Annotated in this window: 349 protein-coding genes, 6 tRNA genes, 3 rRNA genes, 11 pseudogenes and 2 riboswitches (2 of these 371 cut by a window edge); of the genes and pseudogenes, 120 read left to right on the top strand and 249 right to left on the bottom strand. The window is 72.0% G+C overall.

Going from position 1 to position 461,373, the window contains the following annotated elements:
• The 11 genes and pseudogenes from CYQ11_RS31020 to CYQ11_RS30460 all read left to right on the top strand — a co-directional run.
• Window positions 1–4,817 (top strand): annotated as a pseudogene (locus CYQ11_RS31020) (type I polyketide synthase); its annotated part reaches 4,804 nt to the left of the window's first position; the annotation flags it as partial.
• Window positions 4,818–4,952: 135 nt separating this feature from the next.
• Window positions 4,953–5,627 (top strand): annotated as a pseudogene (locus CYQ11_RS31015) (beta-ketoacyl synthase N-terminal-like domain-containing protein); the annotation flags it as partial.
• Window positions 5,628–5,657: 30 nt separating this feature from the next.
• Window positions 5,658–5,996 (top strand): annotated as a pseudogene (locus CYQ11_RS31010) (hypothetical protein); the annotation flags it as partial.
• A gap of 12 nt (window positions 5,997–6,008) precedes the next feature.
• Window positions 6,009–6,407 (top strand): annotated as a pseudogene (locus CYQ11_RS31005) (ketoacyl-synthetase C-terminal extension domain-containing protein); the annotation flags it as partial.
• A 150-nt stretch (window positions 6,408–6,557) separates the two neighbouring features.
• Window positions 6,558–7,376 (top strand): annotated as a pseudogene (locus tag CYQ11_RS31000) (acyltransferase domain-containing protein); the annotation flags it as partial.
• Window positions 7,350–7,823, top strand: a pseudogene (locus CYQ11_RS30995) (polyketide synthase dehydratase domain-containing protein); the annotation flags it as partial. The pseudogenes CYQ11_RS31000 and CYQ11_RS30995, both read left to right, overlap by 27 nt.
• Window positions 7,815–8,387, top strand: a pseudogene (locus CYQ11_RS30990) (polyketide synthase dehydratase domain-containing protein); the annotation flags it as partial. The pseudogenes CYQ11_RS30995 and CYQ11_RS30990, both read left to right, overlap by 9 nt.
• Window positions 8,370–8,888: pseudogene (locus tag CYQ11_RS30985) on the top strand (SpnB-like Rossmann fold domain-containing protein); the annotation flags it as partial. The pseudogenes CYQ11_RS30990 and CYQ11_RS30985, both read left to right, overlap by 18 nt.
• Window positions 8,862–15,755 (top strand): annotated as a pseudogene (locus CYQ11_RS30980) (SDR family NAD(P)-dependent oxidoreductase); the annotation flags it as partial. The pseudogenes CYQ11_RS30985 and CYQ11_RS30980, both read left to right, overlap by 27 nt.
• 6 nt (window positions 15,756–15,761) lie before the next feature.
• Window positions 15,762–16,487, top strand: a complete 726-nt coding sequence (locus CYQ11_RS30975; RefSeq protein ID WP_099202858.1) for a phosphopantetheine-binding protein — start codon at window positions 15,762–15,764, stop codon at window positions 16,485–16,487.
• Entirely contained in the window at window positions 16,484–38,974 is a 22,491-nt protein-coding gene (locus CYQ11_RS30460; RefSeq protein ID WP_424154030.1) for a type I polyketide synthase, read from the top strand. Before CYQ11_RS30975 ends, CYQ11_RS30460 begins: the two co-directional genes overlap by 4 nt.
• 172 nt (window positions 38,975–39,146) lie before the next feature.
• On the opposite strand, the gene CYQ11_RS24170 is transcribed toward CYQ11_RS30460, so the two are convergent.
• From CYQ11_RS24170 to CYQ11_RS24130, 9 genes are read right to left on the bottom strand one after another with little or no spacing between them, the layout of a single operon-like run.
• Window positions 39,147–39,710 (bottom strand): nitroreductase family protein, encoded by a 564-nt coding sequence (locus CYQ11_RS24170; RefSeq protein ID WP_099202458.1) that lies wholly within the window; start codon window positions 39,708–39,710, stop codon window positions 39,147–39,149.
• A 38-nt stretch (window positions 39,711–39,748) separates the two neighbouring features.
• Window positions 39,749–41,242 carry a M81 family metallopeptidase gene (locus CYQ11_RS24165; RefSeq protein ID WP_099202457.1) on the bottom strand — a complete coding sequence of 498 codons (1,494 nt, stop codon included), beginning with the start codon at window positions 41,240–41,242 and terminating at the stop codon, window positions 39,749–39,751.
• Window positions 41,243–41,278: 36 nt separating this feature from the next.
• Entirely contained in the window at window positions 41,279–42,226 is a 948-nt protein-coding gene (locus tag CYQ11_RS24160) for a DMT family transporter (RefSeq protein ID WP_099202456.1), read from the bottom strand.
• Window positions 42,226–42,903 carry an RraA family protein gene (locus CYQ11_RS24155; RefSeq protein ID WP_099202455.1) on the bottom strand — a complete coding sequence of 226 codons (678 nt, stop codon included), beginning with the start codon at window positions 42,901–42,903 and terminating at the stop codon, window positions 42,226–42,228. The genes CYQ11_RS24160 and CYQ11_RS24155 overlap by 1 nt, the downstream gene beginning before the upstream one ends.
• Entirely contained in the window at window positions 42,891–44,021 is a 1,131-nt protein-coding gene (gene menC / locus CYQ11_RS24150) for an o-succinylbenzoate synthase (RefSeq protein WP_099202454.1), read from the bottom strand. Before menC ends, CYQ11_RS24155 begins: the two co-directional genes overlap by 13 nt.
• Window positions 44,018–45,409, bottom strand: a complete 1,392-nt coding sequence (locus tag CYQ11_RS24145; protein WP_099202453.1) for a hypothetical protein — start codon at window positions 45,407–45,409, stop codon at window positions 44,018–44,020. Before CYQ11_RS24145 ends, menC begins: the two co-directional genes overlap by 4 nt.
• Window positions 45,406–46,365 (bottom strand): aminotransferase class IV, encoded by a 960-nt coding sequence (locus CYQ11_RS24140; protein WP_099202452.1) that lies wholly within the window; start codon window positions 46,363–46,365, stop codon window positions 45,406–45,408. Before CYQ11_RS24140 ends, CYQ11_RS24145 begins: the two co-directional genes overlap by 4 nt.
• Window position 46,366: 1 nt before the next feature.
• Complete coding sequence (locus CYQ11_RS24135; protein ID WP_099202451.1) at window positions 46,367–47,125, bottom strand: iron-containing redox enzyme family protein; 759 nt, start codon at window positions 47,123–47,125, stop codon at window positions 46,367–46,369.
• Between the two features lie 35 nt (window positions 47,126–47,160).
• Complete coding sequence (locus CYQ11_RS24130) at window positions 47,161–48,096, bottom strand: hydroxymethylglutaryl-CoA lyase-like TIM-barrel protein (protein WP_181143768.1); 936 nt, start codon at window positions 48,094–48,096, stop codon at window positions 47,161–47,163.
• Window positions 48,097–48,819: 723 nt separating this feature from the next.
• On the opposite strand from CYQ11_RS24130, the gene CYQ11_RS24125 reads away from it, so the two are divergent.
• The 4 genes from CYQ11_RS24125 to CYQ11_RS24115 all read left to right on the top strand — a co-directional run bounded on the left by CYQ11_RS24125 (window position 48,820) and on the right by CYQ11_RS24115 (window position 52,659).
• Window positions 48,820–50,262 (top strand): amino acid permease, encoded by a 1,443-nt coding sequence (locus CYQ11_RS24125; RefSeq protein WP_099202449.1) that lies wholly within the window; start codon window positions 48,820–48,822, stop codon window positions 50,260–50,262.
• A gap of 194 nt (window positions 50,263–50,456) precedes the next feature.
• Complete coding sequence (locus tag CYQ11_RS24120) at window positions 50,457–50,789, top strand: hypothetical protein (protein WP_099202448.1); 333 nt, start codon at window positions 50,457–50,459, stop codon at window positions 50,787–50,789.
• 50 nt (window positions 50,790–50,839) lie between these two features.
• Complete coding sequence (locus CYQ11_RS30805) at window positions 50,840–51,412, top strand: DUF6545 domain-containing protein (RefSeq protein WP_338105733.1); 573 nt, start codon at window positions 50,840–50,842, stop codon at window positions 51,410–51,412.
• A gap of 125 nt (window positions 51,413–51,537) precedes the next feature.
• Window positions 51,538–52,659, top strand: a complete 1,122-nt coding sequence (locus CYQ11_RS24115) for a serine hydrolase domain-containing protein (protein ID WP_099202447.1) — start codon at window positions 51,538–51,540, stop codon at window positions 52,657–52,659.
• A 393-nt stretch (window positions 52,660–53,052) separates the two neighbouring features.
• On the opposite strand, the gene CYQ11_RS24110 is transcribed toward CYQ11_RS24115, so the two are convergent.
• The 7 genes from CYQ11_RS24110 to CYQ11_RS24080 all read right to left on the bottom strand — a co-directional run bounded on the left by CYQ11_RS24110 (window position 53,053) and on the right by CYQ11_RS24080 (window position 67,030).
• Window positions 53,053–55,329 (bottom strand): UvrD-helicase domain-containing protein, encoded by a 2,277-nt coding sequence (locus CYQ11_RS24110; RefSeq protein ID WP_099202446.1) that lies wholly within the window; start codon window positions 55,327–55,329, stop codon window positions 53,053–53,055.
• Entirely contained in the window at window positions 55,326–62,114 is a 6,789-nt protein-coding gene (locus tag CYQ11_RS24105) for a DEAD/DEAH box helicase (protein WP_099202445.1), read from the bottom strand. Before CYQ11_RS24105 ends, CYQ11_RS24110 begins: the two co-directional genes overlap by 4 nt.
• A gap of 142 nt (window positions 62,115–62,256) precedes the next feature.
• On the bottom strand, window positions 62,257–63,135 hold the full coding sequence (locus CYQ11_RS24100; protein ID WP_099202444.1) for a hypothetical protein: 879 nt from the start codon (window positions 63,133–63,135) through the stop codon (window positions 62,257–62,259).
• A 118-nt stretch (window positions 63,136–63,253) separates the two neighbouring features.
• Window positions 63,254–64,435, bottom strand: coding sequence for an AAA family ATPase (locus CYQ11_RS24095; RefSeq protein WP_099202443.1), 1,182 nt, complete (start codon window positions 64,433–64,435; stop codon window positions 63,254–63,256).
• On the bottom strand, window positions 64,432–65,715 hold the full coding sequence (locus CYQ11_RS24090) for a DUF262 domain-containing protein (RefSeq protein WP_099202442.1): 1,284 nt from the start codon (window positions 65,713–65,715) through the stop codon (window positions 64,432–64,434). The genes CYQ11_RS24095 and CYQ11_RS24090 overlap by 4 nt, the downstream gene beginning before the upstream one ends.
• A gap of 222 nt (window positions 65,716–65,937) precedes the next feature.
• On the bottom strand, window positions 65,938–66,150 hold the full coding sequence (locus tag CYQ11_RS24085) for a DUF397 domain-containing protein (protein ID WP_099202441.1): 213 nt from the start codon (window positions 66,148–66,150) through the stop codon (window positions 65,938–65,940).
• Window positions 66,151–66,178: 28 nt separating this feature from the next.
• A complete protein-coding gene (locus tag CYQ11_RS24080; RefSeq protein WP_243469288.1) occupies window positions 66,179–67,030 on the bottom strand; it encodes a helix-turn-helix domain-containing protein in 852 nt (283 codons plus the stop codon).
• 266 nt (window positions 67,031–67,296) lie between these two features.
• Between CYQ11_RS24080 and CYQ11_RS24075 the strand changes: the two genes are divergently transcribed.
• Window positions 67,297–67,560, top strand: coding sequence for a hypothetical protein (locus CYQ11_RS24075; RefSeq protein WP_146104733.1), 264 nt, complete (start codon window positions 67,297–67,299; stop codon window positions 67,558–67,560).
• Window positions 67,561–68,157: 597 nt separating this feature from the next.
• Here the strand turns inward: CYQ11_RS24075 and CYQ11_RS24065 are convergent.
• From CYQ11_RS24065 to CYQ11_RS24045, 5 genes are all read right to left on the bottom strand, one after another.
• Complete coding sequence (locus CYQ11_RS24065) at window positions 68,158–73,695, bottom strand: restriction endonuclease (protein ID WP_104651084.1); 5,538 nt, start codon at window positions 73,693–73,695, stop codon at window positions 68,158–68,160.
• A 1-nt stretch (window position 73,696) separates the two neighbouring features.
• Window positions 73,697–76,669: an SNF2-related protein gene (locus CYQ11_RS24060; RefSeq protein ID WP_099202437.1), complete on the bottom strand. Its 2,973-nt coding sequence runs from the start codon at window positions 76,667–76,669 to the stop codon at window positions 73,697–73,699.
• A gap of 192 nt (window positions 76,670–76,861) precedes the next feature.
• On the bottom strand, window positions 76,862–78,049 hold the full coding sequence (locus CYQ11_RS24055; RefSeq protein ID WP_099202436.1) for a serine/threonine-protein kinase: 1,188 nt from the start codon (window positions 78,047–78,049) through the stop codon (window positions 76,862–76,864).
• Window positions 78,050–78,383: 334 nt separating this feature from the next.
• Window positions 78,384–78,695, bottom strand: a complete 312-nt coding sequence (locus tag CYQ11_RS30800) for a hypothetical protein (protein ID WP_338105727.1) — start codon at window positions 78,693–78,695, stop codon at window positions 78,384–78,386.
• 636 nt (window positions 78,696–79,331) lie between these two features.
• Window positions 79,332–81,920, bottom strand: coding sequence for a GmrSD restriction endonuclease domain-containing protein (locus tag CYQ11_RS24045; protein WP_099202435.1), 2,589 nt, complete (start codon window positions 81,918–81,920; stop codon window positions 79,332–79,334).
• 776 nt (window positions 81,921–82,696) lie between these two features.
• Here CYQ11_RS24045 and CYQ11_RS24040 point away from each other — a divergent pair.
• Window positions 82,697–82,984, top strand: coding sequence for an AfsR/SARP family transcriptional regulator (locus CYQ11_RS24040; RefSeq protein WP_240003716.1), 288 nt, complete (start codon window positions 82,697–82,699; stop codon window positions 82,982–82,984).
• A 25-nt stretch (window positions 82,985–83,009) separates the two neighbouring features.
• A pseudogene (locus CYQ11_RS30450) lies at window positions 83,010–83,294 on the top strand (AAA family ATPase); the annotation flags it as partial.
• A gap of 155 nt (window positions 83,295–83,449) precedes the next feature.
• Here the strand turns inward: CYQ11_RS30450 and dapF (CYQ11_RS24030) are convergent.
• Both dapF (CYQ11_RS24030) and CYQ11_RS24025 read right to left on the bottom strand, forming a co-directional pair.
• Window positions 83,450–84,361, bottom strand: coding sequence for a diaminopimelate epimerase (gene dapF, locus CYQ11_RS24030; protein WP_181143766.1), 912 nt, complete (start codon window positions 84,359–84,361; stop codon window positions 83,450–83,452).
• Window positions 84,358–84,630, bottom strand: a complete 273-nt coding sequence (locus tag CYQ11_RS24025) for a hypothetical protein (protein WP_099202433.1) — start codon at window positions 84,628–84,630, stop codon at window positions 84,358–84,360. The genes dapF (CYQ11_RS24030) and CYQ11_RS24025 overlap by 4 nt, the downstream gene beginning before the upstream one ends.
• Before the next feature lie 110 nt (window positions 84,631–84,740).
• Between CYQ11_RS24025 and CYQ11_RS24020 the strand changes: the two genes are divergently transcribed.
• The 3 genes from CYQ11_RS24020 (at window position 84,741) to CYQ11_RS24010 (ending at window position 87,739) form a co-directional block, all read left to right on the top strand.
• Window positions 84,741–85,517, top strand: coding sequence for a GntR family transcriptional regulator (locus CYQ11_RS24020; protein ID WP_099202432.1), 777 nt, complete (start codon window positions 84,741–84,743; stop codon window positions 85,515–85,517).
• A 98-nt stretch (window positions 85,518–85,615) separates the two neighbouring features.
• The gene (locus CYQ11_RS24015) at window positions 85,616–86,521 is read left to right on the top strand and encodes a hypothetical protein (RefSeq protein ID WP_099202431.1); all 906 of its coding nucleotides are present in this window, start codon (window positions 85,616–85,618) and stop codon (window positions 86,519–86,521) included.
• 171 nt (window positions 86,522–86,692) lie between these two features.
• Entirely contained in the window at window positions 86,693–87,739 is a 1,047-nt protein-coding gene (locus CYQ11_RS24010) for a fatty acid desaturase (RefSeq protein ID WP_099202430.1), read from the top strand.
• Window positions 87,740–88,089: 350 nt separating this feature from the next.
• On the opposite strand, the gene CYQ11_RS29250 is transcribed toward CYQ11_RS24010, so the two are convergent.
• Both CYQ11_RS29250 and CYQ11_RS29245 read right to left on the bottom strand, forming a co-directional pair.
• Window positions 88,090–88,314, bottom strand: coding sequence for a hypothetical protein (locus CYQ11_RS29250; RefSeq protein WP_146104732.1), 225 nt, complete (start codon window positions 88,312–88,314; stop codon window positions 88,090–88,092).
• A 212-nt stretch (window positions 88,315–88,526) separates the two neighbouring features.
• Window positions 88,527–88,781, bottom strand: a complete 255-nt coding sequence (locus CYQ11_RS29245) for a hypothetical protein (protein WP_146104731.1) — start codon at window positions 88,779–88,781, stop codon at window positions 88,527–88,529.
• 510 nt (window positions 88,782–89,291) lie between these two features.
• Between CYQ11_RS29245 and CYQ11_RS24005 the strand changes: the two genes are divergently transcribed.
• The 6 genes from CYQ11_RS24005 (at window position 89,292) to CYQ11_RS23980 (ending at window position 99,238) form a co-directional block, all read left to right on the top strand.
• A complete protein-coding gene (locus CYQ11_RS24005; RefSeq protein WP_099202429.1) occupies window positions 89,292–90,872 on the top strand; it encodes a TIGR02677 family protein in 1,581 nt (526 codons plus the stop codon).
• Window positions 90,869–92,125 (top strand): TIGR02678 family protein, encoded by a 1,257-nt coding sequence (locus CYQ11_RS24000; RefSeq protein WP_099202428.1) that lies wholly within the window; start codon window positions 90,869–90,871, stop codon window positions 92,123–92,125. Before CYQ11_RS24005 ends, CYQ11_RS24000 begins: the two co-directional genes overlap by 4 nt.
• Window positions 92,122–96,279 carry a TIGR02680 family protein gene (locus CYQ11_RS23995; RefSeq protein WP_099202427.1) on the top strand — a complete coding sequence of 1,386 codons (4,158 nt, stop codon included), beginning with the start codon at window positions 92,122–92,124 and terminating at the stop codon, window positions 96,277–96,279. Before CYQ11_RS24000 ends, CYQ11_RS23995 begins: the two co-directional genes overlap by 4 nt.
• Window positions 96,280–96,314: 35 nt before the next feature.
• Window positions 96,315–97,562, top strand: a complete 1,248-nt coding sequence (locus CYQ11_RS23990) for a TIGR02679 family protein (protein ID WP_099202426.1) — start codon at window positions 96,315–96,317, stop codon at window positions 97,560–97,562.
• A 150-nt stretch (window positions 97,563–97,712) separates the two neighbouring features.
• Window positions 97,713–98,933 (top strand): hypothetical protein, encoded by a 1,221-nt coding sequence (locus CYQ11_RS23985; protein WP_099202425.1) that lies wholly within the window; start codon window positions 97,713–97,715, stop codon window positions 98,931–98,933.
• Entirely contained in the window at window positions 98,930–99,238 is a 309-nt protein-coding gene (locus CYQ11_RS23980; RefSeq protein WP_099202424.1) for a hypothetical protein, read from the top strand. The genes CYQ11_RS23985 and CYQ11_RS23980 overlap by 4 nt, the downstream gene beginning before the upstream one ends.
• A gap of 68 nt (window positions 99,239–99,306) precedes the next feature.
• On the opposite strand, the pseudogene CYQ11_RS30700 reads toward CYQ11_RS23980, so the two are convergent.
• Window positions 99,307–99,603: pseudogene (locus CYQ11_RS30700) on the bottom strand (NERD domain-containing protein); the annotation flags it as partial.
• A gap of 286 nt (window positions 99,604–99,889) precedes the next feature.
• Here CYQ11_RS30700 and CYQ11_RS23970 point away from each other — a divergent pair.
• Both CYQ11_RS23970 and CYQ11_RS23965 read left to right on the top strand, forming a co-directional pair.
• Window positions 99,890–100,174: a hypothetical protein gene (locus CYQ11_RS23970; RefSeq protein ID WP_099202423.1), complete on the top strand. Its 285-nt coding sequence runs from the start codon at window positions 99,890–99,892 to the stop codon at window positions 100,172–100,174.
• Window positions 100,171–100,569, top strand: coding sequence for a DNA-binding protein (locus CYQ11_RS23965; protein ID WP_099202422.1), 399 nt, complete (start codon window positions 100,171–100,173; stop codon window positions 100,567–100,569). Before CYQ11_RS23970 ends, CYQ11_RS23965 begins: the two co-directional genes overlap by 4 nt.
• On the opposite strand, the gene CYQ11_RS30445 is transcribed toward CYQ11_RS23965, so the two are convergent.
• Window positions 100,529–101,131: a transposase family protein gene (locus CYQ11_RS30445; RefSeq protein ID WP_338105732.1), complete on the bottom strand. Its 603-nt coding sequence runs from the start codon at window positions 101,129–101,131 to the stop codon at window positions 100,529–100,531. The two genes, CYQ11_RS23965 and CYQ11_RS30445, sit on opposite strands and share 41 nt — an antisense overlap.
• Window positions 101,132–101,252: 121 nt before the next feature.
• A complete protein-coding gene (locus CYQ11_RS29950) occupies window positions 101,253–101,510 on the bottom strand; it encodes a transposase family protein (RefSeq protein WP_205041822.1) in 258 nt (85 codons plus the stop codon).
• 636 nt (window positions 101,511–102,146) lie between these two features.
• Here CYQ11_RS29950 and CYQ11_RS23955 point away from each other — a divergent pair.
• Together CYQ11_RS23955 and CYQ11_RS23950 are read left to right on the top strand one after the other, a co-directional pair.
• Window positions 102,147–102,578 (top strand): peptidase inhibitor family I36 protein, encoded by a 432-nt coding sequence (locus CYQ11_RS23955; protein WP_099202421.1) that lies wholly within the window; start codon window positions 102,147–102,149, stop codon window positions 102,576–102,578.
• A 14-nt stretch (window positions 102,579–102,592) separates the two neighbouring features.
• Window positions 102,593–103,483: a hypothetical protein gene (locus CYQ11_RS23950; RefSeq protein ID WP_099202420.1), complete on the top strand. Its 891-nt coding sequence runs from the start codon at window positions 102,593–102,595 to the stop codon at window positions 103,481–103,483.
• 67 nt (window positions 103,484–103,550) lie between these two features.
• On the opposite strand, the gene CYQ11_RS23945 is transcribed toward CYQ11_RS23950, so the two are convergent.
• Window positions 103,551–103,721, bottom strand: coding sequence for a hypothetical protein (locus CYQ11_RS23945; RefSeq protein ID WP_240003682.1), 171 nt, complete (start codon window positions 103,719–103,721; stop codon window positions 103,551–103,553).
• A 128-nt stretch (window positions 103,722–103,849) separates the two neighbouring features.
• Here CYQ11_RS23945 and CYQ11_RS23940 point away from each other — a divergent pair, with 128 nt between their 5' ends.
• From CYQ11_RS23940 to CYQ11_RS23920, 5 genes are all read left to right on the top strand, one after another.
• A complete protein-coding gene (locus tag CYQ11_RS23940; RefSeq protein ID WP_099202419.1) occupies window positions 103,850–104,488 on the top strand; it encodes a DUF998 domain-containing protein in 639 nt (212 codons plus the stop codon).
• Window positions 104,489–104,891: 403 nt separating this feature from the next.
• A complete protein-coding gene (locus tag CYQ11_RS23935) occupies window positions 104,892–105,962 on the top strand; it encodes an ISAs1 family transposase (protein WP_099202418.1) in 1,071 nt (356 codons plus the stop codon).
• A gap of 68 nt (window positions 105,963–106,030) precedes the next feature.
• Window positions 106,031–106,915, top strand: coding sequence for a hypothetical protein (locus CYQ11_RS23930; RefSeq protein ID WP_240003681.1), 885 nt, complete (start codon window positions 106,031–106,033; stop codon window positions 106,913–106,915).
• Window positions 106,916–107,123: 208 nt separating this feature from the next.
• Window positions 107,124–107,405 carry a hypothetical protein gene (locus CYQ11_RS30440; RefSeq protein WP_240003680.1) on the top strand — a complete coding sequence of 94 codons (282 nt, stop codon included), beginning with the start codon at window positions 107,124–107,126 and terminating at the stop codon, window positions 107,403–107,405.
• Window positions 107,406–107,409: 4 nt separating this feature from the next.
• Window positions 107,410–108,159 (top strand): hypothetical protein, encoded by a 750-nt coding sequence (locus tag CYQ11_RS23920; RefSeq protein WP_099202417.1) that lies wholly within the window; start codon window positions 107,410–107,412, stop codon window positions 108,157–108,159.
• Window positions 108,160–108,926: 767 nt separating this feature from the next.
• Here the strand turns inward: CYQ11_RS23920 and CYQ11_RS23915 are convergent.
• From CYQ11_RS23915 to CYQ11_RS23875, 9 genes are all read right to left on the bottom strand, one after another.
• The gene (locus CYQ11_RS23915) at window positions 108,927–110,255 is read right to left on the bottom strand and encodes a class I SAM-dependent RNA methyltransferase (protein WP_099202416.1); all 1,329 of its coding nucleotides are present in this window, start codon (window positions 110,253–110,255) and stop codon (window positions 108,927–108,929) included.
• Window positions 110,256–110,501: 246 nt separating this feature from the next.
• The gene (locus tag CYQ11_RS23910; protein ID WP_099202415.1) at window positions 110,502–112,553 is read right to left on the bottom strand and encodes an APC family permease; all 2,052 of its coding nucleotides are present in this window, start codon (window positions 112,551–112,553) and stop codon (window positions 110,502–110,504) included.
• A gap of 187 nt (window positions 112,554–112,740) precedes the next feature.
• Window positions 112,741–113,868 carry a cytochrome P450 family protein gene (locus CYQ11_RS23905; protein ID WP_398780597.1) on the bottom strand — a complete coding sequence of 376 codons (1,128 nt, stop codon included), beginning with the start codon at window positions 113,866–113,868 and terminating at the stop codon, window positions 112,741–112,743.
• Complete coding sequence (locus CYQ11_RS23900) at window positions 113,853–115,343, bottom strand: cytochrome P450 (RefSeq protein WP_240003678.1); 1,491 nt, start codon at window positions 115,341–115,343, stop codon at window positions 113,853–113,855. The genes CYQ11_RS23905 and CYQ11_RS23900 overlap by 16 nt, the downstream gene beginning before the upstream one ends.
• The gene (locus tag CYQ11_RS23895) at window positions 115,340–115,942 is read right to left on the bottom strand and encodes a GTP-binding protein (protein ID WP_099202413.1); all 603 of its coding nucleotides are present in this window, start codon (window positions 115,940–115,942) and stop codon (window positions 115,340–115,342) included. The genes CYQ11_RS23900 and CYQ11_RS23895 overlap by 4 nt, the downstream gene beginning before the upstream one ends.
• Window positions 115,920–116,282, bottom strand: coding sequence for a DUF742 domain-containing protein (locus tag CYQ11_RS23890; RefSeq protein ID WP_099202412.1), 363 nt, complete (start codon window positions 116,280–116,282; stop codon window positions 115,920–115,922). Before CYQ11_RS23890 ends, CYQ11_RS23895 begins: the two co-directional genes overlap by 23 nt.
• A complete protein-coding gene (locus tag CYQ11_RS23885) occupies window positions 116,279–116,701 on the bottom strand; it encodes a roadblock/LC7 domain-containing protein (protein ID WP_181143880.1) in 423 nt (140 codons plus the stop codon). Before CYQ11_RS23885 ends, CYQ11_RS23890 begins: the two co-directional genes overlap by 4 nt.
• Before the next feature lie 8 nt (window positions 116,702–116,709).
• Window positions 116,710–118,317, bottom strand: a complete 1,608-nt coding sequence (locus CYQ11_RS23880) for an ATP-binding protein (protein ID WP_240003677.1) — start codon at window positions 118,315–118,317, stop codon at window positions 116,710–116,712.
• 349 nt (window positions 118,318–118,666) lie between these two features.
• Complete coding sequence (locus tag CYQ11_RS23875; protein ID WP_099202410.1) at window positions 118,667–119,365, bottom strand: PhzF family phenazine biosynthesis protein; 699 nt, start codon at window positions 119,363–119,365, stop codon at window positions 118,667–118,669.
• Between the two features lie 309 nt (window positions 119,366–119,674).
• Here CYQ11_RS23875 and CYQ11_RS23870 point away from each other — a divergent pair, with 309 nt between their 5' ends.
• Both CYQ11_RS23870 and CYQ11_RS23865 read left to right on the top strand, forming a co-directional pair.
• Window positions 119,675–120,343: a potassium channel family protein gene (locus CYQ11_RS23870; RefSeq protein WP_099202409.1), complete on the top strand. Its 669-nt coding sequence runs from the start codon at window positions 119,675–119,677 to the stop codon at window positions 120,341–120,343.
• Window positions 120,340–121,020, top strand: a complete 681-nt coding sequence (locus CYQ11_RS23865) for a potassium channel family protein (RefSeq protein WP_099202408.1) — start codon at window positions 120,340–120,342, stop codon at window positions 121,018–121,020. Before CYQ11_RS23870 ends, CYQ11_RS23865 begins: the two co-directional genes overlap by 4 nt.
• A gap of 101 nt (window positions 121,021–121,121) precedes the next feature.
• Here the strand turns inward: CYQ11_RS23865 and CYQ11_RS23860 are convergent, their stop codons facing one another.
• From CYQ11_RS23860 to CYQ11_RS23845, 4 genes are all read right to left on the bottom strand, one after another.
• Entirely contained in the window at window positions 121,122–121,871 is a 750-nt protein-coding gene (locus CYQ11_RS23860) for a DUF3159 domain-containing protein (protein ID WP_099202407.1), read from the bottom strand.
• 3 nt (window positions 121,872–121,874) lie between these two features.
• Complete coding sequence (locus CYQ11_RS23855; protein WP_099202406.1) at window positions 121,875–122,273, bottom strand: OB-fold nucleic acid binding domain-containing protein; 399 nt, start codon at window positions 122,271–122,273, stop codon at window positions 121,875–121,877.
• 84 nt (window positions 122,274–122,357) lie between these two features.
• On the bottom strand, window positions 122,358–123,047 hold the full coding sequence (locus CYQ11_RS23850; RefSeq protein ID WP_099202405.1) for a response regulator: 690 nt from the start codon (window positions 123,045–123,047) through the stop codon (window positions 122,358–122,360).
• A 118-nt stretch (window positions 123,048–123,165) separates the two neighbouring features.
• On the bottom strand, window positions 123,166–125,718 hold the full coding sequence (locus CYQ11_RS23845; protein ID WP_099202404.1) for a DUF4118 domain-containing protein: 2,553 nt from the start codon (window positions 125,716–125,718) through the stop codon (window positions 123,166–123,168).
• 262 nt (window positions 125,719–125,980) lie between these two features.
• Here CYQ11_RS23845 and CYQ11_RS23840 point away from each other — a divergent pair, with 262 nt between their 5' ends.
• Window positions 125,981–126,520 carry a GNAT family N-acetyltransferase gene (locus tag CYQ11_RS23840; protein ID WP_099202403.1) on the top strand — a complete coding sequence of 180 codons (540 nt, stop codon included), beginning with the start codon at window positions 125,981–125,983 and terminating at the stop codon, window positions 126,518–126,520.
• A gap of 103 nt (window positions 126,521–126,623) precedes the next feature.
• On the opposite strand, the gene CYQ11_RS23835 is transcribed toward CYQ11_RS23840, so the two are convergent.
• From CYQ11_RS23835 to CYQ11_RS23800, 8 genes are all read right to left on the bottom strand, one after another.
• Complete coding sequence (locus tag CYQ11_RS23835; protein WP_099202402.1) at window positions 126,624–127,427, bottom strand: putative protein N(5)-glutamine methyltransferase; 804 nt, start codon at window positions 127,425–127,427, stop codon at window positions 126,624–126,626.
• 256 nt (window positions 127,428–127,683) lie between these two features.
• Entirely contained in the window at window positions 127,684–128,337 is a 654-nt protein-coding gene (kdpC, locus tag CYQ11_RS23830) for a K(+)-transporting ATPase subunit C (protein ID WP_099202401.1), read from the bottom strand.
• A 7-nt stretch (window positions 128,338–128,344) separates the two neighbouring features.
• Window positions 128,345–130,453, bottom strand: coding sequence for a potassium-transporting ATPase subunit KdpB (kdpB, locus tag CYQ11_RS23825; RefSeq protein WP_099202400.1), 2,109 nt, complete (start codon window positions 130,451–130,453; stop codon window positions 128,345–128,347).
• Complete coding sequence (gene kdpA / locus CYQ11_RS23820; protein WP_099202399.1) at window positions 130,450–132,141, bottom strand: potassium-transporting ATPase subunit KdpA; 1,692 nt, start codon at window positions 132,139–132,141, stop codon at window positions 130,450–130,452. Before kdpA ends, kdpB begins: the two co-directional genes overlap by 4 nt.
• A gap of 8 nt (window positions 132,142–132,149) precedes the next feature.
• Complete coding sequence (gene kdpF / locus CYQ11_RS23815) at window positions 132,150–132,239, bottom strand: K(+)-transporting ATPase subunit F (RefSeq protein ID WP_087925864.1); 90 nt, start codon at window positions 132,237–132,239, stop codon at window positions 132,150–132,152.
• Between the two features lie 340 nt (window positions 132,240–132,579).
• A complete protein-coding gene (locus CYQ11_RS23810; RefSeq protein WP_099202398.1) occupies window positions 132,580–133,362 on the bottom strand; it encodes a DUF3710 domain-containing protein in 783 nt (260 codons plus the stop codon).
• A 1-nt stretch (window position 133,363) separates the two neighbouring features.
• On the bottom strand, window positions 133,364–133,864 hold the full coding sequence (dut, locus tag CYQ11_RS23805) for a dUTP diphosphatase (protein ID WP_099202397.1): 501 nt from the start codon (window positions 133,862–133,864) through the stop codon (window positions 133,364–133,366).
• Entirely contained in the window at window positions 133,861–134,445 is a 585-nt protein-coding gene (locus CYQ11_RS23800) for a PaaI family thioesterase (RefSeq protein WP_099202396.1), read from the bottom strand. The genes dut and CYQ11_RS23800 overlap by 4 nt, the downstream gene beginning before the upstream one ends.
• Window positions 134,446–134,504: 59 nt before the next feature.
• Between CYQ11_RS23800 and CYQ11_RS23795 the strand changes: the two genes are divergently transcribed.
• Window positions 134,505–134,948: a DUF3093 domain-containing protein gene (locus CYQ11_RS23795; RefSeq protein WP_099202395.1), complete on the top strand. Its 444-nt coding sequence runs from the start codon at window positions 134,505–134,507 to the stop codon at window positions 134,946–134,948.
• Between the two features lie 48 nt (window positions 134,949–134,996).
• On the opposite strand, the gene CYQ11_RS23790 is transcribed toward CYQ11_RS23795, so the two are convergent.
• From CYQ11_RS23790 to CYQ11_RS23775, 4 genes are all read right to left on the bottom strand, one after another.
• Window positions 134,997–135,818: a hypothetical protein gene (locus CYQ11_RS23790; RefSeq protein ID WP_099202394.1), complete on the bottom strand. Its 822-nt coding sequence runs from the start codon at window positions 135,816–135,818 to the stop codon at window positions 134,997–134,999.
• Between the two features lie 14 nt (window positions 135,819–135,832).
• On the bottom strand, window positions 135,833–136,129 hold the full coding sequence (locus CYQ11_RS23785) for a DUF4193 domain-containing protein (RefSeq protein ID WP_099202393.1): 297 nt from the start codon (window positions 136,127–136,129) through the stop codon (window positions 135,833–135,835).
• Between the two features lie 408 nt (window positions 136,130–136,537).
• Window positions 136,538–137,818, bottom strand: coding sequence for a sensor histidine kinase (locus CYQ11_RS23780; protein ID WP_099202392.1), 1,281 nt, complete (start codon window positions 137,816–137,818; stop codon window positions 136,538–136,540).
• Between the two features lie 6 nt (window positions 137,819–137,824).
• Complete coding sequence (locus tag CYQ11_RS23775) at window positions 137,825–138,478, bottom strand: response regulator transcription factor (RefSeq protein ID WP_099202391.1); 654 nt, start codon at window positions 138,476–138,478, stop codon at window positions 137,825–137,827.
• 298 nt (window positions 138,479–138,776) lie between these two features.
• Here CYQ11_RS23775 and CYQ11_RS29735 point away from each other — a divergent pair, with 298 nt between their 5' ends.
• Window positions 138,777–138,944 carry a hypothetical protein gene (locus CYQ11_RS29735; protein WP_181143765.1) on the top strand — a complete coding sequence of 56 codons (168 nt, stop codon included), beginning with the start codon at window positions 138,777–138,779 and terminating at the stop codon, window positions 138,942–138,944.
• 101 nt (window positions 138,945–139,045) lie between these two features.
• Here CYQ11_RS29735 and CYQ11_RS23770 read toward each other — a convergent pair whose 3' ends face one another.
• Entirely contained in the window at window positions 139,046–139,858 is an 813-nt protein-coding gene (locus tag CYQ11_RS23770; RefSeq protein ID WP_240003676.1) for an inositol monophosphatase family protein, read from the bottom strand.
• 14 nt (window positions 139,859–139,872) lie between these two features.
• Window positions 139,873–141,000 (bottom strand): ferrochelatase, encoded by a 1,128-nt coding sequence (locus tag CYQ11_RS23765; RefSeq protein WP_099202390.1) that lies wholly within the window; start codon window positions 140,998–141,000, stop codon window positions 139,873–139,875.
• A gap of 144 nt (window positions 141,001–141,144) precedes the next feature.
• On the opposite strand from CYQ11_RS23765, the gene CYQ11_RS23760 reads away from it, so the two are divergent.
• The gene (locus CYQ11_RS23760; RefSeq protein WP_099202389.1) at window positions 141,145–142,395 is read left to right on the top strand and encodes an MFS transporter; all 1,251 of its coding nucleotides are present in this window, start codon (window positions 141,145–141,147) and stop codon (window positions 142,393–142,395) included.
• Window positions 142,349–143,674 (top strand): D-arabinono-1,4-lactone oxidase, encoded by a 1,326-nt coding sequence (locus CYQ11_RS23755; RefSeq protein ID WP_099202387.1) that lies wholly within the window; start codon window positions 142,349–142,351, stop codon window positions 143,672–143,674. Before CYQ11_RS23760 ends, CYQ11_RS23755 begins: the two co-directional genes overlap by 47 nt.
• A 31-nt stretch (window positions 143,675–143,705) precedes the next feature.
• Here CYQ11_RS23755 and CYQ11_RS23750 read toward each other — a convergent pair whose 3' ends face one another.
• The gene (locus CYQ11_RS23750; protein ID WP_181143764.1) at window positions 143,706–144,716 is read right to left on the bottom strand and encodes a hypothetical protein; all 1,011 of its coding nucleotides are present in this window, start codon (window positions 144,714–144,716) and stop codon (window positions 143,706–143,708) included.
• A gap of 403 nt (window positions 144,717–145,119) precedes the next feature.
• Here CYQ11_RS23750 and sepH point away from each other — a divergent pair, with 403 nt between their 5' ends.
• A complete protein-coding gene (gene sepH / locus CYQ11_RS23745; protein ID WP_099202383.1) occupies window positions 145,120–146,211 on the top strand; it encodes a septation protein SepH in 1,092 nt (363 codons plus the stop codon).
• Window positions 146,212–146,232: 21 nt separating this feature from the next.
• On the opposite strand, the gene CYQ11_RS23740 is transcribed toward sepH, so the two are convergent.
• Window positions 146,233–147,072, bottom strand: a complete 840-nt coding sequence (locus tag CYQ11_RS23740) for a sulfurtransferase (RefSeq protein WP_099202381.1) — start codon at window positions 147,070–147,072, stop codon at window positions 146,233–146,235.
• Window positions 147,073–147,257: 185 nt separating this feature from the next.
• Here CYQ11_RS23740 and CYQ11_RS23735 point away from each other — a divergent pair, with 185 nt between their 5' ends.
• The gene (locus CYQ11_RS23735) at window positions 147,258–148,055 is read left to right on the top strand and encodes a VOC family protein (protein ID WP_099202379.1); all 798 of its coding nucleotides are present in this window, start codon (window positions 147,258–147,260) and stop codon (window positions 148,053–148,055) included.
• A 9-nt stretch (window positions 148,056–148,064) separates the two neighbouring features.
• On the opposite strand, the gene CYQ11_RS23730 is transcribed toward CYQ11_RS23735, so the two are convergent.
• From CYQ11_RS23730 to CYQ11_RS23715, 4 genes are all read right to left on the bottom strand, one after another.
• Complete coding sequence (locus tag CYQ11_RS23730; RefSeq protein ID WP_099202377.1) at window positions 148,065–148,733, bottom strand: thymidine kinase; 669 nt, start codon at window positions 148,731–148,733, stop codon at window positions 148,065–148,067.
• Between the two features lie 59 nt (window positions 148,734–148,792).
• The gene (locus tag CYQ11_RS23725; RefSeq protein ID WP_099202375.1) at window positions 148,793–150,013 is read right to left on the bottom strand and encodes an alkaline phosphatase family protein; all 1,221 of its coding nucleotides are present in this window, start codon (window positions 150,011–150,013) and stop codon (window positions 148,793–148,795) included.
• Window positions 150,013–150,600: a DUF5998 family protein gene (locus CYQ11_RS23720; RefSeq protein ID WP_099202373.1), complete on the bottom strand. Its 588-nt coding sequence runs from the start codon at window positions 150,598–150,600 to the stop codon at window positions 150,013–150,015. The genes CYQ11_RS23725 and CYQ11_RS23720 overlap by 1 nt, the downstream gene beginning before the upstream one ends.
• A gap of 137 nt (window positions 150,601–150,737) precedes the next feature.
• On the bottom strand, window positions 150,738–153,554 hold the full coding sequence (locus CYQ11_RS23715; protein WP_099202371.1) for a bifunctional acetate--CoA ligase family protein/GNAT family N-acetyltransferase: 2,817 nt from the start codon (window positions 153,552–153,554) through the stop codon (window positions 150,738–150,740).
• Between the two features lie 154 nt (window positions 153,555–153,708).
• Between CYQ11_RS23715 and CYQ11_RS23710 the strand changes: the two genes are divergently transcribed.
• Window positions 153,709–153,990 (top strand): HPr family phosphocarrier protein, encoded by a 282-nt coding sequence (locus CYQ11_RS23710; protein WP_099202369.1) that lies wholly within the window; start codon window positions 153,709–153,711, stop codon window positions 153,988–153,990.
• A 308-nt stretch (window positions 153,991–154,298) separates the two neighbouring features.
• On the opposite strand, the gene CYQ11_RS23705 is transcribed toward CYQ11_RS23710, so the two are convergent.
• From CYQ11_RS23705 to CYQ11_RS23690, 4 genes are all read right to left on the bottom strand, one after another.
• A complete protein-coding gene (locus CYQ11_RS23705) occupies window positions 154,299–154,946 on the bottom strand; it encodes a GntR family transcriptional regulator (RefSeq protein WP_240003675.1) in 648 nt (215 codons plus the stop codon).
• 226 nt (window positions 154,947–155,172) lie between these two features.
• The gene (locus CYQ11_RS23700) at window positions 155,173–155,979 is read right to left on the bottom strand and encodes a M23 family metallopeptidase (protein ID WP_099202367.1); all 807 of its coding nucleotides are present in this window, start codon (window positions 155,977–155,979) and stop codon (window positions 155,173–155,175) included.
• 13 nt (window positions 155,980–155,992) lie between these two features.
• A riboswitch (cyclic di-AMP (ydaO/yuaA leader) is annotated at window positions 155,993–156,147 on the bottom strand.
• A gap of 215 nt (window positions 156,148–156,362) precedes the next feature.
• Window positions 156,363–157,730, bottom strand: coding sequence for a M16 family metallopeptidase (locus tag CYQ11_RS23695; RefSeq protein WP_099202853.1), 1,368 nt, complete (start codon window positions 157,728–157,730; stop codon window positions 156,363–156,365).
• 44 nt (window positions 157,731–157,774) lie between these two features.
• A complete protein-coding gene (locus CYQ11_RS23690; RefSeq protein ID WP_099202365.1) occupies window positions 157,775–159,127 on the bottom strand; it encodes a M16 family metallopeptidase in 1,353 nt (450 codons plus the stop codon).
• 245 nt (window positions 159,128–159,372) lie between these two features.
• Between CYQ11_RS23690 and CYQ11_RS23685 the strand changes: the two genes are divergently transcribed.
• Window positions 159,373–161,832, top strand: a complete 2,460-nt coding sequence (locus tag CYQ11_RS23685; RefSeq protein ID WP_099202363.1) for a DNA gyrase/topoisomerase IV subunit A — start codon at window positions 159,373–159,375, stop codon at window positions 161,830–161,832.
• Window positions 161,833–161,836: 4 nt separating this feature from the next.
• Here CYQ11_RS23685 and CYQ11_RS23680 read toward each other — a convergent pair whose 3' ends face one another.
• The gene (locus tag CYQ11_RS23680) at window positions 161,837–162,898 is read right to left on the bottom strand and encodes a CobW family GTP-binding protein (RefSeq protein WP_099202852.1); all 1,062 of its coding nucleotides are present in this window, start codon (window positions 162,896–162,898) and stop codon (window positions 161,837–161,839) included.
• A 160-nt stretch (window positions 162,899–163,058) separates the two neighbouring features.
• Between CYQ11_RS23680 and CYQ11_RS23675 the strand changes: the two genes are divergently transcribed.
• Window positions 163,059–163,964: a ferredoxin family protein gene (locus CYQ11_RS23675; RefSeq protein WP_099202361.1), complete on the top strand. Its 906-nt coding sequence runs from the start codon at window positions 163,059–163,061 to the stop codon at window positions 163,962–163,964.
• A 22-nt stretch (window positions 163,965–163,986) separates the two neighbouring features.
• Here the strand turns inward: CYQ11_RS23675 and CYQ11_RS23670 are convergent, their stop codons facing one another.
• The 3 genes from CYQ11_RS23670 to CYQ11_RS23660 form a co-directional block, all read right to left on the bottom strand.
• Window positions 163,987–165,045 (bottom strand): ABC transporter substrate-binding protein, encoded by a 1,059-nt coding sequence (locus CYQ11_RS23670; protein WP_181143762.1) that lies wholly within the window; start codon window positions 165,043–165,045, stop codon window positions 163,987–163,989.
• 69 nt (window positions 165,046–165,114) lie between these two features.
• Entirely contained in the window at window positions 165,115–165,948 is an 834-nt protein-coding gene (locus tag CYQ11_RS23665) for an ABC transporter permease (RefSeq protein ID WP_240003714.1), read from the bottom strand.
• A 31-nt stretch (window positions 165,949–165,979) separates the two neighbouring features.
• Window positions 165,980–166,849, bottom strand: coding sequence for an ABC transporter ATP-binding protein (locus tag CYQ11_RS23660; protein WP_099202357.1), 870 nt, complete (start codon window positions 166,847–166,849; stop codon window positions 165,980–165,982).
• A 299-nt stretch (window positions 166,850–167,148) separates the two neighbouring features.
• On the opposite strand from CYQ11_RS23660, the gene CYQ11_RS23655 reads away from it, so the two are divergent.
• Window positions 167,149–168,867, top strand: coding sequence for a sensor histidine kinase (locus CYQ11_RS23655; protein WP_099202355.1), 1,719 nt, complete (start codon window positions 167,149–167,151; stop codon window positions 168,865–168,867).
• The gene (locus CYQ11_RS23650; RefSeq protein WP_099202353.1) at window positions 168,864–169,541 is read left to right on the top strand and encodes a response regulator; all 678 of its coding nucleotides are present in this window, start codon (window positions 168,864–168,866) and stop codon (window positions 169,539–169,541) included. Before CYQ11_RS23655 ends, CYQ11_RS23650 begins: the two co-directional genes overlap by 4 nt.
• 24 nt (window positions 169,542–169,565) lie before the next feature.
• Here CYQ11_RS23650 and CYQ11_RS23645 read toward each other — a convergent pair whose 3' ends face one another.
• The 5 genes from CYQ11_RS23645 to CYQ11_RS23625 form a co-directional block, all read right to left on the bottom strand.
• Entirely contained in the window at window positions 169,566–171,161 is a 1,596-nt protein-coding gene (locus tag CYQ11_RS23645; protein ID WP_099202850.1) for a monocarboxylic acid transporter, read from the bottom strand.
• The gene (locus CYQ11_RS23640; RefSeq protein ID WP_398780593.1) at window positions 171,158–171,622 is read right to left on the bottom strand and encodes a DUF485 domain-containing protein; all 465 of its coding nucleotides are present in this window, start codon (window positions 171,620–171,622) and stop codon (window positions 171,158–171,160) included. The genes CYQ11_RS23645 and CYQ11_RS23640 overlap by 4 nt, the downstream gene beginning before the upstream one ends.
• A 95-nt stretch (window positions 171,623–171,717) precedes the next feature.
• Window positions 171,718–172,392, bottom strand: a complete 675-nt coding sequence (locus CYQ11_RS23635) for a response regulator transcription factor (RefSeq protein ID WP_275666520.1) — start codon at window positions 172,390–172,392, stop codon at window positions 171,718–171,720.
• 98 nt (window positions 172,393–172,490) lie between these two features.
• Window positions 172,491–173,654, bottom strand: coding sequence for a sensor histidine kinase (locus CYQ11_RS23630; protein ID WP_240003674.1), 1,164 nt, complete (start codon window positions 173,652–173,654; stop codon window positions 172,491–172,493).
• A 326-nt stretch (window positions 173,655–173,980) separates the two neighbouring features.
• Entirely contained in the window at window positions 173,981–176,101 is a 2,121-nt protein-coding gene (locus CYQ11_RS23625) for a DNA gyrase/topoisomerase IV subunit B (RefSeq protein WP_099202350.1), read from the bottom strand.
• Between the two features lie 432 nt (window positions 176,102–176,533).
• Between CYQ11_RS23625 and CYQ11_RS23620 the strand changes: the two genes are divergently transcribed.
• The gene (locus CYQ11_RS23620; protein ID WP_099202348.1) at window positions 176,534–176,764 is read left to right on the top strand and encodes a DUF7455 domain-containing protein; all 231 of its coding nucleotides are present in this window, start codon (window positions 176,534–176,536) and stop codon (window positions 176,762–176,764) included.
• A gap of 153 nt (window positions 176,765–176,917) precedes the next feature.
• Here the strand turns inward: CYQ11_RS23620 and CYQ11_RS23615 are convergent, their stop codons facing one another.
• The 7 genes from CYQ11_RS23615 to CYQ11_RS23585 all read right to left on the bottom strand — a co-directional run bounded on the left by CYQ11_RS23615 (window position 176,918) and on the right by CYQ11_RS23585 (window position 187,710).
• Entirely contained in the window at window positions 176,918–177,955 is a 1,038-nt protein-coding gene (locus CYQ11_RS23615; RefSeq protein WP_099202345.1) for a S1 family serine peptidase, read from the bottom strand.
• A 141-nt stretch (window positions 177,956–178,096) separates the two neighbouring features.
• Window positions 178,097–179,656, bottom strand: a complete 1,560-nt coding sequence (locus CYQ11_RS30435) for an RNA polymerase sigma factor (protein WP_275666519.1) — start codon at window positions 179,654–179,656, stop codon at window positions 178,097–178,099.
• A gap of 370 nt (window positions 179,657–180,026) precedes the next feature.
• Window positions 180,027–180,965, bottom strand: a complete 939-nt coding sequence (locus CYQ11_RS23605) for a FadR/GntR family transcriptional regulator (protein WP_099202341.1) — start codon at window positions 180,963–180,965, stop codon at window positions 180,027–180,029.
• 175 nt (window positions 180,966–181,140) lie between these two features.
• Window positions 181,141–182,925 carry an ATP-binding cassette domain-containing protein gene (locus CYQ11_RS23600; protein WP_099202339.1) on the bottom strand — a complete coding sequence of 595 codons (1,785 nt, stop codon included), beginning with the start codon at window positions 182,923–182,925 and terminating at the stop codon, window positions 181,141–181,143.
• A 257-nt stretch (window positions 182,926–183,182) separates the two neighbouring features.
• Window positions 183,183–183,944: an NUDIX hydrolase gene (locus CYQ11_RS23595; RefSeq protein WP_099202337.1), complete on the bottom strand. Its 762-nt coding sequence runs from the start codon at window positions 183,942–183,944 to the stop codon at window positions 183,183–183,185.
• Between the two features lie 89 nt (window positions 183,945–184,033).
• On the bottom strand, window positions 184,034–185,983 hold the full coding sequence (locus CYQ11_RS23590) for a glycogen debranching N-terminal domain-containing protein (RefSeq protein ID WP_240003673.1): 1,950 nt from the start codon (window positions 185,981–185,983) through the stop codon (window positions 184,034–184,036).
• A gap of 203 nt (window positions 185,984–186,186) precedes the next feature.
• A complete protein-coding gene (locus CYQ11_RS23585; protein ID WP_099202334.1) occupies window positions 186,187–187,710 on the bottom strand; it encodes a DUF4192 domain-containing protein in 1,524 nt (507 codons plus the stop codon).
• A gap of 184 nt (window positions 187,711–187,894) precedes the next feature.
• Between CYQ11_RS23585 and CYQ11_RS23580 the strand changes: the two genes are divergently transcribed.
• Together CYQ11_RS23580 and CYQ11_RS23575 are read left to right on the top strand one after the other, a co-directional pair.
• Window positions 187,895–190,060, top strand: coding sequence for a RecQ family ATP-dependent DNA helicase (locus CYQ11_RS23580; RefSeq protein WP_099202332.1), 2,166 nt, complete (start codon window positions 187,895–187,897; stop codon window positions 190,058–190,060).
• A 220-nt stretch (window positions 190,061–190,280) separates the two neighbouring features.
• Complete coding sequence (locus CYQ11_RS23575; protein ID WP_099202330.1) at window positions 190,281–190,859, top strand: hypothetical protein; 579 nt, start codon at window positions 190,281–190,283, stop codon at window positions 190,857–190,859.
• A gap of 99 nt (window positions 190,860–190,958) precedes the next feature.
• Here the strand turns inward: CYQ11_RS23575 and CYQ11_RS23570 are convergent, their stop codons facing one another.
• The 5 genes from CYQ11_RS23570 to abc-f all read right to left on the bottom strand — a co-directional run bounded on the left by CYQ11_RS23570 (window position 190,959) and on the right by abc-f (window position 195,609).
• On the bottom strand, window positions 190,959–191,561 hold the full coding sequence (locus CYQ11_RS23570; RefSeq protein WP_099202328.1) for a hypothetical protein: 603 nt from the start codon (window positions 191,559–191,561) through the stop codon (window positions 190,959–190,961).
• A gap of 59 nt (window positions 191,562–191,620) precedes the next feature.
• Entirely contained in the window at window positions 191,621–192,322 is a 702-nt protein-coding gene (locus CYQ11_RS23565) for a ribonuclease HII (RefSeq protein WP_099202326.1), read from the bottom strand.
• 66 nt (window positions 192,323–192,388) lie between these two features.
• A complete protein-coding gene (locus CYQ11_RS23560; RefSeq protein WP_099202324.1) occupies window positions 192,389–193,282 on the bottom strand; it encodes an ADP-ribosylglycohydrolase family protein in 894 nt (297 codons plus the stop codon).
• A gap of 11 nt (window positions 193,283–193,293) precedes the next feature.
• On the bottom strand, window positions 193,294–193,953 hold the full coding sequence (locus tag CYQ11_RS23555; RefSeq protein WP_099202323.1) for a histidine phosphatase family protein: 660 nt from the start codon (window positions 193,951–193,953) through the stop codon (window positions 193,294–193,296).
• Between the two features lie 9 nt (window positions 193,954–193,962).
• Window positions 193,963–195,609 carry a ribosomal protection-like ABC-F family protein gene (gene abc-f / locus CYQ11_RS23550; RefSeq protein ID WP_099202322.1) on the bottom strand — a complete coding sequence of 549 codons (1,647 nt, stop codon included), beginning with the start codon at window positions 195,607–195,609 and terminating at the stop codon, window positions 193,963–193,965.
• A gap of 108 nt (window positions 195,610–195,717) precedes the next feature.
• Here abc-f and CYQ11_RS23545 point away from each other — a divergent pair, with 108 nt between their 5' ends.
• A complete protein-coding gene (locus CYQ11_RS23545; RefSeq protein ID WP_099197497.1) occupies window positions 195,718–196,362 on the top strand; it encodes a TetR/AcrR family transcriptional regulator in 645 nt (214 codons plus the stop codon).
• Between the two features lie 94 nt (window positions 196,363–196,456).
• Here CYQ11_RS23545 and CYQ11_RS23540 read toward each other — a convergent pair whose 3' ends face one another.
• The 3 genes from CYQ11_RS23540 to nrdR form a co-directional block, all read right to left on the bottom strand.
• Window positions 196,457–197,062 (bottom strand): YdbC family protein, encoded by a 606-nt coding sequence (locus tag CYQ11_RS23540; RefSeq protein WP_099197499.1) that lies wholly within the window; start codon window positions 197,060–197,062, stop codon window positions 196,457–196,459.
• Between the two features lie 364 nt (window positions 197,063–197,426).
• Window positions 197,427–200,297, bottom strand: coding sequence for a vitamin B12-dependent ribonucleotide reductase (locus CYQ11_RS23535; RefSeq protein WP_099202320.1), 2,871 nt, complete (start codon window positions 200,295–200,297; stop codon window positions 197,427–197,429).
• 113 nt (window positions 200,298–200,410) lie between these two features.
• A complete protein-coding gene (gene nrdR, locus CYQ11_RS23530) occupies window positions 200,411–200,947 on the bottom strand; it encodes a transcriptional regulator NrdR (protein WP_099202318.1) in 537 nt (178 codons plus the stop codon).
• A 613-nt stretch (window positions 200,948–201,560) separates the two neighbouring features.
• Here nrdR and lexA point away from each other — a divergent pair.
• Window positions 201,561–202,346, top strand: a complete 786-nt coding sequence (lexA, locus tag CYQ11_RS23525) for a transcriptional repressor LexA (RefSeq protein WP_099202316.1) — start codon at window positions 201,561–201,563, stop codon at window positions 202,344–202,346.
• Window positions 202,347–202,530: 184 nt separating this feature from the next.
• Here the strand turns inward: lexA and CYQ11_RS23520 are convergent, their stop codons facing one another.
• From CYQ11_RS23520 to CYQ11_RS23505, 4 genes are all read right to left on the bottom strand, one after another.
• A complete protein-coding gene (locus CYQ11_RS23520; RefSeq protein ID WP_099202314.1) occupies window positions 202,531–204,510 on the bottom strand; it encodes an ATP-dependent DNA helicase in 1,980 nt (659 codons plus the stop codon).
• 94 nt (window positions 204,511–204,604) lie between these two features.
• Complete coding sequence (locus CYQ11_RS23515; RefSeq protein WP_099202312.1) at window positions 204,605–205,405, bottom strand: GNAT family N-acetyltransferase; 801 nt, start codon at window positions 205,403–205,405, stop codon at window positions 204,605–204,607.
• A 3-nt stretch (window positions 205,406–205,408) separates the two neighbouring features.
• Window positions 205,409–207,337 carry an IucA/IucC family protein gene (locus CYQ11_RS23510; RefSeq protein WP_099202310.1) on the bottom strand — a complete coding sequence of 643 codons (1,929 nt, stop codon included), beginning with the start codon at window positions 207,335–207,337 and terminating at the stop codon, window positions 205,409–205,411.
• Window positions 207,338–207,356: 19 nt separating this feature from the next.
• The gene (locus CYQ11_RS23505; protein WP_099202308.1) at window positions 207,357–208,823 is read right to left on the bottom strand and encodes a diaminobutyrate--2-oxoglutarate transaminase family protein; all 1,467 of its coding nucleotides are present in this window, start codon (window positions 208,821–208,823) and stop codon (window positions 207,357–207,359) included.
• Window positions 208,824–209,085: 262 nt separating this feature from the next.
• Between CYQ11_RS23505 and CYQ11_RS23500 the strand changes: the two genes are divergently transcribed.
• On the top strand, window positions 209,086–210,291 hold the full coding sequence (locus CYQ11_RS23500) for a trypsin-like serine peptidase (protein ID WP_099202306.1): 1,206 nt from the start codon (window positions 209,086–209,088) through the stop codon (window positions 210,289–210,291).
• A 91-nt stretch (window positions 210,292–210,382) separates the two neighbouring features.
• Here CYQ11_RS23500 and hflX read toward each other — a convergent pair whose 3' ends face one another.
• From hflX to miaA, 6 genes are all read right to left on the bottom strand, one after another.
• Complete coding sequence (hflX, locus tag CYQ11_RS23495; RefSeq protein ID WP_099202304.1) at window positions 210,383–211,873, bottom strand: GTPase HflX; 1,491 nt, start codon at window positions 211,871–211,873, stop codon at window positions 210,383–210,385.
• A 139-nt stretch (window positions 211,874–212,012) separates the two neighbouring features.
• Window positions 212,013–213,488 (bottom strand): M1 family metallopeptidase, encoded by a 1,476-nt coding sequence (locus CYQ11_RS23490; RefSeq protein WP_099202302.1) that lies wholly within the window; start codon window positions 213,486–213,488, stop codon window positions 212,013–212,015.
• A gap of 153 nt (window positions 213,489–213,641) precedes the next feature.
• Window positions 213,642–215,780, bottom strand: coding sequence for a RelA/SpoT family protein (locus tag CYQ11_RS23485; protein ID WP_099202301.1), 2,139 nt, complete (start codon window positions 215,778–215,780; stop codon window positions 213,642–213,644).
• A gap of 170 nt (window positions 215,781–215,950) precedes the next feature.
• Window positions 215,951–216,856, bottom strand: a complete 906-nt coding sequence (gene dapF / locus CYQ11_RS23480) for a diaminopimelate epimerase (protein ID WP_099202299.1) — start codon at window positions 216,854–216,856, stop codon at window positions 215,951–215,953.
• A gap of 60 nt (window positions 216,857–216,916) precedes the next feature.
• Window positions 216,917–217,393 (bottom strand): hypothetical protein, encoded by a 477-nt coding sequence (locus CYQ11_RS23475; RefSeq protein WP_099202297.1) that lies wholly within the window; start codon window positions 217,391–217,393, stop codon window positions 216,917–216,919.
• A gap of 106 nt (window positions 217,394–217,499) precedes the next feature.
• Window positions 217,500–218,438: a tRNA (adenosine(37)-N6)-dimethylallyltransferase MiaA gene (gene miaA, locus CYQ11_RS23470; RefSeq protein ID WP_099202295.1), complete on the bottom strand. Its 939-nt coding sequence runs from the start codon at window positions 218,436–218,438 to the stop codon at window positions 217,500–217,502.
• 183 nt (window positions 218,439–218,621) lie between these two features.
• Between miaA and CYQ11_RS23465 the strand changes: the two genes are divergently transcribed.
• Complete coding sequence (locus CYQ11_RS23465) at window positions 218,622–218,864, top strand: hypothetical protein (RefSeq protein WP_099202293.1); 243 nt, start codon at window positions 218,622–218,624, stop codon at window positions 218,862–218,864.
• Between the two features lie 34 nt (window positions 218,865–218,898).
• On the top strand, window positions 218,899–219,144 hold the full coding sequence (locus CYQ11_RS23460; RefSeq protein WP_099202291.1) for an antitoxin: 246 nt from the start codon (window positions 218,899–218,901) through the stop codon (window positions 219,142–219,144).
• Window positions 219,145–219,240: 96 nt separating this feature from the next.
• Here CYQ11_RS23460 and CYQ11_RS23455 read toward each other — a convergent pair whose 3' ends face one another.
• From CYQ11_RS23455 to miaB, 3 genes are read right to left on the bottom strand one after another with little or no spacing between them, the layout of a single operon-like run.
• Window positions 219,241–219,951, bottom strand: coding sequence for a class III extradiol dioxygenase subunit B-like domain-containing protein (locus CYQ11_RS23455; protein WP_099202289.1), 711 nt, complete (start codon window positions 219,949–219,951; stop codon window positions 219,241–219,243).
• A 30-nt stretch (window positions 219,952–219,981) separates the two neighbouring features.
• A complete protein-coding gene (locus tag CYQ11_RS23450) occupies window positions 219,982–220,365 on the bottom strand; it encodes a hypothetical protein (RefSeq protein ID WP_099202287.1) in 384 nt (127 codons plus the stop codon).
• A 36-nt stretch (window positions 220,366–220,401) separates the two neighbouring features.
• Window positions 220,402–221,895, bottom strand: a complete 1,494-nt coding sequence (gene miaB, locus CYQ11_RS23445) for a tRNA (N6-isopentenyl adenosine(37)-C2)-methylthiotransferase MiaB (RefSeq protein ID WP_099202285.1) — start codon at window positions 221,893–221,895, stop codon at window positions 220,402–220,404.
• An 85-nt stretch (window positions 221,896–221,980) separates the two neighbouring features.
• On the opposite strand from miaB, the gene CYQ11_RS23440 reads away from it, so the two are divergent.
• Entirely contained in the window at window positions 221,981–222,979 is a 999-nt protein-coding gene (locus tag CYQ11_RS23440; protein ID WP_099202283.1) for a TAXI family TRAP transporter solute-binding subunit, read from the top strand.
• On the opposite strand, the gene CYQ11_RS23435 is transcribed toward CYQ11_RS23440, so the two are convergent.
• Both CYQ11_RS23435 and CYQ11_RS23430 read right to left on the bottom strand, forming a co-directional pair.
• Entirely contained in the window at window positions 222,976–224,382 is a 1,407-nt protein-coding gene (locus CYQ11_RS23435; protein WP_099202281.1) for a sensor histidine kinase, read from the bottom strand. The two genes, CYQ11_RS23440 and CYQ11_RS23435, sit on opposite strands and share 4 nt — an antisense overlap.
• 14 nt (window positions 224,383–224,396) lie before the next feature.
• Window positions 224,397–225,101 carry a response regulator transcription factor gene (locus tag CYQ11_RS23430; RefSeq protein ID WP_099198806.1) on the bottom strand — a complete coding sequence of 235 codons (705 nt, stop codon included), beginning with the start codon at window positions 225,099–225,101 and terminating at the stop codon, window positions 224,397–224,399.
• Between the two features lie 254 nt (window positions 225,102–225,355).
• Between CYQ11_RS23430 and CYQ11_RS23425 the strand changes: the two genes are divergently transcribed.
• From CYQ11_RS23425 to CYQ11_RS23395, 8 genes are all read left to right on the top strand, one after another.
• On the top strand, window positions 225,356–226,132 hold the full coding sequence (locus CYQ11_RS23425; protein ID WP_099202279.1) for an amino acid ABC transporter ATP-binding protein: 777 nt from the start codon (window positions 225,356–225,358) through the stop codon (window positions 226,130–226,132).
• Window positions 226,133–226,221: 89 nt separating this feature from the next.
• On the top strand, window positions 226,222–227,142 hold the full coding sequence (locus CYQ11_RS23420) for a glutamate ABC transporter substrate-binding protein (protein WP_099202277.1): 921 nt from the start codon (window positions 226,222–226,224) through the stop codon (window positions 227,140–227,142).
• Window positions 227,143–227,169: 27 nt separating this feature from the next.
• Window positions 227,170–227,820 (top strand): amino acid ABC transporter permease, encoded by a 651-nt coding sequence (locus tag CYQ11_RS23415; RefSeq protein WP_099202275.1) that lies wholly within the window; start codon window positions 227,170–227,172, stop codon window positions 227,818–227,820.
• A complete protein-coding gene (locus CYQ11_RS23410; RefSeq protein WP_099202273.1) occupies window positions 227,817–228,716 on the top strand; it encodes an amino acid ABC transporter permease in 900 nt (299 codons plus the stop codon). Before CYQ11_RS23415 ends, CYQ11_RS23410 begins: the two co-directional genes overlap by 4 nt.
• A gap of 227 nt (window positions 228,717–228,943) precedes the next feature.
• Complete coding sequence (locus CYQ11_RS23405; RefSeq protein ID WP_099202271.1) at window positions 228,944–230,656, top strand: FAD-dependent monooxygenase; 1,713 nt, start codon at window positions 228,944–228,946, stop codon at window positions 230,654–230,656.
• A 33-nt stretch (window positions 230,657–230,689) separates the two neighbouring features.
• On the top strand, window positions 230,690–230,776 hold the full coding sequence (locus CYQ11_RS30915) for a putative leader peptide (RefSeq protein ID WP_364835302.1): 87 nt from the start codon (window positions 230,690–230,692) through the stop codon (window positions 230,774–230,776).
• A gap of 75 nt (window positions 230,777–230,851) precedes the next feature.
• A complete protein-coding gene (locus CYQ11_RS23400; RefSeq protein ID WP_099202269.1) occupies window positions 230,852–231,403 on the top strand; it encodes a cupin domain-containing protein in 552 nt (183 codons plus the stop codon).
• Window positions 231,400–231,822, top strand: coding sequence for a rhodanese-like domain-containing protein (locus CYQ11_RS23395; protein ID WP_099202267.1), 423 nt, complete (start codon window positions 231,400–231,402; stop codon window positions 231,820–231,822). The genes CYQ11_RS23400 and CYQ11_RS23395 overlap by 4 nt, the downstream gene beginning before the upstream one ends.
• A 204-nt stretch (window positions 231,823–232,026) precedes the next feature.
• Here CYQ11_RS23395 and recX read toward each other — a convergent pair whose 3' ends face one another.
• From recX to CYQ11_RS23375, 4 genes are all read right to left on the bottom strand, one after another.
• Window positions 232,027–232,656, bottom strand: a complete 630-nt coding sequence (gene recX / locus CYQ11_RS23390) for a recombination regulator RecX (RefSeq protein WP_099202265.1) — start codon at window positions 232,654–232,656, stop codon at window positions 232,027–232,029.
• A gap of 6 nt (window positions 232,657–232,662) precedes the next feature.
• The gene (recA, locus tag CYQ11_RS23385; RefSeq protein ID WP_099202263.1) at window positions 232,663–233,784 is read right to left on the bottom strand and encodes a recombinase RecA; all 1,122 of its coding nucleotides are present in this window, start codon (window positions 233,782–233,784) and stop codon (window positions 232,663–232,665) included.
• A 186-nt stretch (window positions 233,785–233,970) separates the two neighbouring features.
• On the bottom strand, window positions 233,971–235,158 hold the full coding sequence (locus tag CYQ11_RS23380) for an AI-2E family transporter (protein ID WP_240003672.1): 1,188 nt from the start codon (window positions 235,156–235,158) through the stop codon (window positions 233,971–233,973).
• A gap of 151 nt (window positions 235,159–235,309) precedes the next feature.
• Window positions 235,310–235,504: a DUF3046 domain-containing protein gene (locus tag CYQ11_RS23375; RefSeq protein WP_099202259.1), complete on the bottom strand. Its 195-nt coding sequence runs from the start codon at window positions 235,502–235,504 to the stop codon at window positions 235,310–235,312.
• A gap of 80 nt (window positions 235,505–235,584) precedes the next feature.
• Between CYQ11_RS23375 and CYQ11_RS23370 the strand changes: the two genes are divergently transcribed.
• The 3 genes from CYQ11_RS23370 to CYQ11_RS23360 all read left to right on the top strand — a co-directional run bounded on the left by CYQ11_RS23370 (window position 235,585) and on the right by CYQ11_RS23360 (window position 242,229).
• Complete coding sequence (locus CYQ11_RS23370) at window positions 235,585–236,505, top strand: hypothetical protein (protein ID WP_099202257.1); 921 nt, start codon at window positions 235,585–235,587, stop codon at window positions 236,503–236,505.
• Window positions 236,506–236,617: 112 nt separating this feature from the next.
• Window positions 236,618–241,372, top strand: coding sequence for an ATP-dependent helicase (locus CYQ11_RS23365; protein WP_181143757.1), 4,755 nt, complete (start codon window positions 236,618–236,620; stop codon window positions 241,370–241,372).
• A gap of 23 nt (window positions 241,373–241,395) precedes the next feature.
• Window positions 241,396–242,229 carry a DNA-formamidopyrimidine glycosylase family protein gene (locus CYQ11_RS23360; protein WP_099202847.1) on the top strand — a complete coding sequence of 278 codons (834 nt, stop codon included), beginning with the start codon at window positions 241,396–241,398 and terminating at the stop codon, window positions 242,227–242,229.
• A 29-nt stretch (window positions 242,230–242,258) separates the two neighbouring features.
• On the opposite strand, the gene CYQ11_RS23355 is transcribed toward CYQ11_RS23360, so the two are convergent.
• The 11 genes from CYQ11_RS23355 to CYQ11_RS23300 form a co-directional block, all read right to left on the bottom strand.
• Window positions 242,259–242,585, bottom strand: coding sequence for a hypothetical protein (locus CYQ11_RS23355; RefSeq protein ID WP_099202254.1), 327 nt, complete (start codon window positions 242,583–242,585; stop codon window positions 242,259–242,261).
• 135 nt (window positions 242,586–242,720) lie between these two features.
• Window positions 242,721–242,933 (bottom strand): hypothetical protein, encoded by a 213-nt coding sequence (locus CYQ11_RS23345; RefSeq protein ID WP_099202252.1) that lies wholly within the window; start codon window positions 242,931–242,933, stop codon window positions 242,721–242,723.
• Between the two features lie 50 nt (window positions 242,934–242,983).
• Window positions 242,984–243,454, bottom strand: coding sequence for a Dps family protein (locus CYQ11_RS23340; RefSeq protein ID WP_099202250.1), 471 nt, complete (start codon window positions 243,452–243,454; stop codon window positions 242,984–242,986).
• A gap of 244 nt (window positions 243,455–243,698) precedes the next feature.
• Window positions 243,699–244,082, bottom strand: coding sequence for a helix-turn-helix domain-containing protein (locus tag CYQ11_RS23335; protein WP_071965196.1), 384 nt, complete (start codon window positions 244,080–244,082; stop codon window positions 243,699–243,701).
• A gap of 109 nt (window positions 244,083–244,191) precedes the next feature.
• The gene (locus CYQ11_RS23330; protein ID WP_099202846.1) at window positions 244,192–244,707 is read right to left on the bottom strand and encodes a CinA family protein; all 516 of its coding nucleotides are present in this window, start codon (window positions 244,705–244,707) and stop codon (window positions 244,192–244,194) included.
• A 5-nt stretch (window positions 244,708–244,712) separates the two neighbouring features.
• Window positions 244,713–245,339, bottom strand: a complete 627-nt coding sequence (gene pgsA / locus CYQ11_RS23325) for a CDP-diacylglycerol--glycerol-3-phosphate 3-phosphatidyltransferase (RefSeq protein ID WP_099202248.1) — start codon at window positions 245,337–245,339, stop codon at window positions 244,713–244,715.
• Window positions 245,336–246,838, bottom strand: coding sequence for a 30S ribosomal protein S12 methylthiotransferase RimO (gene rimO, locus CYQ11_RS23320; protein WP_099202246.1), 1,503 nt, complete (start codon window positions 246,836–246,838; stop codon window positions 245,336–245,338). The genes pgsA and rimO overlap by 4 nt, the downstream gene beginning before the upstream one ends.
• 168 nt (window positions 246,839–247,006) lie before the next feature.
• A complete protein-coding gene (locus tag CYQ11_RS23315; RefSeq protein WP_099202245.1) occupies window positions 247,007–247,822 on the bottom strand; it encodes a helix-turn-helix domain-containing protein in 816 nt (271 codons plus the stop codon).
• 216 nt (window positions 247,823–248,038) lie between these two features.
• Window positions 248,039–250,747 (bottom strand): DNA translocase FtsK, encoded by a 2,709-nt coding sequence (locus CYQ11_RS23310; protein ID WP_099202845.1) that lies wholly within the window; start codon window positions 250,745–250,747, stop codon window positions 248,039–248,041.
• A gap of 107 nt (window positions 250,748–250,854) precedes the next feature.
• Window positions 250,855–251,538 carry a response regulator gene (locus CYQ11_RS23305; RefSeq protein WP_099202244.1) on the bottom strand — a complete coding sequence of 228 codons (684 nt, stop codon included), beginning with the start codon at window positions 251,536–251,538 and terminating at the stop codon, window positions 250,855–250,857.
• 244 nt (window positions 251,539–251,782) lie between these two features.
• On the bottom strand, window positions 251,783–257,275 hold the full coding sequence (locus CYQ11_RS23300; protein WP_099202242.1) for a HAMP domain-containing protein: 5,493 nt from the start codon (window positions 257,273–257,275) through the stop codon (window positions 251,783–251,785).
• Window positions 257,276–257,487: 212 nt separating this feature from the next.
• Here CYQ11_RS23300 and CYQ11_RS23295 point away from each other — a divergent pair, with 212 nt between their 5' ends.
• On the top strand, window positions 257,488–260,148 hold the full coding sequence (locus CYQ11_RS23295; protein WP_099197773.1) for a SpoIIE family protein phosphatase: 2,661 nt from the start codon (window positions 257,488–257,490) through the stop codon (window positions 260,146–260,148).
• 71 nt (window positions 260,149–260,219) lie between these two features.
• Here CYQ11_RS23295 and CYQ11_RS23290 read toward each other — a convergent pair.
• The 8 genes from CYQ11_RS23290 to thyX form a co-directional block, all read right to left on the bottom strand.
• Window positions 260,220–260,292: transfer RNA gene (locus tag CYQ11_RS23290), tRNA-Thr, on the bottom strand.
• Between the two features lie 47 nt (window positions 260,293–260,339).
• Window positions 260,340–261,041: a DegT/DnrJ/EryC1/StrS family aminotransferase gene (locus CYQ11_RS23285; RefSeq protein WP_099197772.1), complete on the bottom strand. Its 702-nt coding sequence runs from the start codon at window positions 261,039–261,041 to the stop codon at window positions 260,340–260,342.
• A 119-nt stretch (window positions 261,042–261,160) separates the two neighbouring features.
• Window positions 261,161–261,277 (bottom strand): 5S ribosomal RNA (gene rrf / locus CYQ11_RS23280).
• A gap of 74 nt (window positions 261,278–261,351) precedes the next feature.
• Window positions 261,352–264,475, bottom strand: a 23S ribosomal RNA gene (locus tag CYQ11_RS23275).
• Between the two features lie 282 nt (window positions 264,476–264,757).
• Window positions 264,758–266,281: ribosomal RNA gene (locus CYQ11_RS23270) — 16S ribosomal RNA — on the bottom strand.
• Together the 16S, 23S and 5S rRNA genes form the textbook arrangement of a ribosomal RNA operon.
• A 517-nt stretch (window positions 266,282–266,798) precedes the next feature.
• Window positions 266,799–268,484 carry a ribonuclease J gene (locus tag CYQ11_RS23260; RefSeq protein WP_099200912.1) on the bottom strand — a complete coding sequence of 562 codons (1,686 nt, stop codon included), beginning with the start codon at window positions 268,482–268,484 and terminating at the stop codon, window positions 266,799–266,801.
• 122 nt (window positions 268,485–268,606) lie between these two features.
• Window positions 268,607–269,506 (bottom strand): 4-hydroxy-tetrahydrodipicolinate synthase, encoded by a 900-nt coding sequence (gene dapA, locus CYQ11_RS23255; RefSeq protein WP_099201621.1) that lies wholly within the window; start codon window positions 269,504–269,506, stop codon window positions 268,607–268,609.
• A 216-nt stretch (window positions 269,507–269,722) separates the two neighbouring features.
• Window positions 269,723–270,472 (bottom strand): FAD-dependent thymidylate synthase, encoded by a 750-nt coding sequence (gene thyX / locus CYQ11_RS23250; protein ID WP_099200913.1) that lies wholly within the window; start codon window positions 270,470–270,472, stop codon window positions 269,723–269,725.
• Between the two features lie 213 nt (window positions 270,473–270,685).
• On the opposite strand from thyX, the gene CYQ11_RS23245 reads away from it, so the two are divergent.
• Both CYQ11_RS23245 and CYQ11_RS23240 read left to right on the top strand, forming a co-directional pair.
• Window positions 270,686–270,955: a hypothetical protein gene (locus CYQ11_RS23245; protein ID WP_099200914.1), complete on the top strand. Its 270-nt coding sequence runs from the start codon at window positions 270,686–270,688 to the stop codon at window positions 270,953–270,955.
• Between the two features lie 87 nt (window positions 270,956–271,042).
• Window positions 271,043–271,609, top strand: a complete 567-nt coding sequence (locus tag CYQ11_RS23240; RefSeq protein ID WP_099200915.1) for an SCO5741 family PH domain-containing membrane protein — start codon at window positions 271,043–271,045, stop codon at window positions 271,607–271,609.
• Window positions 271,610–271,636: 27 nt separating this feature from the next.
• Here the strand turns inward: CYQ11_RS23240 and CYQ11_RS23235 are convergent, their stop codons facing one another.
• From CYQ11_RS23235 to eccD, 6 genes are all read right to left on the bottom strand, one after another.
• Window positions 271,637–272,089 (bottom strand): tetratricopeptide repeat protein, encoded by a 453-nt coding sequence (locus CYQ11_RS23235; protein WP_099200916.1) that lies wholly within the window; start codon window positions 272,087–272,089, stop codon window positions 271,637–271,639.
• Between the two features lie 5 nt (window positions 272,090–272,094).
• Window positions 272,095–272,847: a 4-hydroxy-tetrahydrodipicolinate reductase gene (dapB, locus tag CYQ11_RS23230; protein WP_099200917.1), complete on the bottom strand. Its 753-nt coding sequence runs from the start codon at window positions 272,845–272,847 to the stop codon at window positions 272,095–272,097.
• A 47-nt stretch (window positions 272,848–272,894) separates the two neighbouring features.
• Window positions 272,895–274,274, bottom strand: a complete 1,380-nt coding sequence (locus tag CYQ11_RS23225) for a M16 family metallopeptidase (RefSeq protein WP_099200918.1) — start codon at window positions 274,272–274,274, stop codon at window positions 272,895–272,897.
• Window positions 274,271–276,493 carry a polyribonucleotide nucleotidyltransferase gene (locus tag CYQ11_RS23220; protein ID WP_099200919.1) on the bottom strand — a complete coding sequence of 741 codons (2,223 nt, stop codon included), beginning with the start codon at window positions 276,491–276,493 and terminating at the stop codon, window positions 274,271–274,273. The genes CYQ11_RS23225 and CYQ11_RS23220 overlap by 4 nt, the downstream gene beginning before the upstream one ends.
• 313 nt (window positions 276,494–276,806) lie before the next feature.
• Window positions 276,807–277,094: a 30S ribosomal protein S15 gene (gene rpsO / locus CYQ11_RS23215; protein ID WP_099201622.1), complete on the bottom strand. Its 288-nt coding sequence runs from the start codon at window positions 277,092–277,094 to the stop codon at window positions 276,807–276,809.
• A gap of 251 nt (window positions 277,095–277,345) precedes the next feature.
• On the bottom strand, window positions 277,346–278,812 hold the full coding sequence (gene eccD / locus CYQ11_RS23210; protein WP_099200920.1) for a type VII secretion integral membrane protein EccD: 1,467 nt from the start codon (window positions 278,810–278,812) through the stop codon (window positions 277,346–277,348).
• Window positions 278,813–278,992: 180 nt separating this feature from the next.
• Between eccD and eccCa the strand changes: the two genes are divergently transcribed.
• From eccCa to CYQ11_RS23175, 7 genes are all read left to right on the top strand, one after another.
• Window positions 278,993–282,952, top strand: a complete 3,960-nt coding sequence (gene eccCa / locus CYQ11_RS23205) for a type VII secretion protein EccCa (RefSeq protein WP_099200921.1) — start codon at window positions 278,993–278,995, stop codon at window positions 282,950–282,952.
• 251 nt (window positions 282,953–283,203) lie between these two features.
• The gene (locus tag CYQ11_RS23200; RefSeq protein WP_146104730.1) at window positions 283,204–283,563 is read left to right on the top strand and encodes a hypothetical protein; all 360 of its coding nucleotides are present in this window, start codon (window positions 283,204–283,206) and stop codon (window positions 283,561–283,563) included.
• A 6-nt stretch (window positions 283,564–283,569) separates the two neighbouring features.
• Window positions 283,570–285,357: an alpha/beta hydrolase gene (locus CYQ11_RS23195; protein WP_099200923.1), complete on the top strand. Its 1,788-nt coding sequence runs from the start codon at window positions 283,570–283,572 to the stop codon at window positions 285,355–285,357.
• Window positions 285,358–285,401: 44 nt separating this feature from the next.
• A complete protein-coding gene (locus CYQ11_RS23190) occupies window positions 285,402–286,001 on the top strand; it encodes a hypothetical protein (RefSeq protein WP_146104729.1) in 600 nt (199 codons plus the stop codon).
• A 39-nt stretch (window positions 286,002–286,040) separates the two neighbouring features.
• The gene (locus CYQ11_RS23185) at window positions 286,041–286,976 is read left to right on the top strand and encodes a protein kinase family protein (protein WP_099200925.1); all 936 of its coding nucleotides are present in this window, start codon (window positions 286,041–286,043) and stop codon (window positions 286,974–286,976) included.
• A 48-nt stretch (window positions 286,977–287,024) separates the two neighbouring features.
• Complete coding sequence (locus CYQ11_RS23180) at window positions 287,025–289,361, top strand: serine/threonine-protein kinase (protein ID WP_099200926.1); 2,337 nt, start codon at window positions 287,025–287,027, stop codon at window positions 289,359–289,361.
• 49 nt (window positions 289,362–289,410) lie between these two features.
• Window positions 289,411–291,564, top strand: a complete 2,154-nt coding sequence (locus tag CYQ11_RS23175; protein ID WP_099200927.1) for a serine/threonine-protein kinase — start codon at window positions 289,411–289,413, stop codon at window positions 291,562–291,564.
• Window positions 291,565–291,592: 28 nt separating this feature from the next.
• On the opposite strand, the gene CYQ11_RS23170 is transcribed toward CYQ11_RS23175, so the two are convergent.
• From CYQ11_RS23170 to CYQ11_RS23150, 5 genes are all read right to left on the bottom strand, one after another.
• Window positions 291,593–292,933: a S8 family serine peptidase gene (locus CYQ11_RS23170; protein WP_240003549.1), complete on the bottom strand. Its 1,341-nt coding sequence runs from the start codon at window positions 292,931–292,933 to the stop codon at window positions 291,593–291,595.
• 99 nt (window positions 292,934–293,032) lie between these two features.
• The gene (locus CYQ11_RS23165) at window positions 293,033–294,481 is read right to left on the bottom strand and encodes a WXG100 family type VII secretion target (protein ID WP_099200928.1); all 1,449 of its coding nucleotides are present in this window, start codon (window positions 294,479–294,481) and stop codon (window positions 293,033–293,035) included.
• A 62-nt stretch (window positions 294,482–294,543) separates the two neighbouring features.
• Complete coding sequence (locus CYQ11_RS23160; protein ID WP_099197480.1) at window positions 294,544–295,017, bottom strand: DUF2563 family protein; 474 nt, start codon at window positions 295,015–295,017, stop codon at window positions 294,544–294,546.
• A gap of 132 nt (window positions 295,018–295,149) precedes the next feature.
• Window positions 295,150–295,425 (bottom strand): WXG100 family type VII secretion target, encoded by a 276-nt coding sequence (locus CYQ11_RS23155; RefSeq protein WP_099197483.1) that lies wholly within the window; start codon window positions 295,423–295,425, stop codon window positions 295,150–295,152.
• A gap of 36 nt (window positions 295,426–295,461) precedes the next feature.
• On the bottom strand, window positions 295,462–295,791 hold the full coding sequence (locus CYQ11_RS23150; protein ID WP_099200929.1) for a WXG100 family type VII secretion target: 330 nt from the start codon (window positions 295,789–295,791) through the stop codon (window positions 295,462–295,464).
• A gap of 319 nt (window positions 295,792–296,110) precedes the next feature.
• Between CYQ11_RS23150 and CYQ11_RS23145 the strand changes: the two genes are divergently transcribed.
• The gene (locus tag CYQ11_RS23145; RefSeq protein ID WP_240003550.1) at window positions 296,111–296,344 is read left to right on the top strand and encodes a DUF397 domain-containing protein; all 234 of its coding nucleotides are present in this window, start codon (window positions 296,111–296,113) and stop codon (window positions 296,342–296,344) included.
• Window positions 296,345–296,408: 64 nt separating this feature from the next.
• On the opposite strand, the gene CYQ11_RS23140 is transcribed toward CYQ11_RS23145, so the two are convergent.
• The 4 genes from CYQ11_RS23140 to CYQ11_RS23125 form a co-directional block, all read right to left on the bottom strand.
• Window positions 296,409–297,839: an outer membrane protein assembly factor BamB family protein gene (locus CYQ11_RS23140; protein ID WP_099200930.1), complete on the bottom strand. Its 1,431-nt coding sequence runs from the start codon at window positions 297,837–297,839 to the stop codon at window positions 296,409–296,411.
• 99 nt (window positions 297,840–297,938) lie between these two features.
• Window positions 297,939–299,408 (bottom strand): outer membrane protein assembly factor BamB family protein, encoded by a 1,470-nt coding sequence (locus CYQ11_RS23135; RefSeq protein WP_099200931.1) that lies wholly within the window; start codon window positions 299,406–299,408, stop codon window positions 297,939–297,941.
• An 84-nt stretch (window positions 299,409–299,492) separates the two neighbouring features.
• Entirely contained in the window at window positions 299,493–300,746 is a 1,254-nt protein-coding gene (gene mycP / locus CYQ11_RS23130) for a type VII secretion-associated serine protease mycosin (protein WP_099200932.1), read from the bottom strand.
• 6 nt (window positions 300,747–300,752) lie between these two features.
• On the bottom strand, window positions 300,753–302,462 hold the full coding sequence (locus CYQ11_RS23125; protein WP_099200933.1) for a type VII secretion protein EccB: 1,710 nt from the start codon (window positions 302,460–302,462) through the stop codon (window positions 300,753–300,755).
• A gap of 246 nt (window positions 302,463–302,708) precedes the next feature.
• Here CYQ11_RS23125 and eccE point away from each other — a divergent pair, with 246 nt between their 5' ends.
• The 3 genes from eccE (at window position 302,709) to CYQ11_RS23110 (ending at window position 307,806) form a co-directional block, all read left to right on the top strand.
• Window positions 302,709–303,989 carry a type VII secretion protein EccE gene (gene eccE / locus CYQ11_RS23120; RefSeq protein ID WP_099200934.1) on the top strand — a complete coding sequence of 427 codons (1,281 nt, stop codon included), beginning with the start codon at window positions 302,709–302,711 and terminating at the stop codon, window positions 303,987–303,989.
• On the top strand, window positions 303,989–304,735 hold the full coding sequence (locus CYQ11_RS23115; RefSeq protein WP_099200935.1) for a hypothetical protein: 747 nt from the start codon (window positions 303,989–303,991) through the stop codon (window positions 304,733–304,735). The genes eccE and CYQ11_RS23115 overlap by 1 nt, the downstream gene beginning before the upstream one ends.
• A gap of 266 nt (window positions 304,736–305,001) precedes the next feature.
• Window positions 305,002–307,806 (top strand): SCO5717 family growth-regulating ATPase, encoded by a 2,805-nt coding sequence (locus tag CYQ11_RS23110; RefSeq protein WP_099200936.1) that lies wholly within the window; start codon window positions 305,002–305,004, stop codon window positions 307,804–307,806.
• 81 nt (window positions 307,807–307,887) lie between these two features.
• Here the strand turns inward: CYQ11_RS23110 and CYQ11_RS23105 are convergent, their stop codons facing one another.
• From CYQ11_RS23105 to rimP, 9 genes are all read right to left on the bottom strand, one after another.
• Entirely contained in the window at window positions 307,888–308,853 is a 966-nt protein-coding gene (locus tag CYQ11_RS23105; RefSeq protein ID WP_099200937.1) for a bifunctional riboflavin kinase/FAD synthetase, read from the bottom strand.
• 52 nt (window positions 308,854–308,905) lie between these two features.
• Window positions 308,906–313,102 carry a S1 family peptidase gene (locus CYQ11_RS29720; protein ID WP_099200938.1) on the bottom strand — a complete coding sequence of 1,399 codons (4,197 nt, stop codon included), beginning with the start codon at window positions 313,100–313,102 and terminating at the stop codon, window positions 308,906–308,908.
• A 248-nt stretch (window positions 313,103–313,350) separates the two neighbouring features.
• A complete protein-coding gene (truB, locus tag CYQ11_RS23095) occupies window positions 313,351–314,253 on the bottom strand; it encodes a tRNA pseudouridine(55) synthase TruB (protein WP_099200939.1) in 903 nt (300 codons plus the stop codon).
• A complete protein-coding gene (gene rbfA / locus CYQ11_RS23090; RefSeq protein ID WP_099200940.1) occupies window positions 314,250–314,717 on the bottom strand; it encodes a 30S ribosome-binding factor RbfA in 468 nt (155 codons plus the stop codon). Before rbfA ends, truB begins: the two co-directional genes overlap by 4 nt.
• A gap of 54 nt (window positions 314,718–314,771) precedes the next feature.
• The gene (locus tag CYQ11_RS23085) at window positions 314,772–315,068 is read right to left on the bottom strand and encodes a DUF503 domain-containing protein (RefSeq protein WP_099200941.1); all 297 of its coding nucleotides are present in this window, start codon (window positions 315,066–315,068) and stop codon (window positions 314,772–314,774) included.
• 150 nt (window positions 315,069–315,218) lie between these two features.
• A complete protein-coding gene (gene infB, locus CYQ11_RS23080; protein ID WP_099200942.1) occupies window positions 315,219–318,263 on the bottom strand; it encodes a translation initiation factor IF-2 in 3,045 nt (1,014 codons plus the stop codon).
• Between the two features lie 188 nt (window positions 318,264–318,451).
• Window positions 318,452–318,730: a YlxR family protein gene (locus CYQ11_RS23075; RefSeq protein ID WP_099200943.1), complete on the bottom strand. Its 279-nt coding sequence runs from the start codon at window positions 318,728–318,730 to the stop codon at window positions 318,452–318,454.
• A gap of 204 nt (window positions 318,731–318,934) precedes the next feature.
• A complete protein-coding gene (gene nusA, locus CYQ11_RS23070) occupies window positions 318,935–319,924 on the bottom strand; it encodes a transcription termination factor NusA (RefSeq protein WP_099200944.1) in 990 nt (329 codons plus the stop codon).
• Window positions 319,925–319,926: 2 nt separating this feature from the next.
• Window positions 319,927–320,460 carry a ribosome maturation factor RimP gene (gene rimP / locus CYQ11_RS23065; protein WP_099200945.1) on the bottom strand — a complete coding sequence of 178 codons (534 nt, stop codon included), beginning with the start codon at window positions 320,458–320,460 and terminating at the stop codon, window positions 319,927–319,929.
• Between the two features lie 191 nt (window positions 320,461–320,651).
• On the opposite strand from rimP, the gene CYQ11_RS23060 reads away from it, so the two are divergent.
• From CYQ11_RS23060 to CYQ11_RS23050, 3 genes are read left to right on the top strand one after another with little or no spacing between them, the layout of a single operon-like run.
• A complete protein-coding gene (locus CYQ11_RS23060; RefSeq protein WP_338105672.1) occupies window positions 320,652–321,191 on the top strand; it encodes a hypothetical protein in 540 nt (179 codons plus the stop codon).
• Window positions 321,191–321,646: a ferritin-like domain-containing protein gene (locus CYQ11_RS23055; RefSeq protein WP_099200946.1), complete on the top strand. Its 456-nt coding sequence runs from the start codon at window positions 321,191–321,193 to the stop codon at window positions 321,644–321,646. The genes CYQ11_RS23060 and CYQ11_RS23055 overlap by 1 nt, the downstream gene beginning before the upstream one ends.
• 39 nt (window positions 321,647–321,685) lie before the next feature.
• Complete coding sequence (locus tag CYQ11_RS23050; RefSeq protein WP_099200947.1) at window positions 321,686–322,618, top strand: aminoglycoside phosphotransferase family protein; 933 nt, start codon at window positions 321,686–321,688, stop codon at window positions 322,616–322,618.
• Window positions 322,619–322,763: 145 nt separating this feature from the next.
• Here CYQ11_RS23050 and CYQ11_RS23045 read toward each other — a convergent pair whose 3' ends face one another.
• The 10 genes from CYQ11_RS23045 to CYQ11_RS23000 form a co-directional block, all read right to left on the bottom strand.
• Entirely contained in the window at window positions 322,764–324,473 is a 1,710-nt protein-coding gene (locus CYQ11_RS23045; protein ID WP_099200948.1) for a proline--tRNA ligase, read from the bottom strand.
• Between the two features lie 78 nt (window positions 324,474–324,551).
• A complete protein-coding gene (locus tag CYQ11_RS23040) occupies window positions 324,552–325,085 on the bottom strand; it encodes a GNAT family N-acetyltransferase (protein WP_099200949.1) in 534 nt (177 codons plus the stop codon).
• 36 nt (window positions 325,086–325,121) lie between these two features.
• Window positions 325,122–325,967 carry a GNAT family N-acetyltransferase gene (locus CYQ11_RS23035; protein WP_099200950.1) on the bottom strand — a complete coding sequence of 282 codons (846 nt, stop codon included), beginning with the start codon at window positions 325,965–325,967 and terminating at the stop codon, window positions 325,122–325,124.
• A gap of 154 nt (window positions 325,968–326,121) precedes the next feature.
• On the bottom strand, window positions 326,122–327,279 hold the full coding sequence (gene ispG / locus CYQ11_RS23030; protein ID WP_086570274.1) for a flavodoxin-dependent (E)-4-hydroxy-3-methylbut-2-enyl-diphosphate synthase: 1,158 nt from the start codon (window positions 327,277–327,279) through the stop codon (window positions 326,122–326,124).
• A gap of 152 nt (window positions 327,280–327,431) precedes the next feature.
• Window positions 327,432–328,733: a M50 family metallopeptidase gene (locus CYQ11_RS23025; RefSeq protein WP_099200951.1), complete on the bottom strand. Its 1,302-nt coding sequence runs from the start codon at window positions 328,731–328,733 to the stop codon at window positions 327,432–327,434.
• Window positions 328,730–330,004: a 1-deoxy-D-xylulose-5-phosphate reductoisomerase gene (dxr, locus tag CYQ11_RS23020; RefSeq protein WP_099200952.1), complete on the bottom strand. Its 1,275-nt coding sequence runs from the start codon at window positions 330,002–330,004 to the stop codon at window positions 328,730–328,732. Before dxr ends, CYQ11_RS23025 begins: the two co-directional genes overlap by 4 nt.
• A gap of 74 nt (window positions 330,005–330,078) precedes the next feature.
• The gene (locus CYQ11_RS23015) at window positions 330,079–332,013 is read right to left on the bottom strand and encodes an acyl-CoA dehydrogenase family protein (protein ID WP_099200953.1); all 1,935 of its coding nucleotides are present in this window, start codon (window positions 332,011–332,013) and stop codon (window positions 330,079–330,081) included.
• Between the two features lie 213 nt (window positions 332,014–332,226).
• Complete coding sequence (locus CYQ11_RS23010) at window positions 332,227–333,672, bottom strand: aldehyde dehydrogenase family protein (protein ID WP_099200954.1); 1,446 nt, start codon at window positions 333,670–333,672, stop codon at window positions 332,227–332,229.
• A 302-nt stretch (window positions 333,673–333,974) separates the two neighbouring features.
• The gene (locus tag CYQ11_RS23005) at window positions 333,975–335,576 is read right to left on the bottom strand and encodes a PucR family transcriptional regulator (protein WP_099200955.1); all 1,602 of its coding nucleotides are present in this window, start codon (window positions 335,574–335,576) and stop codon (window positions 333,975–333,977) included.
• A gap of 91 nt (window positions 335,577–335,667) precedes the next feature.
• Window positions 335,668–337,818, bottom strand: coding sequence for an ATP-binding protein (locus CYQ11_RS23000; protein ID WP_099200956.1), 2,151 nt, complete (start codon window positions 337,816–337,818; stop codon window positions 335,668–335,670).
• A gap of 313 nt (window positions 337,819–338,131) precedes the next feature.
• Here CYQ11_RS23000 and gabT point away from each other — a divergent pair, with 313 nt between their 5' ends.
• Entirely contained in the window at window positions 338,132–339,484 is a 1,353-nt protein-coding gene (gene gabT, locus CYQ11_RS22995) for a 4-aminobutyrate--2-oxoglutarate transaminase (protein ID WP_099201626.1), read from the top strand.
• A gap of 379 nt (window positions 339,485–339,863) precedes the next feature.
• Complete coding sequence (locus CYQ11_RS22990) at window positions 339,864–340,466, top strand: phosphatase PAP2 family protein (RefSeq protein WP_338105674.1); 603 nt, start codon at window positions 339,864–339,866, stop codon at window positions 340,464–340,466.
• Here the strand turns inward: CYQ11_RS22990 and CYQ11_RS22985 are convergent.
• The 5 genes from CYQ11_RS22985 to CYQ11_RS29715 form a co-directional block, all read right to left on the bottom strand.
• Complete coding sequence (locus CYQ11_RS22985; protein ID WP_240003551.1) at window positions 340,426–341,838, bottom strand: NAD(P)/FAD-dependent oxidoreductase; 1,413 nt, start codon at window positions 341,836–341,838, stop codon at window positions 340,426–340,428. The genes CYQ11_RS22990 and CYQ11_RS22985 overlap by 41 nt on opposite strands.
• Window positions 341,839–341,843: 5 nt before the next feature.
• Entirely contained in the window at window positions 341,844–342,650 is an 807-nt protein-coding gene (locus tag CYQ11_RS22980) for an ABC transporter permease (RefSeq protein ID WP_099200958.1), read from the bottom strand.
• Window positions 342,650–343,594, bottom strand: a complete 945-nt coding sequence (locus CYQ11_RS22975; RefSeq protein ID WP_099200959.1) for an ABC transporter permease — start codon at window positions 343,592–343,594, stop codon at window positions 342,650–342,652. The genes CYQ11_RS22980 and CYQ11_RS22975 overlap by 1 nt, the downstream gene beginning before the upstream one ends.
• Window positions 343,591–344,760 (bottom strand): ABC transporter ATP-binding protein, encoded by a 1,170-nt coding sequence (locus CYQ11_RS22970; RefSeq protein WP_099200960.1) that lies wholly within the window; start codon window positions 344,758–344,760, stop codon window positions 343,591–343,593. Before CYQ11_RS22970 ends, CYQ11_RS22975 begins: the two co-directional genes overlap by 4 nt.
• A gap of 102 nt (window positions 344,761–344,862) precedes the next feature.
• On the bottom strand, window positions 344,863–345,039 hold the full coding sequence (locus tag CYQ11_RS29715) for a hypothetical protein (protein ID WP_181143756.1): 177 nt from the start codon (window positions 345,037–345,039) through the stop codon (window positions 344,863–344,865).
• A 233-nt stretch (window positions 345,040–345,272) separates the two neighbouring features.
• Here CYQ11_RS29715 and CYQ11_RS22965 point away from each other — a divergent pair, with 233 nt between their 5' ends.
• Window positions 345,273–345,884: a riboflavin biosynthesis intermediates N-glycosidase gene (locus CYQ11_RS22965; protein ID WP_099200961.1), complete on the top strand. Its 612-nt coding sequence runs from the start codon at window positions 345,273–345,275 to the stop codon at window positions 345,882–345,884.
• On the opposite strand, the gene CYQ11_RS22960 is transcribed toward CYQ11_RS22965, so the two are convergent.
• A complete protein-coding gene (locus tag CYQ11_RS22960; protein WP_099200962.1) occupies window positions 345,830–346,603 on the bottom strand; it encodes a DUF4190 domain-containing protein in 774 nt (257 codons plus the stop codon). The genes CYQ11_RS22965 and CYQ11_RS22960 overlap by 55 nt on opposite strands.
• Window positions 346,604–346,628: 25 nt before the next feature.
• Here CYQ11_RS22960 and CYQ11_RS22955 point away from each other — a divergent pair, with 25 nt between their 5' ends.
• Window positions 346,629–347,753 (top strand): adenosine deaminase, encoded by a 1,125-nt coding sequence (locus tag CYQ11_RS22955; RefSeq protein ID WP_398781200.1) that lies wholly within the window; start codon window positions 346,629–346,631, stop codon window positions 347,751–347,753.
• Between the two features lie 27 nt (window positions 347,754–347,780).
• On the top strand, window positions 347,781–348,506 hold the full coding sequence (locus CYQ11_RS22950) for a glycerophosphodiester phosphodiesterase (RefSeq protein ID WP_099200964.1): 726 nt from the start codon (window positions 347,781–347,783) through the stop codon (window positions 348,504–348,506).
• A gap of 18 nt (window positions 348,507–348,524) precedes the next feature.
• On the opposite strand, the gene CYQ11_RS22945 is transcribed toward CYQ11_RS22950, so the two are convergent.
• On the bottom strand, window positions 348,525–349,688 hold the full coding sequence (locus CYQ11_RS22945; protein WP_099201628.1) for a polyamine ABC transporter substrate-binding protein: 1,164 nt from the start codon (window positions 349,686–349,688) through the stop codon (window positions 348,525–348,527).
• A 124-nt stretch (window positions 349,689–349,812) separates the two neighbouring features.
• Window positions 349,813–351,264: a gamma-aminobutyraldehyde dehydrogenase gene (locus CYQ11_RS22940; RefSeq protein WP_099201629.1), complete on the bottom strand. Its 1,452-nt coding sequence runs from the start codon at window positions 351,262–351,264 to the stop codon at window positions 349,813–349,815.
• A 207-nt stretch (window positions 351,265–351,471) separates the two neighbouring features.
• On the opposite strand from CYQ11_RS22940, the gene CYQ11_RS22935 reads away from it, so the two are divergent.
• The 5 genes from CYQ11_RS22935 to CYQ11_RS22915 all read left to right on the top strand — a co-directional run bounded on the left by CYQ11_RS22935 (window position 351,472) and on the right by CYQ11_RS22915 (window position 356,617).
• On the top strand, window positions 351,472–351,960 hold the full coding sequence (locus tag CYQ11_RS22935; RefSeq protein ID WP_099201630.1) for an Lrp/AsnC family transcriptional regulator: 489 nt from the start codon (window positions 351,472–351,474) through the stop codon (window positions 351,958–351,960).
• Window positions 351,945–353,324 carry an aspartate aminotransferase family protein gene (locus CYQ11_RS22930; RefSeq protein WP_099200965.1) on the top strand — a complete coding sequence of 460 codons (1,380 nt, stop codon included), beginning with the start codon at window positions 351,945–351,947 and terminating at the stop codon, window positions 353,322–353,324. Before CYQ11_RS22935 ends, CYQ11_RS22930 begins: the two co-directional genes overlap by 16 nt.
• Window positions 353,325–353,592: 268 nt before the next feature.
• Window positions 353,593–354,330, top strand: a complete 738-nt coding sequence (locus CYQ11_RS22925) for an ABC transporter ATP-binding protein (protein WP_099200966.1) — start codon at window positions 353,593–353,595, stop codon at window positions 354,328–354,330.
• Window positions 354,312–355,514, top strand: coding sequence for a hypothetical protein (locus CYQ11_RS22920; protein ID WP_181143755.1), 1,203 nt, complete (start codon window positions 354,312–354,314; stop codon window positions 355,512–355,514). The genes CYQ11_RS22925 and CYQ11_RS22920 overlap by 19 nt, the downstream gene beginning before the upstream one ends.
• Window positions 355,515–355,684: 170 nt before the next feature.
• Entirely contained in the window at window positions 355,685–356,617 is a 933-nt protein-coding gene (locus CYQ11_RS22915; RefSeq protein ID WP_099200967.1) for a DMT family transporter, read from the top strand.
• A gap of 85 nt (window positions 356,618–356,702) precedes the next feature.
• On the opposite strand, the gene CYQ11_RS22910 is transcribed toward CYQ11_RS22915, so the two are convergent.
• From CYQ11_RS22910 to rpsB, 9 genes are all read right to left on the bottom strand, one after another.
• Window positions 356,703–357,725 (bottom strand): ABC transporter ATP-binding protein, encoded by a 1,023-nt coding sequence (locus CYQ11_RS22910; RefSeq protein ID WP_099200968.1) that lies wholly within the window; start codon window positions 357,723–357,725, stop codon window positions 356,703–356,705.
• Window positions 357,726–359,339: an ABC transporter permease gene (locus CYQ11_RS22905; protein ID WP_181143754.1), complete on the bottom strand. Its 1,614-nt coding sequence runs from the start codon at window positions 359,337–359,339 to the stop codon at window positions 357,726–357,728. It abuts the gene before it with no gap.
• A gap of 74 nt (window positions 359,340–359,413) precedes the next feature.
• Window positions 359,414–360,499, bottom strand: a complete 1,086-nt coding sequence (locus CYQ11_RS22900) for a thiamine ABC transporter substrate-binding protein (RefSeq protein WP_099200970.1) — start codon at window positions 360,497–360,499, stop codon at window positions 359,414–359,416.
• A riboswitch (TPP riboswitch) is annotated at window positions 360,495–360,600 on the bottom strand. Its footprint overlaps the gene before it by 5 nt.
• Before the next feature lie 47 nt (window positions 360,601–360,647).
• Window positions 360,648–361,754, bottom strand: coding sequence for a dual-specificity RNA methyltransferase RlmN (gene rlmN, locus CYQ11_RS22895; protein ID WP_099200971.1), 1,107 nt, complete (start codon window positions 361,752–361,754; stop codon window positions 360,648–360,650).
• Between the two features lie 100 nt (window positions 361,755–361,854).
• Entirely contained in the window at window positions 361,855–362,958 is a 1,104-nt protein-coding gene (locus CYQ11_RS22890; protein WP_099200972.1) for a phosphatidate cytidylyltransferase, read from the bottom strand.
• The gene (gene frr, locus CYQ11_RS22885) at window positions 362,958–363,515 is read right to left on the bottom strand and encodes a ribosome recycling factor (protein ID WP_099201632.1); all 558 of its coding nucleotides are present in this window, start codon (window positions 363,513–363,515) and stop codon (window positions 362,958–362,960) included. Before frr ends, CYQ11_RS22890 begins: the two co-directional genes overlap by 1 nt.
• Before the next feature lie 167 nt (window positions 363,516–363,682).
• Window positions 363,683–364,462 (bottom strand): UMP kinase, encoded by a 780-nt coding sequence (gene pyrH / locus CYQ11_RS22880; protein WP_099200973.1) that lies wholly within the window; start codon window positions 364,460–364,462, stop codon window positions 363,683–363,685.
• A 160-nt stretch (window positions 364,463–364,622) separates the two neighbouring features.
• The gene (tsf, locus tag CYQ11_RS22875; RefSeq protein WP_099200974.1) at window positions 364,623–365,459 is read right to left on the bottom strand and encodes a translation elongation factor Ts; all 837 of its coding nucleotides are present in this window, start codon (window positions 365,457–365,459) and stop codon (window positions 364,623–364,625) included.
• Window positions 365,460–365,631: 172 nt separating this feature from the next.
• Window positions 365,632–366,495, bottom strand: a complete 864-nt coding sequence (rpsB, locus tag CYQ11_RS22870) for a 30S ribosomal protein S2 (RefSeq protein WP_099200975.1) — start codon at window positions 366,493–366,495, stop codon at window positions 365,632–365,634.
• 315 nt (window positions 366,496–366,810) lie between these two features.
• Between rpsB and CYQ11_RS22865 the strand changes: the two genes are divergently transcribed.
• Window positions 366,811–367,374 carry a murein hydrolase activator EnvC family protein gene (locus CYQ11_RS22865; protein ID WP_099200976.1) on the top strand — a complete coding sequence of 188 codons (564 nt, stop codon included), beginning with the start codon at window positions 366,811–366,813 and terminating at the stop codon, window positions 367,372–367,374.
• Window positions 367,375–367,429: 55 nt separating this feature from the next.
• On the opposite strand, the gene CYQ11_RS22860 is transcribed toward CYQ11_RS22865, so the two are convergent.
• The 18 genes from CYQ11_RS22860 to proS form a co-directional block, all read right to left on the bottom strand.
• Entirely contained in the window at window positions 367,430–367,987 is a 558-nt protein-coding gene (locus CYQ11_RS22860) for a TetR/AcrR family transcriptional regulator (RefSeq protein ID WP_099200977.1), read from the bottom strand.
• A 74-nt stretch (window positions 367,988–368,061) separates the two neighbouring features.
• A complete protein-coding gene (whiG, locus tag CYQ11_RS22855; protein WP_099200978.1) occupies window positions 368,062–368,898 on the bottom strand; it encodes an RNA polymerase sigma factor WhiG in 837 nt (278 codons plus the stop codon).
• A gap of 262 nt (window positions 368,899–369,160) precedes the next feature.
• On the bottom strand, window positions 369,161–370,345 hold the full coding sequence (gene dprA / locus CYQ11_RS22850) for a DNA-processing protein DprA (RefSeq protein ID WP_240003552.1): 1,185 nt from the start codon (window positions 370,343–370,345) through the stop codon (window positions 369,161–369,163).
• Window positions 370,342–372,006: a YifB family Mg chelatase-like AAA ATPase gene (locus CYQ11_RS22845; RefSeq protein ID WP_099200979.1), complete on the bottom strand. Its 1,665-nt coding sequence runs from the start codon at window positions 372,004–372,006 to the stop codon at window positions 370,342–370,344. The genes dprA and CYQ11_RS22845 overlap by 4 nt, the downstream gene beginning before the upstream one ends.
• Window positions 372,006–372,365, bottom strand: coding sequence for a YraN family protein (locus CYQ11_RS22840; protein WP_099200980.1), 360 nt, complete (start codon window positions 372,363–372,365; stop codon window positions 372,006–372,008). The genes CYQ11_RS22845 and CYQ11_RS22840 overlap by 1 nt, the downstream gene beginning before the upstream one ends.
• Before the next feature lie 155 nt (window positions 372,366–372,520).
• On the bottom strand, window positions 372,521–372,829 hold the full coding sequence (locus CYQ11_RS22835; protein ID WP_071965846.1) for a DUF2469 domain-containing protein: 309 nt from the start codon (window positions 372,827–372,829) through the stop codon (window positions 372,521–372,523).
• 39 nt (window positions 372,830–372,868) lie between these two features.
• A complete protein-coding gene (locus CYQ11_RS22830) occupies window positions 372,869–373,381 on the bottom strand; it encodes an NUDIX hydrolase (RefSeq protein WP_099200981.1) in 513 nt (170 codons plus the stop codon).
• On the bottom strand, window positions 373,374–374,141 hold the full coding sequence (gene lepB / locus CYQ11_RS22825) for a signal peptidase I (protein WP_398781197.1): 768 nt from the start codon (window positions 374,139–374,141) through the stop codon (window positions 373,374–373,376). The genes CYQ11_RS22830 and lepB (CYQ11_RS22825) overlap by 8 nt, the downstream gene beginning before the upstream one ends.
• Before the next feature lie 117 nt (window positions 374,142–374,258).
• A complete protein-coding gene (gene lepB, locus CYQ11_RS22820) occupies window positions 374,259–375,335 on the bottom strand; it encodes a signal peptidase I (RefSeq protein WP_099200982.1) in 1,077 nt (358 codons plus the stop codon).
• A complete protein-coding gene (gene lepB / locus CYQ11_RS22815; RefSeq protein ID WP_099200983.1) occupies window positions 375,277–376,311 on the bottom strand; it encodes a signal peptidase I in 1,035 nt (344 codons plus the stop codon). The genes lepB (CYQ11_RS22820) and lepB (CYQ11_RS22815) overlap by 59 nt, the downstream gene beginning before the upstream one ends.
• Window positions 376,304–377,131, bottom strand: coding sequence for a signal peptidase I (gene lepB / locus CYQ11_RS22810; protein ID WP_099200984.1), 828 nt, complete (start codon window positions 377,129–377,131; stop codon window positions 376,304–376,306). The genes lepB (CYQ11_RS22815) and lepB (CYQ11_RS22810) overlap by 8 nt, the downstream gene beginning before the upstream one ends.
• 45 nt (window positions 377,132–377,176) lie before the next feature.
• On the bottom strand, window positions 377,177–377,527 hold the full coding sequence (rplS, locus tag CYQ11_RS22805) for a 50S ribosomal protein L19 (protein ID WP_099200985.1): 351 nt from the start codon (window positions 377,525–377,527) through the stop codon (window positions 377,177–377,179).
• Window positions 377,528–377,658: 131 nt separating this feature from the next.
• The gene (gene trmD, locus CYQ11_RS22800; RefSeq protein ID WP_099200986.1) at window positions 377,659–378,468 is read right to left on the bottom strand and encodes a tRNA (guanosine(37)-N1)-methyltransferase TrmD; all 810 of its coding nucleotides are present in this window, start codon (window positions 378,466–378,468) and stop codon (window positions 377,659–377,661) included.
• Complete coding sequence (gene rimM, locus CYQ11_RS22795; protein WP_099200987.1) at window positions 378,468–379,064, bottom strand: ribosome maturation factor RimM; 597 nt, start codon at window positions 379,062–379,064, stop codon at window positions 378,468–378,470. Before rimM ends, trmD begins: the two co-directional genes overlap by 1 nt.
• Window positions 379,065–379,155: 91 nt before the next feature.
• Window positions 379,156–379,395 carry an RNA-binding protein gene (locus tag CYQ11_RS22790; protein WP_099200988.1) on the bottom strand — a complete coding sequence of 80 codons (240 nt, stop codon included), beginning with the start codon at window positions 379,393–379,395 and terminating at the stop codon, window positions 379,156–379,158.
• A gap of 2 nt (window positions 379,396–379,397) precedes the next feature.
• On the bottom strand, window positions 379,398–379,835 hold the full coding sequence (gene rpsP, locus CYQ11_RS22785) for a 30S ribosomal protein S16 (RefSeq protein WP_099200989.1): 438 nt from the start codon (window positions 379,833–379,835) through the stop codon (window positions 379,398–379,400).
• Between the two features lie 157 nt (window positions 379,836–379,992).
• The gene (locus CYQ11_RS22780; RefSeq protein WP_099200990.1) at window positions 379,993–380,583 is read right to left on the bottom strand and encodes a hypothetical protein; all 591 of its coding nucleotides are present in this window, start codon (window positions 380,581–380,583) and stop codon (window positions 379,993–379,995) included.
• Between the two features lie 253 nt (window positions 380,584–380,836).
• Window positions 380,837–382,252 (bottom strand): proline--tRNA ligase, encoded by a 1,416-nt coding sequence (gene proS / locus CYQ11_RS22775; protein WP_099200991.1) that lies wholly within the window; start codon window positions 382,250–382,252, stop codon window positions 380,837–380,839.
• A 358-nt stretch (window positions 382,253–382,610) separates the two neighbouring features.
• Between proS and CYQ11_RS22770 the strand changes: the two genes are divergently transcribed.
• Window positions 382,611–383,438: a class I SAM-dependent methyltransferase gene (locus CYQ11_RS22770; RefSeq protein WP_099200992.1), complete on the top strand. Its 828-nt coding sequence runs from the start codon at window positions 382,611–382,613 to the stop codon at window positions 383,436–383,438.
• 98 nt (window positions 383,439–383,536) lie between these two features.
• Here the strand turns inward: CYQ11_RS22770 and ffh are convergent, their stop codons facing one another.
• From ffh to nsdA, 5 genes are all read right to left on the bottom strand, one after another.
• The gene (ffh, locus tag CYQ11_RS22765) at window positions 383,537–385,084 is read right to left on the bottom strand and encodes a signal recognition particle protein (RefSeq protein ID WP_099200993.1); all 1,548 of its coding nucleotides are present in this window, start codon (window positions 385,082–385,084) and stop codon (window positions 383,537–383,539) included.
• A 75-nt stretch (window positions 385,085–385,159) separates the two neighbouring features.
• Window positions 385,160–387,511, bottom strand: coding sequence for a [protein-PII] uridylyltransferase (locus CYQ11_RS22760; RefSeq protein WP_240003601.1), 2,352 nt, complete (start codon window positions 387,509–387,511; stop codon window positions 385,160–385,162).
• A 166-nt stretch (window positions 387,512–387,677) separates the two neighbouring features.
• On the bottom strand, window positions 387,678–388,016 hold the full coding sequence (locus tag CYQ11_RS22755) for a P-II family nitrogen regulator (RefSeq protein ID WP_099200994.1): 339 nt from the start codon (window positions 388,014–388,016) through the stop codon (window positions 387,678–387,680).
• Window positions 388,013–389,284 carry an ammonium transporter gene (locus CYQ11_RS22750; protein WP_099200995.1) on the bottom strand — a complete coding sequence of 424 codons (1,272 nt, stop codon included), beginning with the start codon at window positions 389,282–389,284 and terminating at the stop codon, window positions 388,013–388,015. Before CYQ11_RS22750 ends, CYQ11_RS22755 begins: the two co-directional genes overlap by 4 nt.
• 367 nt (window positions 389,285–389,651) lie before the next feature.
• Window positions 389,652–391,169: a transcriptional repressor NsdA gene (gene nsdA, locus CYQ11_RS22745; RefSeq protein ID WP_398781195.1), complete on the bottom strand. Its 1,518-nt coding sequence runs from the start codon at window positions 391,167–391,169 to the stop codon at window positions 389,652–389,654.
• Between the two features lie 403 nt (window positions 391,170–391,572).
• On the opposite strand from nsdA, the gene CYQ11_RS22740 reads away from it, so the two are divergent.
• Window positions 391,573–392,250, top strand: coding sequence for a bifunctional DNA primase/polymerase (locus CYQ11_RS22740; RefSeq protein WP_099200996.1), 678 nt, complete (start codon window positions 391,573–391,575; stop codon window positions 392,248–392,250).
• 208 nt (window positions 392,251–392,458) lie between these two features.
• Here CYQ11_RS22740 and ftsY read toward each other — a convergent pair whose 3' ends face one another.
• On the bottom strand, window positions 392,459–393,700 hold the full coding sequence (gene ftsY, locus CYQ11_RS22735) for a signal recognition particle-docking protein FtsY (protein WP_099200997.1): 1,242 nt from the start codon (window positions 393,698–393,700) through the stop codon (window positions 392,459–392,461).
• Between the two features lie 264 nt (window positions 393,701–393,964).
• On the opposite strand from ftsY, the gene CYQ11_RS22730 reads away from it, so the two are divergent.
• Window positions 393,965–395,449, top strand: a complete 1,485-nt coding sequence (locus CYQ11_RS22730) for a purine-cytosine permease family protein (RefSeq protein WP_099201637.1) — start codon at window positions 393,965–393,967, stop codon at window positions 395,447–395,449.
• 471 nt (window positions 395,450–395,920) lie between these two features.
• Here the strand turns inward: CYQ11_RS22730 and CYQ11_RS22725 are convergent, their stop codons facing one another.
• The 4 genes from CYQ11_RS22725 to CYQ11_RS22705 form a co-directional block, all read right to left on the bottom strand.
• Window positions 395,921–397,339, bottom strand: coding sequence for a sugar porter family MFS transporter (locus CYQ11_RS22725; RefSeq protein ID WP_099201638.1), 1,419 nt, complete (start codon window positions 397,337–397,339; stop codon window positions 395,921–395,923).
• Between the two features lie 202 nt (window positions 397,340–397,541).
• Window positions 397,542–401,108, bottom strand: coding sequence for a chromosome segregation protein SMC (gene smc, locus CYQ11_RS22720; protein ID WP_099200998.1), 3,567 nt, complete (start codon window positions 401,106–401,108; stop codon window positions 397,542–397,544).
• 229 nt (window positions 401,109–401,337) lie between these two features.
• Window positions 401,338–401,544 carry a hypothetical protein gene (locus CYQ11_RS22715; RefSeq protein WP_099200999.1) on the bottom strand — a complete coding sequence of 69 codons (207 nt, stop codon included), beginning with the start codon at window positions 401,542–401,544 and terminating at the stop codon, window positions 401,338–401,340.
• Window positions 401,545–401,951: 407 nt separating this feature from the next.
• On the bottom strand, window positions 401,952–402,233 hold the full coding sequence (locus CYQ11_RS22705; RefSeq protein WP_099201000.1) for an acylphosphatase: 282 nt from the start codon (window positions 402,231–402,233) through the stop codon (window positions 401,952–401,954).
• Between the two features lie 133 nt (window positions 402,234–402,366).
• Between CYQ11_RS22705 and CYQ11_RS22700 the strand changes: the two genes are divergently transcribed.
• Window positions 402,367–403,548: a CAP domain-containing protein gene (locus tag CYQ11_RS22700; protein ID WP_240003553.1), complete on the top strand. Its 1,182-nt coding sequence runs from the start codon at window positions 402,367–402,369 to the stop codon at window positions 403,546–403,548.
• Window positions 403,549–403,626: 78 nt separating this feature from the next.
• Here CYQ11_RS22700 and CYQ11_RS22695 read toward each other — a convergent pair whose 3' ends face one another.
• Window positions 403,627–404,211, bottom strand: a complete 585-nt coding sequence (locus tag CYQ11_RS22695; RefSeq protein WP_181143753.1) for a flavodoxin family protein — start codon at window positions 404,209–404,211, stop codon at window positions 403,627–403,629.
• Window positions 404,212–404,320: 109 nt separating this feature from the next.
• Here CYQ11_RS22695 and CYQ11_RS22690 point away from each other — a divergent pair, with 109 nt between their 5' ends.
• Window positions 404,321–404,746, top strand: coding sequence for a winged helix-turn-helix transcriptional regulator (locus tag CYQ11_RS22690; RefSeq protein ID WP_099201002.1), 426 nt, complete (start codon window positions 404,321–404,323; stop codon window positions 404,744–404,746).
• Window positions 404,747–404,750: 4 nt separating this feature from the next.
• Here the strand turns inward: CYQ11_RS22690 and mutM are convergent, their stop codons facing one another.
• The 9 genes from mutM to CYQ11_RS22645 form a co-directional block, all read right to left on the bottom strand.
• On the bottom strand, window positions 404,751–405,638 hold the full coding sequence (mutM, locus tag CYQ11_RS22685) for a bifunctional DNA-formamidopyrimidine glycosylase/DNA-(apurinic or apyrimidinic site) lyase (protein WP_099201003.1): 888 nt from the start codon (window positions 405,636–405,638) through the stop codon (window positions 404,751–404,753).
• Between the two features lie 95 nt (window positions 405,639–405,733).
• A complete protein-coding gene (gene rnc / locus CYQ11_RS22680) occupies window positions 405,734–406,576 on the bottom strand; it encodes a ribonuclease III (RefSeq protein ID WP_099201004.1) in 843 nt (280 codons plus the stop codon).
• 19 nt (window positions 406,577–406,595) lie between these two features.
• Window positions 406,596–406,769: a 50S ribosomal protein L32 gene (gene rpmF / locus CYQ11_RS22675; RefSeq protein WP_099201005.1), complete on the bottom strand. Its 174-nt coding sequence runs from the start codon at window positions 406,767–406,769 to the stop codon at window positions 406,596–406,598.
• A 2-nt stretch (window positions 406,770–406,771) separates the two neighbouring features.
• Window positions 406,772–407,368, bottom strand: coding sequence for a YceD family protein (locus CYQ11_RS22670; RefSeq protein WP_181143752.1), 597 nt, complete (start codon window positions 407,366–407,368; stop codon window positions 406,772–406,774).
• A gap of 202 nt (window positions 407,369–407,570) precedes the next feature.
• On the bottom strand, window positions 407,571–408,689 hold the full coding sequence (locus CYQ11_RS22665; protein ID WP_099201006.1) for a cell division initiation protein: 1,119 nt from the start codon (window positions 408,687–408,689) through the stop codon (window positions 407,571–407,573).
• Between the two features lie 104 nt (window positions 408,690–408,793).
• On the bottom strand, window positions 408,794–409,315 hold the full coding sequence (gene coaD / locus CYQ11_RS22660) for a pantetheine-phosphate adenylyltransferase (RefSeq protein WP_099201007.1): 522 nt from the start codon (window positions 409,313–409,315) through the stop codon (window positions 408,794–408,796).
• Window positions 409,312–409,911, bottom strand: a complete 600-nt coding sequence (gene rsmD, locus CYQ11_RS22655) for a 16S rRNA (guanine(966)-N(2))-methyltransferase RsmD (RefSeq protein ID WP_099201008.1) — start codon at window positions 409,909–409,911, stop codon at window positions 409,312–409,314. Before rsmD ends, coaD begins: the two co-directional genes overlap by 4 nt.
• Window positions 409,912–410,059: 148 nt before the next feature.
• A complete protein-coding gene (gene recG / locus CYQ11_RS22650; RefSeq protein ID WP_099201009.1) occupies window positions 410,060–412,264 on the bottom strand; it encodes an ATP-dependent DNA helicase RecG in 2,205 nt (734 codons plus the stop codon).
• A 27-nt stretch (window positions 412,265–412,291) separates the two neighbouring features.
• Window positions 412,292–413,992 carry a DAK2 domain-containing protein gene (locus CYQ11_RS22645; RefSeq protein WP_099201010.1) on the bottom strand — a complete coding sequence of 567 codons (1,701 nt, stop codon included), beginning with the start codon at window positions 413,990–413,992 and terminating at the stop codon, window positions 412,292–412,294.
• Between the two features lie 257 nt (window positions 413,993–414,249).
• Here CYQ11_RS22645 and rpmB point away from each other — a divergent pair, with 257 nt between their 5' ends.
• Window positions 414,250–414,435, top strand: a complete 186-nt coding sequence (rpmB, locus tag CYQ11_RS22640) for a 50S ribosomal protein L28 (protein WP_003957616.1) — start codon at window positions 414,250–414,252, stop codon at window positions 414,433–414,435.
• Between the two features lie 119 nt (window positions 414,436–414,554).
• Here rpmB and thiD read toward each other — a convergent pair whose 3' ends face one another.
• Together thiD and CYQ11_RS22630 are read right to left on the bottom strand one after the other, a co-directional pair.
• Window positions 414,555–415,355 carry a bifunctional hydroxymethylpyrimidine kinase/phosphomethylpyrimidine kinase gene (thiD, locus tag CYQ11_RS22635; RefSeq protein WP_099201011.1) on the bottom strand — a complete coding sequence of 267 codons (801 nt, stop codon included), beginning with the start codon at window positions 415,353–415,355 and terminating at the stop codon, window positions 414,555–414,557.
• Between the two features lie 9 nt (window positions 415,356–415,364).
• On the bottom strand, window positions 415,365–416,336 hold the full coding sequence (locus CYQ11_RS22630) for a thiamine-phosphate kinase (protein WP_099201012.1): 972 nt from the start codon (window positions 416,334–416,336) through the stop codon (window positions 415,365–415,367).
• Between the two features lie 146 nt (window positions 416,337–416,482).
• On the opposite strand from CYQ11_RS22630, the gene CYQ11_RS22625 reads away from it, so the two are divergent.
• Window positions 416,483–416,716, top strand: a complete 234-nt coding sequence (locus tag CYQ11_RS22625; RefSeq protein ID WP_045933612.1) for an Lrp/AsnC ligand binding domain-containing protein — start codon at window positions 416,483–416,485, stop codon at window positions 416,714–416,716.
• Between the two features lie 20 nt (window positions 416,717–416,736).
• Window positions 416,737–417,240, top strand: coding sequence for a DUF3515 domain-containing protein (locus tag CYQ11_RS22620; RefSeq protein ID WP_240003554.1), 504 nt, complete (start codon window positions 416,737–416,739; stop codon window positions 417,238–417,240).
• Between the two features lie 13 nt (window positions 417,241–417,253).
• On the opposite strand, the gene CYQ11_RS22615 is transcribed toward CYQ11_RS22620, so the two are convergent.
• The 3 genes from CYQ11_RS22615 to CYQ11_RS22605 are packed head-to-tail and all read right to left on the bottom strand — an operon-like array spanning window position 417,254 to window position 420,196.
• Window positions 417,254–418,402, bottom strand: a complete 1,149-nt coding sequence (locus tag CYQ11_RS22615; RefSeq protein WP_099201013.1) for a D-alanine--D-alanine ligase family protein — start codon at window positions 418,400–418,402, stop codon at window positions 417,254–417,256.
• Window positions 418,403–418,436: 34 nt separating this feature from the next.
• Window positions 418,437–419,438, bottom strand: a complete 1,002-nt coding sequence (locus CYQ11_RS22610; RefSeq protein WP_099201014.1) for an NAD(P)H-dependent glycerol-3-phosphate dehydrogenase — start codon at window positions 419,436–419,438, stop codon at window positions 418,437–418,439.
• Complete coding sequence (locus CYQ11_RS22605; protein WP_099201015.1) at window positions 419,435–420,196, bottom strand: lysophospholipid acyltransferase family protein; 762 nt, start codon at window positions 420,194–420,196, stop codon at window positions 419,435–419,437. Before CYQ11_RS22605 ends, CYQ11_RS22610 begins: the two co-directional genes overlap by 4 nt.
• Window positions 420,197–420,377: 181 nt before the next feature.
• Here CYQ11_RS22605 and cofC point away from each other — a divergent pair, with 181 nt between their 5' ends.
• Together cofC and CYQ11_RS22595 are read left to right on the top strand one after the other, a co-directional pair.
• Entirely contained in the window at window positions 420,378–421,028 is a 651-nt protein-coding gene (gene cofC, locus CYQ11_RS22600; protein ID WP_099201016.1) for a 2-phospho-L-lactate guanylyltransferase, read from the top strand.
• 10 nt (window positions 421,029–421,038) lie between these two features.
• Complete coding sequence (locus CYQ11_RS22595) at window positions 421,039–421,266, top strand: hypothetical protein (protein WP_099201017.1); 228 nt, start codon at window positions 421,039–421,041, stop codon at window positions 421,264–421,266.
• Window positions 421,267–421,418: 152 nt separating this feature from the next.
• Here CYQ11_RS22595 and CYQ11_RS22590 read toward each other — a convergent pair whose 3' ends face one another.
• The 4 genes from CYQ11_RS22590 to leuC form a co-directional block, all read right to left on the bottom strand.
• Complete coding sequence (locus CYQ11_RS22590) at window positions 421,419–422,126, bottom strand: HU family DNA-binding protein (protein ID WP_099201018.1); 708 nt, start codon at window positions 422,124–422,126, stop codon at window positions 421,419–421,421.
• Between the two features lie 123 nt (window positions 422,127–422,249).
• Entirely contained in the window at window positions 422,250–422,495 is a 246-nt protein-coding gene (locus CYQ11_RS22585) for an SCO5555 family protein (protein ID WP_099201019.1), read from the bottom strand.
• A gap of 168 nt (window positions 422,496–422,663) precedes the next feature.
• The gene (gene leuD / locus CYQ11_RS22580) at window positions 422,664–423,257 is read right to left on the bottom strand and encodes a 3-isopropylmalate dehydratase small subunit (RefSeq protein ID WP_099201020.1); all 594 of its coding nucleotides are present in this window, start codon (window positions 423,255–423,257) and stop codon (window positions 422,664–422,666) included.
• 5 nt (window positions 423,258–423,262) lie between these two features.
• Window positions 423,263–424,696, bottom strand: coding sequence for a 3-isopropylmalate dehydratase large subunit (gene leuC, locus CYQ11_RS22575; RefSeq protein ID WP_099201021.1), 1,434 nt, complete (start codon window positions 424,694–424,696; stop codon window positions 423,263–423,265).
• 126 nt (window positions 424,697–424,822) lie between these two features.
• Between leuC and ndgR the strand changes: the two genes are divergently transcribed.
• Window positions 424,823–425,551 carry an IclR family transcriptional regulator NdgR gene (gene ndgR / locus CYQ11_RS22570; RefSeq protein ID WP_099201022.1) on the top strand — a complete coding sequence of 243 codons (729 nt, stop codon included), beginning with the start codon at window positions 424,823–424,825 and terminating at the stop codon, window positions 425,549–425,551.
• A 60-nt stretch (window positions 425,552–425,611) separates the two neighbouring features.
• Here ndgR and CYQ11_RS22565 read toward each other — a convergent pair whose 3' ends face one another.
• From CYQ11_RS22565 to CYQ11_RS22520, 10 genes are all read right to left on the bottom strand, one after another.
• Window positions 425,612–426,568: an MEDS domain-containing protein gene (locus CYQ11_RS22565; RefSeq protein ID WP_099201023.1), complete on the bottom strand. Its 957-nt coding sequence runs from the start codon at window positions 426,566–426,568 to the stop codon at window positions 425,612–425,614.
• A complete protein-coding gene (locus tag CYQ11_RS22560; RefSeq protein WP_181143751.1) occupies window positions 426,555–427,469 on the bottom strand; it encodes an MEDS domain-containing protein in 915 nt (304 codons plus the stop codon). The genes CYQ11_RS22565 and CYQ11_RS22560 overlap by 14 nt, the downstream gene beginning before the upstream one ends.
• Before the next feature lie 86 nt (window positions 427,470–427,555).
• Window positions 427,556–427,628, bottom strand: a tRNA-Glu gene (locus tag CYQ11_RS22555).
• Window positions 427,629–427,666: 38 nt separating this feature from the next.
• A tRNA-Gln gene (locus tag CYQ11_RS22550) sits at window positions 427,667–427,738 on the bottom strand.
• Between the two features lie 18 nt (window positions 427,739–427,756).
• Window positions 427,757–427,829: transfer RNA gene (locus CYQ11_RS22545), tRNA-Glu, on the bottom strand.
• Between the two features lie 39 nt (window positions 427,830–427,868).
• Window positions 427,869–427,941 (bottom strand) — tRNA-Glu (locus tag CYQ11_RS22540).
• A gap of 79 nt (window positions 427,942–428,020) precedes the next feature.
• A tRNA-Gln gene (locus CYQ11_RS22535) sits at window positions 428,021–428,092 on the bottom strand.
• A 199-nt stretch (window positions 428,093–428,291) separates the two neighbouring features.
• Window positions 428,292–429,767 (bottom strand): glutamate--tRNA ligase, encoded by a 1,476-nt coding sequence (gene gltX / locus CYQ11_RS22530; protein WP_099201025.1) that lies wholly within the window; start codon window positions 429,765–429,767, stop codon window positions 428,292–428,294.
• Window positions 429,760–430,533 carry a fumarylacetoacetate hydrolase family protein gene (locus CYQ11_RS22525; RefSeq protein ID WP_099201026.1) on the bottom strand — a complete coding sequence of 258 codons (774 nt, stop codon included), beginning with the start codon at window positions 430,531–430,533 and terminating at the stop codon, window positions 429,760–429,762. Before CYQ11_RS22525 ends, gltX begins: the two co-directional genes overlap by 8 nt.
• A 117-nt stretch (window positions 430,534–430,650) precedes the next feature.
• Window positions 430,651–430,833 (bottom strand): hypothetical protein, encoded by a 183-nt coding sequence (locus CYQ11_RS22520; protein ID WP_240003555.1) that lies wholly within the window; start codon window positions 430,831–430,833, stop codon window positions 430,651–430,653.
• A gap of 497 nt (window positions 430,834–431,330) precedes the next feature.
• Here CYQ11_RS22520 and CYQ11_RS22515 point away from each other — a divergent pair, with 497 nt between their 5' ends.
• The 8 genes from CYQ11_RS22515 to CYQ11_RS22480 all read left to right on the top strand — a co-directional run bounded on the left by CYQ11_RS22515 (window position 431,331) and on the right by CYQ11_RS22480 (window position 441,491).
• Window positions 431,331–434,981, top strand: coding sequence for a nitrate- and nitrite sensing domain-containing protein (locus tag CYQ11_RS22515; protein WP_099201028.1), 3,651 nt, complete (start codon window positions 431,331–431,333; stop codon window positions 434,979–434,981).
• 9 nt (window positions 434,982–434,990) lie between these two features.
• Window positions 434,991–435,404: a roadblock/LC7 domain-containing protein gene (locus CYQ11_RS22510; protein ID WP_099201029.1), complete on the top strand. Its 414-nt coding sequence runs from the start codon at window positions 434,991–434,993 to the stop codon at window positions 435,402–435,404.
• A gap of 104 nt (window positions 435,405–435,508) precedes the next feature.
• Entirely contained in the window at window positions 435,509–435,919 is a 411-nt protein-coding gene (locus tag CYQ11_RS22505; protein ID WP_099201030.1) for a DUF742 domain-containing protein, read from the top strand.
• The gene (locus CYQ11_RS22500) at window positions 435,900–436,481 is read left to right on the top strand and encodes a GTP-binding protein (protein WP_099201031.1); all 582 of its coding nucleotides are present in this window, start codon (window positions 435,900–435,902) and stop codon (window positions 436,479–436,481) included. Before CYQ11_RS22505 ends, CYQ11_RS22500 begins: the two co-directional genes overlap by 20 nt.
• Window positions 436,482–436,807: 326 nt before the next feature.
• Window positions 436,808–439,897, top strand: a complete 3,090-nt coding sequence (locus CYQ11_RS22495) for a sensor histidine kinase (RefSeq protein WP_420894525.1) — start codon at window positions 436,808–436,810, stop codon at window positions 439,895–439,897.
• 9 nt (window positions 439,898–439,906) lie between these two features.
• A complete protein-coding gene (locus tag CYQ11_RS22490) occupies window positions 439,907–440,320 on the top strand; it encodes a roadblock/LC7 domain-containing protein (RefSeq protein ID WP_181143878.1) in 414 nt (137 codons plus the stop codon).
• 84 nt (window positions 440,321–440,404) lie between these two features.
• Window positions 440,405–440,929: a DUF742 domain-containing protein gene (locus CYQ11_RS22485; RefSeq protein WP_099201034.1), complete on the top strand. Its 525-nt coding sequence runs from the start codon at window positions 440,405–440,407 to the stop codon at window positions 440,927–440,929.
• Window positions 440,910–441,491 (top strand): GTP-binding protein, encoded by a 582-nt coding sequence (locus tag CYQ11_RS22480; RefSeq protein ID WP_099201035.1) that lies wholly within the window; start codon window positions 440,910–440,912, stop codon window positions 441,489–441,491. The genes CYQ11_RS22485 and CYQ11_RS22480 overlap by 20 nt, the downstream gene beginning before the upstream one ends.
• A 156-nt stretch (window positions 441,492–441,647) precedes the next feature.
• Here CYQ11_RS22480 and CYQ11_RS22475 read toward each other — a convergent pair whose 3' ends face one another.
• From CYQ11_RS22475 to CYQ11_RS22460, 4 genes are all read right to left on the bottom strand, one after another.
• Entirely contained in the window at window positions 441,648–441,848 is a 201-nt protein-coding gene (locus CYQ11_RS22475) for an acyl-CoA carboxylase subunit epsilon (protein ID WP_099201036.1), read from the bottom strand.
• Window positions 441,849–441,881: 33 nt separating this feature from the next.
• The gene (locus CYQ11_RS22470) at window positions 441,882–443,465 is read right to left on the bottom strand and encodes an acyl-CoA carboxylase subunit beta (protein WP_099201037.1); all 1,584 of its coding nucleotides are present in this window, start codon (window positions 443,463–443,465) and stop codon (window positions 441,882–441,884) included.
• A gap of 219 nt (window positions 443,466–443,684) precedes the next feature.
• The gene (locus tag CYQ11_RS22465) at window positions 443,685–446,048 is read right to left on the bottom strand and encodes a polysaccharide lyase 8 family protein (protein WP_099201038.1); all 2,364 of its coding nucleotides are present in this window, start codon (window positions 446,046–446,048) and stop codon (window positions 443,685–443,687) included.
• 71 nt (window positions 446,049–446,119) lie between these two features.
• Window positions 446,120–447,628 carry an FAD-dependent monooxygenase gene (locus tag CYQ11_RS22460; RefSeq protein WP_099201039.1) on the bottom strand — a complete coding sequence of 503 codons (1,509 nt, stop codon included), beginning with the start codon at window positions 447,626–447,628 and terminating at the stop codon, window positions 446,120–446,122.
• 141 nt (window positions 447,629–447,769) lie between these two features.
• Here CYQ11_RS22460 and CYQ11_RS22455 point away from each other — a divergent pair, with 141 nt between their 5' ends.
• Window positions 447,770–448,405: a TetR/AcrR family transcriptional regulator gene (locus tag CYQ11_RS22455; RefSeq protein ID WP_099201040.1), complete on the top strand. Its 636-nt coding sequence runs from the start codon at window positions 447,770–447,772 to the stop codon at window positions 448,403–448,405.
• 10 nt (window positions 448,406–448,415) lie between these two features.
• Here CYQ11_RS22455 and cimA read toward each other — a convergent pair whose 3' ends face one another.
• The 4 genes from cimA to CYQ11_RS22435 all read right to left on the bottom strand — a co-directional run bounded on the left by cimA (window position 448,416) and on the right by CYQ11_RS22435 (window position 454,278).
• Window positions 448,416–450,032: a citramalate synthase gene (cimA, locus tag CYQ11_RS22450; RefSeq protein ID WP_099201041.1), complete on the bottom strand. Its 1,617-nt coding sequence runs from the start codon at window positions 450,030–450,032 to the stop codon at window positions 448,416–448,418.
• 280 nt (window positions 450,033–450,312) lie between these two features.
• Window positions 450,313–451,701 (bottom strand): MFS transporter, encoded by a 1,389-nt coding sequence (locus tag CYQ11_RS22445; RefSeq protein ID WP_240003556.1) that lies wholly within the window; start codon window positions 451,699–451,701, stop codon window positions 450,313–450,315.
• A 246-nt stretch (window positions 451,702–451,947) separates the two neighbouring features.
• Window positions 451,948–453,033 (bottom strand): branched-chain amino acid aminotransferase, encoded by a 1,086-nt coding sequence (locus CYQ11_RS22440; protein ID WP_099201641.1) that lies wholly within the window; start codon window positions 453,031–453,033, stop codon window positions 451,948–451,950.
• Between the two features lie 189 nt (window positions 453,034–453,222).
• Window positions 453,223–454,278 (bottom strand): 3-isopropylmalate dehydrogenase, encoded by a 1,056-nt coding sequence (locus CYQ11_RS22435; RefSeq protein ID WP_099201042.1) that lies wholly within the window; start codon window positions 454,276–454,278, stop codon window positions 453,223–453,225.
• A 130-nt stretch (window positions 454,279–454,408) separates the two neighbouring features.
• Between CYQ11_RS22435 and CYQ11_RS22430 the strand changes: the two genes are divergently transcribed.
• Window positions 454,409–456,019: a purple acid phosphatase family protein gene (locus tag CYQ11_RS22430; RefSeq protein WP_099201043.1), complete on the top strand. Its 1,611-nt coding sequence runs from the start codon at window positions 454,409–454,411 to the stop codon at window positions 456,017–456,019.
• Here the strand turns inward: CYQ11_RS22430 and CYQ11_RS29710 are convergent.
• The 3 genes from CYQ11_RS29710 to CYQ11_RS22420 form a co-directional block, all read right to left on the bottom strand.
• A complete protein-coding gene (locus CYQ11_RS29710; RefSeq protein ID WP_099201044.1) occupies window positions 456,013–456,153 on the bottom strand; it encodes a hypothetical protein in 141 nt (46 codons plus the stop codon). The genes CYQ11_RS22430 and CYQ11_RS29710 overlap by 7 nt on opposite strands.
• A 299-nt stretch (window positions 456,154–456,452) precedes the next feature.
• Window positions 456,453–458,084: an L-glutamate gamma-semialdehyde dehydrogenase gene (gene pruA / locus CYQ11_RS22425; protein ID WP_099201045.1), complete on the bottom strand. Its 1,632-nt coding sequence runs from the start codon at window positions 458,082–458,084 to the stop codon at window positions 456,453–456,455.
• 41 nt (window positions 458,085–458,125) lie between these two features.
• Window positions 458,126–459,052, bottom strand: a complete 927-nt coding sequence (locus CYQ11_RS22420) for a proline dehydrogenase family protein (protein WP_099201046.1) — start codon at window positions 459,050–459,052, stop codon at window positions 458,126–458,128.
• Between the two features lie 180 nt (window positions 459,053–459,232).
• Between CYQ11_RS22420 and CYQ11_RS22415 the strand changes: the two genes are divergently transcribed.
• Window positions 459,233–460,501, top strand: a complete 1,269-nt coding sequence (locus CYQ11_RS22415) for a helix-turn-helix domain-containing protein (protein ID WP_099201047.1) — start codon at window positions 459,233–459,235, stop codon at window positions 460,499–460,501.
• Between the two features lie 58 nt (window positions 460,502–460,559).
• On the opposite strand, the gene CYQ11_RS22410 is transcribed toward CYQ11_RS22415, so the two are convergent.
• Both CYQ11_RS22410 and CYQ11_RS22405 read right to left on the bottom strand, forming a co-directional pair.
• Window positions 460,560–460,754, bottom strand: a complete 195-nt coding sequence (locus CYQ11_RS22410) for a ferredoxin (RefSeq protein ID WP_099201048.1) — start codon at window positions 460,752–460,754, stop codon at window positions 460,560–460,562.
• A gap of 20 nt (window positions 460,755–460,774) precedes the next feature.
• Window positions 460,775–461,373, bottom strand: the 3' portion of a protein-coding gene (locus CYQ11_RS22405) for a cytochrome P450 (RefSeq protein WP_099201642.1). Its footprint extends 610 nt past the window's final position; only the last 599 of its 1,209 coding nucleotides appear in the window; its start codon lies off the right edge, out of view; the stop codon is at window positions 460,775–460,777.

Raw genomic sequence — 461,373 nt, 5'->3', positions numbered from 1 at the left:
CCGCCGACTCCGCCGGAGCCGTCGACGGCTCCGCCACCACGGCCCTCGGCCGACGGCTGGCGGGTGTCGAGGACGACGCCGAGCGGGAGGAGCTGGTGCTGGAACTCGTCCGCCACCACGTGGCGGCGGTGCTCCGCCACGCGTCGTCGGACACGGTGGACGCGTCGCGGACGTTCCAGGAGATCGGCTTCGACTCGCTCACGGCCGTCGAACTGCGCAACCGCATCAGCGCCGCCACCGGCGTACGGCTGCCCGCCACCGCCGTCTTCGACTACCCCACTCCCCGCGTCCTGGCCGGTCATCTGCTCGCCGAGGTTCTCGGCTCGGACGAAGGCGCCGCCGCGCCGGTGCCGGGCACGCTCGTCGCCGACGACCCGATCGTGATCGTCGGCATGAGCTGCCGCTACCCGGGCGGCATCGCCTCGCCGGAGCAGCTGTGGGACCTGGTGCGGTCCGGCGGTGACGCGATCTCCGGCCTGCCGGGCGACCGCGGCTGGGACCTGAGCGGCCTCTACGACCCCGACCCCGACACCCCCGGCACCTCGTACGCGCGAGACGGCGGGTTCCTGCACGACGCGACCGAGTTCGACGCCGGTCTCTTCGGCATCTCGCCGCGCGAGGCGGCGGCGATGGACCCGCAGCAGCGGCTGCTGCTGGAGGCGTCCTGGGAGGCGTTCGAGCGCGCGGGCATCCCCGTGGGCTCGGTCAAGGGTGAGCGGATCGGCGTGTTCACCGGAGTGATGCACCACGACTACCTCACCCGGTTGTCCACTCCGCCGGAGGGAGTCGAGGGCTACCTGGGCACGGGTGCCGCGGCGAGCGTGGCCTCGGGCCGCGTGGCGTACACGTTCGGCCTTGAGGGCCCCGCCGTGACGGTCGACACGGCATGCTCCTCGTCGCTGGTGGCCCTGCACCTGGCCGTCCAGGCGCTGCGCCTCGGCGAGTGCTCGTTGGCGCTGGCCGGCGGCGTGACCGTGATGTCCACCCCCACCGTCTTCGTCGAGTTCTCGCGCCAGCGCGGGCTGTCCCGCGACGGTCGCTGCAAGGCGTTCGCCGAAGCCGCCGACGGCACCGGATTCGCCGAGGGCATCGGCATGCTGCTCGTCGAGCGGCTGTCCGACGCCCGGCGCAACGGGCACAAGGTGCTGGCCGTGGTGCGGGGCTCCGCGGTGAACCAGGACGGCGCCTCCAACGGCCTGACCGCCCCGAACGGGCCGTCCCAGCAGCGCGTCATCCGCGCCGCGCTGGCGACCGCCGGCCTGGCGCCGCAGGACGTGGACGCGGTCGAGGCCCACGGCACCGGTACGACGCTGGGTGACCCGATCGAGGCGCAGGCGATCCTGGCCACGTACGGGCAGAACCGCGAACAGCCCCTGCTGCTGGGGTCCGTCAAGTCCAACATCGGGCACGCCCAGGCCGCGTCCGGTGTCGCGGGCGTCATCAAGATGGTCATGGCGATGCGGCACGGCGTGCTGCCCCAGACCCTCCATGTCGACGAGCCCACGCCGCACGTCGACTGGACCGCCGGATCCGTGGAACTGCTGACCGAGCAGACGGAGTGGCCCGAGACGGGCGCGCCCCGCCGGGCGGGCGTCTCGTCGTTCGGCGTGAGCGGCACGAACGCCCACGTCATCCTTGAGCAGGCACCGGTTCCGGAGCCGTCGGCGGAGGAGAACGAGACCGCCGAACCGGGCCCCGTGGTCCCGTGGGTCGTCTCCGGCCGGGACGAGCGTGCGCTGCGCGCTCAGGCCGAGCGACTGCGCGCCTGGGTGGCGAACGCCCCCGAGCAGCCGCGCGTGGCGGACGTGGCGTTCTCCCTCCTCGCCGGCAGGACGGCTCTGGAGCACCGCGCGGTCGTGCTGGGCGGGGACCACGCCGAGCTGCTGGCGGGACTGACGGCCCTGGCCCAGGACGAGCCGGCCGCAGGCGTCGTCGCCGGTGCGGCGGTGCCCGGCCGCAAGGTGGCTTTCGTGTTCCCGGGTCAGGGTTCGCAGTGGACCGGGATGGCGCTGGAGCTGATCGACGCCTCGCCCGTGTTCGCTGAGCGGATGCGGGAGTGTGCTGCCGCGCTGAGCGCCTTTGTCGACTGGTCGCTGCTCGACGTCCTGGACGACGAAGACGCACTGCGCCGGGTGGATGTCGTGCAGCCGGTGCTCTGGGCCGTGATGGTCTCGCTGGCGGAGCTGTGGCGTTCGTACGGGGTGGTACCGGCAGCGGTCGTGGGTCACTCGCAAGGTGAGATCGCGGCCGCATGTGTCGCCGGCGGGCTCTCGCTGGAGGACGGCGCCCGGATCGTCGCCCTGCGCAGCAAGGCCCTGCTGGCCCTGTCCGGGCAGGGCGGCATGGTCTCCGTGCCCCTGCCCGCCGACCAACTGCGCGGCCGCGACGGCCTGTCCATCGCCGCCGTCAACGGGCCCGCCTCAACCGTCGTCTCGGGAGACAACGACGTACTGGACGCCGTCTTGGCCGAGTTCCCGCAGGCCAAGCGCATCCCCGTCGACTACGCCTCCCACTCCCCCCACGTCGAACAGATCGAAACGGAGCTGGCCGAAGCACTCGCACCCATCGCACCCCGCACGGGCACCGTCCCGTTCTACTCGACAGTGACGGGCGAACTGACCGACACCGCCGAGCTCGACGCGGCCTACTGGTACCGCAACCTCCGCCACACCGTCGCCTTCCAGGCCACCCTTGAGAACCTCATCGCCCTCGGCCACAGCGCCTTCGTGGAAGCGAGCTCGCACCCGGTGCTGACGGCCGGTGTGCGCGAGACGCTCGACGCCGTGGGCCGGGAGGGCGTGGTGCTCGGTTCGTTGCGCCGTGACGACGGCGGGCCGACGCGGATGGCGACCTCGCTGGCCGAGGCGTACGTGCACGGCGTCGACGTCGACTGGCGGCCGTCGCTCGGCGGCGGGCGCCAGGTGGACCTGCCGACCTACGCGTTCCAGCGGGAGCGCTACTGGCTGGACCCCGTCGCCGCCCAGCCGGCCGCCGGCGCGGTGGACGCCGAGTTCTGGGAGGCGGTCGAGCGCGGGGACCTGGAGTCCCTCGCCGCGACCCTGCGCGTCGACGGGGAGCCCCTGGGCGAGGTGCTGCCCGCGCTGTCCCAGTGGCGCCGTGAGCGTCGCGACGTCTCCACCATGGACTCGTGGCGGTACAAGATCCACTGGAAGCCCCTCACGCCCGGCACGACGGCTCCGACCGGCACCTGGCTGGTGCTGGTGACCGACGGCCAGGCCGACGAGGAGTGGGTGGCGGGGGTGACGGGGACGCTGGCCCGCCGGGGTGCGGAGCCGCTCACAGTCGTCCTCGACGAATCCGACCTGGACCGTGCCGCCCTGGCCGGCCGGCTGGCGGCCCTGCGGGAGGAGCACTCCCCGATCAGCGGTGTCGTGTCGCTGGTCGCGATGGACGAGCGCGCGCACCCCGCGTACCCGGCCGTGCCCCGCGGCTACGCGCTGACGCTGCTGCTGGCGCAGGCGCTCGGCGACGCCGGGGTGGAGGCGCCGATGTGGTGCCTCACGCGGGGGGCCGTGTCGCTGGGCGACGGTGACGTGGCCACCAGCCGCAAGCAGGCGCTGGCCTGGGGCCTCGGCAGGGTGGTCGCCCTCGAACAGCCCCTGCGCTGGGGTGGACTGGCGGACCTGCCGGAGAGCGTGACCGAGCGGGCGCAGGACCTGCTGGCGAGCGTGCTGGCCGGCGCCTCGGACGAGGACCAGGTCGCCGTGCGGACGGCCGGCCTGTTCGGGCGCCGGATCGCGCACGCCCCGGCGCGGGAGCCGGGCGTGACGACCTGGCGCCCCGAGGGCACGGTGCTGGTCACCGGCGGTACGGGCGCGCTGGGCGGGCACGTGGCCCGGTGGCTGGCGGGCCAGGGCGCGGAGCACGTGGTGCTCACCAGCCGCCGGGGGATGTCGGCGCCCGGCGCCGACCGTCTGGTGGCGGAGCTGGAGGCGCTCGGTGCGCGGGTGACGGTGGCGGCGTGCGACGTCGGCGACCGCGACGCCCTCGCCGCGCTGCTGGCCGAGGTGGGGCCGCTGACGGCGGTGGTGCACACCGCGGCGGTGCTCGACGACGGCACGATCGGCTCGCTGACCACGGACCAGCTGCAACGGGTGCTGAGCGTCAAAATCGACGGTGCGGTGAACCTGCACGAGCTGACCCGTGACATGGACCTCGCCGCGTTCGTGCTGTTCTCCTCGCTGTCCGGCACGCTGGGCGCCCCCGGGCAGGGCAACTACGCGCCCGGGCACGTCTTCGTGGACACGCTCGCCGAGCAGCGCCGGGCCGAGGGGCTGCCGGCGACGTCCGTGGCGTGGGGCCTGTGGGCCGGTGCCGGCATGGGCGAGGGCGGCGTCGGTGACGTCGCCCGGCGGCACGGCGTCCCGGAGATGGCGCCGGAGATGGCCGCCGCGGCCATGGGACGCGCCGTCGAGCAGGGCGACACCGTCGTCACGGTCGCCGAGATCGACTGGGACCGCCACTACGTCGCGTTCACCGCGACCCGGCCCAGCCCGCTGATGCGGGACGTCCCCGAGGTGCGGGCGCTGATCGACGCCGGGGTCGGCGCGGAGGACACCGAGGCGGCGCCCGAGCGTTCGGGCCTCGTCGGGCAGCTCGCGGGGTTGGGCGACGCCGAGCGGGACCGCGCGCTCCTGGACCTGGTCCGCCGCCATGTCGCCGTCGTGCTCGGCCACAGCGGCCCGGACGCGGTCGAGACCGGCAAGGCGTTCCACGCGACGGGGTTCGACTCCGTCACCGCCGTCGAGCTCCGCAACAGGCTCAACAGCGCCACCGGCCTCCGGCTGCCCGCCACCGTCACCTACGACCACCCCACGCCGCTCGCCCTGGCGGAGTACGTGCGCGGCGAGCTGTTCGACGACCTGCCGACGCCGGTCGAGCCGGTCCGGGCAACTGTGCCGCTGGACGACGAGCCGATCGCCATCGTCGGCATGAGCTGCCGCTTCCCCGGCGACGTGGCCTCTCCCGAGGACCTGTGGCGGCTGGTCGACAGCGGCGCGGACGCGCTCGGGGGCTTCCCCGACGACCGGGGCTGGGACACCGCGAACCTGTACCACCCGGACCCCGACCACCGCGGTACGTCGTACACCCGGGCGGCCGCCTTCCTGTACGGCGCCGGCGAGTTCGACGCCGGTTTCTTCGGGATCTCGCCGCGTGAGGCCGTCGCGATGGACCCGCAGCAGCGGCTGCTGCTGGAGGCGTCCTGGGAGGCGTTCGAACGTGCCGGCATCGACCCGGCCTCCTTGGGGGGCAGCGCGACCGGCGTGTTCACCGGCACGAACGGCCAGGACTACGCGTCCCTGTTGAAGGCCGACGAGACCGGCGACTTCGAAGGCCGCGCGGCCACCGGCAACTCGGCGGCCGTGATGTCCGGCCGCATCGCCTACGCGCTCGGGCTGGAGGGCCCGGCGCTGACGGTGGACACGGCGTGCTCGTCGTCGCTGGTGGCCTTGCACCTGGCGGTGCAGGCGCTGCGGTCGGGCGAGTGCACGCTGGCCCTGGCCGGCGGCGTCAGCGTGATGACGACCTCCGAGATCTTCGTGGAGTTCTCCCGTCAGCGTGCGCTGGCGGCCGACGGGCGCTGCAAGGCGTTCGCGGCGGCGGCGGACGGTACGGGCTGGGGCGAGGGCGTCGGCATGCTCCTCGTGGAGCGGCTGTCGGACGCCGAACGCAACGGCCACCAAGTGCTGGCCGTGGTCCGTGGCACCGCCGTCAACCAGGACGGCGCGTCCAACGGTCTGACCGCCCCGAACGGGCCGTCGCAGCAGCGTGTCATCCGGCAGGCACTGGCCAACGCCGGCCTGACGACGGCCGACGTGGACGCGGTCGAGGCGCACGGCACGGGCACCACCCTCGGTGACCCCATCGAGGCGCAGGCACTGCTCGCCACGTACGGGCAGGACCGCGAACAGCCCTTGATGTTGGGCTCGATCAAGTCCAACATCGGCCACACGCAGGCCGCGGCCGGTGTCGCCGGTGTCATCAAGATGGTCATGGCGATGCGGCACGGCGTGCTGCCCCAGACGCTGCACGTGGACGAGCCCACGCCGCACGTCGACTGGGCCTCCGGTTCCGTCGAGCTGCTGACCGAGCGGACGGAGTGGCCGGAGGCCGGCCGGCCGCGGCGGGCCGGCGTGTCGGCGTTCGGCGTCAGCGGCACGAACGCGCACATCGTGCTGGAGCAGGCCCCGCAGGCCGAGGTCGAGGCCGAGCCGGCCCGTACCGGGCTGCCGGCCGTGCCGTGGGTGCTGTCCGGGCAGGGCCAGGAGGCGCTGCGGGCACAGGCCGAGCGCCTGCGGTCGTTCGTGGACGCGGACGCGGGCCTGCATCCGGTGGATGTGGCCTGGTCCCTGGCGTCGACGCGTTCGGCGCTGTCGCACCGCGCCGTCGTCGTGGGCGCGGACCGCGAGGAACTGCTGCGCGGTCTCGACGCGGTGGCGAACGGCGGGACGCACCAGGGTGTGGTGACCGGCCTCGCCGGGTCACCCTCCGGTGTCGTGTTCGTCTTCCCGGGTCAGGGTTCGCAGTGGACGGGTATGGCGGCGGAGCTCGTCGAGTCGTCGCCCGTGTTCGCTGAGCGGATGCGGGAGTGTGCTGCCGCGCTGAGCGCTTTTGTCGACTGGTCGCTCTTCGACGTCCTGGACGACGAAGAGGCGCTGCGCCGGGTGGATGTCGTACAGCCCGTGCTGTGGGCCGTGATGGTGTCGCTGGCGGAGCTGTGGCGCTCGTACGGCGTCACCCCCGCCGCTGTCATCGGCCATTCACAAGGTGAGATCGCGGCCGCGTGTGTCGCCGGCGGTCTCTCGCTGGAGGACGGCGCTCGGATCGTCGCCCTGCGCAGCAAGGCCCTGCTGGCGCTCTCGGGCCAGGGCGGCATGGTCTCCGTGCCGCTGCCCGCCGACCGGCTGCGCGGCCGCGACGGCCTGTCCATCGCCGCCGTCAACGGGCCCGCTTCGACCGTCGTGTCGGGTGGCAACGACGTGCTGGACGCCGTCTTGGCCGAGTTCCCGCAGGCCAAGCGCATCCCCGTCGACTACGCCTCCCACTCCCCCCACGTCGAACAGATCGAAACGGAGCTGGCCGAAGCACTCGCACCCGTCGCGCCCCGCACGGGCACCGTCCCGTTCTACTCGACGGTGACCGGCCAGCCGGTCGACACCGCCGACCTCGACGCGGCCTACTGGTACCGCAACCTCCGCGAGACCGTCGCCTTCCAGCCCACCATCGAGAAACTCCTCGACCTCGGCCACACCGTCTTCGTCGAAACCAGCCCCCACCCCGTCCTCACCATCGGCATCCAGGACACCGCCGACACCAAGGACCTCACCGTGGTGGCCACCGGCACCCTCCGCCGTGACCAGGGTGGGCTCGCCCCGTTCCTCACCACCCTCGGTCGACTGCACGTCGAGGGCGTCCCGGTCGACTGGGAGGCCGTGTTCTCCGGGACCGGCGCCCAGCGGGTCGGCCTTCCGACGTACGCGTTCCAGCACGAGTGGTTCTGGCTGGACCCGGTCCGTGGCACCGCCGACGCGGCGGGCGCCGGACTGAACGGGCTCGCGCATCCGCTGGTGAGCGCGGTCCTTCCGCTGCCCGACGCCGACGGTTGTGTGCTGACCGGTTCGTTGTCGGCCGCGTCCCACCCGTGGCTGCGTGACCACGCCGTCTTCGGCGAGGTGCTCCTGCCGGGCACCGGGTTCGTGGAGCTGGCCTTGCAGGCCGGTCTCCAGCTCGGCTGCGCGCGGCTGGACGAGCTGACCTTGCAGGCACCGCTGGTGCTGCCCGAGCAGGGTGACGTGCAGGTCCAGGTGTCGGTCGGCGGACCGGACGCGGCGGGCCGGCGGCCCGTGGCGGTCTATTCCCGGCATGCCGGAAACACCGAGTGGGTGCGGCACGCGTCCGGCGGCCTCAGTGCGGACGCCCCGGCGCCCGCGGAGCGGCTGGACGTGTGGCCCCCGGCGGGGGCCGCGCCGATCGACGTCTCCGACGTCTACACGGCCATGGAGGCGCGGGGCTACGCCTACGGGCCGGTCTTCCAGGGCATCCGGGCCGCCTGGCGGCGCGGGGACGAGGTCTTCGCCGAGGTCGCGCTGCCCGACACGGCCGAGAGCGACGCGAGCCGGTGCGGTCTGCACCCGGCGCTGCTGGACGCGGCGTTGCAGGGGGCGGGCTTCGGGGAGTTCGTGGCCGAGCCCCGGCAGCCCCACCTGCCCTTCGCCTGGTCCGGGGTCACCCTGCACGCGGTGGGTGCGACGTCCTTGCGGGTGGCGCTGGCTCCCGCGGGGAAGGACGCGCTGGCCGTGCGGGTGGCCGACGCCACGGGTGCGCCGGTGCTGACGGCGGAGTCCCTGGTGCTGCGGCCGGTCGCCGCGGACCGGCTCGACCGTACGCGCGCCGAGGCGCTGTTCCGGGTGGACTGGACCGAGCTCGCCCTGCCCTCGTCGTCGGACGAGACGGCGTTCGTCACCGTCGAGTCCGCTGCCGGGCTGCCGGACGTGCCGGTGTCCGGCGACCCCGCGGCTGTGCCCGCGGTGGTGGTGCTCAAGCCGGCGGCCGTCGTGGACGAGACGCCGGACGGCGTGCACGCGCTGGTCAGCCGGGTGCTGGAGGCGGTGCAGGCGTGGCTGGCCGACGACCGGTTCGCCGAGGCGCGGCTCGTGGTGGTCACACGCGGCGCGCTGGCGACGGCGGTCGGCGAGGCCCCGGAGGACCTGGCCGCCGCGGCGGTGTGGGGTCTGGTGCGTACCGCGCAGACCGAGAACCCGGGCCGTTTCGTGCTCGTCGACCTGCCGGACGAGGACCTGGCTCCGCTCCAGGCCGTTCTCCGCACCGACGAGCCGCAGGTGGCGGTGCGTGACGGCAGCGTGCTCGTGCCGAGGCTGGCGCGGGTCGCGAAGACCGCCCTCGCCGCGGAAGTGGAGTCGGCATCGGGCTCGGGCTCGGGCTCGGGCTCGCGTGAGTGGCGGCTGGCGACCACCGGCGGCGACACCCTGGAGAGCCTGGCCCGCGTGGCGTGCCCCGAGGTGTCCGGGCCGCTGGAGCGCGGTCAGGTCCGGGTGGCCGTGCACGCGGCCGGGGTGAACTTCCGTGACGTGATGCTGGCGTTGGGGATGTACCCGGACAAGGCGGGCCTGCTGGGCAGCGAGGGCGCGGGGGTCGTCCTGGAGGTCGGCCCCGGCGTGGCCGGGGTCGCACCGGGCGACCGGGTGATGGGACTGTTCTCCGGTTCCTTCGGGCCGGTCGCGGTCACCGATCACCGGATGGTGGCCCCCGTCCCGGTCGGCTGGTCGTTCGCGCAGGCGGCCGCGACCCCGGTCGCGTTCCTCACGGCGATGTACGGGCTCATCGACCTGGCCGGCGTGCGGCGCGGCGAGTCGGTGCTCGTCCACGCCGCGGCCGGCGGCGTCGGCATGGCCGCCGTGCAGGTGGCCGGCTGGCTCGGCGCGGAGGTCTTCGCCACCGCGAGCCCGGCGAAGTGGCCGGCGGTGCGCGGCCTCGGCGTGGCGGAGGAGCGCATCGCGTCGTCGCGGTCCGCGGACTTCGCGGACCGGTTCCGCGCCACGGCGCCCGACGGCGTGGACGTGGTGCTGAACTCGCTGACCGGCGACCTGCTCGACGCCTCGCTCGGGCTGCTGCGCCCGGGTGGCCGGCTCGTCGAGATGGGCAAGACCGACCTTCGGGACGCGGACGAGGTGCTGGACCGCCACCAGGTCGCCTACAGGGCGTTCGAGCTGCTCGAAGCGGGCCCGGAGCGGCTCGGCCGGCTCCTCGCGGAGATGGTCGGGCTGTTCGAGCAGGGGGTGTTCACCCCGCTGCCGCTGCGGGTCTGGGACGTGGCCCGCGCCGACGAGGCGTTCCGCTTCCTGTCGCAGGCGCGTCACGTCGGTAAGCTGGCGCTGACTGTCCCGCAACCCGTCGGCGACGGCGCCACGCTGGTCACCGGTGGTACCGGCACCCTGGGCGGCCTGGTCGCCCGTCATCTCGTGCGCGAGCACGGGGTGCGGGATCTGGTGCTGGCGAGCCGCTCCGGCGGTGCCGCCCCCGGGGCGGCCGGGCTGGTCGCCGAGCTCGAGGCGGACGGCGCACGCGTCCGCGTGGTCGCCTGCGACCTCGCGGACCGGGACGCGGCCGCCGAACTGGTGGCGTCGATACCGGACCTGAGGGCGGTCGTCCACACGGCGGGCGTCCTCGACGACGCGGTGATCGGTTCCCTGACCGCGGACCGCGTACGGACGGTGCTGCGGCCGAAGGCCGACGCGGCGTGGCACCTGCACGAGCTGACCCTGGACCGCGACCTGGCCGCGTTCGTCCTGTTCTCGTCGGCTGCCGGCGTGCTGGGCGGCCCCGGACAGGGCAACTACGCGGCCGCCAACACCTTCCTCGACGCGCTGGCGGCGCGCCGCCGGGCCCAGGGGCTGCCCGCGGTGTCCCTGGCCTGGGGCTTCTGGGAGCAGCGCAGCGAGCTGACCGAAGGCGTGGAGACGGGCAGGCTCGCCCGTTCCGGGGTCCAGCCGCTGTCCACCGAGGACGCGCTCGGCCTCTTCGACGCCGCGTCGGCCACCGGTGACGCGCTGCTGGTCCCGGTGCGTCTCGACCTGGCCTCGCTGGGCGGGCAGGACGTGCCCCCGCTGCTGCGTGGTCTGGCCGGTGCCCCGGCCGTCGCGGTCGCGCCCCTCGCGCGGGCCGCGTCCGGCACCACCGGGGACGCCGACGGCGTCGCGGGCGGGGTCTTCCCGGGCCTGCCGGCGGCCGAGCGGCACGCCGCGCTCGTCGACCTGGTCCGTGGTCAGGCGGCTGCCGTGCTCGGGCACGACGGCCCGCAGGCCGTCACGGCGGACCGGCCCTTCAAGGAGCTGGGGTTCGACTCGCTGTCCGCGGTGGAGCTGCGCAACAGGCTGCGCACCGTGACCGGCCTGCGGCTCCAGGCCACGGTGATCTTCGACCACCCCACGCCGGCCGCGCTCGCCGCGTTCCTCGAGCAAGAGCTGTTCGGCACGGTGACGACATCGATGGCGACATCAATGGCGGCATCGGTGGCGGAGACGAAGGCGGAGGACGTGACGCCGGCGACGCAGGCGCTTCCGGCCGACGACCTGATCGCCGTCGTGGGCATGAGCTGCCGCCTGCCGGGCGGCGTGGACTCGCCCGAGGCGCTGTGGCAGCTGCTGGTCACCGAGGAGGACGCCCTGTCCGGCCTCCCGGCCGACCGCGGCTGGGACCTAGCGGCGCTCTACGACCAGGACCCGAGCCGTTCCGGCACGACCTACGCCCGGGCCGGCGGCTTCCTCCACGACGCCGCGGACTTCGACGCCGGGTTCTTCAAGATCTCGCCGCGTGAGGCGCTGGCCGCCGACCCCCAGCAGCGGCTGTGGCTGGAGGCCTCCTGGGAGGCCTTCGAGCGGGCCGGCATCGACCCGCTCAGCCTGAAGGGCACGCGCACCGGCGTCTTCGCCGGTGCGGCCTCGACGACGTACGGCGCGGACCAGCCCTCGACCCCGGAGGGCTCCGAGGGTTACCTGCTCACCGGCAACTCGACGTCGGTGATCTCCGGCCGAGTCGCCTACGCGCTGGGGCTGGAGGGCCCGGCGGTCACCGTCGACACCGCGTGCTCCTCCTCGCTGGTCAGCGTGCACTGGGCCTGCGAATCCCTGCGGCGGGGCGAGAGCACCCTGGCGCTGGCCGGCGGTGTGGCCGTCATGCCCACGCCGGACCTGCTGGTCGAGTTCTCCCGCCAGCGCGGCCTGGCCGCCGACGGACGCTGCAAGGCGTTCGCGGCGGCGGCCGACGGCACCGGATTCGCCGAAGGCGTGGGCGTCCTGGTCCTGGAGCGGTTGTCGGACGCCGTACGGAACGGGCACAAGGTGCTGGCCGTGGTGCGGGGTTCGGCCGTCAACCAGGACGGCGCGTCGAACGGCCTGACCGCCCCCAACGGTCCGTCCCAGCAGCGCGTCATCCGTGCCGCGCTGGCGAACGCCGGGCTCGGCACCGCCGACGTCGACGCGGTCGAGGCCCACGGCACGGGCACCACGCTGGGCGACCCGATCGAAGCGCAGGCGCTCGTCGCGACGTACGGCCAGGGGCGCGCGGCGGACCGGCCTCTGCTGCTCGGCTCGGTGAAGTCCAACATCGGCCACACGCAGGCAGCCGCCGGCGCGGCAGGCCTGATCAAGATGGTCCTCGCCCTGCGACACGGCGTCCTGCCGCGCACCCTGCACGTCGACGCGCCCACCCCGCACGTGGACTGGGCCGCGGGTGCGGTGGAGCTGCTGACCGAGCGGACGGAGTGGCCGCAGGCCGGCCGGCCGCGGCGGGCCGGTGTGTCCGCGTTCGGCGTGAGCGGCACCAACGCCCACGTGATTCTCGAGCAGGCACCGGAGGTTCCGGCCGAGCCGGAGACCGAACGCGTCGCGCCGGCCCCGGCCGTGCCGTGGGTGCTCTCGGGTGTGGGCCAGGACGGTCTGCTGGCGCAGGTCGAGCGTCTGAAGGCGTTCGTCGAGGGCGACCCCGGCCTGGACCCGGTGGACGTGGGCTGGTCACTGGCCTCGACACGGGCACTGCTCCCGCACCGCGCGGTGATCGTCGGCGCGGACCGGGAGGAGCTGCTGCGCGGCCTGGACACGGTCGAGGCCGGCACTGCACCCGCCGAGACCGGCCGCAAGACAGTGTTCGTCTTCCCGGGTCAGGGTTCGCAGTGGACCGGGATGGCGCTGGAGTTGATCGACACCGCTCCGGTGTTCGCTGAGCGGATGCGGGAGTGTGCTGCCGCGCTGAGCGCCTTTGTCGACTGGTCCCTCTTCGACGTCCTCGACGACGAAGACGCACTGCGCCGGGTGGATGTCGTACAGCCCGTGCTGTGGGCCGTGATGGTGTCGCTGGCGGAGCTGTGGCGCTCGTACGGCGTCGTGCCGGCAGCGGTCATCGGCCACAGCCAGGGTGAGATCGCGGCGGCGTGCGTCGCCGGGGGTCTCTCGCTGGAGGACGGCGCTCGGATCGTCGCCCTGCGCAGCAAGGCCCTGCTGGCCCTGTCCGGGCAGGGCGGCATGGTCTCCGTGCCCCTGCCCGCCGACCAGCTCCACGGCCGCGACGGCCTGTCCATCGCCGCCGTCAACGGCCCCGCCTCAACCGTCGTCTCGGGAGACAACGACGTACTGGACGCCGTCTTGGCCGAGTTCCCGCAGGCCAAGCGCATCCCCGTCGACTACGCCTCCCACTCCCCCCACGTCGAACAAATCGAAGCGGAGCTGGCCGAAGCACTCGCACCCATCGCACCCCGGACCGGCCAGGTCCCCTTCTACTCGACCGTCACCGGTGAACTCACCGACACAGCCCACCTCGACGCCGCCTACTGGTACCGCAACCTCCGCGAGACCGTCGCCTTCCAGCCCACCGTCGAGAAACTCCTCGACCTCGGCCACACCGTCTTCGTCGAAACCAGCCCCCACCCCGTCCTCACCATCGGCATCCAGGACACCGCCGACACCAAGGACCTCACCGTGGTGGCCACCGGCACCCTCCGCCGCGACGAAGGCGACGTCCGGCGGTTCCTGCGGTCGCTGGCGGAGGTATCGGTCGCCGGTGCGGACGTGAACTGGCGAGCCGCGTTCGAGGGGACGGGGGCCCGGCAGGTCGAGCTGCCGACCTACGCCTTCCAGCGCGAGCGCTACTGGCTGGCGCCCGCGCGCGGCACGGGTGACGCGTCCGTGCTGGGCCTCGGTGGCGTCGATCACCCCCTGCTGGGTGCGGCGGTACCGCTGCCGGACTCGGACGGCTGTGTGCTGACCGGTGCGCTGTCGCTGGCCGGGCAGCCTTGGCTGGCCGACCACACCGTGCAGGGTGTGGTGCTGCTTCCGGGAGCCGCTTTCGTGGAGCTCGCGCTGCAGGCGGGCGCCCTGTTCGGCTGCGACGTCCTCGACGAGCTGACCCTGCACGAGCCGCTGGTGCTGCCGGAGCACGAGACCGTTCAGCTCCAGGTGTCCGTCGGCGGTGCGGAGGAGTCCGGTCACCGGGCGCTCACGGTGTTCTCGCAGCGTGACGGCGACTGGGTGCGTCACGCGACGGGCGTCCTGGGTGCGGCCGACCGGTCCGCTCCGGCCGGGCAGGAGGAGGATCTGCGGGCCTGGCCGCCTGCCGGTGCCGAGCAGGTCGACGTCAGCGAGGTGTACGAGGGGATGGCCGACCGGGGTTACCGGTACGGCCCGTCCTTCCAGGGCCTGCGCGCGGCGTGGCTCCGCGGGGACGACGTGTTCCTGGAGGTGGCGCTGCCCGAACAGACGTGGGGCGACGCGGCGCGGTGCGGGATCCATCCGGCGCTGCTGGACGCGGCGCTGCACGGCATCGCCCTGGGGTCGTTCGTCACCGAGCCCGGTCAGGGATATCTGCCGTTCGCCTGGACCGGGGTGAGCCTGCACGCCGTGGGCGCCTCGACAGTGCGGGTGGCGTTGCGGCCGGCCGGGGCGGACACGGTGAGCGTGCGGGTCGCCGACGCGGCGGGCGAGCCGGTGCTGGCCGTGGACGCGTTGGTGATGCGTCCGCTGGCCGAGCAGCGGCTGGTCGGGGCGGGTGGCGGCCGTGCGGTCGACGCGTTGTTCCGGCTGGACTGGACGGAGCTGTCCGTCCCCGCCGTGTCCGACGTGGCGCAGCCGGCCCTCTGGACGCTGCTGGGCGGCCACGACGACGAGTTGAAGCTGACGACCGCGCTGGAGACGGCCGGGGTGTCGGTGGAGCTCGCCGACGGTTTGGCCGTGGTCGAGCGGGTGCCGGACGTGCTGCTGTTGCCGTGCCCGCACGACGTGCGTGACGGTTCGGCCGCGGAGGCGGCCGGGGCGGCTGTGCGCCGGGTGCTGGGAGTCGTCCAGGAGTGGCTGGCGGACGACCGGTTCGCCGACGCGCGCCTCGTGGTGCTGACCCGCCGTGCGGTGGCGACGGCCGTGGGCGACGACGTGGAGGACCTGGCCGGTGCGGCGGTGCGGGGCCTGCTGCGCACCGCGCAGTTGGAGAACCCCGGCCGCATCGTGGTGGTCGACCACGACGATGCGGGACTGGGTGTGCTGCCCGCGGTGCTGACGGCGGGCGAGCCCGATGTGGCGCTGCGGGCGGGCACCGTGCTGGTGCCCGGGCTGGCCAGGGCGGCGGTCGAGCCCGGCGGGCGGTCGCCCGCCTGGGACCGTGGCACGGTGCTGATCACCGGCGGTACCGGGACCCTGGGCGGTCTGGTCGCCCGGCACCTGGTGTCCGAGCACGGGGCAAAGGACCTGGTGCTGGCCAGCCGCAGCGGTGCGGACGCGCCGGGGGCCGGGGAGTTGGTCGCGGAGCTGGAGGCGCTGGGCGCCCGCGTCCGGGTCGCTGCGTGCGACGCGGGTGACCGTACGGAACTGGCGGGGCTGCTGGACACGGTTCCGGAGTTGCGGGCGGTCGTGCACACCGCCGGTGCCGTCGCCGACGGGGTGCTCGGCTCGTTGACCGCCGGTCAGGTGGACGCGGTCCTGCGTCCGAAGGCGGACGCGGCCTGGCACCTGCACGAGCTGACGGCCCGTCTGGATCTGGACGCTTTCGTCCTGTTCTCGTCGGCTGCCGGTGTGCTGGGCAGCGCGGGTCAGGCCAACTACGCAGCTGCCAACGCCTTCCTCGACGCGCTGGCGGCCCACCGGCGGGCGCAGGGGCAGGCGGCGGTGTCCGTCGCCTGGGGCTTCTGGGACCGGCGCAGCGGGCTGACCACGCACCTGTCGGACGACGACCTGGCCCGGATGAGGGGCAAGGGCGCGATGCCGCTGTCCGTCGAGCAGGGCCTTGAGCTGTTCGACGCCGCGTGCCGCGGTGCCGACGCCGCGCCGGTCGCCAGCCCGTTGGACGTCCGGGCGCTGGCGGCGGCCGGCGCCGTGCCGCCCGTCCTGCGCGGTCTGGTGCCGGCGGCGCCGGTCCGCCGGGTGGCCGGCACGGGTGACGGCGGGGCGGGCCTGCGGCGCCGCCTGGCCGAGCTGTCGGCCGGGGAGCAGGGCCAGTTGGTGGTGGACCTGGTGCGGGGTCAGGTCGCGTCGGTGCTCCGGCACGCGGACGCGCGGTCGGTCGACGCGGCACGCACGTTCCAGGAGATCGGCTTCGACTCGCTGACGGCGGTCGACCTGCGCAACCGCCTCACCGCCGCCACCGGCGTGCGGCTGGCGGCGACGGCGATCTTCGACTATCCGACGCCCGCCGCGCTGGGTGCGCACCTGTTGGCGCAGGTCGCACCCGAGGCCGCCGATCCGGTGGAGGTCCGGCTCCGGGAGCTGGACAAGATCGCTTCTGTGATCTCCGCCATGGCCGAGGACGCCACCCTGCGTGAGAGGCTGTCGCCGCGGATGGAATCCATCGTTGCGATGTGGACCGACATGCAGCGACCTGCCCAGGACGAGGGGGCCGGGCAGGACTTGGAATCGGCCTCTTTGGAAGACATGTTCGGCATCATCGACCAGGAACTCGATGGGTCATGACCGGCACGAACGTCCGACCAGTAGTCATCGAGGGGAATGGCGAACAGATGTCGAACGACGAGAAGGTTCTCGCGTACCTGAAGAAGCTCACCACCGATCTGCGCCAGACCCGGCAACGCCTCAGCGATGTCGAGGCGAAGAGCCGGGAACCGATCGCGATCATCGGGATGAGCTGTCGTTTCCCCGGCGGGGTGGCCTCGCCGGAGGACCTGTGGCGGCTCGCCGACTCGTCGGTGGACGCGGTGGGCGGGTTCCCCGCCGACCGCGGCTGGGACCTGGACGGGGTGTACGACCCGGATCCCGACCGCGCAGGCCGCTCGTACGCCCGCGAGGGCGCGTTCGTCCATGACGTCGCCGACTTCGACCCTGGCCTGTTCGGCATATCCCCGCGTGAGGCCCTGGCGATGGACCCGCAGCAGCGGCTGCTGCTGGAGGCCTCGTGGGAGGTGTTCGAGCGGGCGGGCATCCGGGCCGCCGACGTACGGGGCAGCCGGACCGGCGTGTTCGCCGGCCTGATGTACTCCGACTACGTCTCGCGGCTGCCGTCCGTGCCGGACGAGTTGGAGGGGTACGTCGGCATCGGCAGCGCGGCGAGCGTCGCCTCGGGCCGCGTCTCCTACACGTTCGGCCTTGAGGGGCCGGCGGTGACGGTGGACACGGCGTGTTCGTCGTCGCTGGTCGCCCTGCACCTGGCGGTGCAGGCGCTGCGCAACGGCGAATGCTCGCTGGCGCTCGCCGGCGGTGTCACGGTCATGGCGACGCCGGGCACGTTCGTCCAGTTCTCGCGGCAGCGCGGGCTCGCGGCGGACGGCCGTTGCAAGTCCTTCGCCGCCGGTGCGGACGGCACGGGCTGGGGTGAAGGCGTCGGCATGCTGCTCGTGGAACGGCTGTCGGACGCCGTGCGCAACGGGCACAAGGTGCTGGCAGTGGTGCGGGGTTCGGCCGTCAACCAGGACGGCGCGTCGAACGGCCTGACCGCCCCCAACGGGCCTTCGCAGCAGCGGGTGATCCGTGCCGCGCTGGCGAACGCGGGCCTGGCTGCTGCGGACGTGGACGCGGTGGAGGCCCACGGCACCGGCACGACCCTCGGTGACCCCATCGAGGCGCAGGCGCTGCTGGCCACCTACGGGCAGGACCGCGAACAGCCCCTGCTGCTCGGCTCGATCAAGTCCAACATCGGCCACACGCAGGCAGCCGCCGGTGTCGCCGGCGTCATCAAGATGGTCATGGCGATGCAGCACGGCGTGCTCCCGCAGACCTTGCATGTCGACGAGCCGTCGCCGCACGTCGACTGGACCGCCGGCGCGGTGGAGCTGCTGACGAAGCGGACGGAGTGGCCCGGGGCCGACAGGCCGCGGCGGGCGGGCGTGTCCGCGTTCGGCGTGAGCGGCACCAACGCCCACGTCGTGCTGGAGCAGGTGGCGGCTGCGGACGGGCCCGAGGGCGGGTCCGTGGCGGAGCGGGTCGCGCTGCCGGCCGTTCCGTGGGTGCTGTCGGGCGAGGGCGAGGCGGCGCTGCGGGCGCAGGCCGACCGTCTGAAGTCCTTCGTCCAGGCCGATCCCGAGCTGGACCCTGCGGACGTCGGCTGGTCGCTGGTGTCGACGCGCACCGCGCTCTCGCACCGCGCGGTGGTCGTCGGTACGGACCGCGACGAACTCCTCGCCGGGCTCGACGCCTTGGCAGCCGGGGTTCCGGTTGCCGGTGGGCTGGGCGTGCTGTTCACGGGGCAGGGCTCGCAGCGGCTGGGCATGGGACGCGAGCTCTACGACGCGTACCCCGCCTTCGCCGCGGCCTGGGACGACGTGTGTGCGGAGCTGAACCGTCACCTCGACCGGCCCCTGACCGACGTCGTGTGGGGCGACGACGCCGAACTCCTCGGCGAGACCCTCTACACCCAGACCGGACTCTTCGCCCTCGAAGTCTCCCTCTTCCACCTCGTCTCCTCCTGGGGCGTCAAGCCCGACTACCTCCTCGGCCACTCCATCGGCGAACTCGCCGCCGCGTACGTAGCCGGCGTGTGGTCGCTTGAGGACGCCGCCCGCGTGGTCACCGCCCGCGGCCGCCTCATGCAGGCCCTGCCCACCGGCGGAGCCATGGCCTCCATCGCCGCCCCCGAAAACGACGTCCTCCCCCTCCTGACGGACGACGTCGCCATCGCCGCCGTCAACGGCCCCGAGTCGGTCGTGCTGTCCGGTGACGAGGACGCCGTGCAGGCGATCGTGGACACGCTGTCCGGCCAGGGGGTGAAGGCACGGCGTCTGCGGGTGAGCCATGCCTTCCACTCCCCCCGCATGGACGCCATGCTGGACGACTTCGCCACCGTCCTGGACGACGTCACCTTCCACGCACCCACCCTGCCCGTCGTCTCCAACCTCACCGGCACCCTCGCCGACGAGGAGATGCGCACCCCGCACTACTGGGTCCGCCACGTCCGCGAAACCGTCCGCTTCGCCGACGGGCTCGCCTCCCTGCGTGAGCTGGGCGTCGGCACGTTCCTGGAACTGGGCCCCGACGGCTCACTGACCTCGCTGGCCGACGGCGACGGGGTTCCGGCGCTGCGGCCGGGCCGTCCCGAAGCCACCGCCGTCACCACAGCCCTCGGCAACCTCCACGTCCGCGGCCTCGACGTCGACTGGACCGCCGTCTTCCCCGGCACCCACCCCCGCGTCGAACTTCCCACCTACGCCTTCCAGCGGGAACGCTTCTGGCTGGAGTCGGGCGCCGACGCCGAAGCCGCCACCAGTGCCGTCGACGCCGCGTTCTGGGACGCCGTCGAGCGCGGGGACGTGGAGGCGCTGGGCGTCGACGCCGCTCAGCCGCTCAGCGAGGTGCTGCCCGCGCTGTCGTCGTGGCGGCGGGCCTGGCGCGACCAGTCGGTCGTCGACGCCTGGCGGTACCGGTACGGCTGGACGCCTGTCGCCGGTCTGCCCACGCAGCCAGGCCTGCGGGGCACCTGGTGGGTCGTCGGAGACGCCGGCGACGACGTCGCCGCCGCGCTGACGGCCGCCGGAGCCGACGTCCACACCGTCACCACGGCCACGGAAATCAACGGCGACACCGGCACCGTGACAGGTGTCGTCTCCCTCCTGCCCGCCGCCGAGACGGTCTCCCTGGTGCAGACCCTCGGCACCGCCGCCATCGACGCACCCCTGTGGTGCGTCACCCGCGGCGCCGTCGCCGTCACCGACGACGACACGGTGGACCCCGACCAGACGACCCTCTGGGGCCTCGGCCGCGTGATCGCGCTGGAGCACCCCGACCGCTGGGGCGGCCTGATCGACCTCCCCACCGAACTCGACGAGCAGACCGCGGCGACACTGTGCGCCGTACTCGGCGGCACCACCACTGAAGACCAGCTCGCCGTCCGTGGCACCCGGGTGTGGGCCGGCCGCCTGCGGCGTGCCGCCACGGAGGGGAACGCGCCGGGAGTCTGGCGCACGGGCGGCACCGCCCTGGTCACCGGAGGTACAGGTGCGCTGGGCGGTCACGTCGCCCGCTGGCTGGCCGGCAGCGGCGCCGAGCACATCGTGCTCACCGGCCGCCGCGGCGCGGACGCCCCGGGCGCGGCCGAGTTGGTCGCCGAACTCGAGGCGCTGGGCGCCCGGGCGCGGGTCGAGGCATGTGACGTGGCCGACCGGGACGCCGTGGCGGCGCTGCTCGGGACGATCCCGGACCTGCGGGTGGTCGTCCACGCCGCGGGCGTGCCGAGCTGGGGCGCGGTGGACGACCTGTCCGCCGACGCGTTCGAGTCCGGCACCCGCGCCAAGGTCGCCGGCGCGACGCACCTCGACGAGCTGACGCGGGACGTGGACCTGGACGCGTTCGTCCTGTTCTCGTCGATCGCGGGCGTGTGGGGCAGCGGCAACCAGTCCGCGTACGCCGCGGCCAACGCCTTCCTCGACGGCCTGGCGCACCGGCGGCGGGCCGACGGCCTGGCCGCCACCTCCGTGGCCTGGGGCGTGTGGGACGGCGAGGGAATGGCCGCCCAGGGCGCGGATCTCCTGGCCGGGCACGGCGTTCTCGCGATGGCGCCCGGACTGGCGGTCTCCGCCCTGCGGCAGGCGCTGCTGGGCGACGAGACGGCCGTCGTGGTCGCGGACGTGGACTGGGCCCGCTTCGGGCCGCGCTTCACGGCCCTGCGTCCGAGCCCCCTGTTGAGCGAGCTGCTGGCGGACGTGACGGAGCCGGCCGCGCCGACCGGCGCGTTCGCGCTGCGTCTGCGCGCTCTGTCCGAGGCCGAGCGGACCCGTGCGGCCGTGGAGCTGGTGCGCACCGCCGCGGCGGCGGTCCTGGGACACCCCGGTCCCGAGGCGGTCGACGCCGCGCGGACGTTCCAGGAGATCGGCTTCGACTCGCTCACCGCGGTGGAGCTGCGCAACCGGCTGACCACCGCCACCGGCATCCGCCCGCCCGCCACGGTGATCTTCGACTATCCGACGCCGCTGGCCCTGGCCGCCTATCTGGTCAGCGAGGTGCTGGGCGCGGCCCAGGAGATCGTGCCGGCCACGTCGGCGACGGCCCCGGCGGACGACGACCCGATCGTCATCGTCGGCATGAGCTGCCGCTTCCCCGGCGGCGTCGACTCGCCCGAGGACCTGTGGCGCCTGGTCGACACCGACGGCGACGCCGTCTCGCCGTTCCCGACCGACCGCGGCTGGGACCTGAACGGCCTCTACGACCCCGCTCCCGGCCGGCCGGGCACGTCGTACACGCGGGTGGGCGGCTTCGTCCACGGCGCGGGTGACTTCGACCCCGCGTTCTTCGGCATCTCGCCGCGCGAGGCCCTGGCGATGGACCCGCAGCAGCGCCTGCTGCTGCACACCACCTGGGAGGCCTTCGAGCGGGCGGGCATCCCGGCCGCCGACGTACGGGGCAGCCGGACCGGCGTGTTCGTGGGTGCGTCCTCGCAGGGCTACGGCGCCGCGTCGGCGTCCGAGGGCTACTTCCTGACCGGCAGTTCGAGCAGTGTGATCTCCGGGCGGGTGTCCTACACGTTCGGCCTGGAGGGGCCGGCGGTGACGGTGGACACGGCGTGTTCGTCGTCGCTGGTCGCCCTGCACCTGGCGGTGCAGGCGCTGCGGTCCGGGGAGTGCACGCTGGCCCTCGCCGGCGGCGTCACGATCATGGCCACACCGACTGCCTTCGTGGAGTTCTCGCGGCAGCGCGGGCTCGCGGCGGACGGTCGCTGCAAGTCCTTCGCTGCCGCGGCGGACGGTACGGGCTGGGCCGAGGGCGTCGGCATGCTGCTCGTCGAGCGGCTGTCGGACGCCGTGCGCAACGGGCACAAGGTGCTGGCAGTGGTGCGGGGTTCGGCCGTCAACCAGGACGGCGCCTCCAACGGCCTGACCGCCCCCAACGGTCCGTCCCAGCAGCGCGTCATCCGTGCCGCGCTGGCGAACGCCGGGCTCGGGACCGCCGACGTCGACGCGGTCGAGGCCCACGGCACGGGCACCACGCTGGGCGACCCGATCGAGGCGCAGGCGCTGCTGGCGACGTACGGGCAGGACCGCGAACAGCCCCTGCTGCTCGGCTCGATCAAGTCCAACATCGGCCACACGCAGGCCGCCGCCGGCGTCGCCGGCGTCATCAAGATGGTCATGGCGATGCAGCACGGCGTGCTCCCGCAGACCTTGCACGTCGACGAGCCGTCGCCGCACGTCGACTGGACCGCCGGTTCCGTCGAGCTGCTGACCGAGCGGACGGAGTGGCCGGAGACGGGCGCTCCGCGCCGCGCCGGTGTCTCCTCGTTCGGCGTCAGCGGCACCAACGCCCACGTGATCCTGGAGCAGCCCTCCGAGGTGGCCGAGCCCGTGGCGGACCGGGCCGAACTCCCGGCCGTTCCGTGGGTGCTGTCGGGCGAGGGCGAGGCGGCACTGCGGGCGCAGGCCGACCGTCTGAAGACCTTCGTCCAGGCCGATCCCGAGCTGGACCCTGCGGACGTCGGCTGGTCGCTGGTGTCGACCCGTGCCGCACTGTCACACCGCGCGGTGGTCGTCGGCACCAACCGCGACGAACTCCTCACCGGACTTGAGAACCTGACCGCCGGCGTCCCGGTGACAGGTGCGCTGGGCGTGCTCTTCACCGGGCAGGGCTCACAGCGGCTCGGCATGGGACGCGAGCTCTACGACGCGTACCCCGCCTTCGCCGCGGCCTGGGACGAAGTCTGCACCCAGCTGAACCGTCACCTCGACCGGCCCCTGACCGACGTCGTGTGGGGCGAGGACGCCGAACTCCTCGGCGAGACCCTCTACACCCAGACCGGACTCTTCGCCCTCGAAGTCGCGCTGTTCCACCTCGTCTCCTCCTGGGGCGTCAAGCCCGACTACCTCCTCGGCCACTCCATCGGCGAACTCGCCGCCGCGTACGTGGCCGGCGTGTGGTCACTGGACGACGCAGCGAAGATCGTCACCGCCCGCGGCCGCCTCATGCAGGCCCTGCCCACCGGCGGAGCCATGGCCTCCATCGCCGCCCCCGAAAGCGACGTCCTCCCCCTCCTGACGGACGACATCGCCATCGCCGCCGTCAACAGCGCCGGCTCCGTGGTGATCTCGGGCGACGCGGCAGCCGTCGAGCGTGTCATGGAGACGCTGTCTGCTCAGGGAGTCAAGACCCGGCGTCTGCGGGTGAGCCATGCCTTCCACTCCCCCCGCATGGACGCCATGCTGGACGACTTCGCCACCGTCCTCGACGACGTCACCTTCCACGCACCCACCCTGCCCGTCGTCTCCAACCTCACCGGCACCCTCGCCGACGAGGAGATGCGCACCCCGCACTACTGGGTCCGGCACGTCCGCGAAACCGTCCGCTTCGCCGACGGGCTCGCCTCCCTGCGTGAGCTGGGCGTCGGCACGTTCCTGGAACTGGGCCCCGACGGCTCACTGACCTCGCTGGCCGACGGCGACGGCATCGCCGCCCTCCGCCCCAACCGCCCCGAAGCCACCGCCGTCACCACCGCCCTCGGCAACCTCCACGTCCGCGGCCTCGACGTCGACTGGACCGCCGTCTTCCCCGGCACCCACCCCCGCGTGGAACTCCCCACCTACGCCTTCCAGCAGGAACGCTTCTGGCTGGAGCCGGCCGCCGACACCGAAGCCACCACCAGTGCCGTCGACGCCGCGTTCTGGGACGCCGTCGAGCGCGGGGACGTGGAGGCGCTGGGCGTCGACGCCGACCAGCCGTTCGGTGACGTGCTCCCTGCCCTGTCGTCCTGGCGGCGTGCCCGCCAGGAACAGTCGCTGGTGGATTCCTGGCGGTACCACCCGAGTTGGACGCCCGTCGCCGGTCTGCCCGCGCAGCCGGGCCTGCGGGGCACCTGGTGGGTCGTCGGAGACGCCGGCGACGACGTCGCCGCCGCGCTGACGGCCGCCGGAGCCGACGTCCACACCGTCACCACGGCCACGGAAATCAACGGCGACACCGGCACCGTGACAGGTGTCGTCTCCCTCCTGCCCGCCGCCGAGACGGTCTCCCTGGTGCAGACCCTCGGCACCGCCGCCATCGACGCACCCCTGTGGTGCGTCACCCGCGGCGCCGTCGCCGTCACCGACGACGACACGGTGGACCCCGACCAGACGACCCTCTGGGGCCTCGGCCGCGTGATCGCGCTGGAGCACCCCGACCGCTGGGGCGGCCTGATCGACCTCCCCACCGAACTCGACGAGCAGACCGCGGCGACACTGTGCGCCGTACTCGGCGGCACCACCACTGAAGACCAGTTGGCTGTCCGCCCCTCGGGTGTCTGGGGCTGCCGTCTCAGCCGCGTGGCGCCGGCCGGGCACGAGCCCGCCGTGTGGCGCGGCCGGGGTACCGCGCTGGTGACCGGAGGTACGGGTGCGCTGGGCGGTCACGTCGCCCGCTGGCTGGCCGGCACCGGCGTCGAACGCATCGTCCTCACCAGTCGCCGGGGCCTCGAAGCCCCCGGCGCCCAGGACCTCGTCGCCGAACTGGAAGCCCTCGGCGCCGACGTCACCGTCGCCGCCTGCGACGTCACCGACCGGGACGCCCTCGCCGCACTCCTGGCCACCTTCCCCGACCTCAAGACCGTCGTCCACGCCGCGGGCGTGCTCGACGACGGGGTGCTGGAGTCGCTGACGCCGGAGCGCGTCCGCGAGGTCATCCGCGTCAAGGCCGACGGCGCCCGCCACCTCGACGAACTCACCCGCGACCACGACCTCGACGCCTTCGTCCTCTTCTCCTCCGCGTCGGCCACACTCGGCAACGCCGGACAGGCCGGCTACGCCGCCGCCAACGCCTACCTCGACGGCCTCGCCCACCAACGCCGCACCCAAGGCCGCACCGCCACCTCCGTGGCCTGGGGCGCCTGGGCCGAGTCGGGCATGGGCGCGGGCCACGCGGGTGCCATGGCGCCCGGCCTGGCGCTCACCGCCCTGCAGCGCGTGCTGGGTGACGACGAGACCATGGTGCTGGTCGCGGACGTCGACTGGGAGACGTTCGGCTCCCGCTTCACCGCCGCCCGGCCCAGTCCCCTCCTCGCCGGGCTGCTCGGCGGGGAGCACCTCCGGGCGGCGGACGGCGCGACCGGCGCCTTCTCCAGCCGTCTGCACGGCCTGCCCCGGGTCGAGCAGGAGCGGACGGTCCTCGCACTGGTACGGGGCCAGGTGGCCGCGGTGCTCGGGCACGCCACTCCGGCCGCGGTCGACACCTCGCGCACGTTCCAGTCGGTCGGCTTCGACTCGCTCACCGCCGTCGAACTGCGCAACCGCCTCACCGCCGCCACCGGCGTCCGCACGCCCGCATCCGTCGTGTTCGACTACCCGACGCCCGAACTCCTCGCCGGTCACCTCCTGGACGAGATCCTCGGAACGCAGCCGGTGGCCGGTGCGGCCGCCCTGACGGCCGGAGCGCCGGCCGCGGCGGACGACGACCCGATCGTGATCGTCGGCATGAGCTGCCGCTTCCCCGGCGGCGTCGACTCGCCGGAAGAGCTGTGGCGCCTGCTGGCCTCGGGGACGGACGCCATGGCGGCCTTCCCCTCGGACCGCGGCTGGAACGTGACCGACGGGGCCGACGGCGTGTCGGTGCGTGCGGGCGGCTTCCTCTACGAGGCCGCCGAATTCGACCCCGGCTTCTTCGGCATCTCGCCGCGCGAGGCCATCGCCATGGACCCCCAGCAGCGCCTGCTGCTGGAGACGGCCTGGGAGGTCTTCGAACGCGCGGGCATCTCCGCGGACTCCGTCAAGGGCACCCGCACCGGCGTGTTCGTCGGCACCAACGGCCAGGACTACGGCGCCCTCGTCGGCAACGCCCCCCAGCGGGCGGACGGCCACCTGGCCACGGGCAGCGCGGCGAGCGTGGTGTCCGGCCGCGTGTCCTACACCTTCGGGCTCGAAGGCCCGGCGATCACGGTGGACACCGCCTGCTCGTCCTCGCTCGTGGCCCTGCACCTGGCCGTGCAGGCGCTGCGTACGGGCGAATGCACGCTGGCGCTGGCCGGCGGTGCGACGGTGATGGCCACCCCGACGGCGTTCGCGGAGTTCTCCCGGCAGGGCGCGCTCGCCACGGACGGGCGCTGCAAGGCGTTCGCGGCCGCCGCGGACGGCACGGGCTGGGGCGAGGGCGTCGGCATGCTCCTCGTGGAGCGGCTGTCGGACGCCGAGCGCAACGGCCACCAGGTCCTGGCCGTGGTGCGCGGCTCCGCCGTCAACCAGGACGGCGCCTCCAACGGCCTCACCGCCCCCAACGGCCCGTCGCAGCAACGTGTCATCCGGCAGGCCCTGGCCAGCGCCCGGCTGACGCCGCAGGACGTGGACGCGGTCGAGGCGCACGGCACGGGCACCACCCTCGGTGACCCGATCGAGGCGCAGGCACTGCTGGCCACCTACGGGCAGGACCGCGAACAGCCCCTGCTGCTCGGCTCGATCAAGTCCAACATCGGCCACACCCAGGCAGCCGCCGGCGTCGCCGGCGTCATCAAGATGGTCATGGCCATGCGCCACGGCGTACTCCCGCAGACCCTGCACGTCGACGAGCCCACGCCGCACGTCGACTGGGCCGCCGGTTCCGTCGAGCTGCTCAGCGAGCAGACGGAGTGGCCCGAGACGGGCGCGCCCCGCCGCGCCGGTGTCTCGTCGTTCGGCGTGAGCGGCACCAACGCCCACGTCATCCTCGAACAAGCACCGGTGGTGACCGAGCCCGACGAGGCCCGTGCCGAGCTCCCGGCCGTTCCGTGGGTGCTGTCGGCCCAGGACGAGGCGGGGCTGCGCGCCCAGGCCGTGAACCTGCGGTCCTTCCTGACCACGGCGGATCCGCATCCGGTGGATGTGGCGTGGTCGCTGGCGTCGACGCGTTCGATGCTGGCGCACCGCGCGGTGATCGTCGGCGCGGACCGCGACGAGCTGCTGCGCGGCCTGGACGCCGTGGCGAACGGCGAACCGGCCCAGGGTGTGGTGACCGGCGTCGCAGGGTCGCCTTCCGGTGCCGTGTTCGTCTTCCCGGGTCAGGGTTCGCAGTGGACCGGGATGGCGCTGGAGTTGATCGACACCGCTCCGGTGTTCGCTGAGCGGATGCGGGAGTGTGCTGCCGCGCTGAGCGCCTTTGTCGACTGGTCCCTCTTCGACGTCCTCGACGACGAAGACGCACTGCGGCGCGTCGACGTCGTACAGCCGGTGCTGTGGGCCGTGATGGTGTCGCTGGCGGAGCTGTGGCGCTCGTACGGCGTCACCCCCGCCGCTGTCATCGGCCATTCGCAAGGTGAGATCGCGGCCGCGTGTGTCGCCGGCGGTCTCTCGCTGGAGGACGGCGCCCGGATCGTCGCCCTGCGCAGCAAGGCCCTGCTCGCACTGTCCGGGCAGGGCGGCATGGTCTCCGTACCCCTGCCCGCCGACCAGCTCCACGGCCGCGACGGCCTGTCCATCGCCGCCGTCAACGGCCCCGCCTCAACCGTCGTCTCGGGAGACAACGACGTACTGGACGCGCTGCTCGTGGAGTTCCCGCAGGCCAAGCGCATCCCCGTCGACTACGCCTCCCACTCCCCCCACGTCGAACAGATCGAAACCGAACTGGCCGAAGCACTCGCACCCATCGCGCCCCGCACCGGTGACATCCCCTTCTACTCGACCGTCACCGGTGAACTCACCGACACAGCCCACCTCGACGCCGCCTACTGGTACCGCAACCTCCGCCACACCGTCGCCTTCCAACCCACCGTCGAGCACCTGCTCGCCCTCGGCTACACCGCGTTCGTCGAGGCGAGCGCCCACCCGGTGCTGGCGGCAGGGGTCCAGGACACCGCCGAGGCAGCCGGCATCGCCGTCCTCGCGACCGGCTCCCTGCGTCGCGGCGAAGGCGACGCCCGGCGGTTCCTCGCCTCGCTGGCCGAGATCTCGGCCTTCGGCGTGGCGGTGGACTGGCAGGCCGTCTTCGCCGGAACGGGTGCGCGCCGCGTCGACCTGCCGACGTATCCGTTCCAGCGGGAGCGTTTCTGGATCGAGCGGACCGCCACGGCCGTCGCGCCGGTGGCGGAAGCCGACGGTGAGTTCTGGGCGGCGGTCGAGCGGGAGGACGTCGAGTCCCTCGCGACGACTCTCGGGCTCGACGGCGAGCAGCTGGGCGACCTGCTGCCGGCGCTGTCGGCCTGGCGTCGCCAGCGGCACGAGCGGTCCGCGCTGGAGTCGCTGCGCTACCGCGCCGAGTGGAAGCCGCTGACCGGGAACCAGCCGGCGACGCTGTCGGGTGAGTGGCTGATCGTCGTCTCCGAGGCCGACGTGGAGCACGTGTGGGTCGCGGGTGTCGCCGAGGCGCTGTCCGCGCACGGCGCCGAGCCGCGCCTGCTCGTCCTGGGCGAGCGCGAGCTGGACCGCGCCGCACTCGCCGAGCAGCTGACGGACGCGACCGCGGTCAGCGGTGTGGTGTCCCTGGTCGCCCTCGACCAGCGCCCGCACTCCGTGTACCCGTCCGTGCCCGTCGGCTTCGCGTGGACGGTGCTGCTCTCGCAGGCCATGGGTGATGCCGGAGTCGGGGCGCCGCTGTGGACGCTGACCCGGCAGGCGATGTCGACCGGTCTCCACGACGTCATCAGCGGGATGCCGCAGGCGCTGGTGTGGGGGCTCGGCCGGGTCATCGCCCTGGAACAGCCCCTGCACTGGGGTGGCTTGATCGACCTTCCCGAGAGCGTCAGCCCGCGGGCTCTGGACTGCCTGGCCCAGGTGCTGTCCGGTGTGGTCGACGAGGACCAGGTGGCGATCCGGGCGGGAGGGGCGTACGGGCGCAGGCTCGTCCACGCTCCCGCACTCAACCCCGACGCCCCCTCCTGGCAGCCTGACGGGACCGTGCTCGTCACCGGCGGCACGGGCGCCCTGGGCGGCCACGTCGCGCGCTGGCTCGTGGAGCAGGGCGCCGAACACCTCGTCCTCACCAGCCGCCGGGGCATCGCCGCACCCGGCGCACCGGAACTCGTCGCACAGCTCGAAGCAGCAGGCGCGAAGGTGACCGTCGCCGTCTGCGACGTCGCCGACCGCGACCAACTCGCCACCCTCATCGACGAGGTGGGTCCGCTGACGGCCGTCGTGCACACGGCCGCCTTGCTGGACGACGGCACGGTCGACTCGCTCACCACGGAGCAGTTGCACCGGGTGCTGCGGGTCAAGGCCGACGGCGCGGTGAACCTGCACGAACTCACCCGCGACATGGACCTTTCCGCCTTCGTGCTGTTCTCCTCCATGGCGGGGACGGCCGGCACGCCGGGTCAGGGCAACTACGCCCCGGGCAACGCGTTCGTGGACGCGCTGGCGGAATGCCGCCGGGCTGAGGGGCTGCCCGCGACGTCGGTCGCGTGGGGCCTGTGGGCCGGCGGCGGCATGGGCGAGACCGAGGCCGGTGAGGTCGCACGCCGACACGGCGTCCCCGCACTCGACCCCGACCTCGCCGTCGCCTCCCTGCGCACCGCCATCGAACAAGGCGACCCCGTCGTCACCGTCGCCGACATCGACTGGGAACGCCACTACGTCGCCTTCACCGCCACCCGCCCCAGCCCCCTCCTCACCGACCTCCCCGAAGTCCGACAGCTGGTCGACACGGGGGCCGGCGCGCGCGCCGACGACGCGGGGGCGGGCACTCCGTCCGCGCTGGGCGACCGTCTGGCGGGCCTGGACAAGGCGGAGCAGGAAGAGATCCTCCTCGACCTCGTCCGCCGGCACATGGCGGTGGTGCTCGGTCACTCCACGCCGGAGGCCGTCCCGACCGACCGCGCGTTCATGGAGCTGGGCTTCGACTCGGTGATGGCCGTCGAGTTCCGCAACCGGCTCGGCGCCGCGACCGGGCTCCGCCTGCCGGCGACCACGGTGTTCGACTACCCGACTCCGGTCGCGCTGGGCCGCCACATCCGGTCCGAGCTGCTGGGTTCGGTGGCGGAGCCCGTGCGCGTCGAGCCCGCGGCCTCGGTCGTGGACGACGACCCCATCATGATCGTCGGCATGAGCTGCCGCTTCCCCGGCGGCGTCGACTCCCCCGAGAGCCTGTGGCGCTTCCTCGCCGACGGCGGGGACGCGATGGCGGAGTTCCCCGCCGACCGCGGCTGGGACCTCGCTTCGCTCTACAACGACGACCCGGGCCACCAGGGCACCTCCTACACCCGCGTGGGCGGCTTCCTCGACCACGCCACCGAGTTCGACGCGGGATTCTTCGGAATCTCGCCGCGTGAGGCGATGGCGATGGACCCGCAGCAGCGACTGCTGCTGGAGGCGTCCTGGGAGGCCTTCGAACACGCGGGCATCGACCCCGAGTCCCTGCGCGGCAGCGCGACGGGCGTCTTCGCCGGTACGAACGGCCAGGACTACGTCAACCTGTTCAGCGGCGACCAGTCGCAGGAACTGGGCGGACACGTCGGTACGGGCAACTCCGCCTCGGTCATGTCCGGCCGCGTCGCCTACGCGCTGGGCCTGGAGGGCCCGGCGCTGACGGTGGACACGGCGTGCTCGTCGTCGCTGGTCGCCCTGCACCTCGCGGTGCAGGCCCTGCGGACGGGCGAGTGCTCGCTGGCGCTGGCCGGCGGTGTGACGGTCATGGCGACGCCGGGGCTCTTCGTCGAGTTCTCGCGTCAGCGCGGGCTCGCGGTCGACGGCCGCTGCAAGGCGTTCGCCGGAGCCGCCGACGGCACCGGATTCTCCGAAGGCGTCGGCATGCTCCTCGTCGAACGCCTCTCCGACGCCGAACGCAACGGCCACCGCGTCCTCGCCGTGGTCCGCGGCTCCGCCGTCAACCAGGACGGCGCCTCCAACGGCCTCACCGCCCCCAACGGACCCTCCCAGCAACGCGTCATCCGTGCCGCACTGCGGAACGCCGGTCTGACGGCCGCCGATGTCGACGCCGTGGAGGCGCACGGCACGGGCACGACGCTGGGTGACCCCATCGAAGCACAGGCGCTGCTGGCGACGTACGGGCAGGACCGCGAACAGCCCCTGCTGCTCGGCTCGATCAAGTCCAACATCGGCCACACCCAAGCCGCCGCCGGCGTCGCCGGCGTCATCAAAATGGTCATGGCCATGCGCCACGGCGTACTGCCGCAGACCCTCCACGTGGACGAGCCCACGCCGCACGTCGACTGGGCCGCCGGCTCCGTCGAGCTGCTCACCGAGCAGACGGACTGGCCGGAGACGAACGGGCCGCGCCGCGCAGGTGTCTCCTCGTTCGGCGTGAGCGGCACCAACGCCCACGTCGTACTGGAGCAGCCGACCGCCGTGCCGGAGCCGGTGACGGACCGGGCCGGGCTGCCGGTCGTGCCGTGGGTGCTGTCCGGTGCCGACGAGAACAGCCTGCTGGCGCAGGTCGAGCGTCTGAAGGCGTTCGTCGAGGGCGACCCCGACCTGGACCCGGTGGACGTGGGCTGGTCACTGGCCTCGACACGGGCACTGCTCCCGCACCGCGCGGTGATCGTCGGCGCGGACCGGGAGGAGCTGCTGCGCGGCCTGGTCACGGTCGAGGCCGGCACTGCACCCGCCGAGACCGGCCGCAAGACAGTGTTCGTCTTCCCGGGTCAGGGTTCGCAGTGGACCGGGATGGCGCTGGAGTTGATCGACACGGCTCCGGTGTTCGCTGAGCGGATGCGGGAGTGTGCTGCCGCGCTGAGCGCTTTTGTCGACTGGTCGCTCTTCGACGTCCTGGACGACGAAGAGGCGCTGCGCCGGGTGGATGTCGTACAGCCCGTGCTGTGGGCCGTGATGGTGTCGCTGGCGGAGCTGTGGCACTCGTACGGCGTCACCCCCGCCGCTGTCATCGGCCATTCACAAGGTGAGATCGCGGCCGCATGTGTCGCCGGTGGTCTGTCCCTGGAGGACGGCGCCCGGATCGTCGCCCTCCGCAGCAAGGCCCTGCTGGCCCTGTCCGGGCAGGGCGGCATGGTCTCCGTGCCCCTGCCCGCCGACCAGCTCCACGGCCGCGACGGCCTGTCCATCGCCGCCGTCAACGGCCCCGCCTCAACCGTCGTCTCGGGAGACAACGACGTACTGGACGCGCTGCTCGTGGAGTTCCCGCAGGCCAAGCGCATCCCCGTCGACTACGCCTCCCACTCCCCCCACGTCGAACAAATCGAAGCGGAGCTGGCCGAAGCACTCGCACCCATCGCACCCCGGACCGGCCAGGTCCCCTTCTACTCGACCGTCACCGGTGAACTCACCGACACGGCGCACCTCGACGCCGCCTACTGGTACCGCAACCTCCGCGAGACCGTCGCCTTCCAGCCCACCGTCGAGAAACTCCTCGACCTCGGCCACACCGTCTTCGTCGAAACCAGCCCCCACCCCGTCCTCACCATCGGCATCCAGGACACCGCCGACACCAAGGACGTCACCGTGGTGGCCACCGGCACCCTCCGCCGTGATCACGGCGGGCTCGACCGCTTCTTCGCGTCGCTGGGCGGTGTGCACGCCCGGGGCGTCGAGGTGGACTGGCAGCAGGTGTTCGCCGGCAGCGGTGCCCGGCAGGTCGAGTTGCCGACCTACGCCTTCCAGCGCGAGCGCTACTGGCTCTCCCCGGCACGGCCCGTGGCCGAGGCGGCCGGTCTGGGGCTCGGCGGTGTCGAGCACCCGCTCCTGGGTGCCGTCCTCGTCCTGCCCGAGTCCGGCGGCAGCGTGCTGACCGGTGCGCTGTCCCTGGCCGGGCAGCCGTGGCTGGCCGACCACACCGTGCTCGGCACGGTGGTGTTCCCCGGCGCCGGATTCGTCGAGCTCGCCCTGCAGGCGGGCGGACGGTTCGGGCTCACGGCGCTCCACGACCTGACGATGCACGACCCGCTCGTGATCCCGGATCACGACGGTGTCCAGATCCAGGTCGCCGTGGGGGCCGAGGACGAGCGGCGGCGCCGCCCGGTGACCGTCCACTCCTGCCGTGCCGGAGAGTGGATGCTCCACGCGTCGGGCACGCTGGCGGTCGCCGACGGCGCCCGTCCGGCGGCGGACCGGTGGGCGGTCTGGCCGCCGGAGGGCGCGCGACGGCTCGACGTCTCGCAGACGTACGCGGCGCTGGATGAGCGCGGCCTCGGATACGGCCCCGTCTTCCAGGGGCTGCGCGCGGCCTGGGTCCGGGGCGACGAGGTGTTCGCCGAAGTGACGCTGGATCCGGACGCGCACGCCGACGCGGCGCTGTGCGGCGCGCATCCCGCTCTGCTCGACGCGGCCCTGCACGGGGCGGCTCTGGGCGGGTTCCTGTCCGACGCGGGCCGGGCGCACGTGCCGTCCGGCTGGTCGGGTGTGTCGCTGCACGCGGTGGGCGCGTCGGCCGTCAGGGTCGCGTTGGCGCCGGCCGGTACGGAGGCGACACCGGACGCCGTGTCGGTCGAGGTGGCCGACGTGACGGGCGCTCCGGTGCTGTCGGTGGCGTCGCTGGCGCTGCGCCCGCTGTCCGGCGATCGGATCGAGGACACGCGTGGGGTGGCGCGGGACGCGTTGTTCCGCGTGGACTGGGCCGAGGTGTCGGTGCCGGACGACACGGACACGCCGGTCGCCGAGTTCAGTGACATCGGTGCGGACGACGTTTCGGTGCCTGAGGTCGTCGTGCTGCCGTGCGCCTCGGACGGTGATCCGGTGCCGGAGGTGGTGTGCCGGGTGCTGGAGGCGGTGCAGCGGTGGCTGTCCGACGGGCGTTGCGCCCGGTCGCGTCTGGTCGTGCTCACCCGTGGGGCGGTCCCGGCCGTTCCCGGTGAGGACGTGGCCGACCTGGGCGGTGCCGCCGTGTGGGGTCTGCTGCGGAGTGCGCAGAACGAGCATCCCGACCGGTTCGCGCTGGTCGATCACGACGGGCATCCGGACTCGCTGGCGGCGCTGCCCGCCGCGCTGGTCTCCGGCCGGGCGCACCTCGCGCTGCGGCGGGGCCGTGCCCTGGCTCCCCAGCTGGCCGTCACGGGCCGTCAGGGGGTGTCCGCGCCCGCGTCGCTGCGGGAGCGGGACACGGTGCTGATCACCGGTGGCACGGGGGCGTTGGGCGGTCTGGTGGCCCGGGACCTGGTCGAGCGGCACGGTGTCCGGGACGTGGTCCTGGCCGGGCGGCGCGGCGAGGAGGCTCCTGGTGCCGGCGAGTTGGCGGGGGCGTTGCGGGACCTCGGCGCGTCGGTCCGGGTGGTGGCCTGTGACGTCGCCGACCGGGAGGCGGTGGCGGGGCTGCTCGGCTCGCTGCCGGATCTGCGGATGGTCGTCCACACCGCCGGTGTGCTCGACGACGCGGTGATCGAGTCGCTGACGGCGGAGCGGGTGCGTGAGGTGCTGCGGCCGAAGGTCGAGGGCGCCTGGCATCTGCACGAGCTGACGCGGGACCGTGACCTGGCCGAGTTCGTGGTGTTCTCCTCTTCTGCGGGGGTGTTGGGCAGCCCCGGGCAGGGGGCCTTCGCCGCGGCGAACAGCTACCTGGACGCGCTGGTGGCGCACCGCAGGGCCGTGGGCCTGCCCGGTGTGTCGGTGGCGTGGGGCCTGTGGGCCGGGCGCAGCGGCATGAGCGCTCACCTTTCGGAGCAGGACCTGGAGCGGATGGCCCGGTCCGGTGCGGAGCCGCTGTCGACGGAGCAGGGGCTGCGGCTGCTGGACGTCGCGCGGACGGCGGCGGACCCGGTCGTGCTGGCCACGCCGTTGGACACGGCGGCCTTGCAGGAGCAGGCCGACGCCGGTGTGCTTCCGGAGCTCTTCCGTGGTCTGGTCCGTACGCCGCTGCGCCGCGCCACGGCGGGCGGGGTCGAGGACGAGTCGTCGCTGCGGCGGCGGCTGGCCGGCATGCCGGCGGCCGAGCAGGAGCAGTTCGTGCTGGACCTGGTGCGTGCGCAGGTCGCGACGGTGCTCGGGCACAGCTCGCCGGCCGCGGTCGACGCCGGGCGCACGTTCCAGGAGATCGGCTTCGATTCGCTGATCGCCGTCGAGCTGCGCAACAGGCTGGGAGCCGCGACGGGCGTGCGTCTGCCCGCCACGACGATCTTCGACTACCCGACGCCGCTGGTGCTGGCCGGTCATCTCCGTACGGAACTGGTGGGCGCGGGCAGCGAGTTGGCCGTCGTGGACGCGGGCGTGCCCGCGACCACCGCGGCGGGTGACGACGATCCGATCGTCATCGTCGGCATGAGCTGCCGCTACCCGGGTGGGGTCGCCTCGCCGGAGGAGCTGTGGGAGCTGCTCGGCGCGGGGCGGGACGCGGTGTCGGACCTGCCGGCGGACCGCGGCTGGGACCTGGACGGGTTGTTCAGCGACGACGCCGACGAATCGGGCACGTCGTACGTCCGGGCCGGTGGCTTCGTGTACGACGCGGACGAGTTCGACGCGGACTTCTTCGGGATCTCGCCCCGTGAGGCGCTGGCGATGGACCCGCAGCAGCGGCTGCTGCTGGAGGTGGCCTGGGAGGCGTTCGAGCGGGCCGGCATCCCGGCCACGTCGGTGAAGGGCAGCCGTACGGGTGTGTTCGTCGGCGGTGCTTCGCTGGGGTACGGCATGGGCGCGGACCAGGCGGCCATGGAGGGTTCCGAGGGGTACTTCCTGACCGGGGGCGCGGGCAGTGTGCTCTCGGGCCGGCTCTCGTACTCGTTCGGGCTGGAGGGGCCGGCGGTGACGGTGGACACGGCGTGTTCGTCGTCGCTGGTGGCGCTGCACCTGGCGGTGCAGGCGCTGCGGTCGGGCGAGTGCTCGCTGGCGCTGGCGGGCGGTGTCACCGTGATGGCGACGCCCGGCGTGTTCGTCGAGTTCTCCCGGCAGCGGGGGCTGGCCGCCGACGGCCGGTGCAAGGCGTTCGCCGACGCGGCGGACGGCACCGGGTGGAGTGAGGGCGTCGGCATGCTGCTCGTGGAGCGGCTGTCGGACGCCGAGCGCAACGGTCACCAGGTGCTGGCCGTGGTGCGCGGGTCGGCGGTCAACCAGGACGGTGCGTCGAACGGTCTGACCGCCCCCAACGGGCCGTCCCAGCAGCGGGTGATCCGGGCCGCCCTCGCGGACGCGGGGCTGGCGGCGTCGGACGTCGACGCGGTCGAGGCGCACGGGACCGGGACGAAGCTGGGTGACCCGATCGAGGCGCAGGCGATCCTGGCCACGTACGGGCAGGACCGTGAGCGGCCCCTGCTGCTCGGCTCGGTGAAGTCCAACCTCGGTCACACGCAGGCCGCCGCCGGTGTCGCCGGCGTCATCAAGATGGTCATGGCGATGCGGCACGGCGTGCTGCCGCAGACGCTGCACGTGGACGCGCCGTCGTCGTTCGTGGACTGGTCGGCCGGTGCGGTGGAGCTGCTGACCGGGCAGACGGCGTGGCCGGAGGCCGGCCGCGCCCGCCGGGCCGGTGTGTCGTCGTTCGGCGTGAGCGGCACCAACGCGCACGTGATCCTGGAGCAGGCACCGGAGGTCACCGAGGCCGCGCCCGCGACCGGACCGGAGGAGTCCGGGCCGGCGGTGGTGCCGTGGGTGCTCTCCGGCCAGGGAGAACGCGGCCTGCGGGCCCAGGCCGAGCGGCTGCGGTCCTTCCTGGAGCGGGAGGAGGGCGCCGCCCTGCGGCCCTCCGACGTCGGCTGGTCGCTGGCGACCACGCGCGCGGTGCTCTCGCACCGGGCAGCCGTGGTCGGGTCCGGCCGGGAGGAACTGCTGCGGGGGCTGGCGGCGCTGGCCGCCGGCGAACCCGCCCCGGGCGTGGTCGTGGACTCCTCGGCACCCGGCCGGCTGGGCGTGCTGTTCACCGGACAGGGTTCCCAGCGGGTGGGGATGGGCCGTGAGCTGTACGCCGCGTACCCCGTCTTCGCACGGGCCTGGGACGAGGTCTGCGCCGCGCTGGACCCGTACCTTGAGCGTCCGCTGGCCGAGGTGGTGACCGACGGCACGGGCGTCCTGGACGAGACGGCCTCCACCCAGGCGGCGTTGTTCGCTCTGGAGGTGTCGCTGTTCCGTCTGGTGTCCTCGTGGGGGGTGAAGGCCGATTACCTGCTGGGACATTCGATCGGTGAGCTGGCCGCCGCGTACGTGGCCGGCGTGTGGTCGCTGCCGGACGCGGCGAAGATCGTCGCGGCGCGCGGCCGGCTGATGCAGGCCCTGCCCGCGGGCGGGGCGATGGTGGCGGTGGGCGCGTCCGAGGAGGACGTCGAGCCGCTGCTGACCGACCGGGTGGCGGTCGCCGCCGTGAACGGGCCGCAGTCGGTGGTGCTCTCCGGTGACGAGGACGCCGTCCAGGCGGTCGCGGACGTCCTGGCCGGGCGGGGGGCGAAGACGCGGCGGCTGCGGGTCAGCCACGCGTTCCACTCGCCGCGGATGGACGGCATGCTGGAGGAGTTCGCCGGGGTCGTGGCGACCGTCGCCTTCCACGCCCCGCGGATCCCGGTGGTGTCGAACGTGTCCGGCACGGTGGCGGGCCGGGAACTGTGCACGCCCGACTACTGGGTGCGCCACGTCCGTGAGGCCGTGCGCTTCTCGGACGGGCTGGCCCGCCTGCGGGAGCTGGGCACCGCCACGTTCCTGGAGCTCGGGCCCGACGGCACGCTGACCGCGCTGGCCCAGGCGGGCGCCGGCGGCCCCGAGGCCGCGTTCGTGCCGGCCCTGCGCGCCGACCGGTCCGAGACGGTCACGGTCACCACGGCCCTCGCGCAACTGCACGTGCGGGGGGTGCCGCTGGACTGGGCGTCGGTCTTCCCCGGCGCCCGGCGGCTGGAGCTGCCGACCTACGGCTTCCAGCGCACCCGCTTCTGGCTGGAGCCGTCGCGCACGGCCGGTGAGGCGGCGGACTTCGGCCTGGGCTCGCTGGACCATCCGCTGGTCGGGGCGCTGGTGCCGCTGCCCGGTTCCGGCGGGGGGCTCCTCACCGGAGTCCTCGCCGCGGACGCGGGTTCCTGGCCGGCCGGCCGGGCCGACGGCGGGCCGGGGCCGTTCCCGGCGACCGGCTTCGTGGAGCTCGTCCTCCAGGCCGGGCTCCAGTTCGGCTGCCACGTCGTGGAGGAGCTGACGGCGCACGAGCCGCTGGTCCTGCCGGAGAAGGGCGGGGTCCAGGTGCAGGTGTCCGTCGACGGGGCGGACGAGTCGGGCCGGCGCCGGGCGACCGTGTACGGCCGGGACCGGCACGACGGGGACTGGGTGCGGCACGCCACGGCCGTGCTGTGCGAGGGCGCGCCCGCGGAACCGGAGCGCCTGGAGGCCTGGCCGCCCGCCGGGGCCGTGCCGCTGGAGGAGTCGCACGTCCCGGCGTGGCGCCGCGGTGACGAGGTCTTCCTCGACATCGCGCTGTCGGCCGCGGCACCGGCGACGACGGTCGCCGACGCCGGGCGCTGGGCCGTTCACCCGGCCCTGCTCGACGCGGCGCTGAGCCCGGGGATCCTGGGCGGTTTCACCGGCGACGCGGCGGCGGTGCACCTGCCGTCCGTCTGGACGGGCATCGGCCTCCACGCGGTCGGCGCCTCCCGGCTGCGGGTCGCCCTGTCGCCCGCGGGCCCCGGCACGGTCGCGCTGCGGGCGGCCGACGGCACGGGTGCGCCGGTGCTGTCGGTGGCCTCGCTGGAGCTGCGCCCGGCGTCCGAGGAGGAGCTGGGCGGGGCGACGCCGTCGGGTGACGCCGTCGCGGCCGGGCCGCAGCGGCCCGCGCAGATCCGCCGGGCCGCCGAGCCGGAACCCCAGGAGGCCGCCGTGTCCCTGGTGCAGCGGCTGGCCGCCTGCTCTGAGGAGGAGCAGGAGGAGCTCCTGCTGGAGCTGGTCCGCGACCAGATCGCGCTGGTCCTCGGCCACACCGACGGCACGCTCGTCGACCCGGAGCGGGGCCTGCTGGAGATGGGCTTCGACTCGGTGGCGGCGGTGCGGCTGCGCAACCAGCTGGCCCAGGAGACCCAGCTCAGCCTGCCCAGCCAGCTGGTGTTCGAGCACCCGACGGCGGTGGCGCTGGCCCGTCACCTGCGGGAGGAGATGCTGCCCGACGACGCCGCGGCAGCCATCCTCGTGCTCGAAGAGCTCAACAAGCTCGACGACTCGATCCTCGGGCTCGACCCGTCGAGCGCGGCCCGGATCCGGATCGCGGGCCTGCTGCAGGGGCTGTCCGCGAAGTGGCTCTGAGGGGTGTCCGGACGGGCTGACACGGCCCGTCCGGCCGCCGCGCGCGGGGGCGCCCCTTCTCACCCGGTGAGGAGGGGCGCCCCCGTCGTTTTCGCCGGCCGGGGTCAGTGGGCTTGCGCGTGGAGGCCGTGATCCCGTTCAGGGCGCGGCGCGTGGAGACGTTCCCCGTACCTCACCGGCCCGGCGCGAACGGCCGGAGCTTGTCCTCCGGACGCCCCGCCGGGCGCGGGACGGGGGCGTGCCGGGCGTCCGGGGTGCCGACGTAGAGCCAGCCCAGGAGCTGTTCGTGCTTGCGCAGCCCGAGCAGGGCGTGCACCCCCGGGTCCGTGACGACCGCGCCCGTACGCCAGATGGAGCCCCAGCCCCGGGCGTGGAGCAGCAGCGTCATGGTGTGCACCGCGCAGACGGCGGCGGCCAGTTGTTCCCACTCGGGGACCTTGGCGTGGTCGGGGACCGGGGAGAAGACGAGGGTGAGCAGCAGGGGCGCCCGCAGGGGTTTCCTGGCGGCCCGCTCCCGGGCCGCCGGTTCGCCGTCCAGGGCCGCCTCGGCGAACCGCTCGCCGAGCGTCTCGCGCGACGCCCCGCGCAGGGGGATCACTCGCCACGGGGAGAGCCGGCCGTGATCGGGAGCGGTCATGGCCAGTGCCACGATGTCGTGCAGCTCCGCGTCCGAGGGGGCGGGGGCCGTCAGCCGGCCGACGCTCCTGCGGGAGGTGATGGCTTCTTCGAGGCGCATGGGGGTTCGCGGTCCTTTCGTCACTTCTTGGTCGCCCGTCACCGGTGGTGCCGGGCCTGTGCGTCGGCGGGGAACCCGCGGTGGGGGTCCAGGGGCCAGAAGCCGTCCACCGGCGGCCTGTGCGGGAACGTCCGCACGTCCCGGCTGGTCAGCCCGGGCGCGTCGGCGGCGATCAGGCGGTCGGAGACGGCGGCGAAACCGGAGCGGTAGTGGTGGGCGGACTTCACGGCCACGATGGCGTGGCGCTCCGGCTGGATGCCGTGCAGCAGCAGGATCTCCGGGTCGAAGACCTGAAGCCGTTCGCTGGCCACGACGATGTCCACGGACCCGGCGGTCAGCCGGGCGCACGGGCCGTAGGACGCCTTCTTGCCGCGCCGCACGCTCTGCTGGACGATGCGGCCGTCGGTGAGCGCGCGGACCGTCGCGCGGACGGGCAGGGGCTTTCCGCACCGTTCGCCGTGGCGTCCGCCGAGGGTGACGTCGACGGTCGCCCCCACGCCGGCGCGGACGGCCGCGGCGACGGCTCCGGGGTCGTGGAGGGTGGCGAAGCAGGCCGGGACGTCCGTGTCCAGCAGCGCCGCCAGGAGGTGGGTGCCGTCGCCGCATCCCCCGCCGCCGGGGTTGTCCGCCGCGTCGGCGATGACCAGGGGCCGGCCGGCCCCCGGGGTGGCGGCGCCGACCGCCTCCTCGACGGACGTGGGCCGGCCGAGGAAGCGGGACCGTTCCGCCCACAGCCAGGCGGCCAGTTCGCGGTTGACGTCGTCGGCCAGGGCGGCGTCCGCGTCCGTGACGGTCACGACGCCCACCCCGGCGTGGGCGGTGTCGGCGTAGGGGAATCCGTGGAAGACCGTGCAGGCCAGGACGCCGGGGCGGTCCTCCATCGCCCGGGCCAGGTCGCGCAGTTCACGGGCGGCTCCCGCGTCGGTGGGCGACGGCGGCAGGAGCATCGGCAGGCGCAGGTGCCGGGTGACCGGGGCGGCCTCGCCGCGCAGCGCCGCGAGCGCGACGTCCGCCGCGCGGCGCGCCCGCTCCGCCATGTCGACGTGCGGGTACTCCTGGAATCCGGCCACGACGTCCGCGAGGTCGAAGACCTCGGCGGGGGGATTGGCGTGCAGGTCCATCGTGACGGCGAGCACCGGCCGTCGGCCCACCAGGTTCCGGACCCGTCTCAGCAGCTCGGCGTCCAACGAGCGGTCCGGGGCGATCACGCCCGCGCCGTGCAGGTCGAGCAGCAGGGCGTCGGCGGGCGGCCCGTCGCCGATCCGTGCCAGCAGCCGCGAGCAGAGCGCCTCGAACGCCCGGGGGCTCACCGCGCCGGCCGGCTCGGCTCTCGCGTGCAGCGCGGGCACCAGCCGCGCACCGCCGCGGCGGCAGGCGTCGATGTAGCCTCCGGCGCACGTGGCGGTGTCCTGGAACTCCTCCACCAGTGCCTCTCCGGTGAACACGGCGAACGATTCCTCGCCGGTGCGGCCGGTCACCTCGGTGGCGTACGTGCTCGACTCGTGGACGATTCCGGCGACGACGACGCGCATCAGGACCTCACAGGATCGGTTCTCCGGTGGTGGGGGTCAGACCGGCCGCAGCGCGGTCCAGGCCAGCCCGGCGAACAGCAGACAGACGCCCGCCAGCATCGCGGCCGTCAGGGGCTCGCCCAGGAGGCCGAAGCCGAGCACGGCGGCCGTCAGGGGTTCCACGAGGCTGAGCGTGGCCGCCGTGGTCGGCGACACCCACCGCAGGCCCAGCCCGAAGACGAGGAACCCTCCGGCGGTCGTCACCACCCCGAGGTAGAGCGCCACGGCCAGGCCGTCCGTGGCGGCCAGCCAGGACAGGTCGTCGCGCAGCGCGAACGGCAGCAGGACCACGGCGGCCACCAGCAGCATCCAGCCCATGACCACCTGCGCCGGGGCGGCGGCGATGAGGGGCTTGCTCACCACGGCGAACAGTGCGTAACTGGCGCCGGCTGCCAGCGCCATGGCGATGCCGGGCGCCGGGGAGCCGGCGGAGCCGGACGGGGCGCCGCCGTTCAGGAGCGCGCAGCCCAGCACCGTGGTCGCCGTGGCGACCCACCAGTGCGTGGCGGGCCGGCGCCGGGTCCGCACCCACACGATCAGCCCGGCGAACACCGGGGAGCTGCCGATGGTCAGCACGGTGCCCATCGCCACGCCGATGTGCCGCATCGAGGCGAAGAAGAGGATCTGGAAGGCGCCGACGCTGACGCCGCCGAGGAGCAGGGCCCCCAGGGAGCGGGCGCCGGGCGACCGGCGGGGGCGGGCCGCGCGCCCGGCGGCGACGAGCAGGCACACTCCGCCGAGGAGCGTGCGGAAGGCACCGGTCGAGGCGACGCCGCCCATCTGGTCCGGGACCTTCTGCGCGGCTCCCATGGTGCCCCAGAGGACGCCGGCGAGCAGCACGAGGAAGGCTCCCGTCCGCGGCCGGCCCCGCTCCTTCGGCGGCGGCGCCGCGGACGCGGCCGCGACCCCGCCGCGCCGGGTGCGCGCCGCCCTGCCTGGCGCCACTAAGTCGCCTTCCGGGGCCGCAGGGACATCTGGTTGTAGCCGTGCAGGCGGCGGGCCTCGCGCAGGGGCGTGCCGGCCGCCACGTCGACGCGCACCGCCGCCTCCATGCCGGCGACGCGCAGGACGTTCCCGGTCACCTCGGTCACGTGGGCGGCGGGCACGGCGATGGCGCCGGCGCCGTCGGCGCACACCAGGTCCCCGGGGTGCACGACGGTGTCGCCGATCTCCACGGGTTCCTGCCGCGTCACCAGCCGGACGCGGTTCTTGCCGGACTTCATGTACGCGCCGAGGCTCCACACGGAGTAGCCGAGGGCCCTGATGTCGTCGAGGTCCCGGCAGCAGCCGTCGATGACGGTCCCGGCGAGGCCCGACCGCACGGCGACGGCGGTGAGGATGTCGCCCCATACGGTGCAGTGCGTGCGGCCGCGGTTGGCGATCACCACGACCGAGCCCGGGGGGACGTCGTCGATGAACTCCGCGGCCGGTGCGGGCACTCCGGGCGAGACCGTCTCGAATCCGAGGGTGTAGGCGGGGCCGGCCTTCGTCCCCTCGCCGGACATGCGGGTGAGCCGTTCGAGACCGCCGTTCAGACCGAGCAGGTCCATGGCGTCGCTGACGGCCGCCGTGCCGTGTTCGGAGAAGGTCTTGACCGCGAGGTCGACGTCTATGCGCGCCACCTGGGCTCCTTGTCGCTCGTGGGGCAGAAGGACTGTGCGCGGACCACGTGCGCGGAGTCGGTGATCTCCACGCCGAGTCCCGGGGCCGGCCGTGGTGCCACCCGGCCGGGGCTGACGAAGCACACCTGGGGGGTCGTGCCGTCGTCGCGGTAGTACCGTGCGGTGGGTCCGACGTCGCTCGGCAGCGTCATGTTCGCCAGTGTGCCGAGCGCGATGTTCGTCCACCGGCCGACGCCGAAGTCGTACTTGGCGCCCACGAACGCCGGGACGCCGTGGTCCCGGCAGGCGTCGTGGATCCGCCGGGCCTCGGCCAGCCCGCCGACCCTGCCGGCCTTGACGTTGACCGCGCGGCAGGCACCCGCGTCCAGGGCCTGCCGCACGTCGGCGAGGGACTTGACGGACTCGTCCAGGCAGACCGGTGTCGCGAGGGACGCCTGGAGGGCGGCGGATTCGGCGATCAGGCGGCTCTTCAGCGGCTGTTCGAGGGCCAGGAGGCCCAGCCCGTCCAGCGCGCGCAGGTGCGGCAGGTCCTCCGCACCGTACGCTGCGTTGGCGTCGGCGATCAGGGGGACGTCCGGCAGCGCGCTCCTGACGGCCTTGACCGGCTCGACGTCCCAGCCCTGCCGGATCTTGATCCGCACCCGGGCGTAGCCGGCCTCGTGCGCCCGGGCCACCGCGTCGACGAGCGCGTCGATCGTCGGCTCGATCCCGACGGTGGCCCCGACGGGCACGGTGGCGCGCTCGCCGCCGAGCGCGACGCCCAGCGGCACGCCGGCGGCCTTGGCCCGAAGGTCCCAGAGGGCGCATTCGAGTGCCGCCTTGGCCTCTTCGTGGCCGTTCACGTGGGCCCAGGCCCGTGCGGCGGCCTCGGGGTCGGTCGTGCCGGATCGGAGGACCAGCGGGATGAGGTAGCGCTCCAGGACGTGCCAGGCGGTCTCGGTGGTCTCGTAGTTGTAGTAGGGCGTCTCCATGGCCGTGCATTCCCCGAGGCCCGTCAGGCCGCCCGCCTCGACGCGGACCAGCACCTTGGTCCAGGACTCGAACCGCTGCCAGCGGTTCTCGAAGGGACGCGCCAGCGGGGCCCGCGTCATGAGGAGGGAGACGCGTTCCGCCCTCATGCCGGCCGGGCCCGTTCACCGAGCACGTGCACGGCCAGTTTCTGGCCGCCCTGGAAGACGTTCACCCGGGCCTGGAGGCTCGCCTTGGCGCCGAAGCCGCGGAATTCGCCGTTCATCACGTAGCCGTCGAGGCTGGTCGCCATCGGCACCACGGCCGGTGTCCCGCCGTCCCGCAGCACGGGGTAGGGCACCGGGGCGACGTATTCCTGCACCAGGTGTCCCTCCGCCAGGCCGCGGGCGACCGCCTTCTCCCACGTGCTCCGGGAGACGGCGCGTCCCACGGTGACGCCGTCGCCTCTGATGTCGTACGGCTCCTTGAGCACGTAGGCGTGCTGCTGGTCGAGGAGTTCGTCGGTGAGCAGGGCGTACGAGGTGCGGCCGGGGGTGCCCGGGGCCAGCCGGCGGGCCCAGGGCAGCAGGGTGGCGGCCAGCGCGCGTTCCCCGTCGGTGAACAGGGCGGCGAAGTCCGGTTCCTGGGGCAGCGCGAGCGCGAGCTTGTTCTCGGCGACGTAGCGGGCGCCGAAGGGATTGACGTTGACGAAGCCGGTGTCGGAGACGGCGCGCAGCCAGCGGCCGGCCAGGGCTTCGTCGGCCTCCACCAGTGCGCACCAGCCCGTCGTGTTCACCTTGTTCCAGCAGGCGTCCGCCGGCTTGTCGCCGAAGAAGACCCGGCCGTGCGAAAGCCGCAGGTCACGGGGGTCGGCCAGGTAGGCGTCGAGGCCCGCCGTACGGAAGGACTCGGCCATCAGGACGCTCTCCCGGTTGGACCCGCCTGCCGGCTGGAGGACGGCCAGGTGCTCGATGCCCGTGCCGCCCCGGCGGGCGTCGCAGGACCGCAGGGCGGCGAGCAGGGCGTGTTCGTCGGTGTAGGTGAGGGGGGAGAGCGGTGGCGCGACGGCCGTCGAGCCGCAGACGCCCCTCGCGTCGTACACGCCCATGGCGTCGAGGCCGTCGTGGACGGTGTTGTTGACGCGCGCGGTGAACAGGGTGCCGGCCGGTGCGTCGGCGTTGTTCTCCAGCACGACGGGCGTCTCCGTGCCCTGGGTCAGGTAGCCGTCCACCCGGCAGACGACGACGTGCCCGTCCAGGCCCGTGTCGGCGAGCACCAGTTGCTCGGCGGTGGGGCCGAGGGAGAACCAGGCGCGTACCGCGGGCTTGGAGCGGTAGAGGTCCACGATCCTGTCGAGCAGTCGTCCGTAGGATTCGAGCTGCCGGGCGTAGGCGGCGGCTTCCCGCTCGGTGAGGAGCAGAGGAAGCGGCGAGAGCGGGAACTCCTTGTTCCGGAACTCCGGTCCCCGCGCCACGCGCTGGTGGAACAGTTCCAGGCCGGCCGCGTCCGCGCCGGTCAGCGCCGTCACGTACGCGCCTGCCGCGTGCCAGTCGATCACTGTGCCGCTCCGCTGGCCTCGTGCGGGACGTCTTCCAAGGGGTCAGCCGGGGAGTCGAGACCACGCACCTGGTCGAAGAAGTGCTTGGTGAACGCCCGCGTCACCGGGGCGTCCGGCCAGTGCCGGCAGGGGTGGTCGTCGAAGGAGCGCACGGGGGCGATCTCCAGTCCGGTGCCGCAGAGGAACGCCTCGTCGGCGAGGTAGGCGTCGCCACGGCTCAGCAGGCCCTCGCGGGCGGGGACGCCGACGCGCCGTGCGGTGTCGAGCACCCACTGGCGTGTGATGCCCGGCAGGACGCCCTCGCTGAGCGCCGGGGTGTGCAGCTCGCCGTCGCGGACGACGAACAGCGCGGCGGTCGGGGCCTCGCAGAGCCGGCCGTGCTCGTTGAGCAGGACGCAGTTGTCGTAGCCGCCGTCCTTGGCGGCCAGCAGGGCCAGCCGGGGGCCCGCGTAGTTGGAGATGTTCTTGGCGGCCGGGGGGAAGGTGTTCGGGCCGCCCCGCTGCCAGCCGCTGATCTGGAGCCTCATGCCGGTGAACCCGCCCGCCAGCCAGCGCTTGCGGCCCATGGGGGTGCCGGTGACGGTGAGGACGGGGACCACGTCGGCGCCCATGGTGCCCTGGTTGTGGGCGCTGACGGCGACGCGGACGTAGACGTCGTCGTCGAAGCCGTTGCGCCGGGCCAGCTCGCCGACGAGGGACGGGAGCCGGGCGATGCCCGGGTCGGGGATCCGTGTCAGCGTCAACGAGTCCCCCAGCCGCCGGACGTGCGCGTCGAGGAGGAAGGGCACGACCCCGCCGGCCCCGTGCTGGCGGTACATCCTGACGCCCTCGAAGACGGACAGGGCGTAGCGCATCGCGAGGCTCCCCACGGGGACGCTCGCGGCGGCGACGTCGGTCCAGCCGCCGTCGTGGTAGGCCCAGGTGACGGGCGAGGCTGCGGGGGGACTCGCGGTCACGTCACGCTCCCTGGTGGCGGAAGACGGGCTCGTCTGCGGAGTACGCCTCACGCAGGATCGCGTCGAAGTGCTGGTGCCGCAGGTCGAGGGCCCTGGCGAGGTGCTTCTTCGCCCCGGCCCGCAGTTCGTCGGTGTCGCAGTAGCGGACGAGGAGTTCCCGGGCGGCGGCCGCGTGCTCGTCCTCCAGCTCGCTCACGGCGTCGGCCTCCTCGTTCGCCGACGCGTGGTGGACGAAGAACTCGTAGCCCCAGTCGGGCAGCCGGTACGCGTCGCGCATGACGGTCAGCATGCTGCTCCCGCTCGCGTTCACGATCGGCGGCTGGCCCTCCATGAGCAGCAGCACGGAGGCCACGCCCGCGGTGAAGTGGACCTCGGAGTCGTTGCAGACGCCGATGTTGTGCTCGACCACGGCGGTGGTCTCGGGGAAGGGCTCGGTGTCCTCCAGTTCCTCGCGCGTGACGCCGACCGCGCGGCCGAAGTCGGCGAACGTCTCCAGGTGGCGGCGCGAGCCGGAGAGGGCGCCGGTCTCCTCCTCGTAGATGTTCTCCACGAGCAGCGACCGCAGCCGGTGGTCGTCGACGCGGGAGGCTATGCCGAGGATGTTCCGGGTCCAGAGGTTCTTGATCGGCCAGCGCTGGACGACGAAGGTCCGCAGCAGGCGCGCGGTGGCCTTGCCGGACACGATGGTCTGGTAGAGGGGGCTGGTCATCTTCTTCCGCTCGACGATCATCCGGTCGAGTTCGGCGACGAATTCCGACATTCCTGTTTCTCACCTCGGACGTGTGGGTGGCGTGTTCACCGGTTGAGCAGGGAAACCAGGTCGCGGCCGTCGTTCCGCTCGCGGGCCGCGGAGATCTCGTCGAGATTCAGGTTGAGCAGGCCGGAGACGATGGACTCGGCTTCCGCCGTGAAGTCCCGCGTCTTCCAGGGTTCGAGGACGTCGGCCGCCGCCCGGGCGAGGGGGGCGATGTCCAGGCTCCGCACCCCGCGGGAACGCAGGTAGCCGGCGATCAGGTCGAGCCGGAGGTTGCCCCCGCCCTTGCCCATCCCGCCCAGGGAGGCGTCCAGGTAGGCGCATCCCTCGCGCAGGGCCGCGAGCGCGTTGCCGAAGGCCAGGTGCAGGCCGTCGTGGGCGTGGAAACCGAGGGGGATGGCGAGGTGCCCGCGGATCTCGCCGACGAGGCGGGCGACGTCCTCCGGGAAGAGGCTTCCGTTGGAATCGGCGAGGTAGAACACGTCGGCGCCGTCGCCCTCGGCCCGCTCGGCGATCCGCACGACCTCCGCGGGCGGCAGTTCACTGACCCGTATGACGTTGAGGCCCACCGCCATGCCGGCCGCCTTGACGGCCTCGATGTGGGGCCGGGTCGCGGCGAGGTTCCGCGGCCCCACCGGGAAGCGGACGGTGGTCACGCCGAGGGCGGGCAGGGCGGCGTAGTCCTCCGGGGCGGTGTCGCCGGGGCGCACCATGACGGCCAGGCGGGCGCGGGGCGCCGCGCGCCGGAGCCGCGCGAGGAAGCCGGACGGGCACGAGGCCGTGGGGGCCGTCGCCCCGTCGGCGTCATGCCGGCGGGGGCGGAAGTACCCCACCTCGACGCGCTCGACGCCGGCCCGGACGACGGACCGGACCACCCGCTCGGCCTGATCGGCCGCCCAGGAGTGCCGGTTGACGTAACCGCCGTCCCGCAACGTGACGTCCAAGAGCCGTACGTTCTGGAAATCCACTGAATCCATCGCTGATGCTTCACCTGGCAACGGCATTTTCACAACGCCTCCGTCGGAGCACTTGCTGCAAATGGTTCCTGGCTGAGTCGGACCGGCCCGCCCCGTGAACGGGGAACGCCACGGGCGGCGGGGAAATCCGCTGGGCGGAGTGGAATGTGCGTGGCCGGTTTCCGGTGCGCACTTCGAGGATGCTGTCAATGGCTATCAGACGCGTCAAGGGGCCGGGTGGGCCCTCCCGGTAACGATGACACGGCGGCGTGGGCACTCGCACGGGCTGGTGACTCAATTCCCACAGGGTGACCGAAAATCGCACCCGGCCGTCCGATCGACACGACCGGCCCGAGCAGCGAAATCTCCAACTCCGCACCCTGGGCGGCTGGTTATGGGCCAACATTCAACTGACGCACTCCGACGGTGCCCCAGCCGACCCCTGTGGGCACTCACGCCACAACACGCCACAGGCGTTAGCGCCTTGACGATACGCGATCAAGATTGACAGCATCGCTGAACGGGACCGGAGGGGAGGGAGGGAAACGGAATACTCCGCGCCCCGACCGGACCGCCACGGGGCGCGACGGCGAGTGCGCAACCGAATTCCGGCCCATTCCCTTCACGCGCACCCCGTCCACGGGTGACCCCACTGATGACCCACTTGGGACCACACGTGTGGCCGAAATGGTGACCTCACTTGTGACCTTATTTGTGACCGCTTGCGAAAAGGAATCGGGAAGCATGACACCACCGGAGACCGCACCCACCGAGGGCGGCTACAAGCGCAGTCTCGGCACCCGCCAGACACAGATGATCGCCATCGGCGGAACCATCGGCACGGGCCTCTTCCTCGGCGCGGGCACGGCCATTTCCCAGGCGGGCCCCAGCCTGATCCTCTGGTACGCCGTCGCGGGCGCCGTGCTCTTCCTCGTCGTGCGGGCCCTGGGCGAACTGCTGATGTACCGCCCCGCCTCCGGAAGCTTCGCCGACTACGCACGCGAATTCCTCGGCCCGTTCTGGGGCTACGCCACGGCCTGGACGTACTGGATCATGTGGGTGACCACGGGCATGGCCGAGATCACCGCGGCCGGCACGTTCGTCCGCTACTGGGCCCCGGACTTCGCGCAGTGGAAGACGGCCCTGATCGCCCTGGTGGTCCTCACCTGCGCCAACCTGATCTCGGTGAAGATCTTCGGCGAGCTGGAGTTCTGGTTCGCCATGATCAAGGTCACCGCGATCCTCGGCATGATCCTGATCGGGGTGGGCGTGCTCATCCTGGGCTTCGGCGACGCGGGCGACACCGCCTCCGTCAGCCATCTGTGGGCGGACGGGGGCATCGCGCCCCACGGCGTGGGCGACTCGCTGATGACACTGCAGATCGTGCTCTTCGCGTACCTGGGGGTGGAGCTCGTGGGCGTCACGGCCGGCGAGACCAAGGACCCCGAGAAGAACATCCCCCGGGCCATCAACAGCCTCCCGCTGCGGTTCGCCCTCTTCTACCTGGGCGCCCTCGTGGTCATCCTGTCGGTGGTCAGCTGGAGCGAGTTCCGCCCGGGAACCAGCCCGTTCGTGGCGGCGTTCGCCAAGATCGGCATCCCGGCGGCGGCGGGCATCGTCAACTTCGTGGTGCTCACCTCGGCCCTGTCCTCCTGCAACGCGGGCGGCCTCTACGCGACGGCCCGGATGCTGCGCACGGTGGGCCTCAACGGCGACGGGCCGAAGGCCCTGGCCCGCCTCACGGGCCGGGGCGTGCCGAGGACGGCGGTGGCGGTCTCGGCGGTGGTGATGGCGGCGGGTGTGGGCATCAACGCACTGGACCCGGAACACGCGTTCACGTACATCACGAGCGTCTCGACGGGCGGCGCGATCCTGGTCTGGAGCATCATCCTGGTCACCCACATGCGCTACCGCCGAGCAGCAACAGCAGGCCAGGTCCCGGCCTCCCCGTACCGCATGCCGGGAGCCCCGTACACCAACTGGCTGGCCCTCGCGAGCTTCGCGTTCGTGACGGTGCTGATCGGCTGGGAACGGGAGACACGGGTGGCGCTGTACGTGATGGGGGTATGGGTGGCGCTGCTAGCGGTTGGCTGGGCGGCACTGCGGGGGCGGGGGAAGGTCGCGGGGGGAGCGGCCACGAGGCCGGCGCCCGTAGTCAAGCCGGAGGAGCGCACTTCATCGCGGTGAGGGAGGGGGCGGCGACGACCGCCCCTACTCTGCGCGGGCCTTGGCTGACGCACGTGAGGTAGTGGGAGCAACGTGCGGGTGGCTGTGGAAGTTCTTCCAGCGGAGTCTGCGGCCGACGCGAGGTAACGTCCTGTATGGGTGAAGATTATTTCTTGGCGAGACATCAGACGCGACTGTAGGTGGAAAGGGCGTCGATGAGTGTGTGGCGACGAACGCAGCGCAAGGAGCAACAGGAAGCAGCTTGGCAGGTAAAGCATGGAGCCACGCTCGTCGGCACCCTCTTCCTCCTGGAGGTTGACCAGCCATGGTTCAGGTGCCGGTTTGAACCATCCGGCGAGTGGGACTCAGTCAGCCCGTTGTTCGAGGCCCAGGAAGAAGCCAGAGCCATGAACTTTCCCGAGGACATGGTGTGGTCCATCGCTGCAGTTCGGGACCTCAACCTCGAACTGCACCCGGTGGATGGCGGGGAAAACATTAGGCCAGTGATGATCTGTATCGGGATGGAACAGTCGAGCTTCCGGTATTGACCAGCTCGTACTGCCCCAGTCCCTTGGCCACGACACGGCACTGGCTGCGCATGGTGCCTGGGCCGAGGGCAGCTGACTGTCGGCCAGGCCAGCGCTCTGCACCACTGCGGACCAACGGGCAGACACAGCCATGGCGATGGAGCTGGCCCTGCTGGCGGGCCAAGCGGCCCGTCCTGCATACAGGAGGGACTTGCTCAGGCTGCCTCTCCCACGCCGCTGGGCAGAGTCACCAGCCCCGCCCGCATTGCGCGAGCACGGGTCTTCCTGGCGCCAGCGCGATCCGCGTTCCCCCGCTCTGGCGTGACCTGGTCGACGCGGTGCCCGACGTCAGCCTGTCACAGACTCGCCCACGTGGCCTCGGCCTCTTCCGACGTTCCGACCCTCTGGACTTGCGCCTCCACCGGACAGTGATCGAGATCCGTGACGCAATTCTCGACCTGCGCGCCTACATCCCCCAAGCGGTATTGGACGACGTTCAAGCCCACCTCGAACACGAAAGCTCGCCCCGCCGATATCGAACCCAGTGTGACCGCATGCTGGTTACATATAGCGCGATATGCCAAGGCAGGCGGTGCACCCCGGTTGCGCGGCGATCTGGCCGTCCCACTCCACGGGGGTGCTGACCTGTCTGGCGAGATCGAGTTCCTATGCAAAGCCGCCAAGGCGAACACTTCACCTCAGATCCATGAACTCGCCGCCCGCCTTAGCCGCCCGATAACGACACACTGAAATCGGAGGTCTTTTCGACATGGAAATTCAAGGAAATTGCAGCGACCAGTTCAGCGCAGTACGGGAAGCGTTCGCCAACTCCCTACAGAGCGGGGCGGATGTAGGTGCCTCGGTGGCGGTCTACCTCGACGGCGAACTCGTCGTCGACCTGTGGGGAGGGTACGCCGACCAGGCCCGTACCCGGCCCTGGCAGCGCGACACCATCACCAACGTGTGGTCCACCACGAAGACGATGACCGCGCTGTGCGCTCTCGTCCTCACCGACCGCAACGAGCTCGACCTGTCCGCACCGGTCGCGAAATACTGGCCCGAGTTCGGTACCGCGGGGAAAGAGCACATCGAGATCCGGCACCTGCTCAGCCACACCGCCGGCCTCCCCGACTGGGACCAGCCCATGACACTCGACGATCTGTGCGACTGGGAGAAGGCCACCACCCTGCTGGCCCGCCAATCGCCCCGCTGGGAACCCGGCACGACGTCCGGCTACCACCGGTTCACCCACGGCTTCCTGATCGGTGAGGTCATCCGCCGCATCTGCCAAGAGTCAATCGGCACATTCTTCGCCGACCAGATCGCCGGCCCACTGGACGCCGACTTCCACATCGGCCTCGCAGCCAAACACGATCACCGCGTCTCCGAAGTCATCCCCGCACCCGGCCCCGCACCCACGCCCAACCCACAAGTGACCGTACCGGTCGGCGCCTACGTGACCGCCCAGGACACCAGGAGCACCCAGTGGCGCCGCGCCGAGATCCCCGCCGCGGACGGCTACGGAAACGCACGATCCGTGGCCGCTGTCCAATCGGTACTCTCCACCGGAGGCCTGACACCCTCGGCGCGCCTACTTTCCGAGACCACCTGCCGCACGGTGTTCAACGAACAGTCCCACGACATCGATCTGGTGCTTGGCATCCCGGTACGTTTCGGTATGGGCTACGCCCTGAACGCCAGCGACTCACCGGTCAGCACATCCAACGTCCACACCTGCTTCTGGGGTGGAAGGGGCGGATCGCTGGTCGTCAACGACCTCGACGCGCGCATGACCTTCACATATGTGATGAACCAGATGACCTACCTCGGCCTCACTGACCCACGCAGCCAGAAGCTTCTCCAGGCCGTCTACCAAGCGTTGGCACTCTGACCAAAAGCCCCTCGTCTGTTCATTCGCGTCCTGATGTGGATCAGGGCCCCGGACCGCTGGCCAATGACCTGTCGCGCCGGCTCATGGCAATCCGGTCGGCATGAGCCGGCTCGATCTCATTGGCGACTTCACAGGTTCTACCGTTCCCACCAGCGACCCGGCCCGGTCACTCCTCACCGACTCACGCTTGCGTCACGGCTGGCTGGGCAGCACCGCCGCACCTGCACCACAGCCCACAGCCCACAGCCCACAGCCCACAGCCCACAGCCCACAGCCCACAGCCATGACGTGAAGCGCCTACCCCAGCCCAACGCAACCGCCCGCCAGCGGACCCCAGCGGCCCAGCTGGCGGGCGGATTCATAGAGGTACAAGCGTATCTCGACACCCCGGGATCACCGTCGAACGCGATCCACTCCCAGAGGGTGGAGGAATCGGCTGGGTTCACTGTGCCAGGAAATGGTGAGGGCGTCCCGCGCCCTGGTAGCGGCGACGAACAGCAGGGAACGGGCCCGCTGCAGTTCGCGCCTGTGCCGCAGCCGGTCCGTCCGTTCCCAGGCGTCCACGGTCGAGCGGGGAACCAGACCGTCTGAGACGCCGGCGATGATCATGCGGCGGTACTCAAGCCCCTTGAAGCGGTACATGGTGCCGACGTGAACGCCCTCGCCTCCTCGCGGCCCATCGCCGGTGATCTTCAAGGCCATGATCCCCCGTCGGTTGAGCCGGGACACGACGTCGTCGGCCATGTCGTTCGTCGGCACGCAGATCGCGACCGCCTCACGTGGGACGTCGTGCCACGCCTGTACCTGATCCACCACCAGGTCGAGTTCCTCGTCCCAGCTGTCCGCGCGCCGCAGGGACGGACGGCCTCCGTGCAGCACCGACCGGTATCCGGCCAGGTCCTCGGTACTGCCGTCCAGGTCGTCGTAATCCGTTCCTTCGAGGATCCCGATCGCGGACCCGAGGATCTCGCGCGTCGTGCGGTAGCTGAGGGTCAGCCTGGCCGAGCGGCCCCGGATGTTGACGCCCAGGCTGCCCAGGGTGACCTGGTTGTCGTAGATCCTCTGGTGGGTGTCGCCGACCAGGAAGATGTCGTCGGGTTCCTGCGGCGCCATGGCGCGCAGCATCTTCCAGTGGGCAGCGCCGAGATCCTGGGCCTCGTCCACGACGATGTGCCGGTAGCGGTAGCGCAGCCAGGCACCGGTGCCCGACTCCGCGTGGATGTTGCCCGGTCCGCCACGTTCCTCCTGCTGCCGACGGCGCTCCTCGATCTTGTTCTTGCGGGCGATCTCCAGCTGGGCGGCACGCTCGGCGACCTGGCGGTGCGTTTCGATCCCCTTGACCTCCAGGCGCTGGGTGAAGCGCTCGGCGAGCTGCCAGATCGCGGCCCGGTCGGCACGGGAGACATTGCGGCCCCGCCCCGCCCGCCGGGCCCGGAAGTAGTCGGCGCGCGATGCCACGGCCTGGCCGAGGATCACCTGGTTCCACTCGTCACTGAGGAACTCGGCGTCCCAGCGGTTGTCACCGGCCTCCACGAGCAGTTGGCGCCATTCGCGCAGGGCCTGTGCGTCGTCGATCCTGCGCTTGGTGTTGCCGGGGTCGGACTCGCTGACCACACGCGTGGCCAGCTGGTCGACGTGCAGAATGTCGACGCGGGCGAGCGTCTGCGGACCGCCGAGCGAGAGGAGACGGGAACGCAGGTCAGCGGCCAGGTTCTTGTTGAAGGTGGTGAGGAGGACCGGCTTGTTGTGCCCGGGCGGCAACCGGTCCACGAGGTGTTTGACCCGGTGCAGGGCGACGATCGTCTTCCCCGTGCCGGGGCCTCCGCCGACCCGGGCCGGGCCGGAGAAGGTGCGGTGCACCAGCTTTTCCTGCGTGGGGTGGAGGAAGACCTTCCACCGCCCGAAGTCGCCTTCCTCGATGATGCTCCGCAGTGACTCGTCATCCGTGATCACCACGGCCTGCGAGCGATCGGCCGCCGCCTGCCAGTCCTCGGCGAGGGGGCCTTCACAGCGCTCCTCTGGAGCGATCGCAGCCGACGCGGTGACCTCCTCCTCGACCTGCTCGTACGGAATTCCGTCGCGCAGCCGGAGCAGCACCTCCCCCGTGTGCCTGGGAGCGTACTCGGCGAGCCCGAGCAGCTCGTCGTCCGTGGTGAGCTTGAGGGCGATCGGGATCAGGGGCTCGGCCACCCCCAGGTCCGCCAACTGCTGCGCGCTGTACTGCGCGAACAGCGGTGCCTGGCCCTGCGGCTCGGGAGCTGGTTCCCGAGCGGGCGCTGCCGCGGGGGCGGCTCGGCGCAGGACGTCGTCCTCCACAACCTGGAGGTCCACGTATTCGATCGCGCCGGTGATCTGGTTGATGCCGTACGCGAGCCGGTCCAGGTTCCGGTGGACATGTCCGCGGTGCTTGACCGAGACCAGCAGCCAGTCGTTGCCACCCAGGCGCAGCAACAGTGCCCGGTACTCCCGGTTGACGCGCGCGGACCACAGCCGTTCGTGACCCTTGAGCGGCTTGAGGTCGAAGCCTGCCGCCTCGGGGTTCTTGCGGAACTCGTGCTGGAACTTGTAGACCGCCCCGACGATCGCCCGGTCCAGCTTGACGATCTCCTTGTCCGCCTTGTCGAGCAGGCGTAGGGTCGCGCCCGCGGTCGGCGAGCCGGTGCTGGTCATCGGTCGTGCTCCTCGTCGTCGTTCATGGCCGGGCGGTGGTCTGCTCCGGCAGGCCGCAGCAGGGCATCGGCGAGTTCCCGGGCGTCCCACTCCGCCGCGGTCCGTACGGTCCAGCCCGCCGCCGCGTATGCCTGGTCGCGGTCTTCCGCGTCACGGTCCTCGGCACCGTCGGCTCCTCGCCGGTGGGCGAGGACGACGCCGATGCGGTGGGTGGGCCAGGCCAGTTCGGCGGGCCAGGCCGCTTCCCCGAGTTCGTAGCCGGCGTCAGGCGCCGGGGCTCCTGACGCCGCCAGCGCGTCGGCGAGTTCTGCGAGGCCGGGCTCCTCCACGAGGTATTCGATGACCTCGTCCCAGGCGGGATCGCGCAGGACTTCCCCGGCCGGCTCGGCGGCGGGAACGGTGTGCGGCCCCGAGGCCGCCTCCCCTTCCGCGTCGGGCTCCGGCGACTGTCGCCGCGACTCCAGCCAGCCCGCCCCACCGGTCACGGCCAGTTCCACGGGGTCGAAGCCCGGCAGCTGGCTGGACGCGAGCTGGACGCCGTCTCCCTCGCCCTCGTTGAGGAACTGCAGCAGATTGGTCCAGTACAGCCAGGCCTGCCAGCGCCTGCGGTGCGCGTTCTCGTCGCCGGCCACCGCGTCCGGACTGTCGTCGAGCACAGTGAGCGCGGTCCAGGACGCACCCGCTTGCCCCTTGCGCAGGTCGAGTGCGATCGTCAAAGGGCATCCGCTGCCGTCCTGGGTCGCCATGACCTGGACCGCGCCCTGTCCGCCGGACAGCCGCTTGCCCGTCAGAGCGTCGGCGATGCGATGGCCGATCTCCGGCCCGTCCGCCAGAGCCCGGCTGGTCGCGGAGACGGCGGCGAACCCGGCGAGGACGCTCTGGGCACGGCGCCGCCACACCTCGTGGTCCGGGGTGGTCAGGTAGCCGATCAGGGTCTCGACGGGGTTGGCCCAGACGAAACGCGGCAGGTCGCGCGGGTCACCGCCGTGCACGCGGCGGTGGATGTCCGACGCGGTCTTCTGTGCCGTGTTCTGGTACGGCACCCACACAGGTGCGGCGGGCGGCTTCGTCTCTCCGGTCCAGGCGCGTACGTCGTCCCAGGTCAGCTGGAAGACCTGCCAGCCGTGTCCGGCCCGCAGCCGCGTGCGCTTGGCCGCGTCTCCAGCGATGCGGTTGTGATCGGGGCTCGCGTGGTAGCGATAGCCGTCCAGGTAGACGGCGACCCGCCTGCGGTCGTCGTCCAGGCTGCGGAAGACCACGTCGGGCACGGTGAACCCGAGGTCGGTCTGCGTCTCCATGCGCCACCCGCTGACCGTGCCGTCGGGCGCGGTGAACCGCAGCGTCGTGTCGCGCTCTCCGTCCGGGGTGAGCGCGGTGCGCACGCTCACCTCGTCGACGCGTTCCGCCCAGGCGAGAAGTCCCCGGCGGAAGAGCGCCTCCAGCTCACTCTCCACCTGCTGGACGAGGGTGATGTCCCGGGTCGTGGCGGCTTCCTCGATGTCCCAGCCGTCGCCGGCACGCCCGAGAAGCTCGCCGAGCATGTCGAGGGCGTGCTCCCGCGAGACCAGTTCGTATTCGCTGTCGCTGACATACCGCAACAGGCAGCGATGACAGGCAGGCCGGTTCTCGCCGACGCAGGGGCACCGCTCTATGACCTGCCGGGCCCGGGTCAGCACGTCGTGCAGCCCGTCGGGGCCGGCGAGCCGGTGCAGATAGCCGGTGCCACCGGGCAGGGCGTCGTACAGCACAAGGAAATGCCTGCGGACGTCGCTCCCGGGCTCGGGCATCGAGTCGGTGACCACGGCCAGGTGATCCGGGTCGCCACCGTAGCTCTGGGCGATACCCGCGAGGAGCAGCGCCTTGAAGGAGACCAAGCGCTCCTGTGTGTGGGCGGTGACGGCGGGGATGAGGATGCGCAATGCCTCGCTGCGCAACTCGTGGGCGAGCAGCAGCCTGACGCCCTGCTGCGCGGCCCGGGTCTCGCCGAGCCCGTCGCGCAGCCGCGGGCACCAGGGGCGGTGGTATTTCGTGACCCGGTGCGCGACGAGCGCGTCCTGCTGGCCGGCATGGGCGGCGGCGGGTCCGCCGTCGGCGTCGGCGTATCCGCAGGAGTCGCAGACCCAGAAGGGGTTGAGCCGTACGCGCCGTCCGGCGAAGGCTTCGTCCGCCCCGGTGTCCACGCGGGAAGCGCCTACATTGATGTGCCGGATCACGGCCTGCCGGGTGAACTCCCAGCCGAACGTCGCCTTCTTGTGCCGCCACGCCGTTTCAACGTGTTCCTGCGGGATGTCCACAGCCGGTACGACGGTGTAGTGGCGTCGCTCGCGCTCGTCGGTGTCGTCGCGCACCCGGACGTCGTCGCGCTGGTCCCTGGCCAGTACGCGGTGGGGCACCAGCACCTTGTGCAGACAGCCGACGTCGCCGATGGCCGCGGAGTGGCAGCGAGGGCAGGCGGAGGAGTCCTGCCGCGCCTGGTGGGTGCGGACGTGCCCGCAGTCGGGGCAGACCCGCCACCACAGCCACGCCGGGCGGCCGGGGCTGCCGACGTCGAGTCCGGTGATCCGGTGCTTGTAGCCCTGGATGTAGTAGTGGTTGCCGGGTGCGAAGTCGCTCAGGGCCAGGCGCGCCGGACGGTCGTACTTGAGCACCTTGCTGTGGTGCTCGGGCTGTCCGTCCTTGCCCTCCTCCCGCCAGGTGAGGGTGGCTTCGAGTTCCGTCACGGAGTCGACGAGGCTGTAGTTGGGCAGCAGACCGAGGTCGACGAGCGTGCCATGCGCGGTGGCACGGCTGATCTCGCCCGCCCGCCGGGCCACTGCCCGGCGCTCCGCCCGCAGCTCCCGGCCCTGTCGCTCGTGCTCCGGATCACCGGCCACGAGGGCCTGGTACGCCTCGTCGATCGTCTTGATCCGGCGCTGCATCTCGTCGCGGTGGTCTTCCCACTGCGTGCGCGCCTTGTCCAGGGCTCCAGCGAGGCCGCCGGTCGCGTACGCACGCAGTTCGTCAGCCGCCTGCGGGCTCACGCCGATGCCCTTCGCCTCGACGTACGGCGGGAAGAGCGCGAGGAACTTCTCGGCGAGCAGGGGGCCTTGGGCCAACGCCGCCTTCTGGAACTCGGACAGCCACCCCGACGGTCCGAACAGCTCGGTGGCCAGACGGGGCAGCGGGTGGATCGCCGCCCCGTCACCGTCCGGTGCGGGCAGACGGCCCGCACCGGCCAGGTCCAGGAGGTGCGCGAGGTACTGCCGGCGCAGGATCTCGATCGCGGACAGGAAGCAGCCGGGCGGCTGGATGTCACCGGCGATCATCTGCCGGGGATCTTCCAGGTAGTAGCGGTCCCGGGGGCCGCGGTCGACCATGGTGAGCAGATACGCGTTGCCGGTGGCACGCCCGGCCCGGCCCACGCGCTGCACATAATTGGCCGGCCCCTTGGGCAGCGAGGCGAGGACCACCGCGGAGAGGTCTCCGATGTCGATGCCGAGTTCCAGCGTGGGAGTACAGGACAGCACCTGAGGGTTGGCGTAGTGGGCGCCGGTGCCCGCCCGAAACGCCTTCTCCACCGCCTCCCGCTTGGGACGGCTGAGCGTGCCGGTGTGCTCGGCCGTGTTGATCGTGAAGACCCCTGCCTCGCGGTACATCCGCCGGTAGAAGTCCTGGGTGAAGTCACGGCGCCGCACTCCGCTCTCCAGGTCCTGCCCCGTGCGCAGCAGCCCGCCGCAGCGGTAACGGGGACACGGCTGCCCGTGCCACTGGTCGGCCAGATCGGGGTGGACGGTCTGTTCCCAGGAGCAGACGGGGCAGTGCGCCGACGCGTCGGCCACACAGTCGTCGGCCAGCTTGCGAACCTGCACGTGGCCGGGCTGGAGACCGTAGACGCGGGTGGCACCGTCCTTGGCCGTACGGGCCGAGAGCACGCCCGCGTCGACGAGCGCGGGCAGCAACCGGCCGAGGAAGGCATTGGCCGCATCGGGGCGCAGGCCGAGGCTGCGCCGGGTCCAGTCCTGGTACCAGCCGAGACGGCCGGTGACCACGTCGAAGTCGTCGCTGCCCTGCTTGGGGCTGCCCAGCAGGAAGGCCGGGGCGGACACACCGGGCGGGAAGGCCGGCATCCCGGTCTTGCGTCCGCCCCAGATGAGCCAGCGCCGCACGCCCGCCTGGTCCAGCCAGCCGTCGAGCCAGGCGTGCCGGATCGCGCCGCGCGTGCGGAGCCGTTCGAGGAGGCCGCGCACATGGCCGATCCAGCGGTCCGGGCCGGGCAGGGAGCCGTCGGGGAGCGAGATGTCGCCGGGCGTCGTGTGCAGGAGCTCGCGGACGATCTCGGCGATGGCGTCCGGATCCTCCAGCGGGACCTCCGCGGCGACGGTGCGCGTCAGCTCCAGAGTGCGGCCCTGCCGGGACCTGAGGCCGAACTCCAGGACCGCCGCGAAGGCGAGGCGCTGGGCGATGAGCTCCCAGGTGGCCCGTGAGCCGCGACTACGCCCGGACAGAAGGGTGTCGACGCCGCGCACGACATGCAGGTCGGGCGGGATCACGGCGGCCTGCACGGCCTTGCTGTCGACGACGTCCGCGATGAGGTCGGCCGCCAGGTCGCTCAGCGCGATCGGCTCGTCCTCGTCGATACGGCTGGTGAGCAGGGAACGGAACGAGAACGTGTACGAGCGGCTGGCGACGTATCCGGCCCGGTGGGCGGCGTCCTGCACCGAATCGTTGAACAGGAGGGTCTTGTCCTCCTTCAGATTCTTGTCCAGCTCTCCACCGGTGAAGAGCTGGGTGATCGAGGCGGCGGCGAGCGCGGCGAGGCCGGTACCGAGGTAGCGGATGGCGTTGAAAGTCCGGCAGGCCGGGCACTGGTCGCCCTGTGCCGCCCGGTCGTCGGCGAGGTCCACCCACACAAATGCGGCATCGTGCAGCGGCTTGGCCACGCGCGGTCCCGCACCGTCGCGCAGTGCCTGGAAGTCCGCCTCGGGCGACAGTGGCCGCAGGCGTCCGGTCAGCCCGTCGAGCACCATCACGGTCGGACCGCCGCGTGCCTTCTCGGTCACGAAGGCCGCGTCGTACGCCTGCTGCGGGGTCGCGGAGATCATGTTGCGGACACGGCTCTTGTCGCGACCGACAGACGCCCGGCGGATCTTCGTGGCTTTCATGTCGAGCTCCGCCGGGTCCGCCTCCGGAGAGAGCGCCGCCCAGCCGGAGCGACCGCACTCCCGGCAGAAGACGGCGGGGAGGAACACCTGGGCGGGCGGTGGAGCGCTGTCGCCGGCGGGCACGGCCTGGGCCGCGTCGTCCGTCGGTACGGTGCCGGAGCCGCCGGCGGCCGCCCCGCCACCCGTGCGCGCGGCGAGTCTGCCGCCGGCGGCGACCCTCTCGTCGTCCCAGCGGAACTCCGCCCTGGCCGCGCTGACGCCACGCAGCAGCCGGGATACCGACCGCACCCAGTGGTGAACCTCGATCGACAGCAGGGGGCGTGCGGGATGGTCGGGGTCGCGGGCCGTCGACAGCAGGGCGATGTAGCGGGCGAGTGCCTGTGCGGCCATGGCCGGGTTCTGCTGAACGGCCATGCCCCAGTGGTAGGCGTAGCGGGGGAGGACATCCATGACCTCTGCCATGGTGCGCGGGCGGCCGTCGAGGATCTCCAGGACGGCGGCGGTCAGCCGGTGGCGGCGCAGCTGTCTGCCGAGCTGCTGTGGGCTCAGGCCGCTCTTGCCCGTGAAGGCGGCGGCCAGGCGGTCCAGGGCCTCGGGGTCCCGGGTGGGGTCGCCCAGGTCCGCGACCTCGTGGGGGGAGGGGAACGGCAGCGTGAAGTCACTGTCCCCCGCGAACTCCTGTGCGCTGTGCCGGTCCTCCCCCACCACCGCCTCGGGTGGGAACGGCACGCCGAACACCTGCTCCGCCACGTCCAGCATGGAACCGCCCGCCGCGCCGGACCCGCTCTCGCCGAGCGTGGCCGACGTGGCGACGGGACAGACCGGGCCGAGCGGCCGCCCCGGCTCGTCCAGGCCCGCGACCGCGCCGAGCCTGCGCAGCAGCATGGCCACGTCGGTGCCCTGGGCGCCGTCGTACGTGTGGAACTCGTCCAGGACGACGAAGGCCAGTGCGGAGCCGTCCGCCTCGCGCCACAGCCGCTGGTCCTCGGGACGCTGGAGCAGCAGGTCCAGCATCTTGTAGTTGGTGATCAGGATGTCGGGGCGGGTGCGCCTGATCTCGTCCCGGTCGACGGCCACCCGGGGGTTGGCCTGCTTGAACTCCTTCGACGCCTTGTCGCCGATGTACAGCGCCGCGCGCACCCCCGCGTCCCTGAGCCGCGCGTCCCTGGGGTTGCCGAGGTAGTCGTTGATGCGGTGGGCCTGGTCGGTGGCGAGCGCGTTCATCGGATAGAGGAGGACGGCCTTGACGCCCTCCCGCCCGGCCTCGCGCTCCCGGCGGCAGTGGTCGAGCAGCGGGACGAGGAACGACTCGGTCTTGCCGGAGCCGGTGCCGGTGGTCACCAGCGTGGGCCGGGCCGGTCCGTGCAGCGTCGACAGCCGCTCCCAGGCCCGCTCCTGGTGGCGGTAGGGGGTGAAGTCCTTGACGCGCGGCCACCAGGTGAGGTGGCGCTGCCAGTCATCCCCTTCGGCCACTCGGAAGGGCGTGCGGATGCGCAGGTAGGGGCCCCGGAAGATGCCGTCCTCCGCGTCGCCGAGGAACTGTTCCAGCGCGCTGCGGGTGCTTTCGTCCGCCAGCGCGTACGTCGTCGACAGGTACTGGCTCAGGCTGCCGCGTACCTGGTCGGCGGCGAGGGTCGGTCGCACCCCGGGTCACTCCTTCGTTCCGTCGTCTTCGTCGGTGCCGCCGCCCCCGGGGCGGGCACCACGCCCCCACGTTAACGGGCAGGTCCGACATCCCCGTCCTTGGTTGGTCGGCCGCGATCTGCGGCCGACCGTCCGACCCGGCTCAGACCCCGAGTTTGCGGCCCACGTAAGCGATGCGCAGGGTGCGCTGCTCGTGCAGGAGCCGGAAGTGCATCCGCCCCGGCGACGGCAGGAAGTCACAGTGCCAGTCGAAGAGCCGCTGTTCCCCGTCGAGATCCGTGAACCAGCACAGCCTCCGGCGCGACTCGAACTCGGTGCGCACGTCGGACCGCCATTGCGGCGCGATGGGGCGGGTGTCCGGGTCCCACGCGGACACCGCTTCCTCGAGCTCCGCGAGACGGTCCCGCACCGGTTGCACCCACACCGGTGGCAGCTGTCGCAGGTGCGCTTCGACCTCCGGCAGGAACTGCAGACGCGGGAAGAGGCCGGCCCGTCGCTCCCACAGGTGGCCGCCGTGCCGCACGGCCGCGAGGCCCCCTTTGCGGGCGGCCTCGGCACCGTCGCGGACCCAGGGCCCGTGCACCTCGTAATGCGCGGAGGAGGACAGGTGCCGCACCCGGACCTCGCTGATGTCCGAACGGTATGTGCCGTCCTCACCCTCCAGCAGCTGCTCGCGCTCCAGCGTCACATGATCCGCGTCCCAGCACGGCTCCACCGGTAAGGAGACCCCGAGGCCGTCCATCAGATGGGCGGCCCCAAGTCCTTCCACCGGCTCGCCCTGGTGCCGGTACTCCACGTCGTAGAAGTCCTGCCCCTCCGGAAAGACGATCCGATGCGGCCACTTGCTTTGCATCTGGAGCAGCCGCCGCCACGCGTCGCGGTTCCTCGGGTCACCGTGCCACTTGCCGATCGGGTGACCTGCCGCGATCTGGAGGCCGGTGATCGGCTCCCGGCTGACCAGCACGGTGCCCGCCCGGTCCGCCCGGACCACCGCGAGCACGGCCCGCGCGAGTTCCGTCATGGCCCGGTCTGCGCGCGCGGGATCGCACCCGGTTCCGCAGGATCTTTCGTTCAGGAACAGCAGCGGCACGCTTCCCCCTCCGTGATGTCGTACGCGCCTTGGTGACCGGGCCCGGCGGTCAGCCCAGGAGCTCGTCGAGCGTGTTCTCCAGCTCGTCGAAGAAGCCCTCGGGCCACTGGTCGAGCAGACCGTCCCGGTCGATGCAGGGGCTGGTGATGTCCACGCCCGCGCCGTTGCCTCGGAAGTAGTGGAGGGCAGCCTGGTCCGGTGCGAGCACGCCGCGCTTCACGGCGAGCCGCACCCCGTTCAGTACGTGGTCGCTGTGCGTCTCGACGACCAGCTGGGCACCCTGTGCGGCCGCGGCCGCGGCGAGCGCGGCCATGCGGCTCTGACCGCGCGGGTGCAGATGCGCCTCGGGGTTCTCCAGGAGGACCAGCGATCCGGGTCCCGCGGTCAGGCAGGCCACGACGATCGGCAGGACGTAGGTGAGGCCGAAACCGACGTTGGTGGGGCGCCGGCGAGTGCCCAGCGGACCGTCGAAGCCGTACGAGAGGCGGACGGAGTCGGTCCCCTCGATGGCGGCCGCCTGGATGTCCACGCCGGGGCACAGTTCGCCGATCCAGGCGGCGGCCTGGTCGAGGAGCCGCGGCGACTGGGCGCGCGGATGGCGCAGCGGGCCGTCGATAACCTCGTCCCTGGCGTGGTGACGCAGGAAGTTGACGGTGTGCTCACCGCGCACGCCGAGGAAACCGCGGCCGATGGCCGCATGGTGGTCGCGCGGGTACGACTCGGCGGGCGAGATACGGTCGGCGTGCAGGTACTGGAACCCGGCCGTGAAGAAACCGGGGATGACCGCGGCGTCCCCAGCCGGGGGCTTCGCGCCCTCCGTCGTCAGGGGGAGCGCGACGCGGGTCAGTGGCAGCAGATTCTGTTCGGCCTCGTAGGCCACGGTCCAGGCATAGCGGTACGCGCCCTCGCTCACCGCGAGCGTGATCTCCGGCTCGTCACCCGTGAAGTCCTCGTGCAGGACGTCGTGGCCAGTGCCGAGACCGACGAGTTCCCCGTTGAGGAGAAAGCCGTTGTCGACAGCTGCCACGTCGCCGAGGCCCCCCGAGTCTTCGGCCAGAGCCCGGACCTGGTCGAGATCGCCGGCCGTATACGACTGCTGGAGCAGGGCGAGCGCTTGGAGGACACTGCTCTTGCCGGAGGAGTTGAGGCCGGTCAGCAGGGTGAGCGGGGCGAGCGGCAGGTCCGCGTGCCGGAACGCCTTGAAGTTCGTCAGCGTCAGCCGGTCGATCACTGTTCCACTACCCCCCGGAAGAGCTCCGCCACCGCGGCGAACCTCTTGCGCACCTTCTTCGTGTCGCCGGTGGCGACGGAGATGGCACGGTCGAAGTCCCAGTCCTTCATCAGCTCGAAGAACCCTTCGAGCACCCTGTCACGGGACGTTACCAGTGTTTCCCGTGAGTGATCGTCCAGGGTGGCGAGATTCACCGCGACCGTCTCGAACAGCGCCTTGTTGATGGGTGATTTACCCTTGCCGCCCCGCCACTTCCGGAACGCGTGATCCCCGAAGATCCCCGTCGCGCAGTGCATCGCCTTGCGGAACTCCACGGCCAGCGCCTCCCGCCGCTCCTCGCTCAGCCGGTTGACGCGGTGCATGGAGTCCACGAGGAACTGATCGAAGTCGCGTTGCGCGTGCCGGGACGGGTCACTGAGCCGGAACGCCAGGAAACGCAGGACCATCTCCCGGTCGGCCATACGTTCGTTGGACACGCTGTGACCCGTGGCGTCACCGAAGGCCGGGTCTTCGGCGAGGTCGGCGAGGTAGCCGCGGATGGGCCCCTCGATCATGGCGTGCCGGATCTCCTGCGGGGTGAGCGGCAGCCCACCGGTATTGATCCGTGAGAAGACGTTGAACTTCACGGCCTCCGGGGTGCCCTGCTGAATGATGTGCACCACGAGCTGGGTCTCGCGCAGCCTGATCCGCAGCCGGCCGGTCAGGTCCCGGTACCCCATGCCGTGGAAGTCGTGCAGGTAGTCGAGCCCGCGCAGGACGAGCGGCGGCATGCCGACGGCCTCGGGTGCCATGAAGCGGGCGATCGCCGTCATCCGCTGGATGCCGTCGACGACCGACCAGTTGTCCTCCTCGTCCTGCGCCATATGAAAAGACGAGATGGGGATGCGCAGGAGCAACGACTCGATGAGACGGCTCTGCTGTACGTCGGTCCAGATACCGGCCCGGCGCTGGAAGTCCGGCGCCAGGTCGATCATGCCTTCCCGCAGCCGGGAGAGGAGGAGGTCGACTGTGGTCGCCTGCGTCTCGATCTTGATATTTTCGGGCCGGAAGGGTGCGGAGATGCCGTCGGCATCGGCCGCGGCCTCCTCGTCGGCGGGCTGCTCCAGCTCCACGCCGGTCGGAAGCCCGTCGGCTCCGACCTCGACGGGACCGCTCAGTAAGGGGAAGAGGCCCGACTGCGTCAGTTCCGGGCCCTCCGCCGGCAGCTGGTACCGCTGATAACCCACAACCCGCCCGCGCCCGGACGCCCGCCCGCTGCCGCTGTCCTCAAGCTCCGCCATGACTCATGACTCCCCGTCACCCTCGCTCGCCGCCGCCCGTCGGCCTGCGGCCAGCTTATAGACGGCGGGCGGGTACGTCAGCGCGGCAGACCTGGCGGCGCCGACACGGCCAGGGGCGTGCGCGGGGCGCATCCATACAGGTCACACGCCTGTGCCGACGCCTCTGGCACGGGTCAGCCCCGGCCGGGGGGCGTGCCGGGGCCGGTCTGACGCTGTCGGGGCTCAGTCGGCGGCCGGGAAGGCCCCGGCCTGTATGCCTGATATGAACTCGGTCCATGCTCCGGGGTGGACAAGCAAAGCGGGGCGGTACGGGGCCTTGGAATCGCGCACGGCCACTAGATTGGCGTGGCCGTCGGCTACCTCGATGCATTCGCCCGAGTTACCGCTGTACGTACTCTTTCGCCAGCGGACATTGCCAAAATCATGGGCCAGCATCCTTGCTACCTCTCAAGTGGCGTAGTACTTACAACTCTTGCTTGACCCGGTTGATCACGTCGAGGCTCTTGGCGGGACTCAAGGCGGTAGATCGCAACGAATCGAACGTGAGCGTATACGCACCCGTATCCTCAGATGTCTCCAGGTAGACGGTTCCCGTCCTGTGTTCCAAGCACACGATGTCGGAGAACGCCGGGGTGGGGAAGCTGAACAGCACGAAAGTGCCCAGGACTCCGGCGTGAGCACCGGCAGCGAACGGCAACACCTGTAGATCGACGTTGGGGTGCTCCGAGGCCTCTACCAGGTGCTTGAGCTGAGCCGCCATAACAGCCGGACCGCCTACCTGGGCCCGCAGCGCCGCTTCCCCTTGGATAACGCACACGCGCGGCGGAGCATCGCGTCTGAGGATCTCCTGACGGCGCATGCGCACTTCAACCAACTCGTCGATGCGTTCATTCGAGAGCATCGTTGGCGTCGCCTTGAGGAGAGCCCGCGCGTAGTCGGCCGTCTGCAAGAGGCCGGAGATAACCATGGGTTCAAACGAGCGGATGTAGTGGGCGGTCTCTTCGTAGTCGATGTAGTCAACATAGGACGGGATTCGTAGACCAAGCCGCTGTGTCCAGCCTCGCTCGTTGCTCCGCCGGGCGAGGTTGACGACTTCCTCCACGTACTCCGGATCATCGACGCCATAGAAACGGAGTAGATCCCGCACTTCACCCAGAGAGATCCCAAGCCGCGCGTTCTCGACTCGGCTGATCTTCGAGCGGTGGCACCCGATGCGCTCGGCGGCATCCTCCGGCGACTTGCCCGCCTCTTCTCTGAGCTTGACGAGCACTGTGGCCAGACGACGACGGCGCACAGTCGGGCGTGGTTCGGACACGTCTCAACCCCCTTCACCTGCATGGAAGTCCAAACAGGCTACAGGGAGCAAATGTTCATGGAACATGTTCCACACATTCAGGTTGCGCCACATGCCGCGTGCGGTGGATGCTACGCGGAGTGGTCACCTCGATCGCTTTCAGTGATCTTGGTGGGCCAATCACAGGGCACCCTTATGCCCAAATTCCCGCCATACGCGGGAACGATGAACCCCGGCGACCGTGCGACCGGCCCCGGGGCGTGGCCAACCTGAAGGGACAGGTCAGCATGGCAAAGATTATCTCCTACTGCCTCGAATGGGTGAGGGCGCGGTTTGCGCCGCGCATCCACCGCCGCGACTGCCGGGCCTGCCAAACCGCCCGCGCGAACAGGACGCCCGCACCGCTGCCCGTGGCGCCCTTGACGCCGAGGTCCCCGCGCCTCGCCGACCTGCCGATGGACGGCGGCAACGGCCCCGTCTTCCTGTGGGTGACGGCGCACGGTATCGACATCCGGCCCCGGCGGCCCCATGGCGGGGAGGCGGGGCGATGACGGCCCCCGACGAGCCGCAGGCAACCGAGCGGACAACTGACGTTGGGGCGTTGGTCGTCGATGCCCGACGGGACCGCGTCGGCGAGGTCGTGGGATCGGCCGGGGGGCGGTTGTTGCTGCGGTCCCCGTCCGACGGTCAGGAGTGGGAGGCGTTCCCCTGTGACGTCCGCCCGGCAACCGTGAGCGATGAGCTACGGGCGAAGGTGGCCGACATCAACCACCGGAGTAGGCGAGAGAGGGGCTGGGCGTGAGCGAGATGACCGCTGAGCATGGCGCTACGTCCGACCCTCAGCGCCCTCGGTGTCAGGAGTGCTGGGACATCAAGCGCAAGAGAGCGCAAGCGCTGGAAACCGGCGACCGTCAGACAGCCGTGAAGATGACCGAGACCATGGGCATCCACCTGCGGAAGGCGCACGCATGACGGCCCCGAGGGCAGGGAGCGTCATGCCGCCGGGGAGCCCGTCGCACACGGCCCACCGGCCGGCCGACGCCTCGGCATGGAGACGCTTCCGCTCACATGCGACCCAGATCTGAGGCCGTAGCACAGCCGAGCGCCCTGCCCGGGTCCGAGTCCCGGGCAGGCGCTCTGGTTGCGGGTTACGCGCCCGGATCCCACTCGCCCTTGTCGATCGCATCCTGAAGCCGCTTCTCGAAGACAGCGTGCGCAGCGCGCATCTCCTTTTCGCGGTTGGCCTTGTAGAAGGGGGCGGTGTAGCCCTCGGGAGGGTTGGGGCGCTTGCCCTTGTCGTAGGCGAGGAAGTGCTCGTAGTGCTCCTTGGTCTGGCCGTGGCCGTGCGCGTACGGATCCTGGGCCAGCTGACGCCCCTTCGCGTCGAACCACATCTGCGACTCGCGGTCCGCGAGGATCGCGTACCGCGCTTTATGGATGGCCACCAGCTCGTCGGCACTCATGCCGAGCCATGCCGCCACCAGGGCATCGATCTCGACCAGGGCAGCGCGCCGCTCATATTCGGTGCGCAGCGGTGTGGCGTACTCCCAGTCCGGCTTGAGGTGTCTGGCGAGCGGAGCCAGCCTTGGCCACTTCACGGCCCAATCCTCGTAGCCGGGCCAGGTCATGTCGTAAAGCTCCGCCCAGAGGGGGGCGTAGGCGTTGGTTAGGCAATTGAGACGGAGGGTGCGGAGGAGGAGGGGGGTGGCCAGGGGGTGGGCGGGGTCGGCGGCGGGCAATTTTTGAGCCTCGCCAGGCTCAAGGTTTGCCTTGCCCGTGATGCGCAGTCGGTAATCAAGCGGCAAGGAAGCCCAAAATCCCGCATTGAGCGCCGTCAACCGATTATCGCCCAGTGCCGCCGAAAGAACGCCATGGATGTGCGTGGGGCCCGGCGGGATCAGGGCAGGGAACAGGCTACGCTCGGTGTTAAACGGGATCATCTTGCGCCACGCCAGCCTATAGAACTGCGTGTACGGCCGAAACCACCACATCCGTCGCCGCAGCAAACCTCGCTGCTCATCCTCCGAGAGCTCCAGCTCCTCTTCGCTCAGAACTTCTTCACGATTCGCCCACTGTTCAGGGCTGGGTTCCCAATCATTTTTTAGCCTTGAGTAGTCCAGCCAGCGGTCCTTGGTTTCCTCATAGCACTTCAGCGAACAAGACCCTGGACGCGCGTAATTGGTCCGCGGTACAGCGCCTCCGGGCAGCTCGGTGAGATCGAAGCTCTCCCAGTCATGCGTTCCCCGGCACTGCATGTTCGGCTGTTTGCTGAACGGCGTGGCGATGCCGATGTGCGGCCCCTGAATCACCAGTTCGGAGATCGAGGCGGGCTGGCGTGTGTTCCAGCTGATGAACCCATCATCCTTCCCCGTCTTCTCGTGAAAGCCCTGACTAACCCTCGGCCCATACGTCCCAAAACGGGCCTTGACCTCTGATAGTGCGGCGATGGCCCCTTGTTCTGCAGTGGTCAGCGGCTGCAACAGCATCACCTGCCCCGGAGGGATTCCTGTCTCTCCTTCTAGCCGCTGCCATTCCGTAAGCATCGCTTCATCAACCGTGATCACGCGTGACCTGTGCGGTCGAAGGTCCCATGCACCACAATGCTTCATGCCGGGCACTTCACCTTGCCCGTCATGGCTCAATGATGACAACAGAGGCTCGACACCGTACAAACCGCTCAGACTGTCGAAGCGGATAGTCCTTTGAGAGGAACCATAAATGTGCACCCCGAATTCGGCAGTTCTGCTGGCCTCGAATGCCCAGTTACCCACGTTCACGAACCCAGCGCGCAGCCGGAGTCGTGGATAGGCTGCTCCGCGAATCTTGCCATCCTTCGTACCTCCGAGGTGGGTGTCAGGATGCACAAGCCCAGCCATGCCTTTTGTGCCGAGGTTCTCCCAAGCCCGGCACATGAAAGCCCGATAGAGATCAGGCTGCGTCCCCGTCAGCACCGGATACGTCACCGGTGACCCGAGCCACTGCGCCATTGCCGCGTTGGAACCTAGCTCCCCCAGGAAATACGGAGTAGCCCCCTGCTCCGCCAGCACCTCGCTCTTCCGCTCCCGCCATGCCGTCACGCTCGGCTTCTCGGCAAGCTTGAACCACGGCTCCAGCTCCGCCAGAACCGTGTCCTCCTCCCACCTCGGCCGCACCCAAGGCGGATTTCCCACCTGCAGGTCGAACCCGCCCCCCGACCCCCGGAAGACATGCGCGAAATGCAGCTCCCAGTGGAAGAACCCGTGTCCGTCCTCCGCCTTGATGTCGCGTTCCGTCGTCCCGGCAATGTCCTCGACCACGTTGAGCCACGGAAAACGGACCGGCAGGTTGAACGTGCGGTCCATGCCCAGCACCCCGTCGAGGCTGCGCTCGTACGCCTCCAGCAGCGGCAGGGCCTCGTCCACCGGGAGGCCGTCCAGGCCGTCCAGGAAGGAGCCGTCCTCGGCGTCCTTCGTGCCGAGCATCGCCTCCAGGAAGTCCAGCCAGTCCGCGAAGGTCTTCAGCGGGATGACCGGACGCCACAGGTCCTCGGCGATCTGGGCCTTCCGGCCGGCCGTCCTGCCTCGGGCCTTCGTACGCAGGCCCGCCTCGTCGTCGGCCGCCAGCCCGTCCAACTCGCCCTGCTCGCCGTCCGGGTCGTCGAAGAGCCCGGCCGCCTGCCAGATCAGGTCACCCGGCGCAGGACCGCTCGGCACAGGCGCGGCTGCCGAGGAGGATTCCGCCGGCGTCCCGCCCGCCAACAATGCCGCCACGTCCCGGAGCACCCCGCCACCCGGCCCGTACTCCGGAGCCGAGCCGTCCAGCAGCTCCACCTGGTCCAGCGGCCAGAACCACAGCGCGCACCACGCGTCCATGACCGTCTTCAGCCGCCAGTACGGCGTGCCGGGCACCGTCAGGTCGTCGAGGATCTTCTGCTTGTCCGCCGCCTCCTCCGACGGCGTCAGCCAGTCCGCACCCCAGACGTCGATCCGCCGGGACACCTTCCGCTCGGACAGTTCCAGGCGCTTGGCGACCAGGCTCCACAGGAACTCGGCTCGACGGGCGACGCGCTGGAGGCGCACCAGCTCGGTCTTCGACGCGGCCTTGGCCCACCGGTCGTAACGCTTCTGCCGCTTCTCCTGCGGCTCGTCGTCCCGCTCCTCGAAGGGCTTGGGCGCCTTGGGTGCCTTCTGGATGCCCCTGCGCCACTTGCCGAGCGCCAGCGCCTGCTGCTCCGCCAGCTTCTTCGCCTCGCTCTCCCCCGCGACCGCACCCCAGCCGACGGCCGGGAGGAGGAAGTGGTGGACGGCGCCTTCCGGCAGGTCACCGTCCCGGAAGGGCAGCTCGGTGGGTGCCAGAGGCGCCTTCTTCGACAGCCACAGCCCGTCCGGCAGGGCGTCCGCCGCGTACACCTTGCGGCCGGCCCCGATGAGGGAGTTGCCGCGCCGCAGGTGCAGGCCGAACCACGGGGCGCGCATGCCGGGGTGCATGGAGTTGAGCCAGAGAGAGACCTCGGCCAGCTCCACGGCGGTGGCGTTCAGGTCGACGCCGTACGCATTGTGGAGGGCGACGTACGCCTTGACCTTCTGAAGTTCGATCTGGCGCTGCTCGGGGTCGACGCGGCGGCCCAGCTCCTCCTCGCGGCGGCGCAGATACTCGGCCGCGACCTGGTCGATGGCCTCGTTGAGGAACGCGCCCGAGCCGAGAGCGGGCTCGCAGATCTTCCACTCCAGCAGCTCGCGGGCCGGCGTGGTCGTGCCGTCCTGGTCGAGGCGGTGCTTGAGCGCCAGCTCGACAGTGACTTCGGTCAGGGACTTCGGGGTGTAGTACGAGGCGGAGGTCTGCCGGTCGCGGCCCGCCAGGCGGTACACGAACGAGCCCCTGGGGTGAACGACGCGCAGCGGGCGGCCGGTCTCCTCGTGGGGGCGCTGGACGAACACCTCGTCGGGGTAGTCCTGAACCCGGGAGGCCGGGATCATCCAGCTGCCCCCGGAGGGGTCGCCGCCCTTGGCGACCTCGTACAGGTCCTCCTCGGCGATGAAGCCGGTGTAGGACATCAGCCCCTCGTAGACCGCGCCGAGCTGGTTGATGCCGAGCTGTGCGTACGAGATGAAGCCGCCGCGCTCGCGCCCCTTGCCCTTGGTGAGCATCAGCCGGCGCAGCACCTTGTGCAGGGTCTCGTTGCGCAGCCGGGTGTCCAGGAATTCGGGCTGCCCGGAGCCCTCCTCGTACGACGGGTTCTCGATCCGGTCGGCCGAGATGAGGCGTACGGCGTCCTTCTGGAACAGCTCCGAGCGCAGCGGCTCGAATCGCAGACCCATATCGGCGCTGCGGGCGGCGGCCTTGCGGGAGCGGTCGGCCTCGCGGACGCGCTCGGTGTACTCGTCCCGGGAGATGTCACCGGAGGCGAGCAGCGCGGCGGCCTCCCGCTCGGCCTCGGTGGCGGCGCGGTCGGCGGCCTCGGCGGCCAGGTCCTCGGGCTCGCTGCCGTATTGCCGGTGGCCCTCCTCGACTTGCCGGAAGAGCAGGTCGAGGGATTCGTACAGGTGGAATCCGCGCCGGGAGCGCTCGCCGACCAGGTCGCGTACGACGAGGTCGCCGAGGCGCTGGAGGCCGTAGCCGCGCGCGTACTCGGGGTCGTCGGCGGGCAGGATGCCGAGCGACGGCTGGGCCTCGGCATACAACAGGAACAGAATGCGGTAGAGGTAGCGCAGCGACTCGCGGCTGAGTTCCTTGGCGAGGCGGGCCGGGTCGTCGAGCTGCTGCGGCGTAACTCCTTGGTCCCGCAGCCGGGCCAGGACCTCGTTGGCGATCCACTCGACGGACAGGCGCAGGCCTTCGCGCAACTCGGTGGAGACACCGACGGCGTGCTTGCCGGATTTGTCGACGAAAGAGGCGAGCGGGGCCGTGCCGCCCTCCTCGGGCACACGCAGCGAGTCCGCGCCGAACAGCGCGGCGATGGTGTCGAGCTCGCCGCCGTTGCGGTCGTCGCGCCGGTTGAGGGCGGCGTCCAGGTCGGCGGCGAGGTAACGGCCCTCGTGCCAGGCGAGACGGTCCGCGAGGACGATGACGCCGCCGACGAGCAGCAGGACGTAACGGGGCGGCTCCTCGCACTCGAAGAGGAAGTCGGCGAGGGCCTTCGCGTCGGTGAGGCGGGCCGACGCCTCCAGCGCCACCGGGTGCAGCAGACGGCCCGCGCCGTCCGGGTCCAGGGCCGCGTCGGGCTCGGCAGTCCAGCCACAGGCGACGGCGACCAGGCCGGGCTCGACGTGCAGGGCCTGGACGGTGTGGTCGTGCCCGGCACGGTGGACCGCTACGGCCTGTTCGTGAGCGTCCGCGTAGCCGAGTGCGTGCAGGGTGGCGAGGTGGAGCTCGGTGAGGCGCTTGGACCAGTCGGCGGGGACGGGCGCGTCCGGTTCGGCGAGCGCTTCCGCGTCGCGCGCGAAGTCGGCGCGGGACGCGAAGTAGGGGCCGTGCAGGGCGCGCAGGCCCTCGCGCGGGGTGCGGGCGCGCGGCGGAACGGCGGCGGGGTCCCGGCCTTCGGCCTTGGCCTCGGCGACCGCGGCGGCGTGGGCGCGCCTCGCCTGCTCCTCGGTCTCGGCCCAGCGGGCGAGGAGGCCGTCCTTGGCCTTGAGGTCCTTCGGGAGCACTTCGGCGAGGTAGTGCGCCGAGAGGTAGTCGCCGTGGTTGATCAGCGAGTCATACGTCACGTCAGTTCTCCGCCGATTCGGAGGCGTTGTCGGAGGTGTGGTCCGGGGCGTCGGCGGCGGGTTTGTCCAGGACCGCCAGCACCCGCAGCAGGGGAAGGCCGGTGGTGGTCAGCTGGTCGAGGAGATGGGCCTGTTCGTCGGCCGTCTCCTCGATCTGCCGCTCCCGCCGGGCGCTCCCGCCGGAGAGGGAGTCCAGGGAGTCCTGTCGCCAGTCGGAAAGACGGGCGCGGTACTCGGCCAGCGGGCCGCTGATCTGCTCCGCCCACTCGTCCTTGTACGTCTCCAGGTGAGCGCGGGCTCTCGCCACTGCCGCGGGGACCAGCGACTGGAGGTGGGCGAGGTCGCGGGGATCGCCGGTGCGGGCGAGGGCGGGCCCCACCTTCGCGGCGTGCAGGGCATCGGTCATCGTCCCGACAGGGACATCGGGGTCGGCGCTGACGGCCATCCACCGCACGACCGTGGGGCGGCCCAGCGCATTGGAGTAGATGCCCTGGATGAGGAAGGTCGGGTGATCCACGTACGGGGAGGTGATGACCGGTGCCTCCTGGCGCCCGAACTGCACCAGCACCTTGTCGGTGAGCCACTCCACAACCGGGTGGATGTCGCTCAGGAAGGAGACGGTGGGCCAGATGGTGCCCGTGGCCTCACGGGCCTCGGTCAGCTTCTCCTGGGCCAGGCCGCGGTCGAACGTCAGGATCATGCGCTCGGCCACGCCCTGTTCCTTCAGGTAGGAGGGCGGCAGAGCCTTGAGGCGGCGCAGCAGGTCGGGCGCCTTGGCCGGGGAGAGGGAAAGATAGGGACGGTCGAGGGCGTCCTCTCTGCGGGACAGGCCGATGAGGTCCTCGGCCCGGTCCTCGTACAGCTCCGCGAGCGCCGTGTCGACGAACGCCGCCGCGTCCCCGTCGAAGAGCGAGAGGAGTTCCGCGCGCTTCGGCGGTTCCCCCTCAGTGATGGTGTCGACCTGGCCGAACAGTCCCGCCAGGTCGGCGTCGTCCGCGGCGGGCGCGGACGCGAGGAAGTCCTCGACCGTGCGGCCCTCCACCAGTTCCCTGATGAGGCGCCGTTCCTCCTCGTCGGCACGGTAGTAACCGGTCTCCGCCTCGGCGGTGCCGTTCAGCTTGTGGGCCTCCTCCTCGCGTGCGAGGAGCTTCTCGGCCACGGTCCTGTCGTCCTTGGCACCCGGCTGGGCGGAGGTGAGGATCAGCGCCCGGAACTGCGGCTCGTGGCGCTGCCCGTACCGGTCGATGCGCCCGTTGCGCTGCTCGATGCGGATCAGCGACCACGGGATGTCGTAGTGGATGAGATGGTGGCACTGGCGGTGCAGGTTGACGCCTTCGGAGGCGACGTCACCGGTGAACAGCAGCCGGACCGGAGCCCCGGCGAGACTGAACTCCTCGCGGATCAGGCGCTGTTCCTCTTCGCTGAGCCCGCCGTGCATGACCCTCACGGCCTTGGTCTTCCCGTCCTTGCCGGGAGTGAAGCCGAGGCGTGCGGGGACCACCTCCGCCAGCCACTTGAGGGTGGGCACCCGCTCGGAGAAGACGACGGTCCGCGTGTCGCTGCCCGGCCCGACACCGATGTCCTTCAGCTGTTCGACGAGGGCGTCCAGTTTGGCGGAGTCCCCCGGCGCCCTGCCATCACCCATGGAGTCGATGAGGGCACCCAGCCGGGCCAGGGCGGCTTGCTCCTCGCCGATCGCCGGGTCCGGCTGCCTGCCCTCGGCCGCCATGTCCCGCGCCTTCTTCCCGAGGGCGACGACCCGGCGCTCGACCGTCTCCTTGAGGGCGATGTGTGAGGACAGGAAGGTCTTGAGGACGTTGTAGGCGAACAGCGGATCGGTGCTCACGGAGGTCCGCTCCCGGTCCGCCGTGCCGAACTCGGTGCTGCCGGAGGGTGCGGGCAGCCAGTGCTCGGTCAGCTCGGCGAAGATCCGCTCCTCGGCCTCGGTCGCCGGACAGTGCAGTGACAGGGTGGGGCCCCGGTCCGCCCACTCGTCGCCGATGCCGTTGCGGACCTCGGGGCTGATCTTCGTGCGCCGGATGAAGAGGTGCCCGAGATCGCCTGCCGGGTCGTAGTGGTCGCGGTCCACGATGGCCGCGGGGTCGAGAAGCGAGACCAGGTCGGCGAAAGACCGCTTGTCGCCGTTGTGCGGAGTGGCGCTGGCCAGCAGAAGGGCGTCGGTGCGCGGGGAGAGGGTCTCGGCGAGGGCCCGGCGCTGGCTGCCCTGGTTGATGAGATTGTGGGACTCGTCGATGACGACCGCGTCCCACTGGATGCGTTCCAGATGGTGCCGGTACTGGCCGATGTTCTTGAGCGTGTCGACGGAGATGATGACGCGCTTGTAGTGGGTGAACGGGTTGCGTCCGGCGGGGATCTCACGCTGGATGCGCTGGATGCCGAGCGAGTCGAGTCGCACCAGCGGGATCGAGAAGCGGGTCCACAGCTCGTGCTGGAACTGCTCCAGGACGCTCTGAGGGGTTACGACGAGGATGCGCTCGCCGCGGCCGCGGCGAATGAGCTCGGCCAGGGTGAGACCGATCTCCAGCGTCTTGCCCAGGCCCACGACGTCGGCGATCAGGATGCGGGGGCGGAGGTTGCGCATCGACAGGGCGAGCTCCGCGGGGCGCTGCTGGTGGGCAAGCGGATCGAGGAGGAAGCGGTCGGCCAGGGCGAGGCCGCGTTCGGACTGCGGCAGGGGCGTCTTGCGCAGGACCGCTTCGAGGAAGAGCCGTGCGCGCCGGAAGTAGGAGGAGGTGTCGGGTACCAGGAGCGTCTTCTCCGGTTCGAGGAGCTCGACCGTGTCGATGCCGGTGAAGAAGACGGCTTCTTCGTCCCGTACGAACTCGGAGACGCCGATGGCTTCGATCCGGTCACCGTCGTGGTCGGTCCGCCTCGCGGTCCTGACCAGCCACTCCTCGTCCCGCACGAGGATCTGGGCCCCTGGTGGGTACCGGGTCTGCCCCTGCTCTGCCACCCGTCGTTCCTCCGTCGGTCGTGCCGGGAAATGCGGCGTGATCCCTACGCCCCAAGTGTTTCATGGGGTGTATGAGGGTCGGGACCGAATGCCGGTAGCCAAGGGCGAGGCCCAATCACACGGCGGCCCCTTGATGGTGCCGGCCCCTGACCGCGCGTGCTTCGGCGGCTGCGGAGGTGAGCGATCGGCTCCTCAGAAGCGCGCGTCGCGCGCGTACTCACCCCTCAGAGCCTCGGCGATCCGCAGCGGCACGGACAGCTGGACGCCCTTCCGTGACGGGCCGCTCCCCTCCGAGCCTGCCGGGGCGGACACCTCGCTGGGCGCGTCGGCAGCAGAGGGTGCAGGCTCCCCCTCGGCCCGGGAGCTGCCCCGCTCCTCCGGCGCCTCCTCGGCTCGCGGTGTCTCGTCGTCCTCCCGCGCGGCCACGTCCACGACGGTCGGCGTGTAGCCGGTCCAGCCGTCGGGGAGCCCTCCGGCCCCGGGCGATGCAGGTGGCTCGGGCAGCATGACCCCAGGGGTCAGGTCCGTGAGCCGGCGCTTGGCCTGGGCGGCGGTCAGCCCCTGGCCCGCCATGACCTGCACGAGCTCCGCGATGACCTGTGCCAGCGTCGGCCGGGCAGCGGGATCCAGGGCGAGCATCCCGGAGATCAGCGGTTCCAGCTGAGGAGGCAGACCGCTCAGATCCGGCGGGGTGGCCGGGTCCTCGATCTTGAGTGCGACGGCCTGCCAGCTGGGGCCTGTGTAGGGGTAGTGGCCGGTGGCCGCGTAGAGCAGGACCGCGCCCAGCGCGTAGACATCCGCGGAGGGATCGAGATGGTGCTCGCCCCGGGCCTGCTCTGGCGGCATGCACAGGACGGAGCCGACGACCACACCGGTGGCCGTCAGGGTGGAGCGTCGCTCGGCGAGCACGGCGAGACCGAAATCGATCACCTTGGGTCCGTGCGGAGCGAGCAGGATGTTCTGCGGCTTGAGGTCGCGGTGCAGCAGCCCCGCCTCGTGCACGATGCCGAGTCCTTCGGCCAGCAGGGCCCCGAGGCTCGCCGTCTCCGCGAGCGGCAGCGGCCCGCGCCCGGTGACGAAGGTCAGCAGATCCGGCCCGGCGACGAACTCGACGGCCAGCCAGGGCCGTTCCGCCTGGGCGTCCGCGGCGACGAAGGACGCGATGAACGGACCGTACACCGTCTTGAGGCTGTCTACTTCGAGCAGGAACCGCGCCCTGCTGTCCTCGTCGAGTACCGACGGCTTGATCATCTTCACGGCGACCTGCTGACCCGCCGGGGACTCCCCGAGGTAGACCTGCCCCATGCCTCCGGCACCGAGCCGGCACACCAGGGTGTATCCGCCGATGGTCAGCGGGTCGTCGTCCCTCAATGGCTCCACGGGCTGCGGGCCTTCCGTGTGGTGGTGGCTGCCTGCTCCCCGACGCGGCGGTGCCGCGTGCGCCCCGGGGTGCACCGGCAGTGTATTCGAGGGGAAGAGGCGGTCAGTGGGGTGCGCTCGGGTGAGGCTCTTGGGCGCGCACGGCTCGTCCGTGAAGCCCCGGCCGGAGATATGTCTCCCGCTCGCCACCGCTGTCACAGACCGTGTGCGTCCAGGATCCGCATCAGGTTCCGCTTACGCCTCTGGCCGGCACGCAGAGCGGTGAGGTAGGCCGTGAACTCCTCCTCTGTGCCCAGGCGGCGGTGGCAGTCTCGCACGCTGAGGAGCAGACCGGTCAGTGCTCGTAGACCGGGCTGCCCGTCCGCTGTTTCAAGGGCTCGGCCAGCCGCAGGTACACACCGAGTGCGTCGGCGGGACGGGAGGCGCGGGCGAGGTCGGCGAGAACGAGCCGCTGGGTGTCGTCGGCCCCGGTTCCGATCGCTGCCTGCCAGGCGGCATCGAGGTCCTTGTCGTCGAGGAGGACGTCAACAAGGACCGGGCCCCGGTACCGGCTCTGCGAATGCGCTCCGGCGTCGGCGCGCAGCACCGCGAGAGCACGCTCCCGTTCGGCCAGCCAGTCGCCAGCGGCCTGGGTCGCACCGCGCAACTGCTGGTAGGCGGCCGCTGTGGGGCGGGCGGTGAAGTGGTCGCGGCGCAGCTCGACGGCACGGGAAGGCTGGTCGGCCTGGGCGTATCGGGTGCAGAGGTAGTCGATGAGGTCGAGGCTTCTGCCGGCGGGGTCCTGAGCTTCGGCGATGCCGCGTTCCGCCTAGCTCAGCGCTTCGCCCCGGCGGCCGACGGCATCCAGCTCACGGGCGATGGCGAGATGGGTGCTGCCGTCCGGGGCGAGGTCGGCCGCGTGCACCGCGATCACCGCCTCCACGTCCCCGGGCCAGTCCGACCGCGACGAGGTGCTTGCAGAAGTGACCTTCGCGGCCGTACGGACAGTCGCACCGTCCAGCGGGCCCCTCGGGCACCTCCAATTCCATTACCACTTCGTAGACTTTGGATCCCCGGACCATCGCGATAACCAAGCTGTCGCCGAATTCCGTCACAGTCACCGCGTCCAGATATTCCTGGCCACGCTCGAAGGACCGCGCGCCCGCCCGCGCCTTCAGATCCGCTTTGGTGTAGCCGCTCACGTTCCCTCCCGGCCCTGGATTCCCGACTGCCATCTCCTGCATCGCCAAGCCGGGGTCCGGTCCGCGGGAGTGGCCCTGCGCGAGCGGGGACAGCCTGAGACTCAGGTGGCGCCCCGCCCCTCCCAACGGTCGCGGAACCAGCCCAGTGTCTCGCACAGGGCCTCGCGGTTACGGTCGTTCTCCAGTAGAGAGAGCCGGAAGCTGGGACGCAGCTCAAGCTTCCCCTCCGGAATCAGGACGCCTTCCAACTCGTTCAGTCTGCCGAGCAGTTCGGCGCGCAGGGAACGGTCCGTGAAAGGCTCGCGGCTCGCCAGATGCTGGAACACGACCTCCGCCATGCCGCCGCGCCCGCTGCCCGGATAGACGGTCAGCGGCCAGATTCCCCGACCTGGGCTGCCGGCGTTCCCGAGCATGAGGAAAGCACTGGTCGTGACCTCACCGGCGCCATGACCGATCCAGCCTCCGAGCTTCTCCCAGCGAGTGAACAGCTCACGCACGGCTGCCACAGTCGAGGGACTGTCGTCGTCCGCGAGCTGACGGAAGAACCTAGCGGCGCGGGTCTCCTCGCCTCGCGGCTCCCCGCCGTCCTGCGCGATCCCCTCCCGCACCGCCGGCTCGTCTTCACCCTCAGTGCCTGCGAGGAGCAGAGCAAGGTCGTCGCTGGTGAGGCGCTGGACCGGATCGGCAGCCCCCGTGACAGTGAAGTGGATGCCGTCGGCAGTAAGCCGGGCACGGACATCCCCGCCGTCTTGTCCGGTCCACCGGAAACCCTCGGCGATCCTGCCGTCGGCGTTGAGCACCCGGTACGCGTTGGCCACTCCCTCCGCCTTGGCGAGGTGGCTGCCCAGGGCCTGGGCTCCGGATCCGATGAACGCGGCCAGATCCCCATAAGACGTCCAAGTGCCGTGCGGAAGGCCGGCGAGCACCTGGTGGGCCAGGTGCCAGTCACGGCTGCGCTCGGCGCGTCCGACACCGCTCAGCGGGCCCGGCCACAGCCGAACCGCCCGATCGGCGAGTTCGTCGGCTCGGTCGAGGATTTCCCGGGCTCCCCAGCGCTCGGTTGCGGCAATGCGCCTGTTCATCTCCAGGTGGCTGCCGTGCAGCAGCCCCTGCTTACGTTCGAAGGGGTGATTGGACAGCTCGGAGTTGACGCCGGTCAGCGTCAGATTGCCGAGCGTGTGCTGCAGCCTGGCGTGGAGGTCCTCCGGGCTCTCGCCTTCGGTCACGTCCTCGCGCAGCATCCGCATCCACTCTTCGCCGGGCGATTGCGGCATCACGTGTTCAATGGTCAGCTGCGCCGAGCCGAAGTCCACCGGCTCGGGGTGCTCGTGGCTCTCTTCCAGCCGTTGGAGTACCAGCCTGCGCTGATTCGGCCGCCCGTACTGATAGAAAGGCGCGTTTCGGATCTTCTCGCGCAGCTCTTCGTCATCCGGCCAGAAGCGGTTCTCGGCGGAGAGAAGCTGATGCAGCCCGTCGGCCACCGGTACGTCGGCCGGGAGTTGGGCGGGCACGGACTGGAAGATCCTGTTCAGGTTGTTCGTCGGCACCCGGCAGATCGTTCGCCGTACCAGGAAGCTCTCGATGTACGACATGGCCCGCGCTGTCTCACGTTCGTCCAGCTCTCCTCGGGCCCGTCGATCGAGCACCAGCATCAGCGCCGGATAGGTCACCACGGCCTGCCAGTCGTGCAGCCGGCTCAAGTGGCCGCGGACCAGGAGGGAGGTCTCCTCCACCGGGTGGAGCACCTTACGGAAGAGCAAGCCGCGGCGGCGCAACTCCTTGATGTACGACTCGATCTCCGCCTCGGCATCCGCCCCATCCGTCCTCCCGCGCTCGAAACGCTGTTGCTGGGCGGCGTACAGGTCCTGCCGACGGACCCTGTCCTCCCCGTCAAGTACCAGCTGCAGCCACATCAGCTGTTCGAGCTCGTCATTGCTCAGGCTGGCTTGCAGCGGCAGCCAATGGCTCTCGTAGACATGCTCTCCCCGAGTTGGCAGACGCATGAACAAATAGTTGCGCAGCAGATCCGCTTGGCTGAGTTTCAGTCCGGTGTTGTTGAGCGACTCGAAGATGCGGTGGACGTTGTCACCACGCTCGGCGGTCACCGCCACCAGCGTGAGCCGGGACGTGATCGCCTGCTCGATACGCAACATGTCCTGGGCGCCTGTGGGATCATCCGCTTCAACCAACTTGCGGCGGAAGAAGCGATAGGCGGCCGCGACCCTGTCCCCCGAAGCCCGGTCCGAGTGGACCCTGTGGATGTGTGCGGCGTACTGCGGCCGGTCCGCCTGGGTGGGCAGCAGGCGAAAATAGTCGCCGCCCTTCTTGCGCTTGTTGATGAGGTATTCCTCATCGATCCGCTCGGCCTCGTCCGGCTGTCCGTCGACAATGTGGTCGCGGATCGCCGCCAGCGCGAGGGACAGCGTCGTCAGCCGCTGCTGGCCGTCGACAACGAGCCAACGGGGAAACGTCGCCTCGTTCTGAGGGGACGGGGCAAGCACAACCGAGCCGAGGAAGTGCGTGTTCACCGTCGCACCGGACTCGAGTAGTTCAGCCTGCTCGAGGATGTCGTTCCACAGCTGTGCCAGCTGTTTCTCCGACCAGGAGTACGTACGCTGGTACAGAGGGACTTGAAACTGCTGAGCCCGCCCCTGCACCAGGTCGGCGAACAGTGTCTCTTTAGCCTGCATGACGGTGTCCGTCCTCGAATGTCTCGCCCCACCAGGACCTCTCGGCAGCGACGATACGGCCCACCACCGACAATGCTGATCCTGAATCAGGCGCAGCGCACCGGACTCGGGGAGCAAGTACGGGCGGTGGGCCCTCCGTCAGCCAACGCAGAGGCGCCCCTCAACCGGGCTCGGCGATCGGGTTGAGGGGCGCCTCTTGCCCCTCCATTCGCTCCCAACGAGCATCATTCCGGCGTCAAGATATCGCCCGTCGCGAACATAACGCCCATAGCGCGCAAGTGACGGAAGAGCCCCTCAGCCCTCCTTGCCCACCGGCTCCAGGATCGCCACGCACTCCACATGGGGAAAAGGTGTCGGCAGGCGGGATGCCGGAAGAAACCGCAGGTCAGCGATGGTATTCGGGTCGAGCGACGGCCGTCGGAAACGCTCGGAGCGTCATACGAGCGTCAGCGATGGACATGGCTGCTGGAGGGACGGCGGCCACAGGCTCCAGACAGCGACCGCGTCGGCCCGGTGTGCCTACCCCCGAGAAGAAGGCCGCCGTGTACTCGTTGCCGCCGCGAGCACTGCGCGACACCACACGTGACCGGCAAGCCCACCGGCGCCATCTGGGGCCCGGAGTGGCGGCGGGGCCTCACGCGCTCGGCGTACGCGTCAAGAAGCCTCCGCGTATCACCGGGGAGGGGGATCTGTGAAGCACCGGGGGTGGGGTGGGCTGCTATGCCTTCGGGGTTCTGGGTCCGCTGTAGGTGATGCGGGACGGAGTTGTTCTTCCGGTGCCCGGGGCCAAGCAGCGGACCGTTCTGACCTGTCTGCTGCTGGAGGCCAACCGGACGGTTCCCGTGGACATGCTGGTGGACCGGGTGTGGGACGGGCGTCCGCCAGAGGGTGCCAGGAACACCTTGCAGAACCATGTGCTTCGGTTGCGGAGGACCCTGGGGGGACAGTCCGTACCCCTGCGGAGCTGCCCGCAGGGGTACGTGCTGGAGACAGCCGGGGAGACACTCGGCCTCGCACGCTTCGACGACCTGGTCCGGCAGGCCAGGGCCTGCCTCGGGGCGTGAGGAGCAGGTCGCCCGGACCCGGTACCTGCTGGAGGCCGCCCGTCTGGTCACGCTGACCGGGGCCGGGGGCGTCGGCAAGACGCGCCTGGCGCTGCGGGTGGCGGCCGGCGTATCGCGGGAGGCGTTCCCCGACGGCGTATGGATGGCCGATCTGGCTGCCCTGTCCGGCCCGGTGCTGCTGGACCGAGCCGTCGCGGAAGCCTTCGGCGCCCGTGACCAGTCGGCACGCCGCGCGAGGGACAGCCTGGTGGACCATCTGCGCGACCAGCAGGCCCTGCTGGTACTCGATAGCTGCGAGCACCTGGTGGACGCGTTCGGTGATCTGGTGGAGGTCCTACTGCTGGTCCTTCTCGCGTCTCCCTTAAACCTCGCTCGTTCGTGTCGTTCCGCAATGGGCACACGGCCCGGCACCCGACGCAGGCGTAGGCAACGGGGGCTGTGCCTCCGGCTTCCTATGGCACTCCCTCATCGCACGCCTTCGAGCTTCGAGAGCGGATCAGTGCGTTCCTCGGAGCCCGGAAGGCCGATCACGCCATGGGCAGTGATGACAGCAGGCCCGGCGAGAGTCATGGTGCCGTCACCGGCGACAGCTACGTGCAACCGCCCACCCAGGAGATCGACGCGGTAGTCGGCAGCCCGGGTGTCGTGGGCACGGCGCCGATGGGCAGCGACGGCGGCACAGGCACCGGTGCCGCAGGCGCGGGTTTCACCGACGCCGCGTTCGTGGACACGCAGGGCCAGGTGCCCCGGACCGCGGACGGCGACGAATTCCGTGGTGAAGCCGTGAGGGTAGGCGTCGGCAGGTTCTGCGATGGGAGGGACATGCAGAGTGCCGGCGTCGGCGAGGTCGTCGACGAAGACGACGGCGTGGGGGTTGCCCATGTCGACGTGGGTCGCGGGCCACCGGCGTCCGGCAGCGACGAGCGTGATGTGGTCGGGGCCGGGGAACGCGGGGCTGCCCATGACGACGCTCACTTGACCTTGTGCGCCATCGCTCGCCGGCGGGACACGAACGTGGCGGACTCCGGCCCGCGTGGCAATGGCAAGGGTCCCCGGTGAGCAATGGCCGGCATCGACCAGGTACCGGGCGAAGAGGCGGATTCCATTGCCGCACATCGCGCCGAGGCTGCCGTCCGCGTTGCGGTAGTCCATGAACCATTCGGCTGTCCCTGCCATCGCGACGGCCTCGGGGGCGGCGGTGCAGCGCACCACGCGCAGGATGCCGTCGGCTCCGGCGCCGGTGTGGGTGTCGGCCAGCCGGCGTATCTCGTCGGTGGTGAGGTCGAGGCGACCGGCGGGATCGGGAAGGAGCAGGAAGCTGTTCTGACAGCCGTGGCCCTTGGCGAAGGGCAGGGCGTCGAGCTGCGGTCCGGTCACAAGCGGGGGCCTCTTCTCGGCGACTCGATGCGCATCCAGGCGACTTGTCCGCTGGGCGCGTTGGTGACGCCGTAGTCGGTGCCGCGTTCGAGGACGGCCAGCAGCTCCGTCCAGCGGCGTAATGCGGCATCGGTGACATCGGCTTCGATGCGGACGGCATGGGGTTCGTCGGTGATGCGGGGCGCGATGCCGGTCAGCTCGGCGAGTCGGGCGGCCAGAGCAACGGCTGCTGTGCGTACGGCGGCGTTCCGGCGACGGTCATGGCCCACTGCATCCCGATTCCATCTACTGATTACTGAGAGTTCTTATTGGTCCCCCATTTTTTTATTGGTGAACTAAATTGTCAATACGTTTCACCGGTGCCGCGGCGAGGAGAGGTATGGCTTACCGTCAGGGGGCGAACTACTTACGGGTTGCGCAGGCGCTCCGGGCCCGCATCGCTGACGGCAGCTGGCCCCCGGGCCACAAGCTCCCCAACCGGCCTGCACTGGCAGCCGAGTTCGGCGTGGGGGAGAACACCGTTCGGCAGGCAGTGGAGCTCCTGACCGGCGAAGGGCTGCTGGAAGGGTTTCGGGGGCGCAGCCGCGGCACGTACGTACGCGCTCCCCGCGAGCGTGCGGCCCTGCCGCGCACGGTGACCCCGATCGGCTCGCCGGACAGGCTGGGCCTAGCTCCCGCCGGGTCGCACACGACTGTGGAGTCGGAAAGCACCGCCCGGGTACCGGCACCGCCCGAGATCGCCTCGCGCCTGGACATCGAAGTCGATGATCTCTGTGTGCGCACCGAGTACGAGGTTCTTGCCGACCGTCGCCCGATGCTGACGGCAACCAGCTGGGAGCCGTACGCCCTGACCGCCGGCACGCCGGTGGTACTGCCCGAGGGCGGCCCGCTCGCCGGCCGGGGTGTCGTCGAACGCATGGCCACCATCGGGATCACCGTCGCACGCGTGGTCGAGGTCCCTTTCCCGGTCCTGCTCACCCGTGAGACGGCACAGATCCTCGGGATGGCCCCGGGCACGCAGGCGACGCTGATCCAACGGACGCACTACGACACGAGTGGCCGGCCGGTGGAGACAGCGGACCTTCTCGTTCCCACCGAGCGTTGGGCCATCACGTACGACATTCCGCTGGCGCCGTCGCCGGTACCGCGCATCTGACGCACCGGCCGCTTCGAGGACGTCCGGGCGCGCTGGGCGGGGACGGCTCGGCCATCGAGAAAGCATCACGGCATTGGCCGTAGGGAGGGGATGGATCCATGACTGCACCGCGCCGCGGCCCAGCGAGCCGGGCCGCCGACGCCTTAGCGTCGCCCGTACTGAACAATCTGATCGGCCTCGTGGGAATCGTCACCCCGATCGTCGCCTGGCTGAGTGCCCGTGGCACCGCCAAGAACGTCCTCCTGGTCGCCGAAACCGTGATCGTCATGGTGCTTGTGGGCTCGCACATCTGGCTGCGACAGCGCTTCATCACCCTGCGGCGAGCCAATAACCTGAGATCCATGGATGACGCGCACTACTACGACTTGGTCCGCGCGAAACTCGAGAACGAGCTCATCGCCGATTACAACGCCGTGGCTGACGGCCACGTGCAGGTCTACGCAGGCGAAGTGCCCCGCCTGTCGGTGATGCTCGTCAACACCCTCGTGGAGTCAGGTTCACAGCCGCAGAGGATCCTGGCAGCCGACCTGACGACCAATCCGGCGCTGCTCACCGGCAGGCGCGACTACCTCGCCGCCAACCGTCAGTTCTTGCAGAACGGCGGCACCATCAACCGGCTCTTCATCGCCTTCGAAAGCGATCTCCTTCGCGAGGACTATGCCCGCGACCTGCTGAACGTCATCACTCACCACCGCGATCTGGGCGTCAGCTGCGGACTGGCGGTACGTGACAGGCTGCGCGCCGATCAGGCCGTCGACGTCGTCATCCTCTCCAGGGCCGCGGCCCTCGTGGAGGAAGAACAGGGGGACGCCGACTACACGAAGGGGCGCTCGACGATGCACTTCAAGGGCGTCGACCGGTGGATCTCCCGATTCGAATCGATCTGGGGGAACGGTACCGACTCCGCGCCGACCACGCTGCGAACGTACGAGACCGCAGTCCGGCCCTTGCTCGAGACCACCTGGGACGAGGACCGCGTCCGGCACGTCGTCGACAAGCTGTAGCCGGCGACTCACAACCGAAACGGACAACCAAGAGGCCCGGCAACCGCCGGGCCTCTTTCGCGTCATCCCTCGGACCGCAAGATCAGGAAGCCTTCCCCAAATGGTGGACCAATAAGTACTCTGCGTGCTGCACGGCGGGGAGTGCCCGCCCCTTGCCACCGCAGGACCACCATGCGCCTCTGTTTAGTCCTCATCGCCGCCGGCGTTGCGTTGCGCCAGGTCGACCGGGCGCACTTCGCCCGCAAGCGGCCCCGCACCGCCCCGACCGCCGACCTGATATCGCTTCAGCGCCGCCGCGTCAACAACCTCACACCCTTGCTGCTGCTCATCGGCCAGTGGCTGCAAATCGCCGGATGGTGGCTCCTGGCGGCTCACGGCCCCCTGGCAGCTGCCGTCACGGCCGTCGCCGTCGCCGTGCACTTCCGGCATCTCCAGGAGATCAGCCATTTCGCCGTCCACGGCGTCCTCGCCCGTACTGCCCGGGCAAATCTCCTGCTCGGTGAGGTCTTTGCGCACCACCCCCTCGCACTGGCTCCCCTCCCCGTCCGGCGCCGCAGGCACGTGCACGACCACCACCCCAACGCCACCGTGGTGGGCACCGACCCGAACCTGGCCGAACTTCATGAGGCCAGCCTCCGCCAGGGAGCCACCCGCGTGGCCTTCACCATGGCTCTCATCCGGCCGCTCACCCCGCGCGGCATCCGCTCCACCATGGCCGGGATCGTGAAGACCTTGCGCCATTCCCCCAGCCGCACGATCACCATCCTCGCTCTGGCGGGCGGTGCCTTCGCGATCGGTGGGCCAGCCGCGCTGATTTGGGGGTTTCTCGTCCCGCGCCTGCTCCTTTACCCTCAGCTCGCCCACCTCAGCCTGCTTGTGGAACACACATGGTTCGACCCTGCGGTCCGCACCGGTCCGGCAGCCTACGTCGAGGCCGGCCGGTGCCTGCGGCTCTACCCCCGCAACCGCTTCCTCGCTGCCCTGACCGCCATGACCTGGCTCCCCTACGGCGACCTCCACCACTACGCCCACTCCGCCCATCCCGGCATGCGGTGGAATTACCTGCCCGCCCTTGAGCGGCACCTGCCGCCTCCACACTTCACGCCCAACGGACTGCTCCTCGGCAGCCCCACGGTCGCCGGCCGCCATTTCAGCGCCCTCACCCCTGCTCCCGGCATCTCGGGTGGCGAGACCGCACCCACGCGCCGAGCGACTTGACCCATCCGAGGGCCCCAGCGCACCGTGTGACGTCGGAATTCCGCACACCAAAAAGCGAGATTCCGCCCACCGGTCAGAAAAGGAGTCGAATTGACCCGACGAACCGCACCGCCCTGACCGCTCTCCCGACCGACACTCCCGGCCTCACCGCAGGCGACGCGTAGGAGCCTCGGCGACTATTCGCCCTCCTCGAGCATGCGCTCCAGCGTCGCCATCGTCCGCTCGTTCTCGGCCCGTTCTTCGTCGCTGAGGCTGGGATCAGCCAGCTTGGTCCGCAGCTTTTCCACTGCCGACCTGATCGTCTGCCCTTGGTCCGCCGCTTCAGGCCATGGCGTGTCGGGAGCGTGGACCTAGCGACGCCGCGCGAACTGTTCTCTGGTGATGTAGCCCTCGCGCAGAGCTTGTTCCCACCCGGCCTCAGCATGATCTTCGTTCGAATCTTGCTCCCGGAAGTCGTTCTCCCACGCGTCCGGATCGTAGGCAGGCTCGGGCTCGGCCCATGGATCGGGCTCGTAAGACAAGCCATAGTCCGGACTGTGAAGTCCGTAGTCCAACTCATTATGGCGATTGATCACTACGGCACTCCTCACTGTGCAGCCGGCGGTGGATCGACTTTATCTGTGACCGATTCCGTCAGAACCGAGCCCGCACCACCGTCGCTGCCTCCTCCAGATGGGATCACCAGCCAGGGCAGAGCCTGGGCTCGCCGGCCCGATCCGCTCACCTGGACCTCGGCGTGTCCGCGGACAAAGGTAATCCAGCTCCGCCAAGACGAGCGGGAAGACGATCAAGTGGCCGATCGAGGAGAAGTCCGCCCTTCACGCATCACGGCCTGTGGTTGCGGATCAAGGAACCGGAGGAGCGCGTTGGTATCGGCGATGGCGATGCGGCTTGCGACCCCACCCCTCTTGAGAATGCCGTCGGTCTCGTCGTTGGTGAAATCACCACCCAGGTTGAGCCCGGGAACCTTGGTGTCGTCCTTGGGGCGAATCGGGTGGTGCCGGGGGGAGTTCTGGCCGGCCTCGCCAGTCGTGGCTTCCAAGCGCGATATAATGCTACATTTCGTCCGGCGTCCTGGCCACGCCATCCTCGGATCATCGATGTCGGAAACGACAACAAGCCCGATGGCCCTTGATGTCGACCCCGGGGGTCTGCCGGAACCGAGCGCCGGAGTGCCCCAGCCGCCGGACCGGAATGGAGCCCGCAGCCCAGCGGCATAGGGCGTCTCCCGGAAGTGCCCCAGGCTCCGGCCGTCTCGGGGCCCACTGTCAGTGGCGCACCGTACAGTCTCATCGTGACCGGCGACGGCTTGCGGTGGGGCCGATTCCGGAAGAGCAGCGCGCCGGGTCGTGGCGGCCCGAGAGGAGGAGCTGAGCATGTCGACGACGAGCGTCACATCCCCTTGCGCGCGGGTCACAGCGCGGCGGCCCCACGCTGCCGGCAGCGTGGCGCTGGTGCCGGCTCCCTCCGACGAGATCTGCCACAGGTGGAGGCGGTTCCTCACCCCAGGAATTTCCGCCGCGGAGCATCTGCCTGGAAGGATGCCCGGACGATGACGCCAGAGTCTTCCGGCTCGACCGGTGGCGGTTACGCGCCGTTCGCCCACCTGACCGCTCCGAACGCCGTCCTCTACCGGCGCCTGATGCGTACGTTCCTCACGGCGAAGGAGCGGTTCGCGGTACATCTGCGGCCCGAGGACGTGTACGCCGCGCTGCCGCCGGAGCACCGGCCGTCCGACCTGGACGCAGTGATGAAGGCTCTGGACCGTCTCGCGGAGTGGGGCAATCTGCGGGCGGACCCTGATACCTCCCGGGTCACCGCGGTCGAGGACTTCTACCGCAAGCGGTTCATCTATCAGCTCACGCAGGCCGGGGAGGCCGCCGAGCAGGCGTTGTCGGCGTACGACGAGGCGCTGGGGCGGCGCGGTGCGCTGCAGGCGGTGGCGCTGCACGACATCGTCACGCAGCTGCGGGCGCTGCTGGTGATCGCGGCCGAGCTGGAGGAGGGTGAGCCGGACGCGGCCAAGGCGCATCTGGCGCTGTCGGCGCTGACGGGCCGGTTCGAGGCGCTGGCGGAGAACGCGCGGGCGTTCATGGGTTCGCTCCAGCGCACGGTCGACCTGCACGGGGTGCAGGTCGAGGTGTTTCTCGCCTACAAGGACCGGCTGATCCAGTACCTGGAGCGGTTCATTCAGGACCTGATCACGCTGGGCGGCCGGATCGCCGTGCTCATCGGTGAGCTGGAGCAGGACGGCCGGGCCCGTGCTCTGCTGCGGCTGGCAGCGGCCCGGGAAGCAACCGACGCCGCCCCGGAGGACGCGGAGACCGCCGAGGAAGAGGCGTACGCCCGCTGGGCAGCCAAGTGGTCAGGGCTCGCCGCCTGGTTCGTCTCAGCGGACGGCCGCGAGTCGCAGGCCCGGCTGCTGCGCAGCCGGGCCCTCGGGGCGATACCGCAGCTCCTGACGGTCGTACGGCAGCTGAACGAACGCAGGGCCGGGCGCTCCGACCGGTCCGCGGACTTCCGCACCCTGGCCCGCTGGTTCGCCGAGGCCCCGGACGACGAGGCCCGGCACCGGCTGTGGCGGGCCGCCTTCGGTCTGTACTCCGCCCGTCATCTCGCCGTGGACGCCGAGACCCTGGCCCAGCGCACGGCCCGTCCGGTGGCCCCGTCCACTCCGTGGGCCGAGGCGGAGCCGCTGAGGATCAGCCCACAGCTGCGTCGTACGGGCAGCTACGAACGCCGCGGCAGGGCCCGCCGGGTGACGGACCGGTCCGAACAGCGGCGGGAACTCGCGGAGATCGCCGCCAAACAGGCGCGGGAGATCGCCGCCGCCCGAGCCAGACTCGCGACCGACGGCGCCACGCGGCTGTCCGCGCTTGGGGAGCTCGACCCGATGGCCTTCGGTCTATTCCTGCAACTGCTCGGTGACGCCCTCGCCACCTGGCGGCCCGGGACGAAGAGCACGGTGGCCACCAGCAACGACGGCTCGATGGAGATCCGGCTGACCGCCCTCGCCGACGGCACGACGGCCGAGATCCGCACGCCCGGCGGGGTGTTCAGCGGCCCCGACCACCTGGTCGAGATCACCGATCTCACCGGTCCCGAAGCCACGTACGAGGAGGTCCACCCGTGACCACTCCCCTGGGCGACGTGCTGGACGGCCGGCGCACCGCCGAAACGCACAAGGCCGCCCGGGCGCTCCTGAAAGAGCCGCTGCTGCTGGCTCAGGGCCCGTACGCGGACGAGTTCCGGCTGGTACGACAGCACGCGTCCGTTCTGCGCGAGTGGTTCGACCGCAACACCGGCTGGTCGCTGCGCCTGGACGCGGAGGGCGCCCGGCTGGCCCGGACCCCCGGCAGTCTGGCCGACCCCACGCACCCGGCGCGTGAGGCGTCTCGTGCCCGCGCCCCGTTCACGCGCCGCCGGTACGTGCTGCTGTGCCTGGCGCTGGCAGCCCTGGAGCGGGGTGAGGCACAGATCGCCCTGGGCCGGCTGGCCGACCAGGTCACGCTGGACGCCGCGGATCCGCACCTGGTCGCCGCCGGGGTGGAGTTCACCATGGAGCGCCGGGACGAGCGACTGGACCTGGCGGCGGCGGTGCGGCTGCTGCTGCGGTACGGGGTGCTGCGGCGGGTGGCCGGGGACGAGGAGGCGTACGTCACCGGGACCGGTGACGTCCTGTACGACGTGCAGCGCCGCGTTCTGGCGGGGCTGCTGTCCGCCCGCCGCGGCCCGTCGACCATCACCTGCGGCGACTTCGAGGAACGTCTGGCCGAGCTGACCGCCGAAAGCGCGCTGGACAGCGACGATCTCCGGTTCCGCGCCATCCGCCAGACGTTGACCCGGCGGCTGCTGGACGACCCGGTGCTGTACTACGACGAGCTGAGCGACGAGGAACTCGCCTACCTCACCCGGCAGCGCGCCTTCATCACCGCCCGTATCACCGAACTCACCGGTCTCGTCCCGGAAGTGCGGGCCGAGGGCATCGCGATGGTCGACCCGCAGGACGATCTGACCGACGTACGGATGCCCGAGCAGGGCACCCACGGGCAGATCACCCTCCTGCTCGCCGAGTACCTGGCGGCCTCGGACGGTGAGGTGAGCCGCGGTGATCTGGAGCGGCGGGTGCGGGAGCTGGCCGCCGAGCACGGCGCGTTCTGGTCGAAGAGCGCCAAGCAGCCCGGCGCGGAAGCGGAGCTGGTGGGCCAGGCGCTGGAGAGGCTGACCGCACTTGGCCTGATCAGTCACACCGCGGGGGGTGTCACCGCACTGCCGGCGCTCGCGCGCTATGCGGTCGGTGAGGCCGTCGTGACGGAGCCAGGACGCACCGCTCCCCGCAGCTCCCGGACCTCCCCTACCTCTCAGCGAAAGGCATCGCAGTCGTGACCGTCCTGCCCGACCCCGCGCCCGGCCGGTGGCGGACCCTGCGTATCGGCCTGGTCGATCTCTTCTACTACGACACCGAGGAGTTCTGGTTCCGGGACGGCCGGCTGCTGCTGCGCGGCAACAACGGCACCGGCAAGTCCAAGGTGCTCGCCCTGACCCTTCCCTTCCTCCTGGACGGCGACCTGTCCGCGCGGCGGGTGGAGCCCGACGCCGACCCGGGCAAGCGCATGGAGTGGAACCTGCTGCTCGGCGGGCAGCACCCGCACCCCGAACGGCTGGGCTACACCTGGATCGAGTTCGGCCGGCGCGACGAGGAATCCGGCCGCGCGCACTTCCGTACGTTGCTGTGCGGCCTGAAGGCGGTGACGGGCCGTGGAATCGCCCGCCACTGGTACGCGGTCACCGACCAGCGCGTCGGCGAGGAACTGAGCCTGCTCGACACGACCGGCACCGCGTTGTCGCGGGACCGCCTGGCCGAGGCCGTCGCCGGCCACGGGATGGTCTACGACCAGGCGAAGGCGTACCGCAGGGCGGTCGACGAGGCGCTGTTCGGCCTCGGCGAGCGACGCTACGCGGCCCTGGTCGACCTGCTCATCCAGCTGCGCCAGCCCCAGCTGTCCAAGCGGCCCAATGAGACGGCCCTGTCCCGGGCGCTGACCGAGGCACTGCCGCCCATGGACCAGGCCGTCATCGCCGACGTGGCCGAGGCGTTTCACTCCCTGGACGAGGAGAAGGAAGAGCTGCGGGCGGCCAGCGAGGCCGAGCGGGCAGCCTCCGCGTTCCTCGGTTACTACCGTCGCTACGCCCGCGTGGCCACCCGGCGGCGGGCCCGGCTGCCCCGCAGCGAGCACGCCCGCTACGAACAGCTGCACCGTGACCTGACCCAGGCACGGGCCGAGCGGGAGGAAGCCGAGCGGCACCGGACCGACGCGGCCGAGCGGATCGCCCGGCTGGAGGAGACGGCCGTACGGCTGACCGCCCAGGACGCCGCCCTGCGCACGGGCCCGGAGATGCGCAGCGCCCGGGAGCTGGAGCAGGCCGCGGCCGACGCCCGCCGCACCGCCGAGGAGAAGCGCCGCGCCGAAGGGGACCGGGAACAGGCAGCCCAGGCGCACTCCCGCGCCCTGGGCCGCCTCGCGAGCGCCGAAGGACGGCTGACCGCGGCTGATCAGCGCGTCGAGAACGCGCTGGGCCAGGCGCAGGAGACGGCCCGGGCGGCCCGGCTCGGCGACGTGCTCGGCGACGGCACGGCACCCGGGGCCGAGCTGCGGCATGCGGCCGAAGAGGCGGTGGCCCGTAGACGACGCACCCTCGATCACGTGGAGAAGCTGGTCGCCCAGACCGAACATGCGGTCGGCGAACGGCGGGCCGCCGCCCGGCATCTGGACGACGCCCAGGCCGAGGCCACCCACACCGGCGAACGCAAGGCCCAGGCGGAAGCGGCCGCCGCCGAGGCGGGCCGGGAGCTGGTCGACGCCGTACGAGAACACCTCGACCGGTGTGCGGAACTGGCTGTCGCCGACCGGACGGGGCTCCTGGACGCTCTGCAGGACTGGAGCACCCACTTGCACGGCCCCAGTCCGGCCCGGGAGCGGGTCGCGGCCGCGCACCGCACGCTGGCCGCCGGCCTGGCCGATCAGACCGCCGAGCTGGGCCGGAGGCTGGCAGAGCTCGCCGACCGGCACACAGCGGTCCAGGGAGACCTGGTCGAGCTGGAGGCCGGAGCCCAGCGTGGTCCGGCGGCGCCCCACACCCGCACGCCCGGCCTGCGTGACCGGGCCCCTGGGGCGCCCCTGTGGCGGCTGATCGACTTCCGCGACCACGTCACTCCCGGGCAGCGGGCGGGACTGGAAGCCGCGCTGGAGGCGTCCGGGCTCCTGGACGCGTGGGTGTGCCCGGACGGCACCGTCCTGGAAGCCGGGGGGCACGACGTGCTGCTGTCGCCGCCGGCCCCCGACGCGCCGCTGTCCGGGCCCGTCCTCGCCGATCTGTTGCGACCCGCCGTCGACCACGGCGACCCCCGGGCTGTCCAGGTCGGGGAACGAGCGGTGTCCGCCGTCCTCGCTGCCATCGGGCTCGGGGACGAGGACGCCACTTCCCCGGAGGCCCCCCGCACCTGGGTGGCGGCCGACGGCCGCTTCCGCATCGGCGCGCTCACCGGCAGCTGGTCGAAGGAGAGCGCCGTGTACGTGGGCGAAGGCGCCCGCGAGGAAGCACGCCGCGCCCGCATCACCGCCCTGCGCGGCGAACTGGACGCCCTGGCGGAGAGCACCGCCCGTCTCGAAGCCCAGAACGCCTCGGTGACCGAACGGCGCCGCAGGCTGGACGCCGAACTGGCCGGCCTTCCCGACGACGCCGGGCTACGCCACGCCCACGCGGTGGCCGCTGCGGCGGCGGACGCCGCCCACCGGGCCAGGGAACGCCAGGAGGAACGCGCGGCCGAACTGGCAGAGGCAGCCCGGCGGGAGGCCGAGGCTGCTGCGGAACTGAACGAGACCGCCGACGCCGTCCACCTGCCCACCGACCGGACGGCCCTTGCGGCCGTCCGCCAGGCCCTGGCCGATCACACCGCCGCCCTCGCCGCTCTGTGGCCCGCCCTGCGGGAACGCGACGAAGCCCGACGCGCCGTCGCCGACGAGCAGGCGGAGACCGCCCGGACCGGGGAACGGGTGACGGAACTGGACGGGCGTATGGCCGAGGCGGCCCGCCGGGCCGCCGCCGCGGACGAGCACCACACCACGCTGCGCTCTACTGTCGGAGCCGCCGTCGCGGACTTGGAGCGCCGTCTGACCGAAACGGCCGACGCCCTCGCCACGTGCGAGCGGGACCAGAAGCAGGCTCGTCACGACTACTCGGCCGCGGACCGCCGTACCGGCCGGGCCGAGGGACGCATCGATCAGTTGGAGAAGGACGTCCACGACGCGGCAGCCGCGCGCGCCGAGGCCATCGCCGCGCTCCAGCGATTCGCGGCCACCGGTCTGCTCGCCGTGGCCCTGCCCGAGGTCCCCATGCCGCCGATGGACGGCGGCACGTGGGCGGCCACTCCGGCGATCACGCTCGCCCGCGCCATCGAAAGCGAACTGTCCGACACGGACGACTCGGACGGTGCCTGGGAGCGCGTGCAGAAGCGGCTCAGCGAGGAGTACAAGAAACTCCAGGACGTCCTCTCCCGGGGCGGCCACGGCGCCACGGCTCGCATGACCGAGGACGGGATGGTCGTCGACCTCGTCTACCAGGGGCGGGAACGCGCCGTCCCCGAGCTGGCCGAGGCCCTGGCCGCGGAGGTCCAGGAGCTGACCCGCATCCTCTCGGCGCACGAACGCGAGATCCTGGAGACCCACCTGCTGACCGAGGTCGCCGGCACCCTGCAGGAGCTGATCGGCACCGCCGAGCGCCAAGTGCACGCGATGAACGCCGAACTGGAGCAGCGGCCCACCTCCACCGGCATGAAGCTGCGCCTGCTGTGGCGGCCCTCCCGCAAGGCACCCGCCGGACTGGCGCAGGCACGGGCACGGCTGCGCCAGTCCGCCGACGCTTGGTCGGCCGAGGACCGGGCAGCGATCGGCGAGTTCCTGCAGGCCCAGATCGCCCGCGCCCAAGCCGACGACGCGGCAGGCAGCTGGCTCGACGTCCTCACTACGGCCCTCGACTACCGCACGTGGCACGAGTTCGGCATCGAACGCCACCAGCACGGCACCTGGGTGCCGGCCACCGGGCCCGCGTCCGGCGGCGAACGCGTCCTGGCCGTCTCCGTCCCCCTCTTCGCCGCAGCCTCCTCGCACTACGCCACCGCCGGCCCGTACGCGCCACGCCTGGTCACCCTGGACGAAGCCTTCGCGGGCGTCGACGACGACTCCCGCGCCAAGTGCCTCGGCCTGCTGCACGCCTTCGACCTGGACGTGGTGATGACCAGCGAACGCGAATGGGCCTGCTACCCGCAAGTGCCCGGCATCGCCATCGCCCAGCTCTCCCGCGTCGACGACATCGACGCCGTCCTGGTGACCCGCTGGCAATGGGACGGCACCCGCCGCGAACGGGTCACAGACCCCGGCTACCCCATGGCAACCGTCCCCGCGCCGGCGCGCTCCCCTGGAACTGCGGAGTCCGAGCCGGCCGGCACCGCCGCGCCCGACCAGGACACGCTGTGGGCGTGAACGAGACAGGGGCCGATCACGGGAACGGTCATCGGATGAGCACACCCCACGCCTCCGCCACACGCATCGACCACGACCGCCTCACCCGCCTCCTCGGCGACCCGGACTGCGCCTGGCTCGTGGACCGGGCCCGCAGCCGCATGGAACGCGGCGAGCCCCTCGCCGGCCCGGTGACCCTGGCCGCGCCCACCGCCGGCGAGCGGGCCGCCGCCGAACGCCTGCTCGGTCGCGCCCCGGGTTCCGGACGCTCACTGAGCGTACGGCTCGACACGGTCGACGCCGTCCTGCGCCGCTCCGGAGTGAGCCCCGAGGGCCTCGGCGCTGCCGTCGTCGCCCTCACCGGGCCCGTCGTCCTCCTCAGCGACGTACTCAAGCAGGAGGCGAACGCCTGGCAGGGCGCCTGCGCTCCGCTCACCACCCTGGGCACCGAGCGGCCGGAACTGGCCGGCTGGAGCGAGCAGACCATCCGCAACGGTCTCGTCCGCCGCCTCGCGCGTACCCCGGACGCTGCCCATACCCTGCTCACCGCCACGACGACCGCCCTGCGGCAACTGCCCGCCGAGCCGCCCGTCTCCCTCCCCGCCTTCGCCGCCCGCACCCTGGGCGACGCCCACGCCCTGGACGACGGCACCCCGCTCGCCACCCTCGTCCTCTCCGGCATCCGCGCCCTGACCGGCTTCCCCGACGGCACCGGGGCCGAGTGGCGCCGCGAAGCGTGGGCCTCCGCGGGCCTGCTCAAGGACGCCCTGTCCTCCACCGTCCTGACCTTGGGCCTGCGCGGCACCCCCGCCCTCGACTGGGCCGCCGACGCAGGGGAACCGGCCGTGCTCACCCTGCGCCAGCTCACCCGCACCCCGCCCCTTACGGCGCCCCTGGTGGTGTACGTCTGCGAGAACCCCACCGTGCTCGCCACCGCGGCCGACACCCACGGCCCCGCCTGCCCGCCCCTCGTCTGCCTCCAGGGCCAGCCCTCGGCCGCCGCCCTCACCCTCCTGCGCCACCTGCACACCCGCGGATCACAACTCCGCTACCACGGCGACTTCGACTGGGGCGGCATACGCATCGCCACCGCCCTGCTGCAACGCGTCCCCTGGCGCCCCTGGCGCTACACCGCCGCCGAGTACCGCACGGCCGCCACCGCCGCTCCCCTGGCACCACCCCTGACCGGCAAGCCCGTCGACGCCCCCTGGGACCCGGAGCTGCGGCCGGCCCTCACCGGCCTCGGCGTACGCGTCGAGGAGGAGACCGTGCTTGACGACCTCCTGGCCGACCTCGCGCCCTGACACCTGTCACCGCCGGTCCGCGACGGGTCGCAGCGGCCTTGAGGCTGCCTTCGGCCGCCGGCTCCTCACACGGACACCGTTCAAGGGCGCCCGGCACCGCACGTGCGGCAACTCCGACAACGGCACAACGACAAGAGAAGGTAGGACGAAGTGGCACAGAGCGACTCTCCCCAGTCCCTCCCCCCTGTCGATCTCGAAGGGCTGGTGGCGCGAAGCGGGGATCTCAAGAGCGAGCTGGTGGCCTTCGCGCAGAGCCCGCGCTTCGCGAGGCGGCTGGATGCCCGACTCGCCGAAACCGAGGACCGGCTGGGCTTCCTCGACGAGGGGAGCGCCATCGCCACGATCGACCACTTCGCGCTGCAACACCGGCTGGCGGACGGCTCCACCGTGGTCGAGCGATTCGTATCCCAGCGCCGACCACCGCTGACGCGGGACGAGCGCGCCACGCTGCTCGGCTGGCGCGACGTGATCGAGGGGCTCTTCGAGGTACGGGGCGGGGACCGAGGCGCCGTCCTCCTGCACAACCTGCTCGACGACCTCGTCTACCGAGTCCGCTCCAACCTGGGGCCACGCGCCCTGAGCAAGCTCCGCAAAGGCATGTTCGCCACCGCCCGCCTCGTTCCCCTCCACCCCCGCACCGACGTCTGGCTGGTCAGCGGCAACCTCACCACCTACCCGGCCGACGACGGCCCGGAGCTGGCGCAGGCCGCCACCCAGACCCTCTCGGCCAATCCGCAACTGCTGCGCCGCAACCCCGAGATGCTGCGCAAGGGCTGGGAGATGCAGGCCGAGGCCCGCGCCGACTTCATCGCGCTGTTCGGCACCGACATACTCGTCCTGGACCCCGGCGAGGCACGGGACCAGCTACGTGAGTACCACCAGCACCGCCAGGACAAAGCCCTCGCCGAACTCGACGACAGGGCCACCGCAGAGGCGAGGAGCAGCGGACCCTCCCTCGACGAACTCAGCACCCTGCCCGAAGGCCTCCTCGACGCGGACACCATCGCCGTCATCTGTGACGAGACGGAAGGCATCTGCTACTACGCCGACTTCGGCCGCCTCGACGCGCTGTTCACCGATCCCGCCCTGGTCGGTGACCGCGCTCACCTGGCCCTGCTCAGGGACTACCTGAACGACGACTCCGTCTCCCCCATGGTCATTCGCCGTCTGGTCCAGCGGCATCCCGCGAACGCGGACGCCGTCTTCCGCTCGCTCCTGCGCAAACCCGCGTTCTCCTGGGAGCGGGACGGGGAGGAGTTGCTGCGGCGCCGCAAGAAGAGCCACTACGACCGAGAGCCCCTGCCCAGCATCACGCCGGTCGGCACCCGCCTCGCCGAACTCCTTCGCTCACAGAGGCGGCACAAGGCATGAGGCCCAGCACCACGGAACTCGACGCCATGGTCGAGGAGGCAATCGTCGACGCCTACGACGAGTACGACCAGCTCACCGCCTTTCACGCGGTCATCGAGGACCACCTCGCCCTGCCGTTCGACACGACCGTGCTCGGCGTCGCGGCAACGGTCACTGCCATCGAGCTCCGCCCTGGCCACGGCCTCGTCGCCCTGTGCCGACGCGGCAGATACCGTCAGGCAATCGGCGTCCTCGACCTTCCCAGGCCCGAACCCGCACCTGAGGGATGGGCCTGGGTGGAGGCGTACCGGCACTGGGCATCCTGAGTCGCGCCTCCCTGGCCTCGCCGCGACCGGCGGCTCGGGCCGGCGCCGGGGGCGCCGAAAGGGCGCCCGTTGGCTTGGGTGCGGCTCCTGGCCTGGTGAATTCCGCTGGACGTGGTCTGCACCCAGTCATGGCCTCCGCCGCTCACCGAGCCGTGCCAGTCCTTGAGCTCGACGAGGAACACCCCGGCCGATGAGGTGACCAGCAGGTCCACCTCACGGACATGCCCGCTGTTCGCGGTGAACACGAAGTTCGACCAGGCCCGCCACGGCTCCTCGTCCCGCAGACGCTTGCGGATCGCGTCCAGACCGCGGCGCTCGTGCTCGTACCCGGACTCGGTGACCGTTGTCCACCGGCCTTCCAGCATGCGACTCCCCGCCTATGTCCGTCTGCGCACCTATGTGCCTGCCGCGAACTCCGCCTCCGCGGCCAGGAACGTGGGGCCGCCCCCGCAGTGAGGAATCTTATGAGGGCGGCACTGACACCACGGTCAGCGACGTGCATGACGCACATCGGACGCAAGATCAATGTGCAGTGCGGGCACTATGGGCGCCACCTGCGCACTTTCGGCACACGCCCGCCGATCCAGGGGGCCCGAGGTCGCCACCGCCGGAGATCTCGCCTTATGGCATTTGAAATGCCATACTCGCGTCATGGCTGATGACGGCACCGACTTCCCTCCCGGCAACGGCCCCACCAGCGGCATCTCGATCTCTTTGACCGCCGGCACCCTGCAGGCGATCCGTGAGCGCGTCGGCAAGCGCGGTGTGTCCGCGTACCTGGAGAGGGCCGCCCAGCGGCAGATCGAGCGCGACAACCTAGACGAGCTGATCGCCGACTTCGACAAGACCCACGGCCCCGCCGACCCGGAGGCCGTGGCCGCCAAGCGGGCCAAGCTCACCAGTGGCACCTCCTCCGATGCCGGGGCAGCCGCGTGAGCGGCGCGCTCATCCTGGACAGCGAGGGCCTGGCCAAGGCCGTACAGCGCGACCGCGAGGTCCACGAATGGCTCACCGCCGCCCGCGACGCCGACCTTCCAGTGATCACTTCGGCCGCGGTTCTCGTCGATGTGATCCACCCCCGGATCAACGACGCCGCCCTGAAGTGGACGCTGTCCCGGCTGCGGGTCGAGCCGGTCACCCAGGCCCTCGCCCAGTCCGCCGCCGATCTGCTGCGCACGACCGCGCTACACGGCCACAAGTACGCCATCGACGCCATGCTCTGCGCCACCGCCCTCGCCCAGCCCGGACGCGTCACGATCCTGACATCCGATGTCGAGGACATCACCATCCTCACCGCCGACCACCCGCGCGTGACCGCCGAGAAGGTCTGACTCCCTCCTCCACGGACCCACCACGCTCGCCGCCACCATCCTGGGCGCAACGGGACCGGTCACGATCGTCACCTCGGCTCCCGCGGGAGCGGGCACCGCCGTGATCAAGGTCTGACGCACGGCCGTGACGCCGGAGGACAGGCTCCGTCCTCCCCGTCAGTACCTCGCTTACGACCTCGTGCGTGGTGGTGATTGGGATGTCGTGGGCCATGATGCGGCGTTCTGCTGACCGTGATCGTCGGGGACCGATGGCGGTTGATGTCCTGTCGGCGGTTTGCTGTGCGGTCAGGGGTGCGGCGACGGCCTGGACGGTTTCGGGGAGGTGTTCATGTCGTCCGTGGTGGCGGGCGAGTGAGCGCCAGTTCTTGAGGTGGGCGATGCCGTGCTCGACGGGGCTGCGCCGTGAGGCATGCTGGAAGCGGGCGGCTTCGTGGTGGGCCATCAGCCATTGCACGTGTTCGAGGTGCTTGCCGCGTCGTTTGCGGGGCGGGGTGACGACCTGTCCGCAGGTCTGGCCGCCGAGCCCCTGGTAGCCGGCGTCGGCGAGGATCCGCAGGTGGATGGTGTCGGCGAGGAGGTCGACGATGCCGGCCTGGCGGGCCTGGGTGATGTCCGCGCAGCTGCGGGGTCCGTCTCGCCGCAGAACAGCAGGCGACCGCGGGTGTCGGTGAAGACCAGGGCTTTCATGGCGTTCTGCTTGCTCTTGCCGGAGACGAACCGGTCGCGGCCGGGCCGTCCGGCGGCAGGGTGGCGGACCGGATCTCGGTGGCGTCGATGATCGCGGTCTGGCCGGTGGCTCTGATGTGGGCGATCACGTCGGCCAGGGTCCGCAGGCGGAGGCCGGCTTCGACGGTGCAGCCCCGCTCGGCGAGCAGCGGCCGTACTTCGCCGACGGCCCGGGTGATGGTCGAGCGGTCGACGCCGAACCAGCAGGCCAGCACGTCGAGTCCGCTACTTCGATCTTGCAGCAGCGGTCGAGGCCGGCGAAGCCCAGCACACCCTCTGGCCGGACCTTACGCATTCGTGGCCAACGAAAGCATTGGCGGCACTGCCCCTCCAGGACTACCGTCCATGCCCTCAAGGATCAACTTGCCGATGCACCCAGCAAGTTGGCGTACGCGCGCATGGGCATCGGGGGATCATGACGGGCTTAGGTGTCGCACGGTTTCGCTGTGCCACGCTGGCCGTGATTCTGGCTACAGTCCTGGCGGCATGCCACTCGCAGCCGGAAGACAACCATGTAATGCCCTCGGCCAGTGCCATGAAGGTCCGCGATGCATGGGCCCGGGTTCAGGCACAGAGCGTGGGCGGTTGCACTCCCAGCCACTGTGCCCAGTATCTGGCGGACACATTAGGGGCCGTTGACGCCCTCCTCGTGGCAATGAAGGGCAGCCCTAAGGGGGCCGATCATTTCCGCGAACCTATAGCGCTGATCGAAGATCTCCATAAGAGAATTCCGCAGAGGTCCGCGACTCAGCCGGAAAGGGACCGGCCTCTTATCGAATCCACCGTATCCCGGCTTCAGGCATTCATGAGCCGTCACCCCGACGACTACAGATAGGGTGAAGGATACAGAGATGGTATTCATGCGCATAAATCGCTTAGCCAAGACGGCCGCAGCCGGAGCGGCGGCCGTGACCCTGGTTACGGCATTCCAGGTTCCAGCGCATGCTAACGACAAGGACGGTAGATGCGAGTACGGGGAGGTGTGCCTGTACGAGAACAGATCCTGGCAGGGAGGCCTGTTCGACGACAACGGGTGGTTGCAGGACTATGCCGGCTACACCTTCTCCCGCACCGGGGATCCCATAGACAACAACGTAGCCTCCGTCATCAACAATAACGGCAGCATGTACTGGCGGGGATGGCAGTACAGGGGGAACTCAGGCTGGCATTTCGATGTCAACAAGCGCGGCCAGTGCGGTGAAGGCTGCGACCACTTCGACAGGTGGTCTGAACTTCCGCCAGGGATCAAGAATGCTCTCAGCTCCCACGAGTGGTACTACTAAGAAAGAGGCGTCCGGTGAAGACGGTTAAGTATGCGGTTATCGGTGGCGCCATTGCGGCGATCGCACTCGGAGCTTCCGGGTACTCTATCGCGCAGTCATCGTCAGCAGGTGCGAGCAAATCCGACCAGGTCGGCATCCCCTACCGGGCAACCCTGAATGACTTCACCTTCCCCTTAGAGAACTACCGGCTTTCTGACGCCGACCAGAGAAAGGTGAACGATGCTGTCGACGCTCTCACTTCCCGCTGCTTGCAAGGTTTTGCCATAAGTTACAGTCCGAGGACCCGCAGCGATTTTACGGACACACACAGCAGGATCTACGGCGTCACCGACGAAGCCCAGGCCAAGTCCTTTGGGTATCGCTCACCGGCTGCGGTTCAGAAGGTGGCCCCGCAGGATGCGGTTGAGGCGCCCCACCATGCGGCGGTACGAACTGGCGCCGTGGACACGTACAACAACAAGGCTGTCCCCCCTGGTGGTTGCATGGGCGAGGCCAGTCGCCAGATCTATCGCGGGCAGCACGCCGGCCTGCGCGGTCTGGCTGACGGGTTGATCTTCCAGGCCAGCGACCAAGCCCAGCGCGATGACCGGGTGCGAAAGGTCTTTGCCGACTGGAGCGGCTGCATGAAGAGCAAGGGATTCTCTTACAAGACTCCCGTTGACGCGATGAGCGGCCTCGCAGCCGACAATGGCGCTGCCGCAAGGGACGAAAAGTCGGCCGCGGTCGCGGACGTGCAGTGCAAGAAGCAGAACAACGTCATCGGTGTCTGGTCTTTCGTTGAAGCCGGCTACCAGAACAAAGCGATCTCTGCCCATCGCTCCGACCTCAAAACGGTTCAGGAAGATTTGCAGAGCCTGTTGGCCAATGCTGAGCGTGCCCTCGTAGCAGAAAAATCGACTCGCTAGCATTCTTCTCATTCATTCGGGGGGCTAGCAGCAGGGTCTTTGAGAAGTGGTCTTGTGTCCGGGTTCGTCAGGCCAGCCCGAGGGTGGTGAGGGGCCGCTGATAGTCGCGGCCGGTGCGGCGGAAGGCTGCGGCGATGTTGGTGTGTCCGTCCTGGCGGTGGACGCCGATGGCGAGGTTGCGCAGGCTGGCCATGGTGCGGGGCAGATCACACCGGACCGCAGCCAACTCCTCAGCCATCACACCCGACCACGCACTACTAGGGTCTGCCTCACCACCCTTCCGGGGGCCTACCGGAGTGTGTGCAGGGCCGACCGCGTGGTCCGCTGTTCGCACTGATCGCGCGAACAAGAAAAGGTGGACGGCAAGTGAGGGCTCGGATCGGGTACGCCGCGTGGGTCGCGGGAGTTGTGCAGTTCTTCGTGGCCCACGGCACCGTCCAGGCGGCCTGGGCGCAGCCTTACAGCTGGGCTGCCAACAACGTCAGCGACCTCGGCAACGCGCACTGCGCCATGCAGCCCGACCCCACGCCGCGGTACATATGCTCGCCCGAACACGGGCTGATGAATGGCTCCTTCATCGCCTTGGGAACGCTTCTGCTCCTCGGCGTCGCCCTGACCGGCCGCGCCCTGTGGCGCCAGGGCCGGGCCGCTGCCGCGGCGCGGGTACTGCTGGCCGGAGCTGGGGTGGGGTTCGTTCTGGTCGGACTGGCGCCGGCAGACGTCAACGAGAACTTGCACATCCTCGGCGCCCTGCTGATCATGGGTACCGGCAACATCGGTCTGCTCCTGGCGGCATTCGGCCTGGCGGACAACGCCCCCGCGCTCCTGCGCCGGGCCGCGGGTCTGCTGTCCGTCCTCGCGGTCGCGGCCTTCGGGCTGTTCCTGTCCCACCACTACCTCGGCCTCGGCATGGGCGGCATGGAGCGGGTCGCGCTGCTGCCCCTCCTCGCCTGGTCGTTCACCGTCGGCCTCCGCGGCCTGCTGCGCCCGGCCGTCCGTGCCTGACCGGGGCTTCCCGGGCGTCAGCCCGGGAAGCCCCGGGCCAGGGCGGCGATGCCGACAGCGCCGAACGGATCGCGAAGGACAACGCGGATTTCCGTGGCGCTCTACGCGAGGCGCCCTACGAACCCTTCACCCGCCCCAGGGTCTTTGAGAAGTCTCGGGGTGGGCGGTTCGCCTGCTGAGCGATGATGTGACGACTTGTCGGCTCGTGGTGGTGACGGGTCCTGGAAGCATGCAGGCATGGCCGCCTGGTGATCATGTGGGTGTCGAATCCGTATGAGCGCCGAGCGAGTCCATGCCTGCCCGTCCATCTTCCCTCATGCCGTCCTGCCTGGAACGGTTGGGGGACACTCCTGGCCCCGTCGCACCGGAAGCCGTTACTGACCTGCGGCTATACCTGAATGACGTGCCTGACCCGCGAGCCCGTCGCGGTATCCGCCACCCTTGGACGGCCCTGCTGACCGCAGCGGCCGCAGCCGTCCTTGCCGGCGCCACCTCGATGGCCGCGGTTGGCGACTGGGTCACGGACGCGCCGCAGCGCGTCCTGGCCCGGCTCGGGTTCTGCCCCGACCCGCTGACAGGCCTCATCCGCCCGCCGCACCCCACGACGATCCGCCTCGTCCTGGCCGCAGTGGACGGCGACGCCCTGGACAGGGCCATCGGCCGCTTCCTGCAGAGGCGCAACGGCCCGCCCACGAGCCGACCAGTGATCGCTGTCGACGGGAAGACCCTCCGAGGCTCCCGCGCCAAGGACCAGCCGGCCACTGCACTGATCGCGGCGATGACCCACCAAGGCGACGTCCTCGCCCAGATGCACCTCGATGCCAAGAGCAACGAGATCCCGGCCTTCGCCCCGCTCCTGGACGGCATCGACCTGACGGAAGCCGTGATCACCGCGGATGCCCTGCACACCCAGCATGAGCACGCCGCCTACCTGCACGAACGCGGTGCCCACTACCTGGCCGTCATCAAGAGGAACCACCCCACGCTGCACGAGCGGGTCCGTCGACTGCCCTGGCGCGACATACGCCTGGACCACATCGAGCGCGGCCGAGCCCATCACCGCGACGAGATCCGCCGCTTGAAGACCGCCGCGTTCGCCCACCTCGACTACCCCCACGCCCGCCAGGCCCTCCAAGTCGTCCGCTGGAGGCGGGACCTGGGCTCCGGCAAGCTGACGATCGCACGGATCCACCTGGTCACCAGCCTGCCGCCCGGCGCGGCCACCGGCGAACAACTCGCCACATGGATCCGCGGCCACTGGAAGATCGAAAACCAGCTCCACCACGTCCGCGACCGCACCTTTCGCGAGGACGCCTCAAAGATCCGCACCCGGCACCTGCCCCGCACCATGGCCAGCCTGCGCAACCTCGCCATCGGCGTCCACCGCCAGGACGGACACACCAACATCGCCGCAGCCCTCCGCCGCACCGGCCGCGACTATCAGCGGCCCCTCACCACCCTCGGGCTGGCCTGACGAACCCGGACACAAGATCACTTCTCAAAGACCCTGAAGGCTACGCGGACACCAGTTTCGTCTCCGACATGTCGTCGGGCTTCTCCGGCAACCTCGGCTACACGATGCCGGAAAACTGGGCCTTCGACCAGATCGCCACCAAGACGATCGGCTCCGGTGACAGCAAGATCGAGATCGACAACAACATCGCCTCCGGACGAGACACAGGACAGGGCGACTTCTACCCCGCTCCGTCCCAGAAGCTCGACATCGGCTTCAACCTGAGCTACTGGTCCGCCCTGCTCAAGGAGGCCGACGAGTACATGGCATCGATCGGGAGGCCCGGGGGCACGGGATACGTCTACACCCGGCAGCAGTGCCTCGAAACGATCATGAGCGCTGACGCAGCCATCTCCTCGGCGTCCCGCAGGTACCGCATGCGTAAGGCTCTCATCCAGACGTCGGCGTTCTGGGAGTTCTGCCACTACAGCTACAAGGATGTAGTCGAGGACGCGGGGGTGGTGCTCTACCACACCGGCAAAATCCCCGACTGGGGCAAGGACCTGCCGGGCGTCAACAAGTTGGTCGACAGCAGCACCGGCGTCGCCAAAGTGTCGGGGCGTACGTGCATCCTGTCGCGGAACAATTCGATCCGTTCAGGGCTCCTGGAGGGCGACATCCTCGATGCGACCTCCGAACGCGACAGATGGGCGATGTGGCAGAAGGTCAACCAGGACAACGTGTTCAATCTGAGCACCATTCCACACCTGCACATCTGGGCAGCCGACGGCAAGGCAGGCGACCATGCCGAGGCCCCTATACGCCGCCCGGCACTCGACTACACCGACACCGAGACCTTCGAAATCCTCCGCCGCTACCAGGGCTTCGGCGACCAGGCCATCTCCGACGCGAAGCTGCGGATGCCCCTCTACGCCATCTTCGAGAAGTACAACCGCATCATCCGCGAATCCTGACAGGTCATGATCACGGCATCCAACCCCTGGCAAGGACACAACTTCGCAGCCCTGCTCGCCATCCTGAGCACCGGCGCGGCGGCCCTGCTGAGCCTCACCGGGTACCTGTGCTCGAGGCTTACCCCACAGGCCCGCCGGGGATACACCCCCCTTCCGCCTATGGCGGGACCTGTCCCTGCTGACGGCCGCCGCCGCGCTCGCCGTCTACTTGTGGGGATGTCTCCACCTCCTCTTCCTCGAAGACCAGGAACTGGCCGAAAGGTGCGAGCGGCAGCGCCCCGCGGGAACACCGACCCTGGTCGGCCGTCGAGGCGACTTCATCCCGCTGCGTCTCGTGTGCGAGGCATCGAACGGCCACGACTACTCCATTGTCATCCCCGGCTACATCAACCCAACCGTCGCTCTCTTTCTGCTGCTCGCGCTCATCTGCACCCTCACCTCCGTCGTTCTCCACTACAAGCAGCGCACGACACCACGGAAGAAAGGCTGACCCGTTGAGCCCCACCGGCATAACCCGTAGACACGCTCTCACCGCCGCGGCCGGTATCACCGCCGCCGTAAGCCTCGCCTCCACCGGACTCCTCGCCACCCCGGCCGCCGCCACACCACAGCCCCTCAACAATGACGAACTGAAGGAGGCCCTGCGCCGCGTCGGAGCCCGGCGGCGCCGGCTTCTCACCAGCCGACCGTCTGCCAACGGATGGGAGATGCAGAAGGCCGCCGACGACGGCGGTGACATCGTGACCCGTCACGTAGCGGGCACTGGCCTGAACGTCTCCGTGCGCATGGGCGATCCCGAGACAGTCCTGGTTCATGTGATCCGCCGCTTCCACTACGAGATCGACACGCTCGGCCTGCACGACGAACCAAATCTGCTCGAGGGCTGGGTGGCACCGTCGGCGGCCCGCGACAGCCGGCTCCCGGAGTCGAACCAGGCTTCCGGCACCGCCGTCGTCATCCGCCCAAATTTCTACCCGCCTGGAGTTCGGGGCGGATTCACCACGGCACAGCAGCTGATTATCCGTGACATCGTCGCTGACACCGAAGGTGTCGTCCGCTGGGGTGGCGACGACCGCCGCCCCTACGAGGGCCTGTTCTACCTCATCGTGCCGCCGGGCGACGCGCGTCTGGCGCGGGTCGCGGCCAAGATCCGGACTTGGGACGACACTCCGGGCGCGGGGGCCGGGGTGGTACCCGACGTGACGGAGCCCTCCCGGCGCCGCCAGGCCGCCCGCTACCGCTGAGCGATCCGACGCCTGACGGCGCCGTCGCAGCAGTCGGGACATCTGGCCCGGCAATGCACCTCGCCGGCCAACGGTTGCCATTCCCTGATAGGCGCCTCTAATAGCGGCGTATCCCAGTCGGGACACCCCTGCCCTGCGACCTCGTGCGTGGTTAGCGTGGCCGGTGTGATGGTCAGTCGTTAGTCGGGGCATGGTGGGGGTTGGTGTTCGTGAGGCGATCGGTGCGGATCGGCGGATCACGGGGCTGTCGCCTGAAGGGATCGCCGTGCTGGTGAGGGAAGCTGGCCCGGTCTGGCAGGCCCGTCACGAGACGAGGCTGCCCGACCGGCAGCGGAAGCGGGCGATCGGTGCCGGTGCACGGTACAAGCTGGTCTTCGTCGAGCGGGCGGGGCAGATTACTGGCCGCCTCCGGGGAGCACTACGAGGCCGTTGACAGACGTTGAACAACCTCAGACTCGACACCCGTCCCCCTCGTCCTCGCGGATCACAACGATCCGCGGGGACAGGATTGTTTCCGGAGGCGTGAGCGCACGTCAAAGGACTTCGGGAACGGCGTCGTGCACCCTGGGCAGGCCCTTCGCCTGCCCAACACAACCGCCCGCCAACCGGACTCAAAGCCCAGTCGACGGGCGGTTTTGTGCCCTCCGACCACCCTCCCGACGAGCGTCATACGAGCGTCAGGAGAGCGTCACGAGCGTCATTTCAGCGTCAGAATTTCGCCCCTAACGCCCATAGCGCACATAATGCACACCGGGTAAAACCGCAGGTCAGGCAGGGTTTCCCGTGGGCTTGAGGATCGCGACGCACTCCACATGATGGGTCATCGGGAACAAGTCGAACGCCCGCAGCTTCACCACCCGGTACCCCACCTCCGAGAAGTACTTGAGGTCCCGGGCCAGTGCCGCCGGGTCGCAGGCCACATAAGCGATGCGGCGGGCCCCCAGCGACGCCAGGTGGTGGACCGTCTTCTTGCCGGCGCCCGCGCGCGGGGGGTCGAGGACGACGATGTCCGCGTTGTTGATGCCCGTGCGCGGCATGACGTCCTCGACCTTGCCGTGCTCGATGCGGACGCGGTCCAGGTCCTGGAGGTTGTGGCGGGCGTCCTCCACCGCGCGCTTGCCCGACTCGATGCCCAGCACCGCGCCCTTCTCGCCCACGCGCTCGCCCAGCGCGCCCGCGAAGAGGCCCACGCCGCAGTAGAGGTCGAGGGCCATGTCGCCCTTGCGCGGCATCAGGCCCTGCATCACGGCCTGGACGAGGGTGTCGGCCGCCTGGGGGTGGACCTGCCAGAAGCCGCCCTCGCCCACGCGGTAGGTGCGGCCGTCGGCGCGCTCGCGGACGAAGGGGCGGCCGTGGACGCGGTGGACGCGGCCGTCCTTCTCCCCCACCCGCAGCACCGACACCGGCTTGTCCAGCTCCACGATCGGCAGGCGGCCGCCCGGCTTCGGGGTCAGGATCACCTGGCGGTCCGCCGAACCCGACGACGCGATGGCCTCCACCGAGGCGATCTGCGGCCACTCGCGCTTCTCGACGCCCAGCTCGCTCACGCCCGGCGCGGCGATCAGGCAGCGGTCGATGACCTGGACCTCGTGCGAGCGGTGCTTGCGCAGGCCCGCGTGGCCCTCGGCGTCGATCGCGTACTGCACGCGGGTGCGCCAGGCCGGGACCTGGCCCGCCGGGAGCTTGTCGCCCTCGGCCGGCATCACCGTGCCGTCCCAGCCGGCCTCCTCCGGGGTGAGGCCCGCGAGGCGCTGGAGCTGTTCGGCGATGACCTCGCCCTTGAAGCGGCGCTGAGCGCCGGGCTTGGCGTGCTGCCAGTCGCAGCCGCCGCACTTGCCGGGGCCCGAGAAGGGGCAGGGGGCCTCGACGCGGTCCTTGGACGCCTCCAGCACCTCCACCGCGTCCGCCCGCAGGAAGCGGGACGTCTCCTCGCCCTCCGTCACCCGCGCGATCACTCGCTCGCCCGGCAGCGCGTGCCGGACGAAGAGGACGCGGCCCGACTCCGTACGGGCGACACAGTGGCCGCCGTGGGCCACCGGGCCGACCTCGACCTCGTACTCCTCGCCGACCAGCGATTCCTGCGGTTCCATCGACATGCGGCCGGCTCCAGTACGTAGAAACAGTTGAGACAGTGGGAAAACTGTAGAAACAGCGGAAAAGGAAGTGCGGCGGGACCCGCTGGACAACAGCCGTCCAGTCTACGTCCCGCCGCACCTCACCCGCGACGCGCTACTCCCCCGTCGCCGGCTCCTCCTGCGCGAGGCTCTGCTTCCGCCTCGCCGCCGTCTCCCCTACGACGCGCTGCTTCCGCTACCCCGGCGTCTCCCCCACGACGCGACGCGCTACTTCTTCGTCGCCGCCTTCTCCTTCTTCGGCTGCGTCACCGGCCCGCGCCGCACCGAACCCGGCGCGTTCCACTCGGCGCGCTTGCGGGCTCGCTTGCGGGCCACCTCGGAGGAGTCCAGCTGCCACGGCACGGACGTGACCATCACGCCGGGCGTGAAGAGCAGCCGGCCCTTGAGGCGCAGGGCGCTCTGGTTGTGCAGCAGGTGCTCGTACCAGTGGCCGACGACGTACTCGGGGATGAAGACGCTGACCGCGTCGCGCGGGCTCTCCTTGCGCAGGCCCTTGACGTAGTCGATGACGGGCCGGGTGATCTCGCGGTAGGGCGAGTCGAGGATCTTCAGCGGCACGTCGATGTTGCGGCGGTGCCACTCCTCGCGCAGCGCCTTGGTCTCGACCGGGTCGACACTGATGCTGAGCGCTTCGAGCGTGTCGGAGCGCATGAGCTTGGCGTAGGCCAGGGCGCGCAGGGTCGGCTTGTGGACCTTGGAGACGAGGACGATCGAGTGCACGCGGGAGGGCCGTACGGTCTCGTCGCCCGGCGCCTCCTCGGCGGCGATCTCGTCGGCCACCCGGTCGTAGTGCTTCCGGATGGCGGTCATGGTGGCGTAGAAGATCACCATGCCGAGGAGGGCGACCCAGGCGCCGTGCGTGAACTTCGTCAGCAGCACGACGACGAGGACGAGGCCGGTGAGGAAGGCGCCGAAGGTGTTGATCGCCCGGGAGCGGATCATCTGGCGGCGCTTGCCCGGGTCGGTCTCGCCGGCCAGCAGGCGGTTCCAGTGCCGGACCATGCCGGTCTGGCTCAGGGTGAAGGAGACGAAGACGCCGACGATGTAGAGCTGGATCAGCTTCGTCGAGTCGGCCCCGTAGATGTAGGTCAGGACGGCCGCGGCGCCGGCGAGGAGCACGATGCCGTTGGAGAAGGCCAGCCGGTCGCCGCGGGTGTGCAGCTGGCGGGGCAGGTAGCGGTCCTGGGCCAGGATCGAGCCGAGCAGCGGGAAGCCGTTGTAGGCGGTGTTGGCGGCCAGGAACAGGACCAGGGCGGTGGCGGCGGCGAGCAGGATGAAGAGGAACGAGCCGCCGCCGAAGACCGCCTCGGCGACCTGGGAGATCACCGGGTTCTGGGTGTACTCCTCGCCGACCGGGGTGCCGTTGTTCAGCAGGTGGGTGGCCGGCTCCTCGGCCATGCGGACCTTGGTGACCATGGCCAGGGCGATGATGCCGCAGAACATGGTGACGGCCAGGCCGCCCATGAGGGCCAGGGTGGTGGCGGCGTTCTTCGACTTCGGCTTGCGGAAGGCGGGCACGCCGTTGCTGATGGCCTCGACGCCGGTGAGGGCGGCGCAGCCGGAGGAGAAGGCGCGCAGCAGCAGGAAGACGAGCGCGAAGCCCGCCAGCCCCTGGTGCTCGGCGCTGATGGTGTAGTCGGCGGTGGGGGCCTTCATCGTGTCCCCCGCGATCAGGCCGCGGTAGGCACCCCAGGCGATCATCAGGAAGACGCCGCCGACGAATACGTAGGTGGGGATCGCGAAGAGCTTGCCCGACTCCCTGACGCCGCGCAGGTTCATCAGGGTGAGCAGGACGATGACCGCGATGGCGCAGGCCGTCTTGTGCTCGACGACGAAGGGGATGGCGGAGCCGAGGTTCTCGATGCCGGAGGCGATGGAGACCGCGACGGTCAGGACGTAGTCGACGAGCAGGGCGCTGGCGACGGTGAGGCCGGCCTTGGGGCCGAGGTTGACGTTGGCGACCTCGTAGTCGCCACCGCCGCTGGGGTAGGCGTGGACGTTCTGGCGGTACGAGGCGACCACCGTGAACATCAGCACCACGACCGCCACGGCGATCCACGGGCTGAAGTGGTAGGCGGACACGCCTGCCGCGGAGAGGACGAGCAGCACTTCGCCCGGCGCGTACGCCACGGAGGAGAGCGGGTCGGAGGCGAAGACCGGCAGGGCGATGCGCTTGGGGAGCAGGGTCTCCCCGAGCTTGTTGCTGTGCAGCGCCCGGCCGATGAGGATCCGTTTCGGCAGGTCGGTCAGTTTGGACACGCAGAGGATCGTAAGGGTTCGGTATCGATGTCGCCCACCCGGCTACCCGAAGGGCCCGGGATCCGTTAAGGGCGCGTTAAGAAGCCCGGCGCCGACCTGGGAGGACGGCGCCGGGCGGGTAAAGCAAGTGGTCCGTCTCACGGCCGGCCGGCGAGCGGTCCGTCTCACGGCCGGCAAGTGGTCCGTCTCACGGCCGGAGCCGCACCGGCAGCGTCCGGTGGCCGTTGGAGATGAAAGAGTCCACCTGACGCAGTTCGTCGGGGGCCACGGCGAGCGCCATGCCGGGGAAGCGTGCGAAGAGCGCGGGCAGCGCGATGCCCGCCTCCAGGCGGGCCAGCGGGGCGCCCAGGCAGAAGTGGACGCCGTGCCCGAAGGAGAGGTGTTCCTTGGTGGCACGTCTCACATCGAAACGGGCTCCGTCGTCACCGTAGAGCGCCGGGTCGTGGCCCGCGGCGGCGTACGAGGCGAGGATCGCGTCGCCCTTGCGGAGGGTCACCCCGCCGTCGAGCTCGATGTCCTCCACGGCGTAGCGCAGGGGCAGGTTGGCGACGGGCGCCTGGGCGCGCAGCGTCTCCTCGATCACGTCGCCCCAGCCGGCCCTGCCCTCGCGGACGTGGGCGAGCTGCTCGGGGTGGGTGAGCAGGGCGTGGATGGCGTTGTCGAGGAGGTTGACGGTGGTCTCGTGACCGGCGCCGATCATGAGGAGGAGGGTGTCGACGAGCTCCTGCTCGGTCAGCTGGGTGCCGTCCGAGGGGGTGTCGTCGTCGCGCGCGGAGATCAGGACGCTGGTCATGTCGTCGCCGGGCTGTTCGCGCTTGGCGGCGACGAGGCCGCCCAGGAGCCGGTACAGCTCGGCGTAGGTGGCGGTGACCTCGTCGGGCGTGGCCGAGGTGTGGAAGATCGAGTCGACGCAGTGGCGCAGGCCCTCGCGGGTCTCCTCGTCGTCGACGCCGAACAGCTCGCAGATCACCTGGATGGGGATGGGGTAGGCGTAGGCCTCGCGCAGGTCGACGACCTCACCGGGCGGCGTGGCCGCGAGGCCGTCGAGGAGGTCGACGGTCATCTGTTCGACGCGGGGGCGCAGGGCGGCGGTGCGGCGGGCGGTGAAGGCCTTGGAGACGAGGGTGCGGAGCCTTTTGTGCTCGCTGCCGTAGGCGGTGAACATGTTCCGCACCGCGACCCAGGTGTAGAGGGGCCATTCGGGGGAGATCTCGCCGGCGGCCCAGGCGGGCCAGTGCCGGCGCGGGTCCTTGGAGACGCGCGGGTCGGTGAGCAGGCGCTTCAGCAGCGCCTGGCCGTTCACCGACCATGCCACCACGCCACCAGGAAGCTCCACGGGGACCGCCGGGCCGTGGGCGCGGATGCGGGCTGCCTCGCCGTGGATGTCACGGCCGGCGGGGTCGATGGCGACGGGACAGGTCGGACGTTCCATCGGCTCTCTCCAGGGGTCGGGCCGGGGGCGGACGGGGGTGCGGCCGGCCGGTCGAGTGGGGACGGCTGGGTGCCGGGGTGGGCGGGCGCGGGCGCCGCCACGGGCACGGGGACGGGCGGGAAGCGCACGGGCAGGGCGGTGAGGGCGCGGTGGAAGGGGCCGGGGCGCCACACCAGCCGGTCGGCGGGGACGGCCAGCTCGAGGTCGGGGAGCCGGTCCAGGAGCTTCTCCACGGCGGTCGCCGCGATGAGCCGGGCCGGGTCCTTGGCGGGGCAGTGGTGCGGGCCCGCGCTCCAGGCGAGGTGGGCGCGGTTGCCGGTGCGGCGGCCGGAGCTCAGGGCGGGATCGGTGTTGGCGGCGGCGAAGCTGACGACGACGGGCTCGCCGGCGTTCAGCGGCACGCCCCCGAAGTCGAGGTCGGCCGTCGGGTAGTGGACCGCGTAGTTGGCCATCGGCGGGTCGAGCCAGAGGACCTCGTCGAGGGCGTCCTCGACGGGCATGCTGCCGCCGGCCAGGTCGCCGGCGAAGCGGTCGTCGGAGAGCAGCAGCCGCAGCGCGTTGGCGATGAGGTTCTGCTGGGGCTCGGTGCCGGCGCCGATGAGGACGACGAGCTGGTGGAGCATCTCCTCGTCGTCGAGCTGGACCGGATGGGCCATCAGCCAGGAGGTGACGTCGGCGCCGGGCTGCCGGCGTTTGAGGGCGATGAGCTCCAGGAGGCTGCTGGTGATGAGCGCGTCGGCCCGTTCCGCGTCGACGCCGTCGAAGATGCCGGAGAAGCCCTCGACGAGCCGGTCGCCCAGCTCGGGCGGGCAGCCGAAGAGCTGCTGGAAGACGAGCAGCGGCAGGACCTTGGCGTACGAGCCGAGAAGGTCGGCCTCACCCAGGGTGGTGAAGCGGTCGATGAGGCTGTCGGCGCTGCGCTCGACGTAGCCCCGCAGGGCGTTGGGGTCGATGCGGGCGAGGCTGTCGTCGACGGCCTGGCGGTAGCGGCGGTGGTCGTCGCCGTCGGAGAACAGGCAGTTGGGCCGGTAGGCCATCATCGGCACGACCGGGTTGTCCGCCTCGACGCGGCCCTCGGCCAGCGCCCGCCAGCGGCGGGCGTCCTTGGCGAACCGTTCCGGGCTGCGCAGCACTTCGAGCGCGGCCCGGTAGTCGGTGACGAGGGTGGCCCGCACCCGGGGCGCCAGCTCCACGGGGGCCGCGGGCCCCTGCTCCCGCAGCCGCCGGTAGACGGCGTGGGGGTCCGCGGCGAAGTCGGGCCCGTACAGCGGCGTCGCCGGCCCGTGCGCCCGGTGGGCCGGACAGCCCGGCGGCGGGGCGGCGGGCGGCAGGGGGCCGGCGTCGGGGCGGTAGGTCACACGGGCTCCTGGGCGGTGCGGGTGCTGAGGTACTCGACGAGCGTGATGAGCGCGCGGGTGGAGGAGATCCGGTCGCGGGCGTCGCAGGTGATCAGCGGGGTCTCGGGGAGCAGGTCGAGGGCCTCGCGGATCTCCTCCTCGGGGTGGACCGGGGCGCCGTCGAAGTGGTTGACCGCCACCGCGTAGGGCAGCCCGTGCTCCTCCAGCAGCCCCATGACGTCGAAGGACTGCTCCAGCCGCCGGGTGTCGGCGAGCACGAGGGCGCCGAGCGCGCCCCGGGTCATGTCCTGCCAGAGCCGGGTGAAGCGCTGCTGGCCGGGGGCGCCGAAGAGGTAGAGGACGAGGCTGTCGCTGAGCGTGAGCCGGCCGAAGTCCATGGCGACGGTCGTGGTGGTCTTGCCGTCGATGCCGGCCAGGTCGTCGACGAGCGCCCCGGCCTGCGTCATCGTCTCCTCGGTACGCAGCGGGCGGATCTCCGACAGCGAGCCGACGAAGGTGGTCTTGCCGACGGCGAAGTGCCCGACGACGAGGATCTTGGCGGCGGTGCGCACGGTCCGGGGCAGATAGAGGTCTCCGTCAGAGGCGAGCACGGAGTCCATCGAGCACCTCCTGGAGGATCTGGGCCTCGGGCAGCTGTGCCGAGGGGATGGGGGCCCGGGTGGTGAGGTGGCCGCTGTCCACGAGATCGCCGAGCAGCACCTTGGTGACACTGACGGGCAGCATCAGGTGGCCGGCGATCTCGGCGACGGACAGGGCGCCGCCGAGGCAGAGTTCCATGAGCGCGCGCTTTTCGGGGCTGAGCCCGCCGAGCGGCCGGTCGCCGTGCGCCATGACGAGGGTGACCAGGTCAAAGGTGTTGCGCGTGGGGTGCGACCGGCCCTCGGTGACGACGTACGGGCGTACCAGCCCTTTGTCGCGCCGCGACGCGGGCGGTGTCATGCCGGGCTGCCCGGGCCCTGCCAGGCGTCCTGCCGGGGCGGGCTGACCAGTTCCTTGCCGAGGCGGTCGACGGTCTTCTGCATGCGGTAGGTGACGGCTTCCATGTCGACGTCCTCGCCCGCGGAGACCGCGAGGTAGGCGCCGGGGCCGGCGGCGATGAGGAAGACGTAGCCGTGCGCGAACTCGATGAGCGTCTGCCGCCAGGGGCTGTCCTGGTGGTGGGGGTGGGTGCAGAACTCGGCGGTGGAGCGGCTGATGGACTGCAGGCCGGAGAGGGCGGCGGCCTGGCGCTCCGCCTCGTCGCGGTCGATGCCCTGGGAGTGGGCGCGCAGCATGCCGTCGGCGGAGAGGAGGATGGCGTGCCGGGCCTCCGGCATCTTCACGACCTCGTCGAGCATCCAGCCGAGCTCTTTGTTCATGTGGTCGTTCACGCGTGCGGGTTCCCTTCGTCTTCTGCGGGGGTGGGGCCGAAGGCACCGGGCGGAGGGGGGAATGCCTGGCTGCCGGGCGGCTGTCCGGGGACCTGGCCGGACGGCGGGCCGCCGTGGCCCCGGGCGGGGCCGGGGTCCTGGGGCCGCGGTCCGGTGGCCTGGCCGCCGGAGTGGTGAGGGAGGTGCGGAAGAGGGTGGTTGCCGGTCCGGCCGGACCGGGTGCCGCGCGCGAACGCGCCCATGCGCCGGGCGGTCTCCTCGGCCGTGCGCTCCTTGGGGATGTCGCCGGGCAGCGGCGCCGAGGGCCTGCTGCGCGGGCCCGCTCCGGGCTGCCGGCGGCGGCGCTTGGGCAGTCCGCCGGCCGTGGAGCCGATCACGGGCGGGGCGGCCGGGGCGCTCGGGACGTCCGGGTCCGGGGCGGCGGCCGGGGCGGCGTCGTCCGCCGGACGGGGCTGGGGCGCCCGCTCCGCGGGGGCGTGGGTCCGCTCGGGGCGGGCGTGCGGCCGGGCGTCATGCGTACGGGCGGGCTGGCGTGGCGCGGCGGCGGGGCCGTGGGCGGCGCGGTTGCGGCCGCCCAGCGGGGCGGTGCTGGGCCCGTCGATCTCCAGCTGGGTCAGCAGGGCGCTGGGCAGGAAGAGGACGGCCCGCACACCGCCGTAGGGCGAGCGCGTGTCGACCGAGACGCTGAAGCCGTAGCGCGCCGCGAGCACGCCGATGACCGGGAAGCCGAACTGCGGGGGGTCGCCGAGGCGGGAGACGTCCACGGGCCGCCGGCCGGAGAGCATCGCGACGGCCTGCTGCACTTCCTGGCCGTCCATGCCGACCCCTGCGTCGTCGATGACGACGCAGGCGCCGTTGTGCACGGGCTGGAGGCTGACCTCGACCGTGGTGTTGGGCTGGGAGTGGCGTGCGGCGTTGTCGAGCAGCTCGGCGACGGCGAGGACCACGGGCTCCACGGCCCGGCTGACGATGGCCAGGTCCTCCTGGCCGCCGTGCACGCGGACGCGGCGGTAGTCGCGGATGCGGGAGGTGGCGCCCCGGACCACGTCGGTGAGCGGGGAGGCGACGCGCTGCCGGCCGGGCCAGGAGCCGCAGAGCACGGCGATGGCCTGGGCACGGCGGCCGAACTGGGAGTTGGCGTGGTCGATCTCCAGCAGGTCGCGGAGCACGTCCGGATTGTCGTGCCGGTCCTGCATCTCGGAGATGGCGAGCTGCTGTTCGTGCGCCAGCCCCTGGAGGGCGCGCATCGACGCCTTGAGCGCGGCCTTGGCCGACTGGTCGGCGCGGGCCTGCGCCTTCTCGACGGCCCGGGCGAACAGGTCCATCACGGACTGGAGGTGCTGGGCGAAGGCGGTGCCCGCGAGCCGCTCGTCGAGCGGTCCGGGCAGCGGCACTTCCTGGCTGACGGCGTCCGCCACCGCCGGCAGCCGGACGCCGACCAGGTGGCCGACCTCCTCGTCACGCGCCCGCAGGCTCTCTTCGAGCTGGGCGACGCGCCTGCGCACTCCGTCGGTGATCGTCCGCTGGCGCGCCAGCAGGACCGCGACGACGATCAGCGCGAGGGCCAGGCACCAGATCACCGCCTCCGTTATGTGATGTGACATCAATTCCTCTTGGACGAAGGGGGCATGCGCTGGGGGCACCTCCCAGCGGTGGCTGGGTCAAAGGGACAGGTCGGCGTCCTGACGTCCCGTCCGGAAGCGGAATACGCGGATCATCCTAACCACGCAGATGACAGTGTGTCCGATCTTCGTCACGAATACCGAACAGACTTACGCCCATGGTCTGTCCACCTCTTCGACGGGGCGGACCAGCCCGCTCACCCGTCGGCGCCCTGACCGGCGGCGTCGCGCCGACTGCGGCGCGGCGGGCGAGGACCGGCCACCCGCGGCGGCCCGTCGGACCGGCCGGATCCGGCCATCCGCGGCTCCCGGCGGACCCCGCCCGCGGCGCTCACACCGCCGGCGCCGGGCCCGCCGGCGCGACCGTGCCGCCCAGCTCGATCGTGCCGTCGGCGTGCGGGCGGGTCAGGATCCGCGACGCCACGCCCTGCCGGATGTCGAGGGGGCGCCCCAGCTCGTCCGTCAGCACCAGCGCCGACGCCCCCGTCGCCTCGTCCTCCACGACGGAGTCGCCGCGGCGCGGGAAGCCCCGCGCCCGCACCACGCCCGCCTTCTCGTCCTGCCAGGCCCAGGCGTAGAGCCAGCCCTCCCCCGGCGGCGGCGCGGGCAGCGCGTCGACCTCGGCCACCGATCCGTACTGCTCGGTGCGCCGGCCCGGGGCCCACTCGGCGCGCCCGCGCACCCAGATCACCTCGCCCTCGCGGCGCACGGCCACCTCGCCGGCCGGCGGGCGCAGGACGCTCACCCCGGGGCCGAGCAGCCAGGCGGCGCCCACCAGGGGGTGGCCCGCGAAGGGCAGCCGGACGCTGGGGGTGTGGATGTCCACCACTCCGCGCTCGGCGTCGTCGATGAAGATCGTCTCGCTGTAGCCGAGCCGGGCGGCCAGGGCGCGGCGCCGCTCCTCGCCGGGGCAGGCGGCCCCGTTCGTCACCACGCCGAGCGGGTTGCCGCCCCCGCCGGAGGTGCCGCGGAAGACGTTCAGGACGCGGAGGCCGAGGGAGGCGCAGGAAGGATCGAGGGTTTCCGTCATCGGGGCATTCAAGCACCTCCTTGATCATCCGCTCGGACGCTGTGCCCGCCGTCCGGACACACTGGGTGACCGCTACGGCCCGCTTTCAGGCCCGGCGACGGCCCACGGGCCCGGACGGCGGTCCGGGCGCCCGGTGCGGGAAGGGTTACGGATACGGTGGTGACGTGCGCCGGCGGGGACAGACGTCCCGTGGGCGCGTCGCGTCGTACCCACGAGGAGCCTCCCGTGGGGCCGTGAGCCGGAAAAGGAAGATGTGAGCAGGGTGTCTGTGCAGGTCAACGCGGTAATCCGGAGTATGGGGTAAGCGTCGTGCACATCGTGATCATGGGGTGCGGGCGGGTGGGCTCGGCCCTCGCCCAGACCCTCGAACAGCAAGGTCACACGGTCGCCGTGATCGACCAGGACCCGACGAGCTTCCGGCGCCTCGGCTCCGGGTTCGGCGGCCGCCGGGTGACGGGGGTCGGCTTCGACCAGGACACCCTGCGTGAGGCGGGCATCGAGGAGGCCGGCGCGTTCGCCGCGGTGAGCAGCGGCGACAACTCCAACATCATCGCGGCCCGGGTGGCGCGCGAGATGTTCGGCGTGCAGAACGTGGCGGCCCGCATCTACGACCCCCGCCGCGCCGAGGTCTACCAGCGGCTGGGCATCCCCACCGTGGCCACCGTCCGGTGGACCGCGGACCAGATGCTGCGCCGCCTGCTGCCGTCCGGCGCGGAGCCGCTGTGGCGCGACCCCAGCGGTGGCGTCCAGCTCGCCGAGGTGCCCGTGGCCGAGGCCTGGGTGGGCCAGAAGGTGAGCCTGCTCCAGGAGGAGACCGGCGTGCGGGTCGCGTTCATCACCCGGCTGGGCGAGGCCATCCTGCCGACGTCGGCGACGGTGCTGCAGGAAGGCGATCTGGTGCACGCGATGATGCGCACCGACGAGGTCGAGAAGGTCGAGGCGGCGTTCTCGCAGGGGCCCGAGGAGGCGCACCGATGAGGGTTGCTATCGCTGGTGCGGGGGCCGTCGGCCGTTCCATCGCGGGCGAGCTGCTGGAGAACGGGCACGAGGTCCTGCTCATCGACAAGGCGCCGTCCGCCATCTCGGTGGAGCGGGTGCCGCTGGCCGAGTGGCTGCTGGCCGACGCGTGCGAGATCACCTCGCTCGACGAGGCGGCGCTGCAGCGCTGCAACGTGGTGATCGCTGCCACCGGTGACGACAAGGTCAACCTCGTCGTGTCGCTGCTGGCCAAGACCGAGTACGGGGTTCCCCGCGTCGTGGCCCGGGTGAACAACCCGAAGAACGAGTGGCTGTTCAACGAGGCCTGGGGCGTGGACGTCGCCGTCTCCACCCCGCGTCTGATGTCCGCGCTGGTCGAGGAGGCCGTGAGCGTCGGCGACCTGGTGCGCCTGCTGCGCTTCAGCCAGGGCGACGCCAACCTCGTGGAGCTGACCCTGCCGCCCGAGGCGGCGCTGGCCGGCACCCGGGTCGGCGACGTCGACTGGCCGGAGGACACCTCCCTGGTCACGATCATCCGTGGCAACCGCGTCCTCACCCCGAACCGCGAGGACGCCCTCGAAGCCGGTGACGAGCTGCTGTTCGTGGCGTCCCCGGCGCGCGAGGAGCAGCTGGAGGACCTGCTCTCGGTACGCCGCGAGGACGCCGCGTCCGAGTGACGCGGCCGACGGCGGACGCCGACGGCGAGGACGACAAGCGGAAGGCCCCGGGACCAGTCGGTTCCCGGGGCCTTCCGCTTGTCGTCCTCGTGCCGCGCGTCTCAGTAGCTCGGCGGCTGGGGCTGCGCGACGCGCTCCCTCTCCGCCTTCCTCTCGCGTTCGGCGGCCTCGGCGGCCTCCATCTCGGCGAACACGTCGATCGGCGGCGGCGCCTTGGCCAGGAAGATCCAGGTCAGATAGACCGAGAGCAGCATCGGCGGGATACCGAGGGCCACCTTGACCCAGCCCAGCTGGGTGGCGTCACCCCACCAGTACAGCGGGAAGAGCACGGCCGACTTCGCGAGCAGGATCAGCCCCCAGGCCCAGCTGGCCTTGGTGTACGCGACCTTGCGTCCGGGGTTGCGGGTGCGCCAGGAGAGGTTCTCCTTGAACACCGGGCCGAGGATCAGGCCCAGCAGGGGGTAGCCGGCGATCGACGTGACGATGTAGGCGATGGCCAGTCCCAGCGTGTAGAGCATGCCGGGCAGGTAGAAGTTCTTGGCATCGCCGGACATCATCGCGAAGACGGCGCCGAAGGCGACCCCGAAGACGCCGCTGAAGGCGTGCTTGAGGGTGTCCTTGCGCACCAGCCGCGCGATCCCCAGCACCAGGGAGAGGCCGAGGGCGGCGATCGCGGCGACGTGGATGTCCCGCTTGACCGTGTAGACGGCGACGAAGACCAGGCCGGGAACGGTGGTCTCCACCATGCCCCGGACCCCGCCGAATGCCTCGAACAGGGCGGCTTCGGTGGCCGCGCGCGAGTCCGCGCTGTGCGTCGTCTGCGGGTCCGTCGGCTTGTCGTGAGACGGCAACGGCTACTCCTGTCCGAGCGGTCGGAGTTCGTATCGGGGATTGAACAGCACCCGCCGGCCGCGGCTCATGGAGATCCGGCCGGAGGCGATCAGCTTACGGCCGGGCTCTATCCCGGCTATGGAGCGGCGCCCCAGCCAGACGACGTCGAGTGCGGCCGAGCCGTCGAACAGCTCGGCCTCCAGCGCGGGCACCCCGGCGCGCGGCCGCAGCGTGACGGTCCGCAGCGTGCCGGTGACCTTGACGATCTGACGATCGTCGCAGTCACATATCTTCGTGCAGCCCGTCGCCTCCGCGTCCTGCTGAAGCTCGGCGTCGCGCAGCTCCTCCTGGGAGGTGGACAGCCGGTCCAGCATCCGGCGAAAGCGGCCGGTCGGCTTCTCGGAACGGGGTACGGCGCTCATGTACCCAGCGTACCGGGGCCGGGCCCGCCGTCTGCCCGGGTCGCCTTCGAACGCCCATGCCGCCCCGGACCCCCGGCCGCACCCTCACCCCTCGAACCGGTATCCCATCCCCGGCTCCGTAATGAAGTGCGCCGGGTGGGAGGGGTCCTGCTCCAGCTTCCGCCGCAGCTGCGCCATGTAGACCCGCAGGTAGTTCGTCTCCGTCCCGTACGACGGGCCCCAGACCTCCTGCAACAGCTGCTTCTGGCTCACGAGACGGCCCGTATTGCGGACGAGCACCTCCAGCAGGTGCCACTCGGTCGGCGTGAGCCGCACGTCCTTGCCGCCGCGGTTGACCTTCTTCGCCGCGAGGTCGACCGTGAAGGCCTCCGTCTCGACGATGGCGTCGTCGCCGGCGGCCGAGGGCCCCGTCGGCTCCGCCCGGCGCACCGCGGCGCGGAGTCTGGCGAGCAGCTCGTCCATGCCGAACGGCTTGGTGACGTAGTCGTCGGCGCCGGCGTCGAGGGCCTCGACCTTCTCGTCCGAGGTGTGCCGGGCCGACAGCACCAGGATCGGCACCCGGGTCCAGCCCCGCAGGCCCTTGATCACCTCGACGCCGTCCATGTCGGGCAGACCGAGGTCGAGGATGACCACGTCGGGGTGGCGCGCGGCGGCGAGCTGGAGGGCGGTGGCGCCGTCGGGCGCGGCGTCGACCTCGTACTTCCGCGCCTTCAGGTTGATCACGAGAGCGCGGACGATCTGCGGCTCGTCATCCACCACGAGCACCCGGTTCATGCTGGACCACCTTCGTCGTTCGTGCCGGCCCCGCCTCGGGGCCCGGCTGCTGGATCCGGTTCGTTCGGTACCACCGCGGCCGCCGGCGCCGCCTGGGGCCGGGTGACGGCACCCGGTCTCACGTCGTGATCTGGGCCGGGAGGTCCGCGCGCACGGGCGGCCGGCCGGCCGCGGCCCGCAGCGTCAGCACCATGGTCATGCCGCCACCGGGGGTGTCCTCGGCGGCCAGGGTGCCGCCCATGGCCCCGGCGAAGCCGCGCGCGACGGCGAGGCCGAGCCCGACCCCGGCACCGCGCGGCGCGTCCCCGTAGCGCTGGAACGGCTCGAAGATCCGGTCCTTGGCGCTGTCGGGCACGCCGGGCCCCCGGTCGGCGACCCTGAGCTCGACGCGGTCGCCCAGGGCGCTGGCGGCGACGAGGACGGGCGTTCCGCCGGGGCTGTACTTGACGGCGTTCTCGACGATGTTGGCGACACTGCGCTCCAGCAGGCCGGGGTCGACGGCGACCATGGGCAGCGTCTCCGGGATGTCCAGGGTGACGCTGCCCTCGGGCACCCCGCCCAGGGCCATCGGGACGACCTCGTCCAGGTCGATCTCCCTGATCAGCGGGGTCACGGTGCCGGTCTGGAGCCGGGACATGTCGAGCAGGTTGCCGACGAGGTGGTCGAGGCGGTCGGCGCCGTCCTCGATGCCGGCCAGCAGCTCGGCCTCGTCCTCCTCCGACCAGGCCACGTCGTCCGAGCGCAGGGAGGTGACGGCGGCCTTGATGGCGGCGAGCGGGGTGCGCAGGTCGTGGCTGACGGCCGCGAGGAGGGCGGTGCGGATGCGGTTGCCCTCGGCGAGCTCCTGGGCCCGCTCGGCCTCCCCCACCAGCCGCTGGCGGTCCAGGACCACCGCGGCCTGGGCGGCGAAGGCGGCGAGCACGCGCCGGTCCTCGGCGGGCAGCACCCGGCCGGACAGGGCGAGCGCCAGGTTGTCGCCCACCGGCATTTCCACGTCGGCGTCGTCGGGGCGCAGCAGCGGCTTGCCGTCGGTGGTCACGACGCTGCTCGCACAGGTCCAGGGGTCGACCTCGCTGGCGCGTTCCAGCAGGGCCACGGACTCCATGCCGAAGGTCTCGCGGACCCTCTCCAGCAGGGCGTCCAGGCTGGTCTCGCCGCGCAGGACGCTGCCGGCGAGGAAGGAGAGTATCTCCGACTCGGCGCGCAGCCGGGCCGCCTGGTGGGTGCGGCGCGCCGCCACGTCGACGACCGACGCGACGGAGATCGCGACGAGGACGAATATCGTGATGGCGACGATGTTCTTGGTGTCGGTGATCGTCCACTGGTGGACGGGTTCGACGAAGTAGTAGTTCAGCAGGAGCGAGCCGAAGGCCGCCGAGGCCAGCGACGGGAACGCGCCGCCGAGCAGGGCCGCCCCGACCGTCGCGGTCAGGAACAGCAGCATGTCGTTGGCGAGCCCGAGGTCGGGGACGACGAGCGTCAGCATCAGGCTGAGCAGCGCCGGGCCGCCGACGCCGACCAGCCAGCCGGCCACGGTCCGGCCCCGGCTCAGCCGGGCGCCGCGCGCCACGGGCAGGCCGCGGCCCTTGGCGACCTCCTCGTGCGTGACGATGTGCACGTCGAGGTCGGGGCCGGAGTCGCGGGCCACGGTCGCGCCCACGCCGGGTCCGAAGACGTACTGCCAGGTCTTGCGGCGGCTGGAGCCCAGCACGATCTGGGTGGCGTTGACCCCGCGGGCGAACTCCAGCAGCGAGGCCGGCACGTCGTCCCCGATGACGTGGTGGAACGTGCCGCCCAGGTCCTCGACCAGGGTGCGCTGGACCGCCAGCTCCTTCGGGGAGGCGGAGGTCAGGCCGTCGCTGCGGGCGATGTAGACGGCGAGGATCTCGCTGCCCGAGCCCTTGGCGGCCATGCGGGCTGCGCGGCGGATGAGCGTACGTCCCTCGGGGCCGCCGGTCAGGCCGACGACGATGCGCTCGCGGGCGTGCCAGATGGTGGAGACGCTGTGGTCGGTGCGGTACTGCCGCAGGTACTCGTCGACGCGGTCGGCCGTCCACAGCAGGGCCAGCTCGCGCAGCGCGGTGAGGTTGCCGGGACGGAAGTAGTTGGAGAGGGCGGCGTCGACCTTGTCCGGCTTGTAGATGTTGCCGTGGGCCATCCGCCGGCGCAGTGCCTGCGGCGACATGTCGACCAGCTCTATCTGGTCCGCGCGGCGCACGATCTCGTCGGGCACGGTCTCGCGCTGCCGTACGCCCGTGATCGATTCGACGACGTCGCCCAGCGACTCCAGGTGCTGGATGTTGACCGTGGAGACGACGTCGATGCCGGCCTGGAGCAGTTCCTCGACGTCCTGCCAGCGCTTGGTGTTGCGCGAGCCGGGGACGTTGGTGTGCGCCAGCTCGTCCACGAGGGCGACGGCCGGGCGGCGGGCGAGGACGGCGTCGACGTCCATCTCCGTGAAGCACGAGTCGCGGTAGGTCAGCTCGCGGCGGGGCACTTCCTCCAGGCCGTGGAGCATGACCTCGGTGCGCGGCCGGCCGTGGTGCTCCACGAAGCCGACGACGACGTCGGTGCCGCGCTCCGTCCGCCGGTGCGCCTCGGAGAGCATGGCGTAGGTCTTTCCGACGCCCGGCGCCGCGCCGAGGTAGATGCGAAGGTTCCCGCGTCCCATGGCCCCATTGTCTTTCACGAGTCGCGACGGCGTTCGGGTCGGTGCTCCGTCCTGAGGTGCCACACTGCCGCGTACGGTCGACCTTACGGCCAAGGATTCGGACAAATGGGGCCGGGGTCGCTCAGGCGGCAGGTATTGACGCGGTCCTGACGCCCGCGGCCGTGTCCTGCGGGGGCGGGCCGTGGGCGGAAATCCCGTGCGCACGCGTGAGCGACCCGGGCACAATGGCGCCGCCCGGGTCCGCCCCCGACGTGAGGACGCCATGACCGAGCTGCGCACCGCCCACACCTCCGCCCTCACCGCCGCCGAGCTGGCGGCCGTCCGGGCCCTGATGGACGACGCCTTCGAGGGCGACTTCACGGACGAGGACTGGGACCACACCCTCTGCGGCGTCCACGCGCTGGTCCACGACGCCGGTGAGCTGATCGCCCACGGCTCGCTGGTGCAGCGCCGTCTGCTGCACGGCGGGCGCGCGCTGCGCACGGGCTACGTGGAGGCCGTGGCCGTCCGCGCCGACCGCCGCCGCCAAGGCCACGGCTCGACCGTGATGGCGGCCCTGGAGCGCGTCCTGCGCGACGGCGGGTACCAACTGGGCGCCCTGGGCGCCTCCGACGAGGCGGTCCCGCTGTACACGGGCCGCGGCTGGCGGCTGTGGCGGGGCCCGGCCTCCGTCCTCGCCCCGACCGGCGTCGAACGCACGGCGGAGGAGGACGGCTGCATCTATGTGATGCCGGTTCCTGGCGTGGACGTCGACCTGGACGGGGAGCTGACGTGCGACTGGCGGCCGGGCGACGTGTGGTGAGCGGACCGCCGGCCGGGCCGGTCACGCCCCACCGGGCCGCGTGACGCGCACCGTTCCCCGGCCAGGTTGATGCCACTGGCTCACCGTGTGGCGTCAACGCGCGTCAGCGCGCAGGCGTTTTTCTCAACTCGCCGACGACGACGGTGGCGTACAGGTCGTCGCACGTGACGATCCGCGGCGTCAGGCCGTGGTCCGTGAAGAGCTCGGCCGTGCGCTGTGCCTGTCGCTCGCTGGTCTCGACGAGCAGGGCGCCGCCGGGCGCCAGCCACCGCGCCGCCTCGGCGGTCACGCGGCGCTGGACGTCGAGGCCGTCGGCACCGCCGTCGAGCGCGACCAGGGGTTCGTGGTCACGGGCCTCGGGGGGCAGGAGCCCGATCGCCTCGGTCGGCACGTACGGCCCGTTGGCGACCAGCACGTCGACGCGGCCCCGCAGCGTGGCGGGCAGGGGCGCGTAGAGGTCGCCCTCGTACACGCGGCCGACGTGGTCGGGGACGTTGCGGCGGGCGCAGCGCACCGCCGCCGGGTCGATGTCGGCGGCGTGCAGCTCCACGGCGGGCACGGCGGCGGCGACCGCCGCGCCGAGCGCACCGGTGCCGCAGCACAGGTCGAGGACGACGGCTCCCGGCCGGGTGAGCGCGAGGGCGTGGCCGGCGAGGAACTCGGTGCGGCGGCGGGGGACGAAGACGCCCTGGTCCACGGCTATGCGCAGGCCGCAGAACGCGGCCCAGCCGAGGACGTGTTCGAGCGGCAGTCCGGCGGCCCGGCGGTCCGCCATGGCCTCGGCCTCGGCGGGTGACGCCGCGGTGGAGGCGATCAGGTCCGCCTCGTCCTCGGCGAAGACACAGCCGGCGGCGCGCAGCCTGGCGACGAGGGCGGAAAGGGAAGGGGCGGTGAGGGAAGCGGACATGAGAGCCTTTCGGATGACCGAAGGGCGCTCTCCCGGTTCACCTATCCGTGGTGAACCGTCGGACCGTGACAGGAGAGCACCCAGCCTGCTACAGCGGTAATGGGTCTCACCTCCTCGGTCGTTCACCGGACGTGACGGCAAGATCGTTCTTGCGGTCAACCGGAACTGTACCCCAAGGGCACGACGCCGGACAGGCCGGGCACACGCGGTGCCCGGCCTGTCTCCGTGACGGCCGCGGGGCCCTCGGCCCGTTCCCCTAGCCCTTGGCCGCCAGCTTCTGGAGCGCCACGTTCAGCTTCAGGACGTTGACGCGCTCCTCGCCCATGAAGCCCAGGATCCGTCCGTCGACGTGGTCCTCGACGAGCCGGTCGACCGCGCCCTGCGGCAGGCCGTTGGCCTTGGCGACGCGCGCCGCCTGGAGGCGGGCGTACTCCGGTGAGATGTCCGGGTCGAGCCCGGAGGCCGAGGCCGTCAGGGCGTCCACCGGCACCGACGACGGCCGGACGCCGTTGAAGGCGGCGACATCCGCGCGGCGCTGCTCGACGGACTTCAGCAGGACCTTGCTGTCGGCGGCGAGGTTGGACGCGCCCGACACCACGATCTTGTACTGGGTGTTCTCGGTGTTGGCCCCGGCCGCCGAGACCCGCGGCTGGAAGAACCTCGGGTCCGGCAGCGGGTTGCCGTCCTTGTCCTGCCGGTCCGCAAGGTTGTAGCTCTGGCCGAGCCGCTCGGAGCCGACGGACTTGCCGTCCACCGTCACCTCCGAACCGTTGGCCTTGTCGTGGAAGACCGCCTGCGCGATGCCGGTGACCACCAGGGGGTAGATCACCCCGCAGACCACCGTGAGGACGAGCAGGGCGCGCAGCCCCGCACCCAGCAGGCGGGCCGTGTTGCTGACGGAGTTGTTCATGGTGACGTCACCCGATGCCAGGGATGAGGGAGATGAGCATGTCGATGAGCTTGATGCCGATGAACGGGGCGATGAGGCCGCCCAGTCCGTAGATGCCGAGGTTGCGGCGGAGCATGCTGTCCGCGCTCATCGGGCGGTAGCGGACGCCCTTGAGGGCGAGCGGCACCAGGGCCACGATGATCAGCGCGTTGAAGATGACGGCCGACAGGATCGCCGACTCCGGCGAGGTCAGGCCCATGACGTTGAGCTTGTCCAGGCCCGGGTAGGCCACCGCGAACATCGCCGGGATGATGGCGAAGTACTTCGCCACGTCGTTGGCGATCGAGAAGGTCGTCAGGGCGCCGCGCGTGATGAGCAGCTGCTTGCCGATCTCGACGATCTCGATGAGCTTGGTGGGGTTGGAGTCCAGGTCCACCATGTTCCCGGCCTCCTTGGCGGCCGAGGTGCCGGTGTTCATGGCCACGCCGACGTCCGCCTGGGCGAGCGCGGGCGCGTCGTTCGTACCGTCGCCGGTCATCGCCACGAGCTTGCCGCCGGCCTGCTCGCGCTTGATGAGGGCCATCTTGTCCTCGGGCGTGGCCTCGGCGAGGAAGTCGTCGACGCCGGCCTCCTCCGCGATGGCCTTGGCCGTCAGCGGGTTGTCCCCCGTGATCATGACGGTCTTGATGCCCATGGCACGCAGTTCGTCGAAGCGCTCGCGCATGCCCTCCTTGACGACGTCCTTGAGGTGGATGACGCCCAGGACGCGTGCGCCCTTGTCGTCTTCCAGAGCGACGAGCAGCGGGGTGCCGCCGGCCTGCGAGATGTCGTCGGTGAGCTTGCGGGCGTCCTCGGCGACGGTGCCGCCCTGCTCCTCGACCCAGGCGATGACCGAACCGGTCGCGCCCTTGCGGACCTTGCGGCCCTCCACGTCGACGCCCGACATACGGGTCTGGGCGGTGAAGGGCACCCACTCGGCGCCGACGAGCTCGCCCTCGTGGCGCTCGCGCAAGCCGTACTTCTCCTTGGCGAGGACGACGATCGAGCGGCCCTCGGGCGTCTCGTCGGCCAGCGAGGACAGCTGGGCGGCGTCCGCGACCTCGGCGGCCATCGTGCCCTTGACGGGCACGAACTCCGACGCCTGGCGGTTGCCGTAGGTGATGGTGCCGGTCTTGTCGAGCAGCAGCGTCGAGACGTCGCCCGCCGCCTCGACCGCCCGTCCGGACATCGCCAGGACGTTGCGCTGGACGAGCCGGTCCATGCCCGCGATGCCGATGGCGGAGAGCAGCGCCCCGATGGTGGTCGGGATGAGGCAGACGAGCAACGCCGCCAGGATGATCATCGACTGCTCGGCGCCCGCGTAGATCGCGAACGGCTGGAGGGTGATGACGGCCAGCAGGAAGACGATGGTGAGCGAGGCGAGCAGGATGTTGAGCGCGATCTCGTTCGGCGTCTTCTGGCGGGCGGCGCCCTCGACCAGGTTGATCATCCGGTCGATGAAGGTCTCGCCCGGCTTCGTCGTGATCTTGATGACGATGCGGTCGGACAGCACCTTGGTGCCGCCGGTGACCGCCGAGCGGTCACCGCCCGACTCGCGGATGACGGGGGCCGACTCGCCCGTGATGGCCGACTCGTCGACGGAGGCCACCCCTTCGACGACGTCGCCGTCACCCGGGATGACGTCGCCGGCCTCGCAGACGACGAGGTCGCCCACGCGCAGCTCGGTGCCGGGCACCGACTCCTCGGTGTCGCCGTTCAGGCGCCGGGCCACCGTGTCGGTCTTGGCCTTGCGCAGGGTGTCCGCCTGGGCCTTGCCGCGGCCCTCGGCGACGGCCTCGGCGAGGTTGGCGAAGAGGACGGTCAGCCAGAGCCAGACCGTGATCGCCCAGCCGAACCACTCGCCGGGGTGCCGGAGCGCCAGGGCGGTGGTGACCACCGAGCCGATCAGGACGACGAACATCACCGGGGACTTGACCATCACCCGGGGGTCGAGCTTGCGGAAGGCGTCCGGGAGGGACTTCAGCAGCTGGGCCGGGTCGAAGAGGCCGCCGGAGACCCGGCCGTGCTCCTCGCCGCCCTGGGGACGGTCGTCCGCGGGGCCCTCGGGCTCGGTGCGGACAGGGGTGGTCGTGCTCATGAGAGTCCCTCCGCCATCGGGCCGAGGGCCAGGGCCGGGAAGTAGGTCAAGCCGGTGATGATCAGGATCGCGCCGACGAGGAGGCCCGCGAAAAGCGGCTTCTCGGTGCGCAGGGTGCCCGCCGTCTCGGGTACGGGCTTCTGCTCGGCGAGCGAGCCCGCGAGCGCCAGCACGAAGACCATCGGCAGGAAGCGGCCGAGCAGCATGGCGAGGCCGATCGTGGTGTTGTACCACTGCGTGTTGGCGTTCAGGCCGGCGAAGGCGGAGCCGTTGTTGTTGGCGCCGGAGGTGAAGGCGTAGAGGACCTCGGAGAAGCCGTGGGCCCCGCTGTCGTGCACCGAGTTCGCCGCGCCGTTGAGGATCGAGTCCGGCGGCGTGGACAGCGCCATGGACAGGGCGGTGAAGCCCAGCACCAGGGTCGGGGTGATGAGGATGTAGCACGCGGCGAGCTTGATCTCGCGGGTGCCGATCTTCTTGCCGAGGTACTCGGGCGTCCGGCCGACCATCAGACCCGCGATGAAGACCGCGATGACCGCCATGACCAGCATGCCGTAGAGGCCGGAGCCGACGCCGCCGGGCGCGATCTCGCCGAGCATCATCCCGAGCAGGGCGACGCCGCCGCCGAGGCCGGTGAAGGACGAGTGGAAGGAGTCCACCGCGCCGGTCGACGTGAGGGTGGTGGAGGTCGCGAAGATCGCGGAGGCGCCGACGCCGAAGCGCTGCTCCTTGCCCTCCATCGCGCCGCCCGCGGCCTGGAGCGCCGCACCGTGGTGGGCGTACTCCGTCCACATCATCAGCGCGGTGAAACCGAGCCAGATCAGGCCCATCGTGGCCAGGATCGCGTAGCCCTGCCTGACGTTGCCGACGAGCTTGCCGAAGGTCCGCGTCAGGGCGAAGGGGATGACGAGGATCAGGAAGATCTCGAAGAGGTTGGTGAAGGCGTTGGGGTTCTCGAACGGGTGGGCGGAGTTGGCGTTGAAGTAGCCGCCGCCGTTGGTGCCGAGTTCCTTGATGACCTCCTGCGAGGCCACCGCGCCGCCGTTGACCTGCTGGGTGCCGCCGGTCAGCTGACCGATGTCGTGGATGCCGGCGAAGTTCTGGATAGCGCCGCACGCGACGAGCACCAGCGCGCCGACGACGGAGAGCGGGATCAGGACGCGGACCGTGCCGCGGACCAGGTCGGCCCAGAAGTTGCCCAGTTCGCCGGTGCGGGAACGGGCGAAGCCCCGTACGAGCGCCACGGCGACGGCCATGCCGACGGCAGCGGAGACGAAGTTCTGGACCGCCAGGCCGAGCGTCTGCACGGCGTGGCCCATGGCCTGCTCGCCGGAGTACGACTGCCAGTTGGTGTTGGCCACGAACGAGGCGGCGGTGTTGAACGCCTGGTCCGGGCTGATCGAGGAGAAGCCGAGCGACAGCGCCTTGGGCAGCGCGCCCTGGACCCGCTGGAGCAGGTAGAGGAAGAGGACGCTGACGGCCGAGAACGCGAGGACGCCGCGCAGATAGGCGGGCCAGCGCATTTCAGCTCTGGGGTCGGCACCGATCAGGCGGTATATCCACTTCTCGGGGCGCAGGTGTTTTTCGGAGCTGTAGACGCGGGCCATGTAGTCGCCCAGCGGGCGGTAGGACAGCGCCAGTGCCGCGACGAGAGCGGTGAGCTGGAGGGCTCCGGAGAGAACGGGGCTCATGTGCGACGTCAGAACCTCTCCGGGAAGACGAGGGCGAGGATCAGGTAGCCCAGCAGGGCGACGGCCACGACCAGGCCGACGACGTTCTCGGCGGTCACAGCTTCGTCACCCCCTTGGCGACGAGAGCCACCAGCGCGAAGACCGCGATCGTGGTGACGACGAAGGCCACGTCGGCCATCGTGTGCTCCTAGAGAGGTTCGGATGAACGGACCTCTTGAGGAAACATCCGCCGCCGCTCCGTACGGCCCTTGTTGACGCCTCCCTTACGGCCATTAGCGCCCCTTTGACGGGATCCATACGCGCCCGGCGAAGACCTGCGGAAACGCCGCTGGGCCGGAACTCGCAGTGCGAGTTCCGGCCCAGCGAAACGTCGTATTCCGGCCGGTGAGGGGGCCATCGGGCGGCGGCCCCTCCCGGAAGATGCGCGGCGGTGTCCGCTCAGCGGACCTCGGTGGTCTCCGGGCCGCGCTGGAGGCGGTCCACACCGCCGGCGAAGCGCGAGCCCTGCTCCTCCTGCTGGAGGCCCTCGGCCACCATCTGGGCGTCCTCGGGCAGCTTGAGGACGATCGGGTCGCGGGGCGCCATCGGGGACTCGCCGCGCACGACGACGGTGTCCCGGAAGATCTGCTCCAGCAGCCCGGCGGTCTGGGGCTGCACCGCGCCCTGGCCGGAGATCACACCGCGCAGGAACCAGCGCGGCCCGTCACAGCCGACGAAGCGCACGAGCTGCACGCCCTGCGTGCCGTCGGGCAGCGCCACGGGCACCTGGGCCCGCAGCTCCCAGCCGAGGGGGCCCTCGACCTCGTCCACGACACCGCCCTGCTGGGTGATGCCACCCGCGATCTCCTCGCGGACCTCGGACCAGATGCCCTCGCGCTTGGGCGCGGCGAACGCCTGGAGCTGCACCGCGCTGTCGCGCAGCACCACGGTCGCGGCGACGATGGCGTCACCGGCGACCTCGACCCGCAGTTCCATGCCCTCGACACCGGGCACGAACAGTCCGCCCAGGTCCACCCGGCCCTCGGCCGGGTCGCGGACCTCGGAGACGTCCCACGGCCCGTCCGGGCGCGGGCCCGGCTCCAGCCGGATCCGGCTCTCGGCCGCGGTGTGTGCGTCCTCGTCGGCGAGGGCGTCCCCGTCCGACTTCTCGGAGGTCACGTCGTCGAGGCGGTCGGCACTCTCGACGACGTCCTCGCTGCGCTTGCGGCGACGACCGAACACGTCACTGTCCTTCCCGGTCGCAGGCGACCGAAGCGAATCCATTCCCCACGGCAGCGTGGCCACCGGTGGACCCGAAGCCCCCTTCGGCCCGCGCCGAGCCGGGAAGTTCCGCCACCTCGTGGAAGCGGACCCTCTCGACCTGCTGGACAACCAATTGGGCGACGCGGTCGAACCGCTCGAACCGCACGCTCTCGCGCGGGTCCAGATTGACCACAATCACCTTGATCTCTCCACGGTACCCGGCATCGATGGTGCCCGGGGCATTGACCATGGACACCCCGCACCGGGCGGCGAGACCCGATCGGGGGTGGACGAACGCGGCGTACCCGTCGGGCAGCGCGATCGAGATGCCGGTGGGCAGGACCATCCGCTCACCGGGCGCCAGCTCGGCGGCCTCGGTGGTCACCAGGTCGCATCCGGCGTCGCCGGGGTGACCGTAGGAGGGAAGGGGCACCTCGGGGTCGACCCGGCGGATGAGTACGTCGACGGGCTGACGGCTCACGGGTTCACCTCGAATGCGCGCGCGACCTTCACCTGGTCGGGGTCCGCCATGACCGCCTGGATCTCTTCCTTGCGGCCGTTGTCGATGAAGTGGTCGATCTTGACCTCGACGAACATCGCGTTCGCGTGCACCGCGACCGGCCCGTCGGGGCCGCCGATGCGGCCGGTGGCCGTGCAGTAGATCTTGCGGCGGTGCACCGCGACCGCCTCGGCGGTCAGGTGCAGTTCGGTGCCCACCGGCACCGGGCGCAGGAAGTCCGTCTCCAGCCGGCCGGTCACCGCGATCACCCGCAGCATCCAGCCCAGCGAGCCGAGCGTCTCGTCCAGGGCCGTGGCCAGCACACCGCCGTGCGCGAGGCCGGGGGCGCCCTGGTGGGCCTCCCTGACCGTGAACTCGGCGGTGACGTTCACGCCCTCGCCGGCCCGCGTCTCCAGGTGCAGTCCGTGCGCCACGCCGCCGCCGCAGCCGAAGCAGTACTCGTAGTGCGACCCGATGATCTCGCCCGGTGCGGGGGCCTCGGGGTGCCGCACCGGCGGCCCGGCGTCGGCCGGCGGTGTCAGCGCTGTTGTTCGTCCACTCACAGGGGCTGACCTTACCCGCGCCGGACGCACCCGGTCCCGTCCGTGCCAAGCTTGTGCGCATGCAGCCTTACGAAGAACGCCTGACCGCGCCCCGTTCCTGGTGGTTCATCGCGGTTCTCGCCGGGATCGCCATGGCGTTGATCCTGCTGCCGCTGGGCACCCTGCCGATGCTCGGCGGGTTGATCGGCGGCGGGGCGCTCGCCGCCGTCGCGGTGAGTTCGTACGGCTCGGTCCGCATCCGGGTGGTGGGCGGCGCCCTCGTCGCGGGCGACGCGCGGATCCCCCTGGAGGCGCTGGGCGCGCCCGAGGTGCTGGACGCGGAGGAGGCGCGGGCCTGGCGCACCCACAAGGCCGACACCCGCGCGTTCATGCTGCTGCGCGGCTACGTGCCCACCGCGGTGCGGATCGAGGTCACGGACCCGGCGGACCCCACGCCCTACGTCTACCTCTCCACCCGCCATCCCGAGCTGCTGGCCGCCGCCCTCACGGCCGTCCGGGCCTGACGCCGGGGCCGGTGCCGGAAGGGCCGTGGAAGGGGCCCGGAGGGGGGTCTAGGCGAGGCCCAGGCCCTCGTCGGGGGATTCGGGGAGGTCGTCCCAGGCGACCTGCCGGCTGCGCAGGTCCCGGCGGACCCGCTCGGCGAGCCGCCGGGTGTCGCGGCGGTTGATCATCGCGCCGACGGTTGCGCCGATCATGAAGGGTGCGACGTTCGGCAGGCTGCGGAACGTGCGCTTGAGGACGCGCTGGCGCAGCTCGCGCCGGAGCTGGCCGCCGAGGGCCGCGTTGACGGTCATGGGGGACGTGACGTCGATGCCCCGTTCCTCGGCCCAGGCGCCGAGATAGGCGGTGGCCCGCTGGCGGACCGTGCCGGGCGCCCGCCGGCCGTAGACCTCGTGGAGCTCGGCGATCATCTTGAACTCCACGGCGGCGACGCCGATGATCTCCGCCGCCAGCTCGGCGGGGATGGCGGGCGGTACGGGCAGCATGGCCGCCGCCCCGATGCCGGCACCCACGGTCGAGGTGCCGTGGACGGCGCCGGCCACCAGCTTGTCCGCGAGCTCCTCCGGGCCGAGGCCGGGGAACTGGGCGCGGAGGGTCGCGAGGTCGCGCACGGGGATGCGCGGGGCGTTCACGACGATCCGGTCGGCGACGACGGTCAGACCCGCCCTCGCCCCCCGGCCGCCCTTCATCACCGTGTCACCGGCCCAGCCGGCGCCACGGCCCACGGCGGAGGCGAGCGAGGCCCTGCGGCCTCGCTCGACGTTCCGGCCGGGCGCGGTGCCGGCCTGGCCGCCGGATGCGCCCTCGGCGAGCCCGTTGGTCGGCTCGGGCTGCCGGGAGCGCCGCTTCCGGAACGGGGTCGAGCCTGCCATGGCAGACCCTCGCCTCACTCGCAGTCGCGGCAGATCGGCTGACCGTTCTTCTCGCCGGCCAGCTGGCTGCGGTGGTGAACGAGGAAGCAGCTCATGCACGTGAACTCGTCCGCCTGCCGGGGCAGGACCCGGACGGACAACTCCTCGTTGGAAAGGTCGGCGCCGGGCAGTTCCATGCCCTCCGCCGCCTCGAAGTCGTCGATGTCGACCGACGAGGCCGACTTGTCGTTCCGCCGGGACTTCAGTTCCTCGATGCTGTCCTCGTTGACGTCATCGTCGGTCTTGCGTGGGGTGTCGTAGTCCGTTGCCATGTCGCTCTCCCCCTCTGGGTGTCTGCGGTGTCTCCAGCGCACGTAACGCGTGAGAGGCCGGACTTGTGCCCGACCCGAGGCGGAGATTTTGCCTCACATCAAGGTCTGTTACTCAATCGACACCCAACCGCACACCTGAAGAGGTGATCGGGATGGGTGGCGATGGGGACCGTACACGGCCGTGAAGCCGTGCGCGGTCATGCCATCACGTGTACTTCCCGTGATCAGGACCCCCGAAAACCCCCATTTTTCAGGCGATCCCCGAAGGACCTCGGTCACGGAGAGTAGATGGCCGGAACTCGGCGCATGTGATCGATCACACAGATCCAAAGGACTGGGCGGACCATGAAAATTCCGCCCAAAGCGAACCCGTGAGCGCCCATTCTCGCAGAGTCCCGCACGCCTCGCTCACGCGGGCAGCACGACCCTCATGACCAGGCCTCCTCCCTCGCGCGGCTCGGCGGTGATCCGCCCGCCGTGCGCCCGGGCGACCGAGCGGACGATGGACAGTCCCAGACCCACGCCCTTGTCACTGCCCGTACGCTCCGTGCGCAGCCGGCGGAACGGCTCGAATATGTTGTCCACCTCGTAGGCCGGCACGACCGGGCCGGTGTTCTCCACCACCAGCACAGCCTGGCCCGGCTGGGTCTGGGTCGTGACCTCCACCCAGCCGTCGGGGGTGTTGTACCGCACGGCGTTCTGCACGAGGTTGAGCGCGATGCGCTCCAGCAGGACGCCGTTGCCCTGGACCACCGCGGGCTGACGGGTGCCCCGCAACTCGACGCCCTTGGTCTGGGCCTCGGAACGCGTCTGGTCCAGCGCCCGGGAGGCCACCTCGGCCAGGTCCACGGGCTTGCGGTCGACGATCTCGTTGTCGCTGCGGGCGAGCAGCAGCAGGCCCTCCACGAGCTGCTCGCTGCGCTCGTTGGTGGCCAGCAGCGTCTTGCCGAGCTGCTGCAGCTCCGGGGAGGCGCCGGGATCGGAGAGGGTGACCTCCAGGAGCGTGCGGTTGATCGCCAGCGGCGTGCGCAGTTCGTGCGAGGCGTTGGCCACGAATCGCTGCTGGGCGGTGAAGGCCCGTTCCAGGCGGTCGAGCATCTCGTCGAAGGTGTCCGAGAGCTCCTTCAACTCGTCGTCCGGCCCACCCAGTTCGATGCGCCGGGACAGGTCCGTGCCGGCCACCCGGCGGGCGGTGCGGGTGATCTTGCCGAGCGGCGAGAGGACCCGGCCCGCCATGGCGTAGCCGAAGGCGAAGGCGATCACGGCGAGGCCCATGAGCGCCATCAGGGAGCGCCGCAGCAGCGACTCCAGGGCCCGCGCGCGCTGATCGGCCATGCAGTCCCCGAGGATGCGGTTGGCGTCGTCGCGGGTGAGGGAGGTGGACGCCAGGCCCGGGCAGGAATTGCCGTTGACCTGGACCTGACTACCCTCCACCAGCCTGATCAGCGGGTGGCTGCCGTCGTTGAGGGCGTTGGCGGCCAGCAGATAGATGATCGTCAGCAGCAGCACGCCGGCCATCAGGAACATCCCGCCGTAGAGCAGGGTGAGCCGTATGCGGATGGTGGGGCGCAGCCACGGGAAGGGGCGCACCACCGGCTGGCGCGGGTCCCAGGTGGGCTTGGGGGGCAGCGTGGTCCCGGCGCCCGCCTGGGGGGCCGGGGGCGTGGGGGGTGTGGGGGCGGGAGGCATGGCGGGTCAGATCCGGTATCCGGAGCCGGGGACGGTGACGATCACCGGGGGCTCGCCGAGCTTGCGGCGCAGCGTCATGACCGTGACCCGTACGACGTTGGTGAACGGGTCGGTGTTCTCGTCCCAGGCCTTCTCCAGCAGCTGCTCGGCCGAGACCACGGCGCCCTCGCTGCGCATGAGCACCTCCAGCACGGCGAACTCCTTCGGCGCCAGCTGGACCTCCCGGCCGTCGCGGAAGACCTCGCGGCGGTTGGGGTCGAGCTTGATGCCGGCCCGCTCCAGGACGGGCGGGAGGGCGACGGTCGTGCGCCGGCCCAGGGCCCGCACGCGCGCCGTCAGCTCGCTGAAGGCGAACGGCTTGGGGAGGTAGTCGTCGGCGCCGATCTCCAGGCCCTCCACCCGGTCGCTGACGTCGCCCGAGGCGGTCAGCATCAGGACGCGGGTGGGGATGCCGAGCTCGACGACCTTGCGGCACACGTCGTCACCGTGGACGGCGGGCAGGTCCCGGTCGAGCACGATGACGTCGTAGTCGTTGACGGCGATGCGCTCCAGGGCGGCGGCCCCGTCGTACACGACGTCGACGGCCATGGCCTCCCGGCGCAGTCCGGTGGCTACGGCGTCTGCGAGCAGCTGCTCGTCCTCGACGACGAGTACGCGCACGGCGTTGATCCTTCCTGTTGTGCCCCTGTGGGCAGGCTCGATGACCCCGGTGGGTCACACCATCCTGCCTCGGAAGTCGATAAACCGGCCGTAAGGGGCGGGGGCCGGCCAGGTGGGAAGGGATTCCGGATCGCTCGCAGGTCGTAGGTTTCCCACCGGACGGGGGTGGGGAAGACGACTGCACACCCGCGATCACGCTTCCCCGTACGCCTCCGCGTACGCGGAACAGCATGCTCGTGATCGTTTTCGCCGTGGCACACCCCCGTGCCGCCTACCCACGACGAGGGGGCCCAGCACCATGGACGCGTTCACCGCCGGCATTCTGCAGCGCATAGAGAGCACCCGGTCCGACCTCGACCACGCCCGCCGGACGGGCGACGACTTTCTCGCCGACGTCGAGCAGGCGGAGCTGGAGGACCTCCACCGCCTGGCCGCCGAGCACGGCGTGCACATCAGCGCGGCCTGACCCTCCCCGCACGACGGTGCCCCGGCGCGATCCGCGCCGGGGCACCCGTGCGTGTACGTGTACGGACGCTGCGGCCGCCCTGGCCGCGCCCCAGTCGTGTCCTAGTCGTGCCAGGCCCCCAGATCCTCCAGGCGGGCCTGGAGCGGCGCGAAGAGGCCCTGCGGCGCCGCCACCGTCAGCTCGCCGGACGCGGGCTCCCCGGGCCGGCCGCCGGTGAGGGCGCCGGCCTCGCGCGCGATCAGCGCGCCCGCCGCGAAGTCCCAGGGGTTGAGCCCGCGCTCGTAGTACCCGTCGAGGCGGCCGCAGGCCACGTCACAGAGATCGATCGCCGCCGACCCGCCGCGCCGGATGTCGCGCACCTCGGGCAGCAGGGAGCGCAGCACCTCCGCCTGAGCGGCCCGCCGGGCGGTCAGATAGCCGAAGCCGGTGCCGATGAGCGCCTGCTCCAGCGCGGGCGTGGGCCGCACGGCCAGTCGCCGGTCCCCGGCGAAGGCCCCCTCGCCGAGCACCGCGCGATAGGTCTCCCCGCGCATCGGCGCGGCGACGACCCCCACGACCGCCTCGCCGTCGATCTCGGCGGCGATGGACACCGCCCAGGAGGGCAGTCCGTAGAGGTAGTTGACGGTGCCGTCGATCGGGTCGATCACCCACCGCACCCCGCTGGACCCCTCGCTGCTGGCGCCCTCCTCCCCCAGCAGGCCGTCGGCGGGGCGGCGCTCGGCGAGGAAGCCGGTGATCAGCTTCTCGGCGGCGATGTCCATCTCGGTGACGACGTCGATGGGGCTGGTCTTCGTGGCGGCCACGCCCAGGTCGGCGGGGCGGCCGTCGCGCAGCAGGGTGCCGGCGCGCTCGGCCGCTTCGAGGGCCACGGCCAGCAGTTCGGCCTTCAGTTCGGCCTTCAGGGTGTCGTTCACGGGGTGGGGTCTCCTTACGCGTACGGGCTGTCGGCGCCGGCGGCGGCCGGGCGGGGGGACCGTGCCGGGCAGCAGCCGACGGGGCACCGGTCGTGGGAGGGGCCGAGGGCGCCCAGCGCGCAGCGCTCGGGCCGCTCGCCGCGCTCGCTCGCGGCGCGCTCCAGCACCAGCTCGCGGACGGCGGCGGCGAAGCGGGGGTCGGCCCCCACCGTGGCGGCCCGCGCCACCGGCAGGCCCAGCTCGGCCGCCTTGGCCGTGGCCTCGGTGTCGAGGTCGTACTTGACCTCCATGTGGTCCGAGACGAAGCCGATCGGCACCATGACGACGCCGCTCGCGCCCTCGGCCCGGACGGCCTCCAGGTGGTCGCAGACGTCGGGCTCGAGCCAGGGGACGTGCGGCGCGCCGCTGCGCGACTGGTAGACCAGGCGCCAGGGCCGCTCGACGCCGGTCTCCGCGCGCACGGCGTCGGCGATCAGGCGGGCGACGTCCAGGTGCTCGGCGACGTACGCGCCGCCGTCGCCGTGGTCCCCGGCCGGACCGGAGGCGTCCGCGGCGGCCGTGGGGATGGAGTGCGTGGTGAAGGCGAGGTGGGCCCCCTGCCGGGCCTCCTCGGGCAGCTCGGCGAGCGCGGCGAGGGTCGCGTCGACCATGGGGCGCACGAAGCCGGGGTGGTTGAAGTAGTGGCGCAGCTTGTCGACGCGCGGCAGGGGCAGCCCCTCGGCCTCCAGCGCGGCCAGCGCGTCGGCCAGGTTCTCGCGGTACTGCCGGCAGCCGGAGTAGGAGGCGTAGGCGCTGGTGGCCAGGGTCAGGACGCGGCGGTGCCCGTCGGCCACGAGCTGGCGCAGGGTGTCGGTCAGGTACGGCGCCCAGTTGCGGTTGCCCCAGTAGACGGGCAGGTCCGTGCCGTGGGCGGCGAACTCGGCGCGCAGCGCGGCCAGCAGCTCGCGGTTCTGGCCGTTGATCGGGCTGACGCCGCCGAAGAGGAAGTAGTGCTGCCCGACCTCCTGGAGCCGCTCGCGGGGGATGCCGCGGCCACGGGTCACGTTCTCCAGGAACGGGACCACGTCGTCCGGACCCTCGGGCCCGCCGAAGGAGAGCAACAGCAGGGCGTCGTAGGGGGCGTGGGCTGGCTGATCCGACATGCGTCCGATCCTGCCACCAGCCACTGACAGTCAGGAAATGCCGGTGCGCCGCACGCATGTGCCCCCGTAAGCTGTATCAGCCACCTACATCCCTTACGGCACCCTCGTCCCCATCCCCTCGTCCCGACCCGCTGGGAGCCGTCGTTGTCCAGTCCGTACCGTGCGGTGTTCGCCGTTCCCGGCGCCAAGGGCTTCTCCGCGGCCGGCTTCCTCGGCCGGATGCCGCTGTCCATGCTGGGCATCGGCATCGTCACGATGATCTCGCAGATCACCGGCCGGTACGGGCTGGCCGGCGCCGTCTCCGCGACGCTCGCAATCTCGGCCGCCGCCGTGGGCCCGCAGATCTCGCGGCTGGTCGACCGGTACGGACAGCGCCGGGTGGTCCGCCCGGCGACGGTGATCGCGCTCGTCGCCGTGGCGGGGCTGCTGCTCAGCGCGCAGCAGCGCTGGCCGGACTGGACGCTCTTCGTCTTCGCCGCGGTCACGGGCTGCGTGCCGAGCGTCGGCGCCATGGTGCGGGCCCGGTGGGCGGCGCTGTACGAGGGCTCCCCGCGGGAACTGCACACGGCGTACTCCGCCGAGTCGGTGATCGACGAGGTGGTCTTCATCGTCGGGCCGATCCTGTCGATCGGGCTGTCCACGGCGTGGTTCCCCGAGGCGGGCCCGCTGCTGGCCGGCTGCTTCCTGGCGGCCGGGGTGTTCTGGCTGACGTCGCAGCGGGCCACGGAGCCCGTGCCGCGGCCGCGCGCGGACCACGGCGGTGGTTCCGCGCTCCGCTCGCCGGGGCTCCAGGTGCTGGTGGTGACCTTCGTGGCCACGGGCGCCATCTTCGGCGCGGTGGACGTCGTGACCGTGGCCTTCGCCGAGGAGCAGGGCCACAAGGCCGCGTCGAGCCTGGTGCTGGCCGTGTACGCGCTGGGGTCCTGCCTGGCGGGGGCCGTCTTCGGGCTGCTGCACCTGAAGGGCGATCCCGCCCGCCGCTGGGTTCTGGGCGTGTGTGCGATGGCCGTGAGTATGATCCCCCTCCAACTGGTCGGGAACCTGCCGTTCCTGGCCGTGGCGCTCTTTGTCGCGGGCCTGTCCATCGCGCCGACGATGGTCACCACCATGGCCCTCGTCGAGCAGTACGTACCGCGCGCGAAGCTGACCGAGGGCATGACCTGGACGAGCACCGGGCTCGCGGTCGGCGTGGCGCTGGGCTCGTCCGCCGCCGGCTGGGTGGTGGACGCCTCCGGTGCCGCAGCGGGGTACACGGTGCCCGGCGCGGCGGGAGTGCTCGCGGCCGCCGGCGCGTTCCTCGGGTACCGCCGGCTCCGGCCGGCGCCTGAGCGGGTGGGGGTTGTCAGGGATGACGGCGACGACACGGACGGCGCGAGCGAGCGGTGCATGGCGTAACTGGGCGGGGAACGTCACGGTCCGGCCGGCGGGGACCGTCGCCCCGGCCACGACGGAGGAGCTGGCGGAGGCGGTCGCCCGGGCCGCCGCGGACGGCCTGAAGGTGAAGGCCGTGGGCACCGGCCACTCCTTCACCACCGCCGCCGCCACGGACGGCCTGCTGATACGGCCCGAGCGGCTGACGGGCGTCCGGGCGGTCGACCGCGACGCCGGTACGGTCACGGTCGCCGCGGGCACCACGCTCCGGCGGCTGAACGAGACGTTGTCCGCCCGCGGCCTGTCGCTGACGAACATGGGCGACATCATGGAGCAGACGGTCTCCGGGGCCGTCAGCACCGGCACCCACGGCACGGGCCGCGACTCGGGGGCGATCGCCGCCCAGCTCCGCGGCCTGGAGCTGGTGACGGCCGACGGCTCGGTGCTCACCTGCTCGGCGGTCGAGAACCCGGACGTCTTCGCCGCGGCCCGGGTGGGGCTCGGCGCGCTGGGCGTGATCACCGCCCTCACCTTCGCGGTGGAGCCGGAGTTCCTGCTCAGGGCCCGGGAGGAGCCGATGCCCTTCGGCCGGGTGACGAGCGAATTCGAACAACTGGTCGCCGAAAACGAGCACTTCGAGTTCTACTGGTTCCCCCACACCGACAGCTGCACCACCAAGCGCAACAACCGCAGCGCCGGCCCCGCCGCGCCGGCCGGCCGCGTCAGCGCCTGGGTGGAGGACGAACTGCTCTCCAACGGGCTGTTCGGGGCCGTGTGCGCGCTCGGCCGGGCCGTGCCCGCCGCCGTCCCCGGCATCGCCAGGCTCTCCAGCCGCGCCCTGTCGGCCCGCACCTACACGGACGTGCCGCACAGGGTCTTCACCAGCCCCCGCAGGGTCCGCTTCCTGGAGATGGAGTACGCCCTGCCGCGGGCCGCGGCCACGGCGGCTCTGCGGGAGCTGCGGGCGATGATCGAACGCAAGGGACTGCGGATCGGCTTCCCCGTGGAGGTCCGGACCGCCCCGGCGGACGACATCCCGCTGTCCACCGCCTCCGGGCGGGACACCGCCTACATCGCGGTGCACATGTACCGGGGCACTCCGCACCGGGCGTACTTCACCGCCGCCGAGCAGATCATGCTGGCCCACGGGGGCCGGCCCCACTGGGGCAAGCTGCACAGCCGCGACGCGGAGTACCTGGCCGGGGTCTACCCCCGCTTCGGGGAGTTCGCCGCGGTGCGGGACCGGCTGGACCCGCACCGCGTCTTCGGCAACGACTACCTGCGGCGCGTCCTGGGCGAGTGACCCCGCGCCCGGCCCGCGGGTCCGGGCGCCCCTAGGAGGTGGTGGTACCCGTGCCCGCCGCGGCGTTCTGGCCCTGCGGCGGCGGGGCGGACCCGGTCGCCGGGGCGCCGGACGGGCCGCCCTTGCCCTCGTCGGTGCCCTTGCCGCCGTCCGGCGACCCGCTGGGGGCGGGCGTCGGACCCGGCGACTGCTGGGAGCCGCCGCCGGAGGACGAGGAGGGCCCGGGGCTCGGGGACCGCCCGTCCGCCCCGCCGCCGGGCCGCGAGGCGCCGGGGGTGGGCGTCGGCTCGTCGCCGGGCTCCTGGCCGCCGCCGGGCGAGTGGTGCGGACCGGGCGTGTGCGAGGGCGGGTCCTGCTTCTCCTCCTGCTTGTCCGGCTGGAACAGGCGGCTGACCGTCGTGCCGTCCTTGCTGCCGTCCGCGCTGGATCCGGAGACCAGCTCCACGGCCGTCACCGTGCCCATCGCCAGGACGAAGACGGCCCCGGCGGCCAGCAGCGGCCGCTTCCAGCCGCGCAGCCGGGTGCCGTGGGTCGTGCCGTGCGAATACTCCTCGGAGTAGTCGCCGGGATACGCGTCGAAGCGTGCGTGATCATGCGCGCCGGTGTATGCACCGGCGTGCGCCTCTGATTGCGCCGGGCTTGCGCCCGGCTGGGACGCCTGGTGCAGACGTCGCGTCGCATCCTCGGCCGTCGGCAGCATGCGCGTCTCGTCGAGGCGCGCACGGTCCGGAGCGGCACGGTGACCCCGCGCCGCCGCGTCGGGCGAGGCGGCCGCAGCAGCGCCGCCGGCGCGTGCGCGGCCGACGGCACGGCCGGCCTCGCGCAGCGGAACCTGGCGGAGCCGGGGCTCCCCCTGGACCGTCACCTCACGGATCTGTTCACCCGTACGCTTGAACAGGTGGTGAAAAAGCGTGCCACCCGTGGTGGCCACCACACTGACGACCCCGGCACCGATCACCGTGCCGTAGACGCCGAGTTTGCCCGCGAGGAGGGCGGCGACCACCGCCGCCAGGGCGCTGCCGGCGACCTGCGCGACACTCAAGTCAAGGCGCTTGCCCTTGGTTTTTGCGTCGCTTTCGCCTTTGTCGTCCATCTCCAGCCTCTGTTGGTCCCTTCAGTCCCTCTTGTAGCCAGAAGAGACATTCGAGCCTAACGAACAGTTCCGAATCAGGCGATTGTGTGAACTTCACCACGCAAGGGACAGGCACCCCCCTCAAGGGGCGCATTTCAACTCTCTTGTCCCGGTGAACTTCGCTGGCGCGCCGATCCACGCCCAGTGGCCCGAATGGAGTACTGTGGCGAGCCCTGGCCCCAATCATCCCGTCCGGTCGCCCGGATCCAACGGGTAAAGGGGCCCGGGCGGCTCTCGCCCCGTCAACTCGGCAATGTTGTGGCAGGCTGCTACCCGGGCAGGCCACACTCGACTAGCGGAAGCAGCGACGCAGGTGACGTCGGCAGGCACCACCCGGGAGGTCCCCATGCCCGAACTGCGTGTCGTGGCAGTCTCCAACGACGGCACACGGCTGGTGCTCAAAGCTGCGGACAGCACGGAGTACACGCTTCCCATCGACGAGCGGCTGCGTGCCGCCGTGCGCAACGACCGTGCGCGTCTCGGCCAGATCGAGATCGAGGTGGAGAGCCACCTCCGCCCCCGCGACATCCAGGCCCGCATCCGGGCCGGAGCGTCGGCGGAGGAGGTCGCGCAGCTCGCGGGCATCCCCGTGGAGCGGGTCCGGCGGTTCGAGGGCCCCGTGCTCGCCGAACGCGCCTTCATGGCCGAGCGGGCCCGCAAGACACCCGTACGACGCCCCGGCGAGAACGCCGGCGGCCCACCGCTCGGCGAGGCCGTCGCGGAACGCCTGGTCCTGCGCGGAGCCGACAAGGACACCGCGCAGTGGGACTCCTGGCGCCGCGACGACGGCACCTGGGAGGTCCTGCTCGTCTACCGCGCCTCCGGTGAGCCGCGCGCGGCGAGCTGGACGTACGACCCGCCGCGCCGGATCGTACAGGCGCTGGACGACGAGGCGCGGGCGCTGATCGGCGAGACCGACGACACGCCCGAGCCCAGCTTCCCGTTCGTGCCGCGGATCGCCCGCCTGCCCCGCGACCGGCCGCTGGACCGGTCGGCCGACCGGCAGACCGCTCCCACCGAGGCGGAGGTACCCTCCGCGGCCTCCTCGCCGGAGGACCCGGGTCCCCGGGAGAAGGAGCGGGACTCGCTGACGAGCCTGCTCGAAGCGGTGCCCAGCTTCCGGGGCGACATGGTCGTCCCCGACACCACGCCCACGGTCCCCCCGCCGGCCTCCGACCCGGCGGCCGAGGAGGCCGACGTCGCGGAGCCGCCGGCTCCGGCAGCGAGCGCGGGCTCCGCGTACGCGGACGTGCTGATGCCGCGCTCGGTGGCCGGTCACCGCGACCGCCTGATCGGCACCACCGACCGCCAGGCCGAGGCGGACGGCGTCCGCCCCGGCCGGCGCGCGGCGGTCCCCAGCTGGGACGAGATCGTCTTCGGCACCCGCCGCAAGAAACAGGACTGAGGGCGGGGCCGTGGCCGGGCGTCAGCCCGGCTGCGCCCCCGTCGCCACCGGACGCTGCGGGTCGGCCGACCACTCGCTCCACGACCCCGCGTACAGCGCCGCCGGAACGCCCGCCACCGCCAGCGCCAGCACCTCGTGCGCACCGGAGACCCCGGAGCCGCAGTAGACCCCGACCTCCGCGCCGGGCACCGCGCCCAGAGCGGCGAACCGCCCGGCGAGTTCGCCCGGCGGCCGGAAGTGGCCGTCAGCCGTCACGTTCTCCGTCGTGGGCGCCGAGACCGCACCGGGGATGTGGCCGGCGACCGGGTCGATCGGTTCCACCTCTCCGCGGTAGCGCTCCCCCGCCCGCGCGTCGAGCAGCACGCCCCGGCGCGCCAGCGCCGCCGCACCGTCCGCGTCCAGGAGCGGCAGCGCGCCGGGGGACGGCGTGAAGTCGCCCTCCGTCACCGGCTTCGCCGCCCCGGACGCCAGTTCGCCGCCCCGCGCGGTCCACGCCGCGAGCCCGCCGTCCAGGACGCGTACGTCCCGGTGACCCGCCCAGCGCAGCAACCACCAGGCACGGGCGGCCGCCCAGCCCTGACCGCCGTCGTAGACGACGACCGGACGGTCCGCGCACACCCCCGCCCGGCGCATGGCGGCGCCGAACTCCCCGGTGTCCGGCAGGGGATGACGGCCCCGGCGCCCCGCCGGCCCCGCGAGTTCCGTGTCGAGGTCCACGTACACCGCCCCGGGGATGTGCCCGGCCTCGTACTCCGGCCGTCCCGGCGGTCCCCCGAGCTGCCAGCGGATGTCCAGGAGGGTCGGCGGCCGCTCCCCAGCCGACTCGCTCGCCCATTGCGTTGCGCTGATGATGGCGTCCATGTCCCCCATCCTGACGTAGTCGCCGTTGCGCCGAACGGCCCCCTGGCCAGACGCCGCGATGCTGATCGATACTGGACGGCGACGACGCGGTCACCGATGCGGAACGCGAACTAGGGCATGCTCCTGCCGGAACCCGGGAACCACCCACGATGGTCCGAGCACGTCGGCCCGAGGAGAGAGTGACGATGACCGAGGTATGGGGATCCTCCGAGCCGCGCGAGGAGGAGACCCGGCGCCACACACCGGGCACTCCTTGCTGGACCAGCCTGCTGGTGCACGACCTGGAGGCCATCGAGGAGTTCTACAGCGGGCTGTTCGGCTGGTCGTACTACAGCCCCGGCCCGCGCCAACTGGGCCCGTATGTACGGGCCACGCTCGACGGCCGCGACGTGGCCGGAATCGGGGGCCTGCCGCCGGACCGTCAACTCGCGGGCGCGTGGACCACCTATCTGGCGAGCGACGACGCGGATGTGTGCGCGGACTGGATCCACTGCGCCGGCGGCACGGTCGGCGTGGGCCCGCTGGCGGCCGAGGAGGCGGGCCGCCTCGTCCTGGCGGCCGACCCTGCGGGCGCGCTCTTCGGCGTGTGGCAGGGGCAGGCCTTCCCCGGTCCGCGGCGGGTGGGTACGCCCGGCACACCCGTCTGGCACGAACTGGTGACCCATGAGGCGTCCACCGTGCTGAAGTTCTACCGCGGCCTGTTCGGCTACGAGACCAAGGCCACCGGCTCGGTCGGGGCGGAGACGCACACGCTGTACGTGAAGGGGCGACCGGTCGCCGCGATCAAGGGCGTGGGGCCCGAGCTGCGCAGTCCGCACTGGATGACGTACTTCGCGGTGGCGGATCCCGCCGCCGCGGCCCGGCGGGTCACGGAGCTGGGCGGGCGCGTGCTCGACGCCCCGCACGGGACGTCGGCCGGCACGGCGGTGACGGTCGCGGACCCGGAGGGGGCGGTCTTCACGCTGGTGCGGACGGAGCCCTGACCGGTCCGCTCACCGGCCCGCGAGCCGGACCTCCGGGTCCACGGGCAGCACGTCCGGCGACAGGGCGGCCGCCCGGGCCGCGGCCGCCGTCAGCCGGCGGCGGTGGTGGCGCCGGCACAGCACCTCGTAACCGACGACGGTCTCCGGCTGGTTGACGTCACCGACGACGACCTGTTCGCCCTCGACGACCATCTGTCCGCCGATCGTACGGGCGTTATGCGTGGCCCGTGCCCCGCACCAGCACAGCGCCTCGACCTGGAGCACCTCCACACGGTCGGCGAGTTCGACCAGGCGCCGGGAGCCGGGGAAGAGCTTGGTGCGGAAGTCGGTGGTGATCCCGAAGGCGAAGACGTCGAGTTCGAGGTCGTCGACGATCCGGGCCAGCTGGTCTATCTGCTCGGGGGTGAGGAACTGCGCCTCGTCGCAGATCACATAGTCCGCCCGGCCGCCCGAGGACAGGTGCCCGACGAGGTGCGCGTAGAAGTCGAGCTCCTCGCTCGCCTCCACCGAGTCGGTGACCAGCCCGAGGCGCGACGACAGCTTCCCCTCGCCCGCACGGTCGTTGCGGGTGAAGATCATGCCCTGGAGTCCCCGGGCCGAGCGGTTGTGCTCGATCTGCAGAGCGAGGGTGCTCTTTCCACAGTCCATCGTTCCGGAGAAGAACACCAGCTCGGGCATGGGAAGGCCAATGCCTTTCGTTTGTCGGGGGGCGGTCGGAAAGAGGGGGGAAGCGCGCTTCAGGAGCGGACTTCGAGGAGCGGCACCAGCTGCTCGACGGGCGTCATGGAGCCGTGCAGCCCGACCATCGTCGATTCGTTCGGCTCGGTCTCGGTCGCCACGATCGCCACGTCGTCCCGGGCGGCGGCGACGACGTCGCCGATGCGCGCGTAGACCCGGTCGTCGACGCCCTCGCCGGGCGGGCCGAACCAGCCGGCCTCGATCGCCTCGTCGCGTCCCGCGACCCACATCTGCTCGCCGAGCACCTCGCGCCACACGGCCAGCACGTCGGAGGCCGCGCCGGGCACGGCGTAGACGTGGCGGGCCCGGGCCTCGCCGCCGAGCAGCGCCACTCCGGCGCGCAGCTCCCAGTCCTCGTCGAAGTCGATGCGCGACTCGGGGTCGAACGGGATGTCGATCATTCCGTGGTCGGCGGTGACGTACAGCGCGGAGCGCGGCGGCAGCTGCTCCGCCAGGCGCTGGGCGAGCAGGTCCACGTACATCAGCTGGCCGCGCCATTCCTCGGAGTCCACGCCGAAGCGGTGGCCCTTGCCGTCGACCTCGCTGTAGTAGGTGTAGACGAGCGAGCGGTCCGCGGCGCCGAGCCGGTCGGCGGCGAGGTCCATCCGCTCCTCGCCGGAGAGGCGGCCGTGGAACGTGCCGCCACTCAGTGCGATCTTCGTCAGCGGGGTGTGCTGGAAGTCGGGCGCGGAGACCTGGCAGGTGGCGATGCCCGCCGCGTCGGCGAGCTGGAAGACGGTGGGGTACGGCTGCCAGGCGTGCGGGTCGGTCCACGGGCGCCAGCGCAGCTGGTTCATCAGCGCTCCGGTGGCCGGGTCGGCGACGGTGTAGCCGGGCAGGCCGTGGGCGCCGGGGGGCAGACCGGTGCCGACCGAGGCCAGCGAGGTGGCGGTGGTGGACGGGAAGCCCGCCGTCATGGGCGTCCCGGTGCCGTTCATGGAGGTGGACAGCAGCGAGTGCAGGAAGGGCGCCTCGGCGGGGTGGGCGCGCAGCAGCTCCCAGCCGAGGCCGTCGATCAGGAAGACGCAGACGCGGTCGGCGGGCGCCAGCTCCATGCCCGCGGACAGGCCCGGGACGCCGAGGCCGGCCGCGACGGTCGGCAGGAGATCGGCGAGCGATCCGGTGCCGTAACGGGGCAGCGGGGCGGAGCGGGGGTCGAGCGGGACCGGGTCGTGCCAGGCCGCGCCTGCGGCCGTGGGGCCGGCGGATGATCCGGACATCAGCGGGCGGTCGCCACGGTCGCCTCGGAGAGGGCCTGGGCGAAGGCGAGGGCCTGGCGGACGGTGTCGGGGCCGTCACCGGCCTCGCTGACACGCAGGCTCAGGTCGTCGGCCGTGGAGGAGCCGGTGTAGCCGTGGTCGGCGTCGCAGTTGGGGTCGCCGCAGGCGGCGGGCTCCAGGTCGATGCGGGACACGGCGCCCCAGCCGATGGTGAGGACGACCTCGCGGGGCAGGGTGCCCGGGGTGTAGGCCTCGGGGTTGGCGACGACGCGGCTGAGCACCACGGAGGAGATGCGGTCCAGCTTGACCGACTCCGTGGAGGTCGTGGCGTAGGGCGACGGGGAGGTGCCGTCGGCGGCCTGCTCGTCGGTGTGGCTGACGATGAATCGGGTGCTGGTCAGGACGAGGACCGTCACGTGCCGGCGCACCTCGTTGGAGTCGAAGGTCGTCTCCTGGTGGACCAGGTACGACACGACCGGCTCCCCGCCCACCGCGGCCTCCACCGCCTCGGCCACGAGAGCCGGGTAGTAGCCACTGCGCTCGATGGCCGCGCGCAGCCCCTGGGTCGTCGTACCGGTCTTCGCCATACGCCCATCCTACGGGGCGTACGGAGTCCGGCTGCCGGGCCCCGTCGGACACCGCCGGGCGTCCTCGGCTGATGCGACAACGCAGCGAGGTGCCGTGCCGGGCTCCGCAGGGCCCGTGCTGACCCGTCGGACACCCCCTAGTAGTGCGGCAGGCTGCGCGGGCCGAGGTCCGTCCTGGCGGGCGGTGGGGCGAGACGTATGGAGGCGCCCAGGATGTGCACTCCGTGCGGGGCGACGATCACGGGCTCGAGGTCCGCGCCGACGACCTCCGGGTGGTCGTCGACCAGGCGGGAGACGCGCAGCAGCAGTTCCTCCAGGGCGGGGGTGTCCACCGGGGTGGAGCCGCGCCAGCCGAAGAGCAGGGGCGCGGTGCGGATCGAGCGGATCAGGTCGGAGACGTCCCGGTCGGTGGCCGGGACGAGACGGTGGGCGGTGTCGCCGAGCAGCAGGGAGGGGGCGCCGGCCAGCCCGAAGGACAGCACGGCGCCGGCCGCCGGGTCGATGGCGGCCCGGACGACGGTGTCCACCCCGCGGGGGGCCATCGACTGGACGACGAGCCGGGTCTCCTCGGGCTTGCCGAGCAGTTCGGTCAATTCGGCGTAGGCCCGGCGCAGTTCGCTCTCGGTGCCGAGGTCGAGCCGGACGCCGCCGAGGTCGGCGCGGTGCCGCAGGTGCGGCGCGGTGGGCTTGAGGGCGACGGGGAAGCCGAGGCGGCGGGCGGCCCGCACCGCGCCGTCGGGGTCGGGGGCGGGCAGCGCGGGCAGGACGGCGATGCCGTACCGGGCGAGGAGGCGCTGGGTGTCGGCGGCGGAGAGGGTGACGGCCCGGCGCGGGCCCGTGCCCGGGGTCGCGCCGTGCGCCTCCAGCAGCACGCCGATGTCGGCGGCGGCTCCGGCCTCGTCGATGTCCTCGTACTCGGGCACGCGCCCGGGGTCGGCGGCCTGGCGGCGCCATTGCGCGTACCGGACGGCCTCGGCGAGGGCCCGCACGGCGCGCTCGGCGGCCGGATAGGCCGGTATCCGGACGGCGGGGGCGGGGGCTTCGGCGGCCTCTCCCCCGGCCTCGGGGCGGCTCTCCGCCGGACCGCCCTCGTCCGGCAGCGGGGCGGCCAGGGCTTCCGCGAGGCCCGGGATCTCCAGGTGGACGACGGACACGGGCTTCGCGGCCCGGGACCGGGCGACCGCCTCGCGCAGGGCGGCGGCCAGGTCCGCCGCCGAGGCGTCGCCGACCCAGGGGATGGCCGTGACGACCACGGCGTCGCAGGAGCGGTCGGCGAGGGCCTCGGCGAGGGCGGCGCGGAAGTCGGCGGGCGCGGCGGCCGTGGTCAGGTCACGCGGGGGCTGGGGGCGCAGCCCTTCGGTCAGCACGGCGTCGTACGTGAGCAGGGCGAGGGACTCGGAGTTGCCGAGGATGGCCACGCGCGGGCCGGCGGGCAGCGGCTGGGAGGCCAGCAGCAGTCCCACGTCGGCCAGTTCGGTCACGGTGTCGACGCGGATGACGCCGGCCTGGCGCAGCAGGTCGGAGACGGTGGCGTCGGGGATGCGGGTGGTGGGCACGGCGTGCCCTGTGGGCGCGGCGACGGCGCCGTGCCGGGCGCCCTTGACGACGACGAGCGGCTTGCGGGCCGCCGTGCGCTTGGCCAGGCGCGTGAACTTCCGGGGGTTGCCGAGGGACTCCAGGTACATCAGCGCGACGTCCGTGTCGGGGTCGTCGTGCCAGTACTGGAGGAAGTCGTTGCCGGAGAGGTCCGCGCGGTTCCCGGCGGAGACGAAGGTCGAGATGCCGACGAGGCCGGCGGCCCGCCGGTGCAGTCCGCCCAGGAGGGCGATGCCGATCGCGCCGGACTGGCTGAAGAGGCCGACCCGCCCGGCGGCGGGCAGCTCGGGCGACAGGGAGGCGTTGAGCCGGACGCCGGCGGCGGTGTTGATCAGGCCGAAGGCGTTGGGGCCGATGAGGCGCATCCCGTACGAACGGGCCTGGCGGACCAGCTCGCGCTGGCGGTCGCGGCCCTCCTGCCCGCTCTCCGCGTATCCGGCGGAGAGGACGACGAGGCCCTGGACGCCGTGCTCACCGCAGTCGGCGACGACGGATGGCACCTGCGCCGCCGGCACCGCGACGACGGCGAGGTCGACGGGGTCCTCGATGCCCAGGACGGAGCGGTGGGCCGGGACGCCCTCGGGTTCCAGCGTCGAAGGGCCCTCGGGGAACGCCCTGTTGACCGCGTACACACGGCCGGTGTAGCCGCCGGCGAGGAGGTTGCGCAGCACGGTGCGGCCCATGCCGCCGGGCTCGCGGCCGGTGCCGACGACCGCGACGGAGCCGGGGGCGAGCAGCCTCCGCACGGAGCGGGCCTCGGCGCGCTGCTCGCGGGCGCGCTGGACGGCGAGGGACCTGTCGGTGGGTTCCAGGTCGAGTTCGAGGCGGACGACGCCGTCCTCGAAGCTGCGCTTCTGGGTGTAGCCGGCGTCCGTGAACACCTTGATCATCTTGGTGTTGGCCGGCAGCACCTCGGCGGCGAAGCGCCGGATCGAGCGCTCGCGGGCCACCGCCGCGATGTGCTCCAGGAGGGCGGAGGCCACGCCTCTGCCCTGGTGGGCGTCCTGGACGAGGAAGGCCACCTCGGCCTCGTCGGCCGGGGAGGAGGCCGGCAGGCCGCGCGCGTCGATGCGGTCGTAGCGCACGGTCGCGATGAACTCGCCGCCGACGGTGGCGGCCAGGCCCACGCGGTCCACGTAGTCGTGGTGGGTGAAGCGGTGCACGTCCCGGTCGGAGAGCCGGGGGTAGGGGGCGAAGAAGCGGTAGTACTTGGACTCGTCCGAGACCTGCTCGTAGAAGCTGACCAGACGCTGCGCGTCGTCCGGGGCGATGGGGCGGATCTGCGCCGTGCCGCCGTCGCGCAGCACGACGTCGGCTTCCCAGTGGGCCGGGTACACGTGCTCGGGCGGCATCTGCATGGGGCCAGCGTAAGGCCGGGCACCGACAGCGGGACCGGCGGCGCCCGGGGCGGCGGGAGCCGCCGGAGCCGCCCGCGCGCAGGCCGCGCACGGGCATCGCGCGCCGCGTGCCACAATGGTCTAGACAACCAATATCGACTTGAAGGGCAACACCATGGTTGAGCGCCGCGTAAACGTCGGCTGGGCCGAGGGCCTGCACGCCCGGCCCGCGTCGATCTTCGTCCGTGCGGCGACGGCCGCCGGCGTCCCCGTGACGATCGCCAAGGCCGACGGCACCCCCGTCAACGCCGCCTCGATGCTCGCGGTGCTGGGCCTGGGCGCCCAGGGCGGCGAGGAGATCGTCCTCGCCACCGAGGCGGAGGGTGCCGAGGCCGCGCTCGACCGTCTGGCCAAGCTGGTCGCCGAGGGGCTCGAGGAGCTCCCCGAGACCGTCTGACCTCTTCGTCCCGCCCTTCGCGGCGGGCGGGACGGCACGCGGGGCCGTGGCGGCCGCTTTCGGACCGCCGCGGCCCCGTCACGTGTTTCAGGCGTCGCAGGGCGCGCTTTTCGACGCCGCTTTCCTGCCGCGCGTCACGATTGACCGCGCGCGATGTCCATACCGCGCGTCATGTTTGCGCTCCGCGCGTCGCGTCCGCCGTACTCGGTGGCGCGCGCCGTGTGCGGAATCGGTGGTCCGCACACGGCGCGCCGACCGGAAACCGCCACGATTTCCCGGCCTGTTTCCCCAGTAATAGCGGGTCGTTGTTAAGGCCGCGCGCCGGCTGTGTTGACGACACGTTTCGCGCGTCCCGGCCGGTGCAGCCGGTAGGCGCCGGGGGAGCGCTGCGCACGGACGGCGGCGAGCGACCCGGCGCGCTCGGCGTCGCGCCGGGCCACGGCGTCCACCAGGGCCCCGCAGGTTTCCCAGTCCACCGTGGGCCGCGGTGACGGCTCGGCCGCGTACACCCAGGCGATCTTGCGGCGCAGCTGGGTGAGAAGCGTGGCCAGGCTGGGGCTGCCGGACGCCTGGGCGAGGGTCTCGTCGAACCAGTCGGCGAGCGGGCGCAGGTCGCCCACCCGCCCCGTGCGGGCCCGGTCCTGACCCAGGCGCACCAGGCCGCGCAGGACCTTCAGGTGCGCCTCCGTACGGCGCTGGGCCGCCCGGGCGGCCCCCAGGGGCTCCAGCAGGGCGCGCACGTCGAGCAGGTCGGCCGCCTCCTGCTCGGAGGGCTCGGCCACGCAGGCCCCGGCGTTCCGGCGGATGATCACGAATCCCTCGGAGGCGAGGGTGCGCAGGGCTTCGCGCACGGGCACCCGGGAGACCCCGTAGCGGCGGGCGAGGATTTCCTCGACGAGCCGGCCGCCCGGCGGGAGCACACCCGAGACGATGTCGTCGCGAATTGCCGTGCACACGGCGTGCGTCGAAATACGGCCGCTTTCGCCTCTGCCCTCACGGTCGCCGTTCACGAGGCGACTCTAGGGCAATGCCCGGAGATTTCCGATGGCTCGTCCCGGGCGGTGGACGCCTTTTGGCCAGCCCGCCCGGACACCGGCGCGCCCGGCCGTGACAACGCGAAGACCCCGGCCGTGGCCGGGGTCTTCGGAAGGCTTCCGGGTGGAAATCCGCGGCGTGCGGACCTCAGATGTCGACGCCGTGGGAGCGCAGGTAGGCGACCGGGTCGATGTCGGTGCCGTAGGTGGCGCCGGTGCGGGCCTCGAAGTGCAGGTGCGGGCCGGTGACGTTGCCCGTGGCGCCCGAGACGCCGATCTCCTGGCCGGCGGTGACGGACTGGCCGACGGACACCTCGATGGTCAGCAGGTGGCCGTACTGCGTGTAGGTGCCGTCGTTGTGCTTGATGACGACGTTGTTGCCGTAGGCGCCGCCCCAGCCGGCCTCGACGATCGTGCCCGCGCCCACCGCGTGCACCGAGGTACCCGAGTCGGCGTGGAAGTCCACGCCGGTGTGGCTGCCGGAGGACCACAGGCCACTGGAGGCCTTGTAGGAGGTGGAGACGTAGGAGCCGGTGATCGGCATCACGAAGGTGTTGAGGCGCTTGCGCTCCTCCTCGCGGGCGGCGCGCTCCTTGGCCTCGCGCTCCTCCTCAAGCTTGCGCTTGGCCTCTTCGTAGCGCTGCTTGACGTCGGCGGCCTTCTGCTTGGCCGCGGCCTCGGCGTGGGACCGGGCGGCGGCCTCGTCGGCGGCGCTGCGCTGGGTCTCGGCCTGGGCGTCGATGGTGTCCGCCATGACGTCGCCCATGACGATGGCCTGCGTCAGGCCCGTGTCCTCGGGGCGCTGGGAGTCGTCGCCGGAGGCGGCGAAGGCCGGGGCCGCGACACCCGCGACGACGCCGGCCGCCGTCAGGGTGGCTATGCCCGCCACGTTGGCGCTGACGCGCACGGCACGGCTGGGACGACGGTGCTTCCCGCTGGGACGGGTGAACGACATGGCTGTCGCCGATCCTTTCCTTCCTTCTCGCCTACCGGGTTAGCTGACGGGTTCGGAGCAGGAAGGTCTCCTACGGATCCCTCGTGAGAGGGCTCCGATTCACCCCAGGGACGTTTGGGTCCCCGGCTCCCCTCGGCTCGCGCCTCGGGAACTCGGCGATGACAATCCGGGGCCGCGGTTGCGGCTCCGATCTGACGGACTGCCGCACTGACGCTAATCGGCGTCAGATTCGAACGGCAAACAGAACTGGGATTTTATGACGTACGCCACACGACCAACGTGCAACCACTACATGAAATTGGACATAAGGGAGACGCGTGGGCCTCAACGAGCCCACGCGTCTCCCTTGTGCGCCGGAGCGCCTCAGTGCTGTTGAGCGCCCGTCAGGCGGAGACGACCGTCACCGGGCCGATCCCCAGCGCCTTGACAGGCTCGGCGATCTCGGCCGCGTCGCCCACGAGGACCGTGACGAGCCGGTCGGCCGGGAAGGCGTTCACGACGGCCGCGGTGGCCTCCACCGTGCCGGTCTCCGCGAGGCGTTCGTACAGCCCCGCCTGGTAGTCGTCCGGCAGGTACTGCTCGACCTGGTCCGCGAAGGTGCCCGCGACGGCCGCCGCCGTCTCGTACTTCAGCGGGGCGACGCCGACCAGGTTCTGCACGGCCACGTCCCGCTCGGCCTCGGTCAGGCCCTCGGCCGCCAGGGTGCGCAGCACTCCCCAGAGGTCCTCCAGCGCCGGGCCCGTGTTGGGGGTGTCCACGGAGCCGCTGACGGCCACCATCCCGAGGCCCGTGCCGTCGGGCGCGGAGCGCAGCGCCTGGCAGAAGGCCCGCACGCCGTAGGTGTAGCCCTTCTCCTCACGCAGCACCCGGTCCAGACGGGAGGTCAGGGTGCCGCCGAGGCAGTAGGTGCCGAGCACCTGGGCGGGCCAGGCGCGGTCGTGCCGGTCGGTGCCGACGCGGCCCAGCAGCAGCTGGGTCTGGACGGCGCCGGGGCGGTCGACGATGACGACGCGGCCGGCGTCCTCCGTGCTGATGGCCGGCATGGGCCGGGGCTCGGCCGGGCCACCGGTCCAGGCACCCAGGGACTCGGCCAGGGCGTGGTCGAGATCGACGCCGGTGAAGTCGCCGACGACCACGACGGTCGCGGCGGCGGGGCGGACGTGGGCCTCGTAGAAGGCCCGCACCGCGGCGGCGTCGATGCGCTCGACGGTCTCCTGGCTGCCCTGGCGCGGCCGGGACATGCGCGTGCCGGCCGGGAAGAGCTCGGCGGCCAGGGCCATGGCGGCGCGCCGGGCGGGGTTGGCCAGCTCGTGCGGGATCTCGTCCAGGCGGTTGAGCACGAGGCGTTCCACCTCGTTGTCCGGGAAGGCCGGGGCGCGCAGGGCGTCCGCGAGCAGGCCGAGGGCCTTGGGCAGGCGGGAGGCCGGGACCTCCAGCGAGACCCGGACGCCCGGGTGGTCGGCGTGCGCGTCCAGGGTGGCGCCGCAGCGCTCCAGCTCGGCGGTGAAGTCCTCGGCGCTGAGCTTGTCGGTGCCCTCGGAGAAGGCGCGCGCCATGATCGTGGCGACGCCGTCCAGGCCCTCGGGCTCGGCGTCCAGGGGGGCGTCCAGGACGACCTCGACGGCGACGACCTGCTGGCCCGGGCGGTGGCAGCGCAGCACGGTGAGGCCGTTGGGGAGCTGGCCGCGCTCGGGGGCGGGGAAGTCCCAGGGGCTCGGCAGGCCGGGCTGGGGCTGGGGGTGGAATTCCATCGAAGGGCCTGCGGTCTCCGGGGTGCTCGCGGCTACGGCGTCGCTCACTTTGCCGTCTCCTCTTCCTCGTTCTTGCCGGTGGCGTCGGCGTCCGCCTGGGGCGAGGTCGGCTCGTACACCAGCACGGCGCGGTTGGCGGGGTGCAGCCGGGCCTTGGCGACGGCCTGCACCTCCTCCGGGGTGATGTCCAGGGCGCGGTGCACCGCGGTCAGGGCGAGCTGCGGGTCGCCGAACAGCACGGCGAAGCGGCACAGTTCGTCGGCCCGTCCGCTGACGGTGGCGAGCCGGTCCAGCCACTCGCGCTCCAGCTGGGCCTGGGCACGCTCCATCTCCTGGGGGGTGGGCCCCTCCAGGGCGAAGCGGGCCAGCTCCTCGTCGACGGCACTCTCGATGTCGGGCACCTCGACGCCGCCGGACGCCTTGACGTCCAGCCAGCCCAGGGAGGGGGCGCCGGCCAGGCGCAGCAGGCCGAAGCCGGCGGCGACGGCGGAGCGGTCGTGCCGGACCAGGCGGTTGTGGAGGCGGGAGGACTCGCCGCCGCCGAGGATGGTGAGGGCCAGGTCGGCGGCGTCGCCCTCGCGCGTGCCGTCGTGCGGGAGGCGGTAGGCGGCCATCAGGGCGCGGGAGGGCACCTCCTCGCGGACGACCTCGCGCAGCTCCTCGCCGATGGTGTCGGGGAGGGTGCCGTCGCGCGGGGGCTGCTTGCCGTCGTGGCCCGGGATGGAGCCGAAGTACTTCTCGATCCAGGCGAGCGTCCGCTCGGGGTCGATGTCGCCGACGACGGAGAGGACGGCGTTGTTGGGCGCGTAGTACGTGCGGAAGAAGTTCCGCGCGTCCTCCAGGGAGGCGGCGTCCAGGTCGGCCATGGAGCCGATCGGCGTGTGGTGGTACGGGTGGCCGTCGGGGTAGGCCATGGCCGTCAGCTTCTCGAAGGCCGTGCCATAGGGCACGTTGTCGTACCGCTGGCGGCGCTCGTTCTTGACGACGTCGCGCTGGTTCTCCATGGACTCCTCGTCCAGCGCGGTCAGCAGCGAGCCCATCCGGTCGGCTTCGAGCCACAGGGCCAGCTCCAGCTGGTGGGCGGGCATGGTCTCGAAGTAGTTGGTGCGCTCGAAGCTGGTGGTGCCGTTGAGCGAGCCGCCCGCCCCCTGCACCAGCTCGAAGTGGCCGTTGCCCTTGACCTGCGCCGAGCCCTGGAACATCAGGTGCTCGAAGAGGTGGGCGAGGCCGGTGCGGCCCTTGACCTCGTGGCGCGAACCGACGTCGTACCAGAGGCAGACGGCCGCGACCGGGGTCAGATGGTCCTCGGAGAGCACGACCCGCAGGCCATTGGCCAGGCGGTGCTCCGTCGCTGTCAGGCCGCCGGAACCGGCCTGTTGCGTGGCCGTGTGACCCATGGGCATGTACGTCCCTTCGATCTCTTGAGATCTCGCGGTGCCGCCCGGGATCTCGCGTGATGACGCGCGGCGAACCGCGTGATGAACAGTGCTGTCACTGTATGCAAGCGCGCCGGTGTCTGGCGAAGTTCCCGACCCGCCGGACGCCTCCCGGACGGGTCGCGGTCGGGGTTGTCAGTGGAGCGGTCCACAATGGTCGGCGTCAGACCCCGCCACGGCAATCGATCGAAGGAGCCGCAGCCGCGATGGCCCGCCGCAGCACGAAGACCCCGCCGCCGGAAGAGTTCGAGGAGCGCATCCTCGACATCGACGTCGTCGACGAGATGCAGGGCTCCTTCCTCGAGTACGCCTACTCCGTCATCTACTCCCGCGCCCTGCCGGACGCGCGCGACGGCCTCAAGCCCGTCCAGCGCCGGATCATCTACCAGATGAACGAGATGGGGCTGCGCCCCGAGCGGTCGTACGTGAAGTGCGCCCGCGTCGTCGGCGAGGTGATGGGTAAGCTCCACCCGCACGGCGACGCCTCGATCTACGACGCCCTGGTCCGCATGGCCCAGCCCTTCTCCATGCGCGTGCCGCTGGTGGACGGCCACGGCAACTTCGGCTCGCTCGGCAACGACGACCCGCCCGCGGCCATGCGGTACACCGAGGCCCGGATGGCGGCGGCGACGTCCCTGATGACCGACTCCATCGACGAGGAGACGGTCGACTTCACGCCGAACTACGACGGCAGCGAGCGGGAGCCCGTCGCCCTGCCCTCGGCGTATCCGAACCTGCTGGTCAACGGCTCGTCCGGGATCGCGGTCGGCATGGCGACGAACATGCCGCCGCACAATCTGGGCGAGGTCGTCGCCGCCGCCCGCCACCTGATCAAGCACCCGGGCGCCGACCTCGAGACGCTCATGAGGTACGTGCCGGGGCCGGACCTGCCCACGGGCGGCCGGATCGTGGGCCTGGCCGGCATCCGGGACGCCTACGAGACCGGCCGCGGCACCTTCAAGATCCGCGCCACCGTCTCCGTGGAGAACGTGACGGCCCGCCGCAAGGGCCTGGTCGTCACCGAGCTGCCCTTCACGGTGGGCCCGGAGAAGGTCGTCTCCAAGATCAAGGATCTGGTCGGCGCGAAGAAGCTCCAGGGCATCGCCGACGTGAAGGACCTCACCGACCGCGCCCACGGCCTCCGGCTGGTCATCGAGATCAAGAACGGCTTCAACCCCGAGGCCGTCCTGCAGCAGCTCTACAAGCTCACGCCGATGGAGGAGTCCTTCGGCATCAACAACGTCGCGCTGGTGGACGGCCAGCCGCTGACGCTGGGCCTGAAGGAGCTGCTGGAGGTCTACGTCGACCACCGCTTCGAGGTGGTGCGCCGCCGCAGCGAGTTCCGCCGCACCAAGCGCCGCGACCGGCTGCACCTGGTGGAGGGGCTGCTGGTGGCGCTCCTCGACATCGACGAAGTCATCCGGATCATCCGATCGAGTGAGAACGCCGCGGCGGCGAAGGAGTCACTCGTCGCGCGCTTCTCGCTCTCCGAGGTGCAGACGCAGTACATCCTCGACACCCCGCTGCGCCGCCTGACGAAGTTCGACCGCATCGAGCTGGAGTCCGAGCGGGACAGGCTCCACCAGGAGATCGAGAAGCTGACGCAGATCCTCGAGTCCGACGCCGAGCTGCGCAAGCTCGTCTCCTCCGAACTGGCGGACGTGGCGAAGAAGTTCGGCACCGACCGGCGCACTGTGCTGCTGGAGTCGGCGGGCGCCCCGGCCTCCGCGGTGCCGCTGCAGGTCGCGGACGACCCGTGCCGGGTACTGCTCTCCTCCACGGGGCTGCTGGCCCGTACGGCCACGGGCGAGCCGTTCCCGCCGGGCGCGGGCGAGGCCAAGCGCGTCAAGCACGACGCGATCGTCTCGGCGGTGCCGGCCACGGCGCTCGGCGAGGTGGGCGCGGTGACCTCGGCCGGCCGGCTGCTGCGGCTGAGGGTGATCGACCTGCCGCAGCTGCCGGAGACGGCCGCGGCGCCGAACCTGGCGGGCGGTGCGCCGGTGCCGGAGTTCCTGTCGCTGGAGGACGGCGAGCGGGTGGTCTGCCTGACCACGCTGGACGAGTCGTCGCCGGGTCTCGCCATCGGCACGGAGCAGGGCGTTGTCAAGCGCGTGGTCCCCGACTACCCCGCCAACAAGGACGAGCTGGAGGTCATCACCCTCAAGGACGGTGACCGCATCGTCGGCGCGGCGGAGCTGCGCACGGGCGAGGAGGACCTGGTCTTCGTCACCGACGACGCCCAGCTGCTGCGCTACCAGGCCTCGCAGGTGCGTCCGCAGGGGCGCCCGGCGGGCGGCATGGCGGGCATCAAGCTGTCGTCCGGCGCCAAGGTCATCTCCTTCACGGTCGTCGACCCGGCGGAGGACGCGGTGGTCTTCACCGTGGCCGGCGCCCGGGGCGGTCTGCCCGGTGACGTCTCGGAGGGGTCGGCGAAGCTCACGCCGTTCGACCAGTACCCGCGCAAGGGACGGGCGACCGGCGGCGTGCGCTGTCAGCGCTTCCTGAAGGGTGAGGACTGCCTGGTCCTGGCCTGGGCGGGGCTCGCCCCGGCCCGTGCCGCGGACGCCAAGGGCTCCCCCGTGCCGCTGCCCGACCCCGACCCGCGCCGCGACGGCTCGGGCACGCCGCTGCCCAAGCCGGTGGCGGTGGTCGCGGGACCGGTGTAGGCCCTCAGGACCGCGCGTACCGCAGGACGCCCCACATGCTGTCGGGCCCGGCGTCCTGCGGTGCGAGGTCCCGGCAGGCTTCGAGCCCGTCCGTCAGGGCCCGGGCGTCGATGCCCCTGCCGATCATGACGAGGCGGGTGGCGCGCTCCTCGGAGCGCGCCCACGCCGACCGGTAGAACCGCAGGAAATCGCCGACGGCATGCAGGGTGAACTTCTGCCGGTGGCCCTTCACTCCGAAGTGGACGAACCCCTTGATGCGGTAGAGCCCCGCCGGCCGGCCGTCGAGGAACTCCATCAGCCGGCGCGGGTTCATGGGGGTCTCGGATATGAATTCGACGCTCTCGTAGGCGGCGTGCAGATGCCCGCAGCCGTGGCCGTGATCGTGCCCGTCGTCTGACGAGCACGCGCTCTCGTCCGCGCCGAGGTCCTCGAAGGTGAGCTGCCGGACGGCCTCCCGGTGGTCCTCCCGGGGCTTGCGGTCGAAGAGCAGCTCGGGGTCGATCCGGCCGTACGACACCGGGACGACCGGCGTCCCGGGCGCCAGCTCCGCGAGCGTCCCGAGCAGGCTCTCGCGCTCCTCGTCCCCGATCCGGTCGGCCTTGTTGAGGACGACGAGGTCGGCGATGGCCACGTGCCGGTCCAGTTCCGGGTGCGTGGCCCGGACGGCGGAGAACTCGGCCGCGTCGACGACCTCGACCAGCCCGCCGTAGACGATGCTCTTGTTCTCGCTGGCCAGGATCATCCGGATGATCTCCTGCGGCTCCGCCAGCCCACTGGCCTCGATGACGATGACGTCGATGCGGGCCGCGGGGCGCGAGAGCCGGTCCAGGAACCCGTCCAGCTCGCTGGTGTCGACGGCGCAGCACAGGCAGCCGTTGCCCAGCGAGACCATGGAGTCGACCTGGCCGGCGACGGTCATCGCGTCAATCTCGATCTTGCCGAAGTCGTTGACGACGGCCCCGATCCGGCTGCCCCCGCTTCTGGCCAGCAGGTGGTTGAGCAGCGTCGTCTTGCCGGAGCCGAGAAAGCCCGCGAGAACGATGACCGGGATCTGTCGCTTGGCCAAGGGAGCGCCTCCGTCGTCGGTCGGGAACGGGCGGACGGCCTTGGAGCCCTGCTGCCCGGTCCGGGTCCGCTCCAGGATAGGAGGGCCCGCGGCGGTCACCGCCCGCGGCCGGCAGACCTCCGGATGCCACGGGCGGCCCGGTCAGGTTAGGCTCACCTACGTGAGCACGTGCGCGACCGCCTCCCGACTGTTGACCGAGCCGCTGGCCGGCACGGCCGCGCCCGCCCGGACGTGGCTGTTGATCGAGCAGCCCGGCCCGTGGGGCGCCGACGCCCTCACCTCCAGCCATCTCGCCCCGGCCGTCGGCCGGGCCTTGGGCGCGGCGGCCGAGGGCACGGGCGTCCGCGTCGCGCTCATCCGCCGTCCGGGCCGGCACGCCGACTGCCACGAGCCGGCCACGCAGCGGATCTTCGTCGCGCACACCGCTCCGGGCCGTTCATGGATCCGCACCACGCGCGTCTCGGACCCGGCGTCGTTGCTGGAGCTGGACCTCGGGGCGCTGGGTGCCGGCGAGCACGGCGGGCTGTGGGAGGCCTACGAGGGCGAGCCGCTGGCCCTGGTGTGCACCAACGGCAAGCGCGACCGGTGCTGTGCGCTGCTCGGGCGGCCGCTCGCCGCCGAGCTGGCCGCTTCCGGCGGCACCGAGGCCTGGGAGGTCACCCACATCGGTGGTCACCGCTTCGCGCCCACCCTCTTCGTCCTGCCGTACGGCTACGCCTACGGGCGGGCGACCGCGCAGGCGGTGAAGGAGGTGCTTGAGGCGGCGCGCGAGGGTCGGATCACGACCGCGAACTGCCGCGGCCGCTCGGCCTGGGAGCGTCCGGGCCAGGCGGCCGAGCTGGCGGTGCGGGCGCTGACCGGTGAGGAGGGGGCCGACGCCCTGGACGTCACCGGGACCCTGGGGGCCGGCCCGCGCTGGAGCGTGACGGTCTCCCACACCGACGGCCGCGCCTGGCGGGTGGAGGTCGAGCAGGGCGCCGCCGAGCCGCCCCGCCCGGAGAGCTGCGGCAGGGCGCTCGGCACTCCGGCCCGGATGGACGTCGTCGCCGTCACGCCCCTGCCGTGACCCCCCGGGCCGCGGACGCCCCTCAGCCGGCCCGCTTCACGAACTCCGTGGTGTAGGTCTTCTCCAGGTCCAGCGAGGCGTTCTTGATGGCGGGGTTGAAGGACCTGAGCACCTCGTGGACGGTCTTGGGGCCGTCGGCGGGCATCACGCCGTCCTTGGTGAACATCGGCAGCGTGCTCTCGATCGAGCGGACGTACAGCTCCTTGCCGCCCTTGGCGTAGTCCTCGGGCATCTTGGCCGCGATCTCCTCGGGCGAGTGCTCCGACATCCACTTCAGGGTCTTGACCAGGGCGTTGGCGAGCTTCTGGGCGGTCTCCTTGTGGCCGTCGACCCAACCGGTGTTCATGTAGAGGCTGGAGGAGGGGTAGAGCCCGCCGAGCGCGGCCTTGGAGCCCTCGGGGGTGCGCATGTCGACGAGGACCTTGCCGAGGTCCTTCGCCACGACCTGGGCGACGGTCGGGTCGGTGGTCATGCCCCCGTCGATGGATCCCTGCTGGAGCGCGGAGATGAACGTCTGGCCGGCGCCGACGGCCACCGGGGTGACGTCGCCGACCTGGACGCCGTTCTTGACCGCCAGGTACTTCGTCAGGAAGTCGGTGGAGGAGCCCAGCCCGGTGACGCCGAGCTTCTTGCCCTTGAAGTCCTTGGGCGAGCTGATCTCGCCCGCCGCCTCCTTGGAGACGACCTCCACCTCCCCCGGCGTCTGGGCCAGCTGGACCACGGACTCCACCTGCTTGCCCTTGGCCTGGAGGTCGAGGGTGTGGTCGTAGAAGCCGACGACGCCCTGGACGTCACCGGCGACGAGGGAGGTGGTGGCCTGGACGCCCGCCGGCTCGCTCAGCAGCCTGACGTTCACTCCCTCGTCCTTGAAGTAGCCGAGCTGCTGGGTGAGGACCGCGGGCAGGTAGATGACCTTGTCCAGGCCACCGACCATGATCTTGACGGTGTCGCCCTTGAGCGCCTCCTCGTGCTTGCCCGGGCTGTTGGCCGACGAGTCGTCGGCACAGCCGGACAGGGCGAGGCACATCACGCCGGCGACGGCCGTCGCGGAGGTCTTGGCGAGCTTGCCGAACGTACGCATCTTCGTTCCTTACGGTCGGATCGGAGTCGGGCGGTGGTGGTGCGGATCGGTGCGTTCGCGGGCATGTCCTCAGTGCTCTCCGCCGGGCGAGCCGGGCTTCCAGCGGAAGAGCCGCTTCTCCGCGAAGGTCAGCAGGCCCTCGGCGAGGAGCGCGACGGCGGCGAGGATGGCCATCGCCGCGTAGACGCCGGCGGCGTTGAAGGTCCCCTGCGACTCGGCGACGAGCAGCCCGATGCCCTCGGAGGCGCCGATGAACTCGCCGACGATCGCGCCGATGAGGGCGAAGCCGAAGCTGACGTGCAGGCTGGTGAAGATCCAGGAGGTGGCGGCCGGGACGACGACCTGGAGGGTCACCCGGCGGTCGCCGGCACCCAGGATGCGGGCGTTGGCGACCAGGTTGCGGTCCACCTCGCGGGCGCCCTGGAAGGCGTTGAAGAAGACGGGGAAGAAGACCAGCACCACGGCCGAGGCGATCTTGGACTCGGGGCCCAGGCCGAACCAGATGATGAAGATCGGCGCGAGGACGATCCTGGGCAGGGCGTTGAGCACCTTGATGAACGGGCCGAGGACGTCGGCGAGGAAGCGGACGCGGCCGAGCGTGATGCCGAGGACCACGCCCGCCGTCACCCCGACACCCCAGCCGACCAGCGCCTCGTACAGCGTGACCCAGATCTGCCGGCCGAGCGAGCCGTGGGTGGTGCCGTGCGTCGTCCACTGCACGATCTGGTCCCAGATCTTCGACGGCATCGAGAAGTTGAACGGGTCGATCGTCTTGGTGCGGGCGAGGACCTCCCAGGTCGTGAGCAGCGCGGCGAGGAGGAGCACGCGGGCGCCGAGGACCAGCAGCCTGCGGTTGCGGGCGGCCTTCGCGCGGGCTTCGGTCAGGCCCTTGACCGTGCTCAGGGCCGTGGGGGCGCCGACGGACTCTGCGGACTCAAGCGACACGGGAGGCACCCCTCTCACGGGTGATGCGGACTTCCTCGCCGAGGGAGGACCAGATCTCGCGGTAGATGTCGATGAACTCGGGCTCCAGACGCACCGATTCGACCTTGCGCGGGCGCGGCAGCCGGATGGGGAAGATCTCCTTGACGGTGGCCGGGCCCGCGGTCATCACCACGACCTTGTCGGCCAGCGCGATGGCTTCCTCCAGGTCGTGGGTGACGAAGACGACGGAGGCGGGAGGGGCGCAGTCCTCGCGCGCGCCGGGGCGCGATCCGCCCCACAGGTCGAGGAGTTCGTCCGACATCAGGGCCCGGGTCTGCACGTCGAGGGCCGAGAACGGCTCGTCCATGAGCAGGATCCGGGGGTCGTTGACGAAGGTCTGCGCGAGCGCGACGCGCTTGCGCTGGCCGCCGGAGAGCTGGTGGGGGTACCGGTCCGCGAAGGCCGCGAGGCCCACCCGGCCGAGCCAGTCACGGGCCCGCTCGCGCGCCTCGGCCTTCGGCACGCCGCGGAAGCGCGGCCCCGCCATCACGTTGGACAGCACCGTCCGCCAGGGGAAGACGGCGTCCTGCTGGAAGACGAAGCCGACCTCGGGCCTGATGCCCCGGACGGGCTCCCCGCCGATGAGGACGTGGCCCTCGGAGGGCTCCTCCAGGCCGCTCACCAGGGTGAGCGTGGTGGACTTTCCGCATCCGGTCGGGCCGACGACGGCGACGAACTCGCCCTGGGCCACGCTGAGATCGAGATCGCGGACGGCCGTGTGCCGCGCGCCCGAGGGCGTGCGGAAGGTCTTGCTCGCACCGCGCAGTTCGATCGCCGGGACGCCGTCCGGTGGGGTGTCGCGTGGGGTCGCGCTGTTCATCCGTACGCCTTTCGCCGCCGATGTCGTCCGGCCGTCCCCCCGTCCCCGCGGTCTGTCGTGCGGGGCGGCCGGTGCTGGAGGCTAGGAGTGGCGCACGTCACCGGGGCAGTCTTGTGACCGCTGTGCGACTTCCGCGCACGAAGCCTGTTCTGCTCGTTTTGCTCGCGATAGAACAACGAAAGTGACACGGGGGGATAGCAAACGGCCATCGTCCGGCTACGTTCGGTCCACATCCCTGGCTCGTCCAGCGCAAGATCGGAAAGCACGCCCGTACCCCCAGGAAGACGAAAGGGACCCTCATGCGCCCCCGGTGGCCCCGTCGCGTCTCCGCCCACGTCCTGTCGGTCCAGCTCGTGATCACCACGGGCGTCACCGCGCTCGCCACCGGTCTCTTCCTCGAACCGCTCGGCGCCCAGCTCGACGACCAGGCGGAGCACCGGGCGCTGGCCATAGCCCAGGCCACCGCCGCACAACCCGGCATCGCCCACGCCGTGCTGGCCGGCCCGCCCGATCCCGAGGGCCCCGTACAGGCCGCCGCGGAACGCATCCGGCTGGCCACGGACGCCAGTTACGTGGTCGTCGTCGACACGCGGGGCATCCGCTACTCCCACACCACCCCCGCCGAGATCGGCCGGCACGTCAGCACCGATCCGGGGCAGGCCCTGGGCGGACGCGAGTGGACGGGCATCGAGAGCGGCACACTGGGCCGCTCGGCCCGCGGCAAGGTCCCGCTGCGCGACGGCGAGGGCGCGATCGTCGGCGCCGTGTCCGTCGGCATCGCCTACGGCGACGTGCGCGACCTGCTGCTGCACGCCCTGCCCGGCATCCTCGTGGGCGCGGGCGCGGCGCTGGCGGCCGGGGCACTGGCCGCCTTCGCCCTCTCGTGGCGGCTGCGCAAGCGCACCCACGGCATCGAGCTCTCGGAGATCTCCGCGCTGCTCGACGAGCGGGAGGCCATGCTGCACGGCATCCGCGAGGGCGTGGTCGCCCTGGACCGGCGCGGCCGGGTGCGGCTGGTCAACGACGCCGCCCGGCGCCTGCTCGGGCTGGGTCCGGACGTCGTCGGGCAGCCGCTGGAGGCCGTGCTGCCGCCGGGACGGACCACCGAGGTGCTGACCGGGCGGGTGGCCGGTCAGGACCTGCTGATCGTCTCGGGCGGGCGGGTGCTGGTCGCCAACCGCATGGACACGGCCGACGGCGGCACCGTCGCGACGCTGCGCGACCGTACCGAGCTGGAGCAGCTGGGACGGGAGCTGGACGGCACCCGGGGGCTGACCGAGGCCCTGCGGGCCCAGGACCACGAGCACGCCAACCGCCTGCACACGCTCCTGGGCCTGCTGGAGCTGGGGATGTACGAGGAAGCGGTGGACTTCGTGGCCGAGGTCACCGGAGCGCACCGGGCCACGGCCGAGCAGGTCACCGAGCGCGTGCAGGAACCGCTGGTCAGCGCACTGCTGGTGGGCAAGAGCGCGGTGGCGGCGGAGCGCGGCGTGGCCCTGCGGGTGAGTGCGGGCACGCGTCTGCCCGAACGGGTGGTGGACCCCAGGGACCTGGTCACCGTGCTCGGGAACCTCGTGGACAACGCGCTGGACGCCGCCGGCCCCTGCCCCGGCCCCTTCGTGGAGGTCGAGCTGCGGGCCGTGGGGGCCACGGTCGTCCTGACCGTCGCGGACAACGGGCCGGGGGTCCCGGAGGAGGTCCGCGAGCTGGTGTTCGCCGACGGCTGGTCCACCAAGGAGCCGGCCCCGCACCGGCCCCGTGGGCTGGGCCTGTCCCTGGTGCGGCGGCTCGCGGAGCGCTACGGCGGGTCGGCCCGGGTGGGAGAACGGCCGGGCGGGGGCGCGGTGTTCACGGTGGAACTGCCGGAAGCCCTGCGTACGGAGGAACTTGGCGGGCGAGGGCCGGACGGGGAAGCGCTCCTGCGGGAAGCGCGTGATCCGGAAGGGAGCCGGCCTGGAGCGCCGGGACCGGAAGAGCCGTCGCGCGCACCGAGACCGCTCGAAGGAGTGAACCAATGATCGAGGTCCTGGTGGTGGACGACGATTTCCGCGTCGCCGAGATCAACGCCGCCTACGTCGCCCGGATTCCGGGATTCCGTGTCAGGGCGCGGGCCCACAACGCGGCGGACGCCCTGACGGTCCTGGAGCGGGGCGGCGTCGACCTGGTCCTGCTGGACCACTACCTGCCGGACGAGACGGGGCTGTCGCTGGTCCGCCGCATCCGGCAGCTGGGCCACCACACCGACGTGATCATGGTCACCGCCGCCCGCGACGTGACCACCGTGCAGACGGCCATGCGCTACGGCGCCCTGCAGTACCTGGTGAAGCCGTTCTCCTTCCCGGGACTGCGGGTGAAGCTGGAGGCCTACGCACAGCTGCGCCGGACCATCGAGGGCGCCGGGGAGGCCGGGCAGGACCAGGTCGACCGGATCTTCGGGACCCTGCGCACCGCCTCCACCACCACTCCCCTGCCCAAGGGCCACTCCGCACCCACGGCTGACCTGATCCGCCGGGTGCTGTCGGACGCGGCGTGCCCGCTGTCGGCGCACGAGGTGGCGGAGCGCTCCGGCCTGAGCCGTTCGACCGCCCAGCGCTACCTCAAGCGACTGCAGGAGTCGGGGCGGCTGAGCCTGACGCTCAAGTACGGCGAGACGGGCCGGCCGGAGCATCGTTACGCCTGGTCACGGCGGTAACGGCCGTCTTGCGGGCGTGGTCGTTCAGGCCGCCCCGGCACCGGTGAGGGAGCGCACCTCGCTCTCCGCGTGGGCGGCGGCGTCGGCGCCTTGGCGCGAGGTCACGGTGCCGGCCCAGCCGGCGAGGAAACCGAGGGGTACGGACACCAGGCCCGGGTTCTCCAGTGGGAAGAGCCGGAAGTCCAGTCCGGGGAAGACGGCGTCCGGCGCGCCGGAGACGACCGGGGAGAACAGGACGAGCACCACGGCCGGGACGAGGCCGCCGTAGACGGACCACACCGCGCCACGGGTGGTGAACCGGTGCCAGAAGAGCGAGTACAGCAGCACGGGCAGGTTCGCCGAGGCGGCGACGGCGAAGGCGAGGCCCACCAGGAACGCCACGTTGAGGTTCTGGGCGAGCAGCCCGAGCCCGATGGCGACCACCCCGGTGCCGGCGGCGGCCGCCCGCGCGACCGTCACCTCGTCGCGGGGCGCCCGGCCCCCGCGGCGTCTCAGCGTGCCGTAGAGGTCGTGGGCGACCGAGGCGGAGGACGCCAGGGTGACGCCGGCGACCACCGCGAGGATGGTGGCGAAGGCGATCGCCGCGACGACGGCGAACAGGATCGTTCCGCCCGTGGAACCCGCGCCTCCGCCGAGGTCGAGGGCCAGCAGGGGGACGGCCGTGTTGCCGGCGGCGCTGGAGGCCCGCACGGCGTCACTGCCCAGGACCGCCGCGGCGCCGAAGCCGAGCACGATGGTCATCAGGTAGAAGCCGCCGATGAGGCCGATGGACCAGACCACCGAACGGCGGGCGGCACGGGCGGTCGGCACCGTGGAGAAGCGCGAGAGGATGTGCGGCAGGCCCGCCGTTCCCAGGACGAGCGCGAGGCCCAGGCTGATGAAGTCCAGCCTGGAGGTGAGGTCGTGGCCGTAGCGCAGCCCCGGCGCGAGGAAGGCCCGGCCGTGGCCGCTGCGGTCGGCGGCCGTACCCAGCAGGGCGGAGACGTCGCCGTGGAAGCGGACCAGCACGAGCACCGTGAGGGTGGCGGTGCCGCCCATGAGCAGCACGGCCTTGACGATCTGGATCCAGGTCGTGGCCCGCATGCCTCCCACCGTGACGTACACGACCATCAGCGCTCCCACGGCGACGACCGTCCAGCCGCGGGCCCGTCCGTCGGTGCCGCCCAGCAGCAGGGCCACCAGGCTCCCCGCACCGACCATCTGGGCGACGAGGTAGAGCACGGAGACGACGACGGAGGAGGCTCCGGCGGCGATCCGTACGGGCCTCTCGCGCAACCGGGCGGCCAGGACGTCGGCGAGGGTGAAGCGGCCGCAGTTACGGACGAGTTCGGCGACCAGGAACAACACGACGAGCCAGGCCACCAGGAAGCCCACGGAGTAGAGCATGCCGTCGTAGCCGTAGAGCGCGATGAGCCCGGAGATGCCGAGGAAGGAAGCGGCGGACATGTAGTCGCCGGCGATGGCGAAACCATTCTCCATGGGAGAGAAGAGACGGCCGCCCGCATAGAACTCCTCAGGGGTGCCCTGCCGTTCCCGCCCGAACCACGTGCTGATGGCGAGAGCCACGACGACGAAGACACTGAACAGGGTCAGGGCAAGGCCCTGATGGTCCCCGTTCACCGGACGTCGCCCCCACCGGCCGGGCGCCACGCCGCCGGCCCCCTCCCCGCCGGGAGCTCCAGCCGGCGCGGCCGGGTGTCCTGCAGGGTCTCCAGGGTGACGGCCCAGCGCAGCTCCATCGCGGCCGGATCCCGCCGCAGCCGGGCATGGCGGGCGTAGGCCCAGGTCAGCAGGAAGGTACTGGCGAACTGCGCGAGCCCGGCCAGCATCGCCACGTTGAGCGCGCCCATGACGGGCCGGGCCATGACCTCCGGCGCCAGGGTCGCGGCCAGCACATACGCCAGGTACCAGAGGAGGAACGCTACGGTCGCGGGGAAGACGAACCGGCGGTATCGGCCCCGGACTTCCCGGAAGGCGGCGCTGCGCTGGACCTCCCGGTAGATACCGGCCGCGTCATGAGGGGACTCCGCGCCGGTCGGCGGCTGAACCGTTACGGCACGGCGCCCTTCTCTCTTGCCCACAGAACTCTCCTCGGTCGCCGACCCCGTTGGCCGCGTGCCCAAGGATGGACAGACAGGAGAGATCCGGCGCCGTTCACCACCGGACGTTCACTCCATCAGGTGATGGGGGTTCCCGGGGGTTGCGCGATGCCTTGGCGGAAGGCGTACCGCACCGCCTGGGCCCGGTCGCGCACCCCGGTCTTGGCGAACAGGTTGTTGATGTGCGTCTTCACCGTCGCCGTGCTCACCTGGAGGCGACGGGCGATCTCGCCGTTCGACAGCCCTTCGGCGACCAGGGAGAGCACCTCCGCCTCACGGACGGTCAGCCCGTCTGGCAGTTCCCGGGGCGCCGCCGGCCCGGCTGCCGACAGCTCGGCCCCCGGCGTGGAAAGACGCTCCAGCAACCGCAGTTGCACCTTCGGCGACAGACCCGCCTCCCCCGACATCACATGGTTCACCGCCCTGACGATCTCGTCACCGCCGGCGTCCTTGGTGAGATAGCCACGGGCTCCGGCCTGGAGCGCCGGGAAGAGCGAGTCGTCGTCGGCGTACGTGGTGAGCACCACGACCTGGGTGCCCGGGAACTCGGAGCGGATGCGCCGCGTCGCCTCCACTCCGTCGCAGCGCGGCATCCGCAGGTCCATCAGCACCACGTCCGGGGCCTGCTCGGCGACCACCCGCACCGCCTCCAGCCCGTCACCCGCCGAACCCACGACCTCGATGCCGGGCAACAGCCCCAGCAGCATCACGATGCCCTCGCGCACAACGGTCTGGTCGTCGACGACCACCACCCGCGCGGCCCTCCGCTCCGCCCCGCCCCCACCACCCAGGTCGCCCCCGCTCCCCGGGCCGCCGGCCCCGCTCCCCCCACTCGGACCACCACCAGCCATCACGCCGGCACCCGCAGACACACCACGAACCCCTCCTCGTCCGGGCCGGCGGGCCCGGCCTCCAGCGTGCCGCCGAGCAGTTCGGCGCGCTCCCGCATCCCGAGCAGACCGTACCCGGCTCCGGACGCCGCCAGGCCGCCCACCGCCGCCCGCGCCCCGCCGTCACGGACCCACAGCTCGACTTCTCGCTCCAGATAGGTGAATCTCACCTCCACCTGCGCTCCCGGAGCGTGCTTGCGCACATTGGTCAGCGCCTCCTGGGCGGCTCTGCGCACGGCCAGCCCCGCCTCCGCCGGCAGGGTGCGCGCCTCCCCCGTCACCTCCAGCCGTGCCCCCTCCGTCGCCGTCACCTCCCGCAGGAAGTCCTCCGCCCGGGTCATCTCGCCGCGCAGGGCAGACAGTGCCTGGCGGGTCTCCGCCAGCCCCTCCCGCGCCATCCCCCGCGCGGCCGTGACCCGCTCCAGGACCCGCTGCCGCTCCGCCCCGCTCTCTATCAGCAGCCGTGCCGCCTCCAGGTGGACGAGCTGCGCGGAGAGGCTGTGGGCGAGCACGTCGTGGATCTCCCGGGCGATCCGGGCCCGCTCCGCCAGCGCCGCGGACTCCGCCTCCGCCCGGCGCGCCGCCCGCTCCTGGGCCAGCAGCCGGAAGCCGGCCCCCCGCGCCTCCTCGTCCAGCCGCAGCGCGTACCCGATGAGCAGCACCCCGGCCACCGTCCCCGCGGTGCCCGGCACGCTCTTCTCGCTCACCAGGGCATACGCCCCCATGGCGACCCCCGCGAGAGCCAGCCCGTATCCCAGCGGAAGCCGCTCCACGGCGACGGCCGCCGCGACGCACCACACACCGGTGGCCCCGACGTGCGACCCCCCTGCCTGCGCGGCCGCCCCCGTCACGACCAGCACCGCCAGCAACCCGACCGACGTCCACAGGCGCCGCTCCAGCGTCGTGCGGTAACAGCAGCGGATGGCGACGGCGCAGAGCAGGACACCGGCGGCGAGGACCCCGAAGCCCCACCCGCGGAAGACGCCCTCGCGCAACACCTGCCACAGGAACAGCCCGGCCAGGCCCAGCCGTATCAGCCACGCCATCACCTGGCGGCGGCGCGGCACGCCCAACGAGGAGAGCGCCTCACGGGTGGGCCACTCGGTCCAGTTCTCGATCGGCACCGCGTCTCCTCCCGTCCGGATGTGTCCGCCGGCGCCCGCGCGGAGCCCGGGCGCCCCGCGCCTCGGCACGGATCAACGACACGTCCGACGGTACGCAGCCGGCCCTCGGACGGGATCGGCGTACGGGTGGGTTCGGGGTGGAGCGCGGGTGGAGAACCGCCTCCACCCGGAGGTGGAGGACATCAGGTGCCCGACGGCCGGACGGGTACCCGACGGCGGACGGGTGCCCGACGGCGGACGGGTGCCCGACGGCGGACGGGTCACGGACCCGCGGTCAGGGCCTGGGCCAGGACCCCGAGGTCAGGGGCCCGGACCAGGCCCCGAGGTCAGGCGTCGATGCGCGAGCGGTCGAGCGTGGCGGCGGAGTTGGTGATGAACTCCTTGCGCGGCGCGACCTCGTTGCCCATCAGCAGGTCGAAGGTGCGCTCCGCCGCCTCCAGGTCGCTGATGTTGATCCGCCGCAGGGTGCGGTGGCGCGGGTCCATCGTGGTCTCCGCGAGCTGGTCGGCGTCCATCTCACCCAGACCCTTGTAGCGCTGGATGCCCTCCTTGTAGCGGATGTTCTTCCGCTCCAGCTCCAGCAGCGTCTGCCGCAGCTCGTTGTCGGAGTAGGTGTAGATGTACTTGTCCTGCCCCTTCTTGGGGTGGGTGAGCTCCACCCGGTGCAGCGGGGGGACCGCGGAGAAGACCCGGCCCTCCTCCACCATGGGCCGCATGTAGCGCTGGAAGAGGGTCAGCAGCAGGATCCGGATGTGCGCGCCGTCCACATCGGCGTCGGCCAGGAAGATGACCTTGCCGTAGCGCGCCGCGTCGATGTCGAAGGTCCGGCCGGACCCCGCCCCTATCACCTGGATGATCGCGCCGCACTCGGCGTTCTTCAGCATGTCGGAGACCGACGCCTTCTGAACGTTGAGGATCTTGCCTCGGATCGGCAGCAGCGCCTGGAACTCGGAGTTCCGCGCCAGCTTGGCGGTGCCCAGCGCCGAGTCGCCCTCGACGATGAACAACTCGCTGCGCTCGACCTCGTCACTGCGGCAGTCGGCGAGCTTGGCCGGCAGCGAGGAGGACTCGAGGGCGGTCTTCCGCCGCTGGGCCTCCTTGTGCTGCCGGGCCGCGATGCGGGTACGGGCCGCCGCGACGACCTTCTCCAGCACGGCCCGCGCCTGCTGCTTGGCGTCCCGCTTGGTGGAGGTCAGGAACGCCTTGAGTTCCTTGGCGACCACGTTGGCCACGATCCGGGAGGCCGCCGAGGTGCCGAGCACCTCCTTGGTCTGTCCTTCGAACTGCGGCTCGGCCAGCCGCACCGTGACGACCGCCGTGAGGCCCTCCATGGCGTCGTCCTTGACGACGTCGTCCTCGGCCACGCGCAGCAGCTTGGAGGAGCGCAGCACCTCGTTGACCGTCTTGGTGATCGAGCGCTCGAAGCCCGTCACGTGCGTGCCGCCCTTGGGGGTGGCGATGATGTTGACGAAGGACTTGACCGTGGCGTCGTAGCCCGTGCCCCAGCGCAGGGCGATGTCCACGCCCAGCTCGCGGGTGACCTCGGTCGGGGTCATGTGCCCGCGGTCGTCGAGGACCGGCACGGTCTCCTTGAAGGTGCCCTGACCCGACAGCCGCAGGACGTCGCAGACGGCCTTGTCCTGGGCGAGGTACTCGCAGAACTCGCTGATGCCGCCGTCGTAGCGGAAGGTCTCCTCGGTGACGGCCTGGCCGTCGAGCTCGCGCTCGTCGCGGACGACGATCGTCAGGCCCGGCACCAGGAACGCGGTCTGCCGGGCGCGGCCGTAGAGCGTCTCCAGGGAGAGCTTGGCGTCCTTGAGGAAGATCTGGCGGTCGGCCCAGTAGCGGACGCGGGTGCCGGTGCGGGCCTTGGGGACCTTCTTGCCCTTGAGGAGGCCGTTGGCGGGGTCGAAGGGCGCGTCGGGGCCCGACTCCGTGAAGATCCCGGGGACGCCGCGCCGGAAGCTGATCGCGTGGGTCCGGCTGTTGCGGTCCACCTCCACGTCCAGGCGCGCGGAGAGCGCGTTGACGACGGAGGCGCCGACGCCGTGCAGACCGCCGGACGCGGCGTACGAGCCGCCGCCGAACTTGCCGCCGGCGTGCAGCTTGGTCATCACGACCTCGACGCCCGAGAGCCCGGTCTTGGGCTCGACGTCCACCGGGATGCCGCGGCCGTTGTCGCGGACCTCCACCGACCCGTCCTCGTGGAGGATCACCTCGATGTGGTCGCAGAACCCGCCGAGGGCCTCGTCGACGGAGTTGTCGATGATCTCCCAGAGGCAGTGCATCAGACCGCGGCTGTCCGTCGAGCCGATGTACATGCCGGGCCGCTTGCGGACCGCTTCGAGGCCCTCGAGGACGAGCAGGTGCCGCGCGGTGTAGTTGGATCCGTCCCGGTCTGCCCCGGTCAGCAACGCAGTGGACGGCACGGACGTATCGGCGGTCACGCGGTTCGCTCCTCGCTGAATTTCTGTCTGGCCCAAGTGGGGGCACATGTGTGGCTCGGTCGCCGTTCAGAGGGTACCGAGGCCTGATAGAGCCTTTGTGCCGCCACCCTTAAGAACAACCATGCTAATCGAGAGTCGATCACGCGTTCGATAGCTCGATGGAGTGACGTGCACATCACGTTCCCTTCGAGGCATGAACCATTTAGGCTCCGGGCACGTCCTCAAGAACAACCCGGCAAGCCGGCCGGGAGGACGACAACCCCCAGCGACGTGAAACCGTAAGCCCACGCAATACGGCTCATTCGCCGCCAACCGTCAAGATCCGGCTCACTCGGAAGGAAGTTTCGAGGAAAAGCCACGAGCGGGAACGTTTTCGGCCTGGTTGGATGTTGACCCTGGTACGACAGCTCGTCGAGCTAGAGAAGAGGCGACGTGACTACTGTTCTGACCCCCGCGAGCCCGCTGACGGCCGCTGACCGCTGCGACCGGTGCGGCGCTCAGGCATACCTGCGCGTCGTGCTCATGAGTGGCGGTGAACTGCTCTTCTGCGCCCACCACGGCCGCAAGTTCGAGCCAGAACTCAAGAAGATCGCCGCGGAGATACAGGACGAGACGGAGCGGCTGACGGCCGTGCCGGCGTCCGTGTCCGACGAGGACCGCTGAGTCCGCGATTCACCGCTGACACATCGCATCCGACGACGAGCGAGGTCCGGTCATCCAGGACCGGGCAGCCGCGGGCGGCCTCCCCACTGGGGAGGCCGCCCGCTCTCGTACCCTGCGTCACCCCTGAGTGACCCACCGCTCCCCCGGCCGGCCTCACGCCGGCCTCCCCGGCCGCGCGACGACCGGCGGCGAGGGCTGCGGAAGGGCGGGCGGACCGGCGGCCGGAGGCCCCACCTGAGGTGCCGCAGGGGTGGTCTGCGGCATGGCCGGAGGAGTCACCGGCGCCGGGCCCGGGGCGGCGGCCGGAGGCGCCATCACGGGCTGTGCCGGATGGGCGGACGGCTGTGCTGGCGGGTGCGCCCCTGCCGGCGCGTGGTCGACGCTGTGGGCCCGGACCAGCGCGGCGACGGCCGAGATGCGCGTATAGACCCCGGGGCGGCCCGGCTGAGCACATCCGCTGCCCCACGACACCAGCCCCACCAGCCGCCCACGGGCCACCAGCGGGCCCCCGCTGTCGCCCTGGCACGCGTCCCGGCCGCCCAGCGCCACGCCGGCGCAGAGCATGGTCGACGGGGTGTACGCGCCCTCCGGTCCGCCCGGGTAGGCGTGCCGGCACAGCATGTCGTCCAGGACGAGGACCCTGGCCGCGTGCAGGGTCTTCGCGTAGGTGCCCGCCCCGGTCGTGTCGCCCCATCCGTAGACGCCCGCCGCCGTGCCGGGCTCGTAGGCCGGGTCGCCGGCGGGCGCCATCGGGATCGCGTAACCGGCCATAAGCGGCCGCTCCAGGGTGAGGACGGCGACGTCCCCGGCGTTGGACTCCGTGTTGAACGCCGGGTTGACCCAGATGCTCCGGATCGACACCTCGGTGCCGTTGTTCCCGTTCATGTCGCCACGCCCGACGATGACCCGCAGGTCCTTGGCCTCGGCCACGTCCACCCCGAGCACCTCGCGGGTCAGGCAGTGCGCCGCCGTGACGACCGTCCTGGGGCCCACCACGGCTCCGCCGCAGAACTGGCCCGACCGTATGGCTCCGAACCGCTCACGGCTCGCCAGGGCCGCCACCCAGGGGGAATCCGTGATCTTCACCGTCTGCCCGCCGACGACCCCGCGGTCCCGGGCCCGGACCGGACCGGGAACCGCCACCAGCAGCAACGCGGCCGCCGCCGCCAGTGAGCAACTCAGGGCACGCATACCGCCTCCTGACGGAACGGAACCACTTGCCTACCCAGCGTCAGACGGAATGGCGGTCACCGCATCCGGAAAAGCCCGCAGGGCCCGGCTCCTCCGAAGAGGAACCGGGCCCTGCGGGGATGAACCGGCGAGCCGTCCGGACTAGTCGAGGTAGTCCCGCAGCACCTGGGAGCGCGACGGGTGACGCAGCTTCGACATCGTCTTGGACTCGATCTGACGGATGCGCTCACGCGTTACGCCGTAGACCTTGCCGATCTCGTCGAGGGTCTTCGGCTGGCCGTCCGTGAGGCCGAAGCGCATGGAGACCACGCCCGCCTCACGCTCGCTGAGCGTGTCCAGCACGGAGTGCAGCTGCTCCTGGAGGAGCGTGAAGCTGACCGCGTCGGCGGGCACGACGGCCTCGGAGTCCTCGATGAGGTCACCGAACTCGCTGTCGCCGTCCTCACCCAGGGGGGTGTGGAGGGAGATCGGCTCACGGCCGTACTTCTGGACCTCGATGACCTTCTCGGGGGTCATGTCGAGTTCCTTGGCCAGCTCCTCCGGGGTGGGCTCGCGGCCCAGGTCCTGGAGCATCTGACGCTGGACACGCGCGAGCTTGTTGATGACCTCGACCATGTGCACCGGGATACGGATGGTGCGGGCCTGGTCGGCCATCGCGCGCGTGATCGCCTGGCGGATCCACCAGGTCGCGTACGTGGAGAACTTGTAACCCTTGGTGTAGTCGAACTTCTCCACGGCGCGGATCAGACCGAGGTTGCCCTCCTGGATCAGGTCCAGGAAGAGCATGCCGCGGCCGGTGTAGCGCTTGGCCAGGGAGACCACCAGACGGAGGTTGGCCTCCAGGAGGTGGTTCTTGGCGCGCCGGCCGTCCTCGGCGATGATCTCCAGCTCGCGCTTGAGCTTCGGGGCCAGCTTGTCGGCGTTCGCCAGCTTGTCCTCGGCGAACAGACCGGCCTCGATGCGCTTGGCCAGCTCCACCTCCTGCTCGGCGTTGAGGAGGGGGACCTTGCCGATCTGCTTCAGGTAGTCCTTGACCGGGTCGGCGGTGGCGCCGGCGACCGCGACCTGCTGCGCGGGCGCGTCGTCCTCGTCCTCGTCGGACAGGACGAAGCCCTTGTTCTCGCCGCTCTCCTCCTCTTCCTCACCCTTGCCGGGGGTGGGGGTCTCTTCGAGGAGCTCGTCGTCGAGAAGCTCGTCGGAGTCCTTCTTGGCGGTGGTCTTCTTGGCCGCCGTCTTCTTGGCGGTGGTCTTCTTGGCCACCGTCTTCTTGGCCGCCGTCTTCTTGGCGGCGGTCTTCTTGGCGGGCGCCACGGCCTCGTCGGCCTCGCCGTCGTACGAGCCCTGGGCGGATGCCGAGGACGCGGACGCCGAGGGAGACGACTGCCGGGCCGTGACCGTCTTGGAGGAAACGGCCTTGGTGGCGGTGCGCTTCGCCGGGCTCTTCGCTGCGACGCTCTTGCGGGTGCGCTTGGGCGCTTCTGCGGCACTGACCATCAGCGTCACACCCTCCTCGTCGAGGACCTGGTTGAGGCTGCGCAGAACGTTCTTCCACTGGGTTGGCGGAATCTGGTCAGCCTCGAAGGCCCGACGCACGTCGTCGCCGGCGATCTGCCCCTCGGCCTTTCCCTGCTCGATGAGCGCCATCAGAGACTCGGATTCGGCGATCTCCGGCGGGAGCGTACGGGATGTGCTGGCCGACACGAACAACCTCTCGGAACGATGGAAACGGCTTCCGGCCCCGTCCGCGCTGGACCGGGCCGACGACCGTCGGCAAGGATGAACCGACGGCGCGGGCGATAGTGCGGAGCAACACAGCGCCCAGAACGAGGCCTGTATTCCCTCCGCGGCTACCACCTCTTTAGTCATCGCGCTGTCTCAAGGAGCGTTACGCCCAATCCTCGTGGCCCGAGTCACACCCCATATCGGGGTAAAAAGCCACGGAAGGGGCAGATCGTCGATTTTCCCGCCGCTCACGGCCGCGCGGAACGACTCGTCCGGCTCGCGCGCACGGCCGTACGCGCGTGCTGGACGAGCGGTCCCGCGCGCACCGCTTCCGTCCGGACGGACCCGGTCAGTGCTCGCGCGGCGCGGGAACCACGCGCTCGACCTCCGGGTGCGAGACAAGCAGTTGACGCATGGCGGCCTCGGCGCCCGCGGCGTCGCCGGCGGCCACGGCGTCGACGATCCGCAGGTGCTGGCTGACGCCGGCCTCCGTGGGGCGGTCACAGCCGCCGGTCGAGGCTCCGGAGACGTGGAGCGCCGCGGAGACGATGCCCGAGAGGTGCTCCAGCATGCGGTTGCCGGCGACCTGCAGCAGCAGGGAGTGGAACTCGGCGTCGGCCCGGGAGAACGTGAGGGAGTCGCCCTGGGCGAGGGCGTGGCCCATGATCTCGGCCATGTCGGAGAGCCGCTGCTGGACCTCTTCGCGGCCGTGGCCGGCGGCGAGCCGGGCGGCCAGCGGTTCGATGGTCCAGCGCAGCTCGCACAGCTCGCGGCGCTGGTCTTCGCGCTGTGGCCCGAAGGCCCGCCACTCGATGATGTCCGGATCGAGGAGGTTCCAGTCGCTGACGGGGCGGACCCGGGTGCCGACGTTGGGCCGGGCGCTGACCAGGCCCTTGGCCTCGAGGACGCGCAGGGATTCACGGACGACGGTGCGGGAGACCTCGAAGCGCTGCCCGATCTCCTCGGGGACGAGCGGGCGGTCGGCACCCAGGTCCCCGGAGACGATCATCTGGCCCAGCTGCTGGACGAGCTGGCCGTGCAGTCCTCGGCCACGGCTGCCGGCGGCGCGGCGGCCGGCCCGGCTCAGCTCCGCGTCGCCGTCCCAGGCTGGCGCGGCCCCGCGGCCGGACCCGGGGGCCTCCGCGTAGGAGTAACGGTCAAGCTCGCCCGGGCCTGCGAGGCCGGAGTCGGCGGGGCGAGCCGCGGTCATCATGGTGTGCGCAAGGGTACTCACGCTTCCTTTGTCGGCGACACCTCGAAGCCCCTTGAGGTCTTTGGTGAAAAGCACACGAAAGGGTGATCGCCCATTACCTCGCAATTGACGCCCAAACGGACAGAATCGGGCGCACCTCACGTCCGAGTGCACACGGAGAGTGACGTCACCTCGCTCTCTCCTGGAGCCTCTCCAGGCCGATTGTCACTCTGCGTTCGCTGGCGTCCGGGACGGCGCAATAGCACAGGCCTCACCTCGCCCGCCCCCTCAGCACCGTCAGGACGCAGGCCCCGAGCAGCCCGGTCAGGGACAGGGCCAGCGCCCATCCGGCCGGCTGGGCCATGAGGCGCATCGCCGTCGCGCCGCCCTGCTCCACCCCGGCAGGCCAGCGCACGGTGGCGAGGGCGCGCAGCCGTTCCGGAAGCCCCGCCAGGGTCCTCGCGGAGGGCCGGGCGAGCACCCCGCCGAGCAGGGGGACCGCGAGAGCGGGGACCACGAGGACCACGGACAGCCCCAGAACCGTGGACCGGAACAGCCCGGCCGCGAGCAACCCCGCCCACGCGCAGCCCACGGCCAGCCCCGACCAGCCCGCGAACAGGGTCCAGTGGCCCGCGAGGAGGGCGGTGGACTCGCCGAACAGCAGGCGCAGGGCCAGCGCGTCGACGGCCATCGCCACGAGCGCGAGCAGCAGGGCGGACACGGCCGTGACGACGAGCTTGGCGCTCAGCAGTCCCACCCGGCGGGGCACGGCGCCCTGGTCGGGGGCGAGCGCCGGGTAGCGGAACTCCTGGCCGAAGGCGAGGGCCCCGAGCAGGCCGGCGCCGATCGCCGCGGGCGGCAGCGGCAGCCAGCGCGGCCAGCCCGTGAACAGGCGCAGCCCGGCGGGGGCGCCGGTGCGGGCGAGGATCACCGCGGCGCACAGCGAGGCGGCGACGGCGACGGCCGCCACCGTCCAGGCGGTCCGCACCCCGAGGGCGCGGCGGAGCTCGTACTGGAGCGGGCGGGCGGGCCCCGGCGCGAGAAGCCTGGGCCAAGCGCCGGCAGGGGGCTCGGCGCTGGTGCGCACCGCGGCCGCGCCCCGCTTTTCCGACGGCTCGTCGGGGCTTCCGGAGCTTCGGCCGTCGGCCCGTTGCAGGGGGGTGACCGGTCCGGTGTCCGTAGCCTCCTCCGTCAGACGGTGTACGAGGATGCCGTGGCGGTAGGCGGTCTCCCCCACCGCGGCGCAGCTGCTGCCGTAGACCGAGATCCGGCTGCCGCCCTCGTGGACCACCTCCACGGGCGGCTGCCCCATGCGCTCGGTCGCGGCGTCGGCTTCCGCGGTGAGCACGTGGGCGAGCCGGTTGGCCAGGGGCGACTGGACGACCACGCGCGGCCGCAGTCTGGCACCGGCGAACACGGCGCTCTCCTGGTCGGCGACGAGGCGGCCCTGGTCGAGGGCGACGACCTGATCGCCGAGCCGGGCCGCCTCCTTGGGGTCGCGCGAGGTGACGAGGACCGCGCCGCCCTGGTCGGCGAACCCGCGCAGCATGCCGTGCAGCCAGGCGGCCTCGCGGGGCGTCAGGCCGTCGGCGGGCTCGTCGAGCACGAGGGTGTGCGGATCGCCGAGGAGCGCCGAGGCGAGCCCGAGGCGCCGGTCCATGCCGAGCGAGAAGTCGCCGAGGTGCCGCTCCGCGAGGCCGGCGAGCCCCACGACCTCAAGGACGTCGTCAGCCCGCTCGACGGGAACGCCGGCGGCGGCACTGAGCATCCGCAGATGCCCTCGGGCGGTGCGGGCGGGATGGCCCGGCACGTCTCCGAGGAGCACGCCGATCTCCCGGGCGGGATGCGGGATCCGGTCGAGGGGACGGCCACGGAAGAGCGCGATGCCGCGCCCGGGGTCGAGGCGCAGCATGAGACGCACGGCGGCGGTCTTGCCGGCCCCGGGCTCGCCGAGCAGCACGGTGACGCGGCCCGGGTGGGCTTCGAAGGTGAGGTCGTCGACGGCGGGTGGCTGGTTGCGGCGGGGGACGCTGGTGAGTCCGATGGCCTGGATCATGGCTTCACTCGCGGGACGTCGGGACGTACCGGAGCACCGTAACCCGGTATGTCCTATTTGCTACGCAAGGTAGGCATTCCCGGCGTGTGTCACCGGCATTGCGTGGACCGGGGCCCGAGGCGGACCCGGCCCGGCCCAGGGCGCGGCCTGGGGTCTCCCGTCAGGCATGAGCGCCGCCGGTTCCTGCGGCGTCCGGCGCGGCGCCTCCTAGCGGTAGCTGTGCGAGCCGCAGGGCCCGCGCTGACCCGTCGGGCCCCCTACGCCTCAGGGCGCAGCATGGGCGGGTTGAGGAGGGTGGCCCCGCCCGCCCGGAAGAGCTGCGCGGGGCGGCCGCCCTGGCGCGTCGTGGTCCCGCCCGTGGGGACCAGGAACCCGGGCGTGCCCGTCACCTTGCGGTGGAAGTTCCGCGGGTCCAGGACGACGCCCCACACCGCCTCGTACACCCGTCGCAGCTCGCCCACGGTGAACTCCTGGGGGCAGAAGGCCGTGGCGAGTGAGGAGTACTCGATCTTGGAGCGGGCGCGCTCGACGCCGTCCGCGAGGATGCGGGCGTGGTCGAAGGCGAGCGGCGTCACCTGCTCCCCGTCGCGGCCGTACCCCACCTCCTGGTCCAGCAGGTCCTCCACCGGCGCCCAGCGCACGCTGCGGGCGTCGCCGCCGGGCCGCGGCGCCGGCAGGTCGGGCGCGAGGGCCAGGTGCGCCACACTGACCACGCGCATGCGGGGGTCACGCCGGGGGTCGCCGTAGGTGGCGAGCTGCTCGAGGTGCGCGGCGTTGGGCGGTACGGGACCCGCCGGGTCGGCCGCATGCAGGCCGGTCTCCTCGACCAGCTCGCGGGCGGCCGCGGTGGCCAGGTCCTCGTCGCCGCGGACGAACCCGCCGGGCAGCGCCCACCGCCCCTGGTAGGGGGGCTCACCGCGGCGGACAGCCAGCGCGCACAGGGCGTGCTGCCGCACCGTGAGCACGACCAGGTCGACGGTGACTGCGAAGGGCGGGAAGGCCGACGGGTCGTAGGGCATGACGCGATCATAGTCGTCTCCCTGACGATAAACAGGCTCTTGGCCAGGCTCGGCGAGGGGTCCGTCGAGCGGTCGGCCGGGCACGCGGCTCAGACCCCCAACTGCAGCCCGTCGGCCGCTTCCTCGACCATGCCGAGCCCCAGTCTGCTGACCCTCACCGCGAACGGCTGCTCGGCGACGCGCAGCCCCGTGAACCGCACCTCGCCCAGGGGCGCCGTACGCGGCGGCCGTACCGTCACGCTGCCCGCCGGGACGTCGGGGCGCACCCCGGCGAGCGCCGTCAGCAGCTGGACCGCGCCCGCCGCGGCCACAGCCGCGGGCCGGCAAGCCGCAGGATGCGGCAGCGGCGCGCTGCCAGCGGTGCGCTGCTCGCCCGCGTACATCTCGGGCAGCCGGTGGCCGAAGGCCTCGGCGGCGTCCAGCGTCCCGCGCAGGAGCCCGGCCGCCTCCTTCTCATAGCCCGCCGCCAGCAGCCCGGCCACGGCCACGGCGGTCTCGTGGACCCGTACGGCGCCGCCCCGGTGCCCGAACGGATTGTGGCCCGGCTCCTTCGCCCCGAGGCTGCGCAGCCCCCAGCCGCAGTCGAGGGCGGGGCCGCCGAGCAACCGGGCCAGCTGCTCGGTCCGCGTCGCGTCGAGCAGTCCGAGTGCGTACGCCCCCGACCCGAGGAGGCCCGTGTCCAGCAGATGGGCGGCGGCGCTCCCCAGATGCGGTATCCGCCGGCCGTCGGGGGTGCGGGCGGCCACGGGGCGGCCGCCGCTCAGGTCGTCGGTCCAGAAGTCCACCCGGAAGCGCTCGCGCAGCGCCGCCGCCCAGTCGCGCAGACCCTGCGCCCCGGGGCGGCCGTGGGCCTCCAGCAGGTCGGCACCGAGCAGCGCGGCCCGGTGCGCGTGGGCCTGCACCTCGCAGCGGTAGGGGCCTCCCGGCACGGGGTCCGCGAGGTACTCGCCATCGCCGACGGCGGTCCGCAGCCAGGTCAGGCACCGCTCGGCGGCCGGCAGCAGCGCCTCCGTCTCCTGCGCGGGCAGCCCCCAGCGCCGGGCCTCGGCGAGGACCACGGGGAACAGCAGCGTCGCCTCGACGCCGGTGCACCCCGGAGGCAGATGTACCCCGGCGTGCCGCAGCGCCCCGGGGATGCGCCCCTCTTCCCGCCCCGGCCCCGGCACCTGGGTACGGGCCAGGGTGCGCAGCGTGCCCGCGGCCAGCCGGACGCCCAGGGGCAGGGTCATCCGCGCCGCCCACAGCGCCTCCGCGGGCGCGAGCTGGCCGCAGCGCCAGGGGATGCCGGCGGCGAGATGGCTGTCGCCCGGACGGCCGGGGTCCCGCAGGAGCAACGCCTTGAGATCGTCGAGGCTCGCCGTGAGCAGGGCGGCGGCCCGCGGGTCGTCGCCCTCGGCTCGCGCCTCGCCCCAGGGCGGCGGCGCCCCCCGGCCGCGCAGCGAGGGCTCGGGGCGGCGCGGTCCGCCCGGCAGCTCCGCGTGCACCCTGAGCTCGATGGTGCGGGAGCTGCCGGGTGCCAGCCGTATCTCCCAGCACAGCAGCCCCGTGGAAGCGAGCGCGTCGTCCGGCGCAGGCTCCGCCGTGACCACGGCGTGGGCCCCGTGGGCCGACCAGCGCAGGCCTGCGGCATGCACCCCGGCCGGAACCTCGGGCCCCGGCCGCCCCGCGGCGATCGCCCCCAGCTCGGCGAGGTCGGTGCCCAGGGCCACCTCCAGCACCAGCTTCAGCTCGCGCATCGCCGAACTGCGCAGGGTGATCCGCTCGGTTCCCTCGGCCTCACGCACTCGCTCGACGGTGAGCGCCGGGTCGGGCCCGGCGTCGGCCGCGGTCCGCACCGTCCCGACGAATCGCGCCCGGTCCGCACCCAGCATCCGTCCCTGCACGGGCACCGGGTCCGCCCCCGCGACCCGCACCCGGCACCGCGCCAGCAGTCTCCGTCCACCGCGGTAGAAGCCGTCGAGCCCCTGCCCGGTGAGCTGACCATGGGGACTGGAGATCGCGAGCGCCGGGAGCGCCACACAGATCAGCGCCTCGTGCACGGGCTGGGGTCCCGGGGTCCGCCCGGGGCCGGGGCGCCGGGGCTCGGGCGGACGTCGGGTCGAAAGGGCGTCGGGGGCGATGCCTTGCACTTGTCTGCGCTCCCTGTGGGCGTCACGGACCGGGACGACCGCCAACGATTGCGGGCCACTCAGGTGAACGGCGCGAGGCCCGCGGAGGTCACGGTGGGCCCCCCGGCGGCAGGTCATTGCCGGCCCCGCACCCCGCGCGGCCCAGGGCGCCGCCGCGTCCGGGACCTGCCCGCCGGCCCGTTCGCCCCGGCGGGGCCGGACGGGCGGCTCCCGGCGACCCGGGGGCGCCGTCCGACGGACTCGGCGGGCGCGCGCTCCGTCGTCTCCGGGCAGCCGCCGACGGTCCGCCCGGCGTCCGTTCCGGGCGCGACACCGGGCCCGGCGGTCGCTCCCCGGTCCGCGGCGGCTTCGGGGGCGCCGGTGTCCTCGCGGCCCGGCGCGGCCCGCGTGCCCACGGCCGCGTCCGGCACGAGCGGATCCTCGGTGCGGTCCGTGCCGGCCGCACGGTCCTCCTCGACTCGCGGGGTGTCCTGTACCGCACGGCCCGCGTGCTCGCGGCGCAGGCAGCGCCGCAGCAGCTCGGGGTCCATGCCTTCGTTGCAGGCGCGGTGCAGGAGCTGGGCGAAGAGGTACTCGGAGTCCGCGGTCAGGGCCTGGCTCAGGGCGACGCGGGCCTCCGGCTGGTCACCGGTCGACCAGGCGACCCACCCCGCGAGGGTCAGGGGCGCGGCGGCGTGCTCCGTATAGGGCGGCACGCAGCGCCGGGCGAGGGCACGCCAGACGCGCAGCGTCGCCGGGGCCTGGGGGCCCTCCATCCACTCGGCGGCGTGGTCGCGGGTGGTGCGGTCCTGGAGCCCGAGGATGATGGCCGCCGCCTCGTCGCAGGCGAGCAGGGTGTCGTCCATCGCGTCGGCGTCCGCCTGGACGGCGGGCGGTGGCGTCTCGTGGAACCGCGCGACCACCAGTCGGGCGAGATCCAGCGTCTCCTGCCGCACGGTCTCCACGTTCACCCCGGTCAGGAGGCGCGGCACGAGGTCGGAGGCGGCCGCGTCCAGCGCGGACTCCTGCTCCTGGGCCCGCGCGCCGGTCAGCGGTGCGTACCTGTTCTCCATCTCGCGGAGCGTCCCCCTGACCCGGATGCCGGCGTAGGCGGCGGCCGCGGCCATGACCGACGTGCCGGGGAGGGCCAGCGGCGTGCCGTCGGGCGAGCAGCAGCGCTCGTCCGGGCAGCAGTAGGACCAGAACCGGCCGCCGGAGAGGCACAGGGCCTCGTAGACGGGAACGTCGAGCCCGCCGCAGGCGAGGCGCAGGCTCTGGGCGAACGGGCGGAGGCGCTCCATCACCTCCCGCCCGGTCTCCTCCCCGGTGGGGTCCTGGCACAGGAACAGGACGATCCCGTCGGGCCGGGTGCCCCGCGTGCCGCTTCCCGCGACGAGGGTCTCGGCGAGTTGCGCGCTGACCTCGGGCCATTCCTCGCGGCTGGCCGGAATGCCGAGCCTGAGCCGCCCGCCGAAGCGACCGCGCTCGCCGTGGAGTGCGAGGAGGACGACGCTGTCGGTCGGATGGAAACCCATCAAATAGGGCAGCGCGTCGGCGAGTTCCGCGGGGCTGCGGAGGGTGATCTGGGTTTCGGGCCGGGACTCCCAGGTGGCGGGTGAGACGGCGGACGGCTGCGTCGATTCGTTGTGCTGCGTCATGGCCCGAGAGTCCCGCGGGCCCGGCGATCTCCGCCAGCCCTGTGGATAACCCCGGAATTATTGTCGTACTACTCCTGTGGACAACCCCTCGACGCCGTGTTTCCCCGAGGGGCGGCGCACGTGCCGGCCGCCCCGCGACCACCTCGTTTCGCGCATTGTCAGTGCCCTCGTGTTGCATGGGGGCATGACCAACGAAGCCCTCCGCACCTCGGCGGACACCGTCCTCGCCCGTCTTGTCGGAGACAGCACGGGCACGGCGAGACTGCGCGAGGACCAGTGGCGCGCGATCGAGGCCCTCGTCGCCGACCGTCGCCGGGCGCTGGTCGTGCAGCGTACGGGCTGGGGCAAGTCCGCGGTGTACTTCGTCGCGACGGCGCTGCTGCGCGAGCGGGGCAGCGGCCCGACCGTGATCGTCTCCCCTCTCCTGGCGCTCATGCGCAACCAGGTCGAGGCGGCCGCGCGGGCGGGAATCCACGCCCGCACGATCAACTCCTCCAACACCGAGGAGTGGGAGACCATCCAGGCCGAGGTGGCGGCGGGCGAGGTCGACGTGTTGCTCGTCTCGCCGGAACGCCTCAACAACCCCGACTTCCGCGATCAGGTCCTGCCCAAGCTCGCCGCCGCCACCGGGCTTCTGGTCGTCGACGAGGCGCACTGCATCTCCGACTGGGGCCACGACTTCCGGCCCGACTACCGCCGGCTGCGCACCATGCTGGCCGACCTGCCGCCCGGTGTACCCGTGCTCGCCACGACCGCCACGGCCAACGCCCGGGTCACCGCCGACGTCGCCGAGCAGCTGGGCACGGGCGAGGGGGCGGAGGAGGCGCTCGTCCTGCGCGGGCCCCTGGACCGGGAGAGCCTGAGCCTCGGCGTCCTCCGGCTCCCGGACGCCGCCCACCGGCTGGCGTGGCTCGCCGACCACCTCGACGAGCTGCCCGGCTCCGGCATCATCTACACCCTGACCGTTGCCGCCGCCGAGGAGGTGACGGCGTTCCTCCGCCGGCGGGGCCACACCGTCGCCTCCTACACGGGCAAGACGGAGAACGCCGACCGGCAGCAGGCCGAGGAGGACCTGCTCGCCAACCGCGTCAAGGCCCTGGTGGCCACCTCCGCGCTCGGCATGGGCTTCGACAAGCCCGACCTCGGCTTCGTGGTCCACCTGGGTTCACCCTCCTCCCCCATCGCCTACTACCAACAGGTGGGCCGGGCAGGGCGCGGGGTGAAGCACGCCGAGGTACTGCTGCTGCCGGGCCGCGAGGACGAGGCGATCTGGCAGTACTTCGCCTCGCTCGCCTTTCCGCCGGAGGACCAGGTCCGTCGCACGCTCGACGTGCTGGCCGCCGCGGACCGCCCGCTCTCCCTGCCCGCGCTGGAACCCCAGGTGGAGCTCAGGCGCTCCCGCCTGGAGACCATGCTCAAGGTCCTCGACGTGGACGGCGCCGTGCACCGGGTGCGCGGCGGCTGGACCGCGACGGGACGCCCCTGGTCGTACGACGCGGAGCGCTACGCCTGGGTGGCGCGGCAGCGCGCGGCGGAACAGCAGGCCATGCGGGAGTACGCCACCACGACGGAGTGCCGCATGGAGTTCCTGCGGCGGCAGCTGGACGACGAGCAGGCGGCTCCCTGCGGCCGGTGCGACAACTGCGCGGGGGCCCGGTTCGCGGCGGAGGTCTCCTCGGGCGCGCTGGACGCGTCGCGGGGCGAGCTGGGCCGGCCGGGTGTGGAGGTGGAGCCGCGGCGGATGTGGCCGACGGGCATGCCCGCGGTCGGTGTGGACCTCAAGGGCCGCATCCCGGCGGGCGAGCAGGCCGCGTCCGGGCGGGCGCTGGGGCGCCTCTCCGACATCGGCTGGGGCAACCGGCTGCGGCCCCTGCTGGCCCCCCAGGCACCGGACGCCGAGATTCCGAGCGATGTCGCCGACGCGGTGGTGACGGTGCTGGCCGACTGGGCGCGGGGGGCCGGTGGCTGGGCTTCCGGAGCGCCGGACGCGCCGAGCCGCCCGGTCGGTGTCGTCACCCTCGCCTCCCGGACGCGGCCCGTGCTGATCCGCTCGCTCGGCGAGCGCATCGCCACGATCGGTCGCATGCCCTTCCTGGGCACGGTCGAGTACCGGGACACGGACACGGACACTCGAATTCCGCGCACCAACAGCGCCCAGCGGCTGCGGGCGCTGGACGGCGCCCTGACCGTACCGCCGGGCCTGGCCGACGCCCTGGCGTCCGCCGGCGGTCCCGTGCTCCTCGTGGACGATCTCGCCGACACCGGCTGGACACTCGCCGTCGCGGCGCGGTTGCTTCGGAAGGCGGGGGCGAAGGAGGTCTTCCCGCTGGTCCTGGCCGTCCAGGGGTAGCGGGCCCAACGGGGGGCGGCAAAGCGGAATTTGGGCTACGGATCGCTGGATACCGGTCACCGGCCCCAACCCTTCGTTGCCGCGCGACCATCCGCACCGCGAGAATTGCAACGGATCCCCCACGCCCATTCGTTCCCGGTGCTTACCGGGGACGCCCATGTGGCGTGCGCCCTTGCCTGACCCTCCCGCCGGCCGCAGGCGTTCAGACGAAGGGAGAACCATGGCCCTCGGCTTCGCTCCGCCCCTGCCCGCCGACTCAGCTCCCCGTCTGGGCAGGCTGCTGGCGCCCGACGAGTGGGCGGCAGCGGACGTACCGCTGCTGCGCAATCCGCGCGAGGTCGTCACCGGCCTGCACGACCGGCACCTGCCGGTCCCGAGCACGGCGGTCGTCGCCGTCCTGCACCCGGACGAACGGCTCGCCGCGAGCGCCTCCTTCATCAGGCGCGCGGGCGAAGCCGACGGCTGGGAACTGCGGAACGCGCTCCTCACCCGGCTGCGTCAGGTCATCCCGCACGATCTGCGGCTGCGCTCCCCCGTCCGGACGGCCGTGCTCCTCTACTGCCGCGAGGGCGAGCCCCGTTGGACGGAGGAGGACGGCGCCTGGATGTGGGCGTTACGCGACGCCTGCACCCTGCACGGTTTGCGCTGCGGCGCGTACGTCATTCTCACCCGGGCCGGATGGCAGGTCCTCGGCGAGGGCCGGAGCGGGCGTCAGCCGCGCGCGGAGGCCCGCCGGGCGGCCCCCGCCGGCTCCGGCGGCGGCGCGCCCGCGGCGCTCCGGCACACTGCCGCCCGGTGACCCGGGCGTAGGACGCGGCGGCCGCCGGACAGGGCGCGCGGGCCGCACCGACGGCTCACCCGGACGCGTCCAGGGACGCATCCGATGCCTGTGAGGACGTCAGACGCCCGTGGACAGAAGGCCGTTGACGCGCTGCGGGTCGCCGCAGACGATCAGCAGCGCACCCGCCCGGTTCATCGCCGCCGGCAGCGCACGCGCCACCAGCTCGTCGGTGCCGCCGTTGACGGCGACGACCACCACGGGACGGGGCGACAGCCGGTCGGCGTCGGCAGCCGCGTAGAACACGTCGTCTCCGGCGTCCTGCTGCGCCCAGTAGGACGCCTCACCGAAGGACAGCTCGTGCGCCGCCCACGGGTGCGGGTCACCGGTGGTGAGGACCAGCACCTCGGCGGGCGCCCGGCCGGTGTCGAGCAGCAGGTCGACGGCCTCGTCCGCGGCGTCCAGCGCACCCTCCAGGGAGGCGGGGATCAGCTGGATCTGCGGGGTGGCCGCCCGGGTGCCCGCCGCGGCGTCCTGTGGGGCGCGTGGGGAGGGAACCGCCGGAACCGGACCGCGTTGCGCAGCGGGGATGCCGGGGCGCGTCGGGACCGGTCGGGGACCAGGGACAGGGCGAGGGGTCGGCGCGGTGCGGCCGGTGGCTGCAACAGCGCGGGGACCCGGGACACTCTCGTGAATCTGAGGCTCCTCGGGGATGAGAGGCATGAGTTGATGTTTATCAAACGCCGGTGCGAGTCGCGTCGGCGGGTGGCATTTCGGGCCACTCAGAAGTCGAATCCGAGCTGACCGCCTGCCTCCAAAGCCATGGTGTCGGGGGTGAGCCGGGCTCGCTTGAGGTGCTGCCAGCGCGGCAGCGCGTCCAGGTAGGCCCAGGACAGCCGGTGATGCGCCGTGGGCCCCAGCTCCTCCAGGGCGGCACGGTGCACCGGCGAGGGATAGCCGGCGTTGTCGCAGAAGCCGAAGTCGGCGTGGTCGGCGCCGAGTTCGGCCATCATCGCGTCACGCCGGACCTTGGCGATCACGGAGGCCGCGGCGACCACCACGCAGGACTGGTCGCCCTTGATGACCGTACGGACCTTCCACGGATCGCCGAGGTAGTCGTGCTTGCCGTCGAGGATCACCGCGTCGGGCCGGACGGGCAGTCCCTCCAGGGCGCGGGTCGCGGCCAGCCGCAGCGCCGCCGTCATGCCCAGCTCGTCGATCTCCTCGGGAGAGGAGTGGCCGAGGGCGTAGGCGGTGACCCACGCCTCCAGCTCCCCGGCGAGCGCGGTGCGGCGCTTGGGAGTCAGCAGCTTGGAGTCGGTGAGACCGTCCGGCGCACGGCGCAGGCCGGTGATGGCCGCGCACACCGTGACCGGGCCGGCCCAGGCGCCTCGGCCGACCTCGTCCACACCGGCGACGATCTTGGCTCCCGTCGTCGCTCGGATGGAGCGTTCGACGCTGTGGGTAGGCGGTTGGTAGGGCATGGCGCCAGTAAGGTTACGCCCCCCGCGCCGGCCTGTCCCGCCCCGCCCCCACTCCTGCCCGTCCCATCAGCGCGCGACCCCCGGGAGCCACCCCGGCAGGGCCTCGGTGTGCCGGAGCCAGCTCTCGGGCGGAGCGCCTCGTTCCGCGGCGGCCACGACTCCGCCGGCGATGGCGGACGTGGTGTCCACGTCGCCGCCCGCCCGCGCGGTCGTCCAGAAGGCCTCCTCGAAGGAGCCCAGGTGGCGTGCAGCGGCCCACAGGGCGAAGGGCACCGTGTCGTGGGCGCTGGTGCGGCGCCCACAGCCCAGGACGGCGGCGACGGTGGTGGCGTCGCCGTAGTCGAGCATGTCGCGGGCGCGGCGCAGACCGGCCTGCACGGCGCTGCGCGGCACGAGCGCGATCACGCCGTCGAGCAGTTCTTCCGGGGTGACGGCTCGCGCGGGGCTGGCGGCGATGGCCGCGGCGGCGGCCACGGCCATGCTCCCGGCCACGGCCTCGCGGTGCTGGTGGGTGGTGTAGGCGGAGATCTCGGCCTGGTGGGTGGCCTGCTCGGGGTCGTCCGCGTACCAGGCGCCCAGAGGGGCGATGCGCATGGCGGCGCCGTTGCCCCAGGAGCCCTGCCCCTTGAACAGCGCGGCCGCCAGCTCGCGCCAGTCACCGCCTTCCCTGATCAGGCGCAGCATGCGGCCCACCGCCGGGCCGTACCCGCGGTCGAAGTCGTGGCGCTCGGCGAAGGAGCGCGCGAGGGCGTCCTGGTCGATGCGCCCGTGTTCGGCGAGGACGGCCAGCACGGAGCAGGCCATCTCCGTGTCGTCCGTCCAGCGCCAGGGAGCGGGCGGCAGCTCGCGGCGCTTGAGCGCGGGATAGTTGGCGGGGACGAAGAACTGGGAGCCGAGGGCGTCACCCACGGCCAGCCCTCGCAGGCTCGCCAGGGCTCGGTGGAAACGGTCAGCGTTCATCGGTGCGAACTCTAATAGGTGAAGCCGTACGACTCAGGTGTGCACCAGCGCTCGAATGGCCGGTCAAGGTGATACCGGCCGTCGGCCCCGAGCTGGAGCATGCGGATCTCGGCGTTGCCGGGATTCGACAGGCACTCGAATTCGGCGACGGTCCAGTGCAGCCATCTCATGCAGAACAGCCGCATGGTCAGGCCGTGGGTGACCAGGAGGACGTTCGGTGGGTGGTCGGGGTCCTCGAAGCTGCGCCACAGGCTCTCCAGGAAGGATCCCACCCGGTCGTAGACGTCGGCGCCGGACTCGCCCTGGGCGAAGCGGTAGAAGAAGTGTCCGTAGGCGTCCCGGTAGACCTTCTGGCGGCGCACGTCCTCGCGGTCCTGCCAGTTTCCCCAGTCCTGCTCGCGCAGCCGCGGTTCCTCCCGGACCCGGACGCGGGTCGGATCGAGCTTGAGGCCGTGGAAGGTCTGGTGGGTGCGCCGGTAGGGCGAGACATAGACGGAGACCCGTTCGCCTTCGAACAACTCGCGGAGGTAGGCGCCGGCCTTCTCGACCTGTTTGCGGCCGGCGTCCGTCAGGGCCAGGGCATGGTCCGGCTCCCTCTCGTAGACCGTGTCGTCCACATTGCCTTCCGACTCTCCGTGCCGGAGGAGGACGATGCGCCGGGGGCGTGCCATGCAGCCACCCTAGATCGATCGGGTGCCGGCCGCCTCGTACTCCTGGCCGGCCACCGCCCGGCCTGCGCGTATCTCACACTGCCGCCCGGTGAAGCGGCCGCGGAGCGCACGGTCGTGGGAGACGATCACGAGGGCGCCCGCCCATGCGGCCAGGGCGTCCTCCAGCTGCTCGACCAGGCCGAGGGCGAGGTGGTTGGCCGGCTCGTCGAGCAACAGCAGGTCAGCGGGCCGGGCCAGCAGCCGGGCGAGTCCCAGGCGACGGCGCTGCCCGGCCGAGAGCGAGCCGACGGGCACATGGAGATCGCGCTCGCGGAAGAGGCCGTACGACAGCAGCAGGGCGCGCTGTTCCTCGGGCGTTCCCGGCAGTCCCCTGCGGAAGGCGTCGAGCAGCCGCTCCGCCGGCCGGTTCACGGGTATCTCCTGGGCGAGGTAGCCGATGCGTCCCCGCCGGGAGACGATCCCTTCGTCGGGCGTCGTCACGCCGGCCATCAGGCGCAGCAGAGTGGACTTGCCCGCGCCGTTGGCACCGTGGACCAGCAGCCGCTCGCCCGCCCGGACCGACAGGGCGTCCACCGCGAGCCGCTCGCCCACCCGCACGTTCTCCAGGGAGACGAGGGTCCCCGCGGCCGTGCCCGTACCCGGCCGCGCGGCGAAGCGGAGGGGCTCCGGCGGCCGCGGCACGGGCTCCTCCTGGAGCCTGCGCAGCCGCTCGCGCGCGTTGCGCACGCGGCTGGAGACGGAGGACTGGACGCGGCCCTTGTCCCGGTCGTACGCCATCTTGTTGCCGTCCTTCATGGGACGCCCCTGTGCGACGCTCCGGGCCGTGGTCGAGGCCGTCTCGGCCAGCGCCTCGGTCTCGGCGCACCAGCGTTCGTAGGCCTGTTCCCAGCGGCGGCGGGCGGCGGCCCGCTCGGCGACGAAGCCCTCGTAGCCCCCGCCGTAGCGGACCAGCGTCCGGCGGTCGGCGTCGACCTCGACGACGGCCGTGGCCACGCGCCGGAGGAAGAGCCGGTCGTGGGAGACGGCGAGGACCGTGCCGGGGTGGGCCCTCAGGGTCTCCTCCAGCCAGTGCAGGGCGGCCCCGTCCAGATGGTTGGTCGGTTCGTCGAGGAGCATGACCTCGGGCGCCGCCGCGACGAGGCACGCCAGGCCGAGCCGGGCCTGTTCGCCGCCCGACAACCCACCCAGCGGCCGGTCGCGCGCCATGTGGGCGAGCCCCAGGCCGTGGAGGGCCTTGTCGACGCGGGCGTCGGCCTCATAGCCGCCACGAGCCTCGTAGGCGGTCAGCAGCTCCCCGTACGCGGCGAGCGCTTCGGGGCCCGACGCGCCGAGGCCGGCCTCCAGCGTGCGCAGCCGTTGCTCCATGGCCCGCAGCTCCGCGAGGGCCGCGTCGATCGCGTCGGCGACCGTGTGGTCCGGGGAGAGCCCGGGGGTCTGGCGCAGATAGCCGATGCCGCCGTGGGCGACGGCGACGACACGGCCGTCGTCGGGGAGCTCCATGCCGGCCAGCAGCTTGAGCAGGGTGGACTTCCCGGCACCGTTCTCGCCGACGATGCCGATCCGTTCGCCCGGCCGCACCGAGAGGGAGACGCCGTCGAGGAGCAGCCGGTCGCCCCGGGAGACGGACACGTCGTTCAGGGAGAGCTGGGTGGGCATGCGGGGCGACCTCCATGGACACGCGGGCGAACAGGCGAGCCGAGGCGGCGAAGCGCCAAATGCGATCGAAGTTGCATTACGCTCAGCATGACACGACCCACCCAGCTAATGCAACTGGAGTTGCAGTTGTCTTCGGAAGCCCCCTCCACCGGCAGCCCGGGCACGGTCCGCCCCGGCGGCCGGACCGCCCGCACCCGCGCCGCCGTGCGCGACGCCGTCCTCGCCGGCCTGGTCGAACACGGCTACCCCGGCCTGACCGTCGAGTACGTCGCAGAGCACTCGGGCGTGCACAAGACCACGCTCTACCGGCGCTGGGGAGGCGTCGAAGGACTGGTGACGGACGCCTTGGACTTCGCCGGGGAGGACAGCTGGACACCGCCCGACACGGGCAGCCTCCAGGGGGATCTGCGGGCCCTCGCCCGGGAAGTGGTGGATGCCTTCGGCGACCCCGCGAACGCCGCCGCTCCCACCGCCTTCATCGCGGCCGCGTTCCAGTCACCCCGGGCCGCCGACGCCCTGCACCGCTTCTACTCCGAGCGCTTCGCGCGCTGCGCGCCGCTCGCCGCCAGGGCGGTGGAGCGCGGCGAGGCCCCCGCCGGCACCGACAGCGGCGCCGTGGCCCGCGCCGTCTCCGCGCCGCTGTTCCTCCGGCTGTTCATCACGCGCGAGCCCATCGACGCGGACATCGCCGACCAGGCCGCCGACGCCGTGCTCGCCGCTGTCCGCGCGGGCGTCTACGCGCCGCCGGCCTAGGCAACCGGGCGAGCGTCCAGGCCAGGACCACCTAGGAGGCGGACACGTCCAGGGCTCCGGGCCGCGCCCGCGACGACGTGCCAGGCCCCGGGTCTCACACCGTCCAGGACGGCTCTATCGCGATGACGTCTCCCCCGATGGCCGCCACATCGGCCTCGGTCTGCGCGCGCAGGCCCAGACGCTCCACCCGGTCCGTGCGGTACTTGCCGTGCTCGGCCACGGAGTTCCACATCGACAGCACCAGGAACTCCTGGCCGGGAGCCTCCCCGAAGACACCGCGCAGCATGCCGGGAGAGCCGGCCATCGCGGGGTTCCACACCTTCTCCTGCATGAGCACGAAGTGCTCCACCCTGTCCTCCCGGACCCGACAGTGCGCGAAACGCACGACGTCGGCGTCGGTGAACTGTGGCTGGAATCCGACCTTCACGTCGAAGCGGTGCTCGAAGAGCCGGACCTGGATGTCCTTGTACGTGCCGGACTGCGCGGCGGCAAGCCGGTCGTGGGAACGCGCCATGAAGGAGTCGTAGAAGGCCCGGCTCTCCCAGAAGCCGAAGAGGTGCACCACGTCAGGGCGTGCCCGGCTCCAGCCGCCGCCCTGCCCCCGGAAGCCCGGCTCCCCGAGCAACCCCGCCCACTTCCGCTGCCCCCGCTCGAACCCCCGGCGGTCCACCACGGTGCAGCGAATCCACTTGACCAGCACCGGGCCATCGTACGGCTCCCGGAGTGGCGCGCATCACGTACCCGTGGAGTACACCCGGGCGGGAGCCGCCCTCTCCTCGTCGTTCGACTCGACGGCGAAGTCCCGGGAGAGCACCTGCGTCAACTCCTCCGCCGGAACCTCACGACACTCGGCCGAACCGCCGCGGACGCACCGCTGACAGCTCCGGTCCCACCAGCGTCCGCCGTAGGCCCGGCTCCGCCCGCTGGACCACCGCCCGGGAGACGAACGGTGAGCGCGGGTGCGCATACAGAACGACGAAGAGGGTGCCGACCACAGGTCGGCACCCTCTTCCCGGTCACGGCGCTCTCAGGAAGGAGCACTCACCGGCACGTCACCCGGGGCGTCAGCTGCACCCGCTCGTCGAGCCGCAGCCCTCGCAGAGGTAGCAGCTGCCCGCGCGGCGCATCTTCGTGCCGCAGGAGAAGCACAGAGGGGCGTCGGCGTTCAGGCCCAACTGCATCTCGACCAGCTCGGTGGAGTTGTGCACCTGCTTGGGGGCCGGAGCCGCCGCCGGCTGGGCCGGGACCTCGGGCTTGGCGGGCTCGACGTGACGCGGGGCGGACTGGGCCAGACCCTCGACGTCCATCTCGTCGTCGGCCGCCTCGTAGGAGCCGGTGTCCAGGTGACGCTGGCGCTCCTCCGCGGAGTGGATGCCGAGCGCCGAACGCGTCTCGAAGGGCAGGAAGTCCAGCGCCAGACGGCGGAAGATGTAGTCGACGATCGACTGCGCCATCCGCACGTCCGGGTCGTCCGTCATGCCGGCCGGCTCGAAGCGCATGTTGGTGAACTTCGAGACGTAGGTCTCCAGCGGCACGCCGTACTGCAGACCCACCGACACGGCGATCGAGAAGGCGTCCATCATGCCCGCGAGGGTCGACCCCTGCTTGGACATCTTGAGGAAGACCTCACCCAGGCCGTCGTCCGGGTAGGAGTTGGCCGTCATGTAGCCCTCGGCGCCACCGACGGTGAAGGAGGTGGTGATACCCGGGCGGCCCTTGGGCAGGCGCTTGCGGACGGGGCGGTACTCGACGACCTTCTCCGCCGCGGCGGGGGCCTCGGCGACGGCCTTGGTCTCCTCCTTCTTCTTGGCGGAGAGCGGCTGGCCGACCTTGCAGTTGTCGCGGTAGATCGCGAGCGCCTTCAGGCCCAGCTTCCAGCCCTCGAAGTAGACCTCCTCGACCTCCTCGACGGTGGCCGACTCGGGCAGGTTCACCGTCTTGGAGATCGCGCCGGACAGGAAGGGCTGAGCGGCGGCCATCATGCGCACGTGGCCCATGGCGGAGATCGCGCGCTCACCCATGGCGCAGTCGAAGACCTCGTAGTGCTCGGCCTTCAGGCCCGGGGCGTCGATCACGTTGCCGTGCTCGGCGATGTGGGCGACGACCGCCTCGACCTGCTCCGGCTGGTAACCGAGGCGCTTGAGCGCCTTGGGGACCGTGTTGTTCACGATCTGCATGGAGCCGCCGCCGACGAGCTTCTTGAACTTGACCAGGGCCAGGTCCGGCTCGACGCCCGTGGTGTCGCAGTCCATCATCAGGCCGATGGTGCCGGTGGGGGCCAGCACCGACGCCTGGGCGTTGCGGAAACCGTCCTTCTCGCCGAGGCGGAGGACGTCCTGCCACGCCTCCGTCGCCGCGGCCCAGACCGGGGTGTCCAGGTCGTCCATGCGCTTGGCGGCGGTGTTGGCGTCGGAGTGCTGCTTCATGACGCGCTTGTGGGCGTCGGCGTTGCGGGCGTAGCCGTCGTACGGGCCGACGACCGCGGCCAGCTCGGCGGAGCGCTTGTAGGAGGTACCGGTCATCAGCGAGGTGATGGCACCGGCGAGCGCGCGGCCGCCGTCGCTGTCGTAGGCGTGACCGGTGGCCATCAGCAGGGCGCCGAGGTTGGCGTAGCCGATGCCCAGCTGGCGGAAGGCGCGGGTGGTCTCACCGATCTTCTCGGTCGGGAAGTCGGCGAAGCAGATGGAGATGTCCATCGCCGTGATGACCAGCTCGACGACCTTCGCGAAACGCTCGGCGTCGAACGACTGGTTGCCCTTGTCGTCGTCGCGGAGGAACTTCATGAGGTTGAGGGAGGCGAGGTTGCACGAGGAGTTGTCCAGGTGCATGTACTCGCTGCACGGGTTGGACGCGGTGATCCGGCCCGACTCCGGCGAGGTGTGCCAGTGGTTGATCGTGTCGTCGTACTGGATGCCGGGGTCGGCGCAGGCCCAAGCGGCCTCGGCCATCTTGCGGAAGAGGCCCTTGGCGTCGATCTCCTCGATGACCTCGCCGGTCATCCGGGCGCGCAGCCCGAACTTCGAGCCGGTCTCGACGGCCTTCATGAACTCGTCGTTGACGCGGACGGAGTTGTTGGCGTTCTGGTACTGGACGGAGGTGATGTCCTCGCCGCCCAGGTCCATGTCGAAGCCGGCGTCGCGCAGGGCGCGGACCTTCTCCTCTTCCTTCACCTTGGTCTCGATGAAGGCCTCGACGTCGGGGTGGTCGACGTCGAGGACGACCATCTTGGCGGCGCGGCGGGTGGCACCGCCCGACTTGATCGTTCCGGCGGAGGCGTCGGCGCCGCGCATGAACGAGACCGGACCGGAGGCGTTGCCGCCCGAGGAGAGCAGCTCCTTGGAGGAGCGGATGCGGGAGAGGTTGAGACCGGCGCCGGAACCGCCCTTGAAGATCATCCCCTCTTCCTTGTACCAGTCGAGGATCGACTCCATGGAGTCGTCGACGGAGAGGATGAAGCAGGCAGAGACCTGCTGGGGCTGCTTCGTGCCGACGTTGAACCAGACCGGGGAGTTGAAGCTGAAGACCTGGTGCAGCAGGGCGTAGGTCAGCTCGTGCTCGAAGATCTCCGCGTCGGCCGGGGAGGCGAAGTAACCGTGCTCCTCGCCCGCCTTGCGGTAGGTCAGCACGACGCGGTCGATCAGCTGGCGGAGGCTGGACTCGCGCTCGGGGGAGCCGGTGGCGCCACGGAAGTACTTGCTCGTGACGATGTTGACCGCGTTCACCGACCAGAAGTCGGGGAACTCCACGCCGCGCTGCTCGAAGTTGATCGAGCCGTCGCGCCAGTTGGTCATGACGACGTCACGACGCTCCCAGACGACCTCGTCGTACGGGTGCACGCCCGGGGTCGTGTGGATGCGTTCGATGCGCAGACCCTTGCCGCTCTTGTTTCCCTTGGAGCGGGAACCTCGTGCAGAGCCGCTCGTCGTCTCGGTCATGCCGCCTCCCTCATACGGGCAAAACGCCCTAATGCGCCTATTTTCTTCCGGGGCGCGATGTGTTCTGTCACCCGGCTGCGCTCAGCGCGCCGGGTAGGTCTGGTGGTCGCCGCTCAGTCGGCGGCGACGGCGGGCGCGGGGACTTGGGAGTCCTCGTCGGACCCGTCGGCGTCGGTCGTGGGCGCGGCCTCGCGCTCCGCCCGGCGCAGTCCTGCGCGCAGCTCGGCGACAGCGGCCTCGAAGTCCTCAAGCGAGTCGAACGCCTGGTACACGGACGCGAACCGGAGATAGGCGACGAGGTCGAGGTCCTTGAGCGGCCCGAGTATGGCGAGCCCGACGTCGTGGGTGGAGAGCTCCGCGCTGCCCGTGGCGCGCACCGCCTCCTCGACCCGCTGACCGAGCAGGGCCAGGGCGTCCTCCGTGACCGGGCGCCCCTGGCACGCCTTGCGCACGCCAGAGATGACCTTGTTCCGGCTGAACGGCTCGGTGACCCCGCTCCGCTTGATCACCATCAGTGACGCCGTCTCCACGGTGGTGAACCGGCGGGAGCAGTCGGGGCACTGGCGGCGTCTGCGGATCGAGCAGCCGTCGTCGGTGGTCCGGCTGTCGACGACCCGGCTGTCGGGGTGCCTGCAGAAGGGGCAGTGCATGGCTCTCCACCCTCCTCACCCTCGAAAACTGTGCACGATCTCCGGCATCGGGGGCCCCTGGGAAGGAGCCTCGCCGAGCAGCCCCCAGCATAGGCGATGGTCGCGACCACGAATGACCGGGAGGGACCTTCGACCACAACTTGTGGGTAGCTCCCGCCATCAAACCACTAGATCTGGTGCCGGATGGCGAACCGTCCGTGTCGCGTGTCGCACCGCGGAAGCAGGACACGACCCCTTGGAGGCCGCCCCTGGGGCGGGCTCGCCCGCCTCGGGTGTCACACTGGACGGCAGAGCGCCGCACCGCCGCACGACGGCCGGAACCATTCGTTCCGACCACCTCCGGCAGGCTCGCGCGGTCCGTCGGCGGACCGCCGGACCACCGGGGCGCGGAGGGCCGCGAAGCTCGCGGTGCGCGCTACCGACAGTGAGACGACTTCGGGGCGACTTCGCACCGAAGAGTACCGTAATGGGGCGAATTGATCTTCGCCCGTACACCCTTCGATCTGATCAAGTCAGCCGATCCCCGATATTTCACTCGAACGTGTGTTTGGCGCAACCTTTCGAAAGCAACTACCGTTGTCCAGCTAGGGAGAACATTTCGAGAGGGGCCGACGTGACCACCACCGCAGACAGCGCCACCATCACCGCCCAGGACCGCTCCCAGAACCGACTCGACCAAGCACACCCGATGAACGACGCAGCCATGAACGCCGAGGGGCAGAAGCCGGCCCGCTCGCTCCCGGGACGCCCGCCGGGGATCCGGGCCGACAGCTCCGGTCTCACGGACCGGCAGCGCCGAGTGATCGAGGTCATCCGGGACTCCGTCCAGCGCCGCGGCTACCCACCATCCATGCGCGAGATCGGCCAGGCGGTGGGCCTGTCCAGCACGTCCTCCGTCGCCCACCAGCTCATGGCCCTGGAGCGCAAGGGCTTCCTGCGCCGGGACCCGCACCGTCCGCGCGCCTATGAGGTGCGCGGCTCCGACCAGCCGAGCACCCAGCCGACCGACACCACCGGCAAGCCCGCCGCCTCGTACGTGCCCCTGGTCGGCCGGATCGCCGCCGGTGGCCCGATCCTGGCCGAGGAGTCCGTCGAGGACGTCTTCCCCCTCCCCCGCCAACTGGTGGGCGACGGCGAGCTCTTCGTCCTGAAGGTCGTCGGCGATTCCATGATCGAGGCCGCGATCTGCGACGGTGACTGGGTCACGGTCCGCCGCCAGCCCGTCGCCGAGAACGGCGACATCGTGGCCGCCATGCTGGACGGCGAGGCCACGGTCAAGCGCTTCAAGCGCGAGGACGGCCACGTCTGGCTGCTCCCGCACAACGCCGCCTACCAGCCGATTCCCGGCGACGAGGCGACCATCCTCGGCAAGGTCGTCGCGGTGCTCCGGCGCGTATGACAGAACGCGCCGAAAGGCCGGGCCCCGGAACCACTGCGCCGGTTCCGGGGCCCGTCTTCTGTCGCTGAGACGAGTCTTCTGCCGCTGAGGCGAGCAAGACCCATGGGCCTGCTCGCCCCGACCGCTCGCACACCGCTCACAGGCCGCTCGCGGCGGTCGGGAGGCGGTGGTGGTTCGGAGCCCGCTAGCGGCCGTCCGCCTTCGCCGCGCCGTCGATGGCGGCCAGGGAGCGCCGCACCTGGTTACGGTCCGTGGTGTACCAGAAGTCGGGCATCGAGGCCCGCAGGAACGAGCCGTAGCGCGCCTTCGCCAGCCGCGGGTCCAGCACGGCGACCACGCCCCGGTCCCCCGACGCGCGGACCAGCCGGCCCGCGCCCTGGGCCATCAGCAGGGCGGCATGCGTCGCGGCGACGGCCATGAAGCCGTTGCCGCCGCCCTCCTCCACGGCCCGCTGCCGGGCGCTCATCAGCGGATCGTCCGGGCGGGGGAAGGGCACCCGGTCCATCACCACCAACTGGCAACTGGGCCCCGGAACGTCCACGCCCTGCCACAGCGACAGCGTGCCGAAGAGACACGTACGGGCGTCGGCGGCGAAGGTCCGGATCAGCTCTCCCAGCGTCTCCTCGCCCTGGAGCAGGATCGGCACGTCCAGCCGCTCCCGCAGTTCCTCGGCCGCCGCCTGCGCCGCCCGCATCGAGGAGAACAGCCCGAGCGTACGACCGCCGGCGGCCTCCACCAGCTCGGCCAGCTCGGCCAGCATGTCGGACCGGGTGCCCTCACGGCCCGGCTGGGCGAGGTGCTGGGCCACGTAGAGGATGCCCTGTTTGGGATAGTCGAACGGCGAGCCGACGTCGACACCCTTCCACTGGGGGACGTCGTCCCCCGCGACGCCCTCAGGTGCCAGGCCCAGCGAAGCGCCGACGCCGTTGAAGTCACCGCCGAGCTTGAGCGTGGCCGAGGTGAGGACCACCGAACGCTCGTTGAAGAGCTTCTCCCTGAGCAGCCCGGAGACCGACAGGGGCGCGACCCGCAGCGAGGCGCCGAAGCGGTCGTGGCGCTCGTACCAGACCACGTCGTATTCGGAGCCCTCCACGATGCGCTCGGCAACCGCGTGGATGTTCTCCACGGACGCCAGAGCCTGCTTGCGGACGGCGTCCTCGTCCTGGACCGACTTGTCGCGGGTGTTGCCGAGGGCGCTGATGACCGTGCGCGCGGCGTCGCGGAGGGTCATCAGGCAGTAGCCCAGGTCCTCGGGAATCTTCTCCAGCCGGCCGGGCAGGGCCAGCTCCATCAGCCGCTCGAAGCTCTCGGCGGCGGTCTGGAGGGCGTCCGCCGCCTTCTCGTCGACGAGCTTCGCGGCCCGCCGCACGGCACGGTTGACCTGGCCGGGCGTGAGCTCGCCCGTGGCGACGCCGGTCACGCGGGAGACCAGCTCGTGGGCCTCGTCGACGATCAGGACCTCATGGCCGGGCAGCACCGGCGCGCCCTCGATGGCGTCGATGGCCAGCAGCGCGTGGTTGGTGACGACGACGTCGGCGAGCTTGGCCCGCTCCCGGGCGGCCTCGGCGAAGCACTCGGCGCCGTAGGCACATTTGGAGGCACCCAGGCACTCGCGCGACGTGACCGAGACCTGGGCCCAGGCACGGTCGGAGACACCCGGGGTCAGGTCGTCGCGGTCACCGGTCTCGGTCTCGTCCGACCAGTCGCGCAGACGCAGCAGGTCCTTGCCGAGCTTGCTGCTCGGCGCCGCCGCCTCGAAGGGGTCGAAGAGCCCCTCCTCCTCTTCCTGCGGCACTCCCTCGTGCAGCCGGTGCAGGCACAGGTAATTGGAACGGCCCTTGAGCATGGCGAACTCCGGGCGGCGGCGCAGCTGCGGGTGCAGTGCGTCGACCGTCCGGGGCAGGTCGCGCTCGACGAGCTGGCGCTGGAGCGCGAGCGTCGCGGTCGCGACGACCACCCGCTCGCCGTGCGCGAGCGCGGGCACGAGGTAACCGAGCGACTTGCCGGTGCCGGTGCCCGCCTGCACGAGCAGGTGGGAGCCGTCGTCGATGGCCGCGGCGACGGCTTCGGCCATGGCGACCTGGCCGGGGCGCTCGGTGCCGCCGACGGCGGTGACCGCCGCGTGCAGCAGGTCGGTGAGGGAGGGCGAGGAGGTGGCAGTCATAGCTCTTTCAGCCTACGGTGCGGCACTGACATCGTGGGCCGTGATCGGCCACGCCGCGTGAACGGACCGACCCCGCCGCGGGCACGGATCCGCCCTACAGCGCCCACCTCAGGCAACGGTCCCGCACTATCAGCGCCGCGAGCTTGTCCGGCAGCTCCACCTCACCGGTGAGCCGGAACCCGGCGCCGAGGAAGGCGGCGAGGCACGGCGTATTGCGCAGATCGGGCTCCGCGATCACCCGGTCGCAGGAGGGGCGGCGGTCCAGGACGAGGTCGGCCACGGTGCGCAGCAGGTGCGTGCCGAGACCGCGGCCCCGGTCGGCGACCTTGCCGATGACGAGGTGGATGCCGGTGTCGTGCGGCCGTGAGGGGTAGTACCGGGCGATGGGGTCGAGGTCGGCGCGGTAGACCTCCCAGTAGCTCATGGGGACCCCGCCGAGCACGCCCAGGCACGGGACGCTCCGTCCGTCCCCCTCCAGCTGGGCGCGGAGGTGACCGGCGGTGGCGTCGGGGCCCGACAGGTTCCAGAACGCCGCCACCGCCGGATCGTTCATCCACCGGGTGACGAGCGGCAGGTCGCGTTCGATGCGGACCGGTACGAGCTGGAAGGGGCCGACGGGAGTGGCCACCGGGCCCCAGGACGCCAGGTCGTCGAGGAGACCGGTGTCGCCGGGGCCGAGGGTGGGGGCGTGGTGTTCGTGGGCGAGGAGCTCGGCGAACTCCTCGGCCAGCGGCCGCAGGTCGACGGTGTCCGTGAAGTCGTCGACGCCGTCGGGACGGGCGGATGCGTACCCCCCGACGCCGCCCGCAGTGAACGGGGCCGCGCCACCGTGCCCCCCGGGCGTCCCGGCATCGACGGGCGGAAGCAGCAGGCTGTCGTCCCTCTCGGTGCTCATCGCTCACCCGGCCGCAGTAAAGAGGGGGTTGGCGATGTCGACGTAGACCGACTGGGTGTCCACCGGGCCGACCAGTTCGTCGAGGCCCCGCAGCCTCGTCAGCATGTTGGCCTTGCAGCGCAGGGTCGGCATGTCGAGCAAACGTTCCGGCAGGGACGAGCCGGTCCCCCGGTCGTCCGTCCGGCCGGCGCCGGAGGCCGCGGTCTCCTTGAGGAAGCGGCGCAGCGCGGCCAGCAGGACCTGTTCGTCGGCCAGGTGCTGGGAGCCGAACGCGCCGATCAGGCCGAGGATGTTGTTGACGCCCAGGTAGTAACCGAACCGCTCGTCGGCGACCTCGTCGGCCACGAAGGTGTCGCTCTCCTCGCCGATCCCCGGAAGCTGGCCGTCGAGCGCGGCGCGGTGCGACTCGCGGAAGTAGTAGCCCTGGTTGTCGCGGTAGCGCCCGCCGACCGGCCAGCCTTCGGGGTCCAGGAGCACGAGCGTGTTCTGCTGGTGGGCCTCCAGGGCGATGCCCGCCTCGCCGTCGAGCCAGAGGACGGGCCGTACGACCGCGTCCAGATAGCGCAGGAACCATTCCGTCGCCACCGCGCCGGCGGGCCGCCCGGTGCGGTAGGCCAGCCGGGCCACCGTGTCGGCGAGGCGCGAGTACGTGGCCGGCTGCCCGGCGGGGGTCCGCCTGCCGGGCCAGGGGCGCGGGGAGACGAGACCGGCGAGGCACACGGCGTCGTCGCCGGGGCCGAAGGGGTTGTGCCGGATGACGGCGTCGACACCGGGCAGCGGGGTGCCGTCGGGCGCGTCGACCGCGAGCCAGGCCGGGTCGCGGACGATGTCGAAGCCCAGTCCGCTCCCGCAGGCCGACCGCCAGCGCTCGGCCAGGCCGCTGCGCAGCAGGCGGTGCACCTCGAGGCCGCGGTGCAGTTCCTTGCGGAGGTTCTCCCGGCGGGAGTTGGTGATGCGCAGGCCCAGGGAGAGCTTGAGCATGGTGGGCGCGCCGGGCCGGTGCACCGTACGGACCGATGAGGTGGGGTACCAGGGGTCTCCGTGCGGACCGAGGTCTTGGAGCAGGCCGGCGTCGAACAGGGCGGTCACGGCGGGCCGGTGGTGGAGGTCGTGCGCCTGCCAGGGGTGCAGGGGCAGGATGACGCTGTCGGCCGGGATCTTGAGCTCCGGCCCGGCGAGGCGGGCGGCCAGGGTGGGGGCGTCGATGGCGCGGCCGCGCTCGGTCCAGGCGGAGTCCGCGGCCAGCACGGAACGGTGGACGGCGAGCCAGTGCAGCGGGAAGCGGCCGCGCGACTCCGGGGAGAAGGCGTGGGCTTCGGCATCGGAGAGCCCTTCGCGGCTCTTGGGCGCGGGGTGGAGGGGGTGCCCGAGGAGGAGGGACTGCTCGCCGTACAGGAAGAGTTCACCGGCGTCCGGGTCGGCGGGGTGGGCGCGCCGGGCCCGGAGGAAGTCCGCCGTGCGGCGCGTGGAGTCGGCGACCCGGCCGGCCAGGTCGGCGCCGTCCCACGTGGGGGGCCGGCCCAGCAGGGCCGCGCGGTGCGCGGCCTCGTGGCCGAGGAGGGCCGCGAGGGTGACGGCGTCGAAGGCGGGCGCGTCGTCGGGGCCGCCGGTGAGGGTGACGGCGCCGAAGCGGTGCCAGCCGGTGGCGGACCAGTAGTGGACGCGGACGCTCAGCGGGGTGCCGCTCGCGTTGAGGGGGAGGTAGAGGATGTCGCCGTGGGGGCGGGTGATGTTGTTCTCCCGCACCCAGCAGCGCAACAGGTTCTCCACGGCCGCGGCGTCCGCGGCGGCGCGCGGGTCGGGGTGGTCCAGCGGCTCGGCACCAGCGTACGGGCCGGGGCCCGCGGTCCCGGCGTGGCCGTTCTGGTGGGGCACCGCGGCGGCCGGTGGCCGGCCGGCGGCGGAGGCACCGGTGTGGGGGGTTGCGCTCATGCGGTGTGCGGCGTGCAGGTCAGGGCGTTCCCGCCGGGGCTGCGGCGCCTGCCTCCTTCGGGGATCTGGGGGTCGGGATCCGGTGGCCTGTGCGGGAGACCGTGGCGATGGCGTCGGAGAGCCGCTCGAGGACCGCCTCCGCCTGTTCGTCGGTGATGGTCAGGGGCGGCAGCAGCCGGACGACGCAGTCGTGCCGGCCGCCCAGTTCGACGATGAGTCCGCGGCGCAGGCACTCCTGCTGCACGGCGGTGGCCAGCGCGGGACCGGCCGGCAGCGGTACGCGCGCGGTGGCGCGGCCGGGGCCGGGCTCCGCGCCCGGCCACGGGGCGGCGTGGGCGGCGCCCTCCGGGTCGACGATCTCGACGCCCATCATCAGTCCCCGGCCGCGCACGTCACCGACGCAGTCGTGCTCCGCCACCAGCGGGCGCAGGCGTGCGAGCATGCGCTCCCCGAGCGCTGCGGCGCGCTGGGACAGGCCGTTCTCCCTCACATGACGGAGCGTCGCGGTGCCGGCGGCCATGGCGAGCTGGTTGCCGCGGAAGGTGCCCGCGTGGTCGCCGGGCTGCCAGACGTCGAGGGAGTCGCGGTAGACGACGACGGCGAGGGGCAGGCTGCCGCCGATGGCCTTGGACAGGACCATCACGTCGGGCACGACGCCGCTGTGCTCGACGGCCCAGAACGCTCCGGTGCGCCCCACTCCGGTCTGGACCTCGTCGGCGATCAGGGGGATGCCGCGGGCGGCGGTGAGGTCGCGCATGCGGCGCAGCCAGCTGTCGGGCGCCGGCAGCACCCCGCCCTCGCCCTGCACCGGTTCGACGATCATGCCCGCGGGGGGCCGGACGCCGCTCGCGGGGTCGTCCAGCAGGCTCTCGGTCCAGCGGGCCGCCAGGTGTGCGCCCTCGTCGCCGCCGACTCCGAAGGGGCAGCGGTAGTCCTGGGGGAACGGCAGGCGGGCCACCCGCACGCTGGGCGCCCGGCCGGAGACGGCGAGCGCGCCGGCCGTCATGCCGTGGTACGCCCCCGAGAAGGCCAGCAGCCCGTCGCGGCCGGTCGCGGTCCGCACGAGCTTGAGCGCGGCCTCGACCGCGTCGGTGCCGGCGGGTCCGCAGAACTGGACGCGGGCCGAGGCGGCCAGCCCGGCGGGGAGGGTGGCGAACAGTTCGCTGGTGAAGGCGTCCTTCACCGGGGTGGCCAGGTCGAGGACGTGCAGCGGGGCGCCGGAGTCGAGCACGGAGCGGATGGCCTCCAGCACCACGGGGTGGTTGTGGCCGAGCGCCAGCGTGCCCGCGCCGGAGAGGCAGTCGAGGTAGCGGCGCCCGTCGGCGCCCTCGATCGTCATGCCCCGCGCGCGCACCGGCACGATGGGCAACGAGCGGGCGTACGTCCGGGCCGCGGACTCGCGGGAGGCCTGCCTGCGCAGGATGCCCTCGTGGGTCGTCGGCGACGCCCCGCACGGCGCCGTCGGCGGTCGCTTGCTCAAGGCCACGGCTGTGGGTCCTCCTCCTGCTGCTGAACGCTGGTCGGCTGTCCCCCGTACGTACCAACGACGCCGCGAGCCGTGGATCACGGCCCGCGCGCAAGATCCTTCGAACCGGAACCGGGGACCCGTGCGCGTCCGTCTCCCCCGGCACCGGCATAGTGTGGCCCTGGCCCGCGCCGGAACGGTGCATGACAAGTTCACAACATTTCCGCGCACACAGCGGGCATTCCGTGCTCAACGCGTACAGAAAATAGGGGGAGTCCACTCCATGCCATCGAACCGCAGGTCGGTCCTCGCCGCGGCCGCCGTCGCCGCAGCGCTGGCGCTGACCGCCACCGCGTGTGGGCCCACCGACGACAAGGCGGCGGGGAGCGACACCAAGGCCAGCGCGTCCGCCGGTCAGAAGGGCGACGACTTCCCCAGCCTGCCGAAGGGGATCTCCGCCAAGGACCTGGACAAGTGGAAGCAGAAGTGGAAGGACGGGGCCTGGAAGAACTGGGACAAGGAGCAGTGGCTGCGTGAGGCCCGCGACTTCATCAACCCCATCATCGAGGGCCACTGGAAGCCCGGGGACATGAAGGACGCGCGCTCCAGCGACAAGACCCTCGCCACCCAGGGCGCCCCCGGCGCCCTCCCGGGCAGCGGCACCAGCGACCAGGGCGCCACCGACCCCGTGCCCCGCCCGGTGCAGGCCAAGGCGGTCACCCTGCCGTACCACGACAACGCGGCCCCGGTGGGCAAGGTCTTCTTCGACGGACCCGAGGGCCACATGGTCTGCTCGGCGACGGTCGTCAAGGACCCGGCACACCCCGGCAAGTCCAACATGGTGTGGACCGCCGGCCACTGCGTGCACGCCGGCAGGAGCGGCGGCTGGTACCGCAACATCGCCTTCGTGCCGTCCTACAACGACAAGGGCCTGCCCGCCTCGCAGCTCAACAGCGCCCCCGTACAGGACGTCGCCCCCTACGGCGTGTGGTGGGCCGACTGGGCGCAGACCTCCGCGCAGTGGATCACGCAGGGCGCAGAGACCGGCGGCGCCGGCGCGCCCTACGACTTCTCCGTGCTGCACGTGCGGAGCGAGAGCGGCACCGGCAAGTCCCTGGAGGAGACGGTCGGCAACGCCCTCACCGTGGACTTCAGCACCCCGAAGGTGCAGTCGATCGCGAACATGGGCGCCTGGGGCTACCCGGCGGCACCGCCCTTCGACGGGCAGAAGATGTACGACTGCCAGGACAAGCCGGGCCGGCTGACCATCGAGCCCTCGCAGCCGACGATGTACCGCATCGGCTGCACCATGACCGGCGGTTCCTCCGGCGGCGGCTGGTTCGCCCGGGGCGCGGACGGCAAGGCGGTGCTGGTCTCCAACACCTCGATCGGCCCGTCCAACAGCACCTGGCTCGCGGGCCCGCGTCTGGGCCCCGAGGCGAAGGGCGTCTACGACGCCATCAGCCAGAAGTTCGCCGGCAAGCGCTAGACCGGGAACGCCCGGCACACTCCCCGGTCGGGCAAGCGGAAGGGGCCCGCACCGACGTTTGTCGGTGCGGGCCCCTTCCGCTCTGAACGCGTCAGGGACGCGCCGGTACGTACTGCTGGAGCTCTGCTGCGAGTTCCTCGTGGACCCGCGCCTTGAGCAGGGTGCCCTCCGGGGTGTGCTCCTCGGAGATCACCTCGCCGTCGGCGTGGGCCCGCGCGATCAGGGCACCGTGCGTGTACGGCACGAGCGCCTCGATCTCGACCGCGGGCCGCGGCAGCTCGGTGTCGATCAGCGCGAGCAGTTCCTCGATGCCCTGGCCGGTCCGCGCGGACACCGCGATCGAGTGCTTCTCGATGCGCAGCAGCCGCTGGAGCACGAGCGGGTCGGCCGCGTCCGCCTTGTTGATCACGACGATCTCGGGCACGTCGAGGGCGCCCACGTCGCGGATCACCTCGCGCACGGCGGCGAGCTGCTCCTCGGGCGCCGGGTGCGAACCGTCGACCACGTGGAGGATCAGGTCGGAGTCCCCGACCTCCTCCATGGTGGAGCGGAACGCCTCGACGAGGTGGTGCGGCAGGTGCCGGACGAAGCCGACGGTGTCCGCCAGCGTGTAGAGCCTGCCGGAGGGCGTCTCGGCCCGGCGCACGGTCGGGTCGAGGGTGGCGAACAGGGAGTTCTCCACCAGCACGCCCGCGCCGGTGAGGCGGTTGAGCAGCGAGGACTTGCCCGCGTTGGTGTAGCCCGCGATGGCGACCGAGGGGACCTTGTTCCGCCGGCGCTCCTGGCGCTTGATGTCGCGGCCGGTCTTCATCTCCGCGATCTCCCGGCGCATCTTCGCCATCTTCTCGCGGATCCGTCGCCGGTCCGTCTCGATCTTGGTCTCACCGGGACCACGCGTGGCCATGCCGCCGCCCGAGGAACCGGAGCCACCGCCACCCATCTGCCGGGACAGCGACTGGCCCCAGCCGCGCAGCCTGGGCAGCATGTACTGCATCTGGGCCAGGGACACCTGTGCCTTGCCCTCGCGGGACTTGGCGTGCTGGGCGAAGATGTCGAGGATCAGGGCGGTCCGGTCGACCACCTTGACCTTGACGACGTCCTCAAGGTGGATCAGCTGGCCGGGGCTCAGCTCACCGTCGCAGACGACGGTGTCGGCGCCGCTCTCCAGGACGATGTCCCGCAGCTCCTGGGCCTTGCCCGAGCCGATGTACGTCGCCGGGTCCGGCTTGTCCCGGCGCTGGACGACGCCGTCCAGGACGAGCGCGCCCGCGGTCTCAGCCAGGGCCGCGAGCTCCGCGAGGGAGTTCTCGGCGTCCTGCACCGTGCCGGACGTCCAGACGCCGACCAGCACCACGCGCTCCAGGCGCAGCTGCCGGTACTCGACCTCGGTGACGTCCTCGAGCTCGGTGGAGAGACCGGCCACGCGGCGCAGGGCCGCACGCTCGGAACGGTCGTACTGGTCGCCGTCGCGCTCCCCGTCGATCTCGTGGCTCCAGGCGACGTCCTCTTCCATCAGGGCGTCGGCCCGAAGGCTCTCCGGGAGGCTCTGCCGGTCCTGGGGAAGGGAAGAAGAGGAGGTCATTTGATCCTTACGTCGTTGGGAAGGCGCCCCCGTGTCCCGGGGGCTGCTCTCAGTGACGACAACGTCCGGGGGGCCCCGGAGATTCCCCCGGGCGGCCCGCTTGCCGACGTGTCGATGTTGCCATGCCGCCGCCCGGCCGTCACGCGGGTTTCCGGGCCGCCTTCCAGTCGGGGTGGCCCGGCATCGCGGGGGTCCGCTCCCCGTACAGCCAGGGGCGCAGGAACGCGGACTGGTCCCGGCCGGAGACCTCGCCGGCGAGGGAGACGAAGTCGGCGGTGCCGGCGGTGGAGTCGCGGTGCCGGGAGACCCACTGGCGCTCCAGGCGCTCGAAGGCGGGCGCGCCGATCCGCTGCCGCAGGGCGTAGAGGACCAGGGCTCCGCCGTCGTAGACGACCGGCCGGAAGATACTGATGCGCTTGCCCGGCACGGGCCCCTTCGGCGCCGCCGGCGGACCGCCGTCGGCGCGCCACTGGTCGGACTGCTCGTAGGCGGCGTGCATGCGGTCCTCGAGCTTCTTCCCGGCCTTCTCCTCCGCGTACAGCGCCTCGTACCAGGTGGCATGGCCCTCGTTGAGCCAGACGTCGGACCACAGGCGGGGGCTGACGCTGTCACCGAACCACTGGTGCGCGAGCTCGTGCACCATGATCGATTCGAGGTACCAGGCGGGGAAGGCCGGCTTGGTGAACAGGTCGCGCTCGAAGAGCGAGAGGGTCTGGGTCTCCAGCTCGAAGCCGGTCGACGCCTGGGCCATGAGCACCCCGTAGTTCTCGAAGGGGAACGGGCCGACCTTCTTCTCCATCCAGGCGAGGTGTTCCGGCGTCTTCGCCGTCCACGCCTCCAGCGCCTTCTGGTCCTCCGCGGGCACCACGTCCCGCACCTGGAGGCCGCGCGGCCCGGTGCGCTCGGGCACGGCGAAACGGCCGATGGCCACCTGGGCGAGCTCCGTGGCCATGGGGTGGAGGGTGCGGTAGACCCAGGTGGTCTTCGCGCCCTCGGTCCGGCGCCCCGCGGGCCGCCCGTTGGCGACGACGGTCAGTTCCTTGGGCGCGGTGACGCGGAAGGTGAACAGCGCCTTGTCGGAGGGGTGGTCACTACCGGGGAAGACGCGGTGCCCGGCGTCGGCCTGGTTGGCCATGACGAGCCCGTCGGCGGTGGGCACCCAGCCGCCCGGGGCGGCCTCGCGCGGGTCACTGGTGTGGTGGACGGCCACGGTGAACGTGGTGCCGGCCGGCACCTTGCGCTGGGGGGTGACGACGAGGTCCTCTCCCGCGCTCGTGAACTCGGCGGTCCGGCCGTCGACGTCGACCGAGGCGACGGTGCCGTGGGTGAAGTCCAGGTTGAAGCGCTCCAGCGGTTTCGTGGACCGGGCGACGAGGCGGGTCACGGCGTCGAGCGGTTCGTCGTTGGCACGGTAGTCGAAGGAGATGTCGTACGAGGCGACGTCGTAGCCGGGATTGCCCAGGCTGGGGAACAGCCGGTCGCCGATGCCCAAGGGGGCCGGGGCCGGCGGCGCGGCCGCGCCGACCACGAGGGCGGCTGCTGCGACGACGAGGGCGGCACGGCGGCGCGGAAACCGCCGGCGCCGGGGGGAGCGCTCTCGGAGTGAGTACGGCATGCCCCACCGCTATCAGCGCACAGCCGTCCGCCGGTGGCGGCACGACGCCGCCCCACCCGTACGAGCGTCTCGAATGGTCGTATGTGTTTCATACCGGCTGCTCCGGGCAGCGGTACGGCCCGCGCCTTCCGCACCCCCTTTCGGAGGCACGGGCTAGAGCGGTGCCGGAGCCGCCTGGCGTCCCGCCCTCTCGACGTCGTAGACACCCGGGACACGTCGCATGGCACGCATCAGCTCCGGCAGCCGGCCGGCGTCGGACAGCTGGAGGGTGTAGGTGTGACGCACGCGCTGCTCGTGGGGCGGCTCCACCGCGGCGGAGATGACGGCGGCGCCCTCCGCCGCGATGACCTCGGTCAGGTCCGCGAGCAGATGCGGCCTGCTGAACGACTCGGCCCGCAGGGTGACGCGGTAGTCGACGGCGTCCGCGCCGTCCGTGACGCGCCAGTGCACCGCGACCGGCCGTCGCCCGGAGGTGACCATCCGCTCGACCGCGGGGCAGTGGCTCCGGTGCACCGTCACCGTGCCGCCGCGGACGGTGAAGCCCGTGACCTCGTCGGGCGGGACGGGCGTACAGCAGCCTGCCAGGCGCAGGCCCGCGCCGGCGTGCCCGGAGCCCTCGGCGACGACGGCGACGGTGCGGCGAGTGGGTCCGGCGGGTGCGGGCGGGTGGGGGGCGGCCCGCAGCGGGCCGGGGGCGGGCTGCGCGGGGGGCGCCGGGGGCGGGGGGTCGGACGCGGGGTGGGTGGCCAGCCAGCGGCGGATGGCGATGCGGGCGGCGGGGGTGCGCACGTGGTCGAGCCAGTCGGGCGACGGCCCGGAGGCAGGATCGGCCGACATCAGCAGCTGCAGGGTGTCGCCGTCGCGCAGCACGGTGCTCAGCGTCGCCAGACGGCCGTTGACACGGGCGCCGAAGCAGTGGTGCGCACCGTCGCCGTGCAGGGCGTAGGCGGCGTCGACGCAGCTGGAGCCCGCGGGCAGGCCGAGCGTGCCGCCGCCGGCCCGGAAGACGGTGATCTCGCGGTCCTGGGCCAGCTCGTCGCGCAGGGAGGTCCAGAAGGTGTCGGGGTCGGGGGTGGCGCGCTGCCACTCCAGCAACCGGGAGAGCCAGCCGGGGCGGGTGGGGTCGGCGCGCTCGCCGTCCGTCGCGTCGGGGACCTCGGGGGCGGCGTAGGGATTGCCGAGGGCGATCACGCCGGCCTCGGCGACGCGGTGCATCTGGTGGGTGCGGATGAGCACTTCGGCCGCGCCGCCGTCCTCTCCTGCGACGGCGGTGTGCAGCGACTGGTAGAGGTTGAACTTGGGGACGGCGATGAAGTCCTTGAACTCCGAGATGAACGGCGTGAAGCAGGTGTGCAGCTCGCCCAGGACGGCGTAGCAGTCGGCGTCCTCGGCGACCAGCACCAGGAGCCTGCCGAGGTCCGAGCCGGTCAGCTCGCCGCGCTTGAGGCGCACACGGTGTACGGAGACGAAGTGTCTGCGGCGGACGATGACTTCGGCGGCGATGCCGGCTTCCCGGAGCACGGCCCGCACGCGCGCGGCGGTCGCCTCCAGGGGGGTGGGCCGGTCAGCGTGGGCGAGGACGAAGTCGCGGGTGCGGGCGTATTCCTCGGGGTGGAGGATCGCGAAGACCAGGTCCTCCAGCTCGGTCTTGAGCGCCTGGACGCCCAGCCGCTCGGCGAGCGGGATCAGCACGTCCCGGGTGACCTTGGCGATGCGGGCCTGCTTCTCGGGGCGCATCACGCCGAGGGTGCGCATGTTGTGGAGGCGGTCGGCGAGCTTGATGGACATCACACGGACGTCGTTGCCGGTGGCGACGAGCATCTTGCGGAAGGTCTCGGGCTCGGCGGCGGCGCCGTAGTCGACCTTCTCCAGCTTGGTGACGCCGTCGACGAGGTAGCGGACCTCCTCGCCGAACTGCTCGCCGACCTGATCCAGCGTCACCTCGGTGTCCTCGACGGTGTCGTGCAGGAGCGAGGCGGTCAAGGTCGTGGTCTCCGCGCCCAGTTCGGCGAGGATCAGGGTGACGGCGAGGGGGTGGGTGATGAACGGCTCGCCGCTCTTGCGGGTCTGGCCGCGGTGGGAGGACTCGGCCAGGACGTAGGCCCGGCGCAGGATGTCGAGATCCGCGCCGGGATGGTGGGCGCGGTGGACCTTGGCGACGTGGTCGATGGCATCAGGGAGCCGTCCGCGGGCGCCGGAGCCGGCGAGCGCCGCGCGGCCGAGCCGTCTCAGGTCGATGCGGCGGCCGCGCCTGCGGCCGGGAGCACCGGTGTTCGTGGCCTCTGCGCTCATGGGCACCTCCGGCAGCGGTCGACCGGCGGTCGGCTCGCGCCTCCAGACCGGTGCTTGATGCTACCGAGCCCATCACGCAGCGCTCACCCGCTCTCGCCCAGAGTGAAACGGATCACCCATTCGAGGGAGCGCGGGGCCGGCGGACGACTTCGCTCCCGGCGTGCGCGGGGTCAGCCGGCGTGCGCGGCGGGCTCGATGCCCGCCCAGGAGGCGTCGAGGACGCCCTCGGCGACGATCACGGCGGGCCCGGTCATCTCGACCGTGCCGTCCGGGCTCTCGCTGATCACCAGGCGGCCGCCGGGCACGTCCACGGTGTACGTGACGGGGTGGCCGAGGACGGCGGGATCGGCACCGTCCCGGCGGGCGGCCGCGACCATCACCGCGCACGCGCCCGTGCCGCAGGAACGGGTCTCGCCGGAGCCCCGCTCGTGGACGCGCAGCGCGACGTGGCGCGGGCCGCGGTCCACGACAAATTCGACGTTGACGCCGTCGGGGTAGGCGGCGGCGGGGCTGACGCCGGGGGCCGTGTAGAGGTTCCCGGCGTCGGCGAGGTCGTCGACGAAGGAGACGGCGTGCGGGTTGCCCATGTTGACGTTGCGGGCGGGCCAGCTGCGCTCGCCGACGGTGACGGTGACGTCCCCCTCGGGCAGCGCCGCGCGGCCCATGGCGACGGTGACGCCCCCGGGCTCGCCGTCGGGGCCGGCCTTGGCGATGTGGGCACGGCGAACGCCCGCGCGGGTGGCGATCGCGAGGTCGCCCTCCTCGGCGAGGCCCGCCCGCTGGAGGTAGCGCGCGAAGACGCGGACGCCGTTGCCGCACATCTCGGCGATGCTGCCGTCGCTGTTGCGGTAGTCCATGAACCACTCGGCCTCGCACGCCATGGCGCGGGCCTCGGGGTGTGCGGCGGAGCGCACGACGCGCAGCACGCCGTCCGCGCCGAGGCCGGCTCGCCGGTCGCACAGCTGGGCGACGGCGGCCGGGGACAGCTCGAGCCGGCCGTCGTGGTCGGGGATGATCACGAAGTCGTTCTCGGTGCCGTGACCCTTGAGGAAGGCGATCTGCGCGGTGCTCACCATTCGATGGTACGGGGCACCTCGGACAGCGCCTCGCACAGGCCCGGGACCGCCTTCGGGGGTTCAGCGCAGGCGCGCCACGCGCCAGACGGCGAGGACGACCAGCACGGTGACGACGGCGGTGTACGCGGCCACGTACCGCCAGTCCGGGCGGCGTCCGGAGCCGCGCGGGGGCAGCCCGGGCCAGGTGTAGCCCACGCGGCGGGCCGCCATCACCCCCCAGCCGGCGGCGCAGCAGCTGAGGAGCAGGCCGAGCATGGCCACGACCGGGCCGCCGTCGCCGAACTCGAAGGCGAGCGGGAAGGCGAACAGCAGCGAGCCGGTCGCGGCGAGCATGACGATCGGCGCGAGCTGCCAGACACGCAGCCGGCGCGGCGGGCGCAGCTCGCGGAACGACGCGGGCGCCGTGGTGTCCGGCGCGCTCCCCTCGTCGTCCTCGGGACCGTCCGGGGTCAGCGTTTCCGGTTCCGCCCCGGCCGCCGCCGGGACGTGTCCCCTGCGCGGCGGCTGCTGCGGTCTGTCACGAGGGCCGGCCTCCATCGCCACGCGCCCTCCCAACCGGACTTCACGGCTCGATCGAAGCTCGATGATGGCACGTCGGAGATGGCCCGCAGGGCGTGCGGAGCGTCCCGATGCCATCACGTGATCAGGCTGTAATCGCCCGTTCGACCAACGCCAGCGCTTCCTCGGTGAGTTCCGCGCGCCGGTCGGCCGCGCCGCTCAGCCAGTGGACCCGCGAATCGCGCCGGAACCACGAGTCCTGGCGCCGGGCGAACCGCTTGGTGGCCCGTACGGTCTCGGTGCGGGCGGCCTCCTCGTCGCACTCCCCGGCGAGGAAGGCGAGCACCTGCTGGTAGCCGAGCGCGCGGGAGGCCGTGCGGCCGTCGCGCAGTCCCGCCCGCTCCAGGGCGCGCACCTCGTCGACGAGCCCGGCCTCCCACATGCGGTCCACGCGCACGGTGATCCGCTCGTCCAGTTCCGGGCGCTCGACGTCGACGCCGATCTGGAGGGCGTCGTACACCGGCTCCTCGCCGGGCAGGTTGGCGGTGAACGGCCGGCCGGTCAGCTCGATGACCTCCAGGGCCCGCACGATGCGCCGGCCGTTGCCCGGCAGGATCGCGCGGGCGGCGGCCGGGTCGGCGGCGGCCAGCCGGGCGTGCAGGGCGCCGGGGCCGAGCTCCGCCAGCTCCCCCTCCAGGCGGGCGCGGACGGCCGGGTCCGTGCCGGGGAAGTCCATGGCGTCGATGGTGCCCTTGATGTACAGCCCCGATCCCCCGACGAGGACCGGGGTGCGGCCCTCAGCGAGCAGCCGGTCGATCTCCGCCCGGGCCAGCCGCTGGTACTCGGCGACGCTGGCGGCCTCCTTGACGTCCCAGATGTCGAGGAGGTGGTGCGGCACGCCCTGGCGCTCGGCCATGGTCAGCTTCGCGGTGCCGATGTCCATGCCGCGGTAGAGCTGCATGGAGTCGGCGTTGACGACCTCTCCGCCCAGGTGCTGGGCGAGGGCGACGCCGAGATCGGACTTGCCGGCCGCCGTGGGACCGACGACGGCGATGACCCTGGGTGCGGGGAGTGCGTTTCTCACCGCATCAGTCTCCCAAACCTCCGGGCCACCCCACGAATGAGCGACGTGACGAGACGACGGCGGGTTCGTTGCCTGTTGCGAGGTTCCGAGAGCCGGTTTGCGGACCGGTGTCCGCGAGCGGCCCCCTGGGACGCCCCGGACGACACGGGATTTCGCTCACACCAGTAAGGTAATGGAGTAGATATGGGCGTGTTTTCAAGGATTCTCCGTCGGTCGTCCTCGACGTCAACGGAAGAGGCCGCGGCTGCCACTCAGACGGCGGAATCCACCGACACGGCGGAGACGGCCGAGGCGAAGCCGGAGGAGGCCGCCGAGGCCAAGGCCGAGGAGACCGCGGACGAGGCGGCCGAGGGAGTGGAGATCCCCAAGCAGCAGTCGGCGGAGAAGGCGGCCGACAGCGAGGCCGGTGAGGGCGCCCGTAAGTAAGTGTGGCAAGAGAAGAAGACGAGGGGCGGTCGCCATGGGCCTGTTGAACGATCTGAAGGCCAAGCTCGGCCCGCTCAAGGGCAAGGTCGGTGACCTCGCGCACCAGCACGAGGACAAGATCGGCCACGGGCTGGAGAAGGCCGCGCAGGTGGTCGACGCGAAGACCAAGGGCAAGTACAGCAGCCAGATCCGGACCGGCACGGGCAAGGCCAGGGAGGCCCTCGGCCGCCTTGCCGAGAAGGACCACAAGGGCGGCGGTACGGACTCCAGGACCCCCTGACCCCCTCGTCGGCGACCGGCCGTGGAGCCTGACTCCACGGCCGTCGCCGTGCCGGCCGCGCGCCGCCGGGGGCGGCCGCGGCCGGGACGGGCGGCGTCAGGACCAGGCGGCCACGAGGTAGCCCACGCCGTAGGGCGCCTCGTCGTACAACAGCGAGCCGCGCAGTCCGGCGCTCTCCCCCGCGCCCGCCAGCACCTGCCAGGGCGCCCGGCCGGCGGCCTTCAGTTCGAGGCCCAGCTCCGCGTCCAGGGCGGCCAGCGCCTCCGTGTCCGCCGCGGCGAGCGCCCGCGCCGCCCGCGCGTCGAACGCCTCGGCCCGTTCGTCGAGGTAGCCGGGCGCCTTCACGGTCCGGCAGGCACTGCCGTCACCCATGACCAGCAGCGCGACCCGCTCGGCCTCGGCCGCCAGCTTCCTGCCCACGCCCACGCACCGCTCGGTGTCCAGCGGCTCGCCCACGCCGAGGCCCTCGACGGGCGCGGCGGCCCATTCCGTGCGCCCCAGCAGCCACGCGGCGACGGCCAGGGACTGCGGCAGCTCGCGCTCCCCCGCGGGTCCGCCGGGGCCGAGCCGTACGTCCAGGTCGACGCCGAGTCCCCGGAACGATCCGACCGCCCCCTGCGGATGCGGGCCGCGGCCCTGCAGGGCGGCCGGGCCCACGACCACGAGCCGGTCCGGCCGCGCGGCGGCCAGGACGGCCACGGCGTCCAGGCAGGCGGCCCGCAGCGCGTCCAGCTCGGGTGCCGCCCCGGCGGCGACCTCCGGGACGAGCAGCGGCGGACAGGGGCAGACGGCTGCGGCGACGAGCATGACGGAACAGTAACAAGGCGCCCGCGGGTGTCAGGGAAGATCGGTGCGGCCCAGCCACGACGGCGTGCGGGCAACACCGTCCGCGTCGCGCGGAACGTCGGGCACCGCTCCGGGCGGAGGCACGGCGCTGTCGCGCGGCGCTTCGGGCGGAGGGGCGGCGCTGTCGTGCAGCACCTCCGCCACCGAGAAGCGGTGGTGGCCGTCCGCCCAGGAGCCGTTCACGACCAGCAGGAAGCCCTCCGCTGTCCGCAGCAACCGGGTCCGCTGCGCCCACCGGGGCGGCGGGAAGGCGCGGGCGCGCGCCTCCAGCTCCCGCAGGGCGTCCTCACGGGTGCCTTCCAGCTGGCCGACGACGTCGGCCAGCCAGCGGCGACTCTCCCCCGAGCGGACGTCCGGCTCGACGACCAGCCCCACGTCGCCACGGCCGCTCCCCGGCGTTCGCCTCGCGCGTCAGTCGCAGCCGCAGCCGGTGGCGGCCGGGGCGGGCGTCGGCACGGGCGCGCCGATCGTCGGGATGCCGAGCATCACGCCCGCGGGCTTCTCGGCCGGGGCGGCGTTGCGCCTTTCCCACGCGTCGCCCGCGCGCGTACGGCGCACGGCCTTGGCCGGGCCCTCGGCGAGGAGGTGGTGCGGGGCGGCGTAGGTGATCTCCACGGTGACGACGTCGCCCGGGCGGACCGGCTCGTCGGGCTTGGTGAAGTGCACCAGGCGGTTGTCGGGGGCGCGGCCGGACAGACGGTGCGTCGCGTCGTCCTTGCGGCCCTCGCCCTCGGCGACCATGACCTCCAGGGTGCGGCCGACCTGCTTCTTGTTCTCGTCCCAGGAGATCTCCTCCTGGAGGGCGACGAGACGCTCGTAGCGCGCCTGCACGACCTCCTTGGGGATCTGGCCCTCCATGGTGGCCGCGGGGGTGCCGGGGCGCTTGGAGTACTGGAACGTGAAGGCGTTCGCGAAGCGCGCCTCGCGGACCACGTGCATGGTCTGCTCGAAGTCCTCCTCGGTCTCGCCGGGGAAGCCCACGATGATGTCGGTGGAGATGGCGGCGTCCGGCATGGCGGCGCGCACCTTCTCGATGATGCCGAGGAAGCGCTCCTGGCGGTACGAGCGGCGCATCGCCTTGAGCACCGTGTCCGAACCCGACTGGAGCGGCATGTGCAGCTGGTGCATCACGTTCGGCGTCTCGGCCATGGCGGCGATCACGTCGTCGGTGAAGTCGCGCGGGTGCGGCGAGGTGAAGCGGACCCGCTCCAGGCCCTCGATCTTGCCGCAGGCGCGCAGCAGCTTGGAGAACGCCTCGCGGTCGCCGATGTCCGAGCCGTAGGCGTTGACGTTCTGGCCGAGCAGGGTGATCTCGCTGACGCCCTCGCCGACCAGCGCCTCGATCTCGGCGAGGATGTCGCCGGTGCGGCGGTCCTTCTCCTTGCCGCGCAGCGCCGGGACGATGCAGAACGTGCAGGTGTTGTTGCAGCCGACGGAGATGGACACCCAGGCCGCGTACGCGCTCTCGCGCCGCGTGGGCAGCGTCGAGGGGAACGCCTCCAGCGACTCGGCGATCTCGACCTGCGCCTCCTCCTGGACGCGGGCGCGCTCCAGCAGGACCGGCAGCTTGCCGATGTTGTGCGTGCCGAAGACGACGTCGACCCAGGGGGCGCGCTTCACGATGGTGTCGCGGTCCTTCTGAGCGAGGCAGCCGCCGACGGCGATCTGCATGCCGGGACGCTTCGTCTTCATCGGGGCGAGCCGGCCGAGATTGCCGTACAGCTTGTTGTCGGCGTTCTCCCGCACCGCGCAGGTGTTGAAGACGACGACGTCGGCCTCCCCCTCCGCGGTGCCCTCGGGCGCGCGGACGTAGCCCGCGTCCTCCAGCAGACCGGAGAGCCGCTCGGAGTCATGGACGTTCATCTGGCACCCGTAGGTGCGCACCTCGTATGTCTTCGCACTCATCTCAATCGACCAGGGTACGTGGTCTGCCGGACACCCCGCCTCCTCCCGTCTTCACGACCGGCGGGCGGACTGGCAGGATCCGCCCATGGCTCCACGACTTCCGCACCCGGGCAGGCGCCGCGCCGTGCAGACGGGCGCGGTGGCCGCCGCCGTGTTCGCACTGTTGCTGTGGTGGCTGCTGCCACCCGGCGAGAAACCGAAGCCCAGCGGCCGGCTGTGGTTCTCCACGGGGGTGCCGACCGGCGTGTACGCCAAGTACGGCGATCTCCTCAAGGAGGACCTGGCGCAGGACCTGCCGTCGTTGGACGTGCAGCTCACACGCAGCCAGGGCGGCATGGACAACCTGCGGCAGCTCACCGCCGGCAAGGCCGACTTCACCCTGGCGACGGCGGACGCCGTGGCCACCTACCAGCAGGAGCACCGGACGGGGGCGGACCGGCTGCGTGCGTGCGCACGGCTGTACGACGACTACATGCAGTTGGTCGTGCCCAGGGACTCGGCCGTGCGGTCAGCGAGGGACCTCAAGGGGCTGCGGGTGGGGGTCGGGGCGGACGCGTCGGGGGTGCAGCTGATCACGCGGCGGCTGCTGGAGGCGGCCGGGCTCCGCTTCGACTCGGACATCGAGCCGGTGCGCGTCGGCATCGACCGGATGCCGGGACTGCTGGAGAAGGGCCGGCTGGACGCCTTCTTCTGGTCCGGCGGGCTGCCGACCAACGCCGTCCAGTCGCTCGGCCGCCGGCTGCCGATCCGCCTGGTGCAGCTCGGGGACCTGATCGGGCCGCTGCACGCCCTCGGGCCGCAGACGCGCTTCTACCGGGCGGCCACGATGCCGGCGGACGCCTATCCCGAGCAGCGCTCCGGTCAGGTCGTGAAGACGATCGCGGTCGCGAACCTCCTGGTGACGCTGGAGAGCACCGACGCCGGCCTCACCGAGAGCGTCACGCGTACGGTGATCAGAAGCAGGGACCGCATAGGGACCAAGGTGCACGCCGCGCAGAAAGTGGACCTCCGTACGGCGATCTTCACCAACCCGCTGACACTGCACGAGGGTGCGCGCCGCTATTACGTGTCGGTCAAGCCCTAGGGGGTGTCCCCGGCACGTGGCACCGCGATGGTGACCCGCAGGCCGTTGGGCTGGTTCTGCGCGTAGGAGATGGTGGCGCCGCCGGCCGCCAGGAGCGCGCGGGAGATGGACAGGCCCAGGCCCGAGCCCGAGACGTTCTGGTGCCGGCCGCTGCGCCAGAAACGGTCGCCGACGCGGGTGAGCTCCTCCTCGGTGAGTCCCGGGCCGCCGTCGGCGACCGTGATGTGGACGCGGTCGCCGGCCAGGCCGACGGCGACGTCGACCCGGGCGCCCTCGGGCGTGAACTTCAGCGCGTTGTCCACGACGGCGTCCAGGGCGCTGGAGAGGGCGATGGGGTCGGCCCAGCCGGTCACGGCGGACGGGCCGGCGTAGGCGAGCGTGACGCCCTCGCGGTCGGCGACCGGCGACCAGGCGCCCATCCGGTCGGTGACGACCTCGGCTATGTCCGTCAGCTGCGCGTCGCTGGCGGCGTGCTCCGCCAGCGCCAGGTCCAGCAGGTCGTCCAGGACGCGGGCGAGACGCTTGCCCTCCGCGCGCACCGACACGACCTCCCCGTGCCCGTCGGGGAGGTCCAGGGCCAGCAGGTCGATGCGCAGCAGCAGGGCGGCGAGCGGGTTGCGCAGCTGGTGCGAGGCGTCGGCGACGAAGGCCCGCTGCTGTTCGAGGACGTCCTCGACGTTGTCGGCCATCTCGTTGAAGGAGCGCGCCAGGCGGCGCAGCTCCGGCGGCCCGCTGTCGGCCACGACGCGGGAGTTCATGCGGCCCGTCGCGATGTCGTGCGCGGCGACGTCGAGGGTCCGTACGGGCTTGAGCACCCAGCCGGTGAGGCGGAAGGCCGCGCCGACGGCGACCAGCATCGCCGCCGTCTCGCCGGCCGCGAGCACCAGCCAGTCGTGCAGGATCCGCGAGCGCAGCCCCCCGGTGGGCGATTCGGTGACGACGACCGCGACGACGTCGCCGTCGCGGATGACGGGCGAGGCGACGGTGAGCCGGCTGTGCCACCAGGGCCAGACCTGCCGGGGGTCGTGGCTGCGGCGCCCGGCGAGGGCCTCCAGGAACGCCTGCCGGCCCTCGCCGCCGGCGGGCAGCGACCACTGGGCGGGGGCGACGGCCATGGCCTTCTCGTTGCGGTAGAAGATGCCGGCCTTGATGCCGTAGAGGTCCTCGTAGCGGGCCAGTTCGGAGCGCAGCGTGATGAGCCGTTCGTCCGCTTCGTCGGCCGGTTCGAAGGGACGCGAGGTGACGTACTGGGCGAGCGCGGCGAAGCGGGCGGTGTCGTCGATGCGGTCGACCACGACCCGCTGCTGGTGCACGGCGGCCATGCCCGCGGCGAGCGGGAAGCCGAGCGCCAGCAGCACGCCGGCCATGAGGACGATGAGGAGCGGAAGGAGTCGGGTGCGCACGGGCTCGGCCGGCCTCAGACCGGGAGCACGATTTTGTAGCCGACTCCGCGAACCGTCTCGATCAGTGCCGGCAGGCGCAGTTTCGAGCGGAGCGAGGCGATGTGCACCTCCAGCGTGCGCCCCGTCCCCTCCCAACTGGTGCGCCAGACCTCACTGATGATCTGTTCGCGGCGGAAGACGACGCCCGGGCGCTGGGCGAGCAGGGCGAGCAGGTCGAACTCCTTGCGAGTGAGGGGGACGGTGGTGCCGTCCACGAAGACGCGGCGGTTGGGGAGTTCGATGGTCAGCGGGCCGAGGGACAGGGCCTGGGGGGCCGCGGGGTCCTGCGGCTGCCCGGGGGCGCTCTCGGTCTGCGGGGTGCGGCGGGCGACGGCGTGGATGCGGGCGAGCAGCTCGCCCGTGTCGTAGGGCTTGACCACGTAGTCGTCCGCGCCCAGGTTCAGGCCGTGGATCTTCGAGCGGGTGTCGGCCCGGGCGGTGACCATGATGACGGGCGTGGCGGTGCGCTTGCGGATCTTGCCGCAGACCTCGAAGCCGTCCTGGTCGGGCAGGCCGAGGTCGAGCAGGACGACGCTGAAGGGCACGCCTCCGGCCGGCAACAGTGCGTGGAGGGCCTCCTCGCCGCTACGGGCGTGGGTGACGTCGAAGCCGTGCCGGGCCAGCACGGCCGACAGGGCCGCGGCGACGTGATCGTCGTCCTCCACGAGCAGGAGTCTCATCGGCCCCCTCCGGGCAGCGCGTACGGCAACACCGCATCCACGCCGATGGATGCCGGGTGCGTCAAGGGGTTCCTGCCCGCCGGAGGGCTTCTGTTATGCAGCCGGTACGCCCGTACGCCCCTGGCGTCCCGTTGACGCGGAGTGTCCGGTTGACGCTGGATCGTTATGCTCAATTTCAGCTCAGATGTAATGACGCTGGTCGTTGCGGCTCATTAGGGTCCTCCCAACCGAGGAGGACGGAGCGAGGAACGCCGATGAGCGAGGTATCGGTGACCAAGGACGCGGCACCTGCCGCGGACGCACTGGTCGTCCTGGACAAGGTCAACAAGCACTTCGGCGCACTGCATGTGCTCCAGGACATCGACCTGACGATCGCGCGTGGCGAGGTCGTGGTCGTCATCGGGCCCTCCGGGTCCGGCAAGTCGACACTGTGCAGGACGATCAACCGGCTGGAAACGACAGATTCCGGGTCGATCAGCATCGACGGCAAACCGCTGCCCCAGGAAGGCAGGGAGCTGGCGCGGCTGCGCGCCGACGTCGGCATGGTCTTCCAGTCGTTCAACCTCTTCGCGCACAAGACCGTGCTGGAGAACGTGACGCTGGGGCAGGTGAAGGTCCGCAGGAAGGACCGCAAGGAGGCCGAGAAGACGGCCCGTGCCCTGCTCGACCGGGTCGGGGTGGGCGCCCAGGCGGACAAGTACCCGGCACAGCTCTCCGGCGGCCAGCAGCAGCGCGTGGCGATCGCCCGCGCGCTGGCCATGGACCCGAAGGTGATGCTCTTCGACGAGCCGACCTCGGCCCTCGACCCGGAAATGATCAATGAGGTGCTGGAGGTCATGCAGCAGCTCGCCCGGGACGGCATGACGATGGTCGTCGTCACCCACGAGATGGGCTTCGCCCGCTCGGCGGCGAACCGCGTGGTGTTCATGGCGGACGGCCGGATCGTCGAAGAGGCCCGGCCCGACCAGTTCTTCAACAACCCCCGCAGCGACCGGGCGAAGGACTTCCTGTCGAAGATCCTGCACCACTGAGGCGGGCGGGGGCGCGAGGCCCCGCCGCCCTTCCACTCCCCCGCCGTTCCACCGCGCACCACGCCCCGCAGACGCAAAGGATGTCCTTCATGAAGCTCCGCAACACCGCCGCGGCGGCCGCCGTGGTGCTGGCGCTGACCGCCACCGCGACCGCCTGCGGCAAGTCGGGCAGCCCCGACGACAAGAGCGACAAGGCCGACGGCAACTCCTCTGCGCCGGCGGCGCCGACGTACCAGGTGAACACCTCGGCCGACGTCCAGGGCTCGCCCGTCTTCGAGAAGATCAAGGGCAAGAAGATCACGATCGGCACGAAGGCCGACCAGCCCGGGCTGGGCTTCGAGAACCCGGGCAACAAGAAGCGCTCCGGCTTCGACGTGGAGATCGCCCGCATGATCGCGGCCGACCTCGGTTTCGACGAGGCCCACATCGAGTTCAAGACGGTCCCTTCCGAGGCCCGTGAGACGCAGATCGCCAGCGGCGGCGTCGACCTCTACGTCGGCACGTACACGATCAACGACGAGCGGAAGAAGCAGGTCGGCTTCGGCGGCCCGTACTACATCGCCGGCCAGAGCCTGCTGGTGAAGGCGGACAGCGACATCAAGGGCCCGGACGACCTCAAGGGCAAGAAGGTCTGCTCGGCGACCGGCTCCACCCCGCTCAAGCGGATCAAGGAGGAGAAGTACGGCGTCGCGGAGGCCAAGGCGCAGCAGGGCTACCAGCTGTGTGTGCAGGACCTGGTCAACGGCACGGTCGACGCGGTCACCACCGACGACGCGATCCTCAAGGGCTACGCGGCCGAGAACAAGGGCGCTCTGAAGGTCGTCGACAACACCTTCTCCAAGGAGCCGTACGGCGTGGGCCTGCGCAAGGACGACGCGGCGCTGCGCGAGGCGGTCAACAAGGCGATCGAGGCGCACGAGAAGAACGGCGACTGGAAGAAGGCCTACGACGCCACGCTGGGCCGCTCGGGATCCACCGCCCCGACTCCGCCCGCCATCGAGCGCTACTGACCGGCGCGCGCTTCCCGGAGAGTTGACGTGAACGTTCTGTCGGACAACTTCGCGATGTTCCGCGAAGGTTTCCTCGGCACCGTCGAACTAACGGTGCTCAGCGGACTGCTGGCCCTGGTGCTGGGCACCCTCGTCGCGGCGTTCCGCGTCTCTCCGGTGCCCGCCCTGCGAATATTCGGCACCACGTGGGTGACGCTGCTGCGCAACACCCCGCTGGTGCTCCTCTTCCTCGCCGTCACCCTGGGGCTGCCCGCGCTGGGCCTCAAGGGCTGGGACTCCTTCTGGCTCGCCGTGCTGGCCCTGGGGTGCTACACCTCGGCCTTCATCTGCGAGGCCGTCCGGTCCGGCATCAACACCGTGCCGGTGGGCCAGGCGGAGGCCGCCCGCTCCCTCGGGATGACCTTCACCCAGACACTGGGTCAGGTCGTGCTGCCGCAGGCCGCCCGGACGGCGATCCCGCCCATCGGCAGCCTGCTGATCGCCCTCGCCAAGAACACGGCGATCGCCTCCGGCTTCAACGTGAGCGAGCTGGGTTCGGTGCAGAAGACGCTCAACGCGGCGTCGGGCTACAACATCTACGTGATCTTCCTGTGGATCGCGGTCTGCTACATCATCATCACATTCGCGATCAGCGGCCTGTTCCGGCTGCTGGAGAACCGGCTGGCGGTGGCCCGATGAGCGGCAGCGTGCTGTACGACGTCCCCGGCCCCAAGGCACGGGTGCGCAACCGGATCTACGGCGCGCTCTCCACCGTCGCGCTGCTGGGCCTGATCGGCTTCGTCCTCTACCGGCTCGACGACACCGGCCAGTTCCAGGCCGGCCTGTGGGACGACTACGAGTACACCGAGACCCAGCAGCGCATCGTCGACGGACTGGTGACGACGCTCAAGACCTTCGCCATCGCGGCGGTGCTGTCGCTGGTGCTCGGGACCGTGCTGGCCGCCGCACGGCTCTCCGACCACAAGCCCGTCCGCTGGGCGGCCGCCGTGGTGGTGGAGTTCTTCCGCGCCATGCCGCTGCTCATCATGATCTTCCTGCTGTACGCGGCGGTCTTCACCTCCGACCCCATGTGGGCGCTGGTCATCGGGCTGACGCTCTACAACGGCTCGGTGCAGGCGGAGATCTTCCGGTCGGGCATCAACGCCGTGCCCCGGGGGCAGAGCGAGGCCGCGTACGCCATCGGCCTGCGCAAGACGCAGGTGATGACGAGCGTGCTCGTGCCGCAGGCCGTCCGCTCGATGCTGCCGTCGATCATCAGCCAGCTCGTGGTGACCCTGAAGGACACCTCGCTCGGCTTCATCATCCTGTACGAGGAGCTGCTGTTCGTCGGCAAGTCCTTCGCCCAGCAGACGCCACCGGTGAACGGGGTCTACGCGTTCATCCCGATGGTGATCGTCTTCGGCTCGATCTACATCCTGCTGTGCCTGGCGCTGTCCTCCGTCGCCACATGGATCGAACGGCGCACGAAGCGCTCGCGCAAGGGGACTCCGCCGGCGATGCCTCTGAACGGGGCGGCGCTGACGGCCGAGACCACCGCGGGCGGCGCCGGCGCGGACGGCGTGCAGGCGGGCTGACCACACGCCAGGTGACGCCCCGTCGGCCGTGCGCGGCCGACGGGGCGCACGCGTACGGCGCGCCGTGAGGAGACCTCCGATCACTTGACGCACGCTGCGGCAATGGGTTGCATACGTTCTGTGATCGCGCTCCGTTTTCCCCCTGCCAGTCCCCGTACGTCCCGTACGCACCACGCGCACGGTGGGAACGCCGTCGCCGTCCGCTCCGCGTGCCGGGGGGTCGTGCCGTGGACCCGGTGATCGTCGTCGGGGCCGGGCCCGTGGGGCTCACCCTGGCGCTGGCCCTGGCCCGCTACGAGGTCCCGGTCACCGTCCTCGACGAGGCCTCGTACCGGAGCGCGGAGCAGCAGGAGGGGCGCCTGGCCCGCACGGTCGTGCTGCGGCCGGAGACCGCCGCCCTGCTCGAACGGCTCGGGTGCGCCACGACGGAGGGCACCCGCTGGACGGGCTGGCGCACGCTGCACCGCAGGTCGGTGGTGGCCCACGTGCCCTTCGCGGCGCCGGGGGCCGGGGAGGCGCAGCGGAAGCCCGACGAGACGGACGACCACGAGGGCGACGGCGATCCGGGCGCGACACCGGCAGAACCGTCTCCGCTGCACCTGCCCCAGCACGCCCTGACGCGGGAACTGTGCGCGGCGCTCGCCGGCGAGGCGGACGTGCGCATCGTCCGGGACAGCCGGCTGACGATGCTGAAGCAGGACCCCTCCGGCGTCACCGTCCACACCGGCGGCGACAACGGCACGCAGTGGCGGGCCGGTTATCTCGTCGGCTGTGACGGGGCCCGCTCGGTGGTGCGCAAGTTGCTGGGCGCCCGCTTCCCGGGGCGCACCGCCGTGGAACGGCACGCAGTCGCCGCGCTGCGGGCCGAACTGCCCTGGCCCGGCGAGGCCGTGCTGCACCGTTCGCCGCCGCGCGGCGGGGAGGTGACGGCCCGTCCGCTGCCGGGAGGGGTGTGGCGGCTCGACTGGCCGCTGCCGCCGGACGGCGAGCTGGTGACGCCCGACGCCCTGCTGGCCCGGGTGAACGACGCCCTGGGCGTGTGGTGCGGAGAGGTGCCCACGTACGACCTCCTGGACACCGGCGTGCACGCCGTTCACCACCGCCTCGCGCGCCGCTGGCGCAGCGGGCGCGCCTTCCTCGCCGGGGACGCCGCGCATCTGCTGGGGGCGCTGGGCACGCAGGGACTCGACGAAGGGCTGAAGGACGCCGAGAACCTGGCCTGGAAGCTCGCGCTGGCCTGGCACCACGGCGGTTCGGACGCCCTGCTCGACAGTTACCAGGCCGAGCGGCGGGGTGCCGTGGCGGCCCGGCTGCGCGCTGCCGACCGGACCCTGCCGGCGGTGCGCGGCCAGGGCGGCTGGCGCTCGGTGCGGCGCGTGGTCGTGCCGGGCGCCGCGCGCGGCCACGACATGGTGCTGACCGAGGGGCACCTGGGGCGCGGGCTGCTGGGGACGCCTGCGGTGTACGCCCGTACGCCCCTCGTCCCGGCCGCGCCGCCGGCGAGTTCGGTGACGGTCGGTACGGCGATCGGGGAGCAGGTGGCGGACGTGGCCGTGACCGCGCCGGACGGTTCGGACACCCGGCTGCGCGACCGGCTCGGCGGCGACCTGCTCGTGGTGCTCGTCGCGCCGGGCACGGGCGTGTGGGAGCGACGGCACTGGATGGGCGCGGGCCTGATGCCCCGGCTGGCGGCGGCGGTCTCGGCGCTGCCCATGGCGGCGGAACTGCTGGTCACCGAGGGGTATCCGGGGGCGGACGCGCACACCGTGCTCGTGGTGCGGCCGGACGGGCACCTCGTGGCAGCCCTGGCCGGCGTCCGGCCGGCGGAGCTGTACGCGTGCGCGGACGCCGCGCGGGGCGGTGCCGCCGGTGCCGGTGAGGCGGCCGGAGCGAGCGAGGAGGAGGCCACCGCGGCCAGTGAGGCTACGGCCAACCGTTGACCGGCCGTTGGAGCGCATGGTTGACTCCGGAGCGTGACTGACACCGGCTTGCGCTTCTGGCGGAGGGTCCATCTGGACCTCGTCCGCTACGCGGGCTGCGTCTGTCGTCCGTCCTGTTGATCCGCCTTTCCTCCCGCGCGCTGCCGGGCGCTGAGCGCCGCGCGCGCTCCTTCGCGATCACTCAGGACGGTCATCGTGTCTTTCCGCGTACGCACTTCCACGTCCTCCTGCCAGGCATCCCTCGCCCCCCAGAGCGCCCCCTCGGAGGCCGAGCTCCTCGCTTTCGTCCGGCGGACGGCCGCCGACGCCGAACTCGTCGCGGCGCTGCCCCTCGACCCCGAAGGGCGGACCTGGATCCGGCTGGAGGGGCCGGGCGGGAGTGAGGCCTGGCTGATCGGCTGGCCACCGGGGGCCGGCACCGGCTGGCACGACCACGGCGGCTCGCACGGCGCGTTCGCCGCGGCCGCCGGAGGGCTGACCGAGCAGTCGCTGGCGGCGCAACTGCCCACGGAGGGCTGGAAGGTGCTGGAGCTGGCGGACGGCGTCGACCGCGAGCGACGGCTCACCGGCGGCGACGGCCGGGCCTTCGGTCCGCACCATGTGCACCAGGTGTTCAACACCTCCCCCACGGAGCACGCGGTGTCCGTGCACGCCTACTACCCGCCGTTGCCGATGATGCGGCGTTACGGCCGCACGGGGCAGGTGCTGCGGCTGGAGCAGGTGGAGTGGCCGGAGGAGTGGGGATGAGGATCGAGGAACTGCTGACCGCCGCCCGCGCCGGCCTCGACCGGCTGAGCCCGGCAGGGGCCGCCGCCGCGCAGGCCGACGGGGGGCTGCTGGTCGACATCCGCTATGCGGCGCTGCGGGAGCGCGACGGCACGATCCCCGGCGCACTCGTCGTGGAGCGCAACGAGCTGGAGTGGCGGCTGGACCCGGCCTGCGACCACCGGGCGGCGCAGGCCACGAGCCACGGCTTGTGGGTGATCGTGCTCTGCGACGAGGGCTACGCCTCGTCGCTGGCCGCGGTGTCCCTGCACCGCCTGGGACTGCACCGGGCGACGGACGTGGTGGGCGGTTTCCAGGCCTGGCGCGCAGCGGGGCTGCCGGTGCTCTCCCCCGGGGCGGGGGCGGCGGGAGCGGCAGGGCCGGGCCGGGGCGTGCCTTAGGGATCAGCCCGGGCCGTGGCGTATCCGGCGCCGGGGCACATCCCGGCGACGGCGAAGGGGAACCACGGCCCGGACTCATCCCCAGGGCACCCCCCGGGGCATGTCCGGTGGATCTTCGCGGACCAGCGAGCGGCGTCTGGCGCTGGGGGAACCTCCCGGCGGTAGCCGGGGAACGGCAGGGCCCGTGCGCCCCGTCGGACGCCCCTAGCCCTCCGGCAGATACCACTCCAGCAGCTCGGGGTCGTCGCCCTCCTCCTCCAGCGCGCGGCGCACCACGCGCAGGGCGAGGCCCTCGGAGTAGCCCTTGCGGGCCAGCATCCCGGCGAGGCGGCGGATGCGCTTCTCGCGGTCCAGGCCGCGCGTCGAGCGCAGCTTGCGCTCGACCAGCTCCCGGGCCGTGCGCTCCTCTTGCTCGGCGTCCAGCTGGCCGACCGCCTCGTCGATCAGCGTCGCATCCACCCCCTTGGTGCGCAGCTCACGCGCCAAGGCGCGACGGGCCAGCCCGCGGCCGCGGTGCCGGGACTCCACCCACGCGCCGGCGAAGGCGGCGTCGTCGATCAGGCCCACGTCCTCGAACCGGGACAGCACCTCCTCGGCGACCTCGTCGGATATCCCGCGCTTGGCCAGTGCTTCGGCCAGTTGCCGGCGTGTCCGCGGGGATCCGGTGAGCAGGCGCAGGCAGATCGCCCGCGCCTGCTCCTCCGGTGGCGGCGGCGCTCCGTCCCCGGCCCTCGACGGGGACAGGGCACCACCGCCCGTACGGTCGTCCGCACGCGGCTCGCTCGCATCGCGTGGCCCTGGCCCGTCGCCGGGCCACGCCTGGGAACCGGACACGGCGGGCTAGCTCTTGGCCGCGGCCTTGGCGGCCTTCCCGGCGGACTTCGCCGGGGCGGGCACCGACTTGGCGGGCTCGCCCGCGGCGGCACCCGCCGCGTCCGCGCCGGTCTCGCCGGCCGCCTCCTCGGGCTTGACGCCGACGCCCAGCTTCTCCTTGATCTTCTTCTCGATCTCGTTGGCGAGGTCGGGATTGTCCTTGAGGAAGTTGCGGGCGTTCTCCTTGCCCTGGCCCAGCTGGTCGCCCTCGTAGGTGTACCAGGCACCGGCCTTGCGGATGAAGCCGTGCTCCACGCCCATGTCGATCAGGCCACCCTCGCGGCTGATGCCCTGGCCGTAGAGGATGTCGAACTCGGCCTGCTTGAAGGGCGGCGAGACCTTGTTCTTGACGACCTTGACGCGGGTGCGGTTGCCCACCGCCTCCGTGCCGTCCTTGAGGGTCTCGATGCGGCGGATGTCGAGACGCACCGAGGCGTAGAACTTCAGCGCCCGGCCACCGGTCGTGGTCTCCGGCGAGCCGAACATGACGCCGATCTTCTCGCGGAGCTGGTTGATGAAGATCGCGGTGGTCTTGGACTGGTTGAGCGCACTGGTGATCTTGCGCAGCGCCTGGCTCATCAGCCGGGCCTGGAGGCCGACGTGGGAGTCGCCCATCTCGCCCTCGATCTCCGCGCGCGGCACCAGGGCGGCGACGGAGTCGATGACGATCAGGTCGAGGGCGCCGGAGCGGACCAGCATGTCCACGATCTCCAGCGCCTGCTCGCCCGTGTCCGGCTGGGAGAGGATGAGGTTGTCCGTGTCGACGCCCAGGGCTCGGGCGTACTCCGGGTCGAGCGCGTGCTCGGCGTCGACGAAGGCGACCGTGCCGCCCGCCTTCTGCGCGTTGGCCACCGCGTGCAGGGTGAGGGTGGTCTTACCGGAGGACTCCGGTCCGTAGACCTCCACCACGCGGCCGCGCGGCAGGCCGCCGACGCCGAGAGCGACGTCGAGAGCGGTCGACCCGGTGGGGATGACCTCGATCGGCTCGTTCGGCCGGTCGCCCAGGCGCATCACGGCGCCCTTGCCGAATTGCCGTTCAATCTGTGCGAGCGCGGCGTCCAGCGCCTTCTCGCGGTCGGTGCCTGCCATGGGTTCCACCCGGTTTGCTTGAGTCGATCGCTTCACGTCCACGACGCTAACGCCTGCCACTGACAATGCGCCCGGGCGTCGCCCCGGCCTGTGGATAACTCGGCTCCACCGCACCGGGACACCCATAAGAATGGATGTTCGAATTTGCTGTCAAGCGCGCCGCGCCGCCCCTCCGCGCGCCCCGCGTCAGCCCCTTCGCAGAGCCTTGATCAGCCGCGAGAGGAGCGACGGACGGTCCCTGCCGCCCCTGCCGCGTCTGCCGGCCCGGGGCTCGTCCGCGTCGTCCGCGACCTCGTACCGCTTCACGTACACGCCCAGGAACGCCTGGAGCGTCGCGGTCACCGGGATCGCGATCAGCGCGCCCACCGCGCCCAGCAGCGCGGCGCCGGCGACCACCGAGCCGAAGGCGACGGCCGGGTGGATGTCGACGGTCTTGGCGGTGATCCGCGGCTGCAGCAGGTAGTTCTCGAACTGCTGGTAGACCACGACGAAGACCAGCACCCACACCGCGTACCAGGGGTTGACCGTGAAGGCGATCAGCACCGGCAGCGCACCCGCGAGGTAGGTGCCGATGGTCGGGATGAACTGCGACACCAGGCCGACCCAGACCGCCAGCGCCGGGGCGTAGGGCACGCCCAGGATCTCCAGCACGACGTAGTGCGCGATGCCGGAGAACAGCGCCATCAGGGCGCGCGAGTAGATATAGCCGCCGGTCTTGGAGACCGCGAGCTCCCAGGCGCGCAGCACGTCGGCCTGGCGCTGGGGAGGCAGGACCGAGCACAGGGCGCGGCGCAGCCGGGGGCCGTCCGCCGCGAAGTAGAAGGAGAAGAGCGCCACGGTCAGTGCCTGGAAGAGCCCGCCGATGACGGTCGCGGAGACGTCCAGCACCCCGCTGGCGCTGTTGCGCACGTACCTCTGCAGCCAGTCGGAGTGCAGCACGCTCTCCTGGACCTGGACCCGGGAGAAGCGGGTGTGGAACGACCGGTTGACCCAGTTGATCACGGAGTCGAGGTAGGAGGGGAACTCCTGCACCATGGTCTGGATCTGCCCAGCGAGCACCGACCCCATCAGCGTGAAGAAGCCGACGAAGACGGCGGCCACCCCGAGGAAGACCAGCCCCGTCGCCAGCCCCCGGCGCATGCCGCGCGCGGACAGCCGGTCGACGGCCGGCTCGACGGCCAGCGCCAGGAAGAACGCGATCAGAATGTTGATGAAGAGGCCGATGAGCTGGTGGAAGGCCCAGGCGGCCAGTTGGAAGCAGGCGAAGAGGGCGAGCGTCGTCACCACCGCGCGCGGCAGCCAGCGAGGCATGTGCGCGTCGTCGGACCGACGGGATCGTGGACTGTCCGGGGCGGAGTCGTCTGTCGCTGCCACGGGGCAAGTGTGACCTATCCCACGACATGAGGAACGGGCGAGTCCGGCATGTTCCGGCCCCGCCCGCCCGCTGTCCCGGCCCTTGGGGCCGGAGCCCGGATCACCCGTTCGGCCCCGCGCCCGTCCGTCATCGCGGCGGACCGCCGCCCGGTCAGCGACGGTCCTCGGGGACCTCCAGGGCCCTGCACACCGCGCGCCACACGTCCTTGGCGTTCCACCCGGCGTCCAGCGCCTGGTGCACGGTCCTCCCGCCGAGTTCGGACATCACATGATCGCGCGCGAAGGAGTCGGCGTAGGACTCGCCGAAATAGTCCGCCATCCGCTGCCAGAAGACCGTCAACCGCATGGGCCAAGTATCCCGCCCCTGAGAGTGCAGCCGCGCACGAGCCGCTGACCGGGGGCGCCGCGCACCCTACGGTCTTGTCCATGGCCCCCTCCGGAGCATCAGCCGTCGCCCGCGCAGAGCACTTCGTGTGGCTCACCGCCCGCGTCCTGGAGCAGCGCAGATTCGCCTACCACTTCCTCGGCGGCGGCCCCGACGCCGTCGAGGCGGCGCTGACCGCCTACCTCGGGGCCGACGGGGGGTACGGGCACGCCCTGGAGCCCGATCTGCGCGGTCCGGTGAGCCAGCCGCTGCACACCGCGCACGCGCTGCGCGTCCTCGACGAGATCGGCCGCTGCCGGGACCGGCGCATGGAGCCCGTGTGCCGCTACCTCACGGCGGTCTCCACCCCGGACGGCGCGCTGCCCGCGCTCCACCCCTCGCTGCGGGGCTACCCGGCGGCCCCCTGGATCCCGGTGGTGGACGACCCGCCGAGCGACCTGCTCGCCACCGGCCCCGTCGTGGGCCTGCTGCACCGCAACGAGGTCTGGCACGCGTGGCTGTTCAGGGCCACCGACTTCTGCTGGTCCGCCGTGGAGGCCCTCGGCAGCGGGGCCCGGACCCATCCCTACGAGGTGGAGGCCGCCGTCGCCTTCCTCGACGGGGCGCCGGACCGCCGGCGCGCGGAGGAGGCGGCCGAACGGCTGGGCCGGGCGGTGCGGGAGCAGCGGCTGGCCGTCGTGGACCCGGAGCGGACGACGGACCACCCCCTGCCCGAGGGGTACGCGCCCGGCGAGTACCACTTCCCGCACGACTTCGCGCGGACGCCCGGCTCGGTGGCCCGGGCCTGGTTCACGGACGCGGAGATGGAACGCTCGCTGGACTTCCTGGCCGCCGCCCAGGAGGAGGACGGCGGCTGGCCGATCCGGTGGCGCGCCTGGGCGCCGGGCACCACCCTCGAGTGCCGGCCGATGGTCACCCTCGACGCCCTCCTCACCCTGCGGGCCCACGGGCGGCCCGTCTGACCCCCCGAGAAGCCGCCGGCCGGCCCCCTCGGGCGGCCCCTGACACCCCCCGAAAGCACGGCTGACCAGCGTGTCCGGGGCATTGTCAGTGGTGCGGTGCACGATGGGGGGCATGGCGAACGACAAGGCGGCACAGGCGGCGGAGGACCCGGCAGCGGCCCTCGCCTCGTTCTCCCCCGCGACCCGCGCCTGGTTCACGGGGGCCTTCACCGCGCCCACCACCGCCCAGGCGGGGGCCTGGCGGGCGATCGACGCCGGCTCCGACGTGCTGGTCGTCGCGCCCACGGGCTCCGGCAAGACCCTGGCCGCCTTCCTCGCCTCGCTGGACCGGCTGGCCAGCAGCCCGCCGCCCGCCGAGCGGCAGAAGCGCTGCCGCGTGCTGTACGTCTCCCCGCTCAAGGCCCTCGCCGTGGACGTCGAGCGGAACCTGCGCAGTCCGCTGACCGGCATCCGCCAGGAGTCCGTGCGTCTGGGGCTGCCCGAGCCGGAGATCCGCGTCGGCATCCGCTCCGGCGACACCCCGGCCGCCGAGCGCCGGGCGCTGATCACCCGGCCGCCGGACATCCTGATCACCACCCCCGAGTCGCTGTTCCTGATGCTGACCTCCGCCGCGCGCGAGGCGCTCACCGGCGTGGAGACGGTCATCCTCGACGAGGTGCACGCCGTGGCGGGCACCAAGCGCGGCGCCCACCTCGCCCTGTCCCTGGAGCGGCTCGACACCCTGCTCGCCCGCCCGGCACGGCGCATCGGCCTGTCCGCCACGGTCCGCCCGGTGGACGAGGTGGCGCGCTATCTGTCGCCCCAGCGCAAGGTGGAGATCGTCCAGCCACCGTCCGGCAAGGAGTTCGACCTGTCGGTGGTCGTGCCCGTGGAGGACCTCGGCGAGCTGGGGGGCTCGCCCGTACAGGAGGGCGGTGACGGCAAGGAACGGCCGTCGATCTGGCCCCACGTGGAGGAGCGCATCGCCGACCTCGTCCAGGCCCACCGCTCGACGATCGTCTTCGCCAACTCCCGCCGCCTGGCCGAGCGGCTGTGCAACCGGCTCAACGAGATCGCCCACGAGCGGGCCACCGGCGAGCCCCTGCCCGAGAACCACGCCCCCGCCCAGCTGATGGGGGGCTCCGGCCCGGCCAAGGGGGCGCCCGCGGTCCTGGCCCGCGCCCACCACGGCTCGGTCTCCAAGGAGCAGCGGGCGCTGGTGGAGGAGGACCTGAAGGCCGGCCGGCTGCCGGCCGTCGTCGCCACCTCCAGCCTGGAGCTGGGCATCGACATGGGAGCGGTCGACCTGGTCGTCCAGGTCGAGTCCCCGCCGTCGGTGGCCTCCGGGCTCCAGCGGGTGGGCCGCGCCGGGCACCAGGTGGGCGCGGTGTCCACCGGCGTCGTCTTCCCCAAGTACCGGGGGGACCTGGTGCAGGCGGCCGTGGTGACCGAGCGGATGCGGCAGGGGGCCATCGAGTCGCTGCGCGTGCCCGCCAATCCGCTGGACGTGCTCGCCCAGCAGATCGTCGCCATGGTGTCCATGGACCCCTGGGACGTGGACGAGCTGCTCGCCGTGGTGCGGCGCGCGGCGCCCTTCGCCGCGCTGCCCGAGTCCGCCTACACCGGTGTGCTCGACATGCTCGCCGGACGCTATCCGTCGGACGCCTTCGCCGAGTTGCGGCCGCGGCTGGTCTGGGACCGCGTGGCCGGCACGGTGACGGGCCGCCCCGGGGCGCAGCGGCTCGCGGTCACCTCGGGCGGCACCATCCCCGACCGCGGCCTGTTCGGGGTGTTCCTGGCGGGCGCCGACCCCAAGAAGGGCGGCGGCCGCGTCGGCGAGCTGGACGAGGAGATGGTCTACGAGTCGCGGGTCGGCGACGTGTTCACCCTCGGCACCACCTCCTGGCGGATCGAGGACATCACCCGCGACCGCGTCCTCGTCACCCCCGCGCCCGGCACCCCGGGCCGGCTGCCCTTCTGGAAGGGCGACCAGCTGGGCCGCCCGCTCGAACTGGGGCGCGCGCTGGGCTCGTTCCTGCGCGAGGTCGGCGGGCTGACGCCCGAAGCGGCCCGCCGGCGGCTGACCGCCGCCGGGCTCGACGCCTGGGCCGCGGACAACGTCCTGTCCTACCTGGACGAGCAGCGCCAGGCCTGCGGCCACGTGCCCGACGACCGCACCATCGTGGTCGAGCGCTTCCGCGACGAGCTGGGCGACTGGCGCGTCGTCGTCCACTCCCCCTTCGGCGCCCAGGTGCACGCCCCCTGGGCGCTGGCGCTGGCCGGCCGGCTCAGCGAGCGCTACGGCATGGACGCGCAGGTCATGCACGCCGACGACGGCATCGTGCTGCGCCTGCCCGACGCCGACCTGATGGGGCTGGACCTGCTCGACGGCGACCTGGCCCGGCAGGGCACGGAGTACGACACCGAGCAGTCCCCCGTCGGAGCCACCGACGTCGTCTTCGACAAGGGCGAGGTCGACCGCGTCGTCACCGACCAGGTGGGCGGCTCGGCCCTGTTCGCCTCCCGCTTCCGCGAATGCGCGGCCCGCGCCCTCCTGCTCCCGCGCCGCAATCCCGGTAAGCGCACACCGCTGTGGCAGCAGCGCCAGCGCGCCTCCCAGCTCCTCCAGGTGGCCGGCGAGTTCGGCTCCTTCCCGATCGTCCTGGAAGCCGTCCGCGAATGCCTCCAGGACGTCTTCGACGTGCCCGGCCTGACCGAGCTGATGGGCGATATCGAGGCCCGCCGGGTCCGGCTGGTCGAGGTGACCACCCCGGAGCCCTCCCCCTTCGCCCGCTCGCTGCTCTTCGGCTACGTCGCCCAGTTCCTCTACGAGGGCGACTCCCCGCTCGCCGAGCGGCGGGCCGCCGCGCTCTCCCTGGACTCCCGGCTCCTGGCCGAACTGCTGGGCCAGGCCGAGCTGCGCGAGCTCCTCGACCCCGAGGTGCTGACCGAGCTGGAGCGCGAGCTCCAGTGGCTGACCGAGGACCGCCGGGTCAAGGACGCCGAGGGCGTCGCCGACCTGCTGCGCCTCCTAGGCCCCCTCACCGACGCCGAGCTGGCCGAGCGCGGCGCCGAGCCGCAGTGGGCGCGGGAGCTGGCCGACGCCCGCCGCGCCCTGAGCGTCCGCGTCGCCGGCCGGGACCACTGGGCGGCGATCGAGGACGCCGGCCGGCTCCGCGACGCCCTCGGCACGGCCCTGCCCGTCGGCGTCCCCGAGGCCTTCACCGAGCCCGTCAGGGACCCGCTCGGCGACCTGCTGGCCCGCTTCGCCCGTACGCACGGCCCGTTCACCTCGGCGGAGGCGGCCGCCCGCTTCGGCCTCGGCACCGCGGTCACCGACGGCGCGCTGCACCGCCTGGCGGCCGGCGGCCGCATCGTCCAGGGGGAGTTCCACCCCTCCGGCATCGGCCAGGAGTGGTGCGACGCGGCCGTCCTGCGCAGGCTGCGCCGCCGCTCCCTGGCGGCGCTGCGGCACGAGCTGGAGCCGGTGCCGCCGGCCACGCTCGCCGCGTTCCTCCCCCAGTGGCAGCACGTCGGCTCCCACGGTCTGCGCGGGACCGACGGTCTAGTGCGGGCCGTCGAGCAGCTCCAGGGCGCCCCGGTGCCGGCCTCCGCCCTGGAGAAGCTGGTCCTGCCCGGCCGCGTGACGGACTACTCCCCGGCCATGCTGGACGAGCTCACCGCCTCGGGCGAGGTCGTCTGGGCGGGTGCGGGCGCCCTGCCCGGCAAGGACGGCTGGGTCTCCCTGCTGCTCGCCGACGCCGCGCCCCTGCTGCTGCCCGCCCCGCACCCGCTCGAGTTGTCGCCGGTGCACCAGGCGGTCCTCGACGCCCTCTCCGGCGGCTACGGCCTGTTCTTCCGCCAGATCGCCGAGCGGGTGCGCGCCGCGAGCCCGGTGTTCGAGGACTCCGCCGGCACGGACGCCCAGATCGTCGAGGCGCTGTGGGACCTGGCCTGGTCGGGCCGGCTCACCAACGACACGCTCGCCCCGCTGCGCTCGCTGCTCGGCTCGGGCCGCACGGCCGGCTCCACCGCGCACCGCGCCAGACGCCCGGTGCCGCGCGGGCGCTACGGCGCCGCCCTCACCGCCCGTACGGGCCTGGCCTCGGCGAGCAGGTCCACCGCCTCCCGCGGCGGGCCGCCCACCGTCGCGGGCCGCTGGTCGCTGCTGCCCGAGCGCGAGCCCGACCCCACGCTGCGGGCCCACGCCCTGGCCCGCACGCTGCTCGACCGGCACGGCGTGGTGACCCGCGGTGCCGTGGCCGCCGAGGGCGTGGAGGGCGGCTTCTCCGCGGCCTACCGCGTGCTGTCCGTCTTCGAGGAGAGCGGCCAGGCCCGCCGGGGCTACGTCGTCGAGGGGCTGGGCGCCGCCCAGTTCGCCATGGAGGGCGCGGTCGACCGGCTGCGGGCCGTCGGCACGGCACGCGAGCGGTCCGGCCCGGCCCCCGAGGCCCCCTGGGACCCCCGGCCCGCCGCCCCGCGGGCCACGCGGCGCACGGTCGTGCTGGCCGCCGCCGATCCGGCCAACGCCTACGGCGCCGCCCTGCCCTGGCCCGAGCCGCCCGCCGGGGCCGCCCACAAGCCCGGCCGCAAGGCGGGCTCCCTCGTCGTGCTCCTCGACGGCGCCCTGGCGCTGTACGTCGAGCGCGGCGGGAAGACCGTCCTGGCGTGGCCCCAGCAGGAGGGGGCCGAGACGCCCGGCAGCGACGACCCCGGGCTGCGGGAGGCCGCGGAGGCCCTGGCCTCGGCGGCCCGCGCCGGCGCCCTGGGCACCGTCACCGTCGAGCGGATCAACGGCTCCGCCGCGCTGACCTCGCCCCTGGGCGCCCTGCTGGAGGCAGCGGGCTTCCACGCCACACCGCGGGGGCTGCGGCTGCGCGCGCCCTGAGCCCAGGGCACATCATGGGTCACATGCCCGAAGGAGACACCGTCTGGCGCACCGCGAGGGACCTCCACGACGCCCTGGCGGGAGAACCCCTGATCCGTTGCGACCTGCGCGTGCCCAAGCTCGCCACGGTCGACCTGACGGGCCGCGACGTGATCGAGGTCGTGGCCCGCGGCAAGCACCTGCTCACCCGGTTCGCGGGCGGCCTCACCCTGCACTCGCACCTGGGCATGGACGGGGCCTGGCGCATCCACTCCGTCGGCGAGCGCCGGCACGGCGGCGGGGGTCCGCACCACCAGATCCGAGCGATCCTCGCCAACTCCGGCCACACGGCGGTCGGCTACCGCCTCCCCGTTCTGGACCTGCTGCGGACCCCCGACGAGTCCACCGTGGTCGGGCACCTGGGACCGGACCTGCTGGGCCCGGACTGGGACGCCGGGGAGGCGGTCCGCCGCCTGCTGTCCGACCCCGGCCGGACCGTCGGCGAGGCCCTGCTGGACCAGCGCAATCTGGCCGGCATCGGCAACGTCTACAAATCGGAGCTGTGCTTCCTGCTCCGGATCTCCCCCTGGGCGCCCGTCGCCTCCCTGCTGGACCCCGAGCGGCTGGTCGCCCTCGCCAAGAAGCTCCTGGAGGCCAACAAGTCACGCACCGCCCGCATCACCACCGCCGACGTCCGCGCGGACCGCCGGCTGTGGGTTTACGGACGCGCCGACCGCCCCTGCCGCCGCTGCGGCAGCCCGGTCCTCAGGACCGAGCAGGGCCCCGCGGGCCAGGAGCGGATCACGTACTGGTGCCCCCATTGCCAGACCGGGCCGCCGCCGCTCGCCCCGCCCGGCCCCGATGAGCCGAACGAGTGACAACCGGTCCGCCATCAGCCCTTCGCCCCTCACCACTTCCGGCGGCTCCCGGCGTGCGCACCCCGTGGTCTCCGCCCCCGGGTCCGGGGCACGCAGTGCACGGGCAGCAGGCTCAGCCCCCAGCCCCCGGTCGCGACGAGGCCCTCCACGAACCCCGCGCGCCCCGGCTGGACCAGCAGCCTGTACATCGCCCAGCACCACACCAGCCCCAGCAGGAAGAGCACCACCCGCCCTGCCGGCAGCAGCAGTCCCGGCGGCGGCGCCTTCCGGCCCCGTGTCCGGCTCGCCGTGGAGCCGGGGCCGGATATCTCCGGGCCGAGCGCTCCCCGGTGTCCGGGGATGTCACGCCGGATCATCGCTGCCTCCTTAGGCCGCCACAGGCGGGTGGCCCTCACACACGGCCCCCGCACGCCCTCTGGACGGCCATGGGCGCCGACGGCGCCCCCGGGGCCCCGGGGGCGCCGTCGGCGCCCTGGGGCCCGGCGGACCCGTCAGTCCACGGGCTCCCCGCGCAGCCGGGCCAGCTCCCGCTCCAGCTCGGCGATCGTCCGGTCGCGGCGGTGCACCTCGACGATCACCCGCTGCTCGCCCTCGTGGATGCCCTCCTGGAAGACGGACCGCACGAACGCGCCGGCCGTCGCCTGATCCAGGTCCGAGACCATCATCAGCTCGTTCGTGAAGCGGATCACCGGATGCTCGCGCATGCCTTCAGGAGACCGCGCCCGGCCCGTCGCCGCCACCCGTGAGCCGGGGCTCAGGCGTTCTCGGCCTGGAACATCCAGTGGTGCTTCTCCAGGTCGCCCGTGAGGCCGATGAGCAGGTCCTGGGTGACCGGGTCCGGGTCGGCCGTCGCCTGGACGCGCTCGCGCATCCGCGTGATCACGGCGCCCAGCGCCTCGACCAGCGTCCGCACCGCCTCCGTGTCCTTCGTCCAGCCGCCTCCGACCGCGCCGATGCCACTGGTCTTGGCGACCGTCTCAGCTCGCCCGTCCGGCGTGATGCCCAGGGCCGAGGCGCGTTCGGCCACCGTGTCCGCGTGCTTGCGGGCACTGGCGACGACGTCGTCGAGCTGGAGGTGGACGGAGCGGAAACGCGGGCCGACGACCGTCCAGTGGACCTGTTTGGCTACGAGGGAAAGGTCGACCAGATCGACGAGCGCCCCCTGGAGGGAATCACCCACGATCTTGCGGTCCTGCTCCGACAGCGGGCTCTTGACGACAGACATCCGCTTCCTCCTGTTCACACATCGAGGCCGATTGACCCCAGTTTCTCCGCCGACGCGCAATGGCGCGAAACGGGCCGGGGAAACGAAAAGGGATCCCGGTCGGACTTCTGACCGGGATCCCTCGGGTGAAACAGAACGCGGGTGAAACAGACGCTCCAGCAGGTGAAACGGACGCTTCCGGACTGCGGGGACCGCCCCGGAGCTCCACGCCCGGGCCGTACGGCCCGGAACGCGACGGCTCCTGTCAGGCCGCGACCACGTCCACAGCCTCCGCTGGGGCCTTGATGGTCACGCGCTCCCCCGGAACGCCCGTCACCGAGGTGACGGACATCGAATTGAACATCGGCCGCATCGGCGCGGGTACCGGCTCGCTCGCCGCCGCCGACTGCGCCAGCTCGGCAAGCGACAGCTCGTCACTCACCTCACGCATGACCTCGGACATCCGAACGTCCAGAGCGTCGCAGATTGCGGAGAGAAGCTCGGAGGACGCCTCTTTCTGCCCGCGCTCGACCTCGGAGAGATATCCGAGCGAGACCCGGGCCGACGAGGAGACCTCGCGCAGAGTGCGGCCCTGGCGTTGGCGCTGCCGACGCAGCACGTCACCCAGCAGGCGACGGAGCAGAATCATCGGTGGCTCCCTCCTTGGACCGCGAATCCGGTTCCTTCACGCCCCACCGTACCGCCTCGGGGTGCGGCCGTGCGGGGAGCTATGTCGTGTTCACTCAGGGCTGCAAACATCAATTCCCCCCGTTCTGTTCCGTATCCTTTGCCCCCGCGTTCCCTGCCAGTTCGCGCAGGAGCAGCGCGAGGACCGCCCGTACGCTTTCCGCTCGGATACCCACCCGGTCGCCGTTCAGTGACAGCTCCTGGACGGAAGACGAGCCGCCCGGCCCGGCGACGGCCACGAAGACCGTGCCGACGTCCTTGCCGTCCTGCCGCTCGGGGCCGGCGACGCCGGTCGTGGCCAGACCCCAGTCGGCGCGCAGCAGCGTCCGCACCCCGCGCGCCATCTGCCGCGCCACCTCGCCGTCGACGGCCCCGCGCTGTGCGAGGAGCCCCTCGTCCACGCCCAGGACGTCGCACTTGACCTCGGTGGCGTAGGCGGTGACCGAGCCGCGCACGGCGCGGGAGGCACCCGGGGCCGTGGTGAGCTCGGCGGCCACCAGGCCGCCCGTGAGCGACTCCGCGGCGGCCACCGACTGGCCCCGCTCCAGCAGCGCCGCGAGCACCTCGTCGGCCCGGCTGCCGCCCACCGCGCTCACCGTCCGGACCCTCCGGCCCGCCCTGCCCGGCGCAGCTGGAAGGCCTGCTTGACGTAGTCGAGTCCCGTCAAGACGGTCAACGCCACGGCGACCGCCATCACCCAGAAGCGCAAGGTGGCCAGCGGACCGACCAGCGGCAGGATGTACATGCCCACGCCCACGCCCTGCGCCAGCGTCTTCATCTTCCCGCCGCGGCTCGCCGGGATCACGCCGATCCGGATGACCCAGAACCGCATCGCCGTGATGCCGATCTCGCGGAAGAGGATCACGCCCGTCACCCACCAGGGCAGGTCGTCCAGGGCGGACAGGCAGATCAGGGCGGCGCCCATGATCGCCTTGTCGGCGATGGGGTCGGCGATCTTGCCGAAGTCGGTGACCAGGTTGTACGTGCGCGCTAGGTGACCGTCGAAGAGATCGGTGATCATGGCCACGGCGAACGCCGCCCAGGCGAACGAGCGCCAGGCCGGGTCGTAGCCGCCGCCGTGCATCATCAGCAGGACGAAGCCCGGCACCAGCAGCAGCCGCACCATGGTGAGGATGTTGGCGATGTTCCACAATCCGGCCGGCCGCACGCCCTTGGTCGGAGCCGGGCCTCCCGCGGCGGAGGCCGGGAGTCCGCTCATCTGCCCGCCTCCTCGGTACACCCGCCCCCGCTCCCCAGCGGCTCGGCGACGAGGTCCACGCCCTCGCTCGCCACCACCTTGGCCACGACCATACGGCCGGGAGCCGGTGCGGTCTCGATGCCGCCCGCCGTGGTGAGCGTGACCTGGCCATCGGTCTCGGGCGCCTGGTGGGCGGCCCGGCCGATCACCCCGTCCTCGTCGTCCACGCGGTCGACCAGTACTTCGATCGTCTCACCGACACGCTCCTCGGCGCGCTGGGCGGTCAGCTCCTCGGCGAGCCGGGAGACCCGCGCCAGCCGCTCGGCGACGACCTCGGGGTCGAGCTTGTCCTCGTACGTGGCCGCCTCGGTGCCGTCCTCGTCGGAGTAGCCGAAGACGCCGATGGCGTCCAGGCGCGCACCCGTCAGGAAGCGCTCGAGCTCGGCGACGTCCTCCTCGGTCTCACCGGGGAAGCCGACGATGAAGTTGGAGCGGGCGCCGGCCTGCGGGGCCTTGGCGCGGATGGTCTCCAGGAGCTCCAGGAAGCGCTCGGTGTCGCCGAAGCGGCGCATGGCGCGCAGCACGCCGGGCGCGGAGTGCTGGAAGGACAGGTCGAAGTAGGGGGCGACCTTCTCGGTCGAGGTCAGCACGTCGATCAGGCCGGGCCGCATCTCGGCGGGCTGGAGGTAGCTGACCCGGATGCGCTCCAGGCCGTCGACGGCCGCCAGCTCCGGAAGCAGGGTCTCCAGCAGGCGGATGTCGCCGAGGTCCTTGCCGTACGAGGTGTTGTTCTCGGAGACCAGCATGATCTCCTTCACGCCCTGCTCCGCGAGCCAGCGCGTCTCGCCGAGCACGTCGGAGGGACGGCGCGAGATGAAGGAGCCGCGGAAGGAGGGGATGGCGCAGAAGGAGCAGCGCCGGTCGCAGCCGGAGGCGAGCTTCACGGAGGCGACGGGGCTGGTGCCGAGTCTGCGGCGCAGCGGCGCGCGGGGCCCGGACGCGGGGGCCACACCGTCCGGCAGGTCGGCTGGCGGGGTGTCCTGCGCGTGGCCGGGCAGGGCGACCGTGCCGGCCTCGCCGGCACCCTGCCGCTCCGCCGGGCTGATCGGCAGCAGCTTGCGCCGGTCGCGGGGCGTGTGGGAGGCGTGGACACCGCCGGACAGGATGGTCTGGAGGCGGTCGGAGATGTCGGCGTAGTCGTCGAAGCCGAGCACGCCGTCGGCCTCCGGCAGGGCTTCGGCGAGCTCCTTGCCGTACCGCTCGGCCATGCAGCCGACGGCGACCACGGCCTGGGTGCGGCCGTGGTCCTTGAGGTCGTTGGCCTCCAGGAGGGCGTCGACGGAATCCTTCTTGGCGGCTTCGACGAAGCCGCAGGTGTTGACGACGGCCACGTCGGCGTCGGCGGCGTCCTCGACGAGGTCCCAGCCATCCGCCGCCAAGCGGCCTGCCAGCTCCTCCGAGTCCACCTCGTTACGGGCGCAGCCAAGTGTGACAAGAGCGACGGTACGGCGTTCGGGCATAGGGCTCAGCCTACTTTGTCCCGGCACCTCCTCGGCTGCCGAGTGGCACGCGGCCGCGGAGAGCCTGGTCACCCGCAGGCTCTCCGCGGCCGGTTTCCCACTGGTTCCCCGCTCGTGCCCGCGGCCTCCCGCGGGGGCCGGCGCCGGCGCCCGGGGCCGGACCCCGGATCAGCCCGCGGCGGGGTCGCCCCTGGTGTAGCTCAGGCGCTGGACCTGTCCTTCCTCGCCCACGTTCTTGACCTCCTTGCCGTTCACGAACAGTTGCACGGCTCCGGCGTTGCCCAGCACCAGGTCGATGCGCTTGCTGTCCGTGAAGGTCTTGGAGTCGCCCTGCTTGAGCACGCCCTCCTCCAGCAGCTTGCCGTTGTGGTCCTTGGCCGACATCCAGGTCTGGCCGTTCTCGGCGGTGAGCTTGACGGTGACCTTGTTCGCGGGGACGCCGGCGATGGCGCTGGCCGAAGCCTCCGCCTTGGGATCGGAGGACGCCTTGGTGGAGCCGGCCTTGCGGCTGGGCGCCGCGGAGGGCTTGGCGGAGGCGGGGTCGGCGGTGACGGGACCGCTCTTGCCGCCGCCGTTGAAGAGGGTGAACCCGACGAAGCCGACGACCGCCACGATCGCGGCGACCATGGCCGCGGTCCAGTTGGGCCGGCGGGGCTCGGGCCGGATGCGTTCGGCGTCGAAGAGCGGGGCCGCGGGGGTCGGCACGGGGCGGCCGCCGTGCTCCGCGTCGTACTGGGCGACGAGCGGGCCCGGATCGAGTCCGACGGCATGCGCCAGCGTGCGGATGTGTCCTCTGGCGTACACGCGACCGCCGCAGCGGGTGAAGTCGTCCTGTTCGATCGCGTGCACGATCGGAATGCGGACGCGGGTGGTCGAACTGACGTCGTCGACCGTCAGTCCGGCGCTGATGCGGGCCTGATGGAGGATCCGTCCGACTGAGGGCCGGTCGTCCTCTGGAGACTCTGGAGAGTTGCCGATGGACACGTGGGCGCCTTTCGAGCGTGCAGCCACCTGCTGGAGATTCAGTCTAGGGGGGATGCGAAACGGTCGGGCAAGCGGGAAGCCGGACTTTGTAGGCCATCAGAAGGCTCTGCGGTAACGGCGGTGGCACATCGCCCCTCCCCCCTCGCTCAACTGCGCTCCCGTCCGAGAGAAACGGTTGACCAGGGACCCTTTCCGGTGGTTGTCGGCCCCGGCGGATTACGCTCCGCCGTCCCCGCGGAGCACAGCGAGGACCCCGTCCAGCTCATCGGGCTTGACCAGCACGTCGCGCGCCTTGGAGCCCTCGCTGGGGCCCACGATGTTGCGCGACTCCATCAGATCCATGAGTCTGCCCGCCTTGGCGAATCCCACACGCAGTTTCCGCTGGAGCATCGAGGTCGAGCCGAATTGCGTGGAGACCACCAGCTCGGCGGCCTGGCACAACAGATCGAGGTCGTCCCCGATGTCCTCGTCGATCTCCTTCTTCTTCGCCGAGCCGACCACGACGTCCTCGCGGAAGACGGGCGCCATCTGCTCCTTGCAGTGCCGGACGACGGCCGCGACCTCGCTCTCGGTCACGAAGGCGCCCTGCATGCGGATGGGCTTGTTGGCGCCCATCGGGAGGAACAGGCCGTCGCCCTTGCCGATGAGCTTCTCGGCTCCCGGCTGGTCGAGGATGACCCGGCTGTCGGCGAGCGAGGAGGTGGCGAAGGCGAGCCGCGAGGGCACGTTCGCCTTGATCAGACCGGTGACGACGTCCACGGACGGCCGCTGGGTGGCGAGCACCAGGTGGATGCCGGCGGCGCGCGCCAGCTGGGTGATGCGGACGATCGAGTCCTCGACGTCGCGCGGGGCGACCATCATCAGGTCCGCCAGCTCGTCCACGATGACCAGCAGGTAGGGGTACGGCGACAGCTCCCGCTCACTGCCCTCCGGCGGCTTGACCTTGCCGGCGCGCACGGCGGCGTTGAAGTCGTCGATGTGCCGGAAGCCGTAGGCGGCCAGGTCGTCGTAGCGCAGGTCCATCTCGCGCACGACCCACTGGAGGGCCTCGGCGGCCCGCTTGGGGTTGGTGATGATCGGCGTGATCAGGTGCGGGATGCCCTCGTAGGCCGTCAGCTCGACCCGCTTGGGGTCGACGAGCACCAGCCGTACGTCCTCCGGGGTGGCCCGCACCAGCAGGGAGGTGATCAGGCAGTTGATGCAGGAGGACTTGCCGGAGCCGGTGGCGCCGGCCACCAGGATGTGCGGCATCTTCGCGAGGTTGGCCATCTCGTAGCCGCCCTCGACGTTCTTGCCGAGCGCGACGAGCATGGGGTGGTCGTCCTCGGCGGCGGCCGCCAGGCGCAGCACGTCACCGAGGTTGACCATCTCGCGGTCGGTGTTCGGGATCTCGATGCCGACGGCGGACTTGCCGGGGATGGGGCTGATGATGCGGACGTCCGGGCTGGCGACCGCGTAGGCGATGTTCTTGGTGAGCGCGGTGATGCGCTCGACCTTGACGGCCGGGCCCAGCTCGACCTCGTAGCGCGTGACCGTCGGGCCGCGGGTGAAACCGGTGACGGCGGCGTCGACCTTGAACTCGGCGAAGACGTTGGTCAGCGAGGCCACTATGGCGTCGTTCGCGGCGCTGCGGGTCTTGCCCGGTCCGCCGCGCTCGAGCAGGTCGAGCGAGGGCAGCGCGTAGGTGATGTCGCCGGCGAGCTGGAGCTGCTCGGCCCGCGCGGGGAGCCCGGAGGTGGGCTCGGGGGCCGGCTTGGTGAGGTCGGGCACGGACCCCGTGGTGCGGCCGGGCTCCGGGGAGGGCGGTGCCTTGCGGGCGCCGCGGGCGGTCGGCAGGGCGCCGGTCCGCTCGCCGTCCGGGGCGATGCCGCTGCTGAGGTCGGCGACGAGCGGGGAGGGCTGGACGCCGTGCAGCACCGCGCCGTCGAGGGAGGCCGCGGCGGCGGCCGCCAGGTCCACCGCGTCCGGCTCCCGCCCGGCGGGGGGCTCCACCGGCGTGGACCGCGGCTTGCGGCGCCTGCCCAGCGCCTCCTCCTCGACGCGGTCGGGGTCCGGCGCGGCGGCGCGGCGGGGCCGCCGGGCGGGGGGCTCGCGCCACTCGTCGGCGTACTCGGCGTAGCCGGCGGCGTCCTGCGGCCCGTACTCGTCCGGGTGCGGCTCGATGACGCCCAGCCGTATCCCGAGCTGTCGCAGCCGCCGGGGAATGGCGTTGACCGGTGTCGCCGTGACGACCAGCAGGCCGAAGACGGTGAGCAGCGCCAGCAGCGGCACGGCGAGCACCTCGCCGACCGTGAAGAGCAGGGGCTTGGAGGCGGCCCAGCCGATCATCCCGCCCGCGTCCTGGAGGGCCTGCGAGCCGTCGCCGCGGCCGGGCGAGCCGCAGGCCACGTGGACCTGTCCGAGGACGCCGAGGACCAGCGCGGACAGGCCGATGACGATCCGTCCGTTGGCCTCGGGCCGCTCGGGGTGGCGGAGGAGGCGCACGGCCATGATGCCGAGCAGTATCGGCACCACGAGGTCGAGGCGGCCGAAGGCGCCGGTGACCAGCATCTTGATGAGGTCGCCCACGGGGCCTTCGAGGTGCGACCACGTGCCGGCGGCGACGACGAGCGCCAGGGCCAGGAGCAGGAGGGCGAGCCCGTCCTTGCGGTGGGCGGGGTCGAGGCCCTTCGCGCCCCGCCCGACGCCGCGGAAGAGCGCGCCGGCGCCGTGCGCGAGCCCGCGCCCGGCCTTGCGGGCGCCGCCGGCCGGCCGCTTGGCGGCGGCCTTCTTGACGGGTGCCTTGCGGGCGGGCGGGCGGCCCGCCGGCTTGGCCGCGGGCTTCCTCGCCGGTGCCTTGCGGGCGGCAGCCCCGGACTGTCCGGCGCGCTGCTTGGAGTTGCCCGCCGTGCTCTGGGAACCCTTGCCGGACGTACGTGAGGCCATGGTGCCGAGATTACCGTTGTCCGCCGTTCGGTACACGTGCGGCCGGGTGTTCACCCGTTCGTGTCGCGAGGCAGCGGTGACAATGGTGACGTGGCGTCAAAGGGCGGTCAGCCCTGGGCCGGCAGCGCTCCGGCCCCGCCCGTCCCGGGCTCGAGCGCGTCGAGCGCCCGTCGCAGCCCGGTCAGCTTCCGCTCCAGGTGCGCGGCGGTCGCCACCGCGGCGGCGTCGGCCGACTCGTCCAGCTGTTTGGAGAGCGCCTCGGCCTGCTCCTCGACGGCGGCCAGGCGCGCGGACAGCTCCGCGAGGATGCCCGCGGGCTCCTGGGCCTCGATCGCGCCACCGCGGCCGCTCTGGCCGCTCTCCAGCTGGAGCCGCAACAGGGAGGCCTGCTCACGGAGCTGGCAGTTCTTCATGTACAGGTCGACGAAGACCGAGACCTTGGCGCGCAGCACCCACGGGTCGAAGGGCTTGGAGATGTAGTCCACCGCGCCGGCGGCGTAGCCCCGGAAGGTGTGGTGGGGGCCGTGGTTGATGGCGGTGAGGAAGATGATCGGGATGTCCCGGGTCCGTTCCCGCCGCTTGATGTGCGCGGCGGTCTCGAAACCGTCCATGCCGGGCATCTGAACGTCCAGCAGGATCACCGCGAAGTCGTCCGTCAGCAGCGCCTTGAGCGCTTCCTCCCCTGACGATGCCCGTACCAGCGTCTGATCGAGCGCCGAGAGGATCGCCTCCAGCGCCAGCAGATTTTCCGGCCGGTCATCGACCAGGAGGATCTTGGCCTTCTGCACCATGGCCCGTCCTCCTCGCCCCGGCAGTGCACCGGGCGCCGCCCCAGGGGACGACTCCCTTGCGCCGCCCGTCCTTGTGCCGGTCATGGTAGCCGCACCCCGCCTGTCGCCACACCCTGTCACCGCGATGTCACTGTGCACGTAGCAGAAACGCGGTGGGGGACCAGAAGGTTCCCCGAATACCGCGGTCCCACACGTCTTCGGCCACACTCAGTCAGCAAACCGTCAAATAGTCAACGAGGTTCCGTCACTCTGCGCGCATCCACTGCTCCATCACCGTCAGAAGATGATCCGTGTCGACCGGTTTCGTGACATAGTCGGACGCTCCCGCATCGATGCTCTTCTCCCGGTCGCCCTTCATCGCCTTCGCCGTGAGCGCGATGATCGGCAGCCCGGCGAACTGCGGCATCCGGCGGATCGCCGCCGTCGTGGCGTAGCCGTCCATCTCCGGCATCATGATGTCCATCAGGACCACCACGACGTCGTCGTGCTGCTCCAGCACCTCGATCCCCTCGCGGCCGTTCTCCGCGTAGAGCACCGACAGGCCGTGCTGCTCCAGCACGCTGGTGAGGGCGAAGACGTTGCGGATGTCGTCGTCGACGATCAGCACCTTCTCGCCCTGGAACGACCCGCTGAAGCCGGCGTGGACGTGGTCCCCCGCCTCGGCGTACGGCTCCGCCGTCCCCGGCTCGTGCTGCCCGGAGGCCGCGAGGGCCGCCCGCGCGCCCGGCACGATCTCCCCGCCCTGGCCCGGCCCGGGCAGGGCCGGCATGCGGCTGGCCGCCTGGGCGGCGCGCCGGCGGCGCAGGAACATTCCGGCCGCCTGCCGGGCCGACGAGACGTCACCCTCGGTCGCGCCGCCCGCCTCGGGGGACGACTCCTGCGGGTGCGCGGCACTGCCGTCGCCGGCCTGCGGATAGCCCTGGGGGGGCAGCTCGCCGGGGTTGAGCGGCAGGTAGAGGGTGAAGGTCGAGCCGCGGCCGGGCTCGCTCGCCGCGTCGATCTCGCCGCCGAGCAGCCGGGCGATCTCCCGGCTGATGGACAGTCCCAGGCCGGTGCCGCCGTACTTGCGGCTGGTCGTGCCGTCCGCCTGCTTGAACGCCTCGAAGATGACCCGCATCTTGCTCTGGGCGATGCCGATGCCGGTGTCGGTGACCGAGAACGCGATCAGGTCGGCATCCGCGTCGCGCAGCGAACCGGCCTCCAGCAGCTGCTCCCTGATGCTGTCCGGCACGTCCGCGCCGGCCGGCCGGATGACCAGCTCGACGGCGCCGGTGTCCGTGAACTTGACCGCGTTGGACAGCAGGTTGCGCAGCACCTGCAACAGCCGCTGCTCGTCGGTGTGCAGCGTGGCCGGCAGCTCCGGCGACACCCGCACCGAGAAGTCCAGGCCCTTCTCCGCCGTCAGCGGCCGGAAGGTGGCCTCCACGTAGTCGACGAGCTGGACCAGCGCGATCCGCGTCGGGCTGACGTCCATCTTGCCCGCCTCGACCTTCGACAGGTCGAGGATGTCGTTGATGAGCTGGAGCAGGTCCGAGCCGGCGCCGTGGATCGTGTCCGCGAACTCGACCTGCTTCGGGGAGAGGTTGCCGTCCGCGTTGTCGGCGAGCAGCTTGGCCAGGATGAGCAGCGAGTTGAGCGGCGTGCGCAGCTCGTGCGACATGTTGGCCAGGAACTCGGACTTGTAGCGCATCGAGACCGCGAGCTGCTCGGCGCGCTCCTCGAGCACCTGCCGGGCCTCTTCGATCTCGGTGTTCTTCACCTCGATGTCGCGGTTCTGCCGCGCCAGGCGCTCGGACTTCTCCTCCAGCTCGGCGTTGGAGATCTCCAGCGCCTTCTGCCGGTTCTCCAGCTCCGCCGAACGCTCGCGCAGCTGCTCGGTGAGCTCCTGGGACTGCTTGAGCAGCACCTCGGTCTTGGTGTTGACGCTGATGGTGTTGACGCTCGTGCCGATCATCTCGGCGATCTGGTTGAGGAAATCCTTCTGGATCTGCGCGAAGGGCTGGAAGGACGCCAGCTCGATGACGCCGAGGACCTGTCCCTCGAAGAGCACGGGCAGGACGATGACGTGCGCCGGCGGCGCCTCGCCCAGCCCTGAGGCGATCTTCAGGTAGCCCGGCGGCACGTTCTCCACGAGGATCGTGCGCTTCTCCTTGGCGGCCGTGCCGATGAGCGACTCGCCGGGCCGGAAGGAGGTGGGCATCGAGCCCATCGAGTAGCCGTACGAGCCGAGCATCCGCAGCTCGTACGCGTCCTCGCCGCTCTCCCCGTCCTGCGGTTCCGTCGGCATCGCCAGGAAGAACGCGCCGTGCTGGGCGGAGACGACCGGGGTCAGCTCGCTCATGATCAGGCCAGCGACGTCCTCCAGGTCCCTGCGGCCCTGCATCAGGCCGGAGATGCGGGCGAGGTTGCCCTTGAGCCAGTCCTGTTCCTTGTTGGCGAGCGTGGTCTCGCGGAGGTTGGCGATCATCGTGTTGATGTTGTCCTGGAGCTCCAGGATCTCGCCGGCCGCGTCCACGTCGATCTTGAGGTTGAGGTCGCCCCGGGTCACCGCCGTGGCGACCTCGGCGATGGCCCGCACCTGACGGGTCAGGTTGCCGGCCATCTCGTTGACCGACTCCGTCAGGTCGCGCCAGGTGCCGTCCACGTCCCGCACCCGTGCCTGGCCGCCCAGCTGGCCCTCGGTGCCCACCTCGCGGGCGACCCGGGTCACCTGGTCGGCGAAGGAGGAGAGCTGGTCGACCATCGTGTTGATCGTGGTCTTCAGCTGGAGGATCTCACCGCGCGCGTCGATGTCGATCTTCTTGGTGAGGTCGCCCTGGGCGATGGCGGTGGTCACCATCGCGATGTTGCGCACCTGGCCGGTGAGGTTGGACGCCATCGAGTTCACGGACTCGGTGAGGTCCTTCCAGGTGCCGCTGACGCCCGGTACGCGCGCCTGGCCGCCCAGGATGCCGTCGGTGCCCACCTCGCGGGCCACGCGCGTGACCTCGTCCGCGAAGGACGACAGCGTGGTCACCATGGTGTTGACCGTGTCGGCCAGCTGCGCGACCTCGCCCCGGGCCTCCACCGTGATCTTCTTGGTCAGGTCGCCGTTGGCGACCGCACCCGCCACCTGCGAGATGTTGCGCACCTGGCTGGTGAGGTTGTTGGCCATCAGGTTGACGTTGTCGGTGAGGTCCTTCCAGATGCCGGTGACGTCCCGCACCCGCGCCTGGCCACCCAGCTGGCCCTCGGTACCCACCTCACGGGCCACCCTCGTCACCTGCTCGGCGAAGTCCGACAGCTGGTCGACCATCGTGTTCACGGTGGTGACCAGGGCGAGGATCTCGCCCTTGGCGTCGACGGTGATCTTCTTCGAGAGGTCGCCCTTGGCCACCGCCGTGGTCACCTCGGCGATGTTGCGCACCTGCGACGTCAGGTTGTTGGCCATGAAGTTGACGGACTGCGTGAGGTCCTTCCAGGTGCCCGAGACGCCCTGCACCTCCGCCTGACCGCCCAGGATGCCCTCGGTGCCCACCTCGCGGGCCACGCGCGTGACCTGGTCGGCGAAGGAGGACAGCTGGTCCACCATCGTGTTGAGGGTGTTCTTGAGCTCCAGGATCTCGCCGCGCGCGTCCACGTCGATCTTCTGCGACAGGTCACCGCGCGCCACCGCCGTGGCGACCTGCGCGATGTTGCGGACCTGGGCCGTCAGGTTGCCGGCCATGCCGTTCACCGAGTCGGTGAGGTCGCGCCAGACGCCCGCCACTCCGGGCACCTGCGCCTGACCGCCGAGCCGGCCGTCGGTACCGACCTCGCGGGCGACGCGCGTCACCTGCTCGGCGAAGGCCGAGAGCTGGTCGACCATCGTGTTGATGGTGTTCTTCAGCTCCAGGATCTCGCCGCGCGCGTCCACGTCGATCTTCTGCGACAGGTCACCGCGCGCCACCGCCGTGGTCACCTGGGCGATCTGCCGCACCTGGGAAGTGAGGTTCCCGGCCATGAAGTTGACCGAGTCGGTCAGCTCCTTCCAGGTGCCGCTGACGCCGTCCACCCTGGCCTGACCGCCGAGCCGGCCCTCCGTGCCCACGTCCCGCGCCATCCGCGTGACCTGGTCGGCGAAGGAGGACAGCTGGTCCACCATGGTGTTCACGGTGTTCTTCAGCTGGAGCATCTCGCCGGAGACGTCGACCGTGACCTTCTGCGAGAGGTCGCCGTTGGCGACCGCGGTCGTCACCTGGGCGATGTTGCGCACCTGGCCGGTGAGGTTCCGGAAGGCGGTGTTCACCGAATCGGTGAGGTCCTTCCACGTACCCGCCGCACCCGGCACCTGCGCCTGACCGCCCAGCTCGCCCTCGACACCGATCTCACGCGCGACCCGCGTCACCTCGGCGCCGAACGACTGGAGCTGGTCCACCATGCCGTTGACGGTGTTCTTCAGCTCCAGCATCTCGCCGGAGACGTCGACCGTGACCTTCTGCCCCAGATCGCCGTTGGCGACCGCGGTCGTCACCTGGGCGATGTCCCGGACCTGGCCGGTGAGGTTCCGGAAGGCGGTGTTCACCGAATCGGTGAGGTCCTTCCACGTACCCGCCGCACCCGGCACCTGCGCCTGACCACCCAGCCGGCCCTCGGCACCGACCTCACTGGCCACGCGCGTCACCTCGTCGGCGAAGGTGCGCAGCGTCTCGGTCATCTGGTTGATCGTCTCCGCCAACTGCGCGACCTCGCCGCGCGCGCTCACGGTGACCTTCTGCGACAGGTCGCCGTTGGCGACCGCCGTCGTGACCTGCGCGATGCCGCGCACCTGGGCCGTCAGATTGCCGGCCATGAGGTTGACCGAGTCGGTGAGGTCCTTCCAGACGCCCGCCACTCCCGGCACCTGCGCCTGACCGCCGAGCTCGCCCTCGGTACCGACCTCCCGCGCCACCCTCGTGACCTCGGAGGCGAAGGAGGAGAGCTGGTCCACCATCGTGTTGACGGTGTTCTTCAGCTCCAGCATCTCCCCGGCCACATGGACGGTGACCTTCCGGGAGAGGTCGCCCTTGGCCACCGCCGTGGTCACCAGAGCGATGTCCCGCACCTGGGCGGTGAGCCGGGACGCCATGGTGTTGACCGAGTCCGTGAGGTCCTTCCAGGAGCCCGACATCCCGCGCACCCGGGCCTGGCCGCCCAGCTTGCCCTCGGTACCGACCTCGCTGGCCACCCGCGTCACCTCGTCGGTGAACGCCGACAGCTGGTCCACCAGCCCGTTGACCGTGCGCCCCACCTTGAGGAACTCCCCGCGCAGCGGATGCGCCGAGCCGTCCGCCCCCTGGGAGCGCAGGTCCATCCGCTGCTCCAGGTCGCCCTCGGCGACCGCGGACAGCACCCGGCCCACCTCGGAGACCGGCCGCACCAGATCGTCGACCAGGGCGTTCGAGGCGTCGATCGCCGAGGCCCAGGCCCCCTCGCAGGCGCCCACCTCCAGCCGCTCCGTGAGTTTTCCCTCACGTCCGACCACCCGGCGCACCCGCGCCAGCTCGCCGGTGAGCTGGAGGTTGCGGTCCGCCACCTCGTTGAAGACGGCCGCGATCTCGGCCATGACCCCGTCGCCGGAGACCGTCAGCCGCTTGCGGAAGTTCCCGTCCCGCATCGCCTCCAGGGCGGACCGCAGCCGGTTGAGGGCCGCGGCGTCCACCTCCGTCGTCCCATTGGGCCGGGACCGTCCGCCCTTCGCGCGCGTGCTCACGCCCCGCGCCGCCGCGCCAGACTCCACCGTGTCCCTCCCGCAGGGTCGATCATCCTCGTCGGGCTTCCGCTTCGAGCTTTCCCAGTGTTTCACCCCGGCCCAACCAGGCCATAACAGTCGGCAGCATCGCACACGGTCCGCCGGCACCCCCAAGTGTGGAATCCCTGTGCACCGGCATCCGCGCACCCGGCGGAGGTAAGTAACCTGGCATCCGGCCAGGCAATGGAGGGGCGCTGCACATGGGTGAGCAGATCGCCGAGACGCACACGAGGAGACCTGTGATCACCGCGCGGGCTGCCGCCACCTTCGAGCCGGTCGGACGCTCGGTCGCCGCCGCCCGGGCCTTCGTCCGGGACACCCTCCAGGGCTGGGGCTTCCCCGACGTCATCGACGACGCCGTCGTCCTCACCAGCGAGCTGGTCACCAACGCCGTCGTCCACGCCGGCACCTCCGCCGAGGTCGTATGCGCACGTATGAACGCCGGCGTACGGGTCGAGGTCTCCGACCGTTACCCCGAACGTGAACTTCCGGTCCAGAACCCGGCAGGCCGCTTCGGCAGCCTCGACCGCGAGGGCGGCCGCGGCCTCCTGCTGTGCGCCGCCCTGGCCGGCCGCTGGGGCGTGGAGTACAGCTCCACCCACAAGACCGTCTGGTTCCGCCTCGACCTGCCCGACCGGCCCGCGGGCACCCGCTCGGCGGGCCCCGCGCTCCCGGCCGAGGCCCTGCCGCTGGCCGACACCCGCGTCCGCGTCGCCGTCATCCAGATCGACCGCGGCGGAACCATCGCCGCCTGGAACGACGACGCCCAGGAGCTCTTCGGCTTCAGCGCCGACCAGATCACGGGCAAGCCCCTCGCCGACCTCGCGGCCTGGCCCCACACCCCCGGCACCTCCACCGGCATCGCCGAGGCCCTGCGCCTCTCCCGCTGGGAGGGCTCCTACGGCATAAGGGGCGCCGACGGCCGCGTCGTCCCTGTCTACGCCTCGCACCTGCGCGTCCGCGACAACACCGGCGCCCCCTCCACCGTCTGCCTGCTCGTACGGGACGAGGAGCGCGCCGTCCTGCAGAGCCCCGTCCGCTCCGGCGCCACCGACGCGTCCGGCAACGACCGGGGAGGGGCGACGGACCCCTTCGAGGTCTTCATCGGCTCCCCCGCCCCCGACGACCTCGACGGCCTCCTCCAGCGCACGGTCGAGCGCGCCCGCGACATGCTCGACGGCGACTCCGCCTACCTGCTGCTCGCCACCGACGACGAGACCGAACTGGAGGTCCGCGCCTCCACGGGCCTGCCCTCCGCCCGCCAGCGCTTCGCCCGCGTCCCCGTCGAGGCCGGCACCGGCCGCTACGGCTCCGCCCGGATGCCCGCCGTCCACGACGACCTCAGCGCCGTGCCCGGAGCCGTCCCCCTCCTCGCCGACACCGGCATGCGCTCGGTCGTCACCGTCCCGCTGAAGGTCGAGGGCCGCCTCACCGGCTCCCTCGGCGTCGCGGCCGAAGCCCCCCGCCGCTACGGCAACGAGGAGGCGCTGCGGCTGCAGTTCGCCGCCGACCGCATCGCCCTCGCCGTCGAGTCCGCGCGCCTGGGCGAGCTGGAACGCCTGCGCCGCGGCTCGCTCTCCTTCCTCGTCGAGGCGTCCGACCTGCTCGCGGGCACCCTCGACCGCGACCAGACGCTCGCCCTCATGGCCCAGATGACCGTCCCCACACTGGCCACCTGGTGCGCGGTCTACACGATCGCCGACCAGAGCTCGGAGCCCGAGCTGTCCTACGTCCTCCACGAGGACGAGGACCGCATCGACGGCCTCAAGGCCCTGCTGTCCAAGATCGCCCCGCCGGACCCGGTCCCCACCCCCGGCGCCCGGGTGTGGCCCGCCCCCTCCGAGGCCGCCCACTCCGCCGCCCTGCGCACCTCGCTGCGCACCCTCGGCCTCGCCGACGCCCCGGACCACACCCCCGGCCCGGGCGCCTCCCTGGCCACAGCGGCCGCCGTCGGCGGCGAGACGGTCGTCCTGCCGCTGGTGGCCCGCAACCGCGTCATCGGCATGCTCACCCTCGGCAAGCCCACCGACGACCACTTCCGCCAGGAGATCCTCGAACTCGCCGAGGACCTCTCCCGCCGGGCGGCCCTCGCCCTCGACAACGCCCGTCTCTACAGCGAGCGCACCGCCATCAGTCAGAGCCTCCAGCGCAGCCTCCTCCCGCCGGAGCTGCCGGACGTCCCGGGCGTGGAGGTCGAGGTCATCTACCGCGCGGCAGGCGAGGGCAACGAGGTGGGCGGCGACTTCTACGACCTCTTCCCCATCCGCGACGGCGCCTACGGCTTCGCGATCGGCGACGTCTGCGGCACGGGCCCGGAGGCCGCGGCCGTCACCGGCCTGGCCCGCCACGCGCTGCGTCTGCTGGCCCGCGAGGGCTTCGGCGGCCCCGCGGTGCTGGAGCGGCTCAACGCGGCCATCCTGGACGAGGGGGCCCGCAGCCGCTTCCTCACGCTGCTCTACGGCGAGCTGTGGCCGCAGGTGGACGGCAGCGCGCTCCTCAAGGTCGTCTGCGCCGGCCATCCCCTGCCGCTGCGCCTGCGGCAGGACGGCACGGTGGAGCCGGCGGCCGAGCCGCAGCCGCTGCTGGGCGTCATGGACGACCTGGAGCTGTACGAGCAGACGGTCACCCTGGACCCGGGTGACGTGCTCCTGTGCGTCACGGACGGCGTCACCGAACGGCGTGAGGGCGCACGCATGCTGGGCGACGACGGCCTGGCGGACGTGCTGACGACCTGCACCGGCCTCACGGCCGGCGCGGTCGCGGCCCGGGTCCTGCGTGCGGTCGAACGTTTCGCTGCGGAGCCCGCCTCCGACGACATGGCCATCCTGGCCATGCGGGTGCCGGAGCGTCAGGAGGACTGACGTCAGGGGCCGGAGAGGCCGGAACATACGAGAAGGGCCCCCGCCGTACGGCGGGGGCCCTTCTCTTGGAGAGCCCCAAAACGGAATCGAACCGTTGACCTTCTCCTTACCATGGAGACGCTCTGCCGACTGAGCTATTGGGGCCGGCAACGAGATAAAGCATACCCGATGTTCGTACGTGCTTCTGACCGTCAGGCGGCGGTGACGGGCATGAGCCCGCCCAGGGCGTTGCACGCCGACACCACCCGATGCAGCTCACGTCGTGACATCCCCGCGTCGACGGGAAGGGCGAGGCATTCGTCGGCGGCCCGTTCGGTCTCGGTCAGCCACAACTCCTGCCGGAACAGCGGCATCCGGTGAACGGGCGTCTGTACGGGCACGCGGCAGTGGATGCCGCGGGCGCGCAGCGCACGGGCGAAGGCGTCCCGGTCGGGCCGGCCGTTGCCGGGCACGCGGACGACGTAGGACTCGTAGCGGTGCCGCACGCCGGGGGCGGCGCTCGGGGTCACCACACCGGTGAGGCGGGCGCCGAGGAAAGCGGCGTTGGCCCGGCGGGAGTCGACGGCGGAGCCGGCCGTCCCACCGGTTCCCTCCTCCGGCGCGTCGGGCGCGACGAGAAGCAGCCCGTCACGGCACGCGAGGGACTGGAGGGCCGCCAGGTCGGCGAGGTGCCCGAAGAGGTGTACGGGCACGATGGCGGCGGTCCGCCGGCTGACGGCGTCGGCGACGGAGGCCGGGTCGAGACAGAAGGTGACGGGGTCGATGTCCGCGAAGACGGGCAGGGCCCCTGCGTTCCGTACCGCCTCGGCGGGCTCGGAGGGGCCGTACGACGGCACGATGACCTCGTCGCCGGGTCCCACCCCTGCCGCTGCCAGCTTCTCCTGTGTCCCCATGCCGCGGATGATTCCCGGAGGACGTGAACACGACGTGACCGGCCGCGGCGCATCACAAAAACAAAAAAGCTCTGACGCATGAACCGAAATCCATACGTCAGAGCTTTTTTTGAATAATTGTTCGGCGGCGTCCTACTCTCCCACAGGGTCCCCCCTGCAGTACCATCGGCGCTGAAAGGCTTAGCTTCCGGGTTCGGAATGTAACCGGGCGTTTCCCTAACGCTATGACCACCGAAACACTATGAAGTTAACCAACCCGGCAAAATCACAGGTCGTTACTTCAGAACCTACACAGTGGACGCGAGCAACTGAGGACAAGCCCTCGGCCTATTAGTACCAGTCAGCTCCAACCGTTACCGGTCTTCCACACCTGGCCTATCAACCCAGTCGTCTACTGGGAGCCTTACCCCATCAAGTGGGTGGGAGTCCTCATCTCGAAGCAGGCTTCCCGCTTAGATGCTTTCAGCGGTTATCCCTCCCGAACGTAGCCAACCAGCCATGCCCTTGGCAGGACAACTGGCACACCAGAGGTTCGTCCGTCCCGGTCCTCTCGTACTAGGGACAGCCCTTCTCAAGACTCCTACGCGCACAGCGGATAGGGACCGAACTGTCTCACGACGTTCTAAACCCAGCTCGCGTACCGCTTTAATGGGCGAACAGCCCAACCCTTGGGACCGACTCCAGCCCCAGGATGCGACGAGCCGACATCGAGGTGCCAAACCATCCCGTCGATATGGACTCTTGGGGAAGATCAGCCTGTTATCCCCGGGGTACCTTTTATCCGTTGAGCGACGGCGCTTCCACAAGCCACCGCCGGATCACTAGTCCCGACTTTCGTCCCTGCTCGACCCGTCGGTCTCACAGTCAAGCTCCCTTGTGCACTTACACTCAACACCTGATTGCCAACCAGGCTGAGGGAACCTTTGGGCGCCTCCGTTACCCTTTAGGAGGCAACCGCCCCAGTTAAACTACCCACCAGACACTGTCCCTGATCCGGATCAAGGACCCAGGTTAGACATCCAGCACGACCAGAGTGGTATTTCAACGACGACTCCACACACACTGGCGTGCATGCTTCACAGTCTCCCACCTATCCTACACAAGCCGAACCGAACACCAATATCAAGCTATAGTAAAGGTCCCGGGGTCTTTCCGTCCTGCTGCGCGAAACGAGCATCTTTACTCGTAGTGCAATTTCACCGGGCCTATGGTTGAGACAGTCGAGAAGTCGTTACGCCATTCGTGCAGGTCGGAACTTACCCGACAAGGAATTTCGCTACCTTAGGATGGTTATAGTTACCACCGCCGTTTACTGGCGCTTAAGTTCTCAGCTTCGCCCCACCGAAATGGAGCTAACCGGTCCCCTTAACGTTCCAGCACCGGGCAGGCGTCAGTCCGTATACATCGCCTTACGGCTTCGCACGGACCTGTGTTTTTAGTAAACAGTCGCTTCTCGCTGGTCTCTGCGGCCACACCCAGCTCAGGAAGCAAGTTCCCTCACCAGACATGGCCCCCCTTCTCCCGAAGTTACGGGGGCATTTTGCCGAGTTCCTTAACCATAGTTCACCCGAACGCCTCGGTATTCTCTACCTGACCACCTGAGTCGGTTTAGGGTACGGGCCGCCATGAAACTCGCTAGAGGCTTTTCTCGACAGCATAGGATCATCCACTTCACCACAATCGGCTCGGCATCAGGTCTCAGCCTTAATGTGTGACGGATTTGCCTATCACACGGCCTACACCCTTACCCCGGGACTACCACCGCCCGGGCTGGACTACCTTCCTGCGTCACCCCATCGCTTACCTACTACAAGTCTGGTTCGTCGGCTCCACCACTCCCCTTTGTCCGAAGACTCCAGGGCGGCTTCACGGACTTAGCATCGCCTGATTCGATATTGGGCGTTTCAAAGCGGGTACCGGAATATCAACCGGTTGTCCATCGACTACGCCTGTCGGCCTCGCCTTAGGTCCCGACTTACCCTGGGCAGATCAGCTTGACCCAGGAACCCTTAGTCAATCGGCGCACACGTTTCTCACGTGTGTATCGCTACTCATGCCTGCATTCTCACTCGTGAACCGTCCACAACTCGCTTCCGCGGCTGCTTCACCCGGCACACGACGCTCCCCTACCCATCACAGTCCCCGTTGGGGGTACATACTGCAATGACACGACTTCGGCGGTACGCTTGAGCCCCGCTACATTGTCGGCGCGGAATCACTTGACCAGTGAGCTATTACGCACTCTTTCAAGGGTGGCTGCTTCTAAGCCAACCTCCTGGTTGTCTCTGCGACTCCACATCCTTTCCCACTTAGCGTACGCTTAGGGGCCTTAGTCGATGCTCTGGGCTGTTTCCCTCTCGACCATGGAGCTTATCCCCCACAGTCTCACTGCCGCGCTCTCACTTACCGGCATTCGGAGTTTGGCTAAGGTCAGTAACCCGGTAGGGCCCATCGCCTATCCAGTGCTCTACCTCCGGCAAGAAACACACGACGCTGCACCTAAATGCATTTCGGGGAGAACCAGCTATCACGGAGTTTGATTGGCCTTTCACCCCTAACCACAGGTCATCCCCCAGGTTTTCAACCCTGGTGGGTTCGGTCCTCCACGAAGTCTTACCTCCGCTTCAACCTGCCCATGGCTAGATCACTCCGCTTCGGGTCTTGGGCACGCTACTCAAACGCCCTATTCGGACTCGCTTTCGCTACGGCTTCCCCACACGGGTTAACCTCGCAACATACCGCAAACTCGCAGGCTCATTCTTCAAAAGGCACGCAGTCACGACGCACCGAGCAAGCTCGATGCGCGACGCTCCCACGGCTTGTAGGCACACGGTTTCAGGTACTATTTCACTCCGCTCCCGCGGTACTTTTCACCATTCCCTCACGGTACTATCCGCTATCGGTCACCAGGGAATATTTAGGCTTAGCGGGTGGTCCCGCCAGATTCACACGGGATTTCTCGGGCCCCGTGCTACTTGGGTGTCTCTTAAACGAGCCGTCAATGTTTCAGCTACGGGGGTCTTACCCTCTACGCCGGACCTTTCGCATGTCCTTCGCCTACATCAACGGTTTCTGACTCGTCTCACAGCCGGCAGACTATGAAAAAGAGATCCCACAACCCCGCATGCGCAACCCCTGCCGGGTATCACACACATACGGTTTGGCCTCATCCGGTTTCGCTCGCCACTACTCCCGGAATCACGGTTGTTTTCTCTTCCTGCGGGTACTGAGATGTTTCACTTCCCCGCGTTCCCTCCACACTGCCTATGTGTTCAGCAGCGGGTGACAGCCCATGACGACTGCCGGGTTTCCCCATTCGGACACCCCCGGATCAAAGCTCGGTTGACAGCTCCCCGGGGCCTATCGTGGCCTCCCACGTCCTTCATCGGTTCCTGGTGCCAAGGCATCCACCGTGCGCCCTTAAAAACTTGGCCACAGATGCTCGCGTCCACTGTGCAGTTCTCAAGCAACGACCAGCCACCCATCACCCCACCACCGAAGCAGTGAGTGCACTGGGGCCGGCATCGCGAAGGTTCGAAACTTACGTTCCGTACCCTCAGATACCCAACAGCGTGCCCGACCCAGCCCCTCAGAAATTTCACGTTCCACGCCGAAGCAGTACTAGTGAACCCTCAAGAACTGTGCCGAATAGTCAACGTTCCACCCATGAGCAACCGTGCAAGACATTCGCTTGCAGTCGGCTATGTGCTCCTTAGAAAGGAGGTGATCCAGCCGCACCTTCCGGTACGGCTACCTTGTTACGACTTCGTCCCAATCGCCAGTCCCACCTTCGACGGCTCCCTCCACAAGGGTTGGGCCACCGGCTTCGGGTGTTACCGACTTTCGTGACGTGACGGGCGGTGTGTACAAGGCCCGGGAACGTATTCACCGCAGCAATGCTGATCTGCGATTACTAGCAACTCCAACTTCATGGGGTCGAGTTGCAGACCCCAATCCGAACTGAGACCGGCTTTTTGAGATTCGCTCCACCTCGCGGTATCGCAGCTCATTGTACCGGCCATTGTAGCACGTGTGCAGCCCAAGACATAAGGGGCATGATGACTTGACGTCGTCCCCACCTTCCTCCGAGTTGACCCCGGCAGTCTCCTGTGAGTCCCCATCACCCCGAAGGGCATGCTGGCAACACAGAACAAGGGTTGCGCTCGTTGCGGGACTTAACCCAACATCTCACGACACGAGCTGACGACAGCCATGCACCACCTGTACACCGACCACAAGGGGGCGACCATCTCTGGCCGTTTCCGGTGTATGTCAAGCCTTGGTAAGGTTCTTCGCGTTGCGTCGAATTAAGCCACATGCTCCGCTGCTTGTGCGGGCCCCCGTCAATTCCTTTGAGTTTTAGCCTTGCGGCCGTACTCCCCAGGCGGGGAACTTAATGCGTTAGCTGCGGCACGGACGACGTGGAATGTCGCCCACACCTAGTTCCCAACGTTTACGGCGTGGACTACCAGGGTATCTAATCCTGTTCGCTCCCCACGCTTTCGCTCCTCAGCGTCAGTATCGGCCCAGAGATCCGCCTTCGCCACCGGTGTTCCTCCTGATATCTGCGCATTTCACCGCTACACCAGGAATTCCGATCTCCCCTACCGAACTCTAGCCTGCCCGTATCGAATGCAGACCCGGGGTTAAGCCCCGGGCTTTCACATCCGACGCAACAAGCCGCCTACGAGCTCTTTACGCCCAATAATTCCGGACAACGCTTGCGCCCTACGTATTACCGCGGCTGCTGGCACGTAGTTAGCCGGCGCTTCTTCTGCAGGTACCGTCACTTTCGCTTCTTCCCTGCTGAAAGAGGTTTACAACCCGAAGGCCGTCATCCCTCACGCGGCGTCGCTGCATCAGGCTTTCGCCCATTGTGCAATATTCCCCACTGCTGCCTCCCGTAGGAGTCTGGGCCGTGTCTCAGTCCCAGTGTGGCCGGTCGCCCTCTCAGGCCGGCTACCCGTCGTCGCCTTGGTAGGCCATCACCCCACCAACAAGCTGATAGGCCGCGGGCTCATCCTGCACCGCCGGAGCTTTCCACCACCAACCATGCGGTCAGCGGTCGTATCCGGTATTAGACCCCGTTTCCAGGGCTTGTCCCAGAGTGCAGGGCAGATTGCCCACGTGTTACTCACCCGTTCGCCACTAATCCACCCCGAAGGGCTTCATCGTTCGACTTGCATGTGTTAAGCACGCCGCCAGCGTTCGTCCTGAGCCAGGATCAAACTCTCCGTGAATGTTTACCCGTAATCGGGTCGACACCACGAGAGCGGAACAACCAGGCGGAATAAGCCCGGTCGTTCACAGCGTCCTCGCTGTGTGTGCCTACCCGATCCATACGGACCCGGCAGGACTTTTAAAGGAACCTCATCCATCGAGATGGACGGGGTGTCAACATATCTGGCGTTGACTTTTGGCACGCTGTTGAGTTCTCAAGGAACGGACGCTTCCTTTGTACTCACCCTCTCGGGCTTTCCTCCGGGCGCTTCCCTTCGTTGTTTCCAACCTTACCAGATCCGTTTTCCGTTCCGTTTCCGGTCTGGAATTCGATTTCCGGTCCCCGTTGGCGGGGGCTTCCCGACTTTATCAGACTTGTCTGGGTGACTTATCCGAGTCGGATTTCCATTCGCTTCCGAGAGACGGTCTCGCGCTGCGCGCTTGCCGTTCCCGTCGCGGTGGAGCCGTAAACGTACTGGACGGCCGCACCCGGATGCAAATCGAGGCCGGGGCGGCCGTCCGTACGTTGACGGGGCGTCAGACCTCGACGACCACAGGGAGGATCATCGGGCGCCGGCGGTAGCTGTCGGACACCCACTTGCCCACCGAGCGGCGGACCAGCTGCTGGAGCTGGTGGGGCTCGGCGACACCGTCGGCGGCGGCCTTCGCGATGGCCTCCTCGATCTTCGGGAGCACGGCCGAGAACGACGCGTCGTCGATGCCGGAGCCCCGAGCCTGGACCTGCGGACCGCTGACGACCTTGCCGGTCGTGCTGTCGACGACCACGAAGACCGAGATGATGCCCTCGTCTCCGAGGATGCGGCGGTCCTTCAGCGAGGCCTCGGTGACGTCGCCGACCGAGAGGCCGTCCACGTACACGTAGCCCGCCTGGACCTTGCCGACGATCTTCGCCCGGCCGTCCACGAGGTCCACCACGACGCCGTCCTCGGCGATCACGATGTGGTCCTTCGGGATGCCCGTCAGCGCGCCCAGCTCGGCGTTGGCCCGCAGGTGGCGCCACTCGCCGTGCACCGGCATCAGGTTCTTCGGCTTGCAGATGTTGTAGAAGTACAGCAGCTCGCCGGCCGACGCGTGGCCCGAGACGTGCACGCGGGCGTTGCCCTTGTGCACGACGTTGGCGCCCCACCGGGTCAGGCCGTTGATCACGCGGTAGACCGCGTTCTCGTTGCCCGGGATGAGGGACGAGGCCAGGATGACCGTGTCGCCCTGGACGATGCGGATCTGGTGGTCGCGGTTGGCCATGCGGGACAGGGCCGCCATCGGCTCGCCCTGGGAACCCGTGCAGACCAGCACGACCTCTTCGTCCGGCAGGTCGTCCAGCGTCTTCACGTCCACGACGAGGCCGGCCGGGACGCGCAGGTAGCCCAGGTCGCGGGCGATGCCCATGTTGCGGACCATCGAGCGGCCGACGAAGGCCACCCGCCGGCCGTACTCGTGCGCGGCGTCCAGGATCTGCTGGATGCGGTGCACATGGCTGGCGAAGGACGCCACGATGATGCGCTTCTGCGCGCCCGCGAAGACCTGGCGCAGCACGCCGGAGATGTCGCGCTCCGGCGGGACGAAGCCGGGGACCTCGGCGTTGGTGGAGTCCACCAGCAGCAGGTCGATGCCCTCCTCGCCCAGCTTGGCGAAGGCCGGCAGGTCGGTGAGGCGGCGGTCCAGCGGGAGCTGGTCCATCTTGAAGTCGCCGGTGTGCACGACCATGCCGGCGGGGGTGCGGATGGCGACGGCCAGCGCGTCCGGGATGGAGTGGTTGACCGCGATGAACTCGCAGTCGAAGGGGCCGATCCGCTCGCGGTGACCCTCGACGACCTCGAGGGTGTAGGGGCGGATGCGGTGTTCCTGGAGCTTGGCCTCGATCAGCGCGAGGGTCAGCTTGGAACCGATCAGCGGGATGTCCGGCTTCTCGCGGAGCAGGAAGGGGACGCCGCCGATGTGGTCCTCGTGACCGTGCGTGAGCACGATGCCCTCGATGTCGTCGAGGCGGTCACGGATGGAGCTGAAGTCGGGCAGGATCAGGTCGACTCCGGGCTGCTCCTCCTCGGGGAAGAGCACTCCGCAGTCGACGATCAGCAGACGGCCGTCGTATTCGAAGACCGTCATGTTGCGGCCGATCTCGCCAAGGCCGCCGAGCGGGGTGACGCGCAGGCCGCCCTTGGGGAGCTTCGGCGGCGGACCGAGTTCAGGGTGCGGGTGGCTCAAAAGACTCTCCTCACCACGCACGCCACATGCCCTCCTTGGACACATGGCGCGCGTGACATCAGTGCACTTGCAGTCGTCTTCGGTTTTCGGTTGTCCCGTATTCAGTTGTGAAGTCTTGGGTGCTACAGCTGTACCCCGCCAGCCGCGAGATCGCTCTTGAGCTGCTCGGTCTGCTCCGTGGTGAGCTCGACGAGGGGCAGTCGCAGCGGTCCGGCCGGGAGGCCCTGGAGCGCGAGGGCGGCCTTGGTGGTCATCACGCCCTGGGTGCGGAACATGCCCGTGTAGACCGGGAGCAGCCGCTGGTGGATCTCGGCGGCCTTGGCGACGTCGCCGCCGCGGTGGGCCTCGACGAGCGCACGCAGCTCGGGGGCCACGAGGTGGCCCACGACCGAGACGAAGCCGGTGGCGCCGACGGAGAGCAGCGGCAGGTTGAGCATGTCGTCCCCGGAGTACCAGGCGAGGCCCGTGCGGGCCATGGCCCAGCTCGCGGCCGCGAGGTCGCCCTTGGCATCCTTGTTGGCCACGATGCGGGGGTGCTCGGCCAGCCGGACCAGGGTCTCGGTCTCGATCTGGACGCCGCTGCGGCCGGGGATGTCGTAGAGCATCACCGGGAGGCCGGTGGCGTCCGCGACGGCGGTGAAGTGCCGGCGGAGGCCGTCCTGCGGGGGCTTGTTGTAGTAGGGCGTCACGACGAGGAGGCCGTGGGCGCCGGCCTGCTCGGCCGCGCGGGCCAGCTCGATGCTGTGGCGGGTGTCGTTGGTGCCGGCTCCGGCGACCACGTGGGCCCTGTCGCCCACGGCCTCGACCACGGCGCGTACGAGCTGGGCTTTCTCCGCATCGCTGGTGGTGGGGGACTCACCGGTGGTGCCGTTGACGACGAGTCCGTCGTTGCCTGCGGCCACCAGGTGGGCGGCCAGCCGCTGCGCGCCGTCGAGGTCGAGGGCGCCGTCTGCGGTGAAGGGCGTGACCATGGCGGTCAGCACCCGCCCGAAGGGCGTCTGCGGTGTGGAGGTCGGAGCCATGGAGGCCACGCTACTCGTTGCTCACCGTGAGGTGCTCCCTCGGGGAGTGCCAAAGGGATCCCGGCACTGCCTGCTCGGGGGTTCAAGCAGTGCCGGGTCCGTTTTTTCAGCGTAGATGAAGGTGATGAAACGCCGCAATACGGACACCTTGCCCGATGGGCCGGGCAGGGGTCGGGTAGCAGCGTGTGACGATCACCCGCTCACGCCGCACAGCGCCTACGGAGCGACGCGGCCGTTCTTGTTGAAGGCGGCGTAGGTGAGCGGCATGAGCTTGGCCCACTCGGCCTCCATCTTCTCGCCGACCATCTCGATCTCCCGCTGCGGGAAGGACGGCACCGCGGCCAGCTCGTGCTGGGTGCGCAGACCGAGGAAGTGCATCAGCGAGCGGGCGTTGCACGTGGCGTACATCGAGGAGAACAGGCCCACGGGCAGGACCGAGCGGGCGACCTCGCGGGCCACGCCCTCGGCGAGCATCTCCTGATAGGCCTCGTAGGCCCGGCGGTAGCTGTCCTCCATGACGCGGCCGGTCAGCTCGTGCTGCGCCTCGGTGCCCTCGACGAAGACGTACTTGCCGGGACGGCCCTCCTGGACCAGCTTGCGGGACTCCCCGGGCACGTAGAAGACGGGCTCCAGCTCGCGGTAGCGGCCGGACTCCTCGTTGTAGGACCAGCCGACGCGGTGGCGCATGAACTCGCGGAAGACGAAGATCGGAGCACTGATGAAGAACGTCATCGAGTTGTGCTCGAACGGGCTGCCGTGGCGGTCGCGCATCAGGTAGTTGATGAGCCCCTTGGACCGCTCGGGGTCCTTGGTGATCTCTTCCAGGGACTGCTCGCCGGCCGTGGAGACGCGGGCCGCCCACAGCACGTCGCTGTCGGCCGCGCTGTGCTTGACCAGCTCGACGGTCACGTCGCTGCGAAACGTCGGCTTGGCTGCCTGGGCGTCCTCGGTGGGGGTGTCGGTCACCGGCGGGGTCCTTCCAGTTGCGTTGTCTGGCGTCGCCAAGCCTAAGGGCCGCCACTGACACCCGGCCGTCACCGGGCCCGGGCCTCCACCACAGGAGGCGCCGGGATGCCAGTTGATATTTTTCACAGAAGTTACGGAAAACGGGCACGGATGCCCGAGTTTGAACGTCCTTATGTATGACAGCCCACCCCGAGGTTCCTAGGAGAGCCCTTCATGTTCCTCCCCCAGCTCCCGCTGGGCGGTGCCCCCAGCCGAGAGCACGTGCCGTTCGCCTTCGTCGCCGAGGCCGAGCGCTACCGCAGCAACGTCACGCCGCCGCCCCGAGACCGCATCAGCCGCTCCGAGATCGTGGGGCGGACCCTGGTGGGTCTCACCGTCGCGGCGGGGCTCGTGGGAGCGCTGTTGTTCGGTACTCCGGCACTGGAGTCAGGTCCGCAGAACACCCACCGCACCCAGCACTCGGAAGCCAACGCGGGCCGCTGACCGGCAGCCGCCGACAGGCGCCCGCCGGCCGGCAGGTAGCCTCACCCGCCACAGCCGTTCGAGTGTGCTTGCGAGTGAGGAACCGTCGTGCCCCTGCCCTTCCTGACAGCCGACCGCGATAGCGACGACCTCGCGACCACCACCGCCGCGCCCCTGCCCCACGAGGACCCGTACGAGAGCCGTGACCGTTGGCGGCGCCCGTACCGACCGGGTCCCGCCCGGGTGGGAGGTGCGGCGTTGCTGCTTCTGCTCGCCGCCTATGTGCTCTGCTCGGCCGCGATCGTCGCGGTGGCCGGCTCCCTGCCCGCGACGGGCGTGTGCGTCGCCGTCGCCGCGCTGCTGATCACCCTCGCGGTGCGCCTGGTGCGCCTCGGCATCTGGGTGGGGCCCCGGGGGCTCCGGCAGTCCGGGCTGCTGTCCGGCACGACCCTGTCCTGGTCCGAGGTCGCCGAGGTGCGGACCGTCCAGCAGCCGGTGCGGCTGCTGGGGACGCCGCGCACGGTCCAGGGGCAGGCGCTGGTCGTGCGGCGCACCCAGGGCGAGCCTCTGGCCGTGCTGGTGACCGACCACAACGCCGACTTCGTCGGCCGTCCGATGGCCTTCGCCATGGCGGCCGACGCGATCGAGGACTGGGTCGCCGAGCTCAGGGGTTGAGCCGCGGGCGCAGCGCCCGCGAAGCGCCTACGCCCGTACGGGCCTGCCGTCGTGCAGGGCGATCGCGCGCTGCATGGCCTTGCGGGCCCGCGGGGTGTCACGGGCGTCGTGGTAGGCGACCGCCAGGCGGAACCACGAGCGCCAGTCCTCCGGCGCCCGCTCCGTCTCCGCACGGCGGCGGGCGAAGACCTCGTCCGCCGAGTCGCGGTCGATGCGGCCGCCGGGCGTCCGTGCCAGCTCGTCGACCGGCAGGCCGCCCTCGGCCTCCAGCTCGCGCGCCAGCCGGTTGGCGTCCCGGGCGAACTTGGTGGTCTGGTACAGGAACCAGGCGCCGATGAACGGCAGCACGAGCACCGCCAGCCCGAAGGCGACGGTGATCGCGGTGCCCTGCTCGACGAGCATGACGCCTCGGCTGCCGACCAGGACGAAGTAGACGACCAGGACGGCGGCCAGGGCGCAATAGACGATCTTCGCTCGCACCGCGATCAGCCCAGGTCCAGGAAGTGTTCCAGGCCGAAGGTCAGGCCCGGGGCGGAGACCACGCGCCGCGCGCCCAGCAGGATGCCGGGCATGAAGCAGCTGTGGTGCAGCGAGTCGTGGCGGATGGTGAGCGTCTCGCCGGTGTCACCGAACAGCACCTCCTGGTGGGCGAGCAGCCCGCGCAGCCGTACGGCGTGCACCGGCACCCCGTCGACGTCCGCGCCGCGTGCGCCCTCCAGGGCCGTGGTCGTGGCGTCCGGCTGTGGCGCGCAGCCCGCCTCGCGCCGCGCCGCCGCGATGAGCTGCGCGGTGCGGGTGGCGGTGCCCGAGGGGGCGTCCGCCTTGTTCGGGTGGTGCAGCTCGACGACCTCGACGGACTCGAAGAAGCGGGCCGCCTGCTGGGCGAAGGCCATGGTGAGGACCGCGCCGATGGAGAAGTTCGGGGCGATGAGCACGCCCGTGGACGGCGAGGCCGCCAGCCAGGACTCCAGCTGCGCGAGGCGGTCCACGGTCCAGCCGGTGGTGCCGACGACACCGTGGATGCCGTTGCGGACGCAGAAGTCCAGGTTGTCCATGACCGAGTCGGGGTGGGTCAGCTCGACCGCGACCTGGGCACCGGCCTCGGTCAGGGCGTCCAGGCTGTCGCCCCGGCCCAGCGCGGCCACCAGCTCCATGTCGTCGGCGGCTTCCACGGCTCGTACGGCCTCGGAGCCGATCCGGCCCTTGGCGCCGATGACCGCGACGCGCAGCTTGCTCATCGTCCCTGCTTCCTTCGAATGACCGGCTGAACGATCACACCGGTCGGTTAAGAAACGGCCTCGTGCAGGCGCGCGGCCTGCTTGTCCTTCAGCGGCCCGATGACGGACAGCGAAGGACGCTGCCCCAGTACATCGCGGGCCACCTCGCGGATCTCGTCCGGGGTGACCGCCGAGATGCGCTCCAGCATGTCGCTGACGGACATCTGGTCGCCCCAGCACAGCTCGCTCTTGCCGATGCGGTTCATCAGCGCGCCGGTGTCCTCCAGGCCCAGGACCGTGGAGCCGGAGAGCTGACCGATGGCACGGCCGATCTCCTCGTCCGTCAGTCCCTCCGCGGCCACCCGGTCCAGCTCGTCGCGGCAGATCCGCAGCACGTCGTGGACCTGGTTCGGACGGCAGCCGGCGTAGACGCCGAAGAGGCCGCAGTCGGCGAAGCCGGAAGTGTAGGAGTAGACCGAGTAGGCGAGGCCGCGCTTCTCCCGGACCTCCTGGAACAGTCGCGAGCTCATGCCGCCGCCGAGGGCGGTGTTGAGCACCCCGAGCGCCCAGCGGCGTTCGTCGGTGCGGGCCAGGCCCGGCATGCCGAGGACGACGTGCGCCTGCTCGGTCTTGCGGCCCAGCAGCTCGACGCGGCCCGCGGTGCGGATCGTCTTGGTGCCGGAGCGCGGGCCCACGGGCACGGCGTCGGCACGGCCCAGGGCGCCGGCCTTCTCGAAGGCGGCGCGGACCTGGCGGACGACCTTGGCGTGGTCGACGTTGCCCGCCGCGGCCACGACCAGGTGGGTCGGGTCGTAGTGCTTCTTGTAGAAGCGGGCGATCTGGTCGCGGGTGAGCGCGTTGATCGTGTCGACGGTGCCGAGGACCGGGCGGCCGAGGGGGGTGTCGCCGAGCATCGTGTGCGCGAACAGGTCGTGCACGCAGTCGCCCGGGTCGTCCTCCGTCATGGCGATCTCTTCGAGGATCACGCCGCGCTCGGCGTCGACGTCGGCGGCGTCGATCAGCGAACCGGTGAGCATGTCGCAGACGACGTCGATGGCCAGCGGCAGGTCGGTGTCGAGCACGCGCGCGTAGTAGCACGTGTACTCCTTCGCCGTGAAGGCGTTCATCTCGCCGCCGACCGCGTCGAGGGCCGCGGAGATGTCGAGCGCGCTGCGCTTGGCCGTGCCCTTGAAGAGCAGGTGCTCCAGGTAGTGGGTGGCGCCGTTGAGCGTCGGCGTCTCGTCGCGGGAGCCGACGTTCGCCCAGATGCCGAACGTCGCGGAGCGTACGGACGGCAGGGTCTCGGTGACGATGCGCAGGCCGCCCGGGAGGGTGGTCCTGCGGACCGTGCCGATGCCGTTCTCGCCCTTGAGAAGCGTTTGGGTACGGGCGACGGCCCGCCCCTCCGAGGAGGTGCGGGCCGTCTTCCGTGTACTACGGGACGTCACTTGGCGGACTCGTCCTTGGTCTCGTCGGCGTCGCCGTCCTCGCCCTCGATCACGGGGATGAGGGAGAGCTTGCCGCGCTGGTCGATCTCGGCGATCTCGACCTGGACCTTGGCGCCGACGCCGAGCACGTCCTCGACGTTCTCCACGCGCTTGCCACCGGCGAGCTTGCGGATCTGCGAGATGTGCAGCAGGCCGTCCTTGCCCGGCATGAGGGAGACGAAGGCACCGAAGGTGGTGGTCTTGACGACCGTGCCCAGGTAGCGCTCGCCGACCTCCGGCATGGTCGGGTTGGCGATGCCGTTGATCGTGGCGCGGGCGGCCTCGGCGGCCGGGCCGTCGGCGGCACCGATGTAGATGGTGCCGTCGTCCTCGATCGTGATCTCGGCGCCGGTGTCCTCCTGGATCTGGTTGATCATCTTGCCCTTGGGGCCGATGACCTCACCGATCTTGTCCACGGGGATCTTGACGGTGATGATCCGCGGGGCGTAGGCGGACATCTCGTCCGGCGTGTCGATGGCCTCCATCATCACGTCGAGGATGTGCAGACGCGCGTCGCGGGCCTGCTTGAGGGCCGCGGCCAGGACGGAGGCCGGGATGCCGTCCAGCTTGGTGTCGAGCTGGAGGGCGGTCACGAACTCCTTGGTGCCGGCGACCTTGAAGTCCATGTCGCCGAACGCGTCCTCCGCACCGAGGATGTCGGTGAGGGCGACGTAGTGGGTCTTGCCGTCGATCTCCTGGGAGATCAGACCCATGGCGATGCCGGCGACGGGGGCCTTGAGCGGCACACCGGCGTTCAGCAGCGACATGGTGGAGGCGCAGACCGAGCCCATGGAGGTGGAGCCGTTGGAGCCGAGGGCCTCGGACACCTGACGGATCGCGTAGGGGAACTCCTCGCGGGTCGGCAGGACCGGCACGATCGCGCGCTCGGCGAGCGCGCCGTGGCCGATCTCGCGGCGCTTCGGGGAGCCGACGCGGCCGGTCTCACCGACGGAGTAGGGCGGGAAGTTGTAGTTGTGCATGTAGCGCTTGCGCGTCACCGGCGAGAGGGTGTCGAGCTGCTGCTCCATGCGGAGCATGTTCAGCGTGGTGACACCCAGGATCTGGGTCTCGCCGCGCTCGAACAGCGCCGAGCCGTGCACGCGCGGGATGGCCTCGACCTCGGCGGCGAGGGTGCGGATGTCCGTCACCCCGCGGCCGTCGATGCGCTTCTTCTCCTTGATGACGCGCTCACGGACCAGGGTCTTGGTCAGCGAGCGGTACGCGGCGGAGATCTCCTTCTCGCGGCCCTCGAACTGCGGGAGCAGCTTCTCGGCGGCCACGTCCTTGACGCGGTCCAGCTCGGCCTCGCGCTCCTGCTTGCCGGCGATGGTGAGCGCCTGGGCCAGCTCGGTGCGGACGGCGGCCGTCAGGGCCTCCAGGACGTCGTCCTGGTAGTCCAGGAAGACCGGGAACTCGCCCTCGGGCTTGGCGGCCTTGGCGGCCAGCTCGGACTGGGCGCGGCACAGGACCTTGATGAAGGGCTTCGCGGCCTCGAGACCGGCGGCGACGACCTCCTCGGTGGGGGCGTCGGCGCCGTCCTTGACCAGCTGGATGGTCTTCTCGGTGGCCTCGGCCTCGACCATCATGATCGCGACGTCGCCGTCCTCCAGGACGCGGCCGGCCACGACCATGTCGAAGACGGCGTCCTCGAGCTCGGTGTGGGTCGGGAAGGCCACCCACTGGCCCTTGATCAGGGCCACGCGGGTGGCGCCGATCGGACCGGAGAAGGGCAGGCCCGCGAGCTGCGTGGAGCAGGAGGCGGCGTTGATCGCGACCACGTCGTAGAGGTGGTCGGGGTTGAGCGCCATGACCGTCTCGACGATCTGGATCTCGTTGCGCAGGCCCTTCTTGAAGGAGGGGCGCAGCGGCCGGTCGATCAGGCGGCAGGTGAGGACCGCGTCCTCGGAGGGCCGGCCCTCACGGCGGAAGAAGGAGCCGGGGATCTTGCCGGCCGCGTACATCCGCTCCTCGACGTCCACCGTCAGGGGGAAGAAGTCGAGCTGGTCCTTGGGCTTCTTGGAAGCGGTGGTGGCCGACAGCACCATGGTGTCGTCGTCCAGGTACGCCACGGCGGAACCGGCGGCCTGCTTGGCCAGGCGGCCCGTCTCGAAGCGGATGGTGCGGGTGCCGAAGGCGCCGTTGTCGATGACGGCCTCGGCGTAGTGGGTCTCGTTCTCCACCAGGGATATCTCCTCTTCTGCGTCCTCGCCCGTGTGGCGGGGACGGTGGTGGAGGGCGCCGCTGTGCTCTGTGCGGGCCGGTCTTCGATCGAAGCACCCGGAATTCCCCGTTCCGGGGGCCACTACCGAGGACCGGCGGAGAGAACGGCGTCCCTCCTCATCAGGTATGTCGTTCGTCGTGCCGTTGTGGAACCAGACTACAAAGCTTCTGCTCCGCGTCGCTTCCCACAGGCCGCGCAAGGGGCCGCGCGGTTCTCCGGCATATGCGAAGGGAGCGGCTCCCAGGGGTGGGAACCGCTCCCTTCACGGCGTCTTACTTGGCGCCCGCGGCACCGCGGCGGATGCCGAGGCGCTCGACCAGGGCGCGGAAGCGCGTGATGTCCTTCTTGGCCAGGTACTGCAGCAGACGGCGACGCTGACCGACCAGGAGCAGCAGACCACGACGGGAGTGGTGGTCGTGCTTGTGGGTCTTGAGGTGCTCCGTGAGGTCGGAGATGCGGCGGGTCAGGAGCGCGACCTGGACCTCGGGGGAACCGGTGTCGCCCTCCTTGGTGGCGAACTCGGCCATGATCTGCTTCTTCGTAGCGGCGTCGAGCGACACGCGGTACTCCTTCTGGATGTCTTCGGCCACCGAGTGCCCCTGGTCTCTGTCTCAGGGGAGCTTCCACGACTCGGGAGGCGGGGTCCGCTGGGCGCTGTCCCCAGAGGACCCTGCGGTCCCTCCGGAGGCGCGTACACAAACGGCCACGGGACACAGTACCAGGCCGGGGCAGGGGTCCCGACGGGCGCCGGGGGCGCCCGGCCGCGGCCTGCGGCCCGGTGAGGGGCCGGCGCCGGGGCGCCGGCCGGTGATCACGAGCTGGTGAGTCCGCGGACCGTGGCGTAGACGTCGAGCACGGCCAGGCACAGCGGCACCAGCGCGAGCAGGAAAGCGCTCTCCGCTATGTCGGAGAACCTCCCCCAGAAGGGTGACAGACCCTTGCGGGGGACGATCAGCGCGACGGTGGCGAGCAGGGCGGCGACGGCGGCGACCGCGGCGGACAGCCAGACCGTGCGGACGTCGAGCGGCCCGTGGTCGCCGGTGAGCAGGGCCCGCACGGCGTGGGCCGGCGGGTTCAGCGCCAGGCCGAGCACCAGCAGGCAGAGGGAGGCGAGGCCGGCGGCGAGGACCGAGGCCACCTGCGCGGTGTAGCGGAAGAGCCGGGCCCGCAGCAGCATGGCGAGGCCGCAGGCGAGGGCGAGGACCTGGGCCCAGCCGTTGTCGGAGAAGCCGAGCACGGCGGCGGCGCCGACTACCACCAGGGAGCAGCCCCCGACGAGCCCGAGGAGCAGCTCGTGGCCGCGGCGGGCCTGCGCCGCCACGCGCTCGGCGTCGACGGGCTCGGCGCCGGGCGTGCCCGGCTGCTCGTCCAGGTCGCCCGCGGCGGCGGAGCGCGGGGCAGCGTAGCCGATCGGCAGGCGGGCCACCCGGGCGGAGAGTCCCGGCAGGAAGGCGATGGCGCCGATGGCGACGACGGCGCACACGGCGGCGGTCGCGGTCGGTCCCGCCTCGGCGAGGATCGCGCAGAAGGTGGCGAGCGTGCCGGCGGCGGCGGCGACGACAGCGGCCACGAAGGGGGCGTCGCCGGTGGGCATGAGCGCGACGAGCGCGACCGAGGCGACGAGGACGGCGACGCATCCGAGGAGGAACTGGAGGCGGCCGATGCCCTCGCCCGGCGACAGGGCCAGGATCCCCGAGCCCGCGATCATGAGGTGCGGCAGGGCGGCCAGACCGAAGGCGAGGGCTGAGGCCCGGTCGCCGTAGACACGGGCCCGGACGCCGGCGAGCGCGGCGAGCAGGACGCCGGTGACGGCCGCGACGATCCCCGGCAGGCCGTGCATGTCGTGGCCGGCCGGGTCCGCGAACCACAGGACGAAGCCGAGGAACACGAACATCAGCGCCCCGGCGAACAGGCCGCTCGCCCGCAGCAGCCGGTCGTTCCACAACGCGCGGTCACGGGTGACGGCCGCGGCGACGGCGTCGGCGACGTCGTCGAAGACCGCGGGCGGCAGCGACTGGGCGAAGGGACGCAGCCGTAGCAGCGTGCCGTCCAGGACGCGTTGGGCCCCGAGCGAGCGGTCCGCGTCGAGCGCGACGCCGTCCCGCCCCATGAGGTGGTAGCCGGGAGGCGCGCCCTGCTGCACGCTCTGACCCGTCATCCGGAGGATCTCCGGCAAGAGGTCGGCTACGGCGACATCATCCGGAAGAGCGACGTCGATCCGGCTGTCGGGCGCGATCACCGTCACTCGGCAGAAACCGGTCACTGTAGTCGAACTCACCTGATGGGCCCCCTCATTACCTGCCGCCCCATTTCAGCGGTCGCGCATGTGGACGGGGCGCAACCCTACCGGGAGCCGCCGGTGCGCCATGCACGTAGGATCATCGTCGCGCGGAGGCTGCCCGCCGCCGGCAGGGGGCCGGCGCCACAGCTGTCCAGCCGAAAAGGGATTGATACGCCGGTGAGCCAGATCATCGTCAAACGTCCGCCTCGGGTCATGCCACCCGAAATACCCGCGGATGAGCTGCAACTCGAGTCCCCTCCGGAACTGCCCCGCGGGCAGCAGGAGGGCATGGCCATGCAGCTGCTGCCGATGCTCGGCATGGGCTCGTCAGTGGTCTTCTTCTTCATGCCGGGCACCGCGCCCATCATGCGCATCATGGGCGCGATGATGCTGGTGTCGACCGTCGCCATGGCCGTCGCGCAGGTGATCCGGTACCGCAAGGGCTCGCAGGGCGCGGCGGTCGAGAGCCGGCGCGACTACCTGAAGTACCTGGCGCAGACCCGGCAGAAGGTGCGCCGCACGGCGCGGGCCCAGCGGGACGCGCAGTTCTACCTGCACCCCGCGCCCGAGCAGTTGTGGTCCCTCGTCGCGGAGGGCAGCCGGCTGTGGGAGCGGCGCGTCTCCGACAAGGACTTCGGGCAGGCCCGCGTGGGCCTGGGCCCGCAGCAGCTGTGGACACCGCTGGTGGCGCCCACGACGGCTCCGGTGGACGAGCTGGAACCGCTGTCGGCCAGCGCGATGCAGCGCTTCCTGGCGGTCCACGGTTCGCTCGACGGGCTGCCGGTGGCCGTCTCGATCCGGGCGTTCTACCACGTGGTGGTCTCCGGTGAGCGCGAGGCGGTGCGCGGTACGGCCCGCTCGCTGGTCGCGAGCCTGGTCACCCTGCACTCCCCCGAGGACCTCGTGGTCGCGGTGGTCGCCGGGCAGGGCGCGGCCGAGGAGTGGGACTGGTGCAAGTGGCTGCCGCACACCCAGGTGCCCGGTTCCACCGACGGCGCGGGCACCAAGCGGCTCTTCAGCGACGACCTGACCGAGCTGGAGGACCTGCTGGGCAACCGGCTCCTGGGGCGCCCCCGCTTCAGCCGTGACGGCCAGCCGCTCCTGGACCAGCCCCACGTGGTGGTCGTCCTGGACGGCGGCACCGTGCCGCCCGACTCCCTGCTCGCCTCCGCCGAAGGGCTCCAGGGCGTGACCGTCGTGGAGGTCGTGCCGGGCGAGCTGGACGAGAGCCGCGGCGGGCTGTCCGTCGTCGTACGGCCGGGCCAGCTGCGCCTGGAGTCGGCGGCGGCCACCTACCAGGGCGTGCCCGACTCCCTGTCGGTTCCGGCCGCCGAGGCACTGGCCCGGCAGCTGGCGCCGATGCGCATGGGCGGCGGCGGGGACGACGACGAACCCCTGCTGGCCAACCTCGACTTCACCGACCTGCTGGGCCTCGGCGACGCGGGCTCGGTGGACACCTCGACGGCCTGGCGGCCCCGGTCGATGGCCGAGCGGCTGCGCGTGCCCATCGGTGTCGGCGAGGACGGCTCGCCCGTGATGCTCGACCTCAAGGAGGCGGCGCAGGAGGGCATGGGCCCCCACGGCCTGTGCGTCGGCGCCACGGGTTCGGGCAAGTCCGAGCTGCTGCGGACCCTCGTGCTGGGCCTCGCGGTCACCCACTCCTCCGAGACGCTGAACTTCGTCCTCGCCGACTTCAAGGGCGGTGCGACCTTCGCGGGCATGGCGGAGCTGCCGCACGTCGCCGCGGTCATCACCAACCTCGCGGACGACCTCACGCTCGTCGACCGCATGCGGGACTCGATCACCGGTGAGCTGCAGCGCCGGCAGGAGCTGCTGCGGGCCGCCGGCAACTACGCCAACCTCACGGACTACGAGAAGGCACGTGCCGCCGGCGCGCCGCTGGAGCCGCTGGCCTCCCTGGTGCTGGTCATCGACGAGTTCAGCGAACTCCTCACCGCGAAGCCGGACTTCATCGAGATGTTCATCCAGATCGGCCGCATCGGCCGGTCGCTGGGCGTGCACCTGCTGCTGGCCTCCCAGCGGCTGGAGGAGGGCCGGCTGCGCGGCCTGGACACCTACCTCTCGTACCGCATCGGTCTGCGCACCTTCTCCGCCGCCGAGTCGCGCACCGCGCTCGGCGTGCCGGACGCCTACCACCTGCCGTCGGTGCCCGGATCGGGCTACCTGAAGTTCGGCACGGACGAGATGACGCGGTTCAAGGCCGCCTACGTCTCGGCCGTCTACCGCGGCGGCGTGACCACGACGACGCGCACCGGCTCCTTCCCGACCGACCGCCGGCCGGTGCCGTTCACCGCGGCACCGGTGCCGGTGCGCTACGCGGAGCCCGACCCGGCCGTCCCGCTCACCGCCCCGGGCCGGGACGACGACGCGCTCGCCGACACGGTCCTGGACGTCATCGTGCGGCGCCTGGAGGGCCAGGGACCGGCGGCCCACCAGGTGTGGCTGCCGCCGCTGGACGAGGCGCCCTCCCTGGACCAGCTGCTGTCCGGCCTGGCGGTCTCCCCGGAGCGCGGCCTCCACGCCCCCGGCTCGCCGCGGGGCGGCGGGCTGCGGGTGCCGCTCGGCCTGATCGACAAGCCCTTCGAGCAGCGGCGTGACGTCCTCTTCCGCGACTTCTCGGGCGCGGCGGGCCACATGCTCGTCGTCGGCGGTCCCCGCTCCGGCAAGTCGACGCTGCTGCGCACGCTCATCGGCGCGTTCGCCCTCACCCACACCCCGCACGAGGTGCAGTTCTACGGGCTGGACTTCGGTGGCGGCGCCCTGAGCGCCGTCGACGGGCTGCCCCACGTCGGCGGGATCGCCTCCCGGCTGGACCCGGAGAAGATCCGGCGTACGGTCGCCGAGGTCGCGGGCATCCTCAACCGGCGCGAGGAGTTCTTCCGCGACAACAACATCGACTCGATCAGCACCTACCGTCAGCTGCGCGCCGCCGGAAGACTGCCGGGCGAGCCCTGGGGCGACGTCTTCCTGGTCATCGACGGCTGGTTCTCCTTCAAGACGGACTACGAGATGCTCGAGCCCGTCGTCGCCGACATCGCCGCGCGGGGCCTCGGGCTGGGCGTGCACCTGGTCGTCACCGTCTCCCGCTACATGGAGATGCGGGCGGCGCTGAAGGACCAGCTGCTCAGCCGCCTGGAACTGCGCATGGGCGACCCGCTCGACTCCGAGCTCGACCGCAAGGTCGCGGCCAACGTGCCCGTGGGGGTGCCCGGCCGCGGTCTGACCGCCGAGAAGCTGCACTTCCTGGGCGGCCTGCCGCGCGTCGACGGCGCCTCCGGCGGCGGCGACGACCTCTCCGAGGCCACGGCCGCGTTCGTCAAGGCCTCGGTCGAGAACTGGCCCGGCCCGCACGCCCCGCAGGTGCGCATGCTGCCCCGGACGCTGTCCGTGCGGGAGCTGCCGGACGGCCACGCCGAGCCGCAGCGCGGCGTCGCCATCGGCATCGACGAGATGAACCTCGCGCCCGTCTTCGTCGACTTCGACACCGACCCGCTGTTCGCCGTCTACGGAGAGAGCGAGTCCGGCAAGACCGCCCTGCTGCGGCTGCTCATCAAGCAGCTCACCGAGCGGTACACGCCGGAGGAGGCGCTGTTCTGCGTCGGCGACTACCGGCGCAGCCTGCTGGAGTGCGTGCCGGAGCCGTACCTGGCCGGCTACGCGACGACGCAGAACGCGTTCGATCCGTACCTCGCCGACATGAACGCCCTCATCAACAGCCGCGCACCGGGCCCGGACGTGACCCCGCAGCAGCTGCGCAACCGCAACTGGTGGCGGGGCCCGCGGGCGTTCATCATCGTCGACGACTACGACCTGGTCGCCACCTCGTCCGGCAACCCGCTGGCGCAGCTGGTGGACAACCTGCCGTACGCGCGGGACACCGGCGTGAACTTCATCATCGCCCGGAGCACCGCGGGTGCCGGCCGCTCCATGTACGAGCCGTTCATCCAGCGGTTCAAGGAGCTGGGAGCCCAGGGCGTCGTGCTCTCCGGCGACCGCGGCGAGGGCGAGCTGCTGGGCAACGTGAAGCCGCGGCCGCTGCCCCCGGGACGGGGAATCTTCGTCTCGCGGAAGCAGGGGAGCTCGCTGATCCAGACGGGGTGGCTGCCTACGGAGTGAGGGAGCCGGCACGCGGCCGGGCCGATGGCCTTTTTGAGTACGTGTACTCAGGCGCCGCGATTGCCCCGCTTGTAGCATCACTCGCGCAACAACGGTCGCGTCCGCCCCGGGCAAGGGGTGGACGCGACCGTGTTAGGTAGAGGCGCGACAGGGGGAACGACATGACGGCGTCCGAGCTGTCCCCGGAGTGGAGTCGGCTTTTCCGCACGGAAGGCCAGGACACGAGCATCGCGGTGCGTGATGGCGCCCGCATGAGTCTGGCCTCCGCAGGGGGAGGCCAGGGCGGCCGAGCGGGCAGCGACACGCACAAGGCGAGCGGCGGCCCCTGGACGGCCGCCGGCGGTGTCGCCGGGGAGTTACGTACCAGCACCCAGAGTGCGATCACCAAGCTGGACTCCTCCCATGAGGGACTGGAGTCCGGTACGGCCGGATTCGCCAGCACGGCGGCGCTGAAGGGCATCCGCTCCGGCTGGAAAAGCCGCCTCGAAGCGGTGCGCGACCACTTCGACAAGCTCGCTCCGAACCTCGCGCAGGCGGGCAAGGAGTTCGACGCGCACGAGGTGAAGACCGAGGGGACCTTCGCCCCCGCCGGCCGCAAGTCGGGGAAGTGACCGGTCTTGATCACACTGAGCCAGTTACGGGATCTCAAGCGCTCGGAGTTCGAGGAGGCTGCTGACGGGTGGGGAGATGTCAGCAGTCGGGCCGGCGCTGCCAGGACTCGTGTAGACAACGAGATAACCGCCAAGCTGCACGACACGCAGAAGGGCGAAGCGGCCAACCAGGCCATGGCGAAGCTCGACACGCTGAGCCAGAACTACCACTACATCCACACCGAGTGCGGGCTGATACGCACGGTGCTCAACGGACTGGCCGAAGAGCTGGAAGCACCGCAGCGCAAGCTCAAACAGGCCCTCGAAGACGCCAAGAACTTGAAGTTCACCGTCCACGACGACGGGTCCGTCGACTACCCGAGGAGCCCGTCGACCCCGGCACCCCTGTTGCAGCAGCCGGCACGCGACCTGAGAGGCACCCCTCCCCTGCTGAACCCGGGTGGGACGGATCCCAACCAGGCCAAGGCACAGGCCATCGCCGACCACATAGGCCAGGCGCTCCGAGAAGCCAACGAGATCGACGGGCGCTACGCCCGGGTGCTGGCGAAACTCGGGACCGGGAAGGACCTCGACAACACCGACTGGGTCGACGTCGCACAGGACCTGAAGGACGTCCGGGCAGCGGCGGGCAAGCACTTCCGAGAATCGGACATCCCCAGGGGCAAGTCCCCCAAGGAGAACGCCGCCTGGTGGAGCGGCCTCTCGCAAGAACAGCGCGATGAATACGTCTCGCTGTACCCGGCGAGCATCGGGGCGCTGGACGGCCTGCCCGCGATCGTGCGTGACGATGCCAACCGGACCGTCATGCGCGCGGAGAAGGCGGAGATCACATACCAGTTGGCCGCCTTGAGAGGCCATCCGCCGACCAAGTACCAGCAGAAGTACAACAACATCACGGGCCTCCCACTGCAAGGCGTGCAGGAAATCACGCCTCAGTGGAAGAAGTGGGAGGAGCAGATAGAAGACCTCGAAAAGAAGAAGGCCGGCATAGAAACCATCAATCGCCGCATCGCCGAGACGGGCGAGCGCGGACTTCCCGAGGCATACCTTCTGGGCTTCGACACCAAGGGCCGTGGGCACGCCATCATCGCCACCGGCAACCCGGACCGGGCTGAGAACACTGCTGTCTACGTTCCCGGCACCGGAGCATGTCTCGCGGACATCCACACCGGCCTCAGCCGTACCGAGAAGCTGTGGCGCACAAGTAGCGCCGTCGATCCCAGACATAGCGTGTCAACCATCGCGTGGTACGGCTACGACGCACCGCAGGACGTCAAGAGGGACTCACCGTACAGCCATTACGCGAATGACGCCGCAGGAGCGACCAACCAGTTCTTCGCGGGCCTTCGCACTTCACATGACCCGGGCGTTGAGCAACATCTGACTGCCGTCGCCCATAGCTACGGCACCGTGGTGGTCGGATCCGCAGCACGACAGGGTCACCTACCCGTGGACGACGTCGTCTTCGCGGGAAGTCCCGGCGCCCAGGTCGGCCGGGCCACCGACATGGACGTTCCCAAGGGGCACGTGTGGAACGAACGGGCCCAGGGAGATGACCTTGTCGGTACCCTCGGCCAGTTCAGCCATGGCCACCGGGAATGGCACTGGAAGACCGGTGTGGACTTCGTCGTGCCGAGCGACGCGAGGTTTGGGGCCAACCAGATGGCCACCGACACCGAAGGGCACGGCGGTTACTGGGACTATGACGAGAAGAAAGACGCGGCCAGTTTGAGCATCAAGAACCAGGCTAAGGTTATTATGGGACGTTACGACGAGGTGGCGCCCAAAAAATGACCACACACACTAGGGTGACCACCCAGCAACGTCACGGAAACGCGATGTCGTGGCGAAAGGTGCTCACCATCATCTCCATCGCCGCCGTCTGTGCCACGGGATGCAGCATCATGGATGACCAGCCGAAGAAGTCCGGGACAAGCGAAACGACCCCAGGCAAGGGCTCCTCGCATGAGGTGAAGGTCGAGCATCCCCAGGACGCCGAGGCACGGGTCGGCCGACTTTCGAGTGAACTCCTCGACATGACGCAGCTGCGGGGGGAGGTCACGCCAGGCGGCCCGTCGCCCGTCACCTTCGATCAGAAGAAGGGCAAGGGGCTCTACTCGATCCAGCACGACTGGTCCGTCTGGAAGCTCTCACCCGAGGAACTGGCCCAGGGCTGGGACCGCCTGCGTGACCAACTGGCCAAGCGGGGCTGGCGCATCACCCGGGACGGCCGAGCCAACTCCAAGGCACAGCAGCCGCAGATCGACGCCGTGCACGAGGAGGACCACGTCTCCCTCTCCGCCGAACTGCTGCTCAGGAGCACGCGAAAGGACGACGGGGCCAACGGGCCGAACGCGTCCAAGACCGACCTGATCTTGTTCAGCATCGTCTCGCCCACCTACCAGGCGCCCAAGGGCGTCGACCCCGACGACTTCTGAACCCGCCACTCACCACCCCCACGAGGAGCTCCTCCGTCCATGGAACCGCTGCGCCACGACGACCCGCGGCTGATCGGCCCGTACACCGTCGTGGCCCGGCTCGATCCACCGGATGGGGACGTACCGGTTCCGGAGGATCGTTTCCTCGCGCGGAGTGCGGACGGCGACCGCACGGTCCTGGTCGGCACGGCCCTCGCCGGGGCCGACGCCGGGCGTTTCGCGGTGGAGACGGAGGGTGCCCGGCGGCTGATCGGGGCGTGGTCCGGGCCGTGGTTCGCCCCGTTGACGGATGCCGGGGAGCAGGACGGGCTGCCCTGGCACGCCTGCGCGTACCTGCCCGTCCTGCCGTTGCCCGCCGTGCTCGCCGCACACGGCGGGCCGCTGCCCGAGCGCACCGTCCGCGCTCTGGGAGCCGCCCTAGCCGAGGCCCTCCTCACGCTCCACTCGGGCGGGGTGGCGCACGCGGGGCTCTCCCCCGCCGCCGTGCTGGTCACGGCGGACGGCCTGCGGCTGACGTGCTTCGGTGCCCTGCGGGCGGCGGCCCCGGCCGGGCGGCGGCACGGCGGGCTGCCCGGCGTCGCGTCCGGCACCGTGGCGCCGGAAGGGGCCGCCGGCGGCCCCCCGCACCCGGCCGGCGACGTCTTCGCGCTGGGGGCGGTCCTGGCGTACGCGGCCACCGGGCACACCGTCCCCGAGCGGAGCGAGCTGCCCGACGGCCTCCGCGGGACGGTCTCCGCCTGCCTCGCCGGCGACCCGGCGGGCAGGCCACGGGCCGAGCGGGTGCTGGACGAGCTGACCGGCACCGCTCCGGCCGGCGCCGGTGCGTCCGGCGCGGCTCCGCGCGGCCGGAGCCGGGCGGCCGCCCTGTTCGGGCCCGGATGGCTGCCCGGGCACGTCATCACGGCACTCGTCCGGCAGTCGGCGGCCCTGCTGGCCGTGGAGACCTCCCTGCCGGGTGCGTCCCCCCACCGCTGATCCCGCCTTCTCCCCTCCCTCCTCCTTCCTTCTTCGCGGATTGCCCCGATGCCCTTCCCCCTGCACCACGACGACCCCCAGCAGCTCGGCACGTACCGGCTCGTAGCCCGGCTCGGCAGCGGCGGCATGGGCACCGTCTACCTGGGCCGTTCTCCCGGCGGTCGGACGGTCGCGCTGAAGACCATGCACGCGCGGCTCGCCTCGGACCCGGAACTGCGGGCCCGCTTCCGGCTGGAGACCGACGCGGCGCGGGTCATCGGCGGGGAGTACGGGGCGGCCGTCGTCGACGCCGATCCGCTGGCCCCCACGCCGTGGCTGGCCACCGAGTACGTCCTAGGTCCCCCGCTGGACGAGGCGGTCGCGCTCGCCGGCCCGCTGCCGGAACGCTCCGTGCGGGCGCTGGGCGCGGTCCTCGCCGAGGCGCTCGGGCAGCTGCACCGCTCGGACGTCGTGCACCGCGACCTCAAACCGTCGAACATCCTGGTCACCGCCTTCGGTCCGAAGGTCATCGACTTCGGCATCGCCCGCGCCGTCGGCGACGAGCGGCTGACGCGCCTGGGCTCCACGGTCGGTACGCCCGCCTTCATGTCACCCGAGCAGGCGGCGGGCCTGGACCACACGGCGGCGGGCGACGTGTTCGCGCTCGCGGGCGTCCTCGTCCACGCGGCCACCGGGAACGGGCCCTTCGGCACCGGCCGGGCCGCTGACCTGCTGTACCGGGTGCGGTACGCGGAGCCCGGCCTGACCGGCGTGCCGGCGGCGCTCGTTCCTCTGCTCGCGCGGTGCCTCGACAAGGACCCCGCGCGGCGTCCCGGCACGGCGGAGCTGGCGCACCTGCTCCGCGACGGGGACGGGCCCTACGGCGCGGGGTCTCACGGGGGCGCCGGCTACGGGGACTTCGCCGACCGGCTCCCCGAGGTGCTGCTCGCGGAGATCGCACGGCGTGCCTGCGAGGTGTGGGAGGTCCGGGCGCACCGGCTGCCGGCCCCGCCGGAGAGCCGGGACGCCCAGGTCGCGACCACGCGCTCGGCGGGTGTGTCCCGGCGGAGGCTGCTCGGTGTCACAGGCGGTTCGCTGCTCGGGCTGGCCGGAGCGGGGGCCGGGGCCTGGGCGTGGTTCGGGAGGGGTGACGGGGCCGCGTCGGCCTCCCCGTCCGCGCCGGCGTCGGCGTCGGCCTCCGCGGGTTCGTCAGCCGAGGGCGTTCCGCACGTCCCTACGCGCGCCGTGTGGTCGGCGCGCGTGGAACAGGTCGACGATCTGCTTCCCCCCTTGGTGGTCGGCGACCAGTTCGTGGTGCTGACCAAGAAGGGGCTCGTGGGGCTCGACGCCACGTCCCGCAAGGAGAAGTGGACCTGCGGCAAGGTCCAGCGGGCGTGGCAGGCGACTACGGACGGCGAGCGGGTCTACGCCTTCGTGCCCGGTGAGAAGGGCGGCGCGCCGGTGGTGACGGTGTGCTCCGTGAACCTCGCCAACGGCGAGCCGGAGCCGCTCGGTGAGGGGATCGCGGTCGTCGACGCGGACGTCACGGCGGCCCACCTGCTGACCGCCGCCGACGGGGTGGTCTACCTGATCGCCCGGACGGGCCGGCCCGGTGCCACGGCCACGGAGCGGACGGCGGGCTGGCGGCTCGTCGCGATCGACGCGCGGACCGGCCGGGAGCGCTGGCGACAGCCGCTCGACGACGGCGGCGAGTACGAGCCGCAGAGCGCCAACGCGCGTCTCGTCGGCCGGGCCGTAGGCGGCCAGCTGCTCCTCACCCGGCCCTGGTACGAAGGCCATGCCGACCGACTTCAGGCGTGGCGGGCCGGTCAGGGCGCGATCGCCTGGCGGCAGGTCCTGCTGCGCGGGGAAGCGGACAGTTCGTTCGTTCTGCCCGGGCGGCTCGCGGCGGACAACGCGCGCGTCTACTTCGGCAGCGACAGGCTGTCCGCCCGCCACGTCTCCGACGGGCGGCGGGCGTGGGAGTTCGGGCCCGGGCGTGACGTCGGCGGGATCGCGAAGGGGGCCCGCCGCTACGGCAGGCCGACGGTCGAAGGCGGCGTCGTGTACGCGGCCGAGGGGACGCGCCGGATCGTCGCCGTGTCCGCCGCCAGCGGCGAGCTGCTGTGGCAGACGGATCTCGACGCCGCCATGACGCCCGGCCTCGACATCCCGCCCGTGGCCGGGGAGCGGTACCTCTACGTGCACGCCACGGCGAACGGCCCGGGCAACACCCGGGGAGCGCGGTCCCGTGACCAGTTGGTCGCCATCGACCTGCACAGCCACCGGACGGCGTGGGCCATGGCCGTGCCCGACGGGCTCGGCAGGAACCTGGTGGCCCACGAACGGGCCCGGGTCCTCGTCTACGGCAGCGGGGGCCTGGTGTGCGCCGTCCCGTTCGCCTGACGCCGCCGCCCCCTCACGTTTCAGCACCCTCCAGGGAGACACCCGCACCATGAAACCCCTCAGCACCGGCGACCCCCTCCGCCTCGGGCCGTACCGGCTCATCGGCGTGCTCGGCGCGGGCGGCATGGGCAAGGTCTACCTCGGCAGGGACGCGGCCGGACGCACGGCGGCGGTCAAGGTGCTGCTGCCCGAGCTGGCGCAGGACCGCAACCTGTCCCAGCGCTTCGTCCGCGAGGCCCAGGTCGCGCAGGCCGTCGACACTCCGGGCGTGGCCCGGGTGCTGGGCGCGTGGACCGAGGGCGGACGGCCCTGGATGGCCACGGAGTTCCTGGCCGGACCGACGCTCGAAGAGGCCGTCGAGCGGCACGGGCCGCTGGACGACGCGGGACTACGGACCCTGGGCGCGGAACTCGCCGCCACCCTCCGCGACGTTCACGCCCGGGGGCTGGTGCACCGCGACATCAAGCCGTCCAACATCGTGCTGACCTCGCGGGGTTCGCGCGTCATCGACTTCGGCATCGCCCGCCCCGAACACGGCCTCACGCTCACCTCCACCGGCCACGCCCCGGTCACGCCCGGCTACGGCGCGCCCGAGCAGGCGCTGGGGCGGCGGGTCGGTCCGCCCGGCGACGTCTTCTCTCTGGGGGCGGTCCTGGCCTACGCGGCCAGCGGGCGCCGCGCGTACGCGGGCACGAACGTCGCGGCCGTGCAGTACCGGGTGGTGCACGGCGAGCCCGATCTGGACGCCCTGTCCGCGCCGGTCCGTGCCCTGGTCGAACCGTGCCTGGCCAAGGACCCCGCCGACCGTCCGCTGCCGGCGCAGATCATCGCGGCCATGGCTCCGCCGAAGGGCGCCGAGCGGGTGTGGCGGCGGGGCGCGCTGGCCGCCGACATCGCGCGACGGGAGACGGAGGCGCGGCGGCTGGCCACGCTTCCGGCCACGACGGCTCCCCTCGGCGCCTCCTCGCCCCCCTCGCGGCGCGGTTTCGTCACCGCCCTCGCCAGGGGCGGCGGCGTCGCTCTCGTCGCGGGCGGCGTGGGGGCGGCCTGGTGGACCTGGCGGTCACGGAAGGGGAAGGGGCCCGGACGGCCGCTGGAGGCGGAGGGCACTCCGCGGCCGCAGCCGTGGGACGCCGAACGCCTGCCGTCCTCGCGCTACCAGGACGGCACGGCTCCCCGTCCCCTGTGGGGACCGGTGGACGGTCCGTCCGGGCTGCCCATCGCCCCGCTGCCCCTGGGGGACGTCGTGGTGACCCATTCGGCGCGCGGGCCGGTGGCGTTGTCGGTGACCGACGGGCAGGTGAAGTGGCAGGGGAAGTCGGACTCGTTCACCGCCCTCACCCCCGTCGGGGACGAACTCCTCGTCTCGGCCACCCTGGTGGGGAAACTGGTCGCCTTCGAGACCTCCACCGGTGCGGAGAGGTGGTCGCTCGACCTGACGGCCAGGGGGACGGTCGCGGCTGACGCGGACACCGTCTACTTCGCCGCCGGGGAGGCGGGCCAGGCCGCGCACGGCGACATCACCAAGCTCTGTGCGCTCGACGTCTCCTCCCGAACGGTCCGCTGGTCCGTACCGCTGCCCGTGCCGATGACCCTGGTCAGTCCCGCGATCGGAGCCGTGGGCGACGGCCGGCTCGTCGTCTGCGGCACGGACGGCAAGGTCGTCTGCCTCGACGCGCGCACGGGCAAGGAGGCGTGGAGACTGTCCCAACGCCCGGACTCGACGGACGCCATGGCTCCGCTCGTCGTGGACGGGGTGGTGTACCTGGGCGGCAAGACCTTGACGGCACGCCGTCTGAAGGACGGTGGTGAGGTGTGGTCGGTCCGCGCGAAGAGCCCGCTGACGGAACACTTCGGCGGCTGGGGCCCGCCGACCGTCGACGGCGACGCCCTGTACGCCATGGACGGCGCGCGACTCAGCCGCCGCAACCGGCACGACGGCACACCCGACTGGGAGTACGTCCCCAAGGACGCGGCAGGAGTGGCCCCGCTGACGGCTCCCGTGGTCCAGGGCAAGAGCGTGTGGGTCGTTCCCTCCCTGTCGGGAGGGGAGGGGGTCACAGCCCACCACAAGGATTCGGGCAAGCCGACGTGGACCTACGGGCGGGGCGCGGGCGCGAGCGCCCTGTGGCGCCTGGCGGGGGCCGGCAACCGCGTCTTCGTGGTGTGCGAGAAGACGCTGGTGGCGCTGCCGGTGTTCTGACCGTTCCGCCCCGCGCGCAGCTGCCGGCTCAGTGGCCGCCGCCGGGGGTGGGTCCGCTGTGCGGGGGTTGGGGGGCGTGCGGGGCGTGGAAGGGCGGCGCGTCCGGGGGCGGCGGGGCGCCGTACGGGATGTTGGTGTGGAAGGTGGGGGTGACGGGATCGGCTGCCTGCGCCCGGGCCGCGGCCTTGCGCCGGAGCCACACGTTCAGGCCCACGCCCACGCCCACTGCGGCCACGACGCCACCGATCGCCCAGGGGATCAGGCTGCCGCCGCCCTTGCCGTCCGACGCCTTCCCCTTGGTGCCGGCGAGCGCGGGGGCGTGGCTGGGGGCCGCCGACTTGTCCGACGGGGCCGGCGACTTGGACTCGGCCGCCGCCTTGGCGGCCACGAGGGGATTGACGTCGGCGGGACCGGGATCGCCCTTGCCTTCGAGTACGGCGATGCGCGGCCGGATGGAACCCCAGCCGACGTAATCGCTAGGCAGCTTGCCGGTGGTGGGACGGCCGGCGGTGTCCATCAGGACGCGGAGGACCTGATTGCCGTTCCAGTCGGGGTGCATGGACCAGACGAGGGCGGCTGAGGCGGAGGCTAGGGCGGTGGCTTGGCTGGTGCCGTTGCTACGGCAGTAGCCGGTGTCGCCCTTGTCGCAGGGGATGGGGATTTCGTCCCCGGGAGCGCCGAAAGCGATGTGCGGACCGTACCCCGAGAACTTGGTGCGGCTGAAACTCTTGTCGAGCGCACCGACCGCGGCCACGCCGGGAGCCGCTGCCGGATATTCCGGGAGATTGACTTCGTCTCCCTTGTTACCCGATCCCGCGAAGATCAACTTCCCGCGCTTGATTGCATAGTCGATGGCGTTCTGCATTTCAGTGCGCTGGTAGTCCAGGAGCGTATGCTCACCAACACTCATAGAGATGCTGATGATTCGCGCTTCGCTATCAGCGGCATAGCGGATCCCTTTAGCGGTGGACGCTACGCTCTCTGCCTGTTCGTTAAAGGTTTCACCCCAAACCCTCACAGGCAAGATTTTGGCACCTGGGGCAAGGCCCTTGACGCCTTGGCCACCTGCTCCGTTCCCCGCAATCAGGGATGCCATCGCGGTTCCATGGCCGGCAGTGTCTTCACTGCCGTCGTCTGAGCCGTGCCCGCCAAAGGTCTTACCCGGAAGAAGCTTGCCAGCCAGTTCCGGTTGGGAGGGTTTGGCCCCGGTGTCCACAACCGCGACAGTGATGCCTGTACCGGTGCTGACCTTCCACATCTGCTCGGCCTGCATCTTGTCCAGGTACCACTGGCGTTCGCGCATGGTGTCCGCGAGCGCGGGTGGCGCCACTCCACCGCCGATGGCGAGCAAAGAACCGAGAACGGACATCACAGCCAGCCCTCGCCTACGCATCTGCTTGACCGTTGACTTCAATGTCATCCACTCGTTCTTCGCTCGCCACCGACTACCGCAACTGCGGGGGCACTTCTACTCGATCACCGGCGGGACGGCGTTGTGCCCTCCCGTCGACCAGGTTTCCTCGTCCTCGGTCAAGTAGTCCGGAACGCCGGCGCCGTCACGCTGCTGGTCCGATGAGCGCTGGCCAGCGCGGGGCGGACCGCCCACAAGGCCACCGTTACCGGTCGAGGTGCCCTTGTCGCGAACCAGCCCGGCACCACCCGGCGTGAAGTCCCTGCGCGCGCCCTGCGAGCCACGCGGGCCCCCCACGACGCCACCGGGTTCCGAGACCAGCCTGCGGGTACCGCCTGCGTAGCCGGAGCCACCGGCACCCGAACGCATACCGCCGCCCGGCATTCCTCCGCCTGCCATTCCGCGACCTGTCGGCTGCGACTCGCCACCGATGACCGTCCCCCGGGGCACTCCTCGCGCACCGGGCGCACCCGGCTGACCGTGCGACGGCATGCCGCCGATGATGCCCGTATCGGCTCGCGGAATGTTGGGACGAATCGAGCCGCTGATGGGCCCGGTACCGAACTTGCCCGTACCACCAGCGGTGGGGGGCATCCGAGTAGCGCCGCCGCCTACGGTGCGGGGACCGCCACCGAGATTCGGGGTCATCGGTCCCATGGGAGGCGTCACGAGGGGAGGCGTTCCGCCGGGCCCCGCGCTGGTGGGCGGCGGGAGCGTGCCGACGTTGGAAGGAACGGGAGGTGCCGTAGGCGTTGTCGTGCCATCGATGTTCGTGCCGATGTTGTCCGGCAGAGGAACACGATCGATGTGCCCCGGAGAAGACGGAACGTTCACCGACCCCGTCCCCGAGGGGGAGTCCACGCTCTGATGCCCGGCAGACACCGTGCCGTGGCCACCAGACGAGGCAGATCCACCGAACGAGCCATGGCTCGGCGTAGACACTGCTCCGCCGTAGGCTCCGCCGGAAGTCCCACCGGAACGGCCGCCCGAGGCCCCGTAGGCCTCCGAGTCGGAACTGATCGGCATGATCGTGTCCGGCGGCCCCGGAAGCCGAGGCAGCTCCGCGCCCTTGATCTCCCATGTCGACGCCCGGTACGAGGAGGCGATCCTCTGCATCTGTTCGGCGACCTGGCCGCGCACCTTGTCGAGGGCCTCTACCCGCGCCTTTTCCTTGTCGGCGTCAGCGAAGCACTGACCCATCGTGCCCTCGGGAATGGGCGGCAACGCCTTGATCGCGGTCTTCAGGTCCGAGCCGGCCTGACGCATGTACTTCCCGGCGACACCGGAGAAGTTGGCGAGCTTCAGGACCTGCTTCGCGAAGTCGTCCCCCCACTCGTGGAAGGCCGTACCGCCCTCGCCGTCCCAGGTCGTCCTGGTGACGTGACCCTTGAGATCGTTGCCGATCCGCTCGATCTCGTCCTTCGCGTCCATCAGTGCCTGGCCCTTGTGGATGAGCTCGTCGCCGTCGGCACCTTGGATGCAGGCCATCATGACCTCGACCGACATGTGCTCAAAGTTCGTGGGCCCAGAATTGGCCATCTTCCCTACCCCGTTCTTCCAAACTCCGATCAGTCCGCCGTGGTTCCGCCGGACGAAGGCCCGCCCTTGTCCTGGTGCTCAGCTCCGCCGCCCTTGTCCTGGTGCTCAGTCTTGGGCTGCTTCGTGAGGTTGTCGCCCCACTTCTTCTGCTGCTCCCAGTACTCGTCGCCCCGCTTCTGGATGGCGGCCAGCTGCCTGGCCTGCTCACCGTCGACGTGCCGGTACCCCTTGTCCGCCGCGGACACGGCGATCCCCATCGCCGAAAGGCGGTCACCCAGTGCCCGCGAAAGCACTTCCAGCTGCGCGTGCACCGTGTCGTACGCCGACGCCAGGGCCTGCGCCTCGGCGAAGTTGCCGTAGGCGCCGCCCTTCACCTTCTGGTCGGCGATCTTCGTGTGTGAAGCCGCCGAGCCGTCCAGCTTCTCGAGCAGCCTGTCGACCCGCCTCTTGAAGTCCTCCAGCGACTCGCTGGGAGCATTCAGGTCCGGCGTTCCGGATCCCATCAAGCACCTCCCCTAGTGCTCTCGCGCCTGACGCAACAGATGTGGGTGCGGGCCACGGAAGCCGGAGCCCGCGTCCCACACCCACGTGCGGCAATGCGCCGTTCTTGTCCTGACCAACCGGCCGGACCGGTCTCAGAAGCGACCGGCCTGCGCCTTGTCGTTGGCCTTGTAGTCATGGGCGGCCTGCTTCATGGCCTTCGCAATGTCGAGCAGCGTGTTGTGCATGTGGTCGACGTTGTTGTCCCAGTTGCGGTGACGCTCGTGGAACGCCTGGCGCGTTTCACCGTCCCAGTGGGAGACGGCTTCCAGGACGCGGGCGTTGAGGTCCTGCAGCTGGGTGTGAATGGTGTCCGCGGTGCTCTTGACCTGGCCCGCGGCCTCGATGACACCGGAGTAGGTAATCTCCATGACGCTGTCTCCTGACGCGAAATCGAACGAGTGGGACTAACCCGAGAAGCGGCCCAGGATGCCGGCGGAGGCGACACCCTTGAAGTTGTTGAGCTGGTTGTGCTCCTCCTGGGTGAAGCCCTTGTCGCTCGCCACGATGGCGTCCTTGGTGAAGGACAGCAGCTCCTTCAGGCGACGGACGTCGTCGTTCACCTGGCGCTGCAGCTCGTTGTAGGCATTGGCCGCAATGCCCTTCCAGTGACCCTCGACGGAGTCGATCACGCCGTTGAGAGCGGTGATCCGGCCCTCCAGCGTGTCGTGCATGTGGCCGAGGTCCTTGGCCAGGCTAGTGAGCTTGTCGTCTTCAAGCTTGAATTTGTCGCCCATGTTGCACCTTCCCCCCATGAATCGGATGTAGTGCGACAGACCGTCCGAGCGGCCGTCCTATACACCGGACCGAAGTTGTCAACGGTCACTCTATCCACTCGTACTAAGGGCTTCCAAACGACAAACCAGGCAACCCAGTTGCCATACACAGTGACCCGGCCATTGGTCCACTAATCAACCAGTTGCCCCGGATCACCCCGTCGACGGGCCGTCCGCGGCCCGCCGGCCGAACCTGCGCAAGTGCCTCCCCGCACCCGCCGCGGATTGCTAGCGTCGGCGTCCGCTACCCGTACCGTCATCGACTGAGGAGCCCCGGCCAGTGGCTACTGAACAAGAGAAGGCCGAGCTGTACGCCATGGACATCTCGGGCGCGGAGTGGCTCAGCGCCCCCGGCGACACCTCCGAGGAGCGCGTCGAGATCGCGTACCTGCCGGGGGGCGCCGTCGCCATGCGGTCCTCCGCCGACCACGACACCGTGCTGCGCTACACCGAGGCGGAGTGGCGGGCGTTCGTCCTCGGGGTCCGCGACGGCGAGTTCGACATCGAACCCTGACTCTGCCTCACGGACGGGCGTGTCGTGGAGGGCGTGGCGACACGCCCTCGGCGGCACGCCCGTCTCAGTTCTTGCCCTCCGGGGCGCTGATCGCGAGGATCACGCCCTCGTTCTCGTCCGCCAGGCCACCGTCCTTGATCAGGAGGAGGCGCTCGTCCACCAGGCGCGGGAACCCCGCGATCCTGCCCATGACGGCCTCGTTCTTGCGGTCCCGGGCATCGTTGGAGTGGTCGACCGTGCGCAGTGCCTTGCCGCTGGACGTGGCGACGTAGGCCAGCCTGCCGGGACGGTCCGAGGTGGCGGGAGTGTAGACGGCGAGCCGGCCGTCGTGGACGGCCACCGGCGCGGTGCTGCGGTTGGCGTCGCCCTTGTACGTCCAGCGTTCCTTGCCGCCCGTCAGGTCGTAGGCGTAGGTCAGGCCCTGGCCCGCCACGTACAGGCTGTCCTGGTCGACCAGTGCTCCCGTGCAGCCGGACGTCACGAGGAAGCAGTCGCCCAGCCGCCAGTTGCGGTTGTAGGCGATGCGCGCCTTCTCCTTGCCCGTGGCCGGGTCCAGCGTGACGAAGTCGAACTGGTCGTCCGCGCTGTTCTTGCCGGGCGACTGCGAGAGGACCAGCGGCCGCGTCGAGACGATGGAGAGGAACCCGTCGTTGCGCGGCATCGCCGTGCTCCACCGCGGCTTGCCCAGCTTCCCGGGATCGAGCGAACGGATCTGGATCTCCTTCTCGCCGCAGTAGGTGATGGAGATCAGCTGTGCGCCGCCCGCCGCGTCGACCCATTCGCAGGCGTCGTGCTTCTGCTCGTCCACGCGCTTTCCGTCGGAAAGGCGGCGGGTCTGCTCACCGGTGTTCCAGGTCATGTAGACGTGGCCTTCGTGCAGGGCGATCCGGGGTTCGGACTTGCCCCACTTCTCAGGGCTGAGGGTGTCACCCAGACCCGAGTCGGCGAGGACCAGTTCGTCCCACGTCCGGTGGCCGTCGCGCAGATCGAATGCCTTGAGGTCGATGCAGTGCCCGCCGAACATCGTGGCGACGACCGCGACGTTCCCCTCGGACTCCCGGGAGGCCGCGCACAGCGGGCCGGTGAGGATGAAGGACCACTTCTTCTCGCCGGACTTGACGTCGTAGGCCGTGACCATGTCCGGCTCGGCCTTGACGACGAGGTGGTCGGTGAACCACGTGCCCAGCGCGCTGTTGAACTTCTTCTCCGGTGTCGTCCGGGGCTTGGCCATCCAGGCGACCGATCCGGCCGCGGGCCCCTTCGCCGTCTGCGCCGGCTTCTTCGCGCCCGGCGAGTCGTCGCCGGTGAACGCCCATGCGGCCCAGGCGCCCACGGCGAGCAGGAGGACGAGCGCCAGGCCGCCCAGGACCGTCTTCCGGCGCAGCGGTCCGCGTCCGCTTCCGCCGCCGGAGGACAGTCTGCTCGCGGTGAAGCTCGACGTCACCGGCGGCGGGGGCGTCTGAGGCGGATAGCCGTAGTGCGGTGACTGCGACACTGGCTTGGCTCCTGCGGTGTGTTCTGTGGCCGTCGGACGGCCGGGGGTCGGGTCGGATCCGGTCTTCACGGACCCGGTTCGCGCGTCGCGTATCCCGGATCAGCGAAAGGCCATCATCATGGCCTTGTCGGACATGCCCTGATCCGTGACCAGGTAGAAGCGGCCGTCGTGGAAGTACGCCGATCCGAAGCGCGCCAGGGCCAGTTCCCGTTCCGCGGACTCCTGCGGCAGTTTCATGTAGACGCTGGAGCTGCCGTCGGCCGGGTCGAGGGCGAGCAGCTTCCCGCTCTCGTCCCTGGTCGCCTGCTGGTAGACGAGGAGCTTGCCGTCCTCCATGGTCAGCGGCCGGTTGCCGCGGGTGCCGCCCAGCGGAACGTTCCAGCGCTGCTTGCCGGTGTTCAGGTCGACCGCGACGATCGCGTTGGGGCTGGCGCCGTCGTCGGTCACCCGCTCGTTGTGCGTGGCGAGATAGGCGGTGTCACCGTCGACGACCACCTTGCGGCAGGTCAGCCAGTCGTTCTTGTAACAGTCCTGGACTTCGTACGGGCCGGAGGAGACGGCCACCAGGGTCTTCAGACGGCCCTTGTCGTCCAGGCTCACGATCTCCGTGGGGCTCGTGTCGTTCTCGCGGCCCATCGCCAGCACCGCCGGCTCGATGGAGATGACGTTCTGCACCGCGAGGCCGTCCGGGACCTTCCAGGTCCATTTCTCCGTGCCCGTCTTCTGGTCCACGTTCATGACGAACTGCCGGCCGAACAGCTGGCACTCGACCACGGTGAGCTGCCGTGCACGCGCGACCACGGTGCCGCGCTCCTGGCAGCCGTAGTCCTTGGGGGTCTGCTGCTTGCCGTCGGCGGCCGCGTAGACGAGCGGGTCGCCCCCGACGTCGGCGACCGTTACGAGGCCGCGGTCCACCGTGAGGGTGGCCAGGTCGTGCGGGCCGCTCAGGCCCTTGGCATTGAGCAGTTTCTTCTTCCACAGCACGCGCCCGTGCTCGACGTCCACGACCATCAGCGAGTCGCAGAGGTACTCCTGCTCCCCGTAGACGACCGCCGCGACGCCGTCGCTGGCGGCGGGGGACGCCTTGCACGCGGTGCCGGGGACCTCCACGGTCCAGCCGGGCTTGCCGCTGTCGGCGTCGTAGGCCGTCACGGCCTTCTTCGTGGACAGCACCACGGTGTTCTTGACGAACCACGGCCTGGACATGCGGGTGACGCTGTCCTTGTCCGCGTCGGGAACCTCCGCCATCCAGTCCAGCTTCGCGTCGACCGAGCGGGCGGCGGGCTTCTTCGCGGGTGCCGGGCGGTGGCCGTCGCGGCCCCACAGCAGCCATCCGCCCGTGCCCGCACCGGCCACCAGCAGCAGGGCGAGTCCGATGACCAGCGCCTTGCGGCGCGGTCCGCGCCGTCCGCCGTCGCCGCCCTCCCCTGAGGAACCGGCCGGCTGGGTGAACGCCTGGGGGGCCGGCCCGAAGCCGGGCGGTGCCGTGCGGTGCTGGTGAAAGCTGGTGTCCCAGACCTGGGGCGGACGCGGCGCACCGTGCGGTGGCCGGGGTGATGGCTGACTCATGCTTTCCTTCGTGCCTTCATGCCGGCCGTACCGTGCCGGCCGTGCCTTCGTGCCGGTGCCGGTGCGCCGCCGGGGCGGGATGCCTCAAGCAGACCGGCGCTTGCGGTCACGGATGACGACGGCCACGCCCGCGATGAGGGCGACGAGGACTCCGCCGCCGCCCAGGGCGTAGGTGGCCAGGCGTTCCTTTCGCTCCTGGGGGGTCTCGCCCAGGGCGAGGGCGGGCAGGGTGGGGGGCCGTACGTCGCGTGCCGGGTTCTTGTCGACGGTGACCGCGTCGATGGGGTGGTCGTCCTCGGTGAGGGCGCGTACGGGGTCGACGACGCCCCAGCCGATGTAGCGGTCGTGGGCGTTGCCCGGGCGCTCGGCGGTCTGCTCGATCTGGGCGACGATCTGGTGCTGCTTCCAGTCGGGGTGCTTGGCGCGCAGGAGGGCGGCGACCCCGGCCACGTACGGGGCGGAGAAGCTGGTGCCGTTGTCGACGCACTGGCCGCCCTTGGGGACGGTGGAGACCATCTCGACGCCTGGTGCGGCGACCCCGACGAAGTCGCCGGGCTGGGAGAAGACGGCGCGTTCGTTGTTGCGGTCGGAGGCGGCGACGGCCAGGACGCCCTTGTAGGCGGCCGGGTACGTCTCCTTGACCGTTCCGTCGAGGCCGTCGTTGCCCGCGGAGGCGACCACGACGACGTCCTTGGCCAGGGCGTCCTTGACGGCCAGTTCCAGGTCGGAGTCGGGGCGCAGCGGCTTGGCGGTGTCCTGGGAGATGTTGATGACGTCCGCGCCGTCCGCGACGGCCTTGGCGATGCCCTGGGCGAGCGTCTTGGAGGTGCCGGTGCCCTTCTCGTCGTTCTGCCGGATCGAGATGACGACCGATTCCGGGGCGATGCCGACGAAGCCGGTGTCGGCCTGCGGGCGGGCGGCGATGATGCCGGCCACCTTGGTGCCGTGGCCGACGACGTCGTTGGTCTGCCCCTTGTTCTGGTCCTTGGCGTCGGAGAGCAGGTCGGCGCCGCTCTTGGTGTCGACGGCGTCCTTGAGCTGCGGGTTGCTGACGTCGACGCCGGTGTCGATGACGGCGACGCGCACGGGGCGTCCCTTGGCGTTGCGGCCCTTGGTGTCCTGCCAGAGCTGGTCGAGGATGACGCGCTGGAGCGACCAGGGCGTGCCCTTGATCGGCTTGGCGGGGTAGGTGCACTGGCCGCTGCCCGCGAGGGTCAGGCCGGTCGCCGGGCCGAGCGGCGCCGGAGCGGCGGCCGTCGTCAGGGCCGCCGCCGTCAGCAGCACCAGCGCGGCCCTGAGGGGCGCACGTCGGAGTGTGGTCACTGGTGGTGTCCTCATGCCGCTCTACGACCCCTGCGGCTGCGCGGCGCTGTTGGGGTCCAGCCGCGGTCCCGTCGGCAGGAAGCCGGACCAGTTGGCGGGCACGGGGACGGGGTCGACGCTCTGGTAGCCGAGCCGCATCTGGGCCTTGTTGACGTCCTGCGGGGCGGCGGGGGCGGGGCTCTGCTCCTGGCCGGCCTCGTCGTCGCCGGTCTTGTTCTGGTCCTTCTCGTCGCCGATCTTCGACTTGTCGGTGGCGCTGTCGTTGTTGGCCTGGACCGCGTAGCGCAGCCCGGTGTCGGTGACGAGGAAGACGGAACCGTTCTTCGTCTGACGCCCGGTCACCTGACGGTAGAGGATGCCGGACCCGGGGGTGACGTAGGCGCTGGTGGCGCCGTCGGGGATGGTGGCGGGGTAGTCGGTGCCCGCCCAGGTGCCCAGGTCCGGGGTGCCCTTGGAGTCGAGGCCGCCGAAGACGCTGCAGACGGTGTTGTTGGCCGTGCCGCCCCCGGCGGCCTCCGTGCCGTTGGCCTGGCGGGGCACGCGGGAGGGCCAGTGGTACTGGCCGTAGAACTCGTCGGCGTCGGGGGTGAAGGCCGAGGCGCTGACGCGCTCGGGGGTGCCCGCCTGGTTGAGCGAGGCCTCGGCCTTGCTGTTCAGGAGCAGCTTCGCGACGAACTCCGAGACGCGCTGGACCTTGCCCCGCAGCACGACGTAGTGCTGCATGCCCGTGCCCGTGGGCGCCTCCAGCACCATGCCGACGCGGTTGGCCTTGAGCGGCAGGGTGCGCACGCCGGCGTCGCCGCCGATCTGGCCCTGGATCTCGGGGAAGACGATGGGGGCGCCTTCCTTGAAGGTGGCCAGCCAGTCCTTGGTGACGCGCTGGGGCTGGGCACCGTCCTTGAAGATCGAACGGAGCAGGAGGTTGTACTCGGAGGCGTCGGACGCGTCGGCCGGCTTGCGCTCGGCGGCGGCCGCCGCGCTCCCCTGCTTTCCGTCCTGCTTTCCGTCCTTCTTGGCGTCGGCGCCCGGCTTGGCGTCGGGCGTCTCGGCCGGCTTGCGGTCGGCGCCGCCCAGCGCGTACTTCACGCCCTGCGGGTCGATCAGGTAACGGGTGTCGTCGGGGCCCTGGACGTACAGGGCCTGGTCGCCCCGCAGCCGCTGCGAACCGGTGAGCTTCTTGAGTTTGGGGTCGCGCTCGGCGAAGAGGAAGACGGCCTTCTGCGTGGTCTTGCCGTTGCCGCCCGGCTGTTCGCAGACCGCCCACTGCTTCTTCTTCCCGGCCTCGGCCGCGCTGGGCATGCGGTCGGGGGCGTAGGGGATGCCGAGCGTCGGGCCGCGCGGGATGTGGCCGTTGTCGAGCTCCGACTCCTTCACCTTGATGACGGAGGACTTCGGCTCCTTGAGGAGCAGCTTGGCGGAGGCCAGGTTGAGGACGGGGTGCAGCTGCTTCTTGCCGTCCGTCTTCAGCACGACGTAGCGCGTGGTGGAGTCGCTGCCGACGATGACGTGGGCGGCCACGTCGTCCCAGCCCTTGGGCGCGGTCGGCTTGAACATGCCCCAGGCGCCGAAGCCGGCGACGAGCAGCGCCCCGGTGACGATTCCGGGCAGGACGGTGCGCAGGACGCGCGGCGCCCCCTCCTCCGTGCCGGTGGGTGAGGGTTGCAGGAAGGCGGCGACAGTCCGCTTCCTCGCGAAGGTGTAGGCGTTGAGCTCATCCCGCCGTGATGCCATGTCGAGCTGCTTCTCCCCCGTTGGTTCGTGTGCTGCGATCGCCGCGCATGCCTCGCCCGGTTCGCCGGGTGCCGCCGCCCCGGGATCGCCCGCGGCGGCCGGTGCCGCCCTGTCGGTCCCGGTGTCGTACCGAGCCTCTACTATGCCCGTAGGTGATCGGCACACGACGTCCGGGGACTGTACCGGCAGGGAGACCGGACGGCTCCCCAGGGTGTTTTCCGGGTTATTTGAGGGGGCTTGAGGGCAATGGCTGCCGCCACGCGCATACGGGCTGGGAGCGGCCCGGGGGCCGGTGCGGACGCGGTCGTCCCCCGGCCCGCCCAGGGTCGCGGGGCGCTGGGACCGGTGCGGTTGCAGCAGCTCGTGCTGATCGAGGTGGCGGCGGCCCTGGTGCTCGCCGCCTGGGCGGCCGACCAGCTGCTGGTGCTGCCCGCGGCCGTGCTGGCCGTCGTCCTGCTGCTGTTGGCGCTGGTGCGCCGGGGCAGCCGGCCGGTCACCGAGTGGCTGACGTCGGCGGTGGCGCTGCGGCGCCGGGAGCGCCGGGCCGTGCCCGTGACCGCGGGGACGGACCCGCGCCTGGCCCCCGTGGTGGAGTGCGAGCCCGCCCTGCGGACCGAGTCCTTCACCGACCGCGAGCGGCGGACGGTCGGACTGGTCGGTGACGGCACGTTCGTGTCGGCGGTGCTGCGGATCGAGACCGTCGACCGGCCGCTGCGCGCCAACAGGGCGGAGCAGGCGCTGCCGCTGGGCCTGTTGCGCGACGCGATGGACGTCGACGGCATCCGGCTGGAGTCCGTGCAGGTCGTGCAGAGCGCCCTGCCCGCGCCCGCCCCGCACCTGCCCGCCCAGGGGCTGGCCACGCGCAACTACGCCCCCTTGCAGGAGCTCACGGGCTCACCCGCCGTCCGGCAGACCTGGGTGGCGCTCAAGCTCGACCCCGAACTGTGCGCGGAGGCCGTCGAGGCCCGCGGCGGCGGCGTGGAGGGCGCCCGGCTCTGTGTCCTTCGGGCGGCCAACCAGCTGGCGAGCCGGCTGGAGGGCGCCGACTTCACGGCGACCCTGCTGTCCGAGGACGCGCTGATAGCCGCCCTCGCGACGGCCGCCGACGTCAACCCCGCCGCCACCGCCCAGGCCGGCCGCGCGGGCGCTCCCACGCGCCGTACCGCGGAGACGCCGCGGGCCTGGCGGTGCGACGACCGCTGGCACACGACCTACTGGGTGGGCCGCTGGCCGCGGCTGGGCGGCGGCGCGGCCTCGCTGCCGCAGCTGGCCGCGCTCCTCACCTCGCTGCCCGCCCTGTCGACCACGCTGAGCCTGACGCTCGGCCGCGGCCGCAACGTGGACGGACTGCACGCTCCCACCCTCACCGGACACCTCCGGATATGCGGGCGCAGTGCGGACGAACTGGGCACGGTGCGACGCGAGTTGGAGCGAGCCGCCCGCGGCGTGAAGGTCGGTCTGGTGCGCCTGGACCACGAACAGGTGCCCGGCGTCCTCGCCACCCTGCCGCTGGGAGGAACACGTTGATGACCACCACTTCGCCCTCACCCGATCCGGCGGCCCCCGCGCGCCGGGCACGCCCCGGCTTCGGCCTCCTCGGCCCGCGGCGCGGCCGGCACGAGCTGCCGCCCGAGCAGTTCGAGACGCTGGCGCTGCCCGTCGGCGACGACGGAGTGGTCATCGGCGCCGACGAGCAGGGCGTGGCCGCCGTGCTGGGACTCGGCCGGCCCACCCCGTTCGACGTCGTCCTCGTGGGCGGCGCCTGGACAGCCCAGGTCATCGCGCTGCGCACGGTCGGCACGGGCGCCCGCGTCGCGGTCGAGACGGGACGGCGGCAGCTGTGGACCGGCCTCGCCCAGTCGGCCAACGGCGGCCAGCAGTGCGTCACCCTCCACGACGTCGGCCGGGTGCCCCCGCAGGGGCCGTCCGTGCACAGTCCCGTGCTCGTCGTCCGCGACTGCGGCGTGCGGCCCCCACGGGGCCGTGTCGCCAGCAGCCCCTGGCAGTCCGTGCTGACGCTGCTGCCCTACCTGAGCCCTATCGCCCCCCGGCTGATGGGCCACGCCGACCTCGTCGGCGTCCAGCGCGTCTCCCCCGACGAGGCGCGGCAGATCGGCCGTCTGATGCGTCTGTCGGCGACCGACGTCGAGGCGCTCTCCACGCTGCCCGACGGGGTCACGCTGTGGTGCACCCGCACGTCCCGCATGTACGTCGCCACGCAGCCGACGGAGCCCGAGACGGGGCTCCTCGGCGCGGCCCGGCGCATGGACTGACAGCACGGTGCGTGAGGACTGACAGCACGGTGTGTCCCGCCTTCCGCCGGGAAGCCTTGTTTCACCGAGGGGCGGTTGGTGGGGTGGGGGCGGGCCTGCCGCAGTGATGCGGACGGCGATTAGTCTGTATGAACGTACGCACTGGAGAACCCGGCGACGGGCCTGTCGCGTGACGGGCAGACAGGGACATCCGGGCGATCGGCGACAGGAACGGTCGGCCCCGCGGACGGATCCACGGGTGCCGGACCACACCAGCAGGAGGCATTGTGAGCAGCGATCGGGACGAGCTCCGCGCGGCCGGGAGGACAGCCGGCGAAGACCGGCCCGACGCCGAGCACGACCTTGACCACGAACCCGAGCACACGGGCGAGTTCACCATCGATTACACGCCGCCCGCGTGGTACACGCAGAGCGCGCCGCAGACCGGCGGCCCGGCCGCCGCGGCTCCGCCGCCCTCCGGCGACCCCCTGCCCCCGGCGCCGGCCGCGCCCGTGACCCCGGTGGCGTCCACGGCCGCCGCCGAGCCCGCACCGGCCGCCGCCGACACCGACTCCGGCTCCCCCGCCGGCACAGGTGACGTGCAGAGCCAGGCCACCATGCGGTTCTCGCCCGCCGCAGTGCGGGACGAAGTCGCCCAGCACGCCGAGGACTCGGACAAGCCGGGCGAAGCCGACGCCTCCGCCCCGGCCCCCGCCCCGTCGGACGAGGCCGCGCCCACGCCTCCGCCCGCGACCTCGCCGGCGGCCCCCGCGGACAGCTGGACGCCGGCCGCCGCGCCGGTCCCGCTGCCCCCGCTGCCCCCCGACTTCCCGCCCGCCGCTCCGGCGCCGGGCGGTGCCGCCGCCACCTGGCCGCCGGCCGCCCAGGCCCCGGCGCCGGCCGCCCCGTACACGCCGCATCCGGGCGCCCCCGCGGCCCCGGCCGCACCGCAGGGCGGTTACGGCTACCCCGCCCCCGCCGCGCCGGCTCCCGCAGCCGCCTTCCCCGTCGCCGCCCCCGCGCAGGCGAGCCCGGACGCGCGGCAGGACGACGTCCCGGTTCCGCACTCCGAGGCCGGGGACGCCGCGTCCTCCGACGCCCCGGCGGCGGAGGACGGGCCGTCGGCATCGCCGCAGGAGACGCAGGCGAAGGAGATGACGGCAGGAGAGACCGCCGGGGCGACGGCCGAAGCGGCAGCGCAGGACGGCGGGACGCCGGCCGACGAGAGCGCCCCGGCCGCCGCCCCCGCCACGGCCACGCCGGACACGGCGGACACACCGGAGACGGACGCGCCCGCCACTGCCGTGCCGCCGGGCAACTCCCCCACGCCCCCGGGCGGTTACGGCTACCCCGGCCCGGGCGGCGCCCCCGCCCCGGCCCCCGCCGCACCGCAGGCGCCGGCCATGCCGCCGGCGGCCCCCCAGGGCGGCTACGGCTACCCCACCCCCGCCGCTCCCCAGGCCGGTTACGGCTACCCGGCCCCGGGTGTCCCGAACGGCTACCCCACGGCCACCCCGCCGGCCCCCCACGCCCCCGCAGCACACGGCGGTTACGGCTATCCCGGGCCCGGCGCCCCCGCGCCCCAGCCCACCCCCGGCTTCCCGTACCCCGCCGGTGACCAGCCCGGCGCGCTGCCCCCGGCCGCGTACCCCGGGTTCCCCGGCCAGCAGGCCCCCGCACAGCCGGTGCCCGGCCAGCCGTTCCCCGGCGCCCCCGGCCCGTACGCGCCCCACCCCGGTGCGCCCGCGCCGTTCCCCGGCACCGAAGGAGCCCCGCAGGCCCCGCAGCCGCAGCAACCGCAGCCCCAGCCCGGCGCGCTGCCTCCCGCCGTGCACCCGGCACAGGCCGAGGCGGCCCCCGCCGCCCACCCCGGCTACCCCGGGCACGCCGGCTACCCCGGCCAGCCTGACGGCGCCGGCTCCCCCGTCGACCCCCGGACCGGCGGCTGGCCCACCGTGACGCCCGAGCAGCGGCAGCGTTCCGTGCACGGCGCGCCCCTGGGCTACACGGCGGCCGTGGAGCTGTCCTCGGAGCGGCTGCTCAAGGGCAAGCCCAAGCCGAAGAAGCAGAGCGCCGGCACCCGGTTCAAGTTCGGCGGCAAGAAGGAGGAGGCCGAGCGGCAGCGCAAGCTGGAGCTGATCCGCACGCCCGTGCTCTCCTGCTACCGCATCGCGGTGATCAGCCTCAAGGGCGGCGTCGGCAAGACGACCACCACCACCGCGCTCGGCTCGACGCTCGCCAGCGAGCGGCAGGACAAGATCCTCGCGATCGACGCCAACCCCGACGCCGGCACGCTCGGCCGCCGCGTACGACGGGAGACGGGAGCCACGATCCGTGACCTCGTCCAGGCGATCCCGCACCTCAACAGCTACATGGACATCCGCCGTTACACCTCCCAGGCGCCCTCCGGACTGGAGATCATCGCCAACGACGTGGACCCGGCCGTCTCCACCACGTTCAACGACGAGGACTACCGCCGCGCCATAGACGTGCTGGGCAGGCAGTACCCGATCATCCTCACCGACTCGGGCACCGGTCTCCTCTACAGCGCCATGCGCGGAGTCCTGGACCTCGCCGACCAGTTGATCATCATCTCCACGCCGTCGGTCGACGGTGCGAGCAGCGCGAGCACGACGCTCGACTGGCTCGCGGCACACGGCTACGGCGACCTGGTCTCCCGCAGCATCACCGTCATCTCCGGCGTCCGTGAGACCGGCAAGATGATCAAGGTGGAGGACATCGTGTCGCACTTCGAGACCCGCTGCCGCGGTGTCGTCGTCGTGCCGTTCGACGAGCACCTCGCGGCGGGCGCGGAGGTCGACCTCGACATGATGCGGCCGAAGACCCGCGAGGCGTACTTCAACCTGTCCGCCATGGTCGCCGAGGACTTCGTCCGCGCCCAGCAGCAACAGGGCCTGTACGCCGCTCCCCACCAGGCCCCGCCGGTGCCGGGGGCGTACGCGCCCGAGGCCGTGCAGGCGGGCCAGCCCGCTCCGGCCCCCGGTCCGTACCACCCGTACGGCGCCGGTCAGCCGCAGCCGGGCCCGTACCCCCAGCAGGACGGCGGCTGGCCCATGCCGCCGCAGCAGTAGGACAGGGAAGAGGGCCCCGGGCGGGCGCGGTGACCGCGCCCGCCCGGGGCCCTCTTCGTCCGTACCGGCGGTGTGCGGGTGTCAGCCCGCGACCACGGCCGCCTCGTGCGCCGCCACCAGCTCGCGGGAGCGCTTCACGTCGTCGGCCATGCACTCCAGCAGCGCCTCGATGGAGTCGAACTTCTCCATCCCGCGCAGGTAGGCCAGGAAGTCGACGGCCGCGTGCAGCCCGTACAGCTCAAGGCCGACCCGGTCGATCGCATAGGCCTCCACCGTGCGCTCGGTGGCGTCGAACTGGACGTTCGTACCGACCGAGATGGCGGCGGGCATCGCCTCGCCCGCCACGGTCAGCCAGCCCGCGTAGACCCCGTCCGCCGGGATCGCCGTGTGCGGGAGCGTCTCCACGTTGGCCGTGGGGAAGCCCAGCTCGCGGCCGCGCTGCGCGCCGCGGACCACGACGCCCTCGACGCGGTGCGGACGGCCCAGGATCTCCATCGCGCCCGCGACGTCGCCCTCGGCGACCAGGCGCCGGGTGAGCGTCGAGGAGAACGGCTGCCCGCCCCCGGCCTCGCCCGACACGTACAGGTCGACGACCTCGACGTCGTAGTCGTACGTCGTGCCGAGCTTCTTGAGGAACTCGACGTCGCCGGCCGCCCGGTGGCCGAAGCGGAAGTTGGGGCCCTCGACGACGAGCTTCGCGTGCAGCTTGTCGACCAGCGCCTTCACCACGAAGTCGGCGGGCGAGAGCCGCGAGAACTCCGCCGTGAACGGCAGGATCAGCATCGCGTCCACACCCAGCTCCGCCACCAGCTCCGCACGCCGGTGGTGCGGTGCCAGCAGCGGCGGGTGGCTGCCCGGCCGGACGACCTCGCTGGGGTGCGGGTCGAAGGTCACCACGACCGACGGCACCCCCAGCTCGCGCGCCCGGTCCACGGCCCGGCCGATGATCAGCTGGTGCCCCCGGTGCACCCCGTCGTACGAGCCGATGGTGACGACGCTGCGCCCCCAGTCCTGGGGGATGTCCTCCAAGCCACGCCAGCGCTGCACTGTGCCCGCTCCTCGCCCGAACCCGAACCTTTGTCTGTCTGATGACGCAGGACTAAGAGTGCCATGCCGGTTGTCTGCGCCCCGCATCGGCCGGTGTACCGGTCGTCACGTCCGCCGGGTCCGCGGGTTCCTTCGAGTCCCCCTTGCCCCTCCCGTCTCCCTTCTCGCGTCCAGCGGTCAGCCTGATCCGTGCGCTCGGGCCCACGACCACGGCCCACTGGGCGGGCGCGGATTTCAGCCAGCCGCGAACCTGGTCGCCGAAGACCGGCACCTCCCTGGCCAGCTGGGTCAGCCGCCGGTCGAAGCAGGCCGCGCCCTCGGGTGTGCGGGCCATCAGCAGTCCCGTGCGGTGGACGAGGTCACGGGTGCGGGCCTCGGTGCGCTCGGCGGCGCCCTCGGCCACGGCGCGCAGCAGCGTGTCGAGGACCGTGACCTCGCGCTCGTACGGCCCGTACTCCTCGCGCTCCATCAGCACCTCCAGCAGCTCCTGGCGCAGCGGGCGCGACAGGGGGGTGCCGGGGGACGCCAGGACCGGCGCCAGGGCGCGGCGGACGTGGGCGGGACGCGTACGCACCAGGTCCACGACGAGCGGGAAGAGCACGGCGCGGGCGGCGGGTCCCTCCTCCAGCCGCCGGTCGACGAACGCGGCGGCGTTCTGCGCGCCCTCGGGGCGGTGCTCGACGTGCTCGCGCACCAGTGCCGCGACGCGGCGGGCCAGCGCGGGGGCGGTGACGCCCGCGAGGGTGCGCAGGACGGCGGCGGGCCGCTCCCCCGGCTCGTACAGGCGGGCCCGGAAGGCGGCCAGCACGGGCTCGGGATGGGTGGCCAGGGCCGGGGCCAGCACCTGGGGCGTCAGGTGGTGGTCGCCGGCGGCGAAGCGGGCGAGCGCCTGCGGCAGGTGCCTGGCCCTGGTCTCCCGGTCCCCGACGAGCAGGGCGAGCGCCGTGCCGTGGAGGGCGACCTCGGAGGGGCGGTCGAGCATGGCGAGCGCGGAGAAGCGCAGCAGCTCCCGGTCGGCCTCCGTGGTGACGTGGGGCGCGGCCTTGAGGCCGTACGCGGCGGCGGCGACGTGCCGCTCGACGCGCTCGTCGTGGGCCCAGCGGTCGACGGCCCGGCAGAGCGCCGAGGGCTCGTCCTCGGCGAGGTCGGACAGCAGTTCGTCGGCGCGGGGGTGCCCCGCCTCGACGAGCGCCTCGGCGAGGTCGTCGATGGCGCGCCGGCGGTGGGTGTGGAGGAGGGCCTGGGCCGCGGTGGAGACGGTGAGCTTCACGCCGTCGGCCTCGGGGGCCGTCTGCAGGGGCCGGTCGTCGGTGAACCAGCGGCAGATCAGGGGCTGGGCGGCGCAGGGGTCCGTGGTCAGGAGCCCGGCGACGGCCGTGAGGAAGCGGTCGGCCTGCGGCGGGCCGGGCTGGTCGTCCCCCGCCTCCCCGGCGGTCCGCTGGCCGGGGACGGTGGCCGTGCGGGCGGTGGCGGCGGCGTCCTCGCCGCGCCGGCGGGTGCCGGGGCGCCTGGTCTGGCCGGGGACGCGCGCGCCGGTGCCGGCGGCGACGGGGGCCGGCTGGTCGTCGTCTCCGGCCGGCCGGTCCTCGCCGGGCTCGCCCTCCGTCGCTTCCAGGGCGCGCCGCCCGGTGGGCTCCGCGTCGTCCGGCCCCCGGTCCGGGGCCGCGCCGGGAGGCGGGCCGTCGGCCGGGAGCAGGATGCGCAGCAGTTCCAGCCGGTCGGCGAGCCGCAGGGGCAGCCGGAGCCAGAACCAGGGACCGAATTCGGCGAGGCCGCCCAGCTTGTGGGCGTCCTCGCCGTCGAAACCGCCCACGGCGAGCGAGCGAGCGGTGACGCGCTCGGCGAGCAGGCGCAGCACGCAGAGATAGGGCGTGGCGTCGGGCACGCGCAGCAGCGCCTCGCCGAGGAGGTGCGCGGCCCACCAGGAGGGGTCGCTGACGGCCCGGACGCTCTCGTCCCGCGCGGCCGCGTCCTTCCGCGCCGCCGCCCCCTTCCGCTGGTCCGCCGCGCTCGCGGCCTGCGTCGCCAGGCCCTTGTCGCCGCTCGTGGCGGTCCTGTCGGCGGTCCGCGTCCGGCCCGTCGTCTTCTCGGCGCGCTGGGCGAGGGTCTCCACGGCGTGGACCAGGGCGCTGAGGCGGCGGGACAGCTCCGTGGGGCCCGAGCGGCGGGCCAGCAGGAGGAGGGCCTGGAGCACGGGCCCGATGCGGTGGCGGGGCACCGGCAGGAGGGTGGGGGGCTCCGGCCGGTCGCCGCGTTTGCGCCGGCGGGCGGCCCCCGGCCGGCCCGCGGCGGCGGAGCCGGGCGGGGGCGGCACATGGCCCTTGGGGGCGGGGGCCGGCCCGCCGCCCGAGCGGGACGGCAGCCGGACGGCGGCCTCGGCGGGCGGGCCCTCCGGCTCGTACCAGCGGTGGACGAGGGCGTGCAGCGCGGCGTCGAGGTCGAGGTGCGCGCCCTGCAGCCAGTCGGCGAACTCCTCGTGGGCGAAGCGGTACCCGGCGCCGGCCGGGACGAGGAGGCCCTCGGTGAGCACCGCGGACGCCCAGCCCGTGCGCCAGGGGAACAGTTCCTCGAACGCCTCCCGCTCCAGCTCCCCCTGGCCCGGGCCGAGGCAGCGCCGGGCCGCCTCGTGGACCTGGCCGGCGACCCGCGCCGCCAGGCGCCGGACCGCCGGGCCGCGCAGGGGCGGCCGGCGGGCGGCGGCCAGCCGCACGGCGATGCGCAGGCAGACGAGGTCGAGGTAGGCGGTGAAGACGTCCCACCGGTCGGGGGCGGCCTCGCCGCTGCCGCCGGCGCCCTCCGTGCCGTCGGGCAGCGCCGCGCGGATCTCCGCGAGGAGGCGCAGGGTGAGGGGGTGGTCGGCGTCGGCGGGGTCGATCGCGTCCGGCGGGATGGCGTGGGACGCCCGGACCTCGGCGGCCTGGGCCGGGGTGAGGTCGGCGATCCGGGTGCAGGGCGGCAGGGCGGGGCCCGAGGTGGCGGGCGGGGCGCAGTGGCCGCCGGGGGCGTGGAGGGCGCCGGCCGGGAAGAGGGCGCCCGCCGTCTCCCAGTGCTCGGGGCGGCAGGCGACGATGAGCCGGGCGGAGTGGCGGCGCAGCCACCGCGCGGTGGCGGCCGTCCATTCGGGCAGGCCGTGCGCGAGGACGGGCGGCATCTCCTCGGGGCCGTCGAGGAGGACGAGCAGCGGGCGGCCCATGCGGCGGGCCAGCTCGGCGACGGACTCGGGGGTGGCGGCCGCGGTGTCCCCGATGGTGCCGCCGGGGCCGGCCGAGGCGGTGACGATCCGGCCGGCGGCCTTCAGGGCCCGCTCGATCGCGTCGCGCACGCTCTCGTCGCCGACCATGAGGTCCGCGCCCCGCAGCCAGAGCGTGGGGGCGGGCTCGGCGCCGCGCGCCCGGCGGCCGGCGAGCGCGCCCAGCTCCGTCGTCCGGCCCGTGCCGGGATCGCCCACCAGGCCCAGCACGTACGGCTCGGTCGCGTCGCCCGGCTCCACGTCGAGGAAGCGGGCGAACTCGCGCTCGGTCTCGGGGCGCTCCACGGGGTCGCGCCAGACGCGGGGGGTGACGACCGACCCCAGGGCGGTGGCGGTGAGCTGGAGCGCGCCGGCGAGGTTGAGGTCGGGGCCGTAGGCGGGGACGGTGGCGGCGTTGCGGTCGAGGACCGCGGCGAGGGGGCCGCCGGGCGCGGCCAGGGCGGCGGCGCGCAGGGGGATGGCGAAGCCGGAGGCCCGGCGCTCGGCCTGGAGCGCGGTACCGAGGACGGCGACGACCGCCCCGGTGGTGGCGTCGAAGACGGGGCCGCCGGTGGCCTCCTCGCCCAGCCGCAGGCCCGCGCGCTCGGAGAGCGACAGCTCGAGCGCGGTACCGAGCAGGTGGAAGCGGTCCGTGGCGGTGTAGGTGACCGGCACGTCCCCGACGACCCGTGCGCTCTGCCAGAGGCCGGCGCGCAGCCGGACCTCCTTGCCGCCCTCCACCCGCTCGGCCGCGGCGACGGGCAGCGGGGGGACGCACAGGCCCTCGGTCCGCACGAGGGCCAGGTCGAACTCGGGCAGGACGGTGACGTTCTCGGCGCCGACGACGCAGGTCAGCTCCCCTTGCGCGTGCAGCACGAGGCGCGCGAGGCCGTCGACCGCCTCGTGGCTGGTGATCAGTGTGCCGCGGTCGTCCAGCAGGAATCCCGTGCCCCTCGCCCGCCCGGCGAGGTCGCGGATGCGTACCAGCGACTCTTCGGCATCGGCCCGCCGACCGTTCATCCGTCGAACCTCCCCGCCGTGCTCGTACACACGACGGTAGGCAGCGGATGATCGGCGAAACCAGGTCTCAGGCTGAACGCGCCCCCTTCCACCCCCGTGGTTCACTCCGAGCGCCTGCCCGTTGGGGTGAATCATCCGTCCCGGATGGATAGAGACCAGTGGGAGGGGGATCGTGGGTCGGGGAGCGCGTGGATCACACGCTCCCCGCCCCACGGTGTGCGGTACCGCCGGGCCCGCGGCGGACGCCGTCAGGCGAGGACGAGCAGGCTCTTGGCCTTGCCGCCCTGGTCCTCGATCAGGGCGAGGAAGCGGCCGTCCGGCCCGAAGACCGCGATCGGTCCCGTGGAGCCGAAGGCGGGGATCTTGATCCGGACGCCGTTGCCCAGCAGACGGGCCTGCTGCTCGTTCACGTCCCAGCGGTGGAAGGCGGCCGAGGCGGCCTCCTCGACGGGCATGACGGTCAGCTCCTGCTGGAGCTGGTCGAGCGTGCGGGCGTCGCCGATCCGGTACGGGCCGACGCGGGTGCGCCGCAGCGCGGTGAGGTGGCCGCCGACGCCCGTGTCCGCACCCAGGTCCCGGGCCAGCGCCCGGACGTAGGTGCCGGAGGAGCAGACGACGGAGACCAGCAGGTCCTGCACCGGCGTGCCGTCCGCCGCCTCGGCGGCGTGCACGGCGTGCACGGTGAAGGCGGAGACCGTCACCGGGCGGGCGGGGATCTCGAAGTCCTCGCCCTCGCGTGCCCGCTTGTACGAGCGCTTGCCGTCGATCTTGATGGCGCTGACCTTGGACGGGACCTGCATGATGGCGCCGGTGAGCTTGGCGACGCCGGCGTCGACGGCCTCACGGGTGACCGCCGAGGCGTCGACGGAGGAGGTGATCTCCCCCTCGGCGTCGTCGGTCACCGTGTTCTGCCCGAGCCGGATGGTCGCCACGTACTCCTTCTCGGTCAGCGCGAGGTGACCGAGGAGCTTGGTGGCCCGCTCGATGCCGAGGACGAGCACACCGGTCGCCATCGGGTCGAGCGTCCCCGCGTGACCGATGCGCCGGGTGCGGGCGATGCCGCGCATCTTGGCGACGACGTCGTGCGAGGTGAAACCGGCCGGCTTGTCGACGACGATCAGGCCGTCCGGGCCGCTGTACTTCTCCTTCATTCGGCGGCGGCGTCCTTGTCGGTCCCGGTGGCCTCGTCGTCCTCGCCCGGCTTGCGGTACGGGTCGGCCTCGCCGGCGTAGGTGGCGCCGGAGGAGGCCTGGCGCACCTGGGCGTCCGAGGCGCGCGCCCGGTCGAGGAGGTCTTCGATGGTCCGGGCGTTGTCCGGCAGGGCGTCCGCCACGAAGGTCAGCGTCGGCGTGAACTTGGTGCCCGCCGCCCGGCCGACCTCGGAGCGCAGGATGCCCTTGGCGCTCTCCAGGCCCGCGGCCGCGCTGGCACGCTCCTCGTCGTCGCCGTAGACCGTGTAGAAGACCGTGGCCTCCCGCAGGTCGCCGGTCACCCGGGTGTCCGTGATGGTCACATGCGAGCCGAGCCGCGGGTCCTTGATTCCGCGCTGCAGCTTCTGGGCGATCACCTCGCGAATGAGGTCCGCCAGCCTCTTCGCCCGCGCGTTGTCGGCCACTGGTCCTTCTCCTTCTCGTCTTCCACCATTGTGCTTGCGGCGACCGCCGACCGCTCAGTCGTCGTCGTCGCCGTGGAACCGCCGCCGTACCGACAGCAGCTCCACTTCGGGCCGTGCGGCGACCAGGCGCTCGCAGCGGTCCAGTATGTCCGTGAGGTGCCCCGCGTCCCCGGAGACCGCCGCCACACCGATCGTGGCCCGGCGGTAGAGGTCCTGGTCGCCCACCTCCGCCACGCTGACCGCGTACTTGCGGTGCAGCTCGGCGACGATCGGGCGGACGACGGAGCGCTTCTCCTTCAGCGACCGGACGTCGCCGAGGAGCAGGTCGAAGGACAGTGTCCCTACATACATGCGTGACGGGTGAAGCCCACCCGGGAGGCGTGTGGCGCACCCCGGTCCGGGGGTGCGTGTTGGGTACGACCCTTCGAACCGTACACGCAACGGCCGGGGCCGATCGACGGAAATATGATCCGCCGACCGGCCCCTGTCGAGCTATGCGATTCAGCCGCGCGGCTTCTCGCGCATCTCGTACGTCGCGATGACGTCGTCGATCTTGATGTCGTTGAAGTTTCCGAGGTTGATACCGCCCTCGAAGCCTTCGCGGATCTCGGTGACGTCGTCCTTGAAGCGACGCAGACCGACGATGTTGAGCTCCTCCGCGATGACCTTGCCGTCGCGGATGAGGCGCGCCTTGGTGTTGCGCTTGACCTCGCCGGAGCGGATGAGGACACCCGCGATGTTGCCCAGCTTGGACGAGCGGAAGATCTCGCGGATCTCCGCCGTACCGAGCTCGACCTCTTCGTACTCCGGCTTCAGCATGCCCTTCAGGGCCGCCTCGATCTCCTCGATCGCCTGGTAGATGACCGAGTAGTACCGGACGTCGACGCCCTCGCGCTCGGCCATCTGCGTGGCACGGCCCTCGGCGCGGACGTTGAAGCCGATGACGATGGCGTCGGAGCCGGTCGCCAGGTTGATGTCCGACTCGGTGACCGCACCCACACCGCGGTGCAGGATGCGGATGTCGACCTCTTCACCGACGTCGAGCTGGAGCAGCGAGGACTCGAGAGCCTCCACCGAACCGGACGCGTCGCCCTTGATGATGATGTTGAGGTCCTGCACCAGGCCGGCCTTGAGCACCTTGTCGAGGTCCTCGAGGGACACCCGGCGGGTGCGCTTGGCGAAGGCGGCGTTGCGCTCACGCGCAGCGCGCTTCTCGGCGATCTGGCGAGCCGTGCGGTCCTCGTCGACGACGAGGAAGTTGTCGCCGGCGCCCGGGACGTTGGTCAGACCGAGGACGAGGACCGGGGTCGACGGACCCGCCTCTTCCACGTTCTGGCCCTTGTCGTCGAGCATCGCGCGGACACGGCCGTAGGCGTCACCGGCGACCATCGTGTCGCCGACGCGGAGGGTACCGCGCTGGACGAGCACGGTGGCCACGGCGCCGCGGCCACGGTCGAGGTGGGCCTCGATCGCGATGCCCTGCGCGTCCTGCTCCGCGTTGGCGCGCAGGTCGAGCGAGGCGTCCGCGGTGAGGATCACGGCCTCCAGCAGGCTGTCGATGTTCAGACCCTGCTTGGCGGAGATGTCGACGAACATGGTGTCGCCGCCGTACTCCTCGGCCACCAGACCGAACTCGGTGAGCTGACCGCGCACCTTGGTCGGGTCGGCACCCTCGACGTCGATCTTGTTGACCGCGACCACGATCGGCACGTCGGCCGCCTTGGCGTGGTTCAGGGCCTCGATCGTCTGCGGCATGACACCGTCGTTGGCCGCCACCACGAGGATCGCGATGTCGGTCGACTTCGCACCACGGGCACGCATGGCGGTGAACGCCTCGTGACCCGGGGTGTCGATGAAGGTGATCTTGCGCTCTTCGTCGTTGACCTCGGTCGCGACCTGGTAGGCACCGATGTGCTGGGTGATGCCACCGGCCTCGCCCGCGACCACGTTGGTCTTGCGGATGGCGTCGAGCAGTCGCGTCTTACCGTGGTCGACGTGACCCATGACGGTCACGACCGGCGGACGCGCGACGAGCATCTCCTCGCCGCCCTCGTTCTCACCGAACTCGATGTCGAACGACTCGAGCAGCTCGCGGTCCTCCTCCTCGGGGCTCACGATCTGAACGGTGTAGTTCATCTCGCCGCCGAGGAGCTGCAGCGTCTCGTCCGAGACGGACTGCGTGGCCGTGACCATCTCGCCGAGGTTCATCATCACGGCGACGAGCGACGCCGGGTTGGCGCCGATCTTCTCCGCGAAGTCGGTGAGGGAGGCACCGCGCGACAGGCGAATGGTCTCGCCGCCGCCGCGGGGCAGCATCACGCCGCCGACCGACGGGGCCTGCATGGCCTCGTACTCCTGGCGCCGCTGACGCTTGGACTTGCGGCCACGACGGGCCGGACCGCCGGGACGGCCGAAGGCACCCTGCGTGCCACCACGGGCACCGGGACCGCCGGGACGACCGCCGAAGCCCGGACGACCGCCGCCGAAGCCGCCGCCGCCACCGGGGCCACCGCCACCGGGACGACCGGCGAAGCCGCCGCCGCCACCGGGACGACCGCCGCCGCCGGGACCGGCCGGACGACCGGCGAAGCCGGGACGACCGGCACCGCCGCCGGGACGACCGGCACCGCCGCCGCCGGGACCGCGACCGCCGCCGCCGGGGCCCGGACGCGGGCCGGCAGCGGGACGCTGCGGCATCATGCCCGGGTTCGGACGGTTACCGGCGGGCGCGCCGGGACGCGGGGCGCCACCGGGAGCCTGCGGACGGGGCATGCCGCCGGGGGTCGGACGGGCACCGCCCTGACCCTGCGGACGCGGGGCACCGCCGGGGCCGCCCTGCGGACGCGGGCCGCCGGGGCCGGCCTGGCCGCCGGGACGCGGGGCGCCACCGGGACGGGGGGCCTGCGGGCGGGCCATGCCGGTGGAGCCACCGGAGGTGAAGGGGTTGTTGCCCGGACGGGGACCGGCCGGACGGGCGCCACCGGGACGCGGGGCACGCTCACCGGGACCACCCGGGCGCGGGGCGCGCTCGGGACGGCCGCCGTCACGCTGGCCGGCGGGACCCGGACGGGCGCCGCCGGGGCGCGGGCCGGGGGTGACGCCGGGCTTGGGCGCGGACGGCGCGGGGGCCGACGGCGGAGCCTGGAACTCGGGCTGCGCGGGCGCGGCCGGAGCGGGCTTGGGCGCCGCGGGACCGGGCTTCGGGCCGGGGCGCGGGGCGGGCGACGGCGCGGGGCCGGCGCTCGCGGGCTTGGGGGTGGGGGCCGCGGCCGGCTTGGCCGGGGCGGCGGGACGGGCCTGGGCGCCCGGAGTGGGGGCACCAGGCTTCGCGGGCGCAGCCTTGCGCGGCGCCGCGGGCTTCGCAGCGGGCTTACCGGCGTTGCCACCGGGACCCTGCAAAGCGTCGGTCAGCTTACGGACGACCGGCGCCTCGATGGTCGAGGACGCCGAACGGACGAATTCACCAAGTTCTTGGAGCTTGGCCATGACGACCTTGCTCTCGACTCCGAACTCCTTGGCGAGTTCGTATACCCGGACCTTAGCCACTTCGCTCCTTCTAGGTCCGGGTTGTCCACCGGACCGTCGCTACTTCATGGGCGTACTCATCGCGTACTCATCGAGTGCTCATCGCAATCTCGACCTACTTCCAACTCGCGAGGTACCTGACTGCACGGATACCCGTGCCTGGGACATCCCCGCAGAGGCGGGGCCTAACTCATCGCCGCTCGATCTCTTTACCGCTCGGTCCGCTCCAGGTACCGGCGCAGCTCCGCGGTGTCGAGCGGTCCCGGGACCTTGAAGGCCCGGGGGAACGCCCGGCGGCGTACCGCCAGATCGAGGCAGACCAGTGTCGGGTGCACGGAAGCACCCCGGCCGGGCAGCGTACCGCGTGGATCGGGGACGCAGGCGCCCTCGATCATCACGGTCCGCAGCACTTCGCCCTTGGCCGCTCGCTCCCGGCACCCCACACAGGTGCGCTCAGGGCATGCGCGGGCATGCGTCCGGCCAGACACTGGTTAAGTCTACCTCCCCACGCCGACCTCACCCCTTCGGGGCACTGATCGTGCGCGTATACGTTTCGGCCAAGATCGGCCGGTTGTCGGTTTCCGGGCCGTGGGAGGCCCGGGCCGGCGCGGCCCGCGAGGGTCGTTTTACGGACCTTCCGGGCCGCTCGGGGGCGCTGCGTACGCGCCCCCGGCCGCTTCCGTGCGCCGTGCTCAGTCGGTCTGCTGCTGCTCGGTGTCCGGACGGATGTCGATCCGCCAGCCGGTGAGCCGGGCCGCGAGCCGGGCGTTCTGCCCCTCCTTGCCGATGGCGAGGGAGAGCTGGTAGTCGGGCACGGTCACCCGGGCGGAGCGGGCGGCGAGGTCCACGACCTCGACCTTGCTCACCCGTGCGGGGGACAGAGCGTGGGCCACCAGCTCGGCGGGGTCGTCCGACCAGTCGACGATGTCGATCTTCTCGCCGTGCAGCTCGGCCATGACCGCGCGGACGCGGCCGCCCATCGGGCCGATGCAGGCCCCCTTGGCGTTCAGGCCGGAGCGGGTCGAGCGAACCGCGATCTTGGTGCGGTGACCGGCCTCGCGGGCGATGGCGGCGATCTCCACCGAGCCGTCCGCGATCTCCGGGACCTCCATGGCGAAGAGCTTCTTCACCAGGTTCGGGTGGGTGCGCGAAAGCGTCACGGACGGGCCGCGCACGCCCTTGGCCACCCGGACGACGTACGTCCGCAGACGCGTGCCGTGCTTGTACTCCTCGCCCGGCACCTGCTCCTGGACCGGCAGGATGGCTTCCAGCTTGCCGATGTCGACCAGGACGTTCTTCGGGTCCTTGCCCTGCTGCACGACGCCCGCGACGACGTCGCCCTCGCGACCCGCGAACTCACCGAAAGTGATCTCGTCCTCGGCGTCGCGCAGACGCTGGAGGATGACCTGCTTGGCGGTGGTCGCGGCGATCCGGCCGAAACCGGACGGGGTGTCGTCGAACTCGCGGGGCTCCTCGCCCTCGGCGAGGTCCTGCGGGTCCTCCTTGGCCCACACCGTCACGTGGCCGGACGACCGGTCCAGCTCGACGCGGGCGCGGCGGCGGCTTCCCTCGGTGCGGTGGTACGCGATGAGGAGGGCCGACTCGATCGCCTCGACCAGCAGGTCGAAGGAGATCTCCTTCTCTCGCACCAGACCCCGCAGGGCACTCATGTCGATGTCCACGGCTACGCCTCCTCTTGGCTCTCGTCGGTCTCGGCTACGGCCTCTTCGGCGTCCCGACCGGACTTGCGGTTGAACTCGATCTCCACGCGCGCCTTCGCGATCTCGGCGAAGGCCAGCCTGCGGGCCGTGGGCTTGCGGCCCTTGACGCCCGGCACCTCCAGGTCGAGACCCTCGTCGTCCACGGCCACGATCCGGGCGACCAGCTCGCCGCCCTCGACGAGCTGCGCCTTGATCAGCCGGCCGGTGGCACGGACGTAGTGACGGTGCTGGGTCAGGGGACGGTCGGCGCCGGGCGACGTGACCTCCAGGACGTAGGGGGCTCCGCCCATCACGTCCGTCTCGTCGAGCCTGGCGGAGACGTCGCGGCTCAGGTCCGCGCAGGTGTCCAGCTGCACGCCCTCGTCGGAGTCCACGACGATGCGCAGCACACGCCGCTTGCCGGCCGGTGTCACCTCGACCTCTTCCAGGTCCAGCTCCCGCGCGCTCACGAGAGGGGCCAGCAGCTCGCGCAGCCGCTCGCTCTGGGTGGTGCTCATCCGGGTGACTCCTCGGCCGCGTGTGCTGTTGTGGGAAAGACGCGTGTCAGGTCAAAGCCTATCTGTTCCGGCAGCCGACTGACGATTCGGTGCCCGGTCCGCGGCTGGCACGTCGCGCGCCGGTACGCTCGCGTGCGGTGATCACGCCGGACGGGGACGACCGGGGACACGGACGAGGCGGAAAGAGGATCGTGCCGCTCACGACGACGCGGGCCCAGGGCGGCCCCCGCAGACGCAGGGTACTGGCGCAGGGCGCGGCCGCCCTGCTCGCCGGCGGCGCCTCGGCGCTGCTCACGGGCTGTTCCTCCGAGGCCACCGGCGCGGACGAGAACGCCTCGGCCGCGCGGAGGCTGCGCGAGCGCGCCCGGGCGGATTCGGCCGCGCTGCTGGAGCAGTACGACGCCGTCATCGCCGCGCACGCGGCCCTCGCCGACCGGCTGCGGCCCCTGCGGGACGAAGTCGCCCGGCACGCCGAGGCGTTCGCCGCCCGCGGGGCCTCCGCCCCGCCGCCGGCCTCCCCCTCCCCCGCCCCCTCGGCCGGGGCTGGCGGCGGGGGCGGCACGCCGCTCGATGAGAAGTCGGCCCTCGCCACGCTCGCCGACGCCGAGCGCCGCGCCGCCGACGCCCGCACCGCGGCCCTGGGCACCGCCCCGCCCGAACTCGCCCGGTTGCTCGCCTCCGTGGCGGCGGCCGGCGCGGCCCACGCGTACCTGCTCACCGGAGGCGACTGATGACGGCGACCACGCGCACCCCCGCCTCCCGGGCCGGACGCGAGACGCTGGCGGCGGCCCAGGCCGCCCTCGCCGCCGAACACGCCACGGTCTACGGCTACGGCGTGGTGGGCGGGCGCGTCGACGACGCGCGCGCGGCGGAGGCGCGGGAGGCGTACGACGCACACCGCGCGCGCAGGGACGCGATGAGCCGCGCGGTGCGCGACCTGGGCGCCGAACCGGAGGCGGCGGCGCCCGCGTACGCGCTCCCGTTCCCCGTGCCGGACCAGGCGGCGGCGGTGCGCCTCGCGGTCGAACTGGAGAGCCGCCTGGCGGCCGTGTACGCCGACCTCGTCCGGGCCGCCACCGGTGGCCTGCGGGGCGAGGCGGCCGCGGGGCTGCGGGAAGCGGCGGTGCGGGCGGTGCGCTGGCGCGGCGGCAGCGTAGCCTTCCCTGGGCTCACCGAACGGGCCTGACCGACGGCGAGCGACAAACGAAAGGGACAGCTCGGGGACATGGCCAACGTTGACGACCGCCTCGAACCGCCGGAACGGCTGGTTCGGACCCTGGGCTCCGACCTCGCGCCGGGCGCCGACGCGCACCAGTGGCTCGCGACCCTGCCGGACCGCGTGCGGGAGATCTGCGCGCGCTGGGAACTGACGCCCGAACGGGTACAGGAGCCCGGCGGGCGCACCAGCATGGTCGTCCTCGTGCGCCTGTCCGACGGCACGCCCGCCGCGCTCAAGCTCTGCCTGCCCGACGGCACGGCCGCCCTCGAACACGCCGCGCTGGCCCACTGGGACGGCCGCTCGGCGGTGCGCGTGCTGCGCGCGGACACGGACGCCGGGGCGCTGCTCCTGGAGCGGCTGCACGGCGACGTCAGCCTGCGGTCGCTGGCCGAGGCGAAGGCCCAGCTGGAGGCCGCCGCGACGCTGCAGCGGCTGTGGGTGCCGCCGCCGGCCGGGAACCTCCCCGGCGTGGCCGCACACACGGCCGCCCTGGCCGGTGTGCTGCGGGAGCGCCGCGAACTGCCGTGGGCGGCGGACGCGCGTGCGCTGCTGGACGAGGCGCTGGAGGTGCGGGACGGCCTGGCGGACGGCCCGGCCGGGGAGCCGGACGTGCTGCTGCACGGCGAGTTCCACCAGGGCAACGTCCTGGCGGGCGACCGCGCTCCGTGGCTGGCGATCGCACCCCGGCCCCTGGTGGGCGAGCGCGCCTACGACCTGGCGTGGCTGGTGCGCGACCGGCTCGACACGCTGCTGGCGTCGCCGGGCGCCGCGGCCGCGGCGCGGCGCCGGGTGGCGAAGCTGGCGGAGTCGCTGGAGGTCGACCGGGACCGGCTGCGGGGCTGGACGCTCTTCCGCACGGCGGAGGCCGGAGCGCACGAACTCGCCCTGGGCGCGAAGGCCCGGGGCGAACTCCTCCTGGAATTCGCGGGGTTGCTCTAGGGGGTGTCCGACGGGGCGGAGCAGCCGCCTCGGACCGGACGTCCCCGGCTGACGCGACGACGCGGCGAGGTGCCGTGCGGGGCCCGACAGGGCGCACGCACCCGGGAAGGGCGGGGACTCGCCCCGCCCCTGCCGAGGCCACGCGTCAGCGCGTGCCCCGCGCCAGCTCCGCCAGCCGCGCCACCGCCTCCTCCACCGGCAGGTCCTCGCGGTGGCCCGTGCGACGGTCCTTCAGTTCGACGACTCCGTCGGGGGCACCTCGTCCCACGACGAGGATCGTCGGCACGCCGATCAGTTCCGCGTCGGTGAACTTCACACCCGGCGAGACGCCCGCGCGGTCGTCCAGCAGCACGCGGACCCCCGCCCCGGCGAGCCGCTCGGCGAGGGCCGAGGCCAGTTCCGTCTGGGCCGCCTTGCCCGCCGCCACGACGTGGACGTCCGCCGGGGCCACCTCGCGGGGCCAGCACAGGCCGGCTCCGTCGTGCGTCTGCTCGGCGAGCGCGGCCACGGCCCGGGAGACGCCGATGCCGTACGACCCCATCGTGACCCGCACGGGCTTGCCCTGCGGGCCGAGGACGTCCAGGCCGAAGACGTCGGCGTACTTCCGGCCCAGTTGGAAGATGTGGCCGATTTCGATCGCCCGCCCGATCTCCAGTCCCGCTCCGCAGGCGGGGCAGGGGTCCCCGGGCTCGACGACGACCACGTCCAGGTAGTCGTCCACCTCGAAGTCGCGGCCGCAGACGACGTCGCGAGCGTGTGTGTCGGGCTTGTTGGCGCCGGTCACCCAGGCCGTGCCGGGCGCGACGCGCGGGTCGGCGATGTAACGGATCTTCAGCCCCTGCGGGCCGACGTAGCCGCGGACGAGGTCGGGCCGGCCGGTGAAGTCCTCGGCGGTGACCAACTCGACGACGGCGGGGGCGAGATGCTCACCCAGCTTGCCGAGGTCCACTTCCCGGTCGCCGGGCACGCCGACCGCGGTGATCTCGCCGTCGACCTTCACCAGGAGGTTCTTGAGGGTCGCGGAGGCGGGCACGCCCAGGTGCCGGGCGAGGCTCTCGATGGTGGGCGTGCCGGGGGTGTCCAGCTCCTCCATCGGGCCGTGCCCGGACGGGTCGGAGCTCGCCACGACGGCCGTCACCGCCTCGGTGTTGGCCGCGTAGTCGCACGAGGGGCAGTCCACGAACGTGTCCTCGCCGGCCGCCGCGGGGGCGAGGAACTCCTCCGACCGCGAGCCGCCCATCGCCCCCGAGACGGCGGAGACGACGCGGTGGTCCAGGCCCAGGCGCTCGAAGACGCGCGCGTACGCGGCACGGTGCAGCCGGTAGGACTCGGCCAGGCCCTCGTCGGTGGTGTCGAAGGAGTACGAGTCCTTCATCTGGAACTCGCGGCCGCGCAGCACCCCGGAGCGGGGCCGCGCCTCGTCGCGGTACTTCGTCTGGATCTGATAGAGGATCACGGGCAGGTCCTTGTAGGACGTGCACTGGTCCTTGACCGTCAGCGTGAAGATCTCCTCGTGCGTGGGCCCGAGGAGGTACTCCGCGCCCTTGCGGTCGCGCAGCCGGAAGAGCAGGTCGCCGTACTCCTCCCAGCGGCCGCTCGTCTCGTAGGGCTCCTTGGGCAGCAGCGCCGGCAGCAGGACCTCCTGGCCGCCGATGGCGTCCATCTCCTCGCGCACGACGCGGATGACGTTGTCGAGGACCTTCTTGCCGAGCGGCAGCCACGTCCAGACGCCCGCGGACGTGCGGCGGACGTAGCCGGCGCGCACCAGCAGCCGGTGGCTGGCGGTCTCGGCGTCGGCCGGGTCGTCGCGCAAGGTCCTCAGCATCGTCGTGGACATGCGCTGGACGTGGGCCATGGCGGTCTCCTGCGGGCCGGGCGAAGGGGGATCACGAGGAGACTAGTGGCAGGTGGCGGCCGTGCGAACCGAAATATGTCACCCCTGCAGGGGCAGCTCCGCCCCCATCACCGCGTACGGACTCGGGGCGCTCGGGAAGACCACGTGCCGCGCCAGGTCGCGGTAGCCGAGCTTGCGGTAGAGGGCCCGGGCCGGGCTCTCCTTGTCGATGGCCGACAGGATCGAGCGCCGCTCCTGCGCCGTCGCCGTGATCGAGGTGATGAGGGTGCGGCCGATGCGGCGGTTCTGGAAGGCGGGGTGGACGTGGAGTTCGGTGATGACGAAGGAGCCGTCCAGCCAGTCGTCGTAGCCGTTGGTGCGCAGATACGGTTCGACGACGGTGGACCACCAGTGCGTGCGGTCGTTCGGCATGCCGTAGACGAAGCCGACGAGCCGGCCGTCCGGCGTCGTCGCCCCGAGGGCCCGGGCACCGGGGCAGGCGAGGTGGCGGAGCACGATGTGGCGCCGTACGGCGACCTCCTCCGCCGTCAGCCCGAAGGCGACCGCCTGTACGGCGAGTGCCTCGTCCACCCGTCGGGCGAGGTCGAGCGGTCCGACCGCGATGTCATCCATGCCGGGAGGCTACCCCGGGGATCAGGGCCGCTCCGCTCAGAACAGCACGCTCATGAACGCGCCGACCTCGCGGAATCCGACCCGTCGGTAGGCGGCGCGGGCGGCGGTGTTGTAGTCGTTGACGTAGAGGCTCACCACGGGGGCGACCTCGCGCAGGGCGTAGCCCAGGACGGCCGCCATGCCGGTGACGGACAGGCCGCGGCCCCGGTGCTCGGGGGCGACCCAGACGCCCTGGATCTGGCAGGCCCGGTCGGTGGCCGCGCCGATCTCGGCCTTGAAGACGACCCGGCCGTCCTCGACGCGGGCGAACGAGCGGCCGGAGCCGACCAGCTCGGCGACGCGGGCCTGGTAGAGCAGTCCGCCGTCGCCGGCCATCGGTGAGACGCCGACCTCCTCGGTGAACATCGCGACGCACGCCGGCATGATCGTTTCCATCTCGTCCTTGCGGACGCGGCGGACGAGCGGGTCGGGCTCGACGTCCGGCGGCATGGACTCGGTGACCATGAGCGGCTGGTGGGGGCGGACCTCGCGGGCCGGTCCCCAGTGCGGTTCCAGGAGGGACCACAGCTCGGCGGTGGCCCGGTCGGGACCGACGATGGAGGAGCAGCGGCGGCCAGCCCGGCGGGCGCGGTCGGCGAAGGCCCGTACGGCCTCGGGACCGGCGCAGATGGGCACGAGGTTGGCGCCGGCGTAGCAGAGCGACTCCAGACGGCCGTCGGCGTACCAGCCCCACATCTCGCCGCCGAGCCGCCAGGGGTCGAGGCCGGCGATCTTCACGCGGGCGGCGACGAAGGCGTTGGCCACCGGGTCGCGGTCCAGGACGGCGAGGGCCGCGTCGAGGTCGCCGGGGTCGAGGACCCTGGTGGTGGTCGTCGTCAACACGTGTCGGATTGCCTCACCGTCGCGGCCGGATGGCCCGGGGGAACAGGTCTTGGAACTGTACCTCCCGTCCTCTTTCCGTACCTCCCTTGCGGGCGGATACGGCGGCGCCCCGCCCTGGTCGGGCGGGGCGCCGGTGCGCTCGGGGCGGGGCGGGTCAGCCGGCGACGCTGATGGTGGGCTCGCCGGAGGCGACGCCGTCCTTCTCCATCTGCTCGGCGATCTTCATGGCCTCCTCGATGAGGGTCTCCACGATCTTGGACTCGGGAACGGTCTTGATGACCTCGCCCTTGACGAAGATCTGCCCCTTGCCGTTGCCGGACGCCACACCCAGATCCGCCTCACGGGCCTCACCGGGACCGTTGACGACACAGCCCATGACCGCGACCCGCAGCGGCACCTCCATGCCCTCCAAGCCGGCGGTGACCTCCTCGGCCAGCTTGTAGACGTCCACCTGCGCGCGGCCGCAGGACGGACAGGAGACGATCTCCAGACGACGCTGGCGCAGGTTCAGCGACTCCAGGATCTGGATACCGACCTTGATCTCCTCCGCCGGCGGAGCCGACAGCGACACGCGGATGGTGTCGCCGATGCCCTCGGAGAGCAGGGCCCCGAAAGCCACGGCGGACTTGATGGTGCCCTGGAAGGCCGGGCCCGCCTCGGTCACACCCAGGTGCAGCGGGTAGTCGCACTGGGCGGCCAGCTGCCGGTAGGCGTTGACCATCACGACCGGGTCGTTGTGCTTGACCGAGATCTTGATGTCGCGGAAGCCGTGCTCCTCGAACAGCGACGCCTCCCACAACGCCGACTCCACCAGCGCCTCGGGGGTGGCCTTGCCGTACTTCTGCAGCAGACGACGGTCCAGCGAACCCGCGTTCACACCGATACGGATCGGCGTCCCCGCGTCGGAAGCCGCCTTGGCGATCTCCTTGACCTTGTCGTCGAACTGCTTGATGTTGCCCGGATTGACCCGCACCGCCGCACACCCCGCGTCGATCGCCGCGAACACGTACTTCGGCTGGAAGTGAATGTCCGCGATCACCGGGATCTGCGACTTCCTCGCAATGACCGGCAGCGCGTCCGCGTCGTCCTGAGTCGGACACGCCACACGCACGATCTGACAACCCGACGCCGTCAGCTCGGCGATCTGCTGCAACGTCGCACCGATGTCGGACGTGCGCGTGGTGGTCATGGACTGCACCGACACGGGGGCGTCACCGCCGACGGCCACGGATCCGACCTGGATCTTGCGGCTGACCCTGCGGTCGGCGAGCTTGGTCGGAACGGAAGGCATTCCAAGCGAAATCGCAGTCATCTGGCGAGCAACCCCAAGGTGTGAATCAAGGTCCCGAGATCGGCGGGCTCCGGCCTCCGAGGTTACGGCAACGGATCCCCTCGGAGCACATCCCGGCCCCCCGGGCGCCGGACGAAGCGGAATCACTCCGTCCGGCGCCCGGGGCGGGGGTCCTAGGTCAGCCGCACCGGGTTCACCACGTCGGCGATGAGCACCAGCAGCGTGAAGCAGACGAAGATGCCCGCCACCACGTACGCGACCGGCATCAGCTTCGCCACGTCGAACGGACCGGGGTCGGGGCGCCGGAAGACCTTGGCGACCGCCCGCCGCACCGACTCCCACAGCGCGCCCGCGATGTGCCCGCCGTCCAGCGGCAGCAGGGGCAGCATGTTGAACAGGAACAGCGAGAGGTTGAAGCCCGCGACCAGGAAGAGCATGGTCGCGATCTGCTGCGACGGCGGGATGTCGAGGTTGAACACCTCGCCGCCGACGCGGGCCGCGCCCACGACGCCCATGGGCGAGTCGGCCTTGCGCTCGCCGCCGTCGAAGGCGGCGTTCCACAGGTCGGGGATCTTGCCGGGCAGCGCGACCAGCGATTCCACACCGGACTGGACCATGTCGCCCATACGGTCGACGGACTGTCCGAACGACTGCTGGACGACGCCGGTGGCGGGCGTGAAGCCGAGGAAGCCCGCGGTGACGTACTGGCCCTTGATGGGGGCGCCCTTGCCGTCGTACTTCTGGACCTGGTTGGAGATCAGGTCGGCGTGCAGGGTCAGGCGCTCGCCGTCGCGCAGGACCGTGATCGTGGCGGGGCCGGTGGTCTTGCGGATGTCCTTCTGGAGCGTGCTCCAGTCACCGATCCTGCGGCCGTCGAAGGCCACGATCTTGTCCTTGGGCCGGAGCCCGGCCGCCTTGGCCGGGGAGTCCTTGTCGCCCTTGGCGCACTTGTCGGTCTGGGAACTGGCCGCGACGACGCAGTCCGAGACGGCCGAGACGGTCGTGGTCTGGGTGTTGACGCCGAACGACATCATCACGCCAAGGAAGATCACCACGGCCAGGACCAGGTTCATGAACGGTCCCGCGAACATCACGATGACGCGCTTCCAGGGCTTGCGCGTGTAGAACATCCGCGTCTCGTCGCCCGGCCGCAGCTCCTCGTAGGCCGCCGAACGGGCGTCCTCGATCATGCCGCGCCAGGGCGAGGTGGACCGGGCGCTGATCTTCCCGTCCTCACCGGGCGGGAACATGCCGATCATGCGGATGTAGCCGCCGAGCGGTACGGCCTTGAGGCCGTACTCGGTGTCGCCCTTCTTCCGCGAGAACACCGTCGGCCCGAAGCCCACCATGTACTGCGGCACCCGGATGCCGAACATCTTGGCCGTCGAGAGGTGGCCCAGTTCGTGCCAGGCGATGGAGAAGAGCAGACCCACCACGAAGACGACTATCCCGAGGACGGTCATCAGTGTCGTCATGCGCGGGCCTCCGAGGTCGCTTGCGCCGTTCGGGCGGCCGAACGGGCCGCCAGTTCACGGGCCCGGGCGCGGGCCCAGGTCTCCGCTTGCAGGACGTCCGAGAGGGTCAGGCGGGTTCCCGTGGCCGGGGTGCCGTGCTCCGCCACCACCTCGGCGACGGTGTCCACGATCCCATTGAACGGCAGGTGTCCGCTCAGGAACGCGTCGACGCACTCCTCGTTGGCGGCGTTGAAGACGGCCGGGGCCGTGCCGCCGAGGGCGCCGACGTGCCGGGCGAGGCCGACGGAGGGGAAGGCGTCGGTGTCGAGCGGGAAGAACTCCCAGGTGGAGGCCTTGGACCAGTCGAAGGCGGGGGCGGCGTCGGGCACCCGGTCGGGCCAGCCGAGGCCGATGGCGATGGGGCCGCGCATGTCCGGCGGGGTGGCCTGGGCGAGCGTCGAGCCGTCGGTGAACTCCACCATCGAGTGGACGTAGGACTGCGGGTGGACGACGACCTCGATGCGCTCGAAGGGGATGTCGTAGAGCAGGTGGGCCTCGATCACCTCCAGGCCCTTGTTGACCAGGGTGGCGGAATTCACGGTGATGACGGGTCCCATGGACCAGGTGGGGTGCGCCAGGGCGTCCTCGCGGGTGACCGTGGCCAGCTCCGCCTTGCTGCGGCCGCGGAAGGGGCCGCCGGAGGCCGTGACCACCAGCTTGCGGACCTCGGCGCGGGTGCCGCCCAGCAGCGCCTGGAAGAGCGCGGCGTGCTCGGAGTCCACGGGGATGATCTGCCCGGGCTTGGCGACGGCCTTGACCAGCGGGCCGCCGACGATCAGCGACTCCTTGTTGGCCAGGGCCAGCGTGCGGCCGGCCTCCAGGGCGGCCAGGGTGGGGGCAAGGCCGATCGAGCCGGTGATGCCGTTGAGGACCGTGTGGCACTCGCTGCGGGCCACCTCGGTGGCCGCGTCCGGACCGGCCAGGATCTCGGGGAGCGGCTCGGCGCCGTAGCGCGCGGCCAGCGCCTCGCGCAGCTCCCCCGCCTTGTCGGCCCGGGCGACGGCGACCGTGCGGACCCGCAGTCTGTGCGCCTGCTCCGCGAGGAGGTCCACCCGGCCGCCGGCGGCGGACAGGGCGGTCACCGCGAAGCGCTCGGGGTTGCGCAGCACCAGGTCGATGGCCTGGGTGCCGATCGAGCCGGTCGAACCGAGGATCACGATGTCGCGCGGGCCGCCGTCGGTGGCGTGGGGGGCGGCGTAGCGCAGGTGCGGGTCAGCGAGGGAGTCCGTCATCCCCCCATTGTGGCCGCACCGCCGGACGAGGCGGACTCCGGGCGTCCGGCGGTGCGGCACCGGGCCGTCCGCGGTCAGCGGATCGGCCGGTGGACGTTCTCGGCCTTGGCGGGCCCGGGGGTGGCGTCGGCGATCCAGGGACCGTCGCCGCTGGGGTCGATGACGCCGGCCTCCAGCCACTCGAAGGAGCCGGCCATGACGCCGGAGACGACCTTGCGGTCGAGGTCGTCGGTGTTGGTCCACAGCCGCCGGAACAGCTCCTCGACGCGGATGCGGGACTGCCGGCAGAAGGCGTTGGCCAGCTCGTACGCCTCGCTGCCGTGCTCGCCGCGGACGCGCAGGTGCTCGGCGCGCACGCAGGCCGCGCTCATGGCGAAGAGCTCGGCGCCGATGTCGACGATGCGGCCGAGGAAGCCCTGCTTGGTCTCCATGCGGCCCTGCCAGCGGGACATGGCGTAGAAGGTGGAGCGGGCGAGCTTGCGCGAGGAGCGCTCGACGTAACGCAGGTGGCCGGAGAGGTCCCGGTGACCGGCGGGGTGGAATTCGGAGTAGGTGCGCGGCAGCTGCCCGGGCCCGGCGACGAGCTTGGGCAGCCAGCGGGCGTAGAAGCCGCCGGCCCGGGCGCCGGCCCGGGCCTTGTCGCCCAGGGACTTGTCCGGGTCGATGAGGTCGCCGGCGACGGAGAGGTGGGCGTCGACGGCCTCGCGGGCGATGAGCAGGTGCATGATCTCGGTGGAGCCCTCGAAGATGCGGTTGATGCGCGAGTCGCGCAGCATCTGCTCGGCGGGGACCGCCCGCTCGCCGCGGGCGGCGAGGGAGGCGGCGCTCTCGTAGCCGCGGCCGCCGCGGATCTGCACCAGTTCGTCGCTGATCAGCCAGCCCATCTCGCTGGCGTAGAGCTTGGCGAGGGCGGCCTCGATGCGGATGTCGTTGCGGTTCTCGTCGGCCATCTGGCTGGAGAGCTCGACGATGCCCTCCAGGGCGAAGGTCGTCGCGGCGATGAAGGAGATCTTCGAGCCGACCGCCTCGTGCCGGGCGATGGGCTTGCCCCACTGCTCCCGGGCGGCGGACCACTCGCGGGCGATCTTCAGGGACCACTTGCCGCCGGCGACGCACATGGCGGGGATCGACAGCCGGCCGGTGTTGAGCGTCGTCAGCGCGATCTTCAGGCCGGCGCCCTCGGGGCCGATGCGGTGCGCGGCGGGGACGCGGACCTGGTGGAAGCGGGTGACGCCGTTCTCGATGCCGCGCAGGCCCATGAAGGCGTTGCGCCGCTCGACGGTGACGCCCTCGGCGGCGGCCTCCACGACGAAGGCGGTGATGCCGCCGCGGTGCCCCTCGCTCTTGGGCACGCGGGCCATCACGACGAGCAGGTCGGCCACGACGCCGTTGGTGGTCCACAGCTTGACGCCGTCGAGGACGTAGTCGTCGCCGTCGGGCACGGCGGTGGTGGCCAGCCGGGCCGGGTCGGAGCCGACGTCCGGCTCGGTGAGCAGGAAGGCGCTGATGTCGGTGCGGGCGCAGCGGGGCAGGAAGGTGTCCTTCTGCTCCTGCGTGCCGAAGAGCTTCAGCGGCTGGGGCACACCGATCGACTGGTGGGCGGACAGCAGGGCGCCGACGACGGGGCTGGCGGAGCCCACGAGGCAGAGCGCCTTGTTGTAGTAGACCTGGGTGAGACCGAGGCCGCCGTACTTGACGTCGATCTTCATGCCGAGGGCGCCGAGCTCCTTGAGCCCGTTCACCGTCTCGTCGGGGATCCGCGCCTCGCGTTCGATGCGGGCGGCGTCTATGCGCGTCTCGCAGAAGTCGCGCAGCTTGGCGAGGAACTCCTCGCCGCGCCGGACGTCGTCCGGCGGCGGGGTGGGATGCGGGTGGATCAGATCGAGCCGGAACCGGCCGAGGAAGAGTTCCTTGGCGAAGCTGGGTTTCTTCCAGTCCTGTTCCCGGGCCGCTTCGGCCACCTGGCGCGCTTCGCGCTCCGAGACCGGTCGTACGGATGGTGCGGACATCAGGCACCTCACCGCGTGAGTCGGGGCGGGTCTCCCGGTCGACTACCGACCGGTGCTACTCGACCGTATCTACCCGATCCCGTGGGGGTCTACCAGACCACGCGCACGGTTTGGCACCCGGGTCGCGCGCGGCACCGGTCAGCCCTGGCGGAACGCGGTGCGCCCCGGTCCCACTCGGGGGCCGGGGCGCACCGCGCGGGCACCGCGGCGCCGTTACAGGTTCAGGCCCGTCAGGACGAGCACCCGCTCGTAGGTGTAGTCGTCCATGGCGTAGCGCACGCCCTCGCGGCCCACGCCGGACTGCTTGGCGCCGCCGTACGGCATCTGGTCGGCGCGGTAGGACGGCACGTCACCGATGATCACGCCGCCGACCTCCAGCGCGCGGTGCGCGCGGAAGGCGGTCTGCACGTCGTGGGTGAAGACGCCGGCCTGGAGGCCGTAGGGGGAGTCGTTGACGGCGGCGAACGCCGCGTCCTCGCCCTCGGCCCGGGTGAGGGTGAGGACCGGGCCGAAGACCTCCTCGCAGGCGATCGTCACGCCGGCCGGCACGTCCGCCAGGACGGTCGGCGCGTAGGTGGCGCCCTCGCGCTTGCCACCGGCGAGCAGCGTGGCACCGGCGGCGACGGCCTCGTCCACCCAGGACTCGACGCGCTTGGCGGCGTCCTCGCTGACCAGCGGGCCGACGTCGGTGGAGGCGTCGGACGGGTCGCCCGTCACCTGGGCCTCGACGGCCGCGACGACCTTCGGCACCAGGCGCTCGTACAGCGAGGCGTCGGCGATGACGCGCTGCACGGAGATGCAGGACTGACCGCCCTGGTAGTTGGAGAAGGTCGCGATGCGCTGCGCGGCCCAGTCCAGGTCCTCCTCGGAGGACCAGTCGGCGAGGACCACGGCCGCGCCGTTGCCGCCGAGCTCCAGGGTGACGTGCTTGCGCGGCGCGGAGTCGAGGATCGACCAGCCGACCGGGCCGGAACCCGTGAAGGAGATGACCGGCAGCCGCTCGTCCTGGACGAGGGCGGGCATGCGGTCGTTGGGCACCGGCAGCACGCTCCAGGAGCCGGCCGGCAGGTCCGTCTCGGCGAGGATCTCACCGAGGACCAGGGAGGAGACCGGGGTCGCCGGGGCGGGCTTGAGGATGATCGGGGCGCCGACGGCGATGGCCGGGGCGACCTTGTGGGCGCTCAGGTTGAGCGGGAAGTTGAAGGGCGCGATGCCGAGCACGGTGCCGCGCGGGAAGCGGCGGGTCAGCGCGAGGCGGCCGGTGCCGCCGGCGTCGGTGTCCAGGCGCTGGGCGTCGCCGGCGTTGAAGCGGCGGGCCTCCTCGGCGGCCCAGCGGAAGACGGAGACGGCACGGCCGACCTCGCCGCGGGCCCACTTGATGGGCTTGCCGTTCTCGGCGGAGATCAGCTGGGCGATCTCCTCGGTGCGCTCGGTGAGCCGCTTGACGACGTGGTCGAGGGCGGCGGCACGGACGTACGCGGGGGTCGCGGCGAACTCGTCCCGCACGGCGTGCGCGGCGGCCACGGCCTCCTCGACCTGCGCCTCGGTGGGCACGCTCACGGTGCCGACGAGACGGCCGTCCCAGGAATTCGTGACGTCGAAGGTCTCCTCGCCGGTGGCCTCGCGGCCGGCCAGCCAGAACGCGATGGGAGCGGTCACGGGTTTCCTCCGGGGGTTGCGACGATTTCGGCTCCCCCACCGTAGGTGGGCGACGGGCCGGGGTCGCTTGTCCGTCGTGGAGCGCTGATCGGTGCGGGCGCGCCGCATTGGCGGGGTGGGCGCGGGGGTTGGACGCGGGCGGTGGGGCACCGCCGGACGGGTGACCGGTGGCCGAGACGCTGGCGCGGCAGGAGGAAGGCCCGGGTCCCGCCTCAGCGCCGGTTCCCCCGGGTCGGCGGGCGGTGACCCCTCGCCTTCCGGGGTCCGGGGGCTTGGGATCGGGGAAGAGCCCCCGCCGCGGTCTACTGCGGCCGCTCCGCCGTCGCCTTCAGCGCCAGCCACAGCTCCATCCGTACGTCCGGGTCGTCCAGCGACCGCCCCAGGATCTCCTCCACCCGCCGCATGCGGTACCGCAGCGTGTGCCGGTGGACGCCCAGGTCGGCGGCGGCCGCGTCCCACTGGCCGTGGCGGGCGAGCCAGGCGCGCAGCGAGGCGACCAGGTCGCCGCGGCCGGTCGCGTCGTGCTGGTACAGCGCGCGGAGCATGCCGTCCGCGAAGGCCCGTACGGCGTCGTCGGCCAGCAGGGGCAGCACCGAGCCCGCCGCCACCTCCTCGTGCTCGACCAGCACCCGGCCCCGGCGGCGCGCGACGGAGAGGGCCTGCTCGGCCTGGTGGAAGGCCGCTCCCGCCGCGGTCGGGCCGGCCGGGGCGGACAGACCGAGGGCCGCCTGGGGTGCGGGCACGGGCTGCTCGGGGGCGGTTCCCCGGCGGGCCTCGGCCGCGTGGGCGTAGGCCGCGCAGGCGGCCACCGCGGCGCCGCCGTCGGGGGCGAGGACGACGATGCGGTCGCCCTCGGCCACGGCCAGCACCGGCTCCGCCGCCCGGCTCGCCGCCGTCTCCACCGCGTCCGCCAGTGCGCCGAGCACCGCGTCCGCGTCGCCCTGGCCCTCGGCGGCCTCCGCGACGAGGATCCGAAAGGGCCCGTCCAGCAGGCCCCCGTACAGCTCCCCGGCCACCGCGCGGGCGTGGTCGGGCTCGCCCGCCAGCAGCATCCGCAGCACCGCGGCCGCCAGCCGCTGCTCGGCGTCCAGCAGGGTGCGGGAGCGCTCCGTGGTGAGCGTGAGCAGGGCGACCGCGGAGTGCATCGCGTAGCGCTCGGCGGTGCCCAGGGGCGCGTCCGTGCCGACGGCGAGGACGCCGCGGGCGCGCCGGCCCGAGCCGAGGGTCTGGAGCTCGACCCGGTCGCCGCCCTCCCCCTCGGCGTCCGCGCCGACGACCGCGCTGGCCGGCGCCGGGCGCTCGCGCAGCCGCGCCACCTCGGCGCCCAGCCGGGCGGCCCGCCGGGCGGCCCAGTCCGGTGCGGCGGCGACGACGGCGCCCGAGGCGTCGTACAGGGCCGCCCAGCCGCCCAGGTGGGCGGCGAGCCGGGCGAGCAGGGCGGCGGGCCCCTCGGGGGCGAGGGCGGCGCGGGTCAGCTCGCGCTGGGCCTCGAAGCCGGCGGTCACCGCGCGGTACTGGTCGGCGGCGAGGGCCGCGGAGACCGCCTTGGTGATGGCGAGGAAGGGAGTGCGGCGCGGGACCTCCAGCAGCGGCAGGCCCTCCTCCTCGGCGGCCCGGATCAGGGCCTGCGGCACGTGCTCGTAGTTGACGCCGACGGCGAAGCCCAGGCCGGCGACGCCGGCCCGGACCAGCCGGCGCACGTAGCCGCGCATCGCCTCGGGGTCCTCGGCGTCGATCTTCATGGCGGTGATGAGCAGCAGTTCGCCGCCGTCCATCCAGGGCACCGGGTCGGCCAGCTCGCTGACGTGCGCCCAGCGCACGGGGGTGTCCAGCCGGTCCTGCCCCGCGAGCACGCTGAGCTTGAGGGCGGAGTGGTGGACGAGTGAGGCGAGCGTGGGCGGCATGGCACCTTCGGAACGAGGCAGGCGGGACGGAGACGGTGACAAACGCCGTCCCGTATGAACGACTGTGACCGATTCTGCCTCAGTGGAGCGCTCAGCTCTCCAGGTCGACCAGCACGGGCGGCGCGCTGCCGCCGCGTACGGACGTCACGGACAGCACCGCGTGCCCGGCGGGCACGGCGTGGGCGAGCTCGGACGCCGACCAGCGCTCACGTTCGACCTTGCGGACCGTGACGGACTGGGCGGTGACCGCCCGGCCGGTGATGACGCGCCGCACGACGTGCGTCACCCGGGTGATGGGCTCGTGGGCGATGATCTGGCGGTCGGTGACGTCGCGGGTCTCGACCCACTCCTTGCCCCACACCTCGGCGAAGCGGGCGCCGTCCCACGTGGTCACCCCGGAGAACGCCATCCGGCAGCCGACCGCGCCGAGCAGGGCGCTGCGCAGCGCCTCGGGCACGTCGTCGAGGGTGCGCAGGGTGAGGACGGCTCCCGCGTGCGCGGAGCGCAGCCGGCCCAGCCCGCGCACCGTCTCGGTGGTGAGGGTGTGGGTGGCATCGTCGAGGACGAGGCAGGCGAAGAGCGAACGGTCGGTGCGGCCGGCGGCGCACTCGGCGAACTGGGCGAGCAGGAGCCGGGCGAGCATCCGGGACGCCTCGGCGTGGCCGCGCTCGGGCAGGTCGACACGGACCCTCAGCGGGTGTTCCAGGCCGCGCAGCGAGAAGGCGCGGTCGCCGGCCGAGGTGTCGAAGAAGCCGGCGAAGGCGGGCCGGTCGAGCAGGGCGAGCCGGTCGGCGAGCAGGGGGCCGGGGTCGCCGGGGCGGTGGGCCTGCCGCTCGCGGGCGTCGAGCTCCCGGGCGAGGGTCTCGTGGCCGCCGGCCTTGAGGGCGGCGCGCAGCGCGTCGAGCGCCGGGGAGTCGCCGTCGAGGAGCTCGCGCAGCTCGGGGACGGAGGGGAAGCGGCCGTGGGCGGCCCGGTAGGGGCCGAGGAGCTGGGCCAGGGCGGTGGCCGCGCGCCGGCCGTCCCCGCCGGGGAGGGCGGCCGCGAGGTCGCCGACGAGCCCTTCGGCGAGGACCGCGGCCGCCTCGTCGGGGTCGTCGGTGCCGCCGTACAGGTCGATGTCGTACGCGGAGTCGGGCCGCCCGATCTTCACGACGACGTCGAAGGCGTCGTCCGGGGCCAGGCCCGCGCCCGCCGCGCCGACGGCGACGACCGCCGCCCGGCCGGCCAGCGCCTGGAGGCACAGCGACTCGAGCACGGGCCGCACCAGCCGCCCGGTCTTGCCGCAGCCGGGCGGGCCGACGGCCAGCAGGGAGGTGCCCAGCAGCGCCGGGTCGAGGGCGCAGCCGGCGCCCCGGTGGCCGTACGGATTGCGCTCGTCGTCGACGGCGGCGCCCAGCCGCACCTGGCCGGTGACGAGGTCGTGCCGGGCGGCGCGCACCGGCAGGTCGCGCGCGCCCGACGGGTGGGCGCAGGCGGCGGCGCCGTGGCGGAGCACGGTGTCGGTGAAGGCGGCCAGGCGGCCGGGCCGGTCGCGCGCCGACTGCCAGGCGCGCTCGACGCGGGCGAAGTCGACGTCGTTCATCAGCCCCGCCCGGGCGTCCGCCGCGAGCCGGTCGGCGGCGTCGTGCGCGCCGGCGGCCCGCAGCCGGGGCCACTGGGCGGGGTCCTGCTCGGGCTCGGGGACGGCGGCCGGCGCGTCGCCGGAGTCGTCCCACAGGCGGGCGAGGGCGGGGGCGATCCAGCGCTGCCAGACCTGTGCCCAGCGCCCGAGCCGGCCGAAGACGACGACGAGGACGAGGGCGCACAGGGTGTAGTAGCCGTAGACCACCCAGACGGCGAACATGCCCTCCTGCCGCCAGGAGTCGGGAGTCAGGGCGAACAGCGGCCAGATCCAGTAGTGGCCGAGGTAGCCGTTCCACAGCAGCGACCACAGCAGCCAGCCGCACAGCAGGGAGATCACCGCGCCGCTGATCAGCTGGCGGCCCGGGACGCGGTCCGGCTCCTGGGCCGGCCGGGGCCGGTGGCCGAAGCGCCAGACGCCGGGTGCGGCGGCGTCCGGGCGGGGCGTGCGCAGCCAGGTCAGGAAGGGCGGCTCGGTGCCGGCGGCGGGCGCGGGGGGCGGGCCCGCGGGGCGCGGCGGCAGCGGCGGCGGGGTGCCGGGCGGCCCGGCCTGGCGGGGCAGGCGGGGTGCCGCCGTGCCGGACGCCTCGTACGCGCTCCCGGTGGTGCCCTCGGTGTCCATCCGTCCTCGCCCCCTACCGGTCGTCGCGCCGCGCGCACCGAAAGTGTCCGACCGGCTCAATCTAGTGGTCCCGCGCGGGGAGTTCAGCCTTCCCGGCGGCGCCACGCCCGCCGCACGGGCATGATCAAGGTCACCTCGGCGCCGCCGGGCCGGATCCCGCGGCCATGTGCGGTATGGACAAGGGGGCGCCCGCACTTCTCCCGAACGGAACATGCCCCGCCCGGCCCGGCGCACCTAGCCTGCGACTGCTGATGTATTCCGGGGAGCGCCCCGGACACTTCCGATGACCTCCGTTCACCCCCTGGAGCCCTACATGACCGCACTGTCCGGAGGCGCCGCCCTCCCCCAGGAGCGCCGCATCGTCACCGCGATCCCCGGCCCGAAGTCGCTGGAGCTCCAGGCCCGCCGCATCGCCGCGGTCGCCGGCGGCGTCGGCTCCGTGCTGCCGGTGTTCACCACCCGCGCGGGCGGCGGCGTGATCGAGGACGTCGACGGCAACTCCCTCATCGACTTCGGCTCCGGCATCGCCGTGACCTCCGTCGGTGCCAGCGCCGAGGCCGTGGTGCGGCGCGCCTCCGCCCAGCTCGCCGACTTCACCCACACCTGTTTCATGGTGACCCCCTACGAGGGCTACGTGGAGGTCTGCGAGCAGCTCGCCGAGCTGACCCCGGGCGACCACGCCAAGAAGTCCGCCCTGTTCAACTCGGGCGCCGAGGCCGTCGAGAACGCGGTCAAGATCGCCCGTGCGTACACCAAGCGCCAGGCGGTCGTCGTCTTCGACCACGGCTACCACGGCCGTACGAACCTGACGATGGCGCTCACCGCCAAGAACATGCCGTACAAGCACGGCTTCGGCCCGTTCGCGCCCGAGGTCTACCGCGTGCCGGTGGCCTACGGCTACCGCTGGCCGACCGGCCCGGAGAACTGCGGCCCCGAGGCCGCGGCCCAGGCGATCGACCAGATCACCAAGCAGATCGGCGCCGAGAACGTCGCCGCGATCATCATCGAGCCGGTGCTGGGCGAGGGCGGCTTCATCGAGCCGGCCAAGGGCTTCCTGCCGTCCATCGTGAAGTTCGCGAACGACAACGGCATCGTCTTCGTCGCCGACGAGATCCAGTCCGGCTTCTGCCGCACCGGCCAGTGGTTCGCCTGCGAGGACGAGGGCATCGTCCCCGACCTGATCACCACCGCCAAGGGCATCGCGGGCGGTCTGCCGCTCGCCGCCGTCACCGGCCGCGCGGAGATCATGGACGCGGCGCACGCGGGCGGCCTCGGCGGCACCTACGGCGGCAACCCGGTGGCCTGCGCCGGTGCGCTCGGCGCCATCGAGACCATGCGCGAGCTGGACCTCAACGCCAAGGCCAAGCGCATCGAGGAGGTCATGAAGGGCCGCCTCTCCGCCATGCAGGAGAAGTTCGCCGTCATCGGCGACATCCGCGGCCGCGGCGCGATGATCGCCATCGAGCTGGTGAAGGACCCGGCCACCAAGGAGCCCAACCCGGAGGCCGCCGGCGCGCTCGCCAAGGCCTGCCACGCCGAGGGCCTGCTGGTGCTCACCTGCGGTACGTACGGCAACGTGCTGCGCTTCCTGCCGCCGCTGGTCATCGGCGAGGACCTGCTCAACGAGGGCCTCGACATCATCGAAGAGGCGTTCACCCGCCTGTGAGGCGGCTGTCATCCGGCTGTGAACCCGTGAAGATGCTGTGCGGGGCGGGTGGTGGACGGGTGAGCCGGCTGTCCGAGCCGACTTACCTGCCGTACGGTTGCTCCGGATGAACGAAACACCCCGTCCGCAGGGGACTGCGGGCGATGCCGTGCCGGTACATCCCCAGTGCCGGAACGGCCGTGCCTTCGCGCACACCACCGGGGCCCCGGGCCCCGGACATCCTCACCGATCGGACGGCGGCGCGCCCCAAACCCCCCGGGGCGCGCGGCACACCGGCCGGCACGGCGGCCCCGGAACCACCCCCCCTGTTCCGGGGTCGCCGACTCGGCCTTTCCGGGCTCTCGCCCCTCCGGTCCTCTCCCTGTCGCTCCTCGCGGTCGTGACCTGGCAGATCGCCGCGCACGGCCCGCTGCGCTCCGCCGACGAGCGCCTGGGCCGGGCGGTGGCCGGCTCGCCCGCCGTGCCGACGGCCCTGGCCGAGTTCCTCGCCGACCTGGGCGAGACGGTCGTGGCCCTGCCGGTGCTCGGCGCGGCGGTGCTCTGGACGCTTTGGCCGGCCGTGCGCTCGCGCGGGCCCCGTCGTTGGCTGCCGCCGGTGGCCGCAGCTCTCACGATGGCCGCGGTGCCCGCGCTGGTCGTGCCGCTGAAGGCGTGGCTGGCCCGCCCCGGGCCGCCGGCCATGGCGGGCGGGGCGCACGCCGGTTTCTTCCCCTCGGGCCACGCGGCCACCGCGGCGGTGGCCTACGGGGCGGCCTTGTTGCTCCTCCTCCCCCGCATGCCCCGCCGCGCCTGGGCGGTGGCCGGGTACGCGCTGCTCAACGCCGGTGTGGCGGTGGGGCTCGTACGGCGCGGCTACCACTGGCCGCTGGACGTCCTCGGCGCCTGGTGCCTGGCGGCGGTGCCGCTGTGGTGCCTGGCCGTGGTGCTCGCGCGCACGGGCGTCAGCTGTCGAAGCCCAGGCCGACCCGGTCCAGGGCCCTGAGCCAGAGGTTGCGGCGGCCGCCGTTCTCGTCGGCGCGGGTCATCGCCCACTGGGTGATGCCGATGCCCACCGAGCGCACCGGTTCGGGCGGGAACGGCAGCGGCTTGCTGCGGACCATCTCCAGCTCCGTGCGCTCGGTGCGCTCCCCGCTCAGCAGGTCGAGCATGACGTCGGCGCCGAAGCGCGTCGCGCCGACCCCCAGGCCCGTGAAGCCCAGCGCGTAGGCGACGCGGCCGCGGTGCGCGGTGCCGAAGAAGGCGGAGAAGCGGGAGCAGGTGTCGATGGCGCCGCCCCAGGTGTGGGAGAAGCGCACACCCTCCAGCTGGGGGAAGCAGCGGAAGAAGTGCCCGGCCAGCCGCTGGTAGGTGGCCGGGTGGTGGTCGTACTCGGCCCGTACGCCGCCGCCGTAGCGGTAGACGATGTCGTAGCCGCCCCACAGGACGCGCCGGTCGGCGGTGAGCCGGAAGTAGTGGAAGTGGTTGGCGCTGTCGCTCAGCCCCTGCCGTCCGCGCCAGCCGACGGAGGCGAGCTGCTCGGTGGTCAGCGGCTCGGTCATCAGGGCGTAGTCGTAGACGGGCGCGATGTACGGGCGCAGTCGCTTGACGAGCGAGGGGAACGCGTTGGTGCCGAGGGCGGCGTGGCGGGCGAAGACGCGCCCGTAGGGCGTGCGGACGGCCACCCCGGCGCGGCGTGCGGACAGTCCGGTGCCGGGGGTGTGCTCGTAGACGCGCACCCCCAGCTCCAGGCAGGCGCGTTTGAGGCCCCAGGCGAGCTTGGCGGGGTGCACCATGGCCACGCCCGTGCGGTTCCATAAGCCGGCGAGGAACGTCGGGGAGTCGACCTCGGCGCGCAGGGCGTCGCGGTCGAGGAACTCGTGACCGGTGACGCCGGCGGCCGCCGCCTCCGCGGCGGCCTCGCGCAGCTCCCGGACCTGGTGGGGTGCGGTGGCGACGTCGATCTCGCCGGTGCGCTCGAAGTCGCAGTCGAGGCGGTGGCGGGCGACGGTGTCCTCGATGGCGTCGAGGTTGCGCCGGCCGAGCCGCTCCAGGGCGGTGAGTTCGGCGGGCCAGCGGGCGAGGCCGTTGGCCCACCCGTGAGTGAGGGAGGCGGCGCAGAAGCCGCCGTTGCGGCCGGAGGCGGCCCAGCCGGCCTCCTGGCCCTCGATCAGGACGACGTCCCGGCCGGGGTCGCGCTCCTTGGCGCGCAGGGCGGTCCACAGGCCGCTGTAGCCCCCGCCGACGACGAGCAGGTCGCAGTGTTCGTCGCCGACGAGCGCGGGCAGGGCGTCGGGCCGGGCGGGGTCGTCGAGCCAGTAGGGGCGGGGAAGGGCGTCGGAGAGTGCTCGGACAGGGTTCATGGCACCGGTGGCCATGGTTCTCAGCTCCTTTTTCGGCGTCCTCCGACCAGTTGCGCGCCGAGGACGCCCAGCACGGCGACGAGGAACATCGCCGTTCCGATGACGTTGATCTGGACGGGGGTGCCCCGCTGTGCGGCTCCCCAGACGTACATCGGGAAGGTCACAGTGGAGCCGGCGTTGAAGTTCGTGATGATGAAGTCGTCGAAGGACAGGGCGAAGGAGAGCAGGGCGCCGGCGGCGATGCCGGGGGCGGCGATGGGGAGGGTGACCTTCGTGAACGTCTGGAGCGGGGTGGCGTAGAGGTCCTGCGCGGCCTGTTCGAGGCGGGGGTCCATGCTCATGACGCGGGCCTTGACCGCGGTGACCACGAAGCTCAGGCAGAACATGACGTGGGCGATCAGGATGGTCCAGAAGCCGAAGCTGACGCCCATGTTGAGGAAGAGGGTCGCCAGGGAGGCGGCCATGACGACCTCGGGCATGGCCATCGGCAGGAAGATCAGGGTGCTGACCGCCGAGCGGGACCGGAAGCGGTAGCGGGCGAGCGCGAAGGCGATCATCGTGCCCAGGACGGTGGCGCCGACGGTCGCCCACAGGGCGATGCGCAGGCTCAGCGACAGCGAGCCGCACAGGTCGGCGACGCCGCAGGGGTCGGTCCAGGCGTCGGTGGAGAAGCGCTGCCACTCGTAGTTGAAGCGGCCGTTGGGCTTGTTGAACGAGAAGACGGTGACGACGACGTTCGGCAGGATCAGGTACGCGAGCGTGCACAGCCCCGCGATCACCACGAGGTTGCGGCGCAGCCGGCGCCCGAGAGCGGAGAGAAGGGCCATCAGACGACCTCCTCCGTCCCCGACTTGCGGATGTAGACCGTGACCACGGCGAGGATGGCGGCCATGAGGATGAAGGACAGGGCGGCGGCGGTCGGGTAGTCCAGGACGCGCAGGAACTGGGACTGGATGACGTTGCCGATCATCTTCTGGTCGGTGGAGCCGAGCAGTTCGGCGTTGATGTAGTCGCCGGCGGCGGGGATGAACGTCAGCAGGGTGCCCGCGACGACGCCCGGCATGGACAGCGGGAAGGTCACCTTGCGGAAGGTGGTGAGGGGCCGGGCGTAGAGGTCGCCCGCGGCCTCGTGGAGCCGGCTGTCGATGCGTTCGAGCGAGGAGTACAGCGGAAGGATCATGAACGGCAGGAAGTTGTAGGTCAGACCGCAGACGACGGCGAGCGGCGTGGCGAGCAGGCGGTGGCCCTCGGTGAGGCCGAGCGCGTCGGTGAGGCCGAGGACGTGCAGCGAGCCGAGGGTGGAGACGACGGGGCCGCCGTCGGAGAGGATCGTCTTCCAGGCGAGGGTGCGGATGAGGAAGCTGGTGAAGAACGGCGCGATGACGAGGACCATCAGGAGGTTGCGCCAGCGGCCGGCCTTGAAGGCGATGAGGTACGCGAGCGGGTAGCCGAGGGCCAGGCACAGCGCGGTGGCGGTGGCGGCGTAGGCGACCGACCGCAGGAACTGCGGGTAGTACTCGCCCAGGGCGTCCCAGTAGGTGGCGAAGTGCCAGGTGACCTCGAAGCCCTCTTCGAGGGAGCCGGTCTGCAGGGACGTCGACGCCTGGTAGACGAGCGGTGCGGCGAAGAAGACCAGCAGCCAGAGGATGCCGGGGAACAGCAGCCAGTACGGCACGAGCTTCTTGCGGCGGGCGGCCTTGTGCAGGGCGCCGGCGCGCGGGGGCGCGGGAGGCTGGTCGGTGGTGGTGCCGGTGGCGGCGGACGTCGTCATCCCGCGCCCTCCGCTTCCACGTCCGTGCCCGCCTCGACGTTCTGCGCCGCGTCCAGGCCGAAGCTGTGGCCCGGGTTCCAGTGCAGGACGACGTCGGCGCCCGGGACGAGCCGCGCGTCGCGCTCGACGTTCTGCTCGTAGACGGACAGGCCCGCGCCGACGGCGCTGTCGACGAGGTACTGGGTGGAGACGCCGGTGAAGCTGGACTGGGCGATGCGGCCGGTGACGCGGTTGCGGTCGCCCGGGACCGTGCCGGCGTCGTCGGCGTGGGTCAGGGTGATCTTCTCGGGCCGTATGCCGACGAGGAGCTTCTCGCCCGTGCGGGCGATGGCTGTACATCGTGTCGCCGGAAGGGTGAGTTTGGTATCACCGGCACGCAGAAGGACGGCGTCGCCCGCGGTGCCGACGACGTCGGCGGTGATGAGGTTCGAGGTGCCGAGGAAGTTGGCGACGAAGGTGGTGCGCGGCGTCTCGTAGAGGTCGGCGGGGGCACCGAGCTGTTCCACGCGGCCGGCGTTCATGACCGCGACCGTGTCGGCCATGGTCATGGCTTCCTCCTGATCGTGCGTGACGTGGATGAAGGTGATGCCCACCTCGGTCTGGATGCGCTTGAGCTCCAGCTGCATCTGGCGGCGCAGCTTGAGGTCGAGGGCGCCCAGGGGCTCGTCGAGGAGCAGGACGTCGGGGTGGTTGATCAGCGCGCGGGCGACGGCGACGCGCTGTTGCTGGCCGCCGGAGAGCTGCTGGGGCCTGCGCCGGGCGAGGTCGCCGAGCTGGACGAGGTCGAGCATCTCGCCCACCTGCTTCTTGACGGACGTGACGCCGCGGCGGCGCAGCCCGAAGGCGACGTTCTCGTAGACGTCCAGGTGGGGGAAGAGCGCGTAGCTCTGGAAGACCGTGTTGACGGGCCGCTTGTGCGGGGGCAGGGCGGTGACGTCGCGGCCGGCGAGCTCGACGGTGCCGGTGGTGGGCTCCTCCAGGCCGGCGATCATGCGCAGCGTGGTGGTCTTGCCACAACCGGAGGCACCGAGCAGGGCGAAGAAGGAGCCCGCGGGGACCGAGAGGTCGAGCGGGTGGACGGCGGTGAAGCCGCCGAACGTCTTGCTGATGCCGGTGAGCCGCACGGCGGTGCCGGGGGTGCCGCTGGTGGTGGCGGGAGCTGTCATGGGTCTGGGTCCAGAGGGGTTCGTGGGAACGAGAGCACGTAACACTGACATACGGCCGGGACGGGCCGGATACGGGCCGTGCGCCACCGGGTCCACGGACTGTCAGACGCCGGTGCGCCGGACCGCGGCCCCGGGGCGGCGGGGGTGGTCGGTGGGGCGTTCGGCGTTCCTTGTGTGGTGCGTGTGCTGGGGTACCAGACGATTGTCCCCGCTGAACGGAGTGCTGACGTCCGCTGTCGCCTCCGGCAGGGAGGCTTTCGCCCGGGTGTACCGCTTCATCGCACACTCCTCCCGTGGCCGCGCGGCCTGGGCGGGCGCGGCCTGAGCCGGAAATGGATGCCGATCCTGGCAGAGCCACCCGGCCGCAACAAGGGATTCCGTCGCCATCTTTTGACGGGGCGACGGAATCGGTGCGGCGCCCGGGAGCCCGACGACGGCGGGGCGGGGCGGGCCCGGGCGTTGTCAGTGGCCTCGGCCAGAATGAGGGCACGCGACAACAGGGGGAGACGCTCATGGGCTCGGGGGCGAGCACGGCAGACGGGCCGCGTTCGGTGGCGGAGCTGACGGCGGCCGTCGCCGCGGGCGAGCAGGTGGGATACGTGCACTTCTGGGGGCACCGCCCGCGCCGCGACGGCAGCGTGGGGCCCGGCTGTTTCAGCCAGTGGTGGCCGTCCCCCTTCTCGGTGGACGGCACGGTCTACGCCACGGCCGAGCACTGGATGATGGCGGGCAAGGCCCGGCTCTTCGGGGACGCGGAGGCTGAGGCCCGGGTGATCGCCGCCGGGGACCCCCAGCAGGCCAAGGAGGCGGGCCGTTCCGTGCGCGGCTTCGACGAGGAGGAGTGGCGCCGGCACCGCTTCGGTCTCGTCGTCGAGGGCAGCGTCCACAAGTTCGCCCGGCATCCCGAGCTGGGCGCCTGTCTGCTGGGCACCGGCAGCAGGGTGCTGGTGGAGGCCAGCCCCCTGGACCGCGTCTGGGGCATCGGCCTCGCCGCCGGCGACGAGGCCGCCGCGGATCCCGCGCGCTGGCGCGGGCTGAACCTGCTGGGCTTCGCCCTGATGGAGGCGCGTCAGCGCCTGGCGGCGAAGACGAGCGGCGCGGGCCCGGGCGGCGCCGCCATGTAGGCGCCGTAGGTGTCGTCGCCGCCGTCGTAGTCCGGGTCGTCGTCGCCGTCGTCGTGCGTGATGTAGAACGCCAGGAAGCAGGCGGTGGCGAGGAGGCCCACGCCGCCGAGGATCAGGCCGGCCAGCGCCTGGCCGCCGTTGGTGCCCTCCCCGGTGCTCACCTTGCTGCGGCCGATCGCGCCGAAGACGATCGCGAGCACGCTGCAGATGACGCCGAAGACGATCGTCCAGGACAGCACGGTGCCGATGATGCCGAGCACGAGGGCGGCGACCCCGAAGCCGTTGTTGGGCGCGGGTGTCATGCCCGGCCAGCCCGGTCCGTACGACGGTCCCGGGTAGCCGTAGGCGCCCGTGGCGTAGGCGGTCGGCCCGTAGGGCCCCTGGGCGTACGGGCCGGTGCCGAAGGCCTGCGCGGGCGGCGCCGGCCAGGTGAGGCCGTGGGCCTCGCCCTGGTAGGCGCTCGGGGTGCCCGGGCCGGTGGGCGCGAGGGGCACGGGCGGGACGGGCGGCACCCCTGCCCGCGCGGGCGGGACGGGGGCCACGGGCGGCATCGGGAGCGGGGCCGGCTGTCCGGCGGGCGGGGCGGGCACGGCAGGTGCGACGGGTGGCACGGGCGGCAGCGAGGGCGCCGCGGGCTTGTCGAGCGGCACCGGCGTTCCGGGCGGCGCCCAGGTGTCCCCGTCCAGCAGTTCCGGCTGTGCGTCGTCCCTGTCGGACATGACCCTCCCCAGTAGATACCCCGTCATGCTAAGGCCTGAGCACAGGCCCCGTACCCGCCCCGCATACGATGATCCGCACCGCCGGCCGGCCGGTGTCCGGCCGTCCCCGAAGCCCAGGAGGACCCGCATGCCCGCACTCGACTCGTTCATCGCCGGCCTCCCGAAGGCGGAGCTGCACGTGCACCATGTGGGATCCGCCTCCCCCCGCATCGTGGCCGAACTGGCCGCCCGGCACCCGGACTCGCCGGTGCCCACCGATCCCGAGGCGCTGGCCGACTTCTTCACCTTCCGCGACTTCGCCCACTTCGTCGAGGTCTACCTCTCGGTCGTCGACCTGATCCGCGACGCCGAGGACGTCCGCCTGCTGACCTACGAGGTCGCCCGCGACATGGCCCGGCAGAACATCCGCTACGCCGAGCTCACCGTGACGCCCTACAGCTCCACCCGCCGCGGCATCCCGGACGTCGCCTTCGTCGAGGCCATCGAGGACGCCCGCAAGGCCGCCGAGTCGGAGCTGGGCGTGGTGCTGCGCTGGTGCTTCGACATCCCCGGCGAGGCCGGTCTGGAGGCCGCCGAGGAGACGACGCGGATCGCCTGCGACCTCGCGCCCCAGGGTCTGGTCTCCTTCGGCCTGGGCGGCCCCGAGATCGGCGTCCCCCGCCCGCAGTTCAAGCCCTACTTCGACCGTGCCATCGCCGCCGGCCTGCACAGCGTGCCCCACGCCGGCGAGACCACCGGCCCGCAGACGATCTGGGACGCCCTCACCGAGCTGCGCGCCGAGCGCATCGGCCACGGCACGAGCGCCACACAGGACCCGAGGCTGCTGGCCCACCTCGCCGAGCACCGCATCCCGCTGGAGGTCTGCCCGACCTCCAACCTGGCCACCCGGGCGGTGACGGACCTGGACCACCACCCCGTGAGGGAGATGGTCCAGGCCGGCGTGCTGGTCACGATCAACAGCGACGACCCGCCCATGTTCGGCACCGACCTCAACACCGAGTACGGGGTGGCCGCCCGGCTGCTGGACCTCGACGCCCGCGGCCTGGCCGAGCTGGCGAAGAACGCCGTGGAGGCGTCATTCATGGACGCGGCCGGCAAGGCCGCGCTGCGCGCGGAGATCGACTCCTACACCGCGACCTGGCGGGGCTGACGGGGGCGGCCCGCCACAATGGGGGCCATGGCCACTTCGGACCCCACTGCCGGCGCCTTCGCCTCCTTCACCGCCGTCGCCCACCGCGGCGATCCGTACGTGCACCGCGAGAACACGCTGCCCTCGGTCCGCTCGGCGCTGCGGGCCGGAGCGGGGGCGGTGGAGATCGACGTCCGGCTGACCCGTGACGGGGTGCCCGTGCTGCTGCACGACGCGACGCTGGGGCGGCTGTGGGGCGTCGACCGGCCCCTCGCCGCGTTCTCGGCCGACGAGCTGCGGGAAGTGACCGGCGGCGGGGTGCCCACCCTGCGGGAGGCGCTCGCCGAGGCGGCGGCGGCCGGCACGGGACGGCTGTTCGTCGACCTCCCCGACCCCTCGGCGGCGGCCGCGGCCGTCGCGGAGGTGCACGCGAGCGGGGCGACGGAGCGGGTGTACTACTGCGGGGGCCCGGCGGCGATGCTGAACGTCCGCCGGGCCGACCCCGACGCGGAGATCGCCCTGACCTGGACCACGCTGGCCCCGCCCCGGGCGGCCCTGCTGGCCGGCGTGCGTCCGCACTGGCTCAACTACCGCTTCGGGCTGGTGACCCCCGAGCTCGTGGCCCGTGACCACGCGAACGGCCTGCGGGTCTCGGCCTGGACCGCCGACACCCGCCGCACGATGCGGCGGCTGCTGCGCGCGGGCGTCGACTCGATCACCACGAACCGCATCGGCACCCTGCGCGCGCTGCTCCCGGCCCCCGCTCGTGCGTGAGCGGCGCACCGGCGGGGGTCACAGCCCGACGATCTCGTTCCATTCCTTGCTGAAGGCGGGGCGTTCCCGGGCGGTGATGTCGCGGGCGGTGGCGAGCCGCCCGCGCATCTCGTCGGTGGGGAAGACCAGCGGGTTCTCGGCGAGCTCGGCGAGCTCCTTGTCGCCGGAGGAGGCCAGCACCTCGCGGGCGGCCGGCACCGGGCAGACGTAGTTGACCTCGGCGGCCACGCGGGCGGCGACGTCGGGCCGGTAGTAGTAGTCGATCAGCCGCTCGGCGTTGCGCTTGTGCCGGGCGAGGTCGGGGATCATCAGGCTCTCGGCCCACAGCTCGGCGCCCTCCTCCGGGACGACGAACTCGATGTCGGGGTTGTCGGCCTGGAGCTGGATGACGTCGCCGGAGTAGGCCTGGCAGGCCAGGACGTCGCCGGAGGAGAGGTCCTTGATGTAGTCGTTGCCGGTGAAGCGGCGGATGTGCCGCTTGCGCACCAGGCGGCGCAGCTGGTCCGTCATGGTGTGGAAGTCGTCGGCGGTCCAGCGGGTGACATCGGCGCCGCCCGCCATCATGAGCAGGGCGAACGCCTCGTCCATGCCGGCGAGCAGGGTGACCTTGCCGCGCAGGTCGTCGTGCCACAGCTCGTTGGTGTGCCGGATCTCGCGGCCGAGCTTCTTGCGGTTGTAGGCGATGCCGGTGATGCCGGACTGCCAGGGGACGGTGTGCAGGCGGCCGGGGTCGAAGGCCGGCTTGCGCAGCAGCGGGTCGAGCTCCCGGGCGACGTGCGGCTGGGCGGCGCGGTCCATCTGCTGGACCCAGCCGAGGCGGACGTAGCGGGAGGCCATCCAGTCGCTGACGACGATGATGTCCCGGCCGGTGTCCTGATGGTTCATCAGGGCCGGGCTGATCTTGCCGAAGAACTCGTCGTTGTCGTTGATCTCCTCGGTGTACTTCACCGAGATGCCGCTGGCCTTCTCGAAGTCCTCCAGGGTCGGCCGCTTCTGCGGGTCGTCCTCGTCGACGTCGATGTAGAGCGGCCAGTTGGCGAAGACCAGGTGCTTGTCCCGTTCGGAGCGGTCGGCCGCGGCCCGGTCGCGGGGGGCGACGTAGGCGGCGGGCACCCCGCAGCCGGCGAGCGCTGCGGCCCCCGCGCCGGCGCCGAGCGCGCGCAGCAGGGTCCGGCGGGACAGGGGCTTCACGGGCTTCTCGCATTCGGGCGGGACGGCGGGTCAGGGCGAACGAGCCGTTCGGCCGGGCGTCGATGATACGCACACGCGCGTACGGAACGTACGCGCGTGCGCGATCACGAGGGGATCAGCCCAGTGAGGTCATCACGTGCTTGATCCGGGTGTAGTCCTCGAAGCCGTAGGCCGACAGGTCCTTGCCGTAGCCGGACTTCTTGAAGCCGCCGTGGGGCATCTCGGCGACGAGCGGGATGTGGGTGTTGATCCACACGCAGCCGAAGTCGAGAGCCTTAGACATCCGCATGGCGCGGGCGTGGTCCTTGGTCCACACCGAGGAGGCCAGCGCGTACTCGACGCCGTTGGCGTAGGACACGGCCTGCTGCTCGTCGGTGAAGGACTGGACGGTGATGACCGGCCCGAAGACCTCGTGCTGGACGATCTCGTCGTCCTGCTTGAGCCCGGAGACGACGGTGGGGGCGTAGAAGTAGCCCTTCTCGCCGACCCGGTGGCCGCCGGCCTCGACCTTGGCGTGGGCGGGGAGGCGCTCGATGAAGCCGGTCACCTGCTGGAGCTGGTTGGCGTTGTTGAGCGGACCGTAGAGCACGTCCTCGTCGTCCGGCTGGCCCGTCTTGGTGTCGGCGGCGGCCTTGGCGAGGGCGGTGACGAACTCGTCGTGGACGGACTCGTGGACGAGCACGCGGGTGGCGGCCGTGCAGTCCTGGCCGGCGTTGAAGTAGCCGGCGACGGCGATGTCCTCGACGGCCTTGGCGATGTCGGCGTCCTCGAAGACCACGACGGGCGCCTTGCCGCCCAGCTCCAGGTGGACGCGCTTGAGGTCCTTGGAGGCGGACTCGGCGACCGACATGCCGGCCCGTACGGAGCCGGTGATGGAGGCCATGGCGGGCACGGAGTGCTCGACCATCAGGCGGCCGGTGTCGCGGTCGCCGCAGACGACGTTGAAGACGCCCTTGGGGTGGCCCAGCTCCTCGAGCACCCCGCCGATGATCTCGGCGATGAGGACCGTGGAGGCGGGGGTGGTGTCGGAGGGCTTGAGGACGACGGTGTTGCCCGCGGCGAGCGCCGGGGCGAACTTCCACACGGCCATCATCATCGGGTAGTTCCACGGCGCGACCTGCGCGCAGACGCCGACCGGCTCGCGGCGGATGATGGAGGTCATGCCCTCCATGTACTCGCCGGCGGAGCGGCCCTCCAGCAGGCGGGCGGCGCCGGCGAAGAAGCGGATCTGGTCCACCATCGGCGGGACCTCTTCGCTGCGGGTGAGCGCGAGCGGCTTGCCGGTGTTCTCCGACTCGGCGGCGATCAGATCCTCGGCGCGCGCCTCGAAGGCGTCGGCGATCTTGAGGAGGACCTTCTGGCGCTCGGCGGGGACCAGGTCGCGCCAGGCGGGGAAGGCGGCCTCGGCGGCGGCCATGGCGGCGTCGACGTCGGCCGGACCGGACAGCGGGGCGGTGGCGTAGGCCTCTCCGGTGGCCGGGTTGACGACCTCGGTGGTCCGGCCGTCGACGGCGTCCCGGAACTCCCCGTCGATGTAGTTGCGCAGACGGCGCAGCTCGGTGGTCACGATGGCCACCCCTTCTGTCGGTTCTTCTTGGATGTCCCCCGGCGTCGGTCCGCTGGGTGAGACGGACACAGCCTAGTCAGGAGGGCGACGCTTTCGACATACCCACCAGCCATGAACAACGGAATCAGTTATTTCGCACGAGATCCACAACGGATTTCATCGCTCTACGCTTGCCACACCGCTGAGTCCTCATGCACAGTGGGGCTCGTGGCCACTCGTAGCGCAGATCCGAAGGGCGTGCACGGCACGCCGCCGACCGATGCCGTCTCCCTGGCGATCATCGAGCAGCTCCAGGAGGACGGACGCCGTCCCTACGCGGCGATCGGCAAGGCCGTCGGACTGTCCGAGGCGGCGGTGCGCCAGCGCGTGCAGAAGCTGCTCGACCAGGGCGTGATGCAGATCGTCGCCGTCACCGACCCCCTCACCGTCGGGCTCCGGCGGCAGGCGATGGTCGGCGTCAACGTCGACGGGGACCTCGACCCGGTCGCCGACGCCCTGACCGCGATGGACGAAGTGGAGTACGTCGTCGTGACCGCGGGCTCGTTCGACCTCCTCATCGAGATCGTCTGCGAGGACGACGACCACCTGCTGGAGACGATCAACAAGCGCATCAGAACCCTGCCGGGCGTGCGCTCGACGGAGAGCTTCGTCTATCTCAAGCTCCGCAAACAGACCTACACATGGGGAACCCGATAGCCGTGAGCAAGGACCTCAGCAGGACTGCGTACGACCACCTGTGGATGCACTTCACCCGCATGTCGTCGTACGAGAACGCCCCCGTCCCCACGATCGTGCGCGGCGAGGGCACGTACATCTACGACGACAAGGGCAAGCGCTACCTGGACGGCCTGGCGGGACTGTTCGTGGTCCAGGCCGGCCACGGCCGCGTCGAGCTGGCCGAGGCCGCCCACAAGCAGGCCCAGGAACTGGCCTTCTTCCCGGTGTGGGGCTACGCCCACCCCAAGGCCGTCGAGCTGGCCGAGCGGCTGGCGCACCACGCCCCCGGCGACCTGAACAAGGTCTTCTTCACCACCGGCGGCGGCGAGGCGGTCGAGACCGCGTGGAAGCTGGCGAAGCAATACCACAAGCTGACCGGCAACCACACCAAGTACAAGGTCATATCGCGGGCCGTCGCCTACCACGGCACCCCGCAGGGCGCCCTGTCGATCACCGGCCTGCCGGCTCTCAAGGCCCCCTTCGAGCCCCTGGTCCCCGGCGCGCACAAGGTGCCGAACACCAACATCTACCGGGCGCCGCTCCACGGCGACGACCCCGAGGCCTTCGGCCGCTGGGCCGCCGACCAGATCGAGCAGCAGATCCTCTTCGAGGGCCCCGAGACCGTCGCGGCCGTCTTCCTGGAGCCGGTGCAGAACGCGGGCGGCTGCTTCCCGCCCCCGCCGGGCTACTTCCAGCGGGTGCGCGAGATCTGCGACCGGCACGACGTGCTGCTGGTCTCGGACGAGGTCATCTGCGCCTTCGGCCGCCTCGGCACGATGTTCGCCTGCGACAAGTTCGGCTACGTCCCGGACATCATCACCTGCGCCAAGGGCATGACCTCCGGCTACTCCCCGATCGGCGCGGCCGTGGTCTCCGACCGCGTCGCCGAGCCCTTCTTCAAGGGCGGCAACACCTTCCTGCACGGCTACACCTTCGGCGGGCACCCGGTCTCGGCCGCCGTCGCGCTCGCCAACCTCGACGTCTTCGAGCGCGAGGGGCTGAACCAGCACGTCCTCGACAACGAGTCGGCCTTCCGCGCCACCCTCGCCCGGCTGCACGACCTGCCGATCGTCGGCGACGTGCGCGGCGACGGCTTCTTCTACGGCATCGAGCTGGTGAAGGACAAGGCCACCAAGGAGTCCTTCACGGCGGAGGAGTGCGAGCGGCTGCTCTACGGCTTCGTCTCCAGGGAGCTCTTCGAGAACGGCCTGTACTGCCGTGCCGACGACCGCGGCGACCCGGTCATCCAGCTGTCGCCGCCGCTGATCTCCGACCAGTCGACGTTCGACGAGATCGAGCAGATCGTCCGCGGGGTCCTCACGGAGGCGTGGACGAAGATCTGACGGGCCCTCCACCCGACGGGCACCCCCCTCCTCCGCGGCCCGTCCCCGCCGGCCCGCGTACGCGCGACCACTCCCCCGCGCGTGCGCGGGCCGCGGCACAGACGGGCGAGCCGGCCTATGAGCTGATGGAAGGAAATGAGGCCCTCCAGCGCCGAGCCTGGACGAGGGCTAGGATCCCGGTTCCGTACGGTGCCAGTGACCCAATGGCCTCCGGTTCGTTCACCCGGACAGGGGAACGGACCCTCTCAGCGACCCGAGGTGCTCGAATATGGTGGCCCCGCCGGACAACGACGTGCTCTGGGCACGCGGTCTGCACTATTCGTACAACGGTTCCCCCGCCCTCACGGGCGTCTCCGTCGGCGTCCGCGAGTGCGAGATCCTCGCGGTGACCGGGCCCCGGGGCGCCGGCAAGACCACGCTCCTCAAATGCCTGTCGGGGCAGCTTCTGGCGGATCCCGGCGAGGTGTGGTTCAACAGCGCCCCCGTGCACACCCTCTCCCGCTCCGCGCGCGAGCGCCTGCGCCGGGAGCGGTTCGGCTGGATCGACACCGAGCCGCACCTGGTGCCCGAGCTGACGGGCTGGGAGAACGCCGCCCTGCCCCTGCTGGCGCGCGGCATCGGCCACCGCGCGGCCAAGCGCACGGCGGGCGAATGGCTGGAGCGCCTCGACGTCGGCGACTGCGCCCGCAAGCGTCCGGCGGCCCTGACCCAGGCCCAGCGCCAGCGCGTGGCCATCGCCCGCGCCCTCGCGGGCGAGCCGACCGTCGTCTTCGCCGACGAGCCCACCGCGCCCCTGCACACCGCCGACCGCGCCCAGGTCCTGCGCACGCTGACCACGGCCGCCCGCTCGCACCAGATCACGGTCGTCCTGGCCACCCTCGACGAGGAGAACGCGGCCCTCGCCGACCGCACCGTCACCCTCGTCGACGGCCGCCGGGGCGGCGCGATCCCGGCGCCCGAGGCCCCCGGCGGGGAGGGCAGGGCCGCGTGCTCAGTCTCCGCCTAGCGCGCGGCGCGCGTCTGCTCGTCCTGCTGCGGCGGCTGCTGGTGGCGGTCGCCGCGGCGGCGGTCGGCTTCCTCCTGCTGAGCGCCCTGGGCTACGCGGTGGCGCACCCGAAGGCCACCCACGAGTCGGTCGTGCGACTCCTGTGGTGCGCGGTGCCACTGGCGGCCGCGGTGCAGTTCGCCGTCGCCGTTGCACGCACCGATCCGGCCACCCGGCCCCGGGACGGCATGGACGCGATCGGGTTCGGCCCGGTGCGGCTGTCGTTCCTGGCGGCGGCCTCGACGGCCCTGACCTGCGGACTGGGCGGGGCGGCCGCCCTGCTGGCCTACCTCGAACTCCGCGGCGACCTGGGCGGCACACCGCTCAGCGGTGCCGCCGCCGGGGCGCTCGACGCCGACGCCCCGCTGCCGTGGGCGGGCGCCCTGACGCTGCTCGGGCTGCTCCCGGCGCTGGCGTCGGGCGCGTGCGTCCTCGCGCTGCGCCCCCGCGGGAGGCTCCGCTCCGGCCGGGCCGCCTCCCGCCGCGGCACCCCGCCCGCGCCGCGCGAGCCCTCGCGGGGCTACGCCGGGCTGCCCTGGGGCGTCGCGGTCATCGCCTGCGGCCTGGCCCTGGAGGCGTACGTGGGCCGCGCCCCCGCCCCCGCCCCGGACCGCCTGCTGACCCTGCCCGGCCAGGAGGGCGGCACCTCCCCGGCCCTCCTGGGCGGCTGGCTCCTGGCCTCCCTGGGGCTCGTCGTGGCGGGCCCGGGGCTGACACACTGGTCCGGCGCGCTGCTCGCCGCGGGCCGGCCGGGGCCGGTGCGGATGCTGGCCGGCCGGATACTGCAGGAGGCGGCGAAGCCCCTGGGGCGGCCGCTCGGCGTGCTGTGCGCGGTGGCCTCGGGCGCGCTGGCGGCCGTCCAGCTGTACGGCACGGCGTGGGACCGGTCCGGGCCGGGCCCCTTCGGGCCGCTCACCGGGCTGGGGGCGGCCGTCGTCATGGCCTGCGCGACGGCCACGGCCGTCACCGCCGCCCTGGACACCCGCCGCTCCCGGGCCCGTACGGCCGCGGCGCTGCTGCGCCTGGGCATCCCCACGTCCCTGCTGCGCGGTGCGGCAGCCGTGCGGGCCTGCGTCCTGCTGGCCGTCCTCGCCCCGCTGACCTGGGTGATCGCGGAGCTGACCACGCTGCCCCTGACCCGCTGAGGCCGGTCCGACGCCCGGCGGACCGGCCGGGCGGGGGCCGGCGGACGACCCACCCGTCACAGTTCTTGACCAATCCTTGACCCAAGGCAACTCCGACGCCGAAAAGCTCGTCCCTTCAGAAGTACGTCTGCTTCAGAAGCAGGACGGGCATCAGGCGAACGGAGCAATTGGTGATCATCGGCCTTGTCACGGCTGTCGCGGCCTCCGCGTGTTACGGCACAGGATCCGTCCTGCAAGCCGTGGGGTCGCGCAAGTCGGCCCGCAGGGAGGCCGCCACGGCCTCCGCCTCGGGCACCACCCAGCATGGCGGCCCCAGTCTGTCGTCCACCGCGAAAGCCGCGGTGACCTGGGAGTTCATGGTCGGTACGGTCCTGGACTTCGTGGGCTTCGCCCTGGGTGCGCTCGCCGCCCGGATGCTGCCGCTGTTCCTCTCCCAGACCGTGATCAGCGCCAACCTGATCGTCACCGCCCTGCTGAGCGTCAAGATGCTGGGGCTCCGCCTGAACCGCAGGGAGTGGCTGTCGATCGGCGTGGTCTGCTCGGCCCTGGTGCTGCTCGCGACCGCCGCCGGCCACGAGGGCAGCGGTGAGGCCGCGCGGTCCACCCACTGGTGGCTGCTGATCGTCTCCACCGTCCTGATGGGCGGCGGCTGGATCGCCGTGCACTTCCTCGGTTCGCGGGCCGCGATCCTCGCCGGTCTCCTCTCCGGCCTCGGCTTCGGCGCCATCGGCGTGGGCGTCCGCATCCTCGACGGCATCGACCCCTTCGACCTGCCCACCCTGCTCGCGGACCCCGCGCTCTACGCCATCCTCATAGCCGGTGGCGTCGGCATGTACCTCCACACCGTCGCCCTGCAGATCGGCTCCGTCAACGGCGCCACGGCCGCGCTGGTCGTCGGCGAAACGGTGCTGCCCGGCATCATCGGCGTCATGTGGCTCGGCGACGCCTCCCGCGAGGGCTTCGCCTGGGTCGCGGTCCTGGGCTTCCTCCTGGCGGTCGCGGGCGCGGTGGCCGTCGCCTGGTTCGGCGAACCGGACGCCCACGGGGGTGCGCCGGAGACGCGGGACGAGGAGCGGCGGCCCGAGCCGACGACCGTCTCCTGAAACGACGCCGGACGGGCTGGAGGCCCAGCCCGTCCGGCGTGGGAGGCCGCCGCGCCCCGGTGCGGAGCGAGGCGCGCCCAGCGGGTCAGGGGAGCGCCACGACCTCGTCCGCCACGAAGGCGGCACCCACCCGGTCGCCGGCCTCCGGTGCCCCGCCGAGCGGGCACGCCGCCTCGATCCCGGGGCCGTCGGCCGGCCGCAGCCGCACCACCACGTGGTCACCGCGGAACGTCCGCGCGGTCACCTCGCACGCCAGGCCCTCGGCCACGGGCACCAGCCGCACGCCCGCCGGCCGCACCAGCAGCCGGCACTCTCCCTGCGCCGTACCCGCCGGCACCGGCAGCGTCCCCCACACCGTGTCCGCGGCGTCCCCGCGCACGGTCGCCGCGACCACGTTGTCGAAGCCGAGGAAGCGCGCCACGAACTCCGACGCGGGCCGCTGCCAGACCTCCAGCGGCGTACCGGCCTGCGCGATCCGCCCGTCCCGCATCACCACCACGCGGTCCGCCAGCGCGAAGGCCTCGCTCTGGTCGTGCGTGACGGCCAGTACGGTCGTCCCCAGCCGGCCGAACAGCTCCCGCAGCTCGACGACCAGCCGCTCGCGCAGGCTCCGGTCCAGCTGGCCGAGGGGCTCGTCGAGCATCAGCAGCCGCGGCTCGGGGGCCAGCGCCCTGGCCAGGGCGACGCGCTGCTGCTCACCGCCCGACAGCGCCCCCACCGGCCGCCGCTGCGCGTCCGGCAGGCCGACCAGGTCGAGCAGGCGGGCCACCCGGCGCCCGGCCTCGGCCCGGCCGGTGCCCCGCATGCGCAGCCCGAAGGCGACGTTGCCCGCCACGTCCCGCTGTGGGAAGAGCTGGTGGTCCTGGAACATCAGGCCCACGCCGCGCCGGTGCGTGGCGACGCCCGTCTGGTCCTCACCGGCCAGGAACACCCGGCCGGCGTCCGCCCCGTGCAGGCCGGCGACGACCCGCAGCAGGGTGGACTTGCCGCTGCCGCTGGGGCCGAGCACACAGACGATCTCGTGCTCGGCGACCTCCAGGTCCACCGCGTCCAGCGCCGCGCGCTCGCCGAAGCGCACGGTCACCCCTTCGAGCCGCAGCATGGACATCTAGAACTCCCCCGTACGGTCGGTGCGGACACGTTCCAGCAGCAGCAGCGCGACCGCGCACACCAGCATCAGGATCGTGCTGAGGGCCATGGCCTGGCCGTAGTTGAACTCGCCGGGGCGGCCGACGAGCCGGGCCACGGCCACCGGCAGGGTCGGGCTGTCCGGGCGCGCGATGAAGACGGTCGCCCCGAACTCGCCGAGCGAGACCGCGAACGCGAAGCCCGCCGCCACCGCGAGCGCCCGTCCCACCAGCGGCAGGTCGACCTCGCGCCAGGCCCGCAGCGGGGACGCGCCCAGCACGGCCGCGGCCTCCCGCAGCCGGACGTCGACGGCCCGCAGCACCGGCAGCACCGTCCGTACGACGAAGGGCACGCCCACCAGCGCCTGGGCCAGCGGCACCAGGATCCAGGACGTGCGCAGGTCCAGCGGGGGCTCGTCCAGGGCGATCAGGAAGCCGAAGCCGACGGTCACGGCGGACGTGCCGAGCGGCAGCATCAGGAGCGCGTCGAAGCCCCGCACCAGCCGGCCCTCACGCCGGGTGAGCGCGGCTGCGGCGAGGCCGCCGACGACCACGGCGATGGCGGTGGCGGCCAGGGCGTAGGCCAGGGAGTTGCCGACGGCCTCCAGCGGCGGGACCACGAGGGTGCCGCCGCCGGCGCCCGCCGAGCCCAGCGCGCGGTAGAAGGCGAGGCCGTAGCCGTCCGGCCCGTCGAAGGACCGCAGGACGAGGACGGCGAGGGGAAGGAGGACGAGCAGGGCGACGACGGCGAGGACGGAGCCCAGCAGCGTCCACTCGGCGGCGCCCCGGGGCCGGCGGGCGGTGCGGGCGGCGTCGACGAGCCGCAGCGTCGCCTCGCGCCGGCGCACGGTCCGGGCGTGCACGGCCAGCAGCGCGGCCACGGCGGCGAACTGCACCAGGGTGAGCACCGCCGCCGTGGGCAGGTCGAGCAGCTGGGCGGTCTGCTGGTAGATCTCCACTTCCAGGGTGGCGTAGCGGGGACCGCCCAGGATCTGGACGACGCCGAAGGAGGTGAAGGTGAAGAGGAAGACCATCAGGGCGGCCGCCGCCACGGCCGGGGCGAGCGCGGGCAGCGTCACCCGGCGCCAGGCCCCGAGGCGGCCGGCGCCCAGCACCCTGGCCGCCTCCTCCTGGCGGGGGTCGAGCTGGGCCCACAGCCCGCCGACGGTCCGGACGACCACGGCGTAGTTGAAGAAGACGTGGGCGAGGAGGATCGCCCAGACCGTGGTGTCCAGCCGCACCCCCCACAGCTCGTCCAGCAGTCCCCCGTGCCCGAGCAGGGCCAGGAAGGCCGCGCCGACGACGACCGTCGGCAGGACGAACGGCACGGTGACCACGGCCCGCAGCAGGCGCTTGCCGGGGAAGTCGAACCGCGCGAAGACGTAGGCGCCGGGGAGCGCGAGGGCGAGCGTCAGGGCGGTGGAGGCGGCCGCCTGCCAGGTGGTGAACCACAGGACGTGGCCGATGGCGGGATCGGTGAGCACCTCGCCGGCCCGGGCGAACTGCCACCGCCCGCCGTCCTTCAGGCCGCGGGAGACGATCGAGGCGACGGGGTAGGCGAAGAAGACCCCGAAGAACGCGAGCGGCACGGCCATCAGGCCGAGCCGCGTCGCGGTCCGCCGGGCGCCCGCGCGCCCGGCCTTCGGGGTCGTGCGCCCGGTGGCCGGGGTTACTTCAGGACGAGCGAGGACCACGTCTTGATCCACTCGTCACGGTGCTCCGCGATCCGCTCCTTGTCCAGGGTCGCCGGCTTCTCGACCTTGACGCCGTACCTGGTGAAGAGCTCCGGGAGCCGGGCGTCCTGGTTGGCGGGGTTGACGAACATCTGGAGCGGCATGTCCTCCTGGAACTTCTTGCCGACCAGGAAGTCGATCAGGGCCTTGCCGCCCTCGGTGTTCTTCGCGCCGCTCAGCAGCCCGGCGAACTCGATCTGCCGGAAGCAGGTGCCGGTGGCGACCCCGGTGGGGGCCTCCTCGGGCGCGGGCTCGGCGCCCATGACCTCGGCCGGCGGGCTGGAGGCGTAGGAGACGACCAGCGGCTTGTCGCCCTTGGCCTTGCGGCCCGTGGCGGAGCCGGAGAAGCGGCTGTTGTAGGCCTGCTCCCAGCCGTCGACGACCTCGACGCCGTTGCCCTTGAGCTTCTTCCAGTAGTCCTGCCAGCCGTCCTCGCCGAAGGCGGCGATCGTGCCGAGCTGGAAGGCGAGGCCCGGCGAGGACGTCTTGACGTTCTCGGTGACCAGGAGGTTCTTGTACTCCGGCTTGACCAGGTCGGCGAAGCTCTGCGGCGGCGCGAGCTTCTTGTCGGCGAAGTAGGCGCGGTCGTAGTTCACGCAGATGTCGCCGTAGTCGACGGGCGTGACGCGGTGCCGGGAGGAGTCCAGCTGGAGGGCGCCGGGGACGCGGTCCAGGCCCTTGGCCTCGTAGGACGCGAACAGGCCCTTGTCCAGCGCCCGCGACAGCAGGGTGTTGTCGACGCCGAAGAAGACGTCGCCCTGCGGGTGGTTCTTGGAGAGGATGGCCTGGTTGACGGCCGCGCCCGCGTCGCCGCCCTTGACCACCTTGACCTTGTAGCCGGTCTCCTTGGTGAACTCCGCGAGGACCTCGTCGGACGCCACGAAGGAGTCGTGCGACACGAGCGTGACGGTCTTGTCCCCGTCACCGCCCGAACCGTCGCCGCCCCCGCAGGCGGCGAGGCCGCCGGCGCCGAGCGCGGTCACGAGGGCAGCGCTCAGGGCACGCCGAAGGTTGGTGTTCATGGTGGTGCTGACTCCCTACGCCGGTATGACCCGGATCAGGTCCGAGGGTCTGCGGGCCGTGCCGCACTCTCAGCGCTGTGTGCGCTCCCCTGTCGGAATGTTCATTTATGTCACGTTTTGCTGTGCGGTTGACCGCAGGTGGACAGTATCAGCGCTCGGCGGCGGCCAGCTGCCCGCATGCGCCGTCGATCTCCTGGCCACGGGTGTCGCGCACGGTCACGGGCACGCCGTGAGCCGCGATCGCCGCCACGAAGGCACGCTCGTCCTCCGGCCGCGAAGCCGTCCACTTCGAACCCGGCGTGGGGTTGAGCGGGATCAGGTTGACGTGCACCCGCTTGCCCTTGAGCAGGCGGCCGAGCAGGTCACCGCGCCAGGCCTGGTCGTTGATGTCGCGGATCAGGGCGTACTCGATGGAGATCCGGCGACCGGACTTCTCCGCGTACTCCCAGGCGGCGTCGAGGACCTCGCGGACCTTCCAGCGGGTGTTGACCGGCACGAGGGTGTCGCGCAGCTCGTCGTCCGGGGCGTGCAGCGAGACGGCGAGACGGCACTTGAAGCCCTCGTCCGCGAAGCGGTGCATCGCCGGCACCAGGCCGACGGTGGAGACGGTGATGCCGCGCTGGGACAGGCCCAGGCCGTCGGGCTCGGGGTCGGTCAGCCGGCGGATGGCGCCGACGACGCGCTTGTAGTTGGCCAGCGGCTCGCCCATGCCCATGAAGACGATGTTGGACAGGCGCGCCGGCCCGCCGGGCACCTCGCCGTCACGCAGCGCGCGCATGCCGTCGACGATCTGGTGGACGATCTCGGCGGTCGACAGGTTGCGGTCGAGGCCCGCCTGGCCGGTGGCGCAGAACGGGCAGTTCATGCCGCAGCCCGCCTGGGAGCTGATGCACATGGTGACCCGGTCGGGATAGCGCATCAGCACGGACTCGACGAGCTTGCCGTCGTGCAGGCGCCAGAGGGTCTTGCGGGTGGTGTCCTCGTCGCACGAGATGTGCCGCACCACGCTCATCAGGTCCGGCAGCAGGTCGGCCGCGAGCTTCTCGCGGGAGGCCGCCGGGATGTCCGTCCATGCCGCGGGATCGTGGGCGTACCGCGCGAAGTAGTGCTGGGACAGCTGCTTCGCGCGGAAGGGCTTCTCGCCGATGGCGGCGACGGCCTCGCGGCGCTCGGCGGGCGAGAGGTCGGCGAGGTGCCGCGGGGGCAGCTTGGCTCCGCGGGGGGCGACGAAAGTGAGTTCTCCAGGTGCAGGCATGGTTCTACCAGTGTCGCAGACAAAACGAGGGAGCCCGCCGTCCTGTGGACGACGGGCTCCCTCGTGAGGAAAAGCCCAGGTGAGAGCCCTGGCCGGGGACTCAGGACCCGACGAACGCCACCATCAGCAGCCACACCACCGGCGCCGTCGGCAGCAGCGAGTCCAGCCGGTCCATGATCCCGCCGTGACCCGGCAGCAGGGCACCCATGTCCTTGATGCCCAGGTCCCGCTTGATCATGGATTCGCCGAGGTCGCCGAGCGTGGCGCTGACCGCCACCGCGAAGCCGAGCAGCAGGCCCTGCCACCACACGCCGTCGACGATGAGGAACTGCATGCACAGCGCGCCCGCCACCATCGCGAAGAGCACCGCGCCGACGAGGCCCTCACGGGTCTTGCCGGGGCTGATGCGCGGCGCGAGCTTGTGCCGTCCGAACCGCCAGCCCACCGCGTACGCCCCGGTGTCGCTGACGACCGTCAGGATCAGGAAGGTCAGCACCCGCCAGGCGCCGTCGCCGGCGGCCAGCATCAGCGCCACGAACGTGGCGAGGAACGGCACGTAGAAGGCGACGAAGATGCCCGCCGTGACGTCCCTGAGGTAGTCGTCCGGGGACTCCGTCATCCGCCAGACCAGCACGGCCAGGGCCGTGAAGGCCATGGCCACCCACGACCCCTCGGTGCCGCTCACGTAGCCGGCGACGATCATCGCGGCGCCGCCGATGGCCAGCGGCACCAGGGGAGCCTTGATGCCCTTGCGCTCGGCGAGCCGGGAGGTCAGCTCCCACAGCCCGACCACCACGGCAAGCACGATGACACCGAGGAAGACGGGCTTGTAGATGAACAGGGAGGCGAGGATGACGGCCCCGAGGCCGACCCCCACTCCTATCGCGGCCCGCAGATCGCGGCCTGCGCTCTTCTTCGCCTTGCCCCCCTGGGGGGCGGCAGGCTCCTGCGGCCGGATGTCGGGCTCCTGTTCATCGCGGAACAGGGGACCGCCGGTGTGTGCGGCCCCCCGGTCACGGTCGTCCTGGTCTCCGCCAGCGTCGGACACGATGGGCATGGGCCGAGTCTGCGCCGCATCGCCCGCCCCGTGCAGAGGACCCGCCGGGGCCGGGGGCACCTCCCCGCGCAGCCGGGTGGAGGGTCCGTGATCGGTGGCCCCCCAGTGTCCGGCGCGCGGCGGGGCTCCCCAGGATGCGTCGTTCATCAGACCTCGAGCAGCTCGGCTTCCTTGTGCTTGAGCAGCTCGTCCACCTGCGCGACGTACTTCGCGGTGGTGTCGTCGAGCTCCTTCTCCGCGCGACGCACCTCGTCCTCGCCGGTCTCCTTGTCCTTGACCAGCTTGTCGAGGGCGTCCTTGGCCTTGCGGCGGACGGAGCGGATCGAGACCTTGGCGTCCTCGGCCTTGGTCTTGGCGACCTTGACGTACTCACGGCGGCGCTGCTCGGTGAGCTCCGGGAAGGTCACCCGGATGATGTTGCCGTCGTTGCTGGGGTTGACGCCCAGGTCGGAGTCCCGGATGGCCTGCTCGATGTTGCGCAGGGCGGTCTTGTCGAACGGGGTGACCACGGCCATGCGCGGCTCGGGCACCGAGAACGACGCCAGCTGGTTGATGGGCGTCAGCGCACCGTAGTAGTCCGCCACGATCTTGTTGAACATCGCCGGGTGCGCACGCCCGGTGCGGATCGCCGCGAAGTCCTCCTTGGCGACCACAACGGCCTTCTCCATCTTCTCCTCGGACTCGAGGAGGATCTCTTCGATCACCACTTGCTCCTGGTGTTATCAGTAAGCAGAGCCTCGCCCCTGCGCGCGTCTACTCCTGCACGGTGTCCGACCGGCAGGCAGTTGTCCATCCCCGTGCCGAGGTCTTCCCCGGGCACGGAGTTGCCGTCCGTGGCCCGCGACGGCGGGTCCGGTCGGCTACGGGCCGGTCAGGCCCGCGTCGCCTGGTCGCTCACCAGCGTGCCGATCTTCTCACCCTTGACCGCACGGGCGATGTTGCCCTCGGCGAGCAGCTCGAAGACGAGGATCGGCAGCTTGTTGTCCATGCACAGGCTGATGGCGGTGGCGTCGGCGACCTTGAGGTTGCGGGCCAGCACCTCGCTGTACTCGAGGGCGTCGAACTTCACCGCGTCGGGGTTCTTCTTCGGGTCCGAGTCGTAGATCCCGTCGACGCCGTTCTTGCCCATGAGGATCGCCTCGGCGTGGATCTCCAGGGCGCGCTGGGCGGCGGTGGTGTCGGTGGAGAAGTAGGGCATGCCCATGCCCGCGCCGAAGATCACGACGCGGCCCTTCTCCAGGTGGCGCACGGCGCGCAGCGGGATGAACGGCTCGGCGACCTGGCCCATGGTGATGCCGGTCTGGACCCGGGTCTCCACGCCTTCCTTGGACAGGAAGTCCTGGAGCGCCAGGCTGTTCATCACGGTGCCGAGCATGCCCATGTAGTCCGAACGGGCCCGGTCCATGCCGCGCTGCTGGAGCTCGGCGCCGCGGAAGAAGTTGCCGCCGCCGATGACGACGGCGATCTCGTAGCCCTCGCGGACCACGGCGGCGATCTCACGGGCGATGGCGTGCACGACATCGGGGTCGACACCGAGCCCGCCGCCGCCGGCGAAGGCCTCACCTGACAGTTTCAGCAGGAACCGGCGCCGCTGGCCCGGCTCGGCGCTGGTGTCGTCGGTGGCCTGCTTGGCGTCCGCACCCTGGTTCATTGCAGTTCTCCTCGTGCACATACGAAGAAGGCCATTGCCGGATGGATCCTTTCGGTTCCCTCTGCGGCAATGGCCTCCTCGTCACATCAGCGGCCGGCCGGTGGACGGTCGGCTGCGTACGACCCTAGCGGGTCGTGGGTCATTCGCTGCTGCGGACGGCTCAGGCGCCGACGCGGATGCGGGCGAAGCGCTTCAGCGTGACACCGGCCTCGTCCAGAACCTTCTGGACGGACTTCTTGTTGTCCTTGGCGAACGCCTGGTCCAGCAGGACCTGCTCCTTGAAGAAGCCGGTGACGCGACCCTCGACGATCTTCGGCAGGGCGGCCTCGGGCTTGCCCTCCTCGCGCGCGGTGGCCTCGGCGACGCGGCGCTCGTTCTCCACGACGTCGGCCGGGATGGCGTCACGGGAGAGGAACTTCGGCGCGAACGCGGCGATGTGCTGCGCGACGTCCTTGGCGACCTCGGCGTCGGCCTTGTCCAGCTCGACCAGGACACCGACCTGCGGGGGCAGGTCCGCGGCGGTGCGGTGCATGTAGGCGAAGACCTGGCCGTCGGCGAAGTGCGCGAAGCGGTCCACGACGATCTTCTCGCCGAGGGTGGCGTTGGCCTCGTCCACGAACGCCTGGACGGTCTTGCCGGCCTCGATCTCGGAGGCCATGAGGGCGTCGACGTCGGCCGGGGCGCTCTTGGCGATGTGGGCGGCCAGAGCGTCGGCGACGGCGATGAACTTCTCGCCCTTGGCGACGAAGTCGGTCTCGCACTTCAGCTCGACGATGACACCGGAGGTGTTGTCGTCGGCGATGAGGGAGGCGACGGCGCCGTTCTCGGTGGTGCGGCTCTCGCGCTTGGCCACACCCTTCAGGCCCTTGACGCGGACGATCTCGACGGCCTTCTCGAGGTTGCCCTCGGCCTCGTCGAGCGCCTTCTTGCAGTCCATCATGCCGGCGCCGGTCTGCTCACGGAGCTTCTTGACGTCAGCGGCGGTGTAGTTCGCCATCCTTCAATCCTTCTCGTGCACTGCGCCGTGCCGGGCCCGGGGCACCGGCAGGCTGTCCGTCTTGAGGTCACCACACCTGTCGGCTCCCGTCCCGCTGACGGGGTCCGACAGTGGATCCGCCGGACGACGGCGGGGGCGTCGCGCCCCCGCCGTCGTCCGGTGCGGCAAAGCGTCAGGCCTGCTCGGCGTCCGCGGCCGGCTTCTCAGCCTCGGCCTCGGCAGGGGCCTCGGCAGCGGCCTCGGCCGGCTTCTCGTCGGCCTTCTTCTCGCCCTCGAGCAGGTCGCGCTCCCACTCGGCCAGCGGCTCGCCGGCGGCCTTCTCGCCCTTGCCCTCACCGGCACCACCGGAACGGGCGATGAGGCCCTCGGCGACGGCGTCGGCGATCACGCGGGTGAGCAGGGTGACGGAGCGGATGGCGTCGTCGTTGCCCGGGATCTTGTAGTCGACCTCGTCGGGGTCGCAGTTGGTGTCGAGGATCGCGACGACGGGGATGCGCAGCTTGCGCGCCTCACCGACGGCGATGTGCTCCTTCTTGGTGTCCACGATCCAGACGGCGCTGGGCACCTTCTGCATCTCGCGGATACCACCGAGGGTCTTCTCCAGCTTGGCCTTCTCGCGGGAGAGGACCAGGAGCTCCTTCTTGGTGAGGCCGGAGGCGGCCACGTCCTCGAAGTCGATGAGCTCGAGCTCCTTCAGGCGCTGGAGGCGCTTGTAGACGGTCGAGAAGTTGGTGAGCATGCCGCCCAGCCAGCGCTGGTTGACGTAGGGCATGCCGACGCGCGTCGCCTGCTCGGCGATGGCCTCCTGGGCCTGCTTCTTCGTACCGACGAACATGATGGAGCCGCCGTGCGCGACGGTCTCCTTGACGAACTCGTAGGCGCGGTCGATGTACGACAGCGACTGGAGCAGGTCGATGATGTAGATGCCGTTGCGCTCCGTGAAGATGAAACGCTTCATCTTCGGGTTCCAACGACGGGTCTGGTGACCGAAGTGGACGCCGCTCTCCAGCAGCTCCCGCATCGTGACGACGGCCATGGCCGCGCTCCTTGAAAAACTCGGTTCCACGACGGCCGGGCGGCCGCCGCTCCTGACGCCCCGATGCGCCCGCCGCGGACGGAGCCCTTGCGAGGAGCCGTTCCACGGACCGAGAGACACGGCCACCGTGCTGCCCGAGAGGGTCTGACGCGCCGGTGGCGGGGCGTGCGAAGTCGACCCGGTGACCCGGATCGCCATGAGAAGTGTACGGGACCGGAGAACCCACGGGTGACGGCGTTGTGCACAACCGGCGAGTAGTCCACAGATCCCGAGCAAGATCCCCGCGGTACGGCGACACCACGGGACGGTTGCGTCATGCGACGACCACCGACTGTCACCCTGCGCACCCTCGTGCTCTGCACGCTGTCCGCCCTCTTCTCCTGGCTCGCCTGCCCGCCGGCGGCGGCCGGTGCCGACCGGTCGTGGCCGGTCGCCGGGGCGCGCGGCCCCCGGCCCCTGGTCGTCGGGGCGTGGGACCCGCCGCCGGTGCGCTGGGCGGCCGGGCACCGCGGCGTGGACCTGGCGGCCCGGCCCGGCACTCCGGTGCGGGCCGCCGCCCCCGGGCGGGTGTCCTTCGCGGGCACGGTCGCGGGGCTGGGGGTGGTGTCGGTGGAGCTGGGTCCCGGGCTGCGCACGACGTACGAGCCGGTGCGGGCGACGGTGCGCGAGGGCGACCGGGTCGCGGCGGGGGATGTCGTGGGGGTGCTCCAGGCGGGGGTCCTCCCCCACTGCCGGGGCGGTGCGGGGGGCGCCTCGGCCGGCTGTCTGCACTGGGGGCTGCGGCGCGGGGAGGTGTATCTGGATCCGCTGAGCCTCTTGCCGGCGTGGATGCTGCGGAGGCCGCCGTCGAGGCTGCTGCCGCTGACGGACACCCCCTAGGGCTCGCGCTGCGGTCCCCCGGCGACCGGGGCCGGACGTCGGCGGACCGGGGCGATCAGCCGCGCACGCCCCTCAGCGCCATGCCCACCGCGGCCTCCGTGATGCGGTCCGGCTCCTCCGCGGCGCCGAGCTCGATGCGGCGGACGGCCGCGTCGACCACGCCCTGGAGCAGCATGGCCGTCAGACGGGGCTGCTCGTGGCCGAGGGCGAGCAGCGCCTCGACGACCATCGCGATCAGCCCGCCGTGGGCGGCGCGGATCTTCTCGCGGGCGCCGGCGTCCAGCTCGCCGGCGGAGATGGCGACCACGGCCCGGTGGCGGCGGTCGCCGACGAGCGCCAGCTGCTGCCGCACATAGGCCTCGATCTTGCCCTCGGGGGTACCGGCCCGTTCCATGGCCGCCTCGACCTCGGCCGCCCAGACGGGGAAGTCGACGGCGCACAGCTCCTCGACCACGGCCGCGCGGGAGCGGAAGTACTCGTAGACCGAGGACCGGGCGAGTCCGGTGCGCTCGGCGAGGGCGGGAAAGGTGAGCGCTTCGGTACCGCCTTCGGACAGCAGGGAGCGGGCGGCGTCCAACAGGGCGGCGCGCTGCATCGTCCGGTGCTCGGCCACTGAGGCCGCTCGAATCCTGGGCACGGTCCCACTTTACGGACAAGCCCTGCCGGGGACGACGCTGGAGGGACGATTCAGCGTCCGACGTCGGCGAGCTTCGCCCTGAGCTGGAGGACGGACTTGGTGTGGATCTGGCTGACCCGGCTCTCGGTGACGCCGAGGACGTGGCCGATCTCGGCGAGCGTGAGGCCCTCGTAGTAGTAGAGGGTGACGACGGTCTTCTCCCGGTCGGGGAGGGTGTTGATGGCGCGGGCCAGCAGTCTGCGCAGCTCGTGGTCCTCGGCCACCTCGACCGGGTCGTCGGCGGCGGTGTCCTCCAGGGTGTCCATCAGGCTCAGCCGGTCGCCGCCCTCGCCGCCGGCGTGCAGCAGCTCTTCCAGCGCCACCACGTTGGCCAGGGACAACTGGCTGAAGACCGAGTGCAGTTCGTCGAGCGTGATGTCCATCTCGGCGGCGACCTCGGCCTCGGAGGGCGTGCGCCGCAGCGCCGCCTCCAAGGTGGCGTACGCGCGCTCGACCGCACGGGCCTTCTGGCGCACGGAGCGGGGGATCCAGTCGAGGGCGCGCAGCTCGTCGATCATGGCGCCGCGAATGCGGGTGATGGCGTAGGTCTCGAATTTGATGGAGCGGTCGGGGTCGAACTTCTCGATGGCGTCGATGAGCCCGAAGATCCCGGACGAGACGAAGTCGGCCTGCTCGACGTTGGACGGCAGCCCGACGCTGACCCGGCCCGCCACGTACTTCACCAGGGGTGAGTAGTGGAGGATCAGCTGCTCCCGCAGCCGGTCGTCGCCCGATGCCTTGTACGACCGCCACAGCTCATCGAGCGTCGAGGGCGCGGGAGGGCGCACGGCGCCACGCGCTGCTGGCGGCACCGCCGCGCGGTCGGACCCGGAGGTGTGCTGGGGCATTCGTCGTCTTGAGCCGTTCTGCTGTGTCCGTGGATCGGTTGGTATGAATGGATGGAATCCCGTAGCGTAGCGTGACCGAGACGCTGCGGTGAGCGAGCAGGCTCCTTCGGATGCGCGGATACTTCGACGGGCGGCCGGGGGCGGAGTCGTCCGCGGGCCGCGCTCCGCTGCGACGGCCGCCGTCACGCCCGTCGGCCCCGCGGAATCCGCCGTATCGGCCACCGTGGTCACCTCCTTAACCCTTTCACCCGATCACCCCGAATCAAGCACCGCCTCGCCGCGCACCGGGGCGTCGTCCGGGGGGCTTGGGGGTGTCGGATGTTGACGACGCGTCAGCCAACTGCCAGAGATCGCCCAGTCGTTCCACGAAGCCCAGCGCCTGGAGTTCGTACAGTTTGGCGAGCGCGCGCTCCGCCCCCGTGCCCGCCTCGCGGGCGACCGCCGCGACGCCCGCGCCGCCCCGGCCGGGCACGGCCTCCAGCACCCGGGCCGCGTCCGCATCCAGCAGATCCCTGGGCACGACGGGTCCCCGCCGCTCCGGGGCGAGGTCCCCGATGCTGCCGACCAGTTCGATGACGTCGGCGGCGCCGGTCACCAGGCTCGCCCCCTCGCGCAGCAGTTCGTGCACCCCCGCGGAGAGCCCGGACGTGACCGGCCCGGGCACACCCATGGTGTGCCGGCCCAGCTCGATCGCCCGGCGGGCCGTGACGAGCGAGCCGCTGCGCAGCTCCGCCTCCACGACCACCGTTCCGCGCGTCAACGCGGCGATGACGCGGTTGCGCAGGACGAACCGGCTCCTGGTGGGATGACCGCCCGGTGGCAACTCGGCCAGGACCAGACCCTGTTCCCCGACACGGCCGAGCAACTCCGCGTGTCCGCGGGGATAGGGCACGTCGATCCCCGACGCCAGCACGGCCACCGTCGCCCCGCCCGCGGCCAGCGCCCCGCGGTGCGCCGCCCCGTCGACCCCGTACGCGGCGCCGGAGACCACCACCCAGCCGCGCTCCGCGAGCCCCGCGCCGAGGGTGGCGGCGACGTGCGAGCCGTACCCGGTGCAGGCACGGGCGCCCACCACGGCGACCGAGCGCAGCGCCCACCGCCGCACGTCGGGGCTCCCCCGCACCCACAGCCCGACGGGGCGGGCGTCCCCAAGGTCGTCCAGCTGGGTGGGCCACTCGTGGTCACCCGGACACAGGAAACGCCCTCCGAGCCGGGCGGCCGCGGCGAGGTCACCGGCCGGGTCGAGGCCGGCGGCCCGGGCCCGGCAGCCCGCGAGGCGGTCCGCCCGCGCTCCCGCCGGCGGCGGCCCGGCCCCGGTCAGTCCGCGCATCAGGTCCACCGGCCCCAGCTGCCGCAGCCATCGCCCCACGGCCTCGTCACCCGGCTCGGTCAGCCGGGTCAGGGCGGCCCGGGCGAGCCGTTCCCCCTCGCTCACCACCCCGGTCACGGCTCGGACCCCACCACCGCGGCCGGCGCCGGCACCGGGGCGGCCGGCCGCGGCGGAAGCGGCGCGCCCCGGGCGATCCCGGTGCGCAGCTCAAGGGCCAGCGCCACGTCGGCCGCGTCGGGCCGCTCGTGTCCCATGAGGTCGGCGAGGGTCCAGGCGACCCGCAGCACCCGGTCCAGCCCACGGGCCGTCAGCAGGCCACGCTCCAGGTCGCGCTCGGCGGCGGCGAGCGCGCCGGGCGCGGGCCGCCAGCGGGTGCGCAGCTCATGGCCCGGGACCTCGCTGTTGGCGGTCCAGGGCGTACCCGCCAGCCGGGTGACGGCCCGTTGCCTGGCCCGCGCGACGCGTCCGGCGACGTCCGCCGTCGGCTCCCCGGGCCCGCCCCCGCCCAGCAGTTCGGCGCGCCGCACAGGCTCGACCTCCACCCGCAGATCCACCCGGTCCAGCAGCGGACCGGAGAGCCGGGCCTGATATCTGCGGATCACCGACGCGGGGCACTCACAACCAGTGCCGTGGAGGGTGTGCCGCCCGCAGGGGCACGGATTGGCGGCGAGCACCATCAGGAACCGTGCGGGCAGCCGCACCACGCCGGCCGTGCGCGCCACCACGACGTGCCCCGACTCCAGCGGCTGGCGCAGGGCGTCCAGGGCTTTAGTGCTGAATTCAGGCGCTTCGTCCAGAAAAAGCACTCCACGGTGGGCCAGCGAGACCGCGCCGGGTCTGGGCAGGCCGTTGCCGCCGCCGACCAGGGACTGCATCGTCGCGGAGTGGTGCGGCGCGCAGTAGGGCGCCGTCGCCACCAGCGGCTCGCCGGGCGGCAGCATGCCCGCCACCGAGTGGACCGCCGTCACCTCCAGGGACTCCTGCCGGCTGAGCGGCGGAAGGATCGCCGGCAGCCGCTCGGCGAGCATGGTCTTGCCCGCCCCCGGCGGCCCGGAGAGCAGCAGGTGGTGGCGGCCGGCCGCGGCGACCTCCAGGGCGAGCCGCGCGGTGTGCTGCCCCGCCACGTCCGCGAGGTCCGGCCCGTCCCCGCCGGCCGCCCGGCCGCCGGAGGCCAGGCCGCTGCCCACTCCGGCGCCGGGCACCAGCAGCCCCGCGAGCGTCGGGTCCGGACGGCCCGCACGCAGGGGCTCCTCCTCCGGCACCGGGGCGTCGGTGAGCAGCGCGACGAGCTGCCGCAGGCTGCGCACCCCCAGCACCGAGACGCCGGGCACCAGCGCGGCCTCCGCCGCGGTCCGCTCCGGCACGACGACCTGGCGGTAGCCGGCCTCGGCGGCGGCGAGGACGGCCGGCAGGACACCGCGCACCGGACGCACCCCGCCGTCCAGGCCCAGCTCACCGATCATCACCAGGTCGGCGATGGCCGCGGGCGCGACGGCCTCCGCGGCGCCGAGCACCGCCACCGCCACCGCCAAGTCGAAGCCGGAACCGCTCTTGGGGACCGAGGCCGGGCTCAGCCCCACGGTCAGCTTCTTCTGCGGCCACTCGCAGCCGGAGTTCACCACCGCGGCCCGCACCCGGTCCCGGCTCTCCACCAGGGACTTGTCCGGCAGCCCCACCAGCGTGAAGGCCGCCACCCCGGGCTCCAGGTCGGCCTGCACCTCGACGACCACGCCCTCGACCCCCACCAGGGCCACCGAGCACGTACGGGCGAAACCCATCAGGCCACCCCCTTGGCGTGCTCCACGACAGGCGCACCCCTGCCGGGCACCCTCACGCCCACCAGATCGATCCGCACCCCGCCCGGCGGCACGCCCTCGTGCTGCTCCAGCCACCGTCCGGCGAGCCGGCGCAGGCGGTCCGCCTTGGCCGGGGTGACCGCCCCCATCGGGTGTTCGTACGGCCCCTCGCGCCGGGTCTTCACCTCGCAGATGACGAGGGCGTCCCCGTCCATCGCCACGATGTCGACCTCGCCGTCCCGGCACCGCCAGTTGCGGGCCAGCACGGTCATCCCGGCCTCCGTCAGCCGGCGCGCGGCGAGATCCTCCCCGTACCTGCCGAGCCCCCCTCGGGCGTTCATCGGCACCACCTCCGGTGCCGACTATGGGGCCCCCGCCCCCCGCTGTTGGATCTTGGTGGACAACCGGTGGGTTGTGGATAACCCGGTCACCCGGAAGAGGGGCACAGCGCAGGGCGGACCGCCGACGACGGGGCGCCGGCTCAGGTGGCGCCGGGTCAGGTGCCCGGCAGGTCGAGGTCGCTCTTGTTGAGCTCCTCGATGTTCACGTCCTTGAACGTGAGCACCCGCACCTGCTTCACGAAGCGGGCCGGGCGGTACATGTCCCACACCCAGGCGTCCGCCATGGACACCTCGAAGAACACCTCGCCCTGGACCGAGTGCACCTGCATCTCGTAGTCGTTGGTGAGGTAGAAACGCCGCTCGGTCTCGATCACGTATTTGAACAGACCGACGACGTCGCGGTACTCCCGGTAGAGCTTCAGCTCCATCTCGGTCTCGTACTTCTCGAGGTCCTCGGCGCTCATGGCATGTTCCCCTTCAGCCGTGCGTCCCCCCATTGTGCGTCAGGCGCGCTCGGTCTCCAGGAGCACCGGCGAGCTCGGGGGGCCCTCGTCGAGCAGCGTGCGCAGCAGCCCGGCGAGCCTGGTCGGATACACCGTCTCACGGGTCGCCAGCAGTTCCGCGCAGGTCCACCAGCGCAGGGCCATCAGGCTGCGGCGCTCCAGCTCCGTCCCCCCGCCCGTCCAGGTCGGCTCCTGCCGGGTACGGGCCAGGAAGTAGCGTTCGTCCTGGTCCCAGCGGCGCCCGGCGAAGGGGAAGGAACAGCTCCGCAGCCACAGCACCGGCCCCAGGTCGACCTCTGTGATCCCGGTCTCCTCGGCCAGCTCCCGGCGCGCCGCCGCCTCCCAGTCCTCGTCCCCCTCCAGCCCGCCGCCGGGAGTGAACCACCACGTGGTCGCCGGGTCGTCGGGCTCGTAGCCCTGGAGCAGCAGGATCCGGTCGTGCGGGTCGAGCAGGATCACCCGGGCCGCCCTGCGCGGCGAGCGCGGCCCCCGGGGATCCACGGCCTCATCCATCGGGCCTCACCGCCTTCCCGCGCCGCGCCAGCAGACCGGCCACCGGCCCGTACGCCGCACCCCCCAGGATGCACACCGCGCCCGCGATCACGGACGCCACCGTCAGCGGCAGCGGCCCCGGCTGCGACGTGCCGCCCGGCAGCGCCCCGAAGGAGCCGGGCCGCTCCAGCATGCCCCAGGACGAGGAGGGCCAGGCGATCGCCTCCACCCGCGCCTCGACCGCCCCGCGCTCCACCGCGCCCTGACCGCCGTCGGCCATGTGGGTGCGCGAGTCCAGGGAGTCGGCGCGGTGGTCGCCGAGGAGGAAGAGCCGGCCCTCGGGCACGGTGGCGGAGAAGGGGGTGGGCGAGGCCGGGCCCTGCGACCGGAGGTACGGCTCCTCGACGGGCTCGCCGTCGATCGTCAGCCGGCCCCGCGCGTCGCAGCACGCGACCTTGTCGCCGCCGACGCCGACGACCCGCTTGAGCATCGGCGAGTCCCCCCAGACCTTGTCCCGGAAGACCACCACGTCGCCCCGGCGCACCTCGTCGCCGTCGATGCGCTGGGCGAGGACCCGCTCACCGCGCCCGATGGTGGGCTCCATCGAGTCGGTGGGCACGGTGAACGGCCGGTACAGCACGGCGGCCCAGGCGAAGCCGCCGAAGAAGAGCACACAGCCGACGGCCACGACCAGCCCGGACAGCACCCTGCCCGTGCGGCCGCGGCCGTCGGCACCCGACCCGTGGCCCGCGTGCTCCTCGGCACGCCGGCCGTCGCTCACCGCTCTGCTCAATTCCGCCCCCGCCGCACGTCGGTCCGCGCGGCGCACCGCGCGGAGGTTCGGATTCCGCATGCCCTGGGGCATGGAATCGCACACTACCCGGCGGTACGGGCCCCGTCAGCCCCTCGGAGCCGCCTGCTCCGGACGGCCGGCCGACGCGGCCGGCGCGTCCTGGCCAAGAGCCCGGCGCCGGCGCCACAGCACCAGCGGCACCGCGCCCGCGAGCCCCAGCGCGGCGGGCGCGGCGGCGGCCGCCGCGGCCAGCCCCGGCTGGTCGAAGGTGTCCGGGACGGGCAGGGTGGCCCAGCGGTTCAGCGGCCAGGCGACGACGATCGCCCGCCCGACCACGTCGTCCTCCGAGACCGTGCCCTGGTACGCCAGCTCCTGGTGCCAGCGCGAGTCGAGGGAGTCCTGCCGGTGGTCGCCCATCACCCAGATCCGGCCCTTGGGCACCGTGATCGGGCCGAAGGGCTTGTCGCCGCAGGGGGTGTTGCCGGGGTAGACGTAGGGCTCCTTGAGCGCCTTGCCGTTGACCACGACCGGGTCGTTGTCGCCCTTGCACTCGACGGTGTCCCCGCCGACCGCGATGACCCGCTTGATCAGGTCCTTCTCCTCGGCGGAGGGCATCAGGCCGATGAAGCTGAGCACCTTCTGGAAGCCCTCGGCCACCGGCCCGGTCTCTGCGCTCGGGCTCTCGCCGAGCCAGCCGCCCGGGTCGTGGAAGACCACCACCTCGCCGCGCTCGGGCCGGGAGCCGAACCAGGGGGTCAGCTTGTCCACCAGCACCCGGTCGCCCCGCTGGAGGGTGTTCTGCATCGACTCGGACGGGATGGAGAACGCCTGCACCAGGAAGGTCTTGATCAGCAGCGCGAGGAGCAGGGCGATCCCGATGAGGAGCGGCAGCTCCTTCCAGAAGGACCGGTGCTTCTTCTCGTCCTTCCTCCCGCCCGGCGCCCCGTCCCCGGGGCCGTCCCGGTGTCCCGGGTCCCGCCCGGCCGTTCCGCCGGGGCCGGCGGGGTCGTCGCCGGGTGTCGTCACTGTGCCACCGTCGCTTTCCGGCCCGGCCGGCCCGTACGTCGCGTGGGACCTGGCCCCTTCCGGCGCCGCACCCGCCGGCGCCCGGCGGTGCGGCTCCTCAGCCGTCCCGGGGCGCTTCTCGGGCTCTCCGTGGCCGGAACGTGCGCCGACCGCCAAATCCCCCACGTCCACTCCTTACTCCACGCTCCCGCCTGTCGCACACACGACGCAGGCCCACCACTCCCATAACGAGCGAGAGTTCCGCAGGGGTCGGGAGACGAAGCAATCCTTGCCGATCCGTGAGGGTTCCGTTATGCGGCGATACGTCCGTTCGTGCGCTCGCGCGCGGCGCGTCCCGCACCGAGGCGTAGGTGTCCGGTTCCGCCAGCTGCCGCACGTGCCCGAAGGGCCAGGCGATCACCACCGCACGGCCCACCACCTGGCTTTCCGCCACGGTGCCGTGGCCGGGTTCGTCCAGGTGGTAGCGCGAGTCCGCCGAGTTCGAGCGGTGGTCGCCCATGACGAAGATCCGCCCTCGGGGGACCTCGACCTCGAACTTCAGCTGGGAGGGTGGGTTTCCGGGGTGCAGGTACGGCTCCAGGAGCGGCGTGCCGTTGACCGTGACCCGCCCGTCGACGTCGCAGCACTTGACCGTGTCGCCACCCACGCCGACCACGCGCTTGATCAGGTCCCGTTCGTCGGCGGAGGGCAGCAGGCCGATGAAGGTCAGCAACTGCTTGCCCTGCTTGATCCCCACCGGGTCGGAGCCGGACGACGACTGCTCGCCCTCCAGCCAGTGCCCCGGGTCCTTGAAGACGACGACGTCCCCCCGCTCCGGCCGGGAGCCGAACCAGGGCGTCAGCTTGTCCACCAGCACCCGGTCACCGATGCGGATGGTCTGCTCCATGGAGCCGGACGGGATGACGAAGGCCTGCAAGAGGAAGGTCTTGAGCACCAGTGTGATCAGCACCGCCACGCCCATGAGGATCGGCACCTCCTTGACCACCGACCTGCGCCGCCGCCGCTTCACCCGCCGGGCGGCCTTGCGCCGCTCCGCCCGTCCGCCGGTCTGGGGCGCGGCCCCGGCGCGCTCCCCGTCCGCCTCCCGCGTACGGGCGTGCGTCGGTGCGTGGGTCCGCCCCCGGCTACCCATGCGGGATCCCGCCGTGCCCGGCCCCCCGGCCCGGATCCGGTACGTCCGCGAAGGCGCCGGTCTGCCGGAGCGAGGTCATCCGGTCCAGCGGCCAGCCGATCCAGTCGACGCGCCCGATGACCCGGTCGACCGGGACCGTGCCACCGCCGGGCTCGCCCAGGTGGTCACGGGAGTCACGGGAGTCGCTTCGGTGGTCACCCATGACCCATAGCTTGCCCTCCGGCACGACGATGTCGAACGGCACCTGCGACGGGGCGTCCCCCGGGTACAGATAGTCCTCCAGCACCGGATGCCCGTTGACCTCCAGCAGTCCGCGCCGGTCGCAGCACCTGACCCGGTCGCCGCCGACGCCCACGACCCGCTTGACGTAGGAGGTCGGCGCCGGCTGCATCAGGCCGACCGCGGAGGCGCCCCGGCGGATCAGCGCGGTCACGACGTTCTCCGAGGGGGCGTCCTGGACGAAGGACTCCCGGCCGTCGAAGACGACCACGTCACCGCGGCGCGGGGCGTCCCCGAAGCGGTAGGCGAGCTTGTCGACCAGCACCCGGTCGCCCACCTCGAGGGTGCCGCGCATCGAGCCGCTGGGCACGAGGAAGGGCTGCACGAGGTAGTTGCTGACCAGGAGCAACGAGACCAGGCAGACGGTCAGCAGCAGCCCGGCCCGGCGCAGGGGCCCGCCGCCGGTGAGCCACCGCCACGCGGCGGCGGGCCGGCTCCGGGGGGACGCCGGGGGAAAACGCGAGGAGCGCGACCCCTGCTCCTTCACCCCTTCGGGTTCGGGAGAGCGGTCGCGCTCCGGAAGCTGTGCGTCGGTGTCCATCGTGCCGAGAGCCTATCCGGCCCGGCCGGGACGCCGGCGGGAAGCTCAGTTGTCGCGCTTCTCCTTGATCTTCGCGGCCTTGCCGCGCAGCTCACGGAGGTAGTACAGCTTGGCGCGACGGACGTCACCGCGGGTGATCAGCTCGACCTTCTCGAAGATCGGGCTGTGCACCGGGAAGGTGCGCTCGACGCCGACGGAGAAGGAGACCTTGCGGACCGTGAAGGTCTCGCTGATGCCCGCGCCCTGGCGGCGGATGACGACGCCCTTGAACTGCTGGATACGGGAGCGGTTGCCCTCGATGACGCGAACGTGGACGTTCACGGTGTCGCCGGGGCGGAAGGCCGGGACGTCGGTGCGCAGGGACGCGGCGTTGACGTTGTCGAGCAGGGAGGACATGAGCGTCTGCTTCCTCGCCGATGCCACAGGTCATCAGCGGAATTCGTACCGAAGTGGAAAGGCTGCCGAACACACCGGGCGGACGTCGTTCCCCCTGTGGCAGGGGCGTGCGCCGGGCGCAAGGCAACGGCTTATTCTTCCACGTCCTGGCCCAGTCGCCCAAATCGGCCGTCGGCGCCGGGCGCCCAGCCCAGGATGGAGAGCATTTCGCGGTCCTTCTTGTCGAAGGCCCCGGGGTCGGCGCGCTCCAGGAGGTCCGGCCGGTTCACGGCCGTGCGCCGGAACGCCTCGTCGCGGCGCCAGCGGGCGATCTTGCCGTGGTGGCCGCTGAGCAGCACCTCGGGGATGCCGCGGCCGCGCCACTCGGGCGGCTTGGTGTAGACGGGCCCTTCCAGCAGGTCGGCCATGGCGCCGGGCGCGAAGGAGTCGTCGCGGTGCGACTCGGCGTTGCCGAGCACCCCCGGCAGCAGCCGGGCGACGGCCTCCACCATGACCAGCACCGGAGCCTCGCCGCCGGCGAGCACGTAGTCACCGATGGAGACCTCGCGGACGTCGACCCGTTCGGCGTACTCCTCGATGACCCGGCGGTCGATGCCCTCGTAGCGGGCGGGGGTGAAGACCAGCCACGGCTTCTCGGACAGCTCGACGGCGAGTTCCTGGGTGAAGGGCTTGCCGCTGGGCGTCGGGACGACGATCGTCGGCTGCCCCTCACCGGATTCGATGATCGAGTCGAGGGCCTCGCCCCAGGGCTCCGGCTTCATGACCATGCCGGGGCCGCCGCCGTAGGGGGTGTCGTCGACGGTGTTGTGCTTGTCGTGCGTCCACTCCCGCAGGTCGTGCACGCGCACGTCGAGCTGGCCGCGGGCGCGGGCCTTGCCGACGAGCGAGACGTTCAGCGGTTCGAGGTACTCGGGGAAGATCGTGACGACGTCGAGGCGCATCAGGACTCGTCCTCCGCGTCCCCGTCACGGGCGGCGCCGTCCTCACCGGTGCCGCTCTCGTCGCGGGAGCTCGCGACCTCGGCCTGGTCGGCGTCCAGCAGGCCGCGCGGCGGGTCGACGACGGCCCGCTGCCCCTCCAGGTCGATCTCCACGACGATCTCGTTGACGAACGGGATCATCACCTCGCCGCCGTCGGGACGCTCCACGATGAAGAGGTCCTGTGACGGCAGATGGGCGATCTCCGCGATCCGGCCGACGGCCGCGCCGTCGACGGTGACGACGTCGAGGTCCATCAGCTGGTGGTCGTAGAACTCCTCGGGGTCGTCGGGAGTCTCGTCGGGGTCGACGTCGGCGATCAGCAGTGTGTTGCGCAGCGCCTCGGCGGCGGTGCGGTCGGCCACGCCGGCGAACCGCAGCAGCAGCCGCCCGCTGTGCACCCGGCCGGTCTCGATGGTCAGCGGCCCCGCACCCGCCGGGTCCGTGGCCAGCACGGCGCCCGGTCCGAGCCGCAGTTCGGGCTCGTCCGTGCGCACCTCAACGGTGACCTCGCCCTTGATGCCATGGGCGCGGCCGATCCTCCCGACTACCAGCTGCACGCTCTCATCCTTCTCACATGTGCTCCATGAACGCGACAACGGGCCGGGAAGGAGATTCCTTCCCGGCCCGTGCCGGTGCTTCAATCGCTTCTCAGCGGACCTGGTCCACATCGACGAGGTCGACACGGATGCCACGGCCGCCGATGGCGCCCACGACGGTACGCAGCGCGCGGGCGGTACGGCCGTTGCGGCCGATCACCTTGCCGAGGTCGTCGGGGTGGACCCGGACCTCCAGCACACGCCCACGACGCAGATTGCGCGAGGCGATCTGCACGTCGTCGGGGTTGTCGACGATGCCCTTCACGAGGTGCTCAAGGGCCTCCTCGAGCATCCTCAGGCCTCGGTCGACTCAGCGGACTCGGCAGCCTCGGCGGCCTCGTCCTTCTTCTCCGACTTCTTCGCCTTCGGGGTGATGGCCTCACCCTTCGACTCGTCCGCGGCGCTCACGACGGCGTCGAAGAGACCGCTGTGGTCCTTCTTCGGCTCGGCGACGAGCATCGGGGCGGGGGCCGGCAGACCCTTGAACTTCTGCCAGTCGCCGGTGACCTTCAGGATGGCCAGCACGGGCTCGGTCGGCTGCGCGCCGACGCTCAGCCAGTACTGGGCACGCTCGCTGTTGACCTCGATGCGCGAGGGGTTCTGCACCGGGTGGTACAGACCGATCTCCTCGATGGCCCGGCCGTCACGGCGGGTACGGGAGTCGGCGACGACGATGCGGTAGTGAGGCGAACGGATCTTGCCCAGACGCTTCAGCTTGATCTTGACTGCCACGGGAGTGGTGTCTCCTGGTCTTGACGTGGTTGGGCACAACGAGATGCCACGTGGGGTTGCGGTACTCGGGGTGCCCGATGGACGCGTCAGCCGGAAGGAGAGAGGGGTCCTGTGCGACTGTCGAGTACAGCCATTCATTGTGCCATACGGTTCCAGGTCAGCCGACCGAGACGGCCTCGGGGATCCGGAAGGGCTGCCCGCAGCCGCCGCACATGATCGGGGCCTGGGCCAGCACCGACGGCACGACGCGCACGTTCCGCCCGCACTCGCAGACCGCCTTCACCCGCACGCCCCCGCCGGACGAGCCGTGGCGCGCCGCCGGGCCCCGGAAGGTGCGCGAGGTGTCGGCGGTGGTCGCGACGGAGTGCGCCTTCAGGGCGCGCTGCAGTCTCTCGATGGTCGGGCGGTAGCGCTTGCGCGCCTCCGGGTTGAGCACGACCAGGGAGAAGCCACTGCTGGGATGCGGCTCATCACTGTGGTCGAGCCCCAGCTCCTCGGCGATCGCCAGGAACCGCCGGTTGTGGTAGCGGCCGGCACGCGAAGTGTCCCGGACACCGCGGGCGGCCGCGATGCCGTGCACTGCCTCGTGCAGCAGCCTTTCGAAGGAGAGCTCGGCGCCGCAGGCGGACGACGACTCCCCGATCAACGATTCGGGCGCGGCTAGATCCGGCAGCTCGGGGTGGAACCGCTGAATGTCGGCCCACGCCTGCGCCAGCTCTGCGGCGAGAACAGGTGGTGTCGTGCTCACGTCGTGACAACGAGCCGGGGTGGCCCGGTGTTCCGATACCGGGCCATCCCAAATAATTTGCACGTACCAGTCAGTTTCCCGACTGATACACCCCGACGAGGGCGGGTGCGCAGAACTGCGGAGAAGGCGGATGAGTCGCGCACCAGTTCGCAAGGTGGGACGTACTGACTCGGCAGTAAGCGTCCCGAGCGGCCTGTCGCAGCGCAAAACCCCCGGGCACGCGCCCTTCGGCGCGCGCCCGGGGGCACAGGGATCAGTAGGCGCGCGCGACGATCGCGAGGGCGCCCGGCGCGTCGTCGGTCTCCGGCACGGAGCCGTCCTCGCCGACCAGGCAGCGCACGGTCACGGCCTGCTCGGCCAGCTTGGCCTCGCCCTCCACGCCCAGGGTCGCCCACGGGATGCGCGCCCAGCCGCCGGCCACGGCGGCCTCGGCGGCCTCCTCGATCGTCTTCACGTCCGTCGTGCGGGACTCGCGGCGCTCGCGCGACTGGCTCAGCAGCAGCGCCTGGTCCTCCTCCAGGACCTTCGGCAGCAGCGCGGCCAGCTCCTCGATGCGCACCGGCTCCTTGCCGCCGGGGATGCGGCGGGCCAGCATCGCGGTGCCGTTCTCCAGGTCGCGCGGGCCGATCTCGATGCGCACCGGAACGCCCTTGAGCTCCCAGTCCACGGCACGCCGGCCGAAGGGCGTGTCGGTGCGGTCGTCGACCTGCACCCGGATCCCGGCGGCCTTGAGCTGGTCGCCGATCTCCCGGACCTTGGCGAGGACGGCGTCGTCGCCCTTGATCGCCAGGACCACGGCCTGGACGGAGGCGAGGCGCGGCGGCACCCGCAGGCCCTTGTCGTCACCGTGCGACATGATCAGACCGCCGACCATGCGGGTCGAGACGCCCCAGGACGTCTGCCAGACCATCTCCTGGTGCCCGTCCTTGGACAGGTACGAGGTGTTGAAGGCCTTGGCGAAGTTCTGGCCCAGCTCGTGGCTGGTGCCCATCTGCAGCGCCTTGCCGTCGCCCATCATGCCCTCGAGGGTGAGGGTGTTGATGGCGCCCGCGAAGCGCTCCTTGGGGGTCTTGCGGCCGAGCACCACGTCGATGCCCAGCACGTTGACCATGAAGTCGTAGTACACGTCCCGGTGGATACGGGCCGCGTAGTCGCGCGCGTCCTCGTACGTGGCGTGGGCGGTGTGGCCCTCCTGCCAGAGGAACTCGCTCGTCCGCAGGAAGACGCGCGGACGCATCTCCCAACGCACCACGTTCGCCCACTGGTTGATCAGCAGGGGCAGGTCGCGGTAGCTCTGCACCCACTTCGAGAAGTACTCGTTGATGATCGTCTCGGAGGTCGGCCGCACGACGACCGGCTCCTCCAGCTCCTTGCCGCCGCCGTGCGTGACGACCGCGAGCTCGGGGGCGAAGCCCTCGACGTGCTCCGCCTCCCGCGTCAGGTAGGACTGCGGAATGAAGAGCGGGAAGTACGCGTTGGAGGCGCCCGCGTCCTTGATCCGGGCGTCCATCTCCTGCTGCATGCGCTCCCAGAGCCCATAGCCGTACGGGCGGATGACCATGGTGCCGCGCACCGGGCCGTTGTCGGCCAGCTCGGCCTTGTTGATCAAGTCCTGGTACCAGCGCGGGAAGTCTTCCGCCTGGGGGGTGAGAATGGGAGCCTTTGCCATGCTGCGAATGGTACGGGGCTCCTCAGGCCGAGTGTGAATCCGTCCGGCCGCAACCCCGCCTCCCCGGCCGCCCGGGCCGCTCCCCCGCCCCGTTCCCGCCCGCCGGCGGCCGTTCCGCAAACCTTTGTGAAGACCTTCCGGCATCCCGTGCGATGACGCCCGGCACATGCCATCGTGGCGTCAGGGGAACCTTCTCGCGCCATCCCCTGGACTCGGGGACGGAAGCGGAGTTCTCTGGCATCGGGGGGAGTTTTCGGCAGCGCGCACAGCGGCATGGCACGAGGCTTCACACAGCACGGCACATGGGGGCGGCAGCTACTGGACCAAGACACGCTTACGGCGGATTGGGGCGCATTCGATGACACCAACGCTCGTTCGGCGGCACCGGCCGTCCTCGACCTCGCCCGAGACCCGGGCCCGCGACTGGGCGGAAATCCAGGAACGGATGCTGGTGCCGCTCTACGAAGCGGTGTACGAGCGCCTGGAGGCCGGACCCGGCACCCGGCTCCTCAGCCTCGGCTGCGGCTCCGGCCTGGCCCTGCTCATGGCCTCCGCCCGCGGCGCCGACGTCTGCGGCGTCGACGAGGACGAACGCCGGCTGGAACTGGCCCGCGAACGGCTCCTGCCCGAGGGCGCCCCCGCGGGCGGCACCCGCCTGGGCCTCGGCGGCCCCGAGACCGTCCTCTCGCCCACGGGCCCGCTCTTCAACCTCATCACCGTCTTCGACCCGCTGTTCAGCGCCGGCGGCGACCCCCGCGGCCTGGCCGGGGCCCTCGCCCGTGCCGCCGGCTGCGCCGAGCGCGGCACACCCGTCGTCCTGGCCGGCTGGGGCCCCCATGAGCGCTGCGCGGCCTCCGCGGCCCTGCGGGTGGCGGCCCGCCTGGCCGACCCGATGTGCGCCCCGGCCCGCTGGCGGCCCAGCCGCCGCGACGACCTGGAGAACCTCGCCCGCGAAGCCGGCCTGACCCCTGACGGCTCCGGCCGCGTCTCCTGCCCGTACGGCTACGCCGACATGAGCAGCGCCGTGCGCGGTCTGCTGTCCACGGGCGCCTTCGACGCGGCAGCCCGCGCCACCGATGAGGAACAGGTCGTCAAGGAACTCATCGAGGCGCTCCACCCGTATCTGCGCACCGACGGAACGGTGTGGATGCCGAACGTCTTCCGCTATCTGATAGCCCGGACCTAGAGGCGCCCCGCGGGCCGCCTTTCGGGAAGCGGTCAACGAGAACGGCCCCCCGGCAGCACGCCGGGGGGCCGTTCTCGTCAGCTGTGCGGCGCCGCCGCTCAGCCCATGAACTTCTTGAACTCGTCGGGGAGTTCGAACTTCTCGGCGTCCTGCCCGGCCGGCAGACCCAGCGGGTTGCCCGCCTGCGCCTGCTCGCGGCGCTCGGCGGCGGCCTGCTCCTCGGCCTTGCGCTTCATCGGGTTGCCCGACTGGCGCTTGCCCTTGGCCTGCTTCTGCTGCTTCTTCTTGCGACCGGCTCCGCCGCCCATGCCCGGCAGCCCCGGCATGCCCGGCATGCCGCCGCCCTGAGCCATGCGGGACATCATCTTGCGGGCGTCGAAGAACCGCTCGACCAGGTTCTTCACGGCGCTGACGTCCACGCCCGAACCCTTGGCGATGCGCGCCCGGCGGGATCCGTTGATGATCGTCGGGTCCTGGCGCTCGGCCGGGGTCATCGACTTGATGATCGCGGCGGTGCGGTCGACGTCGCGCTCGTCGAGGTTGTTGATCTGGTCCCGGATCTGCCCCATGCCCGGCAGCATGCCGAGCAGCTTGGAGATGGAGCCCATCTTGCGGACCTGCTCCATCTGCGACAGGAAGTCGTCGAGCGTGAACTCCTTGGGCCCCTTCGCCAGCTTGGCCGCCATCTTCTCGGCCTCGTCCTGGCTGAAGGTCTGCTCGGCCTTCTCGATGAGGCTGAGCATGTCGCCCATGCCGAGGATGCGGGACGCCATGCGGTCCGGGTGGAACGCGTCGAAGTCGTCCAGCTTCTCGCCGTTGGAGGCGAACATGATCTGCTTGCCGGTCACGTGCGCGACCGACAGGGCGGCACCGCCGCGGGCGTCGCCGTCGAGCTTGGACAGCACGACGCCGTCGAAGCCGACGCCGTCACGGAAGGCCTCGGCGGTGTTGACCGCGTCCTGGCCGATCATGGCGTCGACGACGAAGAGGATCTCCTGCGGCTGCACCGCGTCGCGGATGTCCGCGGCCTGCTGCATCATCTCGGCGTCGATGCCGAGACGGCCGGCGGTGTCGACGACGACGATGTCGTACTGCTTGGCGCGGGCGAACTCGATCGAGTCCTTGGCGACCTGCACCGGGTCGCCGACGCCGTTGCCCGGCTGCGGCGCGTAGACGCCGACGCCGGCGCGCTCGGCGACGACGGAGAGCTGGTTGACGGCGTTGGGGCGCTGGAGGTCACAGGCGACGAGCAGCGGGCTGTGGCCCTGCGCCTTCAGCCAGCGGCCGAGCTTTCCGGCGAGCGTCGTCTTACCGGCACCCTGGAGACCGGCGAGCATGATGACGGTCGGCGCGGTCTTGGCGAAGCGCAGCCGGCGGGTCTCGCCGCCGAGGATGCCGACGAGCTCCTCGTTGACGATCTTGATGACCTGCTGGGCCGGGTTCAGCGCCTGCGAGACCTCGGAGCCGAGGGCGCGCTCCTTCACCTGCTTGATGAAGGCGCGGACGACGGGCAGCGCCACGTCGGCCTCGAGCAGGGCGATGCGGATCTCGCGCGCGGTGGCGTCGATGTCCGCCTCGGAGAGGCGGCCCTTGCCCCGGAGGCTCTTGAAAGTCGCTGCGAGGCGGTCGGAGAGGGTATCGAACACGGTGGTCGCGGATCCTTCTGGTCGAGAGTCGAGCGGCAGCTGACCACCAAGGGTATCCGCCCCCGCCACCTCCGGTCAGCCGCCCAGGGACTCCCGCACCTTCCTGGCCACCGCGGCCGCCTCCTCCGGGTCGAGAACGCCCCCCTCCGCCCCCGTCACATAGAACGCGTCCACCACACTCGCCCCCAGCGTGCTCACCCGTGCGCTGCGTACCCACACCCCCGCGTCCTCCAGGGCCCGGCCGATGCGGTGCAGCAGCCCCGGAGCGTCCTGGGCGCGGACCTCCAGGACCGTTGCCGCCCGGGAGACGCCCTCCACCACGCTGACGCGGGGCGGCGCGTGGACGACGCGGCGCCTGCCGTACGCCGCCTCGCGCTCGGCCAGCCGCGCGGCGACGTCCAGGGAGCCGTCCAGGGCGCGTACGAGGTCGTTCCGCAGCCGGGCCGCCTCCGGCGGGGAGCCGTACTCGGCGGCCACCCGCCAGTTCAGCAGGAGCGCACTGCCGACGGCGGGGGCCGGGGCCACCGCCCGGACCTCGGCGGCACGGACCGTCAGGCGGTGCAGGGCGAGGACGCCGGCCGTGGCGGGCAGCACGCCCGGCTGGTCGGGGACGGCGACGGTCAGCTCGACGGAGTCCTGGCCCGCGCCCTCCGGCGGCGGCTCCAGGGCCACGACCGGTCCGGCGGTGCGCAGCGCCTCGATCGCCAGCCGTTCCTCCCCCGCGGTCGGCGGGGCCGGCTCGGTGCGGGCCGCGACGGGGCGGCCGGCGAGCGCGGCGCCCGCGCGGCGGACGAGGTCGGCCACGAGGGACGCGCGCCAGGTGCTCCAGGCCGCCGGGCCGGTCGCGAGGGCGTCGGCCTCGGTGAGGGCGTGCAGCAGCTCCAGCGTGCCGGCGGAGCCGACCGCGTCGGTGACGGCGCGGATCGTGGCGGGGTCGTCGAGGTCGCGCCGGGTGGCGGTCTCGGCGAGGAGGAGGTGGTGGCGTACGAGCGTGGCGAGGACGTCGGTGTCGGCGCCGTCGAAGCCGAGGCGGGGGGCGAGGGCGCGGGCGAGCGTCTCGCCGGCCTCGCTGTGGTCGCCGGGGTGTCCCTTGCCCAGGTCGTGCAGGAGGGCCGCCATGAGCAGCAGGTCGGGGCGGCCGACGCGGCGGGTCAGGGCGGAGGCCCGGACCGCCGTCTCGACCAGGTGCCGGTCGACGGTCCAGCGGTGGACGGGGTTGCGCTGGGGGCGGCAGCGCACGTGGGCCCACTCGGGCAGCAGCCGGGAGACGAGGCCCTCCGCCTCCAGGGCCTCCCAGACGGCCACGGTCGGCTCCCCCGCGCCGAGCAGGGTGACGAGCTGCTCCCGGGCCTCGGCGGGCCAGGGCACCGGCAGCGGGCCCGCGGCGGCCAGCCGGCGCACGGTGGGCGGGGACAGCGGCAGCCCGGCCTGGGCCGCCGCGGCGGCCGCGCGCAGGGGCAGGACGGGGTCGTGCTCGGGCCGGGCGGTGCGGGCGAGCACGGCTTCGCCGTCCTGCTCGACCACGCCTTCGGCGAGCGGGACGCGCTGGGGTTGCACGAAGCCGCCCCGCCCTCCCCGGCCGCCGAGGATGCGGCGCAGCCGGGGCCGGCCGGAGCGGGAGCGCAGGACGCGGGTGACCTCGCGCCAGGTGACGTCGGTGGCGTAGGAGACGGTGCGGCCGGCCTCGTAGACCTCGCGGAGCAGGGTGTCGGCGTCGGCGAGGCCGAGCCGGCGGGCGACCTGCTCCTGCTCCTGGAGGGCGAGCCGGTCGGTGGCGCGGCCGGTGACGCGGTGGAGGGCGTCGCGGGTGTCGAGGAGGAGGGCGCGGGCGCGGTCGAGGCCCTCGCGGGGGGCGTCGGCGAGCCAGGAGGCGGCGACGGCCCGCAGGGCGGTGGCGTCGCGGAGTCCGCCGCGGGCCTCCTTGAGGTCGGGTTCGAGGAGGAAGCGCAGTTCGCCCTGGCGCCGAGCCCGCTCCTCGCACAGTTCGCGCAGCTCGGGCAGGCGGGCGGGGGCCTGGGCCCGCCAGTCCTCGTAGGCGGTGGTGCGCAGGGCGGCGGTGAGGGCGGGGTCGCCGGCGAGGTGGCGGGCGTCGAGGAGGCCGAGGTGGACCTTGAGGTCGCCGGCGGCGGTCCTGCGGGCCTCGGCGGGGGTGCGGACGGAGTGGTCGAGGGCGAGGCCCATGTCCCAGACGGGGTACCAGACGCGGTCGGCCAGGGCCGCGATCTGGGACATGGCGGTGCCGTCGTGCAGGAGCAGGACGTCGAGGTCGCTGCGGGGGGAGAGTTCGCCGCGGCCGTAGCCGCCGACGGCGACGAGGGCGACGCCCTCGGCGGGGCCGAGGAGCGTCGCGAGCCAGTCGTCGGTGAGCCGGGCCAGCGCGGTGCGCAGGGGCGGTCCGGAGAGGTCCTCCCGGTGCAGGAGCCGCAGCCGGGTGGCCGCGTAGCCGCCGGTCTCCGGGGCTGTGGCGTCCTTCCCGCCGGTGCCGCCGGCCGTGGAGCCGGCTCTGTCCACCGGGCCGGCGGCGGTGCCGCGCGTCGCCGCGCCGGCTGCCGGCTGCTTCGTCAGTCCGTCCGTCACCTGGGGTTCCCCTCGTTCAGAGCGCGTCCGGACCGCGCTCGTCGGTCCGGACGCGCACGACGGTCTCGACCGGGACGACCCAGACCTTGCCGTCGCCGATCTTTCCGGTGCGGGCAGTCTTGACGACGACGTCGACGATGTCGTCGGTGTCGGCGTCCTCGGCGAGGACCTCGATGCGGATCTTGGGGACGAGGTCGATGGTGTACTCCGCGCCGCGGTAGACCTCGGTGTGGCCGCGCTGGCGGCCGTACCCGCTGGCCTCGGTGACCGTCAGGCCGCGGACGCCGAAGGCCTGGAGGGCGGCCTTGACCGCGTCGAACTGGTGGGTCTTGATGATCGCGGTGATGAGCTTCACGCGTCCACCTTCTTGGTCAGGTGCTGAGCGGGGGTCTGGTGGCCGCTGCGGGAGGCGGGGGCGCCGCCGACGGCGCTGAAGTCGTAGGCCGTCTCGGCGTGGAAGGCCTGGTCGATGCCGCTGACCTCGTCGTCCTCGCTCGCCCGGAATCCGACGGTCTTGTCGACGAGCTTGGCCAGCAGCCAGGAGACCGCGAAGGAGTAGGCCATCACCGAGAACGCTCCGGCCGCCTGCCGGCCGAGCTGGGTGAGGCCGCCCACGCCGCCGGTGGCGAGGAGGCCGACGAGGAGCGTACCGATCACGCCGCCGACGAGGTGGACGCCGACCACGTCGAGGGAGTCGTCGAAGCCGAGGCGGAACTTCCAGCTGACGGCCCAGGAGCAGACCGCCCCGGCGACGAGGCCGATGAGGATCGCGCCGAAGGCGTTGACGGCGGCCCCGGAGGGCGTGATGGCCACGAGCCCGGCGACGGCTCCGGAGGCGGCGCCCAGGGTGGTGAACGCGCCGTGCCTGACGCGCTCGTAGGCGAGCCAGCCGAGCATGGCGGCGCCGGTGGCGACCTGGGTGTTCATGGCCATGTTGGCGGCGACGCCGTTGGCGGCGAGCGCGGAGCCGGCGTTGAAGCCGAACCAGCCGAACCACAGCAGCCCCGCGCCGAGCATCACCAGCGGCAGGCTGTGCGGGCGCATGGGGTCCTTCTTGAAGCCGACGCGCTTGCCGACCACGAGCACGGCGGCGAGGGCGCCGATGCCCGCGTTGATGTGGACGGCGGTGCCACCGGCGAAGTCGATGACCTTCAGTTTGAAGAGCCAGCCGTCCTCCTGCCACACCCAGTGCGCGACCGGGAAGTAGACGACCGTCACCCACAAGGTGATGAACAGCGACCAGGCGCTGAACTTGACCCGGTCGGCGAGGGCGCCGCTCATCAGGGCGGGGGTGATGACCGCGAACATCAGCTGGAAGAGGGCGAAGGCGAGGACCGGGATGCCCTCCTTGCCGCCGGTGAGCGTCTCGGGGGTGATGCCCTTGAAGCCGACGTGGCCGAGGTCGCCCAGCAGCCCGGCCCCGATGTCGTCACCGAACGCGAGCGAGTAGCCGAAGAGCACCCACAGGACGCTGACGATGCCGAGCGAGATGAACGACATCATCAGCATGTTGAGCGCGCTCTTCACCCGCACCATGCCGCCGTAGAAGAAGGCCAGGGCGGGTGTCATCAGCATCACGAGCGCGGCACTGATCAAGACGAATGCGGTGTCTGCGCCATTCAATGTCGGTGTCTCCTCGCGGCGGCGGCCCGTGCGGATCGGGTGGGCCGGTGTGGCCTAGAGGCTGACGCAGCGCGGTTTCAGCGGATGGAGCCGGCTGTTTCGCGCCAGTGACGAAGGGAGCGGGCGTGTTACGCCGGGGTGAATTCCGGAAGGTCACGCGCGGCTTCCCGCTATCCTCCGCGACCACCTGATCGGGGGACGCCGGACGGAGGGCCCGCGGAGGCGCGGTCGCCTCCGCGGAAGCCGGAAGCCGCGGGGCCGCAGGCGCGACCGACCGCGACGACCTGCCCTTTCTGACCTGGCGTGGGGGAGCCGAGTCGGGCTGTACGGGAGGGTCGCCGCGGCCGGGTAGGGGGGCCGGGGGGCGTCAGACCGCGTGGGCGGCCTCCGCTGATTCCGGCAGGTGGACGGCGAGTTCGTCGGTCAGTTCCTGCACCGCGCAGACGTCGCCGAAGTCGCGCGCGGCGGTGTCCACGGTCTTGCGGAGGCGGTTGTTGACCCGCTCCGAGCGCACCTGCCTGGCGATCCTGAGCGCCTGCTTGGCGGGGGCGGTGCTCGCCTCGGGCTCCCGCTGCATCAGGTGCACGGTGGCCATGCCGATGAGGTTGAGCGCGTAGGACCGCTGGTGCTCGCTGTCCTGGGAGAAGAGCTCGACGGCCCGCTCCATCTTGGGCCGCGCCAGCTGGGCGTAGGTGGGGCTGCGGCCGGCCACGTAGGCGAGGTCGCGGAACGAGTGGGCGTTCTCCGCGTTCAGCTCGGCTTCGGAGAAGAAGCGGATCCAGTCGGGGTCGCCGTCGCGCGTGCCGCAGTCGGCGAAGCAGTCCTCCGCCATGCCCACGGCGCGCTTGACCTTGGCGGGCTGGCCCATGTTGGCGTACGCGCGGGCCTCCATCGCGTACAACATGGCCTGGGTGCGGGCGGTGGCCGATTCCCGCGAGCCGTACTGGCCGAGGTGGATGAGCTCCAGGGCGTCGTCCGGCCGGCCGAGGTGGATCATCTGCCGGCTCATGCTGGAGAGGATGTACGACCCCAGGGGGCGGTCCCCCGCCTCCTTGGCGGCGTGCAGGGCGAGCACGAAGTACTTCTGCGCGGTGGGGTGGAGGCCGACGTCGTAGCTCATCCAGCCGGCCAGCTCGGCCAGCTCGGCGGCGACCTTGAACAGCCGCTTGGAGGTGTCCTCCGGCTGCGGCTCCTGGAGGAGGTCGGTGACCTCGTGGAGCTGTCCGACCACGGCCTTGCGGCGCAGGCCGCCGCCGCACTGGGCGTCCCACTGCCGGAACATCACGGTGGTGGACTCCAGCAGCTCCAGCTCGGGCCGCGAGAGCCGGGTCCGGCGGACGCGGTCCCGCTCGGCGGACCGGTCGGCCGCCTCCCGGCCGGGGCCCGGCACCAGCCAGCGCTGCATGGGCTCGATGAGGGCGGGGCCGGCGGAGAGGGCGAGCGAGGTGCCGAGGAAGCCGCGGCGGGCCAGCATCAGGTCGCTGCGGGAGAACTCGCTGAGCAGCTCGACGGTCTGAGGCGCCGCCCAGGGGAGGTCCACCCCCGACACCGAGGGCGACTGGTGCGCGACGCGCAGCCCGATGTCCTCGACGCCCACGACACAGCCGAAGCGCTCGGAGAACAGCTCGGAAAGGATCTTCGGGATGGGCTCGCGCGGCTGCTCCCCGTCGAGCCAGCGGCGCACCCGGGAGGTGTCCGTGCTGATGTGGTGGGCACCCAACTGGCGGGCCCGGCGGTTCACTTGGCGCGCCAGCTCGCCCTTCGACCAGCCGCTGCGCAGGAACCACGAGTTCAGCTGGTCGTTGGGGCGCTTCTCGGCCTTCTCGGCCCTGTCCGCCTTCTCGGCGCTGTCGGCGCCACCGGCACCGCTGACATTGCCGCCCACGGGAACGCCCCCATCCGAAGCTCTGCAATCTACGCCCCGCGCGTCCGCGCGCAGCCGGGCGTGAACCGCCAACAGCCTGCCGCCCCTTGCGGCCGCTTGTCCGGCTGGGTTCATGTACCGAAAGTAATCCTACGATCACCGGTCACGCGAGAGCAGTCCAGTAAACGCCACCATTCGCCACCCCAAGGAATGAACTCCTCGGGCGCTCTTCGCGATTGACTTGACACGGAACGATCGCAGGAAGGCCCGCGGATCGGTGTACCGATGTTCGCCACGGCGCGAGGGTCGCGACGCACCACCCATCGCGCACCGTCGCGCCGCCCCGGAGAAGACGCCCGCGACCGTGCGTGTCCGAGACACTCCGACACGTAACCATCCGCGAGCACGACCCGTTGGAGGGGGCATGGGCTTCACAATCGGCGGCATCCGGGATCTGCGCTCGACCTCTCGACGCCGAGGGCGAGCGTCCGAACCGGTGACCACGGTCGCGGAGTACACGGGCCTGTGGGGGTGGGACGTCGTGCCGGGGGCCCGGGCCGCCCGCGCCGGCGGCCGGGTGACCTGCTCGTGCGGGGCCACCGGCTGCCCCTCCCCCGGCGCCCATCCGCTCGCCTTCGCCCCGTCGGTCCCCGCGGGCGCCACGCTGGACGAGGCGGCGGCCGCCTGGGCCGAGGTGCCGGGCGCGGCCGTGCTGCTGCCCGTGGGGCGGTCGTTCGACGTCCTGGAGGTCCCGGAGGCGGCCGGCCGGCACGCGCTGGCGCGGCTGGAGCGGATGGGGCTGCCGCTGGGCCCCGTGGCCCTCACCCCGCACGAGCGCGCGCTGTTCTTCGTCGCCCCCGGCGCCGCCTCGGAACTCCCCCAGCTGCTGTACCGCATGGGGTGGGACGACGCGCGCCTCGACCTGCGGGGCCTGGGCCGCGGAGACCACATCACCGCGCCGCCGTCGGACCACGCGGGTCTGGGCCCGATGCGCTGGCTGCTGCCGCCCGCGCTGGACACGGCCGGCCGGCCCCCGGAGGCCCGGCTGCTGCTGGGCACCCTCGCGTACGTGTGTCACCGGTCCGTCGGGCCGTCGTCCTGAGTGTGCGCGTCCGGCACGCGCGTCGTGGGTGCTTGGGTCTGGGTGCTCGGGTTCCGGGTGCGGGCGTTCTGGGTGCGTGGGTTCCGGGTGCGTCGGTGTTGAGTGCGTCGGCCTTTGAAGGCGCGCACGGAAAAGGGCCCCTCGGCTGCCGAGGGGCCCTTCGTGGTCCTGCCGGACGCCGCGCCGGCGTCCGTGGCGCTGGGAAACGTCAGTCGCCGATGAGCGCGTCCACGAACGCCTCCGGCTCGAACGGCGCCAGGTCGTCCGCGCCCTCACCCAGGCCGACGAGCTTGACCGGGACGCCCAGCTCGCGCTGGACCGCCACGACGATGCCGCCCTTGGCGGTGCCGTCCAGCTTGGTCAGGACGATGCCGGTGATGTCCACGACCTCGGCGAACACGCGCGCCTGCACCAGGCCGTTCTGGCCGGTGGTCGCGTCCAGGACCAGCAGCACCTCGTCGACCGAGCCGTGCTTCTCCACGACGCGCTTGACCTTGCCCAGCTCGTCCATGAGACCGGTCTTGGTGTGCAGCCGGCCCGCCGTGTCGACGAGGACGACGTCCGCCTTCTCGGCGATGCCCTCCTTGACCGCGTCGAACGCGATCGACGCCGGGTCGCCGCCCTCGGGGCCGCGGACCGTCCGGGCACCCACGCGCTCGCCCCAGGTCTGCAGCTGATCGGCGGCGGCGGCACGGAAGGTGTCAGCTGCGCCAAGGACGACGGACTTGCCGTCGGCGACGAGCACCCGGGCCAGCTTGCCGGTGGTGGTGGTCTTGCCGGTGCCGTTGACACCGACGACCATGACGACGCCGGGCTTCTCCTCGCCGTTCACGCCGATGCCGGGCTCGGTGTGGACGCTGCGGTCGAAGTCCGTGCCGATGAGGGCGAGCAGTTCCTCACGGAGCAGGCCGCGCAGCTCGTCGGGGGTGCGGGTGCCGAGCACCTTCACCCGCTCGCGCAGCCGCTCCACCAGCTCCTGGGTGGGGGCGACGCCGACGTCGGCGGTGAGCAGGGTGTCCTCGATCTCCTCCCACGTGTCCTCGTCGAGGTGCTCGCGGGAGAGCAGGGTCAGCAGACCCTTGCCGAGGGAGTTCTGCGAACGGGAGAGGCGGGCGCGCAGGCGCACGAGGCGGCCGGCCGTGGGCTCGGGGACCTCGATCTCGGGCTCGGCGGGAGCGGCGGGGGCCGCGGCCTCCGGCTCGACGACGGGAGCGGTCTCCGCCTCGGCCGGGGCCTCGGGGAGCTCCACCTCTTCGACGGTGCGGCGCGGCTCCGCGCGCGGGGTCTCGGCCTCCTCGCCGACGTGCGGCTCGGCGGGCGGCGCGGTGACGGACGGGCTGCTCGGCGGAGCGGGGGGCAGCTGCTTCTTCTTGCGGCTGCTGACCACGAGCCCGCTGATCGCGCCGAGCGCGACCACAGCGATGACTACAGCAAGGATGACGATTTCCATAACGACCCCAGTATCGGACACCTCCGGGTGCGGGCGCCGCAGCGCCGTCTCCGCCCCGCGGACGCTTCATGGTCACGCCGTTCCGGTGCCGGGGCGATGGTGTGGTTTGTGGTTTGCCACAAGGACTTATGGCACTAACTGCCCAAAGTTAGATCTAAGTACGATGGCGTGGGCTCACGCGACGCGCGTAGAGTCCCAACGTCCCTTTCTGCCCAGGCCCCGCCCTGTCACACCCCGCACGGAGCCCCCGATATGGCCCCCACCATGGACAACGCTGCCGAAGGCGCCAACGTGTCCAGCCCCGAAGGCGCCGCAGGCGCCATCGAGACCCGCGGCATCGAGCCCGTACCCGATCACGAGCGGCACGGCCGGGTCCGGGAGCTCTTCCCCACCTGGGTCGCCGCCAACATCAGCGTGTTGCTGCTCACCATGGGCGCGGCGCTGATCGTCTTCAACGCCCTGAACTTCTGGCAGGTCCTGATCGTCGCCGCGTGCGCGGCGCTCGTGTCGTTCGGCCTCGTCGGTGTGCTGTCCGTGTCCGGCAAGTGGGGCGGCGCGCCCGGCGCGATGCTCTCCCGGGCCACGTTCGGCGTGCGGGGCAACCTCTTCCCCGGCGCGATCCTGTGGGTCGCGCGCTTCGGCTGGGAGACGATCAACGCGGTCACCGGTGCGTACGCGGTGCTCACCGTCCTCGACCTGGTCCTCGGCGTGAAGAGCAACACCGCGCTGATCGTCGTGACGCTGTTCGTGTTCGTCGCGAGCACGTTCCTCGTGAGCGGCATGGGGCGCAAGGCGCTGAACGTCTGCAACACCTGGTCGACCTACCTGTTCGGCGTCTTCAGCGTGCTGGTGCTCGGCTACCTGATCGCCAACATCAAGTGGGACGAGGTCTTCTCCAAGCCCGCCGGTACGACCGCGATGATGATCGCCGGCATCGGCACGATCGCCGCGGGTGGCATCAGCTGGGTGCCGACCGGCCCCGACTTCGCGCGCTACCTGCCGCACGCCGCCTCCGGCAAGAAGATCGTCGGTGTGACCGTCTCGGGTGCGGGGCTCGTCATGGTGCCGATGGTGCTCATGGGCGGGGTCATGGCCGTGGCCACACCCGAGCTCGCGGACGCGCCGGACCCCGTGTCGTTCCTCGGCGACATCCTGCCGACCTGGCTGGCCGTCCCCTACCTGATCACCGCGATCGTGGGCATGCTGCTGATCAACAGCCTGTCGATGTACTCGGCCGGTTTCACCGCCCAGACGATGGGCGTGAAGCTGCCGCGGGCCATGGCCGTGAGCATCAACGCGGCGATCTCGCTCATCGGCGGCCTGCTGCTGATGCTCGTCGCGAAGAGCTTCCTGAGCTCCTTCATCACGTTCCTGATCCTGCTCGCCGTCTCGTTCTCCGCGTGGATCGGTGTCTACGCGGTGGACATGGCACGGCGCCGGTCGCGGGCGGTGCGGTACGACGCGGAGGCGCTCATGGACACCGGGCGCACGAGCCGGTACTGGTACGTGGGCGGCTACTGCTGGCAGGCCATGACGGCGTGGGGCGTGGCGCTCGTGGCGGGCCTGTGCTTCACGAAGTGCGACTGGTTCTCGGGGCCGCTGGCGTCGACGTTCGTGGGCAAGTACGGCCTGGGCTGGGCGGCGACGATCGTGATCTCGGCGGTGATGATGGCGGTGCTGCCGGTTCCGCGGGAGAACGGTGCGGGTCGTGTGGAGCGCGCGACGGAGCGGGAGAAGGTCTCCGCGTAGCGCGCTGGTTTGCGGTTCGTTTGGCTGAGGTTGAGGGCCCCCTGGTGGGGCCCTCTTCGTTTGTGCGGGTGCGCGTGCGCGTGCGCGTACGGGTGCGGGTACGGGTGCGGGTGCGTGGTGGGGCGGGGGCGGGGTGGGACGGGGCCTTCTGGGGGCTGCCCTCTTTGCGGTTCCTGGTTACGTGTCGATACGTGCCCCGCACTCCCGCAAAGAGCGCTTTACGCCCCCTGCCAGGCCCCGTCCCACCCCGCCCCCTCCCGCCGCGTCCACGGCTGCCGGGCGGTTGGTGTGGGCAGCCCCCGCCGCCGGTTTGCGGGCACACCGCCCGCTCCCGCCGCGTCCACGGCTGCCAGACGGTCGGTGGGCAGCCCCCCCCGCCATCGGTTTGCGGGCAGCCCTCAACAGCGAAAGGGCGCTGCCCCGGCTTGTGCCGGGGCAGCGCCCTTTCGAGGAGAGGGGCGGCGGGGGGGTTTAGCCCATCTCCTCCAGCGCCTTGCCCTTCGTCTCCTTCACGAACTTCATCACGAAGGGGATCGAGAGCACGGCGAAGACCGTGTAGATCACGTACGCGCCGGACAGGTTCCAGTCCGCCAGGCTCGGGAAGCTGGCCGTGATGGCCCAGTTCGCCACCCACTGGGCCGACGCGGCGACGCCCAGGGCCGCCGCGCGGATGCGGTTCGGGAACATCTCGCCCAGGAAGACCCAGACCACGACGCCCCAGGAGAGCGCGAAGAACAGCACGAAGGCGTGGGCCGCGATCAGGGCGACGGTGCCCTGGGTGGTCGGCAGGGTGCCGTCGGCGGCCTTGGAGGCGAAGGCCCATGCCTCAAGGGCCAGCGAGACGGCCATACCGACCGAGCCGACGAGCGCGAGCGGCTTGCGGCCGACGCGGTCGACGAGGACCATCGCGATCACGGTGCCGACGATGTTGATGATCGACGTCGTGAAGCTGTAGAAGAACGAGCTCTCCGGGTTGACGCCCACCGACTGCCACAGCGTCGACGAGTAGTAGAACGCGACGTTGATGCCGACGAACTGCTGGAAGACGGAGAGGCCGATGCCGACCCAGACGATCGGCAGGAGGCCGAAGCGGCCGCCCAGGAGGTCCTTGAAGGTCGACTTCTGCTCGCTCTTCATCGCGAGCTCGATCTCGGCGACGCGCTTGTCGAGGTCGACGGTGCGGCCCTCGACGTCGGCGAGGACGGCCTTCGCCTTGTCGATCTTGTTGACCGAGATCAGGAAGCGGGGGGACTCGGGGATGGCGAAGGAGAGCAGGCCGTAGAGGACGGCCGGGACCACCATGACGCCGAGCATGAGCTGCCAGGCCTCGATGCCCAGGACGTGACCGCGCTGGTCACCGTCGGCGACGTTGAGGATGCCCCAGTTGACGAGCTGGGAGATGGCGATGCCGACGACGATCGCGGCTTGCTGGAAGGCGCCGAGACGGCCGCGGTAGGCGGGCGGGGAGACCTCGGCGATGTAGGCCGGGCCGATGACCGAGGCCATGCCGATGGCGATGCCGCCGAGGACGCGCCAGAAGGCGAGGTCCCACAGCGCGAAGGGCAGCGCCGAGCCGACCGCGCTGATCGTGAAGAGCGCGGCGGAGATCTGCATGACGCGGATGCGGCCGATGCGGTCGGCGACCCGGCCGGCCGTGGCGGCGCCGATGGCGCAGCCGATCAGCGCGATGGCGATGACCTGGGCCAGGGCGGCGGAGCCGATGTCGTACTTCCCGCGGATGCCCTCGACCGCGCCGTTGATCACGGAGCTGTCGTAGCCGAAGAGGAAGCCACCCATGGCCGCGGCCGCGGTGATGAAGATGACATGGCCGAGGTGGTCCGGATGGGCCTTGCGGCCCTCCGTCCCCGGCGCCGTCGCAGTGCTGGTCAACGTGTACTCCTGGAACCCGGCCACGTTGCCGGGGTGGGGGGTGGCCTTTCCAGTGGGGCACAAGATCGAAAGGACCACCACTTGAAGGCGTAAGCAACGTGGGAGACCCTATGCCTTCAATTTTCTAAGTCAATAGGTTGTGACCAAGTTGTTTGTCTGGAGTTTGGGGAGAGTTGGGTTCAGAAGTTGAAGGCGTCCCGCTTTAGCGCAGCCGCTGACTGATCACCTTTGACACTCCGTCGCCCTGCATCGACACCCCGTAAAGGGCGTCCGCGACTTCCATGGTCCTTTTCTGGTGAGTGATCACGATCAGCTGGGAGCTCTCCTGGAGCTCCTTCATGATTCCGATCAGGCGCTGGAGGTTGGTGTCGTCCAGGGCCGCCTCGACCTCGTCCATCACGTAGAACGGGCTCGGGCGCGCCTTGAAGATGGCCACGAGCAGGGCGACCGCCGTCAGGGAGCGCTCGCCGCCGGAGAGCAGGGAGAGGCGCTTGACCTTCTTGCCGGGCGGGCGGGCCTCGACGTCGACGCCGGTGGCCAGCATGTCGTCCGGGTCGGTGAGGACCAGCCGGCCCTCGCCGCCGGGGAAGAGGCGGGAGAAGACGCCCTCGAACTCGCGGGCCGTGTCGTGGTACGCCGCCGTGAAGACCTCCTCCACTCGCTTGTCGACGTCCTTGACGACTTGGAGCAGGTCCGCCCGGGTCTTCTTGAGGTCCTCCAGCTGTTCGGAGAGGAACTTGTGGCGCTCCTCCAGGGCCGCGAACTCCTCCAGGGCGAGCGGGTTGACCTTGCCGAGCTGCTGGTACGCGCGTTCGGCCGCCTTGAGACGCTTCTCCTGGGCGGCCCGTTCGTAGGGCACCGGGCGGTTGCGGGGGTGGTCCGGGTCGTCGGGGAGCTCCTCGCCCTCAGCCGGGGGCGAGGGGGGCACGAGCTGGTCGGGGCCGTACTCGGCCACCAGCGCCGTGGGTTCCACGCCCAGCTCCTCCAGCGCCTTCGTCTCCAGCGCTTCGACGCGCAGGCGCTTCTCGGCGCCGAGCACCTCGCCGCGGTGGACCGAGTCGGTGAGCTTGTCCAGCTCGGCCTTGAGGTCGCGCGCCTGGTTGCGGCCGGCGATCAGTTCGCTTTCCCGCTCGGCCTTCGCGGCCTCCGCCTCCCGGCGTTCCCCGTCGGCCCGGACGACCGACGCCTCGACGTGCGCGAGCAGCTGCCGGGCGCCCGCCGCCACGGCGGCGGCGACCTCGGCCTCGTGGCGCAGGCGGGTGCGGCGCTGTTCGGCGCGGGCGCGTGCCTCCCGCTCGGCGCGGGCCGCCCTGTCGAGTCCGTCGGCCCGGCCCGCGAGCGCCTTGACGCGCTCCTCGTGCGTACGGACCGCGAGGCGTGCCTCCATCTCCGTCTGCCGGGCGTTCGCGCCGTCGGCGGCCAGGCGGTCGCGGACGGAGGTGTCCGGCTCGTCCGTCCCCTCCTCGTCGGCGAGGGCGAGCTCCTCGGCCGCCGCCAGGCGTTCGGCCAGCTCGTCGGCCTCCTCCGTGGCCCTCTCCAGGGCCTCGCCGGCGCGTTGCGCGGCAGCCGCGGCGCGTTCGGCCTCCCCGGCCGCCGCCCGGGCCTGGCCGGCCAGGCGGCCGAGGGTCTGGGCGGCCCGCGACTTCTCCCGGTCGCCGGTGCTGCGGCGGGCGGCCAGCTCGTCCACCAGCGTGGCGGCGGCACGGCGACGCTCCTTGGCGGCGTCCTGGCGCGCGCGCAGTTCCGTGCAGCGTGCGTCGAGCCCGGTCAGCTCGGCCGCGGCCTCGTCGACGGCCGCCTGCGTCTCCAGGAGGCTGGGCGCTCCCCCGGAGCCGCCCTGGGCGAAGTGGGCGCCCAGCAGGTCGCCCTCGGCGGTGACGGCGGTCAGCCCCGGGCGGGTCATGACGAGGTGCTCGGCGTCCTCGAGCGTGTCGACGACGACCACGTCGCGCAGCAGCCTGCGGACGGCGGGCATCAGTTCGTCCGGGCCCCGCACGAGGTGGGCGGCCGGTGTCGCGCGGCCGTCGGCGGGGGGCGCCGGCACGTCCGGCGCCCCGGCCAGGAGCAGGGTCGCCCGGCCCGCGTCCTCCTTCTTGAGCAGGCGCAGGGCCTCGGCGGCGGCCACGGGGCCGGTGACGGCGAGCGCGTCGGCCGCAGCGCCCAGGGCGGCGGCGACGGGGAGTTCGTGGCCCGGGGTGACGCGCAGCAGTTCCGCGGCGGGGCCGAGCAGCCCGCCCAATCGTTCCTTCGCGGACAGCAGGGCTCCGGTGCCGTCCTTGCGGCGCAGGCCCAGGGCGAGGGCGTCGTGGCGGGCGGTGACCGCCGCGCGGCGGCGTTCGGCTTCGGTGGCCGCCTCGCGGGCGTCGTCCAGGGCGGCCTGGGCGGCGGCCAGCTCCGCCTTGGCCCGGTCGTGGGCGGCGGCCAGTTCGGCGTCGTCGGCGTCGGCGCCGTCGGCCTCGGCCTGGTGGCGCTCGTACTCCTCCTGCGCGGCGGCCGCGCGTTCGGCGGCCTCGTCGCGGGCGGCCGCGAGGCGGCCGATCTCGGCCTCCGCGGAGGCGGCGCGGCCCCGGGCTGCGGTGACCCGGCCGTGCAGCCGGGCCAGTTGTTCGCGGCGGTCGGCGGCGGCACGGGCCGCGTCCCGCAGGCGGCGCTCCTCCTCGGCGAGCCGGCGTTCGAGGTCGGCGCGGTGCTGGGAGGTGTCCTCCAGTGCGCGGCTCGCGGCTTCGAGGGCGGCTTCGAGCTCGGCCTCCTGCTCCCGGACGCGGGCGGCCTCGCGTTCGAGGTCCTCCGGGTCGCGGCCTCGGCGGTCCTCGGCGGGGGCGGTGGTGGCACTGGTGACGCGGGCGTCGGCGAGGGAGATGGTGCCGCGCACCCGCTCGGCGAGACGCGAGAGCTCGTACCAGGTCTGCTGGGCCAGGGCGAGGCGGGGGGTGAGCTCGCGGACCTGTTCCTCCAGCGCGGCCTCGCGCTGGGCGGCGGTGCGCAGTTCGGCCTCGGCGGCCTCCTTGCGGGCCTTGAGTGCGGCCTCGTCGGCGATCTCCGAGCGCAGCGCCTCGCGCAGGGTGACCAGGTCGTCGGCGAGCAGGCGCAGCCGGGCGTCGCGCAGGTCGGCCTGGATGACGGCGGCGCGGCGGGCGACGGCGGCCTGCCGGCCCAGCGGCTTGAGCTGGCGGCGCAGCTCGTCGGTGAGGTCCTGGACGCGGGCGAGGTTGGCGCGCATCGCGTCGAGCTTGCGCAGCGCCTTCTCCTTGCGCTTGCGGTGCTTGAGGACGCCGGCCGCCTCCTCGATGAAGGCGCGGCGGCCCGTGGGGTCGGCGTGCAGGACCGAGTCGAGCTGGCCCTGGCCGACGATGACGTGCATCTCGCGGCCGATGCCGGAGTCGGAGAGGAGTTCCTGGATGTCGAGGAGCCGGCAGGTGTCGCCGTTGATCTGGTACTCGCTGCCGCCGTTGCGGAACATGATCCGCGTGATGGTGACCTCGGCGTAGTCGATGGGCAGGGCGCCGTCGGAGTTGTCGATCGTCAGGGAGACCTCGGCGCGGCCCAGCGGGGGGCGGCCGGTCGTCCCGGCGAAGATGACGTCCTCCATCTTGCCGCCGCGCAGGGACTTGGCGCCCTGCTCGCCCATGACCCATGACAGGGCGTCGACGACGTTGGACTTGCCGGACCCGTTGGGGCCCACGACGCAGGTGATGCCGGGTTCGAAGCGCAGGGTCGTGGCGGAGGCGAAGGATTTGAACCCCCGCAGGGTCAGACTCTTGAGGTGCACGCGGGAGGACTCTACCGGCCGGCCGCCTGGGAGGGCCGTGCTGGCGTGCCGCACCTTTTCTTTGGTTTCACCCTGGAAGGTGCAGGGCACATCATGCGTGAGGACCACGACAGGGGGATATGGCGGTCACCGCCGGAAACGACGAAGGGACGCCGAAGCGTCCCTTGCAACTGCAACTCTCAAGCGGCTGACAGTGCAGCCCGACCGGGCCCCCTGGGGGCAGGCACGATCAGGCGAGCGCAGGCTCCGCCTGGGGTACGTCGATGCCTTCGAGCAGCGAGTCACCGTGGTGAGCGGCGGCAGTCAGCGCGTCGTTCTCGGCCTGCATCCGAATGAGCTCGGATTCGAGGTCCTGGACACGCTGCTGAAGCCGTCGCATCTCGGAGAGGACTCGGGGGTCGGAGCCGCCGACGTAACCGAGAAGCGCCTTTGCCATGATGGATGGTCCTCCACACTGAGTGACCGACCGAAGCGGTGTGGGTCGTGAGGGATTCGCACCCGCGGTGTCTGCCATCAGCTACTGCGGTGTGTTCAATGCCAAACAGCTAAGGTGCGCGGGGCTTCCAGAGTCTCACCAAATGGTTTGACGGTCAACACGATCACACCCCGTATCCGCAGGCGTCCCAGGGGTACGCACGGTAATCCGTGCCGTATTCCGCTCCCGGGGCCCGAAGGGGCGTAGAGATCATCCGTTGAGAGGCAGCCTTCCACGATGCGGCCGACTTGGCAACCATCAGGCAATTCCCGTGTACAGCATATGCCAATGGCATAAGAAAGGCCCGGGTCGCCCCGGGTTATCCCCCTCTCCACGGCCCCCGGACCCCACGTCTTCCCGCTCCGCGGTCAGCGGATCTCGAAGCCCTCGTAGCCCCCCTTCGGCCTGTCCCAGATCTCCGTGACGCCGTCCACGCGGCCGGGCGTGTCGCCCGTGCGCAACCATTCGAGCAACAGTTCGCAGCCTTGACGGGGGCCCTCGGCGACGACCTGGACGCGGCCGTCGGACAGGTTGGAGGCGAAACCGATGAGGTCACCGATGCGCAATGCGTTGGCCCGGGTGAACCAACGAAAACCAACACCCTGCACATGGCCACGGACCCACGCCGTGAGACGGACATTCTCGTTCATGTCTGCACGTTAACCGGCCAATTACATAAGCAGCACTTCGGCCCCGCATCCCGTGCCGTACAGTCGCGGCCACATAAGGCTCCCCCGTACGAGTGACGCATTTTGCCCACTGAACACGTGAGGAAGACAGCGGATGGGTCGGCATCGACGCTCTGCCCGTGCGACCGCCGACGAGGCGGTCTCACCTGCCCGGAAGGCCGGGGCGCCCCCGCCGGACGATCCTGTCGGCGTCTTCGCGGCCGAGGATCCGGCCGAAGCCGTCACCCAGCCCCTCCCCGTCGTCCGCACCGGCCCCTCGGGCGGCGGACGGCATCGCAGCCCGCACCGGGCCCGCAGGGCCCGCTCGGCCCCGGGCGGCCGGACCGCCAAGGCCGCGGCGGGCAAGGGCAAGGCCCTGCGGACACTGCCCCCCGCCCGGCGGACCGGGCTGCTGGGCGCGTCCGCCGCCGTGGCCATGAGCGCGGTCGCGATGGTCTCGGGACTGCTGCCGAGCGGCGTCTTCTCCACCGGCGGCGCCACGCCGGCACCCGGTCTCGGCGGCAGCGGCCAGGTACGGGCCGACGCCCCCCACCAGGAACCGGCTCAGCCCGCCCGGCCGACCACGGCCGCCGACCGGGCCGAGCGCCAGGAGCCCCGGGCGGCGCGGGCGCGGGCGGAGCAGGCCCGGGCGGCCGGCCAGGAGACTCCGGTGCGGCAGGCCGTCACCGTCGAGCGCGGTGACGTCCCCGCGAGCCGGAGCGCCGAGCGCCCGCCGCCAGGCCGCCCCGCGCCGGCGGCCTCGCCCTCCGCGGTGCCCTCCGCAGGCGGCACGGGCGTCGGCGCCGACCCCGGTCGCGACACCCCGGCCCCCCGGCCCGGCCGGACACCGGCGCGGCAGCACTCCCCCGCCGCCGACGAGGACGACCTCCGGGTGCGGCCCGCCCTGCTGGCCACACCCACGTCCGCCACCGCGCACCTGGTGGTCGCGCTGGTCAACGCCGAGCGGGCGAAGGCGGGTTGCCGTCCGCTGCGGGCCGACGCCAAGCTCGCCCGGCTCGCCCAGTCGTTCAGCGACGACATGGCCCGGCGGGGCTTCTTCGACCACACCGACCCCGACGGCAAGTCGCCCTGGGAGCGGGCCGCCACACGCGGCATCAAGAACCTCGGCGGCGAGAACATCGCCCACGGCCACCCGGACGCGCGCACCGTGATGGACGCGTGGATGCACAGCAGCGGCCACCGCGCCAACATCCTCAACTGCGACTACCGCAGCATCGGCGTGGGCGTGCACCAGAGCGGCGACGGCCCCTACTGGACCCAGGACTTCGGCTACTGAGGACGCGCGCGTGCCCGGCCGGGAGCGAAGGCTCCCGGCCGGGCACGCGTGGGTACGACGGTCGCTCCCGCCGGAAGGTCAGAGGGCGGCGCGGCCGGCGACGTAGACGCGGGCCTGCTCGGCGACGCGACGGCCGAGGAGCTCGGCAGTGGCTATGTCGGCCTTGTGCACGCCCTCGGGGCCCTGGTCGTTGTTGGTCTGCGCACCGGCACCGAGGAAGAAGCCGAGACGGTTGACGTCGTTCTCCGAGGCGGTGGAGCTGTTCCAACCCGGCATCGTGCCGAGGCCGACCCAGTGCATGCCGTGCTGGGCGGCGAGGACCGTGAAGAACTGCAGGGTGTGCAGCTTGTCGCCGCTCTTGGAGGCGGAGTTGGTGAACCCGGCCGCGATCTTGTCCTGCCAGGCGCGGGTGAACCAGCGCTTGGACGTCGCCTCGGCGAAGACGTGGAACGCGCCGGAGGCGGTGCCCATGTAGGTGGGCGAGCCGAAGACGATCGCGTCGGAGCCGTCGAGCAGCTCCCACTCCGCGTCCGTGATCTCGGCGACGTTGATCAGGTGGACGGTCGCACCGTTCCCGGCGGCGCCGGACCGGACGGCCTCGGCGAGCACGGCGGTGTGGCCGAAGCCGGAGTGGTAGGCGATGGAGACGACGGGCGTGGTCACGATGAGGGCTCCTGGGGAAGCGGTTGCGCTAATTGGGTGACCAGGAAAGCACTAACTTTTAGAAAGCGCAACCCTCTGGATAGCGCTGTACGGGAGTATGGTGTTCCGTATGACGACGAACCACGGCATCGGGACGGAGACCTCCGGCTGCGGAGGGGACGAACAGCTGCCCTTCGACGTCTTCGCACGCAACTGCCCGTCCCGCGAAACGCTGGCGAACGTCACCGGACGCTGGGGCAGCCTCACGCTCGGCGCGCTGCACGAGGACACGCTGCGCTTCAACGAGCTGCGCCGCCGCGTCGAGGGCGTCAGCGAGAAGATGCTGGCGCAGACGCTCCACGCGCTGGAGCGTGACGGGCTCGTGCACCGGGAGGCGCAGCCGACGAACCCGCCGCGGGTCGACTACCGCCTGACGGCGCTGGGACGGGAGGTGACCGGCCGGCTGATGGGGCTCATCGCGCTGCTGGAGGAACGCATGCCGGAGATCCTCGCGGCACGCGGGCGGTACGACACCGAGCGCGGGGAGACCCGCTAGCCGGTCAGACCCCCGGGCGCGGAGGGCGCTGGCAGCGCGGGCAGAAGTAGCTGGAGCGGTTCATCCACGGGCGCCGGCGGATGGCCGTGCCGCAGCGGCGGCACGGCTCGTCCTCGCGCCCGTACGCGTCCAGCGACCGGTCGAAGTAGCCCGACTCGCCGTTCACGTTGACGTAAAGGCTGTCGAAGCTGGTGCCGCCGGCCGCGAGGGCCTCGTTCATGACTTCGCGGATGTGGAGCAGCAGCTCGGCCGTGCGCGGGCCGGTGAGGGTGGCCGTCGGGCGGTCGTAGTGGAGCCGGGTGCGCCACAGCGCCTCGTCGGCGTAGATGTTGCCGACGCCGCTGATCAGCGACTGGTCGAGCAGGGCGCGCTTGACGGTGGTGCGCCGGCGGCGCAGCGCCGCGTGGAAGGCCCGGTCGTCGAAGGCGGGGTCGAGCGGGTCGCGGGCGATGTGCGCGATGACGTCGGGCAGCCCCTCGGGGTCGCCGGGCACGGTGTCGTGCAGGGAGAGCCCGCCGAAGGTGCGCTGGTCGACGAAGCGGAGTTCGGTGGCCGCGGCGTCGGCGAAGCGGACGCGGACGCGCAGGTGCTTCTCGTCGGGCGAGCCCTGGGGCTGGACGAGCAGCTGGCCGCTCATGCCCAGGTGCGCGAGGACGGCCTGGCGGGCCGGCTCCGGCCGGGCCGGGGACTCCACGGGCAGCCACAAGTACTTGCCGCGCCGGTGGGCGAGGCCGAGCCGCTGTCCCGTGAGCCGGGCGGCGAAGTCGGCGGGGCCGGCGAGGTGCCGGCGGATCGCGCGGGGGTGGAGGACCTCCACCTCGGCGACCGTGCGGCCGCACACCCAGCGCTCCAGGCCGCTGCGGACGACCTCGACCTCGGGCAGCTCGGGCACGGCGCTCCTCACGCGTCAGGAGAACATCGGGAAACCGTCGGGAAAAAAGAGGCCGGCCCGCGGTGCGGATCACGCACCGCGGGCCGGCCCGGGGTTCAGCTCGCCGCGCCCTGCGCGCTGTCGGAGGGGGTGTCGCCCTCCGGCACCGCACCGGACTCGGCCGCGGCCTTCTCGGCCGCCAAGCGGGCTTCCGCCGCGCTGTTGATGGCGCGCCAGGCGGACTCCGCCGCCTGTTGCTCCGCTTCCTTCTTGCTGCGGCCGGTGCCGGTGCCGTACGCGACACCACCGACGCGGGCAGCAGCCGTGAAGGTCTTCTCGTGGTCGGGACCGGTCTCGGAGACCAGGTACTCCGGCACGCCGAGGCCCTCGGTGGCGGTCAGCTCCTGGAGGCTGGTCTTCCAGTCCAGGCCGGCGCCGAGGTTCGAGGACTTCTCGATCAGCGGGTCGAAGAGCCGGTGCACGAGCTCCGCGGCCGCGTCGAGGCCCTGGTCGAGATAGACCGCGCCGATGACGGCTTCCAGCGTGTCCGCGAGGATCGACGCCTTGTCCCGGCCGCCCGTGCCCTCTTCGCCCCGGCCGAGCCGGATGAAGGAGCCCAGGTCGAGGCCGCGGCCGACCTCCGCCAGTGCGCGGGAGTTGACCACCGCGGCCCGCAGTTTGGCCAGCTGGCCCTCGGGCAGGTCGGGGTGGATGCGGTACAGCGTGTCCGTGACCACCAGGCCGAGCACGGAGTCCCCGAGGAACTCCAGCCGCTCGTTGGTGGGCAGGCCGCCGTTCTCGTACGCGTAGGACCGGTGCGTCAGCGCACGCACCAGAAGGGCGGTCTCGAGTCTGTACCCGAGCCGCCCTTCCAGAAGCGTGTGAGACGAGGCCGCGTCCGCCGGCGCCGGTTCAGTGTCGTTCCCACGAGTGCGGGACGACTTACTGGCGTCTGACATGAAGCCTGTCACCCGCCGATCAGACCGCGAGGACCTGGCGCTTGTTGTAGGTGCCGCAGCTCGGGCACGCGATGTGCTGCTGCTTCGGCTCGTGGCAGCGCTCGCACGCCACCAGGGTGGGGACCGCAGCCTTCCACTGCGACCGGCGGTGGCGCGTGTTGCTGCGCGACATCTTCCGCTTCGGAACAGCCACGGCTACTTCTCCTGTGAGTCATCCCCGCCGGAGCGGGGTGCGTTGTCCTTCTCGCCGTCCTGGTCGGAACCGGCGAGTCCCTGCAGTGCCGCCCAACGAATGTCGACGGTCTCATGGTGGTGGTCCGGGTCGTCCGCCAGCCGTGCCCCGCACTCGGAGCACAGGCCAGGGCAGTCTTCCTGGCACACCGGCTGCAGCGGCAGTGCGAGCACCACCGCGTCCCGCAGCACTGGTTCGAGGTCGAACAAGTCGGCCTCGAGGAAGAGCATGTCCTCCTCGTCGTCCTCGGCGTCGTCGCCGGTGTCCGCGTGGCGGCTCCGGTCGTCGGCGTCGGGGTAGGAGTACATCTCCTGGAAGTCCACTTCGAGCTCTCGCTCAAGCGGCTCCAGACACCTTACGCACTCCCCGGTGAGCGGTGCACGGGCGGTGCCTGTGACGAGCACCCCTTCCATGACCGACTCGAGCCGGAGGTCGAGTCCCACAGTCGCGTCCTGGGGCACGCCGATGACCTCGATGCCGAGGTCCTGAGGAGCCGGGACGGAGCGGGAGACCCTCTTGAGCGCACCGGGACGCCGGCCCAGCTCGCGCGTATCGAACACGAGAGGGTTACGGGGGTCGAGGCGGGCGTTCAGGGCTTCCTGCTTTCTACGCTGCGGGGACGGCCGGCCCAGGGATGCGTCGCACACGCCGGGCAGCCTGGATCGCGGACGTACGCGCGACCGAAGAGCCAGGATACTGGACGGGCCGCCGTGGACCCAATCCGCCCCCGGGAGGTGCCGGGGGCGGCGGTCCCCCGCGGGCTCAGCGGCCCTGTTCGTACCGCCGGAGCTGGTCGAGGTCGATCATGCCCGTGTCGAAGAAGCTGGTCTCGTCGAGCGCCGCCGAGGTCCCGCCGCCCTGGCCGTGCCGGGGCTCGTGCACCTGCTGCGCCTGCTGCTGCGCTTGCTGGTGCCGGGGGTCCTGGGCGTAGCCGGTGTCGTATCCCTGGCCCCCCTGGCCGCCGGCCGGGGTCTGCCAGGCGTACGGGTCGTGCTGGGCGTAGCCGCTGTGGACGGCGTAGGGGTCCGCCTGCGGGGGGTAGTGCTGCTGCGGCTGCTGGGCGTAGCCGTACGGGTCGTGGGCGCCGTAGTCGGCGGCGGGGGCGGCGTAGTCCTCCCAGGCGGGCTGCTGGGCCGGCTGCGGGACGGTGGCCACGGGCTCCTGGGAGGCGGCCAGCTCGGCCAGGAAGTCGGCGTCGCTGGTGCGGCCGAGGGGGCCGTCCTGGTCGGCGAGGGCGCCGAGCTCGTCCGCGGGACGGGCGCCCAGCAGCTTCTCGCGGCCCTTCCCGACGGCTTCGAGGGTCTTGGCCAGGACCGCCGAGACCGCGCCCAGCTTCGCGTCCACGTAGGCGTCGGCGCTGTCGCGCTGGAGGCGGGGGTCAAGGCTGCGCTCGGGGGCGTCGGCGGCCAGACCCTCGGGGTCCGGGGCGTCGGCGCCGGGCAGGCCGAGGAGCTTCTCGCGCCCGCGGCCGACGGAGCCGAGGGTCTTGGTGAGGACGACCTCGAAGTTGGCGAGCTTGGAGTCGACGTAGTCGTCGGCCTCGGCCCGGATCTCCGCGGCCTCCCGGCGGGCCTCGGCGAGGATGCGGTCGGCCTCCTCGCGGGACTGCCGGGCCACCTCGGTGCCGGAGATCAGCGAGCCGCGCTGGGCCCGGGCGGACGCGAGGATCCGCTCGGCCTCCTCGCGGGCGTCCGCGACCAGCGCCTCCCGGTCGCCGATCACCTCGCGCGCCTGGGCGAGGGAGCCGGGCAGGGCGGCCCGGACCTCCTCCAGCAGGGCGAGCAGCTCGGCCCGGTTGATGACGCAGGAGGCCGACATGGGCATGGAGCGGGCACCGGCGACGGTCGTGACGATCTCGTCGAGCTTCTTCTGGACGTCCACCTTGGCGATCGCCGCCTTTTTGAGATCTGAGGGGCCCGCCGACCGACGGGAACGAACGGGGACGACTGTACGGCCGCCGGCGACCGGCCGACAGCTACTGACGGTTAGTCAGATGCGGGGCGTCGCGCCAGCCGTTCGTCCAGAGCCTGGAGCACCTGCGGCGGCACCAGGTGGGAGACGTCGCCTCCCCAGGCCGCGACCTCCTTGACCAGGCTGGACGAGAGGAAGCTGTAGGTGGGGTTGGTGGGGACGAACAGCGTCTCGACGCCCGAGAGGCCGTTGTTCATCTGGGCCATCTGCAGCTCGTAGTCGAAGTCGCTGACCGCGCGCAGCCCCTTGACGATGGCGGGGATCTCCCGCTGCTTGCAGAAGTCGACGAGCAGGCCGTGGAAGGCCTCGACCTGCACGTTGCCGTACTCGGCGGTCACCTCCCGCAGGAGTTCTATCCGCTCGTCGACGGTGAACAGGCCCTGCTTCGCCTTGTTGACCATCACCGCGACGTGCACGACGTCGTACAGCCTGGAAGCGCGGGCGATGATGTCGAGGTGTCCATTGGTGACGGGGTCGAACGACCCCGGACAGACGGCGCGGCGCAACGGTGGTTCCTCGCTCTCCGGTCCATTCATGACGTGCCTGTTCCCTGTTCGGCAGTGCACGCCGAGGCGGCGCGACCGTACCAAAGCGTCCCCTCGCCGTAACGACGGGCCCTCAGGGCGTCGAAGCCGTCCGGCCAGCGGAACTCCCCGCCCCTGGTGCTGCGCTCCACAGTGACGAGCGCGTCGTCGGCGAGCCAGCCCCCCGCGTGGAGTGTGAGGAGGATCTCCCGGAGATCGTCGTCGGTCACCGCGTAGGGCGGGTCGAGGAAGACCACGTCGTAGGGGCGGGCGGGCGGCGGCCCGGCCACGGCCTGCTCGGCCTTGCCGGGGCGCACCTCGGCGCCGGGCAGGCCGACCGTGCGGACGTTGTCCCGGATGACGCGGACCGCACGGGCGTCCGCCTCGACCAGCAGGACGTGCTCGGCGCCGCGCGAGAGCGCTTCGAGGCCGACCGCGCCGGAGCCCCCGTACAGGTCCAGCACCCTGGCGCCCTGGAGGGTGCCCAGGACGGACACCCAGGTGGAGAACAGGCCCTCGCGCGCGCGGTCGGAGGTGGGGCGGGTGCCGGTGCCGGGCGGCACGGCCAGGCGGCGTCCGCCGGCGGTGCCGGCGATCACGCGGGTCATGGGTCTTGGCGTCCTTCGCGGTGGGGTGTCGGTGCGGCCGGCGCCGGCCCGGGCGATGCGGGGGATCGTCCGAAGCGGTGGCGGTGGCCGCCCCCTCAGCGTATGGCGTCGTCGCGACGGGAGCCGCGCGGGCCGCCCGAGGGGGGTCTCAGCCCTTGTCGAGGAACTGCTCGCGCTCCTTGTCGAGCAGCGCGTCGAGCGCGGTGCGCAGCGCGGGCAGCCGGGCCAGCTCGGGGTCCCCGGCGACGACCGCGGCGGCCTCCTCGCGGGCGGCCGCGATGATCTCCTCGTCGTCGATGACCGCGAGCATCCGCAGGGAGGAGCGGACGCCGGACTGCGCCTGGCCGAGCACGTCGCCCTCGCGGCGCTGCTCCAGGTCGATGCGGGAGAGCTCGAAGCCGTCGAGGGTCGCCGCGACGGCGCCGAGGCGGGCGCGGGCGGGGCTCGCCTCGTGGGCCTCGGAGACGAGCAGGCACAGGCCGGGGGCCGAGCCGCGGCCGACGCGGCCGCGCAGCTGGTGGAGCTGGGAGACGCCGAACCGGTCCGCGTCCATGATCACCATGACGGTGGAGTTGGGCACGTTCACGCCGACCTCGATGACGGTCGTGGCCACCAGGACGTCCACCTCGCCCGCGGCGAAGCGCCGCATGACGTCGTCCTTCGCCTCGGGCTGCATGCGGCCGTGGAGCACCGCCACGCGCAGGCCCGCGAGCGGCCCGCGCTCCAGCTGCTCGGCGACGTCCAGCACGGCGAGCGGCGGCCTCCGCTCCCCCTCCGCCTCGGCCTTGGCCTTGGCGGCCTTCGCCTCGTCCTCCTCGTCGCCGATGCGCGGGCAGACCACGTACGCCTGGTGGCCGCCCTCGACCTCCTCGCGCACGCGCTCCCAGGCGCGCGCGAGGAAGTGCGGCTTGTCCTTGGCGGGCACCACATGGGTGGCGATGGGTGAACGGCCCGCCGGCAGCTGGTCCAGGACGGACGTCTCCAGGTCGCCGAAGACGGTCATGGCGACCGTCCGCGGGATGGGCGTCGCGGTCATCACCAGCAGGTGCGGGGGTTGCTTGCCTTTGGAACGCAGGGCGTCGCGCTGCTCGACGCCGAAGCGGTGCTGTTCGTCGACCACGACCAGGCCCAGGTCGTGGAACCCCACCTTGTCCTCGATCAGCGCGTGGGTGCCGACGACGATGCCGGCCTCGCCCGTGATCAGGTCCAGCAGGGCCTGCCGGCGGGCCGCGGCGCCCATGGAGCCGGTGAGCAGCACCACCTTGGTGCCCTGCTCGGCGCCGCCGAGCATGCCGCCCTCGGCCAGCGGTCCCATCGTCTCGGTGATCGAGCGGTGGTGCTGCTGGGCGAGCACTTCGGTGGGGGCGAGCATCGCCGCCTGGCCGCCGGCGTCGACGACGCCGAGCATGGCCCGCAGGGCGACCATGGTCTTGCCCGAACCCACTTCGCCCTGGAGCAGCCGGTGCATGGGGTGCTCGGTGGCCAGGTCGTCGAAGATCTCGGCGGAGACCTTGTGCTGTCCGTCGGTGAGGGTGAAGGGCAGCTTCGCGTCGAAGGCGTCGAGGAGGCCGCCGGCCACGGGCTTGCGGGCCACGGCCGGCAGCTGGGAGTCGGCGTGGCGCCGGCGGGCGAGGGCGACCTGGAGGACGAACGCCTCGTCCCACTTCAGCCGCGAGCGGGCGTCCTCGATCTCGGCCTTGGTGCGCGGCCGGTGGACCTTGCGGAAGGCCTCCGGCAGCGGCAGCAGCCCCCGGCCCTCGCGCAGGGCCGCCGGCAGGGGGTCCACGACGCTGTCCCAGCCGGCGGCCTCCATGGAGGCGAGGACCACGTCGACGGCGTTGGAGACCTTCCAGGACTCCATCTTCGAGCAGGCCGGGTAGAGCGGGATGAGCTGGCTGGCCCACGCGCGGGCGGTGTCGGCGTCGCTGTTCTCGCCGAGCATCTCGTACGCCGGGTGCGACAGCTGGCGGGTGGTGCGGAAGGTGCCGACCTTGCCCGCGAACATGCCGCGGCGGCCGGGGACGAGCTCCTTCTGGTGGTGGTAGATCGACCGGCCGAAGAAGACGAGCTGGAGGCGTCCGCTGCCGTCGGTGAGGGTCACCTCCAGGCGCTGCCCCCGGCCGTTGTTGAACTTGTGCACGCGCGCGTCGGAGACCTGCGCGACGACGGTGACGTGCTCGTCCAGCGGCAGGTCGGCCAGGCGCGTCAGCTCACCGCGCTCGGCGTAGCGGCGGGGGTAGTGGTGCAGGAGGTCGCCGACCGTGTGCAGGTCGAGGTGCTCGGCCATCACCTTCGCGGTGGTGCCGCCGAGGGTCTTCTTCAGGGGTTCGTCTAGCGCGGGCACGCCTCCCATTGCACACCACGCCACTGACAGCCGGGGCTATTCGACGCCGATCAGCAGCGGTGCCGCCTGCTGTCCGCCCCGGTAGACCACCGTGTCCACGGCGAGGTGGCCGCGCCGCACGTGCCGGCGCAGGCCGTCGGCGACCTCGTCGGGCACGCCCGCGCCGAGGACGAGGGTGACCATCTCGCCGCCCGCCGCGAGCATCCGGTCCAGGACGACGGCGGCGGTGGCGGCCAGGTCCGTCCCGATGACGGCCACGTCGCCGTCGATCAGGCCGAGGACGTCGCCGGCCTGGCAGACGCCCGCCATGGTCCACGACTGGCGCTCGGCCACGACGAGCTCCGCGTGGCGCGTGGCGCCGGCGGCGGAGGTCATGGCGACGACGTCCTCGTCGAAGCGCCGGCCGGGTTCGTGGACGGCGAGGGCCGCGATGCCCTGGACCGGCGAGCGGGTGGGGATGAGGGCGACGCGGACACCCTCGGCGCGGGCCTGTTCGGCCGCGGCGGCCGCGGTGTGGCGCAGTTCGGCGTCGTTGGGCAGCAGCACCACCTCGCGCACGCCCGCGTGCCGGATCGCCTGGACCAGCTCGCCGCTCGCGGGCGGCTCCTGGGGCCGTACGGCCACGACGGTCGCGCCGGCCTCCGCACACAGGGCGGCGAGGCCCTCGCCGGGGACGAGGGCGAGGACGGCGCGCTGGGCGGGCTCGCGGACGCGGGTGAGGCCGGTGCCGGTGGCGAGGTGGGTGATGCGGATCCGGTGCGGGCGGCCGGCCTCGACGCCGGCCTCGACGGCGGCACCGGCGTCGTCGACGTGCACGTGGACGTTCCACAGGCCGTCGCCGCCGACGACCACGAGGGACTCGCCCAGGGCGTCGAGACGGGCGCGCAGCCGGGCGACGGCCGCGTCGTCCGCCTCCAGGAGGTAGATCACCTCGAAGTCCGGTTCGCCGCCGGTCGTCACCGTCGTGGCGCCGAGGTCCGCGGGGCAGGCTTCGGCCGTCCACGCGCGCGTGGCGTGCCGGCTGTCACCGGCCGGCGGGTGCGGCGCGGCCTCGGTGCCGGCCAGGGCGGCCGCCAGGGCGCCCAGGACCTCGACCAGGCCCCTGCCGCCCGCGTCCACCACGCCGGCCCGTCCCAGGACCTCCAGCTGCCCGGGGGTGGCCGCCAGGGCCGTGCCGGCGGCGTCGAACGCGGCACGGGACACCCCGGCGGCGTCACCGGTGGCGGCGGTGGACGCGGCGTCGGCGGCGGCCGAGGCCACCGTCAGTACCGTGCCCTCGACGGGGCGGGCCACGCCCTCGTAGGCGGACTCCACGGCGCGGCGCAGGGCCCGGCGCAGCAGGGCGGCGTTGTCGGGGGCCTCGTGATCCGCGTCACCGTCGCCGGTCAGCACTTCGGCCATGCCGCGGAGCAGCTGGGCGAGGATGGTGCCGGAGTTGCCGCGGGCCCCTATGAGCGCGCCGTGGGCCATGGCCCGCACGGCCTCGGCGAGGCCGGGACGGGAGCCGGGGCCGGTGGTGGCGTGGCCCTCGAAGACGGCGTCCACGGCGCGGGTGGCGGATTCGACGGTCAGGTAGAGGTTGGTGCCCGTGTCGCCGTCCGCGACGGGATAGACGTTGATGGCGTCGATCTCCTCGCGCGCCCGGCCCAGCCCCTCCAGCGCCAGGGCGCACCAGGTGCGTACCGCGTCGGCGTCGAGGGGGCGCCCCCGGACGGAGTCTGGGGGAGTGTGCGGCACCTGTGTCCTCCTCGGACCTCTCGGGGCTGCCTCTCGGGCGGTGGCAGTGCTGGAGCAGAGTAGTCCCGCCGGGCGCCGGTGCGGGCAGGCCGGGCGGGGCCCGGGCCGGTCATGGTAGTTTCGTTGTCCTGGAGCGGTCGTTGTATGCTGCTCCGGTTGCCTGATGAAAATCAGGCCATCCCCTGGCAAGCCAGTCACTTACCGACCCGGCACGCCGGGATTTCCCGTAAGTGCATCTGAAGTCTTTGGAGTGACCCGTGGCTGCCAACTGCGACGTCTGCGGCAAGGGGCCGGGCTTCGGCAACAACATTTCGCACTCGCACCGCCGTACGTCCCGTCGCTGGAACCCGAACATCCAGCGTGTGCGTGCCGTGGTCGGTCGGACGCCGAAGCGCCTCAATGTCTGCACCTCGTGCATCAAGGCCGGCAAGGTCTCGCGCTAACTAGCTAGTAGCGCGGCAGCCTCGCCGCCCCTTGAAAGCCGGTTCCCCTTCGGGGTGAACCGGCTTTTTGCTGTGCCCACGCCTCCTGAGGACCGCCGCTCCGGGGCGGAGGCCCCCGGTCACGGGCGGGGCCGGGGGGCGAGCCAGCCGTGGTCCACCGGGCCGATCCCCGCACCCAGCGCGAATCCCGCCGCTATCGCGCCGGTGACGTACGCCTTCGCCGCGCTCACCGCCTCCGGGACGGGGAGCCCCTTGGCCAGGCCCACCGCCACGGCGGAGGCCAGCGTGCACCCCGTGCCGTGCGTGTGCCGGTTGTCGTGGCGCGGGGCACGGAAGCGGTGCTCCTCCACGCCGTCCGTCAGCAGGTCCACGGCGTCGCCCGCCAGGTGGCCGCCCTTGACGAGCACCCACCTCGGCCCGTACGCCAGCACCGCGTCGGCCGCCCGCCGCAGGTCCGCCTCGCTGCGCACCCGTACGCCCGTGAGCCACGCGACCTCGTCGAGGTTCGGGGTGACCACCGTGGCGGCCGGCAGCAGTTTCGTGCGGACCGCGTCGAGCGCGGAGGCGGCCAGCAGGGCGTCGCCGTGCTTGGAGATGCCGACCGGGTCGACGACCACGGGGGCGTCCACCCCGGCGAGCAGCCCGGCCACGGTCTCCACCAGTTCCGCCGAGGCGAGCATGCCGGTCTTGACGGCCTGGACCCCGATGTCGTCGACGACGCTGCGGAACTGGGCCCGTACGGCCTGCGCGGGCAGCGGCCAGACGCCCTGGACGCCCAGGGAGTTCTGCGCGGTCACCGCGGTGACCACGCTCATGCCGTGCGCCCCGAGGGCGAGCATGGTCTTCAGGTCGGCCTGGACGCCGGCACCGCCGCCGGAGTCGGATCCGGCGACGGTGAGGACCGTCGGGGGTGTGCGCATGCGCCGAATCTACTCGCCGGGTTCGAGGTCCCCGAAGTGGTCCCATCCGCCGGCCTTGTCCCAGGGCGCGCCGTCGACGGTCACCTGGGGCAGGGCGGAGGGGTTGACCACCTCGCCGATGACCTTCCAGCGGGCCGGCAGCTTCACGTCGGGCGGGAAGGTGGCGACGATGGCGTGGTCCTCTCCCCCGGTGAGGACCCACTGGAGCGGGTCGACGCCGACGGCCTGGCCGATGTCGGACATCTGCGTGGGCACGTCGATGGCGGCCGTGCGCAGGTCGATGCGGACCTTGCTGGCCTCGGCGATGTGACCGAGGTCGGCGATCAGTCCGTCGCTGACGTCCGTCATGGCGGTCGCGCCGAGCGCGGCGGCGGCGGGGCCGGCGTGGTACGGCGGCTCGGGGCGCCGGTGGGCCTCGACGAACGCCCGCGGGGAGCGGAAGCCCCGGGAGAGCACGGCGAGCCCGGCCGCGGACCAGCCCAGCCAGCCGGTGACCGCGACGACGTCGCCCGCGCGGGCGCCGGAGCGGGTGACCGGCTCGTGGTTGCGGAGGTCGCCCAGGGCCGTGATGGCCACGGTGATGGTCTCGCCGCGCACGACGTCGCCGCCGACCACGGCGGCGCCGGCGACCTGGCACTCGTCCCGGATGCCGTCCATCAGCTCGGTCGGCCAGGTGGCGGGAAGCTCGGCGGGTACGACCAGGCCGAGCAGCACCGCGGTGGGCACCGCGCCCATGGCGGCGATGTCGGCGAGGTTCTGCGCCGTGGCCTTGCGGCCGACGTCGTAGGCGGTCGACCAGTCGCGGCGGAAGTGCCGCCCCTCCAGGAGCACGTCCGTACTGGCCACGACCCTCCGGTCGGGCGCTGCGACCACCGCGGCGTCGTCACCCGGCCCGAGCCGGACCGCCGGGGTGGTGGTGAGCCGGGAGGTCAGCTCTCTGATGAGCCCGAACTCCCCCAACTCGCCCACGGTGCCTTTCACTGAGCTCCTCCTCGGAGTGTCGGTTGCCCTGATCGTGACGTGTCCCGCGCCGCGCAGGCCGCGCGGGTCTCCCCGCACCGTGCGGCGACGCGGTACCGTGGCGTCTCTTCTCCCCACATGATCCTCATAGCCGCCCTGGAGGTTCCGTGGTACAGGCGTACATCCTGATCCAGACCGAGGTCGGCAAGGCGTCGACCGTGGCCGAAGTCATCGGAAAGATCACAGGAGTGATCCAGGCCGAGGACGTGACCGGGCCGTACGACGTCATCGTGCGCGCACAGGCGGACACGGTGGACGAACTCGGCCGGATGGTGGTGGCCAAGGTGCAGCAGGTGGACGGCATCACCCGCACGCTGACCTGCCCGGTCGTCCATCTGTAGCTCCCCCGTATGCTCGGCCGGTGAAGTTCTCGCTTTGCCGGCCCTTCGGCCTGCCCGCCGTCGTCGCCCTGCTGTTCGCGTGTGCCGCCTGTTCGGGCGCGGACGACGAGGCGGGTCCCGCGGTGCCCACCCCGTCGGGGCGGCAGGCCGCGCTGTGCCGTGCGCTGCACGGGGCGCTGCCCCGGACGGTGGGCGACCTGGAGCGGCGGGCCACCGACCCCGAGTCGGACTTCACCGCCGCCTGGGGCGGCCACCCGGCGATCACCCTGCGCTGCGGGGTGCCGAAGCCGGAGCTCCTCAGGAGTCACCCCGGCAGCGACAGCGCGGAGCTGAACGGCGTCGAGTGGCTGCCCGAGAAGCAGTCCGACGGCAGCGTCCGCTGCACCACCGTGCAGCGGGAGGCCTGGGTCGAGGTGACGTTGCCGAAGAAGGTCGTCGGTGACGTCGGCGCCGGCGACATCAGTGTGCTCACCGATCTCGCCGACGCCGTCTCGAAGACGATCCCCGTGGGGATCGTCTCCTAGCCGTCCCGTCGTCCTAGCGCAGTCCCGTCGGGCGGCGCAGGGCGGCCTGGATGAGCAGGTCCACCAGCTCCGGGTAGCTCACTCCGCTCTTCTCCCACATGAGCGGGTACATGGAGATCGGCGTGAAGCCGGGCATGGTGTTGATCTCGTTGATCACGAACTCGCCGTCCTCGGTGAGGAAGAAGTCCGCGCGGACCAGTCCCTCGCAGGAGGCCGCCTCGAAGGCCCGGACCGCCAGCTCCTGGACCCGGCGGGTCTCGTCCTCGCTCAGCGGGGCGGGCACGATGCCGGAGGCCGAGTCGATGTACTTGGCCTCGAAGTCGTAGAAGTCGTGGGCGGAGACCGGGGGGATCTCGGCCGGCACGCTGGCGCGGGGGCCGTCTTCGAACTCGAGCACGCCGCACTCGATCTCGCGGCCGCGCAGCAACGATTCGACCAGGATCTTCGGGTCGTGGCGGCGGGCCTCGGCGATGGCCTCGTCGAGGGCGGCCTCGTCGTCGACCTTGGTGATGCCCATGGAGGAGCCGGCGCGGGCGGGCTTCACGAAGAGCGGCCAGCCGTGCTCGCCGGCGAAGTCGGTGATCTTCTTGCGGGCGGCGGTGGGGTCGGTGTCCCACTCGCGCGGGCGGATCACCTCGTACGGGCCGACGGGCAGCCCGAAGGAGAGGAAGACCCGCTTCATGTACTCCTTGTCCTGGCCGACGGCCGAGGCGAGGACGCCCGCGCCGACGTAGGGGATGCCGGCCAGCTCCAGCATGCCCTGGAGGGTGCCGTCCTCGCCGTAGGGGCCGTGCAGCACGGGGAAGACGACGTCGACCTCGCCGAGGGCCTTGGGCACGGCGCCCGGCTCGGTGTAGACGACCTCGCGGCTCGCGGGGGTGACGGGCAGCAGGACGCCGCCGTCCGCCGAGTCGGTGAGCTGCTCGACGCTCGGCAGCGCACGGTCCGAGATGGTCATCCGCTCGGGATCGTCGGCGGCGAGCGCCCAACGGCCGTCGGTGGTAATGCCGATCGGCAGCACGTCGTACGTGCTGCGGTCGATGGCGCGCAGGACGGCGCCCGCGGTGACCACGGAGATGGCGTGCTCGGAACTGCGGCCGCCGAAGACGACCGCGACACGCGGCTTCCGTGCAGGGCTCTGGGGGGAGGTCTCGCTGCTCATATCGGGTTGAGAGTACCTGGTGGTCGGGGGTGGGTCAGTGCCGCTCGGGCTTGGCGCTGCGGGACATCAGCTCCTTGAGGGCCACCATGGGGGGCTTGCCCTCGTGCACGATGCCGACGACGGTCTCGGTGATCGGCATGTCGACATGGTGACGTCCGGCCAGATCGAGTACGGACTCACAGGACTTGACGCCCTCGGCGGTCTGCCTGGTGACGGCGATGGTCTCGGCGAGGGTCATGCCGCGGCCGAGGTTGGTGCCGAAGGTGTGGTTGCGCGAGAGCGGGGAGGAGCAGGTGGCGACGAGGTCGCCCATGCCGGCCAGGCCCGCGAAGGTGTGCGCGTCGGCCCCCATGGCCAGTCCCAGGCGGGTGGTCTCGGCCAGGCCGCGGGTGATGAGGGAGGCCTTGGCGTTGTCCCCGAGCCCCATGCCGTCGGCGATGCCCACGGCGAGGGCGATGACGTTCTTGACCGCTCCGCCCAGTTCGCAGCCGACCACGTCGGTGTTGGTGTAGGGCCGGAAGTAGGCCGTGTGGCAGGCGGCCTGGAGGCGCTTGGCGACGGACTCGTCGCGGCAGGCCACGACGGCGGCCGCGGGCTGCCGGGCGGCGATCTCCTTGGCGAGGTTGGGGCCGGTGAGGACAGCGACCCGGTCCGGGGAGACCCCGGCGACCTCCTCGACGACCTCGCTCATCCGCTTGGCGGTGCCCAGTTCGACGCCCTTCATCAGGGAGACCAGCACCGTGTCGGGGGCCAGCAGGGGCGTCCAGGCGGTGAGGTTGCCGCGCAGGGTCTGGGAGGGCACGGCGAGGACCGTGAAGTCGGCGTCGCGGGCGGCCTCGGCGGGGTCGGTGGTGGCCCGCACGGCAGCCGGCAGCTCGACGCCGGGGAGGTAGTCGGGGTTGGTGCGGCCGGTGTTGACGGCGTCCACGAGGGCGGCGCGGCGGCCCCACATGGTCACCTCGCAACCGGCGTCGGCCAGGACCATCGCGAAGGCGGTGCCCCAGGAGCCGGTGCCGAATACGGCGCAGCGCGTCACTTGCTGTCGTCCCCCTCGGGAGATCCCGCCTCGCGGCGGGCGGCCGCGCGGGCCTTCTTGAGGTTGTACGGCTCGGCGGGGGCCGGCTCGCCGCGGAGTTCGGCGAGCAGGTCCGTGATGGCCCGCATGATGGTGTCGGTGGCCTCGCGCAGGACCTCCGCGGTGGGCTCCTGGCCGTAGTAGGCGGACAGGTCGACGGGCGGGCCGGCCATCACCTTGAGGGTCTTGCGGGGGAAGAGCCGCAGCTTCTTCTCCTTGGCGTACGGCGGCATGGCCTCGTTGGCGCCCCACTGGGCGACCGGGATGACGGGGGCGCGGGTGAGCAGGGCGACGCGGGCGGCGCCGGTCTTGCCCTCCATGGGCCACATGTCGGGGTCGCGGGTGAGGGTGCCCTCGGGGTAGAAGGCCACGCACTCGCCCTTGTTGATGGCGTCGACGGCGGCCCGGAAGGCGGTGGCGGCGTCGGCGGACTCGCGGTAGACCGGGATCTGGCCGGTGCCGCGCAGCAGGGTGCCGACGAAGCTGCCCTTGAAGAGGGCGGCCTTGGCGAGGAAGCGCGGGACGCGCCCGGTGTTGTACTGGAAGTGGGCGTACGACAGCGGGTCGAGATAGGAGTTGTGGTTGACCGCGGTGATGAATCCGCCGTCGACCGGAATGTGCTCCGTTCCCCGCCAGTCCCGCTTGAAAAGAACCACGAGCGGCGGTTTCGCCAACACCGCCGTAAAGCGGTACCAGAAGCCGATTCTGTGGCGGGACACTCGGACACCCTCCTGTTGGGACCTGGAAGCTCTGCGGGCCTGCTGCTCACCCGGGGGCCGGACAAGTGTCGCCCCAGGTACCCGGTCTGTCGAGAACACCGTAACCCCGGCGTCCGTGGGCGGCTGCGGCAGCGGGTGACAATGGGCCCGGTCCAACGGACACCGGAAGGAGCGGGCACAGGTGGTCTGGACGCTGGTGGTGCCGCTGAAACCCCTGGCCGTGGCCAAGAGCCGCCTCAGGGCGGGCGCCGGTGGCCTGCCGGGGCCGGCGCTGGCGCTGGCGTTCGCCCTGGACACCGTGGCCGCGGCGCTGGCCTGCGGGTCCGTGCGGGATGTGGCGGTCGTCACGGACGACCGGCCGGCGGGCCGGGAACTGGCGGCGCTCGGCGCCCGGATCCTGCCCGAGCCGCCCGGCGGCGGGGGGCTGAACGCGGCGCTGGCGCACGGGGCGCGGACCGTGCGCGCCGGCCGGCCGCGGAGCGCGGTGGCGACGCTCAACGCGGATCTGCCGGCCCTGCGCCCGGGGGAACTCGGCCGGGTGCTCGAATATGCCGCCGAATTCCCGCGCGCTTTTCTCGCGGATGCCGCCGGAATCGGTACGACGCTGTTGGCGGCGACCGCCGGAAAAGAATTGGGTCCGGCGTTCGAGGGGCGTTCGCGCGCCCGGCACCGGGCGTCCGGAGCCCGTGAGATCGATGTGCGGGACGTGGATTCCGTCCGCCGGGACGTGGACACCGAGACGGATTTCCGGGCGGCCCTGAAGCTGGGCGTGGGGCCGCGCACCGCGGCCCTGGCGGACGGTCTGCTCCGGCCGGACCGGGCGGCGGACTAGGCTGCTGGCCATGCAGGCCACCGCGTACACCTTCGACCCTTCGACCCGCTCCGGGAGCGTGCTCCTGGACGACGGCACGCCCGTGCCCTTCGACGCGGCGGCGTTCGACGCCGGGGGGCTGCGACTGCTGCGGCCCGGTCAGCGGGTGCGGATCGAGTGCGCGCAGGCCCCCGAGGGGACGGCCGCGGGCCCGGCGGCCGGGCGCCGGGTGACGCTGGTGACGCTCCAGACCTTCTGAGCGCCTGGGGCGCCCGCGGACGCCCGCCGGGGGCTCCGCTCCGCCCTGCTCCGGGCCCCTCGGCCCGGTTCCTTCCCGGCCGTACACGCACCGCGGGCCGGGCTCCCCGAGGGGAGCCCGGCCCGGCGCGTTACGCCGTGGTGTGCGCTGCCTTACTTCTTCTTGGCGGCGGTCTTCTTGGCGGTGGTCTTGCGCGCGGTGGTCTTGCGGGCCGGGGCCTTGGTGGCGGTGGCCTTCTTGGCGGGCGCGGTCTTCTTCGCCGTGGCCTTCTTGGCGGCGGCCGGCGCGGCCTTCTTCGCCGTGGTCTTCTTGGCGGCGGCGGCCTTGGTGGCGGGGGTCGCCTTCTTGGCCGTCGTCTTCTTCGCCGTGGTCTTCTTGGCGGCGGCGGTGGTGGTCTTCTTCGCCGCGGCCTTCGTCGGCGCGGCCTTCTTGGCGGTGGTCGCCTTCTTCGCCGTGGTGGCCTTCTTCGCGGCGGCCTTCTTGGCGGTGGCCTTCTTGGCCGCGGCCTTGGCGGTCACCTTGCCGCCCGAAAGGCTGCCCTTGGGCGCCTTCTTGACGGCGACCTCGTCACCCTTCGGCAGCTTCTTCGTGCCGGCCACCAGGTCCTTGAAGCCCTGGCCCGCGCGGAAGCGCGGCACCGAGGTCTTCTTGACCCGCACGCGCTCACCCGTCTGCGGGTTGCGGGCGTAACGGGCAGGACGGTCGACCTTCTCGAACGAGCCGAAACCGGTGACCGAGACCCGGTCGCCGGCCACGACCGCACGGACCATCGCGTCGAGTACCGCGTCGACAGCGTCTGCGGCCTGCTGTCGGCCGCCGAGCTTGTCGGCAATCGCTTCAACGAGCTGCGCCTTGTTCACGTCTTCCCCTTCGGAGACATTGGCTGGAATGTGCTCCAGCTTTTTCGCACGTTAGGCAGATATATACCGCAAATCAAACACGAAACGGTCTAATCACCCTTGTGCCGCAACGAACTCGACCCATCAAGGAGTTCTGCCGGTGCCGGGCTCTTGGGGGAAACGGCCCTCGTCGAGGTCGTTCATCAGCCGGTCCAGGCGCCTTGCCGCGCCTGAGAGATCGTGCTTCGCCGAGGCCGTGATGGCCAGCAGCTGCCGGGACAGCGCCATCCGTACGCCCTCCGGGACTTGCAGTGTGCGCACCCTTGTGTGCGCTTCCTTCAGTTGGTCGGCGACGAGCCGGTAAAGCTCGAGTTGGCTGTCGCGTTCCATGCACCGATTGTGCCATCTGAGGCGAGTTGTCGCTTCACGGGCCCTCAACAAAGCAACACGCCCCCTGTCCGAAGACAGGGGGCGCATCATGCCAAACCCTGGGTGAGCAGCGAAAATCAGGGGGTCGCCGACCCGTCCGACACTGGGCCAAACGAGCCGGAATCGGGCTCAGATTCGTGCCGTGGACGGCTTGAAAGCGGGCCTGCGGGCCTCGTAGGCGGCAATCTCCGCCTCGTGCCGGAGGGTCAGACCGATGTCGTCCAGCCCCTCCAGGAGCCGCCACCGGGCGTTCTCGTCAAGCTCAAAATCAGCCGTGATTCCTTCGGCCCGCACCTGGCGCGTCACGAGATCGACCGTCACCTCGGCAGTGGGGTCCGCCTCGGTCAGCTCCCACAGCCGCTCCACCGTCTCCTGCGGCAGGAGCACGGTCAGCAGACCGTTCTTGAGCGAGTTCCCGCGGAAGATGTCGGCATACCGGGACGAGATGACGGCCTTGAAGCCGTAGTTCTGCAGCGCCCAGACCGCGTGCTCGCGCGAGGAGCCGGTGCCGAAGTCGGGTCCGGCCACCAGCACGGAGGCGCCCACGCGCTCCGGACGGTTGAGCACGAACTCCGGATCCTTGCGCCACGCCTCGAAGAGCCCGTCCTCGAAGCCGTCGCGCGTGACCTTCTTCAGCCAGTGCGCGGGGATGATCTGGTCGGTGTCGACGTTGCTGCGGCGCAGCGGGACGGCCCGGCCGGTGTGGGTGGTGAACGCTTCCATCGGTGTCAGACCTCCACGGGGGTGCGTACGTCGGTGGCGTCGGCCAGGTCGGCCGGGGAGGCCAGCCGGCCCAGGACCGCGGTGGCCGCGGCGACCTGCGGGGACACCAGGTGGGTGCGGCCGCCCTTGCCCTGCCGGCCCTCGAAGTTGCGGTTGGAGGTCGACGCGGAACGCTCGCCGGGCGCGAGTTGGTCGGGGTTCATGCCCAGGCACATCGAGCAGCCCGCGTGCCGCCACTCGGCGCCGGCGGCGGTGAACACCTTGTCCAGCCCCTCCTCGACCGCCTGGAGCGCCACGCGCACCGAGCCGGGGACCACCAGCATCCGCACGCCCTCGGCGACCTCGCGGCCCTCGATGACCCCGGCGGCGGCCCTGAGGTCCTCGATCCGGCCGTTGGTGCAGGAGCCCACGAAGACGGTGTCCACGCGGATGTCCCGCAGTGCCTGACCTGCCGTCAACCCCATGTACTCCAGGGCCTTTTCGGCCGCCTGGCGCTCCGAGGCGTCCTCGTACGAGGCCGGGTCGGGGACCGCCGAGGACAGGGGTGCGCCCTGCCCGGGATTGGTGCCCCAGGTGACGAACGGGGAGAGCTCGGCGGCGTCGATGACGACCTCGTGGTCGAAGACCGCGTCGTCGTCCGTGCGCAGGGTGCGCCAGTAGGCGACGGCCTCGTCCCAGTCGGCGCCCCGGGGGGCGTGCGGGCGGTCCTTGAGGTAGGCGAAGGTGGTCTCGTCGGGGGCGATCATGCCGGCCCGCGCACCCGCCTCGATGGACATGTTGCACACGGTCATCCGGGCCTCCATCGAGAGCTTCTCGATGGCGGGGCCGCGGTACTCCAGGACGTAGCCCTGGCCGCCGCCCGTCCCGATCCTGGCGATGATCGCGAGGATCAGGTCCTTGGCGGTCACGCCCTCGGGCAGCTCGCCCTCGACGGTGACGGCCATGGTCTTGAAGGGGGCCAGCGGCAGGGTCTGCGTGGCCAGCACGTGCTCGACCTGGCTGGTGCCGATGCCGAACGCCAGCGCGCCGAACGCGCCGTGGGTGGAGGTGTGGCTGTCGCCGCAGACGACGGTGGTGCCGGGCTGGGTCAGTCCCAGCTGCGGTCCCACCACGTGGACCACGCCCTGCTCGACGTCGCCCAGCGGGTGCAGCCGGACCCCGAACTCCGCGCAGTTGCGGCGCAGCGTCTCCAGCTGGGTGCGGGAGACCGGGTCGGCGATCGGCTTGTCGATGTCGAGGGTCGGGGTGTTGTGGTCCTCGGTGGCGATGGTCAGGTCCAGCCTGCGGACCGGGCGGCCGGCCTTGCGCAGCCCGTCGAAGGCCTGGGGGCTGGTGACCTCGTGGAGCAGGTGCAGATCGATGAAGAGCAGGTCCGGTTCCCCTTCGGCGCGCGTGACGACGTGGTCGTCCCAGACCTTTTCCGCGAGTGTCCGTCCCATCGCTGTCCCTCCGGCCGGCGTCGTCGCCGGCTAGTCGTGTGGATGTGGAGTGCCGTCCGTCAAGGTTGGCGCCTCTCGGGGAAAAGTGAACTTGCGTTTCATACTTTGAGACGCGAGTATCGTTTCATGGACAACTCTAGTGGCGCCTCGAGCGGAGTGGGCGTTCTCGACAAGGCGGCGCTGGTACTGAGCGCTCTGGAGTCCGGTCCGGCGACGCTCGCCGGCCTGGTCACGGCCACGGGGCTGGCGCGCCCCACGGCCCACCGGCTCGCGGTGGCGCTGGAGCACCACCGGATGGTGGCCAGGGACATGCAGGGCCGGTTCATCCTCGGCCCGCGCCTGAGTGAGCTGGCCGCGGCGGCCGGCGAGGACCGGCTGCTGGCCACGGCGGGCCCGGTGCTCACGCACCTGCGGGACGTGACCGGCGAGAGCGCGCAGCTCTACCGGCGCCAGGGCGACATGCGCATCTGCGTGGCCGCGGCCGAGCGGCTGTCCGGACTGCGGGACACGGTGCCGGTGGGCTCCACGCTGCCGATGAAGGCCGGCTCGGCCGCCCAGGTGCTCATGGCCTGGGAGGAGCCGGAGCGGCTGCACCGCGGCCTGCAGGGGGCCCGTTTCACGGCCACGGCGCTCTCGGGCGTACGGCGCCGGGGCTGGGCCCAGTCGATCGGCGAGCGCGAGCCGGGCGTGGCCTCGGTCTCCGCGCCGGTGCGGGGGCCGTCGAACCGGGTCGTGGCCGCCGTCTCGGTCTCCGGACCGATCGAGCGCCTCACGCGCCACCCGGGCCGCATGCACGCCCAGGCGGTCCTGGACGCCGCGATCCGCCTCACGGAGGCGTTGCGCCGCAACGGGTAGGCGGCACGGGGGCCGGCGGGCGCGTACGGGCCGGGGCCGGGGCCGGCTGGCGGACCCGGGTCAGGGAAACACCCCCGGGCCCGCCAGCCGCAGGGTCAGGCGTGTCAGGCCGGCGCGTTCCCGGACCTCCAGCGACTCGCTCAGCGTGCGCGCCAGCCACAGTCCGTCCTCCGGGCACGCGAGCGGGCCCGGCGGGCGGAAGCCGGCGAACACCGGCACCGGAGGAGTCCCCGGGGCGGCGCGGAGCAGCTCGAAGGCCAGCGCCCCCGGCTCCTCCCAGGCCCGCGCCGAGACCCCCCGCTCCCCCGTCCCGGCCAGCAGATAGCCCGCCGCCTCGCTGACGGCAAGCTCGGCCAGGGCCAGCCGCTCGCCGGTCAGACCGGCCGCGCGGGCGCGCTCGCGGGCGAACCGCCGCAGGGGGCCCACCCGGCCCGCCGGGCCCGTCCTGGCGGCCCCCGGGGGCGCCACGGCGCGCGGGGGCGCCACGCCGGCCGCGTACGCGCCGGGGTCGGCGTAGGCGGCGCACGGGATCAGCCGCCGCCCGTCCAGCCGGGCGGGATGTGTCGCACAGGCCGCCCGCGCCACGTCCGCGGGCACCCACCGGGTGTCGTACGGGCAGATCATCCAGACCGGCAGGGCGGCCAGCAGCACGTTGAGCCCGGACTCCATCCGCTTCCACTCGGCGACCTGGCGGGCGGTCCTCCCCCACCACACCGGCTCGGCGATCATCCGCATCCGCCGCCCGGGGCGGGCCCGCCGGTCGTGGTAGCGCAGGAAGGCGGAGACCCGCTCCACGGGCCGGCGGCCGAAATGGGCGGTCTCGGCGACGTCCAGGGCGTGCGCCCGCTCCCCCAGGGCGCCCTGGAGCAGCTCGATGTTGGCGGGCGTCGTGGCGGCCAGCACGGGCTCCCCGGCCGCCAGGCCGTCCCGGACGAACGGCACCGCCATCGCCAGGAACTCCGCGTCGCTCCCGTACAGACAGGCGTGGTGGAGGAAGCCGGTCTCAGCGACAGGCATGCGCGGCCCCCAGCCGGAGGCCGGGGGTCCGGTCCCATCCCACGACGGTGATGACCTGGAGCAGGTGCGGCGGCAGCCCGGCCAGCTCGACCGTGCAGTGGCGGGCGGCGCGGGCCCGGGCGAAGGTCATCAGCAGCCGCAGCCCCGCGAGGTCCAGGAACTCCACCCGGGACATCTCCAGCCGTACGTCTCCCCGCACGCCCGCGACCGAGCGCAGGGCGTCCCGCAGGCACGGGTGCGCCTCGGCGTCGACCACGCCCTCGACGCGCAGCCCCTGGGGGCGGTAGGTGCGCACGACGACGAGTTCGGCCGTGCGCACGAGGGGGTCGGCCTCGACGCTGCTGACGTGCGCCGACGCGAAGGCGTCCAGCGCGGCGGGCCCGCAGCGCCGGATGTCGTACTGGCAGACGGCCAGCGCCCCGCCGGAGCTGAACTCCTCGGCGAGCAGCGCCTCGTACCGCAGCAGCCGGGCCACGTCGAGGGCGCTGAAGGCGCCGCCGCCGTCGTGCAGGGCGGCGCACAGGTCGCCGGCGACCCGCAGCGTGCGGTAGCCCTGCTGCCGGGAGCGCTCGGCGGCGCTCCGCAGCCGCCGCAGCAGGGCGGCGGGCTCGAACTGGCCGCGGCCGGAGAGGAATTCGGCCAGCCGTACGACCTCCACGCGGTCGGCCAGTCCGCCCGGCGGTTCGGGGAGCCGGCACTCGTCGAGCAGGGCGCCGGGGCCGGGCGGGTCCTCCGCCCCGCTCAGGTAGAGGATCTTGTCCTCCGCCTCCAGGCCCCCGAGCACGAAGTCCCGCAGGATGGACGCCCGCTCCTCGTCCGACTCGAACAGCAGGCAGGCGTGGTCGCCGGGACGCAGGTCACCGACGTGGACCCGGCCGCGCAGGCCGTTGGGATGGACCATGCCCGGATTATGGCGCTGCCCCACAGGCGGCGGAAGGACGCATGAAAAAATGCCCCTCGCCGAAGCGAAAGGCATTTTCTCATCTGTACCCCCGACCGGATTCGAACCGGCGCTACCGCCTTGAGAGGGCGGCGTGCTAGGCCGCTACACAACGGGGGCCTGCTTTTGCATTGTGCAGACTAAGAACACAATCTGCGCTGGGCTACCAGGACTCGAACCTAGACTAAATGAACCAGAATCACTCGTGCTGCCAATTACACCATAGCCCATGGTGGTTTTATAACCAGTACCCCCGACCGGATTCGAACCGGCGCTACCGCCTTGAGAGGGCGGCGTGCTAGGCCGCTACACAACGGGGGCCCTAGCGATCTCCTTCGGGTGACCCCGTCCGGAAACCAGTACCCCCGACCGGATTCGAACCGGCGCTACCGCCTTGAGAGGGCGGCGTGCTAGGCCGCTACACAACGGGGGCTTGCACTTCGCTTTGCGCTTTCGCGCGGTGACTACTTTATCAGTAGTTTTGCCAGAGAATTTCCGGTGGATTTCTCTTGCTGGGGTACCAGGACTCGAACCTAGACTAAGGGAACCAGAAACCCTCGTGCTGCCAATTACACCATACCCCACCGTAACTCCACCCCTCGGAAGGGGTCTTGTCCGGCTTGCGCCCTCCGCTCGGGCCTCTCGGCCCTCTCGGGCGGCGCAGGAAGAACATTACCCGAAGGTGGACGGGGGTCCAAAATCGATAGACGCCCGGCCCGAACGCCGTGGGGCCCGGCGGCCTCGGGGAGGCTGCCGGGCCCCACGGGGCGGGTGCGGCGGGGGTCAGCCCGCGAGCTTCGCCAGGGCGGCGTCGACGCGCGCCAGGGTGCGCTCGCGCCCCAGGATCTCCAGGGACTCGAACAGCGGGAGGCCGACCGTGCGGCCCGTGACGGCCACGCGCACGGGCGCCTGGGCCTTGCCGAGCTTCAGACCGTGCTCCTCGCCCGCGGCGACGACGGCGGCCTTGAGGGCGTCGGCGTTCCACTCGGCCTCGGCGAGCGCCGTCCGGGCGGTGCGCAGCAGGGCGTCCGAGCCCTCCTTCATCGCCTTCTGCCAGGACGTCTCGTCCCAGGCGGGCTCGTCCAGGAAGAGGAAGTCGACGTTGGCCGTGATGTCCGAGAGGACCGTGAGGCGGGTCTGGGCGTGCGGGGCGATCGCCTCCCACGCGGCCCGGTCGAACTTCTCCGGGGCCCACGGCGCGTGGGGGGCCTTCAGCCACGGCTCGCAGGCGTCGGCGAAGGCCTTCGGGTCCAGCCGGCGGATGTGGTCGGCGTTGATCGCCTCGCACTTCTTGAGGTCGAAGCGCGCCGGGTTGGCGTTGACGTCCTTGATGTCGAAGGCCGCGACCATCTCGTCCATCGTGAAGATGTCCTGGTCGGCCGAGAGGGACCAGCCGAGCAGCGAGAGGTAGTTCAGCAGGCCCTCGGGCAGGAAGCCGCGCTCCCGGTAGAGGTTGAGGGACGCCTGCGGGTCGCGCTTGGAGAGCTTCTTGTTGCCCTCGCCCATGACGTAGGGCAGGTGGCCGAAGCTCGGGGTGGTGCCGTTGCCGACGCCGATCTGCGCGAGCGCCCGGTAGAGGGCGATCTGCCGCGGGGTGGAGGACAGCAGGTCCTCGCCGCGCAGCACGTGCGTGATCTCCATCAGCGCGTCGTCGACGGGGTTGACGAGCGTGTAGAGGGGCGCGCCGTTGGCCCGGACGATGCCGAAGTCCGGCACGTTCTCCGGGGTGAAGGTGAGCTCGCCGCGCACCAGGTCGGTGAAGGTGATGGGCTCGTCGGGCATCCGGAAGCGGACGATGGGCTCGCGGCCCTCGCGCTCGTACTGCGCCTTCTGCTCCTCGGTGACCTCGCGGCACGTGCCGTCGTAGCCGGAGGGCTTGCCGGCGGCGCGGGCGGCCTCGCGGCGGGCGTCGAGCTCTTCGGTGGTGCAGTAGCAGTGGTACGCGTGGCCGGCGTCCAGCAGCTTGGCGGCGACGTCCTTGTAGAGGTCCATGCGCTGCGACTGGCGGTAGGGCGCGTGGGGACCGCCCACCTCGGGGCCCTCGTTCCAGTCGAAGCCCAGCCAGCGCATGGCCTGGAGCAGCTGCTCGTACGACTCCTCCGAGTCGCGGGCCGCGTCGGTGTCCTCGATGCGGAAGACGAAGGTGCCGCCGTGGTGCCGGGCGAAGGCCCAGTTGAAGAGGGCGGTGCGGACCAGGCCCACGTGGGGGTTGCCGGTCGGCGAGGGACAGAAACGTACGCGTACGGGTGCGCTAGCCACGCTTGATCACCTTGTTGGTGAGAGTGCCGATGCCTTCGATGGTGACGGCGACCTCGTCGCCGACGTTCAGGGGGCCGACTCCGGCCGGGGTGCCGGTGAGCACGACGTCGCCGGGGAGCAGCGTCATCGCCTCGGTGATGTGGACGATCAGGTCCTCGATGGGGCGGACCATGTCGGCGGTGCTGCCCAGCTGGCGCTGGTCGCCGTTGACGGTGCACTGGACGCCCAGGCCCGCGGCGATGTCCGCCGGCTCCAGCCCGGTCTCGATCCAGGGGCCGAGGGGGCAGGAGGTGTCGAAGCCCTTGGCCCGGGCCCACTGCTTCTCGCGCTGCTGCACGTCGCGCGCGGTGAGGTCGTTGGCGCAGGTGTAGCCGAGGATGACGTCCTTCACGCGCTCGCGCGGGACCTCGCGGCACATGCGGCCGATGACGACGGCGAGCTCGGCCTCGTGGTGCAGCTCGCTGGAGAAGGACGGGTACGCGATGGGGTCGCCGGGGCCGACGACCGAGGTCGAGGGCTTGAAGAAGGTGACGGGGACCTCGGGGACCTCGTTGCCCAGCTCGGCGGCGTGCTCGGCGTAGTTGCGGCCGATGGCGACGACCTTGTTGGGCAGGACGGGCGGCAGCAGCCGCACCTTGTCCAGCGGGATCTTCTGCCCCGAGCGCTCGAATTCGGCGAAGGGGTGTCCCTTGATGATGTCGAGTTCGTCGCCCTCGACCACGCCGAAGGCGACGTTGCCGTCGATGGAGAACCTGGCGATGCGCACGGGAAGCCGTTGCCCCTTTGTGTGTAATGGCCGGAGTCGGACCACCTCAGGCTATCGCGGGGCCCGGCTGGCGGCCCGTGCGCCGCCGCCGGGCCGCGGTGGAGCGTCTCGCGCGGATCAGTCGCGGTGCTCGTGGGGGGCCGGAGCGGTCATGAGGACGGTGCGGCGCGGGTTGGCCGTGGCCGTGGGCAGCTCGACCGCGTGCTCCGGGCGCTCGGCCTCGAAGAAGCGCAGCGCGTCGGCCTTGGCGAGGTGGGCGAGCGTGGTGCGGCGCGGGTTGGCGGTCTTACGGGACGGCATCGTGCTCTTCACTGTGGAGGGCCTCGTGTGTTGTCGTTTCTCGACGCTTTCGCGACGGGTGTAAAGGTCCAGGCTAGGCGCGCCTATCCCCAAGGGCGTGAGGAAGAAGTCTTGCGTTTCCTGTGAGTTTGCTCACGATGGAACCGAAAAAAGCGGCATAACGGGCGGTCACCCACGGGCCACCAAACGGACATTGCGGTGCTGAACCTGACGTTCCGCTCCTGATCATGGCGACTGGGACACGCCCGGGCAGGGGGTCCGAAGGGGTCGACTCATCGCAATAAGTCCGACATACAGGGCTCAATCTTCTACGGTGCGTCACCCTTCCGGTCACCCTTTGTCACCGCTGCCCCCGCCTGCCCCACCGGCCTTGTTGGGAGATCCGGCACTGTGCTGGAATTCCCGGGACCGCCAGGGGGGCACCGCGGTCCCCCCACGACTCGACACCGTCCCACCGCTCAACCGGCGGGACGCCTGGTCCAGAGGTTGCGACGCTAGTGCAGGGACGTTTCAAGAGGGATGGCAGCGCTGCGGCGGAGCCGGAGCCGCGCGGTGCGACCGATCGCGGCACGCCCGCAGGCACGCCCGTCGAGACACCGGGCGGCGGCGACTCCGCCGCCGAGCCGACGAAGGCGAAAGGGGCCACGGGGCCGGGCTCACGAATAGCCCTGCGCAACTGGCGAATCAGTACCCGACTGGTCTCCCTGCTGGCGCTCCCGGTCGTCGCCGCGACGACCCTGGGTGGTCTGCGTATTCAGACGTCCCTCCAGAACGTCGACCAGCTCGACCACATGAAGCTCCTCACCGACATGACGAGCCGGGCGACCAAGCTCGCCGACGCTCTTCAGGAGGAGCGTGACCGGTCGGCGGGCCCGCTCGTCGCGAAGAACTCCAAGGCCGACGCGATCGTGGCGTCCCGGGAGAAGACCGACCGCGAGATCCAGGCGTTCGGCAGCACCACCGCCAAGGTGAAGCCCAACGACCCGACCATGGTCGGCGTGCGGACCACGATCGTCGAGATCACGCGTCAGCTGAAGAAGATCCAGGACGTCCGTAAGGACGCCTACACCGACGAGAGCTACATCTCTCAGACGGTCGGCAACTACGACGCGCTCATCACCTCGCTGCTGTCCCTGTCCCAGGACATGGCCCAGGCCACCAGCAACAGCGACATGATCACCGCGACCCGCGCGCTCGCGACGTTCTCCTCCGCCAAGGAGTACGCGTCGATCCAGCGAGCCGTGATCAGCGCCGCGCTCGCCAACCCCAAGGGCGCACAGCTCTCGGCCAACGACCACCAGTACGGCGCCTCCGCCCACGAGAACGAGGACGAGGCCCTCAAGCGGTTCGCCTCCATCCGTGCCGGCGACTCCGAGGAGCTGCTCAAGGGCCTCAACGGCGGCATCGCCGACATCACCGAGGCCACCACCTTCGCCGAGCGCGTCTTCGGCAACTCCGACGCCCTCAAGAGCGACCACAAGAGCTATCAGGACTGGTACGACCAGGACACGATCAAGCTCAGCGAGATGTCGAAGATCGAGCAGACGCTCGTGACGCAGATGGACCAGAAGGCCCGTGAGCTGCGTGACGACGCCCAGAACGAGGCGTACCTCAACGGTGTGCTCATCATCCTGGTCCTCGGCATCTCCCTCGTCGGCGCCTTCGTCGTGGCCCGCTCCATGGTGCGCTCGCTGCGCCGTCTGCAGGAGACCGCCCAGAAGGTCGCCGAGGAGCGCCTGCCCGAGCTCGTCAAGCAGCTGTCCGAGACCGACCCGCAGGACGTCGACACGTCCGTGGAGTCCGTCGGTGTGCACAGCCGTGACGAGATCGGCAAGGTGGCCGCGGCCTTCGACCACGTGCACCAGGAAGCGGTCCGCCTCGCCGCCGAGCAGGCCCTGCTCCGTGGCAACGTCAACGCGATGTTCACCAACCTCTCGCGCCGCAGCCAGGGCCTCATCCAGCGTCAGCTGTCCCTGATCTCCGAGCTCGAGAGCCGCGAGGCCGACCCGGACCAGCTGTCCTCGCTGTTCCGCCTCGACCACCTCGCGACCCGCATGCGCCGTAACGGCGAGAACCTCCTCGTCCTCGCGGGTGAGGAGCCCGGCCGCCGGTGGACCCGGCCCGTGCCGCTCGTCGACGTCCTGCGTGCCGCCGCGTCCGAGGTGGAGCAGTACGAGCGCATCGAGCTCAGCGGTGTGCCGCCGACCGAGGTCGCCGGCCGCGTGGTCAACGACCTCGTGCACCTCCTCGCCGAGCTGCTCGAGAACGCCACCTCGTTCTCCTCGCCGCAGACCAAGGTCAAGGTCACCGGTCACGCCCTGCCCGACGGCCGGGTGCTGGTCGAGATCCACGACACCGGCATCGGCCTCTCGCCGGAGGACCTCGCGGCGATCAACGAGCGCCTGGCCTCCCCGCCGACCGTGGACGTCTCCGTCTCGCGGCGCATGGGTCTGTTCGTGGTCGGCCGCCTGTCCCTGCGACACGGCATCCGCATCCAGCTCCGTCCGTCGGACTCCGGCGGTACGACCGCCCTCGTCATGCTGCCGGTCGACGTCGCCCAGGGCGGCAAGAAGCCGGCTCCGGGCATCCCGGGTGCCGGTGGCCCCGGCGGCGGCCCCGGCCTGCCCGCGGGCCCCGGCCAGCCGCGCCAGCAGACGCCCACGAGCGGCCCGCGCCCGGCGCCGGCCCCCGTGCCGCGCCCCGGTACGACCGACAGCGGCCTGCCCAAGCGTCAGCAGGGCCCGGCGGGCGGTCCCGCCGGCGGTGCCGCGACGGGCAGCCTCTTCGACACCGCGCCGCGCAAGGGCGCCCCGGGTGCCGGCGGCGCGCCGGCCGGCCGTGGCGCCGCGGGCCCGGCGGCCGTGCCGCCGCCCCCCGGTGCGGGCGGCCGTCCGCAGCTGCCGGCGCGCGGCGCCGGTGACGCGGGCCGGCAGGAGCCGAACTGGGCCGGCGGGCAGCCTCCGGCCGGCGGCCGCAAGCCGAAGCAGGCTCCGGTCGACGACTGGCCGCTGTCCGGCAACGGCTCCCCGCGCGGTGCGCAGGACGCCCCGCGCGGCCACGAGGGCCACGAGAACTCCGGCCGGCCGGCCGGGCCCTCGAATCCCGCCGCGCGGCCGAACCCCGAGCGCGCGCAGCTGAGCGGCGGTCCGGGCGACACGGCGCAGTTCCCGCCCATCACGGACGAGAGCGGCCCGCAGCGGCCCGCTCCGGGCCGGCCCGGCCTGCCCGGCGGCGCCCCGCAGGCCGACGGCCGCGGCGGCACCGCCGAGTTCCCGGCGATCGGCGCCGGCCCCTCGGGCGAGCGCCCGGGCGGCACGAGCGGCGAGCGACTGCCCGAGTCCACGGGCCAGTTCGGCCTGCCGGCGCCCGGAACCGGGCAGAACGGCACCACCGGCCAGTTCCCGCAGTCCGCGCCCGGCACCCAGCAGGACTCCACGACCGGCCAGTTCGGCCTGCCCGCCGGCCCGTCCGGCACCGGGCAGTTCGACCTCCCGGCCGGCCACGGCGACGCTCCGGCGAGCACGAGCGGCGAGTACGCCCGTCCGCACGGCGGCGACGCGCCGTCCGTTGGCACCGGCCAGTTCGAGCAGCCGCGGGACTTCGCGCAGCCGGAGGACGACGACCCGCTGACCAGCACGACCGGTCAGTTCAGCCGGCCCGCCGTCGGCGCCTCCTCGCCGCTGTTCGAGGAGCTGGAGTCGCGCTGGTTCCGCGGCGGCGCGGGCGAGAGCGCCGTGCCGGAGCAGCCCGCGGACTCCGCGCGCCCCGCGCCGCGCCGTGCCGCCCAGCCCGGTCCCCAGGCACCGGCCCCGCAGGCCGGCCCGCCGGCCCGCCAGGGCAGTGCGCAGGACGACTGGGCCAGCTCCCCCAACGACGAGCGCTGGCGCCGGGCCGAGCAGGTCCGCGAGCCGGCGGCGGGCGGGATCACCTCCTCGGGGCTGCCGCGGCGGGTGCCGCGCGCCAACCTCGTCGAGGGCACCGCCGAGACCCAGTCCCTTCCGACCGGTCCGCAGGTCTCGCGTGCGCCTGACGACGTACGCGGCCGGCTGACCAATCTCCGCCGGGGCATCCAGCAGGGACGTCAGGCCGGAAACGGTTCGACCACCGGCAGTCATCATGTTGGCCCCACTCACCAGCAGGAGCGTTAGTTGAGTCCGATGAGCCAGGCGGCGCAGAATCTGAACTGGTTGATCACCAACTTCGTGGACAACACCCCGGGGGTGTCGCACACGGTGGTGGTGTCCGCCGACGGACTTCTTCTGGCGATGTCCGAAGGGTTTCCGCGGGACCGTGCCGACCAGTTGGCGGCGGTGGCCTCCGGCCTGACGTCGCTGACCGCCGGTGCGTCCCGCATCTTCGAGGGGGGCACGGTCAACCAGACCGTCGTGGAGATGGAACGGGGATTCCTCTTCATCATGTCCGTCTCCGACGGCTCCTCCCTCGCCGTTCTGGCGCACCCGGAGTGCGACATCGGCCTCGTGGGCTACGAGATGGCCCTCCTGGTCGACCGCGCGGGCAACGTCCTCACGCCCGACCTCCGCGCCGAACTCCAGGGCAGCCTGCTGAACTGACCCCCTGCACCTAGCAAATACCGTCTGACCGTCCGGCCGAAAACCCCCCACCGGCCACCGCTCGACGGCATTATTGCCATCCTGCTGTCCCGTCCGGAGGATTCATGACCCCGCCCGCCTCGCCCGGCCCGTACGGTGCCTCTCACCATGCGCCGTACGGGAGTGATGAAGGTGACCAGCCGCTGGTCCGCCCCTACGCCATGACGGGCGGCCGCACCCGGCCCCGCTACCAGCTCGCCATCGAGGCGCTGGTCAGCTCCACGGCCGATCCGGCCCACCTCGGAGGACTGCTCCCCGAGCACCAGCGGATCTGCCACCTGTGCCGCGAGGTGAAGTCGGTCGCGGAGATCTCGGCGCTGCTCAGCATGCCGCTGGGCGTGGCCCGGATCCTCGTCGCCGACCTGGCGGAGGCCGGCATGGTCGCCATCCACCAGCCGGGCGGCGGCACCGAGGCCGGCGGTACGCCGGATGTGACACTGCTCGAAAGGGTGCTCAGTGGACTTCGGAAGCTCTAGCGGCGGCGTCGCCCGCTCCACCACGTCCGCGAAGATCGTGGTGGCGGGTGGCTTCGGCGTCGGCAAGACGACGTTCGTCGGCGCGGTCTCGGAGATCAGCCCGCTGCGCACCGAGGCCGTGATGACCTCGGCGTCGGCCGGTATCGACGACCTGAGCCACGTGCAGGACAAGACCACGACGACCGTGGCGATGGATTTCGGCCGTATCACCCTCGATGACGACCTGATCCTGTACCTGTTCGGCACGCCCGGACAGGACCGCTTCTGGTTCATGTGGGACGACCTGGTACGCGGCGCCATCGGCGCCGTCGTCCTCGTCGACACCCGCCGCCTCGCCGACTGCTTCCCCGCCGTCGACTACTTCGAGAACAGCGGCCTGCCCTTCGTCATCGCCCTCAACGGCTTCGACGGACACCAGCCGTACACACCGGAGGAGGTCCGCGAGGCCCTCCAGATCGGCCCCGACGCGCCGATCATCACCACCGACGCCCGCCACCGCAACGAGGCGAAGAGCGCACTCATCACGCTCGTCGAGCACGCCCTCATGGCGCGGCTGAAATAGTGTTGCCCGCCGTCCGAAAGTGACGGTATGTGAGTTGTGGGATTCACCACGGCCCGCTTCGGGCTTCATAACGTTTCGACAGAGAATTGGCCGGACGCGACCACCCCTCGCGTTCGGCCAACTTCGCTGTGCACACATCTCGTCCGCCATTTGACGCGGCTCGGCCTTAATGCCCGTTTTATGTCAGGCAAATCGCGGCCTTCACGGGCTCTGTCCGTTGTTTGGAATGCACCTGCCCGCCGTGCTGGAATTCCCGGACTGAGCAGTCACGGCTCAGCAGATAAACGGCACAGCACAGGTGCCGACGCCGAGAGGTTGTTGGTCGAGTGAGGCGAAGAAAGACGGGCGCCGCGCAGCAAACGCGGAACGCGCGGGGTAACTTCACCCCGCCGTCGCGTGAAGCGGTGCCGCCTTCCGAGATGCCCGAAAACCCCGCCACACCCCCAGGGCGCGACGGCAGCAGATTCTCGCCCCGCAACTGGCGCGTGCCGACCCGCCTGAACGTGATCCTCCTGATCCCGGTGCTGGTCGCGCTCGTCTTCGGTGGCCTCGGCGTCAAGACGTCCGTCGACACCTGGCTGGAGGCGCAGGACGCGGCCAACACGGCGCGTACCGTTCAGGCTGCGGCCACGTACGCGCACGCCGTCATCGACGAGCGCGACGTGATGGCCAAGCCGTTCCTGGAGAACCACCGCGAGGACGAGGGCGTCAAGAAGGCGCAGGACGTCACGGACGCCGCCCGCGCGGCGTTCGACAAGACCGTCAAGAACATGCCGGACACCCCGAGCCTCAAGCGCCGTCTGAACGAGGTGCGCGCGGCCGAGCCGATGCTGCCCAAGCTGCGCAAGGTCGGCTACACCTCCGAGCTCGCGGGCACGAAGACCGAGGACGGCTACGGCGCCATCCAGCGTCCCCTCATGGCCTTCACCAACGAGCTGGGCCTGGGCACCGGCAACGTCACCTCCTACGGTCGCGCGGTCTACGCCGTCTCCCTGGCGAAGGCCGCCGAGTCGCTCCAGCGCTCCATCGGCGAGCACCTGCTGGTGAAGCCGGGCAACCCCAAGGAGCGCACGGAGCTGCTGACCGCGTTCTCCTCGTACAACTTCCTCGAGTACGTCGCCCGCGGCGAGTTCGAGTCCGGTGGTACCGACGAGGACATCAAGCGGCTGAAGACCGCTCTGGCCACCGGGGCGCAGGTCGAGGAGCAGGACAAGATGGCCGCCGCCATCATGTCCGGCGCCACCGACGCGCAGCTGAGGGCCAAGGGCATCACCGACCAGACCTGGTTCGCCACCGCGACGGCGAAGTTCAACGCCTACCGCGAGGTCGAGGAGCACCTGGCCGACCACGCCGTGGACGAGGCGGAGAGCATCGCCTCGGACGCGCAGCAGACGGCCATCGTCAACTCCTCGATCATGGTGCTCGCCCTCCTGGCCGCGTTCATCGTGGCCGGCAAGATGGCGCGTTCCATGAGCCGGAACATGCGCCGGCTGCGCGCCGCCGCCTTCGAGGTGGCGGAGCAGCGGCTGCCGGCGCTGGTCGACCAGCTCTCGCGGACCAACCCCGGTCACGTCGACACCCGCACCCAGCCCATCCCGATCACCACCGGTGACGAGATCGGCGAGGTCGCCCGGGCCTTCGACCAGGTGCACCGCGAGGCGGTGCGGCTGGCCGCCGAGCAGGCGCTGCTCCGAGGGAACGTCAACGCGATCTTCACGAACCTCTCGCACCGCAACCAGGCGCTGATCGAGGGCCAGCTGAACCTCATCACCGACCTGGAGAACAACGAGGCCGACCCGGACCAGCTGGAGAACCTCTTCAAGCTGGACCACCTGGCCACCCGCATGCGCCGCAACGGCGAGAACCTCCTCATCCTCGCGGGCGAGGAGCCGGGCCGCCGCTGGGACCAGCCGATCCCGCTGGTCGACGTGCTGCGCGCCGCCTCGTCCGAGGTGGAGGCGTACGAGCGCATCGAGCTGAGCGGCATCCCGGAGGCCGAGATCCACGGCCTGGCCGTGACCGACCTCGTGCACCTGCTCGCCGAGCTGCTTGAGAACGCCACCACGTTCTCCTCCCCGCACACCAAGGTCCGCGTCAACGCGACCCGGCTGCCCGACGGCCGGGTGATGGTCGAGATCCACGACAAGGGCATCGGCCTGACCGCCGAGGACTTCGCGGACATCAACCACCGACTGGCCAACCCGCCGACCGTGGACGCCGCGATCTCCCAGCGCATGGGTCTGTTCGTGGTCGGCCGCCTGGCCCTGCGCCACGGCATCCGCGTCCAGCTGCGCCCCTCGGGCGAGCAGGCCGGCACCACCTCGCTGGTCATGCTGCCGGACGCCATCACCCACGGTGGTGGCGGCGAGGAGCTGGCCGACAGCGACTTCACGGTCTCCCGGATGATGCCGGAGCAGCAGAGCGCGCCGGCGGAGCGCATGCGCACCGCCGCGGAGCTCGGCTTCGACGACTCCCGCTACGAGGAGCGCCAGGACGCCGGGTCCGGTCTGGACCCGGTGGGCCGCTCGCTGATGCGCGAGGAGCGGCGGGCGGCGCTGGAGGCGCAGGCCGGCGAGGGCCACCCGCAGTTCCAGGACCAGCAGTTCCAGGAGCAGCAGTTCCCGGGCGACTACCCGCAGCAGGGTTACGAGCAGCCGCACGGCGTCCCCCAGGAGCACGGCGGTCGTCCGGACACCGGCCGCGCGGAACGGGGTTACCAGGACGACGGCTACGCGGAACCCGCTTACGCGGACCCGGCCACCACGTCCCAGCAGCCCTACGGCGACTTCAACACCCCCGGCTACCAAGGAGAGTGGGCCGAGTCAGGTACGTACCAGCATGAGTACGGACAGGGTTACGGAGCGGAACCGGAATCCCAGCCGTCCGCTGACACGGCCCAGCCGGAGCGCGTAGAGTTCGACCGTCCGGGCCCCGCCACGAGCGGCTCCCCCTCGCTGACCGGGTCCGGTCTGCCCCGCCGTGACAAGCGGGGGCAGGAATCCGGGACGGGCGAGGAGGCCACCAGGGGCGGCGTAGAACCGGAGCAGACCCAAGCGCAGGTCTCTCAGCAGCCTCAGGAGGGCGACGGCTCCGCATGGCAGTCGGCGAACGACGAGCGCTGGCAGCGTGCCGGGCAGCTCCGGGAGCCGAAGGCCGGCGGAGTGACCTCCTCCGGTCTGCCCCGCCGGGTACCCAAGGCCAATCTGGTCGAGGGCACGGCGGCACAGACCCCCCAGGCGGGCCCCCAGATCTCCCGCGCGCCGGAGGACGTCCGCGGCAGGTTGGCAAACCTGCGCCGCGGCATCCAGCAGGGGCGCGGGCGGGGTGGCGATTCCCCGGAGTCCTCCGCCCACGACCAGCATGAGCAACACGACCAGGGCTTCGGCCCCGGCGGCACCTACGATCAGGAGCGTTAGTTGAGCCCGATGAGCCAGGCGGCGCAAAACCTGAACTGGTTGATCACCAGTTTCGTGGACAACACCCCCGGGGTGTCCCACACCGTCGTGGTCTCCGCCGACGGACTCCTTCTGGCGATGTCCGAAGGGTTTCCGCGGGACCGCGCCGACCAGTTGGCGGCGGTGGCCTCCGGCCTGACCTCACTGACCGCCGGTGCCTCCCGCATCTTCGAGGGGGGCACGGTCAACCAGACCGTCGTGGAGATGGAACGAGGCTTCCTCTTCATCATGTCCATCTCCGACGGCTCCTCCCTCGCCGTTCTGGCGCACCCGGAGTGCGACATCGGCCTCGTGGGCTACGAGATGGCCCTCCTGGTCGACCGCGCGGGCAACGTCCTCACGCCCGACCTCCGCGCCGAACTGCAGGGGAGCCTTCTCAACTAATCAAGAGACAGTGCGTTTCGCGCCACCGCGCCATAGGGTGCGGTGGCGCGAGCAGCAGCAGACAGGCAAGTTGGAGGAGGAGACGTGGCAACGCCCCCAGGCGGTTACCCGTATGGAAATGACCAGCAGGGTCAACCCCCGTTGAACCGCTACAACTTCCCCTCCGCGCCAAGCCACCAAGCCATGCCGGAGCAGCAGCGCCCTCCGCATGTGCCGGCTCAGCCACCGCAACAACGGCGCGCGACGTCGTCCTCCTCGGGCGGCAAGCACAACCCGCTGGTCCGTCCGTATGCGATGACCGGCGGCCGGACGCGGCCGCGTTACCAGCTCGCCATCGAGGCACTGGTACACACCACGGCCCAGTCGTCCCAGCTCCACGGGCAGTTGCCGGAACACCAGCGCATCTGCCACCTGTGCCGTGAGATCAAGTCGGTCGCGGAGATCTCGGCACTCCTGTCCATTCCGCTTGGCGTAGCCCGGATCCTCGTCGCCGACCTGGCGGAGGCCGGACTTGTCGCCATTCATCAGCCCGGCGGCGACGCAGCCGCGGGCGGCCAGCCTGACGTGACACTGCTCGAAAGGGTGCTCAGTGGACTTCGGAACCTCTAGCGGCGAGGCAGCCCGCTCCACCACCTCCGCGAAGATCGTGGTGGCGGGTGGCTTCGGCGTGGGCAAGACCACGTTCGTCGGCGCGGTCTCGGAGATCAACCCGCTGCGCACCGAAGCCGTCATGACCTCCGCCTCGGCGGGCATCGACGACCTCACCCACGCGCCGGACAAGACCACGACGACCGTGGCCATGGACTTCGGCCGTATCACCTTGGACCAGGACCTGATCCTGTACCTGTTCGGCACGCCCGGACAGGACCGCTTCTGGTTCATGTGGGACGACCTGGTACGCGGCGCCATCGGCGCCGTCGTCCTCGTCGACACCCGCCGCCTCGCCGACTGCTTCCCCGCCGTCGACTACTTCGAGAACAGCGGCCTGCCCTTCGTCATCGCCCTCAACGGCTTCGACGGACACCAGCCGTACACACCGGAGGAGGTCCGCGAGGCCCTCCAGATCGGCCCCGACGCGCCGATCATCACCACCGACGCCCGCCACCGCAACGAGGCGAAGAGCGCACTCATCACGCTCGTCGAGCACGCCCTCATGGCGCGGCTGCGCTAGCTCGGATGCGAGAAGGTCCCCGCACTCCTCGGGAGTGCGGGGACCTTTTCGCGTGCGCGGGCGCGCTGCGGGCCACACCGGTGCGGTACGTGCGAAGGGCCCCGGGCTTGGTGAAGCCCGGGGCCCTTCGCACGGAGGCCAGCCTCTCCGTAGGGCTCAGCCCTGCCAGCTGTGCGGCGCCCGGAAGCCCGGGGTGCGCTCCAGACGGCGCCAGCCGACCGGGGTGCGGCGGCGGGCGGGGGCCTGGGCGGCGCGGCCGGTGCCGGCTGCGGCGCGGGCCAGGAGAACGGCGGTGACGGCGGCCAGTTCCTCGGCGTCCGCGGTGCCCTTCTCGACGCGTACGAGCGTGTCGTTCATGCGTGTCTCCGTTGCTGAAGTGCTGGACGTTTGTTACTGGGGCGGGTTGCCGTGCTTGCGGGACGGCAGGTCGGCGTGCTTGGTCGCGAGCATCGCCAGCGACCGGATCAGCACCGACCGGGTCTCGACCGGGTCGATCACGTCGTCGACCAGGCCGCGCTCGGCGGCGTAGTACGGGTGCATGAGCTCGGCCTTGTACTCCTTGACCATGCGCGCCCGCATCGCCTCCGGGTCGTCCGCCTCGGCGATCTGCTTGCGGAAGATCACGTTGGCGGCACCCTCGGCACCCATCACCGCGATCTCGTTCGTCGGCCAGGCGTACGTCAGGTCCGCGCCGATCGACTGCGAGTCCATCACGATGTACGCACCGCCGTAGGCCTTGCGCAGGATCACCGAGATCCGGGGCACGGTCGCGTTGCAGTAGGCGTACAGCAGCTTGGCACCGTGCCGGATGATCCCACCGTGCTCCTGATCCACGCCCGGCAGGAAGCCGGGTACGTCCAGAAGAGTGATGATCGGGATGTTGAAGGCATCGCACATCTGGATGAACCGTGCGGCCTTCTCGGAGGCCTCGATGTCGAGGACGCCGGCCAGCGACTGCGGCTGGTTGGCGACGATGCCCACGACCTGGCCGTCGAGCCGGGACAGGGCACAGATGATGTTGGTCGCCCAGCGCTCGTGGACCTCGAGGTACTCGCCGTCGTCGACGATCTCCTCGATGACCTTGCGCATGTCGTACGGGCGGTTGCCGTCCGCCGGCACCAGGTCCAGGAGCGCCTCGCCGGCGCGGTCGGCCGGGTCGTCGGCGGCGACGCGGGGCGGGTTCTCCCGGTTGTTCTGGGGCAGCAGGGAGAGGAGGTACCGGACCTCTTCGAGGCAGGTCTCCTCGTCGTCGTAGGCGAAGTGGGCCACGCCGGAGGTCTCGGCGTGCACGTCGGCGCCGCCGAGGCCGTTCTGGGTGATCTCCTCACCGGTCACCGCGCGGACCACGTCGGGGCCGGTGATGAACATCTGGGAGGTCTCGCGGACCATGAACACGAAGTCCGTCAGGGCCGGCGAGTAGGCCGCACCGCCGGCGCAGGGGCCGAGCATCACGCTGATCTGCGGGATGACGCCGGAGGCCTTGGTGTTGCGCTGGAAGATGCCGCCGTAGCCGGCGAGGGCGGAGACGCCCTCCTGGATGCGGGCGCCGGCGCCGTCGTTGAGGGACACCAGCGGGGCCCCGGCCGCGATGGCCTTGTCCATGATCTTGTGGATCTTGGTGGCGTGGGCCTCGCCCAGCGCGCCGCCGAAGATCCGGAAGTCGTGTGCGTAGACGAACACCGTCCGCCCGTGCACGGTTCCCCACCCGGTGATCACACCGTCGGTGTACGGACGCTTCTCCTCCAGGCCGAACCCGGACGCGCGGTGCCGCCGCAGCGGCTCCACCTCGGTGAAAGAGCCCTCGTCAAGCAGAAGATCTATGCGCTCGCGCGCGGTCAGCTTGCCCTTGGCCTTCTGGGCCTGGGTAGCCCGCTCGCTCGGACCACGCCGAACCTGCTCGCGGATGGCGTGCAGCTCGGCGACGCGCCCACGGACGTCACTCGCCTCTACGGGCGCACCTTCGAGATTGCTCATGGATAGACGGTACGTGGCGGGGGCTCCGGAACATCATGTCGGTTCCGTACAACGTCGTGCGCGATTTGGTGGGCAGGCGGGACAGAACTGCACAGCCCCCTTATCAGTTGTGTCCGTTCGAGGGGCCTTCCCACGCTGTCGGGGGTCCACAATTCTCCGCCGGTCCCTCCGTCACATGTGGGCTTGACCGGACTCCGCCATCCGGGCGACCAGCGGAGATCACCCGGTCTTCACCCGGCAGCCGTGCGTCGCGCAGGCGCTTCCCGCGGCCACGCGCAAGCGCAGCGACCGGCCCGTGCCAAGCACGTCGACGGACGGGTCGCGATCTGTGACATCGGTCACACGATGGTGCCAGGTGAGCTCCACGGTGGTGCCGGCACGCAGGGGGTCGGCGAGGTGGACGGTGGCGGTACGGCCGTCGTGGCGCACGAGCACGGAGGCGGGGGCGGTGACGGTGAGCGGCCCGGCCGTGCCCGCCGACCAGAAGTTCGCGGCGGTCAGCCCGAGGGACGGCAGGTGGACGGCCTGGCAGTGGCGGGTGTTGGCCAGGACGGTGAGCCAGTCCGCGGCGGCGGCACGGGCGGCCACGGCGCGAGGGGTGGCGCCGGGCATCAGGAGGTGGGCGTAGGCGGCGTCGTCGGGGTCCGTGCCGTGGGGGTGCCAGAGGGTGAGGTAGCGCCGGGTGAGGGGCGCCGGGGAGCCCGCGGCGTTGATGTCGCGCCAGGATCCGGTGCGCGGCTCGCGCAGCGCCTCCAGCGGGGCGCCGCCGGGGAAGACGTAGCCGCCGTGGCCGGCGAGGTGGGCCCAGTGGGCGCGGCCGAAGGACCGCGCCCAGCCGTCGTGGGCGTCCTGGGGCGCGCCGTCCACGAGGAGGCGGGGGGTGCCGGCCGCTCCGAGGTTGCGGTTGTCGACGACCGTCCAGGCCTCGGCGCCGTCGCGCGAGGTGATCCCGGCGCCGAGGCAGACCACCGCGTCGGCCGCCCAGAACCAGGACTTGCGCGCCTCCAGCGTCGAGCCGAGTCCCTTGAGGTGCTGGCCGACGGCCGCGTACTCCCCGTCGGTGACCCCGCCCACCCAGCGCACGGCGGGCTTGGGGGCGCCCCATCCGCCGCCCTCGCCGTCGGCGAGCGGGCGGGCGGAGACGGTGGTGCCGGGCAGCCGGTAGGGGTCGACGGTGGGCCAGAAGGCGTCGCCGTACTGGTCGCCGCCGAAGGTCGCGCCCCACCACAGGAGCAGGCCGGCGCCGGTGTGCCAGCCGCGGGGGTTCTCGCCGTTGCCGTTCTCGTAGTGGGCGATGCGGTCGGAGGCCATGGCGACGGTGGCCGCCCAGCCGGGGCGCCGGTGCACGGACCGGTCCATGGCGGGAAAGAGCCGGTGCCCCACGGGCTCGGGTGCGGCCGGGGCGGGCCCGGCGGCGATCGCGGCGAGCCGGGCGAGGTCGGCCACGCCGAACTGGGGGTCGGTCAGCAGCGGGTCGGTGGTGTCCCGGGCCGCCCAGCCCTTGATCATCGAGTGCCAGCGGGTCCGTTCGGCGGGGGTGGCGCCCTCGGCGAGGAGGGCGACGGCGGCGATGACCGCGTGTCCGCGCCGGTGGTCGCTCTGCGGCGGCGCCCCGGGGTCGGCACTCTGCACGCCCCGGCTGACGGCCCGCCCGGAGACGGTGTCCATCACCAGCCCGTTGTGCACGAGCGGGGCGAAGGCCCGCTCGACGCTGTCGTGCACGAGCTGCCGGTGGGGGTCGGTCACCTCCCAGTCCGATCCCCGCAGCAGGGCGAACAGCCGGCCGAGCCCGTCGAGCAGCACACAGCCGTACGTGCCGGTGTAGGCGACCCAGGTGTGCTGGATGAAGGAGCCGTCGGCGTAGAGGCCGTCGCCCCGGGTCACCTGGGGGAAGACCGGCGAGAGCGCGCCGCGGGCCAGCGCGAGCCTGTCGGGGGCGTCGCCGAGCGCGCCGCGCACGGCCACGACGCGGCACAGGTCGACGCGGTTGGCACCCGTGCTGGTGCCGGTGTAGGGGCCGAGCATGTCATCCGGCACGAAGTGGTCGACGGCGGCGAGCAGGCGGGCGCGCCGGTCCGCTCCGGCCGGCTCGTGGAGGAGGGTGAGGGTGTCGAGGAGGAGCCGGGGGCTGCCGATCTGCCACTCCCACCAGTTGCCGTACCGGGTGCCGCCCGCGTGGTAGACGCGGTCGTGGAGGTGGTCGAGACCGGCGAGGACGTCCGCGGCGAGGGCCGGGTCGCCGGTCAGGCCGGTGCCGGGCTGGGCGTGGGCCTGGGCCATGGTGAACAGGCGGGCGAAGCTCTGGGTGATGCCGGCCGGCGGGTCGAAGGGGGCGTCGGGCCAGAGCGAGCCGGGGGCGGGGCTCATCCGGGCGCGGTGGAGGCGGGCGAGCTCGCCGGTGCGGCGCAGGACGGTGGCGTAGGGCTCGGCGGCGGGGTCGAAACCGGTGCCGAGGAGGAGGTCGCGCCAGCGTCTTCGCAGGGCCGGGAACTGCTCGCCGGGGGCGGCTGCCGCCGGGGTGGCGGTGGCGCCCAGGGCGCCGGCGGCGGTGAGGAAGGTGCGGCGGGTCCAAGTGGTGGCCACGGCGGTTGTTCTCCCCCTTCCCTCCCCTCCCCGAAACCGCCGCCCGCCGCACCGCTCGTCCCGCCGTGCCGTCAGTCCCCCGAGGGGTCCGGGGCACCCAGGCGCTGGAGATAGCTGACGACGTCCGCTGCCCGGTCCGCCGGCACGCTCATCGCCACGTGGTTGTCGGGCCGTACCAGCACGAGGGCGTCGCCCTCCAGGCCGTACGCGGCGCGGGCGTGGCCCTCGTGGTCGTCGATGAGACGGGCCCGCACGCCCTCCCCGTGCGCCGCCCCCGTCCGCTCCAGCGCCTCGGCGCCGCCCGCCCCGAAGCCCAGCAGCGTGAAGTGCGGGCCGGCGAAGACCTCGAAGAGCCGCACCGGCGTGCCCGTGGCGGCGTCCCGGCAGGGCGCGTCGGGCGCCCGGCGTCCCGCCAGGGGACCGCCGTGGGAGAGCGTGCTCCACTCATAGCCGACGCCGAGCGTGGTCACGTCGTCCGTGATCACCGCCTCCGTGCCGACACCCGCCTCGCGGACGCCCTCGACCACCGCGCGCAGCCGTTCGTCGGTCAGGTCGAGCGTCCAGGCGGCGACGGGCAGCCGCTCTTCCTCGTAGGTGTCCAGGAGCCCGGGGGCGGCCATGCCCCGCACCACGAACGCCAGCTTCCAGCCGAGGTTGAAGGCGTCCTGGACGCCGGTGTTCATGCCCAGGCCGCCGGCGATCGAGTGGACGTGGGCCGCGTCCCCGGCGAGGAAGACCCGGCCGACGCGGAAGCGGTCGGCCATGCGGACGTTGACGCGGTAGGTGGAGAACCAGGTGGGGTCCGCGAGCCGTATCCCCGGTATGCGCGCGCACCGGTCGAACAGCCGCTGGAAGCTCTCCAGCGTCGGCGCGGTGGGCCGGCCGTCGGCGTCCCGCTCGGGCATGCCCTGCAACTGCCAGTGCGCGGTGCCGGGGAAGGGGCAGAGCAACAGCGCCGCGTCCTCGTCGAACCACTGGTGCCAGTAGCGGGGGTCGAGTCCGTCGGCCCTGACGTCCCCGACGACCATGCACTCCTCGGCGTCCGTCTTCCCGTCGAAGCGCAGCCCCAGTGCCTTGCGGACGGGGCTGTGGCCGCCGTCGCAGCCGGCGAGATAGGCGGCCCGGATGCTGCGCCCGTCGGCGAGGCGGGCCGTGACCCCGTCCTCGTCCTGGTCGAACCCGGCCAGCTCACAGCCGAGTTCGACGTGCACGCCGTACTCGGCGAGCTTCTCGCGCAGGATCTCCTCGGTGCGCCACTGCGGGATGAGCAGCCCGCTGGCGTAGGGGGTGTCGGGCGTGGGGACGCGGTCCGCGAAGGAGACGGAGTCGGCGACGTGCTTCCCGTCGCGGTACTTGCGCAGGGTGATGTGCTCGGTGCCGGCGGCGGCGGCCCGCTCCCCCACGCCGAGGTCGTCGAAGAGCTCACGACTGCGCTGGTTGAGCCCCTTGCCCCGCGAAGCCTGGTGGAAACGGGACGACTTGTCGATGATCCGGACGTCCACCCCGGACCGGGCGAGCGTGCAGGCGAGCGTGAGCCCCGTCGGCCCGGCGCCCACGATCAGCACAGCGGTGTCGGTCATGCCATCTCCTCCGTCAGTCACCAGTGGCGCCGACGAGCCTTCCGGCCTTCGTCGGTGCCTCCATGAAAGACCCGGCGGAGCAGAAAAGCAACCCGGTTAAAAAAGTTTCTTGGTAACGTTGTTCCGTGCTAAGGTGCTCGTGTGACCGACGAGACGGGACTGCGGGAACGCAAGAAGCAGCGCACACGCCAGGCGCTCTCCGACACCGCCATCGAGCTGTTCCTCAAGCGGGGTTTCGACAAGGTGTCGGTCGCCGACGTCGCGGCCGCGGTGGAGGTGTCCAAGCCGACGCTCTTCCGCTACTTCCCGGCCAAGGAGGACCTGGCCCTGCACCGGATCGCCGACCACCAGGGGGAGGCGGCCCGCGTCGTGCGCGACCGGACGCCGGCCCACTCCCCCCTGGCCGCCCTCCGCGCGCACTTCCACGAGCGCCTGGATGCCCACGACCCGGTCACGGGCCTCAACGGCAACGCCACGGTCCGGGCCTTCAACGACATGCTCTACACGACGCCCAGCCTGCTGGCCCGCCTGGTCCGCTACGCCGACCGCGACGAGGAGTTGCTGGCCGGGGCCCTGCTGGAGACGGGCGGGGGCGACGGGCTGACGGCGGGGCTGGCGGCCGCGCAGATCATCACGGTCCACCAGCGCCTCGCCCAGGAGAACTGGCGCAAGCTGGCCTCGGGCAGGACCGTCACCGAGGCCCTGCCCGAGGCCCATGCCGACGCCGACCTCGCCTACGACCTGCTCGGCGCGGGCCTCGGTCCCCGGTTCGGCTGACCCGGCCGGATCACTCCCGCGGTTCGACGCCCGCGCGCCGCAGCCCATAGGCGTAGGCGTCGTCCAGCGCCTGCCAGGACGCCGCGATGACGTTCTCCCCGACGCCGACGGTCGACCACTCGCCGTGCTCGTCGCTCGTCGAGACCAGGACCCGGGTGATCGACCCGGTGCCCAGGCTGCCCTCCAGGATCCGGACTTTGTAGTCCGTCAGCTCCAGCGAGGCCAGCTGGGGGTAGATGCGCTCCAGCGCCCCGCGCAGCGCGCGGTCGAGCGCGTTGACCGGACCGTTGCCCTCCGCGGTGGCGACGATGCGCTCCCCCTTGGCCCACAGCTTCACGGTCGCCTCGTTGGCGTGCGTACCGTCCGGGCGGTCCTCGGCGATGGCCCGCCAGGACTCCACCCGGTAGAAGCGCCGCGCGCGCCCCTCGACCTCGGCGCGCAGCAGGAGTTCGAAGGAGGCGTCGGCGGCCTCGTAGGTGTAACCCGCGAGCTCCCGCTCCTTGACCCGCTCCACGACCCGGCCGATCAGCGCCCGGTCCCCGCCGAGGTCGACGCCGAGTTCCTTGCCCTTCAGCTCGATGGAGGCCCGGCCGGCCATGTCGGAGACCAGCATCCGCATGGTGTTGCCGACCCGCTCGGGGTCGATGTGCTGGTAGAGGTCCGGGTCGACCTTGATCGCCGAGGCGTGCAGGCCGGCCTTGTGGGCGAAGGCCGACACCCCCACGTACGGCTGGTGCGTGGAGGGCGTGAGGTTGACGACCTCGGCGATGGCGTGGGAGATGCGGGTCATCTCGGCCAGCTTGCCGGGCGGCAGCACCCGGCGGTCGTACTTGATCTCCAGGGCCGCCACGACCGGGAAGAGGTTGGAGTTGCCCACGCGCTCGCCGTAACCGTTCGCCGTGCACTGCACGTGCGTGGCGCCCGCGTCCACGGCGGCCAGCGTGTTGGCCACCGCGCAGCCGGTGTCGTCCTGGGCGTGGATGCCCAGGCGGGCGCCCGTGTCGGCGAGCACCGTGCGGACGACCGCCTCGACCTGTGCGGGGAGCATGCCGCCGTTGGTGTCGCAGAGGACGACGACGTCGGCGCCGGCCTCGTGCGCGGTGCGCACGACCTGCGTGGCGTAGGCGGGGTTGGCGCGGTAGCCGTCGAAGAAGTGCTCGCAGTCGACGAAGACGCGGCGGCCGTGCGCGCGCAGATGGCGCACGGTGTCGCGCACCATGGCCAGGTTCTCCTCAAGCGTGGTGCGCAGGGCGAGTTCGACGTGGCGGTCGTGGGATTTGGCGACGATCGTGACGACGGGGGCCTGGGAGTCGAGCAGGGCGGCGACCTGCCCGTCGTCCTCCGCCCGTACGCCGGCCCTGCGGGTGGCGCCGAAGGCGACGAGCTGGGCGTGCCGGAAGGAGATCTCCTTCCGGGCGCGCTCGAAGAACTCGGTGTCCCGGGGGTTGGCCCCCGGCCAGCCGCCCTCGATGAAGCCGACGCCGAAGTCGTCCAGGTGCCGGGCGATGGTCAGCTTGTCGGCGACGCTGAGGTTGATGCCCTCGCGCTGCGCGCCGTCGCGCAGGGTGGTGTCGAAGACATGGAAGCTGTCGTCGGGAGCGTCGGGTGCGTCCGTCACTGCTGACATTGCTGATCTGACTCCTGTCGGGTCTCGGTCTGACCGGAATGACCGGTTCCACCGTCCCCCTATGATCCCTCGCCCGGCGTCCCCGGCGTCGTGGGCCGGAAAACGCAAAGACCCCTCGCGGGTGCGAGAGGTCTGCGCGCGGGTCTGAGACGACGGTGGCCGCGTCGTACGGGTGGTACGAGGCGGTCACTGCGGACCGGCGCGCCTGCTGCGAATCATCATCGCGAGCGAGAGCATGCGGGCATCCTGGCACGGATCGGCCCCGCGATGACGGAGGGTCTCAGGATGTGGGCACTCCGTCCTGTGACTGGGACGTCTTTCCGGGCGCCGCACGGCCGTCCCGCGCGGACCCGGCCGGGTCCGCCCCGGCCGCCCCGGCTGCGCCCGCCGTCCCCGCCGCCGCGCCCACCGTCGTCAGGTCGGTGTCCCGCGTCTCCCGCATCGTCAGGTAGACGATCAGCGACACGGCCGCACAGCCCGCCACGTACCAGGAGAAGCCCGCCTCCAGGCCGCCCTTCTTGAACCACAGGGCCACGTACTCCGCCGTCCCGCCGAAGAGCGCGTTGGCGATCGCGTACGGCAGGGCCACGCCCAGGGACCGCACGCCGGTCGGGAACAGCTCCGCCTTCACACAGGCGTTGATCGACGTGTAGCCGGTGACCACGACCAGCGCCAGCAGGGACAGCCCGAGAGCCGGCCAGAAGGAGCCCGCGTGCTTCAGCATCGCCATGATCGGCACGGTCAGGAAGGTGGAGCCGACCGCGAAGGTGATCAGCAGGGGACGCCGGCCGATCCGGTCCGACAGGGCGCCGGCCAACGGCTGCAGGCACGCGAAGACCAGCAGCGCGCAGAAGCTGACCAGGGTGGCCGTCTGCTTGGGAAGACCCGCGCTGTTGGAGAGGTACTTCGTCAGATAAGTGGTGTAGGTGTAGTACGCCACCGTCCCGCCCATGGTCAGCGCCATGACCAGCAGCGCCTCACGCTTGTGCTGCAACAGGGCCTTGAGCGTGCCCCGGTCCTCCCGCGCCGCTCCGTCCGACTCCTCGTAGACGTCCGTCTCCAGCATGTTGCGCCGCAGGTAGAAGATGACGGCCGCGCCGAGCGCGCCCACGGCGAACGGGACGCGCCAGCCCCAGCTGTGCAGCTCGGCGCTCGACAGGGTGTGCTGAAGGAGGATCAGCAGCCCCAGCCCGAGCAGTTGGCCCGCCGTCATGGAGACGTACTGGAAGCTGGAGGCGAAGCCCCGGCGGCCGGGCGCGGAGGCCTCCGTGAGGTAGGTGGCGCTGGCCGCGTACTCGCCGCCGACCGACAGCCCCTGGAGCAGCCGCGCGACGAGCAGCACCGCGGCACCCCCGTAACCGGCCACCGCGTAGGTGGGGGCGACGGCGATGAGCACGGCGGACGCGGACATCAGCGTGACGGTCAGGGTGAGGGCCGCCTTGCGGCCGCGCCGGTCGCCGACGCGGCCGAGCAGCCAGCCGCCGACGGGCCGCATGAAGAAGCCGACGGCGAAGATGCCGGCCGTGTTCATGAGCTTGGCCGTGTCGTTGCCCGCGGGGAAGAAGGCCCCCGCGAAGTAGGTGGCGAAGCTGGCGTAGACGAACCAGTCGAACCACTCGACCATGTTGCCGGCCGACCCGACCCAGATCTTCTTCCAGTGCTGTCCCATGGCCGATCACGGTGGCGGAACAGCACGGTTTCGGACAAGGGTCCGGGCGGCAACGATCACGCGTACTTACGTGCGTTGCGTTCACGGCACGACGCAACGCACCCCACGCACGACGCATGAGCACGACGCACGCGAGCGCACGCGCGTGCACGACGCACGCGAGCGCGCCCACGGGCCGACGGCCGACGGCCGACCGCGCGTGTCCACGGGCGGTCCGCCACCGGCCGGCGGCGCGCCGCCGCCGGATCAGCCGAGGCGGTGCATCCAGCCGTGCGTGTCCTCGGCGGCACCGGTCTGGATGTCCAGGAGCGCCTTGCGGAGCTTCATGGTCACCTCGCCGGGCTGGCCGTCGCCGACGGTCCAGTCACCGGTGGTGGACTTGACCGAGCCGACCGGGGTGATGACGGCGGCGGTGCCGCAGGCGAAGACCTCGGTCAGCGAGCCGTCGGCGTTGCCGTCCTTCCAGTCGTCGACGGAGATGCGGCTCTCGGAGACCTCGTAGCCGAGGTCGGCGGCGATCTGGAGCAGCGAGGCGCGGGTGATGCCGGGCAGCAGCGTGCCGGTCAGGCGCGGGGTGACGATGCGGTTGCCGTACACGAAGTACAGGTTCATGCCGCCCATCTCCTCGATCCAGCGGCGCTCCACCGCGTCGAGCCAGACGACCTGGTCGCAGCCGTGCTCGGCGGCCTGGGCCTGGGCGACCAGCGAGGCGGCGTAGTTGCCCGCGCACTTGGCGGCGCCGGTGCCGCCGGGGGCGGCGCGCACGTACTCCTGCGACAGCCACACCGACACCGGCTTCACGCCACCGGGGAAGTAGGCGCCGGCGGGCGAGGCGATGACGACGAAGAGGTACTCGTTGGACGGGCGCACCCCGAGGCCGACCTCGGTGGCGAACATGAACGGGCGCAGGTAGAGCGACTGCTCGCCGGAACCGGGCACCCACGCCTTGTCCTGCTTGACCAGGGCGTCGCAGGCCTCGACGAACGTCTCGACCGGCAGCTCGGGCATGGCCAGGCGGCGGGCCGAGTCCTGGAAGCGCCTGGCGTTCTCGTCGGGCCGGAAGGTCGCGACGGAGCCGTCGGGCTGCCGGTAGGCCTTGAGGCCCTCGAAGATGGCCTGGGCGTAGTGGAGGGTCATGTTCGCCGGGTCGATCGACAGCGGCGCGTACGGAACGAGCTGGGCGTCGTGCCAGCCGCGGCCCTCGGTCCACCGGATGGTCACCATGTGGTCGGTGAAGTGGCGGCCGAATCCGGGGCTGGCCAGGATCTGCTCGCGCTCCGCGTCGGAGAGCGGGTGCGAGGTGGGCTTGAGCTCGATCGTGGGCGTCGTCATGTGCGTGTCCTTCACCTTGGTCTGTGGCGGACCGCGCTCACTGTCGTCCTGACGGATCGAGGACGTCCGAGCTTCGCCTCATATCGCGGCCCCACGTTCGATTATCGCTCGGGGGGCTCGTGACGGAAAACGTGCGCGCGGCCGGGAATCGATGGTGGCATCCGACCGCGCGCGGAGCACAGCGTCGGACTACGGGGTTACGGAGGCCGCCCGTACCCGGGACGCGAGCGCGTCGCCGATCTCGTCCGTCGTGCGGGCCGAGCCGTCGCGGCCCGTCACGTCCTCCGTGACCGCCGTCTCGATGCGCGTCGCCTCCGCCTCGTAGCCGAGGTGTCGCAGCAGGAGGGCGACCGAGAGGACCGTGGCCGTGGGGTCGGCCTTGCCGGTGCCGGCGATGTCGGGCGCGGAGCCGTGGACCGGCTCGAACATCGACGGGAAGGCACCGGTGGGGTTGATGTTGCCCGAGGCGGCGAGGCCGATGCCGCCGGAGATGGCGGCGGCGAGGTCGGTGAGGATGTCGCCGAAGAGGTTGTCGGTGACGATCACGTCGAAGCGCTCGGGCTGGGTGACGAAGAAGATCGTCGCGGCGTCGACGTGCAGGTAGTCGGTGGTGACCTCGGGATACTCCCGGCCCACCCGGTCGAAGATGTTCTTCCAGAGGTGACCGGCGTGGACGAGGACGTTGTTCTTGTGGACCAGGGTCAGCTTCCTGCGCGGGCGCGCCTGGGCGCGCTCGTAGGCGTCGCGGACCACGCGCTCCACGCCGTAGGCCGTGTTGAGGCTGACCTCGGTGGCCACCTCGGCGGGGGTGCCGGTGCGCAGCGAGCCGCCGTTGCCGACGTACGGGCCCTCGGTGCCCTCACGGACCACGACGAAGTCGATCTCGGGGCGGCCGGCGAGCGGGGTGGCCGTACGGGGGAGGAGTTTGGAGGGCCGCAGGTTGACGTAGTGGTCGAAGGCGAACCGCAGTTTGAGCAGCAGCCCGCGCTCCAGGACGCCGGACGGCACGGACGGGTCGCCGATGGCGCCGAGGAGGATGGCGTCGTGGTCCTTCAGCGACTCCAGTTCGGCGTCCGGCAGGGTGTCGCCGGTGGCGTGCCAGCGGCGGGCCCCGAGGTCGTACTCACGGGTCTCCACCTTCACGTCCGAAGGGAGCGCCGCGTCAAGGACCTTGAGGCCCTGGGCCACGACTTCGGGGCCGATTCCGTCCCCGGGGATCACTGCGAGGCGAATGCTGCGAGACATACCGGGACCGTACTCCCCCGTCCCGCTGTATGACACGCGTCGTCCACTATTCGGACAGGATGCCTGCCGGACAGGCCACGTTCATACGAAATACGTGACGCCGTCGCCGATTCCTGGCACGTTCCCGGGCATGGACACACCACGGGTAGGAATTCCCGAGCGCCTCGCCGCGCGCATGACGATGCCCGAGCAGCACGAGTACCTGCGCACCCGCCTCACCCGGCGCGGCATGCTGCGCGCGGGCGCGGCCACCGCCGGCGCCGTGGCGGGCACGGGCCTGCTGGGGGCGGGCCCCGCGCGGGCCCGGACGGCGGCGCCCACCCTGCTGACCTCCCCCGCCACCGGCCGCGTCGACGGCTCGCTCGTCGCCCCCTTCGGCCGGCACCTGGCCTTCGGCGCCGATCCGCGGACGCAGATGAGGATCTCGTGGCAGGTGCCGTTCGCCGTCAAGCGCCCCTACGTGCGCGTGGGCCCGCGCCCCTGGGACCTCAGCCAGCGGATCCCCGCCGAGGCCCGCGACCTGCACACCCCGGCCCTGCCCAAGAAGCTCCCGGCGGTGGACCAGCTGTACCTGCACGCCGCCCTCGACGGCCTCCGCCCCGGGCAGACCTACTACTACGGCGTCGGCCACGACGGCTTCGACCCCGCCGACCCCCGGCACCTGGGCACGCTCGGCACGTTCAGCACGGCCCCGGACCGGGCGGAGAAGTTCGTCTTCACGGCCTTCGGCGACCAGGGCGTCAGCTACCACGCGCTCGCCAACGACCAGCTGATCCTGGGGCAGAACCCGGCCTTCCACCTCCACGCGGGCGACATCTGCTACGCCGACGACAGCGGCGCCGGCAAGCCCACGGACGTCTACGACGCCCGCACCTGGGACCAGTTCCTGGCCCAGACCGAGTCGGTCGCCAAGTCCGTGCCCTGGATGGTGACGACCGGCAACCACGACATGGAGGCCTGGTACTCACCCAACGGCTACGGCGGCCAGAGCGCCCGCTGGGCCCTGCCGGACAACGGCTTCGACCCCCGCCACTCCCCCGGGGTCTACTCCTTCACCTACGGCAACGTGGCCGTCGTGGCACTGGACGCCAACGACGTCTCCTACGAGATCACCGTCAACACGGGCTACAGCCGGGGCCGGCAGACCGCCTGGCTCGACCGGCGGCTGCGGGCGCTGCGCGCCCAGCGCGGCATCGACTTCATCGTGGTCTTCTTCCACCACTGCGCCTACTCCACGACGAAGGGGCACGCCTCGGACGGCGGCGTGCGCGACGCCTGGGTGCCCCTGTTCGAGAAACACCAGGTGGACCTGGTCGTCAACGGCCACAACCACGTCTACGAGCGCACGGACGCCGTCCGGCGGGGCCGGGTCGGCCGGCGGGTGCCCGTCGGCGGGAGCACCGACCCCACCCGGGACGGCATCGTCTACGTCACCGCGGGCGGTGCGGGCAAGTCGCTGTACGACTTCCCCGCACCGGACAGCTACGAGGGCCACGAGCGCGACGTGGACGCCATCAGCAGCTACCACTGGGCGAAGGGCCGTGAGAAGAGCCCGGAGGAGGTGGAGTGGTCGCGGGTGCGCTACACGGGCTACTCGTTCCTCGCGGTCGAGGCGGAGCCCGGCCCCCGCCCCCGGCTGCGGGTGTCGGCCCTGGCCGAGAGCGGGGCGCGGATCGACTGCTTCGACATCACCCGGCCGGGCGGGAGCGGCCCCCAGAACGGCTCCGGCGCCGGTCAGTGACCGGTCACGCCGCCGTTGTCGCGACGGTCGAGCGCGCGCTGGAGCGCGGCGGCGGCGTTGGCCCGGTCGGCCTGTCGGTCGACGCCGTTGCGGGCGGCGCGGCGGGTCCTGCGGACAGCGGCGGTTTCGGCCATGAGTCACGTCTCCTGAAACTGGATCCCGCGGCGGGAGCGGGAAGGACGGGAGGTGAGAAGGATCGAAAGCCGGGAGAAGGGGCGGGGGCGGGGTGCCGCAGGGATCACCTGCGCCGGGGCACCGGGCCACGACCGCCGTCGCTCGATGGAGCGGGACGTTCGGCTTCCTCCACGCTAGGCCAGGCCGGGCGTGCTGTCTCCACTATTACTCGGACTTCCTACTATCTGAGACGACGACACCGCCCCCGCACGGCCGGAAGGGCCGTACGGGGGCGGTGTCACCTGCGGGAGGGCCGGGATCAGCCCATGTGCGGGTAGGTGTAGTCGGTCGGCGGGACCAGGGTCTCCTTGATCGACCGGGTCGAGACCCAGCGCTGGAGGTTGGAGGCCGCACCGGCCTTGTCGTTGGTGCCGGAGGCGCGGCCGCCGCCGAAGGGCTGCTGGCCGACGACGGCGCCGGTCGACTTGTCGTTGATGTAGAAGTTGCCCGCGGCGAAGCGGAGCTTCTCCATCGCGTCGGCGGCCGCGTAGCGGTCGGCGGCGATGACCGAGCCGGTCAGGGCGTACGCCGAGACGGACTCCATCTGGGCCAGCATCGCGTCGAAGTCGGCGTCCTCGTAGACGTGGACGGCGAGGATCGGGCCGAAGTACTCGGTCGTGAAGACCTCGTTCTCCGGGTCCGTGCACTCGATGACGGTCGGGCGGACGAAGTAGCCGACCGAGTCGTCGTAGGTGCCGCCGGCGACGATCGTGCAGGACGGGTCGGCCTTGGCCCGGTCGATCGCGGCCTTGTTCTTGGCGAAGGACCGCTCGTCGATGACGGCGCCGATGAAGTTCGACAGGTCGGTGACGTCACCCATGGTGATGCCGTCGACCTCGGCGGCGAACTCCTCCCTGAAGCCGTCCTCCCAGATGGAGCGGGGGACGTAGGCGCGGGAGGAGGCCGAGCACTTCTGGCCCTGGAACTCGAAGGAGCCGCGGGTCAGCGCGGTCTTCAGCACGGCGCGGTCGGCGCTCGGGTGGGCGACGACGAAGTCCTTGCCGCCGGTCTCGCCGACCAGGCGCGGGTAGGACTTGTACTTCTCGATGTTGGTGCCGACCGTCTTCCACAGGTACTGGAAGGTCTTGGTCGAGCCGGTGAAGTGGATGCCGGCCAGCTCGGGGTGGTTCAGGGCCACCTCGGAGACGGCGATGCCGTCACCGGTCACCAGGTTGATGACGCCCTTGGGCAGGCCCGCCTCCTCCAGCAGCTGCATCAGCAGCACCGCGGAGTGCGTCTGGGTCGGGGACGGCTTCCAGACGACCACGTTGCCCATCAGGGCGGGGGCGGTCGGCAGGTTGCCCGCGATGGCGGTGAAGTTGAAGGGCGTGATCGCGTAGACGAAGCCCTCCAGCGGCCGGTGGTCGCTGCGGTTCCACACGCCCGCGGAGTTGGCGACCGGCTGCTCGGCGAGGATCTGGCGCGCGAAGTGCACGTTGAAGCGCCAGAAGTCGACGAGCTCGCAGGGGGTGTCGATCTCGGCCTGCTGGGCGGTCTTGGACTGGCCGAGCATGGTGGAGGCGGCCAGGGTCTCGCGCCAGGGGCCGGCCAGCAGCTCGGCGGCGCGCAGGATGATCGCGGCGCGGTCGTCGAACGACATCGCGCGCCACGCCGGGGCGGCGGCCAGGGCCGCGTCGATCGCGTCCTGGGCGTCCTGCGTGGTGGCGTGGTGGAACGTGCCGAGGACGGCGGCGTGGTTGTGCGGCTGGACGACCTTGAAGGGCTCGCCGCCACCCATGCGCTTCTCGCCGCCGATGGTCATCGGCAGGTCGATCGGGTTGGCCGCCAGCTCCTTGAGCTTGGCCTCAAGACGGGCGCGCTCGGGCGAGCCGGGGGCGTAGCTGTGCACCGGCTCGTTGACCGGCGCGGGGACCTGGGTCACAGCGTCCATGGGTTCCGTGTCTCCTTCGGGGCTCGGGGGGATCGGGGGGCTCAGCCCTTGGTGAGGATGGAGCGGGCGAAGAACAGCAGGTTCGCGGGCTTCTCGGCCAGGCGGCGCATGAAGTAGCCGTACCAGTCGGTGCCGTACGCGGTGTACACGCGCATCCGGTGGCCCTCGGCGGCCAGGCGCACGTGCTCGTCGCTGCGGATGCCGTACAGCATCTGGAACTCGTACTCGTCCAGCTTGCGTCCTGCCTGCAGCGCCAGCTCCTGGGAGATGGCGATCAGACGCGGGTCGTGCGATCCGATCATCGGGTAGCCCGAGCCCGCCATGAGGATCTTGATGATGCGGACGAACGCCTTGTCGATCTCTGCCTTGTCCTGGTACGCGACGGAGGCGGGCTCCTTGTACGCACCCTTCACGATACGCACCCGGCTGCCGGCCGCGGCGAGGCGGCGGGCGTCCTCCTCGGTGCGGAAGAGGTAGGCCTGGATGACGCAGCCGGTCTGCGGGAAGTCCTTCCGCAGCTCCTCGTGGATGGCGAACATCGAGTCGAGGGTCGTGTGGTCCTCGGCGTCCAGGGTGACCGTGGTGCCGATGGCGGCGGCGGCCTCGACAACCGGGCGGACGTTGGCGAGGGCCAGCTCGTGGCCGCCCTCCAGCGCCTGGCCGAACATGGAGAGCTTGACGGACATCTCGGCCCGGGTGCCCAGACCAAGCTCCTTGAGGCGCTCGATCAGCTCCAGGTAGGCGTCGCGCGCCGCGTACGACTGCTCGACCGTGGTGATGTCCTCGCCCACCACGTCCAGCGTGACCTCAAGGCCCTTGGCCGCGGCGTCCTTGACGATCGGGATGACCTGCTCGACGGTCTCGCCGGCGATGAACCGGTCGACGACCTGCTTGGTGCCCGGGGCGGCCGAAACGAAACGGCGCATGCGGTCACTGCGGGACGCAGCGAGGATCACGGGACCCAGCACGGGGCACCTCCACGGATGACGGCCGCTCCCACCTGGGAAGACGGCATAAGTAACTCAACGTGAAACGTAGGGTTCACGCCACTGCGGAGCCATCGACAGCTGTCACGCGTTCGTGGCCGGGATCTCAGACAGATGTATGACAATGAGGACCGGTGGATGCAGAAGGGAGCACGGCGCGGCATGCGAGGCGAGTATCAGCAGCTGGTGGACGAGATCTCGGCGGCGCTCGGCGCTCCCGCGACGCTGGAGGACCGCGATTTCGCCCTGATCGCCTTCGGTGCCCACGGGGGCGACGACGACCTCGAACTGACCATGGACCCGGTGCGCACCCGGTCGATCCTCCAGCGGCGGTCGACGGCGGCGGTGCGGGCGTGGTTCGAGGCCTTCGGCATCGCGCGGGCGCAGGCGCCCCTGCGCATTCCGCCGGACCCCGCGGCCGGGGTGTTCAAGGGCCGCATCTGTCTGCCGGTGCGCCACCGGGGGGTGGTGCACGGCTATGTGTGGCTGCTGGACGAGCAGCATCTGGCGGGGCTGGACCTGCGGGTGCCCTTCGCCGACCCCCGGCTGGCGCAGGCCATGGAGACGGCCGCCCGGATCGGTGCCCTGCTGGCCGCCGAGGCCCGGGCGGGGGCCGAGCTGGGCGAGCTGCTGCGGGAGCTGCTGACCGCCCGGCCCGCCGGCCGGGAGGCGGCGCGGGCCGTGCTGCGGGAGGCGCTGGGGCCGACGGCGGAGGGGCCGCTGGCGCTGGTCGCCGTGGCGCCGTGGCGCCCGGCCGGCGACGGCGAGGGCGACGCCGACCAGCCGGCCGGGGACGGTGCGGCCTCGGCGCTGGCCACCCAGTCGGGGGTGGCGGCGATGTGCGCGGTGCCGGACGCGCTGCCCGGCGGCTCGGCCGCGCTGGCCGCGCTGGTCCGGCTGCGGGCCACCACCTCGCCGGCCCCCGCGCTGGCGGCGGCCGACCGGCTGCTGCGCTCGCCGCGGGCCGGCCGCGCGGAGGCCTCGGGGCCGGGCGGGCCGGCCCTCGCGGTGCTGGCGGCGGCCGGGGTCGGCACGCCGCGGCGGGGGCTGGAGGAGCTGCCGGAGGCCTGGGCCGAGGCGCTGGCGGCGGCCCGGGCGGCGATGGCCGAGCGGCGGCTGGGGCCGGTGGCCGAGTGGGCGGGGATCGGTCCGTACCGGGTGCTGACCGGGCTGTCGGAGCGGCGCGCGGCGGACCCCTCGGTGCTGCCGCTGCTGGCCGGGACGCACACCGAACTGGCCCGCACGGCGGAGGTCTTCCTGGACTGCGCCGGCCAGGCGGGCCGTGCCGCGGCGGCGCTGGGCATCCACCGGCAGACGTTGTACTACCGGCTGGGCCGCGTCGAGCAGCTGACGGGCCTCGACCTGGACAACGGCGAGGACCGCCTGCTGCTGCACATGACGCTCAAGGCGGCGCGGCTGCGCCGGCCCTGAGGGGCACCCCCGGCGGGCGCGCCCCGCGGGGCCGGCGCGGCGCGGCGTTTGCCGGTGCTCAGTCCTCCGCGACGGTGACCGCCTGTACGGGACAGGACCGCACCGCTTCCTTGACGAGCGGGTCTCCCCCGCCGTCGGCCCGGCCGGGCCGGACGGTGCCGAAGCCGTCGTCGTCCTGGGTGAAGACCGAGGGCGCGGTCAGGGCGCACATGCCCGAGCCGATGCACACGTCGGAATCGATGCTGACACGCATGGCGATGCTCCGTTCTCCGGTCACCAGGTGACCGGGAGGGCGTAGAGACCTTGCAGGGTGCTTCCGGGCTTGACGGGCACCTCGTCCGGGGCAACGGCCAGACGCAGGGTCGGGATACGGGCGAAGAGGGTGGTCAGGGCGATTTCCATCTCGGCGCGGGCCAGGTTCTGGCCGAGGCACTGGTGGACGCCGTAGCCGAAGGCCACGTGGTGGCGGGCGACGCGGCGCACGTCGAGGGCGTCGGGCTGCTCGTAGGCACCGGAGTCGCGGTTGATGACGGAGGTGGGCAGGAGGACGCCGTCGCCGGCGCGGATGGTGTGACCGCCGAGCTCTATGTCCTCGGTGGCGAGGCGCACCATGCCGTCGGCGATGGACAGATAGCGCAGCAGCTCCTCCACGGCACCGGGCATCAGGCCGGGCTCGGCGGTCAAGGCGGCGAGCTGAGCGGGGTGTTCGAGGAGCGTGAACGTCCCGAGGGCGATCATGTTGGCCGTGGTCTCGTGACCGGCGACGAGCAGGACCAGGACCAGCATGACGAGTTCGTCGCGGTCGAGCTGTCCGTCGGCGAGCCGGTCGGCGATGAGCTCGTCGAGGAGCCCGTCGCCGGGGTGGGCCTCCT

It is taken from the genome of Streptomyces cinnamoneus (genome assembly GCF_002939475.1).
Taxonomy (GTDB): domain Bacteria; phylum Actinomycetota; class Actinomycetes; order Streptomycetales; family Streptomycetaceae; genus Streptomyces; species Streptomyces cinnamoneus_A.
This window is presented reverse-complemented; position numbering and strand designations above follow the sequence as displayed.

Excerpts from the sequence above, each read along its gene's own strand:
- CYQ11_RS30975 (WP_099202858.1), top strand. The coding sequence starts at position 15,762 with ATGAGGGGCAAGGGCGCGATGCCGCTGTCCGTCGAGCAGGGCCTTGAG.
- CYQ11_RS30460 (WP_424154030.1), top strand. The coding sequence starts at position 16,484 with ATGACCGGCACGAACGTCCGACCAGTAGTCATCGAGGGGAATGGCGAA.
- CYQ11_RS24170 (WP_099202458.1), bottom strand. The coding sequence starts at position 39,710 with ATGCGCCTCGAAGAAGCCATCACCTCCCGCAGGAGCGTCGGCCGGCTG.
- CYQ11_RS24165 (WP_099202457.1), bottom strand. The coding sequence starts at position 41,242 with ATGCGCGTCGTCGTCGCCGGAATCGTCCACGAGTCGAGCACGTACGCC.
- menC (WP_099202454.1), bottom strand. The coding sequence starts at position 44,021 with ATGAGGGCGGAACGCGTCTCCCTCCTCATGACGCGGGCCCCGCTGGCG.
- CYQ11_RS24135 (WP_099202451.1), bottom strand. The coding sequence starts at position 47,125 with ATGTCGGAATTCGTCGCCGAACTCGACCGGATGATCGTCGAGCGGAAG.
- CYQ11_RS24130 (WP_181143768.1), bottom strand. The coding sequence starts at position 48,096 with ATGGATTCAGTGGATTTCCAGAACGTACGGCTCTTGGACGTCACGTTG.
- CYQ11_RS24125 (WP_099202449.1), top strand. The coding sequence starts at position 48,820 with ATGACACCACCGGAGACCGCACCCACCGAGGGCGGCTACAAGCGCAGT.
- CYQ11_RS24120 (WP_099202448.1), top strand. The coding sequence starts at position 50,457 with ATGAGTGTGTGGCGACGAACGCAGCGCAAGGAGCAACAGGAAGCAGCT.
- CYQ11_RS30805 (WP_338105733.1), top strand. The coding sequence starts at position 50,840 with ATGGTGCCTGGGCCGAGGGCAGCTGACTGTCGGCCAGGCCAGCGCTCT.
- CYQ11_RS24115 (WP_099202447.1), top strand. The coding sequence starts at position 51,538 with ATGGAAATTCAAGGAAATTGCAGCGACCAGTTCAGCGCAGTACGGGAA.
- CYQ11_RS24110 (WP_099202446.1), bottom strand. The coding sequence starts at position 55,329 with ATGACCAGCACCGGCTCGCCGACCGCGGGCGCGACCCTACGCCTGCTC.
- CYQ11_RS24100 (WP_099202444.1), bottom strand. The coding sequence starts at position 63,135 with ATGACGGAACTCGCGCGGGCCGTGCTCGCGGTGGTCCGGGCGGACCGG.
- CYQ11_RS24090 (WP_099202442.1), bottom strand. The coding sequence starts at position 65,715 with ATGGCGGAGCTTGAGGACAGCGGCAGCGGGCGGGCGTCCGGGCGCGGG.
- CYQ11_RS24085 (WP_099202441.1), bottom strand. The coding sequence starts at position 66,150 with ATGCTGGCCCATGATTTTGGCAATGTCCGCTGGCGAAAGAGTACGTAC.
- CYQ11_RS24075 (WP_146104733.1), top strand. The coding sequence starts at position 67,297 with ATGGCAAAGATTATCTCCTACTGCCTCGAATGGGTGAGGGCGCGGTTT.
- CYQ11_RS24045 (WP_099202435.1), bottom strand. The coding sequence starts at position 81,920 with ATGCAGGCTAAAGAGACACTGTTCGCCGACCTGGTGCAGGGGCGGGCT.
- CYQ11_RS24020 (WP_099202432.1), top strand. The coding sequence starts at position 84,741 with ATGGCTTACCGTCAGGGGGCGAACTACTTACGGGTTGCGCAGGCGCTC.
- CYQ11_RS24015 (WP_099202431.1), top strand. The coding sequence starts at position 85,616 with ATGACTGCACCGCGCCGCGGCCCAGCGAGCCGGGCCGCCGACGCCTTA.
- CYQ11_RS24010 (WP_099202430.1), top strand. The coding sequence starts at position 86,693 with ATGCGCCTCTGTTTAGTCCTCATCGCCGCCGGCGTTGCGTTGCGCCAG.
- CYQ11_RS24005 (WP_099202429.1), top strand. The coding sequence starts at position 89,292 with ATGACGCCAGAGTCTTCCGGCTCGACCGGTGGCGGTTACGCGCCGTTC.
- CYQ11_RS23990 (WP_099202426.1), top strand. The coding sequence starts at position 96,315 with ATGAGCACACCCCACGCCTCCGCCACACGCATCGACCACGACCGCCTC.
- CYQ11_RS23980 (WP_099202424.1), top strand. The coding sequence starts at position 98,930 with ATGAGGCCCAGCACCACGGAACTCGACGCCATGGTCGAGGAGGCAATC.
- CYQ11_RS23970 (WP_099202423.1), top strand. The coding sequence starts at position 99,890 with ATGGCTGATGACGGCACCGACTTCCCTCCCGGCAACGGCCCCACCAGC.
- CYQ11_RS23955 (WP_099202421.1), top strand. The coding sequence starts at position 102,147 with ATGGTATTCATGCGCATAAATCGCTTAGCCAAGACGGCCGCAGCCGGA.
- CYQ11_RS23945 (WP_240003682.1), bottom strand. The coding sequence starts at position 103,721 with ATGGCTGAGGAGTTGGCTGCGGTCCGGTGTGATCTGCCCCGCACCATG.
- CYQ11_RS23930 (WP_240003681.1), top strand. The coding sequence starts at position 106,031 with ATGTCGTCGGGCTTCTCCGGCAACCTCGGCTACACGATGCCGGAAAAC.
- CYQ11_RS23915 (WP_099202416.1), bottom strand. The coding sequence starts at position 110,255 with ATGTCGATGGAACCGCAGGAATCGCTGGTCGGCGAGGAGTACGAGGTC.
- CYQ11_RS23895 (WP_099202413.1), bottom strand. The coding sequence starts at position 115,942 with ATGGACTCCGTGCTCGCCTCTGACGGAGACCTCTATCTGCCCCGGACC.
- CYQ11_RS23890 (WP_099202412.1), bottom strand. The coding sequence starts at position 116,282 with ATGACACCGCCCGCGTCGCGGCGCGACAAAGGGCTGGTACGCCCGTAC.
- CYQ11_RS23885 (WP_181143880.1), bottom strand. The coding sequence starts at position 116,701 with ATGAACAAAGAGCTCGGCTGGATGCTCGACGAGGTCGTGAAGATGCCG.
- CYQ11_RS23880 (WP_240003677.1), bottom strand. The coding sequence starts at position 118,317 with ATGTCACATCACATAACGGAGGCGGTGATCTGGTGCCTGGCCCTCGCG.
- CYQ11_RS23875 (WP_099202410.1), bottom strand. The coding sequence starts at position 119,365 with ATGACGGAAACCCTCGATCCTTCCTGCGCCTCCCTCGGCCTCCGCGTC.
- CYQ11_RS23865 (WP_099202408.1), top strand. The coding sequence starts at position 120,340 with ATGAGGGTTGCTATCGCTGGTGCGGGGGCCGTCGGCCGTTCCATCGCG.
- CYQ11_RS23855 (WP_099202406.1), bottom strand. The coding sequence starts at position 122,273 with ATGAGCGCCGTACCCCGTTCCGAGAAGCCGACCGGCCGCTTTCGCCGG.
- CYQ11_RS23850 (WP_099202405.1), bottom strand. The coding sequence starts at position 123,047 with ATGAACCGGGTGCTCGTGGTGGATGACGAGCCGCAGATCGTCCGCGCT.
- CYQ11_RS23845 (WP_099202404.1), bottom strand. The coding sequence starts at position 125,718 with ATGGGACGCGGGAACCTTCGCATCTACCTCGGCGCGGCGCCGGGCGTC.
- CYQ11_RS23840 (WP_099202403.1), top strand. The coding sequence starts at position 125,981 with ATGACCGAGCTGCGCACCGCCCACACCTCCGCCCTCACCGCCGCCGAG.
- CYQ11_RS23835 (WP_099202402.1), bottom strand. The coding sequence starts at position 127,427 with ATGTCCGCTTCCCTCACCGCCCCTTCCCTTTCCGCCCTCGTCGCCAGG.
- kdpC (WP_099202401.1), bottom strand. The coding sequence starts at position 128,337 with ATGAACAACTCCGTCAGCAACACGGCCCGCCTGCTGGGTGCGGGGCTG.
- kdpB (WP_099202400.1), bottom strand. The coding sequence starts at position 130,453 with ATGAGCACGACCACCCCTGTCCGCACCGAGCCCGAGGGCCCCGCGGAC.
- kdpA (WP_099202399.1), bottom strand. The coding sequence starts at position 132,141 with ATGAGCCCCGTTCTCTCCGGAGCCCTCCAGCTCACCGCTCTCGTCGCG.
- CYQ11_RS23795 (WP_099202395.1), top strand. The coding sequence starts at position 134,505 with ATGCAGCCTTACGAAGAACGCCTGACCGCGCCCCGTTCCTGGTGGTTC.
- CYQ11_RS23790 (WP_099202394.1), bottom strand. The coding sequence starts at position 135,818 with ATGGCAGGCTCGACCCCGTTCCGGAAGCGGCGCTCCCGGCAGCCCGAG.
- CYQ11_RS23785 (WP_099202393.1), bottom strand. The coding sequence starts at position 136,129 with ATGGCAACGGACTACGACACCCCACGCAAGACCGACGATGACGTCAAC.
- CYQ11_RS23780 (WP_099202392.1), bottom strand. The coding sequence starts at position 137,818 with ATGCCTCCCGCCCCCACACCCCCCACGCCCCCGGCCCCCCAGGCGGGC.
- CYQ11_RS29735 (WP_181143765.1), top strand. The coding sequence starts at position 138,777 with ATGGACGCGTTCACCGCCGGCATTCTGCAGCGCATAGAGAGCACCCGG.
- CYQ11_RS23765 (WP_099202390.1), bottom strand. The coding sequence starts at position 141,000 with ATGTCGGATCAGCCAGCCCACGCCCCCTACGACGCCCTGCTGTTGCTC.
- CYQ11_RS23755 (WP_099202387.1), top strand. The coding sequence starts at position 142,349 with ATGACGGCGACGACACGGACGGCGCGAGCGAGCGGTGCATGGCGTAAC.
- CYQ11_RS23740 (WP_099202381.1), bottom strand. The coding sequence starts at position 147,072 with ATGGACGCCATCATCAGCGCAACGCAATGGGCGAGCGAGTCGGCTGGG.
- CYQ11_RS23735 (WP_099202379.1), top strand. The coding sequence starts at position 147,258 with ATGACCGAGGTATGGGGATCCTCCGAGCCGCGCGAGGAGGAGACCCGG.
- CYQ11_RS23730 (WP_099202377.1), bottom strand. The coding sequence starts at position 148,733 with ATGCCCGAGCTGGTGTTCTTCTCCGGAACGATGGACTGTGGAAAGAGC.
- CYQ11_RS23725 (WP_099202375.1), bottom strand. The coding sequence starts at position 150,013 with ATGTCCGGATCATCCGCCGGCCCCACGGCCGCAGGCGCGGCCTGGCAC.
- CYQ11_RS23720 (WP_099202373.1), bottom strand. The coding sequence starts at position 150,600 with ATGGCGAAGACCGGTACGACGACCCAGGGGCTGCGCGCGGCCATCGAG.
- CYQ11_RS23715 (WP_099202371.1), bottom strand. The coding sequence starts at position 153,554 with ATGCAGATGCCGCCCGAGCACGTGTACCCGGCCCACTGGGAAGCCGAC.
- CYQ11_RS23710 (WP_099202369.1), top strand. The coding sequence starts at position 153,709 with ATGGTTGAGCGCCGCGTAAACGTCGGCTGGGCCGAGGGCCTGCACGCC.
- CYQ11_RS23700 (WP_099202367.1), bottom strand. The coding sequence starts at position 155,979 with ATGTCGTTCACCCGTCCCAGCGGGAAGCACCGTCGTCCCAGCCGTGCC.
- CYQ11_RS23695 (WP_099202853.1), bottom strand. The coding sequence starts at position 157,730 with ATGGAATTCCACCCCCAGCCCCAGCCCGGCCTGCCGAGCCCCTGGGAC.
- CYQ11_RS23690 (WP_099202365.1), bottom strand. The coding sequence starts at position 159,127 with ATGGGTCACACGGCCACGCAACAGGCCGGTTCCGGCGGCCTGACAGCG.
- CYQ11_RS23685 (WP_099202363.1), top strand. The coding sequence starts at position 159,373 with ATGGCCCGCCGCAGCACGAAGACCCCGCCGCCGGAAGAGTTCGAGGAG.
- CYQ11_RS23670 (WP_181143762.1), bottom strand. The coding sequence starts at position 165,045 with ATGCGTACGTTCGGCAAGCTCGCCAAGACCTCCGCGACGGCCGTCGCC.
- CYQ11_RS23660 (WP_099202357.1), bottom strand. The coding sequence starts at position 166,849 with ATGAACAGCGCGACCCCACGCGACACCCCACCGGACGGCGTCCCGGCG.
- CYQ11_RS23655 (WP_099202355.1), top strand. The coding sequence starts at position 167,149 with ATGCGCCCCCGGTGGCCCCGTCGCGTCTCCGCCCACGTCCTGTCGGTC.
- CYQ11_RS23650 (WP_099202353.1), top strand. The coding sequence starts at position 168,864 with ATGATCGAGGTCCTGGTGGTGGACGACGATTTCCGCGTCGCCGAGATC.
- CYQ11_RS23615 (WP_099202345.1), bottom strand. The coding sequence starts at position 177,955 with ATGCGTGCCCTGAGTTGCTCACTGGCGGCGGCGGCCGCGTTGCTGCTG.
- CYQ11_RS23600 (WP_099202339.1), bottom strand. The coding sequence starts at position 182,925 with ATGATCCAGGCCATCGGACTCACCAGCGTCCCCCGCCGCAACCAGCCA.
- CYQ11_RS23595 (WP_099202337.1), bottom strand. The coding sequence starts at position 183,944 with ATGCCCTACGACCCGTCGGCCTTCCCGCCCTTCGCAGTCACCGTCGAC.
- CYQ11_RS23585 (WP_099202334.1), bottom strand. The coding sequence starts at position 187,710 with ATGACGCAGCACAACGAATCGACGCAGCCGTCCGCCGTCTCACCCGCC.
- CYQ11_RS23580 (WP_099202332.1), top strand. The coding sequence starts at position 187,895 with ATGACCAACGAAGCCCTCCGCACCTCGGCGGACACCGTCCTCGCCCGT.
- CYQ11_RS23575 (WP_099202330.1), top strand. The coding sequence starts at position 190,281 with ATGGCCCTCGGCTTCGCTCCGCCCCTGCCCGCCGACTCAGCTCCCCGT.
- CYQ11_RS23570 (WP_099202328.1), bottom strand. The coding sequence starts at position 191,561 with ATGCCTCTCATCCCCGAGGAGCCTCAGATTCACGAGAGTGTCCCGGGT.
- CYQ11_RS23565 (WP_099202326.1), bottom strand. The coding sequence starts at position 192,322 with ATGCCCTACCAACCGCCTACCCACAGCGTCGAACGCTCCATCCGAGCG.
- CYQ11_RS23560 (WP_099202324.1), bottom strand. The coding sequence starts at position 193,282 with ATGAACGCTGACCGTTTCCACCGAGCCCTGGCGAGCCTGCGAGGGCTG.
- CYQ11_RS23555 (WP_099202323.1), bottom strand. The coding sequence starts at position 193,953 with ATGGCACGCCCCCGGCGCATCGTCCTCCTCCGGCACGGAGAGTCGGAA.
- abc-f (WP_099202322.1), bottom strand. The coding sequence starts at position 195,609 with ATGCCCACCCAGCTCTCCCTGAACGACGTGTCCGTCTCCCGGGGCGAC.
- CYQ11_RS23545 (WP_099197497.1), top strand. The coding sequence starts at position 195,718 with ATGCAACTGGAGTTGCAGTTGTCTTCGGAAGCCCCCTCCACCGGCAGC.
- CYQ11_RS23535 (WP_099202320.1), bottom strand. The coding sequence starts at position 200,297 with ATGACCGAGACGACGAGCGGCTCTGCACGAGGTTCCCGCTCCAAGGGA.
- nrdR (WP_099202318.1), bottom strand. The coding sequence starts at position 200,947 with ATGCACTGCCCCTTCTGCAGGCACCCCGACAGCCGGGTCGTCGACAGC.
- CYQ11_RS23520 (WP_099202314.1), bottom strand. The coding sequence starts at position 204,510 with ATGACTGCCACCTCCTCGCCCTCCCTCACCGACCTGCTGCACGCGGCG.
- CYQ11_RS23515 (WP_099202312.1), bottom strand. The coding sequence starts at position 205,405 with ATGAGCACCGAGAGGGACGACAGCCTGCTGCTTCCGCCCGTCGATGCC.
- CYQ11_RS23510 (WP_099202310.1), bottom strand. The coding sequence starts at position 207,337 with ATGAGCGCAACCCCCCACACCGGTGCCTCCGCCGCCGGCCGGCCACCG.
- CYQ11_RS23500 (WP_099202306.1), top strand. The coding sequence starts at position 209,086 with ATGCCATCGAACCGCAGGTCGGTCCTCGCCGCGGCCGCCGTCGCCGCA.
- hflX (WP_099202304.1), bottom strand. The coding sequence starts at position 211,873 with ATGACCTCCTCTTCTTCCCTTCCCCAGGACCGGCAGAGCCTCCCGGAG.
- CYQ11_RS23490 (WP_099202302.1), bottom strand. The coding sequence starts at position 213,488 with ATGCCGTACTCACTCCGAGAGCGCTCCCCCCGGCGCCGGCGGTTTCCG.
- CYQ11_RS23485 (WP_099202301.1), bottom strand. The coding sequence starts at position 215,780 with ATGAGCGCAGAGGCCACGAACACCGGTGCTCCCGGCCGCAGGCGCGGC.
- dapF (WP_099202299.1), bottom strand. The coding sequence starts at position 216,856 with ATGGTGAGCACCGCGCAGATCGCCTTCCTCAAGGGTCACGGCACCGAG.
- CYQ11_RS23475 (WP_099202297.1), bottom strand. The coding sequence starts at position 217,393 with ATGGAGGCCGGCCCTCGTGACAGACCGCAGCAGCCGCCGCGCAGGGGA.
- CYQ11_RS23465 (WP_099202293.1), top strand. The coding sequence starts at position 218,622 with ATGGGCGTGTTTTCAAGGATTCTCCGTCGGTCGTCCTCGACGTCAACG.
- CYQ11_RS23460 (WP_099202291.1), top strand. The coding sequence starts at position 218,899 with ATGGGCCTGTTGAACGATCTGAAGGCCAAGCTCGGCCCGCTCAAGGGC.
- CYQ11_RS23455 (WP_099202289.1), bottom strand. The coding sequence starts at position 219,951 with ATGCTCGTCGCCGCAGCCGTCTGCCCCTGTCCGCCGCTGCTCGTCCCG.
- miaB (WP_099202285.1), bottom strand. The coding sequence starts at position 221,895 with ATGAGTGCGAAGACATACGAGGTGCGCACCTACGGGTGCCAGATGAAC.
- CYQ11_RS23440 (WP_099202283.1), top strand. The coding sequence starts at position 221,981 with ATGGCTCCACGACTTCCGCACCCGGGCAGGCGCCGCGCCGTGCAGACG.
- CYQ11_RS23430 (WP_099198806.1), bottom strand. The coding sequence starts at position 225,101 with ATGAGACTCCTGCTCGTGGAGGACGACGATCACGTCGCCGCGGCCCTG.
- CYQ11_RS23425 (WP_099202279.1), top strand. The coding sequence starts at position 225,356 with ATGAGCGAGGTATCGGTGACCAAGGACGCGGCACCTGCCGCGGACGCA.
- CYQ11_RS23420 (WP_099202277.1), top strand. The coding sequence starts at position 226,222 with ATGAAGCTCCGCAACACCGCCGCGGCGGCCGCCGTGGTGCTGGCGCTG.
- CYQ11_RS23410 (WP_099202273.1), top strand. The coding sequence starts at position 227,817 with ATGAGCGGCAGCGTGCTGTACGACGTCCCCGGCCCCAAGGCACGGGTG.
- CYQ11_RS23395 (WP_099202267.1), top strand. The coding sequence starts at position 231,400 with ATGAGGATCGAGGAACTGCTGACCGCCGCCCGCGCCGGCCTCGACCGG.
- recA (WP_099202263.1), bottom strand. The coding sequence starts at position 233,784 with ATGGCAGGCACCGACCGCGAGAAGGCGCTGGACGCCGCGCTCGCACAG.
- CYQ11_RS23375 (WP_099202259.1), bottom strand. The coding sequence starts at position 235,504 with ATGCGGTTGACGGTCTTCTGGCAGCGGATGGCGGACTATTTCGGCGAG.
- CYQ11_RS23370 (WP_099202257.1), top strand. The coding sequence starts at position 235,585 with ATGGCCCCCTCCGGAGCATCAGCCGTCGCCCGCGCAGAGCACTTCGTG.
- CYQ11_RS23365 (WP_181143757.1), top strand. The coding sequence starts at position 236,618 with ATGGCGAACGACAAGGCGGCACAGGCGGCGGAGGACCCGGCAGCGGCC.
- CYQ11_RS23360 (WP_099202847.1), top strand. The coding sequence starts at position 241,396 with ATGCCCGAAGGAGACACCGTCTGGCGCACCGCGAGGGACCTCCACGAC.
- CYQ11_RS23355 (WP_099202254.1), bottom strand. The coding sequence starts at position 242,585 with ATGATCCGGCGTGACATCCCCGGACACCGGGGAGCGCTCGGCCCGGAG.
- CYQ11_RS23345 (WP_099202252.1), bottom strand. The coding sequence starts at position 242,933 with ATGCGCGAGCATCCGGTGATCCGCTTCACGAACGAGCTGATGATGGTC.
- CYQ11_RS23340 (WP_099202250.1), bottom strand. The coding sequence starts at position 243,454 with ATGTCTGTCGTCAAGAGCCCGCTGTCGGAGCAGGACCGCAAGATCGTG.
- CYQ11_RS23335 (WP_071965196.1), bottom strand. The coding sequence starts at position 244,082 with ATGATTCTGCTCCGTCGCCTGCTGGGTGACGTGCTGCGTCGGCAGCGC.
- pgsA (WP_099202248.1), bottom strand. The coding sequence starts at position 245,339 with ATGAGCGGACTCCCGGCCTCCGCCGCGGGAGGCCCGGCTCCGACCAAG.
- rimO (WP_099202246.1), bottom strand. The coding sequence starts at position 246,838 with ATGCCCGAACGCCGTACCGTCGCTCTTGTCACACTTGGCTGCGCCCGT.
- CYQ11_RS23310 (WP_099202845.1), bottom strand. The coding sequence starts at position 250,747 with ATGGCCTCACGTACGTCCGGCAAGGGTTCCCAGAGCACGGCGGGCAAC.
- CYQ11_RS23305 (WP_099202244.1), bottom strand. The coding sequence starts at position 251,538 with ATGGTGCAGAAGGCCAAGATCCTCCTGGTCGATGACCGGCCGGAAAAT.
- CYQ11_RS23295 (WP_099197773.1), top strand. The coding sequence starts at position 257,488 with ATGGGTGAGCAGATCGCCGAGACGCACACGAGGAGACCTGTGATCACC.
- CYQ11_RS23285 (WP_099197772.1), bottom strand. The coding sequence starts at position 261,041 with ATGGGGACACAGGAGAAGCTGGCAGCGGCAGGGGTGGGACCCGGCGAC.
- dapA (WP_099201621.1), bottom strand. The coding sequence starts at position 269,506 with ATGGCTCCGACCTCCACACCGCAGACGCCCTTCGGGCGGGTGCTGACC.
- CYQ11_RS23245 (WP_099200914.1), top strand. The coding sequence starts at position 270,686 with ATGTTCCTCCCCCAGCTCCCGCTGGGCGGTGCCCCCAGCCGAGAGCAC.
- dapB (WP_099200917.1), bottom strand. The coding sequence starts at position 272,847 with ATGAGCAAGCTGCGCGTCGCGGTCATCGGCGCCAAGGGCCGGATCGGC.
- CYQ11_RS23200 (WP_146104730.1), top strand. The coding sequence starts at position 283,204 with ATGAGTCTGGCCTCCGCAGGGGGAGGCCAGGGCGGCCGAGCGGGCAGC.
- CYQ11_RS23190 (WP_146104729.1), top strand. The coding sequence starts at position 285,402 with ATGTCGTGGCGAAAGGTGCTCACCATCATCTCCATCGCCGCCGTCTGT.
- CYQ11_RS23185 (WP_099200925.1), top strand. The coding sequence starts at position 286,041 with ATGGAACCGCTGCGCCACGACGACCCGCGGCTGATCGGCCCGTACACC.
- CYQ11_RS23180 (WP_099200926.1), top strand. The coding sequence starts at position 287,025 with ATGCCCTTCCCCCTGCACCACGACGACCCCCAGCAGCTCGGCACGTAC.
- CYQ11_RS23175 (WP_099200927.1), top strand. The coding sequence starts at position 289,411 with ATGAAACCCCTCAGCACCGGCGACCCCCTCCGCCTCGGGCCGTACCGG.
- CYQ11_RS23170 (WP_240003549.1), bottom strand. The coding sequence starts at position 292,933 with ATGTCCGTTCTCGGTTCTTTGCTCGCCATCGGCGGTGGAGTGGCGCCA.
- CYQ11_RS23165 (WP_099200928.1), bottom strand. The coding sequence starts at position 294,481 with ATGTCGGTCGAGGTCATGATGGCCTGCATCCAAGGTGCCGACGGCGAC.
- CYQ11_RS23160 (WP_099197480.1), bottom strand. The coding sequence starts at position 295,017 with ATGGGATCCGGAACGCCGGACCTGAATGCTCCCAGCGAGTCGCTGGAG.
- CYQ11_RS23155 (WP_099197483.1), bottom strand. The coding sequence starts at position 295,425 with ATGGAGATTACCTACTCCGGTGTCATCGAGGCCGCGGGCCAGGTCAAG.
- CYQ11_RS23150 (WP_099200929.1), bottom strand. The coding sequence starts at position 295,791 with ATGGGCGACAAATTCAAGCTTGAAGACGACAAGCTCACTAGCCTGGCC.
- CYQ11_RS23135 (WP_099200931.1), bottom strand. The coding sequence starts at position 299,408 with ATGAGTCAGCCATCACCCCGGCCACCGCACGGTGCGCCGCGTCCGCCC.
- mycP (WP_099200932.1), bottom strand. The coding sequence starts at position 300,746 with ATGAGGACACCACCAGTGACCACACTCCGACGTGCGCCCCTCAGGGCC.
- CYQ11_RS23125 (WP_099200933.1), bottom strand. The coding sequence starts at position 302,462 with ATGGCATCACGGCGGGATGAGCTCAACGCCTACACCTTCGCGAGGAAG.
- eccE (WP_099200934.1), top strand. The coding sequence starts at position 302,709 with ATGGCTGCCGCCACGCGCATACGGGCTGGGAGCGGCCCGGGGGCCGGT.
- CYQ11_RS23115 (WP_099200935.1), top strand. The coding sequence starts at position 303,989 with ATGACCACCACTTCGCCCTCACCCGATCCGGCGGCCCCCGCGCGCCGG.
- CYQ11_RS29720 (WP_099200938.1), bottom strand. The coding sequence starts at position 313,102 with ATGAACGGTCGGCGGGCCGATGCCGAAGAGTCGCTGGTACGCATCCGC.
- truB (WP_099200939.1), bottom strand. The coding sequence starts at position 314,253 with ATGAAGGAGAAGTACAGCGGCCCGGACGGCCTGATCGTCGTCGACAAG.
- CYQ11_RS23085 (WP_099200941.1), bottom strand. The coding sequence starts at position 315,068 with ATGTATGTAGGGACACTGTCCTTCGACCTGCTCCTCGGCGACGTCCGG.
- rimP (WP_099200945.1), bottom strand. The coding sequence starts at position 320,460 with ATGAGCACCACCCAGAGCGAGCGGCTGCGCGAGCTGCTGGCCCCTCTC.
- CYQ11_RS23055 (WP_099200946.1), top strand. The coding sequence starts at position 321,191 with ATGACGGCGACCACGCGCACCCCCGCCTCCCGGGCCGGACGCGAGACG.
- CYQ11_RS23050 (WP_099200947.1), top strand. The coding sequence starts at position 321,686 with ATGGCCAACGTTGACGACCGCCTCGAACCGCCGGAACGGCTGGTTCGG.
- CYQ11_RS23045 (WP_099200948.1), bottom strand. The coding sequence starts at position 324,473 with ATGGCCCACGTCCAGCGCATGTCCACGACGATGCTGAGGACCTTGCGC.
- CYQ11_RS23040 (WP_099200949.1), bottom strand. The coding sequence starts at position 325,085 with ATGGATGACATCGCGGTCGGACCGCTCGACCTCGCCCGACGGGTGGAC.
- ispG (WP_086570274.1), bottom strand. The coding sequence starts at position 327,279 with ATGACTGCGATTTCGCTTGGAATGCCTTCCGTTCCGACCAAGCTCGCC.
- CYQ11_RS23025 (WP_099200951.1), bottom strand. The coding sequence starts at position 328,733 with ATGACGACACTGATGACCGTCCTCGGGATAGTCGTCTTCGTGGTGGGT.
- dxr (WP_099200952.1), bottom strand. The coding sequence starts at position 330,004 with ATGACGGACTCCCTCGCTGACCCGCACCTGCGCTACGCCGCCCCCCAC.
- CYQ11_RS23015 (WP_099200953.1), bottom strand. The coding sequence starts at position 332,013 with ATGTCCGCACCATCCGTACGACCGGTCTCGGAGCGCGAAGCGCGCCAG.
- CYQ11_RS23005 (WP_099200955.1), bottom strand. The coding sequence starts at position 335,576 with ATGCCGCCCACGCTCGCCTCACTCGTCCACCACTCCGCCCTCAAGCTC.
- CYQ11_RS23000 (WP_099200956.1), bottom strand. The coding sequence starts at position 337,818 with ATGGACACCGAGGGCACCACCGGGAGCGCGTACGAGGCGTCCGGCACG.
- gabT (WP_099201626.1), top strand. The coding sequence starts at position 338,132 with ATGACCGCACTGTCCGGAGGCGCCGCCCTCCCCCAGGAGCGCCGCATC.
- CYQ11_RS22985 (WP_240003551.1), bottom strand. The coding sequence starts at position 341,838 with ATGGCCACCGGTGCCATGAACCCTGTCCGAGCACTCTCCGACGCCCTT.
- CYQ11_RS22980 (WP_099200958.1), bottom strand. The coding sequence starts at position 342,650 with ATGGCCCTTCTCTCCGCTCTCGGGCGCCGGCTGCGCCGCAACCTCGTG.
- CYQ11_RS22975 (WP_099200959.1), bottom strand. The coding sequence starts at position 343,594 with ATGACGACGTCCGCCGCCACCGGCACCACCACCGACCAGCCTCCCGCG.
- CYQ11_RS22970 (WP_099200960.1), bottom strand. The coding sequence starts at position 344,760 with ATGACAGCTCCCGCCACCACCAGCGGCACCCCCGGCACCGCCGTGCGG.
- CYQ11_RS29715 (WP_181143756.1), bottom strand. The coding sequence starts at position 345,039 with ATGAAGCGGTACACCCGGGCGAAAGCCTCCCTGCCGGAGGCGACAGCG.
- CYQ11_RS22965 (WP_099200961.1), top strand. The coding sequence starts at position 345,273 with ATGGGCTCGGGGGCGAGCACGGCAGACGGGCCGCGTTCGGTGGCGGAG.
- CYQ11_RS22960 (WP_099200962.1), bottom strand. The coding sequence starts at position 346,603 with ATGTCCGACAGGGACGACGCACAGCCGGAACTGCTGGACGGGGACACC.
- CYQ11_RS22955 (WP_398781200.1), top strand. The coding sequence starts at position 346,629 with ATGCTAAGGCCTGAGCACAGGCCCCGTACCCGCCCCGCATACGATGAT.
- CYQ11_RS22950 (WP_099200964.1), top strand. The coding sequence starts at position 347,781 with ATGGCCACTTCGGACCCCACTGCCGGCGCCTTCGCCTCCTTCACCGCC.
- CYQ11_RS22930 (WP_099200965.1), top strand. The coding sequence starts at position 351,945 with ATGGGGAACCCGATAGCCGTGAGCAAGGACCTCAGCAGGACTGCGTAC.
- CYQ11_RS22925 (WP_099200966.1), top strand. The coding sequence starts at position 353,593 with ATGGTGGCCCCGCCGGACAACGACGTGCTCTGGGCACGCGGTCTGCAC.
- CYQ11_RS22910 (WP_099200968.1), bottom strand. The coding sequence starts at position 357,725 with ATGTCCATGCTGCGGCTCGAAGGGGTGACCGTGCGCTTCGGCGAGCGC.
- CYQ11_RS22905 (WP_181143754.1), bottom strand. The coding sequence starts at position 359,339 with ATGGCCGTGCCGCTCGCGTTCTTCGGGGTCTTCTTCGCCTACCCCGTC.
- CYQ11_RS22900 (WP_099200970.1), bottom strand. The coding sequence starts at position 360,499 with ATGAACACCAACCTTCGGCGTGCCCTGAGCGCTGCCCTCGTGACCGCG.
- rlmN (WP_099200971.1), bottom strand. The coding sequence starts at position 361,754 with ATGCCTGCACCTGGAGAACTCACTTTCGTCGCCCCCCGCGGAGCCAAG.
- CYQ11_RS22890 (WP_099200972.1), bottom strand. The coding sequence starts at position 362,958 with ATGAACGACGCATCCTGGGGAGCCCCGCCGCGCGCCGGACACTGGGGG.
- pyrH (WP_099200973.1), bottom strand. The coding sequence starts at position 364,462 with ATGAACCAGGGTGCGGACGCCAAGCAGGCCACCGACGACACCAGCGCC.
- tsf (WP_099200974.1), bottom strand. The coding sequence starts at position 365,459 with ATGGCGAACTACACCGCCGCTGACGTCAAGAAGCTCCGTGAGCAGACC.
- rpsB (WP_099200975.1), bottom strand. The coding sequence starts at position 366,495 with ATGGCCGTCGTCACGATGCGGGAGCTGCTGGAGAGCGGCGTCCACTTC.
- CYQ11_RS22865 (WP_099200976.1), top strand. The coding sequence starts at position 366,811 with ATGCGACGACCACCGACTGTCACCCTGCGCACCCTCGTGCTCTGCACG.
- whiG (WP_099200978.1), bottom strand. The coding sequence starts at position 368,898 with ATGCCCCAGCACACCTCCGGGTCCGACCGCGCGGCGGTGCCGCCAGCA.
- CYQ11_RS22845 (WP_099200979.1), bottom strand. The coding sequence starts at position 372,006 with ATGGGTTTCGCCCGTACGTGCTCGGTGGCCCTGGTGGGGGTCGAGGGC.
- CYQ11_RS22840 (WP_099200980.1), bottom strand. The coding sequence starts at position 372,365 with ATGAACGCCCGAGGGGGGCTCGGCAGGTACGGGGAGGATCTCGCCGCG.
- CYQ11_RS22835 (WP_071965846.1), bottom strand. The coding sequence starts at position 372,829 with ATGAGCGCCGAGGACCTCGAGAAGTACGAGACCGAGATGGAGCTGAAG.
- CYQ11_RS22830 (WP_099200981.1), bottom strand. The coding sequence starts at position 373,381 with ATGGATGAGGCCGTGGATCCCCGGGGGCCGCGCTCGCCGCGCAGGGCG.
- lepB (WP_099200983.1), bottom strand. The coding sequence starts at position 376,311 with ATGGGTAGCCGGGGGCGGACCCACGCACCGACGCACGCCCGTACGCGG.
- lepB (WP_099200984.1), bottom strand. The coding sequence starts at position 377,131 with ATGGACACCGACGCACAGCTTCCGGAGCGCGACCGCTCTCCCGAACCC.
- rplS (WP_099200985.1), bottom strand. The coding sequence starts at position 377,527 with ATGTCCTCCCTGCTCGACAACGTCAACGCCGCGTCCCTGCGCACCGAC.
- trmD (WP_099200986.1), bottom strand. The coding sequence starts at position 378,468 with ATGCGCCTCGACGTCGTCACGATCTTCCCCGAGTACCTCGAACCGCTG.
- CYQ11_RS22790 (WP_099200988.1), bottom strand. The coding sequence starts at position 379,395 with ATGCTCGAGGAGGCCCTTGAGCACCTCGTGAAGGGCATCGTCGACAAC.
- proS (WP_099200991.1), bottom strand. The coding sequence starts at position 382,252 with ATGGCAAAGGCTCCCATTCTCACCCCCCAGGCGGAAGACTTCCCGCGC.
- CYQ11_RS22770 (WP_099200992.1), top strand. The coding sequence starts at position 382,611 with ATGACACCAACGCTCGTTCGGCGGCACCGGCCGTCCTCGACCTCGCCC.
- CYQ11_RS22740 (WP_099200996.1), top strand. The coding sequence starts at position 391,573 with ATGGGCTTCACAATCGGCGGCATCCGGGATCTGCGCTCGACCTCTCGA.
- ftsY (WP_099200997.1), bottom strand. The coding sequence starts at position 393,700 with ATGGAAATCGTCATCCTTGCTGTAGTCATCGCTGTGGTCGCGCTCGGC.
- CYQ11_RS22730 (WP_099201637.1), top strand. The coding sequence starts at position 393,965 with ATGGACAACGCTGCCGAAGGCGCCAACGTGTCCAGCCCCGAAGGCGCC.
- CYQ11_RS22715 (WP_099200999.1), bottom strand. The coding sequence starts at position 401,544 with ATGGCAAAGGCGCTTCTCGGTTACGTCGGCGGCTCCGACCCCCGAGTC.
- CYQ11_RS22705 (WP_099201000.1), bottom strand. The coding sequence starts at position 402,233 with ATGAACGAGAATGTCCGTCTCACGGCGTGGGTCCGTGGCCATGTGCAG.
- CYQ11_RS22700 (WP_240003553.1), top strand. The coding sequence starts at position 402,367 with ATGGGTCGGCATCGACGCTCTGCCCGTGCGACCGCCGACGAGGCGGTC.
- CYQ11_RS22690 (WP_099201002.1), top strand. The coding sequence starts at position 404,321 with ATGACGACGAACCACGGCATCGGGACGGAGACCTCCGGCTGCGGAGGG.
- rnc (WP_099201004.1), bottom strand. The coding sequence starts at position 406,576 with ATGTCAGACGCCAGTAAGTCGTCCCGCACTCGTGGGAACGACACTGAA.
- coaD (WP_099201007.1), bottom strand. The coding sequence starts at position 409,315 with ATGAATGGACCGGAGAGCGAGGAACCACCGTTGCGCCGCGCCGTCTGT.
- rsmD (WP_099201008.1), bottom strand. The coding sequence starts at position 409,911 with ATGACCCGCGTGATCGCCGGCACCGCCGGCGGACGCCGCCTGGCCGTG.
- recG (WP_099201009.1), bottom strand. The coding sequence starts at position 412,264 with ATGGGAGGCGTGCCCGCGCTAGACGAACCCCTGAAGAAGACCCTCGGC.
- thiD (WP_099201011.1), bottom strand. The coding sequence starts at position 415,355 with ATGCGCACACCCCCGACGGTCCTCACCGTCGCCGGATCCGACTCCGGC.
- CYQ11_RS22615 (WP_099201013.1), bottom strand. The coding sequence starts at position 418,402 with ATGAGCAGCGAGACCTCCCCCCAGAGCCCTGCACGGAAGCCGCGTGTC.
- CYQ11_RS22595 (WP_099201017.1), top strand. The coding sequence starts at position 421,039 with ATGCAGGCCACCGCGTACACCTTCGACCCTTCGACCCGCTCCGGGAGC.
- CYQ11_RS22585 (WP_099201019.1), bottom strand. The coding sequence starts at position 422,495 with ATGGAACGCGACAGCCAACTCGAGCTTTACCGGCTCGTCGCCGACCAA.
- leuD (WP_099201020.1), bottom strand. The coding sequence starts at position 423,257 with ATGGAAGCGTTCACCACCCACACCGGCCGGGCCGTCCCGCTGCGCCGC.
- leuC (WP_099201021.1), bottom strand. The coding sequence starts at position 424,696 with ATGGGACGGACACTCGCGGAAAAGGTCTGGGACGACCACGTCGTCACG.
- ndgR (WP_099201022.1), top strand. The coding sequence starts at position 424,823 with ATGGACAACTCTAGTGGCGCCTCGAGCGGAGTGGGCGTTCTCGACAAG.
- CYQ11_RS22565 (WP_099201023.1), bottom strand. The coding sequence starts at position 426,568 with ATGCCTGTCGCTGAGACCGGCTTCCTCCACCACGCCTGTCTGTACGGG.
- CYQ11_RS22560 (WP_181143751.1), bottom strand. The coding sequence starts at position 427,469 with ATGGTCCATCCCAACGGCCTGCGCGGCCGGGTCCACGTCGGTGACCTG.
- CYQ11_RS22520 (WP_240003555.1), bottom strand. The coding sequence starts at position 430,833 with ATGCCGTCCCGTAAGACCGCCAACCCGCGCCGCACCACGCTCGCCCAC.
- CYQ11_RS22510 (WP_099201029.1), top strand. The coding sequence starts at position 434,991 with ATGAGCCAGGCGGCGCAGAATCTGAACTGGTTGATCACCAACTTCGTG.
- CYQ11_RS22505 (WP_099201030.1), top strand. The coding sequence starts at position 435,509 with ATGACCCCGCCCGCCTCGCCCGGCCCGTACGGTGCCTCTCACCATGCG.
- CYQ11_RS22490 (WP_181143878.1), top strand. The coding sequence starts at position 439,907 with ATGAGCCAGGCGGCGCAAAACCTGAACTGGTTGATCACCAGTTTCGTG.
- CYQ11_RS22475 (WP_099201036.1), bottom strand. The coding sequence starts at position 441,848 with ATGAACGACACGCTCGTACGCGTCGAGAAGGGCACCGCGGACGCCGAG.
- CYQ11_RS22470 (WP_099201037.1), bottom strand. The coding sequence starts at position 443,465 with ATGAGCAATCTCGAAGGTGCGCCCGTAGAGGCGAGTGACGTCCGTGGG.
- CYQ11_RS22460 (WP_099201039.1), bottom strand. The coding sequence starts at position 447,628 with ATGACCGACACCGCTGTGCTGATCGTGGGCGCCGGGCCGACGGGGCTC.
- cimA (WP_099201041.1), bottom strand. The coding sequence starts at position 450,032 with ATGTCAGCAGTGACGGACGCACCCGACGCTCCCGACGACAGCTTCCAT.
- CYQ11_RS22445 (WP_240003556.1), bottom strand. The coding sequence starts at position 451,701 with ATGGGACAGCACTGGAAGAAGATCTGGGTCGGGTCGGCCGGCAACATG.
- CYQ11_RS22440 (WP_099201641.1), bottom strand. The coding sequence starts at position 453,033 with ATGACGACGCCCACGATCGAGCTCAAGCCCACCTCGCACCCGCTCTCC.
- CYQ11_RS22435 (WP_099201042.1), bottom strand. The coding sequence starts at position 454,278 with ATGTCTCGCAGCATTCGCCTCGCAGTGATCCCCGGGGACGGAATCGGC.
- CYQ11_RS22430 (WP_099201043.1), top strand. The coding sequence starts at position 454,409 with ATGGACACACCACGGGTAGGAATTCCCGAGCGCCTCGCCGCGCGCATG.
- CYQ11_RS29710 (WP_099201044.1), bottom strand. The coding sequence starts at position 456,153 with ATGGCCGAAACCGCCGCTGTCCGCAGGACCCGCCGCGCCGCCCGCAAC.
- pruA (WP_099201045.1), bottom strand. The coding sequence starts at position 458,084 with ATGGACGCTGTGACCCAGGTCCCCGCGCCGGTCAACGAGCCGGTGCAC.
- CYQ11_RS22415 (WP_099201047.1), top strand. The coding sequence starts at position 459,233 with ATGCGAGGCGAGTATCAGCAGCTGGTGGACGAGATCTCGGCGGCGCTC.
- CYQ11_RS22410 (WP_099201048.1), bottom strand. The coding sequence starts at position 460,754 with ATGCGTGTCAGCATCGATTCCGACGTGTGCATCGGCTCGGGCATGTGC.